This is a genomic window from Marinomonas rhizomae, from assembly GCF_024397855.1.
GTDB lineage: Bacteria > Pseudomonadota > Gammaproteobacteria > Pseudomonadales > Marinomonadaceae > Marinomonas > Marinomonas rhizomae_A.
Genome location: NZ_CP073343.1, coordinates 3978059 through 4370890, shown reverse-complemented (window position 1 = coordinate 4370890; position 392832 = coordinate 3978059). Strand labels below are relative to the sequence as shown.

The following is a 392832-nucleotide window of genomic DNA, read 5'->3' as shown; positions in this document are numbered from 1 at the left end:
TGTAGACGTACTCCCTGGTTGAGTGACAGACAAGAAGCGGATTTTACATCGGGGATTTAAAGTTATCCACATATAAATGGAAAAAAACCGAACTTATCCCAAAAAGCAAAAATGTTAATAACATATAAGGTTATACACAGCAGTAGATAAAATAATATTACTGTGCATAAACCACATAGTTATGCACATATAAAAATCCGGTTATTTTTATTTAATCCACATGTGGGTAAGATACTATCATTTTGTTTTTTATACACATTAGTTGGAATAAAAACCTCTCTGTGGATAATATTTATAAATGAAATATTCTTTATCCACTAACTCAGTAGAAGTCTGTGTGTAAGTGTTTAATGGATTGTGCAGCTATTTTTTTATCAATTAAGCCGCGCTAAGCATTGAATTTACTGAGGAAAGGCTCTAAAATCCGCGCCCTGATTTGACCAATCAAATGTAGAGGCTTGGCGGTCGCTAACCCTCAAAACTCAAACACTGCATTCAGTGAGAGAATTAAGATGAAAAGAACTTTCCAACCTAGCGTTCTAAAACGCAAACGTAATCACGGTTTCCGTGCTCGTATGGCTACTAAAAGCGGACGTCAAATCGTCGCTCGTCGTCGTGCTCGCGGCCGCAAGGTTCTAAGCGCATAAGTACGCTGATGACCGAATATTGTTTTCCTCGGCATGTCAGACTTCTGAATGCCGGGGATTATCAATCTGTCTTTAATGGCACTTCCTCCAAAGTCTTCGCAGGCGAATTCCTTTTATTGGCACGAAAACGAGATGATGACCAAACTCGGTTGGGTCTTATTGTGTCTAAGAAAACGGATAAACGCGCGGTAGGCAGGAATCGTATCAAACGTTTGGTGCGTGATTCCTTTCGTCACAACAAAATCCCTCTTTCTGGTCTTGATATAGTCTTCTTAGCACGACACGGTATTAAAGAACTGGAAAACGCCGATTTGCACAACCGACTCGATAAAGCATGGGCTCAGTTGGCAAAAAAAGCACAAAAACCTGCTCAAAATAAAAAACGCGACCAAACTAGACAGAAATAGGCTGAAAAAACTGCCAAAGGCTGGTTTAATAGCGCGTGATTTTTATAAGGGTTCTGTGAACCTATTGTCCAACCAAACAAATTAGTTGAATACCATGGATTTCAGACGTTACTTTTTATGGGGTGCGCTTTTTATCAGTGGCTACCTACTGTTTTTACAGTGGAGCCAAGATTATGGTCCTCAGTCCACTCAAAGCGTAGCTCAAAGCTCTCAGTCTCAATCAGAGACACAACCTCAAGTGAGCGATGATTTGCCTATGGCAACTCAAAGCACAACCGAAGCCAATGCCGAAATTCCGCAAAGTGTGACAAAAATCGCACCGGGGAAATTGATTGAAGTAACAACCGATACCCTTCGTGTTGCGATCAATCCTATCGGTGGTGACTTAGTTGAAGCAGCTCTTCTTCAATACAAAAAAGAATTAGGCAAGCCTGATCCATTTGTCATCCTAGAAGATGGCAGCGAGCGCACTTACGTGACTCAAAGTGGTTTGGTTGGTCAAAATGGTCCAGACGCTTCACCAGAAGGTCGCCCAGTTTACCAATCTGAGAAAACGGCTTACTCCTTAGCAGATGGTGAAGATTCTCTTGATGTGAACCTGTACTACACCGACGCAAAAGGCGTGAAATATACGAAAACCTTCCGCTTCATGAAAGGTAAATACCGTATTCGCCAATTGATCACCGTAGACAACACATCATCAGATACTTGGCGCGGCAATCTTTTTGCCCAGATCAAGCGTGACAATACGCCAGATCCAAGCAAAGCAACTAGCATGGGCCTACAGCCTTATCTAGGTGGTGCTATTTCTGATGAGCAAACGAAATACAGCAAGGTTTCTTTCTCTGACATGGAAGAAGAGCCAATTAAAACAACCACAACCAAAGGTTGGGTTGCTGTACTTCAGCATTACTTCGTATCTGCTTGGATTCCAGAGCAAGGTCAAAAAGTCACCTTACAAGCTCGTACTAATGGTGACTTTAACATCATTGGATTCACTGGCACGCCAGTAGAGATTGCACCGGGTAAACAAGGTACATTGAGCTCGACTTTTTATGTTGGTCCAAAACTTCAAGACCACCTTGAAAGTACAGCAGAAAACCTTGACCTAACCGTAGATTATGGTTGGTTGTGGTGGTTGGCTAAGCCGCTATTCTGGTTGCTGACTTTGATCCAATCTTTCGTTATTAACTGGGGGATCGCGATTATCTTGGTCGTAGTCTGTGTAAAAGCAGTTTTCTTCAAGTTATCAGCGACAAGCTACCGTTCAATGGCGAAAATGCGTAAATTCGGACCAGAAATTGCCAAACTGAAAGAAAAGTATGGTGATGACCGTCAGAAGATGTCGCAAGAAATGATGGCGCTTTACAAGAAAGAAAAAATTAACCCTCTGGGTGGTTGTTTGCCTATCTTGGTTCAGATGCCAGTTTTCCTTTCGTTGTACTGGGTATTAATGGAATCCGTTGAATTGCGCCACGCGCCATTCTTCCTATGGATTCATGATCTATCCGTGATGGACCCGTACTTCATACTGCCAATTTTGATGGGTATCAGTATGTTTGTTCAGCAATCATTGAACCCAACGCCTCCAGATCCAATGCAAGCGCGAATCATGAAGATCATGCCAGTGGCATTCTCCATCTTCTTCTTGTGGTTCCCAGCAGGTTTGGTTCTATACTGGGTAACAAACAACACCTTATCCATATTACAACAGTATGTGATTACAAAACGCATCGAAAAAGAAGCCTGATACTAAAAAGGCCCATGTTTCGATCAAAAAAGGCTTCCCATTGGGAGGCCTTTTTTACGTTTAGATTGCCATGCTTGTCTGGCTAACGGACAATGGCTAACAAACAAAAGTAATAACCTCAATTTATTTCCTTTTACCGCACAGAGTTTGATTATGACCGATTTCCAATACGCCACAGACCAAGACACGATTGCCGCACAAGCCACTGCGCCTGGCCGAGGTGGCGTAGGGATCATTCGTTTATCTGGCCCCAAAAGCCTTGCCATTGCTCAGCAAATCGTGGGCTTTGAGCCTAAACCACGTTATGCCCATTACGTACCGTTCAGAACAACGAATCAAGAACAGCTTGATGAAGGCATCGCTTTATATTTCCCAGGACCAAACTCCTTTACTGGCGAAGACGTCTTTGAACTACAAGGTCACGGTGGTCCGGTCATTATGGACATGCTGCTTAGCCATTGTGTTGCTCTTGGGGCACGTTTAGCTCGTCCAGGCGAGTTTTCCGAACGCGCTTTTATGAACGATAAGATGGACTTAACCCAAGCCGAAGCCATTGCCGATTTGATCGACAGCACCTCGGAACAAGCCGCAAAATGCGCACTACGTTCCTTACAAGGTGCTTTTTCAAAACGCGTTGATGAACTGGTCGAAGCTTTAATTCATCTAAGAATATACGTGGAAGCGGCGATTGATTTTCCAGAAGAAGAAATCGACTTCATCGGTGACGGCAAAGTCGCAGCGGAACTGGCAGGCATTAAAAATAAGCTAATAGAAGTCCTCAAAGAAGCGAATCAAGGCGCCTTGATTCGTGAGGGCATGAGCGTGGTTATTGCAGGGCGTCCCAATGCCGGTAAATCCAGCTTGCTAAACGCCTTATCTGGCAAAGAATCCGCCATTGTCACCAACATCGAAGGCACCACTCGTGATGTCTTGCGTGAACATATTCACCTAGATGGCATGCCGCTGCACATTATCGATACAGCAGGCTTACGCGACAGTCCAGACGAAGTAGAGCGCATTGGTATTCAGCGCGCATGGGACGAAATCAGCAAAGCCGATCGCATTCTTATGATGGTCGATAGCCAATCGATTGATTCAAAAGACCCAAGCGAAATATGGCCAGAATTTATGGAAAAACTTGGTGATACCAAACATCTAACTTTAGTGCGTAACAAAGTCGACTTAACCAAAGAAAGTACTGGCATAGAGATGATCTCAGGCGTCTCTGTGGTCTCTCTATCGGCAAAAACAGGTGAGGGCGTTAACGACTTAACTGAACACCTAAAAGCCGTCATGGGCTTCGACAGCACGACTGAAGGAGGCTTTATCGCTCGTCGTCGTCACATAGAAGCCCTCAACAAAGCCAACCGCTTTTTAGACGCAGGCTACGAGCAACTGCACGGCTACGGCGCAGGGGAGTTACTCGCAGAAGATTTAAAAGAAGCCCAGCAAGCATTAAGCGAAATAACCGGTGCTTTTACCAGCGATGACCTGCTAGGACGTATCTTCGGCTCGTTTTGTATTGGTAAGTAAAACCATGGTCACACCTCGCCCGTGATGGTGTCAGGACCATAGAGCTCTCTTGGTAGTCCCCCTTGTGCATCTTGGCGCAGTGTTCTGATGTCGCGCGCAGGGGGCGCGCCAAACAGCCGAGAATACTCTCGGCTAAATTGTGACAGGCTCTCATAGCCAACCGATAATGCAACCGTGGTTACACCACCCAGCTCAGTGAAGAGCATTCTACGCGCTTCATATAATCTAATCTGCTTTTGATACTGAAGAGGTGACAAGCCAACCGTCGCCTTGAAGCGTCGATGAAAAGCCGACGGGCTCATATTCACTGTCGCCGCAAGTTCTTCCACCCGAAATGCCGTGGCATAGTGTTTGCGAATCCATGTAATAGCATTCCTAATTTGGAAAAAACGATCATCGATACCGGCTATTTGTCGTAATACTGCGCCTTGCGGGCCGCGCAACATTCGATACAGGATCTCGCGTTCGATCAGAGGTGCAATTAAGTCAATATCTTGTGGATGATCGCTAAGGCGGACCATCCTGAACCATGCATCAGCAAGATCCTCACTCACTTGATCAATGCAAAAACCTCTCGTCTCTGACAGGCTCAAAGGGCTATCCATCTCGCACAAAAGCTCCGTGACTAAAGCTCGGTCAAGAGATAAGCGCAAAGCCAAATAGGGTGCGGCCGGGCTCGATTCGACCACTTCTGCAATCACCGGCAGTTCGACCGAGGTAATAAAACTTTGCCCTGCACGATAGTCGACGACTTGATCTCCGATAACAATTCTTTTGCTACCTTGCAGGATTAGGCTAATCAGGGGTTGATATATTTCAGGAAAAAGCTCGGTCGGTTGGCAAACCTTGAGAATGTCCAAACGAGAGATCTGAGTTTCGGTAAGCAAGGATATCGCACGCTTCTCTACAAGCGATTTTAGTTTTTCAAGGGGATGATTCATACCACTCTTTCTAGCATAGCTTACATGGCGCATCAATAAATTAAGCAGGAATGTGCATTTTATAGATTGAAATAGACACGCGACAGTTTCACCACGCAGTTATAAATACCACTTCACGTCTTTCAGATAGGAAATACGCTATGCAAATTAAAAATTCAGTCGTGCTCATTACAGGGGCGTCATCCGGTATTGGTGAAGCGACAGCACGCGCCGTCGTTCAAGCTGGCGGTCGTGCTGTATTGTTAGCAAGACGCCAAGATCGGCTCGACGATTTAGCAAGAGAGCTGGGCGAGGATGTTCTAGCCTTACCCTGCGACGTCACTAACTCTGCCGAGGCTCAAAAGGCAGTCCAAATAGCACAAAAGAAATATGGCCGAATCGATGTCTTAATCAACAATGCAGGACAAGGTCTGTATGGCGCAATTGAAGACATCGGCATTGACGATTTTAAGCAACTGCTCAATCTAAATACGATCGCACCACTAATTATGATGCAAGCGGTCATCCCCCTGATGCGCAAACAAAGCGCTGGATGCATCATCAATGTGAGTTCAGGCGCGACCTTAGCAACGTACCCAGGTTCGGCGGCTTATACAAGTTCAAAGTCAGCCCTTAACATGATCTCAAAAGTGGCCCGGCTTGAACTAGCGGATGCTGGCATCACCGTATCCTTGATACATCCCTTCATGACAGCGACCGAGTTTTATGGCTCAGTAAAATCCGGCCTAAGCGCCTCAAAAGAACAAGAAGCAGGAGCCGTATCGATTGCTCAACCACCATCATTGTCCGCACAAATGATCATCAATCTAATAGAGACGGGCGATGAAGAGACGGATCTCGTTCCAAAAGAATACGGTGGAAGTTTCGAGGGCTAAAAGAATTTCGTAAATAGAAAAAATAGCGTATTCCACGCTCCAAGTTATTGGACTTAGAGCGTGGAAATGCCTTTTAACCCACGGTCATTTTGACTTTTGGGTAGCGGACTTTTTTGCTTCTTGGGCTGGCGAGGAAGTAAGCGAGCGTCAGTGGCCCAAGACGGCCGATGAACATCAAGAAGATAATGATGCCTTCTCCAGTGTTACTCAATGATCCGGTCAAGCCACGAGAAAGGCCAACAGTGCCCAATGCCGACACGGCTTCGAACACCACATCGATCATTTGCGCGTGTTTTTCACTCACCAACAATACAAATATAGCCAACCAAGTGACACCGATAGAAATCATGCTCAAGGCTAGGGCTTTGCTGATCACTTCCTTAGGAATTTCGCGCTTAAACACATTTACTTCGTCATCACGGCGCAGGTAAGCGTAGGTTGCTAAGACCAGCAACATAAAAGTTACGACCTTGATGCCGCTGGCGGTACTCAAGGACCCACCACCAATGAACATCAGCACCAACATCAGTGACGTCGTCGCGTCTCTTAGTTCTTCAATAGCGAGAGTATTAAACCCAGCCGTACGCGGTGTCACTGCTTGAAACCAAGACGCCAGCCACTTGCCCGTTTCACTTAATGGACCCAGAGTATTCGGATTGCTGTATTCAATAAAATAGATGGTCAGCAAGGCTACAAGATTGATGACAATGGTGCCAGTAATCATCATTTTGCTGTAGGGCGAAAGTCTCGCCCAGCGGCGATTTTTCATCAAATCAATCCATACGGAAAAACCCAACCCCCCAATGATAAACAAACCGCTGATGGTAAAATTCACAATAGGATCGGCCACATAGGGCATTAAACTCGCTGAGGAGAGCGCAAAACCAGCATTATTAAAGGCGCTAATGGTGTAGAAGAAACCATGGAATAAACTGGTTTTCCAACCTAAGGTATCACTCCAGTGCAGCGCGAGAATTAGCATACCGATGACTTCGACAATCAAAGAAAACAGCAATACCGACTTGGCCGTAGAGACGATGCTAGAGGCGTCTGTTTGATTAAATGCTTCTATGGCTACCGTGCGCTGTAAAAAACCAATACGACCGCCCAGCGCGACGAGAGTGACAATAGCGAAAGTCATTAAGCCGAGACCGCCGCATTGGATCAAAAGCGCAATCACGACTTGCCCAAACGAAGTAAAAGCAGTGCCTGTGTCTTCGACAACTAAACCTGTCACTGTAACTGCAGACGTGGCAGTAAAGACACTGTGTAACCAAGAAATCGGTTGTGTGGTGGCAATCGGTAATTTAAGCAACAAGGTACCGATGATAATCAGTAATAAAAAACCACCACATAAAATCAAAGGTGGTGCCGCCATGATTTTTTTCGCCGCTTTTGGATGTCGCTCTATGGCGGCAACCGCTGGGTCCCAATTCACCATCTTAAGCCAACCTTGGCGCGATATGTTTTAGTTCACTGCGAGGGCCACACAGCAACAAGATGTCTTTCTCTTTTAGAACAAAGGCTTTATCTAAGTGCAAAAACGTCTCTTGCTCACGTTTAATCATCACAGCATCGACTTTGCCTTTTGTTGGGTCTAAAACATCCCCAAGAGGACGTCCGTTTAGCTGTGGTTTGATATGAATCTCCACCACGTATAAACCATGCCCAATAGACAAATAATCGTTCACCATTGGGTAATTCAGTGCCTGTGCAACACGCACACCCATTTCTTCTTCAGGATGAATAATTCGTGACACGCCAAGTTTAGAGACAATAGTATGATGGGCGCGGCTACTGGCTTTGACCCAGATTTCTTTCACACCAATCTTTTTCAGCGCCAAGATGCACAACAGGCTGGATTCCATGTCCTCACCAATGGCCACCAGCACAGCGTCGCTGTTAATTAGGTCGAGCTCTTTTAACGCGTTTTCGTCGGTGGAGTCACAAATCATCACTTGGGTGAAATCATCGACATACTTTTCAGCAATTTTCGAATCTCGATCTACACCTGTAACCGTATGGCCTAAATAAATAAGCTCCATGCTTGCTGCAATACCAAAACGCCCTAAACCAATCACCGTGAAATGCGCCATATTGATTACCTTTTATTTATGCCTTTTAAGAGTTTTTTGCTGAGTTAACGATCGAATAACAATCGATAACCTAGACCTGGTTCCGTTTTGATAACACGCTGATCATTGGCATTATCATTGAGTTTTTTACGCAACTGACTGACTAAAATCCGTAAATAGTGCGAGTCTCGGGTATGGGTTACCCCCCAAATTGTTGCCAGTAACTCTTCTTGCATAACCAGTTTGTCAGGCGTGGTCATTAACATGCGTAAAAAGGCGAATTCCTTCTTGGTTAACGCTAAAGGAGAACCCTGTAACCAAGCCTGATTGGTGCTGATTTCTAACTTAATATTACCTGTTTCTAGGACATCAGCCGGTGAGTGGGTATTCACTAAATCTCGTAATAAAACTTTCACTCGGACAATTAATTCGCGAATGCCGAAGGGTTTGCTTAGGTAATCATTTGCGCCCGCTTCAAGCAGCCGAATCTTTTCATCTTCTTCATCTCGGGCCGTCAAAATGAGAATAGGTGTACTGCTGGTGGCTCGAACATAGTTGACCAAATCCATACCGTCGCCGTCTGGCAAGCCTAGATCTAATATCAATAAATGCGGTGGATTATGCTCAATGGACTGTTTCGCTGCGCTAATGGATTCAGCACCGAAATACTCAAAGCCTTCAGCCGCTAATGAAATCCGAATAAAAGTATGGATTTGGGACTCATCATCAACCACCAAGATTTTATAAGAGGTCATGATGCACTACCTTTTTCGTTAATCGACGGCTCAGCGCACGCAGGCAAGCCGATACGAATTAAACAGCCTTGCTCGACGGGAACGGATTGAATTGAACCATGATGAGCCGCAATAATGCCTTTTGATACCGCCAAACCTAAGCCTGTGCCGCTGTCATTTCGCTTGAAAGAGTCGACCGAGTAAAACAACTCAAAGACAGTCTCAGACTGGGCTGAACTAATGCCAACCCCTTGGTCTCGTACATCAATAACAACCAGAGAACGTCTGTTATCTGTAACTAATGTTTTTATAGAAATGATGACAGTTTTATCTATTGGTGAATATCGCAAAGCATTATCGATAACGTTAAAAACTGCCTGCTGAATAAGCGAAGTACTCACAAAAACCAGCGGCAGCTTATCGTCTAACTGCAGAATTAAACGAGATTTTTGCTCACTAAAACGATCCATAACAAGATGAATAATGGCAACAGCAGATTGCTCAGACATTCGTGGAACCACAACGCCATGGTGCAGTTTTGTCGCTTGTAGCAGATTTTCAATGTATTGATGAAGTCGATGGCTTTCGACGGTGGCACTGTCTAATAGCTCTTGCTTTTCCTGCTCCGAGAGCTTATCCATGTATTCTTTTAGTGTGCTCAAGGTACCAATAATGGTCGACAGCGGTGTGCGCAAATCATGAGAAACCGACAATAAAATACTGTTACGCAGCTGCTCTTGTTTTAATTGGTTTTGCTGATATTGATATAATTCCGCCAGCTTACTGGTGATCACCGCCACCAGCAAAAACACCAGCAAATTCACCATGTCATCGCCATTAAACATCTCGAACGAATAACGCGGAACGGTAAACAGGAAGTTAAAACATAAGGCTTCAAGTACAGCCACGCCATAGACCCAACGGGAACGACAGGATAAAGCGACCACCACCACAGCCAGTTGCAAGATCAGCAACACCGCAATATTGGATCCAAGCCAAATATCTAATCCATAGCTGATTAGCAAAGCCGTGCTAATAGCAAACACAACTAAATAGTGAGAAGGGATGGTTGGTGTTTTCAGTTTCATAGTGTCGCTTGTCAACGCCTTTTAAGTAAGGAAGGGCACAAGCAAGACTGTAGCAAAGGGCGGAGGTATTGGCGCGTAAAAAAACCGTAACGTTTTCATTCGCTATAAGATCAACTATCCAATCAAATCACCTGATTGGATAGTTGAGGTAATATTATCTAGTACCCGTCAATGAAGCAGAAAATATAGTTATGAAGCCTTAACATTTACCAATACACGACCACGTACCTTGCCACCAAGTAGCTTATTAGCCGTTTCTACCACATCTTCCAAGCCAATTTCTTCGCTCATGCTGTCAAAATCCTCTGGCTGTAGTAGTTCACTCAAACGTTGCCATGCTTCAATGCGGTCAGCTAATGGTCGCATGACGCTATCTATGCCAATCAGCTTGATACCTCGTAAAATGAAAGGCGCTACAGAAGCAGGGAAGTCCATGCCTTGTGCTAAGCCGCAACACGTCACCACACCGCCATATTTAGTAGTGGCGCAGGCATTAACTAAAGTGTGACTGCCGACACAATCAATGACGCCAGCCCAACGCTCTTTCTGTAAGGGTTTACCAGATTCAGACAGTGTATTCCGGTCGATGATGTCGCTTGCTCCAAGGCTTTTCAAGTAGTCGCTTTCTTCCATTCGTCCTGTAGAAGCAACAACGTGATAGCCAAGACGGTTCAGTAGGCGAATCGCAAAACTGCCAACGCCACCGTTGGCGCCTGTCACTAGAATTTCGCCAGAATCCGCCGTAACACCTTGTTTTTCAAGAGCAAGTACCGACAACATCGCCGTATAACCCGCTGTACCTATTGCCATAGAGTGCTTAGCATCTATACCTTTTGGAAGAGGAATGAGCCACTCGCTTTTGAGTCGTGCTTTTTGAGCCAAACCGCCCCAATGCACTTCACCGACACCAAAACCATTCAATACAACAAAATCACCAACAGTGAAGCGTTCAGAATCACTTTGTAGCACTTTACCGACTAGATCTATTCCAGGCACCATAGGAAAAGAGCGCACAACGGGAGACTTACCAGTGATGGCTAAACCATCTTTGTAATTTAAGGTGCTGTAGTGAACTTCAACCAACACATCACCTTCAGGTAGCTGATCTTCCTGTAGCTCCACAACGGATGCTGTACTTTTTTTGTCTTCTTGCGTGATCAATAAACCTTTAAACATAAGTCCTCCAATTTTAGACCGATCGTCTATTTTTAGCTTATAAAAAGCCAAGTGGCTTCACTTGGCTATTGTTATTAGTCTGTTTTAATTTGAATTGCTTGGATAAAAAACGCCATGAACAAGCTTAGTGGTTGTGTGCTTTTGACTAATCTCGCCCGATGAACAGCACCTTCCCAGCCAATCCAGAATGCTTGAGAAATATCGTTAATATTGACTGTAAGATCAGTTTCACCTTGTTTTTGACTTTCTAATAAACAGGTCGCCACTCTTATTTGCCAGCTTTGATAGGTTGCTTGCAGTTGCTCTCGAAACGTCTCAGAAAGCAGACTGGATTCTTGTTCTAAGTTACCCACTAAACAACCACGTTTAAATTCGTGCCGGACAATGCCGTCTTGGGCATCTTGGGCAAAGCGCTGTAATCGTTCTAGGGGAGAAAATGACTCGTCCAATAAGAAACCATCTAATTTTGCTTCAAAATAACGACGATAACGCGCTAAAACAGCCAAACCAAAGGCTTCTTTACTCGGAAAATAATGATAGAAAGACCCTTTTGGCACTCCGATAGATTTTAAAATCGGATCAATGCCGCTGCGAATAAAGCCAGATTCTGTCAATATTTGCATTCCAGCTCGTAATAAAGCGTCGCGTGTATCTAAAGCGTCTACTGACGTTTTTTTTGGCCGCCCTCGACGAGGCTTAATAGGGAGGTTAGTGGCTGGATTGGATTCCGAGTGCAATGTCTAATACCTAAGCAATAAAATGGTTGTCCATTAATTTAGACCACTCGTCTATTTAATTCAAGAAAGTTAGTTCAAGCAAGCTAATTCAAGAAAAGGCTAAAAGTCTCATATTACGGTGTCTTCCCTTAATTTGTCTTTTGTCGGCGGCGCGCCAAAATAGCGTTTGTAGTCCCGACTAAACTGATGAACGCTTTTATAACCAACTTCTAGAGAAATTTGACTGACATTCAGGTGACCTTGACTTAACAGCATTTGTGCTTTCAATAGACGTAAACGCTTCAGGTACTGTAATGGAGACGATCCTGCGATGTTTTTAAAATGATGGTGGAAGCTTGAAACGCTCATGTTGGCATCGTCTGCAAGCTGTTCCACACGGACTTCTTGATCCAGCTGCTGATGCAGTTGTTTGAGGGAATTCACTATCAGCGAAAAGCGTCCTTGATTAAGCACCAAGGCACGTAACGCATCGCCTTGTGAACTTTGTAAAGCTTCAAAAATAACTTCTCGAACCCGACTCTGTCCCATGATTTTTGCGGTATATGGATCATGTAAGGCTTTGATAAGACGAGAGACAGATTCAATCATATCATCACTCATTGGGACGGATGACATGGAAAAGTTAGATACAGATGGATTTGATGTATATTCAGAAGAAACAGAAACCAACTCGGATAACACAACAGGATCGATATCAATAGAGATCCCCAAAAGCGGTTCTTGTTGGCTGGCAAAGGTTTCACATTCGAAAGGCAAGGGTAAAGTTTGCACCAAGTAGTGACTAGAGTTGTAGTGAATTTCACGATCGCCTAAATAGCCAATTTTACGACCTTGAACAATAATGGTGAGTCCAGGCCGATAAATAAGCGGCATTCTAGGCAAAGATTTTTCACACTTCATTAAACGAACATTGGCAATCAAGGTATCGCAGAAACCATCTTCTCTCACCAGAGGTTTGATCAAATCTACTAAATTTCTATCGCTCATATTTGATCCATCTGTCTATAAAAATCAATGAAGTTATTATCCATACAAGATTGTGTAGGAAAAGTTATGTTTTAACTATTTAGAGGAATAGGCAAAACAATAGCAAGAATGCACAACACAAAACACCAAAGCTTACTCTACACTAGGTAACACATATTTCATGTTCCAACACTGGAGTAACTATTTATGAGCCAAGCAAAATCTTATGCTGCACTCTCTGCAACAACCCCTTTAGCACCCTTTTCATTTGAACGTCGCGCGCTTCGTGAAGACGATGTAAATATCGACATTCTTTATTGTGGTGTTTGTCACTCTGATATTCATACGGCAGAAAGTGATTGGGGACCAAGTAATTACCCAATCGTTCCTGGCCATGAAATTGTGGGTAAAGTCACCGAAGTTGGCAGTAAAGTATCCAAATATAAGATTGGCGACATTGTCGGTGTAGGTTGTATGGTCGACTCTTGTCAGCATTGTTCCCATTGCGCCGCGGACTTAGAGCAATATTGCGATAATGGTCCAGTCGGAACCTATGGTGCTCACGATCTAATCGACGGAACTTTAACCTACGGTGGTTATTCAGATCACATAGTAGTGCGTGAAAAGTTCGTCTTATCTATTCCTCAGACTTTAGAACTGAGTAAAGCCGCTCCTTTATTATGTGCTGGTATCACAACGTATTCTCCACTACGTCATCACGGCATTAAGGCAGGCGATAAAGTCGGTGTTTTAGGAATGGGCGGTTTAGGCCACATGGGCGTGAAATTCGCAAAAGCCTTTGGTGCAGAAGTGACTATTTTCACTCGTTCAGAAAGTAAAATTGCAGAAGCGAAAAAACAAGGCGCAGATTATGTGATCGTTTCAACTGACGAAGCACAAATGAAAGCAGCCGCAATGACATTCGACTATTTATTAGACACCATTCCCGTTCAACATGATTTGAACCCGTACTTGGGTTGCTTAAAAGTCGATGGAACGCACATTTTAGTCGGTCTTATCGAACCAATGGAACCAGCGGTTCATGCGGCCAACTTGGTGATGAAACGTCGTGTACTCACTGGTTCTTTGATCGGTGGTATTGCAGAAACACAAGAAATGTTGGACTTCTGTGCAGAGCATAACATTGAATGTGATGCTGAGATGATCAATATCCAGGATATCAACCAAGCTTATCAGCGCATGAAAAAAGGCGATGTGAAATATCGATTCATTATCGATATGAAAAGCTTGAAAGAAGAAGCTTAACCTCGCTTTATAGCTTCTTACCTTAAAAAGCGCCTTTGATAGGCGCTTTTTTTTGCTCTATTTTCTATCACGGTCCAGTTTGATAACTAAAAAACGCAACAGGGCGAGGGCGCTAAGGCCTGTAATCAACTCGTTTTCTTCTTAACCACGTCGCCACTGCACAAAAAACTTCTCTCCATTGTTTCATTGAATGCCGATATCGCTTTTGATAATTCAATACAAGCCACTCTCTCAAATATAGCCTCATCCTCATTTGTCGCTTTATACAGCGAAGATGATCATAAAAGCAAAATAGTTACTCACAGGTAGATTTTTTCAAGATTGTCTTTCTTTCTCCACAATGGCTCGAACATCAACAAAAAGCAGGATCTAAGGTAATTATTCACACTGTCTATCTAGAAAAAAACGAAAAATATAAAAATTTTATTTTTTTTGCTTGTGGATTATTTTTTTTATAAAAAGGGCTTTTTTTGTGGTAAAAAACACAAAAAACCATAACAAACAACAAGTTAAAGTATTCAGAAAACAAAAAACAGCTTGTTGATAAGTATGGTGATAGCTTGATAGGAAGTTTTGCACAGTTTTTAACAACTTGGACCTTAAAAATCGACTCTGTATAAGTCCCTATTTTATGCACAGGTTCAGGTTATCCACACCACAAGATAACCAGCCCAGTCTTAACAAGATGTTATCTTTATAAACATTTAATAATTATGGATTTTTTATCTTTATACACAGAAATTAGCTTGCTATATAAACATAACAAACATAAAAGACCTTATATACTTACTTAAATATATTAATATTGATGACCGGGTTAAGAGAGTTTCGATCTCTTTCTTTTTGGAAATTAGCCTATATACTAAGCGGCCTCAATCGATGATTGATCGTTTTTTATTCATTTTATTTAGTAATACCGAGGTTCCTGTGGATTTCCCAAGTCGCTTTGATGTGATTGTGGTTGGTGGCGGACACGCTGGTACAGAAGCAGCTTTAGCAGCAGCTCGTATGGGCGTTAAAACTTTGTTACTTTCTCACAACATTGAAACTTTAGGACAAATGTCCTGTAACCCCGCCATTGGTGGCATAGGGAAGTCCCATCTGGTTAAAGAAATAGACGCTTTAGACGGCGCTATGGCATTGGCCACAGATCAAGCCGGGATTCAGTTTCGTACTTTGAACTCTCGTAAAGGACCTGCTGTTCGAGCCACACGAGCTCAAGCTGATCGCATTTTATATAAAGCGGCTATTCGTCATAAGTTAGAAAACCAAGAAAACTTATGGCTTTTTCAACAATCGGCTGAAGATCTGATTGTTGAAGATGGTGCTGCTCGTGGTGTGATTACTCAAACAGGTATTCGCTTTAATAGTAAAACCGTTGTTTTAACGGCCGGTACCTTTTTAGGTGGCGTTATCCATATTGGCTTACAAAACCACTCAGGTGGTCGTGCCGGTGATCCGCCATCCATAGGTTTAGCGCAAAAGCTTCGTGCTTTGCCATTTCGCGTTGATCGCTTAAAAACGGGAACGCCACCTCGTATTGACGCTCGTACTGTCGATTTTTCTCTGATGCAAGCACAACCTGGCGATGATATTGATCCAGTTATGTCATACATGGGCAATCGCGCAATGCACCCTCGTCAAGTTGAATGTTTTATCACTCATACCAATGAACAGACTCACGATATAATTCGTGCCGGTATGGATCGTTCACCAATGTATTCTGGCGTTATTGAAGGTATTGGGCCTCGTTACTGTCCTTCTATTGAAGACAAAATTGTACGTTTTGCCGATAAGAACTCCCATCAAATCTTTATCGAGCCAGAAGGTTTAACTACGCACGAACTGTATCCGAATGGAATTTCGACGTCTTTACCGTTTGATGTACAGATTGAGCTAGTACGTTCTATGAAAGGCATGGAAAATGCCCATATTACTCGTCCTGGTTATGCTATTGAGTACGATTATTTTAATCCTCAGGATTTAAAATATTCATTAGAAACCAAACACATGCCTGGTTTGTTCTTTGCAGGACAAATTAATGGCACAACAGGTTATGAAGAAGCTGGTGCACAAGGCTTACTGGCTGGTCTAAATGCGGCTTTGCTTGCACAAGACAAAGATGCTTGGACACCTAGACGAGATGAAGCTTATTTAGGTGTACTGGTTGATGATTTGATCAGTATGGGGACAAAAGAACCCTATCGCATGTTTACTAGTCGTGCAGAATATCGTTTGATCTTGCGTGAAGACAATGCTGACATGCGTTTGACTGAAAAAGGCCGTGAACTTGGTTTGGTTTCTGATGAGCGTTGGGCTGCCTTCTGCAAAAAACGTGAAGCGATAGAAGTAGAAACGCAACGTCTTAAATCGAGTTGGATTGTGCCAAATACGCCTGAAGCGGAAAGTATTAATCCAAAGCTTGAGACGCCAATTACTCATGAGTACAGCTTGTTAGATTTGCTTAAACGTCCGAACATTGTCTATTCCGATGTGGCGAATTTGAAAAATGCTCTTGATGAGCCTGTGGACGAACAAGTTTCTGAGCAGGTTCAAATAGCCGTTAAATACGCTGGCTATATTTCTCGTCAAGCCGAAGATATTGAGCGTCTACGTCGTCAAGAAAATACCGAGCTACCTGAAGATTTGGATTATACCAAGATGGAAGGTCTTTCGAATGAGATCAAGCAAAAGCTGACTCAACAGCGTCCTGCAACGCTTGCAGCGGCATCTCGAATCCAAGGTGTGACGCCTGCGGCGGTATCCTTACTATTAATTCACTTGAAAAAACGTGCGATTGCACGCAAAAGTGCCTAGAATCATCAGCCGATAATCCCTAATTGCTATCTTTATAGAAATGGATCGACTGTGACACACTTTGACACTATTCAAAAAGGCGCCCAACAAATGGGCGCTGCTCTATCTGATGAAACGATTCAGACTCTTGTAAAATACCTAGCCATGCTAGAAAAGTGGAACAAGGCTTATAACCTGACTGCTATTCGAGATGTAGAGCAAATGATTTCTTTGCATTTATTAGACAGTTTGGCGACTTTACCCTTTATAACCGGTGACAATATTATAGACGTAGGTACTGGTCCTGGCTTACCTGGTATGGTGCTTGCTATATGTTATCCAGAAAAACGTTTCACTTTACTCGACAGTAACGGCAAAAAAACCCGTTTTTTGACACAAGTTAAGATGGAGTTGGGCATTCATAATGCCACTGTGGCAAATGAACGTGTTGAAAAACACCCTTACCAAGGGGAGTACGATCATGTCATTTCTCGAGCTTTTGCGTCTTTACAAGATATGATTAATTGGACTTTACCTCTCCCCAAAGAGACTGGTAATTTTCTAGCCATGAAAGGCGTTTACCCTAGTGAAGAAATAGCGGCGCTACCGAAAGAGGTTGATTTAGTATCTGTAGAGCCTCTTAATGTGCCAAATGTTCAGGCGGAGCGTCACATGGTAGTGATGACGCGTAAAGGATAAAACATGGCAAGAATCATCGCAGTTACCAACCAAAAAGGTGGCGTGGGTAAAACCACCACCTGTGTTAATTTAGCGGCGTCACTGGCGGCAATGAAGCGTCGAGTGTTATTAATCGATTTAGATCCGCAAGGTAATGCGACAACAGGAAGTGGTTTCACCAAAGAAGAGTTAGACACGAGCGTCTACGACGTATTGATTGGTTCTCATGGCGTAAAAGAAGTCATGAAAAAAAGCATGCCTGGGGACTACTGGGTATTGCCTGCAAATGGTGATTTAACTGGCGCAGAAGTGGTTTTACTTGATTTACCAAGTAAGGAAACTCGTCTGCGTGCTGGCCTGTATGAAGTCGATAATGACTTTGATTATATCTTGCTTGACTGCCCACCGGCATTGAATATGTTGACAGTAAATGCCTTAGCGGCTTCTCAAGGTGTATTGATTCCTGTGCAATGTGAATATTACGCATTAGAAGGGTTAACGGCATTATTGCAAACGATCAATCGTATTACGCAAGCATTAAATCCCTCTCTAGAGGTCGAAGGTATTTTACGAACCATGTATGATCCTCGCCCTAGTTTAACGCATGATGTTTCTAGCCAGCTTCACAAGCATTTTGGCGACAAGGTTTATGATACCGTGATCCCTAGAAATATTCGTTTAGCGGAATCTCCAAGTTATGGGTTACCTGTGTTGCATTATGAAAAGCAGTCTCGTGGTGCTATTGCTTACCTTGCACTAGCGGGTGAGTTTATTCGAAAATCTGTTGCGTAATTACTGTTTAATAAGCGTAGTTTAATTCCAATTAGGGTTAATGAAATGACGATGAAAAAAAGAGGTCTAGGTCGTGGCTTAGATGCATTATTGGCACCACAATCAACGCCAACCAATGAGGCTGATAGTGGCTCTGATAGTGAGCAAATAAAAGGCCTGACTTATTTGCCTGTGGAATGGCTATCCAAAGGTAAATTCCAACCTCGTCGTGACATGAATCCTGCGCAACTTGAAGATTTAGCCGCGTCGATTCGTAATCAAGGTATTATGCAACCTATTGTGGTGCGACCAAACGGCCATAATCAATACGAAATTATTGCTGGTGAACGCCGTTGGCGAGCCGCCAAATTGGCCGATTTAACACAAGTACCTGTGATCGTGCGTCACGTCGAAGACGCCGATGCTGTGGTTCTTGCCTTAATTGAAAACATTCAACGTGAAGACCTAAACCCAGTTGAAGAAGCCTTGGCGTTACAGCGTTTGGTCGAGGATTTTCACCTTACTCAACAAGAAGTTGCCGATACGGTTGGTAAATCTCGTTCAACTGTGGCGAATTTATTACGCTTATTAGGATTAACACCGGAAGTTCGTCGCTTGTTAGAGCATGGCGATATTGAAATGGGTCATGCGCGCGCTTTATTACCTTTAGAACATGACAAACAAATTCAAGCGGCATCACAAGTTGTGACCAAATCTTTGTCTGTTCGCGAAACAGAGAGATTGGTGAAAAACTTTCAAGTCGTTGAAAAAAATGAAGATAGTAAACCTCCCCTGCCAGATTTAAGTGCAGAAGCAGAACGTGTCAGTCAAAAAATTAATGCGGCGGTAAAAATCCAACCTTCAGCCAAGGGAAAAGGTAAGCTGGTCATTGAGTATCGTAACCCTGAACACCTAGAACTCTTGATTAGCGAGCTGCTTGCAGGGAAATGAAGCAATTCGTGACAAATGCTTTTTGCTATCTAGACAAGATAGCTAGAAAATGATCTTGATAGCCAGTTTAAGTTGAACACAGCCGCCATTACCCATATAATGCCTCGAATTTTGTAAATCATCACATTGATTGCACTTTTATAGTGCGAAAAGAGAGTTGGGTAATGGAGACGAAAAAGCCACTAAGCGCGAGTGCGATAATTAGCGCTAAAAAGAAGGCTATTTTTCATTTTCTACAATTACAAATATTCCTTATTTTTTTCGTATCGTTGGGAATTTTTTATTTTTCTGGCGGTCTGAGTGGGTACTCTTTTCTACTGGGCGCTTTTTCCAGTATTTTACCCAACATTTATATGGCTTGGCGGGTGTTTGGCCATAAAAGAATTTTGCCTGCAAAAGAGGTTGTTAAATCTTTTTATAGAGGTGAAGCCGGTAAGTTGGTGATAACAGCGTTACTGCTATCATTAGTCTTTATACTAGTAAAACCTCTTGCGGCAGGAAGCTTTTTTATAGGCTTTGGTTTGGCAATTTTGAGTCACTGGCTCAGCCCTGCATTTATTCGTTAATAACGTATATTGTAGGCGCGTAGTTTTTAACATTAAAAGAGCGTGGATATAAATATGGCAAGTGAAAATCCAATGGCTGCGGAGTACATAAAGCATCACCTTCAGAACTTGACCTTTGGTCAGCATCCTGATGGAAGCTGGGGTATTGCGGAGACTTCTAAGCAAGCTTCAGATATGGGCTTTTGGGCTATACATCTTGATACAATGGGGTTCTCTATTGGTTTGGGGATTCTGTTTTTATGGTTGTTTCGTATAGCTGCAAAAAAAGCTTCTGTAGCAACGCCAACAGGTCTACAGAACTTTGTAGAGATGATGGTTGAGTTTGTTGATAATTCAGTTAAAGAAAGTTTTCATGGCAAAAGCAAAGTTATCGCTCCGTTAGCGTTAACCATTTTTGTGTGGATATTCTTGATGAATTTAATGGACTTGGTTCCGGTCGACTTTATTCCAAGAATTGCGCATGACATTTTTGGTTTGGAGTATTTTAAAATAGTACCGACAACCGACATTAATGCCACACTAGGTTTGTCATTATCTGTTTTCTTCCTAATTATTTTTTACAGCATAAAAATGAAAGGCATTAGTGGCTTTACGAAAGAGTTGACACTTCAACCTTTCAACACGCCAATTATGATTCCATTTAATTTTGTATTGGAAATGGTTGGTTTGTTGGCAAAACCTGTATCATTAGCGTTGCGATTGTTTGGTAACTTGTATGCTGGTGAGTTGATCTTTATATTGATCGCCATTTTGCCATGGGGGGTTCAATGGGCCTTGTCCGTGCCATGGGCAATCTTTCATATTCTAGTCATAACATTGCAAGCGTTTATCTTTATGATGTTGACTATTGTGTATCTGAGTATGGCTCACGAAGAACACTAAGATATTGTTATATAGTAATAATTTTTTTTAAACTTGAATCTAAAACTGTAAAATCTAGGAGTTAAAATGGAAACTGTTGTTGGTTTAACTGTTATCTCTGTAGCAATCCTTATCGGCTTGGCTGCATTGGGTACAGCAATTGGCTTTGCTATCTTGGGTGGCAAATTTCTTGAGGCAAGTGCTCGTCAACCAGAACTTGCACCAATGCTACAAACCAAAATGTTCATCGTTGCAGGTCTTTTGGATGCTGTATCTATGATCGGTGTTGGTATCGCATTGTTCTTCACTTTCGCAAACCCATTCGTTGCTTTGGTTGCAGGCTAATATTTCACTTTAATGTAAGTGACTTATTTTTTGAACGACTAAAGCGAGGGTATTAGCGTGAACTTAAATCTCACACTTATAGGCCAAGCTATCTCGTTTGCTATTTTTGTCTGGTTCTGCATGAAATTTGTGTGGCCACCAGTGATTGCTGCGCTCGAAGAGCGTAGCAAAAAAATAGCAGACGGTTTAGAAGCAGCGAACCGAGCTTCACGTGACCTTGAGCTGGCACAAGAACAAGCCACTCAAATTCTACGTGAAAGCAAAGACAACGCGGCCGAGATTATTGAACAAGCCAACAAACGTGCGAACCAAATGATCGACGAGGCAAAAGAGCAGGTGATTGCCGATGGCAAACGTCTGCGTGAATCAGCTCAAGCAGAGATCGAACAAGACGTAATGCGTGCTAAAGAAGCATTGCGTGCTCAAGTTTCTGTTCTTGCATTTGCTGGTGCCGAAAAGATTTTGGGAGCCACCATTGACGAAAAAGCACATAGCGAGATCGTTGAACAGCTCGCCAAAGAGCTTTAAGCGAGGGTCTAATGGCTGAATTAAAAACAGTCGCGCGACCGTACGCGAAAGCGGTTTTTGAAGTTGCTAGAGAGCAAGGTCATATTACTGAGTGGGCTGATATGTTAAGCATATTGGCTGCTGTAACAGTAGAACCTAAGCTTAAAAAAGCGCTTAAAAATTCGGCTTTTAGTGCGGAAGAGAAGGCAAACGCTCTAGCGGACGTTTGTGCAGAAATAGCTACAGAGCAAGGCAAAGCATTTTTGCTAACTCTTGCAGTGAATAAGCGTTTAGCGCTTCTTCCTATGATTTGTGAGCTATTTTTACAGTTCAAACTGAATTTCGAAAAAGCCGTAAATGTTGAATTTACGTCTGCATTTGAATTAACAGCAGAACAAACACAAGCATTAGCCGCTTCATTGGCGAAAAAGTTGGACCGTACTGTCAACTTAACCAGTGAAATAGACGCAAGCCTACTTGGTGGCGTGGTTATTCGTACAGGTGACTTAATCATCGACGGTTCAGTTCGCGGTAAACTAGCGAAACTGGCCGAGGCGATAAACTCCTAGTGTTTCGTTAAATCGAAACCAGGGTTGAGGAATTTAGCATGCAGCAACTGAATCCATCTGAGATCAGCGAGATTATCAAGAAGCGCATCGAGAACCTCGATGTATCTTCTGATGCCCAAAATGAGGGCACAATTGTCAGCGTGGCAGACGGTATCGTTCTGATCCACGGTCTGGCAGACGTTATGTACGGGGAAATGATTGAATTCCCTGGTGGTGTTTATGGTATTGCTTTGAACCTAGAGCGTGACTCTGTCGGTGCAGTAGTACTTGGTAAATACCAAGATCTTGTAGAAGGTCAAAAAGTAAAATGTACAGGTCGTATATTGGAAGTTCCAATTGGTCCTGAATTGCTTGGTCGTGTTGTTGACGCATTGGGTAACCCAATCGACGGCAAAGGCGCAATCGATGCAAAATTAACGGATAAAGTTGAGAAAGTGGCACCAGGCGTTATCGAACGTCAGTCCGTTGATCAGCCTATCCAAACAGGTTACAAAGCCATTGACGCCATGGTGCCAATTGGCCGTGGTCAACGTGAGTTGATCATCGGTGACCGTCAGATTGGTAAGACTGCTTTAGCAATCGACACCATTATTGCTCAGAAAAACTCTGGCATTAAATGTGTGTACGTAGCGATCGGTCAGAAACAATCTACTATTGCTAACGTAGTGCGTAAGCTTGAAGAAGCTGGCGCAATGGAATACACCACAGTAGTAGCGGCTGGCGCATCTGATCCAGCAGCAATGCTATACATGGCGCCATACACTGGCTGTACCATGGGTGAATACTTCCGTGACCGTGGTGAAGACGCATTGATCATTTATGATGATTTGACTAAACAAGCTTGGGCTTACCGTCAGATCTCTTTGCTTCTTCGTCGTCCACCAGGTCGTGAAGCCTACCCAGGTGATGTATTCTACCTTCACTCTCGTCTTCTTGAGCGTGCTTCTCGTGTAAACGTTGAGTACGTAGAGAAATTCACCAATGGTGAAGTGAAAGGCAAAACTGGTTCTTTGACAGCATTGCCAATCATCGAGACTCAAGGTGGTGACGTATCTGCTTTCGTACCAACCAACGTTATCTCCATCACAGATGGTCAGATATTCTTGGAAACGAGCTCGTTTAACGCAGGTATCCGTCCAGCGATGAACGCTGGTATTTCGGTATCTCGTGTTGGTGGTGCAGCACAAACTAAGATCGTCAAGAAACTTGGCGGTGGTATTCGTCTTGCATTGGCTCAGTATCGTGAATTGGCGGCTTTCGCTCAGTTTGCATCTGACCTAGACGAAGCGACTCGTAAGCAGCTAGAGCACGGTAAACAGGTTACTGAACTGATGAAACAGAAGCAGTTCTCTCCTATGTCTGTAGCTGATATGGGCGTAGTTCTTTACGCTGCTAATGATGGCTTCCTTGAAGATGTTGAAACAAGCAAAATTGGTAGTTTTGAAACTGCTTTGTTGGGCTTCATGAACAGTGAACACACTGATCTAATGGCTGACATTAACAAAACTGGTAATTTTAACGGCGAGATTGAAGCGACATTTAAAGCGGCAATCGAGAAGTTTAAAGCGACGCAAACTTGGTAATGAGTTTGGTGACAAGCTAATTAGCCTGTCACCACTTTCTTGCAGTTTGTGAAATAACATTCTCACAAGGGCAGTTCTATTATGGCAGTCGGAAAAGAGATACGTACTCAGATTTCGAGCATTAACAATACGCGTAAAATTACTCGTGCTATGGAAAAAGTAGCAGCAAGTAAGACGCGTAAAGCTCAGGATCGTATGGCCGCTTCTCGTCCGTATGCGGAACGAATTCGCCAAGTAGTTGGTCATTTGGCCAACGCGAATCCTGAGTATAAACACCGTTACCTTACCGAGCGTGAGGCGAAGCGTGTTGGTTATATCGTAGTCTCTTCTGACCGTGGTTTATGTGGTGGTTTGAACGTTAACGTGTTCAAAAAAGCCATTAAAGATATGAAACAGTTTGCTGATTCTGGTGTTGAAATCGACATCTGTGCAATTGGTAGTAAAGCCGTTTCATTCTTTCGTAACTACGGCGGAAATGTAGCAGCAGCCTTCACCGGTTTAGGTGATGCACCTAAAGCTGACGACTTGGTTGGCAGTGTTAAGGTGATGCTAGACGCATTTGATGAAGGTCGTATTGATCGTCTTTATGTGGTTTCAAATGAGTTCGTGAATACCATGACTCAAAACCCGACGGTTGAACAACTTTTGCCATTAAAAGCGGAAGAGAATACAGAGTTACAGCACCACTGGGATTACATCTACGAACCAGAGCCTGTTGAAATTTTAGACGGATTATTGGTTCGCTATATTGAATCTCAAGTATATCAGTCAGTGGTTGAGAATATTGCGTGTGAACAAGCAGCTCGTATGCTTGCGATGAAAAACGCAACGGACAACGCCGGCGATATCATTGATGAATTGCAGTTGGTGTACAACAAGGCTCGTCAAGCAGCGATTACTCAGGAAATTTCTGAGATAGTCAGCGGCGCGGCAGCGGTTTAAGGTATTTAGGTATTTAAGAGGATCCGAACATGAGTAGCGGACAAATCGTACAGATTATCGGTGCTGTTATGGACGTGGAATTCCCACGTGATAGCGTGCCAAAAGTATATGATGCCCTGACCATTGAGGGTAAAGAGTTGGTGTTGGAAGTTCAACAGCAACTAGGCGACGGTATTGTTCGTACCATCGCAATGGGTTCTACTGACGGTATGAAGCGTGGTTTGGTTGTTGAAAACACAAACAAGCCAGTTTCTGTACCAGTTGGTATCAAAACACTAGGACGTATTATGGACGTTCTAGGTAATCCGATTGACGAAAAAGGCCCAATCGGCGAAGAAGAGCGTTGGTCAATTCACCGTTCAGCTCCTTCTTATGCTGAGCAGTCTTCTAGCAACGAATTGCTAGAAACGGGTATCAAGGTTATCGACCTTGTTTGTCCTTTCGCGAAAGGTGGTAAAGTTGGTCTGTTTGGTGGTGCCGGTGTAGGTAAAACCGTAAACATGATGGAGCTTATCCGTAACATCGCCATCGAGCACAGCGGTTACTCTGTATTCGCAGGTGTTGGTGAGCGTACTCGTGAAGGTAACGACTTCTACCATGAGATGACTGACTCGAACGTAATCGACAAAGTATCTCTAGTATACGGCCAAATGAACGAGCCACCAGGTAACCGTCTTCGTGTTGCTTTGACTGGTTTGACAATGGCTGAGAAGTTCCGTGACGAAGGTCGTGACGTACTTTTCTTCGTAGATAACATCTACCGTTACACGCTTGCGGGTACAGAAGTATCGGCATTGCTAGGTCGTATGCCATCTGCAGTAGGTTACCAGCCTACACTTGCTGAAGAGATGGGTGTTCTTCAAGAACGTATCACCTCTACTAAGACTGGTTCTATCACGTCTGTTCAAGCGGTATACGTACCTGCGGATGACTTGACAGATCCATCTCCAGCAACAACCTTCTCTCACTTGGACGCAACGGTTGTATTGTCTCGTGACATCGCATCTTTGGGTATCTACCCAGCGATCGATCCTCTTGACTCTACTTCACGTCAGCTTGACCCACTAGTTATCGGTCAAGAGCATTACGACGTAGCTCGTGGTGTACAGATGGTATTGCAGCGTTACAAAGAATTGAAAGACATTATCGCAATCTTGGGTATGGACGAGTTATCTGAAGAAGATAAGCAAACGGTTAACCGTTCTCGTAAAATCCAGCGTTTCTTGTCTCAGCCTTTCTTCGTAGCTGAAGTATTTACAGGCGCACCTGGTAAGTATGTTTCTTTGAAAGACACTATTCGTGGCTTCAAAGGCATCTTGGATGGTGAGTTTGATGATCTTCCTGAGCAAGCGTTCTACATGATTGGTAGCATCGACGAAGCCGTCGAGAAAGCTAAGAAACTTTAACCATCACGCGTAGTAAAAGCGTCATTAGGCGCTTTTACTAAGTATGACTAAGAGAGGCAACTTATGGCTATCACAGTACACTGCGATATCGTAAGCGCTGAACAAGAGATTTTTTCCGGCTCGGTCCAATTTCTTGTGGCTTCAGGATATAATGGTGACTTAGGTATTATGCCTGGTCACGCTGCATTATTGACGACTTTAGAAGCTGGTCCTGTTCGTGTGGTTAAAGAAAATGGTGACGAAGAGGTAATCTTCGTGTCCGGTGGCTTCTTAGAAGTTCAACCGCACCGTGTCACCGTCTTGGCTAACACAGCCACTCGTGCAAGAGATCTGGACGAAGAGGCGGCAGTAAAAGCGAAAGAGCATGCAAAAGAGCTCATAGCTAATCAGCAAGCTGATGTCGACTATTCTCGTGCAACTGCGGAATTAGCAGAAGCTGTTGCGCGTTTGCGTACGATTCAGCAGTTCCGCGATCACAAATAAGCGGTAATGTTGAGTTTGAAGTCAAAAAAAGCAGCTTTCGAGCTGCTTTTTTATTGCCTGTTATTCGAGTGCAATGTTGTTTTTTTTAGAGCATCTTCCACAGGGTGTCAAAGATGATCTGTTGTGCCTTGGCGATGTCTTTTGATTCCAACACCACGGCAGAAGGGAAGTTATTACTCGCCAAAGAAATAATCGCACACTTTGGCGGATAGATAGCGATATAGCTGGCGTCGACTGAACCTTCCGTTTTAATCCACTTTCGTTCCGACAACTGTGCTTCTTCACCACCATCCCCTAAAGCAATAACTTTTACGTTAATACCAAGCTTCACCCGCTGTTTTGTGTAGTTGGGAAACGGGCGATACAAAAAAGGACGAATCGGTTTAGAAGAAAACACACAATATTCTTTGTGGTCTTGTTGTGACACCACGTTTAAAATATCGCGTAAAACCCACTCTATGCCATCATCACCTTCGTAATAACGTACATGGGTTTGATGATAATCTGGTTGTTGCTGGTGCAAATTTGGAATGATGGTGTTTTTTAGGTTTTCTATGGTTTTGTCTAAGCGGTTGCGTTTTTCTTCCGCTAGATTCAACAGGATATCTGGATTTTCAGCGGTAAATAGCCGACGTTTGCCTTTGGGAAAATAGCTGACCACACCTTTGCTTTGTAGTTGTTTTAGCGACTCGTAGGCCGTTCCTCGATTGATGCCGCTGTGTTCGGCAATGTCTCTGATCGAAGAAGGTCCTAGTTTTAATAGGGTTTGGTAAAGTTGCGTTTCTCTTGGTGTCAAACCAAGCATTTCAAAAGCTTGTTGAATCATACGGCTCACAGTACATGATAATTATTTAGAGAATGTAGTCTGTATTTTCTAAGCTCACAGAATACACTTATTGATATAAAAAGCGCAGGACGATCTGGCTGCGAGGAGAGAAAAGTGACAAACGATCAACGATTTGGTGGTATACGCCGTTTATATGGCGATGCCGCGTATGCGTTTTTTACTCAAGCACACGTCTGCGTCATCGGCATTGGCGGCGTTGGCTCTTGGGCGGCAGAAGCCTTGGCACGTTCCGGTATTGGTTACATTACATTGATCGATATGGACGACGTTTGTATTACTAATACGAACCGCCAAATTCACGCTCTAGATGGCAATATTGGTCAATCGAAGGTCGAAGTCATGGCGGAACGAATCAAGTTGATTAATCCAGACTGCCAAGTTAATTGTATTGAAGACTTTATTACCCCCGAGAACATCACTGAGCTGCTTTCTGAGCCGTTTGATTACATTATTGATTGCATTGACAGCATTAAACCAAAAGCCGCTCTCATGGCTTGGAGTAAGAGCAACAAGCGTAAGGTCATCACTGTTGGTGGTGCGGGCGGTCAAATGGATCCAACCAAGATTTTAATCGGTGATCTCGCTAAAACCGAAAAAGATCCGCTCGCAGCTAAATTACGCAACTTTCTGCGACGTTATTACAACTTCACCCGTAACCCAAAGCGTCGCTTTGATATCGAGTGCGTGTATTCCACCGAGCAATTGAGCTACCCACAAGGCGACGGTACGGTTTCTCATCAGCGCTTAAAAGGCGATACAGAAACCAAAATGAACTGTGATACTGGCTTTGGTGCCAGTACCGCAGTGACGGCTTCTTTTGCGTTTGTGGCCGTGTCGAGAGTATTAGAAAAACTGGCACAGAAGGCGAACTAAATGACACCAACCACCATGACGTTCTTTGAGCGCTTTGAGGCCGATATTCTATCTGGCAAAAAGACCATTACCTTGCGTGATGGTGCTGAAAGGTACTATGTGCCTAACTCAGTGGTGACTGTGTCTACTTTCGAAGAGGGTCGTGAGTTTTGTCGTTTAAAAATAGTGTCTGTCGAGCCTGTCTTGTTTGATGCTTTATCGGATTATCATGCCGAGCAAGAAAACATGACGCTGGCTGAATTAAGGGAAGTGATTCAAGATATTTATCCAGGGATCCAACAGCTGTATTTGATCTCTTATCAGTTGATTGATGCATGACAGATAAACAGATACTGCTCATCTATGACAAAGAATGTCCTGCTTGTCATTTTTATTGCCAGATCGTTCGTATACGCCAAAGTGTCGGTGAACTAGTACTCATTGATGCGAGAGAGAACCCTGAAGTGTTGCAAGAAATCACTGCTGAGGGTTTGGACATAGATCAAGGTATGGTATTGAAGATGGATGGACTGCTTTACTACGGCGCGGATGCTATTCATCTTTTAGCTTTGCTTAGCAGTCGCTCTGGCTTGTTTAACCGCTTGAACTATTGGTTGTTTAGCTCCAAAAAAATCTCGGATATTTTGTACCCAATATTACGATCTTGTCGTAACGTGTTATTGAAACTCTTAGGTAAAACCAAGATTAATAACTTAAAACAGGGTGGTAACGAACGATTTTAGTCATAAGGCCTGACAAATACCGTTTATCTGGCCCTATGTTTTTCTCATTGATTCGAAGACAATAACTGATGCACTTCATAAGCCGCTAAGACTGTGGTCGTTTGTACATCATGACCGGTAATGAAATGTTCTCCATAGATGGTTTCATCAGGGTATTCAGTAATAAGCTGCATTGGAATGTCTTCGGGTTTGCCGTGAGAAATCAGGCAAGGGAAGCTGTTTATGATGCGAAAGTTTGTTTCGCCAGCATGCTTTCTGTACAACTCAACTTGTTCATTGTTGAACGCCAAAACACCTGGAATATTAATCAGTTTTAGTGTTACTTGGTGAACGAACTCCTCAGCATAAGCTGCCCATTTATCATCAGCACTGTGACGTAAAATCAAGAAAAACCCCTTGGGTATGGTCCACATATCAAAACCACGAGGCACGTAGCCAGAAAGCGGGCGAGTCCATTCATGTGATGGATAACCATGCAGGTTTATATGTAACTGTGCTTGGCTTATTTTTCGTGCTTTATGGCGAATTTCTTTTTCATAAAGTGCTCCTTTCACACGATACTCTAAGTCATCACCTAAGGCGGTATAGCGAGCTGCATGATGCATATGATGAGGGTTGTCTTTGATCAACCTCTGATGCAGAGCATAGCCATCAGGGTTTTCTAGTGGTGAGATGGTAAAGTGGCTGCCTTGTTGTTGATTAAGAATTTGAGCGGCGCGTAACGTTCCAACCACACCGGTTGTTTCATTAGCGTGCTGTCCGCCACTGATCATGACCGGAAAGTCTGTTCCTTTATGATAGCGAGCATTCACTTTACGTCCAGTCACTGTATTAGCAGTGAAAGTATCGCCTGTTATTTTTGCCAGCTCTATTTCTACTTGTTCCATACTGATCGGCGCATCGGCTACTTCTAGTATCTGCTGACCTGTTGAATGTTGTCTTTGATAAGGTCGAGTTTCGACCTTGATGCTGAGAACATTTTCATCAGTATGATTTATCTCAGGGACGATTTGACCAGGTTGTCCTTCTCTGTCATTTGGCTGATAGCCTGCCTTGATTTTGAACCATTCTTGTAATGAGAAATAAAAATCTTCGTGTAGCGCTTCACTTAGGCTGATGGTTTCTTGTTTGTAATCTATGTATTGCGCTTGCCAAGGCAAAGACACTTGGATATTTAGCTCTTCGAAATACGGTTCTGAATCAGACCAAGGGTATTGTGAAGTAGCCTTCATTCCAGCTAAGAACAGAGATTCATAATCGGTAATAAGACGTTCGTTGAACGCTATTTTGCCTTCCGAATCCGTTATTTTTAGCCAACCTGTTGGTGACAGGTGAGTTTGATCAATAAGATCTAGGTGCAGATGATTAGGAGCAAAAACCTTATGTTGTGTTTGTACTCCCGTTGCTGAACGTAAAATCACCTCATAACAATCGCTTGAATTTGGGTTGGCAATAAAATGGATATTTGCTTTACCCACTAAGCTTGTTAACGGGTAAGTCTCCAGTAAAAAGCGCTTCTCCGAAGCTGCCTCGTGCAAAGGGTAATGCACTTCAATACGAGATATTTGGCTCGATAACACATCAATGTCTTCTAAAAAGAAGTGCAATAGTGGCTTATAAGCGCTGCGAAGTTTGGCTTTTACCCCAAAACCCAATAGTGCAGCTTCAGCTTGTTGACGATGCTCTTTATCGGCAAAGACCCAAGCCTCAATAAGCTGCCCTTGATATTTAGGTTTGCCAAATTTTTCGATCAACTTATGAGTAGTTGGTGTAATGGTGGTGGAGAAAATATGAGTCATCGTGAAGTCCTGCCAGTAGGGTCAAGGCTGTCGCGCAACCAATCACCTAAAAGGTTCAATCCTAGAACGGTTAACAAAATAGCAAAGCCTGGAAAGACACTGACCCACCAAGCACTTTGAATATAGGTACGACCATCGGCAAGCATACCGCCCCAGCTTGGCGTTAATGGATCGACGCCAAGTCCTAGAAAGGTCAAACTACTTTCTAGCAAGATGTTGTTTGCCACATTGAGTGTCATTAAAACGATGACAGGACCAATAAGATTGGGCAGCAAGTGACGGAACAGAATACTAAAGTGACTTACGCCAATGGCTTGTGCGGACTGGATAAACTCACGATCACGAAGAGACAAAACCGAGCCACGAACCAATCTAGCGTATTGAACCCATTGGGAAATAATCAGTAAGAAAATCATATTAGCCAAACCGCCACCAACAATGGCGATAAAAGTAATGGCCAACAGAATAAAGGGCATCGCCAGTTGAACATCCGCAAAGCGCATCACGATCACATCCCAGAAGCCACGATAGTAGCCTGAGACTAAACCCATAATAACGCCAAAGATGACGGCTCCAGTGACAGATAAAAAGCCGACCTGAAGAGAGATTTTACCTCCAGAAATAACACGGGCCATCACATCTCGACCTAGAGGATCGGTACCAAAAAAATGACCTGTATGAGTAAAGGGTTCTAATAGGCGAGCTGATAAATTGATTTTATCCGCACCTTGAAAGAGGAAGTCTGAAAACACGACTAAAAAACAAATACCTCCGGTCAATAAAATACCGAGAATAAACTCTAAGCTTTTATAGCGAGAAAAAGAGGCACTAAAACGATTCGCTGACATAGTGTGATTACTCCGTACGAATGCGTGGATCGATCAAGCCATAGGCAATATCAACCAATAGGTTAACGCTAACGATAAGCATGGACAGGATGGTGATAACGGCTTGCAGCACAGGGTAGTCGCGCCCACTTACCGCATCGAAGGCAAGTGTGCCAAGTCCCGGCCAATTGAAGACGCGCTCAATGATGACAATCCCGCCTAATAAGCCACCGAATTGCAGGCCAAAGTAGGTAATCAATGGAATCGCACAATTACGTAACGCATGTTTATAAAGCACTTTATTTTCGCTAAGCCCTTTTGCTCTAGCGACCATGATGTATTGCGCTTGAAGGGTTTCAAGCATTGATGAGCGGACCAGGCGAACGTTGGTAGCAGTCAGAATAATGGCCATGGTAAATGCGGGCATTAAGAAGCTAGCAAATCCATCCATACCGCTTGGCGGTAACCACTGCAGCCAGATAGAAAAGACTAAAACCAGCATGAGTGCTAACCAGAAATTTGGAAAAGACAAACCAATAAGAGATAGGATACGAATCGTTTGATCTACCCATTTCCCTTTGGAAACAGCGGCTTTAATGCCTAAAGGAATGGAAATCAAGATAGAGATAATCATAACGGATGCCGCAAGCATGAGAGTGGCAGGCAAAGATTGACTGATAAGATCCGCCACCGGCGTTCCGCCCATGAAACTACGACCAAAATCGAAGCTAAATAAGCCTTTAAGAAACTCAAAGTACTGAACAAAAAAGGGCTTATTGATGCCTAGTGCTTCTCGAATCAACATCAGATCTGCTTCGGTCACACTGCCTGCGCCTTGAGTCAGCATCAGAGCTGGATCTCCGGTTAGACGTATAGCAAAAGCAACGATTAGGGTAACGGCTAACAGCACAAATACTGCTTGCAGAAATCGTTTCATTAAAAAGTTTGCCATGACTTTTCCTTTTAAAAACAATGGGCATTGCTCAGCTAGTAATAGACTGAGCAATGCTGTTTACCTTAGAGAGTTAAGAAAGGTAGAAGTGCTTATTCGACAGTGACATCGGTTAAGCGCAAACGACTATCAGGTACAGGAGTAAAGTTCTTCACTCTTTTAGATACACCAAAAATAGCATTCAGACTGTACAGCGGCATTTCTAAAGCGCGGTTTGCCGTGTAGTTAGCAATGGACTGCAGAATCTCTTCTCGCTTAGCGCGATCTGTAATAGAGCGCTGAGACTCCAACTGTTTGTCTAATGCTGGGTCGCTGTCATATGGATTCCACTTTTCGCCTGAGTGGTACATGAAATACGCCGTATTGTCGTAATCCAGTGTCCAACCACCCCAAGATTGTTGGAACATTTCACCTGTCTTACCAGCCGGAATAATGTCATTCAGCAGCACATTGGTTTCATAGGGCTTGATTGTGGCGTTTAGACCGACAATTTGTAGATAGCTAGCAACGGCTTGTGACACTTCGTTAAACGTGGCGTCATTACCACGGATGTCTATTTGAATCTTAGTGCCAGGTTTAATACCTGCTTCTTTAAGAAGTAGCATTGCTTTGTTTGGATCATAAGGAAGCGGCGTCATGGATGGATCGTCACCAAAGGAAATGGCACTTTGGAAACTGGCAATTGGAGTTGCCTGACCACCTAAAATGGAATCAATGATTGCCTGACGATCTACCCCATAAATCAATGCCTTACGGACTTTTTCGTCTTTTGTAATGCCATTTTTGGTGTTAAAACGTAGGGCATAAACGGTTGGGCTGGTGGTAGTGACTACTTTAAGGTTTGGGTCTTTTTCGATAGTAGTAATCATGCCAATCGGGATGGTTGGCGGAATAACCAAATCAACGCGTCCAGATTGTAGTTCAGCCACGGCGGTAGAAGGCTCGCTGATAAAACGATAATTCAGGTTGGTTAGCTTTGGAGCGCCACCCCAATGATCTGCGTAGGCTTCTAGTTTGATACCTACTTTTGGCTCGTAAGAGGCAAACTTAAATGGCCCTGTGCCAACTGGATGGGTATTGAAAAAGTCTTCGCCTTTTTCTTGAATGTATTTTGGCGGCACTATCATGGCGCCGTAACCGGCCAGCTTAGTAAGTAGCACTGGATCGGCTGCTTTTAGATGAAAATCGACGGTATAGTCATCAATGACTTCGACCGAATCAATAGCCGAATAATTGGAACGTTGTGGGCCTTTTTTGCCTTCGTCACCCATTAAACGATCAAAGGTAAATTTCACGGCTGCGGCATTAAAGTCTTCACCATTGTGAAATTTAACGCCTTGGCGCAATGTAAAACGAATGCGTTTGCCGTTATCCAATTGTTCCCAAGAGGTAGCAAGGCCTGGCTGTAATTTTAGGTCTGGGCCACGATAGGTCAAACCATCATAAATATTGGTTGCAACGGAGGCCCAATTGACCAAAAAGGTATCGATTGGGTCCCAACTTCCTGGATCTTGTGGTGAAGATACGGTTAATGTACTGGCAAAGCTTAAGCTTGCAGCCGTTAAGCTGCCGGTAATAGCGAGGGTTTTTAATACCATCCCTAACGATTTTTTACTGTTCATTTTTCAATGCTCCGTTCTTTTGTGATAGTTGGATAGATTGTTATTGTTATGATGCGTCAGCAACAAAATGTCCCGGCGCGATTTCTTTGTGAGGCAGGATGCGAGGTTCGTCTCCTACTCGTCTAACAGGGCTTGGAATCTCGCCACTCAAGCGACCTAAATCACGTTTAATGGTTGGATCAGCAATCGGCACAGCGCTAAGTAAACGTTGCGTGTAAGGGTGAGATGGTGTTTCTAGAATTTGTTGGCGAGAGCCAAGTTCGGCCACTTGCCCAAGATACAGTACCGCCACTCGATGGCTCATTTTTTCGACCACAGCCATATCGTGACTGATAAACAAATAGGCGATGCCGTGCTCTTCCTGAAGCTCCATAAAGAGGTTAATGATCTGTGCTTGGATAGACACATCAAGCGCTGATAACGCCTCGTCGGCAATGATCAGTTTAGGGTTTGATGCGAGTGCTCGGGCAATACAAATACGCTGACGCTGACCACCTGAAAACTGATGAGGATAACGTTTAGCATGTTCAGCCGTTAATCCAACTCGCTCTAATAGCTCATGAACTCTTTTCTGAATATTCTTTTCACCGCGAATTAAGTTGTGAGTCTTAATGGGTTCTGCAATGGAGAAGCCAATGGTTTTTCTTGGATCAAGAGATGCTAAAGGATCTTGAAATATGTATTGTATTTCCTGGCGTAAGCGCTGCTTGTCGGCTTTGTTCATAGTGGCAAACGGGTTGCCTTCGAAGCTAATATCGCCGCTGGTGGCATGTTGCAGTTGTTGAATGGTTCGCCCTATTGTTGATTTGCCTGAGCCTGATTCACCGACAAGAGCGAGAGTTTCTCCCCGAAAAATATCAAAGCTAACTTTTTCTACCGCATGCACACGGTGCGTAACGCCGCCAAAAAAGCCTTTTTTACTGTCAAAGCGAGTCACTAGATTTCGTACTGACAATAAAGGACCTTCATCATATTTGGCTGTATCTTGTGTTTTTTCTTCGCCCACAATACGAGACGTTTCTTCGTCCATAATCGTCATAGGAAAACGCTTAGGGAAGGCTTCTCCTGTCATGCTTCCGAGCTTTGGTACGGCGGATAATAAGGCTTTGGTATAAGGATGTTTAGGGTTGGCGAACAGTTCTTTGACGGGCCCTTGCTCGACTTTTTTGCCTTTCCACATCACTACAACGTCGTCCGCTATTTCGGCAACAACTCCCATATCATGGGTGATAAAAATTACCGCCATATCGAGCTCTTTTTGGAGATCGTGCAGGATGGTTAGAATTTGTGCTTGGATAGTGACGTCAAGAGCGGTTGTTGGCTCGTCGGCAATAAGAATTTTAGGTCGACAAGCTAACGCCATGGCAATCATCACGCGTTGGCGCATACCACCAGATAGCTGGTGGGGGTAACGTTTAAGCATGTCTTCAGCGTCTGGAAGTCGTACCATTTTTAATAGTCGGACGCTTTCTTCTAGGGCTTCAGCTTTTGAAACCTTCTTATGCAAAGACAGGGATTCTGAAATTTGATCGCCGATGGTGAAAACAGGGTTCAGCGAAGTCATTGGCTCTTGAAAGATCATTGCAATGTCTTTGCCGCGGATAGAACGCATTTGTTGTTGCGAAAGAGAGAGTAGATCCACTTCGCCCTTTTCTGTGGAAAAGAGGATCCGCCCCGTTGGATAAGATGCTCCTGTTGTGTCTGCTAGACGCATAATGGATTGAGATGTAACAGATTTTCCTGAACCAGACTCCCCAACTATGGCGAGTGTTCGGCCGGCCATGACAGAAAAATTAAGATCATCAATAACGCGAGATTGACCGAATTCCACCGATAAGTTTTCGATGGTCAGTATTGGAGCGGATGGGATGTCTGTCACGAAATAATCCTTACTATCAAAATGCGTTTGGCACAGGCTCTTGGGTTAACTCGCAACCTGATTAAGTGAGTGTGTGATAAAAATACCTAAGTTGTTTTCGAAATTCATATTCTTTGCCTACTTTCATAATGTTTATTTAACTCGATGACTTCCACTTATATTATTGTATGCTTGATAAACAAATGTTATTAAATAAGAGGCTCGCTGTATGAAATTCAGGCAAGTAGAGGCGTTTCGTTACATCATGTTGCGCGGAACGACAGCCGCGGCCGCGGCCGAAATGCATGTTTCTCAGCCAGCAGTGAGCCGTTTGCTCAGTGATCTTGAACATTCGTTAGGTTTTTCTTTGTTCGACCGTCGTAAAGGGCGACTACACCCAACTCATGAAGCGACGGAATTCTTTCGTTCTGTAGAAGAGAGTTTTTTAGGGCTAGAGAAGCTGGAATCGGTGGCGTCAAAAATTCGAACAAGAACGCCAAGTGAGTTAAAAATTGCCAGTACATCGGCGATTGCTACCTCTTTATTGCCACTTGCTTTGCAGGAACACAAGAAATTCTTTCCAGAGGAACGCGTTACCATTCATACCGACAGCATGGCTGAGTTGGTGATGAAACTGCAAACGAGCTCGGTTGATTTAGCTATAGGATTGGAATTGCCCCAATTAATAGGAATTGAACGGGAATTTATTGGTAATGCTCGCTTTGTTTTCGCGGCTCGATCTGATCATCCATTAGCAAAAAAAGAAGTGATTTGTGCACAAGATTTAATCGGCGAAACCGTACTCACCGTGGTCGACAGTTCGCCTGTCTATTGGAGCGAGTTAGGTGGGGTTTTAAATTCCGTAAAATCACAGATCAAACAGCGCATCATGATAGACACATCACATACTGGTTACGCCATGATTGCTGCTGGTTTAGCTGTGGCGGTTTTAGAGCCTTTTGCTGCGCGAGTGTGGGAAGGGAATGGTGTGGTGATTCGTCCGTTTGAACCAGCTATCTATTATCCTTATGGACTGGCGTACCCAACTAATGCTCGACAACATAAGTCTTTATACAGTTTTACTCAGAGTATTCAAAAGGTCGCTAAAACGATGCGTGAGTTTAATAATGACTGTGTTGTGATGCTGAAATAGAAGAATCACATAGCGCTGATTTTATCCAAAATCGCCAATACACCATTGGTTCTGGAGCTGGTGAGGTAACTTGATAAGTTAAGTTTTCCCAGCTCTGACTTTAGGTCCATTTTCTGAATAGCCGCGAGTGTTTTTCCTTCTACCAAGCTCAATATGGCGACCAGCACACCGCGCATAAGTTTGGCGTCGCTGTCGGCTTTGAAATGACGCTGGCCATCTTTTTCTTCAATGATTAGCCAAACCGCGCTTTCGCAGCCTTTTACCTTGTTGTCTTCGGTTTTTTCTTCAGCTGTTAAACGCGTTAGGGTTTTGCTTAGTGTTACCAAGGCTTTGAAGGTTTCTTCTTTACTACGGCAAGCTTGTAGTTGTTCTTTGATGTTTGCAGGCTTTTGTTGATTTAAAGAATCTGTCATTACTTGTTACTCATCATTCAATAAGTCTATGGCTTCTAGCAGTACGTCACAAAAGCGGTTGGCTTCTTCCATGGTGTTGTAGCAGGCAAACGAAGCGCGCAAGGTTCCAGCCACGCCAAGTTGCGCCATTAATGGATGGGCACAGTGGCTGCCAGCTCGAACCGCGACACCTTGGCTATCTAGATAAGCATTTAAATCTAAAGTATGAATATTGGGTACACTTAGAGAAACCAAAGTCGTGTTTTTCTCTGGTGAATAAATATCGATGCCACCTTCTTTGTGAAGACGCGAATAGACATGAGAGGCGAGGGATTGCTCCCAAGCTAGCAAGGCGATACGATCCTGCGCGTTCAGAAAATCACAGGCCGTCGCCAATCCAATAACGCCTTCAATATGCGGCGTCCCTGCTTCCAAGCGATAAGGCAAAACATTGAATTCAGTCGCTTGATAAGAAACATGACGCACCATTTCGCCGCCAGTTTGGTTCGGCATCAAGACTTCCAATGCATGACTTTTGCCATATAACACACCAATGCCAGTTGGTCCGTACATCTTGTGGCCAGAGAAAACATAGAAGTCGCAATCCAGTGTTTGTACATCAACAGGGTAGTGCGCCACGGCTTGAGCGCCATCGACAAGAGTAAACGCGTCTTGTTGCTTAGCATGATCAAGCATGGTTTGCAGAGGTGTGCTGGCGCCAATGGCATTGGAGATCTGCGTTGCTGCAAAAATACGTGTTCTATCGGTGAAATAGTGGCTGAATTCAGGTTCCCATTCGCCATTGGACGTTAATGGCAGAATACGTAATCGAGCGCCAGTGCGAAAGGCCAATTGCTGCCAAGGCACAAGGTTAGCATGATGTTCCAAACTGGTAATGAGGATTTCATCGCCTTTTTCGATCAGGTGTTCTAAGCCAAACGCGACCGTATTGATGGCTTCGGTCGCGCCTTTGGTCCAAATCACATGGCTTTTTTCGGGAGCATTGATAAAGCTTGCCACAGTGTCACGAGCCTGCTCAAAGCGGTTAGTTGCTCGGTCGCTCAGGAAGTGTGCGCCGCGATGGACATTGGCGTTATAGCTGCGGTAATAATCTTGAATGGCATCCAATACTGATAAGGGCTTTTGTGTCGTCGCGGCGTTATCCAAATAGATTAACGGATGATCGTAAGCAGGCTGCGCCAAAATTGGGAATAGGTGACGAAGCGAGGAAGTGTCAAAAGCCATGGATACTCTACTTTATGTTTGAACAATGAGCTGATTTTAACCGATGATAGATTGATTAAAAGCGATGTAATCAGCCTTAAATTGATGAAATTGTACCTTAACCCCCATCAAAATCGTGAATTATTGGGCTTTTACTTGCGTTTTTTAAAGACAGCTATAATGATTGAGAACAGATACTAGATGACAAACTAGAAAAGGTACAAAACGGTGGCGGATTTTTTATATAAAGGTGTGGTGGATTGGTTTTTGGATCAGATGTCACAAGAGGCCATTGTGCCCGGTGACAAAATGCCATCCTTGCGAGCTTTATCGAAACAGTTGGGTCTTAGCTTAAATACGGTCATTCATGGCTATGAGTTATTAAGTGAAGATGGCTGGATCGAATCTCGTCCTAAATCGGGCTACTTTGTTTGTCATCGCAGCGAGACAAAGCCTGCGTTGTTACTGGCGGGTGATAACTTACGTGAGTTGGCTAATGACGGAACCAAGCCTGCTTGGTCGTGCCTAGCCCATCGTGCCGCTTTGGTAGATCAAAGTGACACCTTTTTAAGCCCTGCAGCACGTCAGGAAGACGTAAGCCTTCCTGTCTTAGGCAAAGGTCATTTGGCAGCCCGTGAAGCCGTTAGTGAGCATCTGAAAGGGCTTGGTATCAAAGCGCATGCTTCTCACCTTTGGCTAGGGTATTCGCCTCTAGCTATGTTCACTCAAACCGTGCAAACGCTGACTCAACGAGGCGATAGCGTTTTGGTGTTAACGCCTTGTGATCCCAGAATCACGACCACTTTGCAGAGTTTAGGGCGAAAGGTCATTGCACTTTCTGCTGGCGAGCGCGGTGTCGATCTTGATTTAGCGATTCGCTGCTTGCGTGACAAAGACATACGCCTAATTGTCTTGCCGGGGCAGTTTTCGTTTCCAGCCGGTCAATTGGTGAGTAATTTAAGCTTGCGTCGTTGGTTAGCGATTATCGAAGAAACCAAGTTACCAGTGATTGAGTGGGATTTGTGTTCGCATCTAGCATATCGCGCGGGTTCGATGATGACTTACAAGTCATTGGATTCGTCGGATCAGATTGTTTATATCGGTGGCGTAGAATCAAAAGGTGTAGATCGTTCAGCAAGCTGGTGTTTACCGGGTAAGCATCAAGCCTTGTTAGAAGGGGCTTTTTTAGGCGCAGATATGGCGTTGAGCGATGTGCAGCAGGCCGCTTTGAGTGATGCATTACAGCCAAACAGTAAACGTTCATTAACCAAACGTGCTCGAGACGTTTGGGCGAATTCAGAACGAGTGAAAGCGCATTTGGAAACACGCCTTGGTGAACATGTCAGTTTTGCGGCCAGTAAAGGTGGAATGTCGCTCTGGATGCAATTGTCTAAGCCATTAGACGTTGCCAGCATGACAGCTTTATTAGCCAGTTTTCGCCATGCCATTGTGCCTGGCGCGTTAGTAAGCCATGAAGCGGATGCGAATTACTGGTTAGCAGTGAATGTCACTTTGGACGATGTTGAGCCTTTGGCAAAAGCTTTGGCGGAGCATTTAGTCGTTGATGAAGTTGAGCCAGTTGCAGAGTCTGAAATAGTTGATGAGTCCGAAGAGCCTAGTATTGAAGAAACCGATGAGCAAGCTGAGCAAACCGAAGAAAACGAGCAAACAGAAGACATTGTTGAGTCGATAGAAAGCGATTTAGCGCAACCCGATTCTGAAAAGGAAACCAATAAGTCTCGTAACGCAACAACTGAGCCGCTCTACAATCCCATGCTAGATTTAATTAATCATGACTTTGGTTAAAAGTAGGTAATTAGGTCAATCTATTACTATAAAACAGGCGCTACGATAGCGCCTTTTTTATAGCATTTAGCATGCTTGAATGGTCTTTGTAATCGAGAGGGATTGGCTTGAGCTGATCGCCTACTAGCAAGGCTAACGATGGGAAAGAGTTCAAGCCAAGGTGTCGAGCTTGTTCTATTTCTTCTTCCAATAAACGCTCATTTTTCACGTGTTGCATGGTTTTCTTGAAACCGTCGGCATTCATGCCTATATGCTCAGCGCATTCGATGAGCGTGTCTAAATTTGATGGATTTTTAGCGTTTAAGTAATACGCCTCTTGGATGGCGTGATACATTTCTTCCTCTAGTCCTGTGTCTCTTGCGACATAGCAGGCTCGACATGCAGGATAAGTAGAGCGTCGTGGCGCGGCCGTTCTCCAAAAGTCGAAATTGAATTCTGTTCCCAGCGAGCTTTGAATATTCTGCCAAGTGCCTTCCAGTTTACTTTTCATCTCATCTGACATGGCCACATCGGAATCAATGGCAAGGCCACCCAGCATGGGTTGAATGGTTAATTGATCCGCATCGACCAGATCTTGTAGTGCTTTTTGTAGTTTGATCCAAGTAGGGCGGAATCCCCAACACCAGCTGCACATAGGGTCGTAGCAGTAAATCAGTGTGGCCGTCATGGATAGCTCCTATTAAGGTAGAAAAAAGCGAGCCCATAAGGTAGCAGCCTTTTAGTTAGAAAACAGCAAGGATCAACCAATAAACAAAAACGATGGGTATAAAAAAGCGGCTTCAACACTCAAGTTGAAGCCGCTTTTTTTAAATCACATAATGATGACTAAATATTAGACTAGCCCTTTAAAATTGCGGCGATAGCATCACAAAGTGGTTCCATGTTGTCATGGGTCATGCCTGCTACGCTGATACGTCCTGAGCCAACAATGTAGATGCCGAACTCTTTACGTAGCTGAGCGACTTGATCTGGCGTTAGGCCAGAAAAAGAGAACATGCCTTGTTGTTTGGAAATGAATGAGAAATCTTGGCTAACGCCTTTGATTCGTAGGGTATTCACAAACAAGCTACGCATTTCATGAATACGAGTACGCATGGCTTTTACTTCGCTTTCCCATAGAGCAAACAGTTCAGGGTCATTCAGAATCTCGGCAACAACCGCAGAGCCATGAGATGGCGGATTTGAGTAGTTGGTACGAATGCAGCGTTTGATCTGTGTAAATGTCGCTTCAGCTTGTTCTGCTGTTTCACACAAGATCGTCAAAGCGCCAACACGTTCGTTGTACAAACCGAAGTTTTTAGAGAACGAACTTGCGATTAGCATCTCTGGCACGTGTTCTAAGAAAGTACGCAAGCCCTGAGCATCTTCTTGCAAACCTTGGCCAAAACCTTGATACGCGAAGTCAAACAATGGCAAGAAGCCTTGTTTACTGCAAAGCTTAGCAAGTTGATACCACTGCTCTGGCGTTGGATCTATGCCTGTTGGGTTGTGACAGCAGCCGTGGAACAAGACTACATCGCCTTCAGGAATTTGAGACAAGCTGGCAAGCATGGCTTCAAAGTCTAAGGATTTACTGTCAGCATCGTAGTACGCATAGCTTCCAACTTCCAAACCGACTGATTGAAAAATAGCCTGATGGTTAGCCCAAGTTGGGTTACTGACCCAAATGGTTGCTTCTGGTAAATGTTTTTTAATGAATTCTGCTGCGACGCGTAATGCGCCTGTGCCGCCAGGGGTATGGGCTGTTTGAGCAAGCTGTTTGGTAATAATATTGTGGTCTTTACCAAATAAAAGCGTTTGCACGGCAGATCGATAAGCGGGTGCGCCTTCGATACTTAAATAGCTTTTGGTTTTTTCTTGAGCCAACAAACGTTCTTCTGCTTGTTTGACTGATTTTAAAATAGGCGTATTGCCTAGTTCATCTTTGTAAACGCCAACACCCAAGTTAATTTTATTGGGATTTTGGTCATTTTTATAAGCGTCATTCAGGCCAAGAATTGGGTCTGCTGGAGCAGCTTGGATTTGTTCAAACATGGTAACTCCCCAAGAGGGTTATTTTCTTTTTTTATTATGGATTAGAAGATATTAAAATCAGACTGTATGGTACTCCAACACGTGAGTAACCGCTATAAGTTGGAGAAAAAGGGCAAGAATTAACTGTATAAAATGTAGCTGCTTATTATAAATAAAGCCGCTTTTTTAGGCTGACAGAGTAGTGTCACAACACTTAGATTGCTGAGAGGTGTGTTTTTTAGTGAAAAAGGTACATAGACCTAACCAAACAGCTAGGTCGTATTTAGTTCACTTTAAGTCTCAATCAATCAGGAGGAAAATTAATCGTCCCAGCCGTTTGAGATATCATGGTGCAGACGTTTTTCTTCTAAATGCTGTTCAATTGCACGTCTGGCTTTTAACATACGTGCTGCGTCTTCCTTTTGATTCCGTTCTTTTGTTTCGTTCTCCAAGCTAATGGACGCATGCATTATGTCGGTTTTTACTTCAGTTAATGTTTCAGCAAAATCGCTCATCGTTATACCCTTTTGGACGTTCGACGACATTGAAGTGCATAGATCACTGTCATCGACAGTTAAAAAAAGTCAAAATAGACAGACAACGTATTTTCAAGCTAATAAAAAACCCAAATAGATTAAAAATCAATCTATTTTTACGCGTTTTTTGTGACAAATTTATTAATTATTATGGCGGAATGTAATGGACGTTTCTTTTATCCTCGACTCATTGAATGACAAGCAGCGTGAAGCCGTTGCAGCGCCTCTGCAAAATAGCCTTGTTTTGGCTGGCGCTGGGTCAGGAAAAACCCGAGTCCTAGTGCACCGTATCGCATGGTTGATGCACGCTTACGAATTGTCGCCTTACAGCTTAATGGCAGTAACCTTTACCAACAAAGCGGCTCGTGAAATGCAAGGCCGTATTGAGCAGTTGGTGGGCGTTCCTCCTCAAGGCATGTGGGTTGGAACCTTTCACGGCTTGGCACATCGCTTATTGCGTGCTCATTGGCGTGATGCGGGACTAAAAGAAAACTTCCAGATTATGGACAGCGACGATCAGCTGCGACTCATCAAACGCATCATGCGAGAACTGAACATCGACGATACTCGCTGGCCGCCTAAGCAAGTGTCTTGGTTTATCAACGCACAAAAAGACGAAGGCCGCCGAGCGGCTCATGTGCCAGACAGCCATGACCCTTTTTCCAAAGGCATGCGCGAGTTGTATTACCACTACGAAGAAGCTTGTGAACGTGGCGGATTATTGGATTTCGGCGAATTGTTATTGCGTGCTCATGAATTGATGCTCAGTACGCCGGCGTTGCTACGCCATTATCAAGATCGCTTTCGTCATGTGCTGGTGGACGAGTTTCAAGATACCAACACGATTCAATACGCGTGGTTGCGCATCATGGTGGGCAGTGAAGGTACGATTACTGCGGTAGGCGATGATGACCAATCGATTTATGGCTGGCGTGGCGCGAAAATTGAAAATATTCAAAACTTCACCAAAGATTTTAAAGACGTTGGCACCATCCGATTGGAGCAAAACTACCGTTCAACCGGTCATATCCTGAATGCGGCAAATGGTTTGATCAAACACAACGACGATCGCTTAGGTAAGGAGCTTTGGACAGATAGCGGTGAAGGCGACCCTATTTCTCTTTATGCAGGGTTTAACGAGCAAGACGAAGCGCGTTTTATCATTGGCATTATCAAACAATGGCGTGACAAGGGAACGTCTCTGACGGACATGGCGATTTTGTATCGCTCCAATGCTCAGTCTCGTGTTATCGAGGAATGCTTAGTTAGGGAACAGATTGCTTATCGAATTTATGGTGGGCACAGATTCTATGATCGTCTTGAGATCAAAAACGCCTTGGCTTATGCGCGTTTGGCGTTGGATCCGAATGACGATGGTGCGATGGAGCGAGTTATCAACGTGCCGCCTCGTGGTATTGGTGAACGCAGTATTGGTACGCTACGAGAGTTTGCCCGTGACCATGGTTGCTCTATGTGGCAAGCAGCGCAAGAAATAGTACGTCAGTCCTTAATGGCAGGGCGCGCGACCAATGCCATCAAGGCGTTTTTGCATCTAATTGAAGGCTTGAGCACCACGGTGCAGCAGCCTGATTTGAATCTGAATGATATTTTCGAGCAGATTATCGAGGAAGCCGGCTTGATCCCTTTCCACGAAAAAGAGAAAGGCGAGAAGGGCGAAGCACGGATCGAAAACTTGAAAGAGTTGGTTGGTGCGGCTGGCGGATTCAGTTGGAGCGACGAAGACGAAGAATTTAGCTCTCCGTTGATGGCGTTCTTGGACAAAGCGGTATTGGATGCAGGCGATGCGCAAGCGGACGAATACCAAGATGCCGTGCAGTTGATGACATTGCATTCGGCGAAAGGTCTAGAGTTCCCATTGGTGTTCTTAACGGGCGTAGAAGAAAACATCTTCCCCAGCAAGATGTCTTTCGAAGAACCTGGTCGACTCGAAGAAGAGCGTCGTCTTTGCTACGTGGGCATTACTCGCGCGATGGAAAAACTGTACATCACCTATGCGGAATCTCGTCGTTTGTTCGGTAGTGAATCGTTTAACAGCCCTTCGCGCTTTATCAAAGAGTTGCCACCGGAATGCTTAGAAGAAGTACGTCTTCGCTCTCAAGTAAGTCGTCCTGTGTCTATGCAGCGTCCAGATTACAACTTTGAAAAAAATAAACTGCAAAACAGCAATGTATTAAACAGTTACAAGGCGCCAGAAATCAGCGTCAACATGGGGGATCGAGTCAATCACCCGGTGTTTGGTGAAGGTTTGGTAATCAACTACGAAGGCCAAGGCCCACAAGCACGCGTACAGGTTAACTTCGACGATGAAGGCACCAAGTGGCTGGTGTTGTCGTTTGCTAAATTGGAAGTGCTTTAGGTTTATCTGTTGTGTTATCTCGTTGTTTGATTTGCTTGCGCCTGCTTCGCAAGCTCAGCGCGTCGGCGCAAATCAGACAACGAGATAACTTGCTAAGTTTAGTTAGAAAAAGTGTATATGAGTTTGCTTTTCAAGCCCAGCGCTTAGGCCTCTGGTAATGATACCCAAAATATAGATTCTATCTAATCTTGTTTATCTGGTGGAGTTCTACTTGGATTCGTACAATAAAACTCAAACAAGTAATGCATAAGGCCATTAGCTACGTTTGATTGCCCGATCCAACTAGGTGTTTTGTTTTCTACTTTCAGAATACTTTTTATGTCAGACTTATTATTGACTTGATCATTATTTATCCTACTAGGAAGGTTTATATTTCCTAATTCTGGACATTGTTCTGTATACATGTAGTTATATATTGCTATAACTATATCAGGATCAAGGTTCTTTAAGTTATCCGCCTTATTAAAATTTCCGAACCTGTCTGCTGGTAAAAAAGCGATACCTATGGATGTAGTTTTATTTACCTCTTCCCAAGTTTGATCATTCTCTTGCCAATTATTCGTTCCTGTAAAGAATTGCCATCGCAAGGACTCTTTCTGGGGATCACTTGACTCTATAGACTTGAGTGTTTCAATAAATGCTTGTCGTGCTGTTTTGGCTTCTTCTTTGATCTCATTGGTTTCTATTAAGCTTATAGAAATAAGTTTTAGAATTTCCAAGTAAGCTTGATTCCAGAAGAGGAGATTGTTATTTGGAAGGCTATCTTTAAAAAGAAAAGATATAATTTTTTGATGCTGTTTTTCTATTTTTTGCAATATAGCTAGACTTCTTATCCTAGCTCTTTCTTTTCTAGACTTGGAAATTTCCCAAAAATAGTAGCCCTGCAGTTGCTACACCACCAATACCTGCTGTAACTACTCCGCCAACACTAATATAATCCCAAGCGTTCATTTGGGATGCTGTATTGATCGCTTCTGCGATAGTGTTGGCTATCATTTCAGATGCTGGGTAAGCCATTTATTAATCCTTTAACATATCGGTTGAGGTTTTGAGTTTCGGGACTTCAAGTTCATTATCTGTTCCCCAGCTATTTAGCCATTCATGCACTTCTTTTGCTGCGATAACCTTGCCTTTGGCGACTGACTCTAAAGCATCGAGTGTTTGCTGCCATTCTTTAGTGTTTTTCTTAGTAGATTCCATTGTTCTGCTTTTTCCAATTTCTCTCGTTTGTCCGATTGTAACCTAGTAAATGTTTTTAATTGCGGCAATTTTTTAAAATTGGTTGTAGACTGTTTAGAGTTGTAAGTATTTAGCTGATAAGGAGTGTGACATGGCGATTCGTGTTGGTTTGATTGGTTTTGGTTTGTCGGGGCGGGTGTTTCACGCGCCGTTTGTGATGAATGATCCTGACATGACGATGTCGTATGTTTGCAGTTCAAAGGCGGATGAGGTGAGGGCTGTGCTGCCGGATGTGTCTGTGGTGTCGTCTGCGGAATCTGTGTTTGCCGCGCCGGATGTGGATCTGGTAGTGATCACGACGCCAAATTCTTTGCATTTTGAGCAAGCTAAAGCAGCGCTATCAAACGGCAAACATGTGCTATTGGAGAAGCCTTCGGTGACGAGCCTCGATCAAATAGAGGCCCTTTGTACGCTTGCGAAGCAAAACGGCTTGGTGTTTTGCGTGTATCAGAATCGTCGTTTTGATGGCGATTTCTTGCGTCTTAAAGCGCTGATTGAAAGTGGTGAGCTGGGCGAATTGAAGCATTTGGACTCTCGTTTTGATCGCTTTCGTCCAACAGTACAAACCCGTTGGCGTGAAGAGCCGGGGGTTGGCACTGGAATCTTTTGGGATTTAGGTCCGCATTTACTGGATCAGGCTCTCAGTTTATTTGGGACACCTAAGTGGTTGCATGCCAGTATTGATAAACTACGTGATGGTAGCCAAACACACGATTGGTTTGAAGTAGAGTTGGGTTATGACGATAAACGTGTGCGTTTGGCGTCTACACCGTTTGAAGCGGGAGAAATGCGTAGATTTAATGCTCGATTCTCTCAAGGCGGCTGGCAATGTGTGGGACTAGACCCACAAGAAGAAGCGTTACGGTCGGGACAAATGCCATGGCAAGATGAATTTCCTTCGAAAGCCACTCAGCAAAGAGTTACGCGCTTTGTCGCGCACTCTCAAGATGATATTGAAAGCATTCAAGAAGCGGCTACACAAGGCGACTATGCCGCGTTCTATGCGCAATTACGTGACTCGATTCTTGGTAAAGGTGAGGCTCCGGTTGCCATGGAGCAGGCTTGTCAGTTGATTTATTTGATTTGTTTGGCGGAGCAATCCGCGGAAAGTGGTCAACGCATGTCTTGGAGTTATACGCCACACTTTGGAGCTGAGTAAAATAAGTCTCAAGAAATTGTAAAAAAGAGTTGAGCAAGGTTCCTACAATTCTTATCATCTTCTGCCCTTTTGCTGTTTTATGCGGCAAAAGGGCAATTTTTTGTCTGATCTTATAATAAAAAGGCAATAAAGGGCGGCATCTCGCTAATGCCTTTATTGATCCAATCTCCATGGATGGTGGTGCTTTTTCATCGCTTTCCCATGTCTCAGACACATTTCATCTAGATTGAACATCTACGTTGTTAAAAAGTAACTGGCTCCCTGAGGGAAAAAAATGCGTAATTTAATGGTATTGGGCAAATTGGCGTTTGCTGGTTTGTTTGCTTTGTCTTTGGCCGCTTGCGGCGGATCAGAGAAAGCCGAAGAAACGGCAAAAGTTGAGAAAAAAGTAGAAACGATTCACTGGAAAATGGTCACGACTTGGCCAAAAAACTTTCCAGGTTTGGGCACAAGTGCTGAAGAATTAGCGAAAAACATCACAAAAATGTCTAACGGTCGTTTAGAGATTAAAGTTTACGCGGCAGGGGAGTTGGTCCCTGCTATGGAAGTGTTTGACGCGGTTTCTCGTGGTACAGCACAAATGGGCCACAGCTCGGCGTATTACTGGAAAGGCAAAGCGCCTGCCGTACAGTTTTTCTCGTCTGTACCATTTGGTATGACGGCGCAAGAGTTTAACTCTTGGATTACTTATGGCGGTGGTTTACAACTGTGGGAAGAAGTTTACGCACCCTTTAATATCATTCCTATGGCGGCGGGTAATACTGGCGCACAAATGGGTGGTTGGTTCAACAAAGAGATCAACTCTCTCGCAGACTTCCAAGGCTTGAAAATGCGCATGCCAGGTTTAGGTGGCGAAGTGCTGAAGAAAGTGGGTGCTGTGACTGTGAACCTTCCGGGTAGCGAAATGTTTACCGCTCTGCAAACCGGTACGATTGATGCAACGGAGTGGGTGGGTCCTTACAATGACTTAGCTTTTGGTTTGTACAAAGCTGCGAAATACTACTATTACCCAGGGTGGCAAGAGCCAGGTTCTGCTGTTGAAGCGCTGATTAATAAAGACGCGTTTAATGCATTGCCAGAAGACCTTCAAGAGATCGTTCGTTCTGCAGCACAACAAGCTAATCTGAATATGTTGAGCGAGCTAACAGCGCGTAATAATGCGGCATTGAAAACATTGGTCGATGAACACAATGTTGTGTTGAAAAAGTTCCCGAAAGATCTTTTGGAAGCATTGCGTGTGGCATCTGATGAAACTCTAAAAGAAGTCGCTGCTAACGATCCTATGAGCCAAAAAGTCTATGACTCTTTCACTGGATTTTTAAACTCTGTTAGCGAGTGGCATGATATTTCTGAGCGTGCGTTTATCAACGCTCGCGCAACAGACTAATGCGTTTTAAGAACTAGCAATACTAATAAGCCCTGTTGTCGTTGATAACAGGGCTTATTTTATTCGCCTTTCTTCATTTTTTATTAGATGAACGGTAGGAGGCAAAGCGCTGGTTATTGGTGTAATTCATCGGTTAATGGATACAGTTAATGAATAAAATAAACGCATGGGCGAAGGTTGTTTTCGTCGGGTTAATGGCTGCGGTTTTGGCTGCTTGTGGTGGATCAGAAGAAAAGAAAGCGGCAAATGTCGAGCAAAAAGCCGATGTCATTCATTGGAAAATGGTGACCACTTGGCCGAAAAACGCCCCAGGAATGGGAACGGGTGCAGAAGCGCTGGCGAAGAATATTAAAGAAATGTCTAACGGTCGTTTGGACATTAAAGTCTATGCCGCTGGCGAACTGGTTCCTGCATTAGAGGTGTTTGATGCGGTATCTCGCGGTACTGCGCAAATGGGGCACGGAACAGCGTACTATTGGAAAGGCAAAATTGCTGCGGCACAGTTTTTCTCAACCGTACCTTTTGGTTTTACGGCACAAGAATTTAATGCTTGGATTGCTTATGGTGGTGGTTTACAGCTTTGGGAAGAAATCTACGCGCCTTTTAACTTAATCCCCATGGTTGCTGGCAACGCAGGTGTGCAAATGGGTGGTTGGTTTAACAAAGAGATCAATTCGTTAGCGGATTTCCAAGGCTTGAAAATGCGTATGCCAGGTTTAGGTGGCGAAGTGCTGAAAAAAGTGGGTGCATCACCCATTAACTTGCCGGGTAGCGAAGTGTTCAATGCTCTTCAAACAGGTACGATTGACGCGACGGAATGGGTTGGGCCATATAACGACCTTGCTTTTGGTTTGTATAAAGCAGCGAAGTATTATTATTACCCAGGTTGGCATGAGCCAGGTTCTGCGGTTGAAGTTATCTTTAACAAAGAGGCTTTTGAGGCTTTACCTAAAGATCTACAAGCGATTGCTCGAGCAGCGGTAAAACAAGCTAACTTGGATATGATCAATGAGTTTACGGCGCGGAATAATGCCGCCCTGCAAACCTTGGTAAATGAGCATAATGTGATTCTTAAGCCTTTCCCTCGTGACTTGTTAGAGGCGCTTAAAAAAGCATCTGCTGAGACCCTAGAAGAAGTGGCTGCGGGTGATCCTGAAAGTAAAAAAGTCTATGAGTCGTTCAAGAAATTTTTAGCCCCAGTCAGTGAATGGCATGATGTTTCTGAGCGTGCTTATATCAATGCGCGAGCAGATGATTAAGCTCCCTGTCTTTTAAAACATCTATCTAGTACCACTAAAAGCTCCGTTATCTTTGATAGCGGAGCTTTTTTGTTTTGCATTAATAGGATTAAGAGTGGCTAGACAAAATAAATATCAAAAAGGTCTTGAGCGCTGGCAGCGCAATTCATACTATTCAATACACTTAGTGCATAAAATATGAACTAGAGTTCGAATTTTATCCTTATTTAAGATTCTTGCTCGTACACTATTAGGGTTGTGTTGTTCGTTATATGCACGCTAAGTCCAATAAAAATAACTAGTCTCCTGAGGGATAATCAATGATAGCAATAAAATCGTGGGGCAAACTGGCGTTGGTCGGTTTGGCAGCAGCCACTTTGGTGGCGTGTGGTGGATCAGAAGAAAAAGAAACGGCAAAAGTAGAAAAAGCAGCCGAGATCATTAACTGGAAAATGGTCACCACTTGGCCAAAAAACTTTCCGGGTTTGGGGACGGGCGCTGAAAACCTAGCAAAAAGCATTAATGAGATGTCCAGCGGACGTATCAACGTAAAAGTCTATGCGGCGGGTGAATTGGTTCCTGCTTTGGAAGTGTTTGATGCTGTGTCGCGTGGTACCGCTCAAATGGGCCACGGTGCGGCTTATTATTGGAAAGGCAAAGCGCCAGCGGCTCAGTTCTTTACGGCTGTCCCATTTGGCTTCACCGCTCAAGAAATCAATTCATGGATTCACCACGGTGGCGGTTTAAAACTGTGGGAAGAAATCTACGCGCCATTTAACTTGATTCCAATGGCTGCAGGTAACACGGGTGTACAAATGGGCGGCTGGTTCAATAAAGAGATTAACTCTTTGGCGGACTTCCAAGGCCTAAAAATGCGTATTCCTGGTTTAGGTGGTGAAGTGTTGAAGAAAGTGGGCGGTACGCCAATTAACCTTCCTGGTGGCGAAATTTTCACTGCTTTGCAGTCTGGAACCATCGATGCAACAGAATGGGTTGGCCCATATAACGACTTAGCGTTTGGCTTATACAAAGCGGCTAAATTCTACTACTACCCAGGTTGGCATGAGCCAGGTTCTACGATGGAAGCGATCTACAACAAGGAAGCGTTCGAAGCCTTGCCAAAAGATTTACAGCTTATCGTTCGTGCGGCAACGCGCCAAGCCAATGCGGAAATGTTGGATGAGTTCACCGCGTTGAACAATTCTGCCCTGCAGACGCTGGTTAACGAACATAACGTGACATTGAAGCCTTTTCCTAATGACGTATTGTTAGCTCTGAAAAAGGCCTCAGCAGAAACACTAGAAGAAGTCGCTGCGGCGGATCCAATGAGCCAAAAAGTTTATGATTCATTCAAAGAATTTGGTGCGAAAGTAAGAGCGTGGCATGAAGTGTCTGAACGTGCTTATATCAATGCGCGTGAATTGAACTAAGCGTATTTTATCCCGTTTGATGTAAACTAACTTATTGATCTTAAAGCTCTGTTATCCTTGATGACAGAGCTTTTTTTATTTCTAATGCATTATAAAAGTGGCGCATAAATAAAAGTAAAAAAAGCCTTGAGGCTTGATATTGCTCTTTATACTATTAGAAGCACTTAGTAAATAAGTTATAGCTATAGAGTTGGTTGTCGACTCGTCTTTGCTTAGTTCATGGTATCAAGCAAAGCTTATATAAAAATAAAGTAATTCAGTCTTTTAGGGATAATTAATGAAAACAATAAAAATGTGGGGAAAGCTGGCTTTAGTTGGTTTGACGGCGGCAAGCTTGGTGGCTTGTGGTGGATCTGAAGAAAAAACAACAGCCAAGGCGGAAAAAACGGCTGATGTTATTCATTGGAAAATGGTCACAACATGGCCAAAGAATTTCCCTGGTTTAGGTACAGCGGCAGAGCATTTAGCGGAAAACATTACCGCCATGTCTAATGGTCGTTTGACGGTCAAAGTATACGCTGCAGGCGAACTTGTACCTGCTTTGGAAGTGTTTGATGCAGTATCTCGTGGCACTGCTCAAATGGGTCACGGTGGCGCTTTCTACTGGAAAGGCAAAGCCCCTGCTGCACAGTTTTTCTCTGCCGTTCCTTTTGGTTTTACCGCGCAAGAAATGAACTCATGGCTTCATTATGGTGGCGGCCTCAAATTGTGGGAAGAAACCTACGCGCCTTTCAATCTTATTCCTATGGCGGCAGGCAATACAGGGGTACAGATGGGAGGTTGGTTCAATAAAGAGATCAACTCACTTGAAGACTTCCAAGGCCTGAAAATGCGCCTTCCAGGTTTGGGTGGGGAAGTGCTGAAAAAAGTCGGTGGCACACCGGTTAATTTGCCAGGCAGTGAAATCTTTACGGCGTTACAAACGGGTACTATTGATGCAACAGAATGGGTTGGCCCTTACAACGACCTCGCTTTTGGCTTGTATAAAGCGGCGAAGTTTTACTACTACCCAGGTTGGCACGAGCCAGGTTCTACGATGGAAGCCATTTACAACAAAGACGCGTTTGAGGCTTTGCCAAAAGATCTTCAGCTGATCGTTCGAGCGGCGACTCGCCAAGTGAATGCCGATATGTTGGATGAGTTTACAGCACGTAATAATGCGGCATTAGAAACCTTGGTGAACGAACATCATGTTATTTTCAAAGCCTTCCCAAGGGAAGTCTTGGTAGCATTGAAAAAAGCCTCCGCTGAAACTTTGGAAGAAGTGGCTGAAGCAGACCCAATGAGTCAAAAAGTCTACAACTCATTTAAAGAGTTTAATGGCAAAGTAAGAGCGTGGCACGAAGTGTCTGAGCGGGCTTATATCAATGCTCGTGAGCTTGAGTAACAGAACGTTTTTGAGCAATAAATAAAATTAAGGGCCCTTCTTGCTACCAAGAAGGGCCCTTTTTTACAGCGTATCTATGATGAGCAGGTTTAGTCGTTCATGCTGCCCAATTCAAGCAGTGTCGCGTTACCGCCGATTGCGGTGGTGTTGTTAGACACGGTACGCTCTGTGACAAAACGTAGAATGTAATGCGGTTTGGCAATTACACTTAGATTATCTGCATCCGTTTCTTCTACCAATTGGCAGATTAGGCCGCTTTTCGCGGCTAAACGTTGGCTTAGTTGTTGAGCTTGTGCAGGGTCGCAAAGTGTTGCAATACCAGCAAGGTGATCGGCTTCGATCAACGAGTCTTGTGCAGAGTCTGCAATATTTTGAACCACACCTTCCGCAACGAATGGGGAAATTATATCCATGATTTCTTGTCCCATTGGGCCAACTGTAATCACTGGATTTCCTGCTATTAGCGCGGCAAACACTTGACCAACTAAGCCGATTTTTGCGTTATCGCCTTCAAAAAAAGATGAGCAAAGAAACACGCCACGACCTTGGTTTGACAGCTCATTGCGTTCGCCAGTTGGTCCAGGCATAACGCGTGTTTCGGAAATAGATTGTTTCGCATTGTCGATCTGCCAAGCAGCCATTTTTCCTTGTTCGCTAGGGAAAACGTTAAGGGCTTTTTGCAGTTTTTCTGCACGACCATTTACGCCTAGCTTATCCCATGCTTCGAAGACTTTTTGAGCGACCTGAATTTGGATAGGTTGTACGATTGTCATAGTAATGTCTCCCCTTAAAGGTCTTGCTCAATAGCGAAGCGTTGAAGGTAATGAGGACCGCCAGCTTTTGGTCCTGTGCCGGACAAGCCTTGTCCGCCGAAAGGCTGAACACCCACCACCGCACCGACTTGGTCACGGTTGATATATAGGTTACCAACACGAGCGCGACTTGCGATACGAGCACAAGTGGTTTCATTTCGGCTGTGAACGCCCATAGTCAAACCAAAGCCTGAGTTATTGATGGTGTCGATGATCTTATCCAAGTCGCGTGCTTTGTAGCGTACAACGTGAAGGATAGGGCCAAACTTCTCATCCGTTAGCTGGTCAATGCTGCTGATTTCAAATGCCGTTGGCGCAACGTAGGTGCCGTTTTTAGCGAAGTCTGGCAGTTCTGCTTGGGCAATTAACTTGCTTTCTTTGGTCATACGTTCGATGTGTTTAAGCAACATGTCTTGAGCTTTTTTGTCGATAACCGGACCCACATCTGTGCTGTGTAGGTAAGGCAAACCAACAGTTTGTTCTTGCATGGCGCCTTTGATCATCGGAATGACACGGTCTGCGATGTCTGCTTGTACGAACAATACGCGCAATGCTGAACAACGCTGACCCGCAGAAGCAAAGGCTGAACGAACCGCATCACGCACTACTTGTTCAGGTAAAGACGTAGAATCAACCAACATGGCGTTTTGACCACCGGTTTCTGCAATCACTGGCACTGGCGCTACGCCACGAGCCGCTAGAGTACGGTTGATCAATTGTGCTGTTCCAGTGGAACCTGTGAAGGCAAGGCCAGCAATGCGTTTGTCGCTAGTCAGTGGAGCACCAACGGTGGCACCGTCACCTGGTAACAAGTGAAGTACGTCTGTTGGAACACCTGCTTGGTGTAGCATTTCGATAGCGCGGAAAGCGATTAAGCTTGTCTGCTCAGCTGGTTTTGCAACCACTGTGTTGCCCACTACAAGCGCGGCAACTACTTGGCCTGTAAAGATGGCCAATGGGAAGTTCCATGGGCTGATACAAGTGAACACGCCGCGGCCGTTTAGCTTGGTTTGTTTGTCTTGGCCTAAGAAATCTTTGTAGTGCGTTGGGTTAGCGAAGTGGCTACGGGCTTGTTGCGCGTAATAGCGACAGAAATCCACGGCTTCACGTACTTCATCAATGCTGTCTTGAATCGTTTTACCCGCTTCACGGTGGCAAAGGGCCATCAATTCAGCGTAGTTTTCTTCCATCAAGTCAGCCATTTTGTCTAGGCAGTCAGCACGTTCTGTGGCTGGACGCGCAGACCATGCAGGGAAAGCGGCTTCGGCAAGATCAATTGCCTTGGTAACCGTCGCTGCGTCTGCCCAGTCAATTTGACCTGCTGTTTGGCTGTGGTCGTAAGGGCTGTCGACAGAATGCGTTTGACCTGTTGTGACTTTTTCGCCGCCAACGATAGGGAAGGCACGCCATTGGGTGTCTTGTCCCATGAATACATCAATTTTTGCTTTGAATGGCGTCCATTCAGAGTCAATCTCGATGTTTGGACCAAAAGAGTTCTTACGGTCGTCAAACAAACCTGAAGGCAAGCTGATATGTGGATTCGCCAACGTTTTACGGCTTTCAAGTGTTGTTACTGGGTGATCGATCAACTCAGAAACAGGGTAACTAGCGTCGATTAAACGGTGAACGAATGAGCTGTTGGCACCATTTTCTAGCAGACGACGAACCAAGTAAGGAAGCAAGTCTTTATGGCTACCTACAGGCGCATAAATACGCACACAGATGTCGCTGTCTTTGATCAGGCGGTTGTACAGCGCATCACCCATTCCGTGTAGTCGCTGGAATTCGAACTCTTCTGTTGTCGCACCTAGTTGCTTGGCGATGCAGCTAATTGTCGCGATAGTGTGCGCGTTGTGGCTCGCAAACTGCGGGAATATGTTCGCACGAGTATGCTCGCTTAATAAGAAGTGCGCACAAGCTAGGTAAGACACGTCGGTGGATTCTTTACGAGTGTAAACTGGGTAGCCATTGATGCCGCGTTGTTGGCACATCTTGATTTCAGAGTCCCAGTAAGCACCTTTTACAAGGCGTACAGGAATGCGATCACCTTGCTCTTTTGAAAGTGCAGCTAACCAAACCAAAACCGGTAAAGCGCGTTTTGAGTAAGCCTGAACCACAAGACCAAACAAGCCCCAGCCTTTGGTGCATTCGTCGCGATAAAGTTTTTCGAATAAATGCAAAGACAGCTCTAGACGATCTGCTTCTTCCGCATCGATGGTGATGCCGACGTTTAACGAACGTGCTTTGGTGATCAAGGTCTTAACATTTTCAAACAGTTCGGTCATAACTCGTTCTTCACAACCCACTTCGTAACGTGGGTGAAGAGCGGACAGCTTGATAGAAATAGTCGGGCGGTGTTTTTGGCTGTAAGTGTCTTTGCCGACAGATTCTACGGCTTTCATATAAGACGTTAGGTATTTGTCAGCGTCAGCAGCGGTTAGTGCGGCTTCACCCAGCATATCGAAAGAATAAGTATAACCTTTGTCGCGGTAGCTTTTGCCACGGGACAAGGCCTCTTCAATGCTGCGACCAAGTACAAACTGATGCCCCATGATTTTCATCGCTTGGTTCATCGCTTTACGAATTACCGGCTCAGAAACACGGTTCACCATGCGATTCACCAAGTTAGCGGGCGTGCCGTCTTTGTTCTCGTCCATCGTGACGATTTTGCCCGTCAACAATAAACCCCAAGTAGAAGCATTTACGAAGAAAGAATCAGAGTTTTTAGCGTGAGATGCCCAGTCGGCAACGCTCAAACGGTCTTTGATAAAAGCATCAGCGGTTTCTTTGTCCGGCACGCGCATTAGCGCTTCTGCCAAACACATCAGCAAGATGCCTTCTTTAGTGTCTAGGCTGTATTCCAATAACAAAGCGTCAATCATTGACATACTGTCGTCGTCTTTGCGAACGTCAGTAATTAAATTTGCAGCAGCATTGGTTTGGTTTTCTAGCTCACCTTCCGTGGGTTTGGCTAAAGGTAATAGTTCATTTAACCACTTCTCTTCATCCATATTATAAAGAGGGGAAATTAGCTGCCACAATTCATTGAGTGGACGCTGAATGAAGTTAGGCTGTAACACCTCAATCGCTTTAAACATGGTTGGATTCTCCCGCGTTAACATAAAAAAACAGCATGGTGTTTTAGTAAGGCCGCATATTGTTATAGAGCATTAAGCGTTTTTTTGACTGCTTTTCACTCTGCTGAATCAAAAAAATGCATGTCTGGATAATGCTGACACTTTAGTGACAGAAGGGATAAATTGTCTTTCGAAAAAGTCGTTTTTTTTTATAAGAAAGTCCGACTGGACAAGAATAAGCATAGCAGTCATTTATTCTTGTGCAGAAGTTTTGGGAGGTGATGGCAATGCTTATAAGTGGGAGAGGGTTGTTGGGTTTTATGAATTAGGACCGAGAATCAGCGATTACCAAATTGTTTTTGGTATTTTAATGGCGTAATTCCAAGAGTCTGAGAGAACACATTAGTCATGGCGCTTTGGCTGGAGAAACCACACATTTCGGCCACTTGAATAGGTGGAAAACCTTCGGCGAGTAAGCTTTGAGCACGTTCTAAGCGCTTGCGCATTAAGTATTGATGCGGTGTCATGCCGGTACGATCTTTGAAACGTTCGTGAAACTGACTGACACTCAAAAAGCAAAAGTTTGCTAATTGATCAATATGAACGCGACGAGACAAATTTAGCTCGATAAACTGGTCCAGTTTATCGATATCGAGATGATTGCCTCGGGAGCGTACATCTTTGTTATTGATCTGATGACGAATGGCGCTTAACAAGGTATTGCCGCAAGCACGAGCCAGAATCATATCGTTTGGGTATTGCTGTAATTCACCAGACAGAGCGGAAGCCAGTATTTGCAAGCGAGGATTGAGCTGAAAATACGCCGCCTGATCAAACAAACGCGATACGATTTCGTATTCTTCGTCGGTAATGCCTTTTTGCGGTGGAACAGGCAGGTTAACCACCATGATACGATTTTCTCCCAGACCCGCAAACGCATGACTGTTCTCTGACGGAAGAATACAACCTTCGCCAGTATGCAGTTGCTTGCCTTTGCCTTCTATGTCGAAATCGGTATTGCCATCCAGCACGATTACCAGTTGATGATAATCATGATCATGGGCATCGGCTTCGGAAGGCAGGCTGAAAACATCGGAATCAGAATCAGTCAAAATATGCCTTTTAAATAAACATTAATCAGAAAGTATAGCGGCCTTAAGGCTGCTTTAGTAGCGTATTTTTGTGAAGATGTCGGATTTTACCGCATGAATAGAGTGTTTATAGTGAATAAAGAAGCATATGGAAGGGAAAAGTAAAGACGGCGCTCAACGTCATAAAGAGCTTATTAAGGCGCCGTCTTTTTTTGTTCTACTAGGGTGCTAGCTTATACGAATAACAAGGTTACCTAGCGCACCAGACTTTAAGACATCATCGTGTGCTTGTGCTAATTCGGTAAGCGGGTAGCTATGACGAATAACGGGCTTTAGCACGCCTCTTTCAAACAATGGACGCAAGGACTTTGCAATCAAGGCCAGTTCGGCTGGTTTCACATTAGCCAATGCCACACCGACGACAGAGGCATCACGCGCCATTAAGTCACGAGGGTTGATTTCAACCGTACCGCGGTTGCCGACAACCGCCACACAACCACCAAAGGCCAAGGCTTTTAAGTCTTGATCTAAGTTGTGGTTGGCCAGCATCTCGATAACAATATCAAAACCCGCCTCTAACGATTGATAAGGCGCAAGATGGTCTGCTTCATTGTGCATAATGATGTTAGTAACACCTTGCTGACGCAGCAATTCAGCACCTTCTACCGTACCTGAGCTGGCAACCACGTCCATGCCTGCAGCCAATGCTAATTGCACCGTGGCAATACCGACAGCGCCGGTTGCGCCATGTACTAATACCTTGTCACCTGCTTTGCCGTTGGCACGACCAAATAAAGCTCGATGCGCTGTTGTATAAGGAATACCGACACAAGCCCCTTCTTCGAAAGACAAAGCATCTGCCAGCGGATACGTATGAGTTGCCGCGCAAGCGGCAAACTCTGCCGAGGAACCGCTTAGGTTACGACTAAAATAAACACGCTGACCTATCTCGAAACCAACAACATTAGCGCCCAGTTCCGCAATCGTACCTGCGCCATCAGAACCTGGTGTGTGCGGGAAATTGGCTGAGTAATTATTGGTTCCTGAGCGAATGTAAGTGTCCACTGGGTTCACACCAGCCGCACCGACTTGAACCAAAATTTGGTCTTCGTTGATGCTTGGCTTTGGCGCATCAACCAGCGATAAATCGCTGGCTGGGCCGTAGTCTGTCATTTGCATTGTTTTCATGTTTTTGTCCTAACTTAATACGTTCTGTTTTTGTTATTTCAAACGTTATGTCTTAGATTAGTCGGCATAGACCTGTTCAGGCAGCCAAGTCGCTAGATCTGGCCAAATGGATAACATGATTAGTACTAACACCTGAATAAGGATAAAAGGCAAAACCCCTTTATAAATAGACTGAGTTTTCAGTTCTGGTGGCGCAACACCACGCAAGTAAAACAGTGCGAATCCAAATGGTGGTGTTAGGAACGATGTCTGTAAGTTGATAGCCATCATAATCCCCAACCACACTGGGTCTAAGCCCATAGCGAGCAGCACTGGCGCAACGATTGGTACAACCACAAAAGTGATTTCAATGAAGTCTAAGATGAAGCCAAGGAAGAACATCAGCAACATTACGACGATCATTGCGCCAACTACGCCACCAGGCAATTGCGAGAAGAAGTCTTGAATCAGTTCTTCGCCACCAAAACCTCGGAATACCAAAGAAAATAACGAGGCACCGATCAGGATCATGAACACCATGCAGGTGACTTTAGTCGTCGAATACACAGCGTCTTTCAAGGTTGGAAGGCTTAGCTTGCCACTTCCAATCGCCAACAAAGCGGCGCCTAATGCGCCAACGCCAGCGGCTTCAGTCGGTGTCGCAATCCCACTAAGAATAGACCCCAATACGGCGAAGATAAGTACTAAAGGCGGTACCAATCCTTTAAACAGTTGAACGACTAAGGATTCGTTTGAGCCATTACGTAATTCTTCACGAGGCACTGCGGGCGCTTTGTGCGGCTGCAACCAAGCGACCATGATAACGTAAAGAATATAAAGGCCGACCAATATCAATCCAGGAATTAAGGCACCAACAAACAAGTCACCCACAGAGATTGTTTTAGGTGAAAAAATCCCCATTTCTAATTGCGCTTTTTGATACGCATTGGACATGACGTCGCCTAATAAAACCAAGGCGATGGATGGTGGAATGATTTGACCTAATGTCCCTGTGGCGCAAATAGTCCCCGCCGCTAAAGCCGGATCGTAACCACGACGCAACATGGTGGGTAACGAGATCATACCCATAGTTACCACGGTCGCACCCACAATACCTGTGCTTGCCGCCAGCAACATGCCCACCAGAATAACGGAAATGCCTAAACCGCCACGCAAGGTGCCAAATAGCATCGCCATGGAGTCGAGTAGTTTCTCAGCCAACTTGGATTTTTCGAGCAAAACGCCCATCAGCACAAAAAGCGGGACAGCGATTAGGGTTTCATTGCCGATAATACCGAATAAACGGTTTGGCAAGGCTTCTAGGAAAACGCTATCAAAGGTACCGAACAAAGAGCCAACAGCCGCAAAAATAAGCGCTGTACCACCCAGAGAAAATGCGACAGGGTAACCGAACAGCAAGCAGACACAAACGCCGGCAAAGAGCCATAAAGGAATAAATTCAGCCATTAGTTTTGTCCTTTAGCCTGTCTATTAATGGGGGAGCGAGCCGCAGTCACAATGCCAATATTTTTTAAAATATCAGCCGAACCTTGAATGATCATACTCACCATCATGATGGGAATTAACGTCTTTAGAAGATACACAAAAGGTAAGCCGCCCGGTTCAGGAGAGGTCTCTAATACGCGCCAAGAAGCACTCACGTAATCAAAACTCAAATACGCAGTATAAAGTGTGAATGGCAGAAGGAAGAAAAGGCCGCCAATGATATTCACCCACGCTTTTTTAGTGACAGAGAAATCACGATAAAAAACATCCACGCGAACGTGTTCATCATCTTTAAAGGTATACGCCGCGCCCAACATAAAGACCATAGCATGCATATAAAGCACGGACTCTTGTAGAGCAATCGCACCAATATCAAAGCCATAACGCAAAAGTACGATGAGGCATGTAAGCAGCATCATCGCTAATGTAAGCCAAGCAACGCACCTTCCCATGTAATGGGAAATCGCCTCAGCCGAACTGACCAGTTTGTTTAACATTAAAATACCCACAGTTTTTAATCATTTTTTATCGGACGTTTAAAGAGCCCACAGTGCCTATAAAATCCGGATCGTTAGTCTATTGGATAACGCCACGCTTGGGAATATTACAGGCGGCGCGAAAGGCCTGTTAGAAGGTATTTAACGGAAATTAAGCGGTTCTTTGTGATAAAAACAACGCAGAGGAAGTATAGGAGTGTTTATTGAGGCTACATTGGTTTTCTCTTAATTGTGTAAAGCCCCAACATTTATTTTTGAAATATTTCATTGTTTAACATTTTTGTCACATAAGCCTTTTATAGTGAAAAACATCGAACGAGCTATGGGCAGTTGCTCATAAATATTTGACTACAACCACTGAGGTTTATGTGATGAAAAAACTAGTTGCAGGTTTAGCGATGACAGCGGCAGTAGGCGTTTCTGTTAACGCTTTTGCAGATGTTGATTCAAATTTGATGTCTTACAGCAAAGCAAGTGGCGTTTCTGGCAATATTTCAAGTGTTGGCTCTGACACCCTAGCGAACCTAATGACATTGTGGGCGGAAGACTTTAAACGCCTATACCCAAATGTAAATATTCAAATTCAAGCGGCAGGTTCTTCTACTGCGCCACCAGCGTTGACAGAAGGTACGTCTAACTTCGGTCCTATGTCTCGTATGATGAAAGACAAAGAGATCGCAGCGTTCGAGAAAAAATACGGCTACAAGCCAACTGCAGTTCCAGTAGCAATCGATGCTCTAGCAGTATTCGTACACAAAGATAACCCAATCAAAGGTTTGTCTCTTCCTGAAGTGGATGCCATTTTCTCTTCTACTCGTAAGGGTGGTCACAGCGAAGACATTACTAACTGGGGCAAAGCTGGTCTGACTGGTGCTTGGGCGAACCGTGATATTCAATTGTTTGGTCGTAACTCAGTATCTGGTACTTACGGTTACTTTAAAGAGCACGCGCTTTTCAAAGGTGACTTCAAAAACTCTGTAAACGAGCAACCAGGTTCTGCTTCTGTTGTTCAGTCTGTTTCTACGTCTCTTAACGGTATTGGTTACTCTGGTATCGGTTACAAAACGTCTTCTGTACGCGCTGTTCCTTTGACGAAGAAAGAAGGTGGTAAGTTCATCGATGCAACGATTGAAAACGCAGCAACTGGCGCATACCCATTGTCTCGTTTCCTTTACGTTTATGTAAACAAAGCGCCTAATAAGCCGCTTGAACCACTACAGCGTGAATTCGTTAAAATGGTACTTTCTAAAATGGGTCAAGAGGTTGTCGTAAAAGACGGCTATGTTCCTCTTCCAGCGAAAGTAGCTACTAAGTACCTGAAAGATTTAGGTATTAACTAAGTAACGCTGTAGCGAGCTACGGACGATATGCTTAAAGTAGGAGGGCCAAAATGCTCTCCTACTTTTCTTGGTTCGTAGGCTGTCACACTACTGTCATATAAAAACGTCACACAACAAAGATGAATGCGGATGACTAAATCAACTGACCATCAGATGCCTGAACTGGATTTCAATACGCCAGCTTTAAAGCGTCATCGTAAAATTCGCGCCCTGAAAGACCGTATGGCTGGAATGGGCATTGCCGTGGGGGGCAGCAGTGTTATTTTGGCTGTTCTGCTTATTTGCTTCTACTTACTTTATGAAGTGGCGCCCTTGTTTTCCAGCGCCAGTATTGATCTTGAGGCGAGTTACACTTTGCCTGCAGAGGATCAAGGAAAAAGCCTTTATTTAACGACGGAGGAGCAATCCGAAGTCGGAATGCGAGTGACAAGCAATGGTAGTATCGTCTTCTTCTCTGTTGCTGACGGCAGCGTGATCAACACCATTAAAAACCTTCGTACTGAAAAAGTAACGGCGTTTGCGGTTGAATCGGATACCAGTCGTTTGATTGCATTTGGTTACGAAGATGGTAAAGCGTTAATCGTAAAACATGATTACAAAATTTCTTACCCTGGCGGCACACGTAAAATCACCCCAGTTGTGGAATACCCATACGGTGAAGAGCCGATAGATGTGGCCGATTTCGCGATTAATAAACTCACCCTACGTGATGGTAGTGATAGTTTAACGATTGCTGCGATTGGTGATGCAAGCAGCGCGATCACTAAGGTAACGAAAGACGTCAATTTCATTACCGAAGAAGTGGAATTGAGTGAGCAAAGCGAGCCGTTACCATTCGTTCCTGATGTAGCTAGTATGCTGCTGAGTGGTGATCAACGTTATCTTTATGTTGCAACGCGATCAGGCGCGATGAGCGAGTTTGACCTGCGTGACTTTGATAATATTGAATTAAAAGACGAGATCGCTTTAATCAAAGAGGCCGATACCAAGCTGGTATCGATGACGTATCTGCTAGGCAAATCATCCATCATGGTGGCGGACACTTCTGGCCGAGTGAGCCAGTGGTTCAATGTACGTAACGATGACACGAATGAAGAAAAACTCACCTTCATCCGAGACGTAAAACAACCCGTTGCTTTAGTGGATTTGGCAATGGAACAACGTCGTAAAGGCTTTGCCACACTGGATGAGCGTGGCTTGGTTGCTATTTATAATGCCACTTCGACTCGCCAAGTGCTAAACGAAAAATTGAGTGATGACAATGCTCGTCTAATCAGTTTTGCACCGCGAGCAAACGGCTTACTTCTGGAAGACGACAAGGGATTACATTTCTTCTACGTAGATAACGAGCACCCAGAAGTGTCTTGGTCTTCCTTGTGGGGCAAAGTCTGGTACGAAGGGTATCAAGAGCCGACTTACACTTGGCAGTCTTCTGCAGCGAATAATGATTTTGAGCCAAAATACAGTTTGATGCCTTTGGCATTTGGTACTTTAAAAGCGGCCTTTTACGCGATGTTGATGGCAGTACCATTGGCAATTTGTGGTGCAATCTATACGGCTTACTTCATGGCGCCAGCCTTGCGTCGTAAGATCAAGCCTGTCATCGAGCTAATGGAAGCTTTACCGACAGTAATATTGGGTTTCTTAGCCGGTTTGTTCTTCGCGCCTTTCTTAGAAGAAAACCTAGCGGCGACCTTCAGTATTTTCGTCGTACTTCCGGTGGGTATTCTATTGTTTGCTTATCTTTGGTCGCGTCTGCCTCAGCAAATTCGCTGGATGGTGCCTGAAGGTTGGCAGCCATTATTGCTGATTCCTGTCATCGTTTTCTTGGCTTGGTTTTGTTTGGCAATGAGTCCAATCATCGAGTTGAGCTTCTTTGACGGCAATATTCGTGGCTGGATTACCAATGATCTTGGTATCACATTTGACCAACGCAACGCGCTGGTGGTGGGGTTTGCCATGGGCTTTGCGGTTATCCCGACTATCTTCTCTATTACCGAAGACGCCATCTTTAGTGTGCCAAAAGCCTTAACTCAAGGTTCATTGGCATTGGGGGCAACGTATTGGCAGACCATGACGCGTGTTGTATTACCGACTGCGAGCCCAGGTATCTTCTCGGCCGTCATGATTGGTATGGGCCGTGCCGTTGGTGAAACCATGATCGTCTTGATGGCGACAGGTAACACGCCAATTATGGACTTCAACATCTTTGAAGGTATGCGGACACTAGCTGCTAACTTAGCGGTAGAAGTGCCGGAATCTGAAGTGGGAAGCTCTCACTATCGTATCTTGTTCTTAGCTGCGTTTGTGCTCTTTATCTTCACCTTCGTGGTGAACACAATCGCTGAAACCGTGCGTCAGCACCTACGCAAAAAATACGGGTCGCTATAATGAGTACTGAAATGAAAATGAAGAAAAAATCCGTATCCGAATGGGTGAAGTCTGGTGATCCATGGGTGTGGTTAAACGCAGGTGCCGTGGCGATTTCTGTCATCATGGTTGTCGGTTTGTTATTACTGATTGCGGTGCGTGGTCTAGGACATTTTTGGCCTGCTGATGTGGTTGAAACACATTATGCGTTGCCAGGTGAGTCCGAATACAATCTAGTTGCAGAACGTGTTGAAAGCGTAGAAGTGCCTGCGGCTCAGTTGCGCGAAGCTGGGATTGATATACCTGACAATCATCAGTTAATGCAGCGTACTTTGATGAAAACCGGCAACCGTGACGTGTATGGTTCGGACTTTCGTTGGGTGATCGATGAGTATCTTACAGAAACTAAACGCCCTGAGATGATGTTTACGGCAGAGCGTCGTGAGTGGGGTAACTTATATGGTTACCTAAAAGCGGTCAAAGAAGACGGCAAAATCGTGTCTCAAACCTCGGATCTGACACCAACAGATTCTGCGTTAGCAACTTGGAATACGTTTGAGAATAGCATCGAACGTGCTGCGAGAATTTTCGATGAAATTCATGTCATTGAGAAAAAAGACATTGGTAAGATCAACTACGCATTGGAGCGTATTCGTCTTGAGCAGCGTCGTTTAGAGTTAGAAGGTAAGCTAACGCCAGCCGCTGAAGCTGATTTGGCAGTAGAGCGTAGCCAATACGATGAAGAGTATAAAGGTTTACAGCAAAGCCTGATTGACCTTTACGCTCAGATCAATCGTGATACCTTCATTGTTCAAGTGATGGACGGCACAGAGCATGAAATGCCAGTGGCAAAAATTGTTCATGCCTTCCGCCCTAATGCGATGAATGTCGGTCAGAAGATGGGATTCTACTTTACTAAAGTGTGGGAATTCTTATCTGATGAGCCTCGTGAAGCCAACACCGAAGGCGGCGTGTTCCCAGCTATTTTCGGTACGGTCATGATGGTTCTGCTGATGACAGTGATAGTGACGCCATTTGGTGTGGTTGCGGCGGTTTATCTTCGTGAATATGCATCGCAAGGTTGGGTGACTCGTATTATACGTATCGCAGTAAACAACTTAGCGGGCGTGCCTTCCATCGTTTACGGTGTGTTTGGTTTAGGTTTCTTTATTTACTTCCTAGGGTCAGGTATTGACCAAGCTTTCTTCCCAGAAGCTTTGCCATCACCGACTTTTGGTACCGGTGGTTTGATGTGGGCGTCTATCACGCTAGCCTTATTGACCGTGCCTGTGGTGATCGTGGCAACGGAAGAAGGTTTGTCACGTATTCCTCGCAACGTACGTGAAGGCAGCTTGGCATTGGGTGCAACAAAATTTGAAACTTTATGGCGTGTTGTTCTGCCAATGGCGAGTCCAGCTATTATGACTGGGGTTATTTTGGCGGTAGCGCGAGCGGCGGGTGAAGTAGCACCGTTGATGTTGGTGGGTGTGGTGAAATTAGCGCCATCGTTGCCATTGGATGGTAACTATCCTTACATCCATTTGGATCAAAAATTCATGCACTTAGGTTTCCATATTTATGATGTGGGTTTCCAAAGTCCGAACGTAGAAGCCGCACGACCATTGGTGTACGCAACAGCCTTATTGCTTGTGATTGTTATTGCGCTATTAAACTTGTCGGCAGTGACGATCCGAAATCATTTACGTGAAAAATACAAATCGCTGGAAATGTAAGCGGCGGAGAAGAGATTATTATGAGCGACGTTAAAACACACTCAATTGATATTTCAGCAATGCAGCGTAGCCAACAGGCGTTGCGCATTGAAGATGAAACCGTTTGCCTATCTGTAAACGATTTGCACCTGTACTACGGTGAAAAAGAAGCGCTGAAAGGCGTGAATATGATCATTCCAGAGAAAAAGGTTACTGCGTTTATCGGGCCTTCTGGTTGTGGTAAATCAACGTTATTGCGTTGCTTTAACCGCATGAATGATTTAGTTGATGGTTGCCGTATTACGGGTGAAATCAACTTACGAGATGAGAATATCTATGCGAAAGGCACTGATGTAGCTGAGTTACGTCGTCGCGTTGGCATGGTGTTCCAGAAGCCAAACCCGTTCCCAAAAAGCATTTACGAAAACGTGGCTTATGGCCTTCGTATTCAAGGGATTAATAAAAAGCGCTTGCTTGATGAAACCGTTGAGTGGGCACTTCGCTCAGCGGCGTTGTGGGACGAAGTAAAAGACCGTCTACATGAAAGTGCCTTGGGCATGTCAGGTGGTCAGCAACAGCGTTTGGTTATCGCTCGTACGGTGGCGGTAAAACCTGAAGTGCTGCTGTTGGATGAGCCTGCTTCTGCATTGGATCCTATTTCAACGTTGAAAATTGAAGAACTGATCCATGAGTTGAAAAACGAGTTCACTATCGCGATTGTGACACACAACATGCAGCAAGCTGCGCGTGTTTCTGACTATACTGCGTTTATGTACATGGGCGATTTGGTTGAGTTTGGCGACACGAACACCTTGTTCACGAACCCAAGTAAACAACAAACAGAAGACTACATCACGGGCCGCTACGGCTAGGCGGAGGACGCATTATGAAAGAATTAACAACGGATCATATTTCTCAGCAGTTTAACAACGAGCTGGAACTGCTTCGCCAACACTTTTTGACCATGGGTGGTGTCGTAGAGAACCAAGTTCAAGACGCGGTACAAGCGTTATTAGACGCGAATGGCTCTTTGGCAGAAGACGTAAAAAATCAAGACGCGACGGTGAATCAGCTAGACGGTTTGATCGACGAAGAATGTCGTCGTATCTTGGCGAAACGCCAACCTGCGGCGTCTGACTTACGCATGATTTTGTCGATCAGCAAAGCGGTCAGTGAGCTTGAGCGTATCGGTGACGAAGCGAAGAAAATTGCCAATCTGACCTTAAATTTGATCAATGAAGGCGAGTCTCCTCGTGGTTACGTAGAGATCAACCGCATCGGTCAAATGGTATCGCGTATGATTCATGACTCTTTAGACGCCTATGCACGTTTAGATATTGATGCTGCCATTAAAGTCGCGAAACAAGATCGTGCTGTAGATCAAGAATACAACACAGCGATGCGTTCTTTGGTGACTTACATGATGGAAGATCCTCGCAGTATTTCTCGTGTGATTAATGTTATTTGGGTATTACGTTCTTTAGAGCGTATTGGCGATCATGCTCGTCATACCTGTCAGCATTTGATCTTCATGGTAAAAGGCGTCGATGTTCGTCATGTTAATGTGAATGATCTTTCTGTTGAAATGAATAAGAAATAACTCTTGTTGCCGACCTCTTGGTTTGATTCGAAAGCCAAGAGGTCGATATTTTCCATTCACTCTTCGTTATTTCTCCTCTGCAATCATTGAATTTTCACGGTTTATGGGTGGGCTATCGGGCCGACTTTGTTATCATCTGCTTTTCGTTTTAACGGGTGTGAAATACGATGTTTACCATAGAAACCAATCCTACCGCTTCTGTCGAAGAATCTTATCGTGAGTTAAATGCTCAATTAGCTGCATTGCTAAGTGGAGAGCGCGACTTCATCTGTAATGCCGCTCAATTTTCCGCGTTTGTGATGCAAACGGTGGCGGATCTGAATTGGTCCGGTTTCTACTTTGCCCGTGGCGAGGAATTGGTGCTTGGGCCGTATGTTGGCAAAGTGGCGTGTACTCGCATCCCATTTGGTCGTGGTGTGTGCGGTAAAGCCGCGACGTCCCTACAAACCCAACGTATTGAAGATGTGCATGCCTTTGATGGTCATATCGCGTGTGATGCGGCTTCAGCAAGTGAAGTGGTTATTCCTGTAATTGTTGGTGGCAAATTGCTTGCAGTGTTTGATATGGACAGTCCGAAAGTAGGGCGTTTTTCTGATGTTGACCAAGCGGGATTGGAGTCTTTTGTGGCCACTTTTATTGAAGCCACAGACTTCACTTGGTCAATCTAAGAGTAAGCGTTGTTGTCTAATTCACTTGGAAAAGTATGCATCAAGTTCTTTCAGTGAAGTCTGGTGAGTGGCGGGCAGGCTATCCATGATGGCCTGCACTCCTTGATCACTTTGTTGTGCCGCCGCTTCTTCAATCAACTGACATTGTTTAGCAAACACCTGCATAGCCATGTTTAAACTGGCCGACTTGAGTGAATGGCTAACCTGTCTTAATTCTTGATAATCTCTTTTGTCCCAAGCTTGTAACAACAAAGCGATTTTTTCATTGCTGTCTTCAACAAATTCCAAGCGTATGTTGTTAACGGTTTCTTTGCCGATGAGTTCGATTAGAGAGTTCAGATGGGCGTGATCAATCATATTTATGTGCCTTTGAGGAAAATAGCCCAGCAATAAGTGGTTCTAGTTTACTTTGAGTTAATGGGAAGCTGATCGGAATAACTCGGTGCGCTGTGTTTTCCAAGGCGCTAGAGTGATAACTGATGACAGGGCAAGATTTAGTATGCCATTGCTGGAGCGCATCATGGCCGTCACGCTCAAAGCGAGGCGTGTTGCCCAGAATGACAAGATCATAGTCCTTATATTCTTGCAGGCTGCCATCTTTCGATAGAATGGTGTCGATGTTAAACGCTGCTAACTGCAAGCTAATAATTTTAGCCAAATGTGTGTCTGTTTCAATGACTAAAGCTTGAGTATTGTCGGGGCATTGGAAGCTTGAGCCTTTTGATTCCGGGTCGTTACTTGGGCTATTTGTTGGTATGTGAAAAGGAATATCTACCCAAAATTCACAGCCTTTTTGTGGCGCACAGGAAAAATGCAGTTCGCCTTGCATTAGGTAAACCAACTTGTGACATAACGCCAAACTTAAGCCGACTTTGCTTGGTAATGGTCCTTCTTCTTGCATCGGTAGGGATGGGTTTACTCTCAAATTTTGCTGTAACTCGTTTGGCATGCCTAGCCCAGTATCTCTAAGCGCTATTTGTAGCACTCTGCTTTCTGTTGTATCGGTTGGAAGCGCCATTTGAGGTGCGTTTAGGGACGAGGGTCGAATTTGTAAACTGATACTCCCTGACGGGGTGTGAGTAATCGCATTTTGTAGCAGTGCAACGATAATTTCTTTGATTCTGACAAAATCGAGGCTGATATAGTTCGGCAAAAGCGGGTCAATGTAGAGGATACTCTGCAAGTTTTTGCGTGTCATTTGAGGCTCAAAAATAGCCAAATAATCTTCGATACTGCGCTGTAAGTGCTCAATAGTTGGATTCAGGGTTAGCTTTTTCGCATCGATCAGTGATAGGTCAGAGAGCATTTCTATGGTTTGCAGTAGTTGCAGCCCAGACTCTTCAATATGCTTTGATAGAACGTCTTTTTCGTTTTTTGAAACCGATTCGTTTAAGGTCTTAGCGGTTCCTAAAATGGCATTAATTGGAGAACGTATTTCCTGGTTGACGAAAGAGAGTAAATTGGCTTTGTCTTCATTAACTGCTTGAATACCTAGCTGGAGCTCTTCATTTCGTCTAATGACATTCTTAAGCTCGGTTAACCCTTTTACCGTAAAAAAACATAAGCACAATAAACAAACCAGCAATGCCATGGAAAGCAGCTGTATATGATTTAGATTCATCTGCAATGTTTTGTGTTGGTTACTAATGAACTCATTGCTGCCTTTGTTCACCAAGGTAACAAATTCGTTGATTTGATCTTCGATACGTTGAATGCGTTCAATTAGGTTGGGGAGATAAGACGTGTCGCCATTTTCTAACTTGGATAAATTGAAGCTAAGCAATTCCAATTCACCATTAATAATATTCAATAGTCTCGTTGTACGTCCGCTTTCAAACGTTCGGATGAGAGAGCCAACATCACCCTGTCTAAGCAAGTCGACTCGACTCATCAATAAATCGTATTCAAAAAAAGCGTTGCCGTTCAAAGGGTAATCGCTGTCGTCTAATGCGATTAAATAGTTTAGGAAGCGATAGGACTGTATTTGCAGTTGCAGGGTGTTCCACAAAGAGCTCTCAAAAACGCGACGGCTGTTGTGTTTAGAGCTGTCACTGGTATAGGTGATAATACCGAACACCGCGATGGTGATCACAATAATAAAAGCAATGAAGCCATACAGCACCCATAGCTTGAATTTGGATAACCATGTCTTCCCTTTAAACAAGCGCTCCATGTTTACTCCGATATAATAGTGGTCTTAATGCGATCAACTTGCCAGATAGAACGACCATAAAACATTTCAGATTTTAGCTCTTCATGTTCGTCGAATGGATAGATCACCATAATAGGGCCAAGATTTCTGACGCTCATTGGTTTGCCATCAATGTGAGTCGCAAAAATTGCACCATTGTCAGCAAAGTCGCTCAGTGGAATTTCAGTCATGTATTCATTGAGTGCGGTAACTTGCAAAATGATGTTCGAGTTACCCAAATTTGGGAATAAATCGATAGCCGAAAAACCTTGGTAAGTGTGACGGCCTTTTGTCCATGGATTATGGGTCGTGACCGTGTATTGCGGCAAACGGTTTAGCATGGCCAAATCAAACTTAGATTTCTGTGTTGAGTCTGTATTGTTGATCGCGCCTGACACGGTTAATAACACTCTTCCTTTTGGTTTTTCTGCGGCATAGGTCGAAACAGACGTGACACTTAAAAATATTAAGAGAAAAAGGTTTAGAGTGGTGTAGGGAGAGCGTAAGCGCATGAATAAGAGCCTAACTTAGTTGCTTAAAGGGATTTGATACTATGATAGACAAAAATAACGGTCTTGTGCGATGAAAACTCGCTTTGAAGTGAAAGAACATGGGGTTTTAGATACAAATACGCCGCTTTGATTTCCTCAATTGAAAATCTTAAAGCGGCGTAGGCTGGTGGTGATTGTATTTTAGTTGTTCGTTATGCAATTTCCGCTAAACGCGAGCAAGCGGCTTGGTGTTCATCTGATAACACCTGCAAGCTTGGTTTTTGCTGCGCACAACCTTCGTTAGCATGAGGGCAACGAGTACGGAAAACACAACCTGACGGCGGGCTAATAGGAGAGGGTAAGTCACCCGTTAATAACTGAATTTTCTTACCCCGTTCTGCTCTTGGGTCTGGCACAGGTACCGCAGACAACAAGGCTTTGGTGTATGGGTGCTGAGGATTTTCGTATAGTGCGCGTTTGCTTGCTAACTCTACCGCATTGCCCAAGTACATCACTAAAACACGGTCTGAAATGTGTTTTACCACGCTTAGATCGTGAGCGATAAACACCAAAGACAAGCCCATTTCCGCCTGTAACTCTTTTAACAAGTTCACTACTTGCGCTTGGATGGACACGTCCAATGCCGATACGGGTTCGTCACAGACAACCAACTTAGGTTTCAGAATCAAGGCGCGCGCAATACCGATACGCTGACATTGGCCACCAGAGAATTCATGAGGGTAACGGTTAATCACGTTTGGTAATAAACCCACACGATCCATGATGGCGCGCACTTCGGCTTTGACTTCGTCTTTCGAAAGTTCAGGTCGAAAGGTCTTCAGTGGCTCGGCAATGATGTCGCCCACTGTCATGCGCGGATCGAGAGACGCTAATGGATCTTGAAAGATCATTTGCAGCTCTTGGCGTTTGTCGCGCATTTGTTTTTTGTCTAAATCTGTCAGGTCTTGTCCCAGCCAAACCACATTGCCTTCAGTGATGGGTACAAGGCGTAATAAAGCGCGCGCTAGGGTGGATTTACCACAGCCTGATTCACCGACCACACCAAGTGTTTCGCCCGCGTAGATGGTTAAATCAACGCCATCCACGGCTTTGAGGGCTTGGCCTTTTTCCCACGGCCACGCATTGTCTGACTTGATGTTGAAGTGAACTTTTAAATTATTCACTTCCATTAAAATATTGTTTGCAGTGTTCATTAGGCGACCCATCCATCAACGGATTTATGACAAGCTCGTAGTTGACCCGGTGCATACTCTTCTAGCGGCGGCATGCTTTCTCCACAGCGTTCTCTGGCAAACTCACAACGCGCTTGGAATGGGCAGCCAGATGGCATTTGTAACAAGTTGGGTGGGTTACCTGGAATGGTTGAAAGTTGCTCATCCTCTGCATCGAGACGTGGAATCGCTTTTAGTAAACCTTGGGTATATGGATGCGTAGGACGATAAAACACGTCTTCTGCAGTGCCGTATTCCATGGTTTGTCCCGCGTACATTACCAGTACCTTGTCGCATAAGCCTGCAACCACGCCCAAATCATGAGTGATCATAATGATGGAAGTGTTGAAGTCGTCTTTTAACTCGTTCAGCAAGGTTAATATCTGAGCCTGCACGGTGACGTCTAGGGCTGTTGTTGGCTCATCAGCGATCAACAACTTAGGTTGGCACAACAAGGCCATAGCAATCATCACACGCTGTCTCATGCCGCCAGAAAATTCGTGCGGGTACATGTTCATGCGTTTGCGCGCTTCGGGCATTTTCACCGCGTCGAGCATTTTTACTGAGGCTTCAAAGGCTTCGGCTTTGTTCATACCCTTGTGCAGCATTAAGACTTCCATCAGCTGCTTACCGACTTTCATATAAGGGTTCAATGACGTCATTGGGTCTTGGAAAATCATCGCAATCTCTTTAGAGCGAATGCGATTCATGGCTTTTTCACTCAGAGTGAGAATATTTTGCTCGTTAAAGCGAGCTTCCCCTTCAATAACGCCATTGCCAGCCAATAATCCCATTAGGGCAAACGCCGTTTGGCTTTTACCAGAGCCAGATTCGCCCACGATGCCGAGGGTTTCGCCTTGTGCCAAAGTGAAATTCAGATCATTCACAGCAGTAACAAAACCATCGGGTGTTCTGAAATTTACTTTTAAGTTATTGACTTCTAATAAGTTCTTTTTCATTGATAAGCTCATAAAACCTCCTTAGCGGTCTTTTGGATCAAGCGCATCGCGTAAGCCATCGCCGAGGAAGTTAAAACAAAATAGCGTTACTACTAAGAAGCTCAGTGGCCAAGCCAATTGCCAGATGGCAATTTCCATGTTCTGCGCGCCTTCGGAGATCAATGCGCCCCAGCTCGTCATTGGCTCTTGAACACCCAGTCCCAAGAAGCTAATGAAAGACTCTAACAAGATCATATTTGGTACCAACAAGGTCGCATAAACGACCACAATACCCAGTACGTTTGGCACTATGTGGCGCAAGATGATTTTCGGAGTCGACACACCGCAAGCGTAAGCCGCTTCGATGTACTCTTTGTTTTTTAGGCTCAAGGTTTGGCCGCGAACTATCCGCGCCATATCGAGCCAAGAGATCGCGCCAATGGCGACAAAGATCAAAAAGATATGACGACCAAATAACGTCATCAAAATGATCACGAAAAACATGAAAGGAAAGGAGTTAAGAATTTCTAAGAAGCGCATCATCACGCTATCAACACGTCCACCAATGTAACCCGATGCTGCACCGTAAAGTGTCCCAATCACGATAGCCACTACGCTGCCCATGATACCGACCAATAACGAAATTTGACCGCCTTGCATAGTGCGAACAAAGATATCGCGACCTAAGGTGTCGGTACCAAAATAATGGCCGTTTTCAATATTAGGGCGGCCCAATACTGAAATATCAGATAGCGCTTCCCAGTCAATATCGTCGTAATTCCATTGACTGAAAAATGGACCTAGCAACGCAATGGCGGTGATAATGGCTAGAACAACTAAGCTGGTAACCGCGGCATGGTTAGAAAAAAAACGACGACGAGCGTCTTGCCATAAACTGCGACCTTCGACTTCCACCACTTTTTCGGCGAACTGTTCGACGGCCTGAACTTTGTCTTTTGTAGTAATCATAATTGCGTGGCCTTAGTAGCGAATTTTTGGATCAATGACAGCGTATAAAATATCGACAATGGCATTGAATAGAATCGTTAATGTGCCGACTAAAATAGTCACACCCATAACCATGGAGTAGTCACGATTCAGTGCGCCATTGATAAAGTGCTGACCAATACCGCCGGTACCAAAATACACATCGACAATCACAGAACCTGTCACTATGCCGACGAATGCTGGCCCAAGGTAGGAAATAACGGGCAGCATAGCTGGACGCAAAGCGTGTTGGAAAATAATGCGATACTTCGGCAAACCTTTGGCGCGCGCGGTACGAATAAAGTTGGAATGCATAGTTTCAATCATGCTGCCACGGGTAATACGTGCGATTTGAGCGATGTAGCTGGTGGACATAGCGATGACCGGCATGACTAAGTAAGGCCAAGCCCCACCGTTCCAGCCACCAGGTGGCAGCCAATGGTTATAAATAGAGAAAAATAGGATACACAAAGGAGCTAACACAAAATTTGGCAACACAATCCCGAGGTTAGCAAAGCCCATGACACTGTAGTCTAACCAAGAGTTTTGGCGTAATGCGGCGATAACGCCACAGCCGACACCAATGAGAAGGGCGACCAGAAAAGACCAAATGCCAATTTCTGCAGAGACAGGAAAACTCTGACCTATGAGCTCATTAATAGTGAAATCTTTGTAGCGAAAAGAGGGTCCAAGATCGCCTTGGAGTAAGCCGCCAAGGTAATAAAAATATTGGTTAATGACCGGCTCATCTAAATGGTATTTGGCGTTAATGTTCGCCAATACTTCTGGTGGCAAAGCTCGCTCGCTTGAAAATGGGCTGCCAGGAGCAGAGTGCATTAGGAAAAAAGAAACCGTAATCAAAATCAACAACGTTGGAATGGCTTCTAAAATGCGTTTTGAAATAAATGTCAGCATAAAAATTACCGGATTAGACGCTATAAATAACGGCCAATACTAGGAACCTGTAGGGAATTTAAGAGATGCCCAGCGCAAAAACGCTGGGCATGGTGTTAACAAAAAGTACTTTTAATTTCTAAGTACTTTTTAAATTTCTAAGTACTTTTTAATCGAGAAGACAAAATCTTAGTGTTTGATGATGTACATATCACGCACATAAACGTTGTCTTCTGGGTTAGGCATGTAACCGCCTAGGTAGCTTTTTACCAAACGTTTTTCGGTATATTGGTAAATAGGCGCAACGGCCATATCCTGTTCAATGGCGATTTCCTCTGCTTTGTTGTAGTTCGCCGCAGGGTGCTGCATGGTACGAGCATCGTGTAACAGCTTGTCGTATTCTGCGTTGCTGTATTTGCCGTCGTTGTTACCGTGAGTGGTGGTTAGAAGATCTAGCATGGTAGAGGCTTCATTGTAGTCTCCAATCCAACCTGCACGTGCCACATCAAATTGCTGATGTTTTTTCGTTTCTAGGTAAGTTTTCCACTCTTGATTTTCCAGTGTGACGTTTACCCCCAAGGTTTTTTTCCACATTGACGCAATCGCAATGGCGATTTTCTTATGGTTTTCGTTGGTGTTGTAAAGCAAGCTGAAAGACAGAGGGTTACTTTTGCTGTAGCCCGCTTCTTCTAACAATTCTAAGGCTTTCTCGTTACGCTCTTTTTGTGTCCAAGTTGCATACTCAGGTGTCGCTGGAGAGAAGTCATTTACCACTTCTGGCGTAAAAGAATATGCAGGTAGTTCCCCCGTGCCTGTGACGAATTTTGTGATCACATCGCGGTCGATAGCGTAAGACAAGGCTTTACGTACGCGTACGTCGTTGTACGGTGCTCTTGTTATGTTGTACTGATAGTAATAAGTACCTAATTTTGGTGTAACAACAACTTCATCCGGGATATCACGCATTAGTTGTTTAAAGTGGTCATTTGGAATCTCATAGCTTAGATCCATTTGGCCCGCTTGGAAGCGCTTCAGCTCAGCGTTAGGGGATTCAATTGGTAGATAAGTAACCTTGTTAATGATGGTTTTAGCATCATTCCAATAGTTTTTGTTACGAGTGAAGACCATTTTTTCGTTGACGATCCATTCGTCCATTTTGTAAGCACCGTTAGATACCATGTGCTCTGGTTTTGTCCAATCGTCGCCCCATTTCTCGACCACTTTTTTAGGTACTGGGAACATGGTTTGGTGAGCGGTCATTTTTACAAAGTAAGGTACAGGGCGCTCAAGTGTTACTTGGAATGTGTAAGGGTCTAGTGCTTTGACGCCAAGTGTAGAAGGATCGGCTTCGCCGGCAATAATTTTAGTTGCGTTGACAATCGATGGGATTTCCATGAACCATGCATATGGTGAAGCAAGCGCTGGGTCAACCGCACGTGTGAAAGCGTAAACAAAGTCTTCAGCGGTGACTGGGTCGCCATTAGACCATTTGGCATCTTTGCGGAGGTGAAAGGTGTATTGCGTGTTGTCAGCGTTTACATCGAAGCTTGTTGCCACACCTGGGACTTGGTTACCGTCGCCATCTTGGTTATACAAACCTTCAAACAGGTCTTTTGAACGAATAGAGCCTGGCGTGCCTTCCATTTTTTGTGGATCAAGTGTTGCTGGTTCTGCACCACCACCACGAACAAGTTCTTGTTTAGCGGCGAGTTCTACGCCTGCTGGTACGTCTGCCGCTTGGGCTTGCATGGCAAAAAGAGTAGTAGCCATTATGGCACTGGCGAGTAATGTCTTTTTCATGTTGAGTATGTCCCTTGTTAGTTAGCTTTTGTGTGCAATTTTTTTATATTTAGACGCGTACCTGCACTGGCGTGTATTCGTCTTACGCTTTCATAGTTCACCAATTTACAAAAGGTCACAATCGAAATTGCGTATCAGGTCATGCGTCTGATAAATGTAAGTTTTATAAAAGAGTGATGGAAATGGCTGGTTTGGCATCTAAAGCGCTTGAACGAGAAGCGGCTTCAGTTTATAGCCTTTCATTTGAAAGGCTTTGTGGAGCCGAGAAAGTCGTCATGATATTCTGTGGTTATTAGATAATATTTGATCGAAGGGGCTTAGGAAGATGCGAATAAGTCTACTAAGCCTCAACTTTAGGAGTGATTTGGCATCGTGATTACACACCCATTTAAAGCCGCGGGGGCTTTTTTTAAAGCGTTCCCTTTAGTTTTTTCAAAAGATTTAAGGCTGTTTATATTAGCGCCTTTGTTAGCGAATTTTGTATTGGTCGGCTTATTGTACATGGTCGCTTTTAGCTATTTTCAGACATTAATGGATTCTGCCATGGGGTATTTACCCGAATGGGTCTCCTTTTTAAATTGGCTGTTTTATTTGATTTTTGCGGCCATTATTAGCGTGCTTTTGTTCTATAGTTTTTCTGTTGGGGTGAATATCTTAGCGGCGCCTTTTATGGCGTTTTTGGCGGAAAAAGTAGAAGAGAAAGAAACGGGGAAAGTCTTTGATGAAACGTTGACTGCTGGCGTTCTTATGGCGATTGTCGGTCGTAGTTTACAGAGAGAGTGCCAGAAAATATTGTATTTTTTACCGCGTTTTGTTTTGCTGTTGTTATTGTCTTTTATTCCTCTGGTTAATGTGATTGCGCCAGTTTTGTTATTATTATTTTCAGCTTGGATGTTATCCCTTCAATATATGGATTATGCCTTCGATAATAACAAGGTTAAATTCCATGATATGAGAATGGCGTTACGCTCTAAACCTTTGTTATGTTGGACATTTGGCGGGATAGTAATGGTCGGATTGACGATTCCTTTCTTTAACTTATTCGTTATGCCAATTGCTGTAGTGGCAGCCACACTTTTGTGGATTTCGATTTTTAGATCAGAGCATGGGGATTTTTCTGCCTTGTTAGATCGCACTAATGGAACTTTGTAATGTCATTAAAAATTTTGGTAGTAGATGATGCTTCTTTCACTCGTGATTTGATTCGCCGCTCATTGAAAAAGCAATTTCCAGCAGTGGAAATAGAAGAAGCGGTAAATGGCCGAAAAGCACAGCAAATGCTGACAAAGTCTCAGTTTGACATGGTGTTGTGTGACTGGGAAATGCCTGAAATGACTGGTGTTGAGCTGCTTAAATGGTGTCGAGAGCAGCCTAAATACAAAAAAGAAGATGTGCCATTTGTGATGATTACTAGCCGTGGTGACAAAAGCCATGTGGTGGAAGCTGTGCAGTCTGGCGTGACGGATTATTTGGGCAAGCCGTTTTCTAGTGAGCAGTTAGCCAATAAAGTCATATCCGCTGCGAAAAAGCATGGTCTTGATAAAAAACTAACGTCACAGAAATCTCGTGAATCTGTCTCTCCTGGTGGCGTCAGCTCAGCATCGCTAGACGTATTGATGGGAGCGGGCAAATCCGCTCCGGTAAAAGCCACTAAGTTTACCAACCCCGACGCGCCCGTTGTATCAGTAAAGGATGTCAAAATCCCGACCATGGTGCGTTTCGAAAGCAAACAGTTCCGTTGCATGGTTATCCAGTTTAGCAAGACCGAAGCGACCATGCTGATTAAGAGTGACGACGTCGTGCCGCAAGTATTGGGGCAATCGGTATTGGATTTGGAGCATAAAGGCGTGACGAATCGCTTAAATTATTATGTGCAGTCCGTTGCGACGACAGAGAAAAAACATAACTCGACATTTTTAACCGTTACCTTGAGTCTGATCGATCAAGACAGCGAGAAAGAGGCTTTTATTAGCCAATTGTTTGAGAGCTTATAAAAGACCTTCGCTCGTGACGTCGTGCAAAGATCTCTATAAGTATTTTTTGGGTTGGATTTGAATGATCTATAAAGGGAAGCATGAGTGTCATGCTTCCCTTTTTTATTATTGATCTGTTGACGGTGTTTCATCGGTATTGAATGCGATCGCTGGAATCGTATCATTTCTGGTTCGATTCGCTGGGAAATGGCACGAAAACGTACTTCCAAAACCAGGCTGACTGCGAATTTGTAGCTTGGCATCGTGATGTAATAGCACATGCTTTACGATGGCTAGGCCAAGACCTGTACCGCCGGTTTTAGAGCCTCGCCCTTTGTCGACTCGGAAGAAACGTTCTGTGAGTCGAGGAATGTATCTTGGCTCTATGCCAATGCCAGAGTCTTTTATAGAGAACACACCATTAAACTCACTGGACTCCCATTTGATCTCAATCTCGCCGCCATCTGGTGAGTATTTGATGGCGTTAAAAATCAGATTGGAAAAAGCACTATAGAGCTCTTTGTAAGAGCCGTACAAGCGAGCTTCTTCGGGAATTTGCAAATTAATAGAGTGTTTGTCCGTCAACACTGGCGTAGTTGCATTGGTAATGGTTTGTACTAAGTCTGAAACTTTATGCCATTGGTTCTCTTCGCGTTTGTCATTACTCTCCAAGCGAGAAAGCAGTAACAGATCTTCGATGAGTTGTTCCATCCGCTCAGATTGCTCAGACATATTAACAATGCCTTTTTGCATGCTTTTTGGCAGACTGTCCTTGAACATGTCGAGGGTTTCTAAGTAGCCCTTAATAACGGTAAGCGGCGTTTTTAATTCATGGGAAGCGTTGGCAACAAAGTCTTTGCGCATCTGTTCTAGCAAGTGTAAGCGCGTCACATCACGAACAAAAATCAGGTGATCATTTTTATCGTACAGCGTGGTTTGGATTTCTAAATAGACGCCATCTTTGGCAGGCGACTTGATGACCAAAGGCTCACCAAAACGTTTTTGGCTAAAATAACGGAAAAATTCTGGGCTACGGACAATGTTGGTGATGATTTGGCCGCGATCGACGGGGCGCATTAAACCGAGAAAGTGGGCCGCCGAGTTATTCCACCATTCCAAATTGCCTTGGTTATCCGCCATGATAACGCCTTCTTTTAAGGCGGTGGTGGAGCTTTCTATTCGGGTTAGCGCTTGGCGCATGCGACGCTTGGATTTGCGCTGTTTTTTATGTAATCGATAAACCGCATCGAATACTTCGCCCCAAATTCCGCTGGCCTCTGGTGGTGCAGCACGACCAGAATGACGAAGCCAATTATGGAATTGGTAGAGCTGATAAAGCTGCCAGTACAGGGAACCTAAAACGTACAGCAGCAAAACACCCAACAACTGACCTATTACTAGGCCTATTACAATACAGGCCGCGAATCCTGCGAGCCAAGTAATAATAGTGTTTCGCCAAACTGTTTTCATACGGACCTTTTTGCTGAGAAGCGGTAGCCTGTTCCTCGTACTGTTTGTATCAAGAAATCATGAGTACTACCAATGGCTTTGCGTAAACGACGTATATGAACATCAACGGTACGTTCTTCAACGTAGACATTTCCTCCCCATACTTGATCCAACAATTGCGCTCTTGAATAGGCACGCTCTTGGTGGGTCATGAGGAATTTGAGTAGACGGTATTCTGTCGGCCCCATGTCTAAAGGACGACTGCCTATGGTAACGCGTTGGCTAATTGGATCAAGGGTAAGACCTTCAATTTCAATTGGCTCATCAACCCCTTGAGGCGTTGCACGGCGTAATACTGCTTTGAGTCGAGCAACGAGCTCGCGAGGTGAGAAAGGCTTGGTGATGTAATCGTCCGCGCCGACTTCTAGACCTTGGATTTTGTTGTCTTCTTCACTTTTCGCAGTCAGCATAATGACTGGAATTTCTGCCGTTGTGGGGTCTTTTTTCAATCTGCGAGTCAGCTCAATGCCGCTACCGCCAGGCATCATCCAATCGGCAAGAATCAAATCCGGACGATGGTCCACAATGATTTCATGGGCTTGCTGAATGTTTTCTGCTTCCAAATACTCGTAGCCCGCCATTTCAAGTGCAATGGCGATCATTTCGCGTATGGAAGATTCGTCGTCAATAATTAATACTTTTTTACCGGTCACAGGATTCATCCTCATCTCAGGAACGGTTTCATTAAAGCGATCTAATGTGACAATTCGGTTACATTGTCACAACTTTGCCACATATTACATAAAATAGCTTGCGACCAGACCGATGAAAACACAGTAACCAACGCGGTTATTGTCTAAAAATGAGCGAAAGCAAGCTTGTCGATCACGCTCTTTAGCTTGATTAAATTGCTGATAAAAGAGTCCAATACACACCACGAGTGATACAAAGTATAGCCAATGTAATCCGGCTAGTAGACCAATCCAGGTCAATAAAGACAAGGTTAGACCTTGTAGGCAAACAATGACGAATAAATCATATCTGCCAAATAAGATGGCGGTGGATTTGATGCCTATTTTGAGGTCATCTGGACGGTCTGTCATTGCATAATAGGTATCATAGGCAATGGTCCAAAAGCAATTGGCGACAAACAGCATCCATAGCTCAGGATCGGTTAAATCTCCTCCCTGTGCACTGTAGGCCATGGGAATTGCCCACGAAAAAGCCAAGCCAAGAAACAACTGGGGTAGATGGGTATAGCGTTTCATAAACGGATACAGAGCAGCCAAGCCTAAGCCTACGAACGACAGTAAAATCGTTTGCAGATCGGTAAAAAGTACTAAAACAAAGCTTAAAATCGACAAAGCACAAAACAGAACAAGTGCTTCTTTTTCAGATACTCGGCCCGACGGTAGCGGGCGGTTTTTAGTACGATCAACATGACCATCGACCTTTCGATCCGCGTAGTCATTAATCACGCAACCCGCAGATCGCATGCTAAAAACGCCTAAGATAAAGATAACGATCAAATGCCATTGAGGCATACCATCGGCTGCCAGCCATAGCGCCCATAATGTTGGCCACATCAGTAAGAATGAACCGATAGGGCGGTTGAATCGAGTGAGTTCTGCGTAGTCTTTAAGTTTGTTCATAACAATCCAAACGGCGGTTTTAGTTGGTTGATCTCATCAAAGAAAGCTTCATTGACCAATATTCCAGGGCCAAACTGATGAAACACAGAGCGTCTCGCCCACAAAGCATTAGGTTGGTTTGGAAACATGCGTTTTGGTAACTGAGTGACCTCAATGCAACTTCGAGACAGGGCCTTATGTTGAAACAGATAGCCACCTAATGGCTTGTCTTTTAAATGCTTTACATGTCGCCAATGGCCTTTCAATGACCTCGCCGGAATGATTGAGCGAGCATAAATAACGGCTCTTCCATCGACGTTAAGCAAGACAGTACGAATGCGTGCCGCTTCTCTTGGTCGCAACGCTAAGCGTTTTCGTTCTCTTGCTGTTGGGATCCCCCAAGAGTCTTCAAGCACATCAACCGTCAATGTTCCTAGGCGTCTAAGCTTTGCTGTTAAAGAGTCTTGAGTGACGAGCCAAGGCCATAAATTTTTCGGTACTTTTACCTTACTAATTTGGTGTATGGGCGACCATCGGTAGTCAAATTGCTGCGCGGCAGAAGCGTTCATTAACGTCATAATTAATTAGGCGTTCATTTTATTAATTAAGGCGACCATCTTGTGGAGCTCTGTTGATTTTTGATAGATGGCATCTCTGCAAGCTTCCGCTTCTTCTAACGTCAATCCAACTTCTAACAATACGGATGGTTCAATGACGTCGTTATGGCGTAATTGATACGAAACGTTAAGCAACTTCGCCAAAATGGCATGTTCGCCATAATAATGAGGCTTTTTGCTGTAGCGAATAGCTGTCCAAATGTTGTCAGGCAAACTCCAGTAGCGTAACAACCAAGAGCCTAATTGTTCCTTGGTAAAGTGCAATATTTGCATCTCGATCAATTCAGACGATAGATGAGCATTAGCTTCTTGGTATCGAGACAGAATCGAAAAGTGCGGCGGTAAAATAGTGCTAATTGCCAAGTAGCCAAAGTTATGTAATAAGCCTGCAAGATAAGCATGACCTAGTTTAGGGCGATTTTGTACCGGCATCGTTTTGACTAAGGATTCCATCAAAACGGCGTTAGAAACGGAATCGAGCCAAAAGTCTTCATAATGACGTGGGCCGTCTTCTGGAGTTTGAAAGGCATTACCCATTGATAAGCCAAGCGCTAAATTCATCACCATATCAAAGCCTAGAACTCGGATGATCGCATCTTCTACTGATTCTATAGAGCCAGGGGCGCCATAGTAGGGGGATGACGCCCAGCTGATGACTTGAGCGGCTAAGCTAGGGTCGAGTGCAATGACTTCGCATAACTCATCTGTGCCGGCGGTCTTGTCGGCTGAAAGGCGTATTATACGATGTGAAGACGCTGGTAATGGGGGGATTTCTAATGTTTCTTCGATGCGCTGCTTGAGACGAATAGATTGAAAGCGTCCAAGTGCTTTAAGAATTTGTTCTTCGTCGTTTTCGTGATTATCGACAGGACGAGATATCGCCTGCGTGTTAATGGAAATATTTTCAAAGCGATTTAATGGACCAGAGAACAGCTCTTTTAGTGCCATAGAGTTAATGTCGTGATAAGGCCCATCGACTTTAGTGCGTATCGAATAGGTTGAATCTTGTAGCATGCTGGCTTCGAGTATGGTCGCGACACTATTTGGCTTGATCAGTGGATCGCCTGAGCTTTGAAAATTGCTGACAGGCTCAAAACGACGTTTAGTAATACGAGAGACTGCGGAGATGTCTAGCATGTTGCTTTCAGGAAAAATAACCTGCAAACGACCTGTGTGATCGGCTAAATGTACCACCCGTAATCTTTGGTTTGGCTGAAGGTCTACGGAAGATTCCATACATTTTCCTGTTAAAATGGCTGACACAAAAAAAGCCCCGATGCGGGGCTTTGTGAATATAACAGATTTATAGAGATCGTTGTACGACTACTGTGCTCATCAATACTTTGTTAAAAACAGACTCAAAATGCTCATTTATAACCCATAGACTCCGCTTTTTCGTCTGTTTTTGCCTAGTCTTGACTTTGCTCGTCACATCGTACAAAGGTCTCTTTTAAGTTTTCGTTCTGATTAGTGATTCAAAATTTGGCTTAAGAACATTTGCGTACGGTCGTGTTGAGGGTTGTCGAAGAATTCGTGAGGCTCATTGGCTTCAACAATTTCACCGGCATCCATGAAGACAACACGGTCAGCAACCGTTTTAGCAAAGCCCATTTCATGCGTTACACACACCATGGTCATGCCTTCTTCGGCTAACTGAACCATTACGTCCAATACTTCTTTGATCATTTCAGGGTCTAGTGCCGAAGTTGGCTCATCAAACAGCATGATACGAGGCTGCATACACAAACCACGAGCAATCGCCACACGCTGTTGCTGACCACCAGATAACTGACCTGGGTATTTCAATGCTTGGTTAGCTATTTTTACACGTTCTAGGTAATGCATCGCCATTTCTTCAGCTTCTTTCTTGGGTGTTTTACGAACCCAAATCGGTGCCAAAGTTAGGTTTTCTAGAATGGTCAAGTGAGGGAACAAGTTAAAGTGTTGAAACACCATACCCACGTCTTTACGGATCGCTTCGATGTTTTTCAAGTTGTTGTTCATCTCAACGCCATCAACCAGAATTGAGCCTTTTTGGTGCTCTTCTAGACGGTTGATACAGCGGATCATAGTCGACTTACCAGAACCAGAAGGACCACACACAACGATGCGCTCGCCTTTCTTGATGCTGAAGTTGATATTTTTTAGTACGTGAAAATCACCATACCATTTATTTACATCGTTAAATTCGATGATGTTCTGTTCGCCTGCCGCTAGTTGGGCACGAGCCATATCTGTATTTGTCATTGCAAAGACCTCAAATTCTTAACTAATTACGCTTGTGCCCAGTTTCTAATTTACGCTCAATCGACATACTGTAGCGGGACATGCCAAAACAAATTGCCCAGTATATCAAAGCGGCGAAAGCATAACCTTCGACGGTGGTACCCAACCAGTTTGAATCGTGGTTAGCGGCTTGAATTCGACCCAAGAAGTCAAACATACCTACTATGTACACCAATGTTGTATCTTTAAACAAAGCAATAAAGGAGTTTACTATGCCTGGAATAACCAGCTTTAATGCCTGTGGCAAAATAACGAGAACCATTGATTGCCAGTAGGTTAAACCCATAGCATCAGCGGCTTCATACTGGCCTTTAGGTATCGCCTGTAGACCACCACGAACCACTTCGGCCATATAGGCTGCAGAGAACAAAGTAATACCAATCAGAACACGTAATAACTTGTTGAAGTTCAGCCCTTCTGGCAAAAACAACGGAATCATTACGGACGCCATGAACAAAATTGTGATCAATGGTACTGCACGAATGGTTTCGATAAATACCACACAAACAGATTTCGCAATCGGCATCTCCGAACGTCTACCAAGCGCTAATATAACCCCTAGTGGGAAAGACGCTACGATACCGATAACACCCAGTAGTACTGTAAGGAAAAGGCCACCCCACAAAGAGGTCTCTACAACTTCTAGACCAAATACACCACCAGCAAACAAGAAGTAAGCCACAATGGGATAAACCACGATAATAGCGATAGAAAGGTACAGCTTATTAATCGTCTTAACGGCAAAAGCCCCTACCATAACCACTAGTAGAATCACGGCTAAATTAATACGCCATGTTTCCGCTTCTGGATACAAACCGTACATGAATTGATCAAAGTACACACCGACGAAAGCCCAGCAGGCACCGCCAGCAGTACAAGCCGCTTTAGATGAACCTTCCCATGTTGCATTGATAAAAGCCCATTCAATGACAGGGGGAACAAGCAAATACAATATATAAATGCTAAAGAAGGTTAGAAATATATTAAGTGGGGACGAAAATAAGTTCTGACGCACCCATGCCACAGCACCAACCGATGTTACTGGTGGTGGGAGGCTTGGTGATGGTTTAAAGATAATAGCCATGATCTGCCTCCTAGCGCTCAATTAATGACATTTTACTGTTGTACCAGTTCATGAATACCGAGATCGATAGACTTAATGAACCGTACACCAACATACAAAGACCAATGGTTTCAATCGCCTGACCTGTTTGGTTTAGCGTCGTACCCATGACTACAGCAACCAGCTCTGGGTAAGCAATAGCGGCACCTAACGAAGAGTTCTTCGCCAAATTCAAATATTGACTAGTGAGTGGCGGGATAATGACGCGTAATGCTTGAGGTAAGACAATCAGTCGTTGTGTCATATTGTCACGTAAGCCTAAAGAGCGAGCGGCTTCAGTTTGCCCCCAGTTAACAGACAATATGCCTGCACGCACTATCTCGGCGATAAAAGCACCCGTGTAAGTAGACAAAGCGACGAGCACCGCAACAAACTCTGGCGGAAGCACCATACCACCGGTCACGTTGAAGCGACTTTTTTGCGGTAAATCAAACTCTATTGGAAACCCTGCCATGGCAAGGAAAATAAAGGTAATACCGACAATAACACCCAATGAAGACCAGTAGGCAGGAAACCACAGTCCCGTTTTTGTCTGGCGTTTTTTGGCCCAAATGATAAGAGCGATAGAAGCGACAATCGATAGAATGAAACCGAAGATTACCAGTCCAAAGCCATCTTGAGTGATTGGGTTTGGTGAGTAGATACCGCGTTTATTAAGTAAAAAGTCGGCAAACTCATAACTCTCACGTGGTGCAGGTAACGCGGCAAGTACCGCAAAATACCAAAAGAACATCTGCAGCAACAATGGAATGTTTCGCAGAGTCTCAATATAGACAGTAGCTAGGCGAGCTACTAACCAGTTTTTCGATAAACGGGCTAGACCCATTATCACACCAATAATGGTGGCTAAGACAATCCCCAATAGGGAGATAACAAAGGTGTTGATTAAGGCAACAACGAACGCTCGTCCGTAGGTATTAGCCTCTGTGTATTCAATAAGGTGAATAAGAATCGGGAAGCCAGCAGGTTCATTAAAAAATGAGAAACCAGTGGAAATCCCTCGGTTATCGAGGTTGGCCTGAAGGTTACTAAATAAGTAATAACCTGCAAAAACCACCATCGCTAGCAGCAAAATTTGAAATATAAGCGCACGATTTCCCGCGTCGTTCAAAAAGCTGTTATTGCTCGGAGTTGTATTTTCGCTCATCTTGGTTCAGGCAATGAAATGCTCGTCAGATGTGTAAGAAAGGGGGAAGAAACCCAGCGACGATCTAGTCGCTGGGTAAATACCCAAGCAGAGAATTATTTGCTTTAGGTATTAACGAACTGGTGGCGCATACATGATGCCGCCAGCTTCAGTCCAAAGTGCATTAAGACCACGTGGAAGATCTACAGGAGTAGAAGGTCCAACGTTACGCTCAAACACTTCACCGTAGTTACCTACGTTAGCGATGATGTTATACGCCCAGTCAGCAGGAAGATTTAGTTGAGCACCCATATCACCATCAACACCTAGTAAGCGTTTGATACCTGGATCATTGGACTCTTTTTTGATCTTAGCGACGTTTTTGGACGAAATACCCATTTCTTCAGCGTTAACCTGAACAAACATTGCCCAAGTAACGATGTCTTTCCACTGGTTGTCGCCGTGACGAACAACTGGGCCTAATGGCTCTTTAGAAATGGTTTCTGGAAGAATTAGGTGAGCCGATGGATCTGCTAGCTTGGTACGGTGAGCCGCAAGACCTGATTTGTCAGTTGTGTAAACGTCACAACGACCAGAGTCATATGCTGACAACGCTTCATCTGCTTTTTGTACCACAACTGGTACATAAGACATTTTGTGTTTACGGAAGAAATCCGCCATGTTCAATTCTGTTGTTGTACCTTGCTCTGTACAAACCGTTGCACCATCAAGGTCCATTGCAGATTTAACGCCTAGGTCTTTACGAACCATAAAACCTTGGCCGTCGTAGAAGTTAACCGCTGTGAAATCTAGACCCAAAGACGCGTCACGTGTGTAAGTCCAAGTTGTGTTACGAGCAAGAATATCGATTTCACCAGATTGTAGAGCGGTGAAACGTTCTTTAGCAGAAAGGGGAGTGAATTTAACTTTTTGAGGGTCACCAAAAATTGCAGAGGAAACCGCACGACAAGCATCTACATCGATACCGCTCCAATTACCTTTGTCATCAGCATTAGAGAACCCTGGAACACCTGTACTGACGCCACATTGAATAAAGCCTTTTGCTTTGACGTCATCAAGTGTTGCCGCAGCAGCACCGGTACTTATGGTTGCTGCGATTGCAGCAGTCGAAAGTAATTTACCAACATTCGATTTCATTATATTGAGCCTCCCAGGCGTTTTTTATATATGTTGTAACTTGCTTGATTCTACATTGCAGATTTTCAAACCTGTGTTTTAAACACAGCAAAGTTAGTGCCAACATTTAATTATTCTTGTTGTAAGGTATATGCAGACGATTCCTCTAAAAGATCATCCCATACCCCTATAGAATTACTCTTTTGAGGAGTAGTCAAGGATAAAATGTCAGGAAAGCTGTGTTGTATGCTTAGTTTTTACACTTTTTGAGCATATAAAGCGCTATTAATTAATCAGCTTAGCTGAATATATCTTTTTATTAAAGCGAGAGAAAACAAGGCTTTCTGAGGAAATAGCATGTATTTTGATGCACAAATATGGGGCATAATTTGAAACAGATGGCTCTATTTTGTGCTAAATGAATTTTTTGCATCATTTTGGTGCTTTATGAAATTTGTTGTGCTTAATTTGAATACCCACACGCAATTTATTGAATAAAGCGCTTTCCATAATTTGCGATCTGCATGGTAGACTTAACCATTAATTGAAGTCATGTAAGGAGATCCACATCAGATGGATAACTCAGCAAAACCGCTTGATCGCTTAGACAAAAAAATTCTTCGTGAACTGCAAATTAATGGCCGTTTATCGAATGTAGAGTTAGCTAGCCGTGTCGGGTTAAGTGCGACTCCTTGTTTGGAGCGCGTACGTCGTTTGGAACGTAACGGTTACATTACGGGCTATTGCGCTTTGGTTAACCCAAAGAAAGTGGATGCAGGATTGCTGGTTTTTGTCGAGATTCGCCTTAAAACCACCTCACCTGAAGGTTTTAATGAGTTTAAAGCGGCAGTGACTGAAATTCCTGAGATTTTGGAATGTCACCTGATTGCCGGTGACTTCGAATACCTTTTGAAAGCACGAGTATCCAACATGGACTCTTATCGTCTTTTGCTTGGTGAAACCTTACTAACACTGCCTCATGTTCGAGAATCTCGCACTTATGTCGCAATGGAAGAGGTAAAAAACACCACAGTAGTCAACATTCCTTAGAAAATAATCTAGTAAAGTGGCCTGCCTACGCAGGCTTAATACGGATCATTTTGTCAATTCAGCGAGTATTTTTCCCAGCATTACAGGCCCCATCCCTTTTACATTAAGTACGGATTTTTCTGAGTGAAAAGGGCGCTCTGCAACGAGTTTTTCAAGTATTTTCTTCGGCACGCCTTTCACTTTTAGAAGCTTGTCCACTTTTGATTTATTGATGACGAGATAGCCATCGGCGTAACCAGTGACGTTTTTTTTTACGTTTTTCGACTTTTTTACGGCAGGGTTTTCTGTTGCTACTTTTGGTGTCGATACTGCCTTTTCTATCTCTGGTTCGTTAATTTGCATCGTCGGAATAGAGTAATCTGAAGGCGCTTCAACGTGGTAAGGCACATCGAAATAGGCTGAATCACACAAGGTGTAATCGGCTCCATTCCATTCGCTAAGTTGCAATACGAGCTGCCAAGTCCCTGGGTGAGGTTGTTGGAATGCTAAATCATAGGAGCAGTCTGAAAGAAAATGCTGGCCTTTCATTTCACCTAGTGTAGTTGAAGCGAGCACGACACTTTCTGAGTTTCCTGTATCTTGACGCAGCGCTCGTAATTGTATGCGTAATGTACCACTGAGGTTTCCCGCTGGCCTATCACTGTTAATACGCTGAGTGGTAATAATGACTCTGTCATTTTCGATTCGATAGCCGCAGCCTTGGATCGTTAGATGTGCTTGGTTTAAAGCATTCATGTGAGTTCCTTCTTGCGAATCGATTAAGTCGGCTTTTTAGCTTACGGAATTTTTGATCAAATTTTGCACATGTGCAAGCTAATACCGCCTTTATTTCAGCGAGAAAGGTATTTAGACGTTCAAATACTGATCGTGGTTCGGTAACCATCGGGATAAAAGTGGCGAGACACGTTCAGGGTATTGACGGTGAAGTAGCGTGGCCGCTTTTTGAACATCATCAAGCAAGTTTTTGTCGCGCTGCAAATCCGCGACTTTGAATTCCCAAAGTCCGGTTTGTCTGGTGCCGAGTAATTCACCTGGACCACGCAACTCTAGGTCTTTCTCTGCGATTTTAAAGCCATCGCTGGTTTCTCGCATGGTAGAAAGTCGCTCTTTGCCTTGTTGTCCTAGTGGTGCTTTATAAAGTAGCACACAATGACTGGCGGTTTGTCCTCGACCAACACGTCCTCGCAACTGATGAAGCTGTGCAAGGCCAAGTCGTTCAGGGTTCTCTATTACCATCAGGCTAGAGTTTGGCACATCCACACCGACTTCGATAACGGTTGTAGCGACTAATAGCTGAATCTCTCCCGCTTTAAATTTGGCCATAATATCGGCTTTTTCCTGCGCCTTGAGTCGACCATGTACCAAGCCAATGGATAATCCCCCAAGTTGCTCTTGTAACAAAATCGCCGTGTCTTCTGCGGCTTGGCATTGCAGGGCTTCTGATTCTTCAATCAGGGTACAGACCCAGTAAGCTTGTTTGCCTTCTTCGCAGGCACTTTTCACTCGGTCAATGACTTCTTGTCGGCGCTGATCCGATACCACAATCGTGTTTACAGGCGTTCGACCTGGTGGCAATTCGTCGATAATAGAGCAATCCAAATCGGCATAGGCTGACATGGCTAAGGTTCGGGGAATTGGAGTCGCCGTCATAATAAGCTGATGAGGCTGAAAACCGTGCTTCATGCCTTTTTCACGTAGTGCCATACGCTGATGCACACCAAAGCGATGTTGCTCATCGATAATGGCGAGGGCTAAACGATCAAACTCAACGGTGTCTTGGAATAACGCGTGTGTCCCGACGACAATCTGCGCAGCGCCAGATGCGATATCGGCGAGTTCTTTCTCGCGGGTTTTGCCTTTGAGTTTGCCAATCATCCAAGCTACTTTTAAACCGAGTGGCTCAAACCATTGACTGAAATTAATATAATGCTGCTCAGCGAGAATTTCCGTCGGTGCCATGATCGCAACTTGGTAGCCCGCCTGTACGACAGACGCTGCGGCTAACGCAGCAACTAAGGTTTTCCCTGATCCCACATCGCCTTGTACCAAACGCAGCATAGGATGGCCTGTGCCGAGATCGTTAAGGATTTCCTGGAAAACACGACTTTGTGCATTGGTTGGTGAAAAGGGGAGTTGCTGTAAGAGTCGTTGACTGAGCTCGCCTGCGGCCTGAACTTTTATCGCGGCATCTTGCTTGGCTTTCATGCGCTTGCCAATTAGGGAAAGCTGATGGGCCATAAGTTCTTCAAAAGATAGGCGATATTGCGCAGGATGGCTTCCCGATCTGAGTAATTCTAAGTTGGCTTCTCGCGACGGATGATGCAGAAAGTGAATGGCATCGCTCAGCGGTGGTAAATTGAACTGAGTGCGAATTTCGTCTGGCAGCCATTCTTGTAGATTGTATGGGGTTAAACACTCTAAGGCTTGTTCGCACAGTTGGCGAATCTTGGTTTGTGTTAAGCCATCGGTTAGCGGATAGATTGGCGTAAGCTGCGCCGTTTCTTCTTGTGTTTCGTCGTCACCAATCACCTTGTATTCTGGGTGATAGATTTCAAAGCCAGTACTGCCTCGACGGATTTCTCCAAAACAACGAACTCGCTTGCCGGATTCTAGCTGTTTTTTTTGCGCGGCGGAAAAATGAAAGAAGCGCAAACACAGGGTGCCAGTATGGTCCTTAATCCGACACAGCAAACTGCGGCGCTTGCCCATTTTGATTTCTGCGCCAGTGACTTGGCCTTCAATAACCGCCTCATCCCCAAAACGCAGCATGCCGATTGGCACAACACGTGTTCTGTCTTGATAGCGAATGGGTAGATGAAACAGCAGATCTTGTACTGTATTCAAATGCAGTTTAACTAGCTTTTCGGCCATGGCATCACCAACGCCTTTTAGCTCACGAACATCCTGAGTGTCTAATCCGTCGATCATGCTGTTCTCTATAAATTCAGATGTTTGCAAGCATCACGGATAGACTGGCTCACGGCTTCAATGGCTTTCGGGCGCGGGAAGCTGGCTCGCCATGCTAAAGCGACTGTACGTTTCGGTGCGGGATCCGTAAAAGGACGCACTTCCAACATATCGTGATTAATATTGGTGACGGCGGATTTTGGCAATACAGTTACCCCTAAACCAGACGCTACCATGTAACGAATGGTTTCTAACGAGCTGCCATTAACAATAGTGCGACCATCACCAAATTCGCCTTCTGTTACCAAAGGACAAGCTTCTAATACTTGCTCACTGAAACAATGACCTTTGCCAAGCAGTAACAAGTTGTCAGTGGATAGTTGGTCGGTTTCTATGTGTGAGAGTTTTGTCCATGGGTGGTTTTTGGGCATCAGAACCACAAATTCTTCTTCATAAATTGGCTGAGTGACAACATCAGGTTCGCGGAACGGAAGCGCCACTATGATGGCATCTAATTCGCCGTTACGCAGTTTAGGGCGTAAGTTTTCAGTGAGATCTTCTTCAATGATCAATGGCATGCCAGAGGTTTCGCTATGCAAGGCAGGAATCATAAAAGGGAACAAATACGGGGCGATGGTGTAGATAGCGCCAACTTTAAGTGGGCCTTTTAATTGGTTCTTACCAGAGGTCGCCAGCTCTTTAATCATGTTGGCTTGATCCAGCACCCGCTTGGCCTGAGTGATGATTTGCTCGCCCAATGGTGTGATATAAACAGAGCTTTTGCTGCGCTCGAAAATGGCAGTGCCAAGCTCTTCTTCTAGCTTCTTCACGGCGACACTGAGCGTAGGTTGTGAAACGTAGCAGCGGTCTGCTGCACGGCCAAAATGTTTTTCTTCGGCTAGCATTACAATGTATTTCAATTCCGTTAATGTCATGGCACACCTTTCGTTCGGCTGATTCATTGTTAATAACTATGATAATACATAATTTGATAAAGTATACTCGTTCTTTAGTGACTAAGAGTATCAGAGGTTATTGGGGGAAGATAAATGGCAAACATTTTAATCGCTGGCTGCGGTGATTTGGGTTCTGGTTTGGCTGCTGAGTTAGTTGCCCAAGGCCATATCGTCACTGGTATTCGCCGTACAAAAAATGAATTTCCGCAAGGCGTAATTGGCATAACGGGTGACCTTGTTGCCATGAGCGACGATGACTTGCCTGATGTAGATCTCGTTTTTTTGATCATGACGCCTAATGGTCGTAATGAAGAAGCGTATTGCGCGGCTTATTTTGATACGGCACAAGTGTTGATTCGTCGATATAACGCTATGGCGAAGCAGCCCAAGGTGTTTTTTGTGTCCAGTACTAGCGTCTACGGCCAAAGCCAAGGTGAGTGGATAGATGAAAGCACACCAGCACAGCCTACATCTGCTACCGCTAAGGTTTTAGTGGAAACAGAACGATCGCTAGCGTCTGCTTTTTCTAGTGTAGCCGTGCGTTGCTCTGGCATTTATGGTCCAGGGCGTTTTAGGCTATTAGAAACCGTATTAAGCGAAAAAGAGTGGGGAAGCAACAGCTGGACCAATCGTATTCATCGAGACGATGTGGTGTCTGCTCTGGTGTTGTTGGCAAATTGCGCTTTAAGCGACAAGAACATGCCTGCACAGGTTATTGTGACTGATCAAACACCGGTTTCCATGTGGGAAGTAAAGCTTTGGCTGGCAACCTGCCTTGACGCTAAAGTCGCGGTGAATGGCGGTGAAGGTTTTGCCCCTAATTCTGGTAAACGTCTTCAAGGCCAATATCTATTGTCGCAAGGTTGGCGTTTGCAGTATCCGAGCTATGTGTCTGGCTATCACGAGCTGTTGCGTGAATTTCGCTCTTTGAGTAAATGATAAAAGTACAAACACGAGAGATAAAAAAAGAGTCCGGAGCCTCTTTTTTTATCAGTATCAAAGCGAGAAGATTAGTCTTCCAAAACCATGATGCCTTCTATTTCTACTTGAACGCCTTTTGGCAATGCGCGCACGCCCATTGCTGCACGAGCTGGGTAAGGTTGTTTAACAAATTGCGTCATCACTTCATTAACTGTGGCAAAGTTGCCCAAGTCTGTCATGAAAATGTTGAATTTCACAACGTTTTCTAAAGAACCGCCAGCCGCTTCACAAACGGCTTGTAGGTTTTTGAATACTTGAGTTGTCTGTTCAACGATGTCCTCGCTGATGACTTCCATTGTTTCAGGTACCAAAGGAATTTGACCAGACAAATACACTGTGTTGCCAGCGCGAACCGCTTGAGAATATGGGCCAATAGCGGCAGGTGCGTTTTCAGTATGAATGACTTGTTTTGACATAAATAAGTATCCTTTATCTAGTAAGTGAAATGGTAAGTAACAGAATAAATTAAGTCTTATTAGCGCCCAACAATGGTTTCGCGTGAGACTTTTTCCACACAGCGAACCGCTTTTATGCGACGCATTACATCCGCTAAGCCTACACGGCTGGAAATCGTGATGCTTAGCCGTAAACGACTGACTCTACCGCGTTCAATAATATCGAGATTCGACACTTGGAAATCGGTATCACTGATCGAGCTGGCTATTTTTGCCACGGCGCCACGTTCGTTGATGTAGGTAACGATCAGGCTTATGTGTAGTTCTTCTTCGATCTCTTTGCCCCATGCCATATGAATAAAGCGTTCAGGATTAGATAAATGATCTTGAACGTTAGGGCAATTGAGGTGGTGAATAATGATGCCTTTATCAACCTGGACATAACCTACAATCGGGTCGCCAGGAATCGGTGCGCAACATTTGGCATAAGAAATAAGCATGCCTTCTGAGCCATTCACCTTAAAGGATTTTGGTGTCACCAAGGTGTCTTCATCGATATTCGGGAAGAGTTCACGAGCCACCAGATAACCAACATGACGACCTTTGCCGATGGATTCTAGCAAGTCATCCATGGATTCCAGCTGGTGGTTGGCTAATACTTGTGCAATTTGTTCTGCTGTTAGTTCTTCAACATTGGTTTTAAAGGCGTTTAAGGAGCGAGTTAACAGACGATGACCGATAGATATCGCATTTTCTCGCTGCTTGTCTTTCAAATAATGGCGAATGTTGGTGCGCGCTTTGCCGGTAATCGCAAAACTTAACCAAGCAACATTCGGTTGAGCGTTTTTCGCGGTAATGATTTCAACCGTTTGCCCACTTTCTAGCTGTGTACTGAGTGGTGCAAGACGACGGTTAATTCGGCAAGAGATACAGGTGTTACCGATTTCTGTGTGAACACCATAAGCAAAATCGACGGGTGTCGCGCCGGAAGGTAATTCAATAATTTGTCCATTTGGCGTAAAAACATACACCTCATCTGGAAACAAATCACTTTTCACGTTATCAACAAATTCGACGGGGTTCCGCGCTTTTTGTTGAATTTCTAACAGGCTTTTCACCCATTTCGTTGCACGGTCATGGTTGCTTGGCATGCTTGATGTGCCGCTGACTTTGTATGCCCAATGAGCCGCAATGCCATTATTAGCAACCAAATCCATTTCTTCAGTACGTATTTGGACTTCCATAGGAATACCATTGGTGCCTAATACGGTTGTATGAAGAGATTGGTAGCCATTGGACTTTGGTACCGCAATGTAATCTTTAAAGCGACCTTCAATAGGTTTGAACAGAGCGTGAATAACGCCGAGAATTCGATAACAGCTGTCATGGCGGTCGGTAACGATGCGTACGCCCATTACGTCCATTATTTCATCTAGAGAACGGCGCTTTTTGTCCATCTTCTGATAAATGCTGTAAATGTGTTTTTCTCGAACGCTGATACTGGCTTCAATGTAATCGGCGGCCAGCTCAGATCGGATCGTATCTTCAAGCTTTTGAGTGTCTTTAATGCGCTGCTGGCCATACTTTTTGTGGATGGCTTTGTGGAGCATGCGTGCGCGCATTGGGTAATACGCTTGGAAAGCAAGAGATTCTAGATCTACCCGAACCTTGTACATACCCAGACGATTTGCAATCGGTGCATAAATGTCGAGTGTTTCGCGGGCAATACGGCGTTTTTTGTGGGCTGGCATGGCATCTAATGTGCGCATGTTGTGCAGTCTGTCCGCTAACTTCACCAAGATGACACGAATATCATCCGCCATGGCCATGGCCATTTTTTGGAAGTTATGGGCTTGCTTTTCGATTTGGCTATTGAATTCAAGGTGGGTTAACTTACTGACCCCATCCACAAGACTCGCAACACCTTCACCAAACTGTTCAGTAAGGGCTTCACGGCTGATGCCTGTGTCTTCAATAACGTCGTGCAAAAGTGCCGCTGTCAATCCATCACAATCCATTCGAAGTTCCGATAGAATTTCGGCGACAGCGAGAGGATGGGTGACATAGGGCTCGCCACTTTTACGTCGTTGCCCATCGTGGGCTTGTTCGGCGTAATAGTAGGCGCGTTTTACCTTGGCGACTTGTTCGTAAGGTAAATACTGACTCAAGGTCAGTGCTAAATCTTCAATGGTATACATCGCTCACCTCACTAAGGCAAAAAGAAAGCGCGACAGCTGTGCTATGAGCGACACCATAGAGATTAAAACTCGTGTAAAGGGCGTTTTTGTTGATCAACATTTTTTGCGTTGATCAAGTTTTCCGCAATTTCACGTAGTGCAACTACAGTAACTTTGTCGCCTTCTAAAGGCACTTTTGCGTCTTCACCACCCGTTGCTAGTTGACGAGCGCGCTTTGACGCGACCATCACTAATTCGAAGCGGTTATCAACGTTTTCTAAACAATCTTCTACGGTAACTCGAGCCATTTTGACCTCTGTGTTCGGTTATCTATTTTTCCAAGGGTAATTCTACTTAACGGCTTCTCACAAAGACAAGAGATCATTTATAAGATTGCCATTTTTTTCCTGCATAACCGTTGTTTTTGAGCGCATTGCTTGAAAAACAGCGGAGATTTGTGAAAGCGCAGCATCAAAATCGTCATTTACGATGACAAAATCGTATTCATGGTAGTGGGACATTTCATTCACGGCCTTTGCCATACGACGCTGAATGACTTCATCAGAGTCTGTAGCGCGTTTTCTTAGGCGTTCTTCAAGCGCTTGTAATGACGGCGGTAAAATGAATATTCCGATGGCTTCTGGATAGAGCTGACGAATTTGGCGAGCGCCTTGCCAGTCGATCTCTAAAATCACATCTAGACCTTGTTCTAGCATACCAAAAATAGACTCTTTTGATGTGCCGTAATAATTATCAAAAACCTGTGCATGCTCGAAGAAGGCGTCTTCAGCAATCATGTCTAAGAAGGATTCATCATCGATGAAGTAATATTCTCTACCATGTTCTTCGCCAGTTCGTGGTGCACGAGTAGTATGAGAAATAGAAATTCTCACCTTATCATCTTGCTTAAGAAGCGCTTTATATAAGGTCGATTTACCTGCTCCTGATGGCGCCGATAAGATGAATAAATTGCCTTTATGTTTGTCCATGGGTTGTTTAATCCGCCAGTCTTTGTCTTTTCAACGTCGTACTATATCACAAACAAAATGCCTGTTCTTAGTCGGAGATTATTGTCGATATTAGTGGTTTTTAACAGGAGTCTTTGTCTAACGTGTAAGCTAATTTTTCACAGTGTTTTTGTTAAGTATCATTATTTTTTTGGATCGGTAAAAAAACGTTACAAAGTTTTTAATTGTTCTAGATGCTTTTTTGATAAACAAGACTAAGCTTCAAGGATTAAGTACTTAACAGATAAAGCATGATTACAAGGAAGGGAAATGCAATGGATTTACCTTGCGACCAAATATCATTTCAAACAATGTCTAAACAGCGAAGTTACTGCAAAGTCCTGTCTGTAGAAGATGATCCTGATTACCAAGAAGCACTAATGAATGGCCTGAGTGCGTTAAATTATGATGGCAAAGAGGTGGAGTTCCTGACGGCTTCATCCGCGAGCGATGCTGCAACGGTTATCGCTGCTCACCCTGATATCTCGGTGATTTTTCTTGATGTGGTGATGGAGACGGATGTTGCAGGGTTACGCCTAATTCGTACTATTCGTGAGGTAATTGGTAATGATCTGGTGCGTATTGTCCTGCTGACTGGGCAGCCGGGTATGGCACCCGTTGATGATCTTATTGGTCAATACGATATAGACGACTATTGGTGCAAATCAGACCTCACTCAGGCGCATTTACAAACCATAGTGCTAAGTAATCTACGTACTTGGGAGCACCTTTCTGATATGAAAGAAGCTCGCTATGGTATGCAATTGTTACTTGCTGCGAGTCAGAGGATCGCCTCAAAGAGTGATATAACGGATTACACCCATTCTATTTTGGAAGAAATTGGACTGCTGTTAAAAATGAACAGTGGCGGTATTGTGTGTTTCTTCCACCCTGAAGAAGAGCATTTAGAGAAAGCCTTAATTGTGGCGGCTTGTGGGGAATTTTCGCCTCATATCCACCGGTATTTTTTATCCGCTATTCAAGAGAGCCTTCTAAAAGAAGCGGTAGAGCTAGCCAATAAGCAAAAGGCGCATATTTTTCAGGATGGTTTTTCTGTGTTGTATTTCTCGAATAAGGAGTTGGAAGATCGAGAATACATGGTGGTGGTAAAGCTCGATCGTCACCTTGCCAGTAATGAAATTAACCTGCTGCAAGTTTTTTGTGAAAACATCAGTGCTGGCTTCCGTAATGTTGCTTTACATAACAAATTAACCGAGCTTGCTTATATTGAACCAACATTAGGGATTCATAATAAAAACTGGTTAGTGCGTGAAATACGCAATATGTTTTCTTGGGAGCGAGAGAAAGCCACTTTATTAATGTTGTACGTGGAAGATTTGGCTTATACCGAGTCGGTTTTAGGGTCAAAATACTGCGATAAACTCACCTTGTCTTTGTACGACTATCTGAGTCGCTTCTTTGACAAAGCGGTTGATATCGCCTTACTTGAGCGGGATACATTAGTGTTAATCGTGTATGACGATCAGAATTATAACGAAGCGTCACTCGAAAACATTATTCATACCAGTATCGAGGTAAAAAACTCCTCACATTCTCTCGATTTGACCGTCAGCTCGGTGAAATTCTCTGACTTCCCAGCTTATGAAGCCGAGCAATTAGTCAGTGTTGGCAAGAGCACTTTAGAACGAGCTAAATACGAAGGCGTATCTTATTTGGCATTTTCTGAAACCTTGGCATCCGCAATGTTTGGACGTTATGAGTTGCTACAAGATCTGCGAGAAGCCATATTAAACGATGAAATCAGAGCGTATTTTCAACCTAAGATGAACTTGAAAGACAATAGGTTGATTGGGTTTGAAGCGCTGGCACGATGGACTCATAAAAATGGCAGCAATATTCCACCGGATCAATTTATTGCTTTGGCTGAGAGCAGTGGTCTGATTGATAAATTGGACCAGCAAATGTTGCAGCAGTCCTGCCAAGCCATTAACACGATGAAAAATATCGGTATTAATGTGCCTATTTCGGTGAACGTTGCTGGTAATGAAATCATTCGCCCTAATTATTTTGAGGGTTTTCAAAAACTTCTTGAAGAAGAAGGCGTCCCGAATGAGATGATTGAACTGGAAATTACTGAGTCTCAATTTATTGAAGAAAAAGGCAACATTAACAAGCATTTAACAGCATTAAAAACATTAGGCGTGCGGGTTAATATCGATGATTTTGGAACGGGTTATTCGTCTTTGGCCTATTTGTCTACCTTATCAGTGTCAACTCTCAAAATTGATCATAGTTTTGTCTGGCGTATGGAAGAGTCAGAGAAAGACTGGGAAATTTTAAAGATGATTATTGAATTAGGTAATTCGTTAGGACTGAGTGTTATTGCCGAAGGTATTGAAACAGAGCAACAAAAAGCACATTTACAGGCTTTGGGTTGTGAGGATGGCCAAGGTTATTTATTTGCCAAACCTATGTCATTAGACGAGACAATTAACTGGGTTCAAGCAGGATTATAAAATATGATTTTTGGTAAAGGGATGTCACAAAAGTCATTACTCTGCATGTATTTATCAGGCATTCTGATTATCATCGCTTTGCTTAGCTGGGGCAGTTATCGGTTTTTTTTAGATAACAAAATCAGTGAATTAGCATGGAATGAATCTGAAGTGTTGTCGCGTGGGACTAGTGTGTTTAGCCGCGAGATGGGGCATATCAAACGCGTTACTTTATTATTGCGAAATAGTATTAATGCGCGTTTGTCTGTTCAGAATGCCGCTGTTCAAAACTCAGTCCCGGTTCAAGACTTGTCATCGCCACAGAGAGAAAAAACAATTCCTGCTGATTGGGAGGCTCAGGTGGTGGATGAATTCACTCAATTTGCTCGAACCTCTAAGCTTATCTCCCAAGTTCGTTGGATCATGCCAAATGGCCAAGAGCACATCCGAATCAACTCTCAAGCAGGCATTGTTACCCGTGTGCCAGAGGATCAATTACAGAATAAAGCGGATCGGCACTATGTAAAAAATGCACCAGATAGCATCCAGGATGTCTATGTTTCTTCTCTGGATTTGAATATTGAAAATAAAGAAATTGTTCGCCCGTTTCAGCCAACGGTTCGTGGAGTCGTCAGAGTGAAGGGCGACATACCTGGAATTTTGGTGGTGAATTATGATCTGAGTAAATTATTTGAGCTTGCTCGGACCTTTAGCAGTGATGGAGTGTATTTAGAAATATTGGACTTGAATGGCAATTGGGTATTAGCGGCTGACAAAAACCTTGAATGGGGTGGAATTCTCTATCCTGACAACTTGAGCTTTAATATCAAAACGCATTTTCCGGCTATTTGGCAAGAAATGGATAATGTGGACGGGCTAGAGCGAATTTTCGATGATGGCCGTTTATGGAGTCTCTTGAAGCTGTATATAGATGAAGAGGCGGATGTCCAAAGTTCGCAAACGCCATCTTTGTATTTTATTGCCCGTTCTAATTCTGACGTATTTTCTGCGTGGCGAATGAGGTTAATTCTTAGCATAATCGGAGGAGCTGTCGCTCTCTATGCCTTGATTGCATGGTTGGTTTGGCGACAAGTGACCGCTCAATTTGAAACCTATCGATTACTTCAATTGGTACAGCAAGAAAAAGCTCAAGCGGAGCAGGCTAACCGCAAGCTTAGTCTGACGAATAAGCGTTTAGTAGACCTTCAAGACGAGCTAGTTGAAACCAGCAAGCTGTCTTCTCTAGGCTTGATGGTCGCCGGTTTAGCTCATGAAATGCATACACCACTTGGTGGTGTCAGAATGGCGTTATCGTCGTGCAAGGTCTGGCTGGATAAAGAGGCCAAGCAACAGCCTTCCGAAGGGCTTGAAAAACTAGATGCTTCATTGCTAATCGCGGAAAAAAACCTTGTTCGTGCATTAGATGTGGTGACCAGCTTTAAACGTATTGTGTCGGATAGAACGGCTCAAGACACACAGAATTTTTTCTTTCATAACGTTGTCAATGACATCTTGTTTACTTATAAACCCGTATTGAAAAAACGTTCGGACCTTCATATTGAGAGTGAATGTCCAGAAGATATCGATATGTCTGGTTACCCTGGCGTCATGTCTCAAATTATTCAAAATCTTCTCGATAACGCGTTAGATCATGCTTTCCAACGACTGGATAAAGGCGTGATTACACTCGTTGCGAAAAAGGAACAAGACAACCTCGTTCTTGTTATCAAAGATAATGGCAGAGGCATTTCGTCAGAAATCAAAGCTCGTATTTTTGAGCCTTTTGTGACCACTGGCCGCACCAACCAACATACAGGTTTAGGACTCCACCTAGTCAGCCAGTGGGTTAATAATCTCATGAAAGGGCGGATAGATGTTGTGTCAGAAGTGGGCGTTGGAACGACATTTACTCTGACTATTCCATTGCAACTTCAAAAGAGTGAGGAGGCAGAGAGCGAGAAACTTTAGCAACTTCTGTCATGACCGCTTAGATAGAAACAGGGTATTCTGTCCTAACTACCTGAATTGGACGGAACGCTCATAAAGTGGCATCAATAAAGCATTACGAAAAGCGCATGTTAGCGGTATGTGATTACATATATAAACACTTAGATGACGATCTTAGCGTCGAAACTTTGTGTGATGTGGCGTGTTTTTCTAAATACCACTTTCACCGTCAGTTTACGCATTTTATAGGCGTTGGCGTGTTTAAATTTGTACAGCAGTTGCGCTTAAAAAGAGCCTCCTATGAGTTGGTGTTTATGAAAGATAAGCGCATTATTGAAATTGCAATGAGCGCAAAGTTTGATCATCCAGAATCCTTTTCCAGAGCCTTCAAAAAAGCCTATTCACAATCTCCAAGTGACTTTCGTCGCCATCCAGACTTAGAAAAATTAGGTTTGCACTTTCATAAGCTAGATAGGCAGCTAGAGTCAAACATGACAGTAGATATCGTGCATTTCGATACGACAAAGATCGCATTACTAAAGCACCGAGGGGCACCGAGCCGAATTATGGAATCGGTCGCCATATTTAGAGAGTGGCGCAAAGCATCTGGCTTATTGCCTATATCGAGAAGTCGAACTTTCAATATCGTTTATGAAGACCCCGCCGTGGTGGCTCCAGAAGATTTTCGTTGTGACATTGCAGCAGAAGTGATGAGCGAAGTGGATGACAATGAATATGGTGTCATCAACAGTACCCTCGAAGGCGGTCGCTACGCCGTGGTTCGCCATTTTGGTCCTTATGACAGTATTAGTCGTTGCTTGTATTTCCTTTATGGCGAATGGTTACCGAGCAGCGGGGAAGAGCCGAGAGATGCGCCATGTTTTTTTCAATATCAAAACCATTTCCCAGAGGTGGCTGAGCATGAACTCATTACGGATGTGTACTTACCTCTAAAATAAACTTTTCATAGGAGTCAAAGGTGTTAGACATTGTTACGCATACCCCTATATGGGTTTGGTTGCTGTTAGGCTTTCTGGTTTATTTAGGCATAAAGCAAAGTCGTGATCGACAAGTGCCGAAAAATAGAGCCTTTATTTTGCCCGTTGTGATGATCGTATTTTCTCTGCACGGAGTGATATCAAGCTTTGGTGGTGGTTTTGATTCCTTGTTGTTTTGGGGCGTTAGCTTTGTGGCGACGTTACTGATTGGCGTATTGATTTTTCCATCGCAGCAGGCTCGTTTTGATGAGTCGATGCAATGCTTTTATATTCAAGGGAGCTGGCGACCTCTGTTTCTTATTTTGGGAATTTTTACCATTAAATACACGGTTGGCGTGATGGAAGGCATGCAAAGCTCTTTTCTCACTTTGTCATTTGTTGTTGATGGATTGTCGCTGCTTTATGGCGTATTTAGTGGCGTGTTTGCTGCTCGTAGTGTGAGACTATGGCGCTTGAGCCGTCCGACTCAAGCCTACCATTCGCCATAAACTTAACGGTCTGGCTTTGGACTCGCCATCCAACCCAAACCCATCCAAATTACGCCAATGCTTAACATGACATAGAGGGATGCCGTCCACGATTGCTGCCAATCATAAAGTGCACCAAGCAAAACAGGACCAATAGCCGCGAGTGTGTAACCGATTAACTGCGCCATACCAGACAAGGCTGCGGCTTGTTTTGGGCTGTTGGTTCGTAAGCTGACAAAAGACAAGCCTAAGATAAAGCCCATACTGACACCAAAGCCAAAAGACACCGACCAAACGCCAGACCAGCTTGGAATGAACAAAAAGCCAGCTAAGCTTAATGTCGTTAATCCAGTGGCAATTAAGCAGAGTCGTCTATGGCTGCCTAAGCGATGGATAAACGGCGCTAAAATCAACGAAGGAACCGCTCCTGCCAATTGCAAATAACCTTGATACAAGCCAGCCGTTGAATCGGTGTAACCGTTGCTCATTAAAATAGCCGGCACCCAAGCGACCACTACGTAATTCACTAGCGAATTGACCGCCAAAAATCCCGCTACTTGCCATGCTGTGACAGAGCGCCAGACGGATGTTGGTATTTCAACGTTACCGGTTTGCGGCGGTTGATGTTGGGTTATTTTGCAGCTAAACCACACCACCAGAGGTAACAGAATCAACAAACTCTGACAGGCCAGAGCAAACGACCAACCACTCATTGGTAGGTCAAAACTTGGCTGTTCGGCATATAAACTCAGCGGCACCGCAAGACTCGACATCAAAAAGCCGCCGATGCTCATCATCAGCACATAAATCGCCGTGAGCTGAACCACGTAATTCGGAAATTCGCGTTTCAGTAAACTGGGTAACAAGACATTACCAATGGCAATGCCTGCGCCAATAAATATCGCACCAACATACAAGGTACTTATTGAGCCAAAAGCACGAATCACCATGCCAATCGCAATCAAAGCCACGCCAGAAGCTAAGATACGTTCAATGCGAAAATGGCGAGTCAGCCAAGACGCTACCGGCGCAAAAAAACCAAAGGCCAGCAGCGGCAAGCTGGTGAGCAAACCAGATTGGGAGCTGCTTAAATGCAGGTCGGTACTGATTCTATCGAGTAACGGCGGCAAACCTGTTACGGGGCCGCGTAAACTCAGCGCCACCAAAAAAATAAACAAGAGTAAAAATGCCGCGTCGTGTTGCGCTAATTTAAGTATTCGTTTCATGGCGTCCATTTCGAAAAAGAGGTTTTCGGGAGATATTGTCGATTCGCTATTATATGGGTTACTCTGCTTACTGAATTGAGAGACTTGGACAATAAATTGCGAAATACAGACAAAAGCATTTTTGAGACACTGACCGACCTTTGTTTTGCGGATCATTATCCGCATCGCGTTCTTGTTTTGCGCTCGCAATCCGTGCCGCATAGTGAAGAAACACCTTGGCACAAACATCAAAAAGGCCAACTGGTTTTACCACTCACTGGCGTTGTTACTAGCTTTATCGACGACAAAATGTGGCTTGTGCCGCCACGTTGCGCAGTGTGGATTCCAAGTAATGAGATGCATCGCAACCAGATATCGCCCAATGCTGACGTTTGTATGTTGTTTGTTGATGGCCGTGATTTACCGCTGCCAGAAGTTGCTTGTACCTTGACGGTCACGCCCTTTGTACGTGAACTGATATTGCATTTGCATTCGCAACAACGCTATGAAGAAACCGACCTTGCAACAGATCGGCTGGTTGATGTCCTGATCGACCAGCTTATTCAGTTGGAGCGGGAAGAGTTTGATTTCCCCATTCCAGACGAACCAACACTCAACCGTCTCGCTCTTGAACTGATTGCCAGACCGAACGAAAAACGCACTCTAGGCGAATGGGCCAGCGACTTCGCTATGAGCGAACGCACTTTGGCGCGAATGATTAAGCGTCATGTAGAGCTCACTTTTGGTCAGTGGCGAAGTCAGCTTCACATTGTTCTTGCTCTGCAAAAGCTAGCGATCAACATGCCGATCCAAACCATCTCCGAAGAGCTAGGCTACGACTCCGTCAGCGCTTTTATCACCTTCTTTAAAAAAGCGCTGGGCAAATCACCAAGGCAATATCGGATCGAGCGGTGGGGAAAGTAAGGGAATCTATCGTGCAAGTGCTTGTTTTAGTGAGCGAACTTCAACACTACTACACCAAGAATAATCAGCAATACACCCATGTAGCGCAACAAAGAGGTCGGATCGCCATAAAACCAAATGCCTAACAAAAACGTACCAGATGCACCGATTCCTGTCCAAATGGCATAGGCGGTCCCCATCGGAATTTCTTTCTGTGCCAACCAAAGTAAGGTACCACTTATCGTCATAAACAAAATGGCAATGGCCACTCCTAACAGTTTTGATCCGCCTGATTGCGCCATTTTTAATCCAACGGGCCAGCCGATTTCAGTAAGCCCTGCTAATAGCAAATAGACCCAACTCATGTTTATTACTCCATACAAAAAATATTCGCACTTAAGTAGGCGAAGTTGCTTTTTATAGTATCGATATTTATGATGATAAAAAGTTATTAACTATCGATATTTTTCATATGTTGAGTTTAGAGCAAATCAATATGCTGGTGTTATCCGCTGAATTAGGGTCTTTTTCAGCGTGTGCAAGAAGACTCGGCAAGGTGCAGTCTGCCGTGAGCCATGGCATCAGTAACTTAGAAATAGACTTGGGAGTCGAGCTGTTTGATCGCTCATCTCGCAGTCCAAGACTAACAACAGAAGGGGAGCGCTTAATCCGCAGTGCAAAAGCACTGTTAGCCCAATCCCATGAGCTTGAAAAAATTGCCGAATCTATTATTCGCAATGAGGAAAGCGCATTGACGATAGCCGTTGACGACGCGCTGTTTGTACCCAATATGTCGACAGTGCTCGCACTTTTTGCTGATGAATTTCCTTATGTCCAACTGGATATTCTTTCTCTAACCTCATCCGATATTATTCACGCGGTTGCTAATGGCAATGTCGACATAGGCGTGATGTTTTCAGAAGTGGAAGCGAACAAGCAGGTCGATTTTTGCTATGTTGGCGGTGTGGACTTTATTGCTGTTTGTCACCGTGATTTTCCGTTGGCCGAACTGAGTTTGCTATCGGAATCGGACCTTGCTCCGTATCGTCAAATTGCCGTACGTGGCACTTTGAAAAAAGAGCCCCAAGCATTGATTAGCATGACGCCCAGTGTCTGGTGGTGTTCAAGTTATTACGCTGTTTTAGAATTGATGCAACAAAAAATAGGCTGGGCTTACCTGCCTTTATCCTTGGTTCAGCCACTTATTCAAACCGGCAACATTCATAAAATCGACGTGACTTTTGACCACAAGCCTTGGTCCGTTCCGGTGGATCTTGTTTACAAAAAAGGTGCAAACCGCGGCCCCGCTCATCAATGGTTATTTGACGCCTGTAAAAATGCGTTTTCTGCTGACCTTTGTATGTGAAAAAGCCCGCTTCTACCATGCGTAGAAGCGGGCTTTTAAAATACTGTCATAACCTATAAAAACGATTTATTCGGTTGCTTCATGAATCGTTTCTTTCGTGCTGTCGTAAGCTTTTGAGGAATCTTCTTTCACGCCTTCCCAAGTATTTGCGCAGCCAGCTAATGCAAGTGTTACAGCAATGACTAATAATGGAAACTTCATGTTCAAACCTCTTTATTGTTAGGAGTCTTTACAGATTAACAAAAAGCTTTGTAAAGGATAAGCCACTATTTTGATTTAACTTAGGATAAAGGGTTTTACAGGTTGTTGCTCTTTCTTTCTGTCGAAAAGCCGTATGGAAAAACGCTTAAACAGCCCCAAGTGTTTGCAGCAAAAGAGATTGACCTTCTTCTACTCTGGCATAGAATGGCGTCAATTTAATCCCAGTTTTGGGTTGCTTGAGATTGAGGTTATACATGTCTAGTACATCGCTTGTTCCAACAGGTTCCGTGCGTCAGCGCTTAAAGGTGTTTATTGAAAATATCACTGTGCAGCGAATTTTATTGGCGCTGATTTTAATCAATGCCGTTCTTTTAGGCTTAGAAACGTCGCCTGAAGTAATGGCAGCCGTTGGTCCGTTTTTAATTGCATTGGACAAGGCTATTTTGACGGTGTTTGTGATTGAGCTCAGCATTCGTTTGCTGGTACATCGTTTTGCGTTTTTCAAAGATGGTTGGAATGTCTTTGACTTCATCGTCGTGGGGATTGCCTTAGTTCCTGCTAGTGGTCCTTTTGCTGTGTTGCGTGCGCTGAGAGTCTTGCGGGTCTTACGCGTGCTGACCTTCGTGCCATCGATGCGAAAAATTGTCGGGGCGTTAATCAAATCCCTAAATGGCATGTTGTCTATCGCTATGGTGTTGGGGCTGGTGTATTACGTGGCTGCGGTGATGGTGACCAAATTATTTGGTGAGGCGTTTCCTGAATGGTTTGGTAGCCTAGGCGCGTCTTTGTATACCCTGTTCCAAGTGATGACCTTAGAAAGCTGGTCTATGGGCATCGCGCGTCCTGTCATGGAAGCCTTCCCTTATGCTTGGGCGTTTTTTATTCCCTTTATTCTGATTGCTACCTTCACCATGCTTAACCTCTTCATCGCTGTCATCGTCAATGCTGTGCAAACCATGCATGACGATGAACACAAAGAAGAGATAGACGCTGAAAAAGCGACACAGCAACAGCTAATGGAGCAAATGCAACAGCTCCAGCAAGAATTACAGGCATTGCGTCGTGACATGAATAAGCCGCGGGAGTAAGGAGATGAGTAAATACAGTGCTAACTCTTTATACTGCATATACCCGCGACTGATTCCGGCCATTTTCTTTGGCCCAGTAAAGGGCTTTGTCAGCTTGGTTTAAGCTGCTCTTTAAATTGGGGCTTTCTATATCTGTAGCCGCAATACCAGCACTAACAGTAAAGTGTACGGTTTTGCCATTGCTCATCTCTATGGCTTTCTTTTCTAATACTTGCCGAATCTGTTCAACCAACATGAATGCTTCATTAAGCTTAGTATTGGGCATAAAGATAATAAATTCTTCGCCACCGTAGCGTACTAATACGTCTTGTTCTCGGCATTGTGCTCTTAAGGTGCTGGCAACTTGAACGATGACTTTATCTCCAAAGCTGTGACCATAGGTGTCATTGATCTTTTTAAAGTGATCAATATCAAGCATGGCTATGGCGGCGGGTTGCTGGAACTGTTTGGCCTGCTGTAATAGAAATTCGGCTTCGGTATTGAAGTGACGTCGGTTGAATAGTTGTGTTAACGAGTCTGTTGATGCCAACAGTTTCAGCTCATCTTGCGCGGCCTTCATGGTTTCTAGTGAACGAATGCGATACGCAATGATGAGGGATAAGACCAATGCCTCAAGCATGATACCGATACCAACGCCGTGGCTATTTATATAAGTAAATTCGGCTTTGCCTTTGTAAAACAAGACAGCCATGGTGCTAAATAGGGCGAACAGTCCGTGCCCCAGTAAAAAGAAGGGTGCGATAGGGTGTTTTCGAATCAGCATAGAAATAGTTACAGAAACACTGACGACCATCATTATGGCTGCTAGCGTGCTTGAATAGTTAAGGGCCGTAATCATATCAAACAAGCCATAAACAAAGTCACAAATTAGCAAGGTAAGGATGGAAAGCAGTGCCCAATGCTCGATAGGGTATTTCTTCTTAGTTTCAAAAATATTGATCATGAAAAGCAGTAAAAATATAGGCATAGCAACGAGTGATAAATGCCATTTTAAAGTGATCGAGCCGTAGACATTGAAAAGATCAGCGAGTAATCCATAAGAGAGTGCAACCCAAAAACCGCCAGCAACTAGATAGCAGGCGTAAAAGAAGTGCTCTCTTAAACGAGACGAAAAGAACAGCAGGAAGTTGTAGATTATCAGAGCTAATAACATACCAACGAGCAAGGCGATATCTGTGTATAACCCCAACAAGGCTCTTTTTGATTGATCCTCATCGTATAGGTTTAGCGTGAACCATTGGTGCGAAAAAGACTGACTTTTGACGAACAATGTTTTGTGCTGATTGGGTTCTAATGTGATATCAAACACAGCGCTACCGCGATACATCCACTGTTGTGTTTCTTCTCTATCCATATCGAGCACGCGTTCGCGGGTTAGCGTACCTTTTACAACCTCATAAAGTTCTACTTTGTGATTGTGATAAGCATAAGGATGATGGAGATAAACTTTAATGGGCGTCGTATTTGTATTTTCAATTTCGATTTTTGCCCATGTTATTTTTGATGTTGTGCCTAATGACACACCATTTGGCGATAACTGGAACGCTTGTTGTTGCACGTCAGAGAAACGCATTTTCTCTGTTTTATCAACAAAGTATCCCATCTGAAACTGTTCTAATTTTACAGATGAACCTTGAATGACTTGTGTGGGGATATCGGCAAGAGCTACAGCAGAGGCAAAAACACACCATAACATTATAAATAGACGAGTAAAAAATACTGGGTGATTAAACGTCATGAATCATCTTCCATAATGAGAGCTGGATCTTGTACTGTTGTTTGAGGATTGCATTCTAACCGATTGTTTAAAAAAACATCGTAAGTGAATTGTTTGAATTTGTAGCTGCGTGATTAAGACAATCATAAGAAAGCCCTAGAAAACATCTGTTTTCAGACATTCACTAGGGTTCTTTTATTCGATGGTTTGAACCTAGTTTTTCATTTGCTTTATCAGCATGTTCAATTTCACGGTGTTTTGGTTTTTTTTAGATCAGCAAGCTACGTACTTTTGCAGAGAAGTATTCCGATATGACCACGGTGGCAAGGATCACAAGGATGATCAGAGTCACTTGAGGCCACGCCAAGGTATTCAGTGACGAGGATAAGAACAAGCCGATGCCGCCCGCGCCAACGAGTCCTAGAATCGTCGATTCTCGAATATTAATATCCCAGCGAAAGATCGCGATGCTCAAGAAGGCTGGCAATATCTGCGGGATGATTGCGTAGTTGATCACCTGAAAGCGTGATGCTCCCGTAGACTCGATTGCTTCCACACTGGTGCCATTGGTTTCTTCTATGCTTTCATAAAGCAGCTTGGCGACAAAACCAATAGAGCGTAAGCCGATGGCGATGATGCCAGCCAAGATCCCAGGCCCTAAGATAGACACCAGTAACAATGCCCAAATCAAGGAGTTGATAGAACGCGATGCCGCGATGATAAACAGCGCAACAGGGCGAACAAACTTCGTTGATGGTGTGGTGTTTCTGGCCGCTAAAAACGCAACGGGAAACGCCAATATCACACCAAGCAAAGTACCTAACGTAGCGATGTTGAGAGTGTCCCACAAGGCTTCGTACAGCTGGTTTATATAAAGCCAGTTTGGCGGAAACATCCTGCTTAGAAGATCTGCACCTTGTTCTGGAGCATCGTAGACAAACACCCACATGGTTTCTTCGTTCATCACCTGCCAACAGTAAACTGTTAGCAACACAGTGATAAACCAGAACCCCCAGACGATCCGCGCGTGGCGACGATTATTGCTATGCCAAAGCGTCGATTGATCTAACTGACCCATTTTCTAATCCATCCTGATAAGTATTCGCACGCCATAACAATGACAATAATGATAAGAAGAATGGCGCCAGCTGAATCGTATTCGTAGCGATCGATGGCTGTATTTAAGGTCGCGCCAATACCGCCAGCGCCAACAATACCGATCACCGCGGATTCGCGAAAGTTGATATCAAAACGATAAAAAGACAAACCAATCATACGTGGCATCACTTGCGGCCAAATGGCCATGTGAACGCGCTGTAACCAAGAGGCGCCCGTGGCGCTGATTGCTTCTAACTGCTTGCGGTCAATGCCTTCGATTTCTTCGGCCAGCAACTTGCCAAGAAAGCCAATAGTCGCATAAGTCAGCGTTAGGAAGCCGGCAAATGCACCAAATCCAAACAAGGCGACAAGGAATATCGCCACAATGATCTCTTGCATAGAGCGCGACAAAGCGATGAAAGAGCGACAGAACAAGTACACAGGTTTAGGAGAAATATTACGCGCTGCACCCACCCCAAAAGGCAATGACAGCAAAATGCCCACTACGGTCGAGGTGACCGTCATTGTCAGGCTTTCTAAAATCCCAGCGTAGATGTCTTTCGCGCGGCTGGTAAAGTCTGGCTGTAAAAAGCCAGCAAGGAATTTTGCACCGCGATCTAAACCTTCATAAGCACGCATCCAGTTAACCTCGACGCTACCAATGCCAACCACTAAATAGGCAATAAACATAACCCACAGCGCTAAGCGCCAGCGTTTATTGGGGACTAGGTAATGCGGCCTTTGCCAAGTACGCATTAAGCCACCTCCGCCTGTTCAAGTTCATCCGCATCATCCTGAGGTTCTGGATGCCAGTCTTCGTCACCATAAATACGCGTCAGAACGTCTTCGGTCAGTTCATCCGGCTTACCATCGAATACGACTTCGCCACCTTGAAGACCGATAATACGATCCACAAATTGCTGGGCTAATGGCACATCGTGGATGTTGATGATGGCCGGCAAACCGTTCTCACGGCAGATAGACTGGATCAGACGCATGATTTGGCGTGAGGTTTTTGGGTCTAAGCTTGCTGTTGGTTCATCGACCAGTAAAAGGCGTGGATCCTGCGCCAGAGCGCGAGCAATGCCGACACGTTGTCGTTGGCCGCCAGATAACTCATCTGCACGCTTGTTGGCATGATCGATTAATCCAACACGGTCCAAATATTCAAAGGCGTTGTCTATGTCGTTGCTCGGGAACTTACGCAAGAAGCTACGCCAAAATGGCAAGTAACCCAATCGACCAGATAGAACGTTTTCCATCACGCTTAGTCGTTCGACCAGCGCATATTCTTGGAAGATCATACCGATTTTGCGACGTTGGGTACGCATTTGGTTGGTGGACAGCTTGCTAAGGCAAGCGTCTGCCAAGTAAATGTTACCTTCGGATGGTTCAATCAAACGATTGATACAGCGGATCAAGGTAGATTTACCGGCCCCACTGGGGCCGATTAATCCAACGATTTCTCCTTCAGGTACTTCAAAGCTAATGTCTTTCAGTACCCAAGGGCCAGATTTATAGCGTTTCTTTAAATGTTCAAGTTTTAACACGTGATCGCCTATTTGCAGCTGTAAGAAACGCCATTGGCGGTATCAATTTTACGAATAACGTTCCAATGTTCTTTGAATGTAATAGGTAAGAATTGATCTTCACTTTTGAATTCTTGCTTCAGTTTGCTGCCTTTCCAATTAAACGTGAAAAACGCTTCTTTGATCTTCTCTTGTAGCTCAGGCTTTAGGTTATACGCCACACCGTAGCCCGTAGTTGGGAAGGTTTGAGACTTATAAATGGACTTAATTTGGTCGGCTTTCACGACATCACGCTCGACCATACGGTGCAAAACAGAGTTAGCAACGGCTGCGGCTGGGTAGTCTTTATTCGCAACGCCTAGGATAGAGTTGTCATGTTTACCAGAAAAAACAGGTTCAAAATCGCGCTCAGGAAGCATGTCGAAGTCCGCTTTTAAAATCGCAGAGGGCGCTTTAAAGCCAGAGTTCGAGGTTTGAGATGTAAAGGCAAGCTTCTTACCTTTGATGTCTGCTGGCTTATTAATGCCAGAACCTGGGTAAGTGATGATTTCCATTTCGTAACCAAATGAACCATCTGCCGCCGCCATCATAGCGAAGGGACGAAAGCCCGCACACGCAACAGCTAGAGGGTTTGAACCTGTATTGAAACCCGCTACATGAAGACGACCTGCACGCATGGCTTCAATTTGCGCCGCGTTAGACTGTACTGGGTAGAATTTTACTTTTTTACCCGTTACGTCTTCCATGTGCTCAAGAAAGTCGGACCAAACATCTTCGTATACCGCTGGATCTTCTACTGGCGTGTAGGCAAAAATTAGCGTGCTAGGGTCAGTTAGCTGCGATTTGTCCGTTGGGATATCCGCCACGAGATCGTTATCGTTATCAACGTAGCGGCTATCTAAAGAAAAATCCGCATACGCAGCGTTAGCCGCGATAACAGAGGAAAAAGCGAGAGTGCAAAGGCGTTTCATAAAGTCTTCCTTACCCATGAGAGTGTGTTGAATTCGATTTAGTAGATCGGGAGCGTGGCAGCCACTCTAGCGTGAAAATATGACACTTTAGTGACGATATGCCGACAGGGGAAAAGCCTAGATTGTTTGCAATATTAATGAGATAGGGCGAGGTGTAAAAATATTATCCCTATATATCAACTGTCTATATTGTAAATAGTTATATAGGTATCATTAAAATACCGAGTACCTAAAGATTAAAAAACAGTAAGGTTTAGCAATGAAGTTTCAATATTTGGTTGGGATCGCCAGCGTGTTTTTTCTCACTGGTTGTACAACAATGCCTCGCGGCGACAACGCCGATCTTATTATTCACAATGGTCAAGTGTTAACCATTAACACCGAGATGGAAGTGATTGATGATGGGGTTGTGGTGGTGAAAGATGACACCATTATCGCCGTCGGTGGTCATGAACTAATGCAACAATACCAAGCGAAAAAGGTGATTGATGCCCATGACGGAATCATTCTGCCGGGAATGGTAAATGCTCATAACCATCTTCCTATGATTGCCTTCCGAGGACTGGGGGAAGAGGGTATCTCGAATCGTCTATTTGCCTATTTCTTTCCGCTTGAAGCACAAAAACTCAGCCGTGATTTAATTTACAACGCCACCAAGCTTGGAGCGATTGAACTGGCTCAAAGTGGTGTGACGACGTACGCCGATATGTATTACCACATGGATGAAATGGCTAAGGCCACCAAAGAAGTGGGCTTGCGTGCTGTGCTGGGCGAAACCGTGATTAAATTCCCTGTGGTCGACGCCAAAACACCCTACGGCGGTGTGGAGTATGGCAAGAAGTTTGTCGAAGAATACAAGGGTGACGCTTTGATCACACCGGCTTATGCGCCCCATGCGATTTACACCGTCAGTAAGGAAAAACTACAAGAGATTCATGCACTTTCAGAGCAGCAAGATGTTCCTGTATTAATACATGTGGGTGAATTTCCTAACGAAGAAAAACGCCTAGAAGGCGAAGCTCAAGCAAAAACGCCCATTGAGTATCTATCTGAAATAGGCGTACTTGATCAACGCCTTGTGATTGCCCATGGTATTCATTTAACGCCAAACGATCAGAAACTCTTAAAAGCGGCTGACGTCGGGATTGCATATAACCCAATGGCGAATGCCAAAGGCGCTACAGGGATTGCACCCGCTTGGGAAATGTATCGTGCAGACATGAGAATAGGTTTGGGAACCGATGGCCCTATGAGCTCTAACCAAGTGGATTTGGTCAAAACCCTAAGCTACGCCGCCAATATGCAGCGCCTAAAGTATTCTGATCGTACTATTATGATCCCTGAGCAAGTGATAGAAATGGCCACCTTAGGCGGCGCCAAAGCGCTACATATGGAAGACCAAATTGGTTCTTTGGAAGTCGGTAAAAAAGCCGACATTGCCATTTTTGAAACCCAGTCTGCCAACATGATGCCCAACTACAACCCATACGCGACCTTGGTATATCAAGCTAACCCAAGCAACATAGATACCACGATCGTGAATGGAAAAGTGATCATGGAAAACCGAGTTATGCAGACAGTTAAACTGGACGATATTCGTGACAACGTCGATGCCTTTGAAGCTGACATTGCAGAGTTTGCCAAAGAACTTTCGAAGACAGCCATCAAATCCAAAAGCCTTATGGACTGATTCTCTCTTCATAAGACATCAGTGAAAAAAAGGGTGACAGATTGAATCACCTAACAAAGTTAGAACGTTGAATCTGTCACCCTTTTTAATGAATTATTATTCAATTTTTTGAATCTCCGCTCATTGAGTAGAATTCTAATCTCTAATTAACTTAATACGTTACCTAAGATAAACCATTCGAAAACGTCCGCTCTTCCATTCAAAATGGATTTCATAGTGTCCGAATCTCAGGTAGCTGTTTTTCCCTTGACCTGTAAAAAGGACCTGATTTTTACGAAAGAATGCTTTATTCTGTATGTATATACAGTATGGAGGCTAAAAATGGAAAAGTTAAAACTCGGCTTTAACGCAAGCGATTTGCCTGCCGCACTTACGAACAATACGTCACCAAACGACATTTGTACTTCGTTCTACTTTCGACAGAACGATGCTTATTACCTTCTCTGGGTCGAACACCAGAATCCACAATACCGCGAGAACGAAGACTCCCCACGATATACTATCAGTCCTGCTATCAATGAAGGGGATGATGAATCGCCAGAAATTTACAGCGATTCATCCAAAGAAGTTCTTCTTCAATCGGAACATGTTAGTAAGTTGATTGGATATTTTTCTGGCTAATTTACTTTGAAAGAAATGGTAGTTTTCTTTTGGTCTTCAGCTTTACGTAAGGTGTGTATCATTTCCTGTGCAAGTGCGTTGATAACATTCACACATACCGAGTTGCCAAATTGTTTGTATATTTGGCCTTGAGATACTGCATTAACGATAAAGTTCTCAGGAAAACCTTGTAGTCTCGCACATTCTCTAGGCGTTAGTTTCCTAGGGTTTTTGTAGAGGTGTCTTTGGTCAATCAGAATTTCAGAGCCGTCTTTGTAGTAGCGAGCGCTAATAGTGTTGGTGTATTCGCTGTCTGCATTGAAAAGCGAATAGCCAAAGCCATTACCTTTGGTTTTATGATTTTCTTTGCGCTTCTGATGACCTGCCCATAACTTATCTGAAATGGTGTATTTATCTTTGCCTTCTGAAGTGAATTCTTTTGCTAATTCATGATCATATTGCAATATGTCACCGACACGAGTTGGCGTTTTTGGTGCTGTGGGCCAAGAGAAGGTCTCATCAAAGTTTGTTTCAGGGAACTGGTCTTTATCAAACCCAACAATAAAAATACGCTCACGGTTTTGTGGTGAGCCAAAATCCGCTGCCCTAAGAACCTTGTAACCAACCCAGTAGTTGAGCCTTTTGGAGAGGGCACTCCGTGCTTCTTCGCTCATCGGAACATCATCTGGAACTTCTTGTTTATGCTCACCACGAAGAATATCTACAATCGTTTGTAGAGTTCGTCCCTTATCATGACCTTGCAGCTGCTTAACATTTTCCAGCATAAATGACTTAGGTCTTTTCGTTGCTAGAATACGCTGAATCTCGAAGAACATGGTTCCGCGTGTATCACTGAAGCCTTGCTTTAGGCCTGCTTGGGAGAAAGATTGACATGGAAAACCGCCTAAGAGTAGGTCATGCGAAGGGATCTCAGCCGCTTTGATTTCTGTTATATCGCCGTGAGGCATTTCGCCAAAGTTGGCTAAGTATGTCTTTTGCGCGAATTTATCCCACTCTGATGTAAAAACGCATTTTCCACCTAATTGTTGGAAAGGTAAACGTATACCGCCTATACCTGCGAACAGATCAATAAAACTAAATTGTCCAATTAGATCATTGTCGTATTGAAACGGTGCATTTTCTAATGCTTCTTTCATCTTACGCTCGATATTCTGGATATCTTGCCATTTCTTAGGGCTTGGCTTATGTTCTCCTTCTTCCCAACCTCGGATAGTGCGTTCGCCTGATGAGTTCAGACCAAGTAGGTTTGCAAGCTCTGTTCGCCCAAGACCAAGGTTTTTGCGTAAATCTCTGATATATTCAGATTCAAAAGTAATAGTGTTAGACATAGCTATATATTTATCCGGTTTAAGTCCGGGCAATAATAACACTGTATAAATTCTCAGGCAATATTCAGAATTGAAGTGACGGAATATGCGTATAGACCAATTTGTAGAAAGTTGTAGTCAGCTAGATAGCCAAATGATAATCAAGTATAGATCAGTAGCTCCATCAATAGAGTTTTCTAACACTGGTAGACGCGGCTCTATTAAATGCTTTTCAATTTCATTAGTTCAATTGAGCAGAACATTGAAAGATATATCCAGAAACTTTGATGATTTTTATGAAAGTAGGGAATATGTCGAAAAATCGTGGAGAGACCTATTCTCAACTTTCATGTCTGATGAAGTCGTAAATGCTCTTTCAACAGTTCAAACTCTCCCTCTTTTTTCTGTAATTAACAAAATTATATCTGTTGTTAACTCGTTGCATTACGTTGAAAAATTTTTACCTTTAACCAGGGAGCATTTAGAAGTTGCTATTAAGTATATTGATAGTCAGTTGCCTGATGAAGAGGAGTATCTATCTAGATTAGATGCTGGGCAGCTAGTAGTTAGAGAGAGTCGCTTTCTTTCACGGAGTGAATACAAATTGGTGAGCAAAGGTAAAAATATAATTTACTACGGTGCTCCTGGGACAGGAAAGAGTTATTCCATTGCCCAAGAAGTAGATGAAGCAAATACGATCAGAACAGTGTTTCATCCTGATACTCAATATGGTGATTTTGTTGGCTGTCTAAAACCCGTTATGAACGGTGATAAAGTCGGTTACGGCTTCCGAGCAGGGCCCTTTACCGAGGCTATAATAAAAGCCACTAATGAGCCAGATCGACTTGTTAGTCTTGTTATCGAAGAAATCAACCGAGCCCCCGCTGCAGCGGTCTTTGGTGAGGTTTTCCAGCTATTAGATAGAGCTCCTGACGGTTGTAGTACGTATCCGATAAGTATTTCTGATCCCGATATGCTTGCGTACCTAAATCAGAATACGAACAACAGCTTTGCCCTAGGCCGCCTTGTTATTCCTAATAACCTCTCGATACTCGCGACAATGAATAGTAGTGATCAAGCGGTTATGCCATTGGATACTGCCTTTAAGCGTCGCTGGGAATTTAGGTATTTACCGATTGATTATTCAAAGGCCCCAAAAGGTGTTTTAGAAATTCCGACTGCCGATGGTGTGATCGGTATTGAGTGGTCTAATTTTGCAAAAGTTATTAACGAGACCCTATCAAGTCAAAACATTCCTGAGGACAGGTTGCTGGGGCATCGGTTCTTATCAGAAGCCGAGCTAGCTAGTGATCCTCAAGCCGCTCTTAAAGGTAAGCTCTTTATGTACCTTTGGGATGATGTGCTGAGACATGGACGTAAAGGGCTCATCTTTTTAGAAAGTATCAACACGTTTGGAGAGTTGAGTCGAGCATACGATGAAAAACAATCTGTATTCAACAGCTCTATCGAAGAGGCCTTAGCTTCTTTGGAAAGCACTATCAGTAGTGGAGATTTGAATCCCGCTGTCTACAATGACGGAGAAGTATAGATGGTTCAGGCTCCTGCTTTCTATAACGATAGGCAGCAAGTAAGTAGTTTGCCTTTTGATGTAAGGCATGAGCTCGAAAAACATAATATCTTGAAAGTAGGTGAGCATGTCGTTCACTTCACAGGCTTTGTATTGGGTAAAGATAAGTTACATGTATTTTTGCCTCGCAATACTGCTTTGAGTGCAAAGACAAGTAAGCAGAAGCTTCGGAATGCTGCTCTTTTGATGAGAGGCATTCGTCGCTATCTCAACGAACGACCATCAATAGAAACAGCTGAAGAAGGTGATGGCGATGTTGGTGCGTTCCAATTAAGTCTAGTTACAGACTTGTTGGAAGACTTTTGTACGAATGGCGTTTATTCAAAGCGTTTCCGAGAGCACGTTAAAAATACCGGTAAGTTTAACTGGAAGCGAACTATATCATCTCAGACGGCGTTTATTGGAGAATCGGGCCCCGTTTATCTTGATATAGATGGCACTCGACAGCACTATGTTTCAGACTGTGAGGTGGCTAGGGTACATGCACAAATTATTAGAAAATTAGATCAATCCTATAGCTGGATCATTACTGGTACAGATGTAGAAATTTCTGGTGAAATCAGTCATATACCAGACTCGCTGATGGAAGTAGAAGCTCAGATAGCAGTCTTAGAAAAAGAGTTGCTAAGTGTTTACGCTGAACGAGATATTCGTCTGATACATTTGATGATTAGATACCTTAAGAGCACAAGGGGGGCTGAGAGAGGTAGCCTGATTGGTCTGCGTCATTTTCATTACATGTGGGAAAAAATGCTCGATAGTTCTTTGAAGTGGGTTTTTCCTGTCAACCAGCTGCTAGCGATACCTTCGTATCGTTTTAAGGATGGAACTCTTAAACAGGCGGCTTCTAAAGCTCAACGAACAGATACCGTTTTAAAAGCCCCTAAATCTAATAAGTATGTAGTGATTGATGCTAAGTACTATGGCGCTAGTGATATTCAAAGTGCTCCTGGGTGGGGGGATATTGTAAAGCAGTTTTTTTACGCCAAAGCATTAAAGGTTTATGCTCAAAACGCTGAAGTGGGAAATGCTTTTGTTTTCCCAGGAAGCGGGCCTTTGCATTCGGTTCATATGATAGAGCGTGGTAAATCAAGAGGTGTTCTAGATGAAGATTATCCTCCGATTAGATGTTTTTACCTTGATCCAATGGAGCTTATTGAGTGCTATGTAAATGGTAGTAAGTTAGATAGGTTTAGTGCATCTTTACTATCGCAAAAATGCACTTCCCAAATTTAGATATGACTTACGGAACTAATTCAACGTTGAAAGCACCGTTATCATCAAAACCAAGATATAGGGTGCTCCCAGCCTTGGCTTGCGACATTACAGAATTCGTCTGAAAATATAGCCTGAACTCACTGCGAGTGGGGTGATCTTCTCGAGCATCATACCAAGTCAAATCTGAATCAACTTGATCGTTACTTCCTCTTGTCGAAAATCCAATGGAGCTTATTGAGTGCTATGTAAATGGTAGTAAGTTAGATAGGTTTAGTGCATCTTTACTATCGCAAAAATGCACTTCCCAAATTTAGATATGACTTACGGAACTAATTCAACGTTGAAAGCACCGTTATCATCAAAACCAAGATATAGGGTGCTCCCAGCCTTGGCTTGCGACATTACAGAATTCGTCTGAAAATATAGCCTGAACTCACTGCGAGTGGGGTGATCTTCTCGAGCATCATACCAAGTCAAATCTGAATCAACTTGATCGTTACTTCCTCTTGTCGAAAAGGTTGCACGAAAGGTAATTTTGTTCTCACCAAGAAGCTTCTTAAGTTCAGCAACACCATTTAATTCATGTTGATTAGAGCGAGCTTGTTCCGCTTCTACAGCAGACAATGTTTTTACTATGGAACGTGAAAAGGAAATAGTATTTCTCATTATTCATCTCTACATCAATAAGTTATAAATAATACAATAGGTCCTATCTCCTTGTTTTCAAGCTTAGTAATATTTTATCTATTCAATATTCTGGATCTGCTCATTGAGTAGCGGCCTAGCCCCTAACAAACTCAATGAGTTATCGAAAAGAAACCGTTCAAAAATGCCTGTTTGCCCACCAAACTGCCCACCACTTGCCTATGGCTTTTACTAAATCTTAGTGGTTAGCAATGGAAAAACCGCGCCGTTTTTATGCTGCTGTTAGGGTCTAGAAATAGCAGTTTTGAAAGGCTTTATCGAGTAATTTTTCAACACTTCATTTAATAATGGATACAATAATATCCACTTTTTGTTTTATTTCGCTATAATGGATATAACTGTATCCATTTGGTCTTTGCGGATGAATTTTACTTTACTTGATGATACCGATGTAAGCCAAGCCTATGCGGCTTATTTACGTGAGTTACGAAAGCAGGCAAAGCTGTCACGAGCGGCGCTTGCTGAGCGAAGCTGTGTACCAGCGGCCACCATTAAGAAGTTTGAGTTGACTGGGCAAATTTCATTTCGCCAATTGCTATTGCTATGGCAGACCCTCGACTCATTGGATAGGCTTTATCAGCTCACACAGCCGAGCAAAGAACGCGCTACTATACCCACGAGTATTGATGAGGTGCTAAAAGATGAGTTTTAAACCCATTCAGAAGCTTAATGTAACTCGTAGATTAAGCTCTGGCGAGCAGCTCGCTGCCGGGGTCTTGGCGCAGAATCGGCAAGGCGTTTTTTTTCAGTATGCAGACAGCTATTTGCAGCAGTTTGGCAATTTATCACCTTTTACCTTGCAAGCGAACGCGCAAGTTCAAGCCGCCCCTAAAGCGCCTCATCAAGGTGTACATGGCGTATTTGGGGATTGTTTACCTGATGGCTGGGGCATGCTGTTACAAGATCGTATTTTCCGGCAAAAGGGCATCCTGCCTAATCAATTAACGGCGATGGATAGACTGGCCTTTGTCGGTGATAAAGGCATGGGAGCATTGTCTTTTTCTCCGGTATCTGAGTTTTCAGCCACGACGCATGCGGATATTGATTTAGCAACTTTGGGCTTAGAAGCACAAACGCTGTTCGATTCTTCGATGTCAGATTATATGGACGACAACCACGATGAGTTGGATGGGCATACGCAACAGGTGTTGGCCGCATTAGTCGCCGGAGGTAGTTCGGGTGGGGCAAGACCCAAGGCACAGATTTATATGCTTGCTGGAGAAACTCGGCATTGTCGAACCTTTGCAAAGCCTGGTGATGAAGCGTGGCTGATTAAATTTACTTCTAAAAATCTCGCGCTCGGCCATGAAGAAGGTTTGTGTGAGGCAGTCTATTTACAAATGGCTGAGCAAGCTAAGTGTCAACCACCGCTATGGCAACTCATTGAAGCACCATCCTCAAGCGGTGCGCCTGCGTGGTTAGCGCTTAAGCGTTTTGATTATGTCATTGAACAGGCCGACTTAGGCAGCAATCGTAGTTCAGGTCGATTGCATATGCACAGCGCGTGTGGGCTGCTGGATGCAGACTTTCGAACACCAAGTTTAGATTACATTGATTTAATTAAAGCCAGCCGTCAGTTGTGTAAATCTCCAGCGGCTGGACAACTGCAATTTCGCCGCGCCGTTTTTAACCTGCTGTCGTCTAATCAAGACGACCACAGTAAAAACTGGGCGTTTTTGCAAGCGGACGACGGTCAATGGGATCCTGCACCTTTTTACGATGTTACCTACAGCCCGCATCCATTTAACGAACACGCCACTGCGTTCGGAGGTTATGGCAAAGCGCCACCGCTTAAGGTGATGCAAAAACTTGCTACCAGTGCTGGCTTTTCGAATTGGAATGATGCAAGGCAAGTCATTGAAGAAGTCGCAGAAGCCATCAGTCAATTTACGTATCTGGCACAGCAGCAAGGGATCAGTAAAACAACAGTGTCTGCGATTGCTAAGACATTGGATCAGCGCAAACAGGAAAATGCAGCGCTTTTTCAATGAAAGTAAAAGAATAAAACGGGTCAGAGTTAAATTAAGCTAACGCTATTCCATAGTCAGAATCAGAGAGCTAGTGAAGAGGTGGAGTCCACCTCTTCACTGCATTTATAGGCAGCTTAATAGAAGAATGCCTCACTCAATATTCTGTATCTGTTCTCTCATTTGCTCAATCAACACTTTCAATTCCACGGCGCTTTGGGTGGTTTCCACGACGATGGATTTTGACGAAAGGGTGTTGGCTTCGCGGTTGAGTTCTTGCATTAGGAAGTCGAGTCGGCGGCCGATGGGGCCTTTTTGTTGTAGCTGGCGGCGGACTTCTTTGGTGTGCGTGGCGAGGCGATCCAGTTCTTCGGCGACGTCGGCTTTTTGTGCCAGTAGGACGATTTCGGCTTCGACGCGCATTGGGTCGAGGTCGACTTTGGCAGCTTCGAGTTTATCCAGTAAGTTTTGCTTTTGCGCCGCGATGATCTCTGGCAGTTTGGCTTGCACTTCTACAACGATGGCGTCTATGGCATCAAGACGTTGTTCGATGATGTCTTTTAGTTGTGCTCCTTCGCGTAGGCGAACTTGGATCATTTCGTCGACTGATTTATTGAAAAGTTCCATAACGGCTTTTTTCATAAGGTCAAAGTCACTGCCTTCGTCGCTGAGGATGCCTGGCCATTTAAGGATGTCGAGCGGGTTCGCAGGATCGAGATCTTTAAACCAAGTGCCAAGTGTTTCGATGGCGCTTGCCAAGGCTTGGGCGTTGCTTGGGTTAATGGTTAAGTTGGTGGCCGCTTTGTCCACACCTTGAAAGCGCAGTTGGCATTCCAGTTTGCCTCGATTGAGTTTTTTACGCAGCACATCACGAAACGCAAACTCTAGTTCGCGGAAGTTTTCTGGCAGACGGAAGCTGGGTTCTAGGTAGCGCTGATTCACTGAGCGAACTTCCCAGCTGATGGTGCCCCAATCGTATACGGCTTCTTGGCGTGAGAAGGCGGTCATGCTTGCTGTCATGTTAAGTACCTACGTAAAAAATAAATAAAGAGACCTTTGCACGATTACTGTGCTTGCCAATACTTTGTTAGAAATAGACTCAAAAATGCTCATTTATAACCCATAACTCGGCTTTGGCTTCCTGCGTCGCCCTAATAACTACATCCATGTAGTTATCCGCTTTCTCGTCTATTTTTGCCTCGTCTTGGCTTCGCTCGTGACTTCGTGCAAAGGTCTCAGAGCAATACAAAGGCGATATTGTAGCCTAACGAGGCGGGGTTCGACAGGCTTGCTAAATGTCATGTTTTCCTTTGGCTGGGGGCGCAATTTTGTGTGGGTTCGTTATAATTGCGCCTTTATGATGGTTAACAGACAGAGAGAGCAAGTATGCGTCCAAGCGGAAGAGAAGCAGATCAATTACGTCCCCTGAAAATCACGCGTAATTTTACCAAACATGCCGAAGGCTCGGTGCTGATCGAATGTGGCGACACGAAAGTTATTTGTACTGCGACTGTGGTTCATGGCGTGCCGCGTTTTTTGAAAGGCAAGGGCCAAGGTTGGATCACGGCAGAATATGGTATGTTGCCGCGTTCTACGCACAGCCGTGTGGATCGTGAAGCCGCGCGTGGTAAACAAACGGGTCGTACCGTTGAGATTCAGCGTTTGATTGGTCGTTCTTTGCGTGCAGCAGTGGATCTGAAAAAATTGGGTGAGAATACGATTACGATTGACTGTGATGTGATTCAAGCTGATGGCGGCACTCGTACGGCGTCTATTACGGGCGGTTTTGTTGCTTTGGCGGACGCGATGCGCGTTTTGGTCGAGAACAAGAAGGTAAAAGAGAACCCAATTGTATCGCAAATCGCCGCTATTTCTGTTGGCGTTTATAAAGGCGTGCCAGTGTTGGATTTGGATTACCCAGAAGATTCAAACGCTGAAACAGACATGAACGTCATCATGAACGATAAAGGCGGTTTTATTGAGATCCAAGGTACAGCCGAAGGCGAAGCCTTTAGTGATGAGCAGATGATGGGCATGTTGGCCGTGGCTCGCAAAGGCATTAATGAAATCATGGAAGCGCAACGCGCGGCCTTGTTCGACAAATAAAGATTTAGAACAGGTATGTATTAATGAAAACCAGACGTCAAAATACGGCGTCTGGTTTTTTTGTGCCTAAGTTTGGCGGTAATCGTTTGTATTTACTTGAGGTACTGCGTTTTATACATCATATTTAATATAGGTTAATTGTTGAGGCCGACTGCTTTTTAAAATCAATAAGGTTATTTTATTTACCTAGATTTCATTGGAGAAGTTATGAGTCGCTATTGCTGCATTGCTTTATGTATTATTGGGACTCTTTTCTGCCGAATGGTTCAAGCGGAGGAGGTTGTACTTTATACGGTGCATTTTCCTCCTTACACTATTGATTCTAAAGAAGTCCCGTCGTCTACGCCGCTCAAACATGACGATGGCTTGTATGGGTTAGATGTGGACTTAATTCGTGCTGCCTATGCAACTCAAGGTGTGTCCGTTCGCTACAAAATAATGCCTTGGACTCGGGTTATGCGAGATGTGGAGGCTGGCCTTATTCTTGGTGGTATTTCATGCCATCCTCTTCCTTCTAGAGAACCCTTTTCTTTATTCTCCGACCCAGTCAGTCGCTCCTCTCTTGCTTTCGTCACACGACGTAATTTTTTATCAGACGGCAGCCATTCATTACAGGAGTTAAAAAAATACAAAACGTTAGTAGTAAACGGCTGGGCACCAATGAATATTTTGGATGCGAATGGAATACCTTACAGTATTGTTAATGAAGATAGACAAGGTTTGACGTTGCTGTTGCGCCGTAATCACGATGTATTTATGACAGGGAAAGAAAGTATCGCTTATGTCGCCAATACATTGGGTATTGCTGATCAATTGAGTTTTTATAACATCACAGACATGGAGTATAAGTATTATACGGTTTGCTTTAGCCAATCTTACAAGGGAGCTAGTATGTGGCGAGACAAATTGAATAAGGGATTGCAAGCAATTAAGCAATCTGGCGAATCCAGAGCGATTTATGTTCGTTATGGTATTCCATATTCGGAAGAAGGTTTATAACTCTGCATGTTGGCATTACGCAAACGACTTTCTTATAAACAGGCCAAATGGGCATTGATACTGATTTTATTGTTGAGCTTGTCGATGAGCTCTTTGCAGATTTTTGTAGACTGGCAAGACGAGAAAGCCACTATTAAATCCCAAGTCATGTCGACATTGTACATTGCCGAGAGTGCGGCGACGGAAGCGGCCTATTTATTGGATGAGGGCTTAGCCAAAAAAGTCCTTGCTGGACTGATGCGTTCGGGTAGTTTTTATAAAACGCGTTTGGAAGATGATTTGGGCAACGAGCTGGCAAGCACGTATCGTCCTTTGCAACCTATGTTTCTGCGGGGATTATCTGAACAAGTGTTCAGTGAATTGCCACAGGATTTCCGCTTGACGTTAATGCGGAATACTCACTTTTCTGTGGGAACCGTTATTGTCTCGATCGATAGTGGCGCGGTAACGAATGCTTTCTTACGTCGTAATATCCGCTTAATTAGTACTTCGTTTTTATCTGCGTTCCTACTTGGTGCTGCCATCTTTATTCTCTTTTATGTACAAATATCTCGGCCTCTTTCTCGGCTAATTGATCAATTAAGTTGGTTGGAAAAAGACGGCAATGATCCTGTGCAACTGCAATTTAAGCAAACTGCTCGAGAAGATGAGTTGGGGATTTTGGCTCGTACTATTACCGCACTTTGGCATAAGCGGAAAAAGGTCGAAACTGAGCTGGCAAAAAGCGAAGCCTATTTTAAAGCTGTTTTACATCAGTCTAGCGAGTGTATGTTGCTGGCTAACCTAAAGGGTCAAATTCTCGACTGCAATGGCGAGGCGTGTCGATTATTGGCTTACGATAAATCCACTTTGTTGACGTTAAAAATTCAACAGATCGATTTTGATCATACACCAGAGCAGTTGAAAGAATGGGCCAAGAGGCCTCAAGGCGAGGCTAAGGTCTATGAAACTAACTATCGTCGAAGTAATGGTGTCGACTTTCCGGTCGAAGTATGTGGAAACATTATTACTTTGGATCATGAAGCGCATTTTTTGGCTTCTTTTCGAGATATTACACAACGAAAATTAGATCAAGAACAGGTTCAGTTTTTGGTCTATTACGATGCTCTGACCAATTTGCCAAATCGACGGTTTTTAAATCAGAACATCGAAAATGTCATCACCACCGCACAGGATAATGATCATGTTGGTGGCTTGTTATTTATCGACTTAGATCGCTTTAAAAATGTTAATGACTCCATGGGACATCACGTTGGTGATGCCCTTTTGGTTGAAACCTCAAAACGCCTTTTGGCTTGTTTGTCGGACGCGGATATTGCGGTTCGAATGGGCGGTGATGAGTTTGTGTTATTGATTCCTGTGTTGGGAAGGACGTTCGAAGAAGCACAAAGCAAAGTAACTTTGTTAGCAGAAACCTTGTTGTCACAGTTGTCTAAGGTGTTCTGTTTAGAACAAACGGATTTATTTATATCAGCGAGCATTGGCATTTGCTTGTTTCCGTTTGAAGGGGCGAACGATGCTCAGATTTTACGCCAAGCCGATACCGCCATGTATGAAGCAAAGGAAAGTGGTCGTAATGCTTACCGTTTTTATAGACAAGAAATGCAACAGCAGGTTTCCGAGCGAGCTAAGTTGGAAAAAGCCTTACACAGCGCGATTGGCAATAATGAGTTTTACTTGGTGTATCAGCCACAAGTGAACCAAGACGGGCAACTAATAGGTTTTGAAGCGCTTATTCGTTGGTTTAATGAAGAGCTTGGGTTAGTGCCTCCCAATCGCTTTATTCCAGTCGCTGAAGAGGTTGGTTTAATTTACAGCGTTGGCAACTGGGTGTTAGAAAATGTTTGTCAGCAATTGAAAATATGGCAAGACATGGGCTTGCCATCGACGTTTAAAGGCGTAGCGATAAACATCAGCCCATATCAGTTTGCCAAGGAGTGCTTTGTTGAAATTGTCTGTGATGTGATCGATCGTTCCGAAGTTGATGCAGGCTTGCTTGATTTAGAGATCACCGAAGGCATGCTGGTGGATAACATCGCTTCTGTTGCTGAGAAAATGTGGCAACTCAAAGAACACAATATACGTTTTTCCATTGATGACTTTGGGACGGGGTATTCTTCACTGCGTTATTTGCAGCACTTTCCTATTACGCAATTAAAGATCGACCAATCATTTGTACGTGATTTAACGAGTGATCCACAGAGCCATGTGATCATTAATACAATCGTGTCTATGGCGACTCATATGAATCTATCTGTGTTGGCTGAAGGGGTGGAGTATCAGGAAGAAAAAGACATTCTAGCAAATATGGGGTGTGAGAAATATCAGGGGTATTTCTTTTCTAAACCTGTCAATGCCGACATGGCGACACAATATCTCTCTGGCGACATCTCGTTTCCATTGCAGCCCCAAAACGCTTAGTAGCAAGAATGGCGTTAAATGTCAGTCATTGTGCGCGTTTTTGCGCCTTACAAGCTTCTTTGACTCTGCGATTATCTATTCACAATAAAAATAAGGAGAAGCAAGGTGAAGAAACTGATTGGTATTGGAATTGTGGCCACAATGGCGCTTAGCTCAGGTGCCTATGCATCAGGCGATGTTCTGGCTGGTAAGTGGATGTTGCAAAACGCTGATAGCACGCAAGCCAAGCTGGACGAAGCGGTTGAAAACGTGGCGCAAGAGATGAATTTCTTTATTCGTGCTTTGGCGCGACCGGTATTAAAAAAACAAACACAGATTTGTCAGCAATGGACTTTGGGTTGGCAAGCTAAACAGTTCCAATGGCAGTGTGACAGTGAAGAAGCCGATAACATACCGCTTAGTGCTAATGGCGAAGTGATCAAGAAAGATGAAGAGGGCATCGAGATATCTGGCACTTACCAGCAAACGAATGATGCTGTGGTGGTGGTGCTTGAATCTGAGCGAGGCAAACGCACCAATACGTGGAAACAAGTAAGTGATGATGAGTTGCTGTTTACGGTTAAGCTAGAATCCGAAAAACTACCGACACCTTTGACATGGTCCTTGTCCTATAAAAAAGAGTAGCTCTTTTGCTGAGCAGTTTCTCTGAAGGTGACTAATAAGAACGCCCCAATAGATGTGTCTATTGGGGCGTTCTTGTGGTTAGGCTTATCTTTCGATTAACGCTTCACAGCACCTGTTGGGGCAAATTTAGCGCCTTTAAGTGGGTAGTTATTACGAATGTATTCCACTAGAACGTCAGCATCTACATAACCTGAGTTAACGTAGTTTGGATGATCAACGATTTTAGGGTAGCCATCACCGCCTGATGCTGAGTAGTTATTCATCGCGACGCGGTACGTTTTGCCAGCTTCTAATGCTTTACCATTCACCATGATGTTAGTTGCTTTGCCATCTTTTAGTGTTAAAGAGACGCCACTGAATTGAGCAAATGCGCCTGTGCCTGCTTGTTTTGCTGCCACTGTAGAAAGGTAATCCGTTAGCTCGTCTGCATTGAAATCTACATAAGACACCATGTTACCGAAAGGTTGAACTTTCAACACGCTCTTGTAAGTCACAACGCCTTTTTCTAAGTTGTCACGGATACCACCGGAGTTCATGATGCCGATATCTGCGCTGACTTTTTGCTTCATTGCTAAAGCTATTAAGTTGCCCAAGTTTGTCTCTTGGTTACGCACTACGCTGCGCTCGCCAACAAAATCTGCTTCTGAGAAACCAATTTCAATATTAAGCTCTTTCTGACCTTTTTCTTGGAAAGGCGTTAGCATTTCAAGCATGGTTGGATCTTGTGCAATTTCTTCTTCGATGAAGACGCGCTCAGATTTGCCATCGGCGGTTTTGACTTTTTTCTTCAAGTTAACTGGAATGAGTTTGTATTCAGACCAAACGATCGCGCCATTTTTGTAGACAAAGTCTAAGCGTCCAACGTATTTACCCCATTCGTGTGCTTGAAGAATAAGTGTGCCGTTTTGCTCATCAGGTTGGAAAAGAGGGTTCTGTGAGTGGCCACCTACAATGACATCGATGCCAGGAACGGTGCGGGCTAGCGTTACATCGCCAGGTGCATTGCCACCGTAGTTACCGTCTTGGTAGTGACCCATGTGAGTCACCGCAACCACTAAATCGGCTTTTTTACGTAGCTCAGGAATGAGCTTTTTTGCAACCGTGATAGGCGATTCAATTTTGATGCCGCCTAAAAATTCAGGGTTACCCAGTTTAGCTGTGTCGTCAGTGGTGAAGCCCACAACCGCGATTTTGAGGTCATCTACTTGGAAGATTTTGTAAGCGTCAAACAAAGGCTTGCCAGTTTTCGCGTCTAAAATATTCGCAGAAAGGAAAGGAAAACCAGCCCATTCTTGTTGTTTCTTCAGTACAGAAAGCGGGTTGTCGAATTCGTGGTTACCCAATGCCATCGCATCGTATTTCAGCATCTTCATGCCACGGAAATCTGGCTCTGCGTCTTGTAGATCAGACTCTGGAACGCCTGTATTAATGTCACCACCCGATAGTAAAAGGGAATTGCCATCGTCTAATGCCACTTCTTCACGAATATTGTCGATCAAGGTTTTACGAGCGGCCATGCCGTATTCGCCATTGCCGTTTTGCCAGAAACGACCATGGTGGTCATTGGTGTGCAAGATGGTGACTCGATATTCTTTGTCTTCTTGCCAATCTGGCTTTTGCGGTCCCATCATAGAACATGCAGTCACAGATAACGCGACACCAGTAATGGCCAGCTGCGTGATAAAACGCTTAGTAAAATTCATGGTTTGATTCCTTTACATGATATTAGTCGACAGTGCTTCAATTCGAGATAACCAAAGGCCACTTTAGAGTCGCTTGTTTGATTACAGTTCTTAAAATGTATCTCATATTTATGACAAGTTCGAGAGACTGTGCAGTAATTTTGACCATTTGTGCAATTACTTGGCATTTTAGACAAAAAAAGCCTGCCACAGTGAAAACCATTCTGTGGCAGGCTTGCTTAAACGTATTGAACCGCTAGCAGTACGAACAATTAAAGATCTAGGCGTCGACCTGTTTCTTTATCAAAGGCAACGGCTTTAGAGGTATCAAACATCATTTTGATGATGGAACCTGCGTCAGCTGGGTACATTGGGTTAGAACGACAGTTGATTTCCGCATCGTTAACGCGCGTCAAAATCATCGTATCGGCACCCATAGGTTCAGTTACTTCCACTTCTATGTCTGTGGTTGTTACAAAAGGTTGGCCTTCTTTGTGTGGCTGCGGCTCGGTGATCATTTCAGGGCGTAAGCCAAGTAGGATGGTTTTACCTACATAGTCTTTTAGCGCTTCAGGTTTCGGGAATGGCAAGGCAACGGTGGTGCTGGTGGCCAATTCCAACATTGGCGTGCCATCCTGTTCAACGACATTCGCAGGAATGAAGTTCATTGCTGGAGAACCCATAAAGCCCGCAACGAACAAGTTCGCTGGGTTATCGTAGATTTCTTGTGGCGTGCCAAGTTGTTGCACTTCACCGTCTTTCATTACAGCGATGCGATCGGCCAATGTCATGGCTTCGATCTGATCGTGTGTTACATAAACGATGGTTGTGCCCAGTTTTTTATGTAGCTTCTTGATCTCTGTACGCATCTCTACACGCAATTTAGCATCTAGGTTAGACAATGGCTCATCAAACAAGTAAAGCTGAGGACGACGTGCTAAGGCGCGTCCCATGGCAACACGTTGACGCTGACCACCAGACAATTGCGCTGGTTTGCGGTCAAGCAGGTGACTAATTTGCAATAATTCAGCAACGCGTTGAACTTCTACGTCACGTTCTTCTTTTGGTACTTTGCGCATTTCCAAACCGAAAGAGATGTTTTGCTCTACGGTCATATTTGGATACAAGGCGTAAGACTGGAACACCATCGCGATATCACGATCTTTTGGGCTGGTGTAAGTCACGTCTTTGTCGGCGATTAGGATACGACCTTCAGATACATCTTCTAGGCCGGCAATCGAGTTCATTAGAGTGGATTTACCACAACCAGATGGCCCAACCAAAATCAGGAATTCACCCGCTTTGATGGAAATATTGATGCCTTTTAAGATTTCAGTCTCGCCGTAGCGTTTTTTAACATTATCAATGACTAGGTTTGCCATGTTATTACTCCGAATTTTTCAGATCACTCGTGCTGCGTTAGGTAAAAGGCACGAGTGCATTTTGTCTTTATTGTTCGCTAGTTTGCTTAGGGCCTTTATTTAGCCCTTCACAGCGCCAGCTGTTAAACCACGGACGAAGTACTTTCCTGCAAATACGTAAACGGCCAGTGTTGGCAGGGCCGCGATAATGGCCGCGGCCATATCGACGTTGTATTCTTTACCGCCGAAGCTGGTGTTTACCAAGTTGTTCAAAGCAACCGTGACTGGCTGAGTATCAAAACCAGAGAAGGCCACACCAAATAAGAAGTCATTCCAAATCTGCGTAAACTGCCAAATTACCGTTACGACGATAATCGGTGTAGAAACCGGCAAAATGATGCGGTAGAAAATCGTAAAGAAGCCAGCGCCATCAAGGCGAGCTGCTTTCACCAATTCACCTGGAATCGACTGATAGAAGTTACGGAAGAACAGAGTCGTAAAGGCCACACCGTAAACCACGTGCACGAAGACCAAACCTGAGGTGGTATTGGCAATGCCTAACCAGCCTAGCGTTTGTGCCATTGGCAATAAGATAACTTGGAACGGAATGAAGCAACCAACCAACATGGCGGCAAAGAAAAAATCGCTGCCACGGAATTTCCATAGGGAAATAACATAACCATTGATAGCACCCAATAAAGTCGAAATGGCTACCGCAGGTAAGACGATTTGAAACGAGTTCATGAAGTAAGGCGAGATACCGCCACAGCTACCGCCAGTACAAGCACTTGACCAGGCTTTTGACCAAGACTCGAAATTCAAGGTAGCAGGCAAAGACAACAGTGTTCCTGTACGAATTTCTTCAACGTCTTTTAGAGAGGTTAGTAACATGACGATAAACGGCATCAGATAGAACGCAGCTACGACGAGTAATACCGTGTACAGGGCAACGCGTAGTGCTTTGTCTAGGCCAGACGTTTTACGGCCAACGGCTTTATTACTCATGGCGTTTACCTCGCAACTCAGAATACAAATAAGGAACCAAAATCGCCAATACACAACCTAGCATCACCATAGCAGACGCCGAACCTAAGCCGATTTGGCTACGAGTAAAGGTGTAGGTGTACATGAAGTTAGCAGGCAAATCAGACGCGTAGCCTGGGCCACCATTGGTCAAAGCCGCCACCAAGTCGAAACTCTTAATGGCAATGTGCGACAGAACGACCAAGGCGCTGAAGAAGACAGGCTTAAGTGATGGCAAAATAATACGACGGTAAGTCGTAAATGTGCTGGCACCATCAAGGTGTGCGGCTTTAATAAGATCGCCATCTACGCCACGAAGGCCAGCTAGGAACAATGCCATGACGAAGCCAGAAGCTTGCCAAACGGCCGCGATAACCAAACAGTAAATAACCATGTCTGGATTAATCAACCAGTCGAATTTGAAGTTTTCAAAACCGAAGTCGATCATCATTTTTTCTAGGCCGTTGGTTGGGTTAAGCAACCATTTCCAAGCGGTACCGGTTACGATGAAAGAAATCGCCATTGGATAAAGATAGATAGTGCGGATCGCGCCTTCAGCGCGAATCTTTTGATCCAAGAAAATGGCAAGTGTCACGCCAAGGAACAAACAGATAGCAATAAACAAACCACCGAAGATCCCAAGGTTGGATAGGGCTACCATCCAGCGGTCGTTGTTGAATAGGCGCTCGTATTGATCGAAGCCGACAAAATTGTACGACGGCAACATACGAGAACCAGTAAAAGAGAGTACGGCAGTCCATATCATATAGCCGTAGATGCACACCAAGGTAACCAGTACCGTTGGGGCCATAACGATTTTAGGCATCCAATCGGCCAAGCTTAGGCGCGCAGGACGTCCTGACTGAGTCTGTCCTGACCCAGAATTGGCGGCTTTAGTGTTCATAATTGATGCTTCACTTTAGAAGAGAGACTGACAAAACGACGGGTTTGATGATGTGGTTAAAACCAGATCTATCTTCGCTCGCGGTGTTTCGTAACATTCTCTGGGAAATCTTAAGAGGAGGCTGGCCCTATGGCCAGCCTCGTATGTTTACTGCAGATTAGGGTTCTGCAGATTTATATCTTACATACTTGCTTTAACTGCGCGAGCCAGTTTATCAACCGCTTCTTTAGACGTCATAGATTCGTCATTGAAGAAGTTAGTCACGACGTCAAAGATAGCGCCTTGAACCATAGAGTTCACAGCCATGCCGTGAGCCATACTTGGTACTAGGTTGCCAGTAGTAGAACTTGCTAGGAACGCATCCATTGAAGAATGTGCACACGTATCAAATTTCTCGCGAGGCATATTCAAACGAACTGGAATAGAACCTTTGTTCAAGTTGAATGTTTCTTGGAATTTAGGTTCAAGAATCAAACGAGCAAGGTCTTTTTGAGCGGTTTGTTTTTCTTTGCCATCCACTTTAAACATGGCTAGAGAGTCGATATTGAAAGTGAAAGAGCCGCTTGTGCCTGGCGCTGGGTAACAAACGTAATCGATACCGGCTTTTTTGCCCGCTGCTGTGAACTCGCCTTTCGCCCAGTCCCCCATGATTTGCATTGCTGCATCACCATTGATAACCATAGACGTTGCGATGTTCCAGTCACGACCAGAGAAACCTGGATCTACGAATTCACGCATTTGCTTGAAGGTATCAAATACGTCGATCATGTCTTGGCTGCGTAGTGTTTTGTCAGACAAGCCGATGAACGCGCTGTTGTAGAATCGTGTGCCTTTAGCCAACGCGATGGCTTCGAACAAAGTCGCGTCTTGCCAGTTTTGGCCACCGTGAGCGAGAGGAGTGAAACCTGCTGCTTTGATTTTTTTCGCTTCAACGATGAACTGTTCCCAAGTCGTTGGGATAGACGCGCCAGATTTACGGAATACTTCAGGATTAGCCCACATCCAGTTTACGCGGTGAACGTTTACAGGCGCAGCTACGTAGTGACCGTCGTACTTCATCGTATTGCTAACCACTTGAGGAAGAATCACGTCCCAATCGTTAGCCTCAGCAACATCATCAAGATTGGTTAGGAAACCAAGGTCACCCCATTCTTGGATGGTTGGGCCTTTGATTTGAGCGGCAGAAGGTGGGTTGCCAGAAATAGCACGAGATTTTAGAACGGTCATAGCAGATTCACCACCGCCACCAGCGACTGCGAAGTCTTTCCAGGTGTGGCCAGCGTCTACCATTTCTTCTTTAAGTACATTGATCGCAGCGGCTTCGCCACCTGATGTCCACCAATGTAGAACTTCTACTTCACCAGCTTGAGCAGTAGCCGCGGCTAGAGAAAGTGCAACTGTGGTTAAACCGAAAGCAATTTTTTTCATGATAGGAACCTTTGTTATTGTTATATCATCCAACCAAAGACATTTTATAGACTTTGATGTCGCGTTATTTTTTATGTCGACTTCGCTTTCTGAAGGTCAGCTTAAGCGAGTGTTCGAGTTACAGAATTTAGCAAAGGATCTGACAAGGGGGGGTAAAGTAGAGCAACCTATTGTAACAAAGTCTTGCAAAAGACATTTCCAAGTGACCTTTTTTTGCTTTTTAAATGACGATTTTATTCATTTTTCAAGCAATGAAAAATGTCTATTTATCTGTTGAAAGTTAATGCCTTGGTAGCCAGAGTTTGGCCTCTAAGCCTTGCTGTATATGGTTGCTCAGGGTAACTTCGCCGCCATGAGCTCGGGCAATATTGCGTGCGATACTTAACCCTAACCCCATGCCGCCAGGGTGGCCGGAATGATCGGGTGTCAGGCGAGTATAAGGCTGAAAAACTTTGTCCATTTTATCAATCGGAATCCCCGGTCCTTGGTCACAAACTCGAATACAGACTTCGTCTTCATCGTCTTCGATATACACAATGGCGGTTTTTCCATAATACAGGGCATTATCGACAAGGTTTCCAAGACAGCGTTTTATAGCAAAGGGTTTGCCAATAAATGGATGTTCTAATTCGCCGACGACGGTGAGTTTCACGCCATGTAAATTGGCTGTAGATTGCATGTCTTTGAGCATTCTAGAAATGTTCACTTCGACACGGTTTTCATGAATATCGGTTTCTTTTACGCTCTGCAGTGCGCCTTTTAACAGCATGTCTAGGTCTTCTAAATCGCGAATCATGGCGTCGCGGATATCATCTTCATCCAACATTTCGGCGCGTAATCGTAAGCGCGTAATTGGTGTTTTAAGATCGTGAGAGATGGAGGCAAAGAGTCTTTCTCGGTCATTGAGATAGCGCTGAATACGGCGTTGCATGTCGTTAAAGGCTTTGGCGGTGTTGCGTACTTCAACACTGCCCACTTCTTTGATCGGTTGCCAATCACCTTGCCCAAAACGTTCTGCCGCGCGCGCCAAGGTCGCTAATGGACGAGTTACTCGGCGCAGTATCAGAATGCTCAGCAATAAAACGGTAATGACGGACATGGCCATGGAGAATAAACGATCGCCACTGAGTGCTGTGGTGCCATCCAAAAAATACGGATCGGGCATTAAGCTGGCAAGATACAGCCAGTTTTTGTCATTGATTGGAATTTGGATCACGATAATCGGTGGTGTGAGAGGCTTCACTAATAAGCTGTGATGTCCCCAGCGCTCTGGTAAATCAACAAGGCGGGTTTGGTTGTTAATAACGTGTAAGTCGCTTGGGCTAGAGAAGGAGATTTTGGCGTTATGAATGCCTAACTGCTTGATCAGTGTCGACTGAACCTCGTTCTTGACGATGTCTTTGAGCGGCGAGTCGGGAATGTTGTTGATGCGGATTTCTTCTTTGTTGAGTGTCACAAAGAAGCGTGTGCCACCCATGTCTTGTAATTGATCGATGACAATATGGCGATAGTTGGTGGGTAAAGACGTGAAATAGCTAACAGTTGCTGCGATACGAAACGCCATATGTTTAGACACTTCACGCACGTTTTCTTCGGTATCAGACTCTAGTTGACGTAGCCATATAGAGGAGCTGATGAACTGTGCACTGGCCACACCCAGCGCCATGATAATCAGAATCTGCCCAGTCAGCGACTGGGACCAGCGCTTGAGGCGCGAGCGTTTACTAATTGGTGTGTTATTGGGCATCACTAATAACTTCGACGCTAGCGGTTAATATATAACCTTGACCGCGAATGGTTTTAATTAACTGCGGCTGTCGGGCGTCTTCACGTAAACGCTGGCGTAAGCGGCTAACATGCACATCGATAAAACGATCAAGCGGCGCGCTGTCGCGGCCACGTGTGTTTTCGGCGATAAGTTCGCGGGTTAGCACAGCGCCTGGATGAGTTAAGAACAGCATTAAAAGATTGTAATCTGCGCCAGATAACGACTCTTTCTCATCTTTAAAGTGCAATTCTCGTGACAGTGTATCTAACGTAAATTGCGCAAAACGATAGAACCGATGGGCAACGGGAGTCACTTCGACGACTTCTGTGTGCTCCATACGTCTTAAGATTGCTTTTATTCGTGCCAATAACTCTCGCGGATTAAATGGTTTCGCAAGGTAGTCATCGGCACCAATTTCTAAACCAATGATACGGTCCATTTCGTCGGAGTTGGCTGTCAGCATAATGACAGGAACTTGTGATTGAGCTCGTAAAGCACGACAAACGGCGAAGCCATCTTGTCCTGGTAGCATGATGTCCAAAATCACCAAGTCGACGTCTTGCTCTGCTTTGAAGTTAGCTAAGAAGGCTTCCCCAGAATCGGCTGTTAACACAGTGAACTGGTGCTTTTCTAAATACGTTTTGAGCAGGGTGCGAATCTCGTCGTCATCGTCTACAACATAGATACATTTTGCGTTGGTCATTATCTTGCTCAGTGGAGGGTTTAGGTCGTTAGCTATTATAAACTTGTCATGTCAGTTTTGAGTCTAGCAAGAAACTGACAGTGAACCAATTGCTCATATACGAGTTGAATTGAACTGCCTTTAAATAAATTAAATTGATTTAATGTATTCGGCCCTGCATAATTTTTCGACTACCCTTATTTCTATCTGCGTAGATTATGTCTGCAAACCAAAAAGAGACCGCAAAAATGACAACAAAAGTAATGGCGTTCGGCGAAGCCTTGATCGATTTCCTTTCTAATGGAGCAACTAAAGCAGGAGAGCTTGAATCTTTTACTAAATTCCCAGGTGGAGCGCCAGCGAACGTCGCTGTGGCTGTGGCTCGTTTGGGTGGTAACAGTCATTTCGTCGGCCAAGTAGGCGACGATGCGTTTGGTCATTTTTTGAAAACGTCTCTTGATGATTACGGTGTGAATACAGGCAATATGCTGATGACCAAAGAAGCCAAAACAGCGTTGGCTTTTGTGAGCTTGGATCAAACAGGTGAGCGTAGTTTTGAATTTTACCGTAGTCCTTCTGCGGATATTTTATTCCGTGAAAGCGATTTTCAAGCGGCTTGGTTTGCGGATAGCCAAGGGGTTTTCCATACCTGTTCAAATACATTGACGGATACCGATATTACTCAGGCCACTTTGGCGGGTGTGAGTATGGCTCGTGCTGCGAATTGGATTGTCAGTATTGATGTCAACTTGCGTACGAACCTTTGGCCAAATGGGCAAGTGGATAGCCAGCGAGTTATCGATTGGATGCAAAGTGGCGATGTGGTGAAAGCCAGCCTTGAAGAACTGGCGGTGCTAGCGGAAGATCCATTTGTTCTTATCGAGCAATCTCTTGCGGCGGGTGTGACCTTGTTTGTCTTAACGGATGGTGGAAACCCGATCCGCTTTTATACGGCCACTCATGGTGTAAGTGAAGTGATTACGCCAAAAGTGGAAGTAAAAGACACTACAGCAGCGGGTGATGCCTTTGTTGGTGGATTGCTTTATAAATTGGCCGAACAGGGTGGTGATCGTGCTGCATTGGCGACGTTATCACAGTCGCAGTTGGTGGATATTGTACGTTTTGCTGCGGCTTGCGGTGCTGATTCTGTGACGAAACTAGGCGCCTATCCTTCTTTGCCTTCGCTAGGTGAGGCGGAAGCGCAATTAAAGCGGTTTTAATGAATAAGATTGAGATGCAATCGTAAAGCAGATTTTAGTTAAACGGTTAAGAGACTATTAAGTTTGTTAATCGAAATGAAAAGCGTGGCTTAGCCACGCTTTTTTTATGTCTGAAAAGGCGCTTTAAATGCGCAAAAATAATGTACAAAACGGTTGGCTTATGATTAAAAATTGTGCATCAAGTGGCTGAATTTATAGTTAAAAGCGCTTTTTGCTGTTTTTTTATACAGATAAGGTGAATGAAATAAGATTCGCGTTTTTTGAAGAATCTACTAAATTTAAAAAACAATTAAGTCAATATTAAGGTCGTGAAGAGCTTGAAGCTCGGGTTTTGTTTGTTAATAATCAAATTCCTTCTTAATCCTTATAGAAGACATGTTTACCTTGTTTCGACCTACGATAATAAAAACAAAGGCGTGCTAGGGGATTCCCAAGCGAGCCTGTAAGGAGCAATGATGAAAAAATCTCTATTGTCTATGGCGGTAGCCCTGACACTTTCCGCAAATGCTGTTCATGCAGCTGACCTCATGTTTAAGCCTGGTGAAGATTCTCGTTTTAGTTGGAGCAGCTATGAAGCTCTAAAATCGAATAAGCTATCTGGTGAAACTATCTCTATTTTTGGTCCTTGGACTGGTGATGAGAAAACCAACTTCGAACGAGTTGCCGCTTACTTTGAACAAGCCACTGGCGCTAAAGTGAAATACGCAGGTTCAGATTCTTTTGAACAGCAAATCGTGATTGATACTCAAGCCGGCAGTGCGCCAAATATTTCTGTTTTCCCGCAGCCTGGTTTAGCGGCTGACTTAGCAGCGAAGGGCTTTTTGACACCACTTAGCGATAAGGTCAAAGATGGCGTGAAAAACGACTACGCCGCCGGTCAGTCTTGGGTAGATCTAGCTACTTTTAAAGACAAGCAAGGCGACAAAGAATTTTACGGTGTGTTTTATCGTGCGGATTTGAAATCGTTAGTTTGGTACTCACCAGATAACTTTGACGATGCTGGTTATGACGTGCCTGATACCATGGAAGGCCTAAAAGCCTTAACCAAGCAAATCGTCGCTGATGGTGGTACGCCTTGGTGTATCGGTTTGGGTTCCGGCGCGGCAACGGGTTGGCCTGCAACAGACTGGGTAGAAGACCTTATGTTGCGTACTCAGCCAGCATCGGTTTACGACAAATGGGTAACGAATGAAATTAAATTCGATGATCCTCGTGTTGTTGGGGCGATTGAAGAATTTGGCTGGTTCGCACGTAATGATAAGTTTGTCGATGGTGGTGCCGGAGCGGTTGCGTCTACAGACTTCCGTGATAGTCCAAAAGGTTTGTTCGCTTCACCGCCTAAATGTTATTTGCATCGTCAGGCGTCGTTTATTCCTGCTTTCTTTCCAGAAGGCACGAAATTGGGTCTAGATGCAGACTTCTTCTACTTCCCATCTTACGCGTCGAAAGACTTAGGTAACCCAGTATTGGGTGCTGGTACCTTGATGAGCGTGACAAATGACTCCAAAGGCGCTCGTGCGTTTATCGATTTCATTCGCTCGCCAATCGCTCATGAGTTGTGGATGGCACAAACTGGCTTTATCTCTGCCCACTTGAAAGCAAACCCAGAAACATACTCAAGTGAAGCGGCGAAGAAACAAGGTGAGATTTTGCGCTACGCAACCACGTTCCGTTTCGATGCGTCTGACTTGATGCCAGGTAAAATCGGTGCGGGTTCTTTCTGGACTGGAATGGTTGATTACACTGGTGGTGAAGATGCCAAAGAAGTGGCTCATGACATCCAAAAAACATGGGATGCCTTGAAGTAATTCTTTGTTAAGCCCTAGAGCAATATTCGCTCTAGGGCTTTTTGTATTTGTTTTATAAGTAAAGCGGTTGCCGTTTTTTAATCGTCACTGCATTGATATATTTTGGAGATTCTATGGGACAGCTTGCCTCGGCGTTAGTGACCATGATTCTAGGAGTTATGGGGTGTGCCGCGTATTTTTACGGTTCAAACTTCCTTTTAGATAAAATATTCCCAACCAAAAGCGGTGAGCCTGCTGTGGTCGCACGCAATTTACGTGTGGCGAACAATATTCGCCCTTGGTTGTTTTTAGGCCCTGCGGTTTTGCTGCTGACGTTTTATCTTTTTTATCCTGTTATTGATTCCATTCGTTTGTCATTTTATGGCCGCAGCGGCGAAGACTTTGTTGGTCTTGCAAACTACACATGGTTATTTGGCAGTGATGAGTTCTATGAATCTTTCCGTAACAACATGCTGTGGTTAATTGTTGTACCCACGGCGGCAACCTTTTTTGGCTTGATTATTGCGACCATGACGGATCGTATTTGGTGGGGCAATATCGCTAAAAGTTTGATCTTCATGCCGATGGCGATCTCTTTTGTGGGCGCGTCGGTTATTTGGAAATTTATTTACGATTTTCGTACGGGTGGCGAAGATCAAATTGGTTTGTTAAATGCTTTAGTGGTGTTTTTTGGTGGTGAACCTCAGACATGGCTGACCATTCCAATTTGGAACAATTTCTTCCTGATGGTTATCTTGATTTGGATTCAAACTGGGTTTGCCATGGTGATTCTGTCTGCTGCGTTACGTGGTATTCCAGATGAAACGATTGAAGCGGCTGTGTTAGATGGCGCTAATGGCTTTCAAATCTTCTACAAAATTATGGTGCCGCAAATTTGGGGAACCATCGCCGTGGTTTGGACCACGATTACCATTTTGGTTTTGAAGGTATTCGACATCGTTTTGGCGATGACCAATGCCCAATGGGGCACTCAAGTGTTGGCTAATCAGATGTTTAGTTGGATGTTTAATGGCGGTGGCGACTTTGGTCGTGGCGCGGTGATTGCGTTGGTTATTATGGTTCTGGTTATCCCTATCATGGTGTGGAATATTCGTCGCGCCAATGCCGAAATGGAGGGGCGTTAATATGATTACGTCATCGAAACGCACTCCGTTAACGTTTTTAGTCCATGCGACTGTTTTGTTCTTGGTGATTATTTGGACTATCCCGACGGCGGGTTTGTTTATTTCTTCGATTCGCGATAAAAGCCAGCTGTCTACATCTGGCTGGTGGACAGCGCTATCGACGTCGGAACAACGACTTGTGGCGCGTGCTCACGAGCCGAAAAAACAAGAACAAGAAGGTGATCGTTTTGTTATTCGCGGTAATCTTTTTGAAGGCTCTCCAGGAGAAATAACTCAGTTTGGTTCTAGCTCTTTAAGACCGGATGAATTTGACGTTGGTCAGGTTGCTGAGCTTAAAAAAGGCGAGACTTTGCAAGTAATGGAAAATGGCGATTATGTATTTTCTTCGCCTGTAAAGTGGCAAGGCTCTCGTGGCGATCGTATTTTCTATACCGCTGAGATTCCCCCGCGTTTTACATTAGATAACTATCGTGAAGTATTGAGCGCAGAAGGTTTAGGTAAGTCGTTTATCAACTCGTTAACGGTCACTATTCCCGCGACCATTATTCCGATTCTTGTCGCGGCGTTTGCGGCTTATGCGTTGGCGTGGATGCGTTTTCCTGGCCGAGCACTGCTGGTGGCTGCTGTGGTGGGCTTGTTGGTTGTGCCGCTGCAAATGTCGCTGATTCCGCTGTTGAAAACCTATAACTTGATTGGTGAGTTTTTTGGCGTTGGGTCGAAAACTTACGTGGGGATTTGGTTAGCGCATACGGGGTTTGGTTTGCCTTTGGCGATTTATCTATTGCGTAACTATATTGTTGGTTTGCCAAGAGAAATTATTGAATCTGCGCGTGTGGATGGCGCTTCAGACTTTGATATTTTCCGTAAGATTGTTTTACCACTGTCTTTTCCTGCATTGGCGTCCTTTGCCATATTCCAGTTCCTTTGGGTATGGAACGATTTGCTAATAGCCATGGTATTCCTAGGGAATGATGCGGATCACATGGTATTAACAGGTCAACTTCGTGAATTACTTGGTTCTCGTGGTGGCAACTGGGAAATCCTAACGGCGTCGGCATTTATTACCATTATTATTCCTTTGTGTGTCTTCTTTGGTTTACAGCGCTACTTAGTGCGCGGTTTGCTAGCAGGCTCGGTGAAGTAACAAAACCTAGGCAGGTGAGTCGAGCGTTTGCTCCTCACCAAAGGTATGAATTTAGATTGAGGCAGTAGAATCATGGCTGATGTAAAACTCACCAATGTTAAGAAAATTTATTCGAATAATGTTGAAGTACTAAAAGACATTAATCTGGACATCAAGCAGGGCGAATTCATTGTTTTCGTCGGACCATCAGGTTGCGGTAAGTCTACGTTATTACGCATGATTTCAGGGTTAGAAGAAATCTCGGCTGGTACATTGGAAATTGATGGCGTCGTGGTTAATGACGTGCCGCCAGCATTGCGTGGTATTGCGATGGTGTTTCAAAGCTATGCCTTGTACCCGCACATGACGGTGTATGACAACATGGCGTTCAGTTTGCAAATTGCTAAAACAAGCAAAGCCGATATTGACCAGCAAGTTCGTAAAGCCGCGGATATGCTGCAATTAACGCCGTATCTAGATCGTTTGCCTAAGGCGCTTTCTGGTGGGCAGCGTCAACGTGTGGCGATTGGCCGTGCGATTGTGCGTCGTCCAAAAGTCTTCTTGTTTGATGAACCTTTATCTAACTTGGATGCGGCGCTTCGTGTAGCAACACGTATGGAAATCGCCAATTTGAAAGACAGCATGCCTGACTCAACCATGATTTATGTGACCCATGATCAGGTGGAAGCCATGACTTTGGCGGATCGCATCGTGTTGTTGTCCGGCGGCGACATTGAGCAAGTTGGTTCACCACTAGAGCTTTATGAGCACCCTGCAAATGTTTTTGTGGCGAAATTTATAGGGTCGCCTGCGATGAACATCGTACCTTGTCGTATTGAGCAAACTGGCGCACAAACCTTGGTGTCTTTGTCAGCTTCTGCGTCGATTCAAACCCCTATCGTGACGGAATCAAGTGAGCAAGCGAAACCAGCCTTCTTTGGTATTCGTCCCGAAGATATGGTCGTTGTGTCTGCGGAACAAGATAGCCTTTTCTCTGGTGAGGTGGCCTTTGTGGAATCCCTTGGTGAAGCCACTTTGCTGTATGTAAAAATTCCAGGGGCTGACGAGATGGTTATTGCTAAGCAAGCTGGAACATTGAATATTGAGCGAGGCGATAAAGTGTATTTATCTGCGCCTGCTGAAAAAATGCATTTGTTCGATGAGAATGAGCAGTCTTATTTGCGCAAAGGCTAATGAATTTGTATGTGACTAGCACTGCTAGTCATAGTGTTATTTTAATGGGGCAATGCAATGGCGTTGCCCCACGTTTTATCTTTTTTGGAGAGTCTTGATGACAACCAATCTGAACTGGTGGAAAGGTGGGATTATTTATCAAATTTACCCACGTAGTTTTATGGATGCAAATGGCGACGGTGTTGGCGATCTAGCCGGTATCACAAGTAAGTTAGATTACGTTGCATCGCTTGGTGTAGATGCTATTTGGCTGTCGCCTATCTTTACTTCTCCAATGAAAGATTTTGGCTATGACGTATCAGACTATTGTGATATCGATCCTATGTTTGGCTCGTTGGCTGATTTTAAAGCCTTGGTAGATCGTTCCCATGAGTTGGGATTAAAAGTCATGATCGATCAGGTGATTAGCCATTCGGCTGATGTTCACCCTTGGTTTGAAGAGAGTCGTCAGGATAAAACCAACCCAAAAGCGGACTGGTATGTTTGGTCTGATCCTAAGCCAGATGGTTCACCGCCAAATAATTGGTTGTCTATCTTTGGTGGCAGTGCATGGAAATGGGACAGCCGTCGTTTGCAGTATTATTTGCATAATTTTTTAGAGTCTCAGCCAGATTTTAATTTCCATAACCCAGAAGTTCGTCAGGCGCATTTGGATAATATGCGTTTTTGGTTAGAGCTTGGTGTGGATGGTTTCCGTTTGGATACGGTGAACTTCTATTTCCACAGTGAAGGTTTGGAAGACAACCCACCTGTGCCAGCTGGTGAGCCAAAAACCATGGGTGCGCCACACGATAACCCTTACACTTATCAACGTCATGTGTACGATCTTAGCCGTCCAGAAAACTTGGATTTCTTAAAAGATTTACGCATCATGATGAATGAGTTTCCAGGTAGTACCATGGTGGGCGAAATCGGTGATGATTTCCCTCTGAAACGCATGGCGGAATACACGTCTGGCGGTGATAAGTTGCACATGGCTTATACTTTCGACTTTTTAAATAAGCCCCACTCTCCAGAATACATTCGCAAAACTTTGGCAGACATGAATAACATTGTGGGCGATGGTTGGCCTTGTTGGGCGTTATCAAACCATGATGTGGTGCGTTCTCGCACTCGTTGGGGCGCAGACGAAGATGGCAAAGCGTATCCTTTGATTGCTTTGGCGCTTATCGTATCGCTTCGCGGTAGTGTTTGTTTGTATCAAGGTGAAGAACTTGGCTTACCTGAAGCTGACGTGCCGTTTGAGCGCATTCAAGATCCTTATGGCATTCCGCTATGGCCTGTTTTTAAAGGCCGTGATGGCTGTCGTACGCCGATGGTGTGGGATAAGTCGACATTGGGTGGATTTTCTACGGTTGAGCCTTGGTTACCAGTTTCTCAAGAGCAGTTGCCGTTGAGTGTGGCTGAACAAGAAGCGAATCCTGATGCTTTGTTGCACAAGGTTCGTCAGCTGATTCATTGGCGTCAGCAACAACCAGCGTTAGTGAATGGCGAATTGTCGCAGCTTGATCTTGGTAATGAGCAATTAATTGCTTTGGTGCGTGAATACGACGGTGTTCGCCTTCTGGTAGTGCTAAACATGACGAGTGAAGCGCAGCAAGCGATGCTAAACGTAGAGCTTGCCGAAGTGCTGCAGGGGCATGGTTTTGAATCAACTCTGGACGGTCAGATTTTGACCTTGCCAGCTTATCAAGCGTTTTACGCTAAGTTGTCTTAAGTCGTATTGCGCGCAGTTTATTGAGTTAATACGAAACAGGCTAATCACGCTTTGTGTGGATTAGCCTGTTCGTTGAAACTCTTTCTGGTTACGAGTAGTTAGTATGACAAAAAACATAAAAAAACTGACTTTAAAAGACGTTGCTGATCGATTAGAAGTTTCCACGGCGACCATTTCAAACGCTTTCAATCGCCCTGACCAGCTGTCGGCGACGTTGCGTGAAAATATTTTAAGCGAGTGCGAAAAAATGGGCTATTTTGGCCCTAATGCCGCGGCTCGTAGTCTGCGTACTGGCCGTACAGGAATCGTCGGCATTGTCTTGTCTGATGATCTTAGTTACAGCTTAACGGATCCGGTTGCCAATCAATTTTTAAAGGGTATGGCGGAAGTCTTTGAAGCTAACGAATACAATATGTTGCTACTGTCTTCTGATCAAGTGGAGCAAGATGCACAAAGTCGTATGCAATCTTCTATGGTGGATGGTTTTATTGTTTATGGACACAAACCACAGCAATGTATTAATGCGCCTTGGTTGATGCCGAATAAAAACATCATCACGGTGGATAGCTTTATTCCTGGTACAACGTCAGTAAATATCGAAAATCACAGTGGCGCTTATCAAATTGCCAGCCACGCTTTGCAACATAAGCCTGAGGCTGTGGCAATTTTGGGCTTGAGTTTGTTGGCGACAGATCGTGTGTGTCGCATTCGTGAAGACGAGTTGTTTGATCGCGCCGCGTCTATTTCGATTCAGCGTTTGCATGGTTACTTTGATGCCTTGGCAGAACATCAGCTGTCGGTTGCATCCGAGCATATTTGGAATATCCCTGAGAACAACCATAAGTTAGCCTATCAGGCCGCCCGTGAAGCTTTGACTATGGCTAAACGTCCACAATTACTCTTGTGCATGAGTGATTGTATTGCCATTGCGGCGGTGCAAGCCGCTTTGCATATGGGCTTGCGTGTGCCAGAAGATCTGCAAGTGGTTGGCTTTGATGGCATTGCTGAAAGCGCTAATATTCACCCTTCTATTACGACAATTCACCAACACACAGTGGAAAAAGGTCGTGTTGCTGCTGAGGTATTTTTAGGGCTGCGAGAGGCTAAAGACGTCGTGCTAGAAACCGAATTGGTGATTCGTGAAAGCTGCCCTACGGCATCTAACCATGTTGAATCCGTGTCTGCTGAGCCTGCGCTCGCGTAACCGCAAGCAGCAGGCCGAGCGGGAGCCATTAAACCCAATAGTTTGAAATATCGGCGTTGGGATCCATGTGGTAAGAAATTTGCGCTTGCAGTAATTCGGCCGATGACAAGGCGTCAGTAAGCGCATGGTGCGCTTTGTAACGCGGTAGTTTATATCGCTGTCGGCAAGCGTCTAAGCGTAAAGAAGGGCGTCTGCCAAAGCGTTGCCACCAAGGTTTAAAAGTGGCTTGGCGTTCAATATCCATGGTGTCTAGCACAGGAAAGTACAGCGGGTAGCCGTAAATCTTCATGGATGCTTCTAGTAAAAACTGACGTTCGATTGCAACGCAATGCACGACGATGACTTGATGGGTCAGTGCCAGTAAAATTTCATCCAAAATCGCATGCAGTCGCGGCGCTTCCTCCAGCTCCGAATGCGTGATTTCGTGGATGGTGACCGACTCTGCATTCAATGAGCATTGAGGTTTCGCCATCCAGTATTTTGCGCCTTGGCAACGAATGGTTTTGTGACTGAGGGGAATTAAGCCAAGACTGATGATTTCATCTTGGCTTGGATCAAGCCCAGTTGTTTCTAAATCTAAAGCTAGCAAAGGCGTATCTTGTAATGCCGTTTGCGGCGCAATCATACCCGCTTGATAATAGCGTTTTAGTGGTCCTTCAGGAGCTTCTTCGGCCCACTCGGCAAACATCGCTTGCCAGTCTTGAATGCCTTCTTTGGACTGATTCTTCATTAATAACTTTCCCATTTAGCTGCGCTTCCCTGCGTAACGGAATTTAATAAACTCCTGTTGGCGCGAAACAATATGAAAAGCATCACGAAGATTACGTTTTTCAAAAGAAGACAGGTTTTCAGGATTAACGTGGTTATTTGGTTCTTCACCGTTTTCGATTTGTTCTTTTTGGTGCTGAATACGAATCATACCAATCATTTCTAAAGCAAGCGTAAGATCTTTAGCGCGCCCGTTCGGCAACAAGCCCGCCGCTTCTATATCTTCGATGCGTTCTAACGTATTGAGTTTGTCACTGCCGCAGGCTAGGGCATGAACTCGAACGATGTCGATAATTGGCGCAATGCCTCTTTCTTTTAGATTGAACGTGCGTGATTGTTCGCCTTCGCCATCCAACACAAATTGTCGGAAAAAGCCCAGAGGCGGTTTACGTTGGTTGGCATTTCTTGCCATAAAGGTTAAAAAGCCCGAATGCTCTTGAGCCTCTTTACGTATGTGCTGGTTTAGCTGTAGGGCAAGGGTTTTATCGCCATAGACACCACGTAGATCAAAAAAGATAGACAGTCGTAGTAGCGCCTCGGCCTTAGGTTTTTGTATCCATTCACTGAAGTTATCTTTCCAAACACTGAGCGGTTGGCGCCAACGAGGATTCGATGCCATGATGTCACCAGTGCATAAGTCATAACCACATTTATCAAGATTATTACAAACCCAATCTGTCAGGGCTTCAAAATACTCGCCGTGTAGTTTTTTATTGTATTTGTCACTCAAAATCAGCGCATTGTCTTGGTCTGTTTTAATGGTTTGTTCTTCTCTTGCTTGTGAACCTAGGGCGATAAAGCAATAAGGTACTGGCGGAGGGCCGTATTTCTCTTCGGCTAGTTGCAACAGTCGTTTCACAAAAGCAGTGCCTATGTGCGACATCGCGTTGCCAATCATTTGTGTATTGGCATCCGCGAGCACAAGTTGGGTGAAGGTGTGCGTCATCTTACGGCTGATACTTTGTAAGCCTTCTATACTGGTTTGCTTATAAATATCACTAATCAAATACACACTGCCGTGACTTTCTTTTTGGATGATGTCTCCTGTACTCACCACACCAATAGGACGACCATTCTTGACGATGGGAATATGGTGAACGTTGCGTTCCATCATCTTTAACACCGCTTCAGAGGCGTAGTCTCCGCTGTCCATGACAATAGGGTCGTGAGTCATGATCTCAGAAACTGGCGTGTCGTAGGGAAGTCCTTCAGCAACGGCTCGGGTACGTAAGTCTCGGTCGGTGACAATACCTGTTAGCTCATCATTTTCTGTAATCAGTAGGCTAGAAACTCGGTGTTCGGCCATGACTTGGGCAGCATTACGAATGCTTGAGCTCATGTCAGCGCTAATAGGCGGTCGTCTTAGTAAACTGACCACTGGGCAGGTCATTAAAGATACGTCCGAGTTTTGTGACTCCATCGCAACACGTAAACGAACTTCGCGTGCCAATTCAAAAAAGTCAGAAAAGATATCGTTTTCTTCGTAGAGCTTAAGAAACCATCGAGCCGGAATACAATACAATAAACTGTCTTCAATGGTTCGCATGGACTGTGAAGACTTACCGCCACGCAGCAAGGAATAATAGCCGAATAATTCGCCTTCATTCATGCGTCGAATTAACTTGTTTTCCTTACTGAGCACTTCTAGCGCGCCGCTACGAATAAAATAAAGCGTACTGTTAGGGGCGCTTGGGGCAATGACCCACTCCCCTGTGCGCACATAACGAATTTCTATCTCTTTCGTCATATCATTGAGTTGCGGATCGTCGGCCATTTCATTGAATGGTGCGTGCTGACAAAGTGCTTCGAGTATTTCAGTTAATTCGACATCCATTATTCCATTCCTGTTTATTAAAAAGCAGTTTAAAGAGTCTATTTATTGAAGCAGAGGCGTCGCGATTGTCACTATCCCCATAATGAGAAATAGTAAACAAGCCAGCTGACGTGTGCGGTTGGCATTGATCCTGTCCATTATCCAGTTACCTGCAAACACCACAGGTACGTTTGCCAACATCATACCAATAGTTGAGCCTAGCAATACCATCCAAACACTACCATAGTGAGCACCTAATAAGACGGTTGCGATTTGAGTTTTGTCACCGATTTCGGCAAGAAAAAACAAGACAAATGTCGCACCAAATGCGCCATATTTCAGCATGCTATTATCTTCACTATCGTCTTTATCTGGTATCAATAACCATAAGCCAACGGCGATAAAACTTAAACCAACCACCCAACTGATCGCACTTTCTGGAATCCATTGAGCTACTTCAACACCAAGCCATGCTGATAAAGCATGATTGAGTAATGTGGCAGCAAGGATACCAAGAACAATAGACGATTTAGATGCGAAACGCGTAGCAAGGAAGAGGGCCAAAAGTTGGGTTTTATCACCCATTTCAGCGAGAGCAACAGTGGAGATAGAAGTGAGTAGTGCTTCCATTTTTTGAAAGGTCCTAGGTGGGCAATAAACGAAAGACAATAAACCTGTGCCCACCTGAGCCAAGTTATTGTCTTAAGTCTCATCAACCCTGTCGATACTTTATCGGATCAGGACTTCTTTGCCACGAGCTTGAGGCTCGATTATGTTGACAAAGAATCTTTGCAGTGCAAAGAAGATTACTCCCCTAAGAGGACGCTGATAATAAAGTATTTGCTAAAAGAAAACAACGCGAACACCGTGTGTGGTTGCTCGCGTTGTTTTAATAACAATGCATCTTTATAAAGTCACTACACTTTTATTATTTATAAAGGTGTATATCACTATGCAAGCCTTTCCATAAGCTCACACACATGATCAGCATGAGCAATGTAAATGGTAAGCCAATGGTAATCGCGGCCGCTTGAATCGCACCAAGCGCTTCAGAACCACCACCAATTAGTAGAGCAATCGCAATGATGCCTTCTAGAACGGCCCAGAAAACTCTTTGGATCATAGGTGCATCAGTTTTACCACCAGCAGTAATGCCGTCGATAACCAAAGAACCAGAGTCAGAAGAGGTTACAAAGAACACCAATACTAGAATGATACCAATAAAGGAAATTAATGACGTCATTGGAAGGTTTGCAAACATTTGGAACATAGCTAAAGAAGAATCAGAGATTCCGTTTGCCAAAGCGCCAATGCCATTAGCAGACTGGTCTAGAGCTGATCCGCCAAAAATAGCCATCCATACAAGCGATACGATAGTTGGAACTAGTAACACTGCAATAACGAACTCACGAACAGTACGACCGCGTGAAACGCGCGCGATAAACATACCAACAAATGGAGACCAAGAAATCCACCAAGCCCAGTAGAACACAGTCCAGCCATGGTAGAAGGTTGTGTCGTCACGACCAATCCAGTTACTTAGAGGAATGATGTATTCAACATAATTCAAGAAGTAAGAACCAATTGCCGCAAAGATAGCGCCAGTGTTACCAACGATCACAATGAAAACGGCCAATACAGCGGCAATGATCATGTTGACGTTAGAAAGTAGCTTCACACCACCTTCAAGGCCTCGTGCTACCGAAATAATGGCAACAGCGGTCACGCCTAAGATTACAAGAATCTGTGTCGTTAGTGTATTTGGAATACCAAAAAGGAAGTTTAGACCACTTGTGGCTTGGAGAGCACCAAAACCTAGAGATGTAGCCAAACCAAAGATGGTTGCAATAACCGAAACAACGTCGATTACGTGGCCAATCGCCCCCCACACTTTTTCACCAAACAATGGGTAGAAAGCAGAGCGAATAGTTAGAGGTAAACCTTTGTTGTACGCAAAGAAAGCCAATGATAGACCGACAACAGCGTAAATAGCCCAAGGGTGAAGACCCCAATGGAACATGGTTGCGCCCATTGCTAGGTCGCGAGCTTCGGGTGTGTTAGCGGCTACATCAAAAGGTGTGCCATACCAACCGGTATAGTAAGCAACAGGTTCAGCGACACTCCAGAACATCAAGCCAATACCCATGCCTGCGGCAAAAAGCATAGAGAACCAAGTGATAGTGGAGTGTTCTGATTTAGCCTCAGTACCACCAAGGCGAATTTTGCCGAGAGGAAGAAGGATAAGAAGCAAACAAAAGAGGACAAAAATATTACCAGCAACCATAAAGAACCAATCAAAATTATTGATTGACCAATTCTTTGCGCCTGACAAGATTTTACTAGCATCAGCAGGGAACATGATACTGCCAATGATAAAAGCAAATATGATAATCGCGCTGGTACTAAACACTGGGTTTAGTACGTCAAGACCAAGAAACTTAATGTTATCTTGGCCTACCTTATATGACGTATTGTATTCTGCCCGACCGTTGTCAGGTACTTTATTACTCATAAACATTCTCCCGAATTAGTGAAAACTTTCCCCGAGACCTTTGTTGGATAACTGGAATTAAAAAGGTCTGTTCATATCTTTTTAAACGAAAATTAACATGAGCGTTTCTTATACAGTTTCGCTACTTAACCCTAAAAGAATTTCCATTCTTGTATTGTTCTTAATACGACGCGTTTTGTTCTGTTTTCACAGTTTATGCATATTCTTGTGTTGATGATTAGACTAACAAAATAAGCTTTTTGTTTAGCATCTCAACAACAAAATGAGAGCAATAACTTGTTGAATTAGAATAAAACAATGGGCTGTATCTTTCGTTTAAAAAGATTGTTTTTATTAGATAATCACAAGTCTTTGCGTTGCTTAGATAGGACAAGAAGGCCGTCTACGACGGCCTTCTTGTCCTAAGCGCGATAAGAGTTGCATCTAAATGCTTAGATGTCAAATTATAGTAAATAAAATGGCCTACTACGGGAGGAATAACTCAAGCAGTTCGTTGAGGAATAATTTACCTTTTTCGGTTGTTTTAATACGTTGATGTTTCCATTCATCGTTGTCCAATAATCCCTGTTTAATTGCCATTTCACAGGCTTTGATTAGAGAGATAGGGACATTTTGATAGGTAAATCGCTCGTAATCCTTTAAATCAAAGGTTTCAAATAAACGTAGGCGGTTCATCATGAATTCAAGAGGCAGGTCTTCTTGTTCAATGGCTTCTTTGATAACTAAGGCTTCAGGCAGGTTGCTTAAGTAATGATTTGGGTGACGAGTCTTTCGTGTACGAAAGATTTGACCATTAACCAATGTGATTTTGCCATGGGCCCCCGCGCCAATTCCGATGTAATCACCGAAGCGCCAATAATTAAGGTTGTGTGCGGCACGACGCTTCTCTTTTGAGTTGGCCGATACTTCGTATTGAGCATATCCATGCTTGGTTAGTAAAGCTTGTCCTGCGTCTTGAATTCCCCACAAGGTGTTGTCTTCTGGCAAGGTTGGTGGACGACGATAAAACTCGGTATTTGGCTCGATCGTCAATTGATACCAAGATAAGTGTTCAGGATTAAGGTCGATGGCGAGAGACAAGTCTTCCAGTGCCATTTCTAAGCTTTGATCGGGGAGGCCATGCATCAAATCAAGGTTGATATTATCAAAGCCAGCCGCTCTTGATTTATCCACAGCGTGTATTGCTTCTTCGCGGTTGTGGATTCTTCCTAGGGTTTTCAACAGGTTTGGCTGGAAACTTTGGATACCAATAGACAAACGATTAATGCCGGCCTGACGAAAGTGGCGAAATTTTTCTTGTTCAAACGTCCCGGGGTTAGCTTCCATTGTTATTTCAGCGTTGTCCGCCCAGGTTAGCTTCTCGCGTAGTGCATCCATTAAGCGGTAATAGAAGTCTTCGCTCATTAAGCTTGGCGTACCCCCGCCGATAAACGCAGTTTGAATTTCTCGTCCTGCCACATAAGGTAGGTCTGCGTCTAAATCTGCTAAAAGCTGGGCTAAATAGGCCTCTTCTGGCAGTTTACCATTGGCTTCAAAGCGATCCGCTTGATGGGAGTTAAAATCGCAATAAGGGCATTTACGTACACACCAAGGTAAATGTATGTACAGACTTAGAGGCGGTAACAAAGCGCTCAAGATGGTTTACCTTGTTGAAAGGAGGTGAAAAGCTGTTTCAAGGCTTTGGCGCGATGGCTAATTTGGTTTTTCACTTCTTTTGGTAGGCTGGCGGCGCTGCAAGCGCATTCTGGCACATAAAAGACTGGATCATAACCAAAGCCTTCTTGGCCTTCGGTTGAGGTCAAGATACGGCCTTCCCAGACACCATGAAATACTTGTGGTGTCGGGTCGTCTTTGTGGCGCATGTAAGCTAATACACAATGAAAGCGGGCAGTACGCTCTAGCTCAGGAACGCCGTCTAGTTTTTCTAATAGTAGCTTGTTGTTTGCTGCGTTATTGCCATGATCGCCTGCAAAGCGAGCCGAGTAAATGCCCGGAGCACCGTCAAGATAATCGACTTCAATGCCTGAGTCGTCGGCCAAAGCTGGCAATCCTGTATGGGCACAAGCGTTACGCGCTTTTAAAATGGCGTTTTCAATAAAGCTCAGTCCCGTTTCTTCGGCTTCTTCGACGTTGAACTCACTCTGTGGTTTGACATCGATGCCCATATCACTCAGTAGCGCATTGAATTCTTTGATTTTTCCAGCATTATTACTGGCTAATACGATGGTCGTGTTCATCGGTCTTTCCTTTATACTTTTAAAAAAAGGCGGCTGATTCGCCGCCTTGTTGTCATTATATCGTTTGATGTAGGTTGTTGGTCATTTAGCGACTGATATGGAAAATCGCTGTTTCACTGAATAAGTTTGGCATGGAGCGAATCCACCAATGGTCTTTTAGCTGACCGTCTACAGCGGCCCAACGCAGAACCTTGATGTCTTTTTCACGGCATAAACGCTCAAAATCTTGAAAGGTGAAAAAGTGAATGTTCGGTGTGTCATACCAGTTATATGGCAAGAAATCAGAAACCGGCATTCTGCCTTTTAGTGCCAAGTGCAATCGGCTTCGCCAATGGCCAAAGTTCGGGAAAGTGATAATGCATTCCTTGCCGATACGCAGCATTTCATCGATCAGCAAATCAGGGCGACGAAATTGTTGCAAAGCATGGGTCATCAAGACTAAGTCAAAACTTTGGTCATCAAAGTTCTGCAAACCTTCATCGATGTTTTGCTCTAAAACCGGAATGCCTTTTGCGATACAGGTGTTTAAATCTTCATGACCAATTTCCAAACCATAGCCGTTTACTTGCTTGTTCTGAATGAGGTGATGAAGCAGCTCGCCAGGACCACAAGCCAAATCGAGCACTCTAATATTAGGTTGAACCCATTCATCGATCATTTCTAAATCAGAGCGCATTATTTGACCTCCGTGGTAAGGTTGCTAGCAATGCGAGTTAAAAAGGTGTTCAGCGCGGTCATGTAGCGTGGGATCGGAAACAAAAACGCGTCATGGCCTTCCGTTGCTTCGATCTTGGCGTAAGAAACTGATTTGCCTGCTTTGACGAGTGCGTTGACGATTTCTTCGCTGCGCTCGGGAGAAAAGCGCCAGTCAGTGGTGAAGGAAACCAATAAAAACTCGCACTGCGCACGACTTAGAACGGCCGAAAGATCACCATTTGTTTGCGCAGCAGGGTCAAAATAATCCAGTGCTTTGGTCATTAGCATGTAGGTATTAGCGTCAAAGCGTTTGGTGAATGCTTCGCCTTGATAGCGCAGGTAGCTTTCTACTTCAAACTCAATGCCGTAATTGTATTGGTAGCTGTCATGGCGCATTTGGCGACCAAACTTGGCGCCCATGGCATCGTCTGAAAGATACGTAATGTGACCCAACATGCGAGCAAGGCCAAGGCCGTTGGTTGGAACGGAATTATTGTTTATGTAATTACCATCAAAAAAGTCAGGGTCACGACGAATGGACTGACGTGCAACTTCGTTGAAGGCAATGTTTTGGGTCGAGAGCTTTGGTGCTGAAGCGACAATGACCGCAGACTTCAAGCGAGTCGGAAAGCGGATGCTCCACTCAAGTACTTGCATACCACCAAGACTACCGCCAACAATGGCCGCAAAAGTTTGGATGCCTAATAAATCGGCTAGGCGTGCCTGGCTTTCGACCCAATCTTCTACGGTGACAATCGGAAAGCTGGCTTCCCAGCGTTGCCCCGTTTCTGGATTAGTGCTAGTTGGTCCTGTGGAGCCACTGCAACCCCCTAAATTATTGAGAGCAATAACAAAGAACTTATCTGTATCGATGGCTTTACCTGGCCCTATTGCCGTATCCCACCAACCTGGTTTGGTATCCGACATGGCATGATAGCCTGCGGCGTGATGGTCTCCGCTTAGCGCATGGCAAATTAAGATAGCGTTGGAAGCGCTTTGGTTCAGAGTTCCATAAGTCTCGTAAATCAGTTGGTACGATGACAGGGTTTGTCCGCAAGAAAGCGCCAACGGTGTGTCGAATTGCGCAATCTGTGGCGTAACAATACCAACAGAGTCGGCTGGAATGACGTCCGGCATAGGTTTGTGTTTATCCTAAAAAAGTCCTAAAGAAAGTGCTCGAATTCCCGTGAAGAGACGTGGGAAGGCTCATCGATGAAAGATGTTTCACAGTCTAGCCTTTGTGCCCTGTGTCATCAAGAGGTGGATGCCACCATCAATCTGGGTATGGCGTTAGATGGATGAAAGTAAAGCGCCTCTGTCTCAGCTAGTGACAGAGGCGTTTTACTTATTGAGGATATCTAAGCAGCAATACCTTGTTAAACGAGAGTGAATACCTGCGTTTTAACGGCCAGCTGCTGTGAAATTTGCTGAATTTGCTTGGTTTTATCAGCCAAAATATCTATGGAATGGGTATCTTGGTTTAACTGCCGAGCAATTTCTTCCATCTCTGTGCTCATTTGAATCGCGGTGGTCGCCACATCCTGAATGGCATTGGCCATTGAGTCGGTAGATTTTGATCCTGTCATGGCGTTGTTTTCGATATCACGCATGGCTTCTTCTGCCTTGTTACCATTTTCTCCGATGATTTTCAGGTTGTCTTGTCCGCTTTCCATGGTGCTGATAGCGGTTTGAGTCGACTGCTGAATGGTATTGACTATGTCTGTGATCTTTGAGGTCGCGTCGACGGTTTTTTCGGCCAATGCTCGAACTTCATCAGCGACCACAGAGAACCCACGTCCTGCTTCGCCGGCGCGAGCCGCTTCGATTGCGGCGTTCAGTGCAAGCAAGTTGGTTTGGCTCGCAAGATCGTTAATCATGGCAATGACGTTGTCGATGTTTTTCGATAAGCGGCCAAGTTCATCGAGTTGTTGACTGGTCATGTTCACGATATTAACAGTGTCAGTGATACTGTTTAACACCAATTTAATGGTGTCCGCACCAGACTTAGCGGATTGATAGGTTTCATTGGAATGCGCTTGAAGCGTGTTTGTCGTGCTAGACAGTTCGGTTAAACGGCTAGAAATATCGTCTGTGGCAGAAGCCAATGAATGGGTACGTTGATTGACCAAGTGGTTGCTGCTGGCAATGCTGCTGATGGTGTTGTTTAAATCAGTGGACATGGTGCTGACATTGTCAGTGGTCGATACCACGTCTTTTAACACATTGCCTAAGCCGCTTGTCATTTCATTGAGGGATTGGCTCAATTGGTCGAATTCATCATTACGTTTGGTGTTAACGGCCGCCTTTGAAGACATATCGCCTTTTTTAACTTTGTTAAGGTCGGTAATAATATTTTGCAAGGTGCTATTCACGCTGCGGCCAATGGCGAGCATAAGTAGGGCGGCCACTAAAATGATACTAATACTGACGGCCAATAGTGTGGCGTTGGCCTGAGTTGAACTGGCTTCGGCGCTGGCTTCTGCTTGTTGAACCTTGCCTTCAATTAGCTGATTCGCTTTAAGTTGGCTTTCAGTAAATTGGTTTTTTTGCGTCGTGAAAGTATTTTCGATCTCGTTAAGTGATGCGTATTCCTTACCGTATTGCATAAGAGCTTCGCGGTAAGCCTTGGCCTTAACGCCATGGGTTCCTTGGAAACCAAAGTTTTCAATTCGATTATCAAAGCGTGCAAAGCTTGTTGTAAATTCTTCTAGATTGCTGGCTGTGGGATCGGAGAGGTAGCCAGCTTCAGCTTTACGGACATTGGTGAACTCTCGTTTTAGTAAGCTAAGCTTACTAACGTCTTCACTGATTTCAGAGCCCATGTTATCTATACGGCCGCGCAAACCAGAGGAAAAGTCGAAACCTATAATGTAGCGTTTTTCAATCAGTGCGATGAGTGCTTGGCTATATTCATTGAGCTCTATTAAGTTTTCTTCGAGGGTCTGCTTTAAGTCTGGGCTGTGGGCTTGCTCAATATTCGTCGCAATGATATTGGCGTTTTGTGTGATTTGTTCTTTTGCGCTTGTCACATACTCTTGGTAATTTTCTACAGAGATAGAACGTAGGCTATCTGCAATTTCCAGCATGTGAATGCTAAGTTGGTCGTTGGACGATTGAATTTTTGAGAGGTTTCTTAGTTCATTGTTGGCATTTTGTTGGGATGAAAGTCCCTTCATGGCCACAAAGGTGACGATAATTAAACCCATAATCGCAGTGACAAGAAGTATGAACAGTTTGGTCTTAAAGGATAGGTTTGACAGCATAGATACCTTCCATCGCGTAGCGAAGTTTATGTGAAGTGCCCATTCATGGCACATATTTTACTAGGCTATGCAAGTATCGTGCTCAAATCACGATGGCTGATATAGCTTGTTTTGATGAAAGCAGTATAGGAGGGGAAATAGAGTTTTGCGTATTTTTGGTGCGATGTATGTGTCGGCGAATCAGTAAGCCCTATTTTGGATAGGGCTTGCAGGCTAATTATTTAGACACTTCAAATAAACGATAAACCAATTGGCCAGCGATTTTTTCTTTTAATAAAGACCAGTGGTTTGGTAATGCAGGTAGATCGGCCTCTCTCTCCATTTCGATATAAACAAGCGCCCGATCTGCTAGCCAGCCTTTTTCAAGTAAAGGAATGATTTGTGCCAACCAGCCTTTTCGAAATGGTGGGTCAAGAAACACAATGTCCATAGCGTGAGGTGTCGCTGTATCAAGAAACACGGCTGCGTTTTGTGCGATTACATTAGCTTTGTCTGTGGCACCTAATGTCGCTAAGTTTGCTGTCATTTGTTGTGACACCACACGTGAGTTATCAACAAAGGTCATGTGCTTTGCACCACGAGACAGGGCTTCTAATCCTAATGCACCAGAACCACAAAATAGGTCACCACAAATCGCGCCTGGAAGGTAAGCATTAATCCAGTTAAACAAGGTTTCTCGCACTCTGTCTGGCGTTGGTCTTAAGCCTTCAATATCCGGAATCGGCAACTGGCGAGAACGCCATTCACCAGCGATGATACGAAGTCTCGATGCCTTCGCTTTGCTTTTGTTTGATATATTACTTAGAACTTTTTTCTTCATTGGTAAACCTGGATCTCTTGATAGGACGATGGTTTTAATAAGCGTTGTAGCGCTGTTTGATAATCTTCTATGGTGAAGCTGTCTAGGGCTTCTTTATAGCCTTTTGCAAATTGTTCCACGGTGAGTGCCCCATCCTCATGAGTGACTTGTGTGGCGATATAGCTCCACCATGTTGGTGATAATGTTTGTTGTTCGAGTTGTTGTGTGAAGTTATCTAGCAATTTATTAAAGTTATTTTTATCGTTTACCGAGGGAACTTGCTCAACGAATACAAGGCTTTTGGCATTCATTAAACGACTGACATCATCGCTCGGTTCGTTTATTGTTTTTGTCAGGTCGTTTGCGTATTGGATATTCCACCATGCCCAAGGGCGATGCGGTGAAAGCGTAAACGCGAGCTGAACAAAATCAATATGTTGTTGCTGATTGAGGGTAGAAACCAAATCAGCGCCCCATATTTGTAGGCTAATCCATTCTTTAATTGAGGCGACTGGCATTAATGCAATGGCGCTGCGCGTTTGCCAGAGATCGCCTTCATTTTGTTGAATCGTTGAGCTGACGGACTCATAGTGAATAGCCTCAGGGGAAGTCTTTGATAATTGATAGCCTTCGCTGATGGTGTTCATTGCCTTTTTGACGTTTTGCTTTGTCTCTGGTGACATGTCGCCTACGATAAAAATAGTCGCGGCAGATGATTTTAAACTTTGGTAGTAGTTGGTTACTTGTTTTAAAGACACGTCTGCTATGGAGTCGTTCATATTGATCGTTTTATCAAAAAATAGAACATTCTCCAGTTCATGCTGAACGGGCGGGTTGGCTTGGTATTGGGTTTGCCAAGTATCGAAAGTACGAGGTTTGAAATCCGGTTGTCTAAGCCAATTGGTTACTAGAGAAAGCGTCGGCGTGAGATATTGTGGCTCATTGCTTAGTGTTAAACCAATGGTTTGGCTTTCATGGTCGTAATAGCTGTTTGCGCTGGCAGCTAAAGGGGCGAGTCTTTGGTTTATCGAAGCGGTACTGAGGGGTAAAGAGTCACTCATTAACATGGCAAGTGTGGTTTGGATTAATTTTATATTGGTGGTAGCCGAACGAAATGAGAAGCGAATTTCCAGTTTGTTGCTGTCTTGCCATTCGGTTTGCTTGAGCCAAACAACAGGGATGCCAGATGTAGTTGTCCATTTTTCAATTTGAGGTGTGGGTAATTTGCTGCTCGTCGCGGAGAGGTTTAACAACCAAATTGCCAGCGTACAAAACAACATGACAGCAGCCAATACAGGTCGACTAAAGAGAGGTTTGCTATCGTCGGACATAATGAACCTTAAACTCTACGGGTTGAGAAAATTTTGGTTAAAACTAAGCCTGTTTGCGAGCCAGAATGATGTTAAAATAATCGTTTTTAAGTGTTCATGTATATGGCGCTAGATCTAATCATAGCATTTCACTGATGTTTATCGCATCAGTCAAAATAAAGAGACTGATTTAATGGAAGTTGTTAATCAAATTATTGCTTTTTTCACACCATATCTTGGTGAATATGCGCGTTATGTTCCTATTGCAATTGGAACACTGTTAGCGGTTATCGCCTTTGTTATTCGTCGTCGTTTTGTGAGCAAAATGAATGCAGATATCGCTGAGGCCAAGAAAAAGGATATAGAGGCATCAGATTCAGTAAACAATGAATCTGATGCAGTGGAAACTTTGACTTCTGACGATCAAGCTAGTGAAGCTGATGAGTCAACAATCATCACCACAACGCAAGCGGTTGAAGAGGTGCCAAGCGAACCTGTGCAGCCGACATTATCTTGGGCTCAGCGTGTTAAGTCCGGTTTGTCTCGTACACGTAACGGACTAGGCAATGGTTTGTCTTCTGTTATTGGCGGCCATAAAAAAGTCGATGATAACCTTCTGGAAGAGCTAGAAACTCAATTATTGATGGCCGACGTTGGTATCGATGCCACACAAACTTTGATTGGCGCGCTAACCGATAAGCTAAACCGAAAAGAGCTAAAAGACTCCGCTACCTTGTTAAGTCATTTAAAAGCCGACATGGAAGGCATTCTTAGCCAATCACAACAAGTGCTTGAGCCAGTTAGTAAAGACGGGCCATTTGTTATTCTAATGGTAGGTGTGAATGGTGTCGGCAAGACAACAACCATTGGCAAGCTGGCTAAAAAATATCAGGCGGAAGGCAAAAGTGTTATGTTGGCGGCAGGAGATACTTTCCGTGCCGCGGCGGTTGAGCAGCTTCAAGTTTGGGGCGAGCGTAATAATGTTCCAGTCGTTGCTCAGCATACTGGTGCCGATTCCGCGTCGGTTATCTATGATGCGATTGAGTCTGCCAAAGCAAAAGGCGTTGATATTGTTATTGCCGATACCGCCGGTCGCCTACAAAACAAAGCCAATTTGATGAACGAGCTGTCGAAAGTGGTTCGAGTCATGAAGAAGCTTGACGAAAACGCGCCACATGAAGTGATGTTGGTACTAGATGCCGGTACTGGTCAAAACGCTATCAGTCAAGCTAAGCTGTTTTCTGAAGCGGTTGGCGTGAGTGGTATTACGCTAACCAAACTGGATGGAACCGCAAAAGGCGGTATTATTTTCGCCATCGCTAAACAGTTCGGGTTGCCAATACGTTATATTGGTGTGGGTGAACAAGCCGATGACTTACGTCCGTTTGTTGCCCAAGAGTTTGTCGACGCCTTATTTGATAGCGAATAGCTTTATAGTCAATTGCTGGATGGCAAAGTAAGTGGTGATTAGACCTTTCTTATTTCTAATTTAAGGATGCTGAATTAGCGTGGAAATCGAATTTCAACGAGTGGGTAAAAAGTACGAGAGTGGACAAGAAGCATTGTCGCAAGTGAGCTTTCATTTGCAGCAAGGTGAAATGGCTTTTCTTACTGGGCATTCTGGCGCTGGTAAGAGCACCTTGATGAAACTCATGATGATGATTGAGCGCCAAACATCAGGACAAATTTTAGTAGATGGTGTGGATTTGCGAACCCTGAGTCGCAGAGCGATTCCGCATCATCGACGTCGTGTTGGTGTTGTGTTTCAAAACCATCAATTGTTATTAGATCGAAGTGTTTTTCATAATGTTGCTTTGCCATTGCAGGTGAGCGGAGCTGATCATCAGCAAATTGCTAAGCGAGTGCGTGCTGCGCTGGACAAAGTCGGGTTGCTGGATAAAGAGAAATACAACCCAATGGCGTTATCTGGTGGTGAACAACAACGTGTAGGCATTGCCCGAGCCGTTGTTAATAAACCACAGTTGCTATTAGCCGATGAGCCCACCGGTAATTTAGACCCTAAATTGTCAGCAGAAATCATGAACTTGTTTCAAGAGTTTAATCGTGTGGGCGTGACTGTTTTGGTTGCCAGCCATGATTTGGCGCTGGTAGCACGTATGCGCCATCGAGTTTTAACGTTAAATCAGGGACGAATGGTTAATGATGGAGGGTTTGGCTAAATGGCACAGAAGCCGAATCAACGTGGAGCAACGAGAGAATCGATTAAGGCGACCAAGCATAATTGGCCGACACGTACGTCTTTTAATCCGAGTCAATATTTTCGTCAGCATCAGGCCACGCTAACAGAAAGCTTTATGCGGCTAGTGAATTATCCATTGGCCAGTGTGATGACGGTGATGGTGATTGCTATTGCCTTGTCTCTGCCGGGGGGCTTGTATGTTTTACTGAAAAACGTGCAATCGGTGACCGACCAATGGGAGCAGCAATCTGTCATTACCTTGTATCTTTTTCCTAACTTAGAAGATACGCAAGCTCTTGCTTTGTCGCATCGTCTTTCAGCACAAGATGATATTGCATCTATAGAGTATATTTCTAAGGAAGAAGGGCTGCGATATTTCGAGCGTTCTAGTGGCTATGAACAGATTTTGTCGGCTCTGCCAGAGAACCCGTTGCCGATTGTTTTACGAGTGATTCCTAAACAAGCGGTCGATATCACGACATTATCGAGTTTGCAGGCATTGCGAGATCAACTTGCTGCACAAAAAGAGGTCGATTATGCAGAACTTGATGCACAATGGTTACAGCGTCTTGCAAATATACTGAGTTTTGGACAACGCTTTGCCTATGCTCTGTCGGTTTTGTTGGTGGTTGCGGTGCTGTTGATTGTTGGTAATACCATCCGTATGGCCGTAGAAAGTCGTCGAGATGAAGTCTTGGTTATGAAGCTGGTGGGCGCAACGGATGCTTATATTCGCCGACCATTTTTATATATGGGTTTTTGGTTCGGAGTATTAGGCGGTTTCTTTGCCAGCCTATGTATTCTCATGCTTAGCTGGTGGGTAAGTGCGCCCGCAGAACGGTTGATCGATCTTTATCAAAGCGGTTTTCAACTACAGTCTTTTAATGCAGATGAAATTGTTTTATGTTTAACTATCAGCGCATTTGTTGGTGTGTTTGGCGCATGGATTGCTGTTAATCGACATATCGCGACTATTGAACTGCAGTGACAATGAAAGGCTAATATCACTACTAAGATAATAGCCATGGTTTATTCACATTTATGTCACACACAAGCAGAATTTACTTGTTAGTATTTTGTCATACACAGTATGAACAATTAGAAAGGTGGAAATAGAGATGGGTAAAGCTCTCCAGCCTACGGACATGATGATTCCAGGCCAAAACCTAGAATCCTACATACAAGCCGTCAGCAGAATTCCGATTTTAACCGCGGACGAAGAAAAAACGTTGGCGGAACGTCTTTATTATCAAGAAGACCTAGAAGCTGCACGTACATTGGTCATGTCGCATTTGAGATTTGTTGTACATATTGCGAAAAGTTACTCTGGATACGGTTTAGCTCAAGGCGATCTTATTCAAGAAGGCAACGTTGGCTTGATGAAAGCGGTTAAGCGCTTTAATCCTGAAGTCGGTGTTCGTCTTGTGTCCTTTGCTGTGCACTGGATTAAAGCCGAGATTCATGAGTTTATTCTGAAAAACTGGCGCATTGTTAAAGTGGCGACGACAAAAGCACAACGTAAAATGTTTTTTAATTTACGTAGTGCGAAAAAGTCACTATCTTGGTTCAGTAATTCAGAAGTTGAGTCTGTGGCCAGTGATTTAGGTGTGACGCCTGAAGTCGTTCGTCAAATGGAAGGGCGTTTAAGTTCTTCTGATATGGCATTTGATGCGTCTGCAGACGATGACGATGACAGTGCTTTTCAGGCGCCATCACAATATTTAGAAGACCATCGTTCAGACCCTGCCACCTTACTTGAAAATGGCAACTGGGAAGAAGACTCCAATCAGCGTCTAGAAGTCGCTATGGCGGACCTTGATGAGCGTAGCCGAAATATTCTAGTACAGCGTTGGTTGTCTGATGCAAAATCTACTTTGCATGAATTGGCCGATGAATATGGCGTTTCTGCTGAGCGTATTCGCCAGCTTGAAAAGAACGCCATGAAGAAAATTCGCCTTGCAATGGGTGATGGTCAGTTCGACTGATTGTTATCATGCCTAACCACTGGCAATAATTGAATGTAAATAGCCCTCCAAGTGAGGGCTTTTTTATGCTTGTTGGTTTTTTGTAGTTACTGGCTTTGTAGTTGGTTGCCAGGCACAAAGCGCCATGTACGAATGATTTCTAGTTTATCCACCTCTTTCTTGAGTTCGCTGGGGAAGACCTGAAAGGGTTCTGCTAGGCGAACAATGCGCATGGCTGAATCATCCAGCACCCGAATGCCAGAGGAGTGTAATATCTCAATATCGTCAACATAGCCATTAGGCAATAAGATAACGGCTAATCGCAGGTCTCCGTAGAGGTGGTTACGTTTGGCTTCTTCTGGATAGTGAATATTGCCGATACGTTCAATTCGTCGGCGCCAATCATCTAAGTATTGTGCATCAATAGCCGCTTTGGCAGAGACTGAGGTCAAACGGCGAATCCTTGGCCGTTTGGCATAGGATTGACGTTGTTGATCCAACAAGGCTTCTAATGTCGCTATATCGTTTGATATATGGCTTGGGATTTGGGTCTCGCCTCGAAACTTTTCTTCTAGCGTTTTGGGTTCATTTTCAGATTCGTTGATGATCTCGAAGACGGCCTCTTGATCTCTTGTTGCTAGCAAGCTTGGCTTATCAATCGGTTCGGCAGAGGCTAGTTGCGGCTGGACGGGAGGCGATATCTCTTGAATAGTATCCGATAAGAAGCGCGCATTTTCTGTAGTAGTAAGCTTTTGTTTGCGTAATTCTGTACCGCTGGCTTGTTGGTTAGCTTGCGCAATAAAGTCCGCTTCGACTGGAGCTTTTGTCGTGTGCTGAACCAGCGTGACCTCGAGCGTTTTAGGCTTGGGAGCTGGCAGCGCAAAATCGAAGCCAATAATCATCACCATTAGCACATGAAAGCAAATAGCGATGAAAAGCGCGATAGAAAACTTATCTACTAGTCGCATGCTGTTATTACTGAAGACGTTTTTCTATGGCTTCTATCAACATCATGGCGATATTTAGATCGAACTGAGTGTCTAATTCACGAACGCAAGTTGGGCTGGTAACGTTGATTTCAGTGAGATAATCACCAATCACATCTAAGCCAACAAACATTAAGTTCTTCTCTTTTAACGAAGGGATAACTTGCTCACAAATCCAGCGATCGCGATCTGTCAAAGGTCGGCCTTCACCACGTCCGCCTGCCGCTAAGTTGCCACGAGTTTCTCCAGATGCTGGAATACGTGCTAATGCAAAGGGTACGGGCTCACCATTTACCACCAAAATACGCTTATCGCCGTCTTTGATTTCGGGGATGAATTTTTGTGCCATGATTTGTTCTACACCCATATTGGTAAGGGTTTCAATAATCACGCTAACGTTTGAGTCGTCTGGTTTAATACGGAAAATCGAGCTGCCACCCATGCCGTCTAGTGGTTTAAAGATCACGTCGCCATGTTCTTTGTGAAAGCTTTTCAGTAAATCAGCTCGTCTTGTTACCAAAACTGGCGGGCAGCAATGAGGGAACTGAGTGGCAAATAGTTTTTCATTGCAGTCACGTAGGCTTTTGGGGTCGTTCACTACAAGCGCACCGTCTCTTTCTGCTTGCTCTAGTATCATGGTGCTGTAGACAAATTCACTATCAAATGGCGGATCTTTGCGCATCAAAATCACGTCTATATCACCCATGGCCATTTTGGTTTCTTCACCAAGGTCATAGAAATGGGCTGGATCTTTATAAACACTAAGAGGACGAGTCATGGCATAGGCTTTTCCATTGTCTAGAAATAAGTCCTTTTGCTCCATATAGATTAGCTGCCAACCTTTGTCTGCGGCGGCCCATAGCATGGCGAGTGAAGTGTCTTTTTTGTAGTTAATGGATGCGATTGGATCCATAACAATGCCGAGTTTGATAGTCATAAGGCGGTTCCTAAATCGAAAGCAATGTTTCATCGCTTTGTTCAATCTGTTAATAGGTGTTGATGCTATAGAAATATGGGGGCGCTGAGAAGAAAAAACACCCATAATTTTGAGATAGTTGCTTCGGTAGGCAGGAATATAACAATGATAAGTCTGTGTGGTGAAAATAGCCTGTAATACAGAGTATTTAAAGCTGAGTGTTTTATTGGATTAAAAGCAGAATCATTAGACGCTAGAAATAGCGCTTTATATCAATGATTCTGCTTTAAAAGAGCGTTCTCTATCTACCAACTTCCAGAGTTCTCATTGGCATCTAAGAAAATATCATTTGCTTGAGTTTTCTTTGAGTCACTTTCAGGCTTAGTTTTCGACTGGGAAGGGTTGTCGATTTTTACCGTATTTTCAGCAGCTTTCAATTCGTCAATAGCGCTTGGTTCAGTAGCTGGTGGTGCTTTTTTCTTATCAAATTGATCATTAAAGCCAAGCAGTTGTGGTCGATAGATACGAAACGCGCGCATCAGTTCGCCTTTGGCATTAAATAAACGGAATTCGGAAAAAAGTTCGTCATAGTCTGCATTGACATAATCTTGGCGAGCTTGGAAAAGTTCGTTTTCGCTGTCTAATACATCAAGTAACGTACGTCGACCTAAGCGAAATTGCTTTTCATAAGCGACTTGTGATTCTTTTGTTGCAATGACGTATTGTTTTATATGTTCTTTTTGGCCGGTAGTAGCCTCAAATGCTGCCCACGCAAGTCTTGCTGTTAGTTCTGTATCCCTTATGGTTTTGCGACGTATTTCCAAAGCTTGGATGTTCTGTTGATCCGCAGCTTCTTTTTTACGCTTATGTGTGCCTCCGCTGTAGAGGTTGTAGTTTAGTCGAACCATGGCCAATAAATCTTCGCTTGGCCCTTCCGTTCCGTCTATATTGTTGTTCCATGTGCGTTCTACTACAAAGTTGATGGTTGGGTAGTTGTCTGCATCAGCAATTTTCTGAGAGTTTTCTGTTGCAGCAACATCCCAGCGCGCACCTTCAATGGCCGGGTTTTTCTTTAAGGATTCATTGATCGCCGAATCAAGATCTTTTGGCAGTAAATCTTTATCAGGCACAGGATAAATTAAGTCTTTGGGTGGCATTTCCCCGACGACATTTCTGTAGTTGCTTTCGGCATCTTGGAGATTATTAATGGATGCAAAATAATTCGCATTAGCTTTGGCAAGACGTGCGGTTATTTGGCTTAAGTCAGATTGTCGACCTATGCCACTATCACTTTTGAGTTTGATTTGCTCGTAAATACGTTCGTGCGTGTTTAGATTAAGCTCAGCTAAGTTAACCATATCACGGTAGCGCAAAATATTGGCGTAAACCTGAGCCACTTCAAGTGCTGTATTTTCAACCGAGATTAGTGCGGCCCAACGATCGGCCTCCGCTTCGTTGTTTAAGCGTTTTACATCGTTTACTGTCGAAAAACCGTTAAATAGAGGCTGGTTAAGTGAAAGTGTTAACTCGCGACGAGTCAGATCTACATCATTTGGGTTAGTGTCATCTGCGTAGGTTGTTTCTCGACCTATGCCAGCAGACAGATCAACGCTTGGATAATAGCCAGAACGACGGGCAATATCGGCATTTTCTTTTGACTCTCGATATTTGGCAACAGCTTGCCTTACTGCAGGGTTATTTTCTATTGCTGTATATGTTGCCTCTTCGAGAGTGATTGCGTGCGCTATTGCTGGCAGGAAAGTTGTTCCTATTAAAACCGAGCAAGTCAAAACTATTCGATTAAACATGTGGTCATATGTCCTTTATTAAGTCCTGCTTAAATGGTAAAGCCATTCAGTGCCTTAATATGTAGCGATTCTGTTAGTTCTTACAATATGTACAAATGAATCAAATATCGCCCCATAAAGTATTAATAACACTTAGAGCGACCACGGGAGCCGTTTCAGTTCTTAATACTCTAGGTCCTAGAGTAATGGCATTAAACCCTGATTTTTCAGATAGTTGGACCTCTTTTTCGCTTAGCCCGCCTTCTGGCCCAATTAATAATGCTACCTGATTGTTGGAGGGTTTTTCATATTGGCGAATCGGTTTTGCGCTGTGATGGTGTAATGTAAGTGTTAACATTTCGTTACAATTAGAGACCCATTCACTTAATTCTATCGGCGGGTGAACAATCGGAACGACACCACGGCCACATTGCTCGGCTGCACTAACCGCCACTTGCTGCCAATGTTGTTGGCGCTTTTCTGCACGGCTGTCTTGTAGTTTCACTTCACAGCGCTCACTAAAAAGTGGTTGGATAGCAAATACGCCAGCTTCAACAGACTTCTGAATAGCGTAATCCATACGTTCGCCGCGCGATAAAGTTTGTCCAACTGTAACGAGGATGGGGGATTCATTATCTAGTGCTTCGAAATTAGTCACATGAATATTTGCCGAACGCTTCTCAACATCACACAGTGTTGCGTCAAATTGCCCAATTTTGCCGTTAAATTCTCGACCATTAAATACGCGAATAGGGTGGTCTGATTTTAACCTCAGCACTTTACAGAGGTGCTGGAACGCGGAGTCTGGTAGGGCAAGAGTGCTATTCTCATTGAGTTCTGTGTCGATAAAAATTCGTGGAATACGCATGTTTTGCCTTATGTTTTCGAGAGTATTAAAGAATAGAAATAAAAAAGCCTTCTTCTACCCTGTAATAATAGTAGGGCAGAAGAAGGCTTTATAGCGGAAAATTAGGAAATTATAAACCTGCTGCTTTGCGCAATGCGTCCGCTTTGTCTGTTTTTTCCCAAGTGAAGTTTTCACCTTCACGACCAAAGTGACCATAAGCCGCTGTTGGTAGATAGATTGGGCGTTTTAGATCTAACATCTTAATCAAGCCTGCTGGACGTAATTCAAAGTGCTCACGCACTAATTGTGAAATTACCGCATCACTTACTTTACCCGTACCGAAGGTATTGATACTGATTGACGTTGGTTCAGCGACACCGATGGCGTAAGAGATTTGAATTTCACACTTATCAGCCAGTCCCGCCGCAACGATATTTTTCGCTACATAACGACCTGCGTAAGCAGCAGAGCGGTCAACTTTAGACGGATCCTTACCAGAGAAAGCACCACCACCATGACGAGCCATACCGCCGTAAGTATCCACAATGATTTTACGACCGGTTAGACCGCAATCACCCACTGGGCCGCCAATGATGAATTGACCTGTTGGGTTGATAAAGTATTTGGTGTCTTTCGATAACCATTCTGCAGGAAGTACGGGCTTAATGATCTCTTCCATCACAGCTTCACGAAGATCGGCTTGTTTAACGGATGCGCTATGTTGTGTCGAAAGAACAACCGCATCGATAGCACATGGTTTGCCATTTTCATCGTAACGGAAAGTGACTTGGCTTTTCGCATCTGGGCGAAGAAAATCTAAAGTACCGTTTTTACGAACCTCAGCTTGGCGTTGAACCAAACGATGCGCGTAAGTGATCGGCGCAGGCATTAGTACGTCCGTTTCGTTTGTTGCAAAACCAAACATTAAACCTTGGTCGCCAGCGCCTTGTTCTTTTTCATTGGCTTCATCGACACCGACGGCAATGTCAGAGGACTGTTTACCAATGGCATTCATGACGGCACAAGATTCCCAGTCGAAACCCATGTCTGAGCTGTTGTAGCCAATGTCGCGGATAACGCCACGAGATATTTCTTCGATGTCGACCCATGCGTTGGTACGAACTTCACCAGCGACTAATACCATGCCGGTTTTGACGAGGGTTTCACACGCCACGCGGGCTTCTGGATCTTCTGCCAAAATGGCATCAAGAATGGCATCGGACACTTGGTCGGCGATTTTATCGGGATGACCTTCAGAAACGGATTCTGAGGTAAATAAAGAATATTCTGACATATTGAGCTTTCCTCTTTAGCTGAGTTAGTCGCTAAACAGGCATAAAAAAACCTGCTTCGCATCAAAAGTGCTAAACAGGTTCTTGCGTATCTGTTTAGCTGAGTTTATATAGCGCCCGCAAGCCGAGACAAATCGACGCTGTATTAATAGTGCGAATCATGAACTAGCGTTGTTTAAATATCAACCCAGTATGTGGATTTTAATGAGGCAAAAGGCGGTTTTTTTGTTACGATGGTGCAGATTTCTATGTGATTTCATTTTCTTTGCCCTGTGTTTGGGCGTTACGAAGGTGCCAACCTTGTATCGTGGTTCTATCCCGTAGAGAATGTTACTTCTATTGTTCGTTAAGCTATCAGGAGTGGAATAACCATGCCGTCTCGTAAACAACTTGCTAACGCCATACGTGCATTGAGTATGGATGCCGTACAAAAAGCTAACTCTGGTCACCCAGGTGCACCAATGGGTATGGCGGATATCGCTGAAGTGCTATGGAATGATTTTCTAAAGCACAACCCAAACAATTCAAAATGGGTTGATCGCGACCGCTTTGTGTTGTCAAACGGCCATGGCTCTATGCTGATTTATTCTTTACTGCATCTATCCGGTTATAAATTGGCTATCGAAGATTTAAAACAGTTCCGTCAACTTCACTCTAAAACACCGGGTCACCCAGAATACGGTTACACCGATGGCGTAGAAACCACAACGGGTCCATTGGGCGCCGGTATTAGTAATGCTGTCGGTATGGCTCTTGCTGAGAAAACGTTAGCTGCGCAGTTTAACCGTGAAGGGCATACTGTCGTCGACCACAACACCTATTGCTTCCTTGGTGACGGTTGTTTGATGGAAGGTATTTCTCACGAGTCGGCTTCTCTTGCTGGAACGTTAGGTTTGGGCAAATTGGTTGCGTTTTGGGATGACAACGGTATTTCTATCGATGGTCATGTTGAGGGCTGGTTCACTGACAATACACCTCAGCGTTTTGAAGCATACGGTTGGCATGTTATTGCTGATGTAGATGGGCATGATCCAGAAGCGATCAAAGCGGCGATTGAAGCGGCGAAAGCGGAAACAACTAAGCCAACTCTGATTTGCTGCAAAACCATTATCGGTTTTGGTTCGCCAAATAAATCTGGTAGTCATGATTGCCATGGCGCACCACTAGGCGATGCAGAAATTGCGGCTGCTCGTGAATTCCTTGGTTGGCCACATGCACCGTTCGAGATTCCTGCTGACGTTTACTCTGGTTGGGATGCGAAAGAAGCTGGTTCTGCTCGTGAAGCGCAGTGGAATGCTCAATTTGAAGCTTACAAAGCGGCTTACCCAGAATTGGCAGCAGAATTTGAGCGTCGTGTGATTAAAGGCGAATTGCCTGCGGATTTTGAAGCCAAAGCACAAGCTTTCATTCAAGAAAGCCAAGACAAAGGTGAAAGCATTGCGAGCCGTAAAGCCTCTCAGAATTCGATTGGTTTCTTTGGTGCTATGTTGCCAGAGTTGCTAGGTGGCTCTGCGGATCTTGCTGGTTCTAACTTGACGTTATGGTCTGGTTCAAAAGGTATTCAAGATGATCCAGCGGGCAACTATGTTTTCTATGGTGTTCGTGAGTTTGGTATGAGCGGTATCATGAATGGTGCTTCTTTGCATGGTGGTTTTATTAACTACGGTGCGACCTTTATGATGTTTATGGAATATGCCCGTAATGCGGTTCGTATGTCTGCTTTGATGGGCATTCAAAACGTATTTGTTTACACGCACGATTCTATTGGTCAAGGCGAAGACGGTCCAACGCATCAACCTATTGAGCAGTTAGCGAATTTGCGTATGACGCCAAATATGTCTGTATGGCGTCCATGTGATGCGGCGGAAACAGCGATTGCTTGGAAAGCCGGTATTGAACGTCGTACTGGCCCAACGTCTTTGGTATTCTCTCGCCAAGGTTTGCCTGCGCAAGCACGTGATGCACAGCAATTAGCTAACGCAGCGAAAGGTGGCTATGTGCTGAAAGATTGCACTGGTACACCTGATCTTATCTTGATCGCTACAGGTTCTGAAGTAGGCCTAGCAATGGACTCTGCTGAAGCGCTAACAGCGAAAGGCAAGAAAGTGCGTGTGGTTTCTATGCCATCTACGGATGTCTTTGATGCCCAAGACGCCGCGTACAAAGAATCTGTATTACCAAGTAGCGTAACTAAGCGCGTTTCTATCGAAGCGGCTCATACTGATTACTGGTACAAATACGTTGGTTTCGAAGGCGCTATGGTGGGGATGACTACTTTTGGTGAGTCGGCTCCTGGTGGCGATCTTATGAAACACTTCGGCTTTACAGTAGACAATGTGGTTGCGACTGCTGAGAAAATTCTAGCTGCGTAATCTGGTGCTTGATAAGAAAAGAGGTATACGTTTGTATGCCTCTTTTTCCTTTTATGAAGGTGGAAGGTGGTGATTTTTGATCACTTTCTTTGCGATGAAGTAGTAGGAATATGTTGCGAGTCGCTATAAATGGTTATGGTCGTATCGGGCGTTCGGTATTACGAGCTCTGTATGAAAACGGCTACCGCGATCACATTCAAGTGGTTGCTATTAATGAATTGTCCGATATTGAGACAATCAGTTATCTTACTCGCTATGACACGACTCATGGCCGATTCCCTAAGCCTGTTTCGACCCAAGGCAATGCCTTGCTTATAGGTGACGATAGCATTTTATGTTTTTCTCGTGCGACTCCTGATAAGTTGGATTGGTCGTCTCTTGAACTGGATATGGTGTTGGAGTGTTCAGGCAGTTTTTCCAGTCGAGAAGGCGCGCAAGCCTATCTAAATGCAGGTGTTCCCAGAATGTTGCTATCCCAGCCTGCGGCGGCGGATGTGGATTCGACTATTGTGTATGGTTTTAATCATCAGGACATTCAGGCAAATCAAAGCATTGTGTCAGCGGCATCTTGTACGACGAATTGTTTGATTCCGGTTTTGGATGTGGTGAAGCAGTTTGCAGGTGTGGCACATGGTATGACGCAGACTATCCACTCGGCGATGAATGATCAGCCAGTGATTGACGGTTACCACACTAAGGATTTACGTCTAACCCGTGCAGCGTTGAGCTCTATTATTCCAGTTGATACAGGGTTAGCGAAGGGGATTACACGGATGATGCCAGAACTTGACGGAAAGTTGGGTTGTAATGCGGTACGTGTGCCAACATTAAATGTCTCTGTAATTGATTTAGTTTTGCGTACAGAGCGGAATGTGACTGTAGAACAAATAAATACCCAGTTAGAACATGCTGCAAATTCAAAATATGCAGGATTGATGGGGTTTACCAAAGAAGCGCATGCGTCTGTGGATTTTAATCATGATCCACGTTCGGTAATTATAGATAGTACACAAACCCAAGTAATTGATCAGCGAATGGTGAAGTTACTGTGTTGGTTTGATAATGAATGGGGCTACGCTAACCGTATGTTGGATGTGGCTAAGCATTGGGCAGGTGTGATTGAACAATCAAATTTGGATTGAGACATCAGAAGTTTAAACGACGAGGACATCGTACATGACTGTAATTAATATGAAAGACGTGGATCTGAAGAACAAAAGAGTATTGATCCGTGAAGATCTTAACGTACCTGTTAAAGATGGCAAAGTGACGAGCGATGCTCGTATTCGTGCCGCCTTACCAACTATTAAGTTGGCGTTAGCCGCTGGTGCAAAAGTTATGGTGATGTCTCACCTTGGTCGTCCCACAGAAGGGCAGTACGAAGAAGAGTTTTCTCTTCAACCAGTTGCGACACATATTGCTGGTTTGCTAGGACAAGACGTGCCTTTAGTAAAAGATTGGTTGGACGGTGTTGAAGTTGAATCTGGTCAACTTGTTTTGGTTGAAAACGTACGTTTTAACCTAGGTGAGAAAAAAGACGACGAAGTCTTGTCTGAAAAAATGGCGGCTTTGTGTGATGTGTTTGTAATGGATGCATTTGGTACGGCACACCGTGCTCATGCATCAACTCATGGCGTTGCTAAATACGCGCCTGTCGCTTGTGCTGGTCCATTATTGGCGGCAGAGTTAGACGCATTAGGTAAAGCGCTTGATAATCCGGCTCGTCCTTTGGTTGCAGTAGTGGGTGGTTCAAAAGTATCGACTAAATTAACGGTATTAGAATCCTTGTCGAAAGTCTGTGATCAGCTGATCGTGGGCGGTGGTATTTCCAATACGTTTGTTGCTGCTCGTGGCTACAATGTAGGTAAGTCATTGCATGAAAAAGATTTAATCCCTCAAGCTAAAAAGCTAATGGCGGACTTAGATATTCCTGAGTTGACAGATGTTCGTGTTGGAACGGAGTTTTCAGAAACGGCGGTTGCAACGATTAAGCCAGTCGATCAGGTCGATGATAACGAGGAAATTATGGACTTAGGTCCGGATTCTGCTCAAGTACTTGCTGATATTCTAAAAAATGCTAAAACCATTCTATGGAATGGCCCATGTGGCGTTTTTGAGTTTGATAACTTTTCTAAAGGTACAGAGGTGATCGCTCAGGCTATTGCTGATAGCGATGCTTTCTCTGTTGCTGGCGGCGGAGATACATTAGCGGCAATCGATAAATACGGTCTTGCAGATAAGATTTCTTATATCTCAACGGGGGGGGGGGCATTTTTGGAATTTGTTGAAGGAAAAGTGTTGCCAGCGGTTGCGATGTTAGAGTCTCGCGCGCAAAATTAGTATCAAAGAATGACAAAGATCGTTCTAAAGCACTTTATAAGAAATAAAAAGGCGTAAAGCCTATTTCGTTAACATCGGTGTAAGCATAGTGTTAGTTGTGCTGAAAGCGGTGTTAGTGAAAAACAAAACTAGAGAGTGACCTACTCGGCGTGAGTCGGGTATGACAATAACGATAAGGCGTAAGCCACATGGCCTGTCATTGACTGTGCCATGATTACAAGATTATAGAGTTACCTAACACCATAACTCTGTTCGTTATAAATAGAATATAAGACAAATTGTCAGAGGAAATCTTTTATGCCTTTAATTAGTATGCGTCAATTGCTCGATCATGCAGCAGAACACAGCTATGGTTTGCCTGCCTTCAATGTGAATAACATGGAGCAAGTTAAAGCCATTATGGAAGCCGCTCACGAAGTGAATTCTCCCGTTATCATGCAAGCATCTGCTGGTGCCCGCAAATACGCAGGCTCCCACTTCTTACGTCACTTGATTGCTGCGGCGATTGAGGATTACCCACATATTCCAGTGGTTATGCACCAAGATCATGGTACGTCTCCCGCAATCTGTCAGCGATCTATTCAGCTTGGTTTTTCGTCTGTCATGATGGATGGGTCTTTGATGGCTGACGGCAAAACGCCTGCTACTTATGATTACAATGTTGATGTGACTCGTCGCACTGTTGAATTCGCACACGCATGTGGCGTATCCGTAGAAGGTGAGTTGGGTGTGTTGGGATCTCTAGAAACAGGTCAGGCCGGTGAAGAAGACGGTGTTGGCGCTGAAGGTATATTGTCTCATGATCAAATGCTGACAGACCCACAAGAGGCTGTGGACTTTGTGAATGCAACAGGCATTGATGCATTGGCGGTAGCAATTGGCACCAGTCATGGTGCGTACAAATTTACTCGTCCGCCTACTGGTGACATTCTTGATATCGAGCGTATTGCAAGAATCGTTGAGTTACTTCCAAACACGCATATCGTGTTGCACGGATCGTCTTCGGTTCCTCAAGATTGGTTGTCTATCATCAATGAGTTTGGTGGTGATATTCCTGAGACTTACGGTGTTCCAGTAGATGAAATTGTTAAAGCGATTCGTTACGGCGTTCGTAAAGTGAATATTGATACGGATTTACGTTTGGCTGCAACAGGCGCGATTCGTCGTAGCTTAGCGGAACACAAAGGCAACTTTGATCCACGTAAATACTTAACAGAAAGCATCAAGGCCATGAAGGCGGTTTGTATTGACCGTTATGAGGCATTTGGTTGCGCAGGCCAAGCTTCTCGTATTCATACAATGGATCTGGAAGAGATGGCTGTACGCTACGAGCGTGGCGAATACGCTAATGGTCGTGTTTTTTAAACACTACTGTGTTTAAAAAGTGGTGAGTACATAGGGTAAGGGAAATCTTTTTTTAAGTTTTTTGCTAAAAATATAAAAAAACTATTGACCGGAAAATTCAATTACCTATAATGCTCGCCATTCCTTGCGGGAGTGGTGGAATTGGTAGACACGCTGGATTTAGGTTCCAGTGCTTCACGGCGTGAGAGTTCGAGTCTCTCCTTCCGCACCAAATTTAAAAAAAGCTGACTTTATGTCAGCTTTTTTTTTGCCTTATTTATACCTGCCGTTATTTTTAAGCGAGTAGCAGCTCACTTTTCTTCGCTAAATAATTCTATTAAACGCACATTTATCATAATGAAGCGTATTTTCTTGTTCCTGTTATCACCAAAGTTCGTTAATTTGGTTAGAATAATTCTTTCTATGATGTTTCATCGGGTTCGGTAATGCGAAGATTTCGTTTTTTTTTAACATGGATTGTTCTAAGCTGTTGCGCTTCAAGCGTGCAAACTGCAAATATTGCGCTTGACCTCATGGACAGTCAGGAATTTTATCAGCTGATGCCGAGGCAGGGTTCTTTGGCTGAACAGTTCACTACGATTGTTAACTCTCCTCCTAATCCGATGCGCATTTCTCAAACGCGAGCAGTACGTATCGCGTTATTGCTATTTGGTGATATGAACTCTCTCGAGAACAGATCCCTTTTAGTGACATTTCGAAAGCGAATGCGTGAACTTAATGTCGATTATCGTTTAGATACCTATAATGATAGTTTTGATTCTGAGGGTGATTTAACCGCGTATTTCAAAATGGCCGATGCTCAGCCTGATTATATTGTTATGACTAAGTTAGGTTCGGTTCAACGTCGTTTTTTGGAGCGTTTTTTACGTTCGGGCAACCCCAAAGTTATTTTGTACGACTTTGCTTCTCCGCTTACTCATTGGAGAAATCATCCGCCATTAATGTATATAGGTTTTGATCAGAAAAAGGCCACTATTATGCTGGCGAGTTACCTAGAGCGGCAGTTGCCTGAGGGGATAAAGATCTCTGCATTGGTTTTGCCAACAGGCTATCTTGGCCATACGCGTTGTGACTTATTTCTAGATGAGATGACGAAGTATAATCGTCACATTGATCGTATTAGAGCGGTATCCGATGATATAAATAGCGCCTATGAGGCGACTCAAATATTACTGAAAAACAATCCACCCGATTTTATTTTTAGCTGCTCACAGAATATTTCTGAGGGGGTAGTTTCTGCATTACAAGCAGAGGGGGTTGGCTCGAAAATACAAACCAATGCGTGGGGATTATCAGCGAATGGCATGGCTGGTTTAAAAAGTCGCAAGCTCAAGGCAAGTGTTCTTTTTATGAAAGATGATCTTTCTATTGCAGTAGCTGAAGCGATTAAGTTAGACCTTGAAGGAAGAAATATGCCAAGTCTTTATGTTGCTAATTCTTCGCTTGTACCCGCTGAATTAGATTCAGAAAGTTTACGCTTGATGGTACAGCAAGCTCATCACTATTCGGTGGAACTATGGCAGAAGTAGAGATTAGTTTACAACATCGATTACGCCTTAAAGTATTCATATTGGCTGCGGCTGTTTTTGTCGTCGTGACCGCTATGACTTTATATTTTATTGAGGTATTAAATCAGAGTGCAGAGAAAAAAAACTTAGCATTAAAGCATCGTGTTGTTGAGCAAGCTTTCAATGGCTATTTGGCGCGTGCTGAAGATGAAATGAAGTTTATTGGCCAAGATCTTTCCTTGAGTAATTATGCGGCTGGCCGCGAATTAGATTTGCTATTTAGCCACCATGAAGTACTTTTTTTTGGGGGGTTGGATTTTTTCTATATTGAATGGCGAGATGGCAAGCATGCGATGGATCCTAGAGCTCGGTTGTTCACCAAAGTGGATTTGCAATCTATTTTGGGGGAAGGGCTTATTAATCGTTGGACATCAATCGTAACGAAAGACGATTCCATTTTGCTGATGTTTAAAAAACAGCTTTTTTCAGCCGACCAAGAAAATATCGGCTTTTTGTATGGTTTTATTTCTTTAAACGACAATTTAACTTTGGCCAATGAGTTGCTTGAGAGCGCTCAAGTTAGCGCTGTTCGAATTCATGATAATGAAAATGATCGAACCTTGCTTGAAGAGCATAAAGTTGGTGTAGACATGTCTGGAGAGGCATTACACTCTCGCTTACCTTTGATATCGCCTATTCAGGGCGATCTGCAGTTAGATATTATCCAGAAACATGCATTCTCTTCAGCGGTGGTGACCAAGGCATTACCTCTAATCGCTGGTATTGCCGCTGTTTTATTGTGCTCTTGGTTTTTATTATTCCGTCAAATTAGGGAGTTGATTTTTCAGCCTCTTGAATCGATTGCCTTTCGTAACGAAGATACTTTACTGCCTTATAGTGAGTTGTTGCCTATACAGCGGCAAAGCCAACAATATAAAGCCTTTATTGAATCAAAAGAGCATAGATTTAAGCTGCTTACAGAATCAATACACAGCGCAATTATTTTTTGTACTGAAGTAGCAGAAGTTGAATTAATTAACGAGGAGGCTAAGAGTCTTTTTCCTGATGTGGATAAAGCTCGAACACTTTTTGATTTTATGCCGATCTCGTGTCATCAATCGATCCAAGAGGCGTTAAAAGGTGAAGTCGGTGTGTCTTTTGATTTGACGATCAATAGTTTAGGCCGAATTTATCAATGGAAAGCGTATTCATTTAAGAATGAAGGTGACTATCGGGGCTTGTTGTTGGTGGGGCAAAACGTCACTCAAGAAACCAGTTTGACCTGGCAGTTGAAACAGTTGCAGCCATTGTCTTTTGCTTTGCAAAAGAAGGTAGATGTGGATGCTATTTTAAATGAGCTTATGTACCTGTCTGTTTTGCCTGGCCATATTGATAGTAAGCACTTGCAAGGCTGGCTTGGGTTACTTATCTCGGTCTTAGATGATATTAGTAGCGTAGAAGATAGCGTGTCCTATATGGCAATTGGAGATGTTTTTTGCCAAGAAAGCGCTCGGGTTATGGCCTCAATGGGGGTTGAAGCGAATCGAACGTTATTAGATTGTACAGTCGAGTCTGGCAAAAGAACCGTGGCGATGGACGCTAACTTCAGAGGTCTTATTCGTGTCTTGTTTATGATGGTGATGTCGAATGACATGGCCGAACGTCGATTAACGATTCGATTCGATGATTTAGGGCTTGAAATGGTCGCCATGCATGATATGACGTTCAGGCCTTTGTTTCACTGGATGATTAAGATGTTATTGGCGAACTTGGGTGGTCAACAAAAAACCTTACAAAATAATGCCATGCAGATTAATTTGACAGTAGAGGGGCTTGAAGCACCACCCTCATTCAAGCCACTAGCACAGAATAAAGTAGTAGCTTGGGTCGCAAATGATTACCCAAACCCTCTCGCAATAAAAGCGGCTTTAGCACGACTTGGGTTACAAGTGGAAGAGTATGTCTCCGCAGACAGTTTCTTTACTCAGTCCAGTGGTGTGGTGAAATTTGATGCGATATTGATTGGTTGTGATAAAGATGTTGCTGCGCAAGCGGATATGACACGTGCACTTAAATTTAAATACAATCGTGATGATCTGCCGATTGTTTGGCTTAATAGCACTTTGCTCATAGAGGTTGATCCACATGTTTTTACGCTGCAGGGATGTTCTTTCGATTACAATTTACATCAAGTCTTAGTGAAAGCCTGTGAGTTAGAGAGTGTTATTCCTACCCATTCAAATGAACGGGATTTATCTTGGGTGATGGTGGGAGGGAGCCGTATTACTAAGGCTATTTGGTATACCGAATTAGAAAAATATGACGTGACCACTCAATGGCTGGCGGATTTGTCTAATTATCATGTGGTGCTGTCCTATCACCCAGACGCTGTCGTAGTATTGCTTGAGCCTCAGCCTAGGTCGCTTTTGTTATCTATTCAGGAAGTTTTTCCGACAAGTCGACTTTTTTCGGTACAAAGGTGGCCTGAAATGCCGGATAATGTGGCGCTTTTCGATATGACATTGCCTTATTCTGGCGATCAAATACGACTTTTTACACAAAAAGTTATGCAGCAAAATACAAACAGTAGGAGCAGTGAATGAGCGTAATTGGATTAATTGGTGCCATGGATGAAGAAGTCGCGGTTATCAAAGAATGGATGACAGACGTCCGTGAACAGACCATTGCTGGTTGTGATTTTTTTGTTGGGCACTTTGAAGGTAAAGATGTTGTTCTGTTGAAATCGGGTATTGGCAAAGTAAATGCGGCGGTTTCAACGACGTTATTGTTGTCTCAATTTAAACCGGAGTATGTCATCAATATTGGTTCAGCTGGCGGTTTTGACCCTGAATTACAGGTTGGCGATGTCGTGATTTCGGATCAAGTGGTTCATCACGATGTGGATGTAACCGCTTTTGGTTATGTAATGGGACAAGTTCCAAATATGCCAGCAACTTATGTGGCTGATGAAGCGCTCGTGAGTAAAGCAAAGCAAGCATTGCAGGCTGTCACTCAAGTACAAGCAAAGGTTGGTTTGATTGGCACTGGGGATAGCTTCATGAATGATCCTGTTCGAGTGGAAGCTGTTAGAGCCATTTTTCCTGAATTGGTAGCTGTTGAAATGGAAGCGGCGGCGGTTTCTCAAGTGTGTTTCAAATTTGGAACGCCATTTGTCGTAGTACGCTCTCTATCTGATATCGCTGGTAAAGAATCTCCTCAAAGCTTTGAAGAATACCTTAAAGTAGCGGCTGAAAACTCTTCTCTGATGATTCAACAAATGCTGAAAGGCAGCTAAATAATGCCATTGAAAAAGGGCTATATTGTTGCAATTTGCTTGGTAACTGGCTGGCCCTTAGCCGCTTTTTCTGCAGAAAACACTGATAATACGAATAGCCAAACAACGAATAATGAGTCTTTAGAAGCTACGAGGGAGGATGAATCGGGGGAGGTGGGCTGGCTGATTGGGTCGCATGAAACCGTATCTAAAAAAATCGGCAGTTGGTCAACAAATATCGATTCTTTTTTGTCGGGTAGGCCAAGCAATCAACAATCTGATAGCTCTATACAAATCCGTTTTGGTTCGGTTCTTAGTAAAGATAAGGGGGAGCAAACTGGCTTTTTTGATTTTAATGCACAATTGAAATTACCGAATACCCAAGACAGGCTGCGTTTGATCGTAGAATCTGACTCAGACTCGTTAGCGCCTGAAAGTTTACGGGGCGAGTCTTCGCAACAAAATAATGTTGTTAAATCTGCCCTTAAATCGAGTATTTCTGCAGCGGTACGCTATATAAAAGAGGATATAGGAATGGATATTGATGCGGGTATCCGAGTCGATTTCCCTCTAGATCCTTTCTTGAGAATACGTTTAAAGCAAGGACAAACTCTAGATCGCTTTGATTGGTGGCAGGAGCAAGAAGCGTTTGCCTATTACTCTAAAGGTATCGGGGCTCGCTACGGGATTGGATTGGGGTATGCCATTTTGCCTCGGTTAAGTTTTACTACAGACTTTAGTGTGGCTTGGCTTGATAAAGAGGGGATGTTTTACGCCCGTGAAAACTTTGTTTTTCAACATGAGATAAATAAAAAAAACCGCCTAGGCTATCAATTGAGCTTTCTTCAGTCTGGAGAACACTCGATTGAACCTGATAGTTTTTTATACAACATTCAGTACGAACGACTTCTATACAAAGATTGGCTCATTGGTCAGATTAAACCTCAGTTTACTCATGAAGCCGATGAGGATTATGACGGCACATTTTCGTTGACCCTCTCTTTAGTCATTTTGCTTGGCCCCGAATATCTTCATTAAGAGGCCGCTTTATTTTTTGATTTGTTTGCATGTGATTAGATTTGTATACGGGGAACTCGTATAATGCCGCGCTCTATCAGTATCTATCGCTTTCAAGAGAATCAGCCATGAGACCGGATCAAATCCAACCAGAAATGTACCAAGAACAGCTGCAAAAAAAGCAGTCTGATCTCGCTTCTTTAATGGCGACTTTGTCATTGCCTGAGATGGAAGTATTCGCGAGTCTGCCTTCTCATTATCGTATGCGGGCTGAGTTCCGAATTTGGCATGATGGTGATGATTTATATTATGCGATGTTTGATTCTGCCGACCCAAGAACACCGATTCGTACTGATCAATTTCTCGCGGCATCGAGCCTTATTAATGAGCTGATGCCAAAACTCCTGGATGCGGTTCGGGATATTCCAGTCTTGCGCTACAAATTATTCCAAGTGGATTTTCTAACCACGACAACGGGCGAAGCGCTAATTAGTTTACTTTACCATAAGCCGATTGATGATGAATGGAATGCCGCTGTTCAAGAGTTAAATAGCGCTTTTCCTGCTTGTCACTTTATTGGCCGTAGCCGTAAGAAGAAGCAAATTATCACTCGTGATTTTGTGATGGAGACGTTAACGGTAAACGGTGAAAAATTTCATTACCAACAAGTAGAAAATAGTTTTACGCAGCCTAATGCTGGTATCAGTGAAAAAATGTTGGAATGGGCGTTGGATGTGACGAAGAACGCATCGGGTGATTTGCTAGAAATGTACTGTGGCAATGGTAATTTTTCTATTCCATTGGCACGTCGTTTTGACCGCGTGGTTGCGACCGAAATCTCCAAAGTGTCGGTAAACTCTGCTCAGCTAAATATTGCTATCAACGGAATGCATAATATTCAAGTGGTCAAAATGGCCAGTGAAGATGTATCCGCAGCGTTGAATGGTGATGCTGAGTTGCCTAAAAGTTTGGTTCAGGCTGGTGTGAGCGAATTGACGCCCTCCGTTGTTTTGGTTGATCCTCCGCGAGCAGGCCTAGACGATGCAACGGTAGAGCTCATACGTAAAATAGATTCTATTCTGTATATTTCCTGTAATCCTGAAACATTAAAGGCGAATTTAGAAGCTTTATCGAGCACTCACGAAGTGGTTCGATATGCGATGTTTGACCAGTTTCCTTATACGCATCATGTGGAAACTGGCGTTTTCTTGGAACGTAAGCTTAATTCCTAATATAAAAAAAGAGGCTGAAATGCCTCTTTTTTTATATTGATCACAGTGTGACTCACATTTTGTTATTAAGACGCTTAGATTGCATTAGCATCAATATTCTGTATGAGTTTCATTCTTATCATAATGAAAGACATTCTTGTATCTTGAATACGACAAAGAATGTTCTGTGGTAACATATGCGCATACATTTCCCCCACCATAATAGAGAAGTCGAACGAGCCATGAGCAACAACTCACTAGACAAAGGCAAAATCAAAATTTTGTTATTAGAAGGCGTTCATCAATCTGCATTGGACGCATTGCATGACGCAGGCTACACCAACATTGAATATCACAAAACTGCACTAGCAGAAGATGAGCTGATCGAGAAAATCTCGGAAGCGCATTTTATTGGTATTCGTTCTCGCACTCAGTTGACTGAAAAAGTCTTAGCGCATGCTAATAAGCTGGTTGCTATTGGTTGTTTCTGCATTGGTACAAACCAAGTTGATTTAGATGCGGCAAGCGAAAAAGGCATTGTGGTATTTAATGCGCCTTACTCTAATACTCGAAGTGTTGCTGAGTTGGTGTTGGGTCAATTAATTCTATTGCTTCGCGGCATTCCTGCGAAAAACGCGGCATGTCATCGCGGTGGTTGGATTAAGTCTGCTGTAGGGTCTTTCGAAACTCGTGGTAAGCGTTTAGGTATTATTGGTTACGGAAGTATTGGCACTCAATTGAGCGTTTTGGCGGAATCCTTAGGCATGGAAGTATGCTTTTACGATATCGTCACCAAGTTACCTTTGGGTAATGCGCGTCAAATTAAGAGCCTGAAAGAATTACTTTCCACAAGCGATATTATTAGCTTGCATGTGCCAGAAACGAATTCTACTAAGATGATGATTGGCGCAAAAGAAGTTTCACAGATGAAGCAAGGCTCTATTTTTATTAACGCTTCGCGCGGTACTGTCGCTGATCTAGATGCTGTGGCAGAAGCGATTAAAACAGGCGCTTTGGGTGGCGCTGCAGTCGATGTATTCCCTGTTGAGCCCAAAGGCAATGACGAAGAGTTTGTTTCTCCACTTCGTGGTTTGGACAATGTGATTCTAACGCCTCATATCGGCGGTAGCACAATGGAAGCGCAAGAGAACATTGGTATTGAAGTGGCTGATAAGCTGGTTAAATACTCTGATGTTGGTACGACAATCGCAGCGGTTAACTTCCCTGAAGTGGCACTACCAGCTCAAGCGAACAACCATCGTATTCTTCATATTCATGAAAACCGCCCAGGTGTACTTTCTAAGATCAACGCGATCTTCTCTGAGAACAACATCAATATCACGGGTCAGTACCTTCGTACTACGGAGAAGCTTGGCTACATGGTAATGGACGTAGATGCAGAAGAAGGCGAATTAGCGCTTGAGAAAGTGAAAGAAGTCGAAGGAACCGTTAAAGCACGCGTTTTGTTTTAAACTTTTACTTTGTATTCTTAATAAAAAATCCAGCTACGGCTGGATTTTTTGTTTCTGTGACTTTTCATTTTGGATGAGAATTCAGCCTTGGGAGTTAGCTAATTCCTAAGGTTGTCGTGATGTCTTGAATCTTCTGTTTGATGTTGTTTGTCACGCCTGTCATAAATTCTTCCGATTCGTTTGCTTGCTCTCTGACTTTTACCACAGCACTATTTAGCTTATTCATGCCCAATTTTTGCTCCGCAGCATAGCCTGTTGCCTTTTTCGCCAAGTGACTCGATTGTTTAGACTTTTCGAGAATATCTTGAGCGGACTGTCCGAGCGCGTGGGTTAAGTCTATTTGCTCGATCGAAGCCGTTTCAATCAGTTCGATATTCTGGGTCAGTTTATCTGTCACCGATGTAAGAAGAGAGAAAATCTTAGTGATTTCTTCTAGGGATTGTTGGGTTCGGGTTGAAAGTGTTCTTACCTCAGAGGCGACGACAGCAAAACCACGGCCATGTTCACCCGCTCGTGCGGCTTCAATGGCAGCGTTTAGTGCGAGTAAATTGGTTTGCTCTGAAATGTCTTTGATACCACCGACAATCGACGATGCGCTAGACACGGATGAGTTTAAACTGGTTAATGCCTTTTTGCTACTACTAAGTCGATCCACCGTTGTTTGATTGGCGGCGGCTAACGAAGCGGCTTGTTTCACGCTGTGTGTCATCGCGGCATTGGTATCGGTAGCATAACTTGCTACTTCTTGAGCACGCACTTCTGCTTTGCCTGCAAGGGTCTCTACTTGATTCGACATGTTAAGCGTATCATCCAGTTCTTGTCGCGATGCTGAGCTCAGTTCGTGTACTTGTCCAAAAGCATTGAGCATGTCATTGAGTGATGTCGAAATGTTACTGAGCTCGGTATCCCGTTGCTGGCGTTGCACAGCTATTTGTTCTAGGTAGCGATTTAAATAGTGTGCTACGTCCGACAGTTCATTTTTATTCTTTCCGACTTTAAGAGAGTTGATGTTTTGATGTTCAACCAAGTCTTTTACCGCTGCGTATAAGTCTCTAGCACTTTTTACAACGACTCTATTTTGAAATATATGCACTGAAATAGTGGTTAATATCATCAGGATGACAAAGATAGAAAATGCGATCAAGGTTTGTTGTTGAGTCTCTTGAGCACTTTTCTGAATGTCTTCAGTGCCTGCTTTTAAAATGTCTTCAAGTTGGCTAATTAATGACCGAATTTTGTTTTGTGCGGTTAGAGCTTGTTGGATATTGATAAGACTAGAATCAACGTCTTTTAGATATCGGCTTGACCAAGTATGAAGTTCGCTTTTGGTTTCTTCGAGAGGATCGTCTACTTCGGTTGCGTCTTCTACGTCGCTTGCCCATCCCATTAATGACGCCAAGTCATCAGCTGAGTCAGTATCTTGTTCTTCATTCAGTTCTAGAATGGGGAGTGTATTAAAGTCAGCGATATGAGATTGAAATGTTGCAATAGATTGAACTAAGCGCTGTTTATTGTCCGCTGTGTTTTTGGCAAGATAGTTATCTTTTGCGTCACTCATATTCGCAAGGTCTGCGTACAGTAAAGCTTGGCTTGCTAAGTAAGCTGCGGCGGATTGCATATCATGCAGTGATTGAAATTGTGCAATCTTATCCGACAGGGTATTTAGTGATAACAAGGTTTGCCTTTCATTGTTTTCGATCAAAGCATAGGGATTTCCAGATAGCTTTCCTGCCGCTCTAACGTCAGATTGAAGGCTCTTTTCTATTTCAATTAATTGGTTGTTAATTGGGTCTTTGATCGTATCGGGAAGTGAGCTAAGTGCGGGGCGAATCTGTTTCGCGATGAATTCCTGTGAAGATTGGAGTGCGGATGCTTCCCCTGACGATAAATAGCCTTCAATTTTCTGCTTTAAATTAATAGAAGAATATTCCCAAACTTGTGTGTAGGCGTCACTTTGCTCAAAGGCGCTGCGAAATTTCATTAAACTCCAAAGGAGCAGGGCGACAAGCATGACCGCAATAACCAGATAGCTTGCGGTTGTTGTGCGTGTGACATGGGATATTTTCAATTCAGAACCTACTTTAATTTACATAAAACGACGAATACGACTACCTTAATATGTGTATGTGACAAATATGTGACTTACGCTGTGTGTGATATACGAAGCAGAGAGTGTACTAAATCTAACGAATTGACCAAAAACGACATATCTTTGTCTTTTTGCGCATCAATTGGTGTAATTTCTGTCCAATTGGAAAAAAAACCTTCCATGGTCACTTTTTCGTCATTATTTTGTATTAGATTAAAAAAGAAATTAAACGATCGTTTAATTAAAAGAGTGTTTTGGCTGTTAAGCCGCTTTTTCTTGAAATAGCAATTAATCATAAAATATAAAGGAGCTCAAGAATGACCCTTTCCCGTCGCCAATTCGTGAAAGGCGCCTCTATCGCAGGTGCTGTTGCCGCTACCCCATTTTCGATTAACAAAGCCATTGCGGCTAATAAAGAGCTACGTATTTATGCGTGGGCTGGTTATATAACTGATGAAATGTTAGCGGACTTTAAAGCCAAAACTGGTATTAACGCGACGTTTACACCATACGGTACCAATGATGAGTTGATGAACTCTTTGCGTGCTACGGATGGAACCGGCTTCGATATTATTATGCCGACAGTTGACCGTGTCCCAGGTTATGTTGATTACGATTTAGTGCAGCCGCTTGATGTGAAAAGAGTTAATTGGGATGGCTGCTTGGAGAGCGCTTTATCCGGATCGGATGTTGGCGGGATCGTAAATGGTAAGCGTTACTTCGCCCCATCTGATTGGGGAACCGAGGCAATTGCTTATAATAAAAATGATGCAAAAATCAGTAAAGAGCTAAGTTATGGTGACCTTTGGTTGCCAGAAAACGCGGGTGGTGTAACGGTTCGTGGTCACTCGGCTCTTGTCGGCATTGGTTTGTGGCTAGAAAAAGCGGGCAAACTTCCTTTCCCTTTATTGGACTCGTACAAAAACGAAAAAGCCATGCGTGCTAACTTTGATGTCATCTTAAAAGTAGCTGCCGAACATAAGGGCGCACTTGCTCAGTTCTGGTCTACAGAGAATGAAGCGCAAGGTGCATTTCGTACTAATGGCGCAATTATCGGTCAAACTTGGGACAGCACCGCATTTAAATTGCAATCAGAAGGCGAGCCTATTGCCTACGGCGCACCAAAAGAAGGTGCGTTGGCATGGATGGAAGGCTTTGTTATTCCTAAAAACGCCAATAACGTGGATTCAGTTTATGAATTCATTAACTGGTATTACACGCCGGAAGCGGGCGCTATGTTTGTTAAGTCCACTGGTTATAACTCTACATCAAAAGGTGCGGATGCTTTATTACCAGCGGAAACTAAGCAGTTCTTCCAAGACTCTTACAGCGAGCAAGATCTCGCCAACCTATGGTGGTGGCCTATTCAGGAACCATGGTACGTTGCACTGCGTAACGAATACCAAGACCGTTACTTGTCTGCATAACCTCGAAGGCCCCTTGTGACTTTATGTCGCAAGGGGCTTTTTTGTATCGAGAAAAAATAACCAGCGAGAGAAATATGGATAGCAGTGTTCACTTAGATAATACCGTCATGCAATTCGGCGACTTTACCGCCATACAGAAAACCGATCTAACGATACAATCCGGAGAGTTTTTTAGTTTCTTAGGCCCTTCAGGTTGTGGCAAGACCACGATCCTAAACATGATTAGTGGCTTTATAGACCCAACACAGGGCGATATTAAAATTGGTGGTAAGAGCATGCGTGGCGTGCCGGCCAATAAACGTCCAACCTCGATGATTTTTCAAAACCTCGCACTTTTTCCTCTTATGACCGTGGCCGAAAATATTGAGTTCGGCTTAGAGGTTCGCGGTGTTTCGAAAAGTGAGCGCAAAAAAGCCTCGGACCGCTTGCTCGAATTGGTGGCCCTTGAAGGCAGTGGGGCAAAAAAAGTTTCTGAGTTATCCGGTGGCCAAAGACAGCGAATTGCCATTGCACGTGCATTAGCTGTAGAGCCGCAAGTTTTGTTATTGGATGAGCCATTATCCGCATTAGATTTGAAATTACGCCAGCATATGCGTACCGAGTTGAAAGCTATTCAGCGTAAAACAGGCATCACTTTCATCTATATTACTCATGACCAAGGCGAGGCGCTGACTATGTCAGACCGAGTGGCTGTTATGTCTGCAGGTCGCATTCAGCAAGTTGCTGATCCTATTACTTTATATAGAGATCCCCATACCGCATTTGTTGCCTCTTTTGTGGGTGAAAATAATGGCGTTTCAGGCAAAGTGATTGAAGCCAACTCTGATCTTGTCGTATTGGATTGTGGGCCACTGGGTAAGTTAGCAGGGCGCTCACAAGGCAACATTGCTATTGGCACTGATGCCACGCTTTTTATTCGCCCAGAGCACTTTAGATTACAAGCAGAAAATGGAATGCACACCTTAGGAGCGACTATCGATGAAGTTAATTTTGAGGGTGCGTATCTGACTTTAAATGCCAAAACGCCTGCCGACCAAGCTTTGTCTATTCAGCTTGGGACTCACCAGTACTCTGAATCGTTAAAAAAAGGCGCACCCGTTAGCCTTTCTTATAATGAGCGAGATGCCATTGTGATTGCCGGAGGCGACCATGTTTAGTCAACTGAAGTCGCGATTTGGTAGCGGATTGGCGGTTGGCATTATAGGTATGATTGCGATCTGGTTGATAGGCTTGGTAATTTTGCCGCAGATTTTGATGGTGGATTACTCATTTCGCCCGAATCTATTACCTGCTGACATAGGCGGGCCAAAAGACGTCTATTCACTGACAAATTATGAGACGCTGTTTAGCAATAAAATACACTTGGCCATTTTCTTCAAAACCATCTGGTCAAGCGTACTAGTAACGGGATTAACGTTAGTTGTTAGTTATCCTATTGCGTTTTACCTCGCGAAAGTCGCAACACCTCAAAAAGCGGCGCTCTGTTTGTTGTTGTTGATTATCCCGTTTTGGATCAATGAAATTCTGCGCACATTTTCTTGGTACATCATTCTTGCTTATAAAGGACCGCTGAATGCTCTATTACTAGGGCTGGGGCTTATCGATCGACCTATTCGGTTTTTATCTGGCGATGGCGGAGTGCTCATTGGTATGGTTTACGCCTACATCTTGTTTATGATCTTTCCTATATACAACGCGATTGAGAGCTTGGACACCAATCAGATTAAAGCGGCACGCAATTTGGGGGCAGGCTGGATTCGTACCCATTGGCGTGTGGTGATTCCGCATGCCAAGCCAGGTATTGCGACGGGCTGTATCATGACCTTTATGCTGGCGGCGGGTAGTTATGCAGTACCTGCTTTATTAGGTTCTCCCGGAAGTCGTTGGTTTACGCAAATTATTTATAATTGGTTCTTTGAGGGTGGGGATTGGAATCAAGGGGCTGCCTATGCCTTCTTGCTGTTAATTATCTGTATCGGTTTCATCGCTTTGGTGATGCGTATTTTTAAAGTAGGTTTGGGGGACATTGCAAAATGAAGTCTGAAACTATCATGCGCTTCGCCGTACGTTTTTATATTGGTGTATTTTTTGTCTATCTATTCACGCCGCTTATTATTATGGGGCTGGCAACATTTAACGATAGCCGTTTTCCTACTGTGTCGCCTTGGAAAGGGGCAACGCTCAAATGGTTTGAGGCGCTTGCTCAAGATGGTGCCATGTGGACCGCTTTATGGACAAGTGTTGTAGTAGCTGCTGGTGTATTGGCGGTTGCAGTGCCGATTGGTATTTGCTGTGCTTTGTTTTTATCAACAGTTCAGGGCAGAGGAAAAACCTTTTTGTATTCGTTGATGATGTCGCCGTTATTAACACCGGGTGTAATTGTGGGGATTTCGACACTTATCTTCTGGAAGGGCTTGTCAGTGAGTGGTGGTGTCTTCTTAACCGTCGTTGCTCAAACTACCTTTATTGCTGCTTATGTCATGTTAATGGTATTGGCTCGTTTGCAGCGATTTGATCGTACGCTTGAAAATGCAGCGTTAAGTTTGGGGGCAACTCAATGGCAAGCGTTCCGACGTATTCTTTTGCCTTATTTGAAGCCAGCAATTTTCTCGGCAGCAGCAATTGCTTTTTTACAATCGTTTGAAAACTATAACACGACGTTGTTTGTTAAAGGCTATGACACGACATTAACGGTTTACATTGCCTCTAAGGTAAGAACAGGGTTAACACCTGCGGTAAATGCGCTAGGGTTAGTGATGATTTCTGTCACCATCTTGTTAGCTGTTATTTACGAAGTGAAGCGTCGTCGAGAGCTTTCTATCAGTTCATCATAAAATAGATAACTTTTATTAAGAACAGAAAAGGCCATTATTTGTACGAATAATGGCCTTTTTTATGGTTTTTGTATGTTTGGCGATCAGTTTTTGGGGGTGTAGCAAATAAATATGACAAATTTATAAAAAACCTAAGAAAAGGGTTGCACAAAATCTGTAGATCCTTAATATACGCCCTCGCTGACACGGACAAGGCTTCAGAGCAACGAAGACCAAGTTCAACTAACTAAATATGATTTGGTTAGTCATTCAAGTTAGCACGCTCTTTAAAATAGATAATCAGATAATTTGTGTGGGCGCTCGCTAGAGGCTTCAGAAGATTGTCCGGATTGGTTTTTAACTGATTCGAGATGATCAAAAAAATTGAAGTCTTGCGAAACGTCTAACACGTCAATTCGCTTTATGTTGGCTTATTGTTCTTAGGGATGATGAGTCGATTAAGTTATTGTTAGTGTAATAGATTTTGAGTAAGCAAACTTTTTAACTGAAGAGTTTGATCATGGCTCAGATTGAACGCTGGCGGCAGGCTTAACACATGCAAGTCGAGCGGTAACAGGGGAGCTTGCTCCTGCTGACGAGCGGCGGACGGGTGAGTAACGCGTAGGAATCTGCCTAGTAGAGGGGGACAACATGTGGAAACGCATGCTAATACCGCATACGCCCTAAGGGGGAAAGGAGGGGACTCTTCGGAGCCTTCCGCTATTAGATGAGCCTGCGTAAGATTAGCTAGTTGGTAGGGTAAAGGCCTACCAAGGCGACGATCTTTAACTGGTCTGAGAGGATGGCCAGTCACACTGGGACTGAGACACGGCCCAGACTCCTACGGGAGGCAGCAGTGGGGAATATTGGACAATGGGCGGAAGCCTGATCCAGCCATGCCGCGTGTGTGAAGAAGGCCTTAGGGTTGTAAAGCACTTTCAGGGGTGAGGAAGGGTAACTGGCTAATATCCAGTTACTTTGACGTTAGCCCCAGAAGAAGCACCGGCTAACTCTGTGCCAGCAGCCGCGGTAATACAGAGGGTGCAAGCGTTAATCGGAATTACTGGGCGTAAAGCGCGCGTAGGTGGTTTGTTAAGTCGGATGTGAAATCCCAGGGCTCAACCTTGGAATGGCACCCGATACTGGCAGGCTAGAGTATGGTAGAGGGGTGTGGAATTTCCTGTGTAGCGGTGAAATGCGTAGATATAGGAAGGAACATCAGTGGCGAAGGCGACACCCTGGACTAATACTGACACTGAGGTGCGAAAGCGTGGGGAGCAAACAGGATTAGATACCCTGGTAGTCCACGCCGTAAACGATGTCTACTAGCCGTTGGGTTGTAATGACTTAGTGGCGCAGCTAACGCAATAAGTAGACCGCCTGGGGAGTACGGCCGCAAGGTTAAAACTCAAATGAATTGACGGGGGCCCGCACAAGCGGTGGAGCATGTGGTTTAATTCGACGCAACGCGAAGAACCTTACCTACTCTTGACATCCAGAGAATTCGCTAGAGATAGCTTAGTGCCTTCGGGAACTCTGAGACAGGTGCTGCATGGCTGTCGTCAGCTCGTGTTGTGAAATGTTGGGTTAAGTCCCGTAACGAGCGCAACCCTTATCCTTATTTGCCAGCACTTCGGGTGGGAACTTTAAGGAGACTGCCGGTGACAAACCGGAGGAAGGTGGGGACGACGTCAAGTCATCATGGCCCTTACGAGTAGGGCTACACACGTGCTACAATGGCGTATACAGAGGGCTGCGAACTAGCGATAGTAAGCGAATCCCAGAAAGTACGTCGTAGTCCGGATTGGAGTCTGCAACTCGACTCCATGAAGTCGGAATCGCTAGTAATCGTGAATCAGAATGTCACGGTGAATACGTTCCCGGGCCTTGTACACACCGCCCGTCACACCATGGGAGTTGATTGCTCCAGAAGTAGCTAGCTTAACCCTTCGGGGATGGCGGTTACCACGGAGTGGTCAATGACTGGGGTGAAGTCGTAACAAGGTAGCCCTAGGGGAACCTGGGGCTGGATCACCTCCTTAAACGATAGAAACCTCTGGTGAGCGTTCACACAAATTATCTGATGGTGTTTTAAACGACACAATATCTAGTTTATAAGAAGCACAGAAAGTATTTGGGTCTGTAGCTCAGTTGGTTAGAGCGCACCCCTGATAAGGGTGAGGTCGGCCGTTCAAATCGGCCCAGACCCACCAGTATATCAATAACCGCGTTATTTAAGCCCTCGTTTAGAAAGCTAAACGTCGATCTTAAAAGCCTTGTTCTTGACATTCTGGTATTTGATTGGAGATATCTTCTTTAGTCAACCAAATACGATCTAGTTAGTAATGGGGCTATAGCTCAGCTGGGAGAGCGCCTGCTTTGCACGCAGGAGGTCTGCGGTTCGATCCCGCATAGCTCCACCATTTACTGATGACAATCACTCTGTGTAAAAGATTAGAAGAGAGTTCTAAGCAAGACGCTAAACATCTTACACATTCGTGTGTTGGGTGATTTTTAGTCTCTGACTTAGTGCTTTGCACTAAACTTGCTCTTTAACAATTCGAATTTTGAAATAACGATGAATCAAGCGTTAAACCGGTGGAAGTTCACTTTAACCTGGTGACTTCTATTATCGTAAATCCAGAGAGGTACAAAAGCTCTTTGGTATGTGGTCTGATTTATGTTGCTACTTTTCATTTTGGAATCGTAAAAAACTATTTTGGGTTATATGGTCAAGTGACCAAGCGTGCACGGTGGATGCCTTGGCAGTCAGAGGCGATGAAGGACGTGGTAATCTGCGAAAAGGTTCGGGGAGTCGATAAACAGACTTTGATCCGAACATGTCCGAATGGGGGAACCCACTCTACTTGTAGAGTATCCCACAGTGAATACATAGCTGTGTGGAGGCGAACCCGGGGAACTGAAACATCTAAGTACCCGGAGGAAAAGAAATCAACCGAGATTCCCTAAGTAGCGGCGAGCGAAAGGGGATTAGCCCTTAAGTGGTTTTGGTGTTAGTAGAAGGCTCTGGAAAGTGCCGCGATAAAGGGTGATAGCCCCGTATACGAAAACACCTTAATCATGAAAACGAGTAGGACGGGACACGTGTTATCCTGTCTGAATATGGGGGGACCATCCTCCAAGGCTAAATACTCCTGACTGACCGATAGTGAACCAGTACCGTGAGGGAAAGGCGAAAAGAACCCCTGTGAGGGGAGTGAAATAGATCCTGAAACCGTGTACGTACAAGCAGTGGGAGCGGACTTGTTCCGTGACTGCGTACCTTTTGTATAATGGGTCAACGACTTATTTTCAGTAGCAAGGTTAAGCACATAGTGGAGCCGTAGGGAAACCGAGTCTTAATAGGGCGTTTAGTTGCTGGGAATAGACCCGAAACCGGGCGATCTATCCATGAGCAGGTTGAAGGTTGAGTAACATCAACTGGAGGACCGAACCCACATCCGTTGAAAAGGCTGGGGATGACTTGTGGATAGGAGTGAAAGGCTAATCAAGCTCGGAGATAGCTGGTTCTCCTCGAAAGCTATTTAGGTAGCGCCTCGTATCTCACCATTGGGGGTAGAGCACTGTTTGGGCTAGGGGGTCATCCCGACTTACCAACCCCATGCAAACTCCGAATACCAATGAGTGCAATTACGGGAGACACACGGCGGGTGCTAACGTCCGTCGTGGAAAGGGAAACAACCCAGACCGTCAGCTAAGGTCCCAAAGTTACAGTTAAGTGGGAAACGATGTGGGAAGGCTTAGACAGCTAGGAGGTTGGCTTAGAAGCAGCCATCCTTTAAAGAAAGCGTAATAGCTCACTAGTCGAGTCGGCCTGCGCGGAAGATATAACGGGGCTCAAACTGTACACCGAAGCTACGGATGCTTAATTTATTAGGCATGGTAGAGGAGCGTTCTGTAAGCCGTTGAAGGTCAAGCTGTAAGGCAGGCTGGAGGTATCAGAAGTGCGAATGTTGACATGAGTAACGATAAGGGGAGTGAAAAACTCCCCCGCCGGAAGACCAAGGTTTCCTGTCCCATGTTAATCAGGGCAGGGTGAGTCGGCCCCTAAGGCGAGGCAGAAATGCGTAGTCGATGGAAAACAGGTTAATATTCCTGTACCGATGTATATTGCGATGGAGAGACGGAGAAGGCTAGGCCAGCACAGCGATGGTTGTCTGTGTTTAAGGCGGTAGGCAAGTGACTTAGGCAAATCCGGGTCACTCTTTTAGAGAGAATGCCGAGAACTGATGACGAGCCCTCTTTTGGGCGAAGTGGTTGATGCCATGCTTCCAGGAAAAACTTCTAAGCTTCAGATATACATTGACCGTACCCCAAACCGACACAGGTGGTCAGGTAGAGAATACCAAGGCGCTTGAGAGAACTCGGGTGAAGGAACTAGGCAAAATGGTACCGTAACTTCGGGAGAAGGTACGCCGGCCGGTGTGAAGGACTTGCTCCGTAAGCACTAGTCGGTCGAAGATACCAGGTGGCTGCGACTGTTTATTAAAAACACAGCACTCTGCAAACACGAAAGTGGACGTATAGGGTGTGACGCCTGCCCGGTGCTTGAAGGTTAATTGATGGGGTTAGCGCAAGCGAAGCTCTTGATCGAAGCCCAAGTAAACGGCGGCCGTAACTATAACGGTCCTAAGGTAGCGAAATTCCTTGTCGGGTAAGTTCCGACCTGCACGAATGGCGTAACGATGGCCACACTGTCTCCACCCGAGACTCAGTGAAATTGAAATCGCAGTGAAGATGCTGTGTATCCGCGGCTAGACGGAAAGACCCCGTGAACCTTTACTATAGCTTCACAGTGAACTTTGAACCTACTTGTGTAGGATAGGTGGGAGGCTTTGAAGTGCAGACGCCAGTTTGCATGGAGCCACTCTTGAAATACCACCCTGGTATGTTTGAGGTTCTAACTCAGGTCCCTTATCGGGATCGAGGACACTGTGTGGTGGGTAGTTTGACTGGGGCGGTCTCCTCCCAAAGAGTAACGGAGGAGCACGAAGGTGTGCTCAGCATGGTCGGAAATCATGCATAGAGTGTAAAGGCAAAAGCACGCTTAACTGCGAGACAGACACGTCGAGCAGGTACGAAAGTAGGTCTTAGTGATCCGGTGGTTCTGTATGGAAGGGCCATCGCTCAACGGATAAAAGGTACTCCGGGGATAACAGGCTGATACCGCCCAAGAGTTCACATCGACGGCGGTGTTTGGCACCTCGATGTCGGCTCATCACATCCTGGGGCTGAAGCCGGTCCCAAGGGTATGGCTGTTCGCCATTTAAAGTGGTACGCGAGCTGGGTTTAGAACGTCGTGAGACAGTTCGGTCCCTATCTGCCGTGGACGTTTGAGATTTGAGAGGAGCTGCTCCTAGTACGAGAGGACCGGAGTGGACGAACCTCTGGTGTTCCGGTTGTCACGCCAGTGGCATTGCCGGGTAGCTATGTTCGGACGGGATAACCGCTGAAAGCATCTAAGCGGGAAGCCTCCCTTAAGATAAGATCTCACTGGGACATAAGTCCCCTAAAGAGCCGTTCGAGACTAGGACGTTGATAGGTTGGGTGTGTAAGTGCTGTGAGGCATTGAGCTAACCAATACTAATTGCTCGTGAGGCTTGACCATATAACACCAAAGTGGTTTTGGATGAAGAGAGTAAAAGCTCAAGATCATCAAAATGACAAAGACACATAATACGATCCGGTTTAACCTTGATACACGTTATTTCAAAAAAAGAATTGTTAAAGATCCAAGCACGTATTCGCGTGTTTTGGTGAGACTAAACGTCCAGCCAGAACAAAACGCAAAACGAATTGCTTGACGATCATAGAGGCGTTGAACCACCTGATCCCATCCCGAACTCAGAAGTGAAAAGCGCCATCGCCGATGGTAGTGTGGGAGATCCCATGTGAGAGTAGGTCGTCGTCAAGCTTTATATTAAGAAGGCCCTGATAGCTAACGCTGTCAGGGTTTTTTTCGTCTGGAGAAAACTTGAATACGAAGAGACTGAACCACCTGATCCCATCCCGCTTTTTACTCGCCACAGGCGTTCAGAAGTGACGCTTTATTCGCCGCGGGCGCTCGCCATCGCCGATGGTAGTATAAGCATTGTGGGAGATCCCATGTGAGAGTAGGTCGTCGTCAAGCTTTAAATTAAGAAGGCCCTGATAGCTAACGCTGTCAGGGCTTTTTTTCGTCTGGAGAAAACTCGAATACGAAGAGACTGAACCACGTCACCTATCATCTTCACTACTTCTGGATACATGTGACTGAGCGATGTGCCGTAGGAACTAGCTCAGGACGCCAAATGGCACTGGGAAGCACTATCTAGATGTACTTCTTGGGATGGTATGCAGCAATAGCTGTATCCCTAACTGATCCAACTGTATTATTTGTTTTTTTATTAATCTCTTATACAAAAGGGTTGTTGTGACTTTTTATCTGCTTGGATTATCCATCCTATTGGTTTTTATTCCATATAAGCCTTTAATTACAAAGATGCCTCTGTGGTGTTTAGCTTGCTTAGCGACAGTTATATCTGGATTTCTAGAAAAGGTTCTTGATATTCAGGGGGTTATTGCTGTTTTAGCGTATTCTGGACTTTTATTTAGTTCGCTAACATTGCAGCGCGTTTGGCTTCGTAAGGCGGTTGTGTGTCTGTTTGGTGCTTTTTCTCTAGCACTCGCTCTGCACTTATTACCAGGTTTTTATAACGATGCAGTGGTGATAAAGCAGACAGTGAGTGTCGGTGCAATTCCTTTTAGTCTCTATGCAAATTTTGATAAGGGGTTGGCAGGTTTATTTTTGTTGGGGTACTTTTTTGGCGGACAAGTAAAAGTTGATTATTACCATAATCTTCAGATGCCTAAAGAGTCGCTAGTTATAGCTATTGCGACGTTCTTTTTAGCTTTGGGGTTGGCGGTTCTGCTAGGGTTAATTCAAGTTGAATTGAAGCTACCTAGTTTCTGGTTGAGTTTCCTCGCTATTAATCTGCTGTTTACTTGTGTGGCTGAAGAAGCATTTTTTCGAGGCTTTCTACAAAAAGGGTTGTCGGCTTGGTTGGAGGGAAAGTTGCCTCTATTAATAGCGCCATTTTTTTCTGCTGCAATTTTTGGTTTGGCTCATATTGCCGGTGGGGTTGAGTATGTCTTTGTTGCTGGTGTCGCAGGGTTAGGATATGGCTATATTTTTCATCGAACTAAGAGAATAGAGTGGTCTATTCTCTGTCATTTTACGCTGAACGTTTTACACTTATTTTTATTTACCTATCCGATGCTTGCTTAGCATATTATTTCTAGAAGCATTTTTATTGTAAAAGAAAGCGGCCCACTTTGGGCCGCTTTCTTTTAACGGTTTATATATGAAAAAATTAGTCTTCCATTTGCGCGTTATCAACAATGTGATTGTCACCGATGTCTTTCGGTAAAATCAGATTCAATGTGATCGCAACGATGCCGCATAGACTGATGCCTTGAAGGCTAAATTCACCAATACCAAATGCCATACCGCCAATCCCAAATACCAGTGTGACGCCAACGATAATTAGATTGCGAGACTTATGAAGATCGACTTGGTTTTTGATTAGAGTATTCAAGCCTACCGCAGCAATGGAGCCAAATAATAGGATCATAATGCCGCCCATGACTGGAAGTGGAATGGTTTGTAGGACAGCCCCTAACTTTCCAACCCAAGCGAGGATAATGGCCGCAATGGCTGCCCATGTCATGATGACAGGGTTAAATGCTTTGGTGAGCATTACAGCACCTGTTACTTCACTGTAGGTTGTGTTTGGTGGTGCGCCCACCATAGCTGCGGCCATTGTTGCGACCCCATCGCCCGTGATTGTACGGTGTAATCCAGGTTTCTTAAGGTAATCTTTGCCAGTCACGTTTGAGATAGAAAGGATATCGCCTACGTGTTCGACTGCTGGGGCAATGGCAACCGGTAGCATGAACAAGATCGCATTGATGTTGAATTCAGGAGCGCTAAAGTTTGGCATAGCGAACCATGCTGCATTGTAGATAGGGTCAAAATTGACTATGCCGAAAAATAAACTTAGGGCATAACCAACGATAATACCGCCAAAAACGGGTAATAATTTAAATAGGCCTTTAGCGAATACGCTAATTAGAATCGTAGTAAGTAAAGAGGCGAGAGCAATCCATATAGAAATATTGGGATCGATGACTTGTGAGTCTCCAGCTTTGCCTAGCGCCATATTGACGGCAACAGGCGCTAGTCCTAAACCGATCACCATGATAATTGGGCCAATAACAACCGGTGGTAATAGGGTATGAATAAAGCCTGCGCCTTTGAGACGAATAATCCCACCGAGAATAACATAGACAAAACCAGCTGCTATCAATCCACCCATGGTCGCAGGGATCCCCCACGTTTGAACGCCGTACATAATGGGGGCAATGAACGCAAAAGAGGAAGCAAGAAAGATTGGAACCGTTCTGCGTGTGGTTAATTGAAATAAGAGTGTTCCGACACCTGCACCGAAAAGCGCAACGTTGGGATCTAATCCCGTTAATAACGGAACGAGCACTAAAGCCCCAAATGCAACAAACAGCATTTGAATGCCTAAGACGGCATTTTTCATAGTTAGAATCCTTGAATGGTTTAAGTGCGGGGATTTTATAGGCAAGTTGGAGTGAGTGCCAGAAGGGGGGGTGTATTGTTGTGATTATTCCGTTAATTTTTAGTGGCTAGTCTTCAACAGAAATAAGTATCTACTTTTTCTGTAAAAAGCCGACTTTAAATTCTTCTGCTGGAATAGGCCGGCTAATGTAATAACCTTGAGCATCATCACAACCAATATTTTTCAGCATATCAAGTTGCGCTTTTGTTTCCACGCCTTCCGCAATCGAGCCCATACCAAGTTGTTGCGCGAGTAGAATGATAGTGCCAACGATGACTTGATCATTGGTATTGGCAGTCATGCTACGTATGAAAGACTGGTCTATTTTGAGTTTATAAACGGGGAAGCGTTGTAGGTAGCTTAAAGAAGAATAGCCTGTGCCAAAATCATCAATCGATGTGTGTATACCGATCTTTTGAAAGGACTCTAATATGGTGATCGTATGCTCTGGATTTTTTGTCGCAATGTGCTCGGTAAGTTCAAGTTCTAAGTATTGTGACGGTACTGAGTATTCGCTGAGTATTTCTGCCACCACAGAGGGAAGGTCATTTGCTTGAAACTGAGCATAAGATAGGTTTACTGCTATTCTTACTGGTGTAACCCCTTCTTCTATCCATTGCTGTAATTGGCGTGCCGCTTCTCTTAAAACCCACTCTCCGATTGGTAAAATTTGTCCGTTTTCTTCTGCAAGAGGGATAAACTCTCCTGGACTAACATGCCCCAACTCTTTGCTATGCCATCGAATAAGTGCTTCTGCGCCTATGACTTCTCCGGTTTCGAGCGAAACTTGTGGCTGGTAGTGTAGGGAGAATTCTTGTCGTTCTAAGGCATCATGCAGCGCATTGCCTAATGTCAGCGCTCGTGTAGAGGTGACTTGCATTTCTTCCGTAAAAAAGGCGTATCGATTTCTACCTGTATGCTTGGCGTGATACATGGCTGTATCTGCTCTCTGATACAAGGTATCGAAATCTTCTCCATTTTGTGGGTATAGACTTACGCCGATAGACGGTGAGATAAAAAATTGATTTTGATCGATAGTATAGCGTGCGGATAGAGTGTCTTTGATAGCACAGATTTTTTCGATTAGGTATTCGTCATTTTCTGCAGGCAGTAGAATAATAAATTCATCACCACCTTGCCGTGCCGCGTAACCAATACTATTAACTAGAGCTCGCATTCTGTCTGCGATAGTCAGTAGTAGCTGATCTCCTACACAATGACCCAGTGTATCGTTAACATTTTTGAAGTGGTCTAAATCAATAAATAGTAACGCTATTTTTACATTAGGTTTGATGATTCTATGGAATGTTTTATTGAGCGCGACTCGGTTAGGAAGTTTGGTTAATGAGTCATGATGCGCTAGCCATTCAATTTGTTCATGTGCGCTTTTGATTTCATCAATGTCGATTCGCACTCCGAGCATGCGAGCAGGCTTATCTTCTTGATCAAATTCAGTCACGATACAACGTACACCAATCCATCGATAGTTGCCGTCTGCATGTCTGATACGAGCTTGATATTTGTAGTAATTTGGTCCTTTTGTGCTGGTTAAAATACTGTTTATAGTGTCTAAAACATGTTGACGATCTTCTGGGTGTATTTTTTCCAGTTCAGCCTTTCTATCTGCCATACCTTCAACAGGAGTATAGCCAAGCATAGTGAAATAGGATGGCGTAGCGAACCAGATATCTTGGCTAACGTTCCATTCCCATATTCCGACTTTAGTTAGCTTTAACGCTTCATTGACCAGAATTTCAGCATCGACCAGTTCATTCTCCCTTTCTTTAAAGGGCGTTATTTTTTGCGCATGGCCAACGAACGAAAAGCGTTGTGTGCTTATGTCGTGTGCCTGCGTGATGCTCACTTGAAAATAATCGATGTGTCCACTGGGAGAATCAATGTATTTTTCGGTTTTTCCTGTTTCTTGAGTTGAGGTGATGGTGAGGAAAACGCTTTGGTTAAACTGAGGATGTGTGGGCAGAAGTTCCTCATCTTTATAGCCGAGTATTTCTTGTTTTGAGAGACTAGAAAATTGCTCAAATGCCGCATTGCAATAAATATAGGTATGGTCTTGGTCTTTGATCCAAATAGGATCGGAAAGCATGTCTAGCGATGATGTTAGCAGCTTTTTATGGCGTTCGGTATGCTCTAGCTTTTTAATAAGAACACGGTTTTTAGATTGTGTTTTGATGTAGGTGTATATCAATGTGAGTAAAAAACATAGAGCTAGGAAATAGCCTAATATTGTTACCCATGGATGTATCATTGTTTTCCACCTTAATTTCTTACTACTCTTACATAAAGAAGCTGAGTGAGTGCTGTATAAACCACATCGCTACGTCTTTTCTCTGGATATTTTAACCCCAATTTGCTTTGTCGGATGTATAGCATGTGATGATACTCTGTATTGTTATGTAATTAACTTGGTCAGCTCTACGCATCTAAGATGGTCTTTTTTACTACAAAAATATAATTAAGCGTTTTAATGTGAATAACTTGGGCGCTTATCCACATTTATTACGCTGTGAGCTATATAATTTCATGACGTGAAAACTGTCGATGAAAATAGATTTTAGGTCGAGAGTAAGGTGATATCCTAAATTATCCATATAAATGTATTAAATATTTACTCTATCTGAACACTAGGCACCGCTGTAATTCGCTAGTATAGGTACCAACTTTTTAGCTGATAGGGTCATGTTCTATGCTTCCTCATTGTTTTTCAGAGTCCATGAAGGATTCCAACTTGGTCGGGTCGCAGGTGTTGCGAAAATCCCGGAAAAAAAATGTGTCTAGTACCTTGCAACGTTTAGCAAGTCGGTCTTTATTGACCGTTGGCGTGTTGTTTAGCCTTACTGCTTGTGCTGCACAATCCCAGCCTGAGTCTTCACCATCCTCACAAGCTTCTATTGCTCAACCTAAAAAAGGTGAAGAGTTTAATTACGCTTGGTTGAAAGGCTATGCTCGTCAATTGTCGACTAAGTCCTATGAAAGTCATCAAGGCGAAATGCCCGATAGTTTAAAAGGGTTAGACTGGGATGATTATCAAGAAATTCAATTCAATAAAGACGCTGCGTTATGGCACGATAAAAAGTCTGAGTTCCGTACCGGGCTTTTCCACCTAGGCCTAGGTTTTGATACGCCCATTCATATGAATGAGCTTGAAAATGGTAAGTCGACACCGATTCCTTATATGCCTTCTGAGTTTACTTATGGTAAATCTGGAGTAGATGGCGAGAAATTACCAAAAGACCTCGGCTTTGCTGGTTTTAGAATGCAGTTTGCTACTGACTGGCAGCGCGATGTTGTCGCCTTTTTAGGTGCGAGTTACTTCCGTGCAGTTGGCAGTGAAATGCAATATGGCCTTTCCGCTCGTGGTTTGGCAATTGATACCGCTATGCCTCATCCTGAAGAGTTTCCGACCTTCACCGACTTTTGGCTAGAGAAACCAAAACCTGGTTCTGATGTGGTTACAGTTTACGCGTTAATGGACTCTCCAAGTGTGACGGGGGCCTATCGCTTTGATATGACTCCAGGCGAACCGTTCAAAATGCGAGTGGATTCGGCTATTTATCCCCGTAAATCGGTTGAACGTTTAGGTGTTGCGCCCATGACGAGTATGTTTATGATCGGTGAAAATGATCGTAGAACAAATTACGATTGGCGTGCCGAGATCCACGATTCTGATGGTCTTGCAATGCAAACAGGTAATGGTGAATGGATCTGGCGTCCTTTAAGTAACCCAGCAAACTTACAATTTAATGCTTACAGTGATGACAACCCGAAAGGCTTTGGTTTGCTGCAGCGTGACCGTAACTTTGATCATTATCAGGATGACGGTGTTTTCTATGAAAAACGCCCAAGTTTATGGATTGAGCCGATTGGTAACTGGGGTAAAGGTTCTGTGCAATTGGTAGAGATTCCAACCCTAGATGAAACTTTCGATAATATCGTGGCTTTCTGGAACCCTGCCGCTCCAGTTGAGGCGGGTCAAGAGTTGCTTTATAGCTACAACATGTACTGGGGAAGTAAGCCTCCTGTGCAATCTAACCGTGCTCGTGTCGTGGACACCTTCACAGGTATTGGCGGAGTAATTGGTAAGAAGCGTCAGTATTACAGCAAACGTTTTGTTGTTGATTTCGCGGGTGGCTCTTTGTCTATGTTAGGCAATGACACCAAAGTGAAAGCGGTGATTACGTCTTCTGAAGGTAGAGTTGAAATCGAATCCGCTCGCCCATTGCACTCTATTGATGGTTACCGTGCGATGTTTGATCTGGTACCGCCGAAAGGTGAGCCTAAACCAATTAACTTAAATGTTCATTTGGAAGCCAACGGGCAGCCGCTGACTGAGACGTGGCAGTATCAGTGGACACCGCCAGCAGAAAAAGACAGAGAGCTTCACAATGCAGGTCATTTGAAGTAACTCTCTAAAGGGACTTGTTGTTCTTACCAATAAAAATGCCCGATGTTATGCATCGGGCATTTTTAGTTGTTTATTAATTGACTCTAAAAATTTTAGCTTTTGCGATTATTTAGAAAGTCTCGGTAGGCATATCCGCTGCGTTTAATGGTTCTTTCTTGAGTATTATAATCAACGTAAGTTAGACCAAAGCGCTTACTGTAACCCTCGGCCCATTCAAAATTATCCATTAAACTCCAGGCAAAATACCCACGAATATCCACACCCGTTTCAATCGCTTGATGTACGGCATTTAGATGGTCATTTAAATAACGCACGCGTTGATCGTCATTGATGTCCCCATCAATAATATTATCGGCGCAGGCGATACCGTTTTCGGTAATGTACATTGGCGGTAGGGCATATTGTTTATGAAGGTTTACCAACAGCTCGGTAAAGGCGTGTGGAGCAATTTCCCAGCCAATATCAGTATATTCAACGGTTTTGCTGTTTTTCACATCTTTAAACATGTTTTCTGAGTCGAAGGCATTATGATTACAGGTGTAGAAGTTCATGCCCAAGAAGTCCATTGGTTGAGAAATTATCGCCATATCGCCTGGTAACACGTTAGGCAAATATTGCGGCGCAACGGTTTTGAGGATCTGTGGGTACTGGCCTTTCATGAGAGGTTCTATAAAGAACTGATTGTCGAGGGTTTCGCGCATCAAGCAAGCAAACTGGTCTTCGGCTTTTTCGCTGGCAGCATAAGATCGATTCATGTTGAGTACGATGCCCACCTGTGACTTAGGTGCATTTTTACGAATCACTGGGAGAGCTAAGCCATGAGCAAGTAAGATATGGTGTGCGGCTTGTCTGCCGTATTCTGGCTTGCTTAGACCTGGCGCATGTATGCCAAATTCATAACCTAATATTGCCGCACAGAAAGGTTCGTTGAAGGTCGCCCAGCTATCGACCCATTCAGATAACTCTGATGTGACTAAGTCGGCATATCGTTTGAATTGGTACGCTGTTTCTCTGTTTAGCCAGCCGCCTTTGTCTTCGAGGTATTGAGGTAGGTCCCAATGATAAAGAGTAACAAATACGTTAAGACCTTCCGCTTTAAGTTTTGTCAGTAGGGCGCGGTAAAAATCTAGTCCAGCTTGGTTGGCTTCACCGTTTTGGTCCATGACGCGAGGCCATGCAATAGACAGTCTATAGGCATCTACACCGAGATCTTTAATCAATTGGATGTCTTGTTCCCATAGATGGTAATGGTCGCATGCTATTTCACCGTTATCTGCGCCTTTTACTTTTCCGGGTGTTGCACAGAAAGTGTCCCAAATAGAAGTTAGACGATTGTCGGCTGTTGTCGCGCCCTCAATCTGAAAGGAGGCAGTCGCCACGCCAAAGATAAAATCAGAGCTAAGCATTTTTGAGTTTGATGGTAAGGTGATTGACATGTTGTCCCCAGTCTTTCTATTTGTTGTCTTCGCGAAGGAATGTATCGTACTCAAAGGTACTGGAGGACACTGAAAAGCGTCAACAATGGGAGTGTGGTTTTAGTAACTTAAGAAGATTTAAGTGTATTTTAAGGTCTTTTTAGCAGCGGTTATAGCGCATTGGCGTAAGATCTCTACCTTGTGTCGTGTAGGCAGTGAAGCGGCTTTCTAGTTCTACTGGTAACATTTCTGCCAAGATGGCCGTAAAATGGTTAGCGTTATAGAACGGCACTAGATGTGTAAACGCAAAGCAATAAGTGGGTGTTTCTCCCAATACGTGGTGAATACTATTGATTAGATGACTGCCAAGACCACGGTTACGGTGGTTGGGCTCTGTTACCATGCCAGTGAGCAGTTGAGAGTTGCTTATTTGTTTGAGTCTTAAGGCGCAAAGAATTTTGCCTTTCTCTCTTATTACCCAGATTGGGTCTGCTTTGTTCGGTTTACCGCTTGGATAGTGTTCTTGATAAAATTTCTTTACCAAAGGAAACCAAAGCGAAGGAACTTGTTCTGGGATAGGGTAGGATGTGTTCATAGTCAAATGTGTAGCTTAAATTTAAGTGTTTGATAATAACATAATCAATTATTTTACAGTGCTAGCGAAATTTAATGAAAGATAGCGGAGGGATTATTGTGCGGCAAAAATTAGTGTTGTGGTGCTTCTGTGTTTTGGCATTGCCCGTATCAGTCACAGGGTATGCGACAGAAGAGCAAGCGCAATTTGTTTATGAGCCAGAGGAAGCCTTCACCCATTATGTCGCTCGTGCAGAGCAATATGTAAATGAGCGCAAGACATGGATTAAGGTAGATGATAAGCCGAGAGAGCTTGCTGCGGTTTTGCCTTTTGAGTTGCTGCCAGATGCAGAAAACTGTGCTGGACGGGCGCGCATTGGTGTGTTGTTGTCGCACGGTTTATCTGACTCTCCTTTCTCGATGAGAGATCCCGCGCAGGCTCTACAGGCGGCTTGTTATCAAGTACGCGTCGTTTTATTGCCCGGTCATGGTACAAAGTCAGAGGATCTTCTTCATGTCTCTCGTGATGATTGGCGTATGACGTTTCGAAATGCTGCTGATGAATTCAGCAAAGAAATTGATGTTATGTATGTTGGCGGTTTTTCTACAGGCGGTGCATTAGCGGCGGAATATGCTTGGCAGCACTCCGAGAGTGTTGCTGGTGCTATTTTGTTTTCCCCTGTATTTAAGGTTAACAGCAGCATAGATTGGTTATCGCCTTGGTTGGCGATGGTGAAAGACTGGTTGGATAATTATCCAAGTGATGACTTTGCTAAATACGCGTCAATCCCTTTGCCTGCTATTGCGCAGGTGTATAAATTGTCTAAAGAAGTGCGTAATCTGATCCTTGATAACCCGAAACAGCTACCCGTGTTTATTGCCTTATCAGAAGACGACCAAACGGTAGATTCGTCTGTATCCGAAAAGGTATTTAATGAGGGTATGATTGGCGCTAAGAGTCAGATGGTGCTTTATAGTAAAGATCAAATGAGCGCCAACACGGATCGTATAAAGGTTCATAATACAAATTGGCCCGAGGCTAAAATATTAGGCTTGTCGCATATGGCGGTTCATGGGAATCCTGAAAATACCTATTATGGAGCGGCGGGTGAGTACCGTATTTGTGGCTGGTATTTGTCTGACGAAGCCTTGTATCAAGCATGTCGAGAAGACAAAGATAATTGGTTTGGTGAGGGTTCTGATGCACTGACAAAAAGTAGCCCCCATGCGGCTAGGGTGTCGTGGAACCCGAATTTCAACGAACTGATGCAAGAAGTTGCTTTTTTCATCAAGGCAAACGCTAACAGTAATAGATAGAGAGGATAGCTCATGGCTGAGAATATAAACCTTGCTCTTTCAGCGGTTGACATAACCCAATCGCAAATTGATCAATATCATAATGATGGCTATTTGGTTTTAGAGTCTGTTGTTCCTGATGGTGTGTGTGATGCCTTAAAAACGCGCATGTCAGAACTGATGGCTGCCTTTGATCCTGATTCAGTACGATCAATTTTTACAACTAAAGAGCAATCTCGCCATACCGACAGTTACTTCATGGAGTCCGCGAATAAAGTGTCTTTCTTTTTTGAGGAGGAAGCGTTTGATGATGCGGGTGATCTCAAGCAACCACTTGAGTTATCGATTAACAAAGTAGGGCACAGTCTTCACTTCCAAGACCCAATATTTAAGGCTTTTTCATTGTCTTCAGTTTGGGGATCATTGTTGCATAAACTAGGTATGGTTGAGCCGCGCGCTGCACAATCTATGTATATTTTTAAGCAGCCTAGTATTGGAGGGGAAGTAGATTGTCACCAAGACAGTACTTTTCTTTACACCACGCCAATGAGTGTCATTGGTTTGTGGTTTGCGGTAGAAGACGCGACTCTTGACAATGGGTGCCTTTGGGGAGTGCCAAAAGGCCATCAACATGGACTGCTAAAACGCTTTGAACGCCACAGTGCCGACTCTATAGAAACCAAGATGGTGACATTAAAAGAGCACGAGTGGTGCAAAGATGAGCTGGTGGCCATGCCTGTACCTAAGGGCTCTTTAGTGGTTTTGAATGGCGAGTTTCCGCATCTTAGTTATGCTAATCGATCTGGGAAGTCTCGCCATGCCTATGCGATCCATGCCGTTGATAATGAGTGTGAGTATCCTGAATTAAATTGGTTGCAAGCGGCGAAAGGTTCTTCTTTTGTGCCGTTTCAAGCGAAGTAAAAAAAACTGAAATTGGAGCGTGTTGATGCAAGCTGTTTTGGCCCTGCTTAGTGATAATGAATTTCACTCTGGTGAAGAGTTGGGGGCAGCATTGGGAGTGACTCGTGCCGCAATTTGGAAAAAGCTTAAAAAACTAGAATCTATTGGTTTGACGGTTCATTCGGTAAAGGGGCGTGGTTATCGATTGCCAACGCCAATCGAATTGTTGTCAGAAGATATGCTGCGAGAAAGTGGCGTGCCAAATGAGGTGGCTATCAAATTAGCGTTTGAGACGGAGTCAACCAACGGTGATGTTAAGCAGTATATCTCGCAAGGTAAGTCATTGCCTATTTTGATCTCGGTAGAGCGTCAGACTCAAGGTAAAGGGCGTCGTGGGCGTCAATGGGAGTCTGGTGTTGCAAAAAACATCACATTTTCATTTGCGTGGCGTTTCGATAATGGACCAAATGTTGTAGAAGGGTTGAGTCTTGCTGTTGGTGTTGCTGTGGCGCGGGTATTGAAAAAAGCTGGTATTCCGAATCCTGGCTTGAAGTGGCCCAATGATGTCCAAGTGGATGGTCAAAAAATTTGTGGGATTTTGTTAGAGATGGTTGCTGATCAGGATGTTTGTCACGTTATCATTGGTGTCGGACTTAATGTCGAAATGGATGACGCTTTCATGACTCTCGTTGATCAGCCTTGGACTGATCTCGTTTCTCGGTTGAAGTCTCGACCGAGTCGAAATGTTATTTTGGCTGAGCTAACCAAAGAGTTGATCGATATATGTCAACTGTTTGAAGATGGCAATGGAATGAAGCATTTCCAATATCAGTGGCAGGCGTACGATGTCTTATTTAATCAGCCTGTTACTGTCAGTACGGTTTCTCAGCAACGTCAGGGTATTGCAAGAGGGATCGATCAGAAAGGTGCTTTGCTTCTAGAAGAAAATGGTGAGCTGGTGGCTCTTCATGGAGGAGAGATTAGTGTCCGTCGTGGGTAGGGTTTTGATTGTTGATGCCGGTAACACGAGTATCAAGTTTACCGCGTTTGAGGGTGAGCAAGTATTGTGGGTTGAGCGAGGGGACAGTTGTCCTACAGAATATGGTTTTGTTCCTGATGTCATCTACTTTGCCAGTGTAAGGTCTAAAGAGCAGAGTGCATTATTGCATGCTGACATTCAGGCCGAGTTTCCACAAAGCGAATGGCTGACATTGACGAGTCAGGCTATTGCGTGCGGGGTACGTAATGCCTATGTTGAACCTGAGCGATTGGGGATCGACCGCTGGCTTGGTGTGATTGCTGCTCATCACCTAATGAAAAGTGATGTCGTTGTGGTGGATGCAGGGACTGCAATTAAAGTAGATGTGGTCAATAAAAAAGGGGTTCATCTAGGTGGCTATATTGCTCCTGGATTGGCGATGATGGAAGGCGCACTGCTTTCTCAAACGGCTAGGATTCGCTATGAGGCTGATGAGGTTGTCGCAGGTCTTGGGTTGCCTGACTCTACAGCAAGAGCGGTGACCGAAGGTTGTCGTGAAATGGCGTTGGGCTTTTTGGAGCGTATCCATCATTGTTACCCAGAGTATAAGTGGGTTGTGACAGGGGGAGATTCTCAAGCACTGTTAGACTTTTTAGGGATTTCATTAGAGTGTCAGACCAACCTTGTGGCGTTGGGTGCAAAGCTAGTTGGTGATGAAAGGTTAAGAGGCAATAAATGAAGTGGCTATTTCTTTTTGTAGTGTTGCTTAATGCTGCCTTTTTGAGTTGGCATAGCTTTGTTCAGGATAAGCAGGAGAAGAATCAAGAATCTATCTATGGTCCACCTGTTAGCGAAAAAATTCATCTATTGTCTGAAGCGCCTGCGGTGACAGAGCAAGACTATAATGCCCGAACGGAAGCGAACGAAAGTCTTGAAGAGGCGCTTGGTAAGGTTATTGATGAGGCTTCTGGTGATTCGCCTGAATTATTCTGCCCGCGTCTAGAAACAGAGCGAGATGAGGATAAAAAACAAGTTACCCAAGTATTGAAGAGTTTCGGTTGGTCTTATAAGGATAGAGAGGTTTCAGGTAAACGGCCTAAATTTTGGCTCTATATTGCGGCACCTGAAACGCCCGCCATTGCAGAGCGGATAGTTAAAGAATTGGCCTCTAAATCCATTGATAGCTTTGTTATTAACCGTGCTGAAATGAAGAATCGTATCTCGCTAGGCTTGTACTCTTCAAAAGAACGAGCGGATCAAGCAAAAACGCGTATTGAAAACGTATCTGGCTATGCTGTTGATGTTTATGAACATATGCGAAATGTTCCGCTTCAACAGATAGATATAGCGCAACCGGTTGATGAAAAAGACTGGGAACAGTTTATGTCGCGCTTCGATCTAACCAAGATGATGATAAAAGTAGAAAAAAATCCTTGCTAGCGCTTGCAATTGGCAAGACGATTCATATAATGGCTCCCACCTTTTGGGGTGTTGCGTTGTAGCGCTGAGTACGTGGAGGGGTTCCCGAGTGGCCAAAGGGAGCAGATTGTAAATCTGCCACGAAAGTTTCGGTGGTTCGAATCCACCTCCCTCCACCAATTGCGGGTATGGTATAGTGGCTATTACCTCAGCCTTCCAAGCTGAAGAGGCGGGTTCGATTCCCGCTACCCGCTCCAAGTTGCTCATGTAGCTCAGTTGGTAGAGCACACCCTTGGTAAGGGTGAGGTCGGCAGTTCAAATCTGCTCATGAGCTCCAGCATTTCCAATGCAAAAGATAGGTGGTTTAGCCGCCTTTTTTATTGTCTGTTTTTTGGGCAGATACCCTTGCTAGATTTAGCTTGTTCAGGTATCATCCTTCGCCCATACGAATGTAGGCCAATAGTTCAATTGGTAGAGCACCGGTTTCCAAAACCGGCTGTTGGGGGTTCGAGTCCCTCTTGGCCTGCCATCTTTCGTATCCTATTTCTTAGTTAGGGATCACCTGAAGTATGAGTTCGAGTACTGAAGCTCAAGCGTCTCGCGGAGATGTGTTTAAGTGGGTAATTGTTGTTCTGCTAGTTGCGGTAGGCGTGATTGGTAATAACTATTATTCTGCTGAGTCACTATTGTATCGCTTAATCGCTATCTTGGTGTTGGCTGGTGTTGCCGGTTTTGTTGCGTTGCAGACTGTGAAAGGTAAGGCTTTTTTTACTTTGGCAAAAGAAGCTAAAACTGAAATTCGCAGGGTTGTATGGCCAACTAGGCAAGAAACCATGCAAACAACCTTAATAGTGTTAGCGGTTGTTGTTTTTATGTCTCTCGTGCTATGGGGGGTGGATTCGTTCCTTGGTTGGATCGTTTCCTCGGTAATTAGTTAGGAGTTGCTCGTGACCAAACGATGGTATGTAGTACAAGCGTACTCAGGGTACGAAAAGCACGTAATGCGTTCGCTAATGGAGCGAGTGCAGGTTATGGGGCAGGAAGAAAATTTTGGTGACATTTTGGTGCCGACTGAAGAAGTGGTCGAAATCCGAGATGGCAAAAAGCGCAAGAGTGAAAGAAAATTCTATCCAGGTTATGTATTGGTTCAAATGGATATGAATGACGCCTCTTGGCATTTGGTTAAAGGCACGTCTCGTGTGCTTGGTTTTATTGGTGGTACGGCTGACAAGCCTTCTCCGATCACGAGTCGTGAAGCAGACGCTATTTTGCAGCGTGTTAGTGATGGGGTTGATAAACCTCGTCCTAAGACCTTGTTTGAAGTGGGTGAGGTTGTTCGTGTTAACGAAGGCCCATTTGCTGATTTCAATGGTGTTGTAGAAGAAGTGGATTACGATAAAAGTCGAATCAAAGTGGCAGTGCTTATTTTTGGGCGCTCTACGCCAGTTGATTTGGAATTTAGTCAGGTTGAAAAAGCCTGATTTTGTTGAACGGGTAGCCTTCGGGCAGTGACCCAATTGGAGTTGAAAAATGGCTAAGAAAGTCCAAGCTTATATCAAGCTACAAGTTAAAGCGGGTCAAGCGAACCCAAGTCCACCAGTTGGTCCAGCACTTGGTCAACACGGTGTGAATATCATGGAGTTCTGTAAAGCGTTTAATGCGAAAACTCAAGGCGTTGAGCCGGGTCTTCCTACGCCTGTTATTATCACTGTATACAGTGATCGTAGCTTTACATTTGAAACTAAGTCTACTCCTGCGGCAGTTTTGCTTAAAAAAGCAGCTGGCTTGAAGAGTGGTTCTCCACGTCCAAACACTCAGAAAGTTGGTACGGTTACTCGTGCTCAACTAGAAGAGATTGTTGTTGCTAAGCAGGCTGATTTGACTGCTTCTAACATGGATGCAGCAGTTCGTACTATTGCTGGTAGCGCACGCGCTATGGGTCTAGAAGTTGAAGGTGTTAACTAATGGCTAAATTAACTAAACGCGCTCGCTTGATCGCTGAAAAAGTAGAAGCAACTAAGTTTTACTCTGTAGAAGAAGCTGTTTCTCTATTGTCTGAGCTTTCTACTGTTAAGTTTAAAGAATCTATCGACGTATCTGTAAACTTGGGCGTTGACCCACGTAAATCTGATCAGGTTGTTCGTGGTTCTACAGTATTGCCTCATGGTGCTGGTAAAGATGTTCGTGTTGCTGTATTCGCACAAGGTGCAAATGCAGAAGCTGCGAAAGAAGCTGGTGCAGATGTTGTTGGTTTCGAAGATTTGGCTGAGCAAGTTAAAGCTGGCAACCTTGACTTTGACGTAGTTATTGCATCTCCAGATGCAATGCGTATCGTTGGTCAACTAGGTCAGGTTCTAGGTCCGCGTGGTCTAATGCCTAACCCTAAAGTTGGCACAGTAACGCCTGATGTTGCTACTGCAGTACGAAATGCAAAAGCAGGTCAAGCTCGTTACCGTACAGATAAAAATGGTATCATCCATGCTGCTGTTGGCTCTATTGAGTTTGCTGCTGATGCTATCAGAGGTAACTTGGAAGCGCTTTTGGCCGACTTGCGTCGTGCTAAACCAGCGTCTTCTAAAGGTGTTTACCTGAAGAAAGTGACTTTGTCCTCTACAATGGGACCTGGTCTACAAATTGATCTAAGTGCGCTTAACTCTACTAAGTAAGCATGTTTAGATCATGAGCTTTGGGGTCTGCCTTCATTAATTTGTTGAGCAGGCCGTCAAAGACCGCAGGAACCTAACGGTTTAATAACAACGTTGAAAAATGTTTGTCCTGCGCAGATGGTGTGGCCCGATTCAGATATACTTGGATCTAACTCACCAGCAAGTACTTCGAGAAATCGAAGAGTTGGTAAAAATAAGAGGTAATTTACCTCTGCTAATCCAGGAGAAAACCAGTGGCATTAGGTCTAGAAGACAAAAAAGCCATTGTCGCCGAAGTTAGCGAAGTTGCCAAAACTGCGTTGTCTGCGGTTGTTGCTGATTCTCGCGGTGTTACCGTGAGCAGCATGACTGCACTACGTAAAGAAGCGCGCGAAGCAGGTGTTTATGTACGTGTAGTACGTAACACTTTGGCTCGCCGTGCAGTTGAAGGTACTGACTTCGAATGTCTAGCTGAGAGCTTTGTTGGTCCTACGTTAATTGCTTTTTCAAACGAACACCCAGGTGCGGCTGCTCGTTTGTTGAAAGCTTTTGCGAAAGCGAATGATAAACTTGAAGTTAAGGCGTTGGCGTTCAACGGTGAGTTGATCCCAGCTGGCGACATTGATCGTTTGGCAACATTGCCTACATACGACGAAGCTATTGCGAAACTGATGAGTGTTATGCAGGGCGCAACAAGCAAGCTTGCACGTACTCTTGCAGCGATTCGCGATCAAAAAGAGCAAGAAGCGGCGTAATACGAATTATCGTATCGTTTCTTGATAAATATTTTGTTTTATCACCCTTGGGTGATTATAAAGAATGCTAGGAATCTGAGTCATGGCTCTAACTAAAGAAGATATCATCAATGCAGTAGCAGAAATGTCTGTGATGGACGTTGTTGAACTAATTTCTGCAATGGAAGAAAAATTCGGTGTAACTGCAGCTGTAGCTGCTGCTGGTCCTGCTGCTGAAGCTGGTCCTGCTGCTGAAGCTCAAACTGAATTTGACGTTGTTCTTACTGCTGCAGGCGATAAGAAAGTTAACGTAATTAAAGCAGTTCGTGCAGCAACTGGTCTAGGCTTGAAAGAAGCTAAAGCTATCGTTGACGGCGCTCCAATGACTGTTAAAGAAGGCGCTTCTAAAGAAGACGCTGACGCACTTAAGAAAGAGCTTGAAGAAGCTGGTGCATCTGTCGAAATCAAGTAATGATACTTGCATTTCCAGATTTCGACCAATAGTCGAAATGGCTGGTGACATTATTGTCGCCGGCCTTTTTGGGTTTCTAAAACTCAAATAAAACTTAGAAGAATTTTCACGTGGGAGATAATGCTCCCATAAATGGTAAGGCCTGATTTGGGCCTTTTGCGTCAATGTGCACAAGCTGGGGAATGCTGATGGCTTACTCATACACTGAGAAAAAACGTATCCGTAAGGATTTCGGTAAACTGCCGCCCGTTTTGGATGTGCCATACTTGCTGGCAATTCAGCTTGAATCCTACCGTAATTTTCTGCAAGAAGGTAAAAGCCTTGCAGAGCGTGGGGAATTAGGTCTGCATGGGGCCTTTAAATCTGTCTTTCCAATGGTCAGCTTTTCCGGCAATGCGGCGCTAGAATACGTCGATTACCGTTTAGGCAAGCCAGTTTTTGATGTTAAAGAGTGTCAGTTGCGTGGTGTTACTTACGCGGCACCTTTACGTGTTCGTGTACGACTAATTATTTATGATAAAGAGTCGTCCAACAAGGCAATCAAAGACATTCGCGAGCAAGAAGTCTACATGGGCGAAATTCCGCTTATGACAGACAATGGTACCTTTGTAATTAACGGGACTGAGCGTGTTATTGTATCTCAATTGCATCGTTCTCCTGGTGTGTTCTTCGACCACGATCGTGGTAAGACACACTCTTCAGGCAAGTTACTACATTCTGCTCGTATTATTCCTTACCGCGGTTCATGGTTGGACTTCGAGTTTGATCCAAAAGATTGCGTATTTGTTCGTATTGACCGTCGTCGTAAGTTGCCGGCAACGATTTTGTTGCGCGCCTTGGGTTACGGAACAGAGCAAATCCTAGATACTTTCTTTGAATCTACGCGTTTCTATTTGAAGCGTGATGGTTTTGAAATGGATCTAATTGCAAATCGCTTACGTGGCGAGACTGCACTGTTTAATATTGCTGATGCTAACGGCGAACTGATCGTAGAAGAAGGTCGTCGTATTACTGCTAAGCACATCCGCGTGATGGAAAAATCAGGTCTTGAGCGCCTATCTGTGCCGCTTGAGTACATGCTTGGCAAGGTAACAGCGAAAAACTTAGTTCATCCTTCAACGGGTGAGTTGATTGCGGAAGCAAACACTGAGTTGTCTGTTGATTTGCTGGAAGCCTTAGTTTCTTCTGGTATTACTGAAGTTGAAACGCTTTATACGAACGATTTGGACAATGGTCCATTTATTTCTGACACGCTTCGTATTGACCCAACTAGTAATCAGTTAGAAGCTCTAGTTGAAATCTATCGCATGATGCGTCCTGGCGAGCCGCCAACCAAAGAATCTGCTGAAGGCTTATTCCAAGGATTGTTCTTCTCTGAAGATCGTTATGACTTGTCTGGCGTTGGTCGAATGAAGTTCAACCGCCGCTTGGGTCGTGAAGAAGATACGGGTGCTGGCGTTCTTGATAACGACGACATTGTTGCTGTTCTTAAAACCTTGCTTGATATCCGTAACGGTAACGGCATGGTTGATGATATCGATCACTTGGGTAACCGTCGAGTTCGTTCTGTTGGCGAAATGGCCGAGAACCAATTCCGTGTTGGTCTTGTTCGTGTTGAGCGTGCAGTGAAAGAGCGTTTGTCAATGGCGGAAGCTGATGGCCTTATGCCGCAAGATCTTTTGAATGCGAAGCCAGTTGCTGCTGCTATTAAAGAGTTCTTCGGTTCAAGCCAGTTGTCTCAGTTTATGGACCAAAACAACCCGCTATCTGAAGTAACGCATAAGCGTCGTGTTTCAGCGTTAGGGCCTGGTGGTCTTACGCGTGAACGCGCAGGCTTTGAAGTACGTGACGTACACGCTACTCACTATGGCCGTGTTTGTCCTATCGAAACACCTGAAGGTCCAAACATTGGTTTGATCAACTCGCTATCTACTTATGCGCGTACTAACAGCTACGGCTTCTTAGAAACGCCATACCGTAAGATTATTGATGGCAAGATGACTGATGAAACAGTTTATATCTCTGCGATCGATGAAGCGAAATACGTTATTGCCCAAGCGTCTGCGAATGTTGATGCGGAAGGCCGTTTGGTTGATGAGTTGGTTCAGGTGCGTCATATGCACGAAACGACTTTGATTCCAAAAGAAAAAGTAAACCTAATGGACGTGTCACCTCGTCAGGTTGTTTCTGTTGCGGCATCTTTGATCCCGTTCCTAGAGCACGATGATGCTAACCGTGCATTGATGGGATCGAACATGCAGCGTCAAGCCGTACCGACACTTAAGGCTGATAAGCCTGTAGTTGGTACTGGTATGGAAAAAAATGTAGCAAAAGACTCTGGTGTTTGTATCGTTGCTAATCGCGGCGGTGTGATTGAGTCTGTTGATGCGAGCCGTATCGTTGTACGTGTGAACTCAGAAGAAACAATTGCTGGTGAAGCGGGTGTAGATATCTACAACCTGACTAAATACGTACGTTCTAACCAGAACACATGTATTAATCAGCGTACTTTGGTAATGAAGGGTGAGAAGGTTGCTTCTGGCGATATTATGGCCGATGGTCCTTCTGTTGATATGGGTGATTTGGCGCTTGGTCAAAACATGCGTATTGCTTTCATGCCTTGGAATGGTTTCAACTTCGAAGACTCGATCCTAGTATCTGAGCGTGTTGTAGAAGAAGATCGATTTACTTCTATCCACATTCAAGAATTAACGTGTGTTGCACGTGATACTAAGCTTGGGCCTGAAGAAATTACTGCCGATATCCCTAACGTGGGTGAAGGTGCGCTTTCTAAGTTGGATCAATCCGGTATCGTATACATCGGTGCAGAAGTTGAGCCAGGCGATATTCTAGTTGGTAAAGTGACGCCTAAGGGTGAAACACAGCTAACGCCTGAAGAGAAACTTTTGCGAGCTATCTTCGGTGAAAAAGCGTCTGACGTAAAAGATACGTCGCAACGTGTTAAGACGGGTACGCGCGGTACAGTTATCGACGTGCAAGTTTTCACTCGTGATGGCATTGAAAAAGATGACCGTGCTAAGTTCATTGAAAAATCGCAGCTTGATCAAGTTCGTAAAGACTTGAACGAAGAGTTCCGTATTGTCGAGAAAGCAACGTTTGAGCGTCTAGCTGAAGCCCTAATCGGCCAGCAAGCGGAAGGCGGTCCTAGCTTGGCTCGCAATGCGATTATTACGGAAGAGTACTTGGCGAATCTTGATCACCCTGAGTGGTTTAAAATTCGTGTTGCTAATGAAGAAGCGAGTGAGCAGCTTGAAAAAGCACAAGCCGCTTTGATTGAGCGCCGTAAAGAGCTTGATGCGAAATTTGAAGATAAGAAACGCAAATTACAAACAGGTGATGATCTAGCGCCTGGCGTTCTTAAGATCGTTAAAGTTTATGTTGCCATCAAACGCCGTATCCAGCCAGGTGATAAAATGGCCGGTCGTCATGGTAACAAGGGTGTAATTTCGAAAATTATGCCAGTTGAAGACATGCCGTATGATGAAAACGGTGATCCAGTTGATATCGTATTGAACCCGCTAGGTGTTCCTTCGCGTATGAACGTTGGTCAGGTTTTGGAGACTCACTTAGGTGCGGCATCTAAAGGCTTGGGTCGTAAGATCAACGAAATGCTTGTTGTGGAGCGTGAGAAAGCAGAGGCGGTTGCAGAACTGCGTAGCTTCCTCGATGAAATCTACAATGGCTACGAAGGCGACTTGCGTTGTGCTCGTACGGAAGATCTAGACAGCTTTACAGACGAAGAAATTTTAACCTTGGCCTCCAACCTAACGGGCGGTGTTCCAATGGCGTCTGGCGCCTTTGATGGTGCAAAAGAAGCTGAGATCAAGCGTATGTTGCGCTTAGCTGGAATCAACGAAAGTGGTCAGGTTAAATTATTTAACGGCCGTACTGGTGATGCTTTTGAACGTCCTGTAACGGTTGGTTACATGTATATGCTTAAGTTGAATCACTTGGTTGACGACAAAATGCACGCACGTTCTACCGGTTCTTACAGCTTGGTTACTCAGCAGCCGCTGGGTGGTAAAGCTCAGTTCGGTGGTCAGCGTTTCGGGGAGATGGAAGTATGGGCACTAGAAGCATATGGTGCTGCTTACACGCTTCAAGAGATGTTGACTGTTAAGTCCGATGACGTAAATGGCCGTACTAAGATGTATAAAAACATCGTAGACGGTGACCACCGTATGGAACCTGGCATGCCTGAGTCCTTCAACGTGTTGGTGAAAGAGATTCGTTCTCTTGGTATCGATATCGAGCTAGAAAACGAATAAGCACGAATCACATTTGACCTGCTGGGGAGCAAGACTCCCCGGCCTTACGAGTGGGGCGAATATCCATGAAAGACTTATTAGGTCTTCTAAAATCACAGGGACAATCTGACGAGTTTGATGCGATCCGCATTGGCTTGGCGTCACCAGATATGATTCGTTCATGGTCTTACGGTGAAGTTAAGAAGCCAGAGACCATCAACTACCGTACTTTCAAACCAGAACGTGACGGTTTGTTCTGTGCAAAAATCTTTGGTCCTATTAAGGACTACGAATGCTTGTGTGGTAAATATAAGCGTTTGAAACACCGCGGTGTTATCTGTGAGAAGTGTGGCGTTGAAGTGGCTCTGTCTAAAGTGCGTCGTGAACGCATGGGTCACATTGAGCTTGCATCGCCTGTTGCTCATATTTGGTTCTTGAAATCTCTACCGTCACGTATCGGTCTTATCATGGATATGACGTTGCGTGATATTGAGCGTGTTTTGTATTTTGAATCTTTCATCGTGATTGATCCAGGTATGACGACGCTTGAAAAAGGCCAGTTGCTAAATGACGAACAGTATTTTGAAGCGCTAGAAGAATTCGGTGACGAATTTGATGCCCGTATGGGTGCGGAAGCGGTTCAAATGTTGCTTCGCGATTTGGATATGCCTGTAGAAATTAACAGCATGCGTGAAGAGCTAAACAGCACAAATTCTGAAACTCGCATTAAGAAGCTTTCTAAGCGTCTTAAGCTAGTTGAAGCATTCTATCATTCTGGTAACAACCCAGAGTGGATGGTGCTAGATGTATTGCCTGTTCTTCCGCCAGATCTTCGTCCATTGGTACCACTTGAGGGTGGCCGTTTTGCGACGTCTGATTTGAACGACCTTTATCGTCGTGTGATTAACCGTAACAACCGTCTAAAGCGCCTGTTAGAGCTTTCAGCACCAGATATTATCGTACGTAACGAAAAGCGTATGTTGCAAGAATCTGTTGATGCTTTGCTTGATAACGGTCGTCGTGGTCGCGCTATTACTGGTTCTAACAAGCGTCCATTGAAATCTTTGGCTGACATGATCAAAGGTAAGCAAGGTCGTTTCCGTCAGAACTTGCTAGGTAAGCGTGTTGACTATTCTGGTCGTTCTGTAATCACAGTAGGTCCATCACTGCGACTACATCAGTGTGGTCTACCTAAGAAAATGGCACTTGAGTTATTCAAGCCATTCATTTTCTCTAAGCTTGAGCTTCGTGGCATGGCGACGACGATCAAAGCAGCGAAGAAAATGGTTGAGCGTGAAACGCCTGAAGTGTGGGATATCCTTGATGAGGTTATCCGTGAACATCCAGTGATGTTGAACCGTGCGCCAACACTTCACCGTTTGGGTATCCAAGCGTTTGAACCAATGTTGATCGAAGGTAAAGCGATTCAGTTGCACCCATTAGTGTGTGCGGCATACAACGCCGATTTCGATGGTGACCAAATGGCGGTTCACGTTCCGTTGACTATCGAAGCGCAGCTAGAAGCTCGTGCTTTGATGATGTCTACGAACAACATCCTATCACCAGCAAACGGCGAGCCGATCATCGTTCCTTCCCAGGACGTTGTATTGGGTCTGTACTATATGACTCGAGAGAAAATCAATGCCAAGGGTGAAGGCATGGCGTTTTCTGACATCAAAGAAGTACACCGTGCATATGGTGCGAAACAAGTTGAATTGCATGCCAAAGTAAAAGTACGTATCAGCCAAGTTGATACAACGCTTGAAGGCGACAAAGTGCCGTCTACTTTCATTGCAGATACAACGGTTGGTCGTGCTTTGTTGTTTGATATCGTTCCTGATGGCCTACCGTTCTCCGTGGTTAACCAAACCATGAAGAAAAAGGCGATCTCTAACTTGATCAACGAGTGTTACCGTAAAGTGGGCTTGAAAGAGAGCTGTATCTTTGCAGACCAATTAATGTACACAGGTTTTGCTTACGCAACAGCGTCTGGCTCTTCTGTTGGTGTTGATGACTTTGTTATCCCGCCAGAGAAGGCAGAGATCATTGCTAAAGCAGAGGCGGAAGTTAAAGAAATCGAATACCAATATGCAGATGGTCTTGTAACTCAAGGCGAGAAGTATAATAAAGTAATCGATTTATGGTCTCGTACTAACGAAACTGTAACTGAAGCCATGATGAAAAACTTGGCAAAAGAGATGACTGTCAACAAAGCAGGTGAAACGGTTGAACAACAATCTTTCAACTCTGTATATATGATGGCCGACTCTGGCGCCCGTGGTAGTGTTGCGCAGATGCGTCAGCTAGGTGGTATGCGTGGTCTGATGGCGAAGCCAGATGGATCCATCATCGAAACACCAATCACTGCGAACTTCCGTGAAGGTTTATCAGTACTTCAGTACTTTACCTCTACACACGGTGCTCGTAAGGGTCTAGCTGATACAGCATTGAAAACAGCCAACTCTGGTTACTTGACTCGTCGTCTAGTAGATGTAGCGCAGGATTTGGTTATCACTGAAGTAGATTGTGGTTCTACAAACGGTATTTCCGTTGCAGCCATGATTGAAGGTGGTGATGTGGTCGTGCCGTTAGGTCATCGCGTATTGGGTCGTGTAGTAGCTCAAGACGTTATTGACGGCAAAGGCGATTTCGTTCTTGCAGCTGGTACTTTGATTGACGAGCATGATGTTCGTACTATTGAAGCGGCTGGTGTGGATGAAATGATCATTCGTTCCGTTATCACATGTAATACGCGTCATGGTGTATGTGCTAAGTGTTACGGTCGTGATCTTGCTCGTGGTCATCAGGTTAACATCGGTGAAGCGATTGGTGTTGTTGCAGCACAGTCTATCGGTGAGCCAGGTACACAGTTGACGATGCGTACGTTCCACATCGGTGGTGCGGCATCTCGAGCGTCTGCGATTGATAGTGTTCAGGTGAAGAGTGCGGGTACGGTACGTTTCAATAAAATGAAGAGTATCGAGCGCCACACAGGTCATCTAGTCGTTGCATCTCGTTCTTCTGAATTGGCAATTGCTGATGAAGCTGGTCGTGAGAAAGAGCGTTATAAGCTTCCTTACGGTGCGGTATTGAGTGTTCGTGAAGGTGATCAAGTTACTGCGGGTCAAATCGTTGCTAACTGGGATCCACATACACACCCAATCGTATCTGAGATGGAAGGTCGTCTTGAATTCAGCGGTATGGAAGAGAACGTTACTATTCGTCGTCAATCTGACGAAATGACGGGCTTGACTACGATTGAAGTGATGGAAATGCGTGACCGTCCTGCGGCTGGTAAAGACATACGTCCGATGATTGCCGTTGTTGATGCAGAGGGTAATCCTGTATTGATTCCTGGTACTGAATCACCAGTACAGTACATGCTTCCTGAAAAAGCATTGTTGAGCTTAGATCATGGCGCAACAGTGAAATCAGGTGAGGTTCTTGCACGTATTCCTCAAGAATCTATCGGTAACAAAGATATTACCGGTGGTTTGCCACGAGTGGCAGATCTATTCGAAGCGCGTCGTCCGAAAGATCCAGCTGTTATGGCGGAAACGAGCGGTGTGGTTAGCTTCGGTAAAGAAACAAAAGGTAAAATTCGTTTGGTTATCACACCTCAAAATGGTGATGACCCAGTCGAGACTTTGATTCCTAAATGGCGTCAAATCAACATCTTTGATGGTGAGGAAGTGGCTAAAGGTGAGATTATTGCCGACGGTCCTTTGAGCCCTCATGATATTTTGCGTCTTCAAGGTGTAGAGGCTTTGGCCGATTACATCACGAATGAAGTGCAAGAAGTTTACCGTTTACAAGGCGTAGTAATTAACGATAAGCATATTGAAGTTATCGTTAACCAAATGTTGCGTAAAGTAGAGGTTGGTGAGTCTGGAGATACGGATCTTATCCAAGGTGATCAGGTTGAGTTTACTCATCTGTTAGATGCAAACGAAAAAGCAGAAGCTGAGAATAAGTTCCCAGCCAAGTTTGAGCGTGTGCTTCTAGGTATCACTAAAGCTTCTTTGGCTACTGAGTCCTTTATATCAGCAGCATCTTTCCAAGAAACAACTCGAGTTCTTACGGAAGGTGCGGTAACTGGTAAGAAAGATCACTTACGTGGCTTGAAAGAAAACGTTGTAGTAGGTCGCTTGATACCAGCTGGTACAGGTTTGGCTTACCACAATGAGCGCAAGAGAAAGAAAGAGCTTGCGCTAGCAGCGAAGGAAGGAAGTTCGACAGTAAGTGCATCAGATGTGGAAGAAGCATTGAGTGCAGCACTGAAAGACTAGTTATTTGCTGTTAAATCGTAAGGGAGGTGATTTTTTAGTCGCCTCCCTATTGACTGTTTTATAGGCGCAAATTAAACTTGCGCCTCCTTAATTTTGGCGATTTCCGTCATAAGAATTGGATTTGTGGAGCTTGTCTAATGGCAACCGTTAACCAGTTGGTTCGTAAACCACGTAAACGTAAAGTGGCAAAGAGTGACGTTCCTGCGTTACAAGCTTGTCCGCAACGCCGCGGTGTCTGCACTCGCGTATATACTACTACACCTAAAAAGCCTAACTCGGCTTTGCGTAAAGTATGTCGTGTTCGCTTGACTAACGGCTTCGAAGTTACTTCCTACATCGGCGGTGAAGGTCACAACCTGCAAGAACACAGCGTAGTGCTGATTCGTGGCGGTCGTGTAAAAGATCTTCCAGGTGTTCGTTACCACACAGTACGTGGTAGCTTGGATACTTCAGGCGTACAAAATCGTAAGCAAGGCCGTTCTAAATACGGTACTAAACGTCCTAAGAAATAAGCTAAATAAGCTTAATTCATCGTTTAGACATAATTTTTTAATACAGTAAGGCCGAGCAATAATTGAATTGTCTCGGGCGAACCTGAAGAGGATATAGATATGCCTAGAAGACGCGTCGTCGCTAAGCGTGAAATCCTTCCGGATCCTAAACACGGAAGCCAGATTCTCGCTAAATTTATCAACCATGTAATGGTTAGCGGTAAAAAGTCTGTTGCAGAAAGCATCGTTTACAATGCGCTAAATACTGTAGCAGCTCGCGCTAAAACTGAAGAGCCAATGGCTATCTTCGAAAAAGCATTGGAATCTATCCAGCCAATGGTTGAGGTTAAATCTCGCCGTGTTGGTGGTGCGACTTACCAAGTTCCTGTAGAAGTTCGTCCAGCTCGCCGCGCAGCTTTATCTATGCGTTGGTTGGTTGATGCTTCTCGTAAGCGTGGTGAAAAATCCATGGCTTTGCGTCTAGCTGGCGAAATTTTAGATGCTGCTGAAAACAAAGGTTCTGCTGTTAAGAAACGTGAAGACGTTCATCGCATGGCAGAAGCTAACAAAGCATTCTCTCACTACCGTTTCTAATCATCCGGAGAAGGATACACAGTGGCACGTAAAACACCTATCAACCGCTACCGTAATATCGGTATTTGTGCGCATGTTGATGCAGGTAAAACGACGACAACTGAACGCGTTCTTTTTTATACTGGTCTGTCCCATAAAATTGGTGAAGTGCACGATGGTGCAGCAACAATGGATTGGATGGAGCAAGAGCAAGAGCGTGGTATCACGATAACTTCAGCGGCTACAACATGCTTCTGGAGTGGAATGAATAAGCAGTTTGAAGAGCACCGTGTCAATATTATAGACACACCTGGACACGTAGATTTTACTATCGAAGTAGAGCGTTCTTTGCGTGTGTTAGATGGTGCTGTTGTTGTGCTTTGTGGTTCTTCAGGTGTGCAGCCTCAAACCGAGACGGTTTGGCGTCAAGCGAATAAGTATGAAGTTCCTCGTATGGTGTTCGTCAATAAGATGGATCGTACAGGTGCAGATTTCTTTTCGGTTGTTCGACAGTTAGAAAATCGTCTTGGAGCAAATGCGGTTCCTATTCAAATCAATGTTGGCGCTGAAGAAGATTTCAGAGGTGTCATCGACTTGGTTTTGATGAAAACAATTGTGTGGAGTGAAGAAGATCATGGGATGAGTTTCTCTTTAGAAGAGATTCCTGATGATTTGCTTGATGAAGCGCAAAAGTGGCGTGAGCACATGGTTGAGGCGGCTGCTGAAGCGAATGATGTATTGATGGAAAAGTACCTTGAAGAAGGTGAGCTAACCATTGAGGAAATAAAGAGCGGCCTGCGAGCTCGTACATTATCCAATGAGATTGTCTTGGTGACATGTGGCTCTGCCTTTAAAAATAAAGGCGTTCAGGCTGTTTTGGATGCTGTTGTTGAATATTTGCCTTCACCGCTTGAAGTAAAAGCGATTGAGGGTACGCTTGAGGATGGTGAAACGGTTGTTACTCGTGTTGCTAATGATGAAGATCCATTTTCGTCATTGGCATTTAAGATTGCAACAGACCCATTTGTAGGTACATTAACATTTATTCGCGTTTATTCTGGTGTGTTGCGCTCTGGTGATGCGGTTTATAATTCTGTTAAGCAGAAGCGTGAACGTATTGGTCGAATGGTGCAAATGCATGCGAATAATCGAGAAGAGATTAAAGAAGTGTTGGCGGGTGATATTGCTGCTGTCGTAGGTATGAAATACGTAACTACGGGTGATACGCTTTGCGATATGAAGGATGTTGTTGTACTTGAGCGTATGGAGTTTCCTGAGCCTGTTATATCCGTCGCTGTTGAGCCAAAGTCTCAAGCTGACCAAGATAAGATGGCTGTTGCGCTAGGTAAATTAGCGCAAGAAGATCCTTCTTTTCGAGTGGAGACACACGAAGAAACGGGTCAAACAATTATTTCCGGTATGGGTGAACTGCACCTTGATATTCTTGTCGACCGTATGCGTCGTGAGTTTAAGGTGGAGGCAAACATTGGTAAGCCTCAGGTTTCCTATCGGGAGAAAATTCGCAAAGAAGTGGTGGTTAATCACAAATTTGTGCGTCAATCCGGTGGTCGTGGTCAATACGGTCACGTCGTAATGAAGTTAATCCCAACTGATAAAGATGGGCTTGAGTTTGTTAACGAGATTGTTGGTGGTGCTATTCCTAAAGAATACATCCCTGCAGTAGAAAAGGGTGTTTCAGAGCAAATGAAGAATGGTGTGATCGCTGGTTATCCATTACTGGGTATCAAGGTTGTATTGTTCGATGGTTCATTCCATGATGTTGACTCTAATGAAATGGCCTTTAAAATTGCAGCTTCTCAGGGGCTAAGAAAAGGAGCAGCTGATGCTGATCCTTGCGTTCTTGAACCTGTAATGAAAGTGGAAGTTGTAACTCCTGAAGAATACATGGGTGATGTGATGGGTGACCTGAATCGTCGTCGTGGTGTTGTTCAGGGGATGGACGATTCCCCGTCAGGTAAAATTATTCGTGCTGAAGTTCCTCTCGGGGAGATGTTCGGGTATGCAACTGACGTGCGTAGCTTGTCGCAAGGGCGTGCAAGTTATGCGATGGAGTTTGAGAAATACGCTGAAGCACCGGCTAGTGTGGCAGACGCGATCATCAAAAATGAAGATTAATCATCATACTTACTAATTCTTAAGGTGTATGTATCATGGCAAAGAGTAAATTTGAACGTAGTAAACCGCACGTTAACGTTGGCACAATCGGTCACGTTGACCATGGTAAAACAACTTTAACTGCAGCATTGACTCGCGTATGTGCAGAAGTATTCGGCGGAACAGCTGTTGCTTTTGATGGTATCGATAATGCTCCAGAAGAGCGTGAGCGTGGTATCACTATCTCTACTTCTCACGTAGAGTATGATTCTCCAACTCGTCACTACGCGCACGTAGATTGTCCTGGACACGCCGATTATGTTAAAAACATGATCACTGGTGCTGCTCAAATGGACGGCGCGATCCTAGTTTGTGGTGCGACTGACGGCCCTATGCCTCAGACTCGTGAGCACATCCTTCTTTCTCGCCAAGTAGGTGTTCCTTACATCGTTGTTTTCTTGAACAAGTCTGACTTGTTGGCTGAAGATTGTGGTGGTGCGGATTCTGAAGAATACGCTGAAATGCTAGAATTGGTTGAGATGGAATTGCGTGACCTTCTTTCTGAATACGACTTCCCAGGTGATGATACTCCAATCATCCCAGGTTCTGCGCTAATGGCGTTGAAAGGCGAAGACGACAACGAAATGGGTACAACTGCTGTTAAGAAACTTGTTGAAACTCTTGACGCGTACATCCCTGAGCCAGAGCGTGCTATCGATGGTGCATTCTTGATGCCTATCGAGGACGTATTCTCTATTCAAGGTCGTGGTACAGTTGTTACTGGTCGTGTTGAGCGTGGTATTATCCGCATCCAAGAAGAAGTTGAAATTGTTGGTATCGTTGATACTACTAAGACAACTTGTACTGGTGTAGAAATGTTCCGTAAGCTTCTAGACGAAGGTCGTGCTGGTGAGAACTGTGGTATCCTTCTTCGTGGTACTAAGCGTGAAGACGTTCAGCGTGGTCAAGTATTGGCTAAGCCTGGTTCAATCACTCCTCACACTGAGTTTGAAGCAGAAGTATACGTGTTGGGTAAAGATGAAGGTGGTCGTCACACTCCATTCTTCAAAGGCTACCGTCCTCAGTTCTACTTCCGTACAACTGACGTAACTGGTGCTTGTTCTCTTCCTGAAGGCGTAGAAATGGTTATGCCTGGCGATAACATTCAAATGACTGTTGAGCTAATTCATGCAATCGCGATGGACGAAGGTCTACGTTTCGCGATCCGTGAAGGTGGTCGTACAGTTGGTGCTGGTGTTGTAGCTAAAATCCTTAAGTAATTAGATAGTAATATCTGCTTACTTTGATTTAGAAAAGGCCACTCGCATATCGGGTGGCCTTTTTATTTTATGGTTTATTTTGTTTGTTCAGAAATTGGTTACTTGACAACCAGTTTTTGAATGGCTAATATTCGCCGTCCTTAAAAAAGGATTGTGGCTTAATAAATGTACAGTTAAGTCATTAAAACATTGTATTTGGAGTTGGAAATGCAAAGCCAAAAAATCCGTATTCGTCTGAAAGCGTTTGATCATCGTCTGATCGATGCTTCAACACAAGAAATTGTGGACACAGCGAAACGTACAGGTGCGCAAGTGCGTGGACCGATTCCACTTCCTACTCGCAAAGAGCGTTATACAGTATTGATTTCACCACACGTAAATAAAGATGCGCGTGATCAGTATGAAATCCGTACACACAAACGTGTTCTAGACATCGTTGAGCCAACTGAAAAAACAGTTGATGCGCTAATGAAGCTAGATCTTGCGGCAGGCGTGGAAGTACAAATCTCTTTGGGTTAATAGCTCAAAGTTTGGGGTGCGACAACCGACTGGTTATCAGTCGGCTATATGCACAATAGTGGAATGATCTGGAATGATCAGCCGTAGCGGGTGATAGCCCCATACACAACTGGCAAATGAGGTAAAAAATGACTATTCAATTAGTCGGACGCAAAGCCGGAATGACACGTATCTTCACTGAAGACGGTGTATCCGTGCCAGTAACCGTCATCGAGGTTGAACCGAACCGCGTTACTCAGGTGAAAACAGCAGAAACTGACGGCTACCAAGCTGTTCAGGTAACTGTAGGTTCTCGCCGTTCGAGCCGCGTTAACAAAGCTGCTGCGGGTCATTATGCAAAAGCGAATGTTGAAGCAGGTCGTGGTTTGTGGGAGTTCCGCCTGGCAGGTGACGAAAAAGAAATCAATGTTGGTGATGAGCTAACTGTTGCTGATTTCGAATCTATCCAAATGGTTGATGTAACTGGTCAATCAAAGGGTAAAGGGTTTCAAGGTGCCATCAAGCGTCATAATTTTAGTATGCAAGACGCTACTCATGGTAACTCGTTGTCTCACCGTGCACCTGGTTCTATCGGCCAATGTCAAACACCTGGTCGTGTTTGGAAAGGCAAGAAGATGGCTGGCCATATGGGTGCTGCACAAGTAACTACTCAATCACTAGAAGTGGTTCGTGTAGACACAGAACGTAACCTTATCCTTGTGAAAGGTGCCGTGCCTGGTGCAGTAAATGGTGATGTTATTCTTCAATCAGCTGTTAAAGCTCGCTAAGAGGGGTAGACAATGAACTTGAATCTAACAGGCGCGGAAGGAACTGTAGAAGTTTCTGATGTAGCCTTTGCTCGTGAATACAACGAAGCGTTGGTTCACCAAGTAGTTACATCTTACTTGGCTGGCGCTCGTCAAGGCTCACGTGCACAGAAAACACGCTCTGAAGTAGCAGGTGGTGGACGCAAACCTTGGAAACAAAAAGGTTCTGGTCGTGCACGCGCAGGTACTATCCGTAGCCCTCTATGGCGCTCTGGTGGTGTTACTTTCGCTGCTAAGCCACAAGATCACTCTCAGAAAGTGAACAAGAAGATGTACCGTGCAGCAATGCGCACCATCTGGTCTGAGCTTGTACGTCAAGACCGTCTTGTTGTTGTAGAAGATCTTAAATTGGAAGCTCCAAAAACTAAGCTCTTCATAGCAAAAATGGCAGAATTGAATATTGAGAACGCTTTGATTGTTTCCGATCAATTGGATGACAATTTATTCTTAGCGGCTCGCAACATTCCTAACGTAGATGTACGTGATGCAGCGTCTATCGACCCTGTTAGCTTGATTGCTTACGACAAAGTGTTGGTGACAGTTGGTGCTCTGAAACAAGTTGAGGAGGCACTAGCATGATCGGCGAACGTATTTATAAAGTTCTGTTGGGTCCACATATTTCCGAAAAAGCAACGATCGTAGCCGAAGGCAATGGTCAGTATGTTTTTCGTGTAACTGGTGATGCAACGAAACCTGAAATCAAACAAGCTATCGAAGCGCTTTTTGAAGTCAAAGTTGAGTCTGTTCGCACGTTGAACCATAAAGGTAAAACGAAACGCACAGTTCGTGGTTTAGGTAAACGTAAAGACGTGAAAAAAGCGTATGTACGTTTGGCTGAAGGCCAAGACATTGATTTCATGGTCGCTGAATAAGGGGAGATAGGTCAATGGCTGTTGTTAAAAGTAAGCCAACGTCTGCAGGCCGTCGTCACGTTGTTAAAGTTACCAACAACGATTTGCACAAAGGCGCACCATATGCACCTTTGCTAGACACAAAAAGCAAATCTGGTGGACGTAACAATAACGGACGCATCACTACGCGTCACGTAGGTGGTGGTCATAAGCAGCATTACCGTATGGTTGATTTTCGTCGTAATAAAGATGGAATTTCTGCGGTAGTTGAGCGTTTGGAATATGATCCAAACCGTTCTGCAAATATTGCATTGATTAGATATGCTGATGGTGAGCGTCGTTACATTATCGCTTCCAAAGGTATGGTCGCTGGCAATATCGTTTTTAGTGGTGCAGATGCACCTATCAAAGCGGGTAATACTTTGCCTCTGCAAAATATCCCAGTTGGTAGTACTGTACACTGTATCGAGCTTAAGCCAGGTAAAGGTGCACAAGTTGCCCGTTCCGCTGGTGCTTCTGCTCAGCTAGTTGCTCGTGAAGGTCGTTACGTTACTCTTCGCCTACGTTCAGGTGAAATGCGTAAAGTATTGACAGAATGTCGCGCTACTTTAGGTGAAGTATCAAACTCTGAGCATAGCTTACGAGTTCTTGGTAAAGCTGGTGCTACGCGTTGGCGTGGTGTTCGTCCTACCGTTCGCGGTTCGGCGATGAACCCAGTTGATCACCCACATGGTGGTGGTGAAGGTCGTAGCAAAGGTGGTCGTCACCCAGTTACACCATGGGGTGTGCCTACTAAAGGTTACAAAACGCGCAGCAACAAGCGTACTGATAAACTTATTGTACGTCGCCGTACTAAGTAATAAGAGGAAACGACTGTGCCACGTTCACTAAAAAAAGGTCCTTTTATCGACCTTCATTTGTTGAAAAAGGTAGAGGCTGCGGTAGAGAAAAATGATCGTCGTCCAATTAAAACTTGGTCACGCCGTTCTACTATCTTCCCTGATTTTGTAGGGTTGACTATCGCTGTCCATAATGGTCGCCAGCATGTTCCAGTTCTAGTAACTGAAGATATGGTCGGTCATAAATTGGGTGAGTTCGCTCCGACCCGTACATATCGTGGTCATGCTGCGGACAAGAAAGCCAAACGGTAATAAGGGGTATTAACATGAGTGAAGTAAAAGCTTCATTGAAGGGTGCTCGCCTCTCAGCGCAGAAGGCCCGTTTGGTTGTAGATCAAATCCGCGGCAAATCTGTTAGCGAAGCACTGAACATTTTAACGTTCAGTCCTAAAAAGGCGGCAGTAATTGTCAAGAAAGTACTAGAGTCTGCTATAGCTAACGCTGAGCATAACGAAGGTGCTGATGTAGATGACTTGCGTGTGTCTACGGCTTACGTTGATGAGGCAATGACTCTGAAACGTATTATGCCACGTGCCAAAGGCCGTGCTGACCGTATTCTAAAACGCGGTTGCCATATTACAGTTAAAGTCGCTGACTAATTAGGAGAAACCCAATGGGTCAGAAGGTTCATCCAACTGGTATACGCCTAGGGATAGTTAAAGATCATACTTCTACTTGGTATGCTAATAATCAAAACTACTCTAAGCTGTTATTAAACGATCTTCAGGTTCGTGCGTTCCTGGAGAAAAAATTGGTCCAGGCTTCTGTTTCTCGTATTGAGATTCAGCGCCCTGCTCAGACAGCTCGTATTACAATTCACACTGCCCGTCCGGGTATTGTGATTGGTAAGAAAGGCGAAGATGTTGAGAAACTACGTAATGCAGTTTCTGAAATGATGGGCGTACCTGTCCACATTAACATCGAAGAAATTCGCAAGCCTGAAATGGATGCTAAATTGGTTGCGCAAAATATTGCTAGCCAACTTGAGCGTCGCGTAATGTTCCGTCGTGCTATGAAGCGCGCAGTACAAAATGCTATGCGTGCAGGCGCGAAAGGTATCAAGGTTCAGGTAAGTGGTCGTTTAGGCGGTGCAGAAATTGCACGTGCTGAGTGGTACCGTGAAGGCCGTGTGCCTCTACACACTCTACGCGCTGACATTGACTACGCTACTTATGAAGCTGCTACAACTTACGGCATCATTGGCGTAAAAGTGTGGATCTTCAAAGGCGAAATCTTGGGCGGTATTGAACAAGTGCGAGCTGACAAAGGCGCACAAAAGAAGAAGTCTAAGTAGGGGGTAAGTCATGTTACAACCGAAACGTACTAAGTTCCGCAAAATGCAGAAAGGCCGTAACCGCGGTCTTGCTCTTCGCGGAAACCAAGTTAGCTTTGGTGAATTCGGATTGAAGTCCACTGAACGTGGTCGTCTTACTGCTCGTCAAATTGAAGCGGCGCGTCGTGCAATGACTCGTCATATCAAACGTGGCGGTAAAATCTGGATTCGTGTGTTCCCTGATAAGCCGATTACTCAGAAACCTCTTGAGGTTCGTCAGGGTAAAGGTAAGGGTAGCGTAGAATACTGGGTTGCACAGATTCAACCTGGAAAAATGCTTTATGAAGTTGAGGGCGTTTCAGAACAGTTAGCTCGCGAAGCATTCGCGTTGGCTGCTGCTAAGCTTCCTCTGTCCACAACTTTCGTAACGCGTACGGTGATGTAGATGAAAGCAAAAGAACTGCAAGAAAAGTCTGTAGCTGAGCTACAAGCGACCTTGATTGAACTGCTACGTGAGCAATTTACTCTGCGCATGCAGAAAGCCACTGGTCAGTTAGCGCAAACTCATTTGCTCTCGCAAGTTCGCCGCAATATCGCACGTGTTAAAACCGTGCTAAACGATAAGGCAGGTAACTAAGATGGCAGAAACAAAAGCGCGTACAGCTACTGGTAAAGTAGTAAGCGACAAGATGGATAAAACCATCACGGTACTAGTTGAACGTACAGAAAAACACCCTTTATACGGTAAGTTTGTACGTCGTTCATCTAAACTACACGCTCATGATGAAAACAATGAGTGCCAGATCGGTGATACAGTTAAGGTCGTTGAAACACGTCCTTACTCTAAGTCTAAGACTTGGAATCTGGTTCAAGTTGTAGAGAAAGCAGCAGCTGTATAAGCTGCTCCTTCCTTCGTGAGACTTGTTATCTAATTTGATTGGAGAGCAGTAATGATTCAAACAGAATCGATGCTTGATGTAGCAGATAACAGCGGCGCAAAGCGTGTTCAGTGTATTAAAGTACTGGGTGGCTCACATCGTCGTTATGCTGCTATCGGTGACATCATTAAGGTCACAGTGAAAGAAGCGATCCCACGTGGTCGTGTTAAAAAAGGGCAGGTTCTTAACGCAGTTGTCGTTAGAACTAAGAAAGGTGTTCGTCGTTCTGATGGTTCAGTAATCCGTTTTGATGTAAACTCAGCGGTTCTATTGAATGCTTCAGGACAGCCTATTGGTACTCGTATCTTTGGCCCTGTAACACGTGAATTGCGTACAGAGCAGTTCATGAAAATTGTTTCTCTTGCACCAGAAGTGCTGTAAGAGGGAGAGGGGACATTATGCGTAAGATCAAACGTAACGACGAAGTTATCGTAATTGCTGGTAAAGACAAAGGCAAGCGCGGTAAAGTTGTTAAGGTAGTAGACGAAAACCGAGTTCTAGTTTCTGGCATTAACACTGTTAAGAAGCACGAGAAACCAAACCCTATGAAGGGTTCAACTGGTGGTATCGTTGAACAAGAAGCACCTATCCAGGTTTCCAATGTAGCAATCTATAACGATGCTACTGGTAAAGCGGATCGCGTCGGCTTTAAATTGAACGAAGACGGTACGAAAGTGCGTGTTTTTAAATCAAATAGTGAAGCGATCGACGCCTAAGAGCGAGAATTATAGCCATGGCGAGACTTAAGCAAGTTTATAAAGATCAAGTTGTAGCAAAACTTACAGAAGATTTTAGCTACAAGAATGTGATGGAAGTGCCTAAAATCACTAAAATCACTTTAAATATGGGTGTTGGTGAAGCTATCGCAGACAAGAAACTTCTTGAGCATGCGGTAAATGATCTTGAAGCACTTAGCGGCCAAAAAGTTGTAGTGACTAAGGCTCGTAAATCAGTAGCAGGCTTTAAAATCCGTGACGGTTACCCGATCGGTTGTAAAGTGACTCTACGTGGCGAGCGTATGTGGGATTTCTTCGACCGTTTGGTTGATGTTGCTATTCCACGTATCCGTGACTTCCGTGGACTTAATCCTAAGTCTTTCGACGGTCGTGGTAACTACAGTATGGGTGTTAAAGAGCAAATCATCTTCCCTGAGATCGATTACGATAAAGTAGATCGTGTACGTGGTATGGATATTACCATTACAACGACTGCTCGTACCGATGAAGAAGGTCGTGCTTTGCTAGCAGCCTTTAGTTTCCCTTTCAAGAAATAAGAGGTAGGAATCATGGCTAAAATATCAATGATTCAGCGCGAAGCAAAACGTACCAAATTAGTAGCTAAATTCGCTGAAAAGCGTGCGGCTCTAAAGGCGATCATTAGTGACGTTAATGCATCGGACGATGAAAAGTGGGAAGCGACGCTTAAATTGCAAGCGCTTCCACGCGATTCATCTTCTTCACGCCAACGTAACCGTTGCCAAATTACAGGTCGTCCGCACGGTGTATACCGTCGCTTCGGTCTGTCTCGTATCAAACTGCGTGAAGCAGCGATGCGTGGCGACGTACCAGGCTTGAAGAAAGCTAGTTGGTAAGCAAGTAGAGCGCGATCATAATACATGGCAGTGAGTGGAGTGTCTAAATACTGGACATTCTGCTCGCTGCTGTGTACTATGCGCGAGCTCTATTTGCTGCACAATGGTTTTTAAATTAGGAGCTCTTAAATGAGTATGCAAGATACCCTTGCGGATATGTTTACACGTATTCGTAATGCACAGATGGCTGCAAAGACCTCTGTGAGTATGCCTTCATCAAAAATGAAGACATCGATTGCTGCTGTTCTACGCGAAGAAGGTTACGTAGGTGACTTTTCTGTAGACGAAGCAGTAAAACCGACGCTTACTATCGAGTTGAAATACTACGAAGGTAAGCCAGTTATCGAACAAATCAAACGCGCATCTCGCCCAAGTTTGCGTCAATACAAAGGCACTAGTGCTCTACCAAAAGTAGAAGCTGGCCTTGGTGTTGCAATCATCTCTACCTCTAAAGGTGTGATGACAGACCGTGCAGCTCGTGCTGCTGGTATCGGTGGCGAAGTAATCTGCACAGTATTCTAGGAGTTAGTATGTCTCGAGTTGCTAATAGTCCCGTGACGCTTCCTAGTGGTGTAGATTTAACCCTAAATGGACAAAATGTTGTTGTTAAAGGCGGCAAAGGTTCTTTAGAGTTTAATGTTCACACAAGCGTACAAGTGTCTAAAGAAGAAAATGTTATCACCTTCGCTGCGCGCGATGGTGCAAAACAAAGCCGTGCCTTAGCTGGTACAACTCGTGCTTTGATTAACAACATGGTTGTTGGTGTTAGTCAGGGTTTCGAGAAAAGATTGTTTCTTCAAGGTGTTGGTTACCGTGCTGCGCTTAAAGGCAATGTACTTAACCTATCTCTGGGTTTCTCTCACCCAGTAGATTACGAACTTCCTGAAGGCGTAACAGCTGAATGTGCTTCTCAAACAGAAGTTGTGATCCGTGGCATTGATAAACAAGCCGTTGGTCAAGTTGCTGCAGAAGTTCGCGGTTTCCGTCCACCAGAGCCATATAAAGGCAAAGGTGTTCGCTATTCTGACGAAGTAATTCGTCGTAAAGAAGCTAAGAAGAAGTAGGTAGGCATTCATGAACACTAAAAAACAATCTCGGATTCGTCGTGCACGCCGTGCTCGTTTGCATATTCGTGACTTAGGTGCGAATCGTCTTACTGTACATCGCACACCACGCCATATGTATGCTCAAGTGATTTCTCCTTGTGGTAGTAAAGTACTAGCTAGTGCTTCTACTCTTGAAGAAGCTCTTCGTGGCTCAGCGACAGGCAACAAAACAGCGGCTAAAGAAGTCGGTACTTTGATTGCTACACGCGCTAAAGAAGCAGGTGTCACTTCGGTCGCTTTCGACCGTTCTGGCTTCAAATACCATGGCCGCGTCCAAGTTCTTGCTGACGCTGCACGTGAAGCCGGTCTAGAGTTCTAAGGGGTAGCAAATGGCAGTTAATGATCAACAAACTAGCGACCTCCAAGAGAAGCTAGTACAAGTAAACCGCGTTGCTAAAGTTGTAAAGGGTGGTCGTATCTTCTCTTTCACAGCTTTGACAGTCGTTGGTGATGGTAAAGGTAAAGTTGGCTTTGGTCGTGGTAAAGCGCGTGAAGTTCCTCAAGCTATTCAAAAAGCAATGGAACAAGCTCGTCGTAACATGGTTTCTGTTAAGCTAGATGGCGATACTCTTCAGTATCCTGTTAAAGCGAATCACGGAGCATCTAAAGTTTACATGCAGCCTGCGTCTCAAGGTACCGGTATCATCGCCGGTGGTGCAATGCGTGCGGTTCTAGAAATCGCTGGCGTTCACAACGTTTTGGCGAAATGTTACGGTTCTACAAACCCAGTAAACGTAGTTCGCGCTACGATCAAAGGTTTGCAGGATATGAAAGCACCTGAACAAATCGCGGCTAAACGCGGTAAGTCAGTCGATCAAATTTTGGGGTAATGTGTCATGGCGAATAATACCATCACAGTTCAACTAACCCGCAGCCCGATCGGTCGTCTTCCAAAGCACCGTGAAACTGTTAAAGGCTTGGGTTTGCGTAAAGTTGGCCAAACACGTGAGTTGGAAGATACTCCTTCTGTACGTGGCATGGTTAATAAAGTTTATTACATGGTTAAAGTGGTAGGGGAATAACATGTTCTTAAATACACTTCGTCCTGGCGAAGGTAGCAAGCATGCTCCTAAACGTGTTGGTCGCGGCATTGGTAGCGGCTTGGGCAAAACCGGCGGACGAGGCCATAAAGGTCTTAAATCTCGTTCTGGTGGCTCAGTAAAACCTGGTTTTGAAGGTGGTCAAATGCCTTTGCAGCGTCGTCTGCCAAAATTCGGTTTCACTTCACGTCAGGCAAAGTATGTTGCTGAGGTTCGTTTAAACGAGCTTGCTGCTGTAAATGCTGAAGTTGTAGATTTGGCTGCTCTTAAAAGCGCCGACATTCTAGGTCATCAAATTAAGACTGCTCGTGTAATTTTGTCTGGTTCTATCGACAAAGCTGTCACAGTTCGTGGTCTTAAAGTGACTAAAGGTGCTCGTGCCGCTATTGAAGCAGCTGGCGGAAAAGTCGAGGAATAAATGGCAAAGCGTGGCTCACTACCAGCTGGCATGCAAAACGGTTTAGGCGAGCTTTGGTCTCGTATTCGTTTTGTGTTTCTAGCAATTATTGTATACCGAATCGGTGCGCACATTCCTGTTCCGGGTATTAATCCTGACAGGTTATCTGCGTTGTTTGATCAAAATGAAGGCACTATTCTGAGTTTATTTAACGTATTCTCAGGGGGCGCGCTTGAGCGCATGAGTATTTTTGCGCTTGGGATTTTGCCCTATATTTCTGCCTCTATTATTATGCAGTTATTGACGGTTGTGAGTCCGCAGCTAGAGCAGTTGAAGAAAGAGGGTGAAGCGGGTCGTCGCAAGATTACTCAGTACACCCGTTACGGTACTGTACTTCTTGCCCTTGTTCAGTCTGCCAGTATGGCGGTTGGCTTGGCAAGTCAAGGGATCTCATTTAGTAGTGGCATGGAATTCTATGCTGTTGCTGTTGTGACACTTGTTGCTGGTACTGTTTTCTTGATGTGGTTAGGTGAGCAGGTTACTGAAAAAGGTATTGGTAATGGTATATCCATTCTTATCTTTGCCGGTATCGTTGCTGGCTTGCCTTCTGCTTTAGGCCGTTCATTTGAGTCGGCTCGTCAAGGCGATATCAATATTTTAGCTTTGTTGTTGATTGGTATACTTGCCATTGCGACTATTGCATTCGTTGTTTTCATCGAACGTGGTCAACGTCGCATTACGGTTAATTATGCAAAACGCCAACAAGGCAAAAAAGTATTTGCTGCACAAAAGAGTCATTTGCCTCTTAAAGTAAATATGGCTGGTGTAATCCCACCTATATTTGCTTCAAGTATCCTTTTGTTCCCAGCTTCGATCGGACAATGGTTTGGTCAAGGTGAAGGAATGGAATGGTTGCAAAATATCTCTTTGGCTCTAGCTCCTGGGCAACCGCTTTATGTGCTGTTGTTTGCGATAGCAATTGTTTTCTTTTGCTTCTTCTATACGGCGCTAGTGTTCAACCCTAAAGATGTGGCAGATAACTTGAAAAAATCCGGTGCGTTCTTGCCGGGTATTCGTCCAGGCGATCATACAGCTCGATATATTGATGGTGTAATGACTCGTTTGACACTGTTTGGTGCTTTATACATCACTCTAGTGTCTCTGATGCCTCAGTTCTTTGTTGTTGCGTGGAATGTTCCATTCTACTTTGGCGGTACTTCTATGTTAATCGTAGTGGTAGTTGTCATGGACTTTATGTCGCAAGTTCAAAGTCATTTGATGAGTCAGCAATACGAATCATTAATGAAGAAATCTAATCTGACTGGTTATGGTCCAAATGGCCTAATGCGTTAAGCGTAGGTTGGAGTTGAACATGAAAGTACGTGCATCTGTAAAGAAAATCTGTCGTAACTGCAAAATCGTTCGTCGTAACGGTTCAGTTCGAGTGATTTGCATTGAGCCTCGTCACAAACAGCGTCAAGGTTAATAGCGAGTTCGCTCGATGATGGGAAAGGGTGGTTGATTTATGTCCTAAAGATAGGCATAATCAGCCGCCCTCATGATAGTAAAGTGATGAATTAACATATAATCATCAATAACAACGGAGTAAAGTGAATGGCTCGTATAGCCGGTGTCAATATTCCTGACAATAAACATGCGGTCATTTCTCTGACTTACATCTTCGGAATTGGTCGCACTCGTTCACGCGCTATCTGCGCTGCTACAGGTGTTGCTGAAACTGCGAAAATCGGTTCATTAAGTGATGATATCCTTGATGAACTTCGTGGCGAAGTTGCTAAGTATACTGTAGAGGGTGACTTACGTCGTGAAGTCAGTATGTCTATCAAACGTTTGATGGACCTAGGTTGTAATCGCGGGATTCGTCATCGCCGCAGCCTACCAGTTCGTGGTCAACGTACCAAAACGAACGCTCGTACACGAAAAGGCCCTCGTAAGCCTATTCGTAAGTAATTTAAACGCGTTTCGCTCTAGCCACAAGTTTGCTAGAGCTGAGCATTAAATAGGAAAGTGCAATATGGCTAAGCCAGCTACGCGCAACACCAAGAAAAAAGTCAAAAAGACGGTCGTCGACGGTGTTGCTCATGTACACGCGTCATTTAATAACACGATCGTGACTATCACTGACCGCCAAGGCAATGCTTTGTCTTGGGCTACTGCCGGTGGTTCTGGTTTTCGCGGATCTCGTAAAAGTACTCCTTTCGCAGCTCAAGTAGCAGCGGAACGTGCCGGTACTGTCGCACAAGAGTTCGGCCTTAAAAACGTTGACGTAATGATTAAGGGCCCTGGTCCTGGTCGTGAGTCCGCAGTTCGTGCATTAAATGCATTGGGCTTGCGTATCAATAACATCACAGATGTGACGCCAATTCCGCACAACGGTTGTCGTCCACCTAAGAAACGTCGCGTTTAATTGAGGAGACAGATACATGGCTCGTTATATAGGTCCAACTTGTAAGTTGTCTCGTCGTGAAGGTACCGACTTGCAATTGAAGAGCGGTTCACGCGCTCTTGAGTCGAAATGTAAAGTAGAAACGGTTCCTGGTGTGCACGGTGCACGTCGCGGTCGTCTTTCTGATTACGGCTTACAATTACGTGAGAAACAAAAAGTACGTCGTATGTACGGCGTTCTTGAAAAGCAATTTCGTAATTACTACAAATCTGCTGCTCGTCTTAAAGGTGCAACTGGTGAAAACCTTCTGCAACTTTTGGAATCACGTTTAGATAACGTTGTATACCGCGCAGGTTTTGGTTCTACACGTGCAGAAGCTCGTCAGCTAGTTGGCCATAAAGGCATTCTAGTTAATGGCGCTACGGTTAACATTCCGTCTTACCAAGTTAAAGCTGGTGACGTTGTGTCTATCCGTGAAAAAGCTAAGAAGCAATTGCGTGTACAAAGCGCACTAGAGCTATCTAAAGGTCGTGCACCGATCCATTGGATCGAAGTTGATTCAACTAAACTGGAAGCAACTTACAAAGCTGTTCCAGAACGTGCCGATTTATCAGCTGAAATTAATGAGAACCTAATTGTCGAACTTTACTCTAAGTAAGTCGGTGATTAGGATTAAGAAATAGGTGGATCTATGCAGCGTTCAGTGAGCGAATTGTTAACCCCACGCAACATTGAAGTTCAGGAATTAGGCAACTGTCGCGCTAAAGTTACACTGCAACCACTAGAACGTGGTTTTGGTCATACTTTAGGTAACGCACTGCGCCGTATCCTGCTTTCTTCAATGCCAGGTTGTGCGATTGTTGAAGTCGAAATCGACGGTGTATTACACGAATACAGCGCAATCGAAGGGGTTAAAGAAGATGTAATTGAAATTCTTCTTAACCTGAAAGGAGTTGCGATCGCTCTACACGGGCAAGATGAAGCAACTCTTACTCTAAGTAAAAAAGGTCCTGGTATCGTAACAGCTGGAGATATCCAGTTGGTTGCTGATGCAGAGATCGCTAACCCGGATCATGTTATTGCGCACTTGGATGACACTGCAGAGTTAACTATGCAGATCAAAGTCGCTCGTGGCCGTGGTTATGAGCCTGCTGATGCTCGTGTTGCTGGCGACGATGAGACTCGTCCAATCGGTCGCTTGCAACTGGATGCCTCATTCAGCCCTGTTCGCCGTGTTGCGTACAGTGTCGATAATGCTCGTGTAGAGCAGCGTACAGATTTAGATAAGCTAGTCTTAGACATCGAATCTAATGGTACTATCGACCCTGAAGAAGCAATTCGTCGTGCAGCGACTATTTTACAACAGCAAATCGCGGTTTTTGTCGCCCTTGAAAGCGAAAGCGAAGCACCTGTTGTAGAAGAAGAGGATGAGATTGATCCAATTTTGCTACGCCCGGTTGATGATCTTGAATTGACCGTTCGCAGTGCTAACTGTTTAAAAGCAGAGAACATTTATTACATCGGTGATTTGATTCAACGTACTGAGGTTGAGCTTCTTAAGACGCCTAACCTAGGTAAGAAGTCGTTAACTGAAATCAAAGATGTTTTAGCACAGCGTGGTTTGTCTTTGGGAATGCGTTTAGAGAATTGGCCACCGGCTAGTTTGAAAGACGATAGCAAAGTTCTAGCTCGCTAGGTCATTGTTCCCTGACCACCGTAGTTTGGTAAGGAATGTAAAATGCGTCATCGTAAGAGTGGACGTCACTTAAACCGTACTAGCTCACATCGTAAAGCGATGTTTAAAAACATGGCTGCTTCTTTGTTCGAACACGAAGTTATTAAAACTACGTTGCCGAAAGCTAAAGAATTGCGTCGTGTTGCTGAGCCTTTGATCACATTGGCGAAAGTTGATTCTGTTGCGAATCGTCGCCTTGCCTTTGCTCGTACTCGTAGCAAAGATGCAGTAGGTAAATTGTTCTCAGAACTTGGTCCTCGTTACCAAGCTCGCCCTGGTGGTTATGTTCGCATTCTAAAATGTGGCTTCCGCACAGGTGACAACGCACCTATGGCTTATGTTGAATTGGTCGATCGTCCAGTTACAGAAGCCGCTGAGTAATATCAGTTTGTAATAAAAAGCCGAGCTATTAGCTCGGCTTTTTTTTGCAAAAAAATTACCTGATATGATAGTCAGACACAAAAAAATACCCGAAAAAGTTAAGCTTTTCTCGGGTATTTTATTTTTGACTAAGGGCTAATTAAGCATTTGTTTTAAGAAGCGACCAGTATGAGATTTTTCAGCTTGAGCAACTTCTTCCGGCGTTCCTTCAGCGACAATGTAGCCGCCACCGCTGCCCCCTTCTGGGCCTAAGTCAACAATCCAATCAGCAGTTTTTATTACATCAAGGTTGTGTTCAATGACAACGACTGTATTGCCGTGATCTCTTAGGCGATGAAGCACTTTGAGCAGTTGTTCTATATCCGCAAAGTGTAGTCCTGTTGTCGGCTCATCTAAAATGTAGAGCGTTGTGCCTGTGTCGCGTTTAGATAGTTCTTTTGCGAGTTTAACCCGCTGTGCTTCGCCACCAGACAGCGTTGTGGCTGCTTGCCCAAGGCGGATGTAACCTAAGCCCACATCCATTAAGGTTTGCAGTTTTCTTGCAATAGAAGGGACTGGATCAAAAAACTCTCGAGCATCTTCAATCGTCATATCTAAGCACTCGTGAATGTTCTTGCCTTTGTAATGGATCTCTAATGTTTCACGATTGTAGCGTTTGCCTTTGCAGGTATCACATGGCACATAGACGTCAGGAAGAAAGTGCATTTCTACTTTAATGACACCATCACCTTGGCAGGCCTCACAGCGGCCGCCTTTGACGTTAAAACTGAATCTGCCCGGTTTATAACCACGTGAACGAGACTCTTGTGTTGCCGAGAAGAGCTCTCTCATTGGAGTAAAAATACCCGTGTAGGTAGCAGGGTTGGATCTTGGCGTCCGACCAATAGGGCTTTGGTCAATGTCTACACACTTGTCGAATAAATCTAGTCCCTCTATACGCTCGTGTGGTGCCGCTTTTAATGTGGTTGCGCCATTGAGTGCCGTTGCAGCAAGAGGATATAGAGTGCCATTTACTAGAGTCGACTTACCAGAACCTGAAACGCCGGTTATACAGGTCATTACTCCAACAGGGATGTTGAGATCAACAGTATTTAAGTTATTGCCTGTTGCGCCTATCAGCTTGAGGAATTGTTTGTCTTTTGCTTGATGGCGAATGGGAGGTATTTCAATTTTACGTTTGCCCGTTAGGAATTGCCCAGTAACGGATTCAGGACAATCCATAATATCCTGAGGTGTGCCACTTGCAATGATTTGACCACCGTGAACACCAGCGCCTGGGCCAATATCGACAACAAAGTCTGCAATACGAATCGCGTCTTCATCATGCTCTACCACAATAACGGTATTTCCCAAATCTCGGAGTCTGGTTAGTGTGGCGATGAGTCGTTCATTATCGCGTTGATGCAGACCAATGGAAGGCTCATCTAGGATGTACATTACGCCTACTAGGCCGGCACCTATTTGGCTAGCAAGTCTGATTCGCTGTGCTTCACCGCCTGATAATGAGTCTGCTTTACGGTCTAAAGTTAGATAGTCCAAGCCTACGTTTACCAAGAAGGTTAAGCGGTCACGAATCTCTTTAAGGATTTTAGAGGCGATTTCACCGCGTGACCCTGGAAGCTCTAGTGTTTCGAAATACTTCAAGCATTCTGCGATTGGATAAGTCACCACTTCTGGAAGCGTTTGCTCAGCAATGAAGACGTTACGAGCGGATCGATTCAATCGAGAGCCATGACAATCTGGACAAGGCTGAATGCTGATGTATTGTGAGAGGTCGTCACGTACGCTGTCCGATTCTGTTTCATGGTAGCGGCGCTGTAGGTTTGGAATAACGCCTTCAAATGAGTGTGAGCGCGTCATTTTATCGCCACGTTCATTGATGTAAATGAAATCTATCTTGTCTTTTCCTGAGCCATGCAGAATTCGCTTTTTAAAGTCACTAGGAATGTCTTTATATCTTGACTCAATGTCGAATCCGTAATGTTTCGCTAGCGCACTCAGTTGTTGATAATAAAAGATGCTACGTCGGCCCCAGCCTCGGATGGCACCTTCAGCAAGTGTGAGTGTCTCGTCTTGAATGATTCGATCTGGATCGAACATCTGATGAGTGCCTAAACCGTCACAAGTCTGACAAGCGCCATTTGGGTTGTTGAACGAAAAAAGTCGAGGCTCTAGTTCGGTTAAGCTGTAGCCACAAACTGGACAGGCAAATTTACTAGAGAAAATATATTCTTCTTTTTCGTCATCCATATTGATGACTTTGGCGATACCATCAGAGAGACCAAGGCAAGTTTCGAAAGACTCTGCCAAGCGCAGTTGGAGGTCAGAACGTACCTTAAAGCGGTCAATGACCACTTCAATAGTATGTTTCTTATTTTTTTCTAATATTGGCGCATCGTCTAGATCAACGACAATGCCATCAATTCTAGCGCGAATAAACCCCTTAGAAAGCAGATCACTAATGGTATGTAAGTGCTCACCTTTTCGATCTTTGACGATAGGGGCTAGCAGCATCATCTTAGTTTCTTCTGGGAGCGATATAACTTTATCGACCATTTGTGATATGGTTTGCGCCTCTAATGGCTCACCATGATCTGGGCAGCGTGGTTGTCCTGCGCGGGCAAATAACAATCGTAGATAATCGTATATTTCTGTTATTGTACCGACTGTTGATCGTGGGTTATGAGAAGTTGATTTTTGCTCGATTGAAATAGCAGGAGAAAGGCCTTCAATGTGGTCTATGTCTGGTTTTTCCATCATGGACAAAAACTGTCTAGCGTATGTCGAAAGGGATTCTACATAGCGACGTTGTCCTTCGGCGTATAAAGTGTCAAAGGCGAGAGAGGATTTACCTGAGCCGGATAGGCCAGTAATCACCACAAGTTTGTCTCTTGGGATGTCTAGGTCCACATTTTTTAAATTGTGTGTGCGGGCCCCGCGTATGGTAATGGTATCCATGAGTCTCCAATGTGAAGTCGATCAACAGATAGAAATCTGTCAGTAAATTAAATAACTGTCTATTTTTACAGTAGTTGAAATGGAGCTTCAACGGTATTTTTTGTAAAATTGACAATCTTTTTTCTTAACCACCTAGTTAAACGGTTGAAACCTCCTTATGGATCTACTTGAACGTCGTTCAGTTCTTGCTTTAGCACTGATCTATTTATTCAGAATGTTGGGCTTGTTTCTTATTATGCCCGTCATTAGTGTGGCAGCTGATGGGCTGACTGGGGCTGATGCCGCGTTAATTGGTACAGCGATCGGTATCTATGGCCTGACTCAAGCGAGCTTGCAGATTCCGATGGGCATGTGGTCGGATAAAATTGGCCGTAAACGTGTCATTGTGATCGGACTGTTGCTGTTTGCTGTAGGGAGTTTGATCTGTGCTAATGCCACTGATATCAATACCTTGATTGTCGGTCGAGCAATTCAGGGTGCTGGTGCTATTGCCAGTACCTTGATGGCGTTATTGAGTGACGTCACAAGAGAGCAAAACCGCACTAAAGCCATGGCGATTGTTGGTATTAGTATTGGCGCCTCGTTTATGTTGTCTTTGGTACTAGGGCCTTGGATTTTTGCTTTAATTGGTCTTTCGGGACTGTTTTATTTGTCTTTTGCATTATCTTTACTGGGCATACTCTTGATCATTTTTGCTGTGCCGAATATTGTCCAGCACACCTTTAAACGTGATACGACCCCGAGCCTTAAGGCTCTTGGTTTGGTGCTGAAAGACTCGAAACTGCGGTTCCTTAATGTCAGTGTTTTATTGTTGCATGCAAGCCTAACGGCGTTGTTTGTCACTGTGCCAAATTTGTTGATTCAGCAATTTGATTTACCCTTGTCAGAGCATAGCTGGCTTTACTTAGCGATCATGAGTTTTGCTTTCGCAGGTATGCTACCATTAGTGATTATTGCTGAGTCAAAAGGCAAGACAAAAGGCGTGTTAATCGCCGTGATGGTTTTGTTAGGTTTAAGCTCAATATTGCTGCAATGGGCTCCGTACCTTTGGGTATTTGGGGTATTGTTGTGGGTCTATTTTGTTGGCTTCAACTCACTAGAAGCTGTACTGCCGTCTCTTATAAGTAAGTTGGCGCCTGTGGGTTATCGTGGTACAGCAATGGGTGTGTTCTCTACCCATCAATTTATGGGATCTTTTTTGGGTGGTGTTGGCGGCGGTTGGTTGCTGCAACATCATGCAAACAGCGGTGTCTTTTGGGTTGTCGGCGTGGTGTTTTTGGCATGGTCACTTGTTTGTGCTATCCAGCCAGCGCCTCGTTCGTTAAGTAGTTTGGCGTTTAGCCTGCCCAATATGACTGATGAAGAAGTAACTAGGTTGGCAGATCAACTTGAGCAAATCCAAGGAGTGGAAGGTATGCAAATTTTTAAAGATGAGCAAACGGCTTATCTGAAGATCGATAAAAAAATATTAGATAAAGATGCTCTGGTGCGTTTAGCGCCGCAAGTGCGTCTTTAAGTAAAACACTATTCTATCTTTTAGTTGGAGAAGAACGTCATGGCACGTGGAATAAACAAAGTAATCTTGATCGGAAACGCGGGCAACGATGCCGAAGTGCGTTTCATGCCATCTGGCGCAGCGGTTGCAAACGTTAACTTAGCGACAACAGAAAGCTGGCGCGACAAGCAAACTGGTCAAATGCAAGAGCGTACGGAATGGCACCGTGTTGCCTTCATGGATCGTGGTAATTTCCGCCTTGGTCAAATCGCAGGCGACTTTATTAAGAAAGGCTCTAAAGTCTACGTAGAAGGTTCATTGCGAACTCGTGAGTGGGAAAAAGACGGCATTAAGCGCTACACAACTGAAATCGTAGCCAACGAAATGCAATTGCTTGACGGACGTGGCGATAACTCTGGACAGCAAAGTGGTGGTTATGACTCTATGCAAGGTGGTGGCGGTTACGGCAATGCACCTCAACAGTCTGCTCCTCAACAAGGTGGATATGGCCAAGCACCAGCGCAACAGGCTCCACAGCAGCATGCACCTCAAGGCGGTTTTAATCAGCCTCAAGGTGGCGGTTATGGCCAAGCGCCACAGCAAGCTGCACCGCAGCAGGCGGCTCCACAACAAGCAGCGCCACAGTCTTTTGGTAGCTGGGGGAATGCTCCACAGCAAGCTCCTGCTCAAGCCGCGCCGCAACAACGTGCTCCACAGCCTGCGCCTCAACGCGCACCAGCGCCTGAGCCAAAACCTCAGCAAGCGCCAAACTTTGATGACTTTGATGATGATATTCCGTTTTAAAACTGACATGTTTTACGACCATTAAAGTAATAAAGGCTCCTTTTAGGGGCCTTTATTGTTCTATAGTGGTGTGTTAAACAAGCTAAGTTAATCAAAGAGGATAAAGTTGTGAACGACGAAGATGAAACGTCTTTGTTCGCGCAAGAGGTGGCGGGTATTAAGCCACTTAAAAAAAGCGAAGTGTATCTGGGCAAGAAAGGCCCTCAGGTTGACTTTTCCGCTCGCCAAAAGGCGGCGCTGATCGCTAAAGAGGCGGACAGGAATCATTTGTCACAAGACTATGTGGAAAAGGTCGAGCCCAATGATGTGTTGGAATATAAGCGTTCAGGTGTGCAAGATGGCGTATTTAAACGTCTTAGGCAGGGCAAGTATGGCATAGAGGCACGCTTAGATTTGCATCGCCATACCGTGGCTCAGGCGCGGGAGCAGGTATATCAATTTGCTGATGATTGCATGCGTAATGACATTCGCGTTGCTATTATTGTGCATGGCAAAGGTGATCGTACGCCTGATCCGGACAGCCAAGCCATGATTAAAAGTCATATTAATAAATGGTTGAGAGAGTTGGACGCTGTTATGGCGTTTCATAGTGCGCAAAGACATCATGGTGGTTTGGGGGCTGTGTATGTGTTGTTCAAAAAGACGGAAAAAGCACGCTTGGATGACTGGGAAAAACATCAGAAGCGTTAGAGTGCGGTGTCGCCTTACATGTGGAATCACGTTAGTTCGTGCAGTAAAAGCCATGTTTTTGCTATAATCCCGCCACTTTGCTGTCTTGGACTTATGCTGTCTTGAATGTCTCCAAGCTGCCCCAAAACATTGTAATTATCGTATTCTAATTTTATCGAGGTAGAGAATGGCAAATAGCACCGCGCACCATCCTGCGTTTACGTTTCTTCGCAGTGAATTTATCGATGCTCTGAATGTTACCGTTCAAGAGTTTGAGCACACTGTCACGGGCGCTAAACATTTTCATATCGCGTCTGAGAATGACGAAAATGTCTTCTTAGTTGGTTTAAAAACCGTTCCAACGGATTCTTGTGGCGTCGCTCACATTCTTGAACACACCGTATTGTGTGGTTCTGAGCGTTTTCCTGTACGCGATCCTTTTTTCATGATGATTCGCCGTTCGTTGAATACTTTTATGAACGCGTTTACCTCCTCTGATTGGACGGCTTACCCATTTGCCAGTAAAAACAAGAAAGACTTCCATAACCTATTGGGTGTGTATCTGGATGCGGTGTTCTTTTCTCGTTTAGATGAATTGGATTTCTCCCAAGAAGGTCATCGCTTAGAATTCGCTGAGCCAGATAACGCCGAGTCAGAATTGACATTCAAAGGTGTTGTGTTCAATGAAATGAAAGGTGCGATGAGCTCAACGACGTCGGTATTATGGCAAACGCTAACTAAATATTTGTTTCCGAATAATACTTATCATTTCAACTCCGGTGGCGAGCCAGCGGATATTCCTGATTTGTCTTATCAAGATCTTTTGGCGTTTTACCGCACGCATTATCATCCTTCCAATGCGGTATTCATGACGTTTGGCGATATTCCTGCAGAAACACTACAAGCCGAATTTGAAGATAAGGTTCTAAATCGATTTGAGCGCTTGGAAGAGCAAGTGAGTGTGCCGAACGCGAAGCGTTACTTCTCACCAGTGCGAGTAGAAGAAGGTTACGCAGCAGATGAAGTAAAGGAAGATGGCAGCCATGTTGTGGTTGGTTGGTTGTTGGGTGAAAGTACAGATCTAAACCAACAGTTCGAGGCGCAGTTATTGTCTAGTGTCTTGCTGGACAACAGTGCGTCACCTTTGATGCGAGTCTTAGAGAATAGCGACCTTGGCCGTGCACCATCCCCACTATGTGGTCTTGAAGACAGTAACAAAGAAATGAGCTTCATGTGCGGATTGGAAGGCGTGAAACGAGAGGATGCCCCTAAGGTTGAAGCCTTGGTATTGTCGACCTTGGAAAGTATTGCTGAAAAAGGGGTACCTCAAGATATGGTTGATGCCATGTTGCATCAATTAGAATTGAGCCAGCGTGAAGTTGGTGGCGGTAGTTATCCTTATGGTTTACAGCTCATTTTGGCTGGTTTGTCGACAGCGGTTCATGCCGGAGATGTGATTGCTCAGCTTGATCTTGATCCTGTTATTAATGCAATGCGCGAGAAAGTTCAGGATCAACAATATATTCCGAACTTGATTAAAAGCTTGTTGTTGAGCAATGCACACCGAGTCACGATCACATTAAGCCCTGATGATGCTCTTGAAACGCGTCGAAATCAGGCAGAAAAAGATCGTCTAAGTCAGATCAAAGCCGCGTTGTCTGATGCTGATAAGCAGCAAATTATAGCTCGCAGCGCGGCATTGAAAGCTCGTCAATCCCAAGTGGACGACATGAGTATTTTGCCGAAAGTTGGCTTAGAAGATGTGCCTGCGCGTTTGCCAGAATATGACAATGAAAAGGTAGCAGGTGATTTACCAATTACTTTCTACCCGCAAGGTACGAATGGTTTGGTTTACCAGCAGTTAGTCATTGATTTGCCTGAGTTGGATGAAGAAGAGACGGAATATTTGCCGTTATTTTCTTCAATGATGACTGAGTTTGGTATTGGTGCAGAGGATTACCTTACTGTTCAGGAGCGGCAAGCTCAAGTTTGTGGCGGATTAGGAGCTTCAAATTCTATTCGTGCAACGATTGAAGATCGCCAAGAGCTAAATGGCTACTTTATTTTGTCATCGAAAGCCTTGGTGCCAAATGTTAAAGCCATGAGCGAATTGTTGAAAGATACTATGCTTAATGTACGTTTTGACGAAGCAAGCCGCGTGAAAGAGCTGGTGGCCCATCGTCGTGCCCGTCGTGAACAGTCCATTACTGGTCAGGGTCACTCTCTGGCGATGACGGCAGCGTCTAGTGCAATTTCTGGTTTGGCTGCGCAACAAGAAAACTGGAGCGGTATGTCAGGTATTCGTTCTGCGATTGCATTAGATGATGCAATGAAAGCAGACAGTAAGACTATTGATAATGTCTTGGCAGTCTTCAAACGTTTACATGAAAAACTATTGCAAGCGAACAAGCAGCTTTTACTGGTCGCAGAGCCTCAGCATGAAGCAAATCTATTGAGCGAGGTTCAGTCTGTGTTTGCTGGCTTGCCGACAGGTAGCGCGCAGACTAAATTCTCTATGGCGCCGGTTGACGCGAAAGTGAATGTTGCTTGGTTGACATCAACTCAGGTGAGCTTTTGCAGTAAAGCCTTTCGTACGGCGTTTGGCGAACACCCAGATGTGGCAGCGTTGACCGTGTTAGGTGGTTTCTTACGTAACGGTTTCCTGCATCGCGTGATTCGCGAGCAAGGTGGGGCTTACGGTGGCGGCGCAACCTTTGATGGCAGTACTGGATCATTCCGCTTCTATTCTTATCGTGATCCTCGTTTGACAGAAACCCTGTCGGACTTTGATGCTTCGATTGAATGGATGCTAAATGAAGCACACTCTGAAGATGCGCTTGAAGAAGCTATTTTAGGAGTGATTGGTTCGATGGATAAACCAAGCTCGCCAGCAGGTGAAGCGCAAAGTGATTTCTATGTACACTTACATGGTCGTAGCCTAGCCTATAGAGAAGCCTTCCGAGCGAAGATATTAGCAGTGACGCTTGAGCAGTTGAAGCAGGTAACGAAAACCTATTTAACCAAAGAAAATGAAAATGTCGCTGTGGTTACATCCACGTCCAAGCGCGCGGAGCTAGAAACGCTTGGGTTTGATATTCAGACCCTATAAAAATACTGAGACCTTTGTACGAAATGACGAGTGCATTATCGTGCAAAGGCCTCATTTAAAACAAATAACAAAACAGTCTTACTGACGGAAAATTAAATGGATCAGTTTCACGATATACGCCCTTACAACGACGATGAGGTCGCCGAGGTGTTGAATAACCTGGTCGAAATGCCAGATTTTATTAATACAATTATTGGTTTTCGCTTTGCCCAATGGCCTAAGTTTTTGAAAGCGCCATTGGCATTATGTGTCAAGTTGGCGCTAAAACGCCAGATTGGTAATATTTCGAATGTTCATGAGTTTCAAATGCGCGTCGCGAGTTACATGGAACGCATGATAAAAACCACGACGACGAATGTCGAATATCGGGGGATTGAAAAGCTAGAGAAAGGCGTGGGCTATTTATTCTTGTCAAATCACAGAGACATCGCTATGGATCCGGCTTTTGTCAACTATGGCTTGTACTTAGCTGGACTGAACACGGTGCGCATCGCTATCGGTGATAACCTGTTGCGCCGTCCTTTTGTGTCCGACCTTATGCGTCTTAATAAAAGCTTTATTGTGAAGCGTTCTGCGAATGGTATTCGAGAGATGATGGCGGCGTTTGGTCAATTGTCTGCTTATATTACTGAGTCGTTAACGAAAGATCAGGCCAATATCTGGATTGCGCAAAAGGAAGGCCGTGCCAAAGATGGCTTGGACCAAACAGACCCAGCGATCATAAAAATGTTTTTCATGGGCCAGAAGAAAGAAAAAGTGCCTTTTTCTGATGCGATGGCAAATTTGAAAATTGTTCCTGTTTCAATTGCTTATGAGTATGACCCGTGCGCTTTTGATAAGGCGCGTGAATTGCATCAAAAATCGACAACAGGCAATTATGAAAAAGCTGAGTTTGAAGACATAGACAGCATCAAAAACGGCATTGTCGGTCAAAAAGGTAAGGTTGTCGTAACTTTTGGCGATGTTATAAAAGACGGCTTTGAAACGCCTGAAGAGTTTGTTGCAGAAGTAGATCGACAAATTATTTCTAACTATGCGATTCAGTCTACCAATGAGGCAGCACTTGCCTTACAGCAAGGTTTACCTTCAACGGATAGTGCATTCTCAAGTTATCTTGAGCGATGCCCTGACAGTTTAAAAGAAACCGTGTTGGCAATGTATGCAAATCCATTGAAGCAGCAACAAAAATATCTAAATAAATAGTTATAGGGAGTAAGCCGTCAATGAGCATATGGGCGTCAGCAAGATCTTGGATCGGCTCAACAATATTTTCCATTTACTATATGGTATCCACCATAATATTTGGTGTCCTTGCGCCTTTCGCGACTGTCTTGTTACCGAAGAATTTTCGTCAGCCAGTTTTAAATCTGCATAACAAAGGTTTGCTGTTTGTCTTTCGAGTTTTTTGTGGTGTGAAAGTTGAAATTATTGGTTTAGAGCATATCAATAAGAATCGTCCATTTGTGCTGGTGGCAAACCACCAAAGCGAGTGGGAAACCTATGTGCTGCAAGTATTGATGGCACCTGTATCAACGGTATTGAAGAAAGAGTTGTTGTCCGTGCCTTTCTTTGGTTGGGGCTTACGCATGGTTCAACCTATTGCTATTGACCGTTCCCAGCGCACCAATGCGTTGAAGCAAATTATCAGTCAGGGTAAAGAGCGTTTAGATGATGGCCGTTCAGTGCTAATTTTTCCTGAAGGCACTCGAATCGCGCCTAATGCAGAGCAAGCCTTTAACAAAGGCGCTGCCATGTTAGCGACATCTGCTGGTGTGCCTATTTTGCCTGTGGTACACAATGCTGGTTACACTTGGCCTGGTAAGCGTTGGCGTAAGTTTCCTGGCGCTATCCGTGTTGTTATTGGGCCTATTATCGAGTCTGAAGGCAAGAAAACCTCAGCATTACATGAAGAGATGGATGTTTGGATGCGTGCTGAAATGGCGAAACTCCCCAAAGGAAATGATTTCCTGTATTAGCCAAGTCTAAATTAAAGCCATAAAAAAGCCGCATCATTGATGCGGCTTTTTTGTTACTTGTGTTTTATTTACGCAGAGTATTTTTTGAATACTAGGCTGGCGTTAGTGCCGCCAAACCCAAAACTGTTAGACATAATCAAGTTCAAGTCTGCATTATCTTTGCGAGTTGTGACAACAGGGATATTGCCTGCTGCTTCATCAAGCTCGTCAACGTTTGCTGATGCGGTGATGAAATTATTTTCCATCATTAGCAAGCAGTAGATTGCTTCATGAACGCCTGCTGCTCCTAGAGAGTGACCAGACAAAGATTTAGTCGAACTAATCAGAGGGATTTTATCGCCGAAAGTTTCGTTGACTGCTTGTAGCTCTTTCATGTCGCCAGCAGGAGTACTTGTGCCATGAGTGTTAATGTAATCAATGTCGCCATCAATTGTGCTCATTGCCATTTGCATACAACGTACTGCGCCTTCACCAGAAGGAGCAACCATGTCATAGCCATCAGACGTTGCACCGTAACCCACTAATTCAGCGTAGATTTTAGCACCGCGAGCTTTAGCGTGTTCTAGTTCTTCAATAACTAGCATACCGCCACCGCCAGCAATAACGAAACCGTCACGGTTTGCATCGTAAGCGCGTGATGCCTTTTCAGGTGTGTCGTTGTACTTTGAAGATAGGGCGCCCATGGCATCAAACATACAAGTTTGAGTCCAGCTTTCTTCTTCGCCGCCGCCGGCAAAAACGATGTCTTGTTTGCCTAGCTGGATCAATTCCATTGCGTTACCAATACAGTGAGCACTAGTAGAGCAAGCTGAGGTGATTGAGTAGTTAACGCCTTTGATTTTGAACGGTGTAGCCAAACAAGCAGATACAGTACTGCCCATAGTTTGAGTAACACGGTATGGACCAACGCGTTTCACACCTTTTTCTCGAAGTGTGTCTGCGGAATCAACAAGGTTTTTAGCGGATGCGCCACCAGATCCTGCAACCAAGCCTGTACGAATATTGGATACTTGGTCTTCTGTTAAACCTGCATCTGTAATGGCTTGTTGCATAGAAACGTAAGCGTAAGTTGCAGCATCGCCCATGAAGCGGCGAACTTTGCGATCAATCCTTTCTGAATCTAAATCAATACGACCACAAACGTGGCTACGAAAGCCATGTTCTTTGTAATCTTCAGCGAAACGAATACCAGACTGGCCTTCGCGTAAGGAGTTTAGAACGCTCTCTTTGTCATTGCCTAGGCAGCTGACAATGCCAAGACCTGTTACTACTACACGACGCATAAATGTGCCTCTTTCATTCTTAATCTTTAGAAGTTATCAGTTGAAGTGAATAAGCCTACACGCAAGTCTTTTGCTGTGTAAATTTCACGACCATCAACTTTAACACTTCCGTCTGCAATCCCCATCACTAACTTACGCTCAATAACACGCTTAAGATTAATGTGGAAGGTAACTTTTTTCGCTGTTGGAAGGATTTGCCCAGTGAATTTCACTTCGCCAGAACCCAGTGCGCGCCCGCGCCCTTTATTTCCTTTCCAGCCTAGAAAAAATCCTACTAGCTGCCACATCGCGTCTAAGCCAAGGCAACCTGGCATAACCGGATCTCCTGGGAAGTGACACGCAAAAAACCATAGGTCAGGATTGATATCTAGCTCAGCAATAATTTCGCCTTTGCCGTGTTCCCCGCCTTCGGTCGAGATGTGAGTAATGCGATCCATCATTAGCATATTGCCGACAGGAAGTTGGGCATTGCCTGCACCAAACATTTCACCGTGGCCGCATTTTAATAGTTCGTCTTTTTCAAAAGATGAAGCTGTAGTCATTATAGTCCTATATCCACATCCAGCCGATGACTCAAAATAGTCTGGTGGATTGTCGTGGTCCAGTTTGCAGTAGAAAATCCAACTGATTATATCGGTTTGAAACCTTAATATGAATGTTTGGACGGAAAAAAACCAAATTAGCTGCATGAAAAATGATCATTTTTACATTGTAGTTGGTCTTTTGTGGGTTCTGAAGGGGGATGTGGCGTGTTTTAAGGTGGTTTTTTATTAGCATGCGCCATTATATTTTTCTGTTAAAGTATTCGGTTCGTAATTTTTTTGCTGTTTTGAGAGTCTTTTATGTCTTCACAAAGAAATATAAACCTAGCGGCTTGGCAGTATCAAGTGGGTGACGGTTATATACAAGGTTACCTAGGTCCATTGAAAAATAGTCAGCCGACGATACATTTTCTTCATGGTAACGGCTTTGCGGTAAAGACGTATTTGCATTTTTTAGAAAAGCTCGAAGGCTATAATTTGATTTTGCAAGATGCGGCCGGTCATGGAGAGTCGACCGCAGGCAAGCGCTTTATCGGGTGGAATGACACTGCTTCTCGTTTTAGAGCGTCGTTGGGGGCGCAGCGAAAAGTGTTGCCTGAGAATGAGTTGATTGGTGTTGGGCACAGCTTTGGTGGTTGCATGACCGCATTAATGAGTGAGCAAGATCCAACCCTTTTTGATCGATTGGTTTTGTTGGATCCTGCCCTTTTTCCGCCGCGCTTAATTTGGATGATGCGTGGCGTAAAGCTGGCAGGCTTAAAAAGCCAAATCCCCCTAGTAAAACAGGCTCGTCGCCGTCGTACCCAATGGGAAAGTTTTGCTCAAGTGAAAAGTAATTTTTTTGAGAGGGGGACGTTCAAAGGCTGGAAACCTGAATGTCTAGAGGATTATATTGAATTTTCTATTAAACATGATGAAAAAGGGCATTACCAATTAGGGTGTCCATCATGGATGGAGGCGGAGATCTTTTCCAGTTACCCTAAGCGACTTTGGGCTGCGATTGCTAACATATCTGTGCCTACTTACATTATTCAAGGTAAAGACACGTTTGATTATTTCAAAGAGGCATATCGATTGGCGGCAAAGCTGAACCCGAATATTCAGGTGGTCGAGGTCGACGGAGGTCATTGCTTTATGCAGCAGCATTCGGCTGAGTCTGCGCGCGTAGTGTTGGATATATTAAAGAAGAACGAGAGTGGAAAGTTAATATAAAAGCGCCAAACAGGGTCTGCAGTCTAAAGTGAACCCAATGTTTGGCGTTTTTTTTCTGAAAGCTAGTTGCGGCGCTTCACAGAAGCATTGGCAAGCGCAATAAGTGCGGCCTTATAGTCAGACTTTGGCAAGGGGGCAATGGCTTTTATTGCGAGGTCAGCTTGTTCTTGTGCTTTTTGTTGCGTGTATTCAATAGCTCCGCAGCCTTGCACATCATTTATAATCGTCTCTAATTGCTCAAGGCCACCGGTTAATATTGCTTGCCTTACTCTTTCCACTGCCTCTGAAGAGCCATGTTTCATGGTGAAGATGAGCGGTAGGGTTGGTTTTCCTTCAGCAAGGTCGTCGCCAACACTTTTGCCCATCTCTTCAGCGGTACTGGTGTAATCCATTACGTCATCAATTAGCTGAAAAGCGGTTCCGACATACATTCCAAAATCTCTTAAAGCGATTTGATACTCGGTGCTGGCACCGGATATAACTGCGCCACAAAGTGCAGCACCTTCGAACAATTTTGCTGTTTTGTATTGGATAACTTTTAAATAACTTTCTTCTGTCGTATCTGGGTCGCCGCAATTAATGAGTTGCTGGACCTCACCTTCGGCAATAATATTGGTCGTTTTAGCTAAAATGCTCATGCATTGCATGCTGCCAACATCTACCATGATTTGGAAGGCGCGAGAGTAAAGAAAGTCGCCCACTAAAACGCTTGGCGCATTTCCCCATTCTTCGTTCGCTGTTTTTTTGCCGCGGCGCATATCCGATTCGTCAACCACGTCGTCATGTAATAGTGTCGATGTGTGTATGAATTCAATGATAGTGGCCATTTGAATGGCTTGATCAAGTTTTGTTTGATCTAGTTCTGCGCTGGCTCTTGCCGCCAATAAAACCAACAGCGGTCGCAATCGTTTCCCGCCATTACTAATAATGTAGTAGCCGATTTGCTCGATTAGAGGGATGTCACTACTAAGTTGTGACACAATATAGTCATTCACTTGGCCAAATTCATTGGCCACAACATCGTGTATCTGTATTGGTTGCATGCAATTTCCGAAGCTAAATAGTCCCAAGCTGATCAGCAAGTGTGCCTCATGCTAGGTAAGGCTTGTGTCAGGGTCAACCCAAAATGCGAAAAATGTATAAAGACATTGCATTTCGCTTGTATTGGGTGGTGTGATTTTGTACAATCTCGCGTCCGATTTACCCACATTTTGCTCCCTATCATATGGTTAGTGATTTTTGTCCGCTTCGGTCAAAAACTTATTGCCACTAGAAGTAGGTCAAATTCAATTTCAGTAGCCGGGTAAATCTCATTGGAGAAGAACATGTTTGCAGTGATCAAAACTGGCGGTAAGCAATACCGTGTAGAAGAAGGCCAAACCCTTAAGGTTGAGAAATTAGCTGTTGAAGAAGGTGGCGCGATTCAATTCGACGACGTTCTTCTTGTATGCAATGGCGACGACGTTAAAGTTGGCGCACCTGTTGTAGAAGGCGCTAAAGTGACAGCGGAAGTTGTTGCACACGGTCGCGGTGACAAAGTGAAAATTTTGAAATTCCGTCGTCGTAAGCACTCTATGAAGCGTATGGGTCATCGTCAGTGGTTCACGGAAGTGAAAATAACTGGCATTAACTAAGCGCTAACTATTCAAATTTAAGGAGTAAGTCATGGCTCATAAAAAGGCGGGTGGTAGTACTCGTAACGGTCGCGATTCCGAGTCGAAACGATTAGGTGTCAAACGTTTTGGTGGTCAAGTTGTGATCCCAGGTAACATCCTTGTTCGTCAGCGTGGTACACAATTCCACCCTGGTGCAGGTGTTCAAATTGGTAAAGATCACACTTTGTTCGCTGTTGTCGAAGGCCAAGTGAAGTTTGAAGTGAAAGGTAAGTTTAAGCGTCGTACAGTTTCTGTCGTAGCTGCTTAATCGCTTGCTAAAAACTTAAAAAAAGCTCCGCGACGCGGGGCTTTTTTTTTGGAAGAATTCTATAATCAGAGTTTGTTGATTCTGATAATCCACCGAAGAGGTGTTATTGTGAAATTTGTTGATGAAGCCAGTATCTACGTGAGAGCGGGTAAAGGCGGAAATGGAGCGTTGAGTTTTTGGCGCGAGAAGTTTGTGGCGAAAGGCGGTCCTGATGGTGGTGACGGCGGTAATGGCGGTAGTGTCATACTGGTTGCTGATGAAGCCTTAAACACTCTGATCGATTTTCGTTTTACGAAGAAATACATCGCCGAGAGTGGCGAGGGTGGTCAAGGTCGAGACATGACTGGCTCGAAAGGGCCTGATCTTGAAATTAAAGTGCCTGTTGGTACGACGGTTATTGATGATGACACTGGTGAGACGCTGGGCGATCTTGTTCGTGATGGTCAAACGTTAAAAGTTGCTCAAGGTGGTCACCATGGCCTTGGTAATACTCGATTTAAGTCCAGTACCAACCGTGCACCGCGCCAAACGACTAAAGGTACGGTAGGTGAAGAGCGCACCTTGAAGCTAGAGATGAAGGTCTTGGCGGATGTTGGTTTGCTTGGTCTTCCTAATGCAGGTAAATCGACGTTCATTCGCGCGGTTTCTTCTGCTAAGCCGAAAGTTGCGGATTATCCTTTTACAACCTTGGTGCCGAACCTTGGGGTGGTAAAAGTGAAAAAGCACCAGAGTTTCGTTGTTGCCGATATTCCTGGGATTATCGAAGGTGCATCTGAAGGTGCAGGTCTTGGTATTCGTTTCTTGAAGCACTTAGTACGTAACCGTATTTTGTTGCACATCGTAGACTTGGCGCCTTGGGATGAGATTACTCCCGCAGAGGCGGCCGTTATTGCTGTTAACGAATTGCATCAGTTTAGCCCTGCGTTGGCAGAGCGTGATCGTTGGTTAGTTTTGAATAAAACTGACATGGTGCCAGAAGATGAGTTGGAAGAGCGTTGCCAAAGTGTTATTGATGCGCTGGGCTGGGAAGGTAAGGCTTACCGCATTTCTGCAATATCAGGTGAAGGTACGGAAGTATTGTGTTTGGATCTGATGACGGCGCTTGATGAAAAGCGTGAGCTGTTACTAGAAAGTCCGGAAGCTCGTGAGAAAGAAAAAGCCATGCGTACCTTGATTGATGAAGAAGGCCGTAATCGTATTATGTCATTGCGTGAAAAGCGTCGTAAAGCTGGTCTCTTAGTTGATGACGATGATTTCGATGAAGATGACTACGATGTTGAAGTGGAATACGTTAGCTAATCTGATTGGTGAGAATAAGTAGTATCATGGAAATGCGAGAAAAAATAGCTAAGGCGCAGCGTGTCGTTGTGAAGATTGGCAGTGCGTTATTGACAAACGATGGTCAGGGGTTGGATGTTGCCCGAATTGGTCTTTGGGTTGCTCAAATTGCTGAGTTAAGGGCGCAAGGAAAAGAAGTGGTGTTGGTCTCTTCTGGTTCTATTGCGGCTGGTATGAAGCGTCTTGGCTTTTCTTCTCGTCCCACTCAAGTGAATGAGCTGCAAGCTGCGGCAGCCGTTGGGCAGATGGAGTTGGTGGGGGTTTATGAGTCTCATTTTGAAAAGCATGGCTTATGCACTGCGCAAATTCTACTGACTCATGATGATTTATCTAACCGCCGACGTTACTTAAACGCTCGATCTTCGTTGCGTACTTTGCTTGGCTTTGGTGTTGTACCCATAGTTAACGAAAATGACACAGTTGTAACCGACGAAATTCGTTTTGGCGATAATGATACGCTGGGCGCCTTGGTGGCCAATCTGGTTGAAGCTGATTTGTTGATTATTCTTACTGACCAGCATGGGCTGTATGATAAAAATCCACGTGATCATAAAGATGCAACATTAATCACGCATATTTCAGCATCGGATACACGTCTTGAGTCTATGGCGAGTGGTGGTGCAGGTGTGCTTGGTAGTGGCGGTATGCTAACAAAAGTGCGAGCGGCACTTTTGGCGGCTCGCTCTGGTGCAGATACTTTGATTGCTTCGGGTCGTGAAGATAATGTGATTGTCCGCGTTGCTTCAGGCGAAATGCTGGGTACTTGGTTGCAGCCGGAGCACGGAAGAGTGGCTGCACGTAAGCAATGGTTGGCTGGGCATCTGAAGAGTCGCGGTGCTTTGATTCTAGATGATGGTGCTGTAAAGGCATTGCGAAAGGCGGGTACCAGTCTTCTGCCTGTTGGGGTGAAGGACGCGCAAGGGACTTTTTCGCGTGGGGATATGGTTATTTGTGTGGATTTGCAGGGCGGTTTAGTTGCTCGAGGCTTAGTGAACTACAGTGTGGCTGAAACGCTGAAGTTGCTTGGTCAGCCTTCGTCTAATATTGGTGATATTTTGGGTTACAAAGGTGAGCCAGAATTAATTCATCGCGATGATTTGGTTATTATTTAAAAGAGGTTGTCATGGCAAAGCCGGGTAAAGTGGGTTTGGATCGAGTGTTGAGTGCTTCGAAATATTCCTATCAAGGTTTGCGAGCGCAATGGAAGCATGAGGCGGCATTTCGTCAGGAAGCTGTGCTTTTTATGATTTCTTTACCTTTTGCTATCTGGTTCGGTGATACGGGGCTTGAGCGTGCGGTGCTTATTTTCTCAGTTGGTTTGGTGTTGGTCGTAGAGACGCTAAACTCAAGTGTTGAAGCTGTGGTCGATCGAATTAGTAGTGAACATCATGAATTATCGGGTCGTGCGAAAGATTTAGGTTCGGCGGCCGTTATGTTGGCGTTGCTTTTGGCTGCAGTGGTTTGGCTGGTGGTTTTATTTGGCTGATGCAGCTCAATTAAATAGTGCTTTTGGATGGTGTTATCTAGGTTGAAAGGTCTGGGATTTTGAAGGCATAAATTAAAGACATAAAAAAACCGGCAGTTGCCGGTTTTTTTATAGGTATTAGGCCAGTGCTTTGATTTTAGCACTCAAGCGGCTCTTATGACGAGCTGCTTTGTTTTTGTGATATAGGCCTTTGTCTGCGGCTTTGTCTAGCTTAGAAGTTGCTAGAACGTAAGCTGCTTGTGCGTCAGCTTGATTGCCTGCTTCGATAGCCGCATCTACTTTTTTCAAGTACGTGCGAACCATTGAACGAAGGCTACCATTGTGAGCGCGGCTTTTTACTGCTTGGCGCGCGCGTTTTTTTGAACCGGCGGAATTTGCCACGGTCTGGCTCCTTTAATTTGGAATAAGTTATGACCCAGCACTGTGCTGTGTCATGAAATTAATGTCAAGTTTTAACTTTGAAATCTCGCGGCGGATTTTACCAGTTTTTAGCGCAGTCACAACCCTATTATACAAATTTTAATCAAATGAGCTTATATATTTGGCTGCGCTCTAGCCGTTGCTGGTGTTATTCTTGGTGGATCTGTCTATTGTCTAAGTCGTAATTTCTTATGTCTGAAAAAAAATCCGCCCTTGATAAAGAGTCTAAGTCTTTGTCTTTGTTACGTTCTGGTGTCTTGGTTTCTATTTGTACTTTTCTTTCTCGTATTCTTGGTTTGGTGAGAGACGCTGCTTTAGCTTATGTATTGGGTGCGAGTGGCAGTGCGGATGCTTTTTACGTTGCTTTTAAAATTCCTAACTTTTTTCGTCGATTATTTGCCGAGGGGGCGTTTGCTCAAGCGTTTGTCCCAGTGTTGAGTGATTACCGGGTGAAGGATGGTAAGGATGAAGTACGAGCGCTTATTTCTGCGGTATCTGGATCGCTTGCTTTGGTGTTGCTGTGTATTACTGTGATTTTTATGGTATGTGCCCCCTGGGTTGTTTACGTATTTGCGCCAGGTTTTACTGGCGATGATGGTCAGGCGGCATTGGCATCAGAGTTACTGGTCATTACTTTTCCGTATTTGCTGTTCATTTCCTTAACGGCTTTGGCGGGTGGAATTCTAAATGCTCATGGTGAATACGCAGTTCCTGCTATTACGCCGATTTTTCTGAATATCTCACTCATTATTGCGACGCTGTTTTTTGCTCGCACGGCGGCTCAGGCTGAAACGGCGGTTGCTTGGGGGGTGTTTTTTGCGGGCTTGATTCAGCTCATGTTTCAAATTCCGTTTTTGGCGAGGTTGCGGTTGTTGCCGATGCCGACTTTAGGCTTTCGCCATCCTGGTGTGAAGCGGATTCTGCTTTTGATGGGGCCTGCTCTGTTTGGTGTGTCTGTCGGTCAGATCAATTTGCTACTAGACACTGTGTTGGCGTCTTTTTTACAGACGGGTAGTATTACTTGGCTGTATTTGTCTGATCGGCTGTATGAGCTGCCGCTGGGTATTTTTGCTATTGCTATTAGTACGGTTATTCTGCCTTCGTTGTCGCGCAGTTTTTCTGGCGGTGAAGCTTCGACGTTCTCTGAAACGCTGGATTGGGCGCTGCGAATTTTACTATTGATTGCGATTCCGTCTTCTCTGGCTCTATTTATGTTGGCCGAGCCCTTGATTGCAACGATCTTTTATCGTGGTGAATTAACGGTGAATGATGTTCATATGGCGGCGCAAAGTTTGCAGGCTTACTCGCTAGGCTTGGTGTTTATGATGTTGATCAAAGTCTTGGCGCCAGGGTATTACGCGAGACAAGATACCAAAACGCCTGTGCGTATCGGTATTATTGCGATGGTGTCGAATATGGTGCTGAATTTAATACTGGTCTGGCCGCTTGGGCATGTGGGGCTAGCGTTGGCGACAAGTCTTTCTGCGGCCTTGAATGCCTTCTTGTTATGGCGAGGCTTGTATAAAAAGCAATATCACGTATTTTCAGCTCAGTGGGGGCGTTTGTTACGTATATTGTTGAGTGCTACCGTGGCGCTTGGTGGATGTTTGTACATGTTTCTTCTTCAAGGGTGGCAATGGACTCAAATGGAGGATTTATATCGGGTAGGCTGTACCTTGGTTGTTGTTGTTTGTGGGGTGCTGGTGTACGTTCTGGTCGCGGTGGCGGCTGGTTTGCGTCCTTCTATTTTTAAGCATTAGGTCTGTTTGACGCATTTTTGCCTTGATTATGTGTTTGCACAGCTTGTTCAAGTTCTGGCCTACCTTCATCAGGTTAACTGCTATATAATCCATGATATTTTTTCGACGCTGGGTCTAATTGTTTTGTACGGGGTTCTATGGAGTTAATTCGCGGTATTCATAATATCCGATCAAAGCATAAAGAGTGCGTGCTGACGGTAGGGAACTTTGACGGTGTTCATTTAGGGCACGGTGCTATTCTAGCGCGCGTCAAAGCCTTGGCAAAACAATATAACTCGCCTGCCGCTATTATGATTTTTGAGCCGCAGCCGAGAGAGTTTTTTGCTCCGGAGACTGCGCCTGGCCGTATTGGTCGTCTACGAGATAAGGTTAGACTGTTGGAAGGGCAAGGTATTGATTATGTACTTTGTATGCCGTTCAACCCTAAGCTCCAGCAACTAGACGCGCAGGCATTTTGCCAGCAAATTTTATTAGACGGTTTGTCAGTAAATCATTTAGTAGTAGGTGATGACTTTCGCTTTGGTTGTGATCGACAAGGTGATTTTTATTATTTGCAAGAATTCGGTAGTCAGCATGGCTTCGATGTCGAAAATACACCGTCGGTGTTAAATGCTCTGAATGAGCGAGTGAGTAGTACTTTAGTTAGGAAAGCGCTGGAACGGGGTGATATTTCAGCAGCCCAAATGAACATGGGGCATACGGTCTCGTTAAGTGGTCGTGTGATACATGGGCAGCAGTTGGGGCGAAAATTAGGTTTTCCAACGGCCAATGTTCATCTTAAAGGAATTAAGGCTGCGTTGTCTGGGGTGTATGCTGTGACCTTTATGGTTGATGGTGTTTCTCACAATGGTGTAGCGAATATTGGTGTGCGTCCTACTGTTCAAGGTAAAACGCCCATATTAGAAGTACATTTATTAGATTTTACTGGTGACCTGTACGACAAGTATGTGCAGGTGACTTTCTGTCATTTTATTAGGGCAGAGCGAAAAATGGCCAGCTTAGATGCGCTGGAAAAACAAATTCAATGTGATAAAGAAGAAGCGTTACGCTTTTTTGCTAATCAGTGAAAAGATGATCTTTGAGGATGAATCGATAAACCATGAGTGATTATAAACCGACACTGAATTTGCCAGATACTGACTTCCCAATGCGTGGAGATTTGGCAAAACGTGAACCTGCAATGCTTAAGCGTTGGCAGGATATGGACCTATACCAGAAAGTACGTGAAGTAAGCAAAGGCCGTAAATCTTTTATTCTTCATGATGGCCCTCCGTACGCAAATGGCAGTATTCACATTGGTCACGCGGTTAACAAAATCCTCAAAGATATTATTGTTAAGTCTAAAACCGTTAGTGGCTTTGATGCGCCTTATATTCCAGGTTGGGATTGCCACGGCTTGCCAATCGAGCACAAAGTTGAGCAGCTTATAGGTAAGGCCGGAACGAAAGTTTCTTATAAAGAGTTTCGCGCGAAATGTCGCGAATACGCTTACACGCAAATTGAAGAACAGAAAAAAGACTTTATCCGTTTGGGTGTGATGGGGGATTGGGAAAATCCTTATCTGACTATGAACTTCCAGACGGAAGCGAACATTGTTCGTGCTCTGGGTAAAATTGCTGAAAACGGTCATTTGGTAAAGGGCTTCAAGCCTGTTTACTGGAGTGTGGTTGGTGGTTCTGCCTTGGCAGAGGCGGAAGTGGAGTATCAAGACAAGACGTCTTTGTCTTTGGATGTGCGTTATGCGCCACAAGACGAAGCGGCTTTGCTTGCTAAGTTCTCTGATGTTGAAGGTGAAGGCAAAGTGTCTGTTGTGATCTGGACAACGACGCCTTGGACACTTCCAGCAAGCCAAGCAGTCTCTGTACACCCTGAATTTAACTATGCGTTAGTTGAAGTCGATATGGGCTTGGGCAAAGAGCGCTTGATTGTTGCTGAAGACATGGTTGAAGGTGTGATGTCTCGCTATGGCGTAACAGCGTTCCGCATTGTTGGTCGTGCTGTTGGTGCTGAACTAGCGGGCACTGTGTTAAATCACCCTTTCTTAGAGCGTGATATTCCTGTCATCTTAGGTGAGCACGTAACGACTGAAGCGGGTACTGGTTGCGTACATACGGCACCAGATCATGGCGTAGACGACTTTAATGTTGGTCGTGAAAATGGCATTGGTACAATCAATCTTGTTCAAGATAACGGTGTTTACTCCGAAACGGCTGGCGAATTTGCTGGTTTGCATGTCTATAAAGTAGATGGTGCCGTACTTGACGCGTTAAATCGTAATAGTGCTTTAGTGTTTGAGTCTAAAATCTTTCATAGTTACCCACATTGCTGGCGTACTAAAACACCATTGATCTTCCGTGCAACGCCTCAGTGGTTTATCAGTATGACCAAAGAAGGTTTACTTGATGCCGCTAAACATGCTGTTGAAGGCGTGAAGTGGGTACCAAGCTGGGGACAAAACCGTATGGAAGGGATGTTGAATAACAGCCCTGACTGGTGTGTGTCTCGTCAGCGTACTTGGGGTGTGCCGATTGCGTTGTTTATCAATAAAGAGACTCAAGAGCTTCACCCTGAAACGCCTCGTTTGATCGAAGAAGTGGCTAAGCGTATCGAAGTAGAAGGTATCGACGCTTGGTTTGAGATGGAAGCAGAAGAGCTATTGGGTGCGGACGCTGAAAAGTACAGCAAGGTCACTGACACGCTGGATGTATGGTTCGACTCTGGTGTTACTCATTATTCTGTTATCGATCAGCGTGACGAGTTGAGCTTCCCTGCTGATTTGTATCTTGAGGGTTCAGACCAGCATCGCGGTTGGTTTCAATCGTCTTTGAAAACGTCCATTGCAGTACGTGGTGTGCCGCCATACAAGCAAGTTCTGACTCACGGATTTACTGTGGATGGCGACGGACGCAAAATGTCTAAATCTTTGGGGAACGTATTGTCTCCACAGAAAGTCATGGATACCTTAGGCGCTGACATTATCCGTTTATGGGTAGCTGCGACCGATTACACCACTGAAATGACAGTGTCTGATGAAATCCTTAAACGCGTTGCGGATTCTTATCGTCGTATTCGTAATACGGCGCGCTTTATGATGGCGAACCTAAATGGCTTTGAACCAGCGGAGCATATGGTTCCTGCAAGTGAAATGATCGCTTTGGATCGTTGGATTGTAGATCGTGCTGCTTTGTTGCAAAAAGAATTAAATGCGGCGTACAACGAATATCAATTCCATACTGTTAACCAGAAAATTCAAAACTTCTGCTCTGTTGATTTAGGTGGCTTCTATCTGGATGTCATTAAAGATCGTCAATACACAACACAAGAAGATAGCTTGGCGCGCCGTTCTGCTCAAACCGCGCTTTATCATGTGATGGAAGCCTTCTCCCGTTGGATTGCTCCTATCTTGAGTTTTACGGCTGATGAAATCTGGCAAACGCTGCCAGGTGAGCGCGGTGAGTCTGTTTTCTTAGAAACATGGTACGAAGGCCTAGAAGAACTATCTGGTGATGAGCCAATGGGTCGTGAATTTTGGAAGCAAGTTCTTGAAGCTAAAGTGGCAACGAATAAGGTATTAGAAGCGGCTCGTAGCGAAGGCAAGATGAAAGCGAGCTTAAGTGCTGATATCACACTTTATTGTGATGAAGCCTTGCAAGCGACCTTGACCCGACTAGGCGAAGAACTTCGTTTCGTTTTGATTGCTTCTGACGTTAAGGTTTTGTCTTTGTCTCAAGCGAGTGATGAGGCTGTTGCAACTGACCTTGATGGCTTGAAAGTTCATGTTGAACTGAGTAAGTACACTAAATGTGTACGTTGTTGGCATCACCGTGAAGAAGTAGGTAAACGAGAATCGCACCCTGAGTTGTGTGATCGTTGTATCTCCAACTTGCCTGATGGGGAAGGCGAAGAGCGCCTTTACGCCTAATGACAGCTTTAATTGTATGGCAACGAGTTCAGCGCTGGTGGGCGCTGGCTCTCATTCTTTTTGTTTTGGATTGGGTAACGAAGCAAGCGATTGAGTCCAACTTGTTTTATGGGCAAGAGATTGTTGTCTTCCCATTCTTTGATCTGACTTTGAGATATAACACGGGTGCGGCTTTTAGCTTTCTCGCACAAGCGGGTGGCTGGCAGCGCTGGTTTTTCTCTTTGATCGCATTGGCTGTGGTTGTTGGTATAAGTTGGCGTTTGGTTAAAATATCAGAGACAAATCGATTGGAATCATTAGCTCTGACCTTTGTGTTGGGTGGTGCTATCGGTAACCTCTATGACCGATTGGTTTATGGTCATGTTGTAGATTTTTTGCAGTTTCATTGGCAGCAGTCCTGGTATTTTCCTGCATTCAATCTAGCGGATTCTGCTATTACCATCGGTGTTATTTTAATGTTGCTTGAAGGCTTCGTGACCAAAAAGCAGGAAGGTACAAAAGAATGAATGTAATTACGGCAACAAGCCGAGTCACTCTACATTTTGAGTTGTCACTTGAAGACGGTCAAATTGTTGATTCTAATTTTTCTCAGGCTCCAGCAAGCTTTGTATTTGGTGATGGTAGTTTATTGCCAGATTTTGAAACGGCTTTGTTGGGGATGTCTGCAGGGCAAGAAGCTTCTTTTGTTATGTCACCTGAAAAAGCGTTTGGTGCACACAATGAAAGTAACATCCAGCGTATGCCTCGTTCTCAGTTTTCTATGGATCTAGAAGAGGGGATGGTAGTGTCTTTTGCTGATATGAGTAAAAACGAATTGCCCGGCGTGATTGCTGAAATTGGCGATAAAGAAGTAGTGGTAGACTTTAATCACCCTTTGGCTGGACGCTCTCTGACATTTAGAGCTCAGATTGTTGCAGTAGAGGAGGTTGCATGAGTTTTGCTATTCAACTAGCGAACCCTCGTGGTTTTTGTGCTGGGGTTGATAGGGCGATAGATATAGTGAATCGTTGCTTGGACCTTTTTGAAGCACCGATCTATGTTCGTCATGAAGTAGTACATAATAAATTTGTCGTTGAGTCTTTAAAGTCTCGCGGTGCTGTTTTTGTTGATGAACTGGACCAAGTGCCTGATGACAACATTGTTATCTTTAGTGCTCATGGTGTTTCTAAAGCGGTGCGTGATGAAGCAACGAATAGAGGCTTAAAGGTCTTTGATGCGACTTGTCCGCTTGTGACTAAAGTGCACTTAGAAGTATTGCGTTATTCTCGCGATGGCATGGAATGTATTTTAATTGGTCATGATGGTCATCCCGAAGTGGAAGGCACCATGGGGCAGTACGATGATCGTCAGGGTGGTGCTATCTATTTAGTAGAGAGTCCTGCCGATGTGGAAAAGCTGGAAGTAAAGAATCCTGAGCGCCTTGCCTTTGTTACTCAAACAACATTGTCTATGGATGATACTTCTGTTGTTATCGATGCGCTTCGTAAGCATTTTCCGATGATTCGTGGTCCTAAGAAAGATGATATTTGCTATGCCACGCAAAATCGTCAAGATGCGGTGAAGACGTTAGCGCAAGAATCTGAATTGGTCCTTGTTGTTGGTTCTGTGAATAGCTCTAACTCAAACCGTCTTCGTGAGCTAGCAGAGAGAATGGGGGCAAAGGCCTATTTAATCGATAATGCTAGTGAGATTCAGTGTGACTGGTTGAAGGGTATTCGTAGTATTGGCGTGACTGCTGGTGCTTCAGCACCTGAAGTGTTGGTTAATGAGGTAATTGATCGTCTTGTTACAGAAGGCGGTAGTGCTCCTCAAGAGATAAAAGGTAGAGAAGAGAACGTGTCTTTCTCTATGCCAAAAGAACTTCGTATTGTTGAGGTGTAATGCCTTTTTAATTAATTTCAAAATTAATTAAAAAAAGGGTTGCACAAAATCTGTAGATCCTTAATATACGCCCTCGCTGACACGGACAAGGCTTCAGAGCAACGAAGACCAAGTTCAACTAACTAAATATGATTTGGTTAGTCATTCAAGTTAGCACGCTCTTTAAAATAGATAATCAGATAATTTGTGTGGGCGCTCGCTAGAGGCTTCAGAAGATTGTCCGGATTGGTTTTTAACTGATTCGAGATGATCAAAAAAATTGAAGTCTTGCGAAACGTCTAACACGTCAATTCGCTTTATGTTGGCTTATTGTTCTTAGGGATGATGAGTCGATTAAGTTATTGTTAGTGTAATAGATTTTGAGTAAGCAAACTTTTTAACTGAAGAGTTTGATCATGGCTCAGATTGAACGCTGGCGGCAGGCTTAACACATGCAAGTCGAGCGGTAACAGGGGAGCTTGCTCCTGCTGACGAGCGGCGGACGGGTGAGTAACGCGTAGGAATCTGCCTAGTAGAGGGGGACAACATGTGGAAACGCATGCTAATACCGCATACGCCCTAAGGGGGAAAGGAGGGGACTCTTCGGAGCCTTCCGCTATTAGATGAGCCTGCGTAAGATTAGCTAGTTGGTAGGGTAAAGGCCTACCAAGGCGACGATCTTTAACTGGTCTGAGAGGATGGCCAGTCACACTGGGACTGAGACACGGCCCAGACTCCTACGGGAGGCAGCAGTGGGGAATATTGGACAATGGGCGGAAGCCTGATCCAGCCATGCCGCGTGTGTGAAGAAGGCCTTAGGGTTGTAAAGCACTTTCAGGGGTGAGGAAGGGTAACTGGCTAATATCCAGTTACTTTGACGTTAGCCCCAGAAGAAGCACCGGCTAACTCTGTGCCAGCAGCCGCGGTAATACAGAGGGTGCAAGCGTTAATCGGAATTACTGGGCGTAAAGCGCGCGTAGGTGGTTTGTTAAGTCGGATGTGAAATCCCAGGGCTCAACCTTGGAATGGCACCCGATACTGGCAGGCTAGAGTATGGTAGAGGGGTGTGGAATTTCCTGTGTAGCGGTGAAATGCGTAGATATAGGAAGGAACATCAGTGGCGAAGGCGACACCCTGGACTAATACTGACACTGAGGTGCGAAAGCGTGGGGAGCAAACAGGATTAGATACCCTGGTAGTCCACGCCGTAAACGATGTCTACTAGCCGTTGGGTTGTAATGACTTAGTGGCGCAGCTAACGCAATAAGTAGACCGCCTGGGGAGTACGGCCGCAAGGTTAAAACTCAAATGAATTGACGGGGGCCCGCACAAGCGGTGGAGCATGTGGTTTAATTCGACGCAACGCGAAGAACCTTACCTACTCTTGACATCCAGAGAATTCGCTAGAGATAGCTTAGTGCCTTCGGGAACTCTGAGACAGGTGCTGCATGGCTGTCGTCAGCTCGTGTTGTGAAATGTTGGGTTAAGTCCCGTAACGAGCGCAACCCTTATCCTTATTTGCCAGCACTTCGGGTGGGAACTTTAAGGAGACTGCCGGTGACAAACCGGAGGAAGGTGGGGACGACGTCAAGTCATCATGGCCCTTACGAGTAGGGCTACACACGTGCTACAATGGCGTATACAGAGGGCTGCGAACTAGCGATAGTAAGCGAATCCCAGAAAGTACGTCGTAGTCCGGATTGGAGTCTGCAACTCGACTCCATGAAGTCGGAATCGCTAGTAATCGTGAATCAGAATGTCACGGTGAATACGTTCCCGGGCCTTGTACACACCGCCCGTCACACCATGGGAGTTGATTGCTCCAGAAGTAGCTAGCTTAACCCTTCGGGGATGGCGGTTACCACGGAGTGGTCAATGACTGGGGTGAAGTCGTAACAAGGTAGCCCTAGGGGAACCTGGGGCTGGATCACCTCCTTAAACGATAGAAACCTCTGGTGAGCGTTCACACAAATTATCTGATACCTATCTTAAAAGCATTAGCACAGAGTTCTAAGCAAGAGGTTTGAATGGTTTGTCCATCAAGCATCTGACTTAGTGCTTTGCACTAAACTTGCTCTTTAACAATTCGAATTTTGAAATAACGATGAATCAAGCGTTAAACCGGTGGAAGTTCACTTTAACCTAGTGACTTCTATTATCGTAAATCCAGAGAGACACAAAAGCTCTTTGGTATGTGATCCGAAACTATTTTGGGTTATATGGTCAAGTGACCAAGCGTGCACGGTGGATGCCTTGGCAGTCAGAGGCGATGAAGGACGTGGTAATCTGCGAAAAGGTTCGGGGAGTCGATAAACAGACTTTGATCCGAACATGTCCGAATGGGGAAACCCACTCTACTTGTAGAGTATCCCACAGTGAATACATAGCTGTGTGGAGGCGAACCCGGGGAACTGAAACATCTAAGTACCCGGAGGAAAAGAAATCAACCGAGATTCCCTAAGTAGCGGCGAGCGAAAGGGGATTAGCCCTTAAGTGGTTTTGGTGTTAGTAGAAGGCTCTGGAAAGTGCCGCGATAGAGGGTGATAGCCCCGTATACGAAAACACCTTAATCATGAAAACGAGTAGGACGGGACACGTGTTATCCTGTCTGAATATGGGGGGACCATCCTCCAAGGCTAAATACTCCTGACTGACCGATAGTGAACCAGTACCGTGAGGGAAAGGCGAAAAGAACCCCTGTGAGGGGAGTGAAATAGATCCTGAAACCGTGTACGTACAAGCAGTGGGAGCGGACTTGTTCCGTGACTGCGTACCTTTTGTATAATGGGTCAACGACTTATTTTCAGTAGCAAGGTTAAGCACATAGTGGAGCCGTAGGGAAACCGAGTCTTAATAGGGCGTTTAGTTGCTGGGAATAGACCCGAAACCGGGCGATCTATCCATGAGCAGGTTGAAGGTTGAGTAACATCAACTGGAGGACCGAACCCACATCCGTTGAAAAGGCTGGGGATGACTTGTGGATAGGAGTGAAAGGCTAATCAAGCTCGGAGATAGCTGGTTCTCCTCGAAAGCTATTTAGGTAGCGCCTCGTATCTCACCATTGGGGGTAGAGCACTGTTTGGGCTAGGGGGTCATCCCGACTTACCAACCCCATGCAAACTCCGAATACCAATGAGTGCAATTACGGGAGACACACGGCGGGTGCTAACGTCCGTCGTGGAAAGGGAAACAACCCAGACCGTCAGCTAAGGTCCCAAAGTTACAGTTAAGTGGGAAACGATGTGGGAAGGCTTAGACAGCTAGGAGGTTGGCTTAGAAGCAGCCATCCTTTAAAGAAAGCGTAATAGCTCACTAGTCGAGTCGGCCTGCGCGGAAGATATAACGGGGCTCAAACTGTACACCGAAGCTACGGATGCTTAATTTATTAGGCATGGTAGAGGAGCGTTCTGTAAGCCGTTGAAGGTCAAGCTGTAAGGCAGGCTGGAGGTATCAGAAGTGCGAATGTTGACATGAGTAACGATAAGGGGAGTGAAAAACTCCCCCGCCGGAAGACCAAGGTTTCCTGTCCCATGTTAATCAGGGCAGGGTGAGTCGGCCCCTAAGGCGAGGCAGAAATGCGTAGTCGATGGAAAACAGGTTAATATTCCTGTACCGATGTATATTGCGATGGAGAGACGGAGAAGGCTAGGCCAGCACAGCGATGGTTGTCTGTGTTTAAGGCGGTAGGCAAGTGACTTAGGCAAATCCGGGTCACTCTTTTAGAGAGAATGCCGAGAACTGATGACGAGCCCTCTTTTGGGCGAAGTGGTTGATGCCATGCTTCCAGGAAAAACTTCTAAGCTTCAGATATACATTGACCGTACCCCAAACCGACACAGGTGGTCAGGTAGAGAATACCAAGGCGCTTGAGAGAACTCGGGTGAAGGAACTAGGCAAAATGGTACCGTAACTTCGGGAGAAGGTACGCCGGCCGGTGTGAAGGACTTGCTCCGTAAGCACTAGTCGGTCGAAGATACCAGGTGGCTGCGACTGTTTATTAAAAACACAGCACTCTGCAAACACGAAAGTGGACGTATAGGGTGTGACGCCTGCCCGGTGCTTGAAGGTTAATTGATGGGGTTAGCGCAAGCGAAGCTCTTGATCGAAGCCCAAGTAAACGGCGGCCGTAACTATAACGGTCCTAAGGTAGCGAAATTCCTTGTCGGGTAAGTTCCGACCTGCACGAATGGCGTAACGATGGCCACACTGTCTCCACCCGAGACTCAGTGAAATTGAAATCGCAGTGAAGATGCTGTGTATCCGCGGCTAGACGGAAAGACCCCGTGAACCTTTACTATAGCTTCACAGTGAACTTTGAACCTACTTGTGTAGGATAGGTGGGAGGCTTTGAAGTGCAGACGCCAGTTTGCATGGAGCCACTCTTGAAATACCACCCTGGTATGTTTGAGGTTCTAACTCAGGTCCCTTATCGGGATCGAGGACACTGTGTGGTGGGTAGTTTGACTGGGGCGGTCTCCTCCCAAAGAGTAACGGAGGAGCACGAAGGTGTGCTCAGCATGGTCGGAAATCATGCATAGAGTGTAAAGGCAAAAGCACGCTTAACTGCGAGACAGACACGTCGAGCAGGTACGAAAGTAGGTCTTAGTGATCCGGTGGTTCTGTATGGAAGGGCCATCGCTCAACGGATAAAAGGTACTCCGGGGATAACAGGCTGATACCGCCCAAGAGTTCACATCGACGGCGGTGTTTGGCACCTCGATGTCGGCTCATCACATCCTGGGGCTGAAGCCGGTCCCAAGGGTATGGCTGTTCGCCATTTAAAGTGGTACGCGAGCTGGGTTTAGAACGTCGTGAGACAGTTCGGTCCCTATCTGCCGTGGACGTTTGAGATTTGAGAGGAGCTGCTCCTAGTACGAGAGGACCGGAGTGGACGAACCTCTGGTGTTCCGGTTGTCACGCCAGTGGCATTGCCGGGTAGCTATGTTCGGACGGGATAACCGCTGAAAGCATCTAAGCGGGAAGCCTCCCTTAAGATAAGATCTCACTGGGACATAAGTCCCCTAAAGAGCCGTTCGAGACTAGGACGTTGATAGGTTGGGTGTGTAAGTGCTGTGAGGCATTGAGCTAACCAATACTAATTGCTCGTGAGGCTTGACCATATAACACCAAAGTGGTTTTGGATGAAGAGAGTAAAAGCTCAAGATCATCAAAATGACAAAGACACATATACGATATTGAATAAGCTGGTTTATCGCTTGATACACGTTATTTCAAAATGAATTGTTAAAGATCCAAGCACGTATTCGCGTGTTTTGAGTCAAGTCGAAAGACAATGCAATAAACGCATACCTCAAAACAAACGCAAAACGAATTGCTTGACGATCATAGAGGCGTTGAACCACCTGATCCCATCCCGAACTCAGAAGTGAAAAGCGCCATCGCCGATGGTAGTGTGGGAGATCCCATGTGAGAGTAGGTCGTCGTCAAGCTTTATATTAAGAAGGCCCTGATAGCTAACGCTGTCAGGGCTTTTTTTCGTCTGGAGAAAAGCAGCGCCATCAAAACAACCTTCTCCCATCCCGCTTTTTACTCGCCACAGGCGTTCAGAAGTGACGCTTTATTCGCCGAGGGTGCTCGCCATCGCCGATGGTCGTCCCACAAGGGGATAGGCATCCCGCAAGGGGATAAGTATCATCAAGCTTTATATTAAAAGGCCCTGATAGCTAACGCTGTCAGGGCTTTTTTCGTTTGCAGGAATGTCATCTTATTATTTGATTTGCTTGCGCTTATCTCGTAGCCCAAAGCGTCGGTGTGAATCAAAGGCAAAGATGAATAAACAAAGACCATTTTTATAAGCTCATTATTTTGTTCAATTCCTTTTCATATTGTGAGTCTGCCTTGCTTTTCCGTTAAGATAATCAGTATTAACTTATGTCTTTATTGTTTGCGAATCTTATGACCCCAGAAATTTTTATTAAACGCGCTTTGCATGCCACTCAAGTTACTCGAGAGAATTTAGTTCAGAGTTTATGGAGTGGTTATGGCGAGGTAGTTCGCTTTTCTGTTCAAGGCTCTGAAATTGCCAATAGTGTTGTGCTTAAATCTATTCAGTTTGGTGAAATGAAGGCGCATCCACGAGGTTGGCAGTCGAGCTTTGCTCACAAACGTAAAGTTCATTCCTATCAGGTGGAAACAAACTGGTATCAAGGTTGGGCCGAGTGCTGTCAAGACAGTGAGAGAGTGGCGAGGTGTCTTGCGTCATGGCAACAAGAAGGTCAGGTGTATATCTTGTTAGAAGATTTAGATGAGGCTGGTTATCCTCGACGTTGTTCCACTTTAGAATTAGAAGAAGTGAGTGTTGTGCTTCATTGGTTAGCAAATTTCCATGCCCGTTTTTTACAGTCTGATAGACAGTATGACTGGCCAGAAGGGTTGTGGCAGCGAGGTACTTATTGGCATTTACAGACACGTCCAGATGAATGGAAAGCTATGATGGATTCATCATTAAAGCAGTCCGCTGAAAAACTAGATGATGCAATCAATACAGCGTGTTACCAAACGCTTGTGCATGGTGATGCTAAGTTAGCTAATTTTTGTTTTTCTGAAGATTTGAGTGCGGTCGCAGCGGTCGATTTTCAATATATTGGTCGTGGTATTGGTGTCCAAGATGTCGCGTATTTTTTGGGTAGTTGTTTAAGCGAAGATGAACTAAGTTTGCATTTAGATTTTCTTTTGGATATCTACTTTTCTGAATTGTCTCGTTGTCTGATTTCGACGGGGGAATCACCTGATTTCGCTGAAGCTGTGGCTCAAGAGTGGCATGATTTATTCCCTATCGCTTGGGCTGATTTCCATCGTTTTATTATGGGCTGGTCTCCAACGCATCCCAAGAACACACCTTTTAGCCAGCAACTAACGGATCAAGCACTAAGACAGTTATGACGATCTTAGCGCTCGATTGGTTTTCGCGGTGGCTTCTGCACTCATAGGGTCTTCTGGCCAAGGGTGTTTTGGATACCTTCCGCGCATTTCTTTGCGAACTTCAGGGTAAGCCTCACGCCAAAAGAAAGCTAAATCTTGAGTTACAGCAAGTGGTCGCTGCCCTGGTGAAAGCAATTCAATACGTACGACTTGATTCAGTACGGTTGGACTCTTTGTATAGCCAAACATTTCTTGCAGTTTGACCCTTAGAGTTGGCTGTTGTTCGCAGTAATCAATAGCATGAGTTGAGCCTGATGGCACCGTGATTCTCGTGGGGACTTTTTGATTAAGAAATTGCTGTTGGTTCCAATCTAACCGAGATAACAATATATCGTTTAACGGAAGCTTATTCATGGCTTGTTGATTGGTCACTTTACCAAGGTATGGCCCGAGCCATTCTTCTAGGTCATTTAATAGTGCGTCATCAGAACAATCCGACCAGAGGTTTTGTTTATCGTGTATAAAGGCAAATTGCAGACGCGCTCGTAGTTGTTCGCTGGAATCGTTCCAAGGCAAAACAGTCAGTCCTTCTTGGCGAATATGCTGGCAAACTGCTTGGCTGATGTCTGCTTCTGATGGCTTGCTCAGTGTTTGTTTATCAATGCACAGTTTGCCAATCCAACGTTGTGATTCACTTAACAGGCGAGCGTCTTTTTTTGACCAAGCAAGATGGTTTTTGATGATTAATAAATCGGCAAAATCATCTATCAACGTGGAAAGCTTGATCGGGTAGGCGAGGAAAATACGATCTTCTTCTTGGCCATGATGGCCGCCGATATCCAGCGCAATAAGCCACTCGCTTTGCGCACAAGGGTCGAGTGACGATAGACTCGCCATGCGTCCATTGGCCAATTTATAGCGGGTCTTGTCATGATCTTGTCCAACGCGTTGAGCAATGCGGTCGGCAAAGGCTCGAATCAATAAAAAGGCGACTTCCTGTTGATTATTCGCCGAAGTTTGTTGAATGCTGATTTGCTGACTACGTTTTCGCCATTGTTGCTGAGCTTTTAAGTAGTTCTGTCTTGGTCGCTTACTCTGTGCCTGATTGTGACCAGCTAACCAATGAAGACGATCAGATAAGTCGCTATGATGATTAGCAAAGGGATCGCCTTCTGACAGTATGGTGCAGATGGCGCTGGCCAAATCGCTGTCACCATTTTGTTTTCCATCTAAAAGCAATCGAGCGAGTCTGGGTTCGATGCCGAGATTGCTCATTTGCTCACCGAGTTGGCTTAACTCTAAAGACGGCTGTGATGTTTGATTTTGTTCAAGAGCTTGCAGATTGGTTAGCAAGTCGATCGATTGTTGCCAATGGCTGCTTGGCGGCGGTGTAATCCAATCCAATTCAAGGCGTTCTTGTACGCCCCATTTCGCCAAATCCATCACTAAACTGCTGAGGTCGCTGATCTCTATTTGTGGCTGAGCTTGTGGGGCGAGTTGATGTTGTTGACCTTCGCTCCACCAACGATAACAAATACCTTCTTCGGTACGTCCTGCTCGGCCCATTCGCTGAGTCGTTTCTGCCTGAGTTGCACGGCGAGTATGTAGGCGCGTTGTCGCGGTGCTGGCATCAAAGCGTGCTTCTCGGCTTAGGCCGCTGTCAATCACCACTCGGATACCATCAATGGTTAAACTGGTTTGGGCAATGGCTGTGGCGAGTACAATTTTTCGAATGGGAGCAGTTGTTGGCTCAATCACCGCCTCTTGTTCTTTTAGGCTTAGTTCGCCATACAAAGGCAAGATGCTTAGATGTGGCTCATGACCTAAACGTTGTTGTAATTGGCTTGCCGCTTGGCGAATTTCTTTTTGACCTGGTAGGAAAACGAGTAGGCTGCCAGTTTCTTCATTAAAGGCTTGGCAAGTGAGTCGAATCACTTCATCGGTGACTTGAAAGGTCTTGAGGGCTTTATTGCTATAACGCATGATGATAGGAAAGCTTCGACCTTGGCTGGTGAGAGTCGGACAAGCGAGCCGTGATTCGAGTGCTGTTGTATCGAGTGTGGCGGACATCACCAAGAGCTTAAGCGGGTCTTCGTCGCGATACAGTTCTCTTGCTTGTAAACATAAGGCAAAGGCTAAGTCCGAGTGCAAATTACGCTCGTGGAATTCGTCGAAGATGACTAAGGCAATGTCATCTAAACTGGGATCATCGTGTAACATGCGAGTTAGTACGCCTTCGGTGACCACCAAAACTTGTGTCTGAGCGCTTTCTTTTCCTTCGTGACGAATACGATAGCCAACGCGTTTTCCAAGCGGCTCTTGCAAGGTATCAGCAAGACGCTTTGCAGCGGCTTTGGCAGCTAAACGTCTTGGTTCCAATATGATAATCTTGCGGCCCTTAAGCCAAGCTTCTTCCATTAAGGCAATTGGCACCACCGTAGTTTTACCAGCACCGGGAGCGGCTTCTAATATCGCTTCATGGTGATGCAATAGTTGATGTTTTAGCTGAGGAATCAGTTGGTAAATTGGCAGTTCGCTGGACATAAGACGGCTCATTAATTCGCTGTGCTCATGATAACGTTTTTAGGCTATTAGCGCAGTCTCACTTTAGGCCTGTCTATGGAGATATCGGTTTTACAAGTGGCGATGCAAGGTAGAAAGTAGCCATTGCGTTTCTCTTTGTCGTTTAAGCCATGCGGTTGCCGATCCGCGTAATCAATCTCGCCGGATAGCAAGGGCGTCAGACAAACACCGCAAACGCCATTGGTGCAAGCTTGTTTGATCGGAATACCTGCGGATACTAACGCGGCCAAGACGGTTTCATCTTGATCTATGTGGATGAATTGCTCAGGATCTAAAAAAGTGAGCAGGATGTTTTTCTTCTGAGGTTGGATTTTCTGCTGCACGAGAAGCTTTTCCTTTTGTTAATCGTCTATTAACTTTAACATGATATTAATGAGAGCTTAGCTCGTAACATCGTGAAAGGTCTCTAATAATGTAGCTATAACGGTTTGTTAGTTTGAATAACAACGATAATGGATTCCAACCCAGACAATGACAGAACAACATAAAAAAACTTTATTGGTAGTGGATGACGATCAAGATATTCGTCAGTTGCTTTGTGACGCCTTGTCGCAAAAAGGTTACAAAGTACTGGAAGCGGAAAATGGCAGCCAAATGTGGCTTCACCTTGAAGCTGAGCCTGTCGATTTGGTATTGATGGATTTATATCTACGAGAAGAGGATGGTTTGAATCTTGCTCGAGATATCCGCGAGCGTTTTGCGATGCCAATCATGATGTTAACCGGCAAAGGTGATGAAACAGATCGAATTTTAGGGCTAGAGTTAGCCGCAGACGATTACATGATGAAGCCGTTTAATTTACGTGAACTGACGGCGCGAATTCATGCTTTGTTACGCCGTTCTTATCAAGTCCCACCAACAGCGGGAAGTACGATTAATCAAGATCACGATTGTTTGAAATTTGGTAGTTGGGCGTTGGACCTCACTGCGCGCCTTTTACATGACCCAAGCGGCAAGTTAGTGACCTTGACCTTAGGTGAATTCTCGCTGTTAGAAGTGTTAGCTCGCCATCCAGATCGTATCTTTTCTCGTGAACAGCTCATAGAGCAAAGCCGAGGCTTAGAAACTGAGGTATTTGATCGAACAGTTGATGTATTGATTCTGCGTCTAAGACGAAAAATAGAAACGAATCCGAAAACGCCAGAGTTCATCAAGACACAACGTGGCCTTGGCTATTTTTTCCAAGGCCCAGTGCGGATTAATTAAATGCGTTTTACCAGTATCCGTCAGAAAGCCTCCTTGTCTATTTTAGCGATTAGCTTGGTAGCGTTTTTTATGGTGGGTATTGGCTGGCAATCCATGCGCGTTAGTGAAGCTTCTTTGTCAGAATTTGAGTCAGAAACCCTACCTGAAATCTCGACCTCTTTAACGCTCGCCGAAGGCGTTGCGCAATTGGCCGCGATAGCACCTTATACCGCTGGTTCTGGGCGTCCTTTTCAATTACAAACCGAATCTGAGCGCATTCATCGTCGTATTCTTGAGCTTCGTGGCGTCGCTGACAGTTTGACGGATTCAGCCTTTCAACAGGATATCGATAAACGATTAGATGATCTGCAAACCACTCTTGAGGAGCTTGTTGCCTTGGTGCGGGAAGAGTTGTATCTACGAGAAGACAGCTTGGCACAACAGTTTCGGATTCGTCAGTTGCCGCTAAATGATGATGCCGCTAGTGTGACTAATCAGCAAGGTTTGGTATGGCTACTGCAATTACTAGAATCGCCGAGTTTGGTGCCAGAAAGCATCTTGGAAAGCTTAAAACTTTCAGAACAAAACGAGCAAGTGGCGAGTATTGCTGATGATTTGCTAATGGCGCATCGACGTTTGAATCAAATACAAGAGCGCAAAAATTATTTGCTGATTGCAATTCGAGCTAAGTCGGAACAATTGAGTAAGCATGTCAGTGATTTCGTTGGTGGTTTGCAAAAGAAAGTGAGCCGTCAACGTCAGGAGGTATCGACCTTTGTAGCCCGTGGTCAGAACTGGATTATCGGTATATCAGTATTTCTTTTGTTGGGTTTGACGCGTTTGTATTGGTACAGCCAACGCATGACCAAAGATTTAGGTGTCGTCACCAATGACATGGAGCAACTGTCTTTGGGGCGTGTAGATTCAAAGCATACGGGAATACGCCGTAACGATGAAATTGGTACCTTGGCTGATACCTTTGAGGTTTTTCGTCGAGATGCTTTAAGGCGTTTGGAAGTCACTGCCGAGCTATCGGAGCAAAAACGTTTGCTGGAAACCATCTTCGATAATATGAACGATGGCTTGAGTGTATTTTCCGCAAAAGGGGCCTTGGTGGCTTGGAACGTGGGTTATCAGAAGTTGTTTGATTTGTCGGACGATGACTTGCACGTCGGTATGGCGATTGATGACGTACAAAACCTTATTAATCAAGGACAACACAAAAACCTTAATTTAGAAAATCAGCAAGTTCATATGGAAGAAGTGAACGTTTCTCGTCATTTGCGTTTTCAAAGTTTTGAGCGTCATTTTGATTCGGGGAAAATTATCGAGTTTCGTTCCAAGCCAATGCCAGAAGGCGGCTTTGTTACCTTATACACGGATTTAACTGAACGTAAGAGTGTTGAAAGCCAGCTTCGTCAGGCGCAAAAAATGGAGATGTTAGGGCAGTTAACAGGTGGCGTTGCTCATGACTTTAATAATCTATTAGCGGCGATTATGGGTAATCTACAAATGCTGTCTGACTCTCGCCCACAGACAGAAGATCAAGCGCGATACATAGAACGCGCTTTGGTCGTTTCTGAGAAAAGCAGCAACTTGGTACAGCGCTTATTGGCCTTTAGTCGTCGTCAGCAACTTTTCCCTGTACCGATTGGGATTGATGACTTGATCGAAGGCATGTTGGATTTGGTCGAGTACAGTGTGGGATCGCATATTGTCGTCGAAAGTGATTTGCAATGTCCTGATGTGGTGAGTTTGATTGATCCCTCTCAGCTAGAAAATGCCTTGTTGAATTTGTCCTTAAATAGCGCCAGCGCTATGCCGGATGGTGGGCGTTTGGCCTTTTCAACCAAGCTGTGCACTTTACCAGACAGCGACGTGCCAGCCATTCGTATTCGAGTAGAAGACTCGGGTGACGGTATTGATGATGACGTAATTGGCCGCATATTTGAGCCTTTCTTCACTACTAAGCCTGTCGGCAAAGGCAGTGGTTTGGGTTTGAGCATGATTTATGGTTTTGTGAAACAAAGTGGTGGTGAAATCAAAGTCACCTCCGAAAAAGGCAAGTGGACGCGTGTTTGCTTGTTTTTGCCCCAACAAATTACATCGCCTGACTTGATTTTAGATAGTGGCGAAGCGGCTGAAGAGAAAGGCCTCAATCAAGGCGTGATAGTCTTGCCTGAATTGAGCTTGGTGTGGCTGGTAGAAGACGACGAAGAAGTATGTCGAGTCATGCGTGAACAATTAGAAAAAATGGGCTTTATGGTGCAAACCTTTGAATGCGCCGAAGCGGTGATGAATGCTTTGAATAAAGCCATTGTGCCGGATGCTATTGTGTCGGATGTTAACTTAGCTGGAACCATGAGCGGTGTTGAGCTGGCACACAGTCTGAATTCTGATTTGTCTGGTTTTACTGGGCCAATATTGCTGATGTCTGGCTTGCCAAAAGACGAATTAAAACAAAAATATCAATTAAAAGACGATGATTTATTTATTTCAAAACCTTTTACTATCAAAGAGTTGAACCAAATATTTCAAATTGAGCGTTGAAATATTACAAATATTACAAAAAAAGATTAAATGATGAAATTATTCATTAGTTTTTTATCTTCATAGTGTTTTATCAAAGCAGAGTCGGGGCTGGATCTGTTTTTGAATGGCATCGCTGCCAATAATAAAAACAAAAATTGGAGTTATAAAAATAATGAAATTCATGCATCGTATTCCGTACAAGAAACTGGCTTGTCTAGTGGCTGCAGGCACACTGTCCACTGTCGCTATGGCAGAAACCCCAATCATAGGTTTGATAACCAAAACCAACACCAACCCATTCTTCGTGAAAATGAAAGAAGGCGCACAGCAAAAAGCCGAAGAGCTTGGTGTTGAATTGCGTACTTTTGCAGGTCGCTACGATGGCGATAATGAAACTCAAGTTCAAGCAGTAGAAAACCTAATCGCCGCTGGCGCGAAAGGCATTCTTATTACACCAAGCGACACCGCAGGTATTGTTCCGACGATCCAAAAAGCACGTGATGCAGGTTTGCTTGTTATCGCGTTAGATACCCCTTTAAGCCCTGCTAGTGCAGCTGACATGACCTTTGCAACGGATAACTTCAAAGCTGGTGAAATGATTGGTATGTGGGCAAAAGCGAAAATGGGTGATAAGGCCAAAGATGCGAAAATTGGTTTGCTAGATTTGAGCACCAGCCAAATTACCGTAGACGTTGCACGTGACCAAGGTTTCTTACAAGGTTTCGGTATTGATCTTAAAGACCCAAAACGAATGGGCGATGAAACAGATCCTCGCATTGTTGGTAATGATGTGACACAAGGCTCTGAAGAAGGTGGCCGTCGTGCGATGGAAAATCTACTTCAAAAAGATCCAGAAATTAACTTGGTTTACACCATTAACGAGCCCGCTGCTGCTGGTGCGTATGAAGCATTGAAATCGTTCGGACTTGAAAAAGACGTATTGATTGTTTCTGTTGATGGCGGTTGTCCAGGCGTTCGTAATATCAAAGATGGCGTGATAGGCGCTACTTCTATGCAATTCCCTCTTAAAATGGCCTCTGAAGGCGTCACTGCGATTGTTGAGTTTGCTAAATCTGGCTCACGTCCTTCGGCATCAAATGGTCTAGATTTCTTCGATACCGGCGTTCAGCTCATTACTGATGAGCCAGTAAAAGGCGTTCAATCTGTTTCGTCTAAAACTGGCTTGAGCATGTGTTGGGGCTAATCAATCTCTTATGATAGATGGGTGTGAAGGCGCCCTTATTTGCCGTTAGTCGAGCTTTTGGCTAACGGCACTTTTTCTATCTAGCGCAATGTTTCCTCTCTGGAGTAGTCTATGAGTTCTACCAACACAAAACCGTCTACAGCGGTGCTTGATCACGACAAAGTTGCGGATCAAGCCAGTACCTATGTTGCCAAGTTCGAGCGTAAAGAAACCTTTGTGCAGCGTTTCCAAAAGTTTCTTCATCATTATCCAATTGCAGCGCCAAGTATTGTTCTTTTATTGGCTATTTTTTGCTTTAGTTTGATTGTCGGTGATCGCTTTTTATCACCTTTTAATCTGTCTTTAATTCTGCAACAGGTCACTATTATTGGTGTGATAGGTGTTGCTCAAACGTTAATTATTTTAACCGCGGGTATCGATTTATCTGTGGGTGCCATCATGGTGTTAGCGTCCGTGGTCATGGGGCGCATGGCGATGGATTATGGCTTTGAAGCTTGGCTTGCCTTGTTGATCGGTATTGGCGTTGGTGCGATTGCAGGGTTTATTAATGGCTTGCTGATTACGCGCATGAAGTTGCCGCCTTTTATCGCAACGCTTGGTTCATGGAACGTCTTTTTTGCCTTGAACTTGTGGTATTCAAAAAGTGAAACTATTCGTTCTCAAGATATCAGTGCGGCGGCGCCTTTATTGCAATGGTTGGGTGAAACCATCAACGTATTTGGTGCCAGATTAACGTATGGTTCTTTGTTGATGCTGGGCATCTTTTTTGTGATCTGGTACGCGTTGAATTGGACTCCGTGGGGGCGTCACGTTTATGCCACGGGTGATGATCCTGCAGCGGCAAAATTAGCGGGTATTCGTACGGATCGTATTTTGCTTTCGGTTTATATTTTGGCTGGTGTGGTTTGTGCCATCGGTGCGTGGGTGTTGATTGGTCGTATTGGTTCCGTTAGCCCTCAAGCGGGTTACACCACAAACTTAGACAGTATTACAGCCGTGGTTATTGGTGGTTGTAGTTTGTTTGGTGGTCGAGGGTCTATCTATGGCACCTTGATTGGCGCATTGGTTGTTGGCGTATTTCGTAATGGTTTGGCACTCGCGGGTGTCGATGTGTTGTGGCAAGAGTTCACCGTCGGTATTTTGATTATTGTCGCCGTTGGTGTTGATCAGTGGATCCGAAGAGGGACAGCATAATGGTAGCTCAATACGATAAAACTCCCGTGTTACAAACGAAGAATTTGGTAAAACGCTATGGCAGTGTTACGGCGATTGATCATGCTGATTTTGAACTTTATCCAGGTGAAATATTAGCGGTCATTGGCGATAACGGCGCCGGAAAATCTTCATTGATAAAAGCCTTGTCTGGCGCTTTGATTCCGGACGAAGGGGAAATCTTGTTGGATGGCAAGCCGGTGCATTTCTCTTCCCCAATGGAAGCTCGCGCATTAGGTATCGAAACGGTTTACCAGAACTTGGCAGTATCGCCAGCGTTAAACATTGCCGATAATTTATACTTAGGACGCGAGTTGTTAAAGCCAGGTATTTTAGGCAAGGTTTTCCGTATGCTTGATAAAAAAGAAATGGAGCGCCGCGCTAAGGATAAAATGACCGAGCTGGGTTTGATGACTATTCAAAATATTAGCCAAGCCGTTGAGTCGCTTTCTGGTGGTCAGCGCCAAGGTGTAGCGGTTGCTCGCTCTGCTTTGTTTGGCAGCAAGGTGGTGATCATGGATGAGCCAACAGCAGCACTTGGGGTTAAAGAGTCTCGCCGAGTATTGAACTTGATCAAAGAGGTTCGTGACCGTGGATTGCCCATTATCTTGATCAGTCACAATATGCCGCATGTATTCGAAGTGGCCGACCGTATCCATATCCATCGGTTGGGTAAGCGCGCGGCGATTGTGACACCTCAGACCCATAGTATGTCGGACGCCGTCGCCATTATGACGGGTGCCATGGCAGTTGGTGAGTCAGAGGAAGAAGCGGCCTAAGCCAAACCGCTATTTTTATCTGCCATCAGGTAGGGCAAAATAGCGGCCTTTCATCAGGGGAAACAACATGAGCCTAATTAAACAGTCAATGTCGAGTTTTCAGAAAGCACGACAGCTTTGGAAAGGCTATCGCCTAATGCCAAGCCTATTGGCGGTTTCGATTGTCGCCGTTTCGCTTTCTCCTTTGGCCTCTCAATCCTCAGAGCCGGAATCTTCAGAGCGGCAACCCCTTAAATCAATTGGTATTAGCGTAGCCGATTTGGGGAATCCTTATTTTGTTCAGCTGGTGGAGACTGTATCTGCAAAAGCGGAAGAGTTAACGGGTGCGCCCGTTAAAATGCTGATTCGCTCAGATGCGTATGATTGGCAACGACAAATTGGTCAAATCAATGACTTCATCGAGCAAAAAGTCGATTTGATCGTCTTAACCGCCGCGGATGAGTACAAGGTTGCCGCCGTTGTCGCTAAAGCACAAAGAGCAGGTATTAAAGTGATCGCTGTGGATGTTAATGCACAAGGTGCAGATGCCACCATTACCACAGACAATGTACAGGCTGGTGCTATTGCTTGTGAAAAACTGGCCGAGAAAATTGGTTACCAAGGTAATTTCGTTATTATTAATGGTGTCTTAGTATCGTCTGTTATAGAGCGAGTCGCCGGCTGTAAATCCGCATTGAATAAATACCCGCAAATTACCCTGTTGAGTGACCGAATGAACGGTACTGGCAGCGTTGAAGGCGGAATGGAAGCCATGACGTATTTGATGGAAGAATACCCTCACATTGACGCGGTATTTACCATTAATGATCCAACGGCATTTGGTGCTTTACAGGCGTCGCAACAAGCCAAACGCGACGAATTTGTGCTGGCGTCGATTGACGGTGCGCCATTTGCGGCCGAGATTATTAAGCAAAAGGGGAACCCTTGGATTGCTACTGCTGTCCAGCGTCCTATTCCTATGGCGGAAAAAGCCATTGAAATTGGTATGGATTTATTAAAAGGCAAAGACGTTGCTCAGCGTTTTATTTTGATTCCTTCAACGTTAATAGAGAAAAACTAATTTTTAATCCATCTTGGTCTTTTGTTGGCAGGGCGTTAAGCTAATGCCCTTCGTGAAAGAGGCTATTAATGGACACTTCGACGTTATTTTTACAAATTTTTAATACGGTTTTCCCTTTGGCCAGTATCGTGCTGGTGGCGTTTTTATATGCACGAGTTCGCCCTACGGACATGACGGTGGCGAACCGCTTAAATATCAGTGTTTTTTGCCCCGCGCTTATTTTTTCTGTTATGGCCTCGAAAGAGTTCCATATTGCCTTATATGTGGATTTGATCATTGCCGCTACTGTGGTGGTATTGGGGTCAGGTTTACTGGTTTGGCCGTTATGTAAGTGGCTAAAAATTTCGCCTAAAACCTTAGTTCCTCCAATGATGTTTAACAATAGCGGCAACTTGGGGATTCCTTTGATTGTACTGGCTTTTGGTGAATCCGCTTTGCCGATCGCGGTAGTGCTATTCCTCACCGAAAACTTGCTACATTTTACCGTTGGTATGTATTTACTTAATCCAAAAACCAACCTTCTTAATGTGCTGAAAATGCCGATGATCATCGCGACGATATTAGGTTTAATATGGAGCCTACAAGGTTGGACGGTTATGCCAGCAGTCAAAGTATCCGTTGATATGATGGGGCAAATCGCTATTCCTCTGATGCTATTTGCGCTCGGCGTTCGTATGACGAATGTCGACTTTAGTGAATGGAAACTGGGTGTGATTAGCGGCTTTTTGTGTCCATTAAGTGGTCTGGTTATTGCTGTCATTTGGTATTACGTCGTTGGTATGTCACCAGAGAATTTCGCCTACTTACTTATCTTTGCTTGTTTACCGCCAGCGGTGTTGAATTACATGGTGGCCGAGCTTTATCAGCAGGAGCCTCATAAAGTGGCATCGATTGTGTTGATCAGTAATTTGATGAGTGTGGGGATTATTCCTGGTGTGTTGTTCTATGTTTTATAAATTCGTTTTAGGAGAAAAAGCGTAATGGTTCAGATTGGCTTAATCGCTTTATTAGTGGTGGCTTATGTCATTGTGTCTCGTATTTTAAAGTCGACGGTAAGGTTGTTGGGGCAAAAGAGTTTCGCCAACGAAGTGCGAATAACCTACGTTTCGAAAATGCTAAATCTTGGTTTTACCGCGACTTTTGTTATGTTGGTTTGCTTGGTACTAGGGATTGGTTATGGACAGTTGGCGATCTTTTTCTCGTCTGTTTTTGCCGTTGTAGGCGTGGCGCTATTCGCTCAGTGGTCCATTTTAAGCAACATCACAGCGAGTTTAATTATCTTTTTCAGTTTTCCTTATCGAGTAGGAGATTGGGTAAAGGTGGTCGATAAAGACGATGAGATTTTGGGGCAAATTATGGAAATATCGTCTTTTCATGTGATCATTCATCGGCTATCTGGCGATGTAGTGACTTACCCTAATAGCTTGATTCTACAAAAAGCAGTTGTGCGTTTTGAAAGCCGAGAAGCCGCACAGGCAATGAGTCAATTTAAAGAGTCAGGAACCCCAGAAGATAAAGTAGAGCAGCAAAGTACTATTTCTTAAAGTTGAGCAAAAAGTAAACAATTTTTTAAGATTTCAGATCTTTGTGTCATACTAAGATGCTTTGATCTTTAAGAAAGGAAATCTCTCGTGAAATCCGATCCTGAGTCTTTGTTAAAAAACAATGATGCGCTGATTCATTCCGATGCGCTGAAAGTAAAATCTCATGCCCAACGCCCTCAAGAAGACTGGGTGCTACACACTTTAATGATCGAAGGCTACGATGTCCCATTTCGCTTTAAACGCCAAGGCAAATATCGCACCTTACGCGGTGCTCGTGTGAATCTCACCTATTACCCGACTCAAGAAATGGTCGCGGGAATTCCAGTTGAAATTATGAAAGTGGTGCGCGTTAAGCGGACTTAACCATCAAGTGCTGTAACTTATCTCGCTTCTGCTTTTATTCTTTATGATATGAACTTAATATGGCGACTCCTGTCAGTGTTTCAGGTGTTTATTGTCGAGATCGTTGCATATTAGGTGTAGAAAAGCATGGAAATGAATCATTCTGAAAGTTGGTTTGCCAAGATAAAGCGCATAGAGCGCAGCCCGTGGTTTCAGGGCTTTATTATTGGCATTATTGTGGTCGCCGCATTAACGGTTGGCGCTAAAACCTATTCTTTGCCTTACGGTATTGATAAAGCCATTAATTTTCTCGACAACTTTATTACTGTTTTCTTTTTAGTTGAGCTCTCACTTCGTTTTATCGCCTGTGATGATAAGCGTCGCTTTTTTAAAGATCCTTGGAATATCTTTGATACCGTGATTGTTGTTGGCAGTTTGATGCCAATATCAGAGACCGAAATGATTCTTGTCGCACGTCTACTGCGTGTGTTCCGAGTGTTACGTCTGGTGTCTATCATTCCTGATCTGCGTTTCTTGATTAACGCCTTGCTAAAAGCCATCCCAAAAATGGGCTACATTGCCTTGTTGATGTTTATCATTTTTTACATCTTCGCAGCGGTCGGCTCGATCTTTTTCCATCAAGTAAATGAAACGCTTTGGGGTGATATTGCCATCTCAATGCTGACATTATTTCGTGTAGCAACGTTCGAAGATTGGACGGATGTGATGTACGAAACCATGGAAGTGTATCCGTTTAGCTGGGTTTTCTACATCATCTTCATATTCCTAACCGCCTTTGTGTTTTTGAACATGATGGTGGGTGTGATGTTAGATGTCATGACCCGCGAAACAGCAGAAGAAGAGCACGAGAATCAAGAGAGCAATCACCAAGCCTTGGTAACACAAATTTCTGAGTTACAAGCTCAAGTCGCACGTCTTGCGGATAAAATCGACGCGCAACAAGATCGAAAAGATTAACCTACCTTCAATTTCAAAACGACTTCAAGCGGTGCGCTGGCTAACTTTCTTTAACCAGCGGCCGCCGAATGTGTTTAGCATTAGCCCTACTAATACGATCAAAATCCCTATCCATTGCATAGCGCTAACCGTTTCAGACAGAAAAATTTCAGCTGATGTTAATCCGACCACAGGTACGCCCAAGGTCAACGGTGCTACGGTTGCTGCAGGGTAACGAGACAACAAATAGCTCCACAAACCATAGCCAGCCAAGGTAGCAAAGAGCGATAGGTAGGCAAGTGACGCTATGGATTTAAAGCTTAGTTCAATGATGTTGCTCCACATGACATCGCCGCCATCAATAAAGTAGGCACATATAAAGAAAGGGACTGGCGGAATCCAGCTCGACCAAACAATTAGGTTTAGGTTGGCATCGTAGCCTTTTCGACTAATGATTTTAGTGAAAATATTACCCATTGCCCAGCTAGATCCTGCGGCTAAAGTTAAGCCAAAACCAAGTGCTGTCATGGTGGAGTCTTCATTGTCCAATCCGATGACCGCCAAGCCACCAATAGCGATACCAATGGCGAGCACTTGATAAGGTCGCACGGCTTCCTTTAGCAATAAGATAGCGAATAATAGAGTGAAAATTGCTTGGGATTGCAGCACTAAAGAAGCTAGGCCAGCGGGCATTCCGAAAGATATAGCGCTGAATAAAAAAGCAAATTGGCCGAAGTTCAATGATAAGGCATAACCAATACACCAAAGCAGCGGTGTATTAGGGCGAGAGAAAAAGAAGCAACCAATCATACCTATAACGAGGAAGCGTAATCCGCCCAACATCATCGGCGTGAGCTCGTCCAGCCCCCAACGCATGACAATAAAGTTAAAGCCCCAGGCGATGATGATAATCAGCGCCAAAAACATATCTTTGCGAATCATGTTGAGTCCTTAACTTTGTCATAGTGAGGCGAAAATAAGCCAACTACTTTACGTGTTTTCGATAAGCTTGCACATGGACAGATAAAGGAAGAATGGAGAACACAGATCATGAGAGTCTCTTATTGTTGAGACATACACGGTATTCATTTTTCAGCAAATCCATTAATAGAAGTGATAGTCCATTCATTCATGTTGGAATATAGTCTAAATTGACAAGGTTCCGAGTGCAAACCGAGTACCGCACATTCAATCTGCCCTATAACAATAAAGAAGTCACAAGAGCATCAGTATCATGCGTATTTTAGTAGTAGAAGATGATCGTATTTTAGGCGAAGCCATTAGCCAAAGAATCAGTCGAATGGGGCATGGTCTTGATCTTGCGCAAACTGGTTTACAGGCAAATCAAATGTTGGCATTGCAAGAATACGATCTCATGCTATTGGATCTAAATTTGCCGGATATGACAGGGGCTCAAATATTACAAACGCTTCGAAAAAAACACTCTAATACGCCGGTGATTGTGCTGACTGCCCGTGATGAAGTAAAAGATCGCATAGAGCTTTTGGATCTAGGTGCTGATGATTATATGACCAAGCCCGTGGACTTTGGTGAGCTTGAAGCTCGTTGTCGTGCTTTGCTCCGTCGTAGCCAAGGGCAAGCACAAAATACGATAGAATACGGCAATGTTAGTTTAGACCTGCAAGCATGCACTGTGACTATTGGCGATCACCTGGTCGAGTTAAAGCAGCGAGAGTTTCGTTTATTAGAAGTGTTCATCAGCCACACCGGAAGAGTGTTAAGCAAAGAAGTCTTGATAGAACATATTTATAATTTTAATGAAAACCCGAACCCTAGTGTCATTGAAATTTACGTAGCTCGTTTGAGGAAGTCTCTGCAAAGCAGTGACATCAACATCAGAACCATTCGAGGCCTTGGCTACTTGTTGGAAAAGCATCATGGCTAAGGCAACTACCTCGATTCGCCGGCAATTGATTCTAATGGTTGCGACAGTGTTGATAGTGATTAACGCAGTGGCTCTTTGGAGTGCGCATATTTATGCAAATAGAGCGGCGAAAGAGTCTTATGATCGGCTTCTTTATGGCTCTGCTTTACAGATGGCCGAAAATATCAACATATTGGATTCGCAGTATTTTATCGATTTGCCCGTTTCGGCATTTGAAACCTTAGCCTTATCTACCTCAGATCGCGCCTTTTATTCCATTATGAATGGACAATATCAGGTGCTGACAGGTTATAACGATCTTCCTAATATTCCGTTTACCCAGTTGCTTCAGCAATCCAGCGAGAAAGAAAAATTTATTCCTATTTATTATGAAGCTATGTATCACGATGAGATGGTGCGATTTATTGCGTTAGGGAAACGCTTGTTAGAGGGAGACAGTGTTAACGATGTTTTTATCATCGTCGGACAAACATTGGATGCTCGACGTGCTGCGGCGACGGAAATCAGCCAAATGGCATTGCAATTTGTAACCTTATTTTTCTTCATCACGTTACTTCTATTACTTTTTGTTATTTGGCGAGTATTACAACCCTTGCAAACGATCAAGCAAGCCATTACTGAGCGCTCGTCTCAAGAGCTGTCTCCTTTAGATGCGAATGTGCCCAGTGAGATAGCGCCATTACTAAAAAGCATTAATTATTTTATGGCCCAGCTGGATAGCACGTTAAACCGACTAAAACGTTTTACAGCAGAAGCGGCCCATCAGATCCGTACGCCTTTGGCTGGTCTAAATTCACAGGCGCAAAACGCAATAGATGAAACCGATGAAGTGTTACGGCAAAAGCAACTACAGCATATTTTAGAAAGCAGTAACCTATTGACCAATACGGTCAATCAGCTTCTTAGTCGCGCTACGTTGACACATCGTTATCAGAGTCATCCTTTTAGCCCTGTGTCTTTGGACTATGTGATCAAAGAAACTTGCCGTGAGCTGGTGGTTTGGGCGTTAGAGCGAGAAGTGGAGATTGAATACGTTGGCGATATCCAAGCAACAATTAATGGAGATGAGTTTGCACTCAAGCAAATGCTGCAAAATGTCATCGAAAATGCCATTAAATACAGCCCAAAAGGTGGTGTGGTGGAAGTTGAGTTGATGATTGTTTTTGAACAATCCGTCCCCTTAATTGTGCTACAAATTCGAGACCAAGGAGTGGGTGTACCGGATCAGGATAAGGAGCATATTTTCGAGTACTTTTATCGTAGTCCTGACAATTTCGCATCAGGTTCCGGAATCGGTTTATCTATTGCTAAAGACGTGGCGGAACACCATGACGCTAGATTTCACTTAAAAGACAATCAGCCAACCGGATTAATTGTAGAAGTCATTTTCCCTCAACGAAAAGGACTGTCGTATGAAAGTTAGTTGTCTGTTAGGGCTTGGTTTAATTTTGGTTAGTCGTATGGTATTTGCTGATGCCGTGCGGCAAGATTCTTATATCGCTTTTCCAAGTCTGAATAAACAACCCACGTATCAGGAGGATGTGCTTGTTATTAATGGAGCTGTAAATCATCAAGCAATTGAGCCATTGTTTAGGGCATACCAAGAAAAGTATCCGAATGTAGCCATTCATTACACTGAATCGAATACTCGTCATTTATACGAGCAATTTATCTCTCAGCCTAACGTTAGACCTGATGTGATGCTTAGCCCAGCGATGGATCTTCAGTTTAAGTTGGCTAACGACGGTTACGCCTTGAGTTATAACTCGCCAGAGCTTGTTAATGTTCCTAAGGGCTCACATTGGCGAAATGAGTTGTTTGGTTTTACCTACGAACCAATCGTGACGGCGATAAACAGCGATATTCTGGCTGGTGACGAGTTGCCCCAAAGTCGTGAGCAGTTATTGAATTTGATCCGGAATAAAAATCATCTTTTAGACGATAAAATGGGCTTATTTAATATTGAGCAATCTGGATTGGGTTATCTAACATGGGCCTATGACGGTCAGCAATCCCGTAGTTATGGTCGGTTATTGGAAGCGTTCGGGAGGCACCAAGCTCGGCTTTATACGGATACTTCCTCCATGCTAAATGCGCTTTTAAAAGGCCAGATATTCATCGCTTATAATCTTGTCGGCGCCTATTCCTATCAGTGGTCGCAACAGTATGCATGGATTAAAACCATCATGCCGACAGATTATACGACGATCATAATGCGCACCGCATTTATTCCTCGTGATGCTCAGCAGCCGACATTGGCGAAGCGCTTCATTGATCTTTTATTGTCTCCAGAAGGGCAGCATGTACTTGCTAATCAATCAGGCATTACGCCAATAAGTGCAAAGGCTAAAGGTCCATATAGTCGAGATGAATTGAGTAAATTGCCACATGGAATTTTTCGTCCAATTCCTCTTGGCTTAGAATTGCTTATTCAAACAGACGATGCCAAAAAACAACTTATTTATCATGAATGGGACAATGCTATGTTTGCTGAGCCTAACAATCTTTCTCAATAGTTTTTATTTTTTTATGAAGTATTCAAGACCCATGAAAGGTTCATGAAAGGTTTCCTCGCTAGAGTGTTCTAAGCAATAACAAAACAAAAATAAGTTGGAGAATACTATGTTTAAAAAACTGCTTATAGCGAGTGCCTTGTGTGCGACTTTAATTAATAGCCCTGTTCAAGCGGCAGAACGTGTATCCATTGGAACTGGTGGAACGGGCGGCTTGTTTTATGTGATTGGCGCAGGGATTTCTGAAACTCTAAATAAACACATGGACAATACGACGGCACGAGCTGAAGTAACGGGTGCGTCTGTGGAAAACAATCACCGCGTTGCAGCGGGCCAAATGACAATGGGATTATCTTCTTCTTCAACTTTGTTTGAAGCAAAAAATGGCCAAGGCCCATTTAAAGTAAGCGGGCCTTTGGACGTGGCTGGTATTGCTTATTTATATCCAGCAGTGCTGCAGGTCGCAACGATTTCCGGAAAAGGAGTCGACTCCTTTGAAGGCTTGAAAGGCAAACGTGTCAGCATGGGGCCTCCAGGAAGTAATGCCGCGGTTTTAGCAACTCGTTTGTTACAGGAATATGGTGTCTTTGACGATATCACACCACGTTTTCTTTCTTATAACGAAGGGGTAAAAGCCTTGGTAAACGGCCAAGTTGATGCGACAGTGGTTTTGGCAGGTGCTCCGACTTCCTCTTTGATTGATCTCGACTCACAAACCGACATGAAATTGTTGTCGGCTGATATTAATAAACTCGATAGTTTGATCCAAAAATACCCTTTCTACCAAGCTTACTCTCTGCCTGCTGGAACCTACCCAGATCAAACCAAACAGGTTTTGATGATTAATGATCCTGCTATTTTGTTCACAAGCGGTAAAGAAGATCAGAGCAAAATTTACAACATCACCAAAGCGATTTTTTCTCATTTAGATGAGCTAGGTCAAATTCACCCACAGGCAAAAGCAATTTCGTTAGAAACCGCAAAACACACTCCTGTTGCATTGCACCCAGGCGCGAAAAAATATTATGACGAAGTAAGCGCAAACTAGGAGATCCATTATGTTGAACTCAGATTCCAGCAATGGCTTTCAAAGTTTGCTCCTTGAATCAAAATTCGCTGGTGGCAAGGAACGTCTAGCAGTCTCTTTATTGTTTAGTGTGATCGCCGCTGGAATCGCCGGTCTTGTGCTGTATGGTGCGTATTATGGAGGAATTACCGCGTTGCTATTGAGATCGTCGTTTTTCTCTTTAGTTGCGGGGGCTGCCATGCTGTTTTACGCGCTAAGATACAAGAGTGCCATGGGCCGTGGTGTGTTTTATCTATTGGCCCTATTGGCTCTAATTCCGGGGCCTTACTTGTGGCATTACTACATTGATATTGTCATGCGCGGCGCTATGTCGGTTGAGCAAGATAGGTTGATCTTTATTGTTCTGATTGTGGTGGTGTTTGTCTTTGTCCGTATTGCGGTAGGTAGGGCGTTGATTATTTTAATGACCCTCGCTTTTCTTTATGCGTATTTTGGCTATTTGATCCCTGGTAAATATGGTCATGGTGGCTATGATCTAAGCCGTCTGACGTCAACTCTGATGTTATCGACTGAAGGGGTTTATGGTGTGCCAATGGGGGTCGCCGTTGAGTATATTTTCCTATTCGGCTTGTTTGGTGCCATTTTAACTAAAATTGGTACGGGCGAGGTTTTTGTTGATTTGGCCCGTGGTTTGACTGGACGTGTACAAGGTGGCCCTGGCTTATCTGCGGCTTTGTCTAGCGCATTGCTTGGCTCCCTTAATGGCAGCGCTGTGGCCAACGTAGTGACCACAGGTACTTTTACTATTCCGTTGATGAAACGCGTGGGCTACAGCGCAAAACTGGCTGGAGCGATCGAAGCCGCTGCGTCTTCGGCGGGGCAAATTATGCCACCGGTTATGGGGGCTGCTGCTTTCTTGATGGCAGAAATGATTGGGATTCCTTATGCCGAAGTCGCAATGGCCGCCTTGGTTCCCGCACTTTTGTATATTTTGGCGTTGATGATTTCAGTACGCCTAGAAGCTGGACGCCTTAATTTAGAAAGGGATACCGAAGCGGGCTTACAATTGTTATTAAGAACGCTGAGAACAAAGAGCTATCTTTTGCTTCCGCTGGTGGTTTTGATCGGTCTAATGATTTCAGGTAAATCACCAACCCAAGCGGCCGTTATGGGGATCTTGGCTGGTTTGCTCGTTTGTCCTTGGAAAAAAGCCACTCGTATAAATGTGGTCGATTTGATTGCGGCTTGTAAGGAAACCTTGTCTTCGACGCTACCGATTGTAGCGGCTGTTGCAGCCGCTGGCGTGATTATCGGTATTCTGAATTTGACCGGTATGGGCTTGATGTTGTCTGGTTTGATTATTGAACTGGGTGATGGCAATTTATGGGCCGTCTTATTACTCACCGCATTGGCGTCTTTTGTTTTGGGTATGGGATTACCAACATCAGCGGCGTATTTGTTACTCGCGGTATTGGTTGCGCCTGCGATGACACAACTTGGTATGGAAACCCTGTCGGCGCACATGTTCATTTTCTACTTTGGTTTAGTGTCTGCCATTACTCCACCTGTTGCATTAGCAGCTTACGCGGCGGCGACAATTTCTGGTGCCGAACCGAATGAAACGGCCGTTGAATCCATGCGACTAGGTTTTGTTAAGCTTTTGGTTCCGTTCTTATTCGTGACCATGCCGGGGATTTTATTGATTGGGACAACGGCGAGTGTGATCGCAGCGATCTTGTTTGCTACCCTGGCAACAGCATCGATGAGCATCGGCTTTTCTGGCTGGTTACGTGAGAATTTATCTTGGGTAACTCGTTTACTATATGTTGTTGCCGCGGTACTTATTGCTTGGCCTGCGGCTGCTACGGACACTTCCTTGTTCGTGGTCAGTGCGCGAGTATTGGGTGTGGTGGTGTTTGCCGTTTTGCTTGTGAAAGCGAGCATGGGCGCGAAAACTGATACGCTTAAAGCGGCTAAAGTGTAACCATTATTGTCGTAATCTTTTACTGAATAATGCTAAAAAGCCCCACACTTAAAGTTGTAAAGTGTGGGGCTTTTTTATGCGAATAGTATTGCTCAAGGCAACCCTGTCATTAGCAGTTTAATTCCATAAGATGCGGTTAATACTGCAATAAAACCGATGCCGTACAGCAGCAAAAACCATTGCCACGATTTGAGTTTGGCGGCTTTTTCTTTCAGGCTTTTTAGAGACATTAGTAACCCTCCTGATAATCTTCCACCTTGCCTGCAAAAACACGGTAGCCCCATAAAGTATAAGCGCAGATCAATGGCACGAAGATGCAAATACCAGGCAGCAAGAAGAGCAAGCTACTGTCAGGCGATGCGGCTTCCATAAAGGTTAATTGTCTTGGTATTAGATAAGGGAACAAGCCGACCACAAGACCCGCGAAGCCTAATAAAAACAAGGTGGCAGCATACCAAAATGGTCGACTTTCATGGTGAACGGTTCCTGTGGCGTGACTGTTTAGATCTTTCCAAGCCAACAATGCAACCACTAAGGTGATGATAGGCAAGGGCGATAACCACAAGAAATTTAAGCCAGAGAACCAACGTTGACGAATGTCTACTTGGTTAGCCACCGTCCACAGGCTGACGATGACCATGGCTAAAATAGTGATTAGTAAAAGTCTTTTACCTAATTTTGCCGCGTGCTCTTGAATGCGGCCGCGACTTTTCATAAACAGATAGCAAGCGGCTAGCAAGGCATAACCTGCCATTACAGAAAAGCCTGTTAGGATAGAAAAGGGCGTTAGCCAGTGTAGGCTAGACAAGCTATCGACACCGACTGGTACGCCTTGAACAATCGATCCTAGTAACATGCCTTGGCAAAACGCAGCGATAGCCGAACCCGCACTAAAGGCGAAATCCCAATAAGGTCGAGACGTATCGGACTTAAACCGATACTCGAACGCCACACCACGAAAGATCAACGCAAACAGCATCAGCATAATAGGCAGATAAAAAGTCGAAGTAATGCCTGCATAAGCGGTGGGAAACGCCGCAAACAACACCACACCACCAAACACTAACCAAGTTTCGTTGCCATCCCAAACGTGTGAAATAGAACGCATTAAATGATCACGCTCGCCTTCTTGGTTAAACCAAGGGTAGAGAATGCCAATCCCTAGGTCGAAGCCATCGAGTAGCACGTACATAAAGATGGCAAAGCCTAAGACAAGGAAGTAGAAAAAAGCCAAATCCATCATTTATCTCCTTGTGCTTGTGAAGGTTGATCGTTTGCTTGCTGTTCTTTTAATTGCTGTTCTTTCGTTGTTAGCGATTTTACCCAAGCCAATGCATAGCCCGGCGCTTTCATGCCAATCAGTTGTTGTTCTAGCGCTTCCATTGATGGCGGCCCTTTCTTAATCAGCTTGCGCATGAAGTAGAGATAAACACCGATCAGCAGACTGTAAATGATGACAAACATGGTTAAGGTAAAGAGCACTCGTTCCGCTGGAAGTGGCGATACGATCTCGGACGTTCTAACCAGATTATAAACAATCCAAGGCTGGCGACCGATTTCGACCACATACCAACCTGCCAGTACCGCAATGACACCCATAGGGGTAAATAATGTTACGAGAGACAGAAACGCTTTGTTCTCATACAAGCGTCCTTTACGACGCAGTAGGAGGGCTAGCGCAGCAATGCCCATCATGCCAACTCCAATACCAACCATGACACGGAAAGACCAAAACACTAACGGCACATTCGGTCTGTCTTCAGGCGGTACCGCTTTTAGACCTTGCACCGTGCCATCCCAAGAGTGAGTTAGGATCAAGCTGCCTAGGTTTGGAATACCGACTTGATAATCGTTGGATTCGGTCTCCATGTTGGGCATAGCAAATAACAAGAGCGGAACGTTTTCTTCTTCGGCAGGCCAAATGCCTTCCATCGCTGCCAATTTAGTGGGCTGATGCTCTCTTACGTTTAAGCCATGCATATCGCCAATCCATGCTTGCAGCGGTGTTAACACCAAAGCAAACCACATGCACATAGATAAGCCTTTTTTAGCAAAAGGAATGTTTTTCTTTTTCAATAAATAATAGGCGCTGATGCCTGCTACCACGAAGGTTGCTGTAATTAATGACGCCACCACCATGTGAGTGAGGCGATAAGGCATGGATGGATTGAAGATCACCGCCATCCAGCTTTCTACTTCAAACTTGCCATCGATAATCTTGTAGCCCGTTGGTGTTTGCATCCATGAGTTCGCCACTATGATCCAAAACGCTGAAATCCAAGTACCTATCATAACGGTGACAGTGGCGAAGAAATGCAGCTTGCGACCAACGCGTTGCCAACCAAATAGCATGACGCCAAGGAAACCGGCTTCCATGAAGAAAGCGGTGAGCACTTCGTAAGCCATCAGCGGCCCAAGTACCGCGCCAGTAATCTCCGAAAATTTGGAGAAGTTGGTGCCAAATTCATAGGACAAAACGATGCCAGAAACCACCCCCATACCGAAGGTTATCGCAAAAGGTTTGATCCAGAATTTAGCCAATTGGAGGTAATAAGGATTATGTGTTTTTAGCCACATGCCTTCCCAAATGGCGATCAGTGTCGCCAAACCAATGGTGATACTAGGGAAAATAATATGAAAGCTCACCGTAAAGGCGAACTGTATGCGAGATAAAATGGCGACATCGAGGTCCATGGCAACTCCCGTTTAAAATAAGATGGACTTAGGAATTGTTCTTAACGCGTTGAGCACGCATTTGTTGCAACGCTAGAGGCAATAGGGCTAAGCCCACAATGCTAAAAAGCGCGATGATTTCGGTCATTAAAAAGCCAGCATTCATGATGTTTGTCCTGTCATTTGAAAATTGTTTGATTTAGATCAAGCTTGCTTTACCTATAGCAAGGGACAGGCCAACTATTAGTTAAATTTATACTGTTGATTTTAAAGGAAAAATTTTCGTCTTTGCGTGAAGTGTAAAAAAGGTTTACGATTTTCTCACTTTTAGGTGTAAACGAGGTTTACGATTTTGACACTTTCCCTGATGTTTGAAGTGGCCATGTTGGTGACCAGTGTGTGCGGCGTATTGGTCGCGGTCTGGTTATTGTGGCGAGCTAGAAAACAAAGTGATCTACAAGCTCTGGCAGGTTTTGCCATTATGATGGCGATTTGGTGCTTTGGGCATGTGGTCTTGTTCCAAGGCTACGAGCAAATTGGTATTCATATCATTCTGGCCAACCCGTTGATGCCGACCTTCTTCTTACATTTTGCGATTCGTTTTGTGAACTCTGGCTCGGTTAAAGAGCCTATGCTGGAACGCTTATATCAAGTAGTGCCTTGGTTTTATCTGACCAGTTTTGCTGTGGTATTACAAAGCTGGTGGATTGGCGCTGGAGATGCGATCAGTACGCTAGACACGCGTTCCTTTTTTATCTTTACCGAGGCGGGGACATGGAATCTTGCCTATACGGTGTTGATCGGCATCTTGGCTCATGGGGTGTTGTTGTTTGGTTGGTATCGACATTCTGGTAATAAGAAACGCTCCATTCTCGCCATGTTTGGCGTTGGCGCTTGGGGCTTGTTGTTAGCGACCAGTTTTGTGTTTCCTTCCTTTGGCATTAGCTGGTTTCCCTATCCCATGCTCTTACTGCCAACCTATTTGCTATTGTTGGTTTATGCGGTAGTTCGCTATCAAATTTTGTCGGTTAATGCCTTTGCCAATCGGGCCTTGCTTTGGGTTGCCATGATGTTGGTGATTCTCTGTGTGATCGCGGTCATCAGCGTGGTGTCTGGTCGTATTGGTTTGCAGGCGCTGGCCAATGTACCCAGTTGGCAACTCTGGTTGTATTCCTTGCTGATTTTGGTGGTTGCGGCGGTGATTTATCAGCCTCTAAGTCGTCTGGTTTCTCGGCTTATTTACCCCGGTGCTTTATTAAATGAAGCTGTGTTAGATACTTGGTCAACACAATTGAGAGAGGCTCGGGGTTGGGCAGAATTGACGAATGTTGGTGAGCAGTTACTTTCGCGACAAATAAGACAAAATGTAGCGATTCAATTGCAACATGGCGACTATCCGGTAAAAGGGCAGAATAACGCGTTGGCTATACAGGTGTCTCGATCGGAGTCTGATTGGCACTTTGTATTAATTGGTTGGGAAGATGCCAGCCCAGGTATGCGTCTTACGGCGGAAGTGTTTGCGTCTTTATTCACGACCAGCTGCGGTTTGTTGGAAAGGTCGTTGGCCTTGGCGGTGGCGGAACGAAAACGCATGGATGAACAGCATTTGGTTGAGTTAGGCAGCTTGTCAGCAGCAATGGCCCACGAGTTGCGTAATCCGCTCAATATTATTTCCATGGCCGCTTATGACGCGCCTGTGGATACGCGCCAGCATATACAGACTCAGCTTAAGCGAGCCGACCGTTTAGTGAGCGACATGTTGGTGTATTCAGGTGGGTTGTCATTGCAAATTGTTGCCACGCCATTGCGATCATTGGTTGCAAGCGTATTGGCACAAGCTCAGCTTGAAGGCGTGAGTTATGAGCTTGATATAGAGGAAACGCTGGAGCTGGAGGCAGACTCGCAACGGTTGCAGCAGGTGTTCATCAACCTGATTGATAATGCCGTGTCTTTTTTACGCTCCACGCCCGATAGCAAGTTGTTTATTGAAGCCAAAGAAGAGGGCCAACAGCTTGTGATTCGCGTCCACAACAACGGACCAGCAATCGATGTAAGCTTACAAGGTGAAGCCTTGTTTCAACCCTTTGTGACTAAGCGAGCGGGCGGCAGTGGTCTTGGTTTAGCCATTGTGCGCCGTATTGTTGATGCCCATGGTGGCAAGATTTGGCACCGCTCTGATTTGGCTTGGCCGGTGACGTTTGAACTTATTTTACCTCGCCATTTTTCTGGCGCAGCGCTTTCAAATAGAGAATTCCATGACACAAAATAAAATATTACTGGTTGATGACGAACCCGCATTTCGTGAATTGGCGAGCCGTTGGTTAGCCAACCAAGATTACCATGTGAAAACGGCGGCGAGTTTAGCCGAAGCCAAATCGGCTTTAGCGGAATTTGATGCAGACTTGGTGTTATTGGATTTATCAATGCCACCGCATTTTGATCCACAAGTGACCTTGGAGGCTATGGATGAATTCGCTGGCCGCCCAGTGATTATTATCACAGGCCACGCCGATCGAGACTTGGCCTTAAAAGCCATCGAGCTTGGCGCATGGGATTTTATTGCTAAGCCGATTGACCCAGATATGTTAGCGGTTGTAGTGCGCCGAGCCATCACCAAAACCACCTTAGAACGTGAATTAACTCAGTTAAAACAAGTGAGTGGATCCGCTCAAGGTGCGTCTGCGTATATCGGTCATTCGATGAGTTCGCAAAAGGTCAGGGCGCTGGTGGAGCGAATTGCGCCGACGGATGTACGGGTCTTAGTGACTGGGCCATCGGGTACAGGCAAAGAGGTCATTTCTCGTACCTTGCATGACTTGAGTCATCGCGCAGCCAAGCCGTTTGTTTCTGTGCATTGCGGCGCGATTCCGGCGGATTTATTAGAAAGCGAGTTGTTCGGTTACGTGAAAGGCGCCTTTACTGGGGCGGAAAAAGACAAAGTCGGTTTATTGAGTTTGGCCGATAGCGGTACCTTGTTTTTGGATGAAATCGGCGAAATGCCATTAGCCATGCAGGTCAAGTTGCTGCGGGTGTTGCAGGAAGGTACCTTCTTTCCTGTTGGAGGACGAGAGCAGAAGCACATCGACATTCGAGTGATCTCTGCGACCAATGCCGATTTAGTTGAGAAGGTTCGCGAAGGCAGCTTCCGAGAGGATCTGTATTACCGCATTAAAGGCGTCAATATTGAAACCCAAGCGCTGTCGGAGCGACTCGAAGATGTTCCTGTGTTACTACAGTCATTTCTACAGCGCTTGCAAAGTCAGCAAACTAAGCAATTACAGCTCAGTCCTGAAGCTGTGAAATGGTTCAGAGATCAAACATGGCCCGGTAATGTTCGGGAATTGAAGAATGCGCTGGAAAGCGTCGCGTCTATTTGTCCGCAAGGGCAAATTACCATGGAAGACATTCAGCTGCTTTACCCCAGCGGTGAACCAGTTCATCACGCTATGACAAGCGTAACAACAACCGATGCGACGTTAGATGAACAAGTTAGAGACCTTGAAATTCGACTAATTACCCAAGCCTTAGAAAAAAGCCAAGGCAACCGCACTCAAGCCGCCAAGCAACTGGGTATTTCACGACAAGGCTTGATTAAGAAAATCGAGCGCTATGGGTTTTGAAGACTTTCAGAGATGAAATTTTTCTTGATTGGAGTCATTGCTTTCTTTGGTTAATGGCGTTGTTATTTGTTGCAAGAAAATTGTTTGTTTTTGTCATTAACTGAGGTGTAGTATTTGACGATAACTTTACAATAAGAATGAATAATAAGGACGTTATTATGAAGTGGCAAAGTCTATCCATTAGAAGTCGCATGTTTTCTGTGCTTGCTGTGTTGCTTGTTGTTAGTACTGTTGTTTCTGTCAGTACTCAGGCTCTTTCTACACTAGACACAGAACTAGAACAGCTAAAAAAAGAAGTTTTACCAACCCATCTCAGTAATCTAGCCTCGCAAATCAGTACAGAAATTACTCCGTTAATTACAGCCTCCCATTTGATGACAAACGACAACTTCGTTGAAGATTGGGTGAGTAAAGGTGCGCCAGATAACCAGATTGCGTTTATAGCAGCTAAGCTGAAATCCGTGAAAGAGATCGCAGGAAGTGATTCGACCTTTTACGTTTTAAATGGTCCAAATGGTTTGGAATATTTTGGCTATGAGAAAGACTTTTTTAGGACGCCGTTAACGGACTATCCATTCAAAGATTTTTATCCAAATTTTTTGGCGACAGGACAAGATTACGAACTGAATTTAGAATATGAATATAAGATGCTGTTTGTTAACTATCGCAGCGATGATCTTGATCCGAACACCAATAAACCCTATTCCGTTGCAGGGCTTGGAATTAAAGCGGATAAGCTGATTAATATGGTTCAGAAGCTTAAAGTAGGCCAGCAAGGTCGTGCCATGTTAGTAACAAGTGATGGTGTAATTCAAGCAAAAGGCGATTCTCCATTTATGGAAATGGTCAATAAAAGCCATATTTCTAGCTTGCTTAACAATAAAACCGACGTTGTCATTGATGATATAACGATTAATGGACAGGTATATTACCTTGGCTCATTGTGGGTGTCAGTGTTAGATAGATATATCATGCTAGCGGTACCAAAACAGCAAATTATGGCGCCGATTTATACGCAGTTACAGAATGCGTTTCTCTACTCTATCGTTTTTATTCTAATTTCTCTGCTCATTCTTCATTTCGTTATAGGCTCTCTGACTCGTCCCATTGTCGCTATTGGCAAGGATGTTCGTTATGTGTCCGATAGTTTAGATCTCAGTTATCAAATCAAGAGTACCGATAAAGCGGAAATTGGTGACCTGGCAGAGACAATTAATTCACTGCTGCAAACGTTAAAAGGGTCAATGACGACAGTGAATGACGCGGTTAAAACGACAGATGGTGCGATTGAAGGTTTGCATCAACAGGTGGATGAACTTTCCCAAGCCTCTGAGGCTGAGAAGCAATCGGTAGATCAGATCTTTAACTCTACCCAAGACATCACTGAGCAGAGTGCGCAGGTAAAAGATTTAGCCACCAAAGCGGGTGAGTTGTCGGATCAAAGTAATGCGGAGCTTCAGCAAGCGAATAAAGAAGTCCAGAGTAGTTTGCTTTTCCTAGAGGCGCTCGAAGTCGATATGTTACAAAGCAAAACCAGTTTGACCGAGTTGAATGACAACATAGAGAAGATTGTCTCTGTTTTGGACGTGATCAGCTCAATTTCAGAACAGACCAATTTGCTTGCTCTTAATGCGGCCATCGAAGCGGCTCGGGCGGGCGAGCATGGTCGCGGTTTTGCGGTAGTGTCGGATGAAGTTCGCATGCTGTCGCAACGAACCAGCGAATCCACCAATGAAATTCAAAGTATCATTACTCAGCTGAGAAGTGCATCGACTCAAGTGACATCGCAGATGGATGTTGCCTGTGAGAAAAGTATTCAGACCCTAGACAGTCAAAAGCTGGTGTCAGAAAAAGTAAATACGCTTGATGCCTTCTTGCAGCAATTATTCGATATGAATGAGCAGGTCGCCGAACGAGCGGGTATTCAAAACGCTTCAGTGGAAGATATTAACCAACATTTGTCTATGTTGGCGGCACAAAGCGAGCAGACAGCCGAATTATTCAATCAAAGTCGAGCAGCAACCAATGCTATTGGTGAAGAGATGAGACACTTAAAAGATAAAGTCGAGTTGTTCAAAGTGACGTGATGGCATTTAATGGTCTGTACCAAGTCTTATTGATTGAGCTTGGTACAAACTGACTGGAGCATATTGTTAGCTTTGACTTGATGTTACGTCACACGAAATGACTCCATCCTGCACCCTTACCGAAATAGCATCGCCTTTCTTAACGTCTTTAACGGAACGAATAACCTGTTCGTCTTTCGAGGCAATAGCATAGCCTCTGGCTAGGGTGTTTAGCGGGCTGACGAGGTTGAGCTTGTCGATAATACGAGCAAAGGCAGTTTGTTTGTTGGTTAAGGTGTTACTCAGTGCACGAGCAAGTCGAGCGTCGATGTCTTTTAACTTTTGTCTGTCCTGATCGATACGGCGAGTTGGGCTGTTTCTTTCCAGTCGATGAGCTAGGTTGGCAGTATGGTTTTGTTGCTCCAGCACCTTGCGTTGCATGCTTTGTTGCAAGCGATGCTTAAGCTGGTTTAGCTGAGTTTGCTGTTGCTCGATTCGCTCTTTTGGGTGACGAATGCGCTTGGTCATAAAGTCGAGCTGTTGCTGACTTTGTTCGAGAATGCGTGACATGCGTCGAACAAGCTGCTTTTCTTGCTGTTCGATTTGTCTAATTAATTGATTGCGGTCTGGGCTTAAAAGCTCTGCCGCCGCGGTTGGAGTGGCGGCTCGAACATCGGCGACAAAATCCGCAATGGTAAAGTCGGTTTCATGACCAACAGCCGATACAATCGGCGTGTTGGCGGCAAAAATAGCGCGTGCCAAGGGTTCGTCGTTGAAACTCCATAAGTCTTCCAGTGAACCACCACCACGACCGAGAATAATAGCGTCAAAGTGCCCACTGCCATCGGCTCGTTGTAGTTGTCGTAAGATGTTTTTAGAGGCATCTTGGCCTTGCACTAAAGAAGGTAGAATGGTGAGTTCTGTCAATGGAAAGCGTCGACGAAAGGCGATGATCATATCGCGAACCGCAGCGCCGACAGGCGAGGTGATGATAGCAACACGTTCTGGTTTAGTTGGTAATGGTTTTTTGTGCTCTGGTGCGAAAAGGCCTTCGGCTTGTAAGTTGTTTTTTAAGCGTTCAAACGCCTGTTGTAATGCACCTTCACCTGCCGACTCCATGCTTTCTACACTGAGTTGGCAGTCGCCTCTTGGACCATAGAAAGTGACGCGAGCACGCAAGCGAACCATGTCACCATCTTTGGGCTTAAAGCGTACAGCGGCGTTTTTGCCTTTGAACATGGCACAGCGTATTTGTGCACGGTCATCTTTGAGTGAAAAGTACCAATGACCAGAGCCTGGCTTGGCGAGGTTGGATATCTCACCTTCGACTAAAATCCACGGTAAACTGGCTTCAAGTAGTTGTTGTATCTGTCTATTTAGCTGCGATACGGTAAAAGCCGTTTCTTGTGACGCAGAAGTTGTAAAATTTTTCATCAATCTCTCGTGGTTTTGATTTACCGAATGCAACTAAAGGAGTAGAATTACTTGCCATCTTAACACCCTTGTTGGCATTGGAAACTCCCCATTATGTTACGAATCGTGCAAGAAGCTTTAACGTTTGACGACGTACTGCTTATCCCCGGCTATTCCGAAGTTCTTCCTAAGGATGTTAGCCTCAAAACGAAAATCACTAAAGACATCGAGCTAAATATTCCACTGACGTCTTCAGCGATGGATACCGTTACCGAACATCGCATGGCGATTGCTCTGGCTCAAGAAGGTGGCATAGGCATTGTGCACAAAAACTTGACTATCGAAGAGCAAGCTCGCGAAGTTCGCCGAGTGAAAAAATTCGAAAGTGGTATCGTTCGTGACCTTGTAACCATTAATCCTGAAGCCAGCGTTCAAGATCTTATGGATTTGACCGCGGCGAATAGCATCTCAAGTGTGCCTGTTGTTCAAGGTTCCGATTTGGTTGGTATTGTTACCAGTCGTGATGTGCGTTTTGTTAAAGATTTCGACAAAAAAGTCTCTGACATTATGACACCAAAAGATCGTCTTGTTACGGCGCTTGAAGGTGCTTCTTCTGGCTCTATCCGTAAGTTGCTACATGAAAATCGCATTGAGAAAGTGCTGATTGTTAATGAGCAATTTGAGTTGCGTGGCATGGTGACGGTGACTGACTTTAATAAAGCCACGACTTTCCCACATGCTTGTAAAGACGATCAAGGTCGTTTACGTGTTGGTGCCGCTGTTGGTACTGGCGCAGATACCGGCGATCGAGTGAAAGCCTTGTCTGATGCTGGCGTTGATATCATTGTTGTTGATACGGCGCATGGTCATTCTAAAGGTGTTATTGATCGCGTTCGTTGGGTAAAAGAACATTTCCCTCATATTCAAGTTATTGGCGGTAATATCGCGACAGCGGAAGCGGCAATTGCTCTAGCTGATGCGGGCGCAGATGGCGTGAAAGTGGGTATTGGCCCTGGTTCTATCTGTACTACGCGTATCGTTTCTGGTGTGGGTGTTCCTCAAATCAGTGCGGTGGCAAATGTTGCTGAAGTAATGGACCCTCGTGGTATCCCTGTTATCGCTGATGGCGGTGTGCGTTTTTCTGGTGATATCAGTAAAGCGATTGCAGCTGGCGCGAGCGTTATCATGGTTGGCGGTCTGCTTGCTGGTACTGATGAGGCGCCAGGTGAAGTTGTCTTGTTCCAAGGTCGTGCCTATAAAGCCTACCGAGGCATGGGGTCATTGGGTGCAATGTCCCAAGCGCAAGGCTCTAGTGACCGCTACTTCCAAGACTCAAGCAGCGTTGAAAAGTTGGTTCCAGAAGGCATTGAAGGCCGTGTACCTTCTAAAGGTCCAATGGTGGCTGTTGTTCATCAGCTTATGGGTGGGGTTCGCTCTTCCATGGGTTACACTGGCTCCGCTGATATTGAAACCATGCGTACCAAAACGCAGTTTTCTAAAATTACCGGTGCAGGTATGCGTGAAAGCCACGTCCATGATGTGACTATCACTCAAGAGGCACCAAATTATCACGTCGGTTAAGGCGAGATAAATTGAAACCGAGATGGGGCGTTTAAGACGCCCCATCTTTATTTATTGCTCTTACTATTTTATTGATTACTTCTACGATAAGACTGAATTCTTTGAGTAGAGTGAAAGGAATGGCTAATAATGTCGCAAGATATCCACGCTCATAAAATTCTTATTCTTGATTTCGGTTCTCAGTACACTCAGCTGATTGCACGTCGTGTTCGTGAAATCGGTGTTTACTGTGAAGTTCGCGCTTTTGATATGGAAGATCAAGAAGTCATCGACTTTGATCCAAAAGGTATCATCCTTGCTGGTGGCCCTGAATCCGTTCCAGAGCCTGGTTCTCCTCGTGCTCCAGAAGCAGTATTTACATTGGGTGTGCCGGTATTTGGTATTTGTTACGGCATGCAAACCATGGCAGAGCAATTGGGCGGTAAGGTTCAAGGTTCTGAAATTCGTGAGTTTGGTTACGCACAAATACGTAAGCATGACGGTCCAGCATTGTTCGATGAAATCCAAGATCACATTGCCAACAATGGCGTTGCTTTGCTTGATGTTTGGATGAGTCATGGCGATAAAGTTATCGCTATGCCAGAAGACTTCACTTTGATGGCGTCTACGGATAGCTGTCCAATCGCTGCGATGGCGAACGAAGCGAAGAAGTTTTACGGTGTACAGTTCCACCCAGAAGTAACGCATACGTTACAAGGTGGCCGTATTCTGTCTCGTTTCATCGTAGATATTTGTGGTTGCGACACTTTGTGGACACCTGCAAACATTGCACAAGATGCTATCGAGCGCATGCAAGAGCAAGTGGGCGACAGTAAAGTATTGTTGGCCTTGTCTGGTGGTGTGGATTCTTCAGTGGTAGCGGCATTGCTTCATAAAGCGATTGGCGACCAATTGACGTGTGTATTCGTAGATAACGGTTTGCTTCGTTTGAACGAAGGCGATCAAGTAATGAAAATGTTTGCAGACAACATGGGCGTTAAAGTCATCCGTGTTGATGCGGAAGACTTGTTCCTTGGCAAATTAGCAAACGAAGCGGATCCTGAGAAAAAACGTAAGATCATTGGTAATACCTTTATTGAGATCTTCGACGAAGAATCATCTAAATTGGATGGCATCGACTTCCTAGCGCAAGGTACGATTTACCCTGACGTAATCGAATCCGCAGCGGGTAAAACTGGTGGCGCGCACGTGATCAAGTCCCACCACAACGTAGGTGGCTTGCCAGAAGATATGAAAATGGCCTTGGTTGAACCACTTCGTGAGTTGTTCAAAGACGAAGTGCGTAAACTGGGTCTTGAACTAGGCCTGCCATACGACATGGTTTACCGTCATCCTTTCCCAGGACCAGGTCTTGGTGTGCGTATCCTAGGTGAAGTTAAAAAAGAGTACGCCGACATCCTTCGTCGTGCTGATGCTATCTTCATCGAAGAGCTGCGTAACGCGGGCTGGTACGAGAAAACAAGCCAAGCCTTCGCGGTATTTCTTCCAGTTAAATCTGTTGGCGTAGTAGGCGACGGCCGCCGTTACGAATACGTGGTAGCACTTCGTGCAGTTGAAACCATCGACTTCATGACGGCTCGTTGGGCGCATCTGCCATACGATCTATTAGAGAAAGTATCTGGTCGTATCATCAACGAAATCGAACACATCTCCCGCGTGACTTACGACGTATCGTCCAAGCCACCTGCTACTATTGAGTGGGAATAATTCAGTTAGGTACGCCTTCACTGAATAAATAGAAACATTCTAAAGCCCGCTTTCCAGCGGGCTTTTTGTTATCTAATGTAATGGCCAAATCATTTGGTACTGTCTAGCGGCTTCAAATATGCTGTTTTGCTGCGTTACATGTATCGCTAACGTCTTGCCGTTTTTTCGCAAGCTGACTCTCGAAGCCTTGCGCCAGGTCTTCTATCTTTACCTTAGAGAATAGCGCCAGAAAGCTAGCCTCGGCATCGCGTAATGAGGCGTCAAGCTGTGCGTCCATTACTTTCTCGACTAGGCATTCGGATGAGGTTGAATTGGCGCCAAGGTTTAGTGGAGGGAGACGAGCCAACAGTTTCGTAGTGCCACCTCAGTCAAGGGTGAGTGGCTTTCAGGTGCCACCGTGTCCCTTTTCAGCGGTGACGATGCCTCGACCGCATAGCCAACCCATCATACGCAGGCCGCGAGGCTTAGAGTGAGATCCTTCATATTAGCTACGAGCACCCTATCACCGCTTTAGTAGCATACAAATTCATTTTGAAACATTTAAAGTTACATGTATTGAAGTGTGCTACTCTTTCAAGTAACATTTGATATTACATTATGGCTTTTAAGGGACCATTGTTGTGAGCTACGACGCCATCATTATTGGGACGAGCTTTGTAGGTCTTTCGGCTTCCAGCCCCTAGTAATCGGTATGCAATGTCTTCGCACCGGTCACTGATTTTTGATCCCAAATTTATCGAAACTATCTGAAGGAGAGAGCAGAATGCAGGCTGAATCTATCTGGAACGACCTTTATACTAAGGGTTCACAGACCTCGTCAGGCATGCCCGGTCTGGCACTGTCTCAGTTCGCGGGACCGCTTCGTCCCGGCAGGGCGCTGGAGCTTGGGTGCGCCAAGGGCGATGATGCGGTCTGGCTGGCTCGGAAGGGTTGGCACGTGACGGCGGTCGATGTCTCGTCGGTCGCGCTTGGAATCGCCTCCCGCAACGCCGAAGCGGCTGGCCTCGTGGAGCACATTCGGTTTGAGGAGCATAATCTCGCCCTATCTTTTCCGGAGGGGAGCTTCGATCTGGTCACCGCCAGCTTCCTACATTCGCCTCAGGAATGGCCGCGAGGCGATGTTTTGGGGCGAGCTGCTAGGGCCGTGGCTCCCGGGGGGCATATTCTGATAGTAGAGCACGCTTCGCGTGCGCCTTGGTCTTGGTCCCCCGAGAATACCCGTTTTCCCTCGGCACACGAAACGTTCACGACGATGCAGCTCGCCCCCGAGGAATGGGCGCACCATTGCCTCTGTTCCATTGCCCGAACTGCTACAGGGCCGGAAGGACAAACCGCAACTGTTACTGACAACGTTCTCTTCCTGCAACGACTGAGCTAAGCAAACCGGAGATCCTTGAAATGACAGATACATCGACCTCGGATCGGAACCGCGCCACGGCCTTATGTATCATGATCTTTGGCCTCGGCGTCTACTTCGTGCCCGCATCCAGCTCGGCACTGAACGGTGTGAGAGAAGAATCCGGTGTGGCATCGGCTTTCGTCAACGTAACACAGCAGGTTAGCGGCTCTATAGGACCGGCGCTGCTCAACTCAGTCTTCCTAATGGCCACGACAGCAACCGCAGATACTAGCCTGCAATCTATAGAAGGCTATCGCGCTGCGTTCGGGGTCTCGGCAGGCCTCTTTCTCATCGCTCTCGCCATCACTCTGGTTCTGCCGCGGCGCGCTTCCAAGCGAACAGCTGACTAACATACTAAATAGAAGGACACTTTCATGACCATTGATACCAAATCACACTCTAACCTGTTCGCCCCGCTCAGCTTGCCGCGCGGCCCGAAGATAAAGAACCGTTTTGTTCTCGCCCCGTTGACCAATACCCAAAGCCGCGAGGACGGAACGCTGTCCGACGATGAATACCGCTGGCTCACGATGCGCGCAGAGGGTGGTTTCGGCCTAGTGACAACCTGTGCCAGCCACGTTTCGTCCGCGGGCAAGGCTTTCTTGGGTCAGCTGGGCTGTTTCGATGACCGCCATCTGCCCGGCCTTGAACGCCTTGCTGCGGGGTTGCGAGCACAGGGTGCGGTTTCGTCTTTGCAGCTCCAGCACGGAGGCATCCGCTCACTTTCAGACGGAAGTGAGCTAGCTGGCCCCTCTGCCCATTCCGAAACCGGTGCAAGGGCGATGAGCGAGGCCGAAATTGAAAACATTATCGCAGAGTTCGTCGTCGCCGCTCGACGCGCCGAGCGGGCCGGGTTTGATGGCGTACAAATCCACGGCGGGCACGGTTACCTCATTGCTCAGTTCCTGTCGCCCGAGTTGAACCGACGTAGCGACCGTTGGGGCGGCTCCCCCGAGAACCGAGCCCGCTTCCTCTTCGAGATTCTGCATCGCATTCGCGCTGCCTGCCGACCAGATTTCCAGATTGGCATCCGCATATCGACCGAGCGCTTCGGGCTGGTCCTATCTGAAATGGTCGACCTCGCGTCTCGGCTCTTCGCGGACGGAGGTATGGACTACCTCGACCTGTCTTTGTGGGATATCACTAAGGAGCCTGAAGAAAAAGCATATAAGGGCAGAACCCTTATGTCGCTGTTTGCTGATCTGCCTAGAGGTGACTGTGCGCTCGGGGTTGCCGGTGGAATCATGACTGCAGCGCGCGGAGAATGGGCTCTGTCCGAGGGTGCAGATTACGTGGCAATTGGCAAGGCGGGTATACTTGTCCATGACCTTCCCGAATGCATAAGGAAGGAGGCTCGCTATACCTCACCCGCATTGCCGGTTTCGCCAGAGTACTTACGACAGGAAGGGCTCAGTACAGCATTCATCGACTACCTACGTGGGCAGCGGAGTTTCGTCGAGGACTGAATGCAGCCGTAATCGCAGCTGCCTTTTGGTCATAAGTTTGCGTGCCGACATCCTTCGTCGTGCGGGCGTTATCTTCATCGAAGAGCTGCGTAACGCGGGCTGGTACGAGAAAACAAGCCAAGCCTTCGCGGTATTTCTTCCAGTTAAATCTGTTGGCGTAGTAGGCGACGGCCGCCGTTACGAATACGTGGTAGCACTTCGTGCTGTTGAAACCATCGACTTCATGACAGCTCGTTGGGCGCATCTGCCATACGATCTATTAGAGAAAGTATCTGGTCGTATAATCAACGAAATCGAACACATTTCTCGCGTGACTTACGACGTATCGTCCAAGCCACCTGCTACTATCGAGTGGGAATAATTCAGCTAAGTACGCCTTAACTGAATAAATAGAAACACGTAAAAACCCGCTTCGTTTGAAGCGGGTTTTTTATTGGCTGAGGAAAATAAGTCATGGTGAGAATAAGGGAAGGAAGTCGTTAGTGCACTGGCAAACGAAAACTACGCCCACCGTCATTCCTCGCGAAGGCGGGAATCCATGCTCTTTGATGTAGGTGCGAAAAACTGTTTAAGAATAGAGCGAGAGTTATCTACGAAAAGATGCTGTTATCTTAATCGAGTCAAGAAAAAGCCCGCTAGGCTCGCGCCGACAGGCAAGTCCAAATACACGTTTGATGTAGAAGACTGCGTTGACTACGCCCAGGAGAAACAAAGGGAACGGAACGAAGAGATAGCGAGTTTTGTGGGGAGGTTATGAGTGAGGGGGCATAAGAGATAGAGTGTTGTCCTAGTGTAAGCTTTAAGGGTTATTTATGTCTTCTTTTTGTAAGCTTTTTAGGGTTTGTTAATGCAGGTATTGACTAGAATTGCCTATGAGGTTTACATGTGACAAAAATTCAAGCAAGGAAGTAGTTTTTTATGTCTAGTCGCGGAGACATCATAGGAAAAAGTGATTATTCATTTGATGATAAAAATACGGTCTTATCTACACCAAACAGTGTGGCTGGATAGACCTCGGGCATGCATACCCTAGTAATGGAAGAGGAGATGGGGCTCTTTATCTCTGGAAAAAAATACTTAGGGAGAGCTCTGAGTCTGCTTCTGGTGGCGATGATTTTATTGTGTCTTACCATCAAAAAATGTCAGCTCTAAAAAGAAATATCTCAGTAGGAATTAAAAAGAGGTACTCTATACAAAAAGGGCTTAACCTATCGCAAAAAAAATCGGTATTTATGTCCATTGTTCTCGATGTATCACATGATTTTGAAGCTTTGCAGGGCAATTGGATTTTCAGAAACGTAACTAATAGTGGGTTTAGTGCAGAAGATTTGATTTCAAATCTCATATCTGTCTACCGATCAATTGATCCATCTACTGATTATATTGAACTATGTGAGCCAATTGAAAAAGACCTAGCTCTGAAAATTTGGGACACTTACGGCCCTGTAGGTGAGCGCAAAAATAAGACGATAAAGCCATATTTGTTCCCGTTAGATTTAAGAGGGCAACCTGATCAGAAAAATCTGCCAAGCTTTTTAAATACGATCAATATTTCTAACGCTGATGGCCTTTTCGAGGTTCTTAAATGAGAAAGAAATATTTGTATTCGACGGCTCTAATACTATTGCTTAGTGTTTCAATGTTTGGATTTTACCTTCTTAAACTGGCTTTTTCTGAGAACTATCAGACGAGTCTTGGCAGTTTTTCATATTATTTCATGGCCAGTGACTCGGTAGAGCAGATTGTAGAAACACTGCCTCAAAAGCCAAAGTTATATAAATATACCTTTGGAGATAACGGTCCAATTAGAGAGGCTCTCATGTTTGATCAAGTGTTGATGGAGTCAGATAGAGAGGCTATAGAGGAAAGTCTGACTATGGTTGGTTTTAATCCCGACTTGGTATCTTCGAAGCTTTTCGTTAGTGAAGATGGCTCTGTAACTGCTGAGGTTTTAGACGATGAAATACTAGTTCTTAGTTATTAATATTTTTGAAGCCCCGTTAAGACTTTATACCTATCTGCTGACTAATGTGATTGCTAGCTCGGAGAAGTCATGTGTAACTTATCTAGTGAATCAAGAGCTAGATTGCTCACTGTAGAAGAGATGTATGAACTCCGCCGCGATATGGCCGAGTCCTCTGCTTGGGCACGTGCTGAGTTGAAGCGTCGTCGTGAAGAAAAGGCCAAACAAAGCGCTGAACGTGGTACTAATAATGGTACTACGACAGAGCCAAGTACCAAGTAGGCGTATTTAAAGGGCTTGCGGCTCTCGTTAACGATAGAGTGGGAATAATCCTCCTGAGTTAATAGTTTAATCAAACGGCTCTCTTTATAGTAAGAGGGCTGTTTTTGTTTGTGTTTACTGTCTAAAAAATCTGGGCACTGTTGAAGTCAAACTAATCAAGATAAGGCGTTAATACTTCCTCAATCCAAGATATAAAAATGCGTACTCGACGAGACAAGTTTTGTCTGTGTGCTACGACAATAGAAACAGGTAAAGGTTCTGATTGTAGGCTTGGTAGTACTTCAACAAGAGATCCGTCGCTTAAAAATGGTTTCAGGCTGGATAGGCCGGCTTGTATCAATCCAAGTCCAGCTATGCCCGCGCCATGGTAAGTCTGAACGTTGTTGACACGCAGTGAGCCGGGGAGGTCTAGGGATTGATAGCTTTGACCATCATAATATTCCCATCCGAATGGACGATTACCTAATGTTGGTGTGTAGTGAACAATGCGATGGCCTTGGCTTATTAAGTCCTCCAGTGTGTGCGGGACTCCGTATTGTTTAAGATACTCAGGGCTTGCTGCATTCACCATTTTTAGATCGCCAAGGTGCCTAGCAACCAGTGTATCGTCGAGAACACCTCCGACCCTAAGTACACAATCCATTCCTTCTTTTATTAAATCCACCCTGCGGTCTGTACTGGAAATTTCGAGTTCAATACCAGGGTACTTTTCCATGAATTTAGGTAATTCAGGAATAATGTTCGCGCGCGCGAATTCTGTTGGTAAATCTGCACGTATTCGACCTTCAAGCAGAGCATCATCCTTTGCAAACATAAAATTGAGTTCTTCTGCATCAGCGAGTAAAGCGCAAGCTCGTAGATAAAAATTTCGCCCGTTTTCTGTGAGTTGAACTTTTCTAGTTGAGCGGTGTAGAAGACGCGTTCCAACCTGAGCTTCTAATTGGCGTACGACATTAGAGGCTCGACCTTTTTGGATGCCAAGGCTTTCTGCGGCGCCTGTGAAACTGCCCATTTCTGAGATACGAATAAATATAGCTAGATTATCAAGGTTTTGCATTGTTTCTCTTTTTGATAACAATGGGTTTTTATTAGGGTGCTTTATCGTAAAAATATCACAAGGTAAAGTGGAATCCTAGAGAGTCAGGCGAGCTGGTTCCACTTATTTGGGAGAATGACATGCGCTATAACCAACTGGGTAATACTGGGTTATTTGTGTCGGAAATATGCCTTGGAACTATGACATTTGGTCCGGTTGGTCAGCAAGGTCTATATCACGATATTGCTGGAATGGATCAGGCGACAGCAGACAGTATTGTGGATTGTTGCTTTTCCGCTGGTGTTAATTTTTTTGATACGGCGGATGTGTACACAAATGGCCACTCCGAGAAAATGTTAGGCCAAGCTTTAAAAAATCTGAACGTGCCTCGTAAAGATGTGGTCATTGCAACTAAGGTCTTTAATCCTTCGGGCAATGGTCCGAATGATAGAGGCGCTTCTCGAGGCCATATTTTGGATTCGGTGGAGGCAAGTTTGGAACGTTTGCAGACGGATTACATCGATCTATATCAAATTCACGCTAACGATCCTGTTACGCCCATTGAAGAAACACTTCGTACACTTGATGACCTTATTTCGCGAGGAGTGATTCGTTATATCGGTTTGTCTAATTGGGCGGCTTGGCGGATCGCGAAAGCACAGGGCATTGCTGAGCGAGAAGGCTTTGCGCGATTTGAAACGGTGCAAGGCTATTTTTCTTTGGCTGGGAGAGATTTAGAGCGTGAAATGGCTCCCATGTTAATGGAAGAAAAGATGGGATTACTGGCTTGGTCTCCTTTGGCTGGCGGGCTGCTATCAGGAAAATTTTCGCCAGACTCAAAAGGCGAAGGGCGGCGTGCCAATTTTGACTTTCCTCCTGTGGATAGGGACAAAGTTTGGGCGTGTGTTGATGCTATGCGACCGATTGCAGCAAAACATGATGCTTCTATTGCTGCCGTGGCACTTGCTTATGTATTGAGTAAGCCTTTTGTAACGTCTGTGATTACAGGAGCAAAACGCCTCGATCAAATAGAGCAGAACCTTGCAGCAGTAGAGATCCAGTTAGATCAGCAAGATCTAACTATTCTGGACTCTGTTAGTCGTCTGGTTCCGGAATATCCTGGCTGGATGCTTGAACGTACCGCGCCTACTCGCATGCCGTCCGGTAAGCAAACTACGCCAACATTGCGATAGCTAGGAGAGTAGTCAGATGAAACTGTTTTCTTACCAATTTTTTATGACTTGGTTGTTGGTCGCTTTTTTTGTCTTTGCGGGATTGTTGAATGTGTTTCCTCCTGCTCCCTTGCTTGAAGACTACAGCCGTTGGGGTTACCCCGATGGTTTCCATTACATCACCGCGGCACTTGAGCTTTTAAGTGCTTATTGGCAAACCAAGTCGTCGCTTAAATTGCGGCAGGCTGGTCTTGCTTTAGGTGGTTTGGTTTTAGTGGGGGCGCTTATTACGCTCGTACTATATCAGCAGTGGCTGCATGTCATTTTTCCATTGTTGGTTTTGGTAGTTCTGTTATTTCAATTTAGGCAAAAGCCTTTGCGTTGTGCTCTGTGATGAAAAGCCGGGCGTTTTTTGTTTTGTCTTTAGGGCAAGTTTTATCAATCAAATTAAGAGGTGTGTTATGAGTTTTTCTTCAGAGTTGAAAGGGGTAGTTATCTATCATTCTGGTTATGGCCATACTCGACGAGTGGCAGAAGCTGTTGCGGATGGAGCGAACGCCAAACTGCTACCGATTGATGCAAATGGTGAGTTAAGCGAAACAGCGTGGTCTGATATTAGCAAAGCGCACTTTGTGATTTTAGGATCTCCAACCTATATGGGCGGGCCAAGTTGGCAGTTCAAGAAGTTTGCTGATGCATCATCAAAGCCGTGGTTCGAAGATCAATGGAAAAACAAAGTGTTCGGCGGTTTTACCAACAGCTCTAGTATCAATGGTGACAAGCTATCGACTCTGCAATACTTCACTTTATTTGCGGCTCAGCATAGAGGTATTTGGGTCGGTATGGGAATGAAGTCTTCTAATACAAAAGCGTCACAGCGTGATGATATCAACCGAATGGGGTCATTTCTTGGTCCAATGGCACAAGTTGCTGCCGATGCTGGACCTGAAGAAATGTCGCAAGGGGATCTCGATACCGCGCGCCTTTATGGGGTACGTGTTGCAGGTCTAAGTGCGAAATTTTATTCGTTTGAGACAGAGCTTAGTTTGCGAGAAATTTCATAGCGTTATGTGGCTGTTGTAAATCCTTGTTACGGTACATTACTTCTGAAATCAAACGGCCCTCTTTAGTGTAAAGAGGGCCGTTTTTGTATGTGTCGGCTGTTTAAAAAAGAATACCTTTCACCTGAATGTCCTGTTATCCTTTCTGTGAAATAGTCGGGGGGCCAATGCATTGGCTGAGATCGAAAGAGACCCGCAGAACCTGATTCAGTTAGCACTGGCGTAGGGAACTATTTGCACTTTGCCTTTAGCCGAGCAATTACGGCTATCTTATGCGAGTCCGATCTTTGATCCCTCCAGAATGGCCAAAGTCAGTTCCTATACGTCTTTAATAGGAACGATAATGGCACCATCTACACAGCAACACCTTAAACAGCAAAAAACGAATCAAACCGCGTCAAAAAATATTCCTATTGTGCTTACCATTGCAGGGTCAGACAGTGGCGGCGGTGCGGGTATTCAAGCGGATATTAAGGCTATGTCCGCCACGGGTAGCTTTGCCTGTTCTGTCATTACCGCGATTACTTCACAAAATACGCTAGGCGTTTCGGCTATTTATCCGATTCCGCTTGACCATGTCGCGAGTCAACTAGACGCCGTTTTTACTGATCTTAATATTGTTGCGGTGAAAATAGGCATGCTGGCTGATGTCAGTATCATCAAGGTCGTGGCCGCTAAATTACGCCAATACGAGCCGAAATATATCGTGATTGATCCTGTGATGGTGGCTACTAGCGGTGATTTATTGCTAAAGCACTCGGCAATATCCGCGTTAAAAGAGACATTACTCCCTCTTGCTGACATTGTTACACCCAACCTACCTGAAGCGGCCGCGCTAACCGGTCATGCCGTGCCTCAATCTGAAGTCGAAATGAACGATATGATGGCGGATTTACGTGCATTGGGCGCTAAGGCGGTTTTGCTAAAAGGAGGGCATTTAGAGGCGGACGAAAACAGTAACGACCTTTTGATCACACAAGATGGCTTTGAGCTATTAAGCGCTAAACGGCTAGTCACAAAAAATACCCATGGAACAGGCTGCACACTGTCTTCTGCGATTGCCTCTTACCTTGCTCAGGGCAATAGCCTGCAGCAATCCGTTCAGTTAGGTAAACAGTATATTACCGGCGCGATTGCCCATGCGGATGAGTTAGATATCGGTCAAGGCCACGGCCCAGTTCATCACTTCTTTGCAGGCCATCAAGATGTGCGCTAAAGCCATCATCGGCATAAAGATTCGTCATGGGGGCCTTCAATACAAAGGCACTCCGGTACCAACGCTAGCAGGGATGAATATGACCATTCCGGCGAATCAGTGGACGGTGCTGCTGGGTCGTAGTGGCAGCGGTAAAACGACGATATTGCGTTATCTTGCTGGTCTACTAGACGATCAAGTGGAATGGCAAGGTGAGATTGCGGTTAGTGGCAATAACGTATCTGCTGAGAATATAGTATTGCATGACCATATTGCGTATATGGCACAGCAAGATTTGCTCCTTCCCTGGCTAAATGTGTTGGACAACGTGTGTTTAAGCTCACGCTTTGCCAATGCCGCTCCTAACAAAGAACACGATAAGCAGCGCGCACTGATTTTGCTTGAGCAAGTCGGCCTTGCAGATAATGCCTATATGACTCCCGCCCAACTGTCCGGTGGTATGCGTCAACGGGTGGCGCTTGCTCGTACTTTAATGCAAGACAAACCGCTGGTGTTGATGGACGAACCCTTTTCAGCGCTTGATGCGGTTACTCGGCACAAGTTGCAGACGTTGTCCGCCTCCTTGTTAAAAGACAAAACGGTTGTATTGATCACTCATGATCCGCAAGAGGCAGTGCGTTTGGCAGATCAATTGTATGTTCTTCAAGGTGCGCCAGCCCAAGCTCAGCAGTTGGATGTTCCTGAGTCGTCGCCACCTCGAAAACTCGATGCTGAATGCGCTGCTTTGCAACAAGCTATTTTGGATCAGTTGGAGAAAGACTATGAGTGATATGGCTCAGTACCATTCTGTGTCGACACGCCTTAGTAAGAAAGAGCGTATTACGTATTCGGCGCTACGGTTGGTGATCAGCACGGCAGTGATTCTTGGTCTTTGGCAAATTGTGGTGGTGGCTTTTCAGATGCCAAGCTTTATTTTGCCGTCGCCAATCGCGGTGCTCGATCGTTTAGGAACCCGCTATGATGTGCTGCTCAAGCATACTTGGGTTACCGCGCAAGAAATTTTGCTCGGTCTCGGTTTAGGGTTAACCATGGGCTTATTGTTTGCCTTGATGATGTTGATGTTTCAGCCGCTTAAGCGTTGGCTGCTCCCCATACTCATTGCTAGCCAAGCCATTCCTGTGTTTGCTATCGCGCCGGTGATGATGCTCTGGTTAGGCTATGGCATTGCCTCAAAAGTGGTCATTGCGGCCATTATTATCTTCTTTCCGGTGACGACCTGTTGTTATGACGGCCTGCGTAACACACCTACCGGTTATCTTGACCTTGCTAAAACCATGGGCGCCTCGAAGTGGCAATTGTTGCGGCATATTCAATTGCCTGCGGCTTTGCCGACGCTCGCTTCAGGCATTCGTGTTGCCGTTGTTATTGCGCCGATTGGTGCGGTGGTTGGCGAATGGGTAGGGTCAAGCGAAGGCTTGGGTTATCTGATGCTGCAAGCGAATGCGCGGATGATTATTGATGAGATGTTTGCCGCCTTATTTATTCTCGCGGTGCTCTCGATCATCTTGTATTTCAGCACGGACATAGTATTGAAAAAAGCCATCCCTTGGCAAAATAAGTAGAACCATATAAGGAAAAAATCGATGAATAAAAATACATTGCTGAGTGCCATTGCTCTGTTTGCGGTGCTGGTTTCGAATAATGTTATGGCGGCAGAAAAGAAGCTAACGTTAATGCTGGATTGGTTTGTTAATCCAGGTCATGGCCCTATCATTATTGCCAAAGAGCGTGGCTACTTTGAACAGGCAGGCCTGCAGGTGAAAATCGAAGAGCCTGCTGATCCAAGTACGCCTGCTAAATTAGTCGCCGCAGGTAAAGTGGACTTGGCCGTGTCATACCAACCAAATTTGACCATGGATGTGTCTGCTGGTTTACCTTTAATCCGTGCTTCTACTTTGATCGCGACACCATTGAATACTCTGTTGGTGCTTGATAATGGTAAAAACGACTCCCTTGCGGATCTTGAAGGGAAAAGCATTGGCATCTCTATTGCTGGGAACGAAGAAGCGACGCTTGGCACCATGCTTGGGCAAGAAGGCGTTAAATTTTCTGATGTGAACATTATTAATGTGGGTTGGGCGCTCTCGTCGTCTCTTGCCTCAGGCAAAGTCGATGCGATTTGGGGCGGTTTTCGTAACTTTGAAATCAATCAGCTCGCGTTAGAGGGATACAAAGCCAAAGCCTTTTACCCAGAAGAGCACGGTGTGCCTTCTTATGATGAGCTGATCTTTGTCGCTAACGCCAACACCTACAATAAAAAAGACATAGAAGCCTTTAATAAAGCCATTCAGCAAGCCACGACGTATATCGTCAATCATCCAAATGCAGCGTGGGAACAGTTTGTTGCTTATGCCCCTGATACGCTTAATAACGAGTTAAACAAGCGCGCTTGGAATGATTCCTTGAGCCGCTTTGCGCTACGACCAGCCGCGGTAGATCTAAAACGCTATGACGATTACGCCCAGTTCTTGTTCGACCATAAAGTCATTAATACGTTACCGAAAGCGAAAGATTACGTACCGACTTTTGACTAATACCTAAAGCACCTTACTTTAAGAGATTTGTAATATGAAATACCAAGATTTGATCGCCGCCTGTCAGGAAGATTGGACCGCCTACACAGAACACGCGTTTGTGCAGCAGTTAGCAAAAGGCACTCTTGAGCAACCGTGCTTTTTGCATTATCTAAAGCAAGATTTCTTGTTTCTCAAGCAATATGCCCGTGCGTATGCCTTGGCAATTTACAAAGCGCGTACGTTAGAAGATATGCGCCGTGCCTTGCCGACTGTGTATAACCTGTTAGATTCAGAAACCGCTCATCATGTGGAATATTGCGCACAATGGGGATTAACAGAAGCGGATCTTGAAAACGAAGCGGAAGATTTTGGTACTGTGGCCTACACCCGTTATGTATTGGATGCGGGTATGACTGGCGATTTAGTCGATCTTTATGCAGCGTTAGCGCCCTGTTCTGTCGGTTACGGTGTGATTGGTAAACAGCTACTTGAAGATGAAAGTACCGTCATTGAGGGTAACCCTTATGCGAGCTGGATTAAGCTTTATAGTGGTGACGACTACCAGTCGAGTGTTATGACAGGAATGGAGCACTTTAATAAGCTGTTGTCCGAGATTGATATAAACAGCCAGCGTGGACAGAATTTAGTTGATGTATTTAAGACGGCTACCCGCATGGAAATCGCTTTTTGGCAACAAGGCTTAAACGCTAAGTAACATTGATAGGAGCATGAAAATGTTAGTTGAACAAATCACTCAAGCGCTTACTGCCGTAAGAGAACAAAAGCCTTTAGTCGTGAACATTACCAACTATGTGGTGATGAACAATACGGCTAATGCGCTGCTAGCGATTGGGGCGTCTCCCATTATGGCGCATTCTAAGCAAGAAATGGCAGAGATGATGGCGTTTGCTGGGGCATTGGTGATCAACATCGGTACGCTAGATAGCGCTTGGATTCCACGTATGACGTTTGCTGTCGAACAAGCCAATGTGAATGGAAAGGTTGTCGTACTTGACCCCGTTGGTTGCGGAGCCAGTGCCTTGCGCACTGATACCTCTCGTAAAATAGCACGATTGGCTGATCAACTGATTATCCGTGGTAATGCATCGGAAATCATCGCACTGGCAAATGAACAAGCCAAAAGCAAAGGTGTGGATGCACTAGATAGCAGTGATACCGCACTGAGCGCGGCGCATTTCTTGGTTAAAGAATATAACGCCAGTGTCGTTATTTCCGGAGAGACTGATTACATAGTGACAAGTGAGCAAACGGTTAAGCTCAACAACGGCCATGCCATGATGCCTTGCGTTACTGGGATGGGTTGTACCTTAAGCGCGTTAACGGCGGCGTTTGCAGCTGTTGGGGATAAGTCGGGAGTGGCTGCCGCCGCAGTGCTTGGTGTTGTCGGAGAAATTGCAGCCGAGCAAGCGCGTGGGCCAGGTAGCTTACAGCTGACCATTATTGATGAGTTGTATTTGTTGGATGAAGCCACATTAGCCAAGCGACTCAAACTTCAGGTTAGTTAATAGATTAGTCTGTTAGAGAAATGACAATTGGCTTAAAGGAAACACAATGAATCTCTATCGTTTGTATTTGGTTACCGATGACCAACAAGATTTAGCCACCTTAAAACGAGTTGTAAGCAAGGCGGTGGAAGGTGGTGTGACCATGGTTCAAGTTCGCGAAAAGCATGGCGATGTGCGTGCTTTTATTGAACGAGCTTTGGCCGTTAAAGATATTCTTAAAGGCTCAGGCGTTCCTTTAATTATTAATGATCGAGTAGATGTCGCGCTCGCAGTGGATGCCGATGGCGTTCATCTCGGCCAATCGGACATGCCAGCTAAGGTCGCTCGTCAGTTAATCGGCCCTGATAAAATTTTAGGGCTATCAATCGAAACACAAGAACAGCTTGCTGAGGCCGATTCTTTGCCGATTGATTACATTGGCTTAAGTGCCATCTTCGCGACACCAACAAAACTCAATACTAAGCATCATTGGGGGATAGATGGGCTAAAGGCGGCACTCAAGGTAACGTCTTTACCTATTGTTGCCATTGGAGGAATCCATGAAGGGAATATCCCTGAACTTTGTTCCACTGGTGTTCATGGTTTAGCGCTGGTCTCTGCAATTTGCAGCGCTGATGATCCTAAAGCGTCCGCTGCTCGCTTGCTTGAGTTAATGGGGTAAGGTTTCACTTGTCGATTGTGGTAGGGGAGGATATTCCTTTACTATATCGTTATCAAAGCAGCTCTCTTTATAGTAAAGAGGGCTGTTTTTGTTTGTATTGAATCTCAAAACATTTTGGAGTTTTGTTGTGGAATTTCCAACGCCCTTAATAGAGGGAAAATTAATTAAACGTTATAAACGTTTTTTGTCCGATATTGAATTGCCAAATGGTGAGGTCGTGGTGGCCCATTGTCCCAATACTGGATCAATGAAACGCTGCCAGCAAAATAGCGCGCGCGTGTGGTTATCTAAAAGTGATAACCCAAAGCGTAAACTTGCCTATACATGGGAGCTGGTGGAGGTAGATAACCAGCATTTGGCTTGTATCAATACAGGTTACCCAAATAAATTGGTAGGCGAAGCTATTGCTGGAGGTGTGGTGAAGGAGCTTTCCGGTTATGCGGAGCAAAAAGCCGAAGTGAAGTATGGCGAGAAAAGTCGTATTGATTGGTTACTCACTGGCGGTGATGGCCGCAAGTGTTATGTGGAAGTTAAAAATGTCACCTTATTAGAGGAAGACGGATTAGGATACTTTCCTGATGCGGTTACAGATCGTGGGCGTAAACATTTGTATGAGCTGGCGAAGATGGTCGAAGAAGGGCATCGTGCAGTAATGTTCTTTTGTGTGAGTCATACGGGGATTGATTCTGTTACACCCGCTGCGCACATTGATAAAAAGTATGCTCAGGCATTTGTTGAAGTAGTTGGAAAGGGGGTTGAGGTAATTGCTTATCAAGTGGCTATCGACACTCAGGAAATGAAAGTAGTACGTTCTATTTCAGTAGAGATGCCCGAATTGATAGATTGATAATGCGTAAACTCTCTTTATTTGGTTGCTTTATAACCAAAAAGAGTGTTTTTTGACGGTTTTATGAACGAATTTGCTTTTATTTAAAATAAATTGAAAGAAAATGTCGAAAAGGGTTGCACAAAATCTGTAGATCCTTAATATACGCCCTCGCTGACACGGACAAGGCTTCAGAGCAACGAAGACCAAGTTCAGCTAACTAAATTAAAATTTGGTTAGCCATTCAAGTTAGCACGCTCTTTAAAATAGATAATCAGATAATTTGTGTGGGCGCTCGCTGGAGGCTTCAGAAGATTGTCCGGATTGGTTTTTAACCGGTTCGAGATGATCAAAAAAATTGAAGTCTTGCGAAACGTCTAACACGTCAATTCGCTTTATGTTGTTTTGTTGTTCTTCGGGACGATGGAATGATTAAGTTATTGTTAGTGTAATAGATTTTGAGTAAGCAAACTTTTTAACTGAAGAGTTTGATCATGGCTCAGATTGAACGCTGGCGGCAGGCTTAACACATGCAAGTCGAGCGGTAACAGGGGAGCTTGCTCCTGCTGACGAGCGGCGGACGGGTGAGTAACGCGTAGGAATCTGCCTAGTAGAGGGGGACAACATGTGGAAACGCATGCTAATACCGCATACGCCCTAAGGGGGAAAGGAGGGGACTCTTCGGAGCCTTCCGCTATTAGATGAGCCTGCGTAAGATTAGCTAGTTGGTAGGGTAAAGGCCTACCAAGGCGACGATCTTTAACTGGTCTGAGAGGATGGCCAGTCACACTGGGACTGAGACACGGCCCAGACTCCTACGGGAGGCAGCAGTGGGGAATATTGGACAATGGGCGGAAGCCTGATCCAGCCATGCCGCGTGTGTGAAGAAGGCCTTAGGGTTGTAAAGCACTTTCAGGGGTGAGGAAGGGTAACTGGCTAATATCCAGTTACTTTGACGTTAGCCCCAGAAGAAGCACCGGCTAACTCTGTGCCAGCAGCCGCGGTAATACAGAGGGTGCAAGCGTTAATCGGAATTACTGGGCGTAAAGCGCGCGTAGGTGGTTTGTTAAGTCGGATGTGAAATCCCAGGGCTCAACCTTGGAATGGCACCCGATACTGGCAGGCTAGAGTATGGTAGAGGGGTGTGGAATTTCCTGTGTAGCGGTGAAATGCGTAGATATAGGAAGGAACATCAGTGGCGAAGGCGACACCCTGGACTAATACTGACACTGAGGTGCGAAAGCGTGGGGAGCAAACAGGATTAGATACCCTGGTAGTCCACGCCGTAAACGATGTCTACTAGCCGTTGGGTTGTAATGACTTAGTGGCGCAGCTAACGCAATAAGTAGACCGCCTGGGGAGTACGGCCGCAAGGTTAAAACTCAAATGAATTGACGGGGGCCCGCACAAGCGGTGGAGCATGTGGTTTAATTCGACGCAACGCGAAGAACCTTACCTACTCTTGACATCCAGAGAATTCGCTAGAGATAGCTTAGTGCCTTCGGGAACTCTGAGACAGGTGCTGCATGGCTGTCGTCAGCTCGTGTTGTGAAATGTTGGGTTAAGTCCCGTAACGAGCGCAACCCTTATCCTTATTTGCCAGCACTTCGGGTGGGAACTTTAAGGAGACTGCCGGTGACAAACCGGAGGAAGGTGGGGACGACGTCAAGTCATCATGGCCCTTACGAGTAGGGCTACACACGTGCTACAATGGCGTATACAGAGGGCTGCGAACTAGCGATAGTAAGCGAATCCCAGAAAGTACGTCGTAGTCCGGATTGGAGTCTGCAACTCGACTCCATGAAGTCGGAATCGCTAGTAATCGTGAATCAGAATGTCACGGTGAATACGTTCCCGGGCCTTGTACACACCGCCCGTCACACCATGGGAGTTGATTGCTCCAGAAGTAGCTAGCTTAACCCTTCGGGGATGGCGGTTACCACGGAGTGGTCAATGACTGGGGTGAAGTCGTAACAAGGTAGCCCTAGGGGAACCTGGGGCTGGATCACCTCCTTAAACGATAGAAACCTCTGGTGAGCGTTCACACAAATTATCTGATACCTATCTTAAAAGCATTAGCACAGAGTTCTAAGCAAGAGGTTTGAATGGTTTGTCCATCAAGCATCTGACTTAGTGCTTTGCACTAAACTTGCTCTTTAACAATTCGAATTTTGAAATAACGATGAATCAAGCGTTAAACCGGTGGAAGTTCACTTTAACCTAGTGACTTCTATTATCGTAAATCCAGAGAGACACAAAAGCTCTTTGGTATGTGATCCGAAACTATTTTGGGTTATATGGTCAAGTGACCAAGCGTGCACGGTGGATGCCTTGGCAGTCAGAGGCGATGAAGGACGTGGTAATCTGCGAAAAGGTTCGGGGAGTCGATAAACAGACTTTGATCCGAACATGTCCGAATGGGGAAACCCACTCTACTTGTAGAGTATCCCACAGTGAATACATAGCTGTGTGGAGGCGAACCCGGGGAACTGAAACATCTAAGTACCCGGAGGAAAAGAAATCAACCGAGATTCCCTAAGTAGCGGCGAGCGAAAGGGGATTAGCCCTTAAGTGGTTTTGGTGTTAGTAGAAGGCTCTGGAAAGTGCCGCGATAGAGGGTGATAGCCCCGTATACGAAAACACCTTAATCATGAAAACGAGTAGGACGGGACACGTGTTATCCTGTCTGAATATGGGGGGACCATCCTCCAAGGCTAAATACTCCTGACTGACCGATAGTGAACCAGTACCGTGAGGGAAAGGCGAAAAGAACCCCTGTGAGGGGAGTGAAATAGATCCTGAAACCGTGTACGTACAAGCAGTGGGAGCGGACTTGTTCCGTGACTGCGTACCTTTTGTATAATGGGTCAACGACTTATTTTCAGTAGCAAGGTTAAGCACATAGTGGAGCCGTAGGGAAACCGAGTCTTAATAGGGCGTTTAGTTGCTGGGAATAGACCCGAAACCGGGCGATCTATCCATGAGCAGGTTGAAGGTTGAGTAACATCAACTGGAGGACCGAACCCACATCCGTTGAAAAGGCTGGGGATGACTTGTGGATAGGAGTGAAAGGCTAATCAAGCTCGGAGATAGCTGGTTCTCCTCGAAAGCTATTTAGGTAGCGCCTCGTATCTCACCATTGGGGGTAGAGCACTGTTTGGGCTAGGGGGTCATCCCGACTTACCAACCCCATGCAAACTCCGAATACCAATGAGTGCAATTACGGGAGACACACGGCGGGTGCTAACGTCCGTCGTGGAAAGGGAAACAACCCAGACCGTCAGCTAAGGTCCCAAAGTTACAGTTAAGTGGGAAACGATGTGGGAAGGCTTAGACAGCTAGGAGGTTGGCTTAGAAGCAGCCATCCTTTAAAGAAAGCGTAATAGCTCACTAGTCGAGTCGGCCTGCGCGGAAGATATAACGGGGCTCAAACTGTACACCGAAGCTACGGATGCTTAATTTATTAGGCATGGTAGAGGAGCGTTCTGTAAGCCGTTGAAGGTCAAGCTGTAAGGCAGGCTGGAGGTATCAGAAGTGCGAATGTTGACATGAGTAACGATAAGGGGAGTGAAAAACTCCCCCGCCGGAAGACCAAGGTTTCCTGTCCCATGTTAATCAGGGCAGGGTGAGTCGGCCCCTAAGGCGAGGCAGAAATGCGTAGTCGATGGAAAACAGGTTAATATTCCTGTACCGATGTATATTGCGATGGAGAGACGGAGAAGGCTAGGCCAGCACAGCGATGGTTGTCTGTGTTTAAGGCGGTAGGCAAGTGACTTAGGCAAATCCGGGTCACTCTTTTAGAGAGAATGCCGAGAACTGATGACGAGCCCTCTTTTGGGCGAAGTGGTTGATGCCATGCTTCCAGGAAAAACTTCTAAGCTTCAGATATACATTGACCGTACCCCAAACCGACACAGGTGGTCAGGTAGAGAATACCAAGGCGCTTGAGAGAACTCGGGTGAAGGAACTAGGCAAAATGGTACCGTAACTTCGGGAGAAGGTACGCCGGCCGGTGTGAAGGACTTGCTCCGTAAGCACTAGTCGGTCGAAGATACCAGGTGGCTGCGACTGTTTATTAAAAACACAGCACTCTGCAAACACGAAAGTGGACGTATAGGGTGTGACGCCTGCCCGGTGCTTGAAGGTTAATTGATGGGGTTAGCGCAAGCGAAGCTCTTGATCGAAGCCCAAGTAAACGGCGGCCGTAACTATAACGGTCCTAAGGTAGCGAAATTCCTTGTCGGGTAAGTTCCGACCTGCACGAATGGCGTAACGATGGCCACACTGTCTCCACCCGAGACTCAGTGAAATTGAAATCGCAGTGAAGATGCTGTGTATCCGCGGCTAGACGGAAAGACCCCGTGAACCTTTACTATAGCTTCACAGTGAACTTTGAACCTACTTGTGTAGGATAGGTGGGAGGCTTTGAAGTGCAGACGCCAGTTTGCATGGAGCCACTCTTGAAATACCACCCTGGTATGTTTGAGGTTCTAACTCAGGTCCCTTATCGGGATCGAGGACACTGTGTGGTGGGTAGTTTGACTGGGGCGGTCTCCTCCCAAAGAGTAACGGAGGAGCACGAAGGTGTGCTCAGCATGGTCGGAAATCATGCATAGAGTGTAAAGGCAAAAGCACGCTTAACTGCGAGACAGACACGTCGAGCAGGTACGAAAGTAGGTCTTAGTGATCCGGTGGTTCTGTATGGAAGGGCCATCGCTCAACGGATAAAAGGTACTCCGGGGATAACAGGCTGATACCGCCCAAGAGTTCACATCGACGGCGGTGTTTGGCACCTCGATGTCGGCTCATCACATCCTGGGGCTGAAGCCGGTCCCAAGGGTATGGCTGTTCGCCATTTAAAGTGGTACGCGAGCTGGGTTTAGAACGTCGTGAGACAGTTCGGTCCCTATCTGCCGTGGACGTTTGAGATTTGAGAGGAGCTGCTCCTAGTACGAGAGGACCGGAGTGGACGAACCTCTGGTGTTCCGGTTGTCACGCCAGTGGCATTGCCGGGTAGCTATGTTCGGACGGGATAACCGCTGAAAGCATCTAAGCGGGAAGCCTCCCTTAAGATAAGATCTCACTGGGACATAAGTCCCCTAAAGAGCCGTTCGAGACTAGGACGTTGATAGGTTGGGTGTGTAAGTGCTGTGAGGCATTGAGCTAACCAATACTAATTGCTCGTGAGGCTTGACCATATAACACCAAAGTGGTTTTGGATGAAGAGAGTAAAAGCTCAAGATCATCAAAATGACAAAGACACATAATACGATCCGGTTTAACCTTGATACACGTTATTTCAAAAAAAGAATTGTTAAAGATCCAAGCACGTATTCGCGTGTTTTGGTGAGACTAAACGTCCAGCCAGAACAAAACGCAAAACGAATTGCTTGACGATCATAGAGGCGTTGAACCACCTGATCCCATCCCGAACTCAGAAGTGAAAAGCGCCATCGCCGATGGTAGTGTGGGAGATCCCATGTGAGAGTAGGTCGTCGTCAAGCTTTATATTAAGAAGGCCCTGATAGCTAACGCTGTCAGGGCTTTTTTTCGTCTTAAGGAAATGCACTTATCCGTGTTGAAACAATTCCCTTGCCCTTGCCCTTCGGTTCGCTTGCGCCTGTCTCGCCCCTCAACGCGTCTGCGTGAATCCAGTACTAAAGTGCCTGTTCTCTTTTACTTAAGTTATTAGTGTCTGAAACAAAGTGTTTTTTGTCACTTATTCATCTGTTTGTAAAAAACTTCATTCCGTAATATAGATCGAAAGTTATATCGATTTCGTTAGCCATTACGAGATTATAAGTTCTTGTAAATATTGGAGCAGAGTTTTTATGGATGCATTGCGAACAGTGTTAATTTTCCTTCACTTGATTGTTTTCGCGTTTGCTATAAGTAAATTATACATAAGTGATTTTAATCTGTTTTTCCGACGTTCGAATCTATCTGAATTGAAGCTATTGGGACGTCAGATGAGCTTCTTGCTTGGTGGGTTGTGGATTACAGGGATTGGAGTTGTTTTTATTGATACGTCTTTTGACCCAGTGTTGATTCTTGCATCTGATAAGCTTTTGGCGAAATTGGTTTGTGTGAGTGTTTTAACCATTAATGCGACTCTGATACATAATATTGTTTTTAAAAAGGCCCAGAAAGCTAAACTAAGTTATACAGATATGCTGGTCATGACCATCCCTGGAGCCATTAGTACATGCTCATGGACATTTGCTGGTTTCTTGGGAGTGGCACGTCCATTAGCAGAGTATTTATCTTTTCAGCATTTTCTGATCTTATATGGTGTCTGCTTGTTTTTGGCAATTGCTTTAATGGTCTTTATCTCTCCTATTATTAGAAGAAATTGGAGTGAAAAGGGTTATGTTAAAGGCCCACTTTCTTTTTCATGATGATGCTTGTTTGCTAGGTAAAAACGTTCCCGGAAAGCTTTAGGTGTTAGTCCCATTTCTTCGATAAAGCGTTTGCGGAGTGCGCTAGCGCTTTGGTAGCCCATAGAATAAGCAATACTTTCGAAGGGTTGTGAGGTGGTTTCGAGTAAATCACAGGTTTTTTGTATCCTAAGGTTTTGTATGTATCGAGTAGGTTTCAGTCCTGTTGCATTGAAAAATCGACGTTGGAGTGTGCGTTCACTTAAACAGGCTTTCTCTGCTAACATCGTAATGGAGAGGTGTTCTTGGTAGTGAGTGCCAAGGTAGTGTTGTAGATTTAATATAGTATCATCACCATGATTAAGGCGAGGAGTGAATTTGTGGTAATAGCGCTGTTCACGTTGGGATGTGTCTATAACAAGAATATGACCAAGTTCTCTTAATACGCTTGATTTACTGTATAGGGTAACCAACTCAAAACCTAGATCCAACCAAGACATCATTCCGCCTGATGTTATAACATCTCCTTGGTTGATTATTATTTCTCCTGTTTTTAAGGTTATATGAGGAAAAGTTTCTTTAAACTGATTTTCCAGCTTCCAATGAGTTGTACATGCTTTACCTTCTAATAAGCCGGCTCGGGCTGCGATAAACGCCCCTGCGCAGGTTGTTGCTACTATGGTTCCTTTTTTATGTTGAGAGTTTAGCCAATCAAGTAACTCTGGTGCAGGATTAATATAAAACTCTTCATCGTAGCTAGGGAGCAGCATCAACACATCTAAATTAGCATCAGATCTTAGTGTGTGAGAGTCGATAATTTGTGGTTCGAAGACGACATTAACACCTTGTTCTGTACAGATCTGGCTAGCCATTAAAAATAATTCTTCCAGTCCATAAAGTGCGGATCGTAATGTTCCTGGATAATGAATTAAACCAAGTTTTATTGTTTTATCTGCCATAATCTATCTATACAACCTTTTTATTTCGCGGAATTCAACGTCAGGCCATGTTCAGCCAAAGTATTAAATATAATTTTTAATAAGCAGTGTTTCTATTTAGAAAAATATATGACATTAGTGAAGTTTGACTATGATGAGAAAATGACTAATAAAAAAGGAGCCGAAGCTCCTTTTTTATTTTAAAACAAAGTTAATGTTAATAACTTAGGCACTTATCCACTTCGTTCGCGGCACCTAGTATGACGGCAACGCGTTGGTGAATAGCTTCTGGCTGGATGTCTAGAATGCGTTGAGTGTGAGTGTGGGCTTTACCGCCAGCTTGTTCTAGCAACATTGCCATTGGGTTCGCTTCATACATTAGACGTAGCTTGCCAGCTTTAGATGGATCTTTGTTATCCCAAGGATAGATGAAGATACCGCCGCGACAAAGGATACGGTGTACGTCACCCACCATAGCTGCTACCCAGCGCATATTGAAGTTCTTATCACGAGTACCTTCTTTACCTTTTACTAAGTCACTCACATAGTTCTGCATATTGGCTGACCAAAAACGCTGGTTCGACATATTGATGGCGAATTCTTGAGTATCTTTTGCTACTTGAACTTTTTCACGAGTTAGTGTGAAAACGTGGTTAACTGGATCATAAGTAAACATGTTGACGCCATTGCCTGTTGTAAGAACCAACATGGTTGATGGGCCATATAAAACATAACCGGCAGCCACTTGTTCTTTACCAGGAATCAAAAAATCAGCTTCGGTTGCGGGCTTGTCACCTTTTTGGCGGTAGATAGAGAAAATAGTACCAACCATTGCATTGATATCAATGTTAGAAGAGCCGTCTAATGGATCAAAGGCGATGAAGTATTCACCATCTGTATTAGCAGGAACTATGTAGTCTTCTTCTTCTGAAGCAATGGCTCTCACTGCTGGGCAAGCAAGCAGGGCATCTTTCAGCATGTCGTTAGAAATAACATCCAGTTTCTTTTGTTCTTCACCCTGAACATTTTCATTACCAGCCATACCTAAAATACCTGCAAGCGAGCCTTGTTTTAGTGCATCTGATATCGCGATGCAGGTATCAGTTGTTACTGTTAACACTGCTTGTAATGACGTTGGTGTTGCACTAGATGCTAAAACATCAGGTAAGTTTTGCATGATCAGGCATTTCCTTGTTATTTGAAGTTACTCAAATTATGCCACTCTAGACATTGAGTGTCAGCCAAGGTAGGAATATGTAGGTAAAATAAATAGGGAAAACCGACGTTTTCGGATAATCTACGCAAAATACTGAAAAGGAATATTTATGGCTGATTTTATCGTCCATCACTTAGAGTTAAATGGTCAAGGCGGTGCAACGTCCCTAACAGCTTCGGATTTACCTAAGGTCTTACCCAAGCAGGGCTGTCGCTGGGTGCATTTGGATGCACTCCAAGAAGATGGTTATGATTGGCTATCAAGCTTAGAGGGGATTCCGGAAACAGCGGTAGAAGCTTTGTTTGCTGAAGAAACCCGTCCACGTGCGGTAAAGATGGGAGATGGTTTATTACTGACGTTACGAGGCGTTAATTTAAACCCAGAATCTAACCCTTCTGACATGGTGTCTCTGCGACTTTGGGTAACGCCACATTTTATCGTGTCTAGCCGTCGTCGTAAGCTTTTGTCTGTACAAGATACAGTGAAGAATCTTGTTAACAATGAAGGCCCAACGAATACTGGTGATATCGTAGCTACTTTAACCGAGACATTGACTGGCCGCATGGCGAAAATCATCCATGGCTTAGAGGATGAATTAGCGGACTTAGAAGAAAGCATTGGAGAGGGGATTGAAGCTGATCAGCGTGATTCTCTTGTACAACGTCGCCTTGAAACGATTCGCTTAAGACGATTTCTTGTACCTCAAAAAGAAGCGATCAATAAATTAGCTCAAGAGTCACTTGCTTGGATGACACCTGATCAAACATCACAAGTGCATGAAGCCGCCAACGATATTACTCGTTATGTCGAAGGGTTAGAGTCATTGCGTGAACGTTGTTTATTGATGCAGGAAGAGTTTGCCAATTTACAGGCTGAAAAGATGAACGCTCGAATGTACGTGCTATCGATTCTGTCTGGCATTTTTATGCCTCTAGGCTTTTTAACCGGTTTGTTTGGTATCAACATTGGCGGTATGCCGGGTACAGATAATGGTTCAGCGTTTTGGCTATTCTGTATCGTTTTAGTGATACTAGGCGGTGGCCAATTTGTGTTAATGAGAAAAAGCCGCTGGTTTTGAGACACTGCTTGATTCTATGAATCGTAGGTCTGTTAAGCAAATTTCACAGGGTTAGGGTTGGTCGACGCATCTCCAATTTTATTTATTGTTTCTATTAGCTCATTCGGTAATTGGCGATACGCTAGTGCTATAGAGCGTTTAATAGGCGTTTTTAAAATAATAGAAAGGTATCTTAAGTCATTATCTTGTTGGATGTATGATTCAGGTATCAGTGCTACCCCTAAACCCAATTTTACTAATCCTTGAATTTGTAGATCATGTATCGCTTTACCTTTGTAGGTGATAGAAACTTTTATTTCATGCGTAAGGCGTTCAAAAGCAGCCTGATTGGTGCAATAGGGGCGGGCAATAAATGTGAGCTTCTCAAAGTCGTTTAAGGTGACAGCTTTTTTCTTTGTTAAAGGGTGGTCTTGCCTAACGACCAATTTATAGCCCTCTTTAGCGAGTGATTTGAATTGGAATTGCGCTGGTATCCTTTCTTCATCAATAATTGCTAGCTGTGCTTGCTCAATTTCATTGACAATGATTAGGTCAATGATTGATGACGTGTTTCTTAAAGGTTTTATAATGTCTTGATACCGTTCAATATTAATGTCCGGTTGAATGTAAATTGATACTTCAATTCTATTGCTTGGTGTGAAGGCTGCTTCTATTTGTTGGTTTTGTAAGAGAAAATCAATTGCTAGCTTATAGAGTTTTTTGCCATCCGGTGTAGGTTTTATTCCTTGTTTGCTTCGTTCAAATAGTTGTGTGCCTAGGCTAGTTTCTAGTGATTTAATCGCATGAGTAATTGATGGCTGGGAGATGAAGCAGCGTGAGGCAGCCGCAGTGACAGATCCTTCTTCATAAGCCGCAACAAAGTAATAAAGAGGTTTTGTTTCTATCATATAAACTGTCTATAGATGAATAATAAAAGCTATATTATATCTATGGGTTTAAAGTCGATACCCTAGTTGCATGTAAACGACAAATTATCGTATTAAAGTCAGCACTAGGGGAAACAATATGTTCGAGCGCTACAGTGATATTGCTATTCATCGAGTTCTAAATTTATTTGAAGCGGGAGATATGACGTTATTAAAATTTCTTGCTAATGATATTGATCTACGTATTGATCATTATAAAGATAATGCAGACACTAGTTGGCAGAGTTGTGGGAACAAAGATGAGTTTATAACAGTTCTCACTCGTCTGGGTAAGGAAGTTTTTCCAAAAGGTACTCATGTTACTAGTCTTACATCAGAAGCATTGGGTGATGGCTGGTTTATTACAACATTTGATCAATCATTTTGGTATGGGATAGAAGGACGAGATGTAGACAGCAGAACTTATATTGTGTCTCATGAGTTGAAGGGTCAGGTAGATTATTTTAGAGAAAATGTAACGACTATGGTTTATCGATAGCCAATCAAAAGCAGATGCTTGCCTTTATCTATCACGGCAATGCACGACTAAGTAGAATCAAAATGATTCAAAGCCTCGACAGTTTTCGAGGCTTTGAATGCAGCAACACTATTTCTTCAGTGTTTTAACGCCATCTTTTGTGGCTAACAGCAAAATATCCGCAGAACGTTTTGCAAACAAGCCATTTGTTACCACACCAACAATGCCGTCGATGCTTTTTTCTAGCGCGATAGGATCAAGAATTTCTAGATTATAGACATCTAAAATATGGTTGCCATTGTCGGTAACAACGCCTTCACGATAAACCGGATCACCGCCTAATTTTACTAATTCACGGGCTACATGGCCGCGTGCCATTGGAATGATTTCTACAGGAAGAGGGAAATCACCAAGCACTTTTACTAGTTTAGATTCGTCTGCGATACAGACAAATTCATCACTGCATGCCGCCACGATTTTTTCGCGGGTTAATGCCGCACCGCCGCCTTTGATCAAATGCAGGTGGTCATTCGACTCATCCGCACCATCGACATACACACGAATGCTGTCAACACTGTTTAAATTATAAACAGGGATGCCATGCTTTTTCAGACGTTCAGCAGATGCTTCAGAGCTTGCTACAGTGCCGTCAAATAAGCCTTTGTGTTTAGCTAATTCATCAATAAAAAGGTTTGCTGTCGAGCCTGTGCCAACACCGACGATAGTGTCGGTTTCTAACATAGGAAGAATGTAAGCTACCGCAGCTTCTGCAACGGCTTGTTTTAATTCGTCTTGCGTCATGGTGATGTTCACCTTCTATTATAGTTTTACAAGGGGCGGTATTATTCGGCTTACCTATAATGATAAGCCACCTCTGATGGTGGTCGTATTATAGGCGCTTCATGTCTCTATTGTTACCCTAACTTATTAGGCTATTGATGGGTTTTATGTCTTTTTGATGTGAATTTAGAAAGCATCGGTCTTTGCGCCAAGAGAGGTGAAAGAGTATATTTCCTACTCGGTTTTTTTTGACTAGCAGTCAGCGTAGATGTCGTTTAGAACATCATGTTGTCGATTTATATTCGTTTAGGAAGCACTATGCCTCATACCATGATTAAAAAGATTCTACAGGCGCGCGTTTATGACGTTGCCGTAGAAACACCACTGTCTCGTGCCAATCAATTGTCGAATCGATTGGGTAACGAGATTATTTTGAAGCGAGAAGATTTACAGCCTGTTTTCTCTTTCAAAATTCGTGGGGCATACAACAAGATTTGTCAGTTAACACCAGAAGAGCGTGCTCGAGGTGTTATTGCTGCGTCGGCAGGTAACCACGCACAAGGTTTGGCCTTGGCGGCGAAAAAACTGGGTATTCAAGCGACTATTGTAATGCCTGCAACGACGCCAGAAGTGAAAGTTAGCGCGGTGCGAAATCATGGCGCGGAAGTGGTTTTGTTCGGTGATGCTTTTGATGAAGCGTCGGCAAAATCTCGTGAAATTATGGAAAAAACCGGCCAAGTTTACGTTCATCCATTCGATGACCTAGACACGATCGCAGGTCAAGGCACGATCGGCATGGAAATCCTTCATCAACACGAAGGTAATATCGACGCGATTTTTATTCCTGTCGGCGGCGGTGGTCTAATCGCTGGAGTATCGGCTTATATCAAATACCTTCGTCCAGACATTAAAATTATTGGTGTCGAGCCACAAGATGCCGCTTGTCTAAAAATTGCCTTGGAAAAAGGCAAACCCACTCGCTTGCCGACAGTGGGGATTTTTGCCGAAGGTGTAGCGGTGGCAGAAATTGGTCAAAATACTTTTGCTATTGCCAAAGATACCGTCGACGAAGTCATCACAGTGACTACAGATGAAATGTGTGCGGCGATCAAAGACATCTATGATGATACCCGCGCGATTACTGAACCTGCTGGTGCGTGTGCTTTGGCGGGCTTGAAGAAGTACATCGAGCGCGAAGGTGCAAAAGGCCAAACCCTTATCGCCATCAATAGTGGTGCGAACGTCAATTTTGATCGCTTGCGTCATGTGTCAGAACGCGCAGAATTGGGTGAGAAACGCGAAGCCATTATTGCTGTGAAGATTCCAGAGCACCCAGGTAGCTTCAAAGATTTCTGCCAAGCCTTGGTGGGCCGTAACATCACCGAGTTTAACTACCGTTATGGTGATGACCAAGAAGCCGTGATTTTTGTAGGTGTCGCCTTGGGTGGCAGCCCCCATAGTCGTAAAGAGCTATTGGAGGACCTGAAAGATTACGAGATCACAGATTTAACCGACGATGAAACGACTAAAGTTCATGTCCGTCATATGATTGGTGGGCATTTACGCAGCGATAAAGGCGAGTTGTTGTACAGTTTTGAATTCCCTGAACGTCCAGGTGCCTTGTTAAAATTCTTAAACACGCTTGGTGGCCAATGGAATATTTCCATGTTCCATTATCGTAATCATGGCGATGCCTATGGGCGTGTTTTGGTTGGGTTGCAAGCGGTAGGCGAAGAAACCGATGTGACTAAATTCTTAGATGAGCTGGGCTATCCTTATCAAGACGAAAATAACAACGATGCTTGTAAGCTGTTCTTTCGCTAAAAGCGCGAAAATCGGTTATCATTAGCGCAACTATTTTTTTGAATTCAGCCCTCTCATTGGTGACAGTGAGAGGGCTGTGTGATTCTAATATGTCGCTATTCTTAGTGACATATTTACTGTTTAAAGGTCTCCCTTGTGAATATTCAAACTCTTCTAAATCAACGCATTCAAGCGGCTATGGTTGCGGCTGGCGCATCTGATACTGCGCAAGCGTTAGTGCGTCAATCGGCAAAAGTTCAATTTGGTGATTACCAGGCAAATGGCATTATGGGCGCGGCGAAAGCGCTCAAAATGAATCCTCGTGATTTTGCCCAAGCCACACTTGAGAAATTGGATATTTCAGATCTTGCCGACAAAGTCGAAATCGCCGGGCCTGGTTTTATCAATATCTTCTTGAAAAATATTTGGTTAAGTAAAGAGTTGGTGCAATTGCGTACCAGTGAACGTCTTGATGTAAATCCAGTTGAAGCGCCTGAAACGGTTGTGGTGGATTACTCTGCGCCAAACCTTGCCAAAGAAATGCACGTGGGCCATTTACGTTCGACGGTGATTGGTGATGCGGTTGTTCGTACGCTGGAGTTTTTTGGCCATCACGTGGTTCGTCAAAATCACGTAGGTGATTGGGGAACGCAATTCGGTATGTTGTTGGCGTACATGGAACGCCTACGCGCCGAAAATGCCAAGATCAGTATGGCCCTTGCTGATCTTGAAACTTTCTACCGTGCCGCTAAAACTTGCTTTGACGAGGACGAAGCTTTCGCTGCTCGTGCCCGTGAATTAGTTGTTTCCTTGCAGTCTGGTGATGAAGAATGTTTGGCGCTTTGGGATGAGTTTATCGAAATCTCTATGGCGCACTGTGAAGAAACCTACAAGATGCTTGGTGTGTCTTTAGAGCGCCAGCACGTAATGCCTGAAAGTGCCTATAACGATGATTTGGCGAACGTGGTTAGTGAGCTGAAAGAACAGGGTATGTTGCAAGAATCTAATGGCGCACAGTGTGTGTTCATGGAGGAGTTTGCTAATAAAGAGGGCGAGATTACGCCGGTTATCGTGCAGAAAACCGGTGGCGGTTTCTTGTATGCGACAACCGATTTAGCGGCGGTACGTTTCCGTCAGCATACCTTGAATGCCAACCGTGTGTTGTATTTTGTGGATGCGCGCCAGTCTTTGCATTTCCAGCAGATTTTTACCTTGTCTCGTAAAGCAGGCTTTGTAAAACCAGAAACTCAATTGGAACACATGCCGTTTGGTACTGTGATGGGCAGCGATGGCAAACCATTCAAAACTCGTTCTGGCGGCGTAGCGAAATTGTCTTCTTTGTTGGAAGAGGCTCAAGAGCGTGCTTATCAATTGGTGGCGTCGAAGAACCCAGAGATGAGCGAAGAAGAGCTACGAAACATCGGTCGTGTAGTTGGTATTGCGTCGGTCAAATACGCTGACCTATCGAAAAACCGTACCAGTGATTACGTGTTCAACTGGGACACCATGCTGAGCTTTGAAGGCAACACAGCGCCTTATTTGTTGTACGCTTATTCTCGCGTAGCAAGTATCGTTAAACGCTCTGAAATCGATCTAGCGAGTCTGACAGGTGATATTTCGGTAGAAGAACCACAAGAACGCGCCTTAGCGATGAAATTGTGTCAGTTTGAAGAGGCCATTCAACAGGTTGCTAATGATGGTATGCCGCACTTCTTGTGTTCTTACCTGTACGATTTAGCGGGCACCTTTATGACTTTCTATGAAGCCTGTCCTATCTTGAACGCCGAAGATGACGTGAAACATAGCCGTCTGCAATTGGCTTTGAATACAGCCTCAACTCTGAAGCTTGGCCTGTCTTTATTAGGTATTGAAACGCTAGAGCGTATGTAAACTCTCTACTGCTTTAACGAATAAATTAAAAGGCGCTTTTCTAATCGATTAGCGCCTTTTATGTTTTAAATCTTAAGTGACATAATCCGCACGTAAAATAGGATTAATAAAGAGGAAGAATCAGCATATGAAGATTTATATTGCCTATACTGGCGGCACGATTGGTATGGTGCCTTCAGAGCAAGGCTTAATCCCCGATGCGGCGTTTGCAGATCACTTAACTCAACATTTAAACGCAGCTGATGAACTTGCTCACGATTTTGTGATCGCTAGTTACCCAAGCTTGATTGATTCATCCAATGCTACGCCGAAAGACTGGCAAACCATCGCTCGTGATATAGAAAGCAAATGGCATGACTTCGATGCCTTTATTGTTCTGCATGGCACAGATACTATGGCTTATACCTCAGCGGCGTTGTCTTTCATGTTTGCCCATAGTGATAAACCTATTATTGTGACTGGTTCGCAAGTGCCTATGTATAAGGTGCGAACTGATGCCATGATTAATGTGATGGGTGCTATCTCTGCTTGTGAAGAGCTTACTTGTGAAAACTATAAAAAAGGTGTGTTTCTATTCTTCGCTGGTCGTTTGATCGAAGGCGACCGAGCTCATAAAGCGCACACCAGTGATTGGCAAGCCTTCAGTTCTCCAAACTGCCCAGAGAGAGGCGTGTTAGGCATCGATTGGCGCTGGCGCTCTGTCGATGTTGCTAAGCAACCAATGCAAATTCAGATTCCAGAAATGCAAGAAGGTTCTGTAACTATTTTGCCTGTCTTCCCTGGTGTTCAAGCTGCTCATTGGCAAGGGTTGTTGAGTGAAAACGTAAAAGGCGCGGTGTTATTAAGTTATGGCGCTGGTAATGCCCCTGATAAAGATCCTGATCTTTTAGCGCTATTACAAGCCGCTTCAGAGCGCGGCGTGGTGATTGTCAATGTGAGTCAATGTGGCGCGGGAAGCGTGGCGGCAGGCGCTTATGCTGCAGGTTCTGCATTGGTTAAAGCGGGTGTAGTTTCAGGAGAGGATATGACTTATGAAGCCGCATTTGTGAAATTGAGTTTTTTGATAGGTTTAGGTTCTTCTAGCGAAGACATTAGAAACTGCTTCTCATAACGAGAAGTTAAAAGGGATTTTGTATGGCATTTTTATATGTGCTCTTAGTATTGATTTGGTCAACAGGCTTTATCACTGGCAAGCTTATCGTCGGTCTGATTGATCCTAACGTTTTTTTAAGTATTCGTTTTGTGTTGGCGGGCTTGCTGTTTCTTGGCATCGCCTTGTGGCAGCGTCGACGCTTTCCTGCGTGGAATGACTTACCAAAGCATATTATTGCCGGTATGTTGATGAATGGTTTTTACTTGGGCTTTGCCTATGTTGCCATTGCAAAAGGCCTACCGGCTGGCGTTATGGCCTTAATTGGCGCATTACAGCCAGCCTTAGTGGCGCTACTTGCCTTCTTGTTGATCAAAGAAAAAACGTCTCTGAAAGGCGTCATCGGCATGCTTGTTGGCATCATTGGGTTAGTGTTGGTTATCAGTCCAGCACTAGAGTTAGATATGAGCCATGGTGGCGTCACTTTGCTGACATTTACCTTGGCTTTTGCGGCGATATTTACTCTTTCTCTTGGTGTGACCTATCAGAAAATGTCGATATCATCGTCTGATATTTTCAGCTCAATGGCGATTCAAAATCTCGCGGCGAGTGTGGTCTCGATTGGCTTTATGTTGCTACTCGGTGAGACCTTATTTGCAGTGCAGTTGGAATCGTTCTTACTCGTTATCTGGGGCGTACTGGTTTTATCTGGCGGCGGCGTTTTCTTGATGGTGTGGTTATTGAGAAAAGTCCGCGCATCACAGGTGTCTACAATGCTGTTATTGGCCCCGCCATTAGCCGCGGTCGAAAGTTACTTTTTGTTCAGCGAATCTATGACCATGATTCAGATTATCGGCTTTGTCATAACGATTGTTGGTGTGTATTTCAGTCGAGCAAAAACCAGTGAGGCATGAGGAAAGAGAAGAAAGGCGGTTTTAGCTTTTCTTCTCAAGGATTCTGATTTTGGCTTCCGTACGATCAATCAAGGTACCAAAGCGCTCTATTTCATCGACAAAGTTGTTGAATTCAATTTTGCTTGGCAGCAGTTGGCTGTCGGTTTGTAGATGATGAACCATCTGCATTCTGGCGTTGGTGGCGAATTCTTTGCTCCAAGACCATTGGGCGCGAAGTAGGCGAGCTAGAGCTGCTGCCGATAAATCGCCGATGTGATCAGCAAGCAATCCTTCCCAATCGAACTCGAAGTTTTCCATTACTTTATGCAATGTCATTAAGGCTTGAGCATTTCCTTGGATACGTAAATCGCCATCAAAGAAGCCGTCGCCTTCAAGCAATTTTCGGTACGCGGCGCTCGGTCCTTGTACAAGGGTATCCAGTCGCGGATCTAGTTCAATCCCGTCTAGGCTTTCTGGGCGGTTTAGCATCACACCTTGCTCTAGAATATGAATCTGCAAAATGAAGGAAAAGTCTTCTACATAAAGAAAGACTTGTTGTCCTGCCAATTTGCTTAGGCGATCTTGGGAAGGTGTGTCTTGTTTAAGGGCGAGGTTGATCGCATTTTCAATGGCGCTGAGTGCCGATAAACTGAGTGATCCCATAAGAAATTTTCCAATGATTGCTAAAATGCGGTTAAAACTAAACTTGGTGAATTTGAATCATTGAAGTTTCACGTGTCTGGCCTTCTTTTTCAAGGCGATCTAGATACATTTTCCAGAGTTCATCATGGTTTTTGCCAATATTGTAGAGATATTCCCAAGTATAGAGACCAGTATCGTGGCCATCATCGAAGGAAATCTTCAGTGCATAATTGCCTGCGCCTTCGACGTTATTAATCGCAACGTCTTTTTTGCCGTATTGCAAAATGGGAATCTGCAAGCCATGACCGCGAACTTCGGCAGAAGGGGAGTGAATGCGTAAGAACTCAGCGCTAAGGCGAAAACTTTGACCATCAGCAAAAGTAATGGCCAACTCGCGAGATTGCTTGTGGTAGTTGATATTAGTTGGCGCAGGCGTTGTCATGATCTCAGTGTCCTATGGAAGCCCCTTCAATGAAGGGGCTGTTTCTAAAGAAACGCTTTTCTTGTAAAAGTATGAGTCAATTACAGAATGTATTGGCTCAAGTCTTCGTTTTCGGCGATTTCGCCAAGTTGTTCATCTACGTACGCAGCAGTAATGTCGACTGTCTGATCGTCAGGCATATCGCTTGCTGAATAAGACACCTCTTCAAGTAAGCGTTCAAGTACCGTGTGCAATCGACGAGCACCAATATTTTCAGTGCGTTCGTTCACTTGGAACGCGATCTCGGCAATGCGATGAATACCTTCTTCGGTAAAATTCAGATTAATGTGCTCTGTTTTCGCCAGCGCCACGTATTGCTTCGTTAAAGAGGCGCTTGGTTCAACCAATATACGTTTGAAGTCGTTTACTGTTAGTGCATCTAATTCAACACGAATTGGTAAACGGCCTTGTAGCTCAGGAATAAGGTCTGAAGGCTTAGATAAGTGGAAGGCACCAGACGCAATAAATAAGATATGATCGGTTTTGACCATGCCGTATTTTGTACTAACGGTACAGCCTTCAACTAATGGTAATAAGTCTCGTTGTACGCCTTCACGGGAAACTTCACCACCAGAGCGTTCAGAGCTTTTTGCCACTTTATCGATTTCATCTAAGAACACGATACCGTTTTGCTCAACCGCTTCAACCGCACGGGCTTTTAGCTCTTCTTCGTTAACCAGTTTCGCCGCTTCTTCATCACGAACTTGGCGTAATGCTTCTTTGACTTTCATCTTACGCTTTTTGGTTTTCTGTGAACCAAAGCTAGAAAACATGTTTTGAAGCTGGCTGGTCATTTCTTCCATACCAGGAGGTGTCATGATTTCTACGCCCATTGGAGAATCGGCAAGGTCGATGTCGATTTCTTTGTCGTCCAATTGACCTTCGCGTAATTTCTTGCGGAAAGTCTGGCGCGTGCTGTTGTCTTCTAGTTCAGGATCGCCACCACGAGCGGGTGGTAATAGCACATCAAGAATACGGTCTTCTGCTGCGTCTTCAGCTTTATGGCGCAATTTTGCGGTTTCTTGCTCGCGCAGCATTTTGATCGCCATTTCAACTAGATCTCGGATGATGGATTCAACATCGCGACCAACATAGCCTACTTCGGTGAATTTAGTGGCTTCGATCTTGATGAATGGTGCGTTAGATAGCTTGGCTAAACGACGAGCTATTTCGGTTTTACCAACACCTGTTGGCCCAATCATCAAAATGTTTTTAGGCGTAACTTCCGCACGCATGTCTTCTGGAAGTTGCATACGACGCCAGCGGTTACGCAATGCGATGGCGACTGCGCGCTTTGCTTTTTGCTGACCAATAATGTGGTTGTCTAAGGCGTTAACCGTCTCTCTTGGGGTCATGCTGCTCATTATCAATTCTCTTCTATGTTCTTGAATGATGTTATCTGCGTCGTTTTAAAGTCTATCGATATGCGTTGAAAGCATGTTAGTTAGACTTGTCTTCAAGTTGCGCATCAATAGTAATTTCTTCGATAGTTAAGCTGTGATTGGTAAAGACACAGATGTCTGCTGCAATATTAAGGCTTTTTTCGACAATGTCTTTTGCTGTTAGATCTGTGTTGTCGATTAAAGCACGAGCTGCTGCTTCTGCGTAGTTACCACCAGAGCCAATGGCCAATGCGCCGTGTTGCGGCTCAACAACATCGCCCGTTCCTGTAATGATCAGTGTGCTGTCTTTGTTGGCGACTATCAGCATGGCTTCTAGCTTGCGTAATGCGCGGTCGGATCGCCAGTCTTTGGCAAGATCGACGGCGGCGCGAACAAGTTGGCCTTGGTGTTTTTCTAGCTGGCCTTCGAAGCGTTCGAACAGGGTGAAAGCATCCGCTGTACCGCCAGCGAAGCCAGCAATCACTTCGCCATGGTATAGGCGACGTACTTTACGAGCATTGCCTTTCATAACAGTGTTGCCTAAAGATACTTGTCCATCGCCGCCGACGACGACTTGGTTGCCTTTGCGTACAGTAAGAATTGTTGTCATGGTCTACTCCAGTTTCGATTCTAACGAAATGGGGGCAAGCCAGAAGATTTCAAGCAAGGATTGCATACAGAGTCCGCTTTCACTTTCTGTATGCAATCTATACGAGATGGTAAGGGAAGGTTATTGCTCTTTTTTGACTTTATAAGAGTAGGACGCAATATCCATAGAAACGAGCTTATCTTCTGCTCGGTTCATTTTAGAGCGTGATTCATAAGGACCGAGAACAACACGGTACCAAGGTTGCTCACCTTTGCCGATTGTTTTGCGAACGCTGGTTTCTACCATGCCAGATAAAATTAGTTTAGCGCGCATACGGTCAGCGTCTTCTGGACTGCGGAAAGACGCAGCCTGCAGCATGTAATAAAAATCTTGTTCGCCACGAGGCGTAGACTGATAGGCATCAACGTGACTGGTATCTACTTCGCTATCCTGCAGAATTTGATAAAACTCAAAAGTGTCTTTTTTCGGAGCCACAGGCACTGGCGCTTTTTCTTTTACTGGGGCCGGCTTGGGTTTAGGCGCTGCGGGCTTAGGCTTTTCAATTGTTATCTGTTTAGGTTTGGGCTTGGGCGATACTTGATTTAGTTGCGTCAATCCATAAATAAAAGCCACGAGGATTGCGGGAACAAGAAGCCATAACCACCATGCGGTTTTGCGTTTTGGCGGTGGTGGCGATCTACGTGTCGCCCCTTTCTTTGGGCGACTTCCTTTTGCTGCAATTTGAACAGGATTAAACATAATTTGGGCTTTTTGCTGTTAGCTTTAGCGTAAATAAAATAAACGGAGTGAAAGTTGCGCACATTATGCGTGCAAGATCAGTAAGTTTCCAGTGGATCGACATCAATTGCAAAACGAATTTTATGTTGTTTGGTGGATTTTTCTAACCAGTCAGTCATCATTTGCGTCGCTTGATGCAAAGGGGCACGCTGCGCGGCTTTGATCGAAATTAGAGCACGGTGCTGTCCTGCTTTGCGCACAATAATGGCAGCATACGGGCCAACGAGATAAACATCTTTGGCAAAGTAGGGTTCGAGGTCGTTTCTCATAGCGGATAAAAGCTGCATGGCTTCTTGTTCGTTGCCCGACTCAGCTCTGATGATGACCTGATGATAAAAGGGCGGCAGAGAAAGAGATTTACGTTCAGCCAAACCATCAATCGCAAAATGTTCGTAGCCAAGATTACATAAACATTCGATAGCGGCATGATCTGGGTGATAGGTTTGTAGTAATACGTGCCCTGGTTTTTTTGCGCGACCGGCACGACCAGCGACTTGGGTGATGAGCTGAGCGGTTCGTTCCATACCACGAAAATCGGAAGAAAATAATCCCGCGTCAGCGTCCATGATGATAACAAGTGTGACATTCGGGAAGTGATGGCCTTTTGCCAGCATTTGCGTACCGATAAGAATGGCTTGGTCATGTTCATGGATTTTTTGGGTGAGCTTCGCCATCGCGGATTTGCGCTGAGTACTATCACGATCAATGCGTAAAATCGGTACATCCTTAAAAAGCGTACTAAGCTGAGTTTCCACTTGCTCAGTTCCTTCCCCGACGGTAAATAATTCTTCCGACTGACATTCAGGGCAAGTACGGATCAGTGCTTTTTGCGTATCGCAATGATGACAATGCAGCTTGTTGGCACGTTTATGCACGGTTAGATTTACATCGCAGTGATCGCAGGCGGCAATCCAGCCACACTGGTGACACATTAAGGTTGGTGCATAACCACGACGGTTTAAAAATACTAAGACTTGTTCTTTGCGTTCTAAACACAGCTTCATGCTCGCGAGGGCGTGTTCGCTAAAGCCATGAACGAGAGTCTTGCCTCGCAGGTCCACTCTTTCCATTTCTGGAATATGGGCATTGCCTGCTCGTTGACGAAGTTTGAGCCAAGCAAAGCGCTTTTGCAGGGCGTTGGTTAGGCTCTCATAAGATGGTGTGGCCGAGGCGAGTAGAACAGGAATATTTAGTGCTTGGGCGCGTTTAACGGCAAGATCGCGAGCATGATAACGAAAGCCTTCATGCTGTTTATAAGAGGTATCGTGTTCTTCGTCAATGACTATCATGCCAAGGTTCGGCGCAGGGATGAAAGCCGCAGATCTTGTGCCGATAATAATTTTGGCGTGACCGCTAGCAGCCAATAACCAAGCATCCAGACGCTCTCTGTCGCTCATATTGGAGTGCATTAAGACGATGTCGGTGTTGAAGCGGATTTCAAAGCGCTTTAGTGTTTGCGGTGTTAGGCCGATTTCCGGCACCATCACTAGAACCTGCTTGCCTTCTTCGATCAGGCGTTCCATAACACGCAAAAAAACTTCGGTTTTACCACTGCCTGTCACCCCGTCTAATAGCGCCACATTGAACTGATGGCGATAATCTAACAAATGCTCTGTAGCGTGCATTTGTTCCGGATTGAGTGTTGGGGGGACCTGAGTTTGATGGGCGTGCTTTTCGCCGCCTTTGTTGAAGGAGCGAGGTTCTCGGCGCAATAAGCCTTTTTCTTCTAAGCTTTTTCCGGCTGCTGGAGCAAGGTCTAAAACAGAAACGGAATGCTGGCTTAAGCCATTAGGATGTTGCTGTACCGCTTTTAGGAAGTCTTGTTGGCGCGGCGCTCTGCTAAGTTGTTCAAGTGGTAAAGATTGTCCTTCAGGGGTAGTAAGCCACCAGTTTTCTGTGCGGAACTCGGCACTTTCACCTTTGCGAAGCAAAACAGGCAAAGCGTGAAAAATAACGTCGCCAATCGGATGATGATAGTAACGTGCCGCCCATTCACATAATGTCATAAGCTCTTTGGTAATGACTGGACTTTGATCGTGCATCGACGTCAGTGGTTTAACTTGATCAGGGTCCCAATCACTGGTTTCGCTTAGTGAGACAATAACGCCAAGTCGGCTGCTTTTACCAAAAGGCACTTTGACCCGCATACCAGGCTTCAGTTCGTGCCTTAATGCAATCGCTTTGGGGACTTTGTAGTCAAACAGTGTGCGCATTGGCACTGGCAAAGCGACTTTGATAAAAGGATAAGGAGTAAGAAGCGCCTCTGACATGCGTTAGGTTAGACCTTGTTTAGTAAAGCAAAAATAGGAAGTCTTGATCATTTCGTAAGTGTACGTCAGAGTAGTGGGTCGGTGCGAGCCACAATTTTATGAGAAAAGCATGAAAAAAGGTTGCTGATTAGGCAATAGATCCCTAAAATACGCGACTCTTGGCTCCACTGTACAATGTCTGTACAACGAAACGTGCGGTGCTTGACGTGGCGAAAGCCCATTTATATCGATCAAGTGGCGGCACACCAAACTATAAGGTAAATACCATGCAAAAAGATATCCACCCAAATTACTCTGCAGTTACTGCTACTTGTACTTGTGGTAACACTCTAAACCTAAATTCTACTTTAGGTAGCGACCTTCACGTTGACGTATGCAGCAACTGTCACCCGTTCTACACAGGTCAACAGAAAATGGTTGATACTGGTGGTCGTGTTGATCGCTTCAACAAACGTTTCGGAGCGCGTCGTACTACTAAGTAATTGGTGGCATGATAGTGATCGCATTAAAAAAGCGCCAAGTTCTCTTGGCGCTTTTTTTGTTTTTGTCCTTAGCCGTTCAAGCGCAGGTTGCTACAACAGCCGCAACCTGTACGGCAATCGGCGAACTCGAAAAAGCGAAGATCAAGAGAGTGGTTGATGGCGACACCATACACCTTGTTGATGGCCGAAAAATTCGGCTGGTGGGCCTTGATACGCCAGAACTTGATCACAAAAAAGGCAACCATGAACCTTACGCGGTAGCCGCGACAGACTTCCTTCGCTCTCGTCTTGATCAATTTGTTTACATCCAAACAGCAAAGAACGAGCGCGATAGATACGGTCGGTATCTGTATTACCTGTTCGATAAAGATCGTATTTCATTGACGAGTCAGTTACTATCCGAAGGACTTGGTTATCGTATTGCTGTTCCTCCAAACTTAGCCTATCAAGACTGTTTTGAGGCGGCTGAAACCGCAGCTCGTAATGCGCATAAGGGATTATGGCAGCAAAATTTGCAATGGCAGCCAAAAGCTGGATTTGCAATCTCCCGTGTCAATATTACTTCAATTACTCGGAACCGAGGAGGTTGGTGGCTAGAAACCGATCAGGATCTAGTGATCAATTTACCACCATACGTGACTGATTATTGGCCTGCCCAAAAAGTGTTTTATCTTGAGGGTAAGGAAATTGAAGTACGTGGTTGGCAACATCAAAGGAAAAGTCGCTATTCTGACTTTAAATCTTGGGTGCTTTCTGTAAGACATCCTAATGATTTGCTTGAAATCAAGGCTTCTGTCAAACATTGAATGATAGAATATTCCTATGGTTTTGCGCTTTAAAGTATTGAGTAGATCGATTATTCTGACGAAACAAAATTATAAGGTGCCACTTTCGAAGCTTTTGTAGGCTTGGGAACAAGGCCCAGTTTGGCTATGATAAAACTAATTAATTACACCAAATAGACGGAAACATCATAATGGCAGAAGATATAAAGCAAGCTGCACTGGATTACCATGAGTATCCAGTTCCAGGAAAACTGAGCGTCACTATTACTAAACCAACAGCGACCGCTCGTGACCTTTCTCTAGCTTACAGCCCAGGTGTGGCTGAACCTTGTCGTGAAATTGCGAAAGATCCAGAAGCGGCTTACCGCTACACAGGTAAAGGCAACCTAGTCGCTGTTATTTCTGATGGTTCGGCAATTCTTGGATTGGGTAACCTAGGTCCATTGGCAAGCAAGCCAGTAATGGAAGGTAAAGGTTTATTGTTTAAGCGTTTTGCTGGCATTAACTCTGTTGATGTGGAAGTTGAATCTGAAAGCCCACAAGCTTTTATTGATACCGTTGCTCGTATTGCGAACACATACGGCGGTATTAATTTAGAAGACATCAAAGCACCTGAGTGTTTTGAAATCGAACGTCAGTTGATTGAGCGTTGCTCTATCCCTGTTTTCCATGACGATCAACACGGTACCGCGATTGTTACTGCCGCTGGTCTTTTGAATGCGTTAGAGCTTCAAGGTAAAGACATTGCAGACGCTAAAATCGTTTGTCTTGGTGCTGGTGCCGCTGCGACAGCGTGTATGAAGCTAATTATTGCTTGTGGTGCACAGCGCGAAAATATCTTCGTTCTTGACCGTAATGGCGTAATCCACTCTGGCCGTACTGATTTGAACCAGTTCAAAGCCATGTTTGCGACGGCGACTGATAAGCGTACTCTTGATGACGCAATTGATGGTGCTGACGTATTTATCGGCGTATCAGGTCCAGACCTATTGTCTGCTGACCAGCTTGCTAAAATGGCAGCTAACCCAATCGTTTTTGCTTGTTCCAACCCTGATCCAGAAATCAATCCAGAGCTTGCTCGCGCAACTCGTGATGATTTGATCATGGCAACAGGCCGTTCTGATTACCCTAACCAAGTAAACAATGTTCTTGGTTTCCCATTCATTTTCCGTGGTGCTTTAGACGTTCGTGCGACTAAGATCAACGAAGAAATGAAAGTGGCAGCGGTTCATGCACTTAAAGACCTTGCTAAAGAAGAAGCCCCAGCAGACGTTGTGGCGGCTTACGGTGGCGCGCCATTGAGCTTCGGCAAAGAGTACATCTTGCCAAAACCAATGGATTCTCGTTTGCTTAACGTAGTGTCTGCAGCGGTTGCTCGCGCAGCGGTTGATTCAGGTGTGGCAATGCTTCCATACCCAGATTTTTACCCGCTTGAGAGCCTAGATCATTTCGGTGCTTAATCGAATCTCGATCTGCTAAAAAGGCGACTCCCTAATAAGGAGTCGCCTTTTTTATTTGTATTGTTTGAGTATTTATTTTCTTAATGAATCAATGGGTGTTATCTGATTATAAGCAAGGAGCGTTAGTGTGAAAGTAGCAATATATTGTGGTTCTGCTGAGGGAAACTCTCCTGAATATACTGATGGAGTGAAAGCCTTGGGTGTATATCTTGCGGAACAAGGAGTGGACATTGTCTATGGCGGAGGCAATGTAGGCTTAATGGGAGTCATTGCTAATTCAGCTTTACAAGCTGGTGGTAAGGTTATCGGTGTGATTCCGGCGCACCTTGAGTCCAAGGAAATTGCTCATACAGGTTTAACGGCACTACATGTGGTCGCTAATATGCATGAGCGAAAAGCTAAGATGAGTGAGTTGGCCGATGCTTTTGTCGCGCTTCCTGGAGGGGTAGGGACACTAGAGGAAATGTTTGAAGTTTGGACTTGGGGGCAACTCGGTCTACATGGCAAACCTTGTGCTTTTTATAATATAAATGGCTTTTACGATCCAATGTTTACTATGGTGGAAAGTATGCAACAGGCTGGTTTTGTGAAGCAGTCCTATATTGACATGATTATTAAAGCCAACACACCAGAGATGCTTTTATCAGCTTTTCAAGCTTATCAAGCACCTCAGCCTAAGTGGAGTTAATGGGCTGTTAAATAAAAAATGCCAGCACTTAGGCTGGCATTTTTGGTGTAAATAACAAACTGCGATCAGAATAAATTCTCTAAGACGTTATTTTCTTGTTTCTCTTCCTGTGCTTCATCACCAACATTGTTGTTAAAGGTTGGTAGGTTTACGTCACGTTGTGGCGGCACATGATCCTTTCTGAATATCTCAAAAATCGCATTAGATTGCCCCGGTAATGCACGTTCTCCAGTATTTGGATCGATTCTTACGGTGACCAAAGAGGACGGTTTGGCTACGAAATCAGTAGGCGTACCTTTTAGTGCTTCACGCATGTAGTCAATCCAAGGTGGTAATGAAACTGAGCCACCCCATTCGCCGCGACCTAGAGGGGATGAGTTATCAAAACCACTCCAAACCGAAGTGACTAAATTACCGTTGAAGCCCGAAAACCATGCATCACGACCATCGTTTGTGGTACCTGTCTTGCCAGCGAGGTCATCACGCTGAAGTACTCTTGCGCGTCGTCCTGTGCCGTATTTAATAACATCTCGCATCATATCGTAGGTGATATAGTTTACTTCTGGGTCGAGTACTTGTGGTGCTATTGGCAAGCTACGAATGCCTTCAGGGGTGTTAAATAATCCCATTTGTTGCTCGCCATCGTTGCTTTTTTCCAGCGGAGTGCAAGTTGAGCAAACCGTCACAGGGTTGGCTTGGAATAGTGTTTCGTTGTTTCTGTCTATGACTTTATCTATTAAGTAAGGTTGTACTTGATAACCGCCATTAGAGAAAACCGCATACCCAGTGGCGATTTGCAGTGGGGATAAGTTGGCACTACCTAAAGATAAAGATAGGTTGTGCGGTAACTCATTTGGATCAAACCCAAAGCGACGTAAGAACTCGAGAGTTGGTCTTACTCCCATTTCGTCAAGCAAACGAACAGAGACGATGTTTTGCGAGCGATAGAGTCCTTGGCGTAAACGAGTTGGGCCATAGAACTTGCCACCGTCGTTGGTTGGTCGCCATGCTGACGCTAGGTTAGAGTCGTTAAAGACCACTGGCGCATCGTTGATAATACTGGCGGCGGTGTAGCCTCGGTTTAACGCGCTCGCATAAATAAAGGGTTTAAAATTCGATCCAGGTTGGCGTTTGGACTGAGTGACACGGTTGAATTTGTTTTCGTAGAAGTTAAAGCCGCCAACTAAAGCTTGAATAGCACCGTCTTTACTGTTCAACGAGATCAGCGCACTTTGTACTTCAGGTTTTTGTGCGAGTAACCATTCGAGTTTATTGCCTGGGCGCAAACGAACAATATCACCAGGCACTAAAACATCCGATACAACGGAAGGCGATTTACCCTGTGCATCTTCGTTAATATATGGTTTTGCCCATTTCATAGCATCCCACGGCAGGGTCGCGCGTTGGCCGTTCGCCAAACGAACGTCAGCAGTGGTTTCTGTTGTTGAAATAACCAATGCTGTTTGCCAGTTGTTAAATCGCTCTACGTCTTGTAGGGCTTTTTCTTGTTCTTCTAATGGTGCATCAATCAGGTCAATACGGGTCTCAATAGAGCCACGGTAACCGTGACGCATGTCATAATCTAGCACACCATTGAAAACGGCCTCATTAGCGGCTTTTTGGCGGTTAGAATCAATTGTCGTATAGACTGTCATGCCAGTGCTATAAAGGTCATCCCCAAAAGTGCTGTAAAGTTCAGAGCGAACCATTTCGGCAATGTAGCCCGCTTCTATATCAGGCATAACGCCGTGGTTCTTTGCAGTAATTGGCGCTTCAACGGCGTTTTGGTAGGCGTCTTTATCAATCATACCGAGCGACAACATACGCTGCAAAATCCAGTTACGACGAATCAAGGCTCGAGAAGGATTTACCACTGGGTTAAAGCGAGAGGGCGCTTTTGGCAGGCCAGCGATCATTGCCAATTGTGCAAGATCAAGCTCGCTTAGGTTTTTACCATAGTAAACTTGCGCGGCGGCTTCGAAGCCATAAGCGCGATTACCTAGGTAGATTTTGTTGACGTAAAGCTCAAGGATTTCATGTTTGCTAAGTTCCCGTTCCATCTTTAAGGCGATAAAGATTTCGGTAAACTTACGGGTATAGGTTTGCTCAAAAGACAGGAAGTAATTTCGTGCTACCTGCATAGTAATGGTACTGCCGCCACCTTGTTTTTGCCCAGTGGTGATGAGCTGAAAAACCGCTCTGCCTAGGCCAAGAATATCAACGCCTGGGTGGTGATAAAAGTTGGTGTCTTCGGCTGCCAAAATAGCATGTTCTAAGTTTTGAGGGATTTCTGCATAATTGATCGGGCTACGACGTTGCTCACCAAATTCACCAATAAGTTGGTTGTCGGCGGTGTAAATACGCAGTGGTATCCTTAACTCGATGTCTTTTAATTCAGCAACGGTAGGGATACGGTCTTTTACGTTGTAATAAACCGCGTAGGTGATTCCTGCTGCACACAGTGCTCCAAAAAGACCTAGAAAGAATAGTATTTTGAGTGTCTTAGCCATATAAATTCAAGTAATACAGAATGAGAAAGTGGCATTATACCTAAGATGATCACAGAATAGGCGGTTAACTTTGCAGCAAATCGTGTTATCTTGATAAAAATTTTGGCATAGAAGCCTAACTAAAAACTTTACACGGTTGCTTATTATTTCAAGGACGAATGATGAAGCTTATGTCTGACTATTCTGTGGCTGTTTATTCAGCTCAGGAATGCAAATTTTATAGTTCTAGCAAAACGGCCAATTTAGCGGACCTTTCCGCTCCAAGAAATGCCCCACTGCCCGATTCGCAGCAATTAGATGCCATCCATAACAGCCTAAAAAACGATCAAGAGTTTGCTTGTTCTCGAGTCATTATTTTAGTGCCTGATGCTTGGTTATCTGTGTCACAGCATAGAGTTGATCACCTTATACCTTCTTCGTTACGTCCTTTGGCCGCATTGAGTTATGCCGTGGAGACGACATTTTCGCCACCTGATAGTTTACTGTTTAGTTATCAATATGAGGCGTTATCAGCGCAACAGTCCCAGTTGGCCGTTTATGCTTGTTCAAGCGGGTGGGCGGAGCAACTGAGTTTGCCCTTTCTATCGATTTCTAAGACGTGTTTGCTTATGCCAATAGGGCAATGGGAAGCAATATCACCGCGTAAGCGCTCTTGGTTATCTTGCTCTTTGCGCGCTTTGTCATTGTATCAGCCGGAAAAACAGAAGCGCTTAAAAACTCGACGGCTTTGTTGGTATTTGGTGGTATTGAGTTTGCTGCTGCATAGTTCGGCCTCTGCTTATTTTTTCTTTTTAGAACAAGAGTCGAAATATGCACAGGCCGAGCGTCAAGCGATACAAGCCACTCAGTCTGCGTGGTCGTCTAGTCATGATAGTAATGAATTTTCTGCCTCAGTATTGGGCTTAATTCAAGCTTTACCTATGTCGGCTCGTCTCGGGTATTTTGAAAGTGAAGATCAACGAGCTTTCCTGAAAATGACATTGCCTGCAAAAGACTTGGCGCTCTTGTTAGTGGTATGGCGGCAACATAATTCAGATTGGCGCTGGGAAGTTGAACAAAAGCCACATCACCTTGCTTCTCCATTGGCTCAAAAGGAGGTGGTGGATGTCTCTATCAAAGTATTTAAAAGCGAGTAAATCTTCTTTAAGCAATATCAATGGCTCAGCGGTATCACTGCTGATTCTCGTGCAAACTGCTATCTGGTATCCATTCTTGTCTCAAGCTCAAGATGAGCTAAATAGACAGGCTAAATTGAAAGCGCGAGCTGAGGCCGACTGGACAAAAACGCAGCAACAAGCGAATCGACTACGCAATATGAGTTTGCTTGATGAGCCATGGGTGCAACACAGAGTGGAAGACTCTGAAGAGGGTATTCCAACGCAATGGTCTATAAGGGGAGCGGCATCTCTTAATGAATGGCAAGCGGTGCTTGAAAAAGTGGAAGAGCGATATGCACTGGGGTTACTGGCGGCATCTTGGCAAAGAGACAAAAACGGGGATTGGCGAGGCCATTTATTGTTTTCTCTTGAGGCCCCCAAGGCGAACAGGGAGTACCATAATTGGTTACCGACCAAATTACGTATGAGCCGCTTTGAGCAGAATGATTGGCAGTTACTGTCAACCATGCGAATGGGCGATAAAACGTCCGCTTTAGTCGCCTACAAAGATACTCGTCATTGGGTGAGCGAGGGGAGTTGGTTACCTGATGCAGGTGTAACTGTTAATGGTGTCTCTTTTGATCGCGTTACCTTGATTTCCAAAGATGGTTCGGAAAAAGCATTGGTTGTACGTGAAAAGGAAGAGAGCGATGAATAGACTGATAATCCAATGCTTGCTTGTGTCTTCCCTCATGGTGCCTCGCAGTATATTGGCGATGGACGTATATTTTGAGTCGCGACCAATACAAGAAATGTTACCTTGGTTGGCATCGCAGATGAATGAAAGTGTGGTGATTAGCCCGGAAATCGATGACGTATTAACCCTTTCGATAAAGGATGCCAGCTGGAAAGATGTGTTGGAGGCCGTTGCCCAACAACCCCATATTCAGCTTGAGTGGCAAGGGCCGGTGGCTGTTCTTATGCCAGCGAAAACCTTATTGGTGGAAGGTGCTGGGAATGTGGCAGCTGAGTGCCAGAGGTCCTATTGGTTGTTGAAACATGCCAAAGCAAAAGACGTCGGTTTGCATTTAAAAACGTTATACCCTGATATTTCTTTAGTGGTCGATGAGCGAACCAATTCCATTATTACTTAATTCTTGTGCTGCCTTCGAAGGCGTTCAGGAAACGCTTGCTTGGTTAGATTCACCGTTAAGACAAATTGAAATCAGCGCACAAATCGCTCAAGTGAGTCGAACTGCTCAATCGCAATTTGGAGTAAACTGGCAAGCTAAGTTGTCTGATGGGGTTCGATCATCGATGGGTGGCGCTATTGATTTAGGTGCCTTGACGCCAACGACGAGTTTAGACTTTTCCAGTCTTGGCGGATCTAGCTTATTGGCGCTCACTTTGGACATGATGGAAAGCGAAGGTTTAGCTGATGTGGTGTCAAAACCTAAAATTGTGACATCGGAAGGTCAACCGGCTCGAATTGAGTCTGGAACGGAAGTACCTTATCAAACGGTTAGTGACGATAAAGTGAGTATTGAATTTCGCCAAGCAGCGCTCATGTTAGAAGTGACGCCGTTTGTAAAAGACGGCGAACATATTTTGTTATCGTTAAATATTCATCAAGATTCTGTTGGCGAATTAGTTAATGGTGTTCCTAGCTTAAAAACCAATCGTTTAAAAACACAGGTGGTGGTGAAAAACCAAGAAACACTTGTTTTAGGTGGGATTTTTCGCGAAGAACGCTTTGAATCAGAGAGTCGAGTGCCTTTCTTTAGTGACATTCCTTTGCTGGGTGAGCTGTTTAAAAGACGTTCAGAGCAGCAAGAAAAGGTTGAATTACTTGTATTTATTACACCAAAGCTGCTACAAATGTCAGTTAACTAGGCCGCAGTCTAAATCTGCTTAACCCCGACGTAATTGAATACAATGATAAAAGCCCCCAATATTATTTTAGTAGGCCCGATGGGCGCAGGAAAAACGACGATAGGCCGTTTGATTTCTCAATCGCTGGATAAAGAATTTTATGACCTTGATAAAGTTATAGAAGATAATGCCGGCGCAGACATTCCTTGGATTTTTGAACGGGAAGGAGAAGACGGTTTTCGTAAACGCGAGACGCAAGCACTGGCCTCAATCGCTGAATCTGACAAAGGTGACTGCGTGTTAGCAACCGGTGGTGGAATCGTGATGCGCGAAGAAAACAGAGACATTCTTCGAGAGAATGCGCTGGTGGTGTATTTGTACGCTTCCGTGGCGCAGCAACTGTATCGCACCTCAAAAAGTACTCATCGACCACTTTTACAAACTGGTGATCCGAGAGCTACATTAAAAAAACTATTTGAAGTACGTGACCCTCTTTATAGAGAGGTGGCGACTTTAGTGATTGAAACAGACTCTCGTCATCCCCGTTCTGTTGCTAATAAGGTGCTCGATGCGATCAAGCGCCATCTTAAAATGGAGATAACTGTATCCTAATGCGCACGTTAACCGTTGATCTTGGCGATCGTAGCTACCCTATTTTTATTGGTAGTGGTATCCGTCAGCAGAAAGCTCTTTTTGATGATGCCATTCATGGTAAACAAGTCATGATAGTCACCAATGACACCATTGCTCCTTTATACCTAGAGTCTATGGTGTCTATGTTATCTTCGGAGTATAAAGTTGACACCTGTATTTTACCCGATGGTGAAGTGTATAAGACGTTAGAAACCTATGGCATGATCATGTCTGCTTTATTGGAAGCAAAGCACAATCGAACTACTACGGTTATAGCTTTAGGTGGAGGCGTAGTGGGTGATATGGCTGGATTCGCTGCGGCGACATATCAGCGCGGTGTGCCTTTTATTCAAGTGCCAACAACTTTGTTATCTCAAGTAGATTCTTCTGTCGGTGGAAAAACAGGCGTGAACCATCCGCTTGGAAAAAATATGATAGGTGCGTTTTATCAGCCTCAAGCCGTGATTATCGATACAGAAACATTATTGAGCTTGCCCCAGCGTGAATTGTCCGCAGGGATGGCAGAAGTCATTAAATACGGTTTGATTTGCGATGTGCCGTTTTTTGATTGGCTAGAGCAAGAAATGCCCCAACTGATGGCATTAGACAATGATAAAATTAGTGAAGCTATCTACCGATCTTGTTTAGCAAAGGCGAATGTCGTTGCTCAAGACGAGAGAGAGGGTGGCATTCGTGCTATTTTAAACCTAGGCCATACGTTTGGTCATGCGATTGAAACTGAAATGGGCTATGGCAAATGGTTGCACGGTGAAGCCGTTGCTGCTGGTAGTATGTTAGCGGTCGATCTTTCTTGGCGTATGGGTAATCTATCAGAACAAGATGTCAGCCGTTCTGTGGCACTTTTTCAAGCCGCAAACTTGCCAGTCTTACCACCTGTCGAAATGACGGTTGAGAGTTTTGTTGAACGTATGGCGCTGGATAAAAAAGTATTGGATGGTAGCTTGCGTTTGGTATTGCTTGGTGCATTGGGCTACGCGATTGTTACGTCGGATTTTCCGATGGAAGACTTTAACTCTAGTCTTCTAGATGCACTTGAAGCGAGTAAGCAAGCTAGCCTTGTTTAATCTTGCTGACTTTTGTTAGTTATTTAACGTTAAAGGACGATTATGCCTAAGCCAGACTTTCAGTTTGATCTAGAGGATGCGCTTAATCAGCCGCCAAAAGCTACGCTGAGGGATCCTTTTGGCTCGAAAGACGCATCACTGTATTTTGCGTCCGAGGAAGGCAATCAACAGCTGGCGTTGCTTGAGCACTTGAGTCGATACAGTAGTTTATTATCTGTCGTCCAAGGCCCGCAAGGCAGCGGTAAAAGTCGTTTTTTAATGGAGTTCGCTCGCCACCAAGATGACACGACGGTCGTTAGCCATGTTAAAGGCACTATGCTGATGACGGCTGGGCAGTTGCTGCAGGCTATTTATGCTGGTTTTGCGAGTCATTTTACACAGCCGCCAAATGAAACCACCTTCGGCCCCTTGCTTAAGTTTTCTCATGATTTAGATGAGAAAGGTCAAGCGGCCTTAGTCTTAATTGATAATGCCCAAGAGCTAAATACCGATGCGGTGAGCATGTTGCTCGATATGATGTCGTTGGCAACAGAAAATCAAACGGTGCCTCATATTGTCCTGTTTAGTGAATATCCTCTTTCGCGCAACCTAGATGCGTACCAACGATCTCGTTATGAACAATTGAGCCATTCCTTTACCTTAGCGCCTTATTCACTAGAGCAAACTCGTGCTTATCTGTTGCATCGTGTTCGTGCGGTCGGTGGCGGGATTAATTTGCCATTTAATGACAAGCAAGTGAAACAGATTTATCAAGAATCTGGTGGTTACCCGGGTCGAATCAACCAACTTGCCCAAGCCATGATGGGCAATGGTGATAAGCCCGTAAAATCAGGTATGCGTTTCAACCTCGCTATTGGCTTTCCTTTAGCGCACATGGCGCTGCTTTCCGTGGTTATGTTGGGGATTTTGGTTGCAGTGTTATTTTCTGATAAGCAGTCTGATAAACCTTCGACGTCATCCTCTGCAGCGGATAGAACGAGTAATGTTATTCCTTTGAGTCCAAGGCAAGGACAGTCATCTCCTGACACGATTGCCCGTATAGATGCTATGCAGCGTAAGATAGGTCAGGAAGGTGAGATCATACTTCCACCAATCCCAGCAGGGACATCATTACCACCGATAAGTACTTCAAATGGCCAAATGGCACAGCAGTCGAACACGCCTTCAATGGTGGCACCTGCTATCTCAACGGCTCCTATTCGTGCTGAAGCTCCTTTAGCGCAAGCAGCACCTACTATTGATGCTCCAGCAGAAGAAGTGTCACCTAAAAACGAGCAAGCTAATCTAAAAGTCTCACAAGATCGTTTTGATAAGACGGAGTGGTGGTTATCGCAGAACCCAAATCGTTATACCTTGCAGTTATTAGGGACACACAATAAAGGTACTGTTCAGGACTTTATTCGTGATCAGGGCGGAGTGGATGCTTTTGGCTACTTTAAATCAAAACACAATGGCAAAGATTGGTTCGTCGTTGTGTATGGCACTTATCGTAACCGTAGTGAAGCTATCGCAGCCGCAGAAACCCTACCTAAAGATATTCGAGATCTTAACCCTTGGGCACGAAGTGCTCGTGGCATACAGGACGATATTAAGAAAGCTCAGTGATTTTGCATCACCCGAAATAGTGCCAAGGCAGCTACAGTCTGGGTTGACCTAGCCATTCGCCATGTATTTGAGTCGAAAATATGTCGTTAAAAGACACTTTTGTGAGCTTTTTGTATGGCAAATTTATAAATTTAGTAAAATTAACTGTAATCCACTGAAAAACATGAATGAACAGTGGAATTTTCTGTTTGCAAAAACTCCAGCCATAGATAATTCTCTAAGTCCGCGTTATTTGCCGCTAAAACCCCTATAAAAAACGCCAAAATAACATAAAGCATGCCTATGCTCGTTTGAGTAGTGCTCTGCGTCAGGGTAGTATGATCGTCCATTTCGGTGGTATTTTGGGTAGATGATAGTCATTCTCGAAGCGAGTTCTTTCACGCTTTCGCTTTTTAGCCCAGCCGCCTGATAATCGAATTTATATCTAATCTTTATTTATTTTACGTTTCAACTGTGGGAGTTGGTGTATGAATGCAGGCCTTTATCGTCCTGGCGAGTTCAAAGACAACTGTGGCTTTGGCTTAATTGCTCATATGGAAGGCAATACTAGCCATGAATTACTTAAGACAGCCATTGAGTCTTTGACATGTATGACACACCGTGGCGGCATCGCTGCTGATGGCAAAACGGGTGACGGCTGTGGTCTTCTTATCCAAAAGCCGGATCTGTTTTTACGTGGTGAAGCACACGCTTTATTTAATCATACCTTGTCTGACCTTTACGGTATCGGCATGGTGTTCCTTGATCAAGATGACGCGCTGGCAAGTGAACAGCGTGAAACCTTAACAAAAAAGCTGACCGACGAAGGGTTGAATGTTGTTGGTTGGCGTGAAGTGCCAATCGATGCGTCTTGCCTTGGTGTTATCGCGATGGATTGCCTCCCTCGTATTGAGCAAGTATTTGTCGACAGCAATCGTATGGATGCTCGTACTTTTGCAACACGTTTGTTTGTCGCTCGTCGCCAAGCTGAAATCGCGTTGGCGCAATACGAAAACTTCTACATCTGTTCTTTGTCCGACAAAGTGTTGGCGTATAAAGGCCTTATGATGCCAGTGGATTTGCCTTTCTTTTATAAAGATTTGGGCAACGAAAAAATGCAAACTGCGATTTGTGTTTTCCACCAACGCTTTTCTACTAATACGCTTCCTAAGTGGCCGTTGGCGCAACCGTTCCGCATGTTGGCGCACAACGGTGAGATCAATACTATCGAAGGTAACCGTAACTGGGCACTGGCTCGTAGCAGCAAGCTGCGCACGCCGTTGATTCCAGAACTCCAAGACCTTCAGCCGATTGTTAACCTAACAGGTTCTGACTCTTCTTCTATGGATAACATGTTGGAAGTCTTGGTCACGGGTGGTGTGGATATTTTCCGTGCGGCACGTTTGATTATTCCACCAGCATGGCAAAACGTTGAAAACATGGATCCAGAGTTGCGTGCTTTCTATCAGTACAACTCTATGCACATGGATCCTTGGGATGGCCCAGCAGGCTTGGTAATGACCGATGGTCGTCATGCGGTTTGTATGCTTGACCGTAACGGTTTGCGTCCAGCTCGTTGGGTTATTACTAAGAATGGCTTTATTACGCTGGCTTCTGAAGTCGGCACTTATGGCTACAAATCAGAAGATGTTGTATCAAAAGGGCGTGTTGGTCCTGGTCAAATGCTAGTTATTGATACGCAAAACGGCAAGGTGCTGCACACGGATGACATTGATAATCGCCTTAAATCCATGCACCCATACAAAAAATGGTTGAAGCAGGAAGCGATTCGTATTGAATCTTTGTTGGAAGAATCGTCTCTTGAGTTTGAACCTTTCACTAAAGAAGAAATGTCCACTTATCAAAAGATGTTCCAAGTGTCTTTTGAAGAACGAGAGCAAATTTTCCGCCCTTTAGCTGAAAGCGGTCATGAAGCCGTTGGTTCTATGGGTGATGACACGCCGATGGCCGTTATGTCTAGCCAAACTCGCCCAGTGACAGATTATTTCCGTCAGAAGTTTGCACAGGTGACCAACCCACCAATTGATCCACTACGTGAATCTGTGGTGATGTCGTTGGAAACGTGCATCGGTGTAGAGCGAAATTTATTTGAAGAAACGCCAAAACACGCCAATCGAATTATCTTGTCTTCACCTGTATTGTCACCACGCAAATACAGCCGTTTGTTGGCATTAGATGATCACCGTTTCCGTTTGGTTCGTGTGAATACAAATTACAATCCTGAAAAAGTTTCCCTTGAGCAAGCGATTAAAGACTTGCAAGTAAAAGCGGAAGAGGTGGTACGTAATGGCGCAGTTATCTTGGTCTTGACGGATCGTGATATCGAAAAAGGCCACTTGCCTATCCCTGCACCAATGGCAGTGGGTGCTGTGCACCATCATTTGTCTAAGCAAGGTTTGCGTTGCGATTCAAATATCATTGCAGACACAGGTTTTGCTCGTGATCCTCATCAGTTTGCTGTGTTGTTAGGTTTTGGTGCGACAGCGGTTTATCCATACCTTTCTTATCGTTTGATTAACGACATGGTCGATAAAGGCGAAGTTTTGGGTGATCCAATTGCTTGCCACGTTAAATACCGCAAAGGTATTAACAAGGGCTTGATGAAGATCATCTCTAAAATGGGTATTTCAACGATCGCTTCCTATCGTGGTGCGCAGTTATTTGAAGCCGTAGGTTTGGATACGAAAGTGGTCGAGCTATGCTTTAAAGGCGTTCCAAGTCGAATTAAAGGTGCGCGTTTTGAAGATTTCCAAAAAGATCAAGAATCCATCGCGAACAATGCTTGGAAGTTGCGTAAACCGATTCAACAGGGTGGTTATCTAAAATACGTCCATGAAGCGGAATACCATGCCTTTAACCCAGATGTGGTGCGTAACTTGCAAGTTGCTGTAGGCAGTGGGCGCTTTGAAGATTTTACCAAATACACTGATCTAGTGAACAATCGTCCTGCGTCTATGTTGCGTGACTTGTTTACTTTATCTGATAAAGCGAAAGCCATTGCGTTGGACGATGTTGAATCTATTGAGGCTATTCTTCCTCGCTTCGATTCTGCTGGCATGTCTTTGGGGGCCTTGTCCCCAGAAGCTCATGAAGCCTTGGCGCAAGCGATGAACGAATTAGGCTGTCGTTCAAACTCTGGTGAGGGTGGTGAAGATCCTGCTCGTCACGGAACTGAACGTCGTTCTAAGATCAAACAAATCGCTTCTGGCCGTTTTGGTGTCACACCAGAGTATTTGGTTAACGCAGAAGTGTTGCAGATTAAAGTAGCGCAAGGCGCCAAACCAGGTGAAGGTGGTCAGTTGCCTGGCGGTAAAGTAAACGGCTTAATCGCTCGTCTACGTTACGCAGTTCCGGGTGTTACCTTGATTTCACCTCCACCGCATCATGATATTTATTCTATTGAGGATTTGGCTCAGCTGATTTTCGATTTGAAACAAGTTAACCCAGATGCCTTGGTATCAGTAAAACTGGTTTCTGAACCAGGTGTTGGTACGATTGCGGCAGGTGTTGCAAAAGCCTACGCGGATTTGATTACCATCTCTGGTTATGATGGTGGTACAGCGGCGTCGCCAATGACCTCGATCCGCCATGCGGGTTCGCCATGGGAGTTGGGTCTAGCAGAAGCGCAACAAGCCCTTCGTTCTAACGATCTTCGCGGCAACATTCGTCTACAAACAGACGGTGGTCTAAAAACCGGTTTGGATGTTGTGAAAGCGGCGATTCTGGGTGCGGAAAGCTTTGGCTTTGGTACGACGCCAATGGTTGCCATGGGTTGTAAATTCTTGCGTATTTGTCACTTGAATAACTGTGCGACAGGTGTGGCGACTCAAGATCAAATGCTGCGCGATGAGCATTTCATCGGCACCGTTGAAATGATTAAAAACTTCTTCCGCTTTATGGCTGAAGATACTCGTCAATGGTTAGCGAAGTTGGGTGTTGCCAGCTTACAAGATTTGATTGGTCGTACAGATCTATTATCTATCTTGCCGGGTGAAACGGACAAACAACGCAACTTGGATCTATCACCAATATTGCAAAACGATCTGATTTCAGCAGACAAAGCACAGTACTGTCAGACGCCATTTAACCCACCACACGATAAAGGCTTATTAGCTTTGAAAATGTGGGATACGGTAAAAGAAGTGGTTGAAGAGAAAGAAGGCGGTGAGTTTGCTTTTGACGTGACCAACTGTGACCGTTCTATCGGTGCGCGTTTGTCGGGTGAGATTGCGAAACGCTACGGTAACCAAGGTATGTCTGATGTGCCACTAACATTGAAACTGACCGGTACAGCGGGTCAGAGTTTCGGTGTATGGAATGCTGGCGGCTTACATATGTACCTAGAAGGTGATGCGAACGATTACGTTGGTAAAGGCATGACCGGTGGCAAGTTGATTATTCGTCCTCCAAAAGGATCTGTCTTCAAATCACAAGATTCTGCCATTATCGGTAACACCTGTTTGTACGGTGCGACGGGCGGTAAATTGTTTGCAGCGGGTACGGCTGGTGAGCGCTTTGCGGTACGTAACTCAGGTACTCATACCGTTATTGAAGGTGCAGGCGACCACTGCTGTGAATACATGACCGGCGGTATGGTGACAGTACTTGGTAACACCGGTTACAACTTTGGTGCGGGTATGACAGGCGGTTTCGCTTACGTACTCGATTTAGACCGTACCTTCGTGGATAAGTACAACCATGAATTGGTGGAAATTCACCGTATCGGTACGGAATTAACGGAAGAGTATCGTTCACACCTTCGCTCTGTGATCGAAGAATACGTCCGAGAAACTGACAGCGAATGGGGCCAAGAGATCTTAGAAAACTTCTATGACTACATTGGCAAGTTCTGGCTAGTGAAGCCAAAAGCCGCCAGTTTAGGCGCGCTATTGGCAAGTACTCGTCAACGTCCGGAATAAAACACGCTGTTATAGCGCTTGGTTTGTAATGAAACGAACCAAGCGTTGTGAACGAATCAGTCTGACCCATTTGAGAGAAGCGCCGCTTGTTTACAGGCGGCCGAGGAGATAGCAGCTTATGTCTGAGCGCTTGAACAACGCATTTCAATTCGTCGAAGTGGATCGTAAGGATCCGAAAAAGAAGCCTTTAATTACGCGTAAAGGGCAATTCGTCGAAATTTATAAACCATTCGAAGAGACCGGAGCGAAAGATCAAGCGCACCGCTGTCTAGAGTGTGGTAACCCATATTGTGAGTGGAAATGCCCAGTGCATAACTACATTCCTAACTGGCTAAGGCTAGTTAGCGAAGGCAGCATTTTAGAAGCCGCGGAGTTGAGTCATCAAACTAACTCTTTGCCAGAAGTGTGTGGTCGAGTTTGTCCACAAGATCGTCTTTGTGAAGGCGCTTGTACGCTTGGTGAAGGTGGTTTTGGTGCCGTGACAATCGGTTCTGTTGAGAAATACATTACAGACACCGCGTTTGCTTTGGGCTGGCGTCCAGATATGTCCAACGTTGTACCGGTTAACAAAACCGTTGCGATCGTTGGTGCAGGCCCTGCAGGTTTGGCTTGTGCAGACATCTTGGTGCGTAACGGCATCAAGCCTGTGGTTTTTGACAAGTACCCAGAAATCGGTGGTTTGCTGACCTTTGGTATTCCAGAATTCAAACTGGAAAAAAGCGTCATGACACGCCGTCGTGAAATTTTTGAAGAAATGGGCGTGGAGTTTGTACTTGGAACGTCTGTTGGTGACGATGTGCCGTTTGAACATGTATTGGAAGAGTACGATGCCGTGTTCCTTGGCATGGGTACTTACAAATACATGAAAGGCGGTTTCCCAGGCGAAGACTTACCAGGTGTTCATGACGCCTTGGATTACCTGATTTCCAACGTTAATCATTGCCTAGACTTCGAAGAAGACGAAGCTGATTACGTGAACTTAAAAGGCAAGCAAGTCGTTGTCTTGGGTGGTGGTGATACGGCGATGGACTGTAACCGTACTGCGATTCGTCAAGGCGCGAAAAGCGTGACGTGTGCGTACCGTCGTGACCAAGAAAACATGCCCGGTTCCCGTAAAGAAGTACAAAACGCAAAAGAAGAAGGCGTTCAGTTCCTTTTCAACCGCCAACCAGTAGAAATCATTGGTGATGGTAAAGTGGAAGGTATCAAGGTTGTCGAAACACAAATGGGTGCGCCTGACGAAAACGGTCGCCGTACGGCTGAGATTGTAGAAGGCAGTGAGCAGATCATTCCTGCAGACACCGTATTGATCGCTTTTGGTTTCCAAGCGAGTCCAGCGCCTTGGTTCGAAAAATTCGGCATCGAGACTGACGCTCGTGGCCGTGTTGTCGCACCTAAGAAAGGCAAATTCATGTTCCAGACTACCAACGAGAAGATCTTTGCTGGTGGCGACATGGTACGTGGTTCTGACTTAGTGGTAACCGCTATCGATGAAGGCCGCAAGGCTGCTGAAGGGATTATGGATTTCCTAGACGTCTAAGTGCGATAGCTTCGCTCGTGACCTTGTCGAGTTTTGAGTCAAAGCGCCAATCAGAGCAATCTGATTGGCGCTTTTGTTTTGGTGATTTGTTATAGCAAGTAATCTAAATCACAATCCACTTCGTATGAACTTTATTAACTCATAACCATAGGCTAATTATGTTTTCTTTTCTTAAATCCGACCCGATTAAAAAGCTCGATAAAGAATATGGAGAGCTATTGGAAAAAGCCATGCAAGCACAGCGCGGTGGTGACATCAGACTCTATTCAGAATTGACGCAAAAAGCCGAAGTAGTGAAAGCCAAAATAGACGAAGCTAAGTCTGCATAGGTCGAGTGATAAAAAACGCGGTGCCATGCTAATGGCACCGCGTTTGTAGTTTTAGTGCATAAATTGTGAGCGCTTGGCTCTTTTTAATGACTAAGACGGTGTGGCGTTGTCCATTGGCCGAATCAGTGCCAAGCTTTCTTCTGCGAAACCTGTACCGGCTTCGGTGTAGAAGTTGAAGACGTTGTCTATGCCGCTGTTGATGAGGATTTCTCTTTCATCTTGGTAACGGGCAATCGCGGCGATTTGTCCCGTGTAATTGGCTTTACGCAACTGGATGGCGACATTGGTGGTGTCTTCTGCTGCTGGTAGGGCAAGCAAGACTAAATCAATGCGAGTGGTGTCCAAGCGCTCCCATAAGTCGGCGTCTTCACCGTCCCCGTAGAAGACGTTTTCTTTGTCGGCTTGCATTTGGTTAATACGGTTCCGATCGGCATCCATACCGGCTACGGTATCTCCAACAAAGCCTTTTAACGATTCAAACGCACCACGGCCAACTCGACCTAGACCAACCACCAAAATATCGCTGTTGACCGGCTGTACGAAACGGTCTTCAGGTAAACAATCTGCGCTTTCAAACCGGCGAATGACGTCTTTGTTTTTACGGTACATACGGTGAACGTTGCGATAAAGCACGCTGGTGATGACGAAAGAGAACGAAACGGCGAGAGCCAAAACAACTAGCCATTCCTTTTCTAACCAGCCGTTCGCCACACTCAGAGCAACGACAATGAGGCCAAATTCGCTGTAGTTTGACAGAATCATTGACGACAGGAAGGATGTTCGACCGCGTAGTTTCATCTTGGTTAGTAGCAAGAAGAAGAGTGCGAACTTTGCCAAAATGACTAAGGTAATGATCAGGCTGATGCCGATCATGCTTAATGTTGGTAGGGCGGTAAAACCAATGGATAAAAAGAAGCCTATCAAGAATAGGTCCTTGAAGTTCATTAGGGACTTATTCATTTCAGCGGCTTTAGAATGAGAGGCCAACAGAATACCGAAAATCAGCGCCCCTAAATCGCCCTTAACGCCCACCAAGTAGAATAGCTCGTAGCCACCTAGTGCAAGAAAAAGCCCAGTTAACGGAAGCATTTCTCCGTGACCAGCTTTGTCGACGATCTTGTTAATAACAGGGCGAATCAGCAGTAGGCCAAATAATCCAAGAGCCCAGATAGACGGAACCTTACCTGTGGCTGCGACAAGGAAAATAACCGCCACTATGTCCTGCATAACCAAAATGCCAAGAGACAATTGTCCGTGACGGGTTTTTAATTCGCTACTTTCCTCTAATAGTTTCATAACGCAAACGGTACTGGAGAAGCTGAGCGCAAAACCAATAAGCGCCGCGGTTTTGAAATCCAGCACGCCAAAGTAAGGCAGACTTAATGTGCCAAGTAGTAAGGCAATACCTGCAAACACTATGGTGCTTATGCCCATATGACTAAGTGTTGATGCCCAGACTTCCCGTTTTAAAAGGTCCTTAACATGCAATTTTAAGCCGATGCTAAACAGCATCAGCGTAATGCCAATGTTGGCAAGAGAATCCAGAGTATTGCTTGGCTCTAATCCTGCGTAATTAAGTAGAAAGCCAGCCAACAAAAAACCTATTAGTGGCGGTAAATTGATCAACTTGACGGCCAGTCCGCAGGCGAATGCGAATAAGATCCAAATGAATTCCATAGATTCCTTCTAATGTTAGAGAGTCGGTAAATAGAGCTTTTATCATACGAAATTTGACTGAGGCGTGCAGCACGTAATATGGCTATTTGGAGGCGTCCTTACAATTCGATACACATAACAAAAATGATATGAAGACAAACATTTATTCTATTTGATTGGTATGTACATTTTGCCTACTCTGGATGATAGGTTTTTCAAGACCTGATTGGCTCGAAAAAATAATCATAAAAAATCTACGGTCACTGAAGCTTGTTCCTTCATGGTACTTGCCTTGGCTGTAACAGGAGAAGCTAATGAACTATCTAAAAAACGCCATTGCTGGTTTAGTACTAGGTGCCACTGCGCTGAGTTCCGCTAGTGTCTTGGCTGCAGAGGGTTATGTGGGTATTGCTATGCCAACTAAGTCTTCCGCTCGTTGGATCACCGATGGTGATTCCATGGTGCAACTCTTCAAAGATGCGGGTTACAAAGTCGATCTGCAATATGCAGAAGATGAAATCCCTAACCAACTTTCCCAAATTGAAAATATGATCGTAAAAGGCGTTGACGTTCTTGTCATTGCTGCGATTGATGGCACGACTTTATCTAACGCATTGGAAAATGCTGATGCGGCTGGGATTAAAGTTATCTCCTATGACCGTTTAATTAAGAACAGCCCATATGTTAGCTACTACGCGACATTTGATAACTTCAAAGTGGGTGTGTTGCAGGCTAAGTCTTTGGTGAGCGGCATGGAAAAACGCGGTAAAGGCCCTTACAACGTTGAATTGTTCGGGGGCTCTCCTGATGATAACAATGCTTACTTCTTCTATAACGGTGCCATGTCTGTACTTCAGCCAATGATTGACTCTGGCAAAGTAAATGTTGTTTCTGGTCAAATGGGCATGGACACAGTTGGTACCCTACGTTGGGACGGTGCAACCGCTCAAGCGCGTATGGATAACTTACTGTCTGCCCATTACACAACCAAACGTGTAGATGGCGTATTGTCACCATATGACGGTATTTCTATTGGTATTTTGTCATCCCTTAAAGGTGTCGGTTACGGTTCTGGCAATCTAAAAATGCCAATTGTTACTGGTCAGGATGCGGAAGTACAATCAGTGAAATCCATCATTTCCGGTGAGCAGTATTCTACTGTTTTCAAAGACACTCGTGAGTTAGCCAATGTGACTGTTGGTATGGTGCAAGCGGTGTTGAATGATGCGAAGCCTCAAATCAATGACACGACAACCTACGACAATGGTATCAAGGTCGTTCCTAGCTATTTGCTTGAGCCTGTAACAGTAGACAAATCCAACTGGCAAGATGTGCTATTGGGCAGTGGCTACTATACGAAGTCTCAGATCGAATAAGCGCACGATTACTGTGCTTATCAATACTCTGTAAGAACTTTTTATTTGTCCTAACTCAACAATAATAAAACAGCAAGTGCGCTATTGACCGTGAATCAATGCGGTAATGGCGCACCTGCTAATGGGATGTTTTATGGAAAATATTATTTTGGAAATGCGCAGCATTACCAAGACGTTTCCTGGAGTAAAAGCCCTCGACGCTGTGAACCTTAAAGTTCGTTCGGGCGAGATCCACGCCTTAGTGGGTGAAAATGGCGCGGGTAAATCGACTCTCATGAAAGTGTTGAGTGGGGTTTATCCACACGGAAGTTATGATGGCGATATTCTGTTTAATGATGAAACCGTCGCGTTTTCCGGCATAACGGACAGCGAAAAGAAAGGCATTATCATTATTCACCAAGAGCTAGCGCTCGTGCCGCTTTTATCTATCGCTGAGAATCTATTTTTAGGCAATGAGAATGTTGAAGGTGGTGTCATTAATTGGCCAAAAACCTATTCTCGTACGCAAGAGCTGTTAGCAAAGGTTGGTTTAAAAGAGTCTCCTTCCACTTTGGTTGGTCAATTAGGCGTAGGCAAGCAGCAACTTGTTGAGATTGCCAAGGCCCTTGCTAAAGATGTGAAGCTGTTGATTCTGGATGAGCCAACGGCTGCGCTGCAAGAGAACGACAGCGCTAAGTTGCTTGATCTATTGTTGGAATTTAAAGCTCAGGGTATTTCCTCCATCCTGATTACCCACAAATTAAACGAAATCAGCCGTGTTGCAGACAGTATTACCGTTATTCGTGATGGTGCCTCTGTATCGACATTAGACTGCCGTGCGCAAAGCATCAGTGAAGAAGACATTATTCGCGACATGGTTGGACGCGATATGGAAAACCGCTACCCAGCAAGAAATAACCCAACTGAAGAAGGTCACTTAGGGAAAACCTTGTTGGAAGTCAGCAATTGGAATGTTTGGCATCCTGAAGCGGTAGATCGTCAAATAATTCATGACATCGCCTTCAATGTACATGCCGGTGAAATTGTTGGTATTGCGGGTTTGATGGGATCGGGTCGAACAGAATTAGCAATGAGCCTATTTGGACAAAGTTACGGTAAAAATGTTCAAGGTGAAGTGCGCTTACGTGGCGACATCGCTGATTTGTCCACGGTACCTAAAGCGATAAAAAGTGGTTTGGCGTACGTAACGGAAGACCGTAAAGAATTGGGTTTGATTCTTGAAGAAACCATTCAAACCAACACCACCTTAGCCAACTTAGATCGTGTGTCCTCAAATGGCGTGATTGATGAAAACATCGAGCGCCAAGTGTCAGAAGATTATCGCAAAGCCCTTAATATTCGTACGCCAAGTGTGTTCCAGAAAGTGATGAATTTATCTGGTGGTAATCAACAAAAAGTGGTGTTGAGTAAATGGCTGTATTCACAGCCAGACGTATTGATTCTAGATGAGCCAACTCGCGGTATTGACGTGGGTGCCAAGTTTGAAATTTACAGCATCATCAATGAACTTGCCGATGATGGCAAAGGTGTGGTGATGATTTCTTCAGAGATGCCAGAGTTGCTTGGCATGTGTGATCGTATTTACGTGATGAACGAAGGCCGTTTTGTTGGTGAGTTAGACAAAGCGAATGCGAGCCAAGAAAAAATCATGTCAATGATAGTGAAAGCGTAACGGAGTAATAATAATGACAACAAAAGAAACCTCTACAGTGGTCCAATCGGCACCTTCTGTTACCAGCTACTTGAAGTCGCATATGCGTGATTACGGTATGTTGATCGCACTGGTTGTGATCATGGGCATGTTTCAATTTTTGACCGATGGCACTCTGATGCGTCCGGTTAACTTAACTAACTTATTCCTACAAAACAGCTACATCATCATCATGGCGATTGGCATGTTGCTGGTTATCGTCGCTGGCCATATCGATTTGTCGGTTGGCTCTGTGGCAGGCTTTATTGGGGCATTGGCTGCGGTGATGTCGGTTAACTATGACTTGCCAACCATTCTGGTTGTGCCTGTGTGTCTTGTTGTTGGTTTGATCATTGGTGGCTTGCAAGGCTATTGGATTGCCTATTGGAAAATTCCGGCCTTTATCGTGACCTTGGCGGGTATGTTGGTGTTCCGTGGTTTGACACTGGCGTTACTAGAAGGTCAATCTGTTGGCCCTTTTCCGAAAAGTTTTCAGCTATTAAGTACGGGATTTATCCCTGATGTATTTGGTGTGGGTCGTCCAAATGTCACTGCGCTTGTATTAGGCGTATTGGCTGCGAGTGCCATTGTGTTTTTGGCGGCACGTAGCCGATCTAGAGCGTTGAAATACGGCATTCAAGATGAGCCTTTCTCTTTCTTTATCGTAAAAAATGCTTTGGTTGCCATCGCTATTATTTACTTGTCTTACCTATTAAGTACTTACCGTGGTTTGCCAAACGTTTTAATGACAATGGCTGTATTGATCGCGGTTTATACATTCTTAACCAACAGCACCACCATCGGCCGTCGTATTTACGCCTTGGGAGGCAATGTTAAGGCCGCTAAGTTGTCGGGCATTAATACAGAACGTTTAACGTTTTTGACTTTTGCCAATATGGGCATGTTAGCCGCACTGGCTGGTTTAATCTTTGCGGCACGTTTGAATACAGCGACGCCAAAAGCCGGTTTCGCCATGGAGCTAGATGTTATTGCCGCCGTCTTTATCGGTGGTGCTTCCATGACAGGTGGTGTCGGTAAAATCATCGGTGCGGTGATTGGTGCCTTCATCATGGGTGTAATGAACAACGGGATGTCGATCTTAGGTATTGGGATTGATTGGCAGCAAGTTATCAAAGGTTTGGTCTTGCTTGCAGCGGTTATCTTCGACGTCTACAACAAACAAAAAGCGCGCTAAGAACGCGGGTTAAGGAGCGATTTATGTTGTTTTTATCTCAAATTAAACAAGGTGGTGTGGTCTGTCGTGAAGGCGATGAGGCACACCTTGTTCTTCATGCATCGAGTGTTTATGAACTCGCAAAAGAAGCCGTTAAAAATGGCGTGCCGCTGAAGTCTATTATCGAAAAACATGGTCTAGGTGAGGCGATCAATTTGGCCGAACTTGCTAACAAAAACCAATTAGATTGTCCTGTACGCCATCCAGATCCTGCACATATGTATTTAACTGGAACGGGTTTGACCCATTTAGGCTCTGCTGCAACGCGAAACGCCATGCATGCAAAAAGTGAAGAGCTAACGGATTCGATGAAGATCTTCCAAATGGGCGTTGAAGGCGGCAAGCCAAAAGACGGTGAAGAGGGTGTACAGCCAGAATGGTTTTATAAAGGCAATGGCGCTGGCGTGGTTGCGCCGGGTGATGCTTTGCCTTCACCATCCTTTGCATTAGATGGCGGTGAAGAGCCTGAAATCGCTGGTTTTTACTTGGTGGGTGATGACGGCAAAGTGCATCGTCTTGGGTATACCTTGGCGAATGAATTCTCCGATCACGTGACAGAGCGCCAGAACTATTTGTACTTGGCTCATTCAAAATTGCGTCCAGCGTCATTTGGTCCTGAATTGCTAGTGGGCGAATTGCCAATGCACATTGATGGTCATTCACGTATCGAACGTGGCGAGAAAACGCTTTGGGAGAAAGGCTTTTTATCTGGTGAGGACAATATGTCACACACCTTTAAGAACCTAGAACACCATCATTTTAAATACTCTATTTTCCGCCAACCAGGCGATCTGCATGTGCATATGTTTGGCACAGCGACCTTGTCGTTTGCAGATGGTGTTCAGGTTAAAGAAGGCGATGTATTTGAAATTTCCTCTCCTACTTTTGGCTTGCCATTACGTAACGCCTTGGCGAAAGAAGCAGAGTTATCCACTGAGGTAGACGTGCTATGAAAAAGCCAATGGCCGTTTACCCCGACTTAAAAGATCGTTCTGTGTTTATCTCTGGTGGTGCGACAGGTATCGGTGCCGCCATTGTTGAAGCGTATGCCAAACAAGGTGCAAAAACGGCCTTTGTGGATTTGGATGAAAAAGCCGGCTCTGCGCTTGCTAAACGTCTTACCAAAGAAGGCTACGAAGTGCGCTTTGACGTGTGTGACATCACGGATATCCAAGATTATCAAAGCAAAATCCGTGCGGCAGCAGAGGTTTTTGGCCCAATTTCAGTATTGATGAATAACGCGGCCAACGATGTGCGTCATTCTTTGGAATCGCTGACCGAAGAGCGTTTCGATGAATTAGTTGGTGTGAACATCAAGCACGCTATGTTCGCAGCGCAAGCTGTCGCGCCAATGATGCGCAAACTGGGTGGTGGCTCGATTATCAATTTTGGTTCTGTGGGCTGGATGATGCCGACAGCAGGCTACCCAACTTATGGTACGAGCAAAGCCGCGACCCATGGTTTAACTCGCTCTCTTGCCCGTGATTTAGGTGGTGCAGGTATTCGAGTGAATACTTTGGTGCCGGGTTGGGTGATGACAGAAAAACAGCTGCGCATGTGGGTTGATGATGCTGCAGAAGAAAAGATTAAACAAAGCCAATGCCTAGCAGGCAAAGTGCTTCCCGAACACATCGCCAACATGGCGTTGTTCTTAGGGTCCGATGCGGCGGCAATGTGCTCGGCGCAGAACTTTATTGTTGATGGAGGTTGGGTATGAGTGATTCTAAGAAAAGCACGTTCGTACCAAAAACATGGCCGCGTAAATTACGTTCCACTGAATGGTTTGGTGGGACATCACGTGATCACATTTACCATCGCAGCTGGATGAAAAACCAAGGCTTACCGGCGGACTTGTTTGATGGCCGTCCAGTAATTGGTATTTGTAATACTTGGTCGCAGCTAACACCTTGTAACGCCCATCTTCGCGATCTTGCTGATCGAGTGAAGCATGGTATTTATGAGGCGGGTGGTTTGCCACTGGAATTTCCTGTGTTTTCTGTGGGTGAAAGCTCACTTCGCCCAACGGCTATGATGTATCGCAACATGGCGGCCATGGACGTGGAAGAAGCCTTGCGTGCGAATCCGCTCGACGGTGTTGTCTTGTTGGCAGGTTGTGACAAAACTACTCCAGCGCTGCTTATGGGCGCGTGTAGTGTCGATATTCCATCGATTGTCGTATCTGGTGGCCCAATGTTGAATGGCTACTTCAGAGGCGAGCGTGTGGGCTCTGGTACCGCTTTGTGGCAAATGTCGGAAGACATTAAAGCTGGCAAGATGACGCAAGAAGATTTCCTTGAAGCTGAGCAATCTATGTCTCGCTCTGCTGGTGGTTGTAACACCATGGGAACCGCTAGCACCATGGCATCGATGGCCGAAGCCTTGGGTATGGCGTTATCTGGCAACGCAGCGATTCCGGCGGTAGATAGCCGACGTCGAGTGATGGCGCACCTTACTGGTCGTCGTATTGTCGATATGGTCAAAGACGATTTGAAACCGTCTGATATTTTGACTCGCCAAGCGTTTGAAAATGCGATTCGAGTTAATGGTGCAATTGGTGGCTCCACCAATGCCGTGATTCACTTATTGGCCATTGCTGGTCGTGTTGGTGTGGATTTAAGCCTAGACGATTGGGACAAATTGGGCCAAGAAATCGCCACTATTGTGAACTTAATGCCGTCGGGCAAATACTTGATGGAAGAGTTTTTCTACGCAGGCGGCTTGCCTGTGGTAATCAAGCATTTGGCTGAAGCTGGCAAACTGCATAAAAACGCCATTACCGTGTCTGGTGAATCCATTTGGGAAGAAGTAAAAGAGGTTCGTAACTGGAATCCAGATGTTATTTTGCCCGTTGAAAAAGCACTGACACAAAAGGGCGGTATTGTTGTATTGAAAGGCAACCTTGCGCCACAAGGAGCGGTATTGAAACCTTCCGCAGCGTCGGCGCATTTATTGCAACACCGTGGCCGCGCGGTTGTGTTTGAAGACATTGATGACTACAAAGCTAAGATCAATGACGAAGCGTTGGACATCGATGAAAACTGCGTCATGGTGCTAAAAAACTGTGGGCCAAAAGGTTATCCAGGCATGGCTGAAGTCGGCAATATGGGCTTGCCACCAAAAGTGTTACGCAAGGGCATTAAAGACATGGTGCGTATTTCTGATGCTCGTATGTCAGGAACCGCCTATGGCACCGTGGTTTTACATACTACGCCAGAAGCCGCTGCGGGTGGACCATTAGCCGTTATTCAAAATGGCGACATGATTGAATTAGACGTGGAAAATCGTCGACTTCATGTGGACATTTCGGATGAAGAAATGGCAACACGTTTAGCGAACTGGAAAAGTCATTTGGAAGCACCAAAAAGTGGTTATATCAAATTATTCCATGACCACGTACAGGGTGCCGATACCGGTGCTGATTTTGACTTCCTAAAAGGTTGTCGAGGCGCTGCGGTGCCAAAAGACAGCCATTAAATTAAGTTTTTTAAGTCTGACTCTGCCTTGTGATGGCAGCACCGCCCCAACGGACATCCCTGTCCGCGAGGGGCGTAACGCCCATCCTTGGGCTTGATGCTTGCCATCGCTAGGCTACTTCAGAGCTTAATTTAATTTAATGTATTGAATTTCATTTATTAAAGAGAGGAGTGAGTATGTTAACGGGACAGCATTTTATTGCCGGTAAATGGGTAAAGGGCGACGCAACATTTTCTTCAACGCCTGCTACAGGACCTTCTCATGAATTTGCCGTTGGTCGCGTGTCAGATGTGGATGCAGCGGTAGAAGCAGCCGAAGCTGCTTTTGAGGAATTTGGTTATTCCACTCGTGAAGAGCGTGCTGCTTTTTTGAATGCGATTGCTGATGAAATTGATGTGTTAGGCGATCAAATTACTGAGGTTGGCGTGCAAGAGACAGGCTTGCCAGTCGCACGTTTGCAAGGCGAACGCGGCCGTACAACAGGTCAGCTACGTTTATTCGCTGAGCGTATTTTGTCTGGTGAATACTTGGATCGTCGTTTTGATGAAGCCTTGCCAGATCGTGCCCCATTACCACGTCCAGATATGTACATGGTGCAGCGTCCAATTGGTCCTGTTGCTGTGTTCGGCGCGTCTAACTTTCCATTGGCGTTTTCAACAGCGGGCGGCGATACCGCAGCGGCATTAGCAGCAGGTTGTCCTGTTGTAGTGAAAGGTCATTCAGCTCATCCGGGAACGGGTGAATTAGTCGCTCAAGCCGTTGATGCGGCCGTAAAACGTTGCAAGATGCCAGCCGGCGTCTTTTCTTTGATCCAAGGCGGTAACCGTCAAGTTGGTCAAGCTTTAGTTCAGCATCCGTTAATCAAAGCGGTTGGCTTTACTGGCAGTTTGGCGGGTGGTCGTGCTTTGTTTGATTTGTGTGCGGCGCGTCCAGAGCCGATTCCTTTCTTTGGCGAACTGGGTTCTGTGAACCCAATGTTTGTGATGCCGGAAGCGGTGAAAAACCGTGCTGAAGAGTTAGGTAAAGGCTGGGCGGGTTCATTGACTATGGGCGCAGGGCAGTTCTGTACAAACCCTGGTATTGCGGTGATGTTAGACAACGCCGATTCAAAAGCCATGATTGCAGCAGCGAGTGCGGCTCTATCTGAGATCTCTGCGCAAACCATGCTAACGGATGGCATTGCTGATGCTTACCGCTCAGGTGTGGCGGCAATAGAAAAAACAGGTATTGAGTCGGTTGTTCGTAACGCAGACACAACAGATAGAACGGCATTACCAAACTTGTTCACGGTAACGGGTCAAGCATGGCTAGATCACCCAACTCTTCATCAAGAAGTCTTTGGTCCTCTTGGTTTGGTGGTTCTGGCGGAAAGCGTCGAGCAGATGGTTGAGTTGGCTCGTCATTTGGAAGGCCAGCTGACCTGTACTATTCATCTTGATGAAGGCGATCATGCAGCTTGTCAGAAACTTCTACCAGTGTTGGAGCGCAAAGCGGGTCGTTTGCTAGCGAATGGTTTCCCAACAGGTGTTGAAGTGAACGATACCATGGTACATGGCGGGCCGTATCCGGCGTCGACAAACTTCGGTGCAACCTCAGTTGGCACCTTGTCGATTCGTCGCTTCTTGCGCCCAGTGTGTTATCAAAATATTCCAAAAGCTCTGTTGCCAAAAGATTTAGCAGGCTAGTGGTGATGAATTAAATATCCCAAGGCGGGTTATTAAGCGAGTTCGGTTGTTAAATCAACCGACTCGCTTTTTTTTGCTTCTTGGTCAAGTTAATCACTAAGGGTTACGTGTTCGCTGGCTTTTGTTCCAGCTCGGCAAGCACTAAACGCTTGAGCTGATTGGCAAGAGGCGATAATTGGCGACCACGCATTTGTAATAAATAATAAGGACTCATGATTATTTTTCGGTCTAGTTTAAGCGTTTTTAAATCGGCTTTTACTTTATGACCAACCAACAAGTCGCTCACTTCTCTTGCCATAGGTGCAATGGCGTTAGAAGAAACTAGAATCGCGATCAATGCCAATAATGACGTGCTGTTGGTGATACTTAATGGCAATTCGGCGCGTTCTTCCATAAAGGCGGCTTCAACCGCTTCGCGTATGGGAGCGCGATGAGACTGCATGACCCATTCAAAATGAGCTAAATCTTTTACTTTGACGACATCTAAGTGAGCTAATGGATGGTCTTTACGAACTAATAAATTGACCGATTCTGTGCGCGCTGGGTAAATCTCAAATTCGTTGGCGTCGTATTGCTTGGGAATACGGGCAAGCACGAAGTCATTGTGTCCAGCGACTAAATCGCGCACCAAAACATCACTGGTATCGACGTTAATATCAATTTCTGCTTTGGGTGCGATAGCACGCAGTTGCTGAATAGCGGGAATGACAAAACCGACGGCCGCACCTGTTACCGCGCCAATGGCGGTGGTTCCACCGCCGCCTTCTTTTAGTTCATCCACTTCACGGGCAAGATCGCGTAACTCAACCAAGAGGTTGTGCGCCCGACGTGCCACAGCTTGACCAACTAAGGTTGGTTCCATGCCTTTGGCGTGACGAATAAATAAACGTGTACCGATTGTTTGTTCAATTTCACTCAACATGCGTGACGCAGCAGGCTGTGTCATTGCCATTTCATCGGCGGCAATGCCCAATTGACCATGCTCGGAAATAACCGAAATTAAACGCAGTTGATTGAGTTTTAAATGCTTGGCCAGACCTATGTCCATATCGACCTCTGTTATTGTTTTTAATGAAGATATCTTACTCTAAATAGAAGCTATTTGCGTCTAATAGCAATAAAAAAGCCCAAATAAATGGGCTTTTGAAGAGTTTTTGAGTTCATTGAATTATGATGTGAATTAAGGGATAAATTGGCGGTTTACAGCGCTTTCAGGGTCAAAACTTCCGACAGGAATATTCTGCGCTTCGGCTGTCCATTTCCATGTGGTGGCGAGTCGTTCTTTGGTAAATGCGCCGTAGCCATCTTGATCACTGACGGCGTTATATACCAAGGATTTTATTGAGTTAATCGTATCTGTTGCAGTGCTAGCATCAACTTCAGGCACTATGTCATGAACGATTTGTCCGCTTTCTTCTGGGTGTTCCCAAGTGTATGCAATGGCTTTTTTGTAAGCTTCAATGAAGCGTTTGACTGTATCTGGGTGTTGATTAATAAAGCGGTCAGATGCAATAACTGAGGTCGAGTAGAACTCTAAACCGGCATCGTACCATGGCAATACTCGCAAAGTTTGACCGGCGCTTTTGGCTTGTTGCTGATAAATTACCGTATCGGTTATCCATGAAATAACCACGTCAGTGTTACCGGAAAGTAACATTGGGTTTAGCGCACCAGCGTCTGCTTTGACCAATTTGATACTGTCTGGATCAACGTTATTCACTTCTAACAATAAGGGTAAAAAAACATTTGAAGACGTATAAGGCGAGGTGGCTATGCGTTTTCCTGCGACGTCTTTGACGCTTTTAATGTCTGAATCAGCAGGTACAAAGAAAGCATGAGGCGCTTTGCTAAAAACAGAATACACCGCTGATACCGGCACATCATTTTGTGCTTTTGCCATTAATAAAGCGACCAAGTCAGATAAGCCCATGTCGGCATTACCGGTGGCGAGTTTGCTGATCGCGTCGGTTGAACCTCGGCCGCTTGCCACAGAGACGTCTAAATCAACGTCTTCGAAAAAGCCTTTTTTGATGCCCACATAAATGGGTGCTTTATCGCCACCAGGTAACCAATCGAGCTGAAACTTTACTTTATCAGCGGCGAAAACCGTAGTTCCGCTTAAAGCACTCACTGCCACGGCCCCAGCTAGGCATAGATTACGAAATAGGGTTGTCTTGTTCATTGTTTTCTCCATGTTTCATCATAGATCTGGCTGTGCTTTTCAAAGCAAGCCAAGCTCAGTTAGTGAAACAACCACAAAGAATACAAGATGAGGAAAGAGCGAGAGGGCTGGGTACACAGTCGAATTAGGTAGATACGGCTGTCACTTCCCTTTCGACATCCTCTTTGGGTTGTCGATAAGGCAGTGAGCAATGCCCGAACTTGGTTTGTTGGAACCCGACACCAAATTTGACCGCTTCTACTCATTGCGTCACGCAAACTATTTGCGCTACTTATGACTAAGCAACAAGCAGGCCAAATAAATTTGCCTATAAATTCGGCAATAATACGGTTGTTAGCGCTCTGTTCTGCACTTGAATTGGGCGAGTTGTGAGAAAGTTGCACCAAGAATATATCTCACAGTGAGAGAACTAAGCCGTTTCATAAGCGTGTGCTGTGTCGTTATGGTCACTGATGAGGCTGGTACAAGGTTTGCTTGTTAAAGAGGTTAGATTATTGATGAAATGAAGAGTAGAAGCGGTTAAGCCTTGTGGCCTGGACATTGCTCTTTCCTAAATAAGGAGAGTGTTATGCCCCAGTATTTGATTCGCCAAGCCAAAGCCGTTGCAGGTTATGAGCTTCCTCAAGATATCCGTATTAAAGATGGCGTGATTGCCGCCATTTCTTCCACATTAGAACGCGAGCCTGATGACGAGTTGATCGATGCGTCAGAGTGTGTGCTTTATCCAGGGTTTGTAAATACTCACCATCACCTTGCCCAATCTATTCTAAAAGGCGTTCCAGCAGGCTTAAACCAAGGTTTAGGAGAATGGTTAGCCAGCGTACCATATCGGTTTTGGCCACAAATCACGCCAGATTTAATGTATGTAGCAGCGAAATTAGGCCTGTACGAACAACTGCGTTCTGGCGTGACCACCTGTGCAGATCATCATTATTTGTACCATGCGAGTACATCGCCGGAGTTGGAAGACGCTGTTTGGCGTGCAGCGGAAGACTTAGGGATTCGCTTGGTGTTGTGTCGCGGTGGTGCGACGGTGCAAGGCAGCCATAAAGGCATGCAAGACAGCGGCATTGTTCCAGAGTCATTGGATTTGTCACTGGATCGTCTTGATGCTTCCTACAAACGTTATCATGACGCTAGTCCACTCAGTATGCGACGCTTGGTTGTTGCGCCGACTAGCTTGGTTCACACCTCACCAGCAGAAGACTTACGTGGTTATGCTCAGTGGGCAAAAGAGCGAAACTTACTGCGCCATTCGCATTTATTAGAAGTGTCTTTTGATGAGCAGATGGCGCAACAAAACTTTGGTATGAGCGCGATTGATTACGCTGGTCATTGTGATTGGCTAGGCGATGATGTGTGGTTTGCTCACTTGGTGCAAGCTGATGCCCATGCGATTGAGTTGCTGGCGCAAACCAAGACTCGAATTGCCCATTGTCCAACATCAAATTGTCGCCTTGGAAGTGGTATTGCACCAGTGTTAGCGATGGAAAAGGCGGGTATTCCCATTACTCTTGGAGTGGATGGATCGGCATCCAGTGAAAACGCTTCTATGCTACAAGAGTTGAATCTCGCGTGGTTGTTACATCGCACTCAGGGTGGTCCAACAGCAACGAACGTGACACAAGTACTTAAATGGGGAACACAAAATGGCGCGGATCTTTTGGGGCTTAAAACAGGTCAAATAGCCGAAGGTTATGCTGCGGATTTGGTGTTGTATTCCCTTGATGCGCCGCGTTTTTCGGGCGTACACAGCCCGTTAGAAACGCCAATCTTATGTGGTGAGCCAGCACTGATTAAACACAGCTTTGTGAATGGTAAACCTGTGGTTGAAAACGGCCAAGTGCTGGGCGTGGATGAAGCCGAGTTAGTGCATGATATAAAAGCCGCTGTGTTGGCGTTGTTAGCGAAATCGCCAGTGAATTGATTGTGAGATTCTCAGTGAATTAATTGGAGATAGAGTAGCGGACGAGTAAACTATTGATCCATTTTACTCGTTGCTAAGGAATAGGATGTCACTTTCTCATTCATCACAACCCACTGGATTGCATGTAAAGCGCTTGGCTGAAAAAGAATTGGTGGCTTTGTTTGCTCTGATGATGTCGCTGACGGCGTTGAGTATGGATGCCATGTTGCCGGCGTTTCCTTTCATTGCCGAGTCTCTGGCGGTGGTGGATTATCAGAAAACCCAGTGGATCGTCTCAGCAATGATTTTGGGCATGGTCTTTGGGGAAATTTTCTTTGGGCCTTTGTCCGATGCCATAGGCCGCAAAAAGAGTATTTTACTTGGTATCTCTGTATATCTTGTCGGTTCAGTGGTGGCGTTGTTGGCGTCGTCTATCGAGATGTTTTTGCTGGGTCGCATGATACAAGGGTTTGGCGTTGCAGGGCCAAAAATAGCGTCTCGTGCCTTGATACGAGATATGTACAAAGGCGCGGCGATGGCGCGCATTATGTCCTTTGTGATGATGGTGTTTATTTTAGTGCCTATGCTTGCTCCCTCTATTGGGCAGCTCGTGTTACAAGTCGCAGATTGGCGTTGGATTTTTGGTTTGTTGATGACTCAAGCAACCATTGCGGGATTATGGTTGCTGCTGCGTCAGCCTGAAACTTTGTCGAAAGAAAACCGTATTCCACTCAACCGAAAACGATTAGTGGCCGATGTTCGTATCATACTTAGCCGCGGTGATGTCATGGCCTATACTGTGTTATTGGGCTGTATTTTTGGTGGTTTGATGTTGCATATAAGCACTGCTCAATCCATTTTTCAGGATGTGTATGACACGGGCGATCGCTTTCCTTTGTTCTTTGCCATGTTGGCGATTGGCTCTGCTGTTATCAATTTCTCAAACGGCAAGATTGTACTGCGAATCGGTATGCTGCGCTGTGTGATAAGTGCGTTGAGCGTACTGTTAACTTCTTCTTTTGTTTTGCTGTTATCGACTTTTTACTTTGATGGTGTGCCGCCGTTTGTGCTCTTTATGGGGTTGGGAATGGTGATGTTTTCCTGCTTCGGTATGGTGTTTGGAAACGTAAACGCCATGGCGATGGAGCCGCTAGGAAAAATGGCGGGGCTTGGGGCTTCCGTTATTTCATCGTTATCCAGCTTTCTGGCGATTATTTTATCGACCGTGATTGGGCAGTTTTATCACTTTACTGTGACGCCATTGGCAAGCGGTTTTGTTATTTTTTCTATCATTGCTTTTGTGATGCTGAGGTATGGGTACAAGTACAGCCAGCGTCATACCGTAGAATAAGGTTTTTCAGCGCATAGTTGGTTGGGTGAAGGTGGGTGTCATCCAGTGTTCACCAAAATAGGTTAGAATGTAAGCTCAGTTTTTAAGTAAGAGCATACCTATTTCTATGTCATCTCAAATATCCCAATCTGATTCCTTAGCGAAGCAACTCTTTTCCATGACATGGCCAATGATGTTTGGCATTTTGTCGTTGATGAGTTTTCAGCTGGTGGACAGTGCCTTTATCGGACAATTAGGTATTTTGCCCTTAGCTGCACAGGGTTTTACTCTGCCCATTCAGATGGTTGTCATTGGTCTGCAAGTCGGGTTAGGGATCGCAACAACGGCGATTATTTCTCGTGCTTTAGGGGCAGGGAATACGCGTTATGCCAAGCAATTAGGTGGTTTGGTATTAATGATGGGGAGTGTGGGGATTGCTTTCTTTAGTGTGATCATTTGGTTCTCACGTCATCCTATTTTGGCGTTATTGAGTGCGCCGGATTCTGTTTATCCTGTTATCGATTCTTACTGGCCTCACTGGTTACTCAGCGCTTGGGTCGGGGCGCTCATCTATTTTTATTACAGCATTTGTCGATCTAATGGTAATACCATGTTGCCAGGTATCATGATGATTGTGACCAGCGTGCTTAACTTGGTGCTGGATCCTATTTTTATCTTCACTTTTGATCTTGGTTTGAATGGCGCCGCGATGGCAACCACGGTGGCGTTTGCTTTAGGTACTTTGATTGTTGCGCCGCAAGTCGCTCGTAAGCACTGGATTACCTTTGATTGGCAAGATCTCAATGTCGGCAAAAGTTTGACGTCGATAGGTCATATTATGGGGCCTGCGATGGTGAGCCAGCTGCTGCCGCCAGTTTCTTCTATGTTGGCGACTAAGCTGATTGCTGGATTTGGTACGGCAGCGGTAGCGTCTTGGGCGCTGGGCTCGCGCTTTGAATTTTTCTCTATTGTGGCCGTGTTGGCGCTGACTATGTCGATGCCACCCATGGTCGGACGGTTGTTAGGCGAAGGGCGTTTAGATGATGTTCGTTATGTTGTGCGTTTAGCCTGTCGTTTCGTATTATCATTTCAACTATTGGTTGCAGTGGTTACTTTCTTCGTCTCGGGTCTGTTGGCGAACTTGATGACCAGTGATGAAGAAGTATCGATGATTTTGCATTGGCATTTGATGATAGTGCCGGTGAGTTTAGGCCTACTCGGCATTTGTATGTTGATGGTGTCGATCTCTAATGCGCTTGGTAAATCTTATACCGCTTTGACAATATCTGCATTGCGACTGTTTGCCTTCTTCTTGCCTTGTCTATGGATTGGTTCTGAATTAGCCGGACTTAAAGGGCTGTTCTTCGGCGTCTTGATCGGTAATGTTCTTGCGGGTATTTGTGCTTGGCGTATGTATCGCAGAGCGCTTGAACAGGTTGAGAAAAAGCTAGTACAGAATAAGACGTAATACCGCAATATCGTCCAATCTTTTCTGTTTGTTATTGGTTAGTCTATATCTATTGTTTCAGGGGCTTAAGTCTGATCCTGACGCATTCTTATGAATTTAAGTTACAAGAAATTTAGACTTAGATGCGCCTTTAAGAATTCATCAATTAACCGTTTTTTTAGTCTTTTGTTAGACGCTTTCTCTTTGGGTAAGCGTGAAATGTGCGTGCCTACGTACTATCAAAAGTAGTCTTGTTCCGGAGAGTAATGCATTGAATAAAATCAATATTAACGAAAAGTTTGGATTGTTCACAGAGGAGTGGGCTCCGAAGATTATTGCGGAATCAAATGGCCAACTAGTTAAAATAGCAAAAGGAAGTGATGAGCTTGTTTGGCATACACATGAGCATGAAGATGAACTTTTTATTGTGTTCAAAGGGCAACTGACTTTGCAGATGAGAAGCGGAGATGTTGTACTCAACACTGGTGAAATGTTTGTTGTCCCTAAGGGTGTAGAGCATTGCCCTAAAGCAAAAAAAGATACTCATTTTATGATGGTTGAGCCTTTATCGACAGCTCATACTGGCAAACTTGAAAGTGAAGTAACGGTATCATTCGAGAAGCAAGATTGGATATAGCGCAATAACAAGTTGATACTGAGCTAGTGCGGAATAAGTTGTAATACCGCAATATCGTCCAATCTTTTCTGTTTGTTATTGGTTAGTCTATTGTTATTGATTAGGCTAGTTTCGGGAGGTTGTGATGTCAGTAGAAAATCATTTTCAGTTTGCGAAAAGTGCAGCCCTCGATGAGGTGATGTTGCTGGAAGCCTCTATGAGCGATTTTTCTTATGGCACTCATGCCCATGAGGAGTTTTCTTTCGGCGTAACTTTATCTGGTCGTCAGGATTTTTTTGCTTTAGGTGAACATCACAAAAGCTATGCTGGCAATGTGATTGTGTTTAATCCGGAAGAAGCTCACGATGGTCATTCTGGTGCGGATGATCCTCTTCACTACAAGATGCTTTATGTCCATCCTGATCAATTAACTCCCATGCTTGAAAGTGCTGGTATTCGTCGCGCGCAAGACTTTCGTATCGAACTTCCTGTGCAGCATGATGCCGTACTCAAAGCACACATTTTGCGCTTGGCTGCTTTGGTAGAAAGTTCTGCTACGTCTGCGCTGGAGTATTCCTCTGCTTTGTTTGAATTTGCTGAATATTTGGCACGGCAAAAGGGCATTCAAATAGAAGCTAAGCAGCGCGTGAAAGACCCTGTTTTTGAACGAGTGCGCGAGTATTTACATGCTCATGTGGGTGCAGAAGTGTCACTTGATGAATTAAGCCAAGTGGCGCATATGTCGAAGTACCATTTATTGCGCTGCTTCCGTGATTATTTTGGTATGACGCCTCACCAATACTGGCAAAATTATCGAATGAACCGCGCCAAAGACGCGCTTGAGCTAGGAATGTCTCCAGCCGACGTGGCGTTTACCTTTGGCTTCACCGACCTGAGTTATTTTAATCGTCGATTTAAGCCCATGTTTGGGCTCACGCCTTATCAATTTAGGCGTACTTTGCTGCGTACTTAGCGGCAAACTTCACCTTATAGCTAATTCTTTTTCTATTACGTCTTTGTATCAAATATCCATTTGAGGAACTCTCATGCTCGCAATAATCATCTATGCCTTTGGCGTTATGTACAGTCCTGGCCCTGCTAATATGTTGGCACTTTTGGCTGGCGTAAATGGCCAAGGCTGGCGTGCTTTTTTGTATTGTGTCGGCGTCGGGTTGGCCATGCTGATCTTATTTCTTCTGATTGGCTATTTAGGGGGTGATATTATTCCTCTTAAATATCAATCGATTATCGCCATTTTGGGTGGAATTTATATTGCTTATCTAGGAGTGAAAATTCTGAAAGCGAGTTTTCAGCAGGCAGAGGTGAGATCACAAGACAAGGCAGTGAGTTTTAAAACGGGTCTGATTCTTCAGTTGTGTAACCCTAAATCGTTAGTGGCCATTGTGCCGATTGTTAGCGTGCAATTTCCTCGCTTTCATATTGAAGGCAGTCAAATTGCCGTTTGGTCATTGGGGCTTGCCGTTATGGCATGCGGAGCACCAAGTACTTACTTGTTAGCGGGCTCTCAACTAAAAAAAGCCGCAATGAACCCTAAAATCATGGCGTGGGTGAATCGTATTATGGCGCTGTTATTATTTTATGTGGCTTATCGATTTATCTTTGCTTAATACAAGCAAACAGAATAACTAAAAATCACCAATACAGATGATCTGTATTGTCGTCTGTATGCCTTTTTAATGATCTGTCTGCGTCTGTTTAGCTGGTAGTAAGCCATCTATCATTACTCACTAAGACAGTTTATTGAGTCAGGAGGTTGGTATGATCATCATTGCATTACTACAGCACTTTTCGGTGTGTTTTCAGCGTTACCTATCTCGTAAGAAGCTTGCGTCTCTGTCCCATGAACTGCGCAAAGACATGGGCATCATGCAAGACAGCTTTGAGGCCGAAGTGAGCAAAGGTAATGTATTTACCTTTGCTAAAGAACTGAGTGCCTTCCCTAAAAAATAGGAGAAATCAAAAAAGTGATACTGAATACAAGGGATTTTTCTTAGAGATATTTGTCGATTTTATATTTGAGGGGTATGCTGTTCAGATGTTTTTATCGGTAGGACTGATGATGTGTTGAGCGTGCCGCGAGTCGTCTGGATTATGATGTGTTGTTTAGCTGGATTGTGGCTGTTTTTATCCGCTGCGACACAGGCGACTTCTTATGCATCTTTGTCCTATACGAATTCTTCGCACGCTTCGCATCAGAACATTGCGTCAATGTCTCAGTCGTCAATGTCTGATATGAACCTTACTTCTGCCTCGCATGATCATGCTAAAAATATGAGTTACTCTGATTGTGTTGATCATTGCGCGTTGGCAGTTTTGCCTCCTGTGCTTTTGTTGCTGGCTTCTACTGTTGTGTATTGGCCTGCTTTGTCGCTGATTGAAAAATGGCGATATCATTCCTTAGAACTAGTCACGCCTCCTCCCCGTTTATCTGCGTTAATTGCGAATTAGCTGTCTATTTAACAGCATCTAATATCACTGATGGTCTTAGCGTTATTCATAATGCTGAATAACGTCTGAGCTGTTTGTAAGTACTCAATAACGAGAGATAAAACTATGACACTTTTTAAAAAATATTTTTTTGCTGCAGCGATGCTAACTATGAGTTTGGCGATTGCTGGCTGTACCGCTTCGTCATCAACGGACGATATGGATCATCATCAAATGGATCATTCCGAGCATGCTTCTCAGTTTATGCAAGGCAACCAGCAAATGATGATGGATATGCATTCTGCGGAACTGACCGGTGATGTTGATTACGACTTTGTGGTTGGCATGATTCCTCATCACCAAGGTGCGATTGATATGGCGACGCAGTTGCTTGCATCAGCGCAGGTTTCTGACAAGTTGAAGCCTTTGGCGGTTGATATTGTGGCGGCGCAATCGAGCGAAATTACGTTTATGCGAGATTGGCTTGCAAGCCATGAGGAAGCGAGACCATCTGCTGACGCTGAAAAAATTAAAGCCGCCTATGCTGCTATTAATGCAAAAATGATGTTGGATATGAATCAGTTGTCAGCAAGTGGCGATGTGAATCGTGACTTTGTCGCAGGCATGATCCCACACCATGAAGCGGCTGTTGCCATGGCAAAAGTACTTCTTGAATTTAGCCGTGACCCAGCGCTAATAAAAATGGCCAAAGCGGTTATTAACGACCAAAATCGCGAAATCGCCTTCATGCAGCAGTACTAAGTACTTTCTTGATAAATAAGCCCTCTCATAACTCCTCCCGATAATTCTACCGGGAGGGGTTATTATTGGGCATCTCTCCAACCTCGAAAGTACCTTTTTGTCCTGCTGTTTCTTTCCTGCGTGAGATACAATAAGTGCTCTTGCAACCACACAAACCTATTTCAACGTCATAAAACACACATCTCCAGTGTTTATTCTAAAGGTTGCGAGCCGTGCCAAATTACGTGATTAGGCTGAAATAAGGTGCCGAGCATATCGAGGATGTAGCATGTTAAGATTTTTTAAAATCCGCAATGGATTGATTCAAGAGATTTCCAAAGAAGACGAGAACTTTGCCACCCTTCAAAAAGAAGCCAACTGGATTGATGCTGCCGAGCCGGATGATGATGAACGCTTGCAACTAAAGGCGTTATTACGAACGGACCTTCCTGAATCCGATGATGTGGAAGAAATTGAAGCCTCTGCCCGTTGTTTTGTCGACCAAGCCGGTATTCATGTCCACTCTTTATTTTTGAACCAAACGGAAGGGCGTCATAAAACATCTACGGTTGCCTGTATTTTGCAGCAAGACAGGCTAATCACTATCCGTGAAACAGAGTTAGCCGATTTCAGGTTGTTGCGTATGCGTGCTCGTCGCGGGCAAATTATTGTCGATTCTCCAGCTCATTTATTAGTGACTTTACTTGAGAATAAAGTGGAGAACCACGCGGATACGCTAGAAGATTCTCATCGTCAGTTGGAAGACGTGAGCCACCTAGTGTTAGAGGATGACGAAACCGAGCTGGATACCATTATCGAAAAATTAGCGCGTCTAGAAGACAGTAACGGAAAAATTCGCCTGTGTTTGATGGATACGCAGCGTAATATCTCTTTCTTGTTGCGACATTTGCCTAATCGACAAGATTATTCAGAAACCTTACGTGAGGTCATGCGTGACGTTGAAACCTTGATGTCTCATACAACCTTTCTGTTCGACAAAATTAACTTCTTGATGGATTCCACTCAGGGTTTTATTAATATTGAGCAGAATAAAATCATCAAGATTTTTTCTATTGCCTCTGTTGTGTTTTTGCCGCCAACCTTGGTTGCCAGTATTTACGGAATGAACTTTAAAATCATGCCTGAGCTTGGCTTTGATTTTGGTTATCCAGCAGCATTAGGGCTAATGGTATTTTCTGCGTTTGCGCCTTATTGGTATTTTAAACACCGTGGCTGGTTATAAGATTTCTTAATACGTTACCACTATAAAACGGCATGATTTAATAGATACCTATGAGATCATGCCGTTCTTCTGTCTACTTCCCTGTGTATTTTCTTGTTAATAGACTGTTCTAGTCTGTATATCTTTCTATTTGAGTAATTACTTATTGAAAACGTGGTTGAGAATGACTACCATTTGTTTAGTGTTTTTTATTCATTGGAGAGTGTCGTGGAAGATTCAGTTCAACAGAAAATAGTCGACTTTTTACAGGTCGGTGGACCTGTGGTGTGGATACTGATGGTATTTTCTGTCGTTGCTCTGACAATTGTTTTGTTAAAGCTATGGCAATTCTCTTCACTTCGCGCGGAAAGCTTGAAGACAAGTAATTTGGCTTTGAGTGAGTGGCGTCAAGGTAGTGGCGAAGACGCACTCGAAAAACTCGATGAAAAACGTCCAATTGATGCATTACTTGCTTACACAATGCGTGCCTTGCTAGCGACCAATACTCGAGCGGATCTTATTCGTGAAGAGGTAGAGCGTCGCGCTATGAACCAATTGAATCAGCTGCGCTCTTATCTTCGCCCTTTAGAAATTATTGCGACTTTGAGCCCATTACTAGGTTTGCTCGGTACGGTATTAGGCATGATAACGGCTTTCCAACAAATGGAAGGTGCTGGTAACCAAGTAGATCCCTCCGTTCTATCGGGCGGTATTTGGCAAGCGTTGTTAACCACAGCAGTCGGTCTAGCAGTAGCGATTCCTGTTGTGACATTACAAAGCTGGCTAGAGCGCAAAGTAGAGCGTATTGCTCATAATATGAATGACGCAGTTACACAGGTTTTTACCAGTAAAGAAGCCAAGCACCTTGTTGAAAAGGCTGCTCAAGAGATGTTGCATGCCGCTTAATTTGTCTCAACCAAAGCGTAAGAATGCGATTAGCTTAACACCACTGATCGATGTGGTGTTTATATTGCTACTGTTCTTCATGCTGACCTCGACTTTTGTACCTTGGCGTATTGTCGATACGCCGTTATCTGTCGCTTCCGATGTTCAGACTCCGCCGCAAGAGAAAGACAACCTAATTCTGACCTTGAAGCAAAATAACGATCAGGTTTGGGTTGATGACCAAGCCATTAGTTTCTCCGATCAATCTCGTTTTCAAGCGCTCGTCACAGATCATAATGAGGGCGTTTTTGTCATCAAAGCGGAAGATGGTGTGACTCTACAGACCTTGATGCATCTTGCTGATCGCTTAAAACTTAATGGTGCAAAAACCGTATCGATTGCGAATGCCTTTGCTATGCCGGAGGCGAAATGAAGATAGGTGAAAAATACGCTGCGAGAAACGCCAGCAACGACGACAATATGGTGCCACTGATTAACGTGGTGTTCTTGATGTTGGTATTCTTTATGGTCGCGGGGCAAATTCAAAAAGCTGATCCTATCGCCGTTATTCCACCTCAATCGATTAACGATAACCGAGCGGCAACGGACCCAAATATTGAGATTGTACTGGGTGCGGATGACAGCTTATATGTGGATGATGCACTATTTGTCGTCGACGATATTCAAGCCTATTTAGAACAAGCATTTGCTGCATCATCCGATCAGGACGATTTTTGGGTGCAAATTAAAGCCGATGGTGCCATTTCGTTAGAAAAACTTCGCCCCATTTTTAATCAAGTGCGTTTAGCGGGTCTTACTAA

Annotated in this window: 345 protein-coding genes, 7 tRNA genes, 9 rRNA genes, 1 pseudogene and 2 riboswitches (1 of these 364 running past the window's edge); of the genes and pseudogenes, 243 read left to right on the top strand and 119 right to left on the bottom strand. The window is 44.7% G+C overall.

The annotated features are described in order from the left end of the window. The first annotated feature begins 512 nt into the window (after positions 1–512). From rpmH to mnmE, 4 genes are all read left to right on the top strand, one after another. Positions 513–647 carry a 50S ribosomal protein L34 gene (gene rpmH / locus KDW99_RS20460; RefSeq protein ID WP_084035504.1) on the top strand — a complete coding sequence of 45 codons (135 nt, stop codon included), beginning with the start codon at positions 513–515 and terminating at the stop codon, positions 645–647. Between the two features lie 8 nt (positions 648–655). Beyond that, on the top strand, positions 656–1054 hold the full coding sequence (gene rnpA / locus KDW99_RS20455) for a ribonuclease P protein component (protein WP_255827300.1): 399 nt from the start codon (positions 656–658) through the stop codon (positions 1052–1054). A gap of 94 nt (positions 1055–1148) precedes the next feature. After that, positions 1149–2804 carry a membrane protein insertase YidC gene (gene yidC, locus KDW99_RS20450; RefSeq protein WP_255827299.1) on the top strand — a complete coding sequence of 552 codons (1656 nt, stop codon included), beginning with the start codon at positions 1149–1151 and terminating at the stop codon, positions 2802–2804. 153 nt (positions 2805–2957) lie between these two features. Further along, positions 2958–4337 (top strand): tRNA uridine-5-carboxymethylaminomethyl(34) synthesis GTPase MnmE, encoded by a 1380-nt coding sequence (gene mnmE, locus KDW99_RS20445; protein ID WP_205116605.1) that lies wholly within the window; start codon positions 2958–2960, stop codon positions 4335–4337. Between the two features lie 8 nt (positions 4338–4345). Here the strand turns inward: mnmE and KDW99_RS20440 are convergent, their stop codons facing one another. Further along, on the bottom strand, positions 4346–5278 hold the full coding sequence (locus tag KDW99_RS20440) for an AraC family transcriptional regulator (protein ID WP_255827298.1): 933 nt from the start codon (positions 5276–5278) through the stop codon (positions 4346–4348). Positions 5279–5418: 140 nt separating this feature from the next. On the opposite strand from KDW99_RS20440, the gene KDW99_RS20435 reads away from it, so the two are divergent. Next, positions 5419–6153: an SDR family oxidoreductase gene (locus KDW99_RS20435; protein ID WP_255827297.1), complete on the top strand. Its 735-nt coding sequence runs from the start codon at positions 5419–5421 to the stop codon at positions 6151–6153. Between the two features lie 73 nt (positions 6154–6226). Here KDW99_RS20435 and KDW99_RS20430 read toward each other — a convergent pair whose 3' ends face one another. The 7 genes from KDW99_RS20430 to KDW99_RS20400 all read right to left on the bottom strand — a co-directional run bounded on the left by KDW99_RS20430 (position 6227) and on the right by KDW99_RS20400 (position 12950). Continuing rightward, positions 6227–7594, bottom strand: a complete 1368-nt coding sequence (locus tag KDW99_RS20430) for a TrkH family potassium uptake protein (RefSeq protein WP_255827296.1) — start codon at positions 7592–7594, stop codon at positions 6227–6229. A 1-nt stretch (position 7595) separates the two neighbouring features. Further along, positions 7596–8249, bottom strand: coding sequence for a potassium channel family protein (locus KDW99_RS20425; protein WP_205116598.1), 654 nt, complete (start codon positions 8247–8249; stop codon positions 7596–7598). 44 nt (positions 8250–8293) lie between these two features. Continuing rightward, positions 8294–8983 carry a response regulator gene (locus KDW99_RS20420; RefSeq protein WP_255827295.1) on the bottom strand — a complete coding sequence of 230 codons (690 nt, stop codon included), beginning with the start codon at positions 8981–8983 and terminating at the stop codon, positions 8294–8296. Then, positions 8980–10050 carry a sensor histidine kinase gene (locus KDW99_RS20415; protein ID WP_255827294.1) on the bottom strand — a complete coding sequence of 357 codons (1071 nt, stop codon included), beginning with the start codon at positions 10048–10050 and terminating at the stop codon, positions 8980–8982. Before KDW99_RS20415 ends, KDW99_RS20420 begins: the two co-directional genes overlap by 4 nt. Positions 10051–10239: 189 nt before the next feature. Next, positions 10240–11226 (bottom strand): acrylyl-CoA reductase (NADPH), encoded by a 987-nt coding sequence (gene acuI, locus KDW99_RS20410; protein ID WP_255827293.1) that lies wholly within the window; start codon positions 11224–11226, stop codon positions 10240–10242. 74 nt (positions 11227–11300) lie between these two features. After that, complete coding sequence (gene acuR / locus KDW99_RS20405) at positions 11301–11963, bottom strand: acrylate utilization transcriptional regulator AcuR (protein ID WP_255827292.1); 663 nt, start codon at positions 11961–11963, stop codon at positions 11301–11303. A gap of 108 nt (positions 11964–12071) precedes the next feature. Further along, positions 12072–12950 carry an AraC family transcriptional regulator gene (locus KDW99_RS20400; protein WP_255827291.1) on the bottom strand — a complete coding sequence of 293 codons (879 nt, stop codon included), beginning with the start codon at positions 12948–12950 and terminating at the stop codon, positions 12072–12074. A 186-nt stretch (positions 12951–13136) separates the two neighbouring features. Here KDW99_RS20400 and KDW99_RS20395 point away from each other — a divergent pair, with 186 nt between their 5' ends. From KDW99_RS20395 to KDW99_RS20330, 14 genes are all read left to right on the top strand, one after another. Continuing rightward, a complete protein-coding gene (locus KDW99_RS20395; RefSeq protein ID WP_114410483.1) occupies positions 13137–14195 on the top strand; it encodes an NAD(P)-dependent alcohol dehydrogenase in 1059 nt (352 codons plus the stop codon). Between the two features lie 927 nt (positions 14196–15122). Then, on the top strand, positions 15123–17012 hold the full coding sequence (mnmG, locus tag KDW99_RS20390) for a tRNA uridine-5-carboxymethylaminomethyl(34) synthesis enzyme MnmG (RefSeq protein WP_255829329.1): 1890 nt from the start codon (positions 15123–15125) through the stop codon (positions 17010–17012). A gap of 51 nt (positions 17013–17063) precedes the next feature. After that, complete coding sequence (gene rsmG, locus KDW99_RS20385) at positions 17064–17690, top strand: 16S rRNA (guanine(527)-N(7))-methyltransferase RsmG (protein WP_255827290.1); 627 nt, start codon at positions 17064–17066, stop codon at positions 17688–17690. Positions 17691–17693: 3 nt separating this feature from the next. Beyond that, entirely contained in the window at positions 17694–18461 is a 768-nt protein-coding gene (locus tag KDW99_RS20380; protein ID WP_255827289.1) for a ParA family protein, read from the top strand. A 45-nt stretch (positions 18462–18506) separates the two neighbouring features. Further along, positions 18507–19391: a ParB/RepB/Spo0J family partition protein gene (locus KDW99_RS20375; protein WP_255827288.1), complete on the top strand. Its 885-nt coding sequence runs from the start codon at positions 18507–18509 to the stop codon at positions 19389–19391. Between the two features lie 164 nt (positions 19392–19555). Beyond that, the gene (locus KDW99_RS20370) at positions 19556–19957 is read left to right on the top strand and encodes an ATP synthase subunit I (RefSeq protein ID WP_255827287.1); all 402 of its coding nucleotides are present in this window, start codon (positions 19556–19558) and stop codon (positions 19955–19957) included. 54 nt (positions 19958–20011) lie between these two features. After that, the gene (atpB, locus tag KDW99_RS20365) at positions 20012–20839 is read left to right on the top strand and encodes a F0F1 ATP synthase subunit A (protein ID WP_255827286.1); all 828 of its coding nucleotides are present in this window, start codon (positions 20012–20014) and stop codon (positions 20837–20839) included. Positions 20840–20905: 66 nt separating this feature from the next. Next, entirely contained in the window at positions 20906–21163 is a 258-nt protein-coding gene (gene atpE, locus KDW99_RS20360; protein ID WP_111605816.1) for a F0F1 ATP synthase subunit C, read from the top strand. Between the two features lie 57 nt (positions 21164–21220). Further along, a complete protein-coding gene (locus tag KDW99_RS20355) occupies positions 21221–21691 on the top strand; it encodes a F0F1 ATP synthase subunit B (RefSeq protein WP_255827285.1) in 471 nt (156 codons plus the stop codon). 11 nt (positions 21692–21702) lie between these two features. Further along, positions 21703–22239, top strand: coding sequence for a F0F1 ATP synthase subunit delta (locus KDW99_RS20350; protein ID WP_255827284.1), 537 nt, complete (start codon positions 21703–21705; stop codon positions 22237–22239). A 38-nt stretch (positions 22240–22277) separates the two neighbouring features. Continuing rightward, on the top strand, positions 22278–23822 hold the full coding sequence (gene atpA / locus KDW99_RS20345; RefSeq protein ID WP_255827283.1) for a F0F1 ATP synthase subunit alpha: 1545 nt from the start codon (positions 22278–22280) through the stop codon (positions 23820–23822). 81 nt (positions 23823–23903) lie between these two features. Further along, on the top strand, positions 23904–24764 hold the full coding sequence (gene atpG / locus KDW99_RS20340) for a F0F1 ATP synthase subunit gamma (RefSeq protein ID WP_255827282.1): 861 nt from the start codon (positions 23904–23906) through the stop codon (positions 24762–24764). 29 nt (positions 24765–24793) lie between these two features. Beyond that, complete coding sequence (gene atpD / locus KDW99_RS20335; protein WP_255827281.1) at positions 24794–26170, top strand: F0F1 ATP synthase subunit beta; 1377 nt, start codon at positions 24794–24796, stop codon at positions 26168–26170. Positions 26171–26233: 63 nt separating this feature from the next. Continuing rightward, positions 26234–26653 carry a F0F1 ATP synthase subunit epsilon gene (locus KDW99_RS20330; RefSeq protein ID WP_255827280.1) on the top strand — a complete coding sequence of 140 codons (420 nt, stop codon included), beginning with the start codon at positions 26234–26236 and terminating at the stop codon, positions 26651–26653. 85 nt (positions 26654–26738) lie between these two features. Here the strand turns inward: KDW99_RS20330 and KDW99_RS20325 are convergent, their stop codons facing one another. Further along, complete coding sequence (locus tag KDW99_RS20325; protein ID WP_255827279.1) at positions 26739–27479, bottom strand: TrmB family transcriptional regulator; 741 nt, start codon at positions 27477–27479, stop codon at positions 26739–26741. A 114-nt stretch (positions 27480–27593) separates the two neighbouring features. Here KDW99_RS20325 and tcdA point away from each other — a divergent pair, with 114 nt between their 5' ends. The 3 genes from tcdA to KDW99_RS20310 are packed head-to-tail and all read left to right on the top strand — an operon-like array spanning position 27594 to position 29095. Continuing rightward, entirely contained in the window at positions 27594–28373 is a 780-nt protein-coding gene (gene tcdA, locus KDW99_RS20320) for a tRNA cyclic N6-threonylcarbamoyladenosine(37) synthase TcdA (RefSeq protein ID WP_255827278.1), read from the top strand. Continuing rightward, positions 28374–28691, top strand: a complete 318-nt coding sequence (gene yqfB, locus KDW99_RS20315) for a N(4)-acetylcytidine aminohydrolase (protein ID WP_255827277.1) — start codon at positions 28374–28376, stop codon at positions 28689–28691. Beyond that, complete coding sequence (locus KDW99_RS20310; RefSeq protein ID WP_255827276.1) at positions 28688–29095, top strand: DCC1-like thiol-disulfide oxidoreductase family protein; 408 nt, start codon at positions 28688–28690, stop codon at positions 29093–29095. The genes yqfB and KDW99_RS20310 overlap by 4 nt, the downstream gene beginning before the upstream one ends. 44 nt (positions 29096–29139) lie before the next feature. Here KDW99_RS20310 and KDW99_RS20305 read toward each other — a convergent pair whose 3' ends face one another. The 5 genes from KDW99_RS20305 to KDW99_RS20285 all read right to left on the bottom strand — a co-directional run bounded on the left by KDW99_RS20305 (position 29140) and on the right by KDW99_RS20285 (position 36165). Next, positions 29140–30894 (bottom strand): M14 family metallopeptidase, encoded by a 1755-nt coding sequence (locus tag KDW99_RS20305; protein WP_255827275.1) that lies wholly within the window; start codon positions 30892–30894, stop codon positions 29140–29142. Beyond that, a complete protein-coding gene (locus KDW99_RS20300; protein ID WP_255827274.1) occupies positions 30891–31742 on the bottom strand; it encodes an ABC transporter permease in 852 nt (283 codons plus the stop codon). The genes KDW99_RS20305 and KDW99_RS20300 overlap by 4 nt, the downstream gene beginning before the upstream one ends. Positions 31743–31749: 7 nt before the next feature. Next, positions 31750–32673, bottom strand: coding sequence for an ABC transporter permease (locus KDW99_RS20295; protein ID WP_255827273.1), 924 nt, complete (start codon positions 32671–32673; stop codon positions 31750–31752). A 92-nt stretch (positions 32674–32765) separates the two neighbouring features. Further along, complete coding sequence (locus KDW99_RS20290; protein WP_255827272.1) at positions 32766–34295, bottom strand: ABC transporter substrate-binding protein; 1530 nt, start codon at positions 34293–34295, stop codon at positions 32766–32768. Positions 34296–34341: 46 nt separating this feature from the next. Beyond that, positions 34342–36165, bottom strand: a complete 1824-nt coding sequence (locus KDW99_RS20285) for an ABC transporter ATP-binding protein (RefSeq protein ID WP_255829328.1) — start codon at positions 36163–36165, stop codon at positions 34342–34344. Between the two features lie 217 nt (positions 36166–36382). Here KDW99_RS20285 and KDW99_RS20280 point away from each other — a divergent pair, with 217 nt between their 5' ends. Further along, a complete protein-coding gene (locus KDW99_RS20280) occupies positions 36383–37306 on the top strand; it encodes a LysR family transcriptional regulator (protein WP_255827271.1) in 924 nt (307 codons plus the stop codon). Between the two features lie 5 nt (positions 37307–37311). Here KDW99_RS20280 and KDW99_RS20275 read toward each other — a convergent pair whose 3' ends face one another. Then, on the bottom strand, positions 37312–37719 hold the full coding sequence (locus tag KDW99_RS20275; protein WP_255827270.1) for a SufE family protein: 408 nt from the start codon (positions 37717–37719) through the stop codon (positions 37312–37314). A gap of 6 nt (positions 37720–37725) precedes the next feature. Then, positions 37726–38943: an aminotransferase class V-fold PLP-dependent enzyme gene (locus KDW99_RS20270; protein ID WP_255827269.1), complete on the bottom strand. Its 1218-nt coding sequence runs from the start codon at positions 38941–38943 to the stop codon at positions 37726–37728. 207 nt (positions 38944–39150) lie between these two features. Here KDW99_RS20270 and KDW99_RS20265 point away from each other — a divergent pair, with 207 nt between their 5' ends. Continuing rightward, positions 39151–40728, top strand: coding sequence for a GntR family transcriptional regulator (locus KDW99_RS20265; protein ID WP_255827268.1), 1578 nt, complete (start codon positions 39151–39153; stop codon positions 40726–40728). Between the two features lie 40 nt (positions 40729–40768). On the opposite strand, the gene KDW99_RS20260 is transcribed toward KDW99_RS20265, so the two are convergent. From KDW99_RS20260 to KDW99_RS20250, 3 genes are all read right to left on the bottom strand, one after another. Further along, positions 40769–41395 (bottom strand): DsbA family protein, encoded by a 627-nt coding sequence (locus KDW99_RS20260; RefSeq protein WP_255827267.1) that lies wholly within the window; start codon positions 41393–41395, stop codon positions 40769–40771. A 170-nt stretch (positions 41396–41565) separates the two neighbouring features. Then, positions 41566–42762: an amino acid aminotransferase gene (locus KDW99_RS20255; protein WP_255827266.1), complete on the bottom strand. Its 1197-nt coding sequence runs from the start codon at positions 42760–42762 to the stop codon at positions 41566–41568. A 299-nt stretch (positions 42763–43061) separates the two neighbouring features. Next, the gene (locus KDW99_RS20250; protein WP_255827265.1) at positions 43062–43256 is read right to left on the bottom strand and encodes a PA3496 family putative envelope integrity protein; all 195 of its coding nucleotides are present in this window, start codon (positions 43254–43256) and stop codon (positions 43062–43064) included. Between the two features lie 184 nt (positions 43257–43440). Here KDW99_RS20250 and uvrD point away from each other — a divergent pair, with 184 nt between their 5' ends. Beyond that, complete coding sequence (gene uvrD, locus KDW99_RS20245; protein ID WP_255827264.1) at positions 43441–45654, top strand: DNA helicase II; 2214 nt, start codon at positions 43441–43443, stop codon at positions 45652–45654. 182 nt (positions 45655–45836) lie between these two features. Here the strand turns inward: uvrD and KDW99_RS20240 are convergent, their stop codons facing one another. The 3 genes from KDW99_RS20240 to KDW99_RS20230 are packed head-to-tail and all read right to left on the bottom strand — an operon-like array spanning position 45837 to position 46854. Continuing rightward, entirely contained in the window at positions 45837–46469 is a 633-nt protein-coding gene (locus KDW99_RS20240) for a hypothetical protein (protein WP_255827263.1), read from the bottom strand. A gap of 34 nt (positions 46470–46503) precedes the next feature. Beyond that, positions 46504–46671 (bottom strand): hypothetical protein, encoded by a 168-nt coding sequence (locus KDW99_RS20235; RefSeq protein ID WP_255827262.1) that lies wholly within the window; start codon positions 46669–46671, stop codon positions 46504–46506. Positions 46672–46674: 3 nt separating this feature from the next. Beyond that, positions 46675–46854 carry a hypothetical protein gene (locus tag KDW99_RS20230; RefSeq protein WP_255827261.1) on the bottom strand — a complete coding sequence of 60 codons (180 nt, stop codon included), beginning with the start codon at positions 46852–46854 and terminating at the stop codon, positions 46675–46677. A gap of 130 nt (positions 46855–46984) precedes the next feature. Here KDW99_RS20230 and KDW99_RS20225 point away from each other — a divergent pair, with 130 nt between their 5' ends. The 5 genes from KDW99_RS20225 to KDW99_RS20205 all read left to right on the top strand — a co-directional run bounded on the left by KDW99_RS20225 (position 46985) and on the right by KDW99_RS20205 (position 53494). Continuing rightward, positions 46985–48052 carry an oxidoreductase gene (locus KDW99_RS20225; RefSeq protein ID WP_255827260.1) on the top strand — a complete coding sequence of 356 codons (1068 nt, stop codon included), beginning with the start codon at positions 46985–46987 and terminating at the stop codon, positions 48050–48052. 274 nt (positions 48053–48326) lie between these two features. Continuing rightward, positions 48327–49439, top strand: a complete 1113-nt coding sequence (locus tag KDW99_RS20220) for a TRAP transporter substrate-binding protein (RefSeq protein ID WP_255827259.1) — start codon at positions 48327–48329, stop codon at positions 49437–49439. Between the two features lie 149 nt (positions 49440–49588). Beyond that, positions 49589–50698 carry a TRAP transporter substrate-binding protein gene (locus KDW99_RS20215; protein ID WP_255827258.1) on the top strand — a complete coding sequence of 370 codons (1110 nt, stop codon included), beginning with the start codon at positions 49589–49591 and terminating at the stop codon, positions 50696–50698. 299 nt (positions 50699–50997) lie between these two features. Then, positions 50998–52107: a TRAP transporter substrate-binding protein gene (locus KDW99_RS20210; RefSeq protein ID WP_255827257.1), complete on the top strand. Its 1110-nt coding sequence runs from the start codon at positions 50998–51000 to the stop codon at positions 52105–52107. Positions 52108–52384: 277 nt separating this feature from the next. Beyond that, positions 52385–53494: a TRAP transporter substrate-binding protein gene (locus KDW99_RS20205; protein ID WP_255827256.1), complete on the top strand. Its 1110-nt coding sequence runs from the start codon at positions 52385–52387 to the stop codon at positions 53492–53494. 89 nt (positions 53495–53583) lie between these two features. Here the strand turns inward: KDW99_RS20205 and KDW99_RS20200 are convergent, their stop codons facing one another. From KDW99_RS20200 to KDW99_RS20175, 6 genes are all read right to left on the bottom strand, one after another. Beyond that, positions 53584–54267, bottom strand: a complete 684-nt coding sequence (locus tag KDW99_RS20200) for a 1-pyrroline-5-carboxylate dehydrogenase (protein ID WP_255827255.1) — start codon at positions 54265–54267, stop codon at positions 53584–53586. Between the two features lie 14 nt (positions 54268–54281). Further along, on the bottom strand, positions 54282–57404 hold the full coding sequence (putA, locus tag KDW99_RS20195; RefSeq protein WP_255827254.1) for a bifunctional proline dehydrogenase/L-glutamate gamma-semialdehyde dehydrogenase PutA: 3123 nt from the start codon (positions 57402–57404) through the stop codon (positions 54282–54284). Between the two features lie 317 nt (positions 57405–57721). Beyond that, entirely contained in the window at positions 57722–58495 is a 774-nt protein-coding gene (locus KDW99_RS20190; protein WP_255827253.1) for a helix-turn-helix domain-containing protein, read from the bottom strand. A gap of 207 nt (positions 58496–58702) precedes the next feature. After that, the gene (locus tag KDW99_RS20185; protein ID WP_255827252.1) at positions 58703–59662 is read right to left on the bottom strand and encodes an NADPH:quinone reductase; all 960 of its coding nucleotides are present in this window, start codon (positions 59660–59662) and stop codon (positions 58703–58705) included. A 57-nt stretch (positions 59663–59719) separates the two neighbouring features. Next, positions 59720–61108 (bottom strand): TRAP transporter large permease, encoded by a 1389-nt coding sequence (locus KDW99_RS20180; RefSeq protein ID WP_255827251.1) that lies wholly within the window; start codon positions 61106–61108, stop codon positions 59720–59722. Further along, positions 61108–61644 (bottom strand): TRAP transporter small permease subunit, encoded by a 537-nt coding sequence (locus KDW99_RS20175; RefSeq protein ID WP_255827250.1) that lies wholly within the window; start codon positions 61642–61644, stop codon positions 61108–61110. The genes KDW99_RS20180 and KDW99_RS20175 overlap by 1 nt, the downstream gene beginning before the upstream one ends. A 371-nt stretch (positions 61645–62015) precedes the next feature. On the opposite strand from KDW99_RS20175, the gene KDW99_RS20170 reads away from it, so the two are divergent. The 6 genes from KDW99_RS20170 to KDW99_RS20145 all read left to right on the top strand — a co-directional run bounded on the left by KDW99_RS20170 (position 62016) and on the right by KDW99_RS20145 (position 69334). Continuing rightward, the gene (locus tag KDW99_RS20170; protein ID WP_255827249.1) at positions 62016–62984 is read left to right on the top strand and encodes a PstS family phosphate ABC transporter substrate-binding protein; all 969 of its coding nucleotides are present in this window, start codon (positions 62016–62018) and stop codon (positions 62982–62984) included. 129 nt (positions 62985–63113) lie between these two features. Then, entirely contained in the window at positions 63114–65375 is a 2262-nt protein-coding gene (locus KDW99_RS20165; protein WP_255827248.1) for an ABC transporter permease subunit, read from the top strand. A gap of 11 nt (positions 65376–65386) precedes the next feature. Further along, a complete protein-coding gene (pstA, locus tag KDW99_RS20160) occupies positions 65387–67087 on the top strand; it encodes a phosphate ABC transporter permease PstA (RefSeq protein ID WP_255827247.1) in 1701 nt (566 codons plus the stop codon). Positions 67088–67107: 20 nt separating this feature from the next. Then, the gene (pstB, locus tag KDW99_RS20155; RefSeq protein WP_304941371.1) at positions 67108–67938 is read left to right on the top strand and encodes a phosphate ABC transporter ATP-binding protein PstB; all 831 of its coding nucleotides are present in this window, start codon (positions 67108–67110) and stop codon (positions 67936–67938) included. A 14-nt stretch (positions 67939–67952) separates the two neighbouring features. Then, positions 67953–68666 (top strand): phosphate signaling complex protein PhoU, encoded by a 714-nt coding sequence (gene phoU, locus KDW99_RS20150; protein ID WP_212917022.1) that lies wholly within the window; start codon positions 67953–67955, stop codon positions 68664–68666. 167 nt (positions 68667–68833) lie between these two features. Next, positions 68834–69334, top strand: coding sequence for a GAF domain-containing protein (locus KDW99_RS20145; protein WP_255827246.1), 501 nt, complete (start codon positions 68834–68836; stop codon positions 69332–69334). Between the two features lie 21 nt (positions 69335–69355). Here the strand turns inward: KDW99_RS20145 and KDW99_RS20140 are convergent, their stop codons facing one another. The 8 genes from KDW99_RS20140 to KDW99_RS20105 all read right to left on the bottom strand — a co-directional run bounded on the left by KDW99_RS20140 (position 69356) and on the right by KDW99_RS20105 (position 77867). Further along, on the bottom strand, positions 69356–69691 hold the full coding sequence (locus KDW99_RS20140; protein ID WP_255827245.1) for an Hpt domain-containing protein: 336 nt from the start codon (positions 69689–69691) through the stop codon (positions 69356–69358). Then, complete coding sequence (locus KDW99_RS20135) at positions 69684–71507, bottom strand: sensor histidine kinase (RefSeq protein ID WP_255827244.1); 1824 nt, start codon at positions 71505–71507, stop codon at positions 69684–69686. Before KDW99_RS20135 ends, KDW99_RS20140 begins: the two co-directional genes overlap by 8 nt. A 2-nt stretch (positions 71508–71509) precedes the next feature. Then, complete coding sequence (locus KDW99_RS20130; RefSeq protein ID WP_255827243.1) at positions 71510–72037, bottom strand: hypothetical protein; 528 nt, start codon at positions 72035–72037, stop codon at positions 71510–71512. Positions 72038–72228: 191 nt separating this feature from the next. Next, positions 72229–73230, bottom strand: a complete 1002-nt coding sequence (gene oppF / locus KDW99_RS20125; protein WP_255827242.1) for a murein tripeptide/oligopeptide ABC transporter ATP binding protein OppF — start codon at positions 73228–73230, stop codon at positions 72229–72231. Beyond that, positions 73230–74219, bottom strand: a complete 990-nt coding sequence (locus KDW99_RS20120; RefSeq protein WP_255827241.1) for an ABC transporter ATP-binding protein — start codon at positions 74217–74219, stop codon at positions 73230–73232. The genes oppF and KDW99_RS20120 overlap by 1 nt, the downstream gene beginning before the upstream one ends. A 9-nt stretch (positions 74220–74228) precedes the next feature. Beyond that, complete coding sequence (gene oppC / locus KDW99_RS20115) at positions 74229–75155, bottom strand: oligopeptide ABC transporter permease OppC (protein WP_255827240.1); 927 nt, start codon at positions 75153–75155, stop codon at positions 74229–74231. A gap of 12 nt (positions 75156–75167) precedes the next feature. Beyond that, positions 75168–76088: an oligopeptide ABC transporter permease OppB gene (gene oppB / locus KDW99_RS20110; protein WP_255827239.1), complete on the bottom strand. Its 921-nt coding sequence runs from the start codon at positions 76086–76088 to the stop codon at positions 75168–75170. A gap of 168 nt (positions 76089–76256) precedes the next feature. After that, positions 76257–77867 carry a peptide ABC transporter substrate-binding protein gene (locus tag KDW99_RS20105; protein ID WP_255827238.1) on the bottom strand — a complete coding sequence of 537 codons (1611 nt, stop codon included), beginning with the start codon at positions 77865–77867 and terminating at the stop codon, positions 76257–76259. A 372-nt stretch (positions 77868–78239) separates the two neighbouring features. Between KDW99_RS20105 and cysZ the strand changes: the two genes are divergently transcribed. Both cysZ and KDW99_RS20095 read left to right on the top strand, forming a co-directional pair. Then, positions 78240–79019: a sulfate transporter CysZ gene (cysZ, locus tag KDW99_RS20100; protein ID WP_255827237.1), complete on the top strand. Its 780-nt coding sequence runs from the start codon at positions 78240–78242 to the stop codon at positions 79017–79019. Continuing rightward, complete coding sequence (locus KDW99_RS20095) at positions 79019–79861, top strand: response regulator (RefSeq protein ID WP_255827236.1); 843 nt, start codon at positions 79019–79021, stop codon at positions 79859–79861. Before cysZ ends, KDW99_RS20095 begins: the two co-directional genes overlap by 1 nt. A gap of 105 nt (positions 79862–79966) precedes the next feature. Here the strand turns inward: KDW99_RS20095 and phoR are convergent, their stop codons facing one another. The 9 genes from phoR to KDW99_RS20050 all read right to left on the bottom strand — a co-directional run bounded on the left by phoR (position 79967) and on the right by KDW99_RS20050 (position 89230). Next, on the bottom strand, positions 79967–81310 hold the full coding sequence (phoR, locus tag KDW99_RS20090) for a phosphate regulon sensor histidine kinase PhoR (RefSeq protein ID WP_255827235.1): 1344 nt from the start codon (positions 81308–81310) through the stop codon (positions 79967–79969). Further along, positions 81307–82002 carry a phosphate regulon transcriptional regulator PhoB gene (phoB, locus tag KDW99_RS20085; RefSeq protein ID WP_255827234.1) on the bottom strand — a complete coding sequence of 232 codons (696 nt, stop codon included), beginning with the start codon at positions 82000–82002 and terminating at the stop codon, positions 81307–81309. Before phoB ends, phoR begins: the two co-directional genes overlap by 4 nt. An 84-nt stretch (positions 82003–82086) precedes the next feature. Beyond that, positions 82087–82941 carry a 4-hydroxybenzoate octaprenyltransferase gene (gene ubiA, locus KDW99_RS20080; protein ID WP_255827233.1) on the bottom strand — a complete coding sequence of 285 codons (855 nt, stop codon included), beginning with the start codon at positions 82939–82941 and terminating at the stop codon, positions 82087–82089. Further along, complete coding sequence (locus KDW99_RS20075; protein ID WP_255827232.1) at positions 82938–83498, bottom strand: chorismate--pyruvate lyase family protein; 561 nt, start codon at positions 83496–83498, stop codon at positions 82938–82940. The genes ubiA and KDW99_RS20075 overlap by 4 nt, the downstream gene beginning before the upstream one ends. A 6-nt stretch (positions 83499–83504) precedes the next feature. Beyond that, positions 83505–84773 carry an HDOD domain-containing protein gene (locus tag KDW99_RS20070; protein ID WP_255827231.1) on the bottom strand — a complete coding sequence of 423 codons (1269 nt, stop codon included), beginning with the start codon at positions 84771–84773 and terminating at the stop codon, positions 83505–83507. Positions 84774–85004: 231 nt separating this feature from the next. Continuing rightward, on the bottom strand, positions 85005–85784 hold the full coding sequence (locus KDW99_RS20065) for an amino acid ABC transporter ATP-binding protein (RefSeq protein WP_370646857.1): 780 nt from the start codon (positions 85782–85784) through the stop codon (positions 85005–85007). Positions 85785–85806: 22 nt separating this feature from the next. After that, positions 85807–86907: an amino acid ABC transporter permease gene (locus KDW99_RS20060; RefSeq protein ID WP_255827230.1), complete on the bottom strand. Its 1101-nt coding sequence runs from the start codon at positions 86905–86907 to the stop codon at positions 85807–85809. 10 nt (positions 86908–86917) lie between these two features. Next, positions 86918–88093 carry an amino acid ABC transporter permease gene (locus tag KDW99_RS20055; RefSeq protein ID WP_255827229.1) on the bottom strand — a complete coding sequence of 392 codons (1176 nt, stop codon included), beginning with the start codon at positions 88091–88093 and terminating at the stop codon, positions 86918–86920. Between the two features lie 111 nt (positions 88094–88204). Beyond that, on the bottom strand, positions 88205–89230 hold the full coding sequence (locus KDW99_RS20050) for an amino acid ABC transporter substrate-binding protein (RefSeq protein WP_255827228.1): 1026 nt from the start codon (positions 89228–89230) through the stop codon (positions 88205–88207). Between the two features lie 552 nt (positions 89231–89782). Between KDW99_RS20050 and lrp the strand changes: the two genes are divergently transcribed. Beyond that, entirely contained in the window at positions 89783–90259 is a 477-nt protein-coding gene (gene lrp / locus KDW99_RS20045; RefSeq protein ID WP_110577100.1) for a leucine-responsive transcriptional regulator Lrp, read from the top strand. 45 nt (positions 90260–90304) lie between these two features. On the opposite strand, the gene KDW99_RS20040 is transcribed toward lrp, so the two are convergent. The 3 genes from KDW99_RS20040 to KDW99_RS20030 form a co-directional block, all read right to left on the bottom strand. Next, positions 90305–90994 carry a helix-hairpin-helix domain-containing protein gene (locus tag KDW99_RS20040; RefSeq protein ID WP_255827227.1) on the bottom strand — a complete coding sequence of 230 codons (690 nt, stop codon included), beginning with the start codon at positions 90992–90994 and terminating at the stop codon, positions 90305–90307. Positions 90995–91105: 111 nt separating this feature from the next. Beyond that, positions 91106–93187, bottom strand: coding sequence for an ATP-dependent DNA helicase RecG (gene recG, locus KDW99_RS20035; protein WP_255827226.1), 2082 nt, complete (start codon positions 93185–93187; stop codon positions 91106–91108). Between the two features lie 8 nt (positions 93188–93195). Then, positions 93196–94101 carry a hydrogen peroxide-inducible genes activator gene (locus tag KDW99_RS20030; RefSeq protein WP_255829324.1) on the bottom strand — a complete coding sequence of 302 codons (906 nt, stop codon included), beginning with the start codon at positions 94099–94101 and terminating at the stop codon, positions 93196–93198. A 114-nt stretch (positions 94102–94215) separates the two neighbouring features. Here KDW99_RS20030 and KDW99_RS20025 point away from each other — a divergent pair, with 114 nt between their 5' ends. Further along, positions 94216–95061 carry an NAD-dependent epimerase/dehydratase family protein gene (locus tag KDW99_RS20025; RefSeq protein ID WP_255827225.1) on the top strand — a complete coding sequence of 282 codons (846 nt, stop codon included), beginning with the start codon at positions 94216–94218 and terminating at the stop codon, positions 95059–95061. Between the two features lie 71 nt (positions 95062–95132). Here KDW99_RS20025 and KDW99_RS20020 read toward each other — a convergent pair whose 3' ends face one another. The 4 genes from KDW99_RS20020 to gmk all read right to left on the bottom strand — a co-directional run bounded on the left by KDW99_RS20020 (position 95133) and on the right by gmk (position 98664). Further along, a complete protein-coding gene (locus tag KDW99_RS20020) occupies positions 95133–95519 on the bottom strand; it encodes a RidA family protein (RefSeq protein ID WP_024024215.1) in 387 nt (128 codons plus the stop codon). Positions 95520–95578: 59 nt separating this feature from the next. Continuing rightward, positions 95579–97696, bottom strand: a complete 2118-nt coding sequence (locus KDW99_RS20015) for a RelA/SpoT family protein (RefSeq protein ID WP_255827224.1) — start codon at positions 97694–97696, stop codon at positions 95579–95581. 62 nt (positions 97697–97758) lie between these two features. Then, positions 97759–97983, bottom strand: coding sequence for a DNA-directed RNA polymerase subunit omega (rpoZ, locus tag KDW99_RS20010; RefSeq protein ID WP_012072045.1), 225 nt, complete (start codon positions 97981–97983; stop codon positions 97759–97761). Positions 97984–98040: 57 nt separating this feature from the next. Beyond that, a complete protein-coding gene (gene gmk / locus KDW99_RS20005) occupies positions 98041–98664 on the bottom strand; it encodes a guanylate kinase (protein WP_255827223.1) in 624 nt (207 codons plus the stop codon). Between the two features lie 293 nt (positions 98665–98957). Here gmk and KDW99_RS20000 point away from each other — a divergent pair, with 293 nt between their 5' ends. The 4 genes from KDW99_RS20000 (at position 98958) to KDW99_RS19985 (ending at position 104571) form a co-directional block, all read left to right on the top strand. After that, complete coding sequence (locus tag KDW99_RS20000; protein ID WP_255827222.1) at positions 98958–101159, top strand: bifunctional diguanylate cyclase/phosphodiesterase; 2202 nt, start codon at positions 98958–98960, stop codon at positions 101157–101159. A 3-nt stretch (positions 101160–101162) separates the two neighbouring features. After that, on the top strand, positions 101163–103106 hold the full coding sequence (locus KDW99_RS19995) for a sensor histidine kinase (RefSeq protein WP_255827221.1): 1944 nt from the start codon (positions 101163–101165) through the stop codon (positions 103104–103106). A 107-nt stretch (positions 103107–103213) separates the two neighbouring features. Beyond that, positions 103214–104044: an AraC family transcriptional regulator gene (locus tag KDW99_RS19990; RefSeq protein WP_255827220.1), complete on the top strand. Its 831-nt coding sequence runs from the start codon at positions 103214–103216 to the stop codon at positions 104042–104044. Between the two features lie 20 nt (positions 104045–104064). Then, a complete protein-coding gene (locus tag KDW99_RS19985; RefSeq protein WP_255827219.1) occupies positions 104065–104571 on the top strand; it encodes a DUF6622 family protein in 507 nt (168 codons plus the stop codon). 2 nt (positions 104572–104573) lie between these two features. On the opposite strand, the gene KDW99_RS19980 is transcribed toward KDW99_RS19985, so the two are convergent. Next, positions 104574–105776, bottom strand: coding sequence for an MFS transporter (locus KDW99_RS19980; RefSeq protein ID WP_255827218.1), 1203 nt, complete (start codon positions 105774–105776; stop codon positions 104574–104576). 96 nt (positions 105777–105872) lie between these two features. Between KDW99_RS19980 and KDW99_RS19975 the strand changes: the two genes are divergently transcribed. Beyond that, positions 105873–106679: an AraC family transcriptional regulator gene (locus KDW99_RS19975; RefSeq protein ID WP_255827217.1), complete on the top strand. Its 807-nt coding sequence runs from the start codon at positions 105873–105875 to the stop codon at positions 106677–106679. Positions 106680–106705: 26 nt separating this feature from the next. On the opposite strand, the gene KDW99_RS19970 is transcribed toward KDW99_RS19975, so the two are convergent. After that, entirely contained in the window at positions 106706–107023 is a 318-nt protein-coding gene (locus KDW99_RS19970; protein ID WP_255827216.1) for a DMT family transporter, read from the bottom strand. Positions 107024–107130: 107 nt separating this feature from the next. On the opposite strand from KDW99_RS19970, the gene KDW99_RS19965 reads away from it, so the two are divergent. After that, positions 107131–108024 carry a LysR family transcriptional regulator gene (locus KDW99_RS19965; protein WP_255827215.1) on the top strand — a complete coding sequence of 298 codons (894 nt, stop codon included), beginning with the start codon at positions 107131–107133 and terminating at the stop codon, positions 108022–108024. 66 nt (positions 108025–108090) lie between these two features. On the opposite strand, the gene KDW99_RS19960 is transcribed toward KDW99_RS19965, so the two are convergent. Continuing rightward, the gene (locus tag KDW99_RS19960; protein WP_255827214.1) at positions 108091–108225 is read right to left on the bottom strand and encodes a hypothetical protein; all 135 of its coding nucleotides are present in this window, start codon (positions 108223–108225) and stop codon (positions 108091–108093) included. A gap of 254 nt (positions 108226–108479) precedes the next feature. On the opposite strand from KDW99_RS19960, the gene KDW99_RS19955 reads away from it, so the two are divergent. Next, positions 108480–109313 (top strand): ion transporter, encoded by an 834-nt coding sequence (locus KDW99_RS19955; protein ID WP_255827213.1) that lies wholly within the window; start codon positions 108480–108482, stop codon positions 109311–109313. 28 nt (positions 109314–109341) lie between these two features. Here KDW99_RS19955 and KDW99_RS19950 read toward each other — a convergent pair whose 3' ends face one another. The 5 genes from KDW99_RS19950 to phnD all read right to left on the bottom strand — a co-directional run bounded on the left by KDW99_RS19950 (position 109342) and on the right by phnD (position 114628). After that, complete coding sequence (locus tag KDW99_RS19950) at positions 109342–111051, bottom strand: sensor domain-containing diguanylate cyclase (RefSeq protein ID WP_255827212.1); 1710 nt, start codon at positions 111049–111051, stop codon at positions 109342–109344. 247 nt (positions 111052–111298) lie between these two features. Further along, positions 111299–112108 (bottom strand): phosphonate ABC transporter, permease protein PhnE, encoded by an 810-nt coding sequence (gene phnE, locus KDW99_RS19945; protein ID WP_255827211.1) that lies wholly within the window; start codon positions 112106–112108, stop codon positions 111299–111301. Next, positions 112096–112884, bottom strand: coding sequence for a phosphonate ABC transporter, permease protein PhnE (gene phnE / locus KDW99_RS19940; protein WP_114411408.1), 789 nt, complete (start codon positions 112882–112884; stop codon positions 112096–112098). The genes phnE (KDW99_RS19945) and phnE (KDW99_RS19940) overlap by 13 nt, the downstream gene beginning before the upstream one ends. Continuing rightward, entirely contained in the window at positions 112884–113678 is a 795-nt protein-coding gene (phnC, locus tag KDW99_RS19935) for a phosphonate ABC transporter ATP-binding protein (RefSeq protein WP_255827210.1), read from the bottom strand. Before phnC ends, phnE (KDW99_RS19940) begins: the two co-directional genes overlap by 1 nt. 8 nt (positions 113679–113686) lie before the next feature. After that, positions 113687–114628 (bottom strand): phosphate/phosphite/phosphonate ABC transporter substrate-binding protein, encoded by a 942-nt coding sequence (gene phnD, locus KDW99_RS19930; protein ID WP_255827209.1) that lies wholly within the window; start codon positions 114626–114628, stop codon positions 113687–113689. A 259-nt stretch (positions 114629–114887) separates the two neighbouring features. Here phnD and KDW99_RS19925 point away from each other — a divergent pair, with 259 nt between their 5' ends. Both KDW99_RS19925 and KDW99_RS19920 read left to right on the top strand, forming a co-directional pair. Continuing rightward, positions 114888–116318 (top strand): amidohydrolase, encoded by a 1431-nt coding sequence (locus KDW99_RS19925; RefSeq protein ID WP_255827208.1) that lies wholly within the window; start codon positions 114888–114890, stop codon positions 116316–116318. A 321-nt stretch (positions 116319–116639) separates the two neighbouring features. After that, positions 116640–116939 (top strand): hypothetical protein, encoded by a 300-nt coding sequence (locus KDW99_RS19920; protein ID WP_255827207.1) that lies wholly within the window; start codon positions 116640–116642, stop codon positions 116937–116939. Here the strand turns inward: KDW99_RS19920 and dcm are convergent. Next, positions 116936–118267, bottom strand: a complete 1332-nt coding sequence (gene dcm / locus KDW99_RS19915; protein WP_255827206.1) for a DNA (cytosine-5-)-methyltransferase — start codon at positions 118265–118267, stop codon at positions 116936–116938. The two genes, KDW99_RS19920 and dcm, sit on opposite strands and share 4 nt — an antisense overlap. Positions 118268–118352: 85 nt before the next feature. Between dcm and KDW99_RS19910 the strand changes: the two genes are divergently transcribed. Together KDW99_RS19910 and KDW99_RS19905 are read left to right on the top strand one after the other, a co-directional pair. After that, positions 118353–119795 carry an McrB family protein gene (locus KDW99_RS19910; RefSeq protein ID WP_255827205.1) on the top strand — a complete coding sequence of 481 codons (1443 nt, stop codon included), beginning with the start codon at positions 118353–118355 and terminating at the stop codon, positions 119793–119795. Beyond that, a complete protein-coding gene (locus KDW99_RS19905; RefSeq protein WP_255827204.1) occupies positions 119796–121070 on the top strand; it encodes an LlaJI family restriction endonuclease in 1275 nt (424 codons plus the stop codon). A gap of 303 nt (positions 121071–121373) precedes the next feature. Here KDW99_RS19905 and KDW99_RS19900 read toward each other — a convergent pair whose 3' ends face one another. Then, a complete protein-coding gene (locus KDW99_RS19900) occupies positions 121374–121718 on the bottom strand; it encodes a hypothetical protein (RefSeq protein ID WP_255827203.1) in 345 nt (114 codons plus the stop codon). A gap of 367 nt (positions 121719–122085) precedes the next feature. Here KDW99_RS19900 and KDW99_RS19895 point away from each other — a divergent pair, with 367 nt between their 5' ends. Continuing rightward, positions 122086–122409 carry a helix-turn-helix domain-containing protein gene (locus KDW99_RS19895; protein ID WP_441901474.1) on the top strand — a complete coding sequence of 108 codons (324 nt, stop codon included), beginning with the start codon at positions 122086–122088 and terminating at the stop codon, positions 122407–122409. Then, positions 122399–123748, top strand: coding sequence for a type II toxin-antitoxin system HipA family toxin (locus KDW99_RS19890; protein ID WP_255827201.1), 1350 nt, complete (start codon positions 122399–122401; stop codon positions 123746–123748). Before KDW99_RS19895 ends, KDW99_RS19890 begins: the two co-directional genes overlap by 11 nt. A 129-nt stretch (positions 123749–123877) precedes the next feature. Here the strand turns inward: KDW99_RS19890 and KDW99_RS19885 are convergent, their stop codons facing one another. Next, entirely contained in the window at positions 123878–124744 is an 867-nt protein-coding gene (locus tag KDW99_RS19885; RefSeq protein WP_255827200.1) for a YicC/YloC family endoribonuclease, read from the bottom strand. 366 nt (positions 124745–125110) lie between these two features. On the opposite strand from KDW99_RS19885, the gene rph reads away from it, so the two are divergent. The 4 genes from rph (at position 125111) to KDW99_RS19865 (ending at position 129874) form a co-directional block, all read left to right on the top strand. Further along, the gene (rph, locus tag KDW99_RS19880) at positions 125111–125830 is read left to right on the top strand and encodes a ribonuclease PH (RefSeq protein ID WP_255827199.1); all 720 of its coding nucleotides are present in this window, start codon (positions 125111–125113) and stop codon (positions 125828–125830) included. A 207-nt stretch (positions 125831–126037) separates the two neighbouring features. After that, on the top strand, positions 126038–126829 hold the full coding sequence (locus KDW99_RS19875) for a substrate-binding periplasmic protein (RefSeq protein ID WP_255827198.1): 792 nt from the start codon (positions 126038–126040) through the stop codon (positions 126827–126829). 6 nt (positions 126830–126835) lie between these two features. Then, positions 126836–129250 (top strand): putative bifunctional diguanylate cyclase/phosphodiesterase, encoded by a 2415-nt coding sequence (locus KDW99_RS19870; RefSeq protein ID WP_255827197.1) that lies wholly within the window; start codon positions 126836–126838, stop codon positions 129248–129250. A gap of 105 nt (positions 129251–129355) precedes the next feature. Then, complete coding sequence (locus tag KDW99_RS19865; protein WP_255827196.1) at positions 129356–129874, top strand: hypothetical protein; 519 nt, start codon at positions 129356–129358, stop codon at positions 129872–129874. 95 nt (positions 129875–129969) lie between these two features. Here KDW99_RS19865 and ushA read toward each other — a convergent pair whose 3' ends face one another. The 7 genes from ushA to KDW99_RS19830 all read right to left on the bottom strand — a co-directional run bounded on the left by ushA (position 129970) and on the right by KDW99_RS19830 (position 138743). Beyond that, complete coding sequence (gene ushA / locus KDW99_RS19860) at positions 129970–131577, bottom strand: bifunctional UDP-sugar hydrolase/5'-nucleotidase UshA (RefSeq protein ID WP_255827195.1); 1608 nt, start codon at positions 131575–131577, stop codon at positions 129970–129972. Between the two features lie 251 nt (positions 131578–131828). Beyond that, complete coding sequence (locus tag KDW99_RS19855) at positions 131829–132938, bottom strand: ABC transporter ATP-binding protein (RefSeq protein ID WP_255827194.1); 1110 nt, start codon at positions 132936–132938, stop codon at positions 131829–131831. A gap of 99 nt (positions 132939–133037) precedes the next feature. Beyond that, positions 133038–133922 (bottom strand): carbohydrate ABC transporter permease, encoded by an 885-nt coding sequence (locus KDW99_RS19850; protein WP_255827193.1) that lies wholly within the window; start codon positions 133920–133922, stop codon positions 133038–133040. After that, positions 133915–134844, bottom strand: a complete 930-nt coding sequence (locus KDW99_RS19845) for a carbohydrate ABC transporter permease (protein WP_255827192.1) — start codon at positions 134842–134844, stop codon at positions 133915–133917. The genes KDW99_RS19850 and KDW99_RS19845 overlap by 8 nt, the downstream gene beginning before the upstream one ends. Before the next feature lie 180 nt (positions 134845–135024). Further along, entirely contained in the window at positions 135025–136272 is a 1248-nt protein-coding gene (locus KDW99_RS19840) for an ABC transporter substrate-binding protein (protein WP_255827191.1), read from the bottom strand. 280 nt (positions 136273–136552) lie between these two features. Beyond that, positions 136553–138019, bottom strand: coding sequence for an ATP-binding protein (locus KDW99_RS19835; protein ID WP_255827190.1), 1467 nt, complete (start codon positions 138017–138019; stop codon positions 136553–136555). Further along, positions 138009–138743 (bottom strand): response regulator, encoded by a 735-nt coding sequence (locus KDW99_RS19830; RefSeq protein ID WP_304941370.1) that lies wholly within the window; start codon positions 138741–138743, stop codon positions 138009–138011. The genes KDW99_RS19835 and KDW99_RS19830 overlap by 11 nt, the downstream gene beginning before the upstream one ends. A 227-nt stretch (positions 138744–138970) precedes the next feature. On the opposite strand from KDW99_RS19830, the gene KDW99_RS19825 reads away from it, so the two are divergent. The 7 genes from KDW99_RS19825 to KDW99_RS19795 all read left to right on the top strand — a co-directional run bounded on the left by KDW99_RS19825 (position 138971) and on the right by KDW99_RS19795 (position 148112). Next, positions 138971–139942, top strand: coding sequence for a carbohydrate kinase family protein (locus tag KDW99_RS19825; protein ID WP_255827189.1), 972 nt, complete (start codon positions 138971–138973; stop codon positions 139940–139942). A 455-nt stretch (positions 139943–140397) separates the two neighbouring features. Continuing rightward, the gene (locus KDW99_RS19820) at positions 140398–141750 is read left to right on the top strand and encodes an ABC transporter substrate-binding protein (RefSeq protein WP_255827188.1); all 1353 of its coding nucleotides are present in this window, start codon (positions 140398–140400) and stop codon (positions 141748–141750) included. Positions 141751–141863: 113 nt separating this feature from the next. Next, entirely contained in the window at positions 141864–142874 is a 1011-nt protein-coding gene (locus KDW99_RS19815) for a carbohydrate ABC transporter permease (RefSeq protein WP_255827187.1), read from the top strand. Between the two features lies 1 nt (position 142875). Then, a complete protein-coding gene (locus KDW99_RS19810; RefSeq protein WP_255827186.1) occupies positions 142876–144018 on the top strand; it encodes a carbohydrate ABC transporter permease in 1143 nt (380 codons plus the stop codon). Between the two features lie 72 nt (positions 144019–144090). Beyond that, complete coding sequence (locus KDW99_RS19805) at positions 144091–145191, top strand: ABC transporter ATP-binding protein (protein WP_255827185.1); 1101 nt, start codon at positions 144091–144093, stop codon at positions 145189–145191. Between the two features lie 97 nt (positions 145192–145288). Then, positions 145289–146908: an alpha-glucosidase family protein gene (locus tag KDW99_RS19800; protein WP_255827184.1), complete on the top strand. Its 1620-nt coding sequence runs from the start codon at positions 145289–145291 to the stop codon at positions 146906–146908. 103 nt (positions 146909–147011) lie between these two features. Beyond that, entirely contained in the window at positions 147012–148112 is a 1101-nt protein-coding gene (locus KDW99_RS19795; RefSeq protein WP_255827183.1) for a LacI family DNA-binding transcriptional regulator, read from the top strand. A gap of 28 nt (positions 148113–148140) precedes the next feature. Here the strand turns inward: KDW99_RS19795 and KDW99_RS19790 are convergent, their stop codons facing one another. The 11 genes from KDW99_RS19790 to KDW99_RS19740 all read right to left on the bottom strand — a co-directional run bounded on the left by KDW99_RS19790 (position 148141) and on the right by KDW99_RS19740 (position 161531). Beyond that, positions 148141–148857, bottom strand: coding sequence for a 3'-5' exonuclease (locus tag KDW99_RS19790; RefSeq protein ID WP_255827182.1), 717 nt, complete (start codon positions 148855–148857; stop codon positions 148141–148143). Beyond that, positions 148858–150714: a DUF294 nucleotidyltransferase-like domain-containing protein gene (locus tag KDW99_RS19785; RefSeq protein ID WP_255827181.1), complete on the bottom strand. Its 1857-nt coding sequence runs from the start codon at positions 150712–150714 to the stop codon at positions 148858–148860. It lies immediately after the preceding gene. A gap of 42 nt (positions 150715–150756) precedes the next feature. Next, positions 150757–151323 (bottom strand): TMEM165/GDT1 family protein, encoded by a 567-nt coding sequence (locus KDW99_RS19780; RefSeq protein WP_255827180.1) that lies wholly within the window; start codon positions 151321–151323, stop codon positions 150757–150759. A 9-nt stretch (positions 151324–151332) separates the two neighbouring features. After that, positions 151333–151522: riboswitch (yybP-ykoY riboswitch) on the bottom strand. Positions 151523–151621: 99 nt separating this feature from the next. Further along, positions 151622–153205 (bottom strand): BCCT family transporter, encoded by a 1584-nt coding sequence (locus tag KDW99_RS19775; protein WP_255827179.1) that lies wholly within the window; start codon positions 153203–153205, stop codon positions 151622–151624. Between the two features lie 465 nt (positions 153206–153670). Beyond that, the gene (gene hemW / locus KDW99_RS19770; protein ID WP_255827178.1) at positions 153671–154840 is read right to left on the bottom strand and encodes a radical SAM family heme chaperone HemW; all 1170 of its coding nucleotides are present in this window, start codon (positions 154838–154840) and stop codon (positions 153671–153673) included. Beyond that, positions 154837–155442 carry an RdgB/HAM1 family non-canonical purine NTP pyrophosphatase gene (gene rdgB, locus KDW99_RS19765; protein ID WP_255827177.1) on the bottom strand — a complete coding sequence of 202 codons (606 nt, stop codon included), beginning with the start codon at positions 155440–155442 and terminating at the stop codon, positions 154837–154839. The genes hemW and rdgB overlap by 4 nt, the downstream gene beginning before the upstream one ends. Before the next feature lie 85 nt (positions 155443–155527). Continuing rightward, positions 155528–156118, bottom strand: a complete 591-nt coding sequence (gene metW / locus KDW99_RS19760; protein WP_255827176.1) for a methionine biosynthesis protein MetW — start codon at positions 156116–156118, stop codon at positions 155528–155530. Then, positions 156118–157275, bottom strand: coding sequence for a homoserine O-succinyltransferase MetX (gene metX, locus KDW99_RS19755; protein ID WP_255827175.1), 1158 nt, complete (start codon positions 157273–157275; stop codon positions 156118–156120). The genes metW and metX overlap by 1 nt, the downstream gene beginning before the upstream one ends. Positions 157276–157514: 239 nt before the next feature. Continuing rightward, on the bottom strand, positions 157515–159401 hold the full coding sequence (locus KDW99_RS19750) for a methyl-accepting chemotaxis protein (protein WP_255827174.1): 1887 nt from the start codon (positions 159399–159401) through the stop codon (positions 157515–157517). A gap of 217 nt (positions 159402–159618) precedes the next feature. After that, the gene (gene rsmD / locus KDW99_RS19745; RefSeq protein ID WP_370646856.1) at positions 159619–160221 is read right to left on the bottom strand and encodes a 16S rRNA (guanine(966)-N(2))-methyltransferase RsmD; all 603 of its coding nucleotides are present in this window, start codon (positions 160219–160221) and stop codon (positions 159619–159621) included. Beyond that, on the bottom strand, positions 160218–161531 hold the full coding sequence (locus KDW99_RS19740; protein WP_255827173.1) for an insulinase family protein: 1314 nt from the start codon (positions 161529–161531) through the stop codon (positions 160218–160220). Before KDW99_RS19740 ends, rsmD begins: the two co-directional genes overlap by 4 nt. Before the next feature lie 172 nt (positions 161532–161703). On the opposite strand from KDW99_RS19740, the gene ftsY reads away from it, so the two are divergent. From ftsY to rpoH, 4 genes are all read left to right on the top strand, one after another. Further along, on the top strand, positions 161704–162939 hold the full coding sequence (ftsY, locus tag KDW99_RS19735; RefSeq protein ID WP_255827172.1) for a signal recognition particle-docking protein FtsY: 1236 nt from the start codon (positions 161704–161706) through the stop codon (positions 162937–162939). 79 nt (positions 162940–163018) lie between these two features. Continuing rightward, the gene (gene ftsE / locus KDW99_RS19730) at positions 163019–163690 is read left to right on the top strand and encodes a cell division ATP-binding protein FtsE (RefSeq protein WP_255827171.1); all 672 of its coding nucleotides are present in this window, start codon (positions 163019–163021) and stop codon (positions 163688–163690) included. Further along, positions 163691–164698, top strand: coding sequence for a permease-like cell division protein FtsX (gene ftsX / locus KDW99_RS19725; protein WP_255827170.1), 1008 nt, complete (start codon positions 163691–163693; stop codon positions 164696–164698). 130 nt (positions 164699–164828) lie between these two features. Continuing rightward, positions 164829–165695 (top strand): RNA polymerase sigma factor RpoH, encoded by an 867-nt coding sequence (gene rpoH, locus KDW99_RS19720; RefSeq protein ID WP_255827169.1) that lies wholly within the window; start codon positions 164829–164831, stop codon positions 165693–165695. Between the two features lie 86 nt (positions 165696–165781). Here rpoH and KDW99_RS19715 read toward each other — a convergent pair whose 3' ends face one another. The 5 genes from KDW99_RS19715 to metK all read right to left on the bottom strand — a co-directional run bounded on the left by KDW99_RS19715 (position 165782) and on the right by metK (position 171504). Then, the gene (locus KDW99_RS19715; RefSeq protein ID WP_255827168.1) at positions 165782–166642 is read right to left on the bottom strand and encodes an energy transducer TonB; all 861 of its coding nucleotides are present in this window, start codon (positions 166640–166642) and stop codon (positions 165782–165784) included. A 7-nt stretch (positions 166643–166649) separates the two neighbouring features. Beyond that, positions 166650–167597 (bottom strand): glutathione synthase, encoded by a 948-nt coding sequence (gene gshB / locus KDW99_RS19710; protein WP_255827167.1) that lies wholly within the window; start codon positions 167595–167597, stop codon positions 166650–166652. A gap of 284 nt (positions 167598–167881) precedes the next feature. After that, complete coding sequence (locus KDW99_RS19705) at positions 167882–169384, bottom strand: TolC family outer membrane protein (protein ID WP_255827166.1); 1503 nt, start codon at positions 169382–169384, stop codon at positions 167882–167884. Positions 169385–169484: 100 nt separating this feature from the next. After that, positions 169485–170231: a 16S rRNA (uracil(1498)-N(3))-methyltransferase gene (locus KDW99_RS19700; RefSeq protein WP_255827165.1), complete on the bottom strand. Its 747-nt coding sequence runs from the start codon at positions 170229–170231 to the stop codon at positions 169485–169487. 109 nt (positions 170232–170340) lie between these two features. After that, positions 170341–171504, bottom strand: coding sequence for a methionine adenosyltransferase (gene metK / locus KDW99_RS19695; RefSeq protein ID WP_255827164.1), 1164 nt, complete (start codon positions 171502–171504; stop codon positions 170341–170343). Between the two features lie 369 nt (positions 171505–171873). Here metK and tkt point away from each other — a divergent pair, with 369 nt between their 5' ends. The 11 genes from tkt to serA all read left to right on the top strand — a co-directional run bounded on the left by tkt (position 171874) and on the right by serA (position 186061). Next, on the top strand, positions 171874–173874 hold the full coding sequence (gene tkt, locus KDW99_RS19690; RefSeq protein ID WP_255827163.1) for a transketolase: 2001 nt from the start codon (positions 171874–171876) through the stop codon (positions 173872–173874). A 110-nt stretch (positions 173875–173984) separates the two neighbouring features. Continuing rightward, the gene (locus tag KDW99_RS19685) at positions 173985–175016 is read left to right on the top strand and encodes a type I glyceraldehyde-3-phosphate dehydrogenase (RefSeq protein WP_255827162.1); all 1032 of its coding nucleotides are present in this window, start codon (positions 173985–173987) and stop codon (positions 175014–175016) included. Between the two features lie 34 nt (positions 175017–175050). After that, positions 175051–176214 (top strand): phosphoglycerate kinase, encoded by a 1164-nt coding sequence (locus KDW99_RS19680; RefSeq protein ID WP_255827161.1) that lies wholly within the window; start codon positions 175051–175053, stop codon positions 176212–176214. Between the two features lie 297 nt (positions 176215–176511). Then, positions 176512–177579, top strand: coding sequence for a class II fructose-bisphosphate aldolase (fba, locus tag KDW99_RS19675; protein WP_255827160.1), 1068 nt, complete (start codon positions 176512–176514; stop codon positions 177577–177579). Positions 177580–177705: 126 nt separating this feature from the next. Next, positions 177706–177790: transfer RNA gene (locus tag KDW99_RS19670), tRNA-Leu, on the top strand. Between the two features lie 271 nt (positions 177791–178061). After that, positions 178062–179108, top strand: coding sequence for a substrate-binding domain-containing protein (locus KDW99_RS19665; protein WP_255827159.1), 1047 nt, complete (start codon positions 178062–178064; stop codon positions 179106–179108). Beyond that, positions 179096–181690: a hypothetical protein gene (locus tag KDW99_RS19660; RefSeq protein ID WP_255827158.1), complete on the top strand. Its 2595-nt coding sequence runs from the start codon at positions 179096–179098 to the stop codon at positions 181688–181690. The genes KDW99_RS19665 and KDW99_RS19660 overlap by 13 nt, the downstream gene beginning before the upstream one ends. Further along, positions 181687–182382, top strand: coding sequence for a 5'-methylthioadenosine/S-adenosylhomocysteine nucleosidase (gene mtnN, locus KDW99_RS19655; RefSeq protein WP_255827157.1), 696 nt, complete (start codon positions 181687–181689; stop codon positions 182380–182382). Before KDW99_RS19660 ends, mtnN begins: the two co-directional genes overlap by 4 nt. A 3-nt stretch (positions 182383–182385) precedes the next feature. After that, positions 182386–183399: a hypothetical protein gene (locus KDW99_RS19650; RefSeq protein WP_255827156.1), complete on the top strand. Its 1014-nt coding sequence runs from the start codon at positions 182386–182388 to the stop codon at positions 183397–183399. Between the two features lie 107 nt (positions 183400–183506). Next, positions 183507–184610, top strand: coding sequence for a tRNA (uridine(54)-C5)-methyltransferase TrmA (gene trmA, locus KDW99_RS19645; protein ID WP_255827155.1), 1104 nt, complete (start codon positions 183507–183509; stop codon positions 184608–184610). A 221-nt stretch (positions 184611–184831) separates the two neighbouring features. After that, the gene (gene serA / locus KDW99_RS19640; RefSeq protein ID WP_255827154.1) at positions 184832–186061 is read left to right on the top strand and encodes a phosphoglycerate dehydrogenase; all 1230 of its coding nucleotides are present in this window, start codon (positions 184832–184834) and stop codon (positions 186059–186061) included. Between the two features lie 94 nt (positions 186062–186155). Here the strand turns inward: serA and KDW99_RS19635 are convergent, their stop codons facing one another. Next, positions 186156–188042 carry a methyl-accepting chemotaxis protein gene (locus KDW99_RS19635; protein ID WP_255827153.1) on the bottom strand — a complete coding sequence of 629 codons (1887 nt, stop codon included), beginning with the start codon at positions 188040–188042 and terminating at the stop codon, positions 186156–186158. A 425-nt stretch (positions 188043–188467) separates the two neighbouring features. Here KDW99_RS19635 and KDW99_RS19630 point away from each other — a divergent pair, with 425 nt between their 5' ends. The 10 genes from KDW99_RS19630 (at position 188468) to KDW99_RS19585 (ending at position 199678) form a co-directional block, all read left to right on the top strand. Beyond that, a complete protein-coding gene (locus tag KDW99_RS19630) occupies positions 188468–189577 on the top strand; it encodes an extracellular solute-binding protein (protein WP_255827152.1) in 1110 nt (369 codons plus the stop codon). Positions 189578–189651: 74 nt separating this feature from the next. After that, positions 189652–190734: an ABC transporter ATP-binding protein gene (locus KDW99_RS19625; RefSeq protein ID WP_255827151.1), complete on the top strand. Its 1083-nt coding sequence runs from the start codon at positions 189652–189654 to the stop codon at positions 190732–190734. Beyond that, positions 190727–191614, top strand: coding sequence for an ABC transporter permease (locus KDW99_RS19620; protein ID WP_114411459.1), 888 nt, complete (start codon positions 190727–190729; stop codon positions 191612–191614). The genes KDW99_RS19625 and KDW99_RS19620 overlap by 8 nt, the downstream gene beginning before the upstream one ends. Beyond that, positions 191611–192411 carry an ABC transporter permease gene (locus KDW99_RS19615; RefSeq protein ID WP_255827150.1) on the top strand — a complete coding sequence of 267 codons (801 nt, stop codon included), beginning with the start codon at positions 191611–191613 and terminating at the stop codon, positions 192409–192411. Before KDW99_RS19620 ends, KDW99_RS19615 begins: the two co-directional genes overlap by 4 nt. A gap of 481 nt (positions 192412–192892) precedes the next feature. Next, positions 192893–194432: ribosomal RNA gene (locus tag KDW99_RS19610) — 16S ribosomal RNA — on the top strand. 94 nt (positions 194433–194526) lie between these two features. Then, a tRNA-Ile gene (locus KDW99_RS19605) sits at positions 194527–194603 on the top strand. A gap of 134 nt (positions 194604–194737) precedes the next feature. Further along, positions 194738–194813 (top strand) — tRNA-Ala (locus tag KDW99_RS19600). A 307-nt stretch (positions 194814–195120) separates the two neighbouring features. Continuing rightward, positions 195121–198019, top strand: a 23S ribosomal RNA gene (locus tag KDW99_RS19595). A 191-nt stretch (positions 198020–198210) separates the two neighbouring features. Then, positions 198211–198325 (top strand): 5S ribosomal RNA (gene rrf / locus KDW99_RS19590). Together the 16S, 23S and 5S rRNA genes with 2 tRNA genes alongside form the textbook arrangement of a ribosomal RNA operon. 498 nt (positions 198326–198823) lie before the next feature. Next, positions 198824–199678, top strand: coding sequence for a CPBP family intramembrane glutamic endopeptidase (locus KDW99_RS19585; RefSeq protein ID WP_255827149.1), 855 nt, complete (start codon positions 198824–198826; stop codon positions 199676–199678). Positions 199679–199763: 85 nt separating this feature from the next. On the opposite strand, the gene KDW99_RS19580 is transcribed toward KDW99_RS19585, so the two are convergent. Together KDW99_RS19580 and KDW99_RS19575 are read right to left on the bottom strand one after the other, a co-directional pair. Beyond that, the gene (locus KDW99_RS19580) at positions 199764–200999 is read right to left on the bottom strand and encodes a uracil-xanthine permease family protein (RefSeq protein WP_255827148.1); all 1236 of its coding nucleotides are present in this window, start codon (positions 200997–200999) and stop codon (positions 199764–199766) included. Positions 201000–201129: 130 nt separating this feature from the next. Further along, the gene (locus tag KDW99_RS19575; protein ID WP_255827147.1) at positions 201130–203304 is read right to left on the bottom strand and encodes a sensor domain-containing protein; all 2175 of its coding nucleotides are present in this window, start codon (positions 203302–203304) and stop codon (positions 201130–201132) included. A 522-nt stretch (positions 203305–203826) separates the two neighbouring features. Here KDW99_RS19575 and KDW99_RS19570 point away from each other — a divergent pair. Then, positions 203827–205461: a glucan biosynthesis protein gene (locus KDW99_RS19570; protein ID WP_255827146.1), complete on the top strand. Its 1635-nt coding sequence runs from the start codon at positions 203827–203829 to the stop codon at positions 205459–205461. A gap of 92 nt (positions 205462–205553) precedes the next feature. On the opposite strand, the gene KDW99_RS19565 is transcribed toward KDW99_RS19570, so the two are convergent. Together KDW99_RS19565 and KDW99_RS19560 are read right to left on the bottom strand one after the other, a co-directional pair. Beyond that, entirely contained in the window at positions 205554–206897 is a 1344-nt protein-coding gene (locus tag KDW99_RS19565) for a GH1 family beta-glucosidase (RefSeq protein ID WP_255827145.1), read from the bottom strand. Between the two features lie 139 nt (positions 206898–207036). After that, entirely contained in the window at positions 207037–207471 is a 435-nt protein-coding gene (locus KDW99_RS19560; protein ID WP_255827144.1) for a GNAT family N-acetyltransferase, read from the bottom strand. A 98-nt stretch (positions 207472–207569) separates the two neighbouring features. Between KDW99_RS19560 and KDW99_RS19555 the strand changes: the two genes are divergently transcribed. The 49 genes from KDW99_RS19555 to rplQ all read left to right on the top strand — a co-directional run bounded on the left by KDW99_RS19555 (position 207570) and on the right by rplQ (position 242853). Next, on the top strand, positions 207570–208766 hold the full coding sequence (locus KDW99_RS19555; RefSeq protein WP_255827143.1) for an alpha/beta hydrolase: 1197 nt from the start codon (positions 207570–207572) through the stop codon (positions 208764–208766). Between the two features lie 12 nt (positions 208767–208778). Then, entirely contained in the window at positions 208779–209666 is an 888-nt protein-coding gene (locus KDW99_RS19550; protein ID WP_255827142.1) for a phytanoyl-CoA dioxygenase family protein, read from the top strand. Positions 209667–209691: 25 nt separating this feature from the next. After that, complete coding sequence (locus KDW99_RS19545; protein WP_255827141.1) at positions 209692–210645, top strand: biotin--[acetyl-CoA-carboxylase] ligase; 954 nt, start codon at positions 209692–209694, stop codon at positions 210643–210645. Then, positions 210629–211363: a type III pantothenate kinase gene (locus KDW99_RS19540; RefSeq protein WP_255827140.1), complete on the top strand. Its 735-nt coding sequence runs from the start codon at positions 210629–210631 to the stop codon at positions 211361–211363. The genes KDW99_RS19545 and KDW99_RS19540 overlap by 17 nt, the downstream gene beginning before the upstream one ends. Continuing rightward, on the top strand, positions 211360–212064 hold the full coding sequence (locus tag KDW99_RS19535) for an SPOR domain-containing protein (protein ID WP_255827139.1): 705 nt from the start codon (positions 211360–211362) through the stop codon (positions 212062–212064). The genes KDW99_RS19540 and KDW99_RS19535 overlap by 4 nt, the downstream gene beginning before the upstream one ends. A 74-nt stretch (positions 212065–212138) precedes the next feature. Further along, positions 212139–212222, top strand: a tRNA-Tyr gene (locus tag KDW99_RS19530). 3 nt (positions 212223–212225) lie between these two features. Then, positions 212226–212300, top strand: a tRNA-Gly gene (locus KDW99_RS19525). Between the two features lie 4 nt (positions 212301–212304). Continuing rightward, positions 212305–212380 (top strand) — tRNA-Thr (locus KDW99_RS19520). 116 nt (positions 212381–212496) lie between these two features. Then, positions 212497–212572 (top strand) — tRNA-Trp (locus KDW99_RS19515). A 40-nt stretch (positions 212573–212612) separates the two neighbouring features. Beyond that, positions 212613–212981 carry a preprotein translocase subunit SecE gene (gene secE, locus KDW99_RS19510; protein ID WP_255827138.1) on the top strand — a complete coding sequence of 123 codons (369 nt, stop codon included), beginning with the start codon at positions 212613–212615 and terminating at the stop codon, positions 212979–212981. A gap of 9 nt (positions 212982–212990) precedes the next feature. Continuing rightward, complete coding sequence (gene nusG / locus KDW99_RS19505; RefSeq protein ID WP_255827137.1) at positions 212991–213524, top strand: transcription termination/antitermination protein NusG; 534 nt, start codon at positions 212991–212993, stop codon at positions 213522–213524. Positions 213525–213573: 49 nt separating this feature from the next. Next, positions 213574–214008, top strand: coding sequence for a 50S ribosomal protein L11 (rplK, locus tag KDW99_RS19500; RefSeq protein ID WP_211536701.1), 435 nt, complete (start codon positions 213574–213576; stop codon positions 214006–214008). Then, positions 214008–214709, top strand: coding sequence for a 50S ribosomal protein L1 (rplA, locus tag KDW99_RS19495; RefSeq protein ID WP_255827136.1), 702 nt, complete (start codon positions 214008–214010; stop codon positions 214707–214709). The genes rplK and rplA overlap by 1 nt, the downstream gene beginning before the upstream one ends. Before the next feature lie 233 nt (positions 214710–214942). Beyond that, positions 214943–215443 carry a 50S ribosomal protein L10 gene (rplJ, locus tag KDW99_RS19490; RefSeq protein ID WP_255827135.1) on the top strand — a complete coding sequence of 167 codons (501 nt, stop codon included), beginning with the start codon at positions 214943–214945 and terminating at the stop codon, positions 215441–215443. Between the two features lie 82 nt (positions 215444–215525). Further along, the gene (rplL, locus tag KDW99_RS19485; RefSeq protein WP_255827134.1) at positions 215526–215894 is read left to right on the top strand and encodes a 50S ribosomal protein L7/L12; all 369 of its coding nucleotides are present in this window, start codon (positions 215526–215528) and stop codon (positions 215892–215894) included. A gap of 188 nt (positions 215895–216082) precedes the next feature. Next, positions 216083–220183, top strand: a complete 4101-nt coding sequence (gene rpoB, locus KDW99_RS19480; RefSeq protein ID WP_255827133.1) for a DNA-directed RNA polymerase subunit beta — start codon at positions 216083–216085, stop codon at positions 220181–220183. A gap of 65 nt (positions 220184–220248) precedes the next feature. After that, complete coding sequence (rpoC, locus tag KDW99_RS19475) at positions 220249–224451, top strand: DNA-directed RNA polymerase subunit beta' (RefSeq protein ID WP_255827132.1); 4203 nt, start codon at positions 220249–220251, stop codon at positions 224449–224451. Positions 224452–224588: 137 nt separating this feature from the next. Beyond that, positions 224589–224963: a 30S ribosomal protein S12 gene (gene rpsL, locus KDW99_RS19470; RefSeq protein WP_012071941.1), complete on the top strand. Its 375-nt coding sequence runs from the start codon at positions 224589–224591 to the stop codon at positions 224961–224963. A gap of 99 nt (positions 224964–225062) precedes the next feature. After that, positions 225063–225536 (top strand): 30S ribosomal protein S7, encoded by a 474-nt coding sequence (gene rpsG / locus KDW99_RS19465; protein WP_012071940.1) that lies wholly within the window; start codon positions 225063–225065, stop codon positions 225534–225536. A 21-nt stretch (positions 225537–225557) separates the two neighbouring features. Beyond that, positions 225558–227651, top strand: a complete 2094-nt coding sequence (gene fusA, locus KDW99_RS19460; protein WP_255827131.1) for an elongation factor G — start codon at positions 225558–225560, stop codon at positions 227649–227651. Positions 227652–227686: 35 nt separating this feature from the next. Further along, positions 227687–228910: an elongation factor Tu gene (gene tuf, locus KDW99_RS19455; protein ID WP_255827130.1), complete on the top strand. Its 1224-nt coding sequence runs from the start codon at positions 227687–227689 to the stop codon at positions 228908–228910. 207 nt (positions 228911–229117) lie between these two features. Beyond that, positions 229118–229429 carry a 30S ribosomal protein S10 gene (gene rpsJ / locus KDW99_RS19450; RefSeq protein WP_012071937.1) on the top strand — a complete coding sequence of 104 codons (312 nt, stop codon included), beginning with the start codon at positions 229118–229120 and terminating at the stop codon, positions 229427–229429. Positions 229430–229557: 128 nt separating this feature from the next. Continuing rightward, entirely contained in the window at positions 229558–230196 is a 639-nt protein-coding gene (gene rplC / locus KDW99_RS19445; RefSeq protein WP_114412703.1) for a 50S ribosomal protein L3, read from the top strand. Between the two features lie 12 nt (positions 230197–230208). Beyond that, a complete protein-coding gene (rplD, locus tag KDW99_RS19440) occupies positions 230209–230814 on the top strand; it encodes a 50S ribosomal protein L4 (RefSeq protein ID WP_113918284.1) in 606 nt (201 codons plus the stop codon). Then, a complete protein-coding gene (rplW, locus tag KDW99_RS19435; protein WP_012071934.1) occupies positions 230811–231107 on the top strand; it encodes a 50S ribosomal protein L23 in 297 nt (98 codons plus the stop codon). Before rplD ends, rplW begins: the two co-directional genes overlap by 4 nt. A gap of 14 nt (positions 231108–231121) precedes the next feature. Then, complete coding sequence (gene rplB, locus KDW99_RS19430; RefSeq protein WP_255827129.1) at positions 231122–231946, top strand: 50S ribosomal protein L2; 825 nt, start codon at positions 231122–231124, stop codon at positions 231944–231946. Positions 231947–231961: 15 nt separating this feature from the next. Next, positions 231962–232237 carry a 30S ribosomal protein S19 gene (gene rpsS, locus KDW99_RS19425; protein WP_012071932.1) on the top strand — a complete coding sequence of 92 codons (276 nt, stop codon included), beginning with the start codon at positions 231962–231964 and terminating at the stop codon, positions 232235–232237. A 14-nt stretch (positions 232238–232251) separates the two neighbouring features. Further along, on the top strand, positions 232252–232584 hold the full coding sequence (rplV, locus tag KDW99_RS19420) for a 50S ribosomal protein L22 (protein ID WP_012071931.1): 333 nt from the start codon (positions 232252–232254) through the stop codon (positions 232582–232584). Positions 232585–232598: 14 nt separating this feature from the next. Then, positions 232599–233279: a 30S ribosomal protein S3 gene (gene rpsC / locus KDW99_RS19415; RefSeq protein WP_012071930.1), complete on the top strand. Its 681-nt coding sequence runs from the start codon at positions 232599–232601 to the stop codon at positions 233277–233279. A gap of 10 nt (positions 233280–233289) precedes the next feature. Continuing rightward, positions 233290–233703 carry a 50S ribosomal protein L16 gene (gene rplP / locus KDW99_RS19410; RefSeq protein WP_110577369.1) on the top strand — a complete coding sequence of 138 codons (414 nt, stop codon included), beginning with the start codon at positions 233290–233292 and terminating at the stop codon, positions 233701–233703. Then, complete coding sequence (rpmC, locus tag KDW99_RS19405) at positions 233704–233895, top strand: 50S ribosomal protein L29 (RefSeq protein ID WP_110577370.1); 192 nt, start codon at positions 233704–233706, stop codon at positions 233893–233895. 1 nt (position 233896) lies between these two features. Next, positions 233897–234157 (top strand): 30S ribosomal protein S17, encoded by a 261-nt coding sequence (rpsQ, locus tag KDW99_RS19400; RefSeq protein WP_067020128.1) that lies wholly within the window; start codon positions 233897–233899, stop codon positions 234155–234157. A 51-nt stretch (positions 234158–234208) separates the two neighbouring features. Beyond that, positions 234209–234577, top strand: coding sequence for a 50S ribosomal protein L14 (rplN, locus tag KDW99_RS19395; protein WP_067020125.1), 369 nt, complete (start codon positions 234209–234211; stop codon positions 234575–234577). Positions 234578–234594: 17 nt separating this feature from the next. After that, the gene (gene rplX, locus KDW99_RS19390; protein ID WP_255827128.1) at positions 234595–234912 is read left to right on the top strand and encodes a 50S ribosomal protein L24; all 318 of its coding nucleotides are present in this window, start codon (positions 234595–234597) and stop codon (positions 234910–234912) included. Positions 234913–234929: 17 nt separating this feature from the next. Then, positions 234930–235469, top strand: coding sequence for a 50S ribosomal protein L5 (rplE, locus tag KDW99_RS19385; RefSeq protein WP_255827127.1), 540 nt, complete (start codon positions 234930–234932; stop codon positions 235467–235469). A 12-nt stretch (positions 235470–235481) separates the two neighbouring features. Next, entirely contained in the window at positions 235482–235787 is a 306-nt protein-coding gene (rpsN, locus tag KDW99_RS19380) for a 30S ribosomal protein S14 (protein ID WP_110577373.1), read from the top strand. 129 nt (positions 235788–235916) lie between these two features. Continuing rightward, positions 235917–236309 carry a 30S ribosomal protein S8 gene (rpsH, locus tag KDW99_RS19375; protein ID WP_255827126.1) on the top strand — a complete coding sequence of 131 codons (393 nt, stop codon included), beginning with the start codon at positions 235917–235919 and terminating at the stop codon, positions 236307–236309. Between the two features lie 8 nt (positions 236310–236317). Further along, on the top strand, positions 236318–236851 hold the full coding sequence (rplF, locus tag KDW99_RS19370) for a 50S ribosomal protein L6 (protein ID WP_113918290.1): 534 nt from the start codon (positions 236318–236320) through the stop codon (positions 236849–236851). A 10-nt stretch (positions 236852–236861) separates the two neighbouring features. Continuing rightward, positions 236862–237212, top strand: a complete 351-nt coding sequence (gene rplR, locus KDW99_RS19365) for a 50S ribosomal protein L18 (RefSeq protein ID WP_255827125.1) — start codon at positions 236862–236864, stop codon at positions 237210–237212. 10 nt (positions 237213–237222) lie between these two features. Next, a complete protein-coding gene (gene rpsE / locus KDW99_RS19360) occupies positions 237223–237723 on the top strand; it encodes a 30S ribosomal protein S5 (protein WP_113918292.1) in 501 nt (166 codons plus the stop codon). A gap of 6 nt (positions 237724–237729) precedes the next feature. Continuing rightward, positions 237730–237915 (top strand): 50S ribosomal protein L30, encoded by a 186-nt coding sequence (gene rpmD / locus KDW99_RS19355; RefSeq protein ID WP_012071918.1) that lies wholly within the window; start codon positions 237730–237732, stop codon positions 237913–237915. Between the two features lies 1 nt (position 237916). Further along, positions 237917–238351 (top strand): 50S ribosomal protein L15, encoded by a 435-nt coding sequence (rplO, locus tag KDW99_RS19350; RefSeq protein ID WP_133004491.1) that lies wholly within the window; start codon positions 237917–237919, stop codon positions 238349–238351. Further along, positions 238352–239683 carry a preprotein translocase subunit SecY gene (secY, locus tag KDW99_RS19345; RefSeq protein WP_255827124.1) on the top strand — a complete coding sequence of 444 codons (1332 nt, stop codon included), beginning with the start codon at positions 238352–238354 and terminating at the stop codon, positions 239681–239683. A gap of 19 nt (positions 239684–239702) precedes the next feature. Then, on the top strand, positions 239703–239816 hold the full coding sequence (gene rpmJ / locus KDW99_RS19340) for a 50S ribosomal protein L36 (RefSeq protein ID WP_110577380.1): 114 nt from the start codon (positions 239703–239705) through the stop codon (positions 239814–239816). A gap of 128 nt (positions 239817–239944) precedes the next feature. Further along, on the top strand, positions 239945–240301 hold the full coding sequence (rpsM, locus tag KDW99_RS19335) for a 30S ribosomal protein S13 (protein ID WP_013797821.1): 357 nt from the start codon (positions 239945–239947) through the stop codon (positions 240299–240301). A gap of 64 nt (positions 240302–240365) precedes the next feature. Continuing rightward, positions 240366–240758 (top strand): 30S ribosomal protein S11, encoded by a 393-nt coding sequence (rpsK, locus tag KDW99_RS19330; RefSeq protein WP_012071913.1) that lies wholly within the window; start codon positions 240366–240368, stop codon positions 240756–240758. Positions 240759–240774: 16 nt separating this feature from the next. Next, the gene (gene rpsD / locus KDW99_RS19325) at positions 240775–241395 is read left to right on the top strand and encodes a 30S ribosomal protein S4 (RefSeq protein ID WP_114412695.1); all 621 of its coding nucleotides are present in this window, start codon (positions 240775–240777) and stop codon (positions 241393–241395) included. A gap of 33 nt (positions 241396–241428) precedes the next feature. Continuing rightward, the gene (locus KDW99_RS19320; protein ID WP_111608644.1) at positions 241429–242433 is read left to right on the top strand and encodes a DNA-directed RNA polymerase subunit alpha; all 1005 of its coding nucleotides are present in this window, start codon (positions 241429–241431) and stop codon (positions 242431–242433) included. 42 nt (positions 242434–242475) lie between these two features. Next, positions 242476–242853: a 50S ribosomal protein L17 gene (rplQ, locus tag KDW99_RS19315; RefSeq protein ID WP_113918294.1), complete on the top strand. Its 378-nt coding sequence runs from the start codon at positions 242476–242478 to the stop codon at positions 242851–242853. A gap of 135 nt (positions 242854–242988) precedes the next feature. Here the strand turns inward: rplQ and uvrA are convergent, their stop codons facing one another. Further along, on the bottom strand, positions 242989–245811 hold the full coding sequence (uvrA, locus tag KDW99_RS19310) for an excinuclease ABC subunit UvrA (RefSeq protein ID WP_255827123.1): 2823 nt from the start codon (positions 245809–245811) through the stop codon (positions 242989–242991). 157 nt (positions 245812–245968) lie between these two features. On the opposite strand from uvrA, the gene KDW99_RS19305 reads away from it, so the two are divergent. The 6 genes from KDW99_RS19305 (at position 245969) to KDW99_RS19280 (ending at position 253864) form a co-directional block, all read left to right on the top strand. Then, positions 245969–247327 carry an MFS transporter gene (locus KDW99_RS19305; RefSeq protein ID WP_255827122.1) on the top strand — a complete coding sequence of 453 codons (1359 nt, stop codon included), beginning with the start codon at positions 245969–245971 and terminating at the stop codon, positions 247325–247327. 39 nt (positions 247328–247366) lie between these two features. Then, the gene (gene ssb, locus KDW99_RS19300) at positions 247367–248110 is read left to right on the top strand and encodes a single-stranded DNA-binding protein (protein WP_255827121.1); all 744 of its coding nucleotides are present in this window, start codon (positions 247367–247369) and stop codon (positions 248108–248110) included. A gap of 108 nt (positions 248111–248218) precedes the next feature. Beyond that, positions 248219–248800: a DNA endonuclease SmrA gene (gene smrA, locus KDW99_RS19295; RefSeq protein ID WP_255827120.1), complete on the top strand. Its 582-nt coding sequence runs from the start codon at positions 248219–248221 to the stop codon at positions 248798–248800. Between the two features lie 166 nt (positions 248801–248966). After that, positions 248967–251888, top strand: coding sequence for an insulinase family protein (locus KDW99_RS19290; protein ID WP_255827119.1), 2922 nt, complete (start codon positions 248967–248969; stop codon positions 251886–251888). Between the two features lie 96 nt (positions 251889–251984). Next, positions 251985–253091, top strand: a complete 1107-nt coding sequence (locus KDW99_RS19285) for a 1-acyl-sn-glycerol-3-phosphate acyltransferase (RefSeq protein ID WP_255827118.1) — start codon at positions 251985–251987, stop codon at positions 253089–253091. 20 nt (positions 253092–253111) lie between these two features. Further along, the gene (locus KDW99_RS19280) at positions 253112–253864 is read left to right on the top strand and encodes a lysophospholipid acyltransferase family protein (RefSeq protein WP_255827117.1); all 753 of its coding nucleotides are present in this window, start codon (positions 253112–253114) and stop codon (positions 253862–253864) included. Positions 253865–253932: 68 nt separating this feature from the next. Here KDW99_RS19280 and fabB read toward each other — a convergent pair whose 3' ends face one another. Beyond that, positions 253933–255147: a beta-ketoacyl-ACP synthase I gene (fabB, locus tag KDW99_RS19275; RefSeq protein ID WP_255827116.1), complete on the bottom strand. Its 1215-nt coding sequence runs from the start codon at positions 255145–255147 to the stop codon at positions 253933–253935. A 26-nt stretch (positions 255148–255173) separates the two neighbouring features. Further along, a complete protein-coding gene (fabA, locus tag KDW99_RS19270; protein ID WP_113918305.1) occupies positions 255174–255689 on the bottom strand; it encodes a 3-hydroxyacyl-[acyl-carrier-protein] dehydratase FabA in 516 nt (171 codons plus the stop codon). A gap of 300 nt (positions 255690–255989) precedes the next feature. Between fabA and KDW99_RS19265 the strand changes: the two genes are divergently transcribed. Continuing rightward, entirely contained in the window at positions 255990–256901 is a 912-nt protein-coding gene (locus KDW99_RS19265) for an alpha/beta fold hydrolase (RefSeq protein ID WP_255827115.1), read from the top strand. A gap of 62 nt (positions 256902–256963) precedes the next feature. Here KDW99_RS19265 and ispB read toward each other — a convergent pair whose 3' ends face one another. Further along, entirely contained in the window at positions 256964–257944 is a 981-nt protein-coding gene (gene ispB, locus KDW99_RS19260) for an octaprenyl diphosphate synthase (RefSeq protein WP_255827114.1), read from the bottom strand. A gap of 282 nt (positions 257945–258226) precedes the next feature. On the opposite strand from ispB, the gene rplU reads away from it, so the two are divergent. The 5 genes from rplU (at position 258227) to KDW99_RS19235 (ending at position 261648) form a co-directional block, all read left to right on the top strand. Beyond that, positions 258227–258535, top strand: a complete 309-nt coding sequence (gene rplU, locus KDW99_RS19255; RefSeq protein WP_012071898.1) for a 50S ribosomal protein L21 — start codon at positions 258227–258229, stop codon at positions 258533–258535. 31 nt (positions 258536–258566) lie between these two features. After that, positions 258567–258824, top strand: a complete 258-nt coding sequence (gene rpmA, locus KDW99_RS19250; protein WP_110577397.1) for a 50S ribosomal protein L27 — start codon at positions 258567–258569, stop codon at positions 258822–258824. Positions 258825–258932: 108 nt separating this feature from the next. Beyond that, the gene (gene cgtA / locus KDW99_RS19245) at positions 258933–260123 is read left to right on the top strand and encodes an Obg family GTPase CgtA (RefSeq protein ID WP_255827113.1); all 1191 of its coding nucleotides are present in this window, start codon (positions 258933–258935) and stop codon (positions 260121–260123) included. 26 nt (positions 260124–260149) lie between these two features. Next, the gene (proB, locus tag KDW99_RS19240; protein ID WP_255827112.1) at positions 260150–261274 is read left to right on the top strand and encodes a glutamate 5-kinase; all 1125 of its coding nucleotides are present in this window, start codon (positions 260150–260152) and stop codon (positions 261272–261274) included. A gap of 11 nt (positions 261275–261285) precedes the next feature. After that, complete coding sequence (locus KDW99_RS19235; RefSeq protein ID WP_255827111.1) at positions 261286–261648, top strand: diacylglycerol kinase; 363 nt, start codon at positions 261286–261288, stop codon at positions 261646–261648. Positions 261649–261765: 117 nt separating this feature from the next. On the opposite strand, the gene rpsT is transcribed toward KDW99_RS19235, so the two are convergent. After that, positions 261766–262029, bottom strand: coding sequence for a 30S ribosomal protein S20 (gene rpsT, locus KDW99_RS19230; protein ID WP_012071893.1), 264 nt, complete (start codon positions 262027–262029; stop codon positions 261766–261768). 230 nt (positions 262030–262259) lie between these two features. On the opposite strand from rpsT, the gene murJ reads away from it, so the two are divergent. From murJ to KDW99_RS19180, 10 genes are all read left to right on the top strand, one after another. Next, positions 262260–263828, top strand: coding sequence for a murein biosynthesis integral membrane protein MurJ (gene murJ, locus KDW99_RS19225; RefSeq protein ID WP_255827110.1), 1569 nt, complete (start codon positions 262260–262262; stop codon positions 263826–263828). Positions 263829–263965: 137 nt separating this feature from the next. After that, a complete protein-coding gene (ribF, locus tag KDW99_RS19220; protein ID WP_255827109.1) occupies positions 263966–264895 on the top strand; it encodes a bifunctional riboflavin kinase/FAD synthetase in 930 nt (309 codons plus the stop codon). Between the two features lie 32 nt (positions 264896–264927). Then, positions 264928–267750: an isoleucine--tRNA ligase gene (gene ileS / locus KDW99_RS19215; protein WP_255827108.1), complete on the top strand. Its 2823-nt coding sequence runs from the start codon at positions 264928–264930 to the stop codon at positions 267748–267750. Continuing rightward, a complete protein-coding gene (gene lspA, locus KDW99_RS19210) occupies positions 267750–268256 on the top strand; it encodes a signal peptidase II (protein ID WP_255827107.1) in 507 nt (168 codons plus the stop codon). The genes ileS and lspA overlap by 1 nt, the downstream gene beginning before the upstream one ends. Further along, positions 268253–268684, top strand: coding sequence for an FKBP-type peptidyl-prolyl cis-trans isomerase (locus tag KDW99_RS19205; protein WP_255827106.1), 432 nt, complete (start codon positions 268253–268255; stop codon positions 268682–268684). Before lspA ends, KDW99_RS19205 begins: the two co-directional genes overlap by 4 nt. Continuing rightward, positions 268681–269631: a 4-hydroxy-3-methylbut-2-enyl diphosphate reductase gene (gene ispH / locus KDW99_RS19200; RefSeq protein ID WP_255827105.1), complete on the top strand. Its 951-nt coding sequence runs from the start codon at positions 268681–268683 to the stop codon at positions 269629–269631. Before KDW99_RS19205 ends, ispH begins: the two co-directional genes overlap by 4 nt. Before the next feature lie 377 nt (positions 269632–270008). Next, positions 270009–271548 (top strand): 16S ribosomal RNA (locus KDW99_RS19195). Between the two features lie 283 nt (positions 271549–271831). Further along, positions 271832–274730, top strand: a 23S ribosomal RNA gene (locus KDW99_RS19190). A 215-nt stretch (positions 274731–274945) separates the two neighbouring features. Further along, positions 274946–275060 (top strand): 5S ribosomal RNA (gene rrf, locus KDW99_RS19185). A 466-nt stretch (positions 275061–275526) separates the two neighbouring features. Then, on the top strand, positions 275527–276513 hold the full coding sequence (locus tag KDW99_RS19180; protein ID WP_255827104.1) for an ecdysteroid 22-kinase family protein: 987 nt from the start codon (positions 275527–275529) through the stop codon (positions 276511–276513). On the opposite strand, the gene hrpB is transcribed toward KDW99_RS19180, so the two are convergent. After that, a complete protein-coding gene (gene hrpB, locus KDW99_RS19175; protein ID WP_255827103.1) occupies positions 276508–279036 on the bottom strand; it encodes an ATP-dependent helicase HrpB in 2529 nt (842 codons plus the stop codon). The two genes, KDW99_RS19180 and hrpB, sit on opposite strands and share 6 nt — an antisense overlap. A 47-nt stretch (positions 279037–279083) precedes the next feature. Then, positions 279084–279398 (bottom strand): 2Fe-2S iron-sulfur cluster-binding protein, encoded by a 315-nt coding sequence (locus tag KDW99_RS19170; protein WP_255827102.1) that lies wholly within the window; start codon positions 279396–279398, stop codon positions 279084–279086. 148 nt (positions 279399–279546) lie between these two features. On the opposite strand from KDW99_RS19170, the gene KDW99_RS19165 reads away from it, so the two are divergent. From KDW99_RS19165 to KDW99_RS19120, 10 genes are all read left to right on the top strand, one after another. Then, a complete protein-coding gene (locus tag KDW99_RS19165; protein ID WP_255827101.1) occupies positions 279547–280281 on the top strand; it encodes a response regulator in 735 nt (244 codons plus the stop codon). Next, positions 280282–282810: a PAS-domain containing protein gene (locus KDW99_RS19160; protein ID WP_255827100.1), complete on the top strand. Its 2529-nt coding sequence runs from the start codon at positions 280282–280284 to the stop codon at positions 282808–282810. Between the two features lie 154 nt (positions 282811–282964). Then, positions 282965–283996 (top strand): sugar ABC transporter substrate-binding protein, encoded by a 1032-nt coding sequence (locus KDW99_RS19155; RefSeq protein ID WP_255827099.1) that lies wholly within the window; start codon positions 282965–282967, stop codon positions 283994–283996. A 111-nt stretch (positions 283997–284107) separates the two neighbouring features. Next, a complete protein-coding gene (locus KDW99_RS19150) occupies positions 284108–285190 on the top strand; it encodes an ABC transporter permease (RefSeq protein ID WP_255827098.1) in 1083 nt (360 codons plus the stop codon). Next, positions 285190–285987 carry an ATP-binding cassette domain-containing protein gene (locus tag KDW99_RS19145; RefSeq protein ID WP_255827097.1) on the top strand — a complete coding sequence of 266 codons (798 nt, stop codon included), beginning with the start codon at positions 285190–285192 and terminating at the stop codon, positions 285985–285987. The genes KDW99_RS19150 and KDW99_RS19145 overlap by 1 nt, the downstream gene beginning before the upstream one ends. A gap of 67 nt (positions 285988–286054) precedes the next feature. After that, positions 286055–287047: a substrate-binding domain-containing protein gene (locus KDW99_RS19140; protein WP_255827096.1), complete on the top strand. Its 993-nt coding sequence runs from the start codon at positions 286055–286057 to the stop codon at positions 287045–287047. 68 nt (positions 287048–287115) lie between these two features. Then, positions 287116–288003 (top strand): AEC family transporter, encoded by an 888-nt coding sequence (locus KDW99_RS19135; RefSeq protein WP_255827095.1) that lies wholly within the window; start codon positions 287116–287118, stop codon positions 288001–288003. A 24-nt stretch (positions 288004–288027) separates the two neighbouring features. Continuing rightward, the gene (locus KDW99_RS19130) at positions 288028–288591 is read left to right on the top strand and encodes a mechanosensitive ion channel family protein (protein WP_255827094.1); all 564 of its coding nucleotides are present in this window, start codon (positions 288028–288030) and stop codon (positions 288589–288591) included. 87 nt (positions 288592–288678) lie between these two features. After that, positions 288679–288954, top strand: coding sequence for a hypothetical protein (locus tag KDW99_RS19125; protein WP_072842024.1), 276 nt, complete (start codon positions 288679–288681; stop codon positions 288952–288954). 126 nt (positions 288955–289080) lie between these two features. Then, positions 289081–289911, top strand: coding sequence for an ion transporter (locus tag KDW99_RS19120; RefSeq protein ID WP_255827093.1), 831 nt, complete (start codon positions 289081–289083; stop codon positions 289909–289911). A 24-nt stretch (positions 289912–289935) separates the two neighbouring features. Here KDW99_RS19120 and KDW99_RS19115 read toward each other — a convergent pair whose 3' ends face one another. Continuing rightward, positions 289936–290832: an EamA family transporter gene (locus tag KDW99_RS19115; protein WP_255827092.1), complete on the bottom strand. Its 897-nt coding sequence runs from the start codon at positions 290830–290832 to the stop codon at positions 289936–289938. A 292-nt stretch (positions 290833–291124) separates the two neighbouring features. Between KDW99_RS19115 and KDW99_RS19110 the strand changes: the two genes are divergently transcribed. The 5 genes from KDW99_RS19110 to KDW99_RS19090 all read left to right on the top strand — a co-directional run bounded on the left by KDW99_RS19110 (position 291125) and on the right by KDW99_RS19090 (position 297320). After that, positions 291125–291796 (top strand): response regulator transcription factor, encoded by a 672-nt coding sequence (locus KDW99_RS19110; RefSeq protein ID WP_255827091.1) that lies wholly within the window; start codon positions 291125–291127, stop codon positions 291794–291796. After that, positions 291789–293219 carry a sensor histidine kinase gene (locus KDW99_RS19105; protein ID WP_255827090.1) on the top strand — a complete coding sequence of 477 codons (1431 nt, stop codon included), beginning with the start codon at positions 291789–291791 and terminating at the stop codon, positions 293217–293219. Before KDW99_RS19110 ends, KDW99_RS19105 begins: the two co-directional genes overlap by 8 nt. Then, positions 293209–294312: an ABC transporter substrate-binding protein gene (locus KDW99_RS19100; protein ID WP_255827089.1), complete on the top strand. Its 1104-nt coding sequence runs from the start codon at positions 293209–293211 to the stop codon at positions 294310–294312. Before KDW99_RS19105 ends, KDW99_RS19100 begins: the two co-directional genes overlap by 11 nt. Before the next feature lie 106 nt (positions 294313–294418). Continuing rightward, entirely contained in the window at positions 294419–295357 is a 939-nt protein-coding gene (locus KDW99_RS19095) for a TAXI family TRAP transporter solute-binding subunit (RefSeq protein WP_255827088.1), read from the top strand. A gap of 10 nt (positions 295358–295367) precedes the next feature. Further along, positions 295368–297320 carry a TRAP transporter permease gene (locus KDW99_RS19090; protein WP_255827087.1) on the top strand — a complete coding sequence of 651 codons (1953 nt, stop codon included), beginning with the start codon at positions 295368–295370 and terminating at the stop codon, positions 297318–297320. Positions 297321–297412: 92 nt separating this feature from the next. Here KDW99_RS19090 and KDW99_RS19085 read toward each other — a convergent pair whose 3' ends face one another. Genes KDW99_RS19085 through KDW99_RS19075 form a run of 3 tightly spaced genes read right to left on the bottom strand, consistent with a single transcriptional unit; the run spans position 297413 to position 300014 of the window. Then, on the bottom strand, positions 297413–297550 hold the full coding sequence (locus KDW99_RS19085) for a hypothetical protein (protein WP_255827086.1): 138 nt from the start codon (positions 297548–297550) through the stop codon (positions 297413–297415). After that, the gene (gene cydB / locus KDW99_RS19080; RefSeq protein WP_255827085.1) at positions 297550–298563 is read right to left on the bottom strand and encodes a cytochrome d ubiquinol oxidase subunit II; all 1014 of its coding nucleotides are present in this window, start codon (positions 298561–298563) and stop codon (positions 297550–297552) included. Before cydB ends, KDW99_RS19085 begins: the two co-directional genes overlap by 1 nt. Beyond that, entirely contained in the window at positions 298560–300014 is a 1455-nt protein-coding gene (locus tag KDW99_RS19075; RefSeq protein ID WP_255827084.1) for a cytochrome ubiquinol oxidase subunit I, read from the bottom strand. The genes cydB and KDW99_RS19075 overlap by 4 nt, the downstream gene beginning before the upstream one ends. 331 nt (positions 300015–300345) lie before the next feature. Between KDW99_RS19075 and KDW99_RS19070 the strand changes: the two genes are divergently transcribed. The 3 genes from KDW99_RS19070 to KDW99_RS19060 all read left to right on the top strand — a co-directional run bounded on the left by KDW99_RS19070 (position 300346) and on the right by KDW99_RS19060 (position 305700). Next, positions 300346–302262, top strand: coding sequence for a sensor histidine kinase (locus KDW99_RS19070; protein ID WP_255827083.1), 1917 nt, complete (start codon positions 300346–300348; stop codon positions 302260–302262). Beyond that, positions 302249–303613, top strand: a complete 1365-nt coding sequence (locus KDW99_RS19065; protein ID WP_255827082.1) for a sigma-54-dependent transcriptional regulator — start codon at positions 302249–302251, stop codon at positions 303611–303613. The genes KDW99_RS19070 and KDW99_RS19065 overlap by 14 nt, the downstream gene beginning before the upstream one ends. A gap of 158 nt (positions 303614–303771) precedes the next feature. After that, positions 303772–305700 (top strand): methyl-accepting chemotaxis protein, encoded by a 1929-nt coding sequence (locus KDW99_RS19060; RefSeq protein ID WP_255827081.1) that lies wholly within the window; start codon positions 303772–303774, stop codon positions 305698–305700. A 66-nt stretch (positions 305701–305766) separates the two neighbouring features. Here the strand turns inward: KDW99_RS19060 and xseA are convergent, their stop codons facing one another. Then, complete coding sequence (gene xseA, locus KDW99_RS19055; RefSeq protein WP_255827080.1) at positions 305767–307113, bottom strand: exodeoxyribonuclease VII large subunit; 1347 nt, start codon at positions 307111–307113, stop codon at positions 305767–305769. A 93-nt stretch (positions 307114–307206) separates the two neighbouring features. Between xseA and guaB the strand changes: the two genes are divergently transcribed. From guaB to KDW99_RS19010, 9 genes and pseudogenes are all read left to right on the top strand, one after another. Beyond that, positions 307207–308673 carry an IMP dehydrogenase gene (gene guaB, locus KDW99_RS19050; protein WP_304941368.1) on the top strand — a complete coding sequence of 489 codons (1467 nt, stop codon included), beginning with the start codon at positions 307207–307209 and terminating at the stop codon, positions 308671–308673. A 129-nt stretch (positions 308674–308802) separates the two neighbouring features. Beyond that, positions 308803–310380, top strand: coding sequence for a glutamine-hydrolyzing GMP synthase (guaA, locus tag KDW99_RS19045; RefSeq protein WP_255827079.1), 1578 nt, complete (start codon positions 308803–308805; stop codon positions 310378–310380). Positions 310381–311143: 763 nt separating this feature from the next. Continuing rightward, entirely contained in the window at positions 311144–311758 is a 615-nt protein-coding gene (locus KDW99_RS19040; protein ID WP_255827078.1) for a class I SAM-dependent methyltransferase, read from the top strand. A gap of 20 nt (positions 311759–311778) precedes the next feature. Beyond that, positions 311779–312129, top strand: a complete 351-nt coding sequence (locus KDW99_RS19035; protein WP_255827077.1) for a hypothetical protein — start codon at positions 311779–311781, stop codon at positions 312127–312129. Positions 312130–312153: 24 nt separating this feature from the next. Next, positions 312154–313245: an NADH:flavin oxidoreductase gene (locus tag KDW99_RS19030; RefSeq protein WP_255827076.1), complete on the top strand. Its 1092-nt coding sequence runs from the start codon at positions 312154–312156 to the stop codon at positions 313243–313245. 43 nt (positions 313246–313288) lie between these two features. Further along, a pseudogene (locus KDW99_RS19025) lies at positions 313289–313606 on the top strand (GMP synthase (glutamine-hydrolyzing)); the annotation flags it as partial. Between the two features lie 760 nt (positions 313607–314366). Beyond that, positions 314367–314834, top strand: a complete 468-nt coding sequence (locus KDW99_RS19020) for a hypothetical protein (protein WP_255827075.1) — start codon at positions 314367–314369, stop codon at positions 314832–314834. Continuing rightward, entirely contained in the window at positions 314831–315229 is a 399-nt protein-coding gene (locus KDW99_RS19015) for a hypothetical protein (protein WP_255827074.1), read from the top strand. The genes KDW99_RS19020 and KDW99_RS19015 overlap by 4 nt, the downstream gene beginning before the upstream one ends. 69 nt (positions 315230–315298) lie before the next feature. Next, the gene (locus KDW99_RS19010; protein WP_255827073.1) at positions 315299–315490 is read left to right on the top strand and encodes a hypothetical protein; all 192 of its coding nucleotides are present in this window, start codon (positions 315299–315301) and stop codon (positions 315488–315490) included. A gap of 151 nt (positions 315491–315641) precedes the next feature. Here the strand turns inward: KDW99_RS19010 and KDW99_RS19005 are convergent, their stop codons facing one another. After that, positions 315642–316547 (bottom strand): LysR family transcriptional regulator, encoded by a 906-nt coding sequence (locus KDW99_RS19005; protein WP_255827072.1) that lies wholly within the window; start codon positions 316545–316547, stop codon positions 315642–315644. A gap of 119 nt (positions 316548–316666) precedes the next feature. Here KDW99_RS19005 and KDW99_RS19000 point away from each other — a divergent pair, with 119 nt between their 5' ends. The 15 genes from KDW99_RS19000 (at position 316667) to KDW99_RS18930 (ending at position 331902) form a co-directional block, all read left to right on the top strand. Continuing rightward, positions 316667–317719, top strand: coding sequence for an aldo/keto reductase (locus tag KDW99_RS19000; protein WP_255827071.1), 1053 nt, complete (start codon positions 316667–316669; stop codon positions 317717–317719). 16 nt (positions 317720–317735) lie between these two features. Beyond that, positions 317736–318092 carry a DoxX family protein gene (locus KDW99_RS18995; protein ID WP_255827070.1) on the top strand — a complete coding sequence of 119 codons (357 nt, stop codon included), beginning with the start codon at positions 317736–317738 and terminating at the stop codon, positions 318090–318092. Between the two features lie 67 nt (positions 318093–318159). After that, the gene (locus KDW99_RS18990) at positions 318160–318762 is read left to right on the top strand and encodes a flavodoxin family protein (RefSeq protein WP_255827069.1); all 603 of its coding nucleotides are present in this window, start codon (positions 318160–318162) and stop codon (positions 318760–318762) included. Between the two features lie 144 nt (positions 318763–318906). Next, positions 318907–319005, top strand: a riboswitch (TPP riboswitch). A gap of 97 nt (positions 319006–319102) precedes the next feature. Beyond that, positions 319103–319975, top strand: coding sequence for a bifunctional hydroxymethylpyrimidine kinase/phosphomethylpyrimidine kinase (gene thiD / locus KDW99_RS18985; RefSeq protein ID WP_255827068.1), 873 nt, complete (start codon positions 319103–319105; stop codon positions 319973–319975). Then, entirely contained in the window at positions 319965–320744 is a 780-nt protein-coding gene (locus KDW99_RS18980) for an ABC transporter ATP-binding protein (RefSeq protein WP_255827067.1), read from the top strand. The genes thiD and KDW99_RS18980 overlap by 11 nt, the downstream gene beginning before the upstream one ends. Further along, positions 320737–321537, top strand: coding sequence for an ABC transporter permease (locus KDW99_RS18975; protein WP_370646852.1), 801 nt, complete (start codon positions 320737–320739; stop codon positions 321535–321537). Before KDW99_RS18980 ends, KDW99_RS18975 begins: the two co-directional genes overlap by 8 nt. 21 nt (positions 321538–321558) lie before the next feature. Next, positions 321559–322509 (top strand): ABC transporter substrate-binding protein, encoded by a 951-nt coding sequence (locus tag KDW99_RS18970; protein WP_255827066.1) that lies wholly within the window; start codon positions 321559–321561, stop codon positions 322507–322509. Positions 322510–322543: 34 nt separating this feature from the next. Then, a complete protein-coding gene (gene tenA / locus KDW99_RS18965) occupies positions 322544–323206 on the top strand; it encodes a thiaminase II (RefSeq protein WP_255827065.1) in 663 nt (220 codons plus the stop codon). A 19-nt stretch (positions 323207–323225) separates the two neighbouring features. After that, positions 323226–324017, top strand: a complete 792-nt coding sequence (gene thiM / locus KDW99_RS18960) for a hydroxyethylthiazole kinase (protein WP_255827064.1) — start codon at positions 323226–323228, stop codon at positions 324015–324017. 46 nt (positions 324018–324063) lie between these two features. Beyond that, on the top strand, positions 324064–324678 hold the full coding sequence (gene thiE / locus KDW99_RS18955; RefSeq protein WP_255827063.1) for a thiamine phosphate synthase: 615 nt from the start codon (positions 324064–324066) through the stop codon (positions 324676–324678). Positions 324679–324805: 127 nt separating this feature from the next. After that, the gene (sfsA, locus tag KDW99_RS18950; RefSeq protein WP_255827062.1) at positions 324806–325525 is read left to right on the top strand and encodes a DNA/RNA nuclease SfsA; all 720 of its coding nucleotides are present in this window, start codon (positions 324806–324808) and stop codon (positions 325523–325525) included. A 455-nt stretch (positions 325526–325980) separates the two neighbouring features. Beyond that, positions 325981–327520 (top strand): 16S ribosomal RNA (locus tag KDW99_RS18945). A 283-nt stretch (positions 327521–327803) separates the two neighbouring features. Further along, positions 327804–330702 (top strand): 23S ribosomal RNA (locus KDW99_RS18940). 191 nt (positions 330703–330893) lie between these two features. Beyond that, a 5S ribosomal RNA gene (gene rrf, locus KDW99_RS18935) occupies positions 330894–331008 on the top strand. A gap of 327 nt (positions 331009–331335) precedes the next feature. Beyond that, positions 331336–331902: a hypothetical protein gene (locus KDW99_RS18930; RefSeq protein ID WP_255827061.1), complete on the top strand. Its 567-nt coding sequence runs from the start codon at positions 331336–331338 to the stop codon at positions 331900–331902. Here the strand turns inward: KDW99_RS18930 and KDW99_RS18925 are convergent. Both KDW99_RS18925 and KDW99_RS18920 read right to left on the bottom strand, forming a co-directional pair. Beyond that, entirely contained in the window at positions 331872–332840 is a 969-nt protein-coding gene (locus KDW99_RS18925; RefSeq protein WP_255827060.1) for a GlxA family transcriptional regulator, read from the bottom strand. The genes KDW99_RS18930 and KDW99_RS18925 overlap by 31 nt on opposite strands. Before the next feature lie 196 nt (positions 332841–333036). Next, a complete protein-coding gene (locus KDW99_RS18920; protein WP_255827059.1) occupies positions 333037–333996 on the bottom strand; it encodes a class 1 fructose-bisphosphatase in 960 nt (319 codons plus the stop codon). A 148-nt stretch (positions 333997–334144) separates the two neighbouring features. On the opposite strand from KDW99_RS18920, the gene KDW99_RS18915 reads away from it, so the two are divergent. Next, positions 334145–335113, top strand: a complete 969-nt coding sequence (locus tag KDW99_RS18915) for a zinc transporter ZntB (RefSeq protein ID WP_255827057.1) — start codon at positions 334145–334147, stop codon at positions 335111–335113. Positions 335114–335145: 32 nt separating this feature from the next. Here the strand turns inward: KDW99_RS18915 and KDW99_RS18910 are convergent, their stop codons facing one another. Then, a complete protein-coding gene (locus KDW99_RS18910) occupies positions 335146–336000 on the bottom strand; it encodes a LysR family transcriptional regulator (protein WP_255827056.1) in 855 nt (284 codons plus the stop codon). 118 nt (positions 336001–336118) lie between these two features. Between KDW99_RS18910 and KDW99_RS18905 the strand changes: the two genes are divergently transcribed. Continuing rightward, the gene (locus KDW99_RS18905) at positions 336119–336517 is read left to right on the top strand and encodes a hypothetical protein (protein ID WP_255827043.1); all 399 of its coding nucleotides are present in this window, start codon (positions 336119–336121) and stop codon (positions 336515–336517) included. Between the two features lie 108 nt (positions 336518–336625). Here KDW99_RS18905 and rpiA read toward each other — a convergent pair whose 3' ends face one another. Then, complete coding sequence (rpiA, locus tag KDW99_RS18900; protein WP_255827041.1) at positions 336626–337297, bottom strand: ribose-5-phosphate isomerase RpiA; 672 nt, start codon at positions 337295–337297, stop codon at positions 336626–336628. Between the two features lie 297 nt (positions 337298–337594). Here rpiA and ilvA point away from each other — a divergent pair, with 297 nt between their 5' ends. The 4 genes from ilvA (at position 337595) to KDW99_RS18880 (ending at position 342973) form a co-directional block, all read left to right on the top strand. After that, on the top strand, positions 337595–339100 hold the full coding sequence (gene ilvA, locus KDW99_RS18895; protein WP_205116371.1) for a threonine ammonia-lyase, biosynthetic: 1506 nt from the start codon (positions 337595–337597) through the stop codon (positions 339098–339100). A 135-nt stretch (positions 339101–339235) separates the two neighbouring features. Beyond that, positions 339236–340969 (top strand): arginine--tRNA ligase, encoded by a 1734-nt coding sequence (argS, locus tag KDW99_RS18890; protein WP_255827022.1) that lies wholly within the window; start codon positions 339236–339238, stop codon positions 340967–340969. Between the two features lie 127 nt (positions 340970–341096). Further along, positions 341097–342080 carry a type I asparaginase gene (locus tag KDW99_RS18885; protein WP_255827020.1) on the top strand — a complete coding sequence of 328 codons (984 nt, stop codon included), beginning with the start codon at positions 341097–341099 and terminating at the stop codon, positions 342078–342080. A 23-nt stretch (positions 342081–342103) separates the two neighbouring features. Then, positions 342104–342973, top strand: a complete 870-nt coding sequence (locus KDW99_RS18880; protein WP_255827018.1) for a DMT family transporter — start codon at positions 342104–342106, stop codon at positions 342971–342973. 21 nt (positions 342974–342994) lie between these two features. Here the strand turns inward: KDW99_RS18880 and KDW99_RS18875 are convergent, their stop codons facing one another. From KDW99_RS18875 to KDW99_RS18850, 6 genes are all read right to left on the bottom strand, one after another. Continuing rightward, positions 342995–343615, bottom strand: a complete 621-nt coding sequence (locus KDW99_RS18875; protein ID WP_255827017.1) for a ubiquinone biosynthesis accessory factor UbiJ — start codon at positions 343613–343615, stop codon at positions 342995–342997. A gap of 37 nt (positions 343616–343652) precedes the next feature. Further along, on the bottom strand, positions 343653–344036 hold the full coding sequence (locus tag KDW99_RS18870; protein WP_255827016.1) for a gamma-butyrobetaine hydroxylase-like domain-containing protein: 384 nt from the start codon (positions 344034–344036) through the stop codon (positions 343653–343655). A gap of 80 nt (positions 344037–344116) precedes the next feature. Then, positions 344117–345439 (bottom strand): ATP-dependent protease ATPase subunit HslU, encoded by a 1323-nt coding sequence (gene hslU / locus KDW99_RS18865; RefSeq protein ID WP_255827013.1) that lies wholly within the window; start codon positions 345437–345439, stop codon positions 344117–344119. A gap of 76 nt (positions 345440–345515) precedes the next feature. Further along, positions 345516–346067: an ATP-dependent protease subunit HslV gene (hslV, locus tag KDW99_RS18860; RefSeq protein ID WP_255826994.1), complete on the bottom strand. Its 552-nt coding sequence runs from the start codon at positions 346065–346067 to the stop codon at positions 345516–345518. Between the two features lie 120 nt (positions 346068–346187). Continuing rightward, positions 346188–346805 (bottom strand): SPOR domain-containing protein, encoded by a 618-nt coding sequence (locus tag KDW99_RS18855; RefSeq protein WP_255826985.1) that lies wholly within the window; start codon positions 346803–346805, stop codon positions 346188–346190. Positions 346806–346882: 77 nt separating this feature from the next. Next, a complete protein-coding gene (locus tag KDW99_RS18850) occupies positions 346883–349114 on the bottom strand; it encodes a primosomal protein N' (protein ID WP_255826984.1) in 2232 nt (743 codons plus the stop codon). A gap of 266 nt (positions 349115–349380) precedes the next feature. Between KDW99_RS18850 and rpmE the strand changes: the two genes are divergently transcribed. The 4 genes from rpmE (at position 349381) to KDW99_RS18830 (ending at position 352529) form a co-directional block, all read left to right on the top strand. Beyond that, a complete protein-coding gene (rpmE, locus tag KDW99_RS18845) occupies positions 349381–349596 on the top strand; it encodes a 50S ribosomal protein L31 (RefSeq protein ID WP_255829315.1) in 216 nt (71 codons plus the stop codon). Positions 349597–349604: 8 nt separating this feature from the next. After that, the gene (locus tag KDW99_RS18840; RefSeq protein WP_255826981.1) at positions 349605–350402 is read left to right on the top strand and encodes a thermonuclease family protein; all 798 of its coding nucleotides are present in this window, start codon (positions 349605–349607) and stop codon (positions 350400–350402) included. A 170-nt stretch (positions 350403–350572) separates the two neighbouring features. Beyond that, the gene (locus KDW99_RS18835; RefSeq protein WP_255826980.1) at positions 350573–351841 is read left to right on the top strand and encodes a malic enzyme-like NAD(P)-binding protein; all 1269 of its coding nucleotides are present in this window, start codon (positions 350573–350575) and stop codon (positions 351839–351841) included. A 127-nt stretch (positions 351842–351968) separates the two neighbouring features. Beyond that, positions 351969–352529 (top strand): TIGR00730 family Rossman fold protein, encoded by a 561-nt coding sequence (locus KDW99_RS18830; protein WP_255826979.1) that lies wholly within the window; start codon positions 351969–351971, stop codon positions 352527–352529. Between the two features lie 65 nt (positions 352530–352594). Here KDW99_RS18830 and KDW99_RS18825 read toward each other — a convergent pair whose 3' ends face one another. Continuing rightward, complete coding sequence (locus KDW99_RS18825; RefSeq protein WP_255826977.1) at positions 352595–355039, bottom strand: penicillin-binding protein 1A; 2445 nt, start codon at positions 355037–355039, stop codon at positions 352595–352597. Positions 355040–355209: 170 nt separating this feature from the next. Between KDW99_RS18825 and KDW99_RS18820 the strand changes: the two genes are divergently transcribed. The 10 genes from KDW99_RS18820 (at position 355210) to KDW99_RS18775 (ending at position 368119) form a co-directional block, all read left to right on the top strand. After that, positions 355210–356175, top strand: a complete 966-nt coding sequence (locus KDW99_RS18820) for a hypothetical protein (protein WP_255826976.1) — start codon at positions 355210–355212, stop codon at positions 356173–356175. Continuing rightward, a complete protein-coding gene (locus KDW99_RS18815; protein WP_255826975.1) occupies positions 356144–356854 on the top strand; it encodes a hypothetical protein in 711 nt (236 codons plus the stop codon). The genes KDW99_RS18820 and KDW99_RS18815 overlap by 32 nt, the downstream gene beginning before the upstream one ends. Further along, the gene (locus tag KDW99_RS18810) at positions 356847–357290 is read left to right on the top strand and encodes a hypothetical protein (protein ID WP_255826973.1); all 444 of its coding nucleotides are present in this window, start codon (positions 356847–356849) and stop codon (positions 357288–357290) included. The genes KDW99_RS18815 and KDW99_RS18810 overlap by 8 nt, the downstream gene beginning before the upstream one ends. Continuing rightward, positions 357262–358029: a hypothetical protein gene (locus tag KDW99_RS18805; protein WP_255826972.1), complete on the top strand. Its 768-nt coding sequence runs from the start codon at positions 357262–357264 to the stop codon at positions 358027–358029. The genes KDW99_RS18810 and KDW99_RS18805 overlap by 29 nt, the downstream gene beginning before the upstream one ends. A gap of 42 nt (positions 358030–358071) precedes the next feature. After that, the gene (locus KDW99_RS18800) at positions 358072–358620 is read left to right on the top strand and encodes a shikimate kinase (RefSeq protein WP_255826970.1); all 549 of its coding nucleotides are present in this window, start codon (positions 358072–358074) and stop codon (positions 358618–358620) included. Beyond that, positions 358620–359726: a 3-dehydroquinate synthase gene (gene aroB / locus KDW99_RS18795; protein ID WP_255826969.1), complete on the top strand. Its 1107-nt coding sequence runs from the start codon at positions 358620–358622 to the stop codon at positions 359724–359726. Before KDW99_RS18800 ends, aroB begins: the two co-directional genes overlap by 1 nt. Before the next feature lie 42 nt (positions 359727–359768). Continuing rightward, the gene (locus KDW99_RS18790; protein WP_255826965.1) at positions 359769–361331 is read left to right on the top strand and encodes an SPOR domain-containing protein; all 1563 of its coding nucleotides are present in this window, start codon (positions 359769–359771) and stop codon (positions 361329–361331) included. Between the two features lie 467 nt (positions 361332–361798). Continuing rightward, entirely contained in the window at positions 361799–366250 is a 4452-nt protein-coding gene (gene gltB / locus KDW99_RS18785) for a glutamate synthase large subunit (RefSeq protein WP_255826963.1), read from the top strand. A 118-nt stretch (positions 366251–366368) separates the two neighbouring features. Continuing rightward, complete coding sequence (locus KDW99_RS18780; RefSeq protein ID WP_255826952.1) at positions 366369–367790, top strand: FAD-dependent oxidoreductase; 1422 nt, start codon at positions 366369–366371, stop codon at positions 367788–367790. Positions 367791–367948: 158 nt separating this feature from the next. Then, a complete protein-coding gene (locus tag KDW99_RS18775; protein ID WP_255826943.1) occupies positions 367949–368119 on the top strand; it encodes a DUF6435 family protein in 171 nt (56 codons plus the stop codon). A 90-nt stretch (positions 368120–368209) separates the two neighbouring features. Here the strand turns inward: KDW99_RS18775 and KDW99_RS18770 are convergent, their stop codons facing one another. Then, positions 368210–369796 (bottom strand): cation:proton antiporter family protein, encoded by a 1587-nt coding sequence (locus KDW99_RS18770; protein ID WP_255826942.1) that lies wholly within the window; start codon positions 369794–369796, stop codon positions 368210–368212. A 293-nt stretch (positions 369797–370089) separates the two neighbouring features. On the opposite strand from KDW99_RS18770, the gene chvE reads away from it, so the two are divergent. From chvE to KDW99_RS18735, 7 genes are all read left to right on the top strand, one after another. After that, complete coding sequence (chvE, locus tag KDW99_RS18765) at positions 370090–371151, top strand: multiple monosaccharide ABC transporter substrate-binding protein (protein ID WP_255826940.1); 1062 nt, start codon at positions 370090–370092, stop codon at positions 371149–371151. A gap of 133 nt (positions 371152–371284) precedes the next feature. Then, positions 371285–372823: a multiple monosaccharide ABC transporter ATP-binding protein gene (gene mmsA / locus KDW99_RS18760; RefSeq protein WP_255826933.1), complete on the top strand. Its 1539-nt coding sequence runs from the start codon at positions 371285–371287 to the stop codon at positions 372821–372823. Positions 372824–372836: 13 nt separating this feature from the next. Further along, complete coding sequence (gene mmsB, locus KDW99_RS18755) at positions 372837–374036, top strand: multiple monosaccharide ABC transporter permease (protein WP_255826931.1); 1200 nt, start codon at positions 372837–372839, stop codon at positions 374034–374036. A gap of 23 nt (positions 374037–374059) precedes the next feature. Then, entirely contained in the window at positions 374060–375028 is a 969-nt protein-coding gene (araD1, locus tag KDW99_RS18750) for an AraD1 family protein (RefSeq protein WP_255826928.1), read from the top strand. Further along, positions 375025–375792: an SDR family NAD(P)-dependent oxidoreductase gene (locus tag KDW99_RS18745; protein ID WP_114411502.1), complete on the top strand. Its 768-nt coding sequence runs from the start codon at positions 375025–375027 to the stop codon at positions 375790–375792. Before araD1 ends, KDW99_RS18745 begins: the two co-directional genes overlap by 4 nt. Then, positions 375789–377549 carry an L-arabinonate dehydratase gene (araD, locus tag KDW99_RS18740; RefSeq protein WP_114411503.1) on the top strand — a complete coding sequence of 587 codons (1761 nt, stop codon included), beginning with the start codon at positions 375789–375791 and terminating at the stop codon, positions 377547–377549. Before KDW99_RS18745 ends, araD begins: the two co-directional genes overlap by 4 nt. Positions 377550–377725: 176 nt before the next feature. Next, the gene (locus KDW99_RS18735) at positions 377726–379234 is read left to right on the top strand and encodes an aldehyde dehydrogenase (NADP(+)) (RefSeq protein WP_255826914.1); all 1509 of its coding nucleotides are present in this window, start codon (positions 377726–377728) and stop codon (positions 379232–379234) included. A 103-nt stretch (positions 379235–379337) separates the two neighbouring features. On the opposite strand, the gene KDW99_RS18730 is transcribed toward KDW99_RS18735, so the two are convergent. The 3 genes from KDW99_RS18730 to KDW99_RS18720 form a co-directional block, all read right to left on the bottom strand. After that, a complete protein-coding gene (locus tag KDW99_RS18730) occupies positions 379338–380282 on the bottom strand; it encodes a LysR family transcriptional regulator (RefSeq protein ID WP_255826903.1) in 945 nt (314 codons plus the stop codon). A 132-nt stretch (positions 380283–380414) separates the two neighbouring features. Beyond that, complete coding sequence (locus KDW99_RS18725) at positions 380415–381416, bottom strand: ABC transporter substrate-binding protein (protein ID WP_255826887.1); 1002 nt, start codon at positions 381414–381416, stop codon at positions 380415–380417. A 409-nt stretch (positions 381417–381825) separates the two neighbouring features. Continuing rightward, positions 381826–381957 (bottom strand): hypothetical protein, encoded by a 132-nt coding sequence (locus tag KDW99_RS18720; protein WP_255826885.1) that lies wholly within the window; start codon positions 381955–381957, stop codon positions 381826–381828. A 27-nt stretch (positions 381958–381984) separates the two neighbouring features. Here KDW99_RS18720 and KDW99_RS18715 point away from each other — a divergent pair, with 27 nt between their 5' ends. The 13 genes from KDW99_RS18715 to KDW99_RS18655 form a co-directional block, all read left to right on the top strand. Further along, complete coding sequence (locus KDW99_RS18715) at positions 381985–383343, top strand: amidohydrolase family protein (RefSeq protein WP_255826884.1); 1359 nt, start codon at positions 381985–381987, stop codon at positions 383341–383343. Between the two features lie 85 nt (positions 383344–383428). Further along, positions 383429–384673, top strand: coding sequence for a multidrug effflux MFS transporter (locus KDW99_RS18710; protein WP_255826883.1), 1245 nt, complete (start codon positions 383429–383431; stop codon positions 384671–384673). Positions 384674–384779: 106 nt separating this feature from the next. Further along, positions 384780–386120 (top strand): MATE family efflux transporter, encoded by a 1341-nt coding sequence (locus KDW99_RS18705; protein WP_205116329.1) that lies wholly within the window; start codon positions 384780–384782, stop codon positions 386118–386120. A 250-nt stretch (positions 386121–386370) separates the two neighbouring features. Continuing rightward, the gene (locus tag KDW99_RS18700) at positions 386371–386736 is read left to right on the top strand and encodes a cupin domain-containing protein (RefSeq protein WP_114411510.1); all 366 of its coding nucleotides are present in this window, start codon (positions 386371–386373) and stop codon (positions 386734–386736) included. 124 nt (positions 386737–386860) lie between these two features. Further along, positions 386861–387688: an AraC family transcriptional regulator gene (locus KDW99_RS18695; RefSeq protein ID WP_255826878.1), complete on the top strand. Its 828-nt coding sequence runs from the start codon at positions 386861–386863 to the stop codon at positions 387686–387688. 73 nt (positions 387689–387761) lie between these two features. Then, positions 387762–388343, top strand: coding sequence for a LysE family translocator (locus KDW99_RS18690; protein WP_255826877.1), 582 nt, complete (start codon positions 387762–387764; stop codon positions 388341–388343). A gap of 151 nt (positions 388344–388494) precedes the next feature. Then, positions 388495–388686, top strand: a complete 192-nt coding sequence (locus KDW99_RS18685) for a hypothetical protein (protein ID WP_255826874.1) — start codon at positions 388495–388497, stop codon at positions 388684–388686. Between the two features lie 111 nt (positions 388687–388797). Then, positions 388798–389184, top strand: a complete 387-nt coding sequence (locus KDW99_RS18680) for a hypothetical protein (protein WP_255826873.1) — start codon at positions 388798–388800, stop codon at positions 389182–389184. A gap of 105 nt (positions 389185–389289) precedes the next feature. Then, complete coding sequence (locus KDW99_RS18675; protein WP_255826871.1) at positions 389290–389925, top strand: DUF305 domain-containing protein; 636 nt, start codon at positions 389290–389292, stop codon at positions 389923–389925. A gap of 268 nt (positions 389926–390193) precedes the next feature. Further along, positions 390194–391147: a magnesium/cobalt transporter CorA gene (gene corA / locus KDW99_RS18670; RefSeq protein ID WP_255826870.1), complete on the top strand. Its 954-nt coding sequence runs from the start codon at positions 390194–390196 to the stop codon at positions 391145–391147. Positions 391148–391354: 207 nt separating this feature from the next. Continuing rightward, a complete protein-coding gene (locus KDW99_RS18665; RefSeq protein ID WP_255826869.1) occupies positions 391355–392032 on the top strand; it encodes a MotA/TolQ/ExbB proton channel family protein in 678 nt (225 codons plus the stop codon). Further along, positions 392022–392444, top strand: a complete 423-nt coding sequence (locus tag KDW99_RS18660; RefSeq protein WP_255826857.1) for an ExbD/TolR family protein — start codon at positions 392022–392024, stop codon at positions 392442–392444. Before KDW99_RS18665 ends, KDW99_RS18660 begins: the two co-directional genes overlap by 11 nt. Continuing rightward, positions 392441–392832: the 5' portion of an ExbD/TolR family protein gene (locus KDW99_RS18655; RefSeq protein ID WP_255826855.1), read on the top strand. It continues 40 nt past the right edge of the window; 392 of the gene's 432 nt are visible here — the first part of the coding sequence; the start codon lies at positions 392441–392443; the stop codon falls past the right edge of the window. Before KDW99_RS18660 ends, KDW99_RS18655 begins: the two co-directional genes overlap by 4 nt.

Excerpts from the sequence above, each read along its gene's own strand:
- rpmH (WP_084035504.1), top strand. The coding sequence starts at position 513 with ATGAAAAGAACTTTCCAACCTAGCGTTCTAAAACGCAAACGTAATCAC.
- rnpA (WP_255827300.1), top strand. The coding sequence starts at position 656 with ATGACCGAATATTGTTTTCCTCGGCATGTCAGACTTCTGAATGCCGGG.
- yidC (WP_255827299.1), top strand. The coding sequence starts at position 1,149 with ATGGATTTCAGACGTTACTTTTTATGGGGTGCGCTTTTTATCAGTGGC.
- mnmE (WP_205116605.1), top strand. The coding sequence starts at position 2,958 with ATGACCGATTTCCAATACGCCACAGACCAAGACACGATTGCCGCACAA.
- KDW99_RS20440 (WP_255827298.1), bottom strand. The coding sequence starts at position 5,278 with ATGAATCATCCCCTTGAAAAACTAAAATCGCTTGTAGAGAAGCGTGCG.
- KDW99_RS20435 (WP_255827297.1), top strand. The coding sequence starts at position 5,419 with ATGCAAATTAAAAATTCAGTCGTGCTCATTACAGGGGCGTCATCCGGT.
- KDW99_RS20430 (WP_255827296.1), bottom strand. The coding sequence starts at position 7,594 with ATGGTGAATTGGGACCCAGCGGTTGCCGCCATAGAGCGACATCCAAAA.
- KDW99_RS20425 (WP_205116598.1), bottom strand. The coding sequence starts at position 8,249 with ATGGCGCATTTCACGGTGATTGGTTTAGGGCGTTTTGGTATTGCAGCA.
- KDW99_RS20420 (WP_255827295.1), bottom strand. The coding sequence starts at position 8,983 with ATGACCTCTTATAAAATCTTGGTGGTTGATGATGAGTCCCAAATCCAT.
- KDW99_RS20415 (WP_255827294.1), bottom strand. The coding sequence starts at position 10,050 with ATGAAACTGAAAACACCAACCATCCCTTCTCACTATTTAGTTGTGTTT.
- acuI (WP_255827293.1), bottom strand. The coding sequence starts at position 11,226 with ATGTTTAAAGGTTTATTGATCACGCAAGAAGACAAAAAAAGTACAGCA.
- KDW99_RS20400 (WP_255827291.1), bottom strand. The coding sequence starts at position 12,950 with ATGAGCGATAGAAATTTAGTAGATTTGATCAAACCTCTGGTGAGAGAA.
- KDW99_RS20395 (WP_114410483.1), top strand. The coding sequence starts at position 13,137 with ATGAGCCAAGCAAAATCTTATGCTGCACTCTCTGCAACAACCCCTTTA.
- KDW99_RS20380 (WP_255827289.1), top strand. The coding sequence starts at position 17,694 with ATGGCAAGAATCATCGCAGTTACCAACCAAAAAGGTGGCGTGGGTAAA.
- KDW99_RS20375 (WP_255827288.1), top strand. The coding sequence starts at position 18,507 with ATGACGATGAAAAAAAGAGGTCTAGGTCGTGGCTTAGATGCATTATTG.
- KDW99_RS20370 (WP_255827287.1), top strand. The coding sequence starts at position 19,556 with ATGGAGACGAAAAAGCCACTAAGCGCGAGTGCGATAATTAGCGCTAAA.
- atpB (WP_255827286.1), top strand. The coding sequence starts at position 20,012 with ATGGCAAGTGAAAATCCAATGGCTGCGGAGTACATAAAGCATCACCTT.
- atpE (WP_111605816.1), top strand. The coding sequence starts at position 20,906 with ATGGAAACTGTTGTTGGTTTAACTGTTATCTCTGTAGCAATCCTTATC.
- KDW99_RS20350 (WP_255827284.1), top strand. The coding sequence starts at position 21,703 with ATGGCTGAATTAAAAACAGTCGCGCGACCGTACGCGAAAGCGGTTTTT.
- atpA (WP_255827283.1), top strand. The coding sequence starts at position 22,278 with ATGCAGCAACTGAATCCATCTGAGATCAGCGAGATTATCAAGAAGCGC.
- atpG (WP_255827282.1), top strand. The coding sequence starts at position 23,904 with ATGGCAGTCGGAAAAGAGATACGTACTCAGATTTCGAGCATTAACAAT.
- atpD (WP_255827281.1), top strand. The coding sequence starts at position 24,794 with ATGAGTAGCGGACAAATCGTACAGATTATCGGTGCTGTTATGGACGTG.
- KDW99_RS20330 (WP_255827280.1), top strand. The coding sequence starts at position 26,234 with ATGGCTATCACAGTACACTGCGATATCGTAAGCGCTGAACAAGAGATT.
- KDW99_RS20325 (WP_255827279.1), bottom strand. The coding sequence starts at position 27,479 with ATGATTCAACAAGCTTTTGAAATGCTTGGTTTGACACCAAGAGAAACG.
- yqfB (WP_255827277.1), top strand. The coding sequence starts at position 28,374 with ATGACACCAACCACCATGACGTTCTTTGAGCGCTTTGAGGCCGATATT.
- KDW99_RS20310 (WP_255827276.1), top strand. The coding sequence starts at position 28,688 with ATGACAGATAAACAGATACTGCTCATCTATGACAAAGAATGTCCTGCT.
- KDW99_RS20305 (WP_255827275.1), bottom strand. The coding sequence starts at position 30,894 with ATGACTCATATTTTCTCCACCACCATTACACCAACTACTCATAAGTTG.
- KDW99_RS20300 (WP_255827274.1), bottom strand. The coding sequence starts at position 31,742 with ATGTCAGCGAATCGTTTTAGTGCCTCTTTTTCTCGCTATAAAAGCTTA.
- KDW99_RS20295 (WP_255827273.1), bottom strand. The coding sequence starts at position 32,673 with ATGGCAAACTTTTTAATGAAACGATTTCTGCAAGCAGTATTTGTGCTG.
- KDW99_RS20290 (WP_255827272.1), bottom strand. The coding sequence starts at position 34,295 with ATGAACAGTAAAAAATCGTTAGGGATGGTATTAAAAACCCTCGCTATT.
- KDW99_RS20280 (WP_255827271.1), top strand. The coding sequence starts at position 36,383 with ATGAAATTCAGGCAAGTAGAGGCGTTTCGTTACATCATGTTGCGCGGA.
- KDW99_RS20275 (WP_255827270.1), bottom strand. The coding sequence starts at position 37,719 with ATGACAGATTCTTTAAATCAACAAAAGCCTGCAAACATCAAAGAACAA.
- KDW99_RS20270 (WP_255827269.1), bottom strand. The coding sequence starts at position 38,943 with ATGGCTTTTGACACTTCCTCGCTTCGTCACCTATTCCCAATTTTGGCG.
- KDW99_RS20260 (WP_255827267.1), bottom strand. The coding sequence starts at position 41,395 with ATGACGGCCACACTGATTTACTGCTACGACCCTATGTGCAGCTGGTGT.
- KDW99_RS20255 (WP_255827266.1), bottom strand. The coding sequence starts at position 42,762 with ATGTTTGAACAAATCCAAGCTGCTCCAGCAGACCCAATTCTTGGCCTG.
- KDW99_RS20250 (WP_255827265.1), bottom strand. The coding sequence starts at position 43,256 with ATGAGCGATTTTGCTGAAACATTAACTGAAGTAAAAACCGACATAATG.
- uvrD (WP_255827264.1), top strand. The coding sequence starts at position 43,441 with ATGGACGTTTCTTTTATCCTCGACTCATTGAATGACAAGCAGCGTGAA.
- KDW99_RS20235 (WP_255827262.1), bottom strand. The coding sequence starts at position 46,671 with ATGGCTTACCCAGCATCTGAAATGATAGCCAACACTATCGCAGAAGCG.
- KDW99_RS20230 (WP_255827261.1), bottom strand. The coding sequence starts at position 46,854 with ATGGAATCTACTAAGAAAAACACTAAAGAATGGCAGCAAACACTCGAT.
- KDW99_RS20225 (WP_255827260.1), top strand. The coding sequence starts at position 46,985 with ATGGCGATTCGTGTTGGTTTGATTGGTTTTGGTTTGTCGGGGCGGGTG.
- KDW99_RS20220 (WP_255827259.1), top strand. The coding sequence starts at position 48,327 with ATGCGTAATTTAATGGTATTGGGCAAATTGGCGTTTGCTGGTTTGTTT.
- KDW99_RS20215 (WP_255827258.1), top strand. The coding sequence starts at position 49,589 with ATGAATAAAATAAACGCATGGGCGAAGGTTGTTTTCGTCGGGTTAATG.
- KDW99_RS20210 (WP_255827257.1), top strand. The coding sequence starts at position 50,998 with ATGATAGCAATAAAATCGTGGGGCAAACTGGCGTTGGTCGGTTTGGCA.
- KDW99_RS20205 (WP_255827256.1), top strand. The coding sequence starts at position 52,385 with ATGAAAACAATAAAAATGTGGGGAAAGCTGGCTTTAGTTGGTTTGACG.
- KDW99_RS20200 (WP_255827255.1), bottom strand. The coding sequence starts at position 54,267 with ATGACAATCGTACAACCTATCCAAATTCAGGTCGCTCAAAAAGTCTTC.
- putA (WP_255827254.1), bottom strand. The coding sequence starts at position 57,404 with ATGTTTAAAGCGATTGAGGTGTTACAGCCTAACTTCATTCAGCGTCCA.
- KDW99_RS20185 (WP_255827252.1), bottom strand. The coding sequence starts at position 59,662 with ATGAAAACAATGCAAATGACAGACTACGGCCCAGCCAGCGATTTATCG.
- KDW99_RS20180 (WP_255827251.1), bottom strand. The coding sequence starts at position 61,108 with ATGGCTGAATTTATTCCTTTATGGCTCTTTGCCGGCGTTTGTGTCTGC.
- KDW99_RS20175 (WP_255827250.1), bottom strand. The coding sequence starts at position 61,644 with ATGTTAAACAAACTGGTCAGTTCGGCTGAGGCGATTTCCCATTACATG.
- KDW99_RS20170 (WP_255827249.1), top strand. The coding sequence starts at position 62,016 with ATGAAAAAACTAGTTGCAGGTTTAGCGATGACAGCGGCAGTAGGCGTT.
- KDW99_RS20165 (WP_255827248.1), top strand. The coding sequence starts at position 63,114 with ATGACTAAATCAACTGACCATCAGATGCCTGAACTGGATTTCAATACG.
- pstA (WP_255827247.1), top strand. The coding sequence starts at position 65,387 with ATGAAAATGAAGAAAAAATCCGTATCCGAATGGGTGAAGTCTGGTGAT.
- pstB (WP_304941371.1), top strand. The coding sequence starts at position 67,108 with ATGAGCGACGTTAAAACACACTCAATTGATATTTCAGCAATGCAGCGT.
- phoU (WP_212917022.1), top strand. The coding sequence starts at position 67,953 with ATGAAAGAATTAACAACGGATCATATTTCTCAGCAGTTTAACAACGAG.
- KDW99_RS20145 (WP_255827246.1), top strand. The coding sequence starts at position 68,834 with ATGTTTACCATAGAAACCAATCCTACCGCTTCTGTCGAAGAATCTTAT.
- KDW99_RS20140 (WP_255827245.1), bottom strand. The coding sequence starts at position 69,691 with ATGATTGATCACGCCCATCTGAACTCTCTAATCGAACTCATCGGCAAA.
- KDW99_RS20135 (WP_255827244.1), bottom strand. The coding sequence starts at position 71,507 with ATGGAGCGCTTGTTTAAAGGGAAGACATGGTTATCCAAATTCAAGCTA.
- KDW99_RS20130 (WP_255827243.1), bottom strand. The coding sequence starts at position 72,037 with ATGCGCTTACGCTCTCCCTACACCACTCTAAACCTTTTTCTCTTAATA.
- oppF (WP_255827242.1), bottom strand. The coding sequence starts at position 73,230 with ATGAACACTGCAAACAATATTTTAATGGAAGTGAATAATTTAAAAGTT.
- KDW99_RS20120 (WP_255827241.1), bottom strand. The coding sequence starts at position 74,219 with ATGAGCTTATCAATGAAAAAGAACTTATTAGAAGTCAATAACTTAAAA.
- oppC (WP_255827240.1), bottom strand. The coding sequence starts at position 75,155 with ATGATTACTACAAAAGACAAAGTTCAGGCCGTCGAACAGTTCGCCGAA.
- oppB (WP_255827239.1), bottom strand. The coding sequence starts at position 76,088 with ATGCTGACATTTATTTCAAAACGCATTTTAGAAGCCATTCCAACGTTG.
- KDW99_RS20105 (WP_255827238.1), bottom strand. The coding sequence starts at position 77,867 with ATGAAAAAGACATTACTCGCCAGTGCCATAATGGCTACTACTCTTTTT.
- KDW99_RS20095 (WP_255827236.1), top strand. The coding sequence starts at position 79,019 with ATGTCATTAAAAATTTTGGTAGTAGATGATGCTTCTTTCACTCGTGAT.
- phoR (WP_255827235.1), bottom strand. The coding sequence starts at position 81,310 with ATGAAAACAGTTTGGCGAAACACTATTATTACTTGGCTCGCAGGATTC.
- ubiA (WP_255827233.1), bottom strand. The coding sequence starts at position 82,941 with ATGAACAAACTTAAAGACTACGCAGAACTCACTCGATTCAACCGCCCT.
- KDW99_RS20075 (WP_255827232.1), bottom strand. The coding sequence starts at position 83,498 with ATGACGTTAATGAACGCTTCTGCCGCGCAGCAATTTGACTACCGATGG.
- KDW99_RS20070 (WP_255827231.1), bottom strand. The coding sequence starts at position 84,773 with ATGGAATCTTCCGTAGACCTTCAGCCAAACCAAAGATTACGGGTGGTA.
- KDW99_RS20065 (WP_370646857.1), bottom strand. The coding sequence starts at position 85,784 with ATGACAAATACAGATATGGCTCGTGCCCAACTAGCGGCAGGCGAACAG.
- KDW99_RS20060 (WP_255827230.1), bottom strand. The coding sequence starts at position 86,907 with ATGGCTATTATCTTTAAACCATCACCAAGCCTCCCACCACCAGTAACA.
- KDW99_RS20055 (WP_255827229.1), bottom strand. The coding sequence starts at position 88,093 with ATGAGCGAAAATACAACTCCGAGCAATAACAGCTTTTTGAACGACGCG.
- KDW99_RS20050 (WP_255827228.1), bottom strand. The coding sequence starts at position 89,230 with ATGAAATCGAATGTTGGTAAATTACTTTCGACTGCTGCAATCGCAGCA.
- lrp (WP_110577100.1), top strand. The coding sequence starts at position 89,783 with ATGGATAACTCAGCAAAACCGCTTGATCGCTTAGACAAAAAAATTCTT.
- KDW99_RS20040 (WP_255827227.1), bottom strand. The coding sequence starts at position 90,994 with ATGAATGCTTTAAACCAAGCACATCTAACGATCCAAGGCTGCGGCTAT.
- recG (WP_255827226.1), bottom strand. The coding sequence starts at position 93,187 with ATGATCGACGGATTAGACACTCAGGATGTTCGTGAGCTAAAAGGCGTT.
- KDW99_RS20030 (WP_255829324.1), bottom strand. The coding sequence starts at position 94,101 with ATGACATTAACGGAATTGAAATACATTGTAATGCTAGCCGAAGAAAAA.
- KDW99_RS20025 (WP_255827225.1), top strand. The coding sequence starts at position 94,216 with ATGGCAAACATTTTAATCGCTGGCTGCGGTGATTTGGGTTCTGGTTTG.
- KDW99_RS20020 (WP_024024215.1), bottom strand. The coding sequence starts at position 95,519 with ATGTCAAAACAAGTCATTCATACTGAAAACGCACCTGCCGCTATTGGC.
- KDW99_RS20015 (WP_255827224.1), bottom strand. The coding sequence starts at position 97,696 with ATGTATACCATTGAAGATTTAGCACTGACCTTGAGTCAGTATTTACCT.
- rpoZ (WP_012072045.1), bottom strand. The coding sequence starts at position 97,983 with ATGGCTCGAGTTACCGTAGAAGATTGTTTAGAAAACGTTGATAACCGC.
- gmk (WP_255827223.1), bottom strand. The coding sequence starts at position 98,664 with ATGGACAAACATAAAGGCAATTTATTCATCTTATCGGCGCCATCAGGA.
- KDW99_RS20000 (WP_255827222.1), top strand. The coding sequence starts at position 98,958 with ATGGATTTACCTTGCGACCAAATATCATTTCAAACAATGTCTAAACAG.
- KDW99_RS19995 (WP_255827221.1), top strand. The coding sequence starts at position 101,163 with ATGATTTTTGGTAAAGGGATGTCACAAAAGTCATTACTCTGCATGTAT.
- KDW99_RS19990 (WP_255827220.1), top strand. The coding sequence starts at position 103,214 with ATGTTAGCGGTATGTGATTACATATATAAACACTTAGATGACGATCTT.
- KDW99_RS19980 (WP_255827218.1), bottom strand. The coding sequence starts at position 105,776 with ATGAAACGAATACTTAAATTAGCGCAACACGACGCGGCATTTTTACTC.
- KDW99_RS19970 (WP_255827216.1), bottom strand. The coding sequence starts at position 107,023 with ATGAGTTGGGTCTATTTGCTATTAGCAGGGCTTACTGAAATCGGCTGG.
- KDW99_RS19965 (WP_255827215.1), top strand. The coding sequence starts at position 107,131 with ATGTTGAGTTTAGAGCAAATCAATATGCTGGTGTTATCCGCTGAATTA.
- KDW99_RS19960 (WP_255827214.1), bottom strand. The coding sequence starts at position 108,225 with ATGAAGTTTCCATTATTAGTCATTGCTGTAACACTTGCATTAGCTGGC.
- KDW99_RS19955 (WP_255827213.1), top strand. The coding sequence starts at position 108,480 with ATGTCTAGTACATCGCTTGTTCCAACAGGTTCCGTGCGTCAGCGCTTA.
- KDW99_RS19950 (WP_255827212.1), bottom strand. The coding sequence starts at position 111,051 with ATGACGTTTAATCACCCAGTATTTTTTACTCGTCTATTTATAATGTTA.
- phnE (WP_255827211.1), bottom strand. The coding sequence starts at position 112,108 with ATGGGTCAGTTAGATCAATCGACGCTTTGGCATAGCAATAATCGTCGC.
- phnE (WP_114411408.1), bottom strand. The coding sequence starts at position 112,884 with ATGCGTACTTGGCAAAGGCCGCATTACCTAGTCCCCAATAAACGCTGG.
- phnD (WP_255827209.1), bottom strand. The coding sequence starts at position 114,628 with ATGAAACGCCTTTGCACTCTCGCTTTTTCCTCTGTTATCGCGGCTAAC.
- KDW99_RS19925 (WP_255827208.1), top strand. The coding sequence starts at position 114,888 with ATGAAGTTTCAATATTTGGTTGGGATCGCCAGCGTGTTTTTTCTCACT.
- KDW99_RS19920 (WP_255827207.1), top strand. The coding sequence starts at position 116,640 with ATGGAAAAGTTAAAACTCGGCTTTAACGCAAGCGATTTGCCTGCCGCA.
- dcm (WP_255827206.1), bottom strand. The coding sequence starts at position 118,267 with ATGTCTAACACTATTACTTTTGAATCTGAATATATCAGAGATTTACGC.
- KDW99_RS19910 (WP_255827205.1), top strand. The coding sequence starts at position 118,353 with ATGCGTATAGACCAATTTGTAGAAAGTTGTAGTCAGCTAGATAGCCAA.
- KDW99_RS19905 (WP_255827204.1), top strand. The coding sequence starts at position 119,796 with ATGGTTCAGGCTCCTGCTTTCTATAACGATAGGCAGCAAGTAAGTAGT.
- KDW99_RS19900 (WP_255827203.1), bottom strand. The coding sequence starts at position 121,718 with ATGAGAAATACTATTTCCTTTTCACGTTCCATAGTAAAAACATTGTCT.
- KDW99_RS19895 (WP_441901474.1), top strand. The coding sequence starts at position 122,086 with ATGGATATAACTGTATCCATTTGGTCTTTGCGGATGAATTTTACTTTA.
- KDW99_RS19890 (WP_255827201.1), top strand. The coding sequence starts at position 122,399 with ATGAGTTTTAAACCCATTCAGAAGCTTAATGTAACTCGTAGATTAAGC.
- KDW99_RS19885 (WP_255827200.1), bottom strand. The coding sequence starts at position 124,744 with ATGACAGCAAGCATGACCGCCTTCTCACGCCAAGAAGCCGTATACGAT.
- rph (WP_255827199.1), top strand. The coding sequence starts at position 125,111 with ATGCGTCCAAGCGGAAGAGAAGCAGATCAATTACGTCCCCTGAAAATC.
- KDW99_RS19875 (WP_255827198.1), top strand. The coding sequence starts at position 126,038 with ATGAGTCGCTATTGCTGCATTGCTTTATGTATTATTGGGACTCTTTTC.
- KDW99_RS19870 (WP_255827197.1), top strand. The coding sequence starts at position 126,836 with ATGTTGGCATTACGCAAACGACTTTCTTATAAACAGGCCAAATGGGCA.
- ushA (WP_255827195.1), bottom strand. The coding sequence starts at position 131,577 with ATGAATTTTACTAAGCGTTTTATCACGCAGCTGGCCATTACTGGTGTC.
- KDW99_RS19855 (WP_255827194.1), bottom strand. The coding sequence starts at position 132,938 with ATGGCAAACCTAGTCATTGATAATGTTAAAAAACGCTACGGCGAGACT.
- KDW99_RS19850 (WP_255827193.1), bottom strand. The coding sequence starts at position 133,922 with ATGAGTAATAAAGCCGTTGGCCGTAAAACGTCTGGCCTAGACAAAGCA.
- KDW99_RS19845 (WP_255827192.1), bottom strand. The coding sequence starts at position 134,844 with ATGAACACTAAAGCCGCCAATTCTGGGTCAGGACAGACTCAGTCAGGA.
- KDW99_RS19840 (WP_255827191.1), bottom strand. The coding sequence starts at position 136,272 with ATGAAAAAAATTGCTTTCGGTTTAACCACAGTTGCACTTTCTCTAGCC.
- KDW99_RS19835 (WP_255827190.1), bottom strand. The coding sequence starts at position 138,019 with ATGCCCAATAACACACCAATTAGTAAACGCTCGCGCCTCAAGCGCTGG.
- KDW99_RS19830 (WP_304941370.1), bottom strand. The coding sequence starts at position 138,743 with ATGACCAACGCAAAATGTATCTATGTTGTAGACGATGACGACGAGATT.
- KDW99_RS19825 (WP_255827189.1), top strand. The coding sequence starts at position 138,971 with ATGACAACAAAAGTAATGGCGTTCGGCGAAGCCTTGATCGATTTCCTT.
- KDW99_RS19820 (WP_255827188.1), top strand. The coding sequence starts at position 140,398 with ATGAAAAAATCTCTATTGTCTATGGCGGTAGCCCTGACACTTTCCGCA.
- KDW99_RS19815 (WP_255827187.1), top strand. The coding sequence starts at position 141,864 with ATGGGACAGCTTGCCTCGGCGTTAGTGACCATGATTCTAGGAGTTATG.
- KDW99_RS19810 (WP_255827186.1), top strand. The coding sequence starts at position 142,876 with ATGATTACGTCATCGAAACGCACTCCGTTAACGTTTTTAGTCCATGCG.
- KDW99_RS19805 (WP_255827185.1), top strand. The coding sequence starts at position 144,091 with ATGGCTGATGTAAAACTCACCAATGTTAAGAAAATTTATTCGAATAAT.
- KDW99_RS19800 (WP_255827184.1), top strand. The coding sequence starts at position 145,289 with ATGACAACCAATCTGAACTGGTGGAAAGGTGGGATTATTTATCAAATT.
- KDW99_RS19795 (WP_255827183.1), top strand. The coding sequence starts at position 147,012 with ATGACAAAAAACATAAAAAAACTGACTTTAAAAGACGTTGCTGATCGA.
- KDW99_RS19790 (WP_255827182.1), bottom strand. The coding sequence starts at position 148,857 with ATGGGAAAGTTATTAATGAAGAATCAGTCCAAAGAAGGCATTCAAGAC.
- KDW99_RS19785 (WP_255827181.1), bottom strand. The coding sequence starts at position 150,714 with ATGGATGTCGAATTAACTGAAATACTCGAAGCACTTTGTCAGCACGCA.
- KDW99_RS19780 (WP_255827180.1), bottom strand. The coding sequence starts at position 151,323 with ATGGAAGCACTACTCACTTCTATCTCCACTGTTGCTCTCGCTGAAATG.
- KDW99_RS19775 (WP_255827179.1), bottom strand. The coding sequence starts at position 153,205 with ATGAGTAATAAAGTACCTGACAACGGTCGGGCAGAATACAATACGTCA.
- rdgB (WP_255827177.1), bottom strand. The coding sequence starts at position 155,442 with ATGAACACGACCATCGTATTAGCCAGTAATAATGCTGGAAAAATCAAA.
- metW (WP_255827176.1), bottom strand. The coding sequence starts at position 156,118 with ATGCGCTCTGATTTAGAAATGATCGATGAATGGGTTCAACCTAATATT.
- metX (WP_255827175.1), bottom strand. The coding sequence starts at position 157,275 with ATGCCGGACGTCATTCCAGCCGACTCTGTTGGTATTGTTACGCCACAG.
- KDW99_RS19750 (WP_255827174.1), bottom strand. The coding sequence starts at position 159,401 with ATGCTGTCAAACCTATCCTTTAAGACCAAACTGTTCATACTTCTTGTC.
- rsmD (WP_370646856.1), bottom strand. The coding sequence starts at position 160,221 with ATGAAGAAAAAAGTTCTAAGTAATATATCAAACAAAAGCAAAGCGAAG.
- KDW99_RS19740 (WP_255827173.1), bottom strand. The coding sequence starts at position 161,531 with ATGTCCGACGATAGCAAACCTCTCTTTAGTCGACCTGTATTGGCTGCT.
- ftsY (WP_255827172.1), top strand. The coding sequence starts at position 161,704 with ATGGAAGTTGTTAATCAAATTATTGCTTTTTTCACACCATATCTTGGT.
- ftsX (WP_255827170.1), top strand. The coding sequence starts at position 163,691 with ATGGCACAGAAGCCGAATCAACGTGGAGCAACGAGAGAATCGATTAAG.
- rpoH (WP_255827169.1), top strand. The coding sequence starts at position 164,829 with ATGGGTAAAGCTCTCCAGCCTACGGACATGATGATTCCAGGCCAAAAC.
- KDW99_RS19715 (WP_255827168.1), bottom strand. The coding sequence starts at position 166,642 with ATGCGACTAGTAGATAAGTTTTCTATCGCGCTTTTCATCGCTATTTGC.
- gshB (WP_255827167.1), bottom strand. The coding sequence starts at position 167,597 with ATGACTATCAAACTCGGCATTGTTATGGATCCAATCGCATCCATTAAC.
- KDW99_RS19705 (WP_255827166.1), bottom strand. The coding sequence starts at position 169,384 with ATGTTTAATCGAATAGTTTTGACTTGCTCGGTTTTAATAGGAACAACT.
- KDW99_RS19700 (WP_255827165.1), bottom strand. The coding sequence starts at position 170,231 with ATGCGTATTCCACGAATTTTTATCGACACAGAACTCAATGAGAATAGC.
- metK (WP_255827164.1), bottom strand. The coding sequence starts at position 171,504 with ATGTCAGAATATTCTTTATTTACCTCAGAATCCGTTTCTGAAGGTCAT.
- tkt (WP_255827163.1), top strand. The coding sequence starts at position 171,874 with ATGCCGTCTCGTAAACAACTTGCTAACGCCATACGTGCATTGAGTATG.
- KDW99_RS19685 (WP_255827162.1), top strand. The coding sequence starts at position 173,985 with ATGTTGCGAGTCGCTATAAATGGTTATGGTCGTATCGGGCGTTCGGTA.
- KDW99_RS19680 (WP_255827161.1), top strand. The coding sequence starts at position 175,051 with ATGACTGTAATTAATATGAAAGACGTGGATCTGAAGAACAAAAGAGTA.
- fba (WP_255827160.1), top strand. The coding sequence starts at position 176,512 with ATGCCTTTAATTAGTATGCGTCAATTGCTCGATCATGCAGCAGAACAC.
- KDW99_RS19660 (WP_255827158.1), top strand. The coding sequence starts at position 179,096 with ATGGCAGAAGTAGAGATTAGTTTACAACATCGATTACGCCTTAAAGTA.
- mtnN (WP_255827157.1), top strand. The coding sequence starts at position 181,687 with ATGAGCGTAATTGGATTAATTGGTGCCATGGATGAAGAAGTCGCGGTT.
- KDW99_RS19650 (WP_255827156.1), top strand. The coding sequence starts at position 182,386 with ATGCCATTGAAAAAGGGCTATATTGTTGCAATTTGCTTGGTAACTGGC.
- trmA (WP_255827155.1), top strand. The coding sequence starts at position 183,507 with ATGAGACCGGATCAAATCCAACCAGAAATGTACCAAGAACAGCTGCAA.
- serA (WP_255827154.1), top strand. The coding sequence starts at position 184,832 with ATGAGCAACAACTCACTAGACAAAGGCAAAATCAAAATTTTGTTATTA.
- KDW99_RS19635 (WP_255827153.1), bottom strand. The coding sequence starts at position 188,042 with ATGAAATTTCGCAGCGCCTTTGAGCAAAGTGACGCCTACACACAAGTT.
- KDW99_RS19630 (WP_255827152.1), top strand. The coding sequence starts at position 188,468 with ATGACCCTTTCCCGTCGCCAATTCGTGAAAGGCGCCTCTATCGCAGGT.
- KDW99_RS19625 (WP_255827151.1), top strand. The coding sequence starts at position 189,652 with ATGGATAGCAGTGTTCACTTAGATAATACCGTCATGCAATTCGGCGAC.
- KDW99_RS19620 (WP_114411459.1), top strand. The coding sequence starts at position 190,727 with ATGTTTAGTCAACTGAAGTCGCGATTTGGTAGCGGATTGGCGGTTGGC.
- KDW99_RS19615 (WP_255827150.1), top strand. The coding sequence starts at position 191,611 with ATGAAGTCTGAAACTATCATGCGCTTCGCCGTACGTTTTTATATTGGT.
- KDW99_RS19580 (WP_255827148.1), bottom strand. The coding sequence starts at position 200,999 with ATGAAAAATGCCGTCTTAGGCATTCAAATGCTGTTTGTTGCATTTGGG.
- KDW99_RS19575 (WP_255827147.1), bottom strand. The coding sequence starts at position 203,304 with ATGATACATCCATGGGTAACAATATTAGGCTATTTCCTAGCTCTATGT.
- KDW99_RS19565 (WP_255827145.1), bottom strand. The coding sequence starts at position 206,897 with ATGTCAATCACCTTACCATCAAACTCAAAAATGCTTAGCTCTGATTTT.
- KDW99_RS19560 (WP_255827144.1), bottom strand. The coding sequence starts at position 207,471 with ATGAACACATCCTACCCTATCCCAGAACAAGTTCCTTCGCTTTGGTTT.
- KDW99_RS19550 (WP_255827142.1), top strand. The coding sequence starts at position 208,779 with ATGGCTGAGAATATAAACCTTGCTCTTTCAGCGGTTGACATAACCCAA.
- KDW99_RS19545 (WP_255827141.1), top strand. The coding sequence starts at position 209,692 with ATGCAAGCTGTTTTGGCCCTGCTTAGTGATAATGAATTTCACTCTGGT.
- KDW99_RS19535 (WP_255827139.1), top strand. The coding sequence starts at position 211,360 with ATGAAGTGGCTATTTCTTTTTGTAGTGTTGCTTAATGCTGCCTTTTTG.
- secE (WP_255827138.1), top strand. The coding sequence starts at position 212,613 with ATGAGTTCGAGTACTGAAGCTCAAGCGTCTCGCGGAGATGTGTTTAAG.
- rplK (WP_211536701.1), top strand. The coding sequence starts at position 213,574 with ATGGCTAAGAAAGTCCAAGCTTATATCAAGCTACAAGTTAAAGCGGGT.
- rplA (WP_255827136.1), top strand. The coding sequence starts at position 214,008 with ATGGCTAAATTAACTAAACGCGCTCGCTTGATCGCTGAAAAAGTAGAA.
- rplL (WP_255827134.1), top strand. The coding sequence starts at position 215,526 with ATGGCTCTAACTAAAGAAGATATCATCAATGCAGTAGCAGAAATGTCT.
- rpoB (WP_255827133.1), top strand. The coding sequence starts at position 216,083 with ATGGCTTACTCATACACTGAGAAAAAACGTATCCGTAAGGATTTCGGT.
- rpoC (WP_255827132.1), top strand. The coding sequence starts at position 220,249 with ATGAAAGACTTATTAGGTCTTCTAAAATCACAGGGACAATCTGACGAG.
- rpsL (WP_012071941.1), top strand. The coding sequence starts at position 224,589 with ATGGCAACCGTTAACCAGTTGGTTCGTAAACCACGTAAACGTAAAGTG.
- rpsG (WP_012071940.1), top strand. The coding sequence starts at position 225,063 with ATGCCTAGAAGACGCGTCGTCGCTAAGCGTGAAATCCTTCCGGATCCT.
- tuf (WP_255827130.1), top strand. The coding sequence starts at position 227,687 with ATGGCAAAGAGTAAATTTGAACGTAGTAAACCGCACGTTAACGTTGGC.
- rpsJ (WP_012071937.1), top strand. The coding sequence starts at position 229,118 with ATGCAAAGCCAAAAAATCCGTATTCGTCTGAAAGCGTTTGATCATCGT.
- rplC (WP_114412703.1), top strand. The coding sequence starts at position 229,558 with ATGACTATTCAATTAGTCGGACGCAAAGCCGGAATGACACGTATCTTC.
- rplD (WP_113918284.1), top strand. The coding sequence starts at position 230,209 with ATGAACTTGAATCTAACAGGCGCGGAAGGAACTGTAGAAGTTTCTGAT.
- rplW (WP_012071934.1), top strand. The coding sequence starts at position 230,811 with ATGATCGGCGAACGTATTTATAAAGTTCTGTTGGGTCCACATATTTCC.
- rplB (WP_255827129.1), top strand. The coding sequence starts at position 231,122 with ATGGCTGTTGTTAAAAGTAAGCCAACGTCTGCAGGCCGTCGTCACGTT.
- rplV (WP_012071931.1), top strand. The coding sequence starts at position 232,252 with ATGAGTGAAGTAAAAGCTTCATTGAAGGGTGCTCGCCTCTCAGCGCAG.
- rpsC (WP_012071930.1), top strand. The coding sequence starts at position 232,599 with ATGGGTCAGAAGGTTCATCCAACTGGTATACGCCTAGGGATAGTTAAA.
- rplP (WP_110577369.1), top strand. The coding sequence starts at position 233,290 with ATGTTACAACCGAAACGTACTAAGTTCCGCAAAATGCAGAAAGGCCGT.
- rpmC (WP_110577370.1), top strand. The coding sequence starts at position 233,704 with ATGAAAGCAAAAGAACTGCAAGAAAAGTCTGTAGCTGAGCTACAAGCG.
- rpsQ (WP_067020128.1), top strand. The coding sequence starts at position 233,897 with ATGGCAGAAACAAAAGCGCGTACAGCTACTGGTAAAGTAGTAAGCGAC.
- rplN (WP_067020125.1), top strand. The coding sequence starts at position 234,209 with ATGATTCAAACAGAATCGATGCTTGATGTAGCAGATAACAGCGGCGCA.
- rplX (WP_255827128.1), top strand. The coding sequence starts at position 234,595 with ATGCGTAAGATCAAACGTAACGACGAAGTTATCGTAATTGCTGGTAAA.
- rplE (WP_255827127.1), top strand. The coding sequence starts at position 234,930 with ATGGCGAGACTTAAGCAAGTTTATAAAGATCAAGTTGTAGCAAAACTT.
- rpsN (WP_110577373.1), top strand. The coding sequence starts at position 235,482 with ATGGCTAAAATATCAATGATTCAGCGCGAAGCAAAACGTACCAAATTA.
- rpsH (WP_255827126.1), top strand. The coding sequence starts at position 235,917 with ATGAGTATGCAAGATACCCTTGCGGATATGTTTACACGTATTCGTAAT.
- rplF (WP_113918290.1), top strand. The coding sequence starts at position 236,318 with ATGTCTCGAGTTGCTAATAGTCCCGTGACGCTTCCTAGTGGTGTAGAT.
- rplR (WP_255827125.1), top strand. The coding sequence starts at position 236,862 with ATGAACACTAAAAAACAATCTCGGATTCGTCGTGCACGCCGTGCTCGT.
- rpsE (WP_113918292.1), top strand. The coding sequence starts at position 237,223 with ATGGCAGTTAATGATCAACAAACTAGCGACCTCCAAGAGAAGCTAGTA.
- rpmD (WP_012071918.1), top strand. The coding sequence starts at position 237,730 with ATGGCGAATAATACCATCACAGTTCAACTAACCCGCAGCCCGATCGGT.
- rplO (WP_133004491.1), top strand. The coding sequence starts at position 237,917 with ATGTTCTTAAATACACTTCGTCCTGGCGAAGGTAGCAAGCATGCTCCT.
- secY (WP_255827124.1), top strand. The coding sequence starts at position 238,352 with ATGGCAAAGCGTGGCTCACTACCAGCTGGCATGCAAAACGGTTTAGGC.
- rpmJ (WP_110577380.1), top strand. The coding sequence starts at position 239,703 with ATGAAAGTACGTGCATCTGTAAAGAAAATCTGTCGTAACTGCAAAATC.
- rpsM (WP_013797821.1), top strand. The coding sequence starts at position 239,945 with ATGGCTCGTATAGCCGGTGTCAATATTCCTGACAATAAACATGCGGTC.
- rpsK (WP_012071913.1), top strand. The coding sequence starts at position 240,366 with ATGGCTAAGCCAGCTACGCGCAACACCAAGAAAAAAGTCAAAAAGACG.
- rpsD (WP_114412695.1), top strand. The coding sequence starts at position 240,775 with ATGGCTCGTTATATAGGTCCAACTTGTAAGTTGTCTCGTCGTGAAGGT.
- KDW99_RS19320 (WP_111608644.1), top strand. The coding sequence starts at position 241,429 with ATGCAGCGTTCAGTGAGCGAATTGTTAACCCCACGCAACATTGAAGTT.
- rplQ (WP_113918294.1), top strand. The coding sequence starts at position 242,476 with ATGCGTCATCGTAAGAGTGGACGTCACTTAAACCGTACTAGCTCACAT.
- uvrA (WP_255827123.1), bottom strand. The coding sequence starts at position 245,811 with ATGGATACCATTACCATACGCGGGGCCCGCACACACAATTTAAAAAAT.
- KDW99_RS19305 (WP_255827122.1), top strand. The coding sequence starts at position 245,969 with ATGGATCTACTTGAACGTCGTTCAGTTCTTGCTTTAGCACTGATCTAT.
- ssb (WP_255827121.1), top strand. The coding sequence starts at position 247,367 with ATGGCACGTGGAATAAACAAAGTAATCTTGATCGGAAACGCGGGCAAC.
- KDW99_RS19290 (WP_255827119.1), top strand. The coding sequence starts at position 248,967 with ATGGCAAATAGCACCGCGCACCATCCTGCGTTTACGTTTCTTCGCAGT.
- KDW99_RS19285 (WP_255827118.1), top strand. The coding sequence starts at position 251,985 with ATGGATCAGTTTCACGATATACGCCCTTACAACGACGATGAGGTCGCC.
- KDW99_RS19280 (WP_255827117.1), top strand. The coding sequence starts at position 253,112 with ATGAGCATATGGGCGTCAGCAAGATCTTGGATCGGCTCAACAATATTT.
- fabB (WP_255827116.1), bottom strand. The coding sequence starts at position 255,147 with ATGCGTCGTGTAGTAGTAACAGGTCTTGGCATTGTCAGCTGCCTAGGC.
- fabA (WP_113918305.1), bottom strand. The coding sequence starts at position 255,689 with ATGACTACAGCTTCATCTTTTGAAAAAGACGAACTATTAAAATGCGGC.
- KDW99_RS19265 (WP_255827115.1), top strand. The coding sequence starts at position 255,990 with ATGTCTTCACAAAGAAATATAAACCTAGCGGCTTGGCAGTATCAAGTG.
- ispB (WP_255827114.1), bottom strand. The coding sequence starts at position 257,944 with ATGCAACCAATACAGATACACGATGTTGTGGCCAATGAATTTGGCCAA.
- rplU (WP_012071898.1), top strand. The coding sequence starts at position 258,227 with ATGTTTGCAGTGATCAAAACTGGCGGTAAGCAATACCGTGTAGAAGAA.
- rpmA (WP_110577397.1), top strand. The coding sequence starts at position 258,567 with ATGGCTCATAAAAAGGCGGGTGGTAGTACTCGTAACGGTCGCGATTCC.
- proB (WP_255827112.1), top strand. The coding sequence starts at position 260,150 with ATGGAAATGCGAGAAAAAATAGCTAAGGCGCAGCGTGTCGTTGTGAAG.
- KDW99_RS19235 (WP_255827111.1), top strand. The coding sequence starts at position 261,286 with ATGGCAAAGCCGGGTAAAGTGGGTTTGGATCGAGTGTTGAGTGCTTCG.
- murJ (WP_255827110.1), top strand. The coding sequence starts at position 262,260 with ATGTCTGAAAAAAAATCCGCCCTTGATAAAGAGTCTAAGTCTTTGTCT.
- ribF (WP_255827109.1), top strand. The coding sequence starts at position 263,966 with ATGGAGTTAATTCGCGGTATTCATAATATCCGATCAAAGCATAAAGAG.
- ileS (WP_255827108.1), top strand. The coding sequence starts at position 264,928 with ATGAGTGATTATAAACCGACACTGAATTTGCCAGATACTGACTTCCCA.
- lspA (WP_255827107.1), top strand. The coding sequence starts at position 267,750 with ATGACAGCTTTAATTGTATGGCAACGAGTTCAGCGCTGGTGGGCGCTG.
- KDW99_RS19205 (WP_255827106.1), top strand. The coding sequence starts at position 268,253 with ATGAATGTAATTACGGCAACAAGCCGAGTCACTCTACATTTTGAGTTG.
- ispH (WP_255827105.1), top strand. The coding sequence starts at position 268,681 with ATGAGTTTTGCTATTCAACTAGCGAACCCTCGTGGTTTTTGTGCTGGG.
- KDW99_RS19180 (WP_255827104.1), top strand. The coding sequence starts at position 275,527 with ATGACCCCAGAAATTTTTATTAAACGCGCTTTGCATGCCACTCAAGTT.
- hrpB (WP_255827103.1), bottom strand. The coding sequence starts at position 279,036 with ATGTCCAGCGAACTGCCAATTTACCAACTGATTCCTCAGCTAAAACAT.
- KDW99_RS19165 (WP_255827101.1), top strand. The coding sequence starts at position 279,547 with ATGACAGAACAACATAAAAAAACTTTATTGGTAGTGGATGACGATCAA.
- KDW99_RS19160 (WP_255827100.1), top strand. The coding sequence starts at position 280,282 with ATGCGTTTTACCAGTATCCGTCAGAAAGCCTCCTTGTCTATTTTAGCG.
- KDW99_RS19155 (WP_255827099.1), top strand. The coding sequence starts at position 282,965 with ATGAAATTCATGCATCGTATTCCGTACAAGAAACTGGCTTGTCTAGTG.
- KDW99_RS19150 (WP_255827098.1), top strand. The coding sequence starts at position 284,108 with ATGAGTTCTACCAACACAAAACCGTCTACAGCGGTGCTTGATCACGAC.
- KDW99_RS19145 (WP_255827097.1), top strand. The coding sequence starts at position 285,190 with ATGGTAGCTCAATACGATAAAACTCCCGTGTTACAAACGAAGAATTTG.
- KDW99_RS19140 (WP_255827096.1), top strand. The coding sequence starts at position 286,055 with ATGAGCCTAATTAAACAGTCAATGTCGAGTTTTCAGAAAGCACGACAG.
- KDW99_RS19135 (WP_255827095.1), top strand. The coding sequence starts at position 287,116 with ATGGACACTTCGACGTTATTTTTACAAATTTTTAATACGGTTTTCCCT.
- KDW99_RS19130 (WP_255827094.1), top strand. The coding sequence starts at position 288,028 with ATGGTTCAGATTGGCTTAATCGCTTTATTAGTGGTGGCTTATGTCATT.
- KDW99_RS19120 (WP_255827093.1), top strand. The coding sequence starts at position 289,081 with ATGGAAATGAATCATTCTGAAAGTTGGTTTGCCAAGATAAAGCGCATA.
- KDW99_RS19115 (WP_255827092.1), bottom strand. The coding sequence starts at position 290,832 with ATGATTCGCAAAGATATGTTTTTGGCGCTGATTATCATCATCGCCTGG.
- KDW99_RS19110 (WP_255827091.1), top strand. The coding sequence starts at position 291,125 with ATGCGTATTTTAGTAGTAGAAGATGATCGTATTTTAGGCGAAGCCATT.
- KDW99_RS19105 (WP_255827090.1), top strand. The coding sequence starts at position 291,789 with ATGGCTAAGGCAACTACCTCGATTCGCCGGCAATTGATTCTAATGGTT.
- KDW99_RS19100 (WP_255827089.1), top strand. The coding sequence starts at position 293,209 with ATGAAAGTTAGTTGTCTGTTAGGGCTTGGTTTAATTTTGGTTAGTCGT.
- KDW99_RS19095 (WP_255827088.1), top strand. The coding sequence starts at position 294,419 with ATGTTTAAAAAACTGCTTATAGCGAGTGCCTTGTGTGCGACTTTAATT.
- KDW99_RS19090 (WP_255827087.1), top strand. The coding sequence starts at position 295,368 with ATGTTGAACTCAGATTCCAGCAATGGCTTTCAAAGTTTGCTCCTTGAA.
- KDW99_RS19085 (WP_255827086.1), bottom strand. The coding sequence starts at position 297,550 with ATGTCTCTAAAAAGCCTGAAAGAAAAAGCCGCCAAACTCAAATCGTGG.
- cydB (WP_255827085.1), bottom strand. The coding sequence starts at position 298,563 with ATGATGGATTTGGCTTTTTTCTACTTCCTTGTCTTAGGCTTTGCCATC.
- KDW99_RS19075 (WP_255827084.1), bottom strand. The coding sequence starts at position 300,014 with ATGGACCTCGATGTCGCCATTTTATCTCGCATACAGTTCGCCTTTACG.
- KDW99_RS19065 (WP_255827082.1), top strand. The coding sequence starts at position 302,249 with ATGACACAAAATAAAATATTACTGGTTGATGACGAACCCGCATTTCGT.
- KDW99_RS19060 (WP_255827081.1), top strand. The coding sequence starts at position 303,772 with ATGAAGTGGCAAAGTCTATCCATTAGAAGTCGCATGTTTTCTGTGCTT.
- xseA (WP_255827080.1), bottom strand. The coding sequence starts at position 307,113 with ATGAAAAATTTTACAACTTCTGCGTCACAAGAAACGGCTTTTACCGTA.
- guaB (WP_304941368.1), top strand. The coding sequence starts at position 307,207 with ATGTTACGAATCGTGCAAGAAGCTTTAACGTTTGACGACGTACTGCTT.
- guaA (WP_255827079.1), top strand. The coding sequence starts at position 308,803 with ATGTCGCAAGATATCCACGCTCATAAAATTCTTATTCTTGATTTCGGT.
- KDW99_RS19040 (WP_255827078.1), top strand. The coding sequence starts at position 311,144 with ATGCAGGCTGAATCTATCTGGAACGACCTTTATACTAAGGGTTCACAG.
- KDW99_RS19035 (WP_255827077.1), top strand. The coding sequence starts at position 311,779 with ATGACAGATACATCGACCTCGGATCGGAACCGCGCCACGGCCTTATGT.
- KDW99_RS19030 (WP_255827076.1), top strand. The coding sequence starts at position 312,154 with ATGACCATTGATACCAAATCACACTCTAACCTGTTCGCCCCGCTCAGC.
- KDW99_RS19015 (WP_255827074.1), top strand. The coding sequence starts at position 314,831 with ATGAGAAAGAAATATTTGTATTCGACGGCTCTAATACTATTGCTTAGT.
- KDW99_RS19010 (WP_255827073.1), top strand. The coding sequence starts at position 315,299 with ATGTGTAACTTATCTAGTGAATCAAGAGCTAGATTGCTCACTGTAGAA.
- KDW99_RS19005 (WP_255827072.1), bottom strand. The coding sequence starts at position 316,547 with ATGCAAAACCTTGATAATCTAGCTATATTTATTCGTATCTCAGAAATG.
- KDW99_RS19000 (WP_255827071.1), top strand. The coding sequence starts at position 316,667 with ATGCGCTATAACCAACTGGGTAATACTGGGTTATTTGTGTCGGAAATA.
- KDW99_RS18995 (WP_255827070.1), top strand. The coding sequence starts at position 317,736 with ATGAAACTGTTTTCTTACCAATTTTTTATGACTTGGTTGTTGGTCGCT.
- KDW99_RS18990 (WP_255827069.1), top strand. The coding sequence starts at position 318,160 with ATGAGTTTTTCTTCAGAGTTGAAAGGGGTAGTTATCTATCATTCTGGT.
- thiD (WP_255827068.1), top strand. The coding sequence starts at position 319,103 with ATGGCACCATCTACACAGCAACACCTTAAACAGCAAAAAACGAATCAA.
- KDW99_RS18980 (WP_255827067.1), top strand. The coding sequence starts at position 319,965 with ATGTGCGCTAAAGCCATCATCGGCATAAAGATTCGTCATGGGGGCCTT.
- KDW99_RS18975 (WP_370646852.1), top strand. The coding sequence starts at position 320,737 with ATGAGTGATATGGCTCAGTACCATTCTGTGTCGACACGCCTTAGTAAG.
- KDW99_RS18970 (WP_255827066.1), top strand. The coding sequence starts at position 321,559 with ATGAATAAAAATACATTGCTGAGTGCCATTGCTCTGTTTGCGGTGCTG.
- tenA (WP_255827065.1), top strand. The coding sequence starts at position 322,544 with ATGAAATACCAAGATTTGATCGCCGCCTGTCAGGAAGATTGGACCGCC.
- thiM (WP_255827064.1), top strand. The coding sequence starts at position 323,226 with ATGTTAGTTGAACAAATCACTCAAGCGCTTACTGCCGTAAGAGAACAA.
- thiE (WP_255827063.1), top strand. The coding sequence starts at position 324,064 with ATGAATCTCTATCGTTTGTATTTGGTTACCGATGACCAACAAGATTTA.
- KDW99_RS18930 (WP_255827061.1), top strand. The coding sequence starts at position 331,336 with ATGGATGCATTGCGAACAGTGTTAATTTTCCTTCACTTGATTGTTTTC.
- KDW99_RS18925 (WP_255827060.1), bottom strand. The coding sequence starts at position 332,840 with ATGGCAGATAAAACAATAAAACTTGGTTTAATTCATTATCCAGGAACA.
- KDW99_RS18920 (WP_255827059.1), bottom strand. The coding sequence starts at position 333,996 with ATGCAAAACTTACCTGATGTTTTAGCATCTAGTGCAACACCAACGTCA.
- KDW99_RS18915 (WP_255827057.1), top strand. The coding sequence starts at position 334,145 with ATGGCTGATTTTATCGTCCATCACTTAGAGTTAAATGGTCAAGGCGGT.
- KDW99_RS18910 (WP_255827056.1), bottom strand. The coding sequence starts at position 336,000 with ATGATAGAAACAAAACCTCTTTATTACTTTGTTGCGGCTTATGAAGAA.
- KDW99_RS18905 (WP_255827043.1), top strand. The coding sequence starts at position 336,119 with ATGTTCGAGCGCTACAGTGATATTGCTATTCATCGAGTTCTAAATTTA.
- rpiA (WP_255827041.1), bottom strand. The coding sequence starts at position 337,297 with ATGACGCAAGACGAATTAAAACAAGCCGTTGCAGAAGCTGCGGTAGCT.
- ilvA (WP_205116371.1), top strand. The coding sequence starts at position 337,595 with ATGCCTCATACCATGATTAAAAAGATTCTACAGGCGCGCGTTTATGAC.
- KDW99_RS18885 (WP_255827020.1), top strand. The coding sequence starts at position 341,097 with ATGAAGATTTATATTGCCTATACTGGCGGCACGATTGGTATGGTGCCT.
- KDW99_RS18880 (WP_255827018.1), top strand. The coding sequence starts at position 342,104 with ATGGCATTTTTATATGTGCTCTTAGTATTGATTTGGTCAACAGGCTTT.
- KDW99_RS18875 (WP_255827017.1), bottom strand. The coding sequence starts at position 343,615 with ATGGGATCACTCAGTTTATCGGCACTCAGCGCCATTGAAAATGCGATC.
- KDW99_RS18870 (WP_255827016.1), bottom strand. The coding sequence starts at position 344,036 with ATGACAACGCCTGCGCCAACTAATATCAACTACCACAAGCAATCTCGC.
- hslU (WP_255827013.1), bottom strand. The coding sequence starts at position 345,439 with ATGAGCAGCATGACCCCAAGAGAGACGGTTAACGCCTTAGACAACCAC.
- hslV (WP_255826994.1), bottom strand. The coding sequence starts at position 346,067 with ATGACAACAATTCTTACTGTACGCAAAGGCAACCAAGTCGTCGTCGGC.
- KDW99_RS18855 (WP_255826985.1), bottom strand. The coding sequence starts at position 346,805 with ATGTTTAATCCTGTTCAAATTGCAGCAAAAGGAAGTCGCCCAAAGAAA.
- KDW99_RS18850 (WP_255826984.1), bottom strand. The coding sequence starts at position 349,114 with ATGTCAGAGGCGCTTCTTACTCCTTATCCTTTTATCAAAGTCGCTTTG.
- rpmE (WP_255829315.1), top strand. The coding sequence starts at position 349,381 with ATGCAAAAAGATATCCACCCAAATTACTCTGCAGTTACTGCTACTTGT.
- KDW99_RS18840 (WP_255826981.1), top strand. The coding sequence starts at position 349,605 with ATGATAGTGATCGCATTAAAAAAGCGCCAAGTTCTCTTGGCGCTTTTT.
- KDW99_RS18835 (WP_255826980.1), top strand. The coding sequence starts at position 350,573 with ATGGCAGAAGATATAAAGCAAGCTGCACTGGATTACCATGAGTATCCA.
- KDW99_RS18825 (WP_255826977.1), bottom strand. The coding sequence starts at position 355,039 with ATGGCTAAGACACTCAAAATACTATTCTTTCTAGGTCTTTTTGGAGCA.
- KDW99_RS18820 (WP_255826976.1), top strand. The coding sequence starts at position 355,210 with ATGTCTGACTATTCTGTGGCTGTTTATTCAGCTCAGGAATGCAAATTT.
- KDW99_RS18815 (WP_255826975.1), top strand. The coding sequence starts at position 356,144 with ATGTCTCTATCAAAGTATTTAAAAGCGAGTAAATCTTCTTTAAGCAAT.
- KDW99_RS18810 (WP_255826973.1), top strand. The coding sequence starts at position 356,847 with ATGAATAGACTGATAATCCAATGCTTGCTTGTGTCTTCCCTCATGGTG.
- KDW99_RS18805 (WP_255826972.1), top strand. The coding sequence starts at position 357,262 with ATGAGCGAACCAATTCCATTATTACTTAATTCTTGTGCTGCCTTCGAA.
- KDW99_RS18800 (WP_255826970.1), top strand. The coding sequence starts at position 358,072 with ATGATAAAAGCCCCCAATATTATTTTAGTAGGCCCGATGGGCGCAGGA.
- aroB (WP_255826969.1), top strand. The coding sequence starts at position 358,620 with ATGCGCACGTTAACCGTTGATCTTGGCGATCGTAGCTACCCTATTTTT.
- KDW99_RS18790 (WP_255826965.1), top strand. The coding sequence starts at position 359,769 with ATGCCTAAGCCAGACTTTCAGTTTGATCTAGAGGATGCGCTTAATCAG.
- gltB (WP_255826963.1), top strand. The coding sequence starts at position 361,799 with ATGAATGCAGGCCTTTATCGTCCTGGCGAGTTCAAAGACAACTGTGGC.
- KDW99_RS18780 (WP_255826952.1), top strand. The coding sequence starts at position 366,369 with ATGTCTGAGCGCTTGAACAACGCATTTCAATTCGTCGAAGTGGATCGT.
- KDW99_RS18775 (WP_255826943.1), top strand. The coding sequence starts at position 367,949 with ATGTTTTCTTTTCTTAAATCCGACCCGATTAAAAAGCTCGATAAAGAA.
- KDW99_RS18770 (WP_255826942.1), bottom strand. The coding sequence starts at position 369,796 with ATGGAATTCATTTGGATCTTATTCGCATTCGCCTGCGGACTGGCCGTC.
- chvE (WP_255826940.1), top strand. The coding sequence starts at position 370,090 with ATGAACTATCTAAAAAACGCCATTGCTGGTTTAGTACTAGGTGCCACT.
- mmsA (WP_255826933.1), top strand. The coding sequence starts at position 371,285 with ATGGAAAATATTATTTTGGAAATGCGCAGCATTACCAAGACGTTTCCT.
- mmsB (WP_255826931.1), top strand. The coding sequence starts at position 372,837 with ATGACAACAAAAGAAACCTCTACAGTGGTCCAATCGGCACCTTCTGTT.
- araD1 (WP_255826928.1), top strand. The coding sequence starts at position 374,060 with ATGTTGTTTTTATCTCAAATTAAACAAGGTGGTGTGGTCTGTCGTGAA.
- KDW99_RS18745 (WP_114411502.1), top strand. The coding sequence starts at position 375,025 with ATGAAAAAGCCAATGGCCGTTTACCCCGACTTAAAAGATCGTTCTGTG.
- araD (WP_114411503.1), top strand. The coding sequence starts at position 375,789 with ATGAGTGATTCTAAGAAAAGCACGTTCGTACCAAAAACATGGCCGCGT.
- KDW99_RS18735 (WP_255826914.1), top strand. The coding sequence starts at position 377,726 with ATGTTAACGGGACAGCATTTTATTGCCGGTAAATGGGTAAAGGGCGAC.
- KDW99_RS18730 (WP_255826903.1), bottom strand. The coding sequence starts at position 380,282 with ATGGACATAGGTCTGGCCAAGCATTTAAAACTCAATCAACTGCGTTTA.
- KDW99_RS18725 (WP_255826887.1), bottom strand. The coding sequence starts at position 381,416 with ATGAACAAGACAACCCTATTTCGTAATCTATGCCTAGCTGGGGCCGTG.
- KDW99_RS18720 (WP_255826885.1), bottom strand. The coding sequence starts at position 381,957 with ATGTCCAGGCCACAAGGCTTAACCGCTTCTACTCTTCATTTCATCAAT.
- KDW99_RS18715 (WP_255826884.1), top strand. The coding sequence starts at position 381,985 with ATGCCCCAGTATTTGATTCGCCAAGCCAAAGCCGTTGCAGGTTATGAG.
- KDW99_RS18710 (WP_255826883.1), top strand. The coding sequence starts at position 383,429 with ATGTCACTTTCTCATTCATCACAACCCACTGGATTGCATGTAAAGCGC.
- KDW99_RS18705 (WP_205116329.1), top strand. The coding sequence starts at position 384,780 with ATGTCATCTCAAATATCCCAATCTGATTCCTTAGCGAAGCAACTCTTT.
- KDW99_RS18695 (WP_255826878.1), top strand. The coding sequence starts at position 386,861 with ATGTCAGTAGAAAATCATTTTCAGTTTGCGAAAAGTGCAGCCCTCGAT.
- KDW99_RS18690 (WP_255826877.1), top strand. The coding sequence starts at position 387,762 with ATGCTCGCAATAATCATCTATGCCTTTGGCGTTATGTACAGTCCTGGC.
- KDW99_RS18685 (WP_255826874.1), top strand. The coding sequence starts at position 388,495 with ATGATCATCATTGCATTACTACAGCACTTTTCGGTGTGTTTTCAGCGT.
- KDW99_RS18675 (WP_255826871.1), top strand. The coding sequence starts at position 389,290 with ATGACACTTTTTAAAAAATATTTTTTTGCTGCAGCGATGCTAACTATG.
- corA (WP_255826870.1), top strand. The coding sequence starts at position 390,194 with ATGTTAAGATTTTTTAAAATCCGCAATGGATTGATTCAAGAGATTTCC.
- KDW99_RS18660 (WP_255826857.1), top strand. The coding sequence starts at position 392,022 with ATGCCGCTTAATTTGTCTCAACCAAAGCGTAAGAATGCGATTAGCTTA.